Source organism: Streptomyces sp. NBC_01750, from assembly GCF_035918095.1.
Taxonomy (GTDB): domain Bacteria; phylum Actinomycetota; class Actinomycetes; order Streptomycetales; family Streptomycetaceae; genus Streptomyces.
This window is the reverse complement of the sequence record NZ_CP109137.1, coordinates 8,229,991-8,691,363: the sequence shown is the minus strand read 5'-3', so window position 1 is coordinate 8,691,363 and position 461,373 is coordinate 8,229,991. Positions and strand designations below refer to the sequence as shown.

The 461,373-nt window shown below is 69.6% G+C and carries 344 protein-coding genes, 19 pseudogenes and 1 riboswitch (1 of these 364 only partly in view); of the genes and pseudogenes, 153 read left to right on the top strand and 210 right to left on the bottom strand.

The window, feature by feature from the left end:
* The 7 genes from OG966_RS39185 to OG966_RS39155 form a co-directional block, all read left to right on the top strand.
* Positions 1 to 630 carry the 3' portion of a CocE/NonD family hydrolase gene (locus OG966_RS39185; RefSeq protein WP_326654889.1) on the top strand. Its footprint begins 1,416 nt before the window's first position, so only the last 630 of its 2,046 coding nucleotides appear in the window; its start codon lies off the left edge, out of view; its stop codon occupies positions 628 to 630.
* A gap of 252 nt (positions 631 to 882) precedes the next feature.
* Positions 883 to 1,188 carry a DUF6959 family protein gene (locus tag OG966_RS39180; RefSeq protein WP_326654888.1) on the top strand — a complete coding sequence of 102 codons (306 nt, stop codon included), beginning with the start codon at positions 883 to 885 and terminating at the stop codon, positions 1,186 to 1,188.
* On the top strand, positions 1,167 to 2,552 hold the full coding sequence (locus tag OG966_RS39175; RefSeq protein ID WP_326654887.1) for an ISL3 family transposase: 1,386 nt from the start codon (positions 1,167 to 1,169) through the stop codon (positions 2,550 to 2,552). The genes OG966_RS39180 and OG966_RS39175 overlap by 22 nt, the downstream gene beginning before the upstream one ends.
* Before the next feature lie 1,146 nt (positions 2,553 to 3,698).
* Positions 3,699 to 4,313, top strand: coding sequence for a DUF1326 domain-containing protein (locus tag OG966_RS39170; RefSeq protein WP_326654886.1), 615 nt, complete (start codon positions 3,699 to 3,701; stop codon positions 4,311 to 4,313).
* Positions 4,310 to 5,068, top strand: a complete 759-nt coding sequence (locus tag OG966_RS39165; RefSeq protein ID WP_326654885.1) for a DUF2182 domain-containing protein — start codon at positions 4,310 to 4,312, stop codon at positions 5,066 to 5,068. Before OG966_RS39170 ends, OG966_RS39165 begins: the two co-directional genes overlap by 4 nt.
* A 587-nt stretch (positions 5,069 to 5,655) precedes the next feature.
* Positions 5,656 to 6,003: a Pepco domain-containing protein gene (locus OG966_RS39160; protein ID WP_326654884.1), complete on the top strand. Its 348-nt coding sequence runs from the start codon at positions 5,656 to 5,658 to the stop codon at positions 6,001 to 6,003.
* Positions 6,004 to 6,013: 10 nt separating this feature from the next.
* Positions 6,014 to 7,600: a caspase family protein gene (locus OG966_RS39155; protein ID WP_326654883.1), complete on the top strand. Its 1,587-nt coding sequence runs from the start codon at positions 6,014 to 6,016 to the stop codon at positions 7,598 to 7,600.
* Here OG966_RS39155 and OG966_RS39150 read toward each other — a convergent pair.
* The 4 genes from OG966_RS39150 to OG966_RS39135 all read right to left on the bottom strand — a co-directional run bounded on the left by OG966_RS39150 (position 7,577) and on the right by OG966_RS39135 (position 10,423).
* Entirely contained in the window at positions 7,577 to 8,212 is a 636-nt protein-coding gene (locus OG966_RS39150) for a hypothetical protein (protein ID WP_326654882.1), read from the bottom strand. The genes OG966_RS39155 and OG966_RS39150 overlap by 24 nt on opposite strands.
* A 556-nt stretch (positions 8,213 to 8,768) precedes the next feature.
* Complete coding sequence (locus tag OG966_RS39145) at positions 8,769 to 8,918, bottom strand: hypothetical protein (RefSeq protein ID WP_326655593.1); 150 nt, start codon at positions 8,916 to 8,918, stop codon at positions 8,769 to 8,771.
* A 115-nt stretch (positions 8,919 to 9,033) separates the two neighbouring features.
* Positions 9,034 to 9,300: a hypothetical protein gene (locus OG966_RS39140; protein WP_326654881.1), complete on the bottom strand. Its 267-nt coding sequence runs from the start codon at positions 9,298 to 9,300 to the stop codon at positions 9,034 to 9,036.
* A gap of 217 nt (positions 9,301 to 9,517) precedes the next feature.
* Entirely contained in the window at positions 9,518 to 10,423 is a 906-nt protein-coding gene (locus OG966_RS39135) for an EamA family transporter (RefSeq protein WP_326654880.1), read from the bottom strand.
* Positions 10,424 to 10,506: 83 nt separating this feature from the next.
* On the opposite strand from OG966_RS39135, the gene OG966_RS39130 reads away from it, so the two are divergent.
* Positions 10,507 to 11,430: a LysR substrate-binding domain-containing protein gene (locus OG966_RS39130; protein ID WP_326654879.1), complete on the top strand. Its 924-nt coding sequence runs from the start codon at positions 10,507 to 10,509 to the stop codon at positions 11,428 to 11,430.
* 184 nt (positions 11,431 to 11,614) lie between these two features.
* Here OG966_RS39130 and OG966_RS39125 read toward each other — a convergent pair whose 3' ends face one another.
* Positions 11,615 to 13,120 carry a diacylglycerol kinase family protein gene (locus tag OG966_RS39125; protein WP_326654878.1) on the bottom strand — a complete coding sequence of 502 codons (1,506 nt, stop codon included), beginning with the start codon at positions 13,118 to 13,120 and terminating at the stop codon, positions 11,615 to 11,617.
* 41 nt (positions 13,121 to 13,161) lie between these two features.
* On the opposite strand from OG966_RS39125, the gene OG966_RS39120 reads away from it, so the two are divergent.
* Complete coding sequence (locus OG966_RS39120; protein WP_326654877.1) at positions 13,162 to 13,395, top strand: hypothetical protein; 234 nt, start codon at positions 13,162 to 13,164, stop codon at positions 13,393 to 13,395.
* Between the two features lie 138 nt (positions 13,396 to 13,533).
* Here the strand turns inward: OG966_RS39120 and OG966_RS39115 are convergent, their stop codons facing one another.
* Positions 13,534 to 14,895, bottom strand: coding sequence for an NAD(P)/FAD-dependent oxidoreductase (locus OG966_RS39115; protein WP_326654876.1), 1,362 nt, complete (start codon positions 14,893 to 14,895; stop codon positions 13,534 to 13,536).
* Positions 14,896 to 15,541: 646 nt separating this feature from the next.
* Between OG966_RS39115 and OG966_RS39110 the strand changes: the two genes are divergently transcribed.
* Positions 15,542 to 16,450, top strand: a complete 909-nt coding sequence (locus OG966_RS39110) for a hypothetical protein (protein ID WP_326654875.1) — start codon at positions 15,542 to 15,544, stop codon at positions 16,448 to 16,450.
* Positions 16,451 to 16,576: 126 nt separating this feature from the next.
* On the opposite strand, the gene OG966_RS39105 is transcribed toward OG966_RS39110, so the two are convergent.
* Positions 16,577 to 16,816, bottom strand: coding sequence for a hypothetical protein (locus OG966_RS39105; protein ID WP_326655592.1), 240 nt, complete (start codon positions 16,814 to 16,816; stop codon positions 16,577 to 16,579).
* 645 nt (positions 16,817 to 17,461) lie between these two features.
* Here OG966_RS39105 and OG966_RS39095 point away from each other — a divergent pair.
* Positions 17,462 to 18,916, top strand: coding sequence for a gamma-aminobutyraldehyde dehydrogenase (locus tag OG966_RS39095; protein WP_326654874.1), 1,455 nt, complete (start codon positions 17,462 to 17,464; stop codon positions 18,914 to 18,916).
* Positions 18,917 to 19,132: 216 nt separating this feature from the next.
* On the top strand, positions 19,133 to 19,534 hold the full coding sequence (locus OG966_RS39090; RefSeq protein WP_326654873.1) for a DUF3662 domain-containing protein: 402 nt from the start codon (positions 19,133 to 19,135) through the stop codon (positions 19,532 to 19,534).
* 133 nt (positions 19,535 to 19,667) lie between these two features.
* On the opposite strand, the gene OG966_RS39085 is transcribed toward OG966_RS39090, so the two are convergent.
* Positions 19,668 to 20,093 (bottom strand): DUF3592 domain-containing protein, encoded by a 426-nt coding sequence (locus OG966_RS39085; protein WP_326654872.1) that lies wholly within the window; start codon positions 20,091 to 20,093, stop codon positions 19,668 to 19,670.
* A gap of 709 nt (positions 20,094 to 20,802) precedes the next feature.
* On the opposite strand from OG966_RS39085, the gene OG966_RS39080 reads away from it, so the two are divergent.
* Together OG966_RS39080 and OG966_RS39075 are read left to right on the top strand one after the other, a co-directional pair.
* Positions 20,803 to 21,255, top strand: a complete 453-nt coding sequence (locus tag OG966_RS39080; protein ID WP_326654871.1) for a hypothetical protein — start codon at positions 20,803 to 20,805, stop codon at positions 21,253 to 21,255.
* A gap of 256 nt (positions 21,256 to 21,511) precedes the next feature.
* Positions 21,512 to 21,733 carry a hypothetical protein gene (locus tag OG966_RS39075; RefSeq protein ID WP_326654870.1) on the top strand — a complete coding sequence of 74 codons (222 nt, stop codon included), beginning with the start codon at positions 21,512 to 21,514 and terminating at the stop codon, positions 21,731 to 21,733.
* 64 nt (positions 21,734 to 21,797) lie between these two features.
* On the opposite strand, the gene OG966_RS39070 is transcribed toward OG966_RS39075, so the two are convergent.
* Positions 21,798 to 22,478, bottom strand: a complete 681-nt coding sequence (locus OG966_RS39070; protein WP_326654869.1) for a hypothetical protein — start codon at positions 22,476 to 22,478, stop codon at positions 21,798 to 21,800.
* A gap of 142 nt (positions 22,479 to 22,620) precedes the next feature.
* Here OG966_RS39070 and OG966_RS39065 point away from each other — a divergent pair, with 142 nt between their 5' ends.
* Entirely contained in the window at positions 22,621 to 22,830 is a 210-nt protein-coding gene (locus OG966_RS39065; protein ID WP_326654868.1) for a hypothetical protein, read from the top strand.
* 155 nt (positions 22,831 to 22,985) lie between these two features.
* On the top strand, positions 22,986 to 23,213 hold the full coding sequence (locus OG966_RS39060; protein WP_326654867.1) for a DUF5133 domain-containing protein: 228 nt from the start codon (positions 22,986 to 22,988) through the stop codon (positions 23,211 to 23,213).
* Between the two features lie 380 nt (positions 23,214 to 23,593).
* On the opposite strand, the gene OG966_RS39055 is transcribed toward OG966_RS39060, so the two are convergent.
* Entirely contained in the window at positions 23,594 to 24,166 is a 573-nt protein-coding gene (locus OG966_RS39055) for a YceI family protein (RefSeq protein ID WP_326654866.1), read from the bottom strand.
* Between the two features lie 653 nt (positions 24,167 to 24,819).
* On the opposite strand from OG966_RS39055, the gene OG966_RS39050 reads away from it, so the two are divergent.
* Positions 24,820 to 25,335, top strand: coding sequence for a GNAT family N-acetyltransferase (locus OG966_RS39050; protein WP_326654864.1), 516 nt, complete (start codon positions 24,820 to 24,822; stop codon positions 25,333 to 25,335).
* A gap of 196 nt (positions 25,336 to 25,531) precedes the next feature.
* On the opposite strand, the gene OG966_RS39045 is transcribed toward OG966_RS39050, so the two are convergent.
* Together OG966_RS39045 and OG966_RS39040 are read right to left on the bottom strand one after the other, a co-directional pair.
* The gene (locus tag OG966_RS39045) at positions 25,532 to 25,930 is read right to left on the bottom strand and encodes a hypothetical protein (RefSeq protein ID WP_326654863.1); all 399 of its coding nucleotides are present in this window, start codon (positions 25,928 to 25,930) and stop codon (positions 25,532 to 25,534) included.
* On the bottom strand, positions 25,927 to 26,211 hold the full coding sequence (locus OG966_RS39040) for a hypothetical protein (RefSeq protein WP_326654862.1): 285 nt from the start codon (positions 26,209 to 26,211) through the stop codon (positions 25,927 to 25,929). The genes OG966_RS39045 and OG966_RS39040 overlap by 4 nt, the downstream gene beginning before the upstream one ends.
* A gap of 462 nt (positions 26,212 to 26,673) precedes the next feature.
* Here OG966_RS39040 and OG966_RS39035 point away from each other — a divergent pair, with 462 nt between their 5' ends.
* From OG966_RS39035 to OG966_RS39010, 6 genes are read left to right on the top strand one after another with little or no spacing between them, the layout of a single operon-like run.
* A complete protein-coding gene (locus OG966_RS39035; RefSeq protein ID WP_326654861.1) occupies positions 26,674 to 27,591 on the top strand; it encodes an AfsA-related hotdog domain-containing protein in 918 nt (305 codons plus the stop codon).
* Positions 27,588 to 28,295, top strand: a complete 708-nt coding sequence (locus tag OG966_RS39030) for a methyltransferase family protein (RefSeq protein ID WP_326654860.1) — start codon at positions 27,588 to 27,590, stop codon at positions 28,293 to 28,295. Before OG966_RS39035 ends, OG966_RS39030 begins: the two co-directional genes overlap by 4 nt.
* A gap of 3 nt (positions 28,296 to 28,298) precedes the next feature.
* Positions 28,299 to 31,076: a PEP/pyruvate-binding domain-containing protein gene (locus OG966_RS39025; RefSeq protein WP_326654859.1), complete on the top strand. Its 2,778-nt coding sequence runs from the start codon at positions 28,299 to 28,301 to the stop codon at positions 31,074 to 31,076.
* On the top strand, positions 31,073 to 31,969 hold the full coding sequence (locus OG966_RS39020; RefSeq protein ID WP_326654858.1) for a hypothetical protein: 897 nt from the start codon (positions 31,073 to 31,075) through the stop codon (positions 31,967 to 31,969). Before OG966_RS39025 ends, OG966_RS39020 begins: the two co-directional genes overlap by 4 nt.
* Positions 31,969 to 32,946: an NAD-dependent epimerase/dehydratase family protein gene (locus OG966_RS39015; RefSeq protein ID WP_326654857.1), complete on the top strand. Its 978-nt coding sequence runs from the start codon at positions 31,969 to 31,971 to the stop codon at positions 32,944 to 32,946. Before OG966_RS39020 ends, OG966_RS39015 begins: the two co-directional genes overlap by 1 nt.
* A complete protein-coding gene (locus tag OG966_RS39010; protein ID WP_326654856.1) occupies positions 32,943 to 34,352 on the top strand; it encodes a cytochrome P450 in 1,410 nt (469 codons plus the stop codon). Before OG966_RS39015 ends, OG966_RS39010 begins: the two co-directional genes overlap by 4 nt.
* Positions 34,353 to 34,551: 199 nt before the next feature.
* Here OG966_RS39010 and OG966_RS39005 read toward each other — a convergent pair whose 3' ends face one another.
* The gene (locus OG966_RS39005) at positions 34,552 to 35,082 is read right to left on the bottom strand and encodes a hypothetical protein (protein ID WP_326654855.1); all 531 of its coding nucleotides are present in this window, start codon (positions 35,080 to 35,082) and stop codon (positions 34,552 to 34,554) included.
* Between the two features lie 240 nt (positions 35,083 to 35,322).
* The gene (locus OG966_RS39000) at positions 35,323 to 35,655 is read right to left on the bottom strand and encodes a putative quinol monooxygenase (RefSeq protein ID WP_326654854.1); all 333 of its coding nucleotides are present in this window, start codon (positions 35,653 to 35,655) and stop codon (positions 35,323 to 35,325) included.
* A gap of 290 nt (positions 35,656 to 35,945) precedes the next feature.
* On the opposite strand from OG966_RS39000, the gene OG966_RS38995 reads away from it, so the two are divergent.
* Positions 35,946 to 36,461, top strand: coding sequence for a LysR substrate-binding domain-containing protein (locus OG966_RS38995; protein WP_326654853.1), 516 nt, complete (start codon positions 35,946 to 35,948; stop codon positions 36,459 to 36,461).
* Positions 36,462 to 36,468: 7 nt separating this feature from the next.
* Here OG966_RS38995 and OG966_RS38990 read toward each other — a convergent pair whose 3' ends face one another.
* The 5 genes from OG966_RS38990 to OG966_RS38970 form a co-directional block, all read right to left on the bottom strand.
* Positions 36,469 to 36,669, bottom strand: a complete 201-nt coding sequence (locus OG966_RS38990; protein WP_326654852.1) for a DUF4236 domain-containing protein — start codon at positions 36,667 to 36,669, stop codon at positions 36,469 to 36,471.
* A gap of 488 nt (positions 36,670 to 37,157) precedes the next feature.
* A complete protein-coding gene (locus tag OG966_RS38985) occupies positions 37,158 to 38,354 on the bottom strand; it encodes a globin domain-containing protein (RefSeq protein WP_326654851.1) in 1,197 nt (398 codons plus the stop codon).
* A 95-nt stretch (positions 38,355 to 38,449) separates the two neighbouring features.
* Positions 38,450 to 38,899, bottom strand: a complete 450-nt coding sequence (locus OG966_RS38980; RefSeq protein ID WP_326654850.1) for an RrF2 family transcriptional regulator — start codon at positions 38,897 to 38,899, stop codon at positions 38,450 to 38,452.
* Positions 38,900 to 39,097: 198 nt separating this feature from the next.
* Positions 39,098 to 39,508: a PPOX class F420-dependent oxidoreductase gene (locus tag OG966_RS38975; protein ID WP_326654849.1), complete on the bottom strand. Its 411-nt coding sequence runs from the start codon at positions 39,506 to 39,508 to the stop codon at positions 39,098 to 39,100.
* Between the two features lie 246 nt (positions 39,509 to 39,754).
* Positions 39,755 to 40,873: a PP2C family protein-serine/threonine phosphatase gene (locus OG966_RS38970; RefSeq protein WP_406730222.1), complete on the bottom strand. Its 1,119-nt coding sequence runs from the start codon at positions 40,871 to 40,873 to the stop codon at positions 39,755 to 39,757.
* Between the two features lie 384 nt (positions 40,874 to 41,257).
* On the opposite strand from OG966_RS38970, the gene OG966_RS38965 reads away from it, so the two are divergent.
* A complete protein-coding gene (locus tag OG966_RS38965; RefSeq protein ID WP_326654848.1) occupies positions 41,258 to 41,860 on the top strand; it encodes a GOLPH3/VPS74 family protein in 603 nt (200 codons plus the stop codon).
* Between the two features lie 332 nt (positions 41,861 to 42,192).
* Entirely contained in the window at positions 42,193 to 43,725 is a 1,533-nt protein-coding gene (locus OG966_RS38960; protein WP_326654847.1) for a SpoIIE family protein phosphatase, read from the top strand.
* A gap of 30 nt (positions 43,726 to 43,755) precedes the next feature.
* Here the strand turns inward: OG966_RS38960 and OG966_RS38955 are convergent, their stop codons facing one another.
* Positions 43,756 to 44,181, bottom strand: coding sequence for a VOC family protein (locus OG966_RS38955; RefSeq protein WP_326654845.1), 426 nt, complete (start codon positions 44,179 to 44,181; stop codon positions 43,756 to 43,758).
* 436 nt (positions 44,182 to 44,617) lie between these two features.
* Here OG966_RS38955 and OG966_RS38950 point away from each other — a divergent pair, with 436 nt between their 5' ends.
* The gene (locus OG966_RS38950; RefSeq protein WP_326654844.1) at positions 44,618 to 45,517 is read left to right on the top strand and encodes a serine hydrolase; all 900 of its coding nucleotides are present in this window, start codon (positions 44,618 to 44,620) and stop codon (positions 45,515 to 45,517) included.
* 200 nt (positions 45,518 to 45,717) lie between these two features.
* Positions 45,718 to 46,260, top strand: a complete 543-nt coding sequence (locus OG966_RS38945) for a hypothetical protein (RefSeq protein WP_326654842.1) — start codon at positions 45,718 to 45,720, stop codon at positions 46,258 to 46,260.
* Between the two features lie 107 nt (positions 46,261 to 46,367).
* Here the strand turns inward: OG966_RS38945 and OG966_RS38940 are convergent, their stop codons facing one another.
* The 6 genes from OG966_RS38940 to OG966_RS38915 form a co-directional block, all read right to left on the bottom strand.
* Positions 46,368 to 48,095 carry a thiamine pyrophosphate-dependent enzyme gene (locus OG966_RS38940; RefSeq protein ID WP_326654841.1) on the bottom strand — a complete coding sequence of 576 codons (1,728 nt, stop codon included), beginning with the start codon at positions 48,093 to 48,095 and terminating at the stop codon, positions 46,368 to 46,370.
* A gap of 47 nt (positions 48,096 to 48,142) precedes the next feature.
* A complete protein-coding gene (locus tag OG966_RS38935) occupies positions 48,143 to 49,726 on the bottom strand; it encodes an FMN-binding glutamate synthase family protein (protein ID WP_326654840.1) in 1,584 nt (527 codons plus the stop codon).
* A 95-nt stretch (positions 49,727 to 49,821) separates the two neighbouring features.
* Entirely contained in the window at positions 49,822 to 51,474 is a 1,653-nt protein-coding gene (locus OG966_RS38930; RefSeq protein WP_326654839.1) for a DUF2079 domain-containing protein, read from the bottom strand.
* A gap of 475 nt (positions 51,475 to 51,949) precedes the next feature.
* Complete coding sequence (locus OG966_RS38925) at positions 51,950 to 52,795, bottom strand: NAD(P)H-binding protein (RefSeq protein WP_326654838.1); 846 nt, start codon at positions 52,793 to 52,795, stop codon at positions 51,950 to 51,952.
* Between the two features lie 90 nt (positions 52,796 to 52,885).
* Positions 52,886 to 53,521: a TIGR03086 family metal-binding protein gene (locus OG966_RS38920; protein ID WP_326654836.1), complete on the bottom strand. Its 636-nt coding sequence runs from the start codon at positions 53,519 to 53,521 to the stop codon at positions 52,886 to 52,888.
* 439 nt (positions 53,522 to 53,960) lie between these two features.
* Positions 53,961 to 54,317, bottom strand: a complete 357-nt coding sequence (locus OG966_RS38915; RefSeq protein ID WP_326654835.1) for a MerR family transcriptional regulator — start codon at positions 54,315 to 54,317, stop codon at positions 53,961 to 53,963.
* A 92-nt stretch (positions 54,318 to 54,409) separates the two neighbouring features.
* On the opposite strand from OG966_RS38915, the gene OG966_RS38910 reads away from it, so the two are divergent.
* Both OG966_RS38910 and OG966_RS38900 read left to right on the top strand, forming a co-directional pair.
* Positions 54,410 to 54,883: a hypothetical protein gene (locus OG966_RS38910; RefSeq protein ID WP_326654834.1), complete on the top strand. Its 474-nt coding sequence runs from the start codon at positions 54,410 to 54,412 to the stop codon at positions 54,881 to 54,883.
* 775 nt (positions 54,884 to 55,658) lie between these two features.
* On the top strand, positions 55,659 to 56,204 hold the full coding sequence (locus OG966_RS38900; RefSeq protein WP_326654833.1) for a DoxX family protein: 546 nt from the start codon (positions 55,659 to 55,661) through the stop codon (positions 56,202 to 56,204).
* A gap of 87 nt (positions 56,205 to 56,291) precedes the next feature.
* Here OG966_RS38900 and OG966_RS38895 read toward each other — a convergent pair whose 3' ends face one another.
* Positions 56,292 to 57,572, bottom strand: coding sequence for a hypothetical protein (locus OG966_RS38895; RefSeq protein WP_326654832.1), 1,281 nt, complete (start codon positions 57,570 to 57,572; stop codon positions 56,292 to 56,294).
* A 292-nt stretch (positions 57,573 to 57,864) separates the two neighbouring features.
* Here OG966_RS38895 and OG966_RS38890 point away from each other — a divergent pair, with 292 nt between their 5' ends.
* Entirely contained in the window at positions 57,865 to 58,845 is a 981-nt protein-coding gene (locus OG966_RS38890; RefSeq protein ID WP_326654831.1) for a trypsin-like serine peptidase, read from the top strand.
* 148 nt (positions 58,846 to 58,993) lie between these two features.
* On the opposite strand, the gene OG966_RS38885 is transcribed toward OG966_RS38890, so the two are convergent.
* The 3 genes from OG966_RS38885 to OG966_RS38875 form a co-directional block, all read right to left on the bottom strand.
* The gene (locus OG966_RS38885) at positions 58,994 to 60,496 is read right to left on the bottom strand and encodes an MFS transporter (RefSeq protein WP_326654828.1); all 1,503 of its coding nucleotides are present in this window, start codon (positions 60,494 to 60,496) and stop codon (positions 58,994 to 58,996) included.
* A gap of 444 nt (positions 60,497 to 60,940) precedes the next feature.
* Positions 60,941 to 61,234: a hypothetical protein gene (locus OG966_RS38880; RefSeq protein WP_326654827.1), complete on the bottom strand. Its 294-nt coding sequence runs from the start codon at positions 61,232 to 61,234 to the stop codon at positions 60,941 to 60,943.
* A gap of 525 nt (positions 61,235 to 61,759) precedes the next feature.
* A complete protein-coding gene (locus OG966_RS38875; RefSeq protein WP_326654826.1) occupies positions 61,760 to 62,266 on the bottom strand; it encodes a hypothetical protein in 507 nt (168 codons plus the stop codon).
* Positions 62,267 to 62,624: 358 nt separating this feature from the next.
* On the opposite strand from OG966_RS38875, the gene OG966_RS38870 reads away from it, so the two are divergent.
* A complete protein-coding gene (locus tag OG966_RS38870; protein WP_326654825.1) occupies positions 62,625 to 63,686 on the top strand; it encodes a PP2C family protein-serine/threonine phosphatase in 1,062 nt (353 codons plus the stop codon).
* A gap of 54 nt (positions 63,687 to 63,740) precedes the next feature.
* On the opposite strand, the gene OG966_RS38865 is transcribed toward OG966_RS38870, so the two are convergent.
* Positions 63,741 to 64,421: a pyridoxamine 5'-phosphate oxidase family protein gene (locus OG966_RS38865; RefSeq protein ID WP_326654823.1), complete on the bottom strand. Its 681-nt coding sequence runs from the start codon at positions 64,419 to 64,421 to the stop codon at positions 63,741 to 63,743.
* A 664-nt stretch (positions 64,422 to 65,085) separates the two neighbouring features.
* Here OG966_RS38865 and OG966_RS38860 point away from each other — a divergent pair.
* The gene (locus OG966_RS38860) at positions 65,086 to 65,922 is read left to right on the top strand and encodes a helix-turn-helix transcriptional regulator (RefSeq protein WP_326654822.1); all 837 of its coding nucleotides are present in this window, start codon (positions 65,086 to 65,088) and stop codon (positions 65,920 to 65,922) included.
* 52 nt (positions 65,923 to 65,974) lie between these two features.
* Here OG966_RS38860 and OG966_RS38855 read toward each other — a convergent pair whose 3' ends face one another.
* Positions 65,975 to 66,934: an aldo/keto reductase gene (locus OG966_RS38855; protein ID WP_326654820.1), complete on the bottom strand. Its 960-nt coding sequence runs from the start codon at positions 66,932 to 66,934 to the stop codon at positions 65,975 to 65,977.
* Between the two features lie 262 nt (positions 66,935 to 67,196).
* Positions 67,197 to 68,093, bottom strand: a complete 897-nt coding sequence (locus OG966_RS38850; RefSeq protein ID WP_326654818.1) for a serine hydrolase — start codon at positions 68,091 to 68,093, stop codon at positions 67,197 to 67,199.
* 581 nt (positions 68,094 to 68,674) lie between these two features.
* Here OG966_RS38850 and OG966_RS38845 point away from each other — a divergent pair.
* Positions 68,675 to 69,178 carry a DinB family protein gene (locus OG966_RS38845; RefSeq protein ID WP_326654817.1) on the top strand — a complete coding sequence of 168 codons (504 nt, stop codon included), beginning with the start codon at positions 68,675 to 68,677 and terminating at the stop codon, positions 69,176 to 69,178.
* 133 nt (positions 69,179 to 69,311) lie between these two features.
* On the opposite strand, the gene OG966_RS38840 is transcribed toward OG966_RS38845, so the two are convergent.
* The 5 genes from OG966_RS38840 to OG966_RS38820 all read right to left on the bottom strand — a co-directional run bounded on the left by OG966_RS38840 (position 69,312) and on the right by OG966_RS38820 (position 76,091).
* Positions 69,312 to 70,217 carry a hypothetical protein gene (locus tag OG966_RS38840; protein WP_326654816.1) on the bottom strand — a complete coding sequence of 302 codons (906 nt, stop codon included), beginning with the start codon at positions 70,215 to 70,217 and terminating at the stop codon, positions 69,312 to 69,314.
* A 4-nt stretch (positions 70,218 to 70,221) separates the two neighbouring features.
* Positions 70,222 to 70,590 carry a hypothetical protein gene (locus OG966_RS38835; RefSeq protein ID WP_326654815.1) on the bottom strand — a complete coding sequence of 123 codons (369 nt, stop codon included), beginning with the start codon at positions 70,588 to 70,590 and terminating at the stop codon, positions 70,222 to 70,224.
* A 44-nt stretch (positions 70,591 to 70,634) separates the two neighbouring features.
* A complete protein-coding gene (locus OG966_RS38830) occupies positions 70,635 to 73,634 on the bottom strand; it encodes a CHAT domain-containing protein (protein WP_326654814.1) in 3,000 nt (999 codons plus the stop codon).
* Positions 73,635 to 74,243: 609 nt separating this feature from the next.
* Positions 74,244 to 74,477 (bottom strand): hypothetical protein, encoded by a 234-nt coding sequence (locus tag OG966_RS38825; RefSeq protein ID WP_326654813.1) that lies wholly within the window; start codon positions 74,475 to 74,477, stop codon positions 74,244 to 74,246.
* Between the two features lie 396 nt (positions 74,478 to 74,873).
* Positions 74,874 to 76,091, bottom strand: coding sequence for an MFS transporter (locus OG966_RS38820; protein ID WP_326654812.1), 1,218 nt, complete (start codon positions 76,089 to 76,091; stop codon positions 74,874 to 74,876).
* A 246-nt stretch (positions 76,092 to 76,337) separates the two neighbouring features.
* Between OG966_RS38820 and OG966_RS38815 the strand changes: the two genes are divergently transcribed.
* The 4 genes and pseudogenes from OG966_RS38815 (at position 76,338) to OG966_RS38800 (ending at position 81,997) form a co-directional block, all read left to right on the top strand.
* The gene (locus OG966_RS38815; RefSeq protein ID WP_326654811.1) at positions 76,338 to 78,002 is read left to right on the top strand and encodes an alpha/beta hydrolase; all 1,665 of its coding nucleotides are present in this window, start codon (positions 76,338 to 76,340) and stop codon (positions 78,000 to 78,002) included.
* A 551-nt stretch (positions 78,003 to 78,553) separates the two neighbouring features.
* Positions 78,554 to 78,850 (top strand): annotated as a pseudogene (locus tag OG966_RS38810) (VOC family protein); the annotation flags it as partial.
* Between the two features lie 252 nt (positions 78,851 to 79,102).
* Positions 79,103 to 80,332, top strand: coding sequence for a cytochrome P450 family protein (locus tag OG966_RS38805; RefSeq protein WP_326654810.1), 1,230 nt, complete (start codon positions 79,103 to 79,105; stop codon positions 80,330 to 80,332).
* A gap of 273 nt (positions 80,333 to 80,605) precedes the next feature.
* A complete protein-coding gene (locus OG966_RS38800) occupies positions 80,606 to 81,997 on the top strand; it encodes an IS1380 family transposase (protein ID WP_326652221.1) in 1,392 nt (463 codons plus the stop codon).
* Between the two features lie 168 nt (positions 81,998 to 82,165).
* Here the strand turns inward: OG966_RS38800 and OG966_RS38795 are convergent.
* Positions 82,166 to 82,290 (bottom strand): annotated as a pseudogene (locus tag OG966_RS38795) (IS5/IS1182 family transposase); the annotation flags it as partial.
* Positions 82,291 to 82,624: 334 nt separating this feature from the next.
* On the opposite strand from OG966_RS38795, the gene istA reads away from it, so the two are divergent.
* Together istA and istB are read left to right on the top strand one after the other, a co-directional pair.
* Complete coding sequence (gene istA, locus OG966_RS38790; protein ID WP_326654809.1) at positions 82,625 to 84,040, top strand: IS21 family transposase; 1,416 nt, start codon at positions 82,625 to 82,627, stop codon at positions 84,038 to 84,040.
* Positions 84,037 to 84,735, top strand: a pseudogene (gene istB, locus OG966_RS38785) (IS21-like element helper ATPase IstB); the annotation flags it as partial. The gene istA and the pseudogene istB, both read left to right, overlap by 4 nt.
* Here the strand turns inward: istB and OG966_RS38780 are convergent.
* From OG966_RS38780 to OG966_RS41055, 3 genes and pseudogenes are all read right to left on the bottom strand, one after another.
* Positions 84,716 to 84,844, bottom strand: a pseudogene (locus tag OG966_RS38780) (IS5/IS1182 family transposase); the annotation flags it as partial. The pseudogenes istB and OG966_RS38780 sit on opposite strands and share 20 nt — an antisense overlap.
* Before the next feature lie 9 nt (positions 84,845 to 84,853).
* A complete protein-coding gene (locus OG966_RS38775; RefSeq protein ID WP_442806794.1) occupies positions 84,854 to 85,612 on the bottom strand; it encodes a transposase in 759 nt (252 codons plus the stop codon).
* A 392-nt stretch (positions 85,613 to 86,004) separates the two neighbouring features.
* Positions 86,005 to 87,089 (bottom strand): IS630 family transposase gene (locus OG966_RS41055; RefSeq protein WP_442806793.1). Its coding sequence is split into 2 segments (ribosomal slippage): positions 86,005 to 86,564 and positions 86,564 to 87,089, totalling 1,086 coding nucleotides; the frame shifts between segments, so codons are not numbered across the junction.
* A 179-nt stretch (positions 87,090 to 87,268) separates the two neighbouring features.
* Here OG966_RS41055 and OG966_RS38760 point away from each other — a divergent pair.
* Positions 87,269 to 88,463, top strand: a pseudogene (locus tag OG966_RS38760) (IS110 family transposase).
* An 18-nt stretch (positions 88,464 to 88,481) separates the two neighbouring features.
* Here the strand turns inward: OG966_RS38760 and OG966_RS38755 are convergent.
* From OG966_RS38755 to OG966_RS38745, 3 genes and pseudogenes are all read right to left on the bottom strand, one after another.
* Positions 88,482 to 88,828, bottom strand: a pseudogene (locus OG966_RS38755) (transposase); the annotation flags it as partial.
* A 314-nt stretch (positions 88,829 to 89,142) separates the two neighbouring features.
* A pseudogene (locus tag OG966_RS38750) lies at positions 89,143 to 89,364 on the bottom strand (transposase); the annotation flags it as partial.
* Positions 89,365 to 89,706: 342 nt separating this feature from the next.
* Positions 89,707 to 91,137: a YVTN family beta-propeller repeat protein gene (locus tag OG966_RS38745; RefSeq protein ID WP_326654807.1), complete on the bottom strand. Its 1,431-nt coding sequence runs from the start codon at positions 91,135 to 91,137 to the stop codon at positions 89,707 to 89,709.
* 598 nt (positions 91,138 to 91,735) lie between these two features.
* Here OG966_RS38745 and OG966_RS38740 point away from each other — a divergent pair.
* Positions 91,736 to 92,610, top strand: a protein-coding gene (locus tag OG966_RS38740; RefSeq protein ID WP_406730098.1) for an IS5 family transposase whose coding sequence is annotated in 2 segments (ribosomal slippage) — positions 91,736 to 92,125 and positions 92,128 to 92,610 — 873 coding nt in all. Because the reading frame shifts where the segments join, the coding sequence is not laid out codon by codon here.
* Between the two features lie 154 nt (positions 92,611 to 92,764).
* Here the strand turns inward: OG966_RS38740 and OG966_RS38735 are convergent.
* The 3 genes and pseudogenes from OG966_RS38735 to OG966_RS38725 form a co-directional block, all read right to left on the bottom strand.
* Positions 92,765 to 94,000: pseudogene (locus OG966_RS38735) on the bottom strand (IS701 family transposase).
* A 135-nt stretch (positions 94,001 to 94,135) separates the two neighbouring features.
* Positions 94,136 to 94,254: pseudogene (locus OG966_RS38730) on the bottom strand (IS5/IS1182 family transposase); the annotation flags it as partial.
* A gap of 120 nt (positions 94,255 to 94,374) precedes the next feature.
* Positions 94,375 to 95,541, bottom strand: a complete 1,167-nt coding sequence (locus OG966_RS38725) for an RNA-guided endonuclease InsQ/TnpB family protein (RefSeq protein ID WP_326654806.1) — start codon at positions 95,539 to 95,541, stop codon at positions 94,375 to 94,377.
* A 27-nt stretch (positions 95,542 to 95,568) separates the two neighbouring features.
* Here OG966_RS38725 and tnpA point away from each other — a divergent pair.
* The 8 genes and pseudogenes from tnpA to sbnA form a co-directional block, all read left to right on the top strand.
* Positions 95,569 to 95,979: pseudogene (tnpA, locus tag OG966_RS38720) on the top strand (IS200/IS605 family transposase); the annotation flags it as partial.
* Between the two features lie 460 nt (positions 95,980 to 96,439).
* On the top strand, positions 96,440 to 96,769 hold the full coding sequence (locus OG966_RS38715) for a hypothetical protein (RefSeq protein ID WP_326654805.1): 330 nt from the start codon (positions 96,440 to 96,442) through the stop codon (positions 96,767 to 96,769).
* 433 nt (positions 96,770 to 97,202) lie between these two features.
* Positions 97,203 to 97,580: a DUF2267 domain-containing protein gene (locus OG966_RS38710; protein ID WP_326654804.1), complete on the top strand. Its 378-nt coding sequence runs from the start codon at positions 97,203 to 97,205 to the stop codon at positions 97,578 to 97,580.
* Positions 97,581 to 98,266: 686 nt separating this feature from the next.
* Positions 98,267 to 100,798 (top strand): Pls/PosA family non-ribosomal peptide synthetase, encoded by a 2,532-nt coding sequence (locus OG966_RS38705; RefSeq protein ID WP_406730235.1) that lies wholly within the window; start codon positions 98,267 to 98,269, stop codon positions 100,796 to 100,798.
* A 6-nt stretch (positions 100,799 to 100,804) separates the two neighbouring features.
* Positions 100,805 to 103,365 (top strand): annotated as a pseudogene (locus OG966_RS38700) (non-ribosomal peptide synthetase).
* Between the two features lie 17 nt (positions 103,366 to 103,382).
* On the top strand, positions 103,383 to 104,387 hold the full coding sequence (locus tag OG966_RS38695) for a TauD/TfdA family dioxygenase (protein WP_442806828.1): 1,005 nt from the start codon (positions 103,383 to 103,385) through the stop codon (positions 104,385 to 104,387).
* Complete coding sequence (gene sbnB, locus OG966_RS38690) at positions 104,384 to 105,460, top strand: 2,3-diaminopropionate biosynthesis protein SbnB (RefSeq protein ID WP_326654802.1); 1,077 nt, start codon at positions 104,384 to 104,386, stop codon at positions 105,458 to 105,460. Before OG966_RS38695 ends, sbnB begins: the two co-directional genes overlap by 4 nt.
* 213 nt (positions 105,461 to 105,673) lie before the next feature.
* Positions 105,674 to 106,774, top strand: a complete 1,101-nt coding sequence (gene sbnA, locus OG966_RS38685) for a 2,3-diaminopropionate biosynthesis protein SbnA (protein ID WP_326654801.1) — start codon at positions 105,674 to 105,676, stop codon at positions 106,772 to 106,774.
* Positions 106,775 to 106,856: 82 nt separating this feature from the next.
* Here sbnA and OG966_RS38680 read toward each other — a convergent pair whose 3' ends face one another.
* Positions 106,857 to 107,486, bottom strand: coding sequence for a TetR/AcrR family transcriptional regulator (locus tag OG966_RS38680; protein WP_326654800.1), 630 nt, complete (start codon positions 107,484 to 107,486; stop codon positions 106,857 to 106,859).
* Positions 107,487 to 107,707: 221 nt separating this feature from the next.
* Here OG966_RS38680 and OG966_RS38675 point away from each other — a divergent pair, with 221 nt between their 5' ends.
* Positions 107,708 to 108,862: an FAD-dependent oxidoreductase gene (locus OG966_RS38675; RefSeq protein WP_326654799.1), complete on the top strand. Its 1,155-nt coding sequence runs from the start codon at positions 107,708 to 107,710 to the stop codon at positions 108,860 to 108,862.
* A 224-nt stretch (positions 108,863 to 109,086) separates the two neighbouring features.
* Here the strand turns inward: OG966_RS38675 and OG966_RS38670 are convergent, their stop codons facing one another.
* The 6 genes from OG966_RS38670 to fusA form a co-directional block, all read right to left on the bottom strand.
* The gene (locus OG966_RS38670) at positions 109,087 to 109,473 is read right to left on the bottom strand and encodes a peptidoglycan-binding domain-containing protein (RefSeq protein WP_326654798.1); all 387 of its coding nucleotides are present in this window, start codon (positions 109,471 to 109,473) and stop codon (positions 109,087 to 109,089) included.
* A 327-nt stretch (positions 109,474 to 109,800) separates the two neighbouring features.
* Positions 109,801 to 111,579 carry a S8 family peptidase gene (locus tag OG966_RS38665; RefSeq protein ID WP_326655539.1) on the bottom strand — a complete coding sequence of 593 codons (1,779 nt, stop codon included), beginning with the start codon at positions 111,577 to 111,579 and terminating at the stop codon, positions 109,801 to 109,803.
* A 423-nt stretch (positions 111,580 to 112,002) separates the two neighbouring features.
* On the bottom strand, positions 112,003 to 112,242 hold the full coding sequence (locus tag OG966_RS41050) for an aldo/keto reductase (RefSeq protein ID WP_442806792.1): 240 nt from the start codon (positions 112,240 to 112,242) through the stop codon (positions 112,003 to 112,005).
* A gap of 171 nt (positions 112,243 to 112,413) precedes the next feature.
* Entirely contained in the window at positions 112,414 to 113,022 is a 609-nt protein-coding gene (locus OG966_RS38655) for a rhomboid family intramembrane serine protease (protein ID WP_326654796.1), read from the bottom strand.
* A 501-nt stretch (positions 113,023 to 113,523) separates the two neighbouring features.
* Entirely contained in the window at positions 113,524 to 114,222 is a 699-nt protein-coding gene (locus tag OG966_RS38650; protein ID WP_326654794.1) for a DUF4232 domain-containing protein, read from the bottom strand.
* A 315-nt stretch (positions 114,223 to 114,537) separates the two neighbouring features.
* Positions 114,538 to 116,643 (bottom strand): elongation factor G, encoded by a 2,106-nt coding sequence (fusA, locus tag OG966_RS38645; protein WP_326654792.1) that lies wholly within the window; start codon positions 116,641 to 116,643, stop codon positions 114,538 to 114,540.
* Between the two features lie 539 nt (positions 116,644 to 117,182).
* Here fusA and OG966_RS38640 point away from each other — a divergent pair.
* The gene (locus tag OG966_RS38640; RefSeq protein ID WP_326654791.1) at positions 117,183 to 117,827 is read left to right on the top strand and encodes a DUF4232 domain-containing protein; all 645 of its coding nucleotides are present in this window, start codon (positions 117,183 to 117,185) and stop codon (positions 117,825 to 117,827) included.
* A gap of 39 nt (positions 117,828 to 117,866) precedes the next feature.
* On the opposite strand, the gene OG966_RS38635 is transcribed toward OG966_RS38640, so the two are convergent.
* Positions 117,867 to 118,703, bottom strand: a complete 837-nt coding sequence (locus OG966_RS38635) for an ATP-grasp domain-containing protein (protein WP_326654790.1) — start codon at positions 118,701 to 118,703, stop codon at positions 117,867 to 117,869.
* Entirely contained in the window at positions 118,700 to 119,656 is a 957-nt protein-coding gene (locus OG966_RS38630) for an ATP-grasp domain-containing protein (RefSeq protein ID WP_326654789.1), read from the bottom strand. Before OG966_RS38630 ends, OG966_RS38635 begins: the two co-directional genes overlap by 4 nt.
* A 295-nt stretch (positions 119,657 to 119,951) precedes the next feature.
* Between OG966_RS38630 and OG966_RS38625 the strand changes: the two genes are divergently transcribed.
* The 21 genes from OG966_RS38625 (at position 119,952) to OG966_RS38525 (ending at position 146,757) form a co-directional block, all read left to right on the top strand.
* The gene (locus tag OG966_RS38625) at positions 119,952 to 120,584 is read left to right on the top strand and encodes a DUF4255 domain-containing protein (protein WP_326654788.1); all 633 of its coding nucleotides are present in this window, start codon (positions 119,952 to 119,954) and stop codon (positions 120,582 to 120,584) included.
* A complete protein-coding gene (locus tag OG966_RS38620; RefSeq protein WP_326654787.1) occupies positions 120,581 to 121,312 on the top strand; it encodes a hypothetical protein in 732 nt (243 codons plus the stop codon). The genes OG966_RS38625 and OG966_RS38620 overlap by 4 nt, the downstream gene beginning before the upstream one ends.
* Positions 121,313 to 121,326: 14 nt before the next feature.
* Complete coding sequence (locus tag OG966_RS38615; protein WP_326654785.1) at positions 121,327 to 123,150, top strand: phage tail sheath family protein; 1,824 nt, start codon at positions 121,327 to 121,329, stop codon at positions 123,148 to 123,150.
* A 61-nt stretch (positions 123,151 to 123,211) separates the two neighbouring features.
* On the top strand, positions 123,212 to 123,667 hold the full coding sequence (locus OG966_RS38610) for a phage tail protein (protein WP_266484108.1): 456 nt from the start codon (positions 123,212 to 123,214) through the stop codon (positions 123,665 to 123,667).
* A gap of 13 nt (positions 123,668 to 123,680) precedes the next feature.
* Complete coding sequence (locus OG966_RS38605) at positions 123,681 to 125,291, top strand: phage tail sheath subtilisin-like domain-containing protein (RefSeq protein ID WP_326654783.1); 1,611 nt, start codon at positions 123,681 to 123,683, stop codon at positions 125,289 to 125,291.
* On the top strand, positions 125,288 to 125,803 hold the full coding sequence (locus tag OG966_RS38600) for a phage tail protein (RefSeq protein WP_326654782.1): 516 nt from the start codon (positions 125,288 to 125,290) through the stop codon (positions 125,801 to 125,803). The genes OG966_RS38605 and OG966_RS38600 overlap by 4 nt, the downstream gene beginning before the upstream one ends.
* A 63-nt stretch (positions 125,804 to 125,866) precedes the next feature.
* On the top strand, positions 125,867 to 126,088 hold the full coding sequence (locus tag OG966_RS38595; protein WP_326654781.1) for a putative phage tail protein: 222 nt from the start codon (positions 125,867 to 125,869) through the stop codon (positions 126,086 to 126,088).
* On the top strand, positions 126,088 to 126,789 hold the full coding sequence (locus OG966_RS38590) for a CIS tube protein (RefSeq protein ID WP_326654780.1): 702 nt from the start codon (positions 126,088 to 126,090) through the stop codon (positions 126,787 to 126,789). Before OG966_RS38595 ends, OG966_RS38590 begins: the two co-directional genes overlap by 1 nt.
* Positions 126,790 to 126,794: 5 nt before the next feature.
* Entirely contained in the window at positions 126,795 to 128,012 is a 1,218-nt protein-coding gene (locus OG966_RS38585; protein WP_326654779.1) for a phage late control D family protein, read from the top strand.
* Between the two features lie 16 nt (positions 128,013 to 128,028).
* Positions 128,029 to 128,751: a phage baseplate assembly protein V gene (locus tag OG966_RS38580; RefSeq protein ID WP_326654778.1), complete on the top strand. Its 723-nt coding sequence runs from the start codon at positions 128,029 to 128,031 to the stop codon at positions 128,749 to 128,751.
* On the top strand, positions 128,748 to 129,227 hold the full coding sequence (locus OG966_RS38575) for a GPW/gp25 family protein (protein WP_326654777.1): 480 nt from the start codon (positions 128,748 to 128,750) through the stop codon (positions 129,225 to 129,227). The genes OG966_RS38580 and OG966_RS38575 overlap by 4 nt, the downstream gene beginning before the upstream one ends.
* On the top strand, positions 129,224 to 131,380 hold the full coding sequence (locus tag OG966_RS38570; RefSeq protein ID WP_326654776.1) for a hypothetical protein: 2,157 nt from the start codon (positions 129,224 to 129,226) through the stop codon (positions 131,378 to 131,380). The genes OG966_RS38575 and OG966_RS38570 overlap by 4 nt, the downstream gene beginning before the upstream one ends.
* Entirely contained in the window at positions 131,377 to 133,548 is a 2,172-nt protein-coding gene (locus tag OG966_RS38565) for a putative baseplate assembly protein (RefSeq protein ID WP_326654775.1), read from the top strand. The genes OG966_RS38570 and OG966_RS38565 overlap by 4 nt, the downstream gene beginning before the upstream one ends.
* 3 nt (positions 133,549 to 133,551) lie before the next feature.
* Complete coding sequence (locus OG966_RS38560) at positions 133,552 to 134,991, top strand: hypothetical protein (RefSeq protein WP_326654774.1); 1,440 nt, start codon at positions 133,552 to 133,554, stop codon at positions 134,989 to 134,991.
* On the top strand, positions 134,988 to 136,337 hold the full coding sequence (locus tag OG966_RS38555) for a hypothetical protein (RefSeq protein ID WP_326654773.1): 1,350 nt from the start codon (positions 134,988 to 134,990) through the stop codon (positions 136,335 to 136,337). The genes OG966_RS38560 and OG966_RS38555 overlap by 4 nt, the downstream gene beginning before the upstream one ends.
* Positions 136,334 to 137,464 carry a hypothetical protein gene (locus tag OG966_RS38550; RefSeq protein WP_326654772.1) on the top strand — a complete coding sequence of 377 codons (1,131 nt, stop codon included), beginning with the start codon at positions 136,334 to 136,336 and terminating at the stop codon, positions 137,462 to 137,464. Before OG966_RS38555 ends, OG966_RS38550 begins: the two co-directional genes overlap by 4 nt.
* Positions 137,465 to 137,478: 14 nt before the next feature.
* Positions 137,479 to 138,687 carry a hypothetical protein gene (locus OG966_RS38545; RefSeq protein ID WP_326654771.1) on the top strand — a complete coding sequence of 403 codons (1,209 nt, stop codon included), beginning with the start codon at positions 137,479 to 137,481 and terminating at the stop codon, positions 138,685 to 138,687.
* Between the two features lie 34 nt (positions 138,688 to 138,721).
* Complete coding sequence (locus tag OG966_RS38540; RefSeq protein WP_326654770.1) at positions 138,722 to 139,312, top strand: hypothetical protein; 591 nt, start codon at positions 138,722 to 138,724, stop codon at positions 139,310 to 139,312.
* A 53-nt stretch (positions 139,313 to 139,365) separates the two neighbouring features.
* Positions 139,366 to 141,354: a hypothetical protein gene (locus OG966_RS38535; protein ID WP_326654769.1), complete on the top strand. Its 1,989-nt coding sequence runs from the start codon at positions 139,366 to 139,368 to the stop codon at positions 141,352 to 141,354.
* 1 nt (position 141,355) lies between these two features.
* Complete coding sequence (locus OG966_RS38530; protein ID WP_326654768.1) at positions 141,356 to 143,536, top strand: ATP-binding protein; 2,181 nt, start codon at positions 141,356 to 141,358, stop codon at positions 143,534 to 143,536.
* Positions 143,533 to 146,757 carry a phage tail protein gene (locus OG966_RS38525; protein WP_326654767.1) on the top strand — a complete coding sequence of 1,075 codons (3,225 nt, stop codon included), beginning with the start codon at positions 143,533 to 143,535 and terminating at the stop codon, positions 146,755 to 146,757. The genes OG966_RS38530 and OG966_RS38525 overlap by 4 nt, the downstream gene beginning before the upstream one ends.
* 12 nt (positions 146,758 to 146,769) lie before the next feature.
* Here the strand turns inward: OG966_RS38525 and OG966_RS38520 are convergent, their stop codons facing one another.
* Positions 146,770 to 149,502, bottom strand: a complete 2,733-nt coding sequence (locus OG966_RS38520) for a helix-turn-helix transcriptional regulator (RefSeq protein WP_326654766.1) — start codon at positions 149,500 to 149,502, stop codon at positions 146,770 to 146,772.
* A gap of 284 nt (positions 149,503 to 149,786) precedes the next feature.
* The gene (locus tag OG966_RS38510) at positions 149,787 to 152,267 is read right to left on the bottom strand and encodes a tetratricopeptide repeat protein (RefSeq protein ID WP_326654765.1); all 2,481 of its coding nucleotides are present in this window, start codon (positions 152,265 to 152,267) and stop codon (positions 149,787 to 149,789) included.
* A gap of 577 nt (positions 152,268 to 152,844) precedes the next feature.
* Here OG966_RS38510 and OG966_RS38505 point away from each other — a divergent pair.
* Both OG966_RS38505 and OG966_RS38500 read left to right on the top strand, forming a co-directional pair.
* Positions 152,845 to 154,080: a hypothetical protein gene (locus tag OG966_RS38505; protein WP_326654764.1), complete on the top strand. Its 1,236-nt coding sequence runs from the start codon at positions 152,845 to 152,847 to the stop codon at positions 154,078 to 154,080.
* A 21-nt stretch (positions 154,081 to 154,101) separates the two neighbouring features.
* Positions 154,102 to 154,602: a hypothetical protein gene (locus OG966_RS38500; RefSeq protein ID WP_326654763.1), complete on the top strand. Its 501-nt coding sequence runs from the start codon at positions 154,102 to 154,104 to the stop codon at positions 154,600 to 154,602.
* A gap of 183 nt (positions 154,603 to 154,785) precedes the next feature.
* Here the strand turns inward: OG966_RS38500 and rox are convergent, their stop codons facing one another.
* The 4 genes and pseudogenes from rox to OG966_RS38480 all read right to left on the bottom strand — a co-directional run bounded on the left by rox (position 154,786) and on the right by OG966_RS38480 (position 157,359).
* Positions 154,786 to 156,258 carry a rifampin monooxygenase gene (rox, locus tag OG966_RS38495; RefSeq protein WP_326654762.1) on the bottom strand — a complete coding sequence of 491 codons (1,473 nt, stop codon included), beginning with the start codon at positions 156,256 to 156,258 and terminating at the stop codon, positions 154,786 to 154,788.
* Between the two features lie 280 nt (positions 156,259 to 156,538).
* Positions 156,539 to 156,664 (bottom strand): hypothetical protein, encoded by a 126-nt coding sequence (locus tag OG966_RS38490; protein WP_326655590.1) that lies wholly within the window; start codon positions 156,662 to 156,664, stop codon positions 156,539 to 156,541.
* Between the two features lie 28 nt (positions 156,665 to 156,692).
* A pseudogene (locus OG966_RS41045) lies at positions 156,693 to 156,791 on the bottom strand (cobalt-precorrin-6A reductase); the annotation flags it as partial.
* A gap of 316 nt (positions 156,792 to 157,107) precedes the next feature.
* Positions 157,108 to 157,359, bottom strand: coding sequence for a hypothetical protein (locus OG966_RS38480; protein ID WP_326654761.1), 252 nt, complete (start codon positions 157,357 to 157,359; stop codon positions 157,108 to 157,110).
* A gap of 367 nt (positions 157,360 to 157,726) precedes the next feature.
* On the opposite strand from OG966_RS38480, the gene OG966_RS38475 reads away from it, so the two are divergent.
* Entirely contained in the window at positions 157,727 to 158,140 is a 414-nt protein-coding gene (locus OG966_RS38475) for a riboflavin kinase (protein ID WP_326654760.1), read from the top strand.
* Positions 158,141 to 158,318: 178 nt separating this feature from the next.
* Positions 158,319 to 159,092 carry a GntR family transcriptional regulator gene (locus tag OG966_RS38470; protein ID WP_326654759.1) on the top strand — a complete coding sequence of 258 codons (774 nt, stop codon included), beginning with the start codon at positions 158,319 to 158,321 and terminating at the stop codon, positions 159,090 to 159,092.
* Positions 159,093 to 159,192: 100 nt separating this feature from the next.
* Here OG966_RS38470 and OG966_RS38465 read toward each other — a convergent pair whose 3' ends face one another.
* From OG966_RS38465 to OG966_RS38420, 10 genes are all read right to left on the bottom strand, one after another.
* On the bottom strand, positions 159,193 to 163,002 hold the full coding sequence (locus tag OG966_RS38465; protein WP_326654758.1) for an ABC transporter ATP-binding protein: 3,810 nt from the start codon (positions 163,000 to 163,002) through the stop codon (positions 159,193 to 159,195).
* A 63-nt stretch (positions 163,003 to 163,065) separates the two neighbouring features.
* Positions 163,066 to 164,061, bottom strand: a complete 996-nt coding sequence (locus OG966_RS38460; RefSeq protein ID WP_326654757.1) for an ABC transporter permease — start codon at positions 164,059 to 164,061, stop codon at positions 163,066 to 163,068.
* A gap of 27 nt (positions 164,062 to 164,088) precedes the next feature.
* Positions 164,089 to 164,967 carry an ABC transporter permease gene (locus OG966_RS38455; RefSeq protein WP_326654756.1) on the bottom strand — a complete coding sequence of 293 codons (879 nt, stop codon included), beginning with the start codon at positions 164,965 to 164,967 and terminating at the stop codon, positions 164,089 to 164,091.
* Between the two features lie 115 nt (positions 164,968 to 165,082).
* A complete protein-coding gene (locus tag OG966_RS38450) occupies positions 165,083 to 166,279 on the bottom strand; it encodes an MFS transporter (RefSeq protein WP_326654755.1) in 1,197 nt (398 codons plus the stop codon).
* Positions 166,280 to 166,329: 50 nt separating this feature from the next.
* Positions 166,330 to 167,646, bottom strand: coding sequence for an NtaA/DmoA family FMN-dependent monooxygenase (locus OG966_RS38445; protein ID WP_326654754.1), 1,317 nt, complete (start codon positions 167,644 to 167,646; stop codon positions 166,330 to 166,332).
* A 63-nt stretch (positions 167,647 to 167,709) separates the two neighbouring features.
* Positions 167,710 to 169,020: an NtaA/DmoA family FMN-dependent monooxygenase gene (locus OG966_RS38440; RefSeq protein ID WP_326654753.1), complete on the bottom strand. Its 1,311-nt coding sequence runs from the start codon at positions 169,018 to 169,020 to the stop codon at positions 167,710 to 167,712.
* Between the two features lie 212 nt (positions 169,021 to 169,232).
* On the bottom strand, positions 169,233 to 171,215 hold the full coding sequence (locus OG966_RS38435; RefSeq protein ID WP_326654752.1) for an ABC transporter ATP-binding protein: 1,983 nt from the start codon (positions 171,213 to 171,215) through the stop codon (positions 169,233 to 169,235).
* Between the two features lie 103 nt (positions 171,216 to 171,318).
* Positions 171,319 to 172,944 (bottom strand): ABC transporter substrate-binding protein, encoded by a 1,626-nt coding sequence (locus OG966_RS38430; protein ID WP_326654751.1) that lies wholly within the window; start codon positions 172,942 to 172,944, stop codon positions 171,319 to 171,321.
* Positions 172,945 to 173,237: 293 nt separating this feature from the next.
* A complete protein-coding gene (locus tag OG966_RS38425) occupies positions 173,238 to 174,530 on the bottom strand; it encodes an MFS transporter (protein ID WP_326654750.1) in 1,293 nt (430 codons plus the stop codon).
* Between the two features lie 75 nt (positions 174,531 to 174,605).
* On the bottom strand, positions 174,606 to 175,931 hold the full coding sequence (locus tag OG966_RS38420; RefSeq protein ID WP_326654749.1) for an NtaA/DmoA family FMN-dependent monooxygenase: 1,326 nt from the start codon (positions 175,929 to 175,931) through the stop codon (positions 174,606 to 174,608).
* Positions 175,932 to 176,179: 248 nt separating this feature from the next.
* Here OG966_RS38420 and OG966_RS38415 point away from each other — a divergent pair, with 248 nt between their 5' ends.
* From OG966_RS38415 to OG966_RS38395, 5 genes are all read left to right on the top strand, one after another.
* Positions 176,180 to 176,665 (top strand): NADPH-dependent FMN reductase, encoded by a 486-nt coding sequence (locus tag OG966_RS38415; RefSeq protein WP_326654748.1) that lies wholly within the window; start codon positions 176,180 to 176,182, stop codon positions 176,663 to 176,665.
* Positions 176,662 to 177,162 (top strand): flavin reductase family protein, encoded by a 501-nt coding sequence (locus tag OG966_RS38410; RefSeq protein WP_326654747.1) that lies wholly within the window; start codon positions 176,662 to 176,664, stop codon positions 177,160 to 177,162. The genes OG966_RS38415 and OG966_RS38410 overlap by 4 nt, the downstream gene beginning before the upstream one ends.
* A 27-nt stretch (positions 177,163 to 177,189) precedes the next feature.
* Positions 177,190 to 177,450: a hypothetical protein gene (locus OG966_RS38405; protein ID WP_326654746.1), complete on the top strand. Its 261-nt coding sequence runs from the start codon at positions 177,190 to 177,192 to the stop codon at positions 177,448 to 177,450.
* 737 nt (positions 177,451 to 178,187) lie between these two features.
* The gene (locus tag OG966_RS38400; RefSeq protein WP_326654745.1) at positions 178,188 to 179,012 is read left to right on the top strand and encodes an LLM class F420-dependent oxidoreductase; all 825 of its coding nucleotides are present in this window, start codon (positions 178,188 to 178,190) and stop codon (positions 179,010 to 179,012) included.
* Between the two features lie 89 nt (positions 179,013 to 179,101).
* Positions 179,102 to 179,530: a TIGR03668 family PPOX class F420-dependent oxidoreductase gene (locus tag OG966_RS38395; protein ID WP_326655538.1), complete on the top strand. Its 429-nt coding sequence runs from the start codon at positions 179,102 to 179,104 to the stop codon at positions 179,528 to 179,530.
* A 358-nt stretch (positions 179,531 to 179,888) separates the two neighbouring features.
* On the opposite strand, the gene OG966_RS38390 is transcribed toward OG966_RS38395, so the two are convergent.
* Positions 179,889 to 180,602 carry a TetR/AcrR family transcriptional regulator gene (locus OG966_RS38390; protein WP_326654744.1) on the bottom strand — a complete coding sequence of 238 codons (714 nt, stop codon included), beginning with the start codon at positions 180,600 to 180,602 and terminating at the stop codon, positions 179,889 to 179,891.
* A gap of 183 nt (positions 180,603 to 180,785) precedes the next feature.
* On the opposite strand from OG966_RS38390, the gene OG966_RS38385 reads away from it, so the two are divergent.
* Positions 180,786 to 181,838 carry an alcohol dehydrogenase catalytic domain-containing protein gene (locus OG966_RS38385; RefSeq protein ID WP_326654742.1) on the top strand — a complete coding sequence of 351 codons (1,053 nt, stop codon included), beginning with the start codon at positions 180,786 to 180,788 and terminating at the stop codon, positions 181,836 to 181,838.
* Positions 181,839 to 182,100: 262 nt separating this feature from the next.
* On the opposite strand, the gene OG966_RS38380 is transcribed toward OG966_RS38385, so the two are convergent.
* Both OG966_RS38380 and fabG read right to left on the bottom strand, forming a co-directional pair.
* A complete protein-coding gene (locus OG966_RS38380; protein WP_326654741.1) occupies positions 182,101 to 183,057 on the bottom strand; it encodes an aromatase/cyclase in 957 nt (318 codons plus the stop codon).
* Positions 183,058 to 183,085: 28 nt separating this feature from the next.
* Positions 183,086 to 183,871 (bottom strand): 3-oxoacyl-ACP reductase FabG, encoded by a 786-nt coding sequence (fabG, locus tag OG966_RS38375; RefSeq protein WP_326654740.1) that lies wholly within the window; start codon positions 183,869 to 183,871, stop codon positions 183,086 to 183,088.
* A gap of 181 nt (positions 183,872 to 184,052) precedes the next feature.
* Between fabG and OG966_RS38370 the strand changes: the two genes are divergently transcribed.
* The 3 genes from OG966_RS38370 to OG966_RS38360 all read left to right on the top strand — a co-directional run bounded on the left by OG966_RS38370 (position 184,053) and on the right by OG966_RS38360 (position 186,487).
* Positions 184,053 to 184,493 carry a nuclear transport factor 2 family protein gene (locus tag OG966_RS38370; RefSeq protein WP_326654739.1) on the top strand — a complete coding sequence of 147 codons (441 nt, stop codon included), beginning with the start codon at positions 184,053 to 184,055 and terminating at the stop codon, positions 184,491 to 184,493.
* Between the two features lie 117 nt (positions 184,494 to 184,610).
* Positions 184,611 to 185,687 (top strand): serine hydrolase domain-containing protein, encoded by a 1,077-nt coding sequence (locus tag OG966_RS38365; protein WP_326654738.1) that lies wholly within the window; start codon positions 184,611 to 184,613, stop codon positions 185,685 to 185,687.
* Positions 185,688 to 185,704: 17 nt separating this feature from the next.
* Positions 185,705 to 186,487 (top strand): SDR family NAD(P)-dependent oxidoreductase, encoded by a 783-nt coding sequence (locus OG966_RS38360; RefSeq protein WP_326654737.1) that lies wholly within the window; start codon positions 185,705 to 185,707, stop codon positions 186,485 to 186,487.
* An 87-nt stretch (positions 186,488 to 186,574) separates the two neighbouring features.
* Here OG966_RS38360 and OG966_RS38355 read toward each other — a convergent pair whose 3' ends face one another.
* Positions 186,575 to 187,459, bottom strand: a complete 885-nt coding sequence (locus OG966_RS38355) for a class I SAM-dependent methyltransferase (protein ID WP_326654736.1) — start codon at positions 187,457 to 187,459, stop codon at positions 186,575 to 186,577.
* Between the two features lie 174 nt (positions 187,460 to 187,633).
* Here OG966_RS38355 and OG966_RS38350 point away from each other — a divergent pair, with 174 nt between their 5' ends.
* The 3 genes from OG966_RS38350 to OG966_RS38340 are packed head-to-tail and all read left to right on the top strand — an operon-like array spanning position 187,634 to position 189,776.
* Positions 187,634 to 188,068 carry an ester cyclase gene (locus OG966_RS38350; protein WP_326654735.1) on the top strand — a complete coding sequence of 145 codons (435 nt, stop codon included), beginning with the start codon at positions 187,634 to 187,636 and terminating at the stop codon, positions 188,066 to 188,068.
* Positions 188,069 to 188,070: 2 nt separating this feature from the next.
* Positions 188,071 to 188,907, top strand: coding sequence for an NAD(P)H-binding protein (locus tag OG966_RS38345; protein WP_326654734.1), 837 nt, complete (start codon positions 188,071 to 188,073; stop codon positions 188,905 to 188,907).
* Positions 188,908 to 188,918: 11 nt separating this feature from the next.
* On the top strand, positions 188,919 to 189,776 hold the full coding sequence (locus OG966_RS38340; RefSeq protein ID WP_326654733.1) for an NmrA/HSCARG family protein: 858 nt from the start codon (positions 188,919 to 188,921) through the stop codon (positions 189,774 to 189,776).
* Positions 189,777 to 189,833: 57 nt separating this feature from the next.
* Here the strand turns inward: OG966_RS38340 and OG966_RS38335 are convergent, their stop codons facing one another.
* From OG966_RS38335 to OG966_RS38320, 4 genes are read right to left on the bottom strand one after another with little or no spacing between them, the layout of a single operon-like run.
* Positions 189,834 to 190,736 carry an MBL fold metallo-hydrolase gene (locus OG966_RS38335; RefSeq protein ID WP_326654732.1) on the bottom strand — a complete coding sequence of 301 codons (903 nt, stop codon included), beginning with the start codon at positions 190,734 to 190,736 and terminating at the stop codon, positions 189,834 to 189,836.
* On the bottom strand, positions 190,733 to 191,206 hold the full coding sequence (locus OG966_RS38330) for an ester cyclase (protein WP_326654731.1): 474 nt from the start codon (positions 191,204 to 191,206) through the stop codon (positions 190,733 to 190,735). The genes OG966_RS38335 and OG966_RS38330 overlap by 4 nt, the downstream gene beginning before the upstream one ends.
* Before the next feature lie 57 nt (positions 191,207 to 191,263).
* Positions 191,264 to 192,316 (bottom strand): zinc-binding dehydrogenase, encoded by a 1,053-nt coding sequence (locus OG966_RS38325; protein ID WP_326654730.1) that lies wholly within the window; start codon positions 192,314 to 192,316, stop codon positions 191,264 to 191,266.
* Positions 192,313 to 193,173 carry an NAD(P)H-binding protein gene (locus OG966_RS38320; protein ID WP_326654729.1) on the bottom strand — a complete coding sequence of 287 codons (861 nt, stop codon included), beginning with the start codon at positions 193,171 to 193,173 and terminating at the stop codon, positions 192,313 to 192,315. Before OG966_RS38320 ends, OG966_RS38325 begins: the two co-directional genes overlap by 4 nt.
* Positions 193,174 to 193,454: 281 nt before the next feature.
* Between OG966_RS38320 and OG966_RS38315 the strand changes: the two genes are divergently transcribed.
* Positions 193,455 to 194,066 carry a DUF2269 family protein gene (locus OG966_RS38315; protein WP_326654727.1) on the top strand — a complete coding sequence of 204 codons (612 nt, stop codon included), beginning with the start codon at positions 193,455 to 193,457 and terminating at the stop codon, positions 194,064 to 194,066.
* 79 nt (positions 194,067 to 194,145) lie between these two features.
* Here OG966_RS38315 and OG966_RS38310 read toward each other — a convergent pair whose 3' ends face one another.
* Genes OG966_RS38310 through OG966_RS38270 form a run of 9 tightly spaced genes read right to left on the bottom strand, consistent with a single transcriptional unit; the run spans position 194,146 to position 201,412 of the window.
* The gene (locus tag OG966_RS38310; protein WP_326654726.1) at positions 194,146 to 194,847 is read right to left on the bottom strand and encodes an indole-3-glycerol-phosphate synthase; all 702 of its coding nucleotides are present in this window, start codon (positions 194,845 to 194,847) and stop codon (positions 194,146 to 194,148) included.
* Entirely contained in the window at positions 194,844 to 195,509 is a 666-nt protein-coding gene (locus OG966_RS38305) for an N-(5'-phosphoribosyl)anthranilate isomerase (protein WP_326654724.1), read from the bottom strand. The genes OG966_RS38310 and OG966_RS38305 overlap by 4 nt, the downstream gene beginning before the upstream one ends.
* Positions 195,509 to 196,180, bottom strand: coding sequence for a transglutaminase-like domain-containing protein (locus OG966_RS38300; RefSeq protein WP_326654723.1), 672 nt, complete (start codon positions 196,178 to 196,180; stop codon positions 195,509 to 195,511). The genes OG966_RS38305 and OG966_RS38300 overlap by 1 nt, the downstream gene beginning before the upstream one ends.
* 35 nt (positions 196,181 to 196,215) lie before the next feature.
* Entirely contained in the window at positions 196,216 to 197,355 is a 1,140-nt protein-coding gene (locus OG966_RS38295) for an acyl-CoA dehydrogenase family protein (protein WP_326654722.1), read from the bottom strand.
* The gene (locus OG966_RS38290) at positions 197,355 to 197,729 is read right to left on the bottom strand and encodes an ectoine synthase (protein ID WP_326654721.1); all 375 of its coding nucleotides are present in this window, start codon (positions 197,727 to 197,729) and stop codon (positions 197,355 to 197,357) included. Before OG966_RS38290 ends, OG966_RS38295 begins: the two co-directional genes overlap by 1 nt.
* A complete protein-coding gene (trpA, locus tag OG966_RS38285; protein WP_326654720.1) occupies positions 197,716 to 198,582 on the bottom strand; it encodes a tryptophan synthase subunit alpha in 867 nt (288 codons plus the stop codon). Before trpA ends, OG966_RS38290 begins: the two co-directional genes overlap by 14 nt.
* On the bottom strand, positions 198,575 to 199,627 hold the full coding sequence (locus OG966_RS38280) for an anthranilate phosphoribosyltransferase (protein WP_326654718.1): 1,053 nt from the start codon (positions 199,625 to 199,627) through the stop codon (positions 198,575 to 198,577). Before OG966_RS38280 ends, trpA begins: the two co-directional genes overlap by 8 nt.
* 2 nt (positions 199,628 to 199,629) lie before the next feature.
* Positions 199,630 to 199,893, bottom strand: a complete 264-nt coding sequence (locus OG966_RS38275; RefSeq protein ID WP_326654716.1) for a phosphopantetheine-binding protein — start codon at positions 199,891 to 199,893, stop codon at positions 199,630 to 199,632.
* 1 nt (position 199,894) lies between these two features.
* Positions 199,895 to 201,412: an AMP-binding protein gene (locus OG966_RS38270; protein ID WP_326654715.1), complete on the bottom strand. Its 1,518-nt coding sequence runs from the start codon at positions 201,410 to 201,412 to the stop codon at positions 199,895 to 199,897.
* 281 nt (positions 201,413 to 201,693) lie between these two features.
* Here OG966_RS38270 and OG966_RS38265 point away from each other — a divergent pair, with 281 nt between their 5' ends.
* Complete coding sequence (locus OG966_RS38265; RefSeq protein WP_326654714.1) at positions 201,694 to 202,131, top strand: PaaI family thioesterase; 438 nt, start codon at positions 201,694 to 201,696, stop codon at positions 202,129 to 202,131.
* Positions 202,132 to 202,146: 15 nt separating this feature from the next.
* On the opposite strand, the gene OG966_RS38260 is transcribed toward OG966_RS38265, so the two are convergent.
* Complete coding sequence (locus OG966_RS38260) at positions 202,147 to 202,731, bottom strand: helix-turn-helix domain-containing protein (protein WP_326654713.1); 585 nt, start codon at positions 202,729 to 202,731, stop codon at positions 202,147 to 202,149.
* Positions 202,732 to 202,808: 77 nt separating this feature from the next.
* Here OG966_RS38260 and OG966_RS38255 point away from each other — a divergent pair, with 77 nt between their 5' ends.
* Entirely contained in the window at positions 202,809 to 203,723 is a 915-nt protein-coding gene (locus OG966_RS38255) for a class I SAM-dependent methyltransferase (RefSeq protein WP_326654712.1), read from the top strand.
* 395 nt (positions 203,724 to 204,118) lie between these two features.
* The gene (locus tag OG966_RS38250; protein WP_326654711.1) at positions 204,119 to 205,468 is read left to right on the top strand and encodes an MFS transporter; all 1,350 of its coding nucleotides are present in this window, start codon (positions 204,119 to 204,121) and stop codon (positions 205,466 to 205,468) included.
* A 99-nt stretch (positions 205,469 to 205,567) separates the two neighbouring features.
* Here OG966_RS38250 and OG966_RS38245 read toward each other — a convergent pair whose 3' ends face one another.
* Together OG966_RS38245 and OG966_RS38240 are read right to left on the bottom strand one after the other, a co-directional pair.
* Positions 205,568 to 206,407, bottom strand: coding sequence for a DUF1206 domain-containing protein (locus tag OG966_RS38245; RefSeq protein WP_326654710.1), 840 nt, complete (start codon positions 206,405 to 206,407; stop codon positions 205,568 to 205,570).
* Positions 206,408 to 206,644: 237 nt separating this feature from the next.
* On the bottom strand, positions 206,645 to 207,220 hold the full coding sequence (locus OG966_RS38240; protein ID WP_326654709.1) for a GNAT family N-acetyltransferase: 576 nt from the start codon (positions 207,218 to 207,220) through the stop codon (positions 206,645 to 206,647).
* Between the two features lie 319 nt (positions 207,221 to 207,539).
* Between OG966_RS38240 and OG966_RS38235 the strand changes: the two genes are divergently transcribed.
* Complete coding sequence (locus tag OG966_RS38235) at positions 207,540 to 208,088, top strand: DUF1062 domain-containing protein (protein ID WP_326654708.1); 549 nt, start codon at positions 207,540 to 207,542, stop codon at positions 208,086 to 208,088.
* Positions 208,089 to 208,152: 64 nt separating this feature from the next.
* Here the strand turns inward: OG966_RS38235 and OG966_RS38230 are convergent, their stop codons facing one another.
* Genes OG966_RS38230 through OG966_RS38215 form a run of 4 tightly spaced genes read right to left on the bottom strand, consistent with a single transcriptional unit; the run spans position 208,153 to position 214,209 of the window.
* The gene (locus OG966_RS38230) at positions 208,153 to 209,451 is read right to left on the bottom strand and encodes an SWIM zinc finger family protein (RefSeq protein ID WP_326654707.1); all 1,299 of its coding nucleotides are present in this window, start codon (positions 209,449 to 209,451) and stop codon (positions 208,153 to 208,155) included.
* A complete protein-coding gene (locus OG966_RS38225; RefSeq protein WP_326654706.1) occupies positions 209,448 to 212,306 on the bottom strand; it encodes a DEAD/DEAH box helicase in 2,859 nt (952 codons plus the stop codon). The genes OG966_RS38230 and OG966_RS38225 overlap by 4 nt, the downstream gene beginning before the upstream one ends.
* Before the next feature lie 53 nt (positions 212,307 to 212,359).
* Positions 212,360 to 213,214: an ABC transporter permease gene (locus OG966_RS38220; protein WP_326654705.1), complete on the bottom strand. Its 855-nt coding sequence runs from the start codon at positions 213,212 to 213,214 to the stop codon at positions 212,360 to 212,362.
* A complete protein-coding gene (locus OG966_RS38215; protein WP_326654704.1) occupies positions 213,211 to 214,209 on the bottom strand; it encodes an ATP-binding cassette domain-containing protein in 999 nt (332 codons plus the stop codon). The genes OG966_RS38220 and OG966_RS38215 overlap by 4 nt, the downstream gene beginning before the upstream one ends.
* 205 nt (positions 214,210 to 214,414) lie before the next feature.
* Here OG966_RS38215 and OG966_RS38210 point away from each other — a divergent pair, with 205 nt between their 5' ends.
* Positions 214,415 to 214,708 carry an antibiotic biosynthesis monooxygenase family protein gene (locus tag OG966_RS38210; RefSeq protein WP_326654703.1) on the top strand — a complete coding sequence of 98 codons (294 nt, stop codon included), beginning with the start codon at positions 214,415 to 214,417 and terminating at the stop codon, positions 214,706 to 214,708.
* Between the two features lie 61 nt (positions 214,709 to 214,769).
* On the opposite strand, the gene OG966_RS38205 is transcribed toward OG966_RS38210, so the two are convergent.
* The 4 genes from OG966_RS38205 to OG966_RS38190 form a co-directional block, all read right to left on the bottom strand.
* Positions 214,770 to 216,398, bottom strand: a complete 1,629-nt coding sequence (locus OG966_RS38205; protein WP_326654702.1) for an FAD-binding oxidoreductase — start codon at positions 216,396 to 216,398, stop codon at positions 214,770 to 214,772.
* Positions 216,399 to 216,612: 214 nt separating this feature from the next.
* On the bottom strand, positions 216,613 to 216,876 hold the full coding sequence (locus OG966_RS38200; RefSeq protein WP_326654701.1) for a phosphopantetheine-binding protein: 264 nt from the start codon (positions 216,874 to 216,876) through the stop codon (positions 216,613 to 216,615).
* A 70-nt stretch (positions 216,877 to 216,946) separates the two neighbouring features.
* Entirely contained in the window at positions 216,947 to 218,215 is a 1,269-nt protein-coding gene (locus OG966_RS38195) for a ketosynthase chain-length factor (protein ID WP_326654700.1), read from the bottom strand.
* Positions 218,212 to 219,477 carry a beta-ketoacyl-[acyl-carrier-protein] synthase family protein gene (locus OG966_RS38190; RefSeq protein WP_326654699.1) on the bottom strand — a complete coding sequence of 422 codons (1,266 nt, stop codon included), beginning with the start codon at positions 219,475 to 219,477 and terminating at the stop codon, positions 218,212 to 218,214. Before OG966_RS38190 ends, OG966_RS38195 begins: the two co-directional genes overlap by 4 nt.
* Positions 219,478 to 219,789: 312 nt before the next feature.
* Here OG966_RS38190 and OG966_RS38185 point away from each other — a divergent pair, with 312 nt between their 5' ends.
* Entirely contained in the window at positions 219,790 to 220,428 is a 639-nt protein-coding gene (locus OG966_RS38185) for a VOC family protein (protein WP_326654698.1), read from the top strand.
* On the opposite strand, the gene OG966_RS38180 is transcribed toward OG966_RS38185, so the two are convergent.
* Positions 220,382 to 220,963: a TetR/AcrR family transcriptional regulator gene (locus tag OG966_RS38180; protein ID WP_326654697.1), complete on the bottom strand. Its 582-nt coding sequence runs from the start codon at positions 220,961 to 220,963 to the stop codon at positions 220,382 to 220,384. The two genes, OG966_RS38185 and OG966_RS38180, sit on opposite strands and share 47 nt — an antisense overlap.
* Positions 220,964 to 221,058: 95 nt before the next feature.
* On the opposite strand from OG966_RS38180, the gene OG966_RS38175 reads away from it, so the two are divergent.
* Positions 221,059 to 221,202 (top strand): hypothetical protein, encoded by a 144-nt coding sequence (locus tag OG966_RS38175; protein ID WP_326654696.1) that lies wholly within the window; start codon positions 221,059 to 221,061, stop codon positions 221,200 to 221,202.
* A 217-nt stretch (positions 221,203 to 221,419) separates the two neighbouring features.
* On the opposite strand, the gene ahcY is transcribed toward OG966_RS38175, so the two are convergent.
* The 27 genes and pseudogenes from ahcY to OG966_RS38040 form a co-directional block, all read right to left on the bottom strand.
* The gene (gene ahcY, locus OG966_RS38170) at positions 221,420 to 222,838 is read right to left on the bottom strand and encodes an adenosylhomocysteinase (protein WP_326654695.1); all 1,419 of its coding nucleotides are present in this window, start codon (positions 222,836 to 222,838) and stop codon (positions 221,420 to 221,422) included.
* On the bottom strand, positions 222,816 to 223,718 hold the full coding sequence (gene metF / locus OG966_RS38165) for a methylenetetrahydrofolate reductase [NAD(P)H] (protein ID WP_326654694.1): 903 nt from the start codon (positions 223,716 to 223,718) through the stop codon (positions 222,816 to 222,818). The genes ahcY and metF overlap by 23 nt, the downstream gene beginning before the upstream one ends.
* Entirely contained in the window at positions 223,715 to 227,209 is a 3,495-nt protein-coding gene (gene metH / locus OG966_RS38160; RefSeq protein ID WP_326654693.1) for a methionine synthase, read from the bottom strand. The genes metF and metH overlap by 4 nt, the downstream gene beginning before the upstream one ends.
* Positions 227,206 to 228,189, bottom strand: a complete 984-nt coding sequence (locus OG966_RS38155) for a carbohydrate kinase family protein (RefSeq protein WP_326655536.1) — start codon at positions 228,187 to 228,189, stop codon at positions 227,206 to 227,208. The genes metH and OG966_RS38155 overlap by 4 nt, the downstream gene beginning before the upstream one ends.
* A gap of 90 nt (positions 228,190 to 228,279) precedes the next feature.
* Positions 228,280 to 229,488 (bottom strand): methionine adenosyltransferase, encoded by a 1,209-nt coding sequence (gene metK, locus OG966_RS38150; RefSeq protein ID WP_326654692.1) that lies wholly within the window; start codon positions 229,486 to 229,488, stop codon positions 228,280 to 228,282.
* A 49-nt stretch (positions 229,489 to 229,537) separates the two neighbouring features.
* Positions 229,538 to 232,942: a condensation domain-containing protein gene (locus OG966_RS38145; protein WP_326654691.1), complete on the bottom strand. Its 3,405-nt coding sequence runs from the start codon at positions 232,940 to 232,942 to the stop codon at positions 229,538 to 229,540.
* A gap of 495 nt (positions 232,943 to 233,437) precedes the next feature.
* On the bottom strand, positions 233,438 to 234,265 hold the full coding sequence (locus OG966_RS38140) for a 4'-phosphopantetheinyl transferase family protein (RefSeq protein ID WP_326654689.1): 828 nt from the start codon (positions 234,263 to 234,265) through the stop codon (positions 233,438 to 233,440).
* A gap of 28 nt (positions 234,266 to 234,293) precedes the next feature.
* Positions 234,294 to 236,093 carry an acyl-CoA dehydrogenase family protein gene (locus OG966_RS38135; RefSeq protein ID WP_326654688.1) on the bottom strand — a complete coding sequence of 600 codons (1,800 nt, stop codon included), beginning with the start codon at positions 236,091 to 236,093 and terminating at the stop codon, positions 234,294 to 234,296.
* A 389-nt stretch (positions 236,094 to 236,482) separates the two neighbouring features.
* Positions 236,483 to 236,668 carry a DUF5302 domain-containing protein gene (locus OG966_RS38130; RefSeq protein ID WP_326654686.1) on the bottom strand — a complete coding sequence of 62 codons (186 nt, stop codon included), beginning with the start codon at positions 236,666 to 236,668 and terminating at the stop codon, positions 236,483 to 236,485.
* Positions 236,669 to 236,798: 130 nt separating this feature from the next.
* Positions 236,799 to 238,295: an MFS transporter gene (locus OG966_RS38125; RefSeq protein ID WP_326654685.1), complete on the bottom strand. Its 1,497-nt coding sequence runs from the start codon at positions 238,293 to 238,295 to the stop codon at positions 236,799 to 236,801.
* An 82-nt stretch (positions 238,296 to 238,377) separates the two neighbouring features.
* A pseudogene (locus tag OG966_RS38120) lies at positions 238,378 to 250,380 on the bottom strand (SDR family NAD(P)-dependent oxidoreductase); the annotation flags it as partial.
* Positions 250,377 to 261,323 carry a type I polyketide synthase gene (locus tag OG966_RS38115; protein ID WP_326654683.1) on the bottom strand — a complete coding sequence of 3,649 codons (10,947 nt, stop codon included), beginning with the start codon at positions 261,321 to 261,323 and terminating at the stop codon, positions 250,377 to 250,379. The gene OG966_RS38115 and the pseudogene OG966_RS38120, both read right to left, overlap by 4 nt.
* Positions 261,324 to 261,537: 214 nt before the next feature.
* Positions 261,538 to 273,159, bottom strand: a complete 11,622-nt coding sequence (locus tag OG966_RS38110; RefSeq protein WP_326654682.1) for an SDR family NAD(P)-dependent oxidoreductase — start codon at positions 273,157 to 273,159, stop codon at positions 261,538 to 261,540.
* Between the two features lie 252 nt (positions 273,160 to 273,411).
* Positions 273,412 to 273,996: a hypothetical protein gene (locus OG966_RS38105; protein WP_326654681.1), complete on the bottom strand. Its 585-nt coding sequence runs from the start codon at positions 273,994 to 273,996 to the stop codon at positions 273,412 to 273,414.
* A gap of 1 nt (position 273,997) precedes the next feature.
* A complete protein-coding gene (locus tag OG966_RS38100; protein ID WP_326654679.1) occupies positions 273,998 to 275,290 on the bottom strand; it encodes a cytochrome P450 in 1,293 nt (430 codons plus the stop codon).
* A gap of 17 nt (positions 275,291 to 275,307) precedes the next feature.
* Positions 275,308 to 276,192, bottom strand: a complete 885-nt coding sequence (locus OG966_RS38095) for an alpha/beta fold hydrolase (protein ID WP_326654678.1) — start codon at positions 276,190 to 276,192, stop codon at positions 275,308 to 275,310.
* On the bottom strand, positions 276,185 to 286,477 hold the full coding sequence (locus tag OG966_RS38090) for an amino acid adenylation domain-containing protein (RefSeq protein WP_442806827.1): 10,293 nt from the start codon (positions 286,475 to 286,477) through the stop codon (positions 276,185 to 276,187). Before OG966_RS38090 ends, OG966_RS38095 begins: the two co-directional genes overlap by 8 nt.
* Positions 286,478 to 286,536: 59 nt before the next feature.
* Entirely contained in the window at positions 286,537 to 287,565 is a 1,029-nt protein-coding gene (locus tag OG966_RS38085; RefSeq protein WP_326654676.1) for an HAD-IIIC family phosphatase, read from the bottom strand.
* Positions 287,566 to 287,576: 11 nt separating this feature from the next.
* A complete protein-coding gene (locus OG966_RS38080; protein WP_326654674.1) occupies positions 287,577 to 288,752 on the bottom strand; it encodes an acyl-CoA dehydrogenase family protein in 1,176 nt (391 codons plus the stop codon).
* A gap of 20 nt (positions 288,753 to 288,772) precedes the next feature.
* Complete coding sequence (locus OG966_RS38075; protein WP_326654673.1) at positions 288,773 to 289,027, bottom strand: acyl carrier protein; 255 nt, start codon at positions 289,025 to 289,027, stop codon at positions 288,773 to 288,775.
* A 55-nt stretch (positions 289,028 to 289,082) separates the two neighbouring features.
* Positions 289,083 to 289,934, bottom strand: a complete 852-nt coding sequence (locus OG966_RS38070) for a 3-hydroxyacyl-CoA dehydrogenase family protein (RefSeq protein ID WP_326654672.1) — start codon at positions 289,932 to 289,934, stop codon at positions 289,083 to 289,085.
* A 19-nt stretch (positions 289,935 to 289,953) separates the two neighbouring features.
* Positions 289,954 to 292,431, bottom strand: coding sequence for an FkbM family methyltransferase (locus OG966_RS38065; protein WP_326654671.1), 2,478 nt, complete (start codon positions 292,429 to 292,431; stop codon positions 289,954 to 289,956).
* A 143-nt stretch (positions 292,432 to 292,574) separates the two neighbouring features.
* Positions 292,575 to 293,531 carry an aromatase/cyclase gene (locus tag OG966_RS38060; RefSeq protein WP_326654670.1) on the bottom strand — a complete coding sequence of 319 codons (957 nt, stop codon included), beginning with the start codon at positions 293,529 to 293,531 and terminating at the stop codon, positions 292,575 to 292,577.
* Positions 293,532 to 293,559: 28 nt separating this feature from the next.
* Positions 293,560 to 293,703 (bottom strand): hypothetical protein, encoded by a 144-nt coding sequence (locus OG966_RS38055; protein ID WP_326654669.1) that lies wholly within the window; start codon positions 293,701 to 293,703, stop codon positions 293,560 to 293,562.
* Positions 293,703 to 295,397 (bottom strand): FAD-dependent oxidoreductase, encoded by a 1,695-nt coding sequence (locus OG966_RS38050; protein WP_326654668.1) that lies wholly within the window; start codon positions 295,395 to 295,397, stop codon positions 293,703 to 293,705. Before OG966_RS38050 ends, OG966_RS38055 begins: the two co-directional genes overlap by 1 nt.
* 138 nt (positions 295,398 to 295,535) lie before the next feature.
* Positions 295,536 to 297,140, bottom strand: coding sequence for a class I adenylate-forming enzyme family protein (locus OG966_RS38045; protein WP_326654667.1), 1,605 nt, complete (start codon positions 297,138 to 297,140; stop codon positions 295,536 to 295,538).
* Between the two features lie 149 nt (positions 297,141 to 297,289).
* A pseudogene (locus tag OG966_RS38040) lies at positions 297,290 to 297,625 on the bottom strand (transposase); the annotation flags it as partial.
* Positions 297,626 to 297,670: 45 nt separating this feature from the next.
* Here OG966_RS38040 and OG966_RS38035 point away from each other — a divergent pair.
* Positions 297,671 to 298,002, top strand: a pseudogene (locus OG966_RS38035) (transcriptional regulator); the annotation flags it as partial.
* Positions 298,003 to 298,187: 185 nt separating this feature from the next.
* Here the strand turns inward: OG966_RS38035 and OG966_RS38030 are convergent.
* Positions 298,188 to 299,078: a LysR family transcriptional regulator gene (locus tag OG966_RS38030; protein WP_326654666.1), complete on the bottom strand. Its 891-nt coding sequence runs from the start codon at positions 299,076 to 299,078 to the stop codon at positions 298,188 to 298,190.
* A 266-nt stretch (positions 299,079 to 299,344) separates the two neighbouring features.
* Here OG966_RS38030 and OG966_RS38025 point away from each other — a divergent pair, with 266 nt between their 5' ends.
* The 3 genes from OG966_RS38025 (at position 299,345) to OG966_RS38010 (ending at position 302,899) form a co-directional block, all read left to right on the top strand.
* Complete coding sequence (locus OG966_RS38025) at positions 299,345 to 300,532, top strand: MFS transporter (protein ID WP_326654665.1); 1,188 nt, start codon at positions 299,345 to 299,347, stop codon at positions 300,530 to 300,532.
* 102 nt (positions 300,533 to 300,634) lie between these two features.
* Positions 300,635 to 301,480 carry an aldo/keto reductase gene (locus OG966_RS38020; RefSeq protein ID WP_326654664.1) on the top strand — a complete coding sequence of 282 codons (846 nt, stop codon included), beginning with the start codon at positions 300,635 to 300,637 and terminating at the stop codon, positions 301,478 to 301,480.
* 855 nt (positions 301,481 to 302,335) lie between these two features.
* Entirely contained in the window at positions 302,336 to 302,899 is a 564-nt protein-coding gene (locus OG966_RS38010) for a type 1 glutamine amidotransferase domain-containing protein (RefSeq protein WP_326654663.1), read from the top strand.
* 129 nt (positions 302,900 to 303,028) lie between these two features.
* Here the strand turns inward: OG966_RS38010 and uvrA are convergent, their stop codons facing one another.
* The 4 genes from uvrA to OG966_RS37990 all read right to left on the bottom strand — a co-directional run bounded on the left by uvrA (position 303,029) and on the right by OG966_RS37990 (position 307,626).
* Complete coding sequence (gene uvrA, locus OG966_RS38005) at positions 303,029 to 305,497, bottom strand: excinuclease ABC subunit UvrA (RefSeq protein WP_326654662.1); 2,469 nt, start codon at positions 305,495 to 305,497, stop codon at positions 303,029 to 303,031.
* Between the two features lie 112 nt (positions 305,498 to 305,609).
* Entirely contained in the window at positions 305,610 to 305,798 is a 189-nt protein-coding gene (locus tag OG966_RS38000) for a hypothetical protein (protein ID WP_326654661.1), read from the bottom strand.
* Between the two features lie 62 nt (positions 305,799 to 305,860).
* Complete coding sequence (locus tag OG966_RS37995) at positions 305,861 to 306,622, bottom strand: thioesterase II family protein (RefSeq protein WP_326654660.1); 762 nt, start codon at positions 306,620 to 306,622, stop codon at positions 305,861 to 305,863.
* A 182-nt stretch (positions 306,623 to 306,804) separates the two neighbouring features.
* Positions 306,805 to 307,626 carry an AfsR/SARP family transcriptional regulator gene (locus OG966_RS37990; RefSeq protein WP_326654659.1) on the bottom strand — a complete coding sequence of 274 codons (822 nt, stop codon included), beginning with the start codon at positions 307,624 to 307,626 and terminating at the stop codon, positions 306,805 to 306,807.
* A gap of 258 nt (positions 307,627 to 307,884) precedes the next feature.
* On the opposite strand from OG966_RS37990, the gene OG966_RS37985 reads away from it, so the two are divergent.
* Together OG966_RS37985 and OG966_RS37980 are read left to right on the top strand one after the other, a co-directional pair.
* The gene (locus OG966_RS37985) at positions 307,885 to 308,616 is read left to right on the top strand and encodes a thioesterase II family protein (protein ID WP_326654658.1); all 732 of its coding nucleotides are present in this window, start codon (positions 307,885 to 307,887) and stop codon (positions 308,614 to 308,616) included.
* Positions 308,613 to 309,626, top strand: a complete 1,014-nt coding sequence (locus OG966_RS37980) for an AfsR/SARP family transcriptional regulator (RefSeq protein WP_326654657.1) — start codon at positions 308,613 to 308,615, stop codon at positions 309,624 to 309,626. The genes OG966_RS37985 and OG966_RS37980 overlap by 4 nt, the downstream gene beginning before the upstream one ends.
* A gap of 108 nt (positions 309,627 to 309,734) precedes the next feature.
* Here the strand turns inward: OG966_RS37980 and OG966_RS37975 are convergent, their stop codons facing one another.
* The gene (locus OG966_RS37975) at positions 309,735 to 310,754 is read right to left on the bottom strand and encodes a 3-oxoacyl-ACP synthase III family protein (protein WP_326654656.1); all 1,020 of its coding nucleotides are present in this window, start codon (positions 310,752 to 310,754) and stop codon (positions 309,735 to 309,737) included.
* Positions 310,751 to 311,515, bottom strand: coding sequence for a thioesterase II family protein (locus tag OG966_RS37970; protein WP_326654654.1), 765 nt, complete (start codon positions 311,513 to 311,515; stop codon positions 310,751 to 310,753). The genes OG966_RS37975 and OG966_RS37970 overlap by 4 nt, the downstream gene beginning before the upstream one ends.
* Before the next feature lie 257 nt (positions 311,516 to 311,772).
* Here OG966_RS37970 and ccrA point away from each other — a divergent pair, with 257 nt between their 5' ends.
* Both ccrA and OG966_RS37960 read left to right on the top strand, forming a co-directional pair.
* Positions 311,773 to 313,125, top strand: a complete 1,353-nt coding sequence (ccrA, locus tag OG966_RS37965) for a crotonyl-CoA carboxylase/reductase (RefSeq protein ID WP_326654653.1) — start codon at positions 311,773 to 311,775, stop codon at positions 313,123 to 313,125.
* Entirely contained in the window at positions 313,122 to 314,966 is a 1,845-nt protein-coding gene (locus OG966_RS37960; RefSeq protein WP_442806791.1) for a 3-hydroxyacyl-CoA dehydrogenase family protein, read from the top strand. Before ccrA ends, OG966_RS37960 begins: the two co-directional genes overlap by 4 nt.
* Here the strand turns inward: OG966_RS37960 and OG966_RS37950 are convergent.
* From OG966_RS37950 to OG966_RS37900, 11 genes are all read right to left on the bottom strand, one after another.
* Positions 314,947 to 317,301 carry a helix-turn-helix transcriptional regulator gene (locus OG966_RS37950; RefSeq protein WP_326654651.1) on the bottom strand — a complete coding sequence of 785 codons (2,355 nt, stop codon included), beginning with the start codon at positions 317,299 to 317,301 and terminating at the stop codon, positions 314,947 to 314,949. The two genes, OG966_RS37960 and OG966_RS37950, sit on opposite strands and share 20 nt — an antisense overlap.
* A 79-nt stretch (positions 317,302 to 317,380) precedes the next feature.
* Entirely contained in the window at positions 317,381 to 318,256 is an 876-nt protein-coding gene (locus OG966_RS37945) for a 4'-phosphopantetheinyl transferase family protein (RefSeq protein WP_326654650.1), read from the bottom strand.
* The gene (locus tag OG966_RS37940) at positions 318,253 to 320,151 is read right to left on the bottom strand and encodes a beta-ketoacyl [acyl carrier protein] synthase domain-containing protein (RefSeq protein ID WP_326654648.1); all 1,899 of its coding nucleotides are present in this window, start codon (positions 320,149 to 320,151) and stop codon (positions 318,253 to 318,255) included. Before OG966_RS37940 ends, OG966_RS37945 begins: the two co-directional genes overlap by 4 nt.
* Positions 320,148 to 320,891, bottom strand: coding sequence for an acyl carrier protein (locus OG966_RS37935; protein WP_326654647.1), 744 nt, complete (start codon positions 320,889 to 320,891; stop codon positions 320,148 to 320,150). The genes OG966_RS37940 and OG966_RS37935 overlap by 4 nt, the downstream gene beginning before the upstream one ends.
* Positions 320,881 to 321,756, bottom strand: a complete 876-nt coding sequence (locus OG966_RS37930) for a ScbR family autoregulator-binding transcription factor (protein ID WP_326654646.1) — start codon at positions 321,754 to 321,756, stop codon at positions 320,881 to 320,883. Before OG966_RS37930 ends, OG966_RS37935 begins: the two co-directional genes overlap by 11 nt.
* A 52-nt stretch (positions 321,757 to 321,808) precedes the next feature.
* Complete coding sequence (locus OG966_RS37925) at positions 321,809 to 322,639, bottom strand: AfsR/SARP family transcriptional regulator (protein ID WP_326654645.1); 831 nt, start codon at positions 322,637 to 322,639, stop codon at positions 321,809 to 321,811.
* A gap of 360 nt (positions 322,640 to 322,999) precedes the next feature.
* A complete protein-coding gene (locus tag OG966_RS37920) occupies positions 323,000 to 323,686 on the bottom strand; it encodes a ScbR family autoregulator-binding transcription factor (protein ID WP_326654644.1) in 687 nt (228 codons plus the stop codon).
* Positions 323,687 to 323,763: 77 nt separating this feature from the next.
* Positions 323,764 to 325,344: an acyl-CoA carboxylase subunit beta gene (locus tag OG966_RS37915; RefSeq protein WP_326654642.1), complete on the bottom strand. Its 1,581-nt coding sequence runs from the start codon at positions 325,342 to 325,344 to the stop codon at positions 323,764 to 323,766.
* 166 nt (positions 325,345 to 325,510) lie between these two features.
* Positions 325,511 to 325,723 (bottom strand): acyl-CoA carboxylase subunit epsilon, encoded by a 213-nt coding sequence (locus OG966_RS37910; RefSeq protein WP_326654640.1) that lies wholly within the window; start codon positions 325,721 to 325,723, stop codon positions 325,511 to 325,513.
* 177 nt (positions 325,724 to 325,900) lie between these two features.
* Positions 325,901 to 327,163 carry a cytochrome P450 family protein gene (locus tag OG966_RS37905; protein WP_326654638.1) on the bottom strand — a complete coding sequence of 421 codons (1,263 nt, stop codon included), beginning with the start codon at positions 327,161 to 327,163 and terminating at the stop codon, positions 325,901 to 325,903.
* Between the two features lie 177 nt (positions 327,164 to 327,340).
* Positions 327,341 to 328,018, bottom strand: a complete 678-nt coding sequence (locus OG966_RS37900; protein ID WP_326654637.1) for a ScbR family autoregulator-binding transcription factor — start codon at positions 328,016 to 328,018, stop codon at positions 327,341 to 327,343.
* A gap of 413 nt (positions 328,019 to 328,431) precedes the next feature.
* Here OG966_RS37900 and OG966_RS37895 point away from each other — a divergent pair, with 413 nt between their 5' ends.
* Positions 328,432 to 330,354, top strand: coding sequence for an acyl-CoA dehydrogenase family protein (locus tag OG966_RS37895; RefSeq protein WP_326654636.1), 1,923 nt, complete (start codon positions 328,432 to 328,434; stop codon positions 330,352 to 330,354).
* 374 nt (positions 330,355 to 330,728) lie between these two features.
* On the opposite strand, the gene OG966_RS37890 is transcribed toward OG966_RS37895, so the two are convergent.
* Positions 330,729 to 330,986 carry a GNAT family N-acetyltransferase gene (locus tag OG966_RS37890; protein ID WP_326654635.1) on the bottom strand — a complete coding sequence of 86 codons (258 nt, stop codon included), beginning with the start codon at positions 330,984 to 330,986 and terminating at the stop codon, positions 330,729 to 330,731.
* A 340-nt stretch (positions 330,987 to 331,326) separates the two neighbouring features.
* Between OG966_RS37890 and OG966_RS37885 the strand changes: the two genes are divergently transcribed.
* Entirely contained in the window at positions 331,327 to 331,713 is a 387-nt protein-coding gene (locus OG966_RS37885) for a hypothetical protein (protein ID WP_326654634.1), read from the top strand.
* Between the two features lie 89 nt (positions 331,714 to 331,802).
* On the opposite strand, the gene OG966_RS37880 is transcribed toward OG966_RS37885, so the two are convergent.
* Positions 331,803 to 332,123, bottom strand: a complete 321-nt coding sequence (locus OG966_RS37880; RefSeq protein ID WP_389185507.1) for a toxin Doc — start codon at positions 332,121 to 332,123, stop codon at positions 331,803 to 331,805.
* Between the two features lie 53 nt (positions 332,124 to 332,176).
* Positions 332,177 to 332,407 (bottom strand): hypothetical protein, encoded by a 231-nt coding sequence (locus OG966_RS37875; protein WP_326654633.1) that lies wholly within the window; start codon positions 332,405 to 332,407, stop codon positions 332,177 to 332,179.
* 230 nt (positions 332,408 to 332,637) lie between these two features.
* Here OG966_RS37875 and OG966_RS37870 point away from each other — a divergent pair, with 230 nt between their 5' ends.
* Positions 332,638 to 332,808: a hydrophobic protein gene (locus OG966_RS37870; protein WP_326654632.1), complete on the top strand. Its 171-nt coding sequence runs from the start codon at positions 332,638 to 332,640 to the stop codon at positions 332,806 to 332,808.
* Positions 332,809 to 333,227: 419 nt separating this feature from the next.
* On the opposite strand, the gene OG966_RS37865 is transcribed toward OG966_RS37870, so the two are convergent.
* Entirely contained in the window at positions 333,228 to 333,374 is a 147-nt protein-coding gene (locus tag OG966_RS37865; RefSeq protein WP_326654631.1) for a hypothetical protein, read from the bottom strand.
* 249 nt (positions 333,375 to 333,623) lie between these two features.
* Between OG966_RS37865 and OG966_RS37860 the strand changes: the two genes are divergently transcribed.
* From OG966_RS37860 to OG966_RS37840, 5 genes and pseudogenes are all read left to right on the top strand, one after another.
* Positions 333,624 to 338,198, top strand: a complete 4,575-nt coding sequence (locus tag OG966_RS37860; RefSeq protein ID WP_326654630.1) for a hybrid sensor histidine kinase/response regulator — start codon at positions 333,624 to 333,626, stop codon at positions 338,196 to 338,198.
* Positions 338,199 to 338,257: 59 nt separating this feature from the next.
* Complete coding sequence (locus OG966_RS37855) at positions 338,258 to 340,798, top strand: SpoIIE family protein phosphatase (protein ID WP_406730286.1); 2,541 nt, start codon at positions 338,258 to 338,260, stop codon at positions 340,796 to 340,798.
* Between the two features lie 195 nt (positions 340,799 to 340,993).
* Positions 340,994 to 341,797: pseudogene (locus OG966_RS37850) on the top strand (phospholipase D-like domain-containing protein); the annotation flags it as partial.
* Positions 341,798 to 342,084: 287 nt separating this feature from the next.
* On the top strand, positions 342,085 to 343,050 hold the full coding sequence (locus OG966_RS37845) for a YihY/virulence factor BrkB family protein (RefSeq protein WP_326654628.1): 966 nt from the start codon (positions 342,085 to 342,087) through the stop codon (positions 343,048 to 343,050).
* Between the two features lie 358 nt (positions 343,051 to 343,408).
* Positions 343,409 to 343,786: an ATP-binding protein gene (locus tag OG966_RS37840; RefSeq protein ID WP_326654627.1), complete on the top strand. Its 378-nt coding sequence runs from the start codon at positions 343,409 to 343,411 to the stop codon at positions 343,784 to 343,786.
* Positions 343,787 to 344,335: 549 nt separating this feature from the next.
* Here the strand turns inward: OG966_RS37840 and OG966_RS37835 are convergent.
* A complete protein-coding gene (locus tag OG966_RS37835) occupies positions 344,336 to 345,232 on the bottom strand; it encodes an alpha/beta hydrolase (protein WP_326654626.1) in 897 nt (298 codons plus the stop codon).
* A 99-nt stretch (positions 345,233 to 345,331) separates the two neighbouring features.
* On the opposite strand from OG966_RS37835, the gene OG966_RS37830 reads away from it, so the two are divergent.
* Entirely contained in the window at positions 345,332 to 345,739 is a 408-nt protein-coding gene (locus OG966_RS37830; protein WP_326654624.1) for a winged helix-turn-helix transcriptional regulator, read from the top strand.
* A gap of 155 nt (positions 345,740 to 345,894) precedes the next feature.
* Here OG966_RS37830 and OG966_RS37825 read toward each other — a convergent pair whose 3' ends face one another.
* Both OG966_RS37825 and OG966_RS37820 read right to left on the bottom strand, forming a co-directional pair.
* Complete coding sequence (locus OG966_RS37825; protein WP_326654623.1) at positions 345,895 to 346,341, bottom strand: hypothetical protein; 447 nt, start codon at positions 346,339 to 346,341, stop codon at positions 345,895 to 345,897.
* A 481-nt stretch (positions 346,342 to 346,822) separates the two neighbouring features.
* A complete protein-coding gene (locus OG966_RS37820; protein WP_326654622.1) occupies positions 346,823 to 347,026 on the bottom strand; it encodes a cold-shock protein in 204 nt (67 codons plus the stop codon).
* Between the two features lie 341 nt (positions 347,027 to 347,367).
* Here OG966_RS37820 and OG966_RS37815 point away from each other — a divergent pair, with 341 nt between their 5' ends.
* The gene (locus tag OG966_RS37815) at positions 347,368 to 347,541 is read left to right on the top strand and encodes a DUF6381 family protein (RefSeq protein ID WP_442806826.1); all 174 of its coding nucleotides are present in this window, start codon (positions 347,368 to 347,370) and stop codon (positions 347,539 to 347,541) included.
* 279 nt (positions 347,542 to 347,820) lie between these two features.
* On the opposite strand, the gene OG966_RS37810 is transcribed toward OG966_RS37815, so the two are convergent.
* The 4 genes from OG966_RS37810 to OG966_RS37795 all read right to left on the bottom strand — a co-directional run bounded on the left by OG966_RS37810 (position 347,821) and on the right by OG966_RS37795 (position 351,753).
* Positions 347,821 to 348,183: a hypothetical protein gene (locus OG966_RS37810; RefSeq protein WP_326654621.1), complete on the bottom strand. Its 363-nt coding sequence runs from the start codon at positions 348,181 to 348,183 to the stop codon at positions 347,821 to 347,823.
* Between the two features lie 266 nt (positions 348,184 to 348,449).
* Positions 348,450 to 349,046 (bottom strand): class F sortase, encoded by a 597-nt coding sequence (locus OG966_RS37805; RefSeq protein WP_326654620.1) that lies wholly within the window; start codon positions 349,044 to 349,046, stop codon positions 348,450 to 348,452.
* Positions 349,047 to 349,209: 163 nt separating this feature from the next.
* Positions 349,210 to 349,701, bottom strand: a complete 492-nt coding sequence (locus OG966_RS37800) for a sortase (protein ID WP_326654619.1) — start codon at positions 349,699 to 349,701, stop codon at positions 349,210 to 349,212.
* 513 nt (positions 349,702 to 350,214) lie between these two features.
* Complete coding sequence (locus tag OG966_RS37795; protein ID WP_326654618.1) at positions 350,215 to 351,753, bottom strand: S8 family peptidase; 1,539 nt, start codon at positions 351,751 to 351,753, stop codon at positions 350,215 to 350,217.
* Between the two features lie 985 nt (positions 351,754 to 352,738).
* Here OG966_RS37795 and OG966_RS37790 point away from each other — a divergent pair.
* Positions 352,739 to 354,247 carry a glutamate synthase subunit beta gene (locus tag OG966_RS37790; protein ID WP_326654617.1) on the top strand — a complete coding sequence of 503 codons (1,509 nt, stop codon included), beginning with the start codon at positions 352,739 to 352,741 and terminating at the stop codon, positions 354,245 to 354,247.
* Positions 354,248 to 354,408: 161 nt separating this feature from the next.
* Here OG966_RS37790 and OG966_RS37785 read toward each other — a convergent pair.
* Positions 354,409 to 354,598: pseudogene (locus OG966_RS37785) on the bottom strand (xanthine dehydrogenase family protein molybdopterin-binding subunit); the annotation flags it as partial.
* Between the two features lie 61 nt (positions 354,599 to 354,659).
* Positions 354,660 to 355,007 (bottom strand): PRC-barrel domain containing protein, encoded by a 348-nt coding sequence (locus OG966_RS37780; RefSeq protein ID WP_326654616.1) that lies wholly within the window; start codon positions 355,005 to 355,007, stop codon positions 354,660 to 354,662.
* A 301-nt stretch (positions 355,008 to 355,308) separates the two neighbouring features.
* On the opposite strand from OG966_RS37780, the gene OG966_RS37775 reads away from it, so the two are divergent.
* Complete coding sequence (locus OG966_RS37775; protein WP_326654615.1) at positions 355,309 to 355,482, top strand: CsbD family protein; 174 nt, start codon at positions 355,309 to 355,311, stop codon at positions 355,480 to 355,482.
* Between the two features lie 123 nt (positions 355,483 to 355,605).
* Here OG966_RS37775 and OG966_RS37770 read toward each other — a convergent pair whose 3' ends face one another.
* The 5 genes from OG966_RS37770 to OG966_RS37750 all read right to left on the bottom strand — a co-directional run bounded on the left by OG966_RS37770 (position 355,606) and on the right by OG966_RS37750 (position 360,795).
* A complete protein-coding gene (locus OG966_RS37770) occupies positions 355,606 to 356,520 on the bottom strand; it encodes a transporter substrate-binding domain-containing protein (RefSeq protein WP_326654613.1) in 915 nt (304 codons plus the stop codon).
* Positions 356,521 to 356,530: 10 nt separating this feature from the next.
* Entirely contained in the window at positions 356,531 to 357,277 is a 747-nt protein-coding gene (locus OG966_RS37765; RefSeq protein WP_326654612.1) for a hypothetical protein, read from the bottom strand.
* Positions 357,274 to 357,720 (bottom strand): hypothetical protein, encoded by a 447-nt coding sequence (locus OG966_RS37760; RefSeq protein ID WP_326654611.1) that lies wholly within the window; start codon positions 357,718 to 357,720, stop codon positions 357,274 to 357,276. Before OG966_RS37760 ends, OG966_RS37765 begins: the two co-directional genes overlap by 4 nt.
* A 334-nt stretch (positions 357,721 to 358,054) precedes the next feature.
* The gene (locus OG966_RS37755) at positions 358,055 to 358,771 is read right to left on the bottom strand and encodes an SDR family oxidoreductase (protein WP_326654610.1); all 717 of its coding nucleotides are present in this window, start codon (positions 358,769 to 358,771) and stop codon (positions 358,055 to 358,057) included.
* A 275-nt stretch (positions 358,772 to 359,046) separates the two neighbouring features.
* A complete protein-coding gene (locus tag OG966_RS37750; RefSeq protein ID WP_442806790.1) occupies positions 359,047 to 360,795 on the bottom strand; it encodes an ArnT family glycosyltransferase in 1,749 nt (582 codons plus the stop codon).
* A gap of 1,807 nt (positions 360,796 to 362,602) precedes the next feature.
* On the opposite strand from OG966_RS37750, the gene OG966_RS37745 reads away from it, so the two are divergent.
* The 4 genes from OG966_RS37745 to OG966_RS37730 all read left to right on the top strand — a co-directional run bounded on the left by OG966_RS37745 (position 362,603) and on the right by OG966_RS37730 (position 368,700).
* A complete protein-coding gene (locus OG966_RS37745) occupies positions 362,603 to 363,835 on the top strand; it encodes an MFS transporter (RefSeq protein WP_442806825.1) in 1,233 nt (410 codons plus the stop codon).
* Positions 363,836 to 363,838: 3 nt separating this feature from the next.
* Positions 363,839 to 365,683, top strand: coding sequence for a S9 family peptidase (locus OG966_RS37740; protein ID WP_326654608.1), 1,845 nt, complete (start codon positions 363,839 to 363,841; stop codon positions 365,681 to 365,683).
* A 325-nt stretch (positions 365,684 to 366,008) separates the two neighbouring features.
* The gene (locus OG966_RS37735; protein WP_326654607.1) at positions 366,009 to 367,982 is read left to right on the top strand and encodes a RiPP maturation radical SAM C-methyltransferase; all 1,974 of its coding nucleotides are present in this window, start codon (positions 366,009 to 366,011) and stop codon (positions 367,980 to 367,982) included.
* A 25-nt stretch (positions 367,983 to 368,007) separates the two neighbouring features.
* Entirely contained in the window at positions 368,008 to 368,700 is a 693-nt protein-coding gene (locus tag OG966_RS37730) for a DUF5825 family protein (RefSeq protein ID WP_326654606.1), read from the top strand.
* A 52-nt stretch (positions 368,701 to 368,752) separates the two neighbouring features.
* Here OG966_RS37730 and OG966_RS37725 read toward each other — a convergent pair whose 3' ends face one another.
* Genes OG966_RS37725 through OG966_RS37715 form a run of 3 tightly spaced genes read right to left on the bottom strand, consistent with a single transcriptional unit; the run spans position 368,753 to position 371,768 of the window.
* Positions 368,753 to 369,535, bottom strand: a complete 783-nt coding sequence (locus tag OG966_RS37725) for a hypothetical protein (protein WP_326654605.1) — start codon at positions 369,533 to 369,535, stop codon at positions 368,753 to 368,755.
* A gap of 14 nt (positions 369,536 to 369,549) precedes the next feature.
* Positions 369,550 to 369,969, bottom strand: a complete 420-nt coding sequence (locus OG966_RS37720; RefSeq protein WP_326654604.1) for a hypothetical protein — start codon at positions 369,967 to 369,969, stop codon at positions 369,550 to 369,552.
* Complete coding sequence (locus tag OG966_RS37715) at positions 369,966 to 371,768, bottom strand: hypothetical protein (protein ID WP_326654603.1); 1,803 nt, start codon at positions 371,766 to 371,768, stop codon at positions 369,966 to 369,968. Before OG966_RS37715 ends, OG966_RS37720 begins: the two co-directional genes overlap by 4 nt.
* Before the next feature lie 426 nt (positions 371,769 to 372,194).
* On the opposite strand from OG966_RS37715, the gene OG966_RS37710 reads away from it, so the two are divergent.
* The 4 genes from OG966_RS37710 to OG966_RS37695 all read left to right on the top strand — a co-directional run bounded on the left by OG966_RS37710 (position 372,195) and on the right by OG966_RS37695 (position 378,404).
* On the top strand, positions 372,195 to 372,971 hold the full coding sequence (locus tag OG966_RS37710; RefSeq protein WP_326654602.1) for a DUF427 domain-containing protein: 777 nt from the start codon (positions 372,195 to 372,197) through the stop codon (positions 372,969 to 372,971).
* 439 nt (positions 372,972 to 373,410) lie between these two features.
* A complete protein-coding gene (locus OG966_RS37705) occupies positions 373,411 to 375,432 on the top strand; it encodes a serine/threonine-protein kinase (RefSeq protein WP_326654600.1) in 2,022 nt (673 codons plus the stop codon).
* Between the two features lie 243 nt (positions 375,433 to 375,675).
* The gene (locus OG966_RS37700; protein WP_326654599.1) at positions 375,676 to 377,283 is read left to right on the top strand and encodes a glycosyltransferase family 2 protein; all 1,608 of its coding nucleotides are present in this window, start codon (positions 375,676 to 375,678) and stop codon (positions 377,281 to 377,283) included.
* Positions 377,280 to 378,404, top strand: a complete 1,125-nt coding sequence (locus tag OG966_RS37695) for a glycoside hydrolase family 26 protein (protein ID WP_326654598.1) — start codon at positions 377,280 to 377,282, stop codon at positions 378,402 to 378,404. Before OG966_RS37700 ends, OG966_RS37695 begins: the two co-directional genes overlap by 4 nt.
* 427 nt (positions 378,405 to 378,831) lie before the next feature.
* On the opposite strand, the gene OG966_RS37690 is transcribed toward OG966_RS37695, so the two are convergent.
* Positions 378,832 to 379,413 carry a hypothetical protein gene (locus tag OG966_RS37690; protein ID WP_326654597.1) on the bottom strand — a complete coding sequence of 194 codons (582 nt, stop codon included), beginning with the start codon at positions 379,411 to 379,413 and terminating at the stop codon, positions 378,832 to 378,834.
* 470 nt (positions 379,414 to 379,883) lie between these two features.
* On the opposite strand from OG966_RS37690, the gene OG966_RS37685 reads away from it, so the two are divergent.
* Positions 379,884 to 380,579, top strand: a complete 696-nt coding sequence (locus OG966_RS37685; RefSeq protein WP_326654596.1) for a L,D-transpeptidase — start codon at positions 379,884 to 379,886, stop codon at positions 380,577 to 380,579.
* A gap of 325 nt (positions 380,580 to 380,904) precedes the next feature.
* Here OG966_RS37685 and OG966_RS37680 read toward each other — a convergent pair whose 3' ends face one another.
* Positions 380,905 to 382,362 carry a PucR family transcriptional regulator gene (locus OG966_RS37680; protein WP_326654595.1) on the bottom strand — a complete coding sequence of 486 codons (1,458 nt, stop codon included), beginning with the start codon at positions 382,360 to 382,362 and terminating at the stop codon, positions 380,905 to 380,907.
* A gap of 111 nt (positions 382,363 to 382,473) precedes the next feature.
* Between OG966_RS37680 and speB the strand changes: the two genes are divergently transcribed.
* The 14 genes from speB (at position 382,474) to OG966_RS37610 (ending at position 400,483) form a co-directional block, all read left to right on the top strand.
* Complete coding sequence (gene speB, locus OG966_RS37675) at positions 382,474 to 383,421, top strand: agmatinase (protein WP_326654594.1); 948 nt, start codon at positions 382,474 to 382,476, stop codon at positions 383,419 to 383,421.
* On the top strand, positions 383,418 to 384,959 hold the full coding sequence (locus OG966_RS37670; RefSeq protein WP_326654592.1) for a purine-cytosine permease family protein: 1,542 nt from the start codon (positions 383,418 to 383,420) through the stop codon (positions 384,957 to 384,959). Before speB ends, OG966_RS37670 begins: the two co-directional genes overlap by 4 nt.
* A 7-nt stretch (positions 384,960 to 384,966) precedes the next feature.
* Positions 384,967 to 385,611 carry a cyclase family protein gene (locus tag OG966_RS37665; RefSeq protein WP_326654591.1) on the top strand — a complete coding sequence of 215 codons (645 nt, stop codon included), beginning with the start codon at positions 384,967 to 384,969 and terminating at the stop codon, positions 385,609 to 385,611.
* Positions 385,612 to 385,684: 73 nt separating this feature from the next.
* On the top strand, positions 385,685 to 385,918 hold the full coding sequence (locus OG966_RS37660; RefSeq protein ID WP_326654590.1) for a hypothetical protein: 234 nt from the start codon (positions 385,685 to 385,687) through the stop codon (positions 385,916 to 385,918).
* Positions 385,836 to 386,072, top strand: coding sequence for a nuclear transport factor 2 family protein (locus OG966_RS37655; RefSeq protein WP_326655531.1), 237 nt, complete (start codon positions 385,836 to 385,838; stop codon positions 386,070 to 386,072). The genes OG966_RS37660 and OG966_RS37655 overlap by 83 nt, the downstream gene beginning before the upstream one ends.
* A gap of 313 nt (positions 386,073 to 386,385) precedes the next feature.
* Positions 386,386 to 389,595 (top strand): tetratricopeptide repeat protein, encoded by a 3,210-nt coding sequence (locus OG966_RS37650; protein WP_326654589.1) that lies wholly within the window; start codon positions 386,386 to 386,388, stop codon positions 389,593 to 389,595.
* A gap of 68 nt (positions 389,596 to 389,663) precedes the next feature.
* Positions 389,664 to 391,076: an FAD-binding oxidoreductase gene (locus OG966_RS37645; RefSeq protein ID WP_326654588.1), complete on the top strand. Its 1,413-nt coding sequence runs from the start codon at positions 389,664 to 389,666 to the stop codon at positions 391,074 to 391,076.
* Between the two features lie 158 nt (positions 391,077 to 391,234).
* Positions 391,235 to 391,486 (top strand): hypothetical protein, encoded by a 252-nt coding sequence (locus tag OG966_RS37640; protein WP_326654587.1) that lies wholly within the window; start codon positions 391,235 to 391,237, stop codon positions 391,484 to 391,486.
* A 251-nt stretch (positions 391,487 to 391,737) separates the two neighbouring features.
* The gene (locus OG966_RS37635; protein ID WP_326654586.1) at positions 391,738 to 392,709 is read left to right on the top strand and encodes a 3-oxoacyl-ACP synthase III family protein; all 972 of its coding nucleotides are present in this window, start codon (positions 391,738 to 391,740) and stop codon (positions 392,707 to 392,709) included.
* 2 nt (positions 392,710 to 392,711) lie between these two features.
* Entirely contained in the window at positions 392,712 to 393,659 is a 948-nt protein-coding gene (locus OG966_RS37630) for a hypothetical protein (protein ID WP_326654585.1), read from the top strand.
* Positions 393,659 to 395,626, top strand: coding sequence for a fatty acid CoA ligase family protein (locus OG966_RS37625; RefSeq protein ID WP_326654584.1), 1,968 nt, complete (start codon positions 393,659 to 393,661; stop codon positions 395,624 to 395,626). Before OG966_RS37630 ends, OG966_RS37625 begins: the two co-directional genes overlap by 1 nt.
* Positions 395,584 to 396,657, top strand: a complete 1,074-nt coding sequence (locus OG966_RS37620) for an NAD-dependent epimerase/dehydratase family protein (RefSeq protein ID WP_326654583.1) — start codon at positions 395,584 to 395,586, stop codon at positions 396,655 to 396,657. Before OG966_RS37625 ends, OG966_RS37620 begins: the two co-directional genes overlap by 43 nt.
* Before the next feature lie 2 nt (positions 396,658 to 396,659).
* The gene (locus tag OG966_RS37615) at positions 396,660 to 399,809 is read left to right on the top strand and encodes a non-ribosomal peptide synthetase (RefSeq protein ID WP_326654581.1); all 3,150 of its coding nucleotides are present in this window, start codon (positions 396,660 to 396,662) and stop codon (positions 399,807 to 399,809) included.
* A complete protein-coding gene (locus OG966_RS37610; protein WP_326654580.1) occupies positions 399,806 to 400,483 on the top strand; it encodes a formyltransferase family protein in 678 nt (225 codons plus the stop codon). The genes OG966_RS37615 and OG966_RS37610 overlap by 4 nt, the downstream gene beginning before the upstream one ends.
* Before the next feature lie 54 nt (positions 400,484 to 400,537).
* On the opposite strand, the gene OG966_RS37605 is transcribed toward OG966_RS37610, so the two are convergent.
* Positions 400,538 to 401,713: a serine hydrolase domain-containing protein gene (locus OG966_RS37605; protein WP_326654579.1), complete on the bottom strand. Its 1,176-nt coding sequence runs from the start codon at positions 401,711 to 401,713 to the stop codon at positions 400,538 to 400,540.
* 302 nt (positions 401,714 to 402,015) lie between these two features.
* Between OG966_RS37605 and OG966_RS37600 the strand changes: the two genes are divergently transcribed.
* Complete coding sequence (locus OG966_RS37600; RefSeq protein ID WP_326654578.1) at positions 402,016 to 402,477, top strand: DUF5709 domain-containing protein; 462 nt, start codon at positions 402,016 to 402,018, stop codon at positions 402,475 to 402,477.
* A 299-nt stretch (positions 402,478 to 402,776) separates the two neighbouring features.
* On the top strand, positions 402,777 to 403,688 hold the full coding sequence (locus OG966_RS37595; RefSeq protein ID WP_326654577.1) for an aldo/keto reductase: 912 nt from the start codon (positions 402,777 to 402,779) through the stop codon (positions 403,686 to 403,688).
* A gap of 859 nt (positions 403,689 to 404,547) precedes the next feature.
* On the opposite strand, the gene hypE is transcribed toward OG966_RS37595, so the two are convergent.
* Genes hypE through OG966_RS37565 form a run of 6 tightly spaced genes read right to left on the bottom strand, consistent with a single transcriptional unit; the run spans position 404,548 to position 410,722 of the window.
* Entirely contained in the window at positions 404,548 to 405,630 is a 1,083-nt protein-coding gene (hypE, locus tag OG966_RS37590; RefSeq protein ID WP_326655530.1) for a hydrogenase expression/formation protein HypE, read from the bottom strand.
* Positions 405,631 to 405,661: 31 nt separating this feature from the next.
* On the bottom strand, positions 405,662 to 406,786 hold the full coding sequence (gene hypD, locus OG966_RS37585; RefSeq protein WP_326654576.1) for a hydrogenase formation protein HypD: 1,125 nt from the start codon (positions 406,784 to 406,786) through the stop codon (positions 405,662 to 405,664).
* Complete coding sequence (locus tag OG966_RS37580) at positions 406,783 to 407,106, bottom strand: HypC/HybG/HupF family hydrogenase formation chaperone (protein WP_326654575.1); 324 nt, start codon at positions 407,104 to 407,106, stop codon at positions 406,783 to 406,785. Before OG966_RS37580 ends, hypD begins: the two co-directional genes overlap by 4 nt.
* Positions 407,107 to 407,159: 53 nt before the next feature.
* A complete protein-coding gene (gene hypF / locus OG966_RS37575; protein ID WP_326654574.1) occupies positions 407,160 to 409,562 on the bottom strand; it encodes a carbamoyltransferase HypF in 2,403 nt (800 codons plus the stop codon).
* Complete coding sequence (gene hypB, locus OG966_RS37570; RefSeq protein ID WP_326654573.1) at positions 409,559 to 410,323, bottom strand: hydrogenase nickel incorporation protein HypB; 765 nt, start codon at positions 410,321 to 410,323, stop codon at positions 409,559 to 409,561. Before hypB ends, hypF begins: the two co-directional genes overlap by 4 nt.
* A 3-nt stretch (positions 410,324 to 410,326) precedes the next feature.
* On the bottom strand, positions 410,327 to 410,722 hold the full coding sequence (locus tag OG966_RS37565; protein ID WP_326654572.1) for a hydrogenase maturation nickel metallochaperone HypA/HybF: 396 nt from the start codon (positions 410,720 to 410,722) through the stop codon (positions 410,327 to 410,329).
* A gap of 359 nt (positions 410,723 to 411,081) precedes the next feature.
* Here OG966_RS37565 and OG966_RS37560 point away from each other — a divergent pair, with 359 nt between their 5' ends.
* The 4 genes from OG966_RS37560 (at position 411,082) to OG966_RS37550 (ending at position 414,962) form a co-directional block, all read left to right on the top strand.
* Entirely contained in the window at positions 411,082 to 411,900 is an 819-nt protein-coding gene (locus OG966_RS37560; protein WP_326654571.1) for a rhomboid family intramembrane serine protease, read from the top strand.
* Between the two features lie 450 nt (positions 411,901 to 412,350).
* Positions 412,351 to 413,142 carry an SCO2400 family protein gene (locus tag OG966_RS41040; RefSeq protein WP_442806789.1) on the top strand — a complete coding sequence of 264 codons (792 nt, stop codon included), beginning with the start codon at positions 412,351 to 412,353 and terminating at the stop codon, positions 413,140 to 413,142.
* Positions 413,143 to 413,161: 19 nt separating this feature from the next.
* Positions 413,162 to 413,365: a hypothetical protein gene (locus OG966_RS37555; RefSeq protein WP_326654570.1), complete on the top strand. Its 204-nt coding sequence runs from the start codon at positions 413,162 to 413,164 to the stop codon at positions 413,363 to 413,365.
* Between the two features lie 627 nt (positions 413,366 to 413,992).
* Positions 413,993 to 414,153, top strand: a riboswitch (cyclic di-AMP (ydaO/yuaA leader).
* 2 nt (positions 414,154 to 414,155) lie between these two features.
* A complete protein-coding gene (locus OG966_RS37550) occupies positions 414,156 to 414,962 on the top strand; it encodes a transglycosylase SLT domain-containing protein (protein ID WP_326654569.1) in 807 nt (268 codons plus the stop codon).
* A 20-nt stretch (positions 414,963 to 414,982) separates the two neighbouring features.
* On the opposite strand, the gene OG966_RS41035 is transcribed toward OG966_RS37550, so the two are convergent.
* From OG966_RS41035 to OG966_RS37510, 9 genes are all read right to left on the bottom strand, one after another.
* A complete protein-coding gene (locus OG966_RS41035) occupies positions 414,983 to 415,099 on the bottom strand; it encodes a DUF6893 family small protein (protein WP_406730311.1) in 117 nt (38 codons plus the stop codon).
* Between the two features lie 10 nt (positions 415,100 to 415,109).
* On the bottom strand, positions 415,110 to 415,658 hold the full coding sequence (locus OG966_RS37545; RefSeq protein ID WP_326654568.1) for a hydrogenase maturation protease: 549 nt from the start codon (positions 415,656 to 415,658) through the stop codon (positions 415,110 to 415,112).
* The gene (locus OG966_RS37540; protein WP_326654567.1) at positions 415,655 to 417,094 is read right to left on the bottom strand and encodes a hypothetical protein; all 1,440 of its coding nucleotides are present in this window, start codon (positions 417,092 to 417,094) and stop codon (positions 415,655 to 415,657) included. The genes OG966_RS37545 and OG966_RS37540 overlap by 4 nt, the downstream gene beginning before the upstream one ends.
* A complete protein-coding gene (locus OG966_RS37535; protein WP_326654566.1) occupies positions 417,091 to 417,789 on the bottom strand; it encodes a DUF6084 family protein in 699 nt (232 codons plus the stop codon). The genes OG966_RS37540 and OG966_RS37535 overlap by 4 nt, the downstream gene beginning before the upstream one ends.
* Positions 417,786 to 418,454 (bottom strand): DUF5947 family protein, encoded by a 669-nt coding sequence (locus OG966_RS37530; RefSeq protein ID WP_326654565.1) that lies wholly within the window; start codon positions 418,452 to 418,454, stop codon positions 417,786 to 417,788. Before OG966_RS37530 ends, OG966_RS37535 begins: the two co-directional genes overlap by 4 nt.
* Positions 418,451 to 419,065, bottom strand: coding sequence for a hypothetical protein (locus OG966_RS37525; protein ID WP_326654564.1), 615 nt, complete (start codon positions 419,063 to 419,065; stop codon positions 418,451 to 418,453). The genes OG966_RS37530 and OG966_RS37525 overlap by 4 nt, the downstream gene beginning before the upstream one ends.
* Positions 419,062 to 420,846: a nickel-dependent hydrogenase large subunit gene (locus OG966_RS37520; RefSeq protein WP_326654563.1), complete on the bottom strand. Its 1,785-nt coding sequence runs from the start codon at positions 420,844 to 420,846 to the stop codon at positions 419,062 to 419,064. Before OG966_RS37520 ends, OG966_RS37525 begins: the two co-directional genes overlap by 4 nt.
* 79 nt (positions 420,847 to 420,925) lie before the next feature.
* The gene (locus tag OG966_RS37515; RefSeq protein ID WP_326654562.1) at positions 420,926 to 422,011 is read right to left on the bottom strand and encodes a hydrogenase expression protein HypE; all 1,086 of its coding nucleotides are present in this window, start codon (positions 422,009 to 422,011) and stop codon (positions 420,926 to 420,928) included.
* The gene (locus tag OG966_RS37510) at positions 422,011 to 423,855 is read right to left on the bottom strand and encodes a hydrogenase maturation protein (protein WP_326654561.1); all 1,845 of its coding nucleotides are present in this window, start codon (positions 423,853 to 423,855) and stop codon (positions 422,011 to 422,013) included. The genes OG966_RS37515 and OG966_RS37510 overlap by 1 nt, the downstream gene beginning before the upstream one ends.
* 291 nt (positions 423,856 to 424,146) lie before the next feature.
* On the opposite strand from OG966_RS37510, the gene OG966_RS37505 reads away from it, so the two are divergent.
* Positions 424,147 to 424,515, top strand: a complete 369-nt coding sequence (locus tag OG966_RS37505; protein ID WP_326654560.1) for a low affinity iron permease family protein — start codon at positions 424,147 to 424,149, stop codon at positions 424,513 to 424,515.
* Between the two features lie 407 nt (positions 424,516 to 424,922).
* Here OG966_RS37505 and OG966_RS37500 read toward each other — a convergent pair whose 3' ends face one another.
* On the bottom strand, positions 424,923 to 425,435 hold the full coding sequence (locus OG966_RS37500; RefSeq protein ID WP_326654559.1) for a hypothetical protein: 513 nt from the start codon (positions 425,433 to 425,435) through the stop codon (positions 424,923 to 424,925).
* 478 nt (positions 425,436 to 425,913) lie between these two features.
* Between OG966_RS37500 and OG966_RS37495 the strand changes: the two genes are divergently transcribed.
* On the top strand, positions 425,914 to 427,296 hold the full coding sequence (locus OG966_RS37495) for a S1 family peptidase (protein WP_326655528.1): 1,383 nt from the start codon (positions 425,914 to 425,916) through the stop codon (positions 427,294 to 427,296).
* Between the two features lie 32 nt (positions 427,297 to 427,328).
* Here the strand turns inward: OG966_RS37495 and OG966_RS37490 are convergent, their stop codons facing one another.
* The 10 genes from OG966_RS37490 to OG966_RS37445 all read right to left on the bottom strand — a co-directional run bounded on the left by OG966_RS37490 (position 427,329) and on the right by OG966_RS37445 (position 442,870).
* Positions 427,329 to 427,922, bottom strand: a complete 594-nt coding sequence (locus OG966_RS37490) for a sarcosine oxidase subunit gamma (protein ID WP_326654558.1) — start codon at positions 427,920 to 427,922, stop codon at positions 427,329 to 427,331.
* On the bottom strand, positions 427,915 to 431,193 hold the full coding sequence (locus OG966_RS37485) for a sarcosine oxidase subunit alpha family protein (protein ID WP_326654557.1): 3,279 nt from the start codon (positions 431,191 to 431,193) through the stop codon (positions 427,915 to 427,917). The genes OG966_RS37490 and OG966_RS37485 overlap by 8 nt, the downstream gene beginning before the upstream one ends.
* Before the next feature lie 12 nt (positions 431,194 to 431,205).
* Positions 431,206 to 432,438, bottom strand: a complete 1,233-nt coding sequence (locus OG966_RS37480) for a sarcosine oxidase subunit beta family protein (protein ID WP_108154303.1) — start codon at positions 432,436 to 432,438, stop codon at positions 431,206 to 431,208.
* Positions 432,435 to 433,712, bottom strand: a complete 1,278-nt coding sequence (glyA, locus tag OG966_RS37475; RefSeq protein WP_326654555.1) for a serine hydroxymethyltransferase — start codon at positions 433,710 to 433,712, stop codon at positions 432,435 to 432,437. Before glyA ends, OG966_RS37480 begins: the two co-directional genes overlap by 4 nt.
* Positions 433,709 to 434,560 carry a bifunctional methylenetetrahydrofolate dehydrogenase/methenyltetrahydrofolate cyclohydrolase gene (locus OG966_RS37470; protein WP_326654554.1) on the bottom strand — a complete coding sequence of 284 codons (852 nt, stop codon included), beginning with the start codon at positions 434,558 to 434,560 and terminating at the stop codon, positions 433,709 to 433,711. The genes glyA and OG966_RS37470 overlap by 4 nt, the downstream gene beginning before the upstream one ends.
* A 27-nt stretch (positions 434,561 to 434,587) precedes the next feature.
* Positions 434,588 to 437,053, bottom strand: coding sequence for a GcvT family protein (locus OG966_RS37465; RefSeq protein ID WP_326654553.1), 2,466 nt, complete (start codon positions 437,051 to 437,053; stop codon positions 434,588 to 434,590).
* Between the two features lie 198 nt (positions 437,054 to 437,251).
* Complete coding sequence (locus OG966_RS37460; protein WP_326654552.1) at positions 437,252 to 438,253, bottom strand: ABC transporter substrate-binding protein; 1,002 nt, start codon at positions 438,251 to 438,253, stop codon at positions 437,252 to 437,254.
* A gap of 47 nt (positions 438,254 to 438,300) precedes the next feature.
* Entirely contained in the window at positions 438,301 to 440,292 is a 1,992-nt protein-coding gene (locus OG966_RS37455; RefSeq protein WP_326654551.1) for an ABC transporter permease, read from the bottom strand.
* Positions 440,292 to 441,380: a quaternary amine ABC transporter ATP-binding protein gene (locus OG966_RS37450; RefSeq protein ID WP_326654550.1), complete on the bottom strand. Its 1,089-nt coding sequence runs from the start codon at positions 441,378 to 441,380 to the stop codon at positions 440,292 to 440,294. Before OG966_RS37450 ends, OG966_RS37455 begins: the two co-directional genes overlap by 1 nt.
* A gap of 20 nt (positions 441,381 to 441,400) precedes the next feature.
* A complete protein-coding gene (locus OG966_RS37445) occupies positions 441,401 to 442,870 on the bottom strand; it encodes an aldehyde dehydrogenase family protein (protein ID WP_326654549.1) in 1,470 nt (489 codons plus the stop codon).
* A 218-nt stretch (positions 442,871 to 443,088) separates the two neighbouring features.
* On the opposite strand from OG966_RS37445, the gene purU reads away from it, so the two are divergent.
* Complete coding sequence (purU, locus tag OG966_RS37440; protein ID WP_326654547.1) at positions 443,089 to 443,961, top strand: formyltetrahydrofolate deformylase; 873 nt, start codon at positions 443,089 to 443,091, stop codon at positions 443,959 to 443,961.
* Positions 443,962 to 444,173: 212 nt separating this feature from the next.
* On the opposite strand, the gene OG966_RS37435 is transcribed toward purU, so the two are convergent.
* Both OG966_RS37435 and betA read right to left on the bottom strand, forming a co-directional pair.
* Complete coding sequence (locus OG966_RS37435; RefSeq protein WP_326654545.1) at positions 444,174 to 444,998, bottom strand: methylenetetrahydrofolate reductase; 825 nt, start codon at positions 444,996 to 444,998, stop codon at positions 444,174 to 444,176.
* Positions 444,995 to 446,653 (bottom strand): choline dehydrogenase, encoded by a 1,659-nt coding sequence (gene betA / locus OG966_RS37430; protein WP_326654544.1) that lies wholly within the window; start codon positions 446,651 to 446,653, stop codon positions 444,995 to 444,997. The genes OG966_RS37435 and betA overlap by 4 nt, the downstream gene beginning before the upstream one ends.
* 144 nt (positions 446,654 to 446,797) lie before the next feature.
* Here betA and OG966_RS37425 point away from each other — a divergent pair, with 144 nt between their 5' ends.
* Positions 446,798 to 447,595, top strand: a complete 798-nt coding sequence (locus OG966_RS37425) for an IclR family transcriptional regulator (RefSeq protein WP_326654543.1) — start codon at positions 446,798 to 446,800, stop codon at positions 447,593 to 447,595.
* Positions 447,596 to 447,737: 142 nt separating this feature from the next.
* Here the strand turns inward: OG966_RS37425 and OG966_RS37420 are convergent, their stop codons facing one another.
* The 3 genes from OG966_RS37420 to OG966_RS37410 all read right to left on the bottom strand — a co-directional run bounded on the left by OG966_RS37420 (position 447,738) and on the right by OG966_RS37410 (position 450,521).
* Positions 447,738 to 448,871: an aromatic ring-hydroxylating oxygenase subunit alpha gene (locus OG966_RS37420; RefSeq protein ID WP_326654542.1), complete on the bottom strand. Its 1,134-nt coding sequence runs from the start codon at positions 448,869 to 448,871 to the stop codon at positions 447,738 to 447,740.
* Between the two features lie 127 nt (positions 448,872 to 448,998).
* Positions 448,999 to 450,162 carry an NAD(P)/FAD-dependent oxidoreductase gene (locus OG966_RS37415; RefSeq protein WP_326654541.1) on the bottom strand — a complete coding sequence of 388 codons (1,164 nt, stop codon included), beginning with the start codon at positions 450,160 to 450,162 and terminating at the stop codon, positions 448,999 to 449,001.
* Positions 450,159 to 450,521 (bottom strand): bifunctional 3-phenylpropionate/cinnamic acid dioxygenase ferredoxin subunit, encoded by a 363-nt coding sequence (locus OG966_RS37410; protein WP_326654540.1) that lies wholly within the window; start codon positions 450,519 to 450,521, stop codon positions 450,159 to 450,161. Before OG966_RS37410 ends, OG966_RS37415 begins: the two co-directional genes overlap by 4 nt.
* Before the next feature lie 137 nt (positions 450,522 to 450,658).
* Between OG966_RS37410 and OG966_RS37405 the strand changes: the two are divergent.
* A pseudogene (locus OG966_RS37405) lies at positions 450,659 to 451,420 on the top strand (serine dehydratase beta chain); the annotation flags it as partial.
* Positions 451,421 to 451,648: 228 nt separating this feature from the next.
* Here OG966_RS37405 and OG966_RS37400 read toward each other — a convergent pair.
* The 3 genes from OG966_RS37400 to OG966_RS37390 form a co-directional block, all read right to left on the bottom strand.
* Positions 451,649 to 452,971, bottom strand: coding sequence for an aromatic acid exporter family protein (locus OG966_RS37400; RefSeq protein ID WP_326654539.1), 1,323 nt, complete (start codon positions 452,969 to 452,971; stop codon positions 451,649 to 451,651).
* A 17-nt stretch (positions 452,972 to 452,988) separates the two neighbouring features.
* Positions 452,989 to 453,417 carry a DUF2267 domain-containing protein gene (locus OG966_RS37395; RefSeq protein WP_326654538.1) on the bottom strand — a complete coding sequence of 143 codons (429 nt, stop codon included), beginning with the start codon at positions 453,415 to 453,417 and terminating at the stop codon, positions 452,989 to 452,991.
* Positions 453,418 to 453,611: 194 nt separating this feature from the next.
* Positions 453,612 to 455,528, bottom strand: a complete 1,917-nt coding sequence (locus OG966_RS37390; RefSeq protein WP_326654537.1) for an MFS transporter — start codon at positions 455,526 to 455,528, stop codon at positions 453,612 to 453,614.
* Positions 455,529 to 455,641: 113 nt separating this feature from the next.
* On the opposite strand from OG966_RS37390, the gene OG966_RS37385 reads away from it, so the two are divergent.
* Both OG966_RS37385 and OG966_RS37380 read left to right on the top strand, forming a co-directional pair.
* Positions 455,642 to 455,869 (top strand): hypothetical protein, encoded by a 228-nt coding sequence (locus OG966_RS37385; RefSeq protein ID WP_326654536.1) that lies wholly within the window; start codon positions 455,642 to 455,644, stop codon positions 455,867 to 455,869.
* Between the two features lie 602 nt (positions 455,870 to 456,471).
* Positions 456,472 to 457,113: pseudogene (locus OG966_RS37380) on the top strand (transposase); the annotation flags it as partial.
* A 121-nt stretch (positions 457,114 to 457,234) separates the two neighbouring features.
* Here OG966_RS37380 and OG966_RS37375 read toward each other — a convergent pair.
* The 5 genes from OG966_RS37375 to OG966_RS37355 all read right to left on the bottom strand — a co-directional run bounded on the left by OG966_RS37375 (position 457,235) and on the right by OG966_RS37355 (position 461,255).
* Positions 457,235 to 457,864 carry an MBL fold metallo-hydrolase gene (locus OG966_RS37375; RefSeq protein WP_326654535.1) on the bottom strand — a complete coding sequence of 210 codons (630 nt, stop codon included), beginning with the start codon at positions 457,862 to 457,864 and terminating at the stop codon, positions 457,235 to 457,237.
* Positions 457,864 to 458,949, bottom strand: coding sequence for an S-(hydroxymethyl)mycothiol dehydrogenase (locus tag OG966_RS37370; protein ID WP_326654534.1), 1,086 nt, complete (start codon positions 458,947 to 458,949; stop codon positions 457,864 to 457,866). The genes OG966_RS37375 and OG966_RS37370 overlap by 1 nt, the downstream gene beginning before the upstream one ends.
* Positions 458,950 to 459,151: 202 nt before the next feature.
* Positions 459,152 to 459,418 carry a WhiB family transcriptional regulator gene (locus OG966_RS37365; protein WP_326654533.1) on the bottom strand — a complete coding sequence of 89 codons (267 nt, stop codon included), beginning with the start codon at positions 459,416 to 459,418 and terminating at the stop codon, positions 459,152 to 459,154.
* A gap of 455 nt (positions 459,419 to 459,873) precedes the next feature.
* On the bottom strand, positions 459,874 to 460,425 hold the full coding sequence (locus tag OG966_RS37360) for a nuclear transport factor 2 family protein (protein WP_326654532.1): 552 nt from the start codon (positions 460,423 to 460,425) through the stop codon (positions 459,874 to 459,876).
* The gene (locus OG966_RS37355; RefSeq protein ID WP_326654531.1) at positions 460,422 to 461,255 is read right to left on the bottom strand and encodes a class I SAM-dependent methyltransferase; all 834 of its coding nucleotides are present in this window, start codon (positions 461,253 to 461,255) and stop codon (positions 460,422 to 460,424) included. Before OG966_RS37355 ends, OG966_RS37360 begins: the two co-directional genes overlap by 4 nt.
* Between the last annotated feature and the right edge of the window lie 118 nt (positions 461,256 to 461,373).

The following is a 461,373-nucleotide window of genomic DNA, read 5'->3' as shown; positions in this document are numbered from 1 at the left end:
ACGCCCGCGCCCCTGGAACCCGGCCGCCGCTACCGGGCAACGGTCCAGCTCAACGGGGTCGCCCAGGCTTTCCCCCCCGGCCACCGCGTCCGGCTGTCGCTGTCCACGTCGTACTGGCCACTTGCCTGGCCGCCGCCGAAGCCTGTCCTGCTGAGCGTGTACGAGGGCTCGAGCTCCTTGACTCTGCCGGTACGCCCCACGGGCGAACCCGACGAGATGCCGGCCAGCCCCTTCGCCCAACCCGAGGGAGCACCGCCCCTCGCCTCCACCCAGCTGGCTCCTCCCGAAGAACGCTGGGAAGTCAGGCGTGACCTCATCGGCTACAACGCGGCACTGGAGATCGTGAAGGACCGCGGCATGGTCCGCATCGACGACATCGGCATGGAGGTCGGCCGTCGCGCCTACGAGCGCTATGCGGCCGTGGCGGACGACTTCACCTCGGTCAGTGGCGAGTCGGCCTGGACGATGCGGTTCCGCCGGGACGACTGGGACGTTCGGGTGGAGACCCGGACCCGGCTCAGCTCGGACGAGCAGGACTTCTTTGTGGACGCCACGGTCGACGGCTACGAGGGCAATCGGCGTGTGTTCTCGCGCACGTGGAACGAGAAGGTGCCACGTGACCTGCTGTAGCAGGCCCAGCCGCGGGGTCCCGCCCTGTACTGGAAGGTAGTTGGCCCCGCGGTCGGCGCTGCGTGCATGAGGTGTAAGGCTCTGGACCTTCTTCGCGCCCCAGCAGGTCGCGTGGACGGCTGTCAGCCCGGAGCTCGTCAAGGTCGGCCAAGAGGTGCCCTCCCCGTGATGGGGATCTCTGGAATCGGCTGTGGCCGCGCTTCCGTGATGACTACGGCTGGATGAGGCCGGCGTCTGCTGTTGGATGGCCCGATGGAACTCATTGAGGCTGAGCTGTTCACGGATCCAGGCAACGACGTGGTTGTCCGTCTGCCCCCACGTCGTTTCCCGGGGGTGCTGATCCAGGGTGACTCGCTGTCGATCATCCGCGGCGACGTTGCTGAGATCGTGGAGGCCTGTGCCCGGGGCGACGTCGATGACGCCCACGAGGCTGCCACCATCCTCCTGGCCGTTGTCCGGACTGCGGCAACGGTGCACGGCGGGTTCACAGCCGGTACTGACGGCGGCTGGCTGATCGCCCTGTCGGCGGTCGAGAGGTGCTCGTCCGACTACGGGTGAGACGGTTCCTCTGTGACGTGCCGATATGTCGCCGCCGGACTTTCGTTGAGCAGATCGAAGGTTTCACGAGGTCACACGGTCAGTCGTCGGTGGCCATGCATCACCTTGCCCGTTTCGTGGCCGTGGAGCTTGGGGGCCGCCCGGGAGAACGCCTCTGCCGACGGCTGGCGTTGTCCGGCCGACGGACTTCGCTCATCCATCTGCTGTCGGCGCCGGTGGTGCCGGCCCGGGCTCCTCGGGTCCTGGGAGTGGATGACTTTGCCTTCCGGCGTGGCCACACATACGGAACGGTGCTCGTGGACGTTGAACAGGGCAAGCCGTTCGATGTTCTGCCCGACCGCAACTCGGAAACCTTCCTTACCTGGCTGGAGGCCCATCCCGGAGCGGAGGTCATCTGCCGTGACCGGGCCACCGGCTATACCCGCGCGATCAAGCAGGCCGCCACCGGGGCGATCGAGGTGGCCGATCGGTGGCATCTGTTGCAGAACCTGTCTGTTGTGGTGGAGAAGACATGTCATCAGCACCGCGTCTGCCTGCGGAAACACGCTCAGGAGCTGGCTCGACCTGACGCGCCGGTCCCTGATACCTGGGTGCCGGATCAGCCGGCCGCGCTGCCGAAGAGCGCCATCGTCGTGCGGACCCTCCATCGCCATGCAGACATCCTCGATCTGGTGGACAAAGGATGGACGATCAGCGCGATCGCGCGCCGCTTGGGCATGGACCGCAAGACAGTGCGGCACTTCCGGGACACCGATGTCGCCGTGCTCATCGAATCCGCCCGGCATCGTCGAACGGGGCTCCTCACTCCCTTTCACCCTTACCTGCAAGCCCGCTTCCTCAACGGCTGCACGGACGCCAGTCGGCTCTTCCGCGAAGTCCGTGAGCGGGGATTCGGGGGCACGGTTCAGACGGTTCGCCGATACGTCGCGACTCTTCGAGACGGCACTGCCATACCCGCGCCGGCGCCGATTCCGAGCCCACGCGCGATCACGTCCTGGATCATGCGTCGCCGTGAGTCGTTGAGTAAAGACGACGAGGTCCGGCTCAGCGAGGTCTGCCTGGCCTGCCCGGACATCGCCCGCGCCCGGGAGATCGCGCAGCGGTTCACTGCCCTGGTCCGCGACCGCACGGGGCACTTGTTGCCCGACTGGATCAGAGAAGTGGAGCGTGACGCACCTCAGCCGATCCGCGGGTTCGCCCGGTTCATGAAGTTCGACATCGACGCCGTCACCGCGGGCCTGACCTTGCAGTACAGCTCCGGCATCGTAGAAGGCCACGTCAACCGCATCAAGACGATCAAGCGGCAGATGTGCGGCCGGGCCTCGTTCCACGTACTGAGAGCCCGAATCCTCATCCAACCGTAGTAATCACGGAAGCGCGGTCACAGCCCTGGAATCGGCCAGTGCCGCTCGTCGCCTCATCCGCTCCGTCGTTCAACGGAGTGGGGAGTTTCAACGAGCGTTGCGTACGCTGTCGGCCGGGGCCGCCCGCTTGTGGAGTGTGCGGGCCGTGCGGCGCGGTCAAGGACGCCTTCGGCGGCGCGTTGCGCTGGGCTTCGCCCATCCTGGACAGCTCGCCCGCCCCTGTACCTGGCTGGCTATGTGCGACATCCGGGTGTGAGTCGTTTGAGGTGCAGGGAATCCCGGTGAGATTGATCTAGCTGCGGCTTTCCTACTCCTGCTGGTCGCCGGCGTATCGCGCGGTCAGGATGCCCTGCAGGACGCGTGCGGGTGTCCCCAGCACGCCGAGCAAGGCCGGTGCCCGCGAACCCGAAACGCGCGTGCCCCCAGCTGGGCCGCCCCTCTATCCTGGCCCGTTGTCCACCTGGAGCTAGACGCCATGTCCGCCCTGACAGACCCACTCACCGAGGAGCAACGGCTCCTCCTCGACATCGCGTGGACGACATTCGTCGAACAAACACGAGCGCTTCCCCAACTTTTTCCACGTCGCCTACCGCATGCGCAAGCACGGCTGGCTGTGCCCGCGAGAACGGGAGGCGTTTGTAGGGGCATTCGGGAGTCACCTCGGGGGGGCCCGGCTCATGATCAATGTCGATGAGTTTGGGAGTCCCTGCGGCCTTCCGTTCGAGGCGGGTCGCCATCTCACCCGCTCCCCGTTGTGGCCTGTAGGGCATCGGCACCAGATTTCCCACGTCTGTTCGCTAAGCCCAGCCAGGACGGACGGTGCGAAGCATGACGTCTCCACCCCCGACGGTGCCGGATCACAGGTGCGCGACCTTCGGCGTCTCGGTTGTGCAGGCGACGAGCGCGCCGGCCACGACCACCAGAGCTCGGAGTTCGAACGGGCCGTGAGGAGGACGTCGTCGATGACGAATGCGGGGCCGCGGGTGCCCCCACGACCCGGTATAGGACGGTGAGCTGCGCTGGCAGTGGATCTGCGCGACAGGGGTCGTCGGGAATAGTCTGGAGAAGAGTGGCACCGGGACGGAACGGAGCCTCCCGATGCATTCCCTTTACTGAGGGGGACGTAGAAGAGGGAGGCGAAGAGCCATGCCCTGGAATCTGAACGGCACGTATCTGGAGAGCTGCAACTGCGACGTGGTGTGCCCCTGCACCACCTCGGGCCTCACCGCACCGGCCGACCACGAGCGCTGCCAGGTGACCTTCGCGTTCCACGTGGACAGCGGGAACGTGGACGGCGTGAACGTCTCCGACCGCAGCGTCGCCGTCTTCATCGACGCGCCCCGGGTGATGGCCGAAGGCGGCTGGCAGGTGGCGCTGTACCTAGACGCTTCGGCCGACGACGGCCAGGCGGAGGCGCTGGGCAGGGTCTTCTCCGGCCAGGCCGGCGGGCCGATGGCGGCGCTCACTCCGCTCATCGGCGAAGTCCTCGGCGTGGAGCGCGTTCCCATCGACTACCGCGACCACGGCCGCCGCCACGCCGCACGGGTGGGCGACGCCATCGACATCGAGATCGAGGACCAAGTTGCCCCACAGTTCGGCGAGGACGGTCCGGTCATGGGCCTGACCGGCATGTTCCACCCGGTGAACAGCACGCTGACCATTGCCCGGTCCACCCGGGCGACGGGCGACGGCGTGTACGGCCGGTCCTGGGACTTCTCCGGCGGCAACGGACACTCGGCGCCCTTCACGTGGTCCGCGTGACCGGTCGGCTGGTCACCGTCCGCCGCAGGGCGAGTCCCGCCGGACTGCTGCTGGTCGCGGCGGCTACCGCCTGGGTCTGGGTGGTGACACGCTGGGGCGGCATACAGGCGATGCCGGGCACCATGGGCCTGGGCCTGCTCGCTTTCCTGGCCATGTGGACGCTGATGACGGCTGCGATGATGCTGCCCGCCACGGCGCCCGTCGCCGCGCTGTACGCACGCACCATCACCGTGCACCGGGCGCCGCGCATGGTCGTTTTCACGGTCGCCTACCTGCTTGTCTGGGCCACGGCCGGACTGCCCGCGTACGGGCTGGCCGCTGGCCTGGGCCGCGCGGCGAGCCTCCCCGCCGTGGCGGGGACCGCAGTGGCCGCGGCCGTGTTCGCGGTCAACGGCGTCTACCAGCTCACGCCCCTCAAAGACCGCTGCCTGGCGAGGTGCCGCTCGCCGATCGGGCTCATGCTGCGCTACGCCTCGTACCCGGGGCCCTCGCGCGATCTGCGTGCCGGAGCCCACCACGGGGCCTTCTGCCTGGGCTGCTGCTGGTCGCTGATGCTGTTGCTGACGGCGTTCGGTGTGATGAACCTGTGGGCCATGGTGGTCCTGACCGCCGTGATCACCACTGAGAAGCTGGCTCCGGCCGGCCGCCTGGTGGCCCGTGCCGTGGGAATCGCCTCGATCGCCCTGGCCGGCGCCGTCTTCTGGGTCCCGGCGTTGGCTCCGGGCCTCACCGGTAGCGGCATGGCCGGGATGTGAGGACGGGGCCACGCCCGCCGAGAAATCACACTTGGATGAGACGGCGACCCGGTTCACTTCAAGGAGAGCATGCCGCCGGCCGCAGCCCGGGTGCCTCCCGAAGTCATGTACATCGGGTATTCGCGCGATCGTGCGACTCCCCAACTCGCTGTCCTCTGTCATCCAATCGAGTCGTTTGACAGCGAACCCAGTCGTTTGGGCTGCCTTGCCATCGAACCTAGTCGTGTGAGGTAGACGCGCTGGGGGTGCTGGGTGGCTGTCCCGGCTGGGTGGAGTCCGCAGGGCGTACGTCGAGCTGACGGACATGAACCCCGTACGCGAGCGGGTTCGACGTCCGATGCAGGATTGCGTGACGGCCCGTTCGAGGATGTCGCTTCGGTCCGGCCGTTTCGCTGGTCGCGGGGCGAACGTCACTTTCCGGGCTGGTTCTGGGCTGCCGCCACCGGTCAGCATGTCGGTTTCGAGTCGTGGCTGGAGCGGGACCGATTGGTGGTTGGACATTGACCGGCACCGGATTCTCGCTCCTGACCATGAATCACCCTCCGTCTTCGTACAGTTGACTTGCCGTCACTGACAAAGGGGGATTCGTGAGTTCAGCTGCCAATGCGTCCGAAGTAACGGCCTTGTCCTTCTGGGTTTCGTACGACGATCAAGATGGTCAACTCGACGACGGCGGCGACTCCATGGGCCTGTTCGGCGGTGGGGACGGTGAGGTGCGGCTGAGGAGCGTACCTCTGGGGGCCTTGCGCAAGAACCTCGCCGAGGCCGTCGACGCGTTGCAGCAGGTGTTCACCGAGGCCGCCGCCCGAGGCGGACCGCTGCCGTTGCGGGAGGCGCACCTGTCCTTCCAGGTGACGGCGAGCGGGGGTGTGCAGTTCGTCGGTTCTGCGCAGATGCAGCGCAGCCACGGCATCACACTGGTCTTCAAGCAGTGACCGGCGTGTGATGGTACGTCACAGAGCCCTCCTCATCGGGGCCAGCGCCTACGAGATGCGCGGTGTCCCGCCCCTCCCCTTCATTCCGGCCGACCTCGCCCGGCTCGGATCGGCGCTCGAGGACCGTGGTTTCGACGACGTGCAGGTCCTGGCCGGGCGCGAAGGCGGCAAGCAGGTTTCGGCGAACTACGTGAACGCCCGGGTGGTCGGCTTCCTCAGGCGCGCCCGCCCGGGCGACACCTTGCTCATCCTGCTGAGCGGGCACGGCGTGCATGCCAAGGGTCGCGACTACCTCGTACCTGAGGACATCGACGAGGACACGCATCCCTTCGAGTCGGGGTGCGTGGCGATCGACTGGCGTGAGCACCTCGACGAGACGCCTGCCGAGCACGTCGTCTTCCTGATCGACGCCTGCCGGGAGGGCATCGAGCAGGACTCGATGGGCGTCGCGAGTGTCAAGCAGTGGAGCCGGCAGAAGATCAGCGCCGCGCTGCGCCGCAAGGTGGCGTACGTGTACGCCTGCTCGCCGGGACAGTACGCGCTGTTCGTGCGCCCGCACGACTCCCCCATCAACCCTGTCACCGGGGTCCGGCTCGGCGATTCGTTCAGCATCTTCTCCCGGTCGGTGTCCGACGTCATCGCCGGGCATCCCGGTGCCGCCACACTCCCCCTCGGTCGGTTCCAGGACGCCGTCCAGGACCGGATGACCGAGTTGCACCGCGGGTACCGCAAGAGCGGGCAGCCACAGTCCCTGCGGGTTATAACCGACATCCCGTCCGACGGTTTTCTCTTCCTGCCGTCGCCGAGCGGGCGGTCGGGGCGTGTCCGTGAGCCCTCCGCCGTGATCCGTGAGCCCTCCACAGCGGGAAGGGACGCCGATACGACGGCGTATGAGAGCGCCGGGATGGGTGTCGAGGCCGGCACTCCCCGACCGGCGTATCAGCAGCACGGCGTTCGGCTGGGCCGACGGGTGTTCTCCGCGCTGACCCTGCTCGGCCTGCTCGGCGTCGCGGCCTGGGCCGCGGCCACCTACAACGGCGATGGCAAGGGAGACGACGCGAAGTCGAACAAGCCCGGATCGGAGACCTCGCTCACGCCCAGCTCCTCCGGGGCGCGGCCTTCCAGCACGAACAGCAAGAACGACAAGGACAGTTCAGGATCAGGGGAGACCAGCGCGTCCAGCATGTCCGCGCTGCCCGACTGCACTCCGAGCATTGCGGAGTTGACCGTGCGCAGCCTTCACAACGCATACGGACCCGATGACATCCCCATCCTGCTGCTGACCGCGAAGAACATCACCGGCAGCGACTGCAAGGTCGATCTCGGGCCTAAGAAGACGGTACTGACCCTCACGCCGGTCAACAGCGCCAACGTCTATTGGTCCTCTGCCGACTGCCCCATAGGCTCTGGCAGTCAGCTCTTCCTAGCGCCCGCCCACCGCGAGATCACGTACACCGTGAAGTGGGACCGCAAGCCAAGTGCTCCGCAGTGTGGAACGTCTCCAAAAGGGTACGCAGGCTTCGGCACCTTTCTAGCGGAGGCGACAGCACCGGGCTTTGGCAAGGCGCAGACATCATTCGTGCTGTCCAAGTACTGAACACGCCCCCCGTGGAGAGGCTTTGGAGATGGGTGCGTCTCTTCTGTAGGGAGCTTTGACGTGCGCGGTTGCTGACCAAAGGCCGGGTGCTCGATCGTCGTGTTGTCGGGGGCCTGGTTTCGGGGGTGACGGCGATGGTGTCGTGGCTTGAGGAGATCGACGGCGGGAGGCTGGCGCGCGGGAGGAGATCCGTGAACTGCGCGCTTGGATGGAGGAGTTGACCGGACTCCTTGCCGAGCAGGAGTCGGTGCTGGGGTCGGCCGCGTGGCCGAGCGCGTCGGAGAACGCGCCGAGCAGCGCGAGGTCCGCTTCGGTCACCTCGACCTTGGCCACGTACGCCACGTTCCCACCGTCCGGGCCCACCAGCAGCAGAACGCCGTGCAGTTCGTCCTCCGTCTCCTCCACGAACTCCGGCGTCCCCTCCGGGAACGCGTCGAGCACCCGCAAGTACGCCTCGAAGACGTCCTCGATGACGACTCCAGGGATCGGCACCCCTGCGGCGCCCGGGACCAGCGCGTTTCGGAGCGTCAGGAACAGCGGGCCCTCCAGCTCAAACAGGCTGGCCAGGGCGCCCGGCACGATGGGCAGCAGCAGGGCACGGGTGGGAGGCATCAGGCTCACTCTCGGTCAGCGGGACGGTGTCAGGATGTCCCCTGACGCAAGCCTCCCAGTCCCGGCTGCTGGTTGTTCGCCGTTCCGGCCGACCGGTCAACCCCGGCTCCGGCGGGTTCGACCTCTTCGGAAGCAGCCCAAGATCATCTCACCGGGACTTTCTGTACGCCAACTACTCACGACCGCTATCGGGCGGCCCCTCCCTTGTGACGTCCGTCCCGCAGGTCAGACGGTCTGCGGGTGGGGAGATCCATCGAGCAGATGTGGGGTCACCCCCGAGCGGCCGGTGGCCGGGTTTTCAGGAAGCGCCATCACCCGCGGGGAATCCGCGACCTCCACCGGGAGATCACCAGGTATGCAGGCGCGGCGACCCCATTGCGGGGGCACAACTCGGCGTACTGGACCAGTCGGTGAAGATGATGCACTGCCGGGCACCGCGGGTGACGAGGTTCCCCGTGTCGCCAGAGCTGCTGCCGAGGTACCACGGCGGAACCGCGGCGCTGACGAGCGCCCCCGTAGTCCGCCGCGGCGCCACAGCGAACGCGCCCTGCGGGAATCAGCTGTACCCGTAAGCGCGCACGCCATTGAAGTTCATCGTCCGCTCAAGCTCCTGCTGCGTCTGCTCAGCCGTCCGGCGTGCTTCGGCCGGGACATCACCGCGCTCGTCCACGAGCCTGGCATAGATGGGGGCGTCTGATCGGTCCACGGGGCTCACGGTGGAAAGGTCCTTCCTTCGAACTGCGGTCCCGCTTCCGGCCGGCGGCCGGAAGCGGGAGCCGAGTCTACGGACACCCCGGCGGAGGCAGCCGCCCCCCTCCCCTTTAGCGAATGTCGCCCTTCCAGTCCCAGCGTGGTGGATCGTCCGCCCGGGGTGCGTACGTTGCCCGGCCCCCGGGGCCCAGCGAGGCGAGCTCGGAAGGCAGCGCCGCCCCTTCAGCGAGCTCTCTCGGCGTCCAGCCGGTTACATCCAGCAGCAGCCCGTCCAGCGGCCCGCCGACCAGCTCGCGATAGACACGCCCCGGCTGCGGTCCCGGATCGGGATCATCATGGTCGGCGCCGTAAACCCGGCCCCGCATCAACTCGTCCATGCCCCCACGATCCCAGTCCCCACTGACAACAGCGCCGCCGAACGGCCTGCCGACCCGCCGGAACGCGAACGTGCCGGTCCCCACAGTCTTCTGGCAAGGAGGGTGCCGATGGCCGACGCAATAGTCTGGCGCTGCTGGGCCCGGCGGCGCGGTTTGCGGTGTCAGGGTTCCCACCCAGAACTGTGAACGCGCGGGAAGCTGCAGCCATCGCAGGGCGTCAGCGGCGCGACTCCGCCCGGGTCGCTCCGATGCCTGCGGTCACCACCAGTGCGGTTCCTGCGAGTTGCAGGGCATCGGGTGTCTGCGCGATGAGGATCATGCCGGCGAGGAGGCTGACGGCCGGTTCGAGGCCTGCCAGCGTGCCGTAGGTCGTCTTGCCGATGCGCTGCAGCGCCTTCATCTCCAGCAGGAACGGCACGAGAGGCATGAGCACCGCGATGCCCGCCGCCGCGGCGGCCGTCTGCCAGGTCAGGGCCGCGACGGCTGCAGGCGCCCCGAAAGGTGCGGCGGCCAGTGCGGCGACGCTGAGCGAGACCGCCAGCGCGTGCGGCGCACTGAAACGGCTGCCGACGTGCGCCGTGCCGACGACGTAGAGCGCCCAGCAGGCCGCCGACCCCAGTCCGAAGAGGATGCCCGTCCGGCTCGTGGCGCCTGTCCAGGGCGCGGTGAGCAGCAGGACGCCTGTCGCGGCGACGGCGAGCCACGCCAGTTCCCTGCTCCGTCGCGAGGCGACGACCGCGACGCTCAACGGTCCGAGGAACTCCAGTGCGGTGGCCGTGCCCAGCGGAAGACGTGCGCTGGCCTCCGAGAAGAGCAGCATCATGGCCGCGCTGACGACGCCCAGCAGGGCGGTGGCCACGAGGTCGGCGCGGCGGGCCGCCCGCAGCGTCCGGCACAGGGACCTGCCGGTGAACGCGAGCAGAAAGATGCCGGCGAAGCTGAGGCGCAGCCAGGTCGTGCCGGCCGGCCCGAGCGCGGGGAACAGCTCGGTCGCCAGGGCGCTGCCTGTGTGCAGTACGGCCATAGCGATCAGGACCAGCACCGCACCGGGCACACGGCGGGGTCCGGAAGGTGCGTTCTTACCCGTCGGGGTGGCAGTAGCGGGGGCGGCGGTAGCGGTCACGGTGCCATTGGACCGGGACCCGTCCGTTTCTGTCCACGGGCCAATGGTGGATACACCATCCACTTTGAGTGGACAATGAGAGAATGACGGCACCCGACACCGACCACTTCCTGGATCTACGGCGGCTCAGCCTGCTGGTCGACCTGCAACGGCTGGGCACCATGGCCGCGGTCGCCGCGCACACCGGCTACGGAACGTCAGCCGTGTCCAAGCACCTCGGCGTACTGGAAAGCGAGGTAGGTGTGTCGCTGCTGACCCCGGTCGGGCGACGGGTGCAGCTCACCCCGGCCGGCGAACGGCTCGTCGAACACGCCGTGGGTATTCTCGCCGCCGTCGAGCAGGCCCAGTCGGAGCTGCGCGGCACGGCCGACCCCGTCGGCCGGGTGCGACTGGCGAGCTTCTTCACGGCCGTCGAGCCGGTGGTCCTGCCCGCCCTGGGACGGTTGCGCGGCCGGTACCCGCGGATCGTGGTGGAGGTGCACGAACACGAACCGGAGCACACTGCGGAGCTGTTGCGCGCCGGCAGCATCGACCTGGGCATCGTGTACGACTACAGCCTGGTCCCCCGGACCCTGTCGCCGGAACTGAGCGCCCGGCAGATCGATGAACAGCCCCTCTACCTCGCCGTCCCCACCGGCCACCCGGACTCAGCCCGGCCCGTCACCGTGCCCGAGCTGGCCCAGTTCGCCACCACCGGGTGGATCGCCAATTCCCGCGGCACGGACGACGACGAACTCGTCCAGCGCGTCTGCGCCATCGCTGGATTCACTCCCCGGATCGCGCACCGTGTCGACAGCCTCCACCTTGTCAACGGCCTGGTCGCGGCGAGCCTCGGCATCGCCCTGCTCGCCGAATCCGGTATCGAACGCCATCGCCCGGATGTCGCCTACCGCCGCCTGGACCCGCTGGCCGGCCACCGCCGTACCTTCCTTCTCACGCGTACGGGTCAGGACTCCTGGCCACCCATCGCCGCCGTGACGACCATCATCACCGAGCAGGACGGATGAACCTCCTGGTGCTTCTGATCCGTGGAGACCGAGCAGAAAGGTCCTGTTGCCCGGCCTGGCGAGGCAGGGTACGGCTGTCGCCTTGATCGCCAGTCCTCTCCTCGGCCGGGGTCGCCGGTCGTCATGGGTCGGGGTCGCCGGTCGGCCCGGGTTGCTGCGTGTCCCGCCGGCGGGCGTGACCGCGTCACATCGGCCAGGGATCCTCGCCGCTTGCGGGACGGTAGACCGTCAGAGCGTGATGGGTCTTGCCCAGGACAAGACCAGGTGCGGGCGTTGTGGTGACCTCGCCGTCGTACGCGAAATGGGGGTCCTCGTCTATCGCGTCGATTCGGAGCGTACGCAGTTGCGTGGTGGTGAGCACCCTCGAGTTGTGCAGGGTGCCGGTCAGCACGGCCAGCAGAAGCCGGGTGCGCGCCCAGGACGCGTCGCCGTCAACGGCACGGACGTCGAGCAGACCGTCGTCGAGGCGGGCGCGGTAGGTGGGAGCGAAGCCTGCGGGGTGGTAGATGCCGTTGCCCGCGAACAGCAGCCACAGCCGCCGCGGGCGTCCGTTTACGGCGATGTTGATGGGACGGCTGTTGGTCAGGACGCGGGCCAGGCCGAGTGCCAGGGCCGGCCACTTGCCGATCCTGGCCTGCAGACCCTCGCGAGCATGCACGAGTTCGGGATAGACGCCCAGACTGAAGGTGTTGAGGAAGACCTTCGTCTCGCTGCCGTCGGCCGGATCTGCGCGTCCGAGGTCGACGGTCACCGCGTCCCCTGCGGTGATCGCGTCGACCACGTCCTGCATCGACTCGATGCCGAGGTCCGCGGCGAAGTGGTTGAATGTGCCGCCCGGAAATACGGCCAGGGGCACGCGGTGTCCCATGGCGGCTTGGGCCGCGGCGTTGATGGACCCGTCGCCGCCGCACATGCCCAGCGCCCCGCCGTTCTTTTTCGCCTCCCGCGCCGCAGCGTCGAGAACTGCGAGCAGGTCGTCCTCGGGAGAGAGCTCGGTGAGTTGCGCTTCGGGCAGTAGCGCCTGCAGCCGCTCGACCGTGCTCGCGCTGCCGGGGAGCGTTGCGATTCCGGATCCTGGATTGACGACGAGGAACAGGCCTTTCCCGAGCGGCAGTTCAGGGGCCGCTTGACGCGGGCGTACCGCCTCGGCGGGAGTGTCGGGTATGACGGGCCACCAGCGGGACGTCAGCGTGGCGGCACCTGCGCCGATCGTGATCCCGGCGAGTATCGCTCCACTGTGACGAAGACCGGCCCGGTGGATACGGGATCCGGCAAGGGCTGTTGCCAGAGGTGCGACGACGGCGCCGAGGCGCGGGGCTTCCAGTGCGACACCGATGGTGAACGCCGCCGCGACAGCCGCGGGTCCCGACGGGGAGAGCGCGGCCACCGAGCCCTTACGGGAGAGGCGAGCGGGGCGACCCGGGCCGGCTCCTGTCCGCCTCAGCGCGGGCTGGCTCAACGCTTTGGTGATCGCGGACGCGATGGCGAACGAACCTGCACCGCGCAGAGCCGCCCTGCGGGTGGTCCGCCCTCCGGACAGGCCGAGGAGGGCGGCCGCGCCGTACCAGAGGAGTTCACTGTCGGCCACGCGCCCGACAGCGGCCCAGCGGGCGGATGCCGCGGGTGCGGCCGTGGCCCGTCGGAACAACTCGCGGACGGGTAGCTGGGAGAGGCGGAGCCTTTGTCTCATGGGAAGTTCCCTACCCCCGGATTGCTTGCGCAGGCGGGTGAGTGACCGGTCGGAATCTGCTGACCTCGGCCTACAAGGAGCGGCGCGCCGCCCTCGAGCTGCTGTTCCGGGACACGCTCTGCAGGCAGCGTGGGCAGGGCGACTTCCTTGCCCGGCTCCGGCCCGTGGCGCCGGCGAGTGCGCGCCGCCCGGACCAGCCGGTCGAGCTCCACCTCGCCCCGTTCCCCTGGCAGGACGCCGACCGGTCGACCTCGGAGCCGAGGAAATGCGTATAAAGCCACTGACCCAGCTCCTGGGGCAGGTTCGACTGGTCGGCGTCGGCGATACGGCCACGCGTACCGCCGCGTCCTTCGACGATGGGCGCGGCGGTGTCACAGCCAGGCTGCCGGCCACGGCCTCGACGCAGTCGGTAGTCAGGCCTGGGCTCGGAGGGCAGCGGTGTGCGCGCGAACCTGGTCGGGTGTCAAGTAGGCGTCGGTGTACTCGAAGTCGCGCAAGGTGGCTGGTTTCTGCGCCTGGAAGCCGGTCCGCACAAAATCGTCTCCTGCGACCGCGTTGAGCACCCAGTTGGTCAGCACACGGGTCTTGGCGACATTGGTCCTCAGCGCCATCCAGTGGTAGCCGCGGGCCACGACCTGCGCGGGCAGGCCGTGCAGCTCAATGCCGAGGGGCTTGGAAACGGCGTCCTTGCCCCCGAGGTCCACCACCAGGCCAAGGTCCTTGTGCACGTACGGCATGAGCGGTCGGCCGTGCATCGAGGCGATGATGTTGTCGGCGGCCTTCCGCCCCTGTCGCAGAGCGTGTTGCGCGGTGGGCGGACAAATCGCTCCGTCGCCCCTGGCAAGGTCCGGGACGGCTGCCGCGTCCCCGAGGGCGAAGGCTCCGTCCGCACCGGGGACCGTCATCTCGGGCCGTACCACGAGCCGCCCACGGTCCGTCTCCTTGTCCAGAGTGCCGACCAGCGGACTCGCGGCGACACCGGCAGTCCAGATGAGTGTGCGGCACGGCAGCACGCGGCCGTCGGTGAGCGTCACCTTTTCGGGCCCCGCCTCGGCGACGGACACCCCCAGCGAGACCTCGATCCCGCGCCTGCGCAGGATGTCCAGGGCCGCGAGTCCCAGCTTGTCGCCCAGTTCGGGCATCAGCTTCGGCGCGATATCGACCAAGTGCCATTTGATGTGCTCGGGATTCAGGCGCGGGTACCGCTTCACGGCGTGCTGGGTGAGGCGCTGAAGGCAGGCGGCCGTCTCGGTGCCCGCGTACCCGCCGCCGACAACCACGAACTGGAGCCGGGATGTCCGCTCCGCCTCGTCCTGGCTGGCGTCTGCCAAGTCGAGCTGGGCGATGACGTGATCGCGGATATAGGCGGCCTCAGCGAGCGTCTTCATCCCCCGCGCGTGCTCAACGAGCCCCGGGATGTCGAACGTCCTGGTGATACTGCCGGGAGCCAGCACAATGTAGTCGTAAGGCAGATCGACCATTTCGCCTGTGATCTTGCGGACGACGCAGATCTTGTCCTTTGCGTCGACACCGATGGCGCCACCGGGGATGATGCGGGTCCGGCGCTTGCTGCTGCGGCGCAGCGAGACCGCGATGGACTGCGGCGTCAGCACGCCGGCGGCCACTTGAGGCAGCAGAGGCAGGTAGAGCTGGTACGAAAATGGGGTGACCAGCGAGATTTCCACCTCCGCCGGGGACAACTTGCGTTCCAGCCGACGCGCACATTCGATTCCGGCGAAGCCGGCTCCCACCACAAGAATCCTCGATCGTGCCACAGTATCCGTCCTCTCGCTGCCCGACAGGTCGTGTAGTCGACTGCCCCGCCATACCTGCCTTGCACAACCTTTTCCTCGCCAATCGCCCGTCACTACGCTTCGTACTTGCCGCGCCGCCCTGCTTGTGCCTCGCCTTATGGACTTCCGCCGCGCCTTCCCTGCTGCACACCACCCATCCCTCACCCGCACTGCGACTCGTGACCAGGACAGCGGCGGCGCTGATCGGGCGGCCCGCAGAACACGCCGGCGGTCGGGCTCGGCTGCGGCTCAATGCCGCGCATGAACGCCTGGCCAGCGCCGTGGGCCTCGACCAGCCAGTCCACGATGAGGCCGGCCACGTATTGCCGCCTTCGCTGAGTGGGTTGCGACCCTGCACATCGCGGTGGGTCTCGGAGCTGACCTGTCTCACACTCCACCCGCCGCCCCCCTTCGGAGCCGGTAGGGCACCCAGAGGCGCCCTCAACCAGGAAACGTTCCGGTTGCTTCCACGGTGCGTCCGCCTCCGGGACCCCGCTCGTCACCTGCTCACATTCCTCGGCAGCCGGCCGCTCCTCAAACGTTCATCCAATTGGTCTGTACATGCCCGAATGGACTGAGCAGACTGTGCGCCGACCCCCGCAGTTCGACGGAACCAAGGAGCCCCCACATGAGATGGCAACGTTGTCAATCCGCCCGAACCGCCCCTGCTTCCCGCCCCGTTGGCACAGTCCGCACCGCCCTCACCACTCTGGTCGCGGCTGTTGCCGCCGCTGCCCTGAGCACGGCACCCGCATCGGCGGCCGACACCTGGACGGAGGTGGGCTCGGACCGCGCGAACCCGCTGACCGAGAGCCAGGGCCTGACCTCGGTCGAGGTCCCCGCGAGAAGTCCCAACCGCTACACGGGAGTCGGCACGATCCCCTCCAGCGTCAGCAACCGCGGCTGGAACCACGTCGGCGACCCCGACGCCTCGTACAACGGCTACTACATCGAGCCTTACCAGAGGGACTCCGGCAACTCCAAGATGTTCCGCGTCCAGGCACCCGGCGGTGCCTGGTCGGAGTACGTCCACCAGCTCAGCGCGGGCGAGGCGCTGAACAACTCGTGGGTCGCCATCAACCCGAACGGGCAGTTCATGGTGGGCGGCGAGTGGGGCACGATGAGCCGTTTCATCGTCTACCCCACGCCCGGAGTCAACTCCGGCACCTCACCGTCGGTGAACCTGCCGCAGGCCTCGACGGTCGTGCTCGACCGTCCCGTACGAGACATCCAGGGCTGCGACTTCTCCACCCCGACGACGCTCCTGTGCTCGTCGGACGACCCGGCGGGCACGCTCTTCGGCATGACCAAACCGCTGCTCCAGGTGGACCTGTCGGGTGAGCCGAACGGCTCGGCGGACGTCCGTGGCCATGTGACCGCCCTGCGCCAACTCCCGCTGCGCAGTTCGTGCTCGGGCACCTTCGAGGCCGAGGGCATCGACTACGACCGGCGGACGGGCACGCTGCGGGTGATCGTGCTGTCGCCGGGCTTCTGCGTGGCAACGGACAGCAAGACGTACCGATTCACGCGCGGTTGAGCCGGGTCCTCACGGGTGCGGATGAACCGCTGCACCCGTGAGGAACCATCAGCCCGCACGGCCTGTCACGGCCCGGCCCATGACTCAACGAGCCTGTGCCCCCGGGCCTCTCACGACCCCAGGCCGTCACCGACCCAGGCTCATGAGCATGCCCGCGGTGGTGTCGATGATGGCGCAGCCGCGCACAGGTGCGCTCTGCTTCCACTGCTGCTCACGGTCCTGCTGGGGCCGGCGATGGCTGCGGGCTGACGAAGCGGGGTTCGACCCGGACTTCAGCGGGTCCCGCCGCGCCGATGCCCGCAGGCAGTCGGCGTGGTCCGCCGTGGCAACGAACCGCTCGACTTCACGCGCCAGGTCCGCAGCCATCGCCTCCAACGAATCCTTTGGGGGCTGGACGCGGACCTCGGCCTGCCCGGCCCCCGCCCTGGGCGGCCATCGTCGACCGGCTCACCTTCGGCGGGAACATCATCCAGACCGGCACCGAATCGTTTCGGCTCGGCCGGACCAGGGCCCAGGTCGCCGAAGCCGACGCCGCTGCGGGAGCAGTGCGAGAGCGATGAGAAGCACGAGGCTTACGGCGGCGAGTTCCGCGCGGTCCCATCCAGGATTTACGAGGTTCACGCGAAACTGATGACCACCAGACTGGGCTTCGACGATGCCACCGACGCAGCGCAGGAAGATCCCCACAGCCTCTTCCAACAGTGCCGGGAACTGTGCAGATCATCCATCCCGCACCCGGATAGTGGATGAATCCACCATTTCTCGGCCGGTCGGACGCCGGTTAGCTTCTCAGGCGGAGGAACCCGGCCGGGTCCCTCCGCCCAGCCGCTGTCCCCGGTGCAACGACGTGGAAGTCGCCAAGTCCACGCCCCGGCGCACCGGGCCCCCACCCGGCATGACCGGAACGCAAATTCGCGGCCGCCCCCGGGCCGCTGCGTCATCGGCACGTACCGGTCCGCCCGACAGTAGGTTCAACGGCCATCTGTACGCCCCAGCCATGAGGAGAGCCGCGTGAGTGACATCCGTACGCTGCGCAACTACATCAACGGTGAATTCGTCGACGCGCAGGACGGCCGCACTCTGCCGGTCGTCGATCCCACTACAGGCGGGGCATACGCCAGCTCTCCACTCTCGGGCGCGGCCGACGTGGACGCCGCCATGGCGGCCGCCGCGGACGCCTTCCCGGCGTGGCGGGACTCCACCCCGAGTACCCGCCAGACCCTGCTCCTGAAGATCGCGGACGCTGTGGAGGCCCGCGCCGACGAACTCGTCGAGGCGGAGTGCCGCGACACCGGCAAGCCCCGCCCCGTGACGCGCGACGAAGAAATCGTCCCGATGGTCGACCAGATCCGCTTCTTCGCCGGCGCAGCCCGCATGCTCGAGGGCCGATCGGCCGGCGAGTACGCGGAGGGCCTGACGTCGATCATCCGCCGCGAGCCGATCGGCGTCTGCGCGCAGGTCGCCCCCTGGAACTATCCGATGATGACGGCGGTGTGGAAGTTCGCCCCCGCCGTCGCCGCCGGCAACACCGTCGTACTCAAGCCCTCGGACACCACCCCTGCCTCGACGGTGCTGCTCGCCGAGATCGTCGGCGGCGTGGTGAAAGAGCTGGGGCTCCCGGCGGGCATTCTCAACGTCATCTGCGGCGACCGCGAGACCGGACAGCTGATGGTCGAGCACCCGGTCCCCGCCCTGGCCGCCATCACCGGCTCGGTACGCGCCGGCATCCAGGTGGCCGGGAGTGCCGCCAAGGATGTCAAGCGGGTCCACCTGGAGCTGGGCGGCAAAGCGCCCGTCGTCGTCTTCGACGACCTCGACAGTGCCGCCCTCGAGCGCGCCGTCGACTCCATCACCGTCGCGGGCTTCTTCAACGCCGGCCAGGACTGTACAGCGGCCACGCGTGTACTGGTGCACGCGTCGGTCCACGACGAGTTCGTCGCTCTGCTGGCAAAGGCCGCCGCGGACACCAGGACCGGCGGCATCGACGAGGACGGCGTCCTCTTCGGCCCGCTCAACAACGTGAACCAGCTCGCCCAGGTCTCCGGCTTCGTGGACCGCCTCCCCGCCCACGCGAAGGTCGAGGCCGGCGGCCACCGGGTCGGCGACAAGGGCTACTTCTACGCTCCGACCGTCGTCTCCGGCCTCAGGCAGGACGACGAGATCGTTCAGAACGAGGTCTTCGGCCCGGTCATCACGGTCCAGTCCTTCGCCGACGAGGAGCAGGCGGTGGAATGGGCGAACGGCGTCGAGTTCGCGCTGGCGTCCTCGGTGTGGACCAAGGACCACGCACGTGCGATGCGCATGTCCAAGCGGCTGGACTTCGGCTGCGTGTGGATCAACACGCACATGATCCTGGTCGCCGAGATGCCCCACGGCGGCTACAAGAAGTCGGGCTACGGCAAGGACCTTTCGGCGTACGGCTTCGAGGACTACACCCGCATCAAGCACGTCATGACTTCCCTCTGAGGCCGGAGGGGCGATCCGGCAGACCGCGATGACCCGGCGGGTGCTGTTCGTGGAGGGCCTGCCCGACGCCGAACACGCCGCCAAGGCCCAGTAGCGCGCCGGCAATTCCGCCCGGTCGTCGGTGGTGTCGGAGAACGCTTCGATATCACCGGCTTCCTGGCAGATCCGGGCCTCCGTTCGGCGTGATCTAGGGATGTCGCGGGCACGCGAGGTGTCATGGGATCTCTCAAGCGGTGGGAACAGGTTCTTGAACGCTGGCAGAACGCCCTGATCGCGAGGCTCTTCCACAGCGATCCGGTCGAGTTGCTCGACAGGCTGCGGGGTGAATGCGACAACCACGCGGTGGTGTGCAGCGAGAGTCGCGTCGTGGTGCCGAACGCCTACGAGATCGAACTCGCCTCAGGCGTACACAAGGAGCTGGCGCGCCACACCCGGCAGTTGGGACAGGCGCTCATGGACACGCTCGCGCGCCACGGCGAGAAAAACGGCTACGAGTGGGCCGGCCCACTGACAGTGCGCGTCACGACTGCAGCTCACCTGCCCAACGGCCGGTACCGGGTGTCCAGCCGCGCCATGCCCCACGTCCGCGCTGATGCGTTCCCTTCAGCAGCCGAGTGAGCGCGGCGCGGTCGCGGGCTCGCCCGTCCGGCCAGAGAGTCCGTCCCCGTGCGGGCGGCGCCGGCAACTGTGGCGTCCCGGGTCACTCGGTGCGGACGCGCTGCCGCCGTAGAAAAATGAGAGTCGGCTGCGGTCAGAGAGTGAGTAGTCGGACGAGCAACACCATCAACGTGCCCGCTGTGAACACCGACCCCAACACGGTGAACACCAGGTCGACCGTCACTGCGTCCCAGCCCTGGATCGCAAACCGGCGGGAATCTTCCGGATCGTATTGGACCATGACATAGGTCCCCACGCCGAAGTCGCCTCCGACGAAACCACGGCCAAACCTGGATGAGTACTCGCACTCGCGGCCGTCCCGGGTCGTCCAGGCTGCGACCGGGTGGTAAAACGTGGCGCCTTCGTCGTCTCGTCTGACATCGTGACGGACGATCCGACCCTCTGCAGTGACACCTGTGCGACGGAGCGCGCTGGCGCGGCGGAGTCCGTACACGCCGAAGCTGAGGAAGACCGCGCCAATCGTCAGCGGGATGAGAGAGAAGAGCCATTCGCGTTCCATGTGTTGTGCGACGCGTGCGTGGGGGTGTCGGTTGCGAGTGGGGCGGCAGTGGCAGCCTGCCTGCCACCACTGTTCCGCGGGCTCGGCGACACAAGCCGACAAGGTTGGAGCCCATCTTGACGACCAAACTTCGGTGAGCCTGCTCGACAGTCGGCGCGACAGGACACTCGGGCTGCCCTCACCGAGTCGGACTGCCTGATGCCGTCGCGGCGGTCAGCGAGCGGGTGATCACCACTTCGCTGGAGTCGAGAGCGGCTGAGAGGTCGCGACCGACCCGGGCCTGGCGCTGCGCAAGGACGGCACGACCCTCAAGGCCCCCACCCACAAGCGCATGTGCGGCAAGCCGTACGCCCAGGGGCACAAGCTGTGTATCGAGCTGAACCCGCCCTCCAAGAAGGCCAAGAACGCGCTCCGGCCGCCCGCGCCGGTGAGCCCAGCCGTCGAGCTGGTCGACTGGTGCTACGACAAACCGTCCGGCAAGGACTACATGACCCGCACCGAAGCCTGCCTGAAGACCATCGGCAGCGGCACACTGATCTTCACCGACACCGATCCTGAGAAAGCCCTCACTGGGAACGGCCACCTTCAACATCGAGCAGCGCATCAAGGCCTACCCGAACAAGGGAGGAAGCGGCTCCAACTTCGCCGAGTTCGACCAGCAGATCATGCTGGCCCCGACGCACATCGACCCGAACTCAAAGGCGTCCACATGAAGTGGAACGTCGGATCGACGTGCAAGTCCTGTGTGACATCGAACACCAGGTGGGCGGACGACCAGAACAACCCCACGGGTGTTGACGCGTACTGGCCCATCGAGATGGACGGCCGGTACGGCGGCCGCTGGGGCACCATCCAGACCACCTGGTCCGGCACGGGCAAGGAGACCATCGACCTCGGATGGTCCATCACCGCCACCGTGAACGCCGACGGAAACCCCGCAACAGCGAACTTCGGCACCAGCGGTGACGTGCGCGTCCGCGAACTCGCCCCCCGCTGCGACGACATCCTCAAGGGTGTGGCGCCCGGCTGTGTGCTGCCGTTCTTCAAGCCGACGTACACCGTCGACACCAACCTCTACCCGGCGGCCGGCGCGTACTACTGGCTGATTCGCGCAGTGCTCGAAGCCGGGGTTGCTGACGAAGAATCCGTCGTTGTCCAGTAGACGCCAGACGGCGGGGTTGAGCCACTCGGCTGCCTCCTCCACACTGCGCAGCGTCCGTCTGCCTTGTCCGGGTCCTGATGGCTGGTCCAGCCGCAGTCCGAGCCGTCGAACACCTCGACATGAATGAGCCGACCTCCCGGGTGCGGTTGAGCGTCCCCGCGTTGTAAGCAACGGCTGGCTTGGCCAGGGTGGCGGCCTTGCCCCAGGTCCGGACCGGTACGCGAGCGCCGCTGCGGTAGATGAGGTGGGTCAGACTGTGCTCGGCGGCGAGTCTTTCCGCGAGGTTCGTCGCGGCCTGCTTCGCCGTCAGGTTGCCTGCCGCGAGCAGCGGAACCTCTCGACGTGCTTCATGAAGCAGATGCGCATCATCGACAGGGACGCCTACTGGCTCGATACCCGCATGACCGGGAACTGCGCGGCCACCGAGGCGTTCGGCAAGCCGGTCAACCCTGTCATCTGCACGATGACCGCAAAGTAGCGGCAAACGCCTGAAAGGCCGGTGGGGGCGCCCCAGGCGGGGTGTCGCCACCGGCCGGCTGGGGTCAGCTCTCCGGCATCGGGAGGATGGCCAGAGGGAGGAGGCCGGCTTCGACTGCGGCGCGGTCGATCGTCAGACCGCAGTAGCGGCCGACACCGGTGAACACGGCCAGGGGGAGCTGCTTGTGATGCTCCTCAAAGTACTGTCGCTCCTCTTCCTCAGTCGTGTCGGAGTCGTAGTACGCGGAAGGAAACACCGCGCCTGCCGCCCGTAGCGCGGCGTCCAGTGTCGGTGACCACCCGGCGGGCTCGCCGAACTCCGCCTGCCAGGTCCGGTTGTGGTCGCCCGGCGCGTGGAGGATCAGCTGCGGGGGGTCCCAGCTGTTCATCGTCAGGCAGACGATCTCCTCACCAGTGCGCGGCTCCATCGCCGCCACACTCCGGTAACCCGCGTAGAAGGTCGCCATGCCCCAGTCTTCCAGCACATACAGCCAGTCACCGCAGGTGCCGTACATGGCCCAGTTGATATGCGTCTTGTACCCGCCGGAAGGTAAAGCCAGGTCATTGCGGTCTTTGTACAGGTCCTGGCAGTCAAGCTGTTCGAGGTCGGCTCCGAGGCGTACCAGGAAGTCTTCCGTCTCCACGCCGCGGGCTGCTGTCAGCGAAATGCTGCCACGCATTCCGGGCACGCCGCCGTTCGCATCCTTGTAGGCGTTCTCACCGATCCATCGAATTCCGTCAGACATCCCGCCAAACTACCGGCGGACAAAGAGGACCACTGTGAGGAGCGTCATGCTCACCATCGCCGCGGCGGCCATCATCACCGCCGTCACATCGACGATCGGCAGATGACCATCGGCATCACCGGCGGGATCTGGACGACCAACAATGATGGAAGCCGAACGGGAGCAGACCCAGCACGAGTGCGGCAGGCTCCTCGACCAGATCGAGGCCGAGCAGACCGCGACCGAGCCCTCCGGGGCAGTCGCAACAGACTGGCTCATCCCGGCCAAGTGCGTTCACGACGCCGCCCAGCGCGGCCTCCTCGGCGAGGAGCCGGCGCTTCCGGAGACTCCCGGAACCCTGTTCACCCACTAACCCGCTCTGCAGCACAAGGCCCTGGTCCCCCCCTCTTGGGTTCCAGGAGTCGTCGCAAGACCATCCGCGGGCGGGGCATGGAGATGCAAAGTCCGGGTAGCAGGTGCAGCGTCGGGGGCAGTTGGGCGTTTGCAGCGTAAACAAGGAGACCTGTCATGTTGTTGGCCCACCCTGTGGTCCTGAGGAATCTGATCGAGCAGTATCAGACACTGAAGGTGCTGCACGCCGACGCCGGTAGCCCCGAGGTGCAGCAGCGCATGGATGACGTCGCCTATACCTTGTGCGTGTCCACCGGCACCCAGGACGTTGATGCGGCCCTCATCGCCGGCCGCTATCAGCTGCCCGGCGCCCGTCCGGAAGATGACTCGGTACTCGCTGACTGATCCGTATCGCACCATCGGTGACCGGAGCGACGCTTCGGTCCGCAGGCCCGGCCGGTCGTCGCAGCGCCGCAGTGCCTTGTCGAGCGGTCCGCCGGTTCGCCCCGACGTTCCCCGAGCAGGTTGACGTTCTCGCCGAGCGGCATCACAGGTCGAGCGCCGGGCTGACAGGTTGGCTGCGGTCGATCGCCGTGGAATGTGGCGGCTACGCCTTCTCCGTCCTGCAGTTGGACACGCTGGGGGCAGGACACCGGAGCAAGGGCGTTCTCGCTGCATCCGGGCACAGCCGAACTTACCTGGCCGATGCCTTCGCCACGGGGGACGGCCCGCCACCCGTGAGAGCGGCAGGCCCATCAGCGGCGCTGTCGTACTGAAGGCCACGCTCAGGGGGCCGATTCAGCGGCCTCGCGGACAGCCTCGACGTCGACCGTCACATCGACCATGTCACTGACGACCACCCCGCGTCGCTCAACAGCATCGTTCCAATTGACCTCGAAGTCACGCCGGTTGATCCGAGTCCGGGCGGTGAATCCGGCGCGTCGCCTGGGGCCGAGGTCGTGACCCTCTTCCCACCAGGGTGTGTCCCACTGCCCCAGGTAGATCACGTCGAGCGTCACGGGCCGTGTCACGCCACGCACGGTGAGATCTCCGGTGAGCAAGAACTCCGTTGAGCTCAGCTGATGGATGCGCGTCCCGACGAACGTCCATGTCGGATGGTGCTCCACGTCGAAGAAATCAGCGCTGCGGAGATGAGCGTCGCGCTGGGGCTGGCCGGTGTAGACCTGGGTGGCGTCGATCGTCGCTTCGACCCGCGCCTGCTCCGGGTTGTCCGGGTCGACCTCAAGAAAGCCGTGCACGTTCTTCAGGTGCCCGCGCACGTAGGCGACCATCATGTGTCTGGCTCGAAATTCCGCGCTGGTGTGACCGGGCTCGAAGAACCATTTGGTCGTGGCCATGGAGGCTCCCTGGCACAGTGCCCCTTCAGCCAGGGTAGGACGACCGAGGGTCACCCGCCTGCGGTGAGCGACGCGTGACGCGAGACCGGGTCCCTTGGCTGCCTCGAGGACCCGGCGGGACGGGTACTGCGGGCCGCCGAAGTCACGCATCCGGTCTCGGCGCGGCCACTCGCCCCTCAATGTCCGCACTGATCGTTGTGGTGCCATGGATCGCGTCGGATGACCCGTGGAAGCGGAATGAGCCACAACTGCCGTGCAAGGTGCCTTTTCGGCGAGAGTTGACCTCGGCGCGACCGAGCGGCGGAAGCGGGGCCGCATACCGGACGCGATGGGTCCGCTCAAGTCGTTGATCTGCCGGATGTTGCGGCGCGGCCTCGACGCGCCCCGCGAGCCCGTCACACGGTGAACCGGCTCCTCGACCGGCCTGTGTTCGAGTACTCCGCCAATGAGAAGCGGTATCAGGCGGTCCGGGCACTCCGCTCAACTCCGTTCCGTGACCAAGAATGCGCACAACGTGACAGATATGGCCTGAAGCCTCCTTGAGCCGGGCCGGGGAGCGGCAAAGACTTTCTCCTGCGGCAGAGACGGATGACACGCGCCCCGGGCGGGGCTCGCGTACATCAGCCAGGCCCGAAATCTGAGGAGACCACCACATGCCCGACGCTGGGCCTCGAAGTAGCGCACACCCGATAACACTTACCGATGGCACTGCCACCCGGACCCGGGAGCTGACCGACGCTGACCTCGACCCCATCCAGGCGCTGCACCACCGTTGCTCGCTGGGCAGCCGCGCCCTGCGCTATCACGCGGGGAAACTCGAGCTGTCTCGGGCCGGATGGCGGCTGCTGTCCGACCCGGAGCGCGGCACCACCCTGGTCACCACCACCACCCAGCACACGGACCGCATCATCGCCATGACCAACGTCATGCGCACGGCTCAGCAAGGGGTCGGCGAACTCGCCGTGCTGATCGAGGACGCATGGCAGTCCAAGGGACTGGGCACGGCGCTGGCCTCGCACGCGGCCGATGTGGCCCGCCGGGCCGGCCACCACACCCTGACCGCGTCGGTCGCCGCGGTCAACGCACCGATGCTCCACGTCCTGGAGAGTCTGGATGCGCCGCCAACCCGTGCGACAGGGCCCGTCGTGGACATCCACATCTCGCTGTAGCGGCCCCTCGGGCACCGGTTCGAGTCGACCTCCACCCGGGCTGCCTCGGTGGCCGACTCGGCAACAATTGCGCCGCCGTACGGGCGGCGGCCTCCGTGGCGATGCCGGCCTCGGGCCAGAGGAAGTGGAGCAGGCCCCGCGGCCCGCTCGTACTACTACGACGTCACGTGAACATCCCCGCGCGCGAGCACCGGTGTCAGTGGAAGCCGAGCATGCCGGGTGAGTCGATGTCGACGGTGACCACACCAGGCGGGTAGGCGTCCTCGTGGCCGGTCAGGAGGATCGACATGCCGGTGAACTCCGGGCGCGGCAAGGCGCAGTACAGGGCGTGGCACGTGTCGGGGCCGCCGTAGCCGTCGCGGATCATGGTGCCGACGCTGACCGCGGCCACCATGTCCAGCGGGTCGACCGTCACCGAGGAGAATGCGAGGACCCGGCGCGCGGCGCCGTCGTCGTCCGCTTCGGCCTGGGCCAGGCACAGGGCCGGGATGCGCAACTGCTCCCCCGGCGTTCGGGCCATGTTGCCGGCCAGGAGGCCGAGGGCCTTGTGGCCGCCGGCGAGAGCGGCCACGGCGCTGGTGTCGAGGATGATCACGCAGCAGAATCCCGGGCCGTGCGCGCCTTGTCCGCGGCAATCCTGTAGAGATTGCCCAAGACATCGGGGGCCTGGTCGAACTCGGCGTCACTGATGGCGATACCCAGCAGTTGGCGCACCGCCTCACGGTCCGCGGCGAGGCGCTCCGCGCGCTGCGCCTCTGTCGGCTGCTCCGCCGCCAACGCCTCCACCAGCTGCCCGATACTCACACCGCGCTCCCTCGCCAGCTCGGCAAGATGATCACGCGTCTCACGCGGTACCTGAATCGTCGTCGAAGCCATAGAATCACTATAGGACATTTACAGCACAGGGGTCCGGCGTCCACCGCGGCTTGCGCCCGTCCCGGTTGTGGCCGATGCACTCGGTTTCGATGGCCTCACGGTCACCGGGCCGGCGACCCAAGCCGGGGCCGCCTGGAACCGATACGCCCCCGGCGCCCATGGGCGGGGACGCCAGAGACCCGCGCCCTGGCGGCCGGGGCCGCGTGGCTCTTTCCGGATGCCCCGCCCGGCTTCCCACGCACGACCCGCGCGCTACCGCACGTCGACGCAGCGGGCCATCGGCGGGCCCACGTACGCCGCAATTGGATCATGACTGGAATCCGTTCCCGCCGGGCCGCCTTCCGCTAGATATTACTGGCGGGTAGTAGCGTTGTATCCAGCGCGCAATACATACCTGGTCCGATGGAGGGAAATCGCCCGAGCGTCTCGAATCGCCGGGCCAAACAACGGAGTTGTTGTCCGATGTCAGTGATACAAGCGCCGCCGGGCAAGCGCGTCAGCCATCGTGGCTTAGTCGCCACGGAGACCTGGACCGCCCGTCTGCGAACCCTTGATGAGCACCCCTTCTTCTTCGACCATCCGCTCGACCACTTGCCGGCGGGGTTACTCATCGAGGGGGTGACCGAACTGGTCGAACACATCGCCACCACCACTGCCGCCACGACGGTCGGCCCCCGTCCCACCTGGCGGACCCGCACCATGGAGCTGGATTTCGGCAGCTTCGCCGAGAAGGACCTGCCGGTGGAATTCACCGCGCGCGCCCTGCCCGGAACCCCCGGAGGTTGGCGGGTCAGCGGCCGCCAGCGGGGCCGTACGGTGTGTGACGGCAGGGTCTACGCCGAACAGGCGCAGCCCCCGCGCACCCCGGTGCTCCCCGCGCCGCGGGCCGCGGAGGACGACGCGCCCCGCCGGGCCGCCATGGTCGCCCAAGAACTGGTCCACCGGCACCGCCCCGAGAACGTCCTGCTCGCGAGCTACCGCGACCACGGTCCCGGCGGATTCAGCGCCGACCTGCTCTCCCCGCCCCTCGGCCACCACCTGCGCGGGCGTCAGGACCGCGGCGCGGAGTTACGTTCGCTGACCGAACTGGTCGAGGGGGCACGGCAGTTCGTGACCCTGCTGGGCCATGAAGCGCGCCAGGTGGCGTTCGACCGCCGCTATGTCGTCGCCTCGATGAAGGCCTCCACCGCCCGCGCCGTACGGCGCGCCGAGCCGGTGCGGCTGTGGGCCGACACGTTGCCCTCGGTTCACGGGGGCGACGTCCGCGTCAGGTTCAGCGCAAGCGGCCGGGAGGTCGGGGAGGCCGGCTTCAGCGGATACGCGCTCTCCCCAGCCGCGTACCGCAGGCTGCGCGGCACGACAGGGGGCGACGCACGATGAGCCACCCCGACCACACCGACCGCACCGACCGCACCGCCCGCACCGCCCGCACCGCCCGCACCGGCCTGGAGAGTCTCTTCCCGCCCGCCCTGTTCACCGCCGGACTGATCGCCCTGGGCTGGGCTCTGATCCGCGAGTGCGGCCAATGGTCCGACTCCTTGCACCGCGCCCACGCCGTGCTGATCGGCCTCTATCTGCTGTGGACCCTCCTGGAACTGCGGATCACCTTTCGCGCCGCCCCGCACGACAGCGGTGGCGACGACCGCGGCACCATGCAGTGGTACGGAACCGCCCGGGGTGTTGTCGTCGGCACCGCTCTGTTCGTGGGCCCCTGGTGGCACAGTTGGGGTCCGGTCCAGTGGCTGTCGGCCGCCGTCTTCGTCTGCGGGGCCGCGCTCCGCCTGGCCGCGATCCGCCAACTGGGCCGTTTCTACTCGCACAAGGTGCGCACCCTCGGCGATCACCAGGTGGTCCGCAGCGGCCCGTACCGGATGGTGCGCCACCCCGCGTACGGCGGCATGGTGCTGGCGCACGCCGGCTTCGTCGGTGTCTTCGCCAATCCGCTGAGCGTGGCCGCCCTGCTGGCTCTGCTCGTTCCCGCCGTGGTGCTCCGCATCCGCGCCGAGGAACAGACCCTGATGGACCTGCGGGGATACGCCGACTACGCGCAGCACCGCAAGCGGCTGATCCCGGCGGTGTGGTGACCCGTGACCACCACCCGAAACCGTACCCGTCACCCCGCCGGGGCCCTCGTGCCGCTGCTGGCCGAGGCGCGGATGACCCCGGAGAACTCCGGGCACAAATTCGCCCGGCTCGCGCGGATGCGTGAGGCCGGACTGACCGTTCCCGCCTTCTTCGTCCTGTCGGTGGACTGGCACCGCCGCGTCACCGAACCGCTGCGCCCGCAGATCGACGCCCTGCTGCGGTCGGCGGACTTCACCGAGCCCGATTCGTTACGAGCCGCCGCCGGGCGGATCCGCGAACTGTACGCCGCCGTACCCCTGCCGGAGGACCTGGAGCAGGGGATGCTCGCCGCCTTCGACAAGGTGATCGGCCCCGACGCGCCGGCCGCCGTACGCGCCTGCACCGCGGGCGCCCACGGCGAGGACTCCGCCCAGGACCCCTTCGCCGGACTCAGCGACAGCTTCCTCCAGGTGCGCCGCGCTTCCGTGACGGACCGGGTCCGGGCCTGCTGGGCCTCGGGACACAACGCCGAGGCCCTGCTCTACCGGCACGCCCGCGGCCTGCCACTGGACGCCGACGGCATCGACGGCGCCGACGGCATCGATGTCGCCGTCGGCATCCAGCAGATGGTGCCCGCGGAACGCTCCTTCGTGATGTTCACCTGCGACCCCAGGACCGGAGCCGCCGACACCGTGATCGCGGCCGGCCTCGGCCTGGGCGAGGGCGTGGTGCAGGAGAAGGTCGGCGTCGATCACTACTTCCTGCGCGGTCCGGAGCAGCGGGTGGAACGCGTCATCGCCGCCAAACCCGAACGCCTCGCCCCCGATCCGCAGCGCCCCGACGCCGGACCCGTACCGCAGCCCGTACCGCCGGAACTGCGCGACGCCCCCGTACTCGAGGACCAGCAGCTGAGCGAACTGGCCGGACTGGGCCGCACCGTACAGAAACTCTTCGGCGGGCAGCCGCAGGACATCGAGGGCGCGATCACCGCCGATGGCCAGGTGCACCTGGTGCAGTCCCGCCCGGTGGCGCTGGATCTGACCCTGCGCCGGCTGTGGAGCCACGCCAACATCACCGAGAGTTTCCCCGGCGCCACCACCGCGCTGACCTACTCCTTCGCGCAGAAGTTCTACCGGTCGATCTTCTACGACCTCTACCGGAGGCTGGGCGTGCCCGCCCGCACCCTCCACGACAACGACCCGTACCTGGAGCGCATGATCGGGCTGCACCGCAACCGGATCCACTACGACCTGGATTCCTGGTACCGCCTGCACGGACAGCTCGCCGTCTTCCCGTACTTCCGGGCCTCCTGGGAGTCGATGATGGGCCTGGCCGAGGGCAGCGGGCCCAAGGCGGCACCGCGTCCCTCCCCCGCGCGGCTGGCCCGGTCGATGGCCGGGGTGGTACGGCTGATCGCCGGTCATGGCAGGGCCATGGCCGCCTTCGAGATCTGGTGGGAAGCACTGATCGCCGACCGCCGGGGCGCCGACTGGTCCGCGCTCGATCCGCTGGCGCGCATACAGGACCACCGCGAGGTGTGGCGGCAGGTCGGCAACCACTGGGGCGTCACCCTGATCAACGACTCCGTGCTCAGTACCACTGCGGGCATCACCGGGAAGCTGCTGGAACGATGGGTGCCCCATGAAGGCCCCGGCCTGCTCAGCGACTTGCTCTGTGGGGACGAGTCCAACCGCAGCAGCGAGGCGGTGATGTCGGTGCTGCGCCTGGCCCACGCCATCCGTAGCGACCCCCGGCTGTCCGCCGCGCTCCGCGCTGACCCGGATCCGGGCCCGGCCCTCTGGGAGGCCGTACGGGACGGCGTTTACGGAGAGGCCTTCCGGGCGGCGGCACTGGAACACCTCGACCGGTACGGCGACCGCGGCCTGCAGGAACTCAAGATGGAGCAGCCCAATCTGCGGCAGACCCCCTGGGTGCTGCTGCGGATGGCCGGCGAGTACGCCGCCACCACCCTCGACGGGCCCACACTGCGCGCGACCGAACTCCAGGTGCGCGCCGCCGCCGAGGAGCGTCTGACGGCAGCGCTCGGCGCCCGCTCGCCAAGGCTGCGGCTGCTGCGCACGCTGCTGGCCGCACTGCGGCGCAGCATCGGCCACCGGGAGAACTCCCGCTACTTCCGCAGCGAACTGTTCGGCTACAGCAAGGCCATCTTTGTCTCGCTGGGTGAGGACCTCCACGCGCGCGGCGTGTTGCGCGCCCCCGTCGACGCCGTCCACCTCACCCAGGACGAGCTCTTCGGCTGGTACGACGGCAGCGGGGTCAGCGGTAGCCTCCAGGCCCTCGCCGACGCGCGCCGGGGGGAGTACCAACGGCCCGGGCCGGACCTCCCGATCGGCTTCAGCACCCTCGGCCCGGTACGCGACCAGCTCCCCGACGGCCCGGCCACGGGGCCGCAGCACGAAAGGCACGGCGACGGAGAACTCTCCGGCCTGGGCTCCAGCGGCGGAGTGGTCCGCGGCACCGCGCGGGTGGTGCTCGACCCGCACCGGCCCGTCGAACCCTGCGAGGACCTGATCCTGGTTGCCCGGGAGACCGACCCTGGCTGGCTCTTCCTGATGCTGGGGGCGAACGGCCTGATCGTGGAACGCGGCACCCTGCTCTCGCACACCGCCATCACCGGCCGCAAGTTCAACATCCCCACGGTGGTCGCCGTCGCCGGCGCCACGACCGCCATCCCCGACGGCGCCCTGATCGAGATGGACGGTTCCACCGGCCGCATCAAGATCCTGGCGCCGCCTCCCCCTGCGGCGGCCCCGGACCACGGCGGGGAGGCGAGCCGATGAGGACGGCAGTCTCTCTCGCCCGGTTCACCATGCAGGTGTTCACGCCCCATGTGTACGTCACCTACGCCACCTTGTGGGTGCTGTCCTTGGAGGCCGCCGCCGCGGCCACCACCCACACGCCCTGGCACCCCGGCGCCGGCACCGCCGTACGCTGCGCTTCGGCCGTACTGGTGCTGTTCTACCTGCGGGTCGTGGACGAGCAGAAAGACCTCGACTACGACCGGGAACACAACCCGGACCGCCCCCTGGTGCGGGGCACGGTCACCGTTGCCCAACTGCGCGGCGCCATGGCCGGGGTGGCCGTACTGCTCCTCGCGCTCAACGCGCCGCTGTCCCCGCTCTCCCTCATCCCGCTCGCCGTCGGCCTCGGCTACGCCTGGCTGCTGGTGGTGGTGGAACGGCGGTCGGCCCGGGTCAGGGACGGCCTCCTGCTCAACCTCGCCGTCACCCACCCCGTGCAGCTGCTGCTGAGCGCGTACGTGTACCTCTCCCTCACCGACTCCACCCCTGTCCCTGCCCGTTGGACGGCGTTGCCGCTCCTGCTCGTCTTCGCCTGCGTCTTCCTGCACTTCGAGTTCGCCCGCAAGACCCGCTGGCACAACGAACCCGGCTCCCGGATGTACTCCGGCGTGATCGGCCCGGTGCCCAGCGCCCTGGTGGCGCTGGGCTGGGCCGTCCTCGCCGCCGTGCTGGCCGCGGCGCTGCTGCGCGACCCCCGGGCGCTGCTGCCGTGCGTCCTGCTGGCCTTCCCCGGCGCCGCGGCGCTGCGCTTCCTGCGCCGCCGTGCCCCTTCCTGGCCGGTGCCCGCCGCGATGGTCTTCGTGGTCGGCTTCCTGCTCGCATTGCTCACCTCGGCGCTGCTGATCCAGGCCGCCGAGCCCGGAGGTATCTGATGACGACCGTGCTGATCACCGGTGCCGCCGGCTTCGTCGGCAGCGCCGTCCACCGTCAACTGCGCGGTGACTCGGCGGAGTTGCGGCTTCTGGTCCACCGCAGGCCACCGGAAGAGGACAGCGGCGCCCGTCTCGTCCCCGGCGACCTCACCCGCCCGGACACACTGCGCGGACTCTGCGAAGGTGTGGACACCCTGGTCCACCTCGCCTGCACCGTGGACGAGGACGACCCCCAAGCCTGTGAACTGGTCAACGACCGGGGCACCGTCGCGCTGATCGCCGAGGCGCGCCGCGCCGGGGTTCGGCGGATCGTCCACCTCAGCACCGCCGCCGTCTACGGCGAAGGCCCGCACCGCGGCGCCGCCGAGAACGACCTCGTACCGGCCCCGGTCTCCGCCGTGAGCCGGACACGGCTCTCCGGGGAGAGCGCGGTCCGCGCGGCCCGAGGCGTCGTGCTGCGGCCGATGTTCGTGTACGGGCCTGGCGACCGCTGGCTGATCCCGCAGCTCGCCCGCACCCTGACCGCGCTTCCGGTCTCCGTCGACGGCGGTCGCGCCCGGCTCTCCCTGGTCGCGGTCGAGGACCTGGCGTCGGCGATCGCCGCGCTGGCCCGCGCCGACTGGGCGCCCGTGCCCGGCGGCGAGGTCTTCCACGTCAACCACCCCGAGCCGGTCGCGGTACGGGACCTCGCGGCGGCCCTCACCCAACACCTCGGCGTCCCCGGCCCCCAGGCCGACATCAGCTATGCCCAGGCCCGTCAACTCCTCACAGGCCGGCCCCGCGAGCTGCGCCACCTCTCCTTGTTCGGCCAGGACCACCACTACGACAGCAGCGGCGTCTGGCGGCGCACCGGCCATACCCCCGGCGGCTTCGCCGCCCGTTTCGCCGCCGCCGCGCCCTGGTACCGAGCCCATCTCGCCCCTCTCGCCCCGCCGGGGGCCGCGGCCGCCGGCCCGTCGGAATCCGAGACGCCGTGACCCCCACCGCCACCACCACCGAGACCGCCACCGCCCGCCGCGCCCCCGCGGCCCCGGGGGCGCTGCCCCTGCTCGGACACGGTCCGGCGCTGCTGCGCCGCCCCCTGGACTTCCTCTGCTCCCTGCCCGCCACCGGCCCGGTGGTACGCATCCGCCTCGGCGGTCTGCCCGCCTACGTCATCAACGACGCGGACCTGGTCCGCAGCGTGCTCGTCGGCGAGGCAGGCCGCTTCGACCAGGGGGTGATGATCGAGAAGGTGCGCCCACTGCTCGGTTCCGGGGTCGGCACCGCCGACGGTGCCGAGCACCGCAGGCTGCGCCGCCTGATGCAGCCCGCCTTCCACAAAGTCCGGATCGCACGCTACGCGGCCACCATGACCGCCGTCGCCGCCGAACGCACGGCCGCCTGGCAGCCCGGCCGGACCCTGCGTATCGATGAGGAGATGAACGAACTCGCCCTCACCACCGTCGCCAGGGCCCTTTTCTCCTCCGATCTGGGCGCGGACGCCATCACCGAAGTGCAGCGCTCACTGCCGCTGATCCTGGACGAGATCCCCCGCCGTGCCATGCTTCCCGACGCCCTCCTGCGGCTGCCCACCCCCGCCAACCGCCGCTTCGACCGGGCCGTACGACGGCTGCGCTCGGCCACCCGCCACGTGGTGGACGCCGCCCGCGCCGACGGCACCGATCACGGCGACCTGCTGTCCGTCCTGCTGCTCGCCGAGGACGAGGCGACCGGAGCGCGGCTGACCGACGACCAGATCCACGACCAGCTGGTCAACATGCTGGTCGCGGGAACCGAGACCACCGGCGCCACCCTCGCCTGGACCTTCCACGAACTGGCCCGCAACCCCGCCGTCGAACACCGCCTCCACCAGGAGACCGACAAGGTCCTCTCCGGACGCCCGGCGGTCTTCGAGGACATCCCGCGCCTCCCCTACGCCGTGCGGGTGGTCCAGGAGGCGCTGCGCCGGTATGCGCCCTGGATCATCCTGCGGCTCTCCCCGGGCGAGGTCCTCCTCGGCGACGTGTGCATACCGGCCGGCGCCACCGTGCTGTTCAGCCCGTACGTCCTGCATCACCAGCCGGAGTTGTACCCCGACCCGCTCGCCTTCGACCCGGACCGGTGGCTCCCCGAACGCGCCGCGAAGCTGCCCAAGTGCGCGTCCATCCCCTTCGGCGCGGGCAGCCGCCAGTGCCCGGGCAATGTCTTCGCCCTCACCCAGGCCGTGATCCAGGTCGCCACCATCGCCGCCCGCTGGCGCCTCCACCCGGCCGAGGGCGGCCCCCGTGTCCGCGAACTCGCCCGCGGCGCGGTCGTCCACCCCACCGCCTTGCCCATGCGCTGCCTCCCACGCGAGCATCCGTATGCGCGGGAAGGCGACTGGAACCCGATCACGGCCTGACAACGTCAGCCGGCGCCTCTTTGCGCCGCCAGATGCCGTCGCGTGTGCGGTCCGGGGGCGGCGCACCCGCCTCCCGCCCGGGCAGCACTTCGCCCCACCCGTGACAACACCGGGCGGGGCGAAGTGATCAGGGTCCCGAATTCGCCGAGGGCACCCCGGACGGTTCGAGGCCCTCGCAAACACCCCTGGCGACGCGGTCTCACGTCCGGTCGAGAACGATGGAGTTGATCGGTGTGAAATCGAGCTGAATGCCCATTCGCGGCAATATTTGCTTGGTGCACCCTACGCCGTTGTACCCGGTGCACGTCTCAACCCACGCGTTGAGCGACGAACTCGGAGTCTGGTTGTTCACCAACCAGTGGAGACCGAATTTGTTGCTCAGGTTGTGGGCCCCGTAGCTCCAGTAGATGTCCGTAATCCTGCTGGGGTCGAGTCCGTCCCAACCCTTGCTCGCGTCCTGGGCGTAGAGGCAGGCCGCCCCGGCCGGGCACCCGTAGTACGAGTCAGTGGCGGTCCACGCCGCGGCCGTGCCGGCACCACCACTGCCGCTGACCGCGAGGGCGGAGGCACCGGTCATCAGATGACCGGAGCCGGCGGACTGGGCGGTGCCCGGGCGCGCGCCGGCCGTCTGGCCGGATGCGGCCGTGGCGGCGCCCATCCCGAGCGTGAGCAGGGACGCCGTTCCCAAGGCGGCTAATGCGACTGAGAGTTTACGTTGGGTGATCTTCATCGATTCCCCCTGGTCAACAGCCGCCGACGGCGGCCACGCCTGCTTGCACGGTCTGGGCGAGCAGCTGAACTCGGCCGCTCCCGTCCGGTCCATCCCATGCTGAACCACCCTGGAGGTCACGGCACAGCCTTTCGACGGTGCTCGAAACGTTCGCACATTGACCCTCGATCGATCACATCCCTGACCATCCATCAGGCCCTTGAACGCTGCACCCTCAAGAAGAAGAGGGGCCGTGCGGAGCTATTCCATGCCCGCGACAGCCATCTCACCCAGCAGCGACCAGTCGTCTTGCGGGATCTTTGCGTTCACGATCCGGGGTGTCTCGGCCAGGTGGCTCGGCAGAGTCCGCTGCGCGCTCCTGAAGTGCTCGGACTGCACGTGCGAAGCGCCGGCATCGTCGTCCCGGAAGGCCTCGACCAGCACGTACTCCGTGGGGTCCTCAATGCTCCGCGACCATTCGAACCACAGGCAGCCCGGCTCACCGCGCGAACCGGCGGTGAAGTCGGCGACGATCTCAGGCCACCGGTCGGCGTACTCAGGGCGGACCTTGAACTTAGCCGTAATGAAAATCATGGGATTCCTCTCGCTGGACTGTCCACAGCCTCGGGAGTGGACACCGGGTTTCATGCGACGCGTGTCAGATTACGTGATGTGATCATCCACGTTCGAACTCGTCCCGGGGTGAGGTCGCCCATCGCCGGAGTGGCGTCAACCACCAGTTGTCGTTGACCAAGGCTCGGCCGTGCACGTTCGGGGGGCATCGGGCTACGCGAACCGGGCGGTGAGTATCAGCTGCCGAGCCAGGGTCTCGTAGCGCCGTGGCCGCGGCGGGCTCGCTGCAGCCAGGTGGCCAGCTTGATGCGTTGCGCTCACCACCACTGAGCTCCGTCGCCGGCTGGCCGGCAGGGCCGCCGCGCGACTGCAGACTGCTGGCGCAGGCCGGCCGGGCGCGTGCCCGAGTGGCCGCAGCGGCCACCCAGACCGTCGGCACCCTCGCCAACAGCGCCGAGCAGGTCGGCAGACGACTGGCCGCTGCCTACCGGCAATCCCACCCCTCCGCACGTGTCCGCATCCGCGAGGCCGACCCGACCGACCCGACCACCGGACCGCGGGCCGGCCTCGTCGACGCGGCCCTGGCCCGGGCACCGTTCGACGACAACGGCATCAGAACCCGCGTGCTGCGGTCGGACCCGGTCGGCGTGGTCCTATGCGCCGACGACTCGCCCGCCGACCGCGACAGCCTGAACTTGGACGATCGCGCCGACCGCCGATGGTTCCGGTTCCAGACGGCGCAGAGGACCCAGTGCGGCGGGCCTTCTGGACGGGCCCGTCAGACGCCGGCCGCGACGGCCCCATCGTGCGAACCATCCACGACATGACTGTTGGTCAGTGGCGGCTGCGGCGTGCGGTTGTCTTGCGGTAGCCGAAGGGGCCGGGAAGGTCCACTGAGGTCGTGCGCCGACCTGTAGACGAGTAAGTACGCCTGGCACCATCGCCCTTGCTGAGCGTGATGGACACCGACTTACGGTTGACGTTGAGGCGGACGCCCGGGAATATCCGGAAGCTCTTACGGAAGGTGACGGGCACGGTGTGCTCCTTTCGTTGATCGTTCGTCTTCCCGGACTTCCCGTCATTACGCGGTTCGGTGCCGCGGCGGAGTCTCGCCAACGCTGCCCGCGGGGCAGCTGCTCGGGTTCACAGCTCGAGGACATCGCCCCTCATGTCCGCTTCCACCTCACCAGGAAGCACATCGAGGCCGGGGGCAGCTGTCACTCGTGCCGGGTGAAGTCGTCAGCCAGGGCGCGGACTTGGGGAGGTTCGTACAGTCCAACGGGTCGGCTGGGACAAAACTCACCACCGTGCAGCAATGGATGTGCGAACACGCCCTTGGCATCTCACCCACCAAGGAGGACGAGAAACCAGCGCCGCGGCGCAGCCACTCCGAACACGCGCCGACCGTGATCAACGGGCCCGCCGACCGTCAGATCGGCGGGCCAGGACGATCCCGGCGTCCTGTGCGGCTCTCCGAGGGGAGATGCGCACTGCGCCCCGGGGGCAGGGCGACGGGCATTGGGTCACTCCTGGGCCAGCCACAGGTCGGGGCCGAAGATTTCGTAGTGGATGGCGGAGGCCGGCACGCCTCGCTCGAGGAGTTGGGTGCGCACTTCCCGCATGTACGGCAGCGGCCCGCAGAGGTAGGCGCAGACGCCGTCGGGGAGCTCGATGCCGGACAGGTCCACCAAGCCGGTGCGGTCGGCAGGCCAGTCGCCCTCCGGCTGCTCGTACCAGGTGTGCGCGGAGCCGTCGGCGAGCTTGGTGATGAGCCGCTCCTGATCGGCGCGCAGGGCGTGGTCGGCGGGTGAACGGTCGGCGTGAACGGCGATGACCGGAGCCTGGTGCCCGCGGTCCACGAGATCCTCCAGCATGGCGACCATCGGCGTGCAGCCGATGCCGGCCGAGGCGAGCAGTATCGGCGCGGCCGTGTCATCGAGGACGACGTCACCGTAGGGAGCGGACACGGCGATCAGGTCGCCTTCGTGGACGTGGTCGTGGAGGTGGTTGGAGACTTCGCCGAGCGGGGCGGGGCCGCCGTGCAGCCGCTTGAGGGTGATGGAGCGTTCTGGGGAGCCAGGGCCGTTCGTCAGGCTGTACTGGCGGATCTGGCGTGCTCCGTCGGGCAGTTCGACCTGGACCGAGACGTACTGGCCGGCCTTGAAGGCCGGGGCGGGGCGGCCGTCGGCGGGCCGCAACCGGAAGGTGGCCACGTCCACGGTCTCCTGGTCCCGGGCGACCACCTCCCACTGCCGCCAGGCCGTTCCGAGCAGCACGCCCTGCTCCGCGTACAGGCGACGCTCGATCTCGATCAGGGAGTTGGCCATCAACCAGTAGACCTCGTCCCAGGCTGCGGCCACCTCCTCGGTGACGGCGTCGCCGAGGACCTCCTCGATGGCGGCGAACAGGTGGGTGTGCACTATGCGGTACTGCCCGGGGCTGACGCCGAGTGAGGCGTGCTTGTGAGCGATCCGGTTGAGCAGGGCGTCCGGGCGGCTGTCCGGCTGCTCCACCAGGACGGTGGCGAAGGCGGCGATGGCACCGGCCAGAGCCTGCCGCTGGGCACCGGCAGCCTGGTTGCCGCGGTTGAACAGATCGCGCAGGAGCTCGGGGTGTGCGGCGAAAAGCTTCCTGTAGAACAGCTCGGTGATGGTGCCAAGGGCTCCGCCGACCGCGGGCAGGGTGGCGCGGACGGTCTCGGCGGACTTCTGCGACAGCATGTACGCTCCAAAGTGGTATTTGAAATTCGCATTTACGGGTGTGTGAAAACCCCGCGTCTGCGGGGCAGGACAAGGCGGACGTGGAAGCGGAAGCCCTATCCGGACAGGCCGGGGCCGCGCCCGACGAGCCCCAGCAGCACGGGGCCGGTGGGCGACTCGACCAGGTTCGCAAGGGTCAGCGGATCAAGCGAGGCATAGAACGCCTCTTGAGCCTGCCGCAAGGCCATCCGCAGCCGACAGGCTTGGCGTAGCGGGCACGGCACATCACCCTCGCACTCGACGACCTCGCCGGCCCCCTCGAACTCCCTGACCAGGTGCCCGACCGAGACCGTACGGCCGTACGGGGTGAGCGTCAGCCCTCCCCCGCGCCCCCGCCGCGTCTCGACCACACCGAGGTGCTGCAACTGGGCGACCACCTTCGCGAGGTGGGTGTAGGGCACCCGCATCTCCTCGGCGATCTGCCGAGCGGTGCCCAGCTCCGCGCCGGAGACCGCCAGCCGCATGACCGCGCGAAGCGCCAGGTCCGTTGCCTTCGTCAACCGCATAACGTCACGCTAGATAATGCGATTCTTAAATGCAACTTTGAGTGGCGTGTCCGTCGCCACACCGTGGAGGGGTGATGCAGGGGCATGCAGTGCGGCGATCGTGGCGCCTGGCCGCGCAGCGACCAACCCGGTGCGCGTCGTCGGCATGTCAGCCGACGATGCATGGGTGAAGCAAGAAGGGCCCAGCGTTGGATCGGTTCAGTTCTCTGATGGATGCTCGAAGGGGAGGTCCTGGAAGAGCACGTGCTCAGGCTCGATGAGTGACACGATGGCTCTACGCATGGGGAAGTCGCCGCCGATGTAGCGATTACTCATCCGGTCCATGATCGCGATCGCTTCCTCGCCCTCGATCTCCACGGCCACCCGGCCACGGATCACCGCGCTGCGGTACGGGTTGTGTTCGTCGCATACCGAGATTCCCACCCGACCGTCCCGACGCAGGTTTCTGAGCTTGAGATTCTCCTGCGCGGAGAAGATCGCAAGGCGGTCCCCCTCGACGGCGATCCACACCGGCGAGACGTGGGGCGCGCCGTCACGCATCAACGTCGCGACGTGAGCCATGTTTCGGCCGGTGAGCAACTCGCGTACCTCTGAGGAAAGTTCAGCCACTTTCCGAGCATAGCGATCACCGCCGTTCCACGGCCGCTGACACACCCGAGTGAAGCAATCACGTGTTCGACCAACACATCGCCGTGCAGGCGCTGCTGGGCGACGTACCGGCGCAATGCACCGAGGGCGCGACAGTGGAACCGCCGCCCCACGAACACCCACGAGGATCCGCAGTCTTCCCACGGGTTGCGATCCCGGCACCGTGCCCGGACGGCCGGTGAGTCCCACCCCACGGCTTCCGGCCACCTACTCCGGGTACTCCTGGGCCCGGGTGCTGGGGCAGCGCACGGCGAGGGCCGCGATGTCGTCTTCGAGTCTGCCGCCGCTATAGCGGAGCAGGTCCCGGTGAAGCCGGTCGAGCAGCTCGCGGGGCGGCGCCGGGCCTTGCCGTCGCATCCACTCCGGCAGGGGGAAGAACTCTCCGGTGCGGTCCCGGGTCTCCGTTACTCCGTCGGTGTAGAGCAGCAGCTGGTCGCCCGGGGCCAAGGCGATGGTATCGACCCAGTAGCGGTCTCCGATGAGCGTCGCGAGGTTGAGGGGCGGCGAGGCAGTGGTGGGCTCCAGGACGCGGATCTCCCCATGGTGCACGAGCAGCGGCGGGGGGTGCCCGCAGTTGAGGAGTCTGACCTGGCCGCTGCCGTGCGTGATCTCGGCGAGAACAGCGGTGGCAAAACGCTCCGGCAGGTCCTGGCCGGGGAACGCGGCGCTGTAGCGGGCGATGCTGATCTCCAGGCGATGGACGATGCCCCTCAAATCGGGCTCGTCGTACGCGGCCTCCCTGAAGCAGCTGATCACCGCCGAGGCCGCCCCCACCGCGGGCAGGCCCTTGCCGCGCACATCGCCGATGAGCAGCCGGACCCCGTACGGCGTGTCGGCCGCCTCATAGAAGTCGCCACCGATCCGGGCCTGCTCTTGGGCCGCCAGATACAGCGACTCGATCTCGACGTCCTCGATGAGGCGCGGCAGGGGGCGCAGCAGCACCTTCTGGGCCGCGTCGGCGACAAGCCGGACGTGGAAGAGGATCTCCTCCCGCTCGAGTCGGACATGGCTTGCATACGCGGCCGCCAAGGTAACCGCGACGATCGCGGCCGCCGTGTACGGCGTCCCCAGGTCGGTGTAAAAGAAGCTGAGGCCGATCATGACCAGCAGGCAGAACGTCCCCAGCAGGATCGTGGGGAAAACGGGCCACATCGCGGCGGCAAGGGCGGGTGCGGCGGGCAGGAGGCGGCTGAAGGCGATCTCCCTCGGTGTGGAGAACGCCAGGCCGGCGATGAGGACGGTAACAATCACCGGTGACAGCAGGGCACCGTCCCACCGGCCGCCGTAGGGGGCATGACGGCGCCGCAGCCGTCCGGACATGATCACAAAGTGCATCATATCGGTCAAAGCGCGCATGGGGCTTCGATGGAACACGCAACTCATGCGCGGCGATCAGCCGCGTGAACCGCGGATATGCGGTCCATTCGATCGAGATCACCATCCCCGCCGCTGCTCGGCCGCGCCGTGATGGCGCAAAGCTCGCCCGGGCCGCCTTCCCTCTGCACCGGCCGCACGGTCAGTGACATGATCCTGTGAAGAGTGTTGGGCCGGACTTCACGACCGCTGGCAACGCGCGGCACATCCGTTCAGCGATCGATGGAGGCCACCGAGAAAGGGCAGCCGACCATGCCGCTCGGCGTCATACCGACTGCCGGACCAGTTGCTCAGTAACGACGCATCGCTACTGATGCCTCTGACGTGGAGCCACTCATGACCACACCGCGTGACCTGTTGTTCGTCGCCATGGACATGGAGTCCAGTCGCCCTGTGGAGCAGGGGGATCTGTCGCTCGCGCTCGCGGGAGCCGAGGTGATCGACCTCCTCGGAGCCGAGGCCATCAGCCTGGACGGCGATCACATCGTGCCAGGCCATCGGCCGACAATGGATGATCGCCTGTTGGATGAGGCCGCGTCGTCGCTTGATCGACAAGCGATGCATGAGTCGGTCGGCGACTGGCTGTGGCGCAGAGGTCGCGGCCTGTCCTCGGCCTATGTGGCAGCCCTTGAGCAGGACGGCCAGGTCACTCGGCAACGCGGACGCGGGCCCTTCCGGACCGGGCAGACGGTCCTGGTCGATTCGCCCGCTCGCCGCCGGGCGACGGACCGATGGACATCGGATGAGCCCGTCCTCGCCGCCCTTGCCGCCGCCGTCGGGATTGTGGACAAGCGGACGGAAAGTTCTCCGAGCCTAGACGACGACGCGGTGGCGACAGTTCTGGCGGCCGTCAATGACGCGGTGGTGGAACTGGAAGCCGTCCGGCAACGGCGAGCCGTCGAAGACGCGGCCTTCGACAACATTTGGCGAGGCCAATGACGAAGGCGCGCTGATGGCGAGGCCCGCCACCAGCCTCATCACAGACTCCTGGCTTCCCAGATCGGCAACGGGCCGGCCGCGAAGTTCCGGGCGTGGTGGTGAGCGGCCACGATACTTCCGGCGGCCACAGACCCGCGGCGGCCGGAAGCCGCTACGCGGCCCCCCTCGGCGACCCGAGTCGCCGACCGTCGGGCTCGCGACTTCCATAGATGCCGATGCAGCCCCTCCCGGGAGACGATGGGGGGAGGCAGAGCCACGCAAGCCGAGCCGCGGGCTCTGATGGGCGCCCTGACACCCCTGGGCGGCGGCGTGTGCAGTGAGGAGGGCCTGGGATGTGTGCAGCCGAGTCCTTGCGGACCGGTCCCGACACGGCGGGCGTCGCTCCCACCGCGTCCGGTGGCCTCCTCGATGTGCTGAGCGTGGCTGCCGTTCTCCTTGACGCCGAAGGCAGGATCGATCTCTGGAGCCCGCAGGCGGAGGACCTGTTCGGCTACAGCGCCGACGAGGCTCTCGGCGAGTTCGCGGGCCGCCTGCTGGTCCATGAGGACCACCTGGAGACGGTGCTGAACCTGTTCGTCCAGGTCATGGAGGGTGGTGGCAGCTGGGCCGGAGTCTTCCCCGTCCGGCACAAGGACGGCAGTACCCGGCTGGTGGAGTTCCGCAACATGCGGCTGCAGGACGACCAGGGTGACTACTACGCCCTGGGTCTGGCCACGGATCAGGCAACACTGCGGCAGGTCGAACGGGACCTGGCATTGTCCGCGCGACTGGTGTCCCAATCACCCATCGGACTGGGTGTACTGGACACCGACCTTCGGTACGTCTCCGTCAACCCGGCGGAGGAGCGGATGAACGGCGTGCCTGCCGCCGAGCATGTGGGCCGCCACGTCCATGAGGTGCTGCCCTTCCTGGACGACTCCTTCGAGGCGACGATGCACGAGGTACTGGCTACCGGCACCCCGGTCATCGACCAGTACACCGTCGGCCGCACCCCGGCCGACCCGGACAACGAGCATGCCTGGTCGATCTCTTTCCACCGGCTCGAAGCGCCCAACGGGAAGGTGCTCGGGGTGGTGACCTCCAGCGTGGACGTCACCGAGCGGCACCGTGCCGTCCAGGAACAACGCCGCACTGTGCTCACCCTCCAGCGCAGCCTGCTACCCCGCTCGCCACCGCAGCGGCCGGGGCTGGCTGTCGCCTCCCGGTACCTGCCGGCCCAGGCTGCCAGCGAGATCGGAGGCGACTGGTTCGACGTCATCGCGCTCGGTGGCGACAAGACCGCCCTCGTTGTCGGTGATGTCATGGGCAGCGGCGTCAGCGCCGCCGCCAGCATGGGCCAGCTCCGTACCGCCACCCGCACCCTGGCCGGCCTCGACCTCGACCCCGCCCAGGTCCTCCAGCAACTCGACCACATTACCGAGGACCTGGAGCAGGACACGATCGCCACCTGCGTCTACGCCGTATACGACCCGCACGGCGCCCAGTGCCGCATCTCCCTCGCCGGCCACCTGCCCCCAGCCCTCCTCCGCCTTGACGGAAGGCACGAACTGCTCGAGCTGCCCACCGGAACCCCACTGGGCGTCGGCGACACCGACTTCCACACCACCACACTGGCCCTGCATCCGGGCGATCAGCTCGTCCTGTACACCGATGGACTGGTCGAGAGGCGCGACCAGCCCATCGACGCCAGCCTGGACACCCTGCTCGCCCTCCTGGACGACCCCCACCGCTCCTTGGACGAAACCTGCGAGCTGCTCCTGCACACCCTGCGCCACCCCGGCGACCACGACGACGTCGCTCTGCTCATCGCCCGAGTCCTACCCTCCGTGATCAGCCAAGACGGCACACAGCCGCCCGCTCCCTGAGAACTCTCAAGGAGCGAAGGGGCGCTCTGCTCAGACGACGAGCTCGCCGATGCCCAGCATGTTTCCCTCGCTGTCACGGAACCAGGCACCGCGTTCACCCCGTGCGCCCTTGCTCGGGTAGTTCCCCTCGATCTCGGCGATCCCGCCCCTCGTTCGCAACCCGGGTACGTCAACCTCTTCGAACACCACGCCGCGCCGTTTGAGTTCCGACACGACTGTCTCGATGTCGTCGACCTCCCACCCCATCTGAGTGAAGGTGCCGGGCGAGGCTCCCGTCGACAGGAACAGTGCGAAGTCCGCGCCTGCGCACCGATAGAGCAGCCCACCGGGCCGTTCATCGACGGGCTCCAGACCGAGCTGCTCGGAATAGAAACGCCGCGCCCGGTCCAGGTCCTGGGCCGGAAGCCTGGTCGCTACACGTGCCCGGGCCAGAAGGTTCCTGTCATCTGCGTTCATAGCCCCACTGTGCCGTGAGGAGTGGACGGAGAGGCGTACCTGCCCCCCGCCCCGCCATGTCGCGCAGCGGCCGCCTCTGGTCCCGGTGCCAGGCCTTTCCGCGCCCCCTGAGGAACCAGAGGTCCTGGCAGGGCTGGGCCTTCATTTCGTCCCGAGGGTCGGTCAGATGGGGTCTGCGGTCAGCGTGTTGCGCCTTCGGCAAGAGACCGCGCCGGGATGCGGCGCACCTCACCCCGGAAAAGACTAGGAGCATATTTTCCGTTCCGGCTGCCGCCCGCTTCTTCTTCGATTGAGGTTCCCGGTGAATCCGATTGGTGATGCCTGTTCGTCCCAGCAGATAGGCCAGGAGCCTGTCCCGCCCGACCCGGACAGACACGGCGAGACCGCCGCCGGCCGGGGGCGGATACACCGGGCGCTGGCTTGGGCGGCTGCGGGCATGCTGCTCACGGGCTGCTTTGCTGCCGGTCAGAACGGAGCCGGTGACCGGGGTGGACGTTCCCCGGTGGAGAGCCAGGCGCCGGTGACGTCGGGTAAGGGGGAGCCGGCCAAAGCGCCGTCAAGCAGCCGCAGCCCCGGCACACGGACGCCGGCTCCGATGGATGTCAAGCGTGCGCTCGCGCGTTCCATCGAACCGATCCGAACGCGGAGCGGCACTCAGATCTCGGTCGCTGTTCTGGAACCCAGGAACGGTCGGCGAGCGGTGTACGGCTCGCAAGCGCACGTCACCGCAAGCCTCGTGAAGGTGAATATTCTGGCGGCCCTGCTGCTACGCGCCCAGCGCGAGAGGCGGCCGCTCACCCCGTGGGAGGAATCGACCGCCGCTTCGATGATCCGGAGCAGCGACAACGCCTCCGCCAATGCCCTGTGGGACCGGATCGGCGGCGGTCAAGGACTCACTGACGCCAACAGAACCCTGAGGCTGACCTCCACCCAAGCCGGGTCGGGCCCCCACTGGGGGCTCACCCGGACCACCGCGGCGGACCAGCTGGCCCTGCTGTCCGCAGTGTTCGACGACCATTCACCGCTGAACCGAGCCTCACGCGACCTGATCCAGACCCTCATGGGCCACATAGACGCCGACCAGGACTGGGGGGTGTCCGCGGCAGGCAGCCGTTGGCAACTCAAGAACGGCTGGCTGCCGCGCCCCGACTCCCAACGCTGGGCAATCAACAGCATGGGACGGGTGAAAGCACACGGGAGCACCTTCTACCTCGTGATCCTCTCTCAGGGCAGCTCGAGCATGTCCCACGGCATCTCCGCCGTGGAGCAGGCAGCGCAGTCAGCCGTACGTGTCCTTTGCAGCACACCCCCTCCTGTGTCCCCGATCATCCGCTGACCTCTGCCCTGTCGGCCCCTGCCTCGGGAGAAGCAGGGGCCGGGTGGGCGACCTCCAGCGGTCAGGGCCCGCCGGTGCAGCCCCTCGGCCGGCACGGCGTACAACCGCAGCGGCGACGGGGTGGGCGCGGTTCCAAGGAGTCCGAACGGCGTATCGGTGATCGCACCCGCGACGGCAGGGCACGGGGTCATAATCTACTTGTGGAAACCGAACACGGGGTGCATCTGACCAGCCAGAAGGGCCCGTTACCGGAGCCGAATCCTCCGGTACCGTCCTGGCCGGTGTGGCGGGCTGATTTTCCCGTCACCGCCCCGGACGGACATCCGTACCTGCTCGCCACGGTGCGGATGACTGTTCCCTCCGGCAGGCACTGGCAGCGCCACCGGCTGGTCGAAAACCATGACCTGCACACCCGCCTCGTCCCCCTGCTGGGCGTCCTGCCGCTGAGTCACTCCTTTCTGCAGGAGCCACACGGTGGACAGAAATGCCGCTTCCACGACCCTGCCGTGAAGGTGTGGCAGGACAGCGACCCCGACCGCTGGCCCCACACCCTCTACCGCCGGTTCGCCGCCGAAGACGGACATCGCCAGGGGCTCGGTGAAGTCACCGTCACCCTCCGCCTCGAAACCCAGGGCGGCCACGTCCAGCAGGCAGCGCGGACGGTCAGCGAGTGCAACGTCCGCGCGGACGGCCGCCTCATACTCGCCCAACTCCCCCACGACGCCCTGCCCACCGGCATCTGACCGCGGCTCGGTGCCCCGGATATCTGCGGGGGCACATCGGCACAGTGCTGCTCGATGGCGCTCAGGCCCGCCGGTACCGACGCGCCCGTGCTTCGCCGCGCGGCCGGTCAGTCTTCGTGGCTCGAGAGGACCTCCTTGACTTTGGCGATGGCGAAGCCCCAGCCCTGCGCCACGTTCGGCTTCCCCGGCACGGCAATCTCCTCGGGGTTCGTCAGCATGTCCAGCACGACCGGGCCCGGGGTGCCGAACGCCCGGCGCACACTGTCGTGCAGATCGGCAGGGTCGGTGACACGGATGCCGGTCAGACCGAGCGCGGTGGCGACCGCGGCGAAATCGGGGTTGTGGAGTTCCGTGCCGAATTCGGGCAGACCCGCCTGTTCCTGTTCGAGCTTGACCATGCCCAGGCGGCGGTTGTCGAAGACCACCAGCTTCACCGGCAGCCGGTACGTATGGATCGTTATGAGGTCGCCCAGCAGCATGCTCAGCCCGCCGTCCCCGCAGAAGGCGACGATCTGGCGGTCGGGCGCCCAGAGTTGGGCTCCGAGCGCCTGCGGCATGGCATTGGCCATCGAGCCGAGGTTGTACGAACCGATCAGGCGCCTGCTGCCTCGCATAGTGACGAAACGGGAGAGCCAGACGGTGGCCATACCGGTGTCGGAGGTGAAGACGGCGTCCTCGTCGGCATACCTGTCCACGGCGGCGGCCAGTGCCTCGGGGCGGATCTCGTGGTCGCGATTGTCCAGAGCCGCCCGCAGCTTCCCGGTCCAGCGGCGCTCGTGACCGGGGTCGGCCAGGCGCTGCTGTCCTTCCTGCCAGTGTGCGAACCGTTCCCGCGCGTCGACCAGGTGAGCGCGGTCGGCGGTCCCCTTCAGCAGCGGCAGCAGGGCCCGCAGCGTGGCCCCGACGTCTCCCGCCAGGCCCACGTCCACGGGCACCCGGCGGCCCAGGTGCTCCTCACACTTGTCGATCTGGACGACCTTGCATCCTTTCGGGTACCAGTCCCGGTAGGGGAAGTCGGTGCCCAGCATGAGGAGCACATCGCCGCTGTCCAGCGCGTGAGCGGCGGCAGGATTGCCGATCAGGCCGGTCTGACCCACCTGGAAGCAATTGTCGTCCTCGAAGCCCTCCTTCGCCTTGAGTGTGAGCACCATGGGCGCGGCGAGCTGGTCGGCGAGCCGGAGCGCCTCGGTGCGTGCGTCGCGCGCCCCGCGGCCGACGAGCAGGGTGACGCGGGAGGCGGCGTTGAGGAGTTCGGCGGCCTCGGCGACGGCCGGGTCGTCCGGCCGGGAGACGGGGCGATCGAGGGCGAATCGTGCGGGCCGGTCGTCGCTCAGTTCCTGGTCGCCCAGATCGCCGGGCACGGTCAGTACGGCCACTCCCTGCCGGCTGATCGCCGCGCGTACGGCGGACTCCAGCATCCGCGGCATCTGCTCCGGGGAGGTGACGGTGGCGCGGTAGACGGCCACGTCACGGAAGAGCAGGTCGTTGTCGACTTCCTGGAAGTAGTCGCTGCCGATCTCGGCGAGGGGCACCTGGCCGCAGACGGCGAGGACGGGGGTGCGGCTCTTGGCCGCGTCGTAAAGTCCGTTGAGGAGGTGTACGGAACCAGGTCCTACGGTGCCCATGCACACGCCGAGGGTTCCCGAGAGCTGGGACTGCGCTCCGGCGGCGAAGGCCGCCGCCTCTTCGTGACGGCAGCCGACCCAGGTCAGGCCATCCGTGGTGCGGATGGCGTCAGTCAGCGGATTCAGCGCGTCTCCGACAACTCCGAAGACGTGCTGGACGCCCAGATCTTTGAGTGCGTCGACGATCACATGGGCGACGGTTCGTGCCACAGGAGTGTCCTCCGGTCCGGTTCGGCAGGTCGGGGTCAGTGCCGGGTTCAGTGGGTGAAGCGATCGGGGTCGGCCGCCTGCCAGTCGGATGCCCAGCTACTGGGTGCCGATTCGAGAAGTTGTCCGGGTGTGAGCCATTCGTACAGTTCCGCGTAGGAGCGGACCGTGTGCGCGTTCACCCGCTGAAGCAGCATGTGGGGCCGCAGCCCGCTCGGGTCGTCGATACCCAGCGACGCCATGATCTGGAGCGCGCTCTTGACGGTTGCCCGCTGGAAGCGGTGCACGCGCCGTGACTTGTCACCGACGTCGACGGCGCGGGCGCGTCGTTCGTCCTGGGTGGCGACCCCGACGGGGCACGTGTTGGTGTGGCAGCGCTGTGCCTGGATGCAGCCGATCGCGAACATCATGGAGCGGGCGGCATTGGTGTAATCGGCGCCCTGGAGGAGCCGTTTGACGAGATCGCTGCCGGTGGCGACCTTACCGCTGGCCCCGATACGGATACGGTCGCGCAGCCCGACGCCCACGAGGGCGTTGTGTACGGCCATCAGCCCTTCGCCGAGCGGTAGGCCGACGTTGTCGGCGAACTCCAGCGGCGCCGCGCCCGTTCCGCCCTCTGCACCGTCGACGATGATGAAGTCCGGCGTGGTGCCTTCTTCCAGCATGGCTTTGCATACGGCGAGGAACTCGCGGCGTGAGCCGAGGCACAACTTGAATCCGACGGGCTTGCCGTCGGCAAGCTCGCGCATCCGGGCGAGGAAGCGGACCAGTTCGCACGGGGTGGAGTAGACGCGATGGAAGGGCGGTGAGTTGACGGTCTCCCCTTGCGGAACGCCGCGGACCTTCGCGATCTCGGCATTCACCTTGGCGCCCGGCAGCACGCCGCCGATGCCGGGCTTGGCGCCTTGGCTGATCTTCAACGACACGCATTTGACCTGCTCGTGGGCGGCCTTCTTGGCGAACTGCCCCTCGTCGAAGTCGCCGTCCTGCGTACGGCACCCGAAGTATCCGGTGCCGATCTCCCACACGAGATCCCCGTCGGGGCGCAGGTGGTACTCCGACAGTCCCCCCTCGCCGGTGTCGTGGGCGAAGCCGCCGAGCTGGGCTCCGGTGTTGAGGGCCAGTACGGCATTGGCCGACAGCGAACCGAAGCTCATCGCCGAAACATTGAGCAGAGCCATGTCGTAGGGCTGGGTGCAGTCGGGTCCGCCGATCCGGACCCGGGGCGCGTCGCTGCGCACCGGTCGCGGGGCCATGGACGGCGTGAGGAATTCGCTACCGGCCCGGTACAGATCGAGTTCGGTGCCGAACGGCTCTTCGGCGTCGGTGCCCTTGGCGCGCTCGTAGACAATGCTCCGCGTGTCACGATCGAAGGGGCGACCGTCGAAGTTCCGCTCAATGAAGTACTGCTGGAGCTCTGGTCGCAGCGCCTCCATCGCAAATCGGAGGTGCCCGAGCAGGGGGTAGTTCCGCAGGACGGAATGCCGACGCTGCAGGAGATCGTGCGCGGCCACCAGCGCAAGCACGAGCAGTGGGGCGGCCGCGGCCCACCACCCGGGCCGGACCAGAACGGCGGCGACCACGGCTCCCACTGAGAGCGATCCGAGCAGGGCGACCAGGAGTATCTTCAGCACATCGCGCTTGTTTCCCGAGGACCGGTCGCCAATCCATTTGCCATTCGCTGGTCATGCGGGCGGCGGTGGAGTGGTCCTGACCAACCCGCGCTGGGTCACCCCGAAGCGCTGCGTGCGGCGATCTTCCATGAGCCGCTGTTCGTCCCGGTCGGTACCGACCCCCATGAGATGGGCGGGCTGATGGGCGCCTTGTTCGGGGAGGGCATGGCGACGGGTGGACCGGCGGGTGCGCCGGAGGCTCTGCTCCGGTCGGCCTGATGGGCTTGGGGCGAGGAAGGCCTGGCGGCCTTCGAACGTAGGGGCCGCCGCAGCAGCAGATACTCCCCGACGTGTGCCTCGGTCCGGTAACCCTGGGCGATGGCCTCGTCGATCAGCTGGGCCTGCTGCTCGCTGTCGACGGGAAAGGTACGTGGGGCGGTGGTGTCGACGATGATCCATTCCGGGTCCGGCCGGCTGCCGGGCATGCCGAATTCAGTGACGGAGGTGCGGCCGGTCAGCTGGGGGACCAGCAGGTTGGAGGCTGCGACGGTGGCGCCGTCGGGGATGCGGGCCAGGATCCGGCGTGCGGCCGCGACCCGGGCGGGGGTGTGCCAGGCGCTCGGCTGGACGGCTTGGAACAACGGGAACGGCGGCAGCAGGAGCGCGGTCACCGCCGCGACCACGATCAGCGTGTGCCGCAGCAGCCGCTGATCGACGGGCTTGTGGACGAGGCCGTCGATCAACGCCGCGAACACGATCGGCATCAGCACTGCGCTGTACTGGAAGCGGGTTTCCCAGTACAGCGAGTTGTTCGACGAGAAACGCCACAGCAGCGTGGGTGCGGCAGCCCACACGAGCGGCGACCTCAGGGCCATGAACGCTGTGGGGGCCATCAGCAGCACCAGCGTGACGGGTTTGGGGTCGGGGGCGGCAACCAGGCCGACCGTGGACCGGTAGACCAGGGACGCGAAGCCGCCGGACCCCTCCGACACATAGTTCAGGTACGGGTAGCGCCCGGTCGGGTTGAAGGCGGGAATGATGACCAGGACCTCGAGGAGCGTGCCCACGACGCCCACGACTGCAGTCGCCAGCCCAAGCCTGCGCCGGCCGCGCCACACGATGAGCAGGCCGATGACCGCGACGGTCAGCCCGAGGTCCTCCTTCACCAGCAGCAGCGGCAGCGCCCACAGGGCAGCCGCCCGCGGCCGTCCCTGTCCCAGCGCGCACAGCGAGAACGACACGAGTGGCACGGCGAAGGCGACCTCGTGGAAGTCGAAGCCGACTGCGGAGGCGATCCCCCAGGACAGGCCGTAGCCCAGCCCCACGATCAGCGCGGCCACCGGCCCCAGGGCCCCCAGCGCCCACCGGGACAGCGGCGCCACAGCGGCCGCCATCAGCACGGCCTGCGCCAGCAGCAGCACGTAGGGGGACGGCCACAGCCGGTAGAACGGCGCCAGCGTGGCCACGATGGGCGAGAAGTGGTCACCGAGCTCGTTGTACCCGGGGCCCTTCAGCTCCACAACCGGCAGATCCCCATGCGCGTACGACCGCACCATCTGCTCGAAGATGCCCAGGTCGTAGCCGGAAGTCAGCATCCGCTGATGCAACCGCACCGAGACCACCACGTACACGACAGCCAGGACCCCCGGCATGGCCCACAGCGACCAGTGGACCCATTTCTTTACCGGTGACGGATCCGTCCGGAGGGCAGGGAGGACCTCGGCCGAGCGGCCCTGTCCACGGCGCGGCACCTCCGACTCAGCAGACACACCAGACCTCCCAGGCCCTTCCCGGGTTCATCCGATCATCGGTACCGCCGGCCCTCGCAGATCCCACTGCCCCGCCCGGGTACGAAGACCCTGGACGGCGCCCGCCGGACGGTATCGCAGACGAACCACCGCCCAGGCCGGCAGCCGCACACCCTCCGGACAGGCGAGGGGTGCCGGTCAGATCCTAGAAGCTCTTCCGTTACAAACCGGCATTTTTCGGGCCTCGCGTGTTCGACACTCGCCTCCCTCAACCCTGGCCGAGGTGGTGCCGGGCAACAGGTTCGGCAAGGCAGTCGGCGCCTGCGGGTCGCTTCGGTCGAGGGGCCGGTCGCCGTACTGCGCCACGCCGCGGTAGGCGCACAGCGCATGGCGGACACCGGCCCCCGCCCCGAATGATCCACTAATCCACGAGAAGCGCCCCAGAGGAACCAGCCGGACGCTTCTTCAGATCACCGACGAAGCGCCACCCCTGAGGTCACCTGAAGGCCCCGATGTTCCGTGCCGCCCAATCAGCGAAGGTGCGGGGTGGGCGGCCGAGGACCTGCTCGACGTCGGGGCTGATCCGCTGCTCGGCGGGGTTGGGCATGCCGAGGATGTCGAGGGTGGTCTCGACCACGGTCGCGGGCATGAACAGCAGCATCTGCGTGCGGGCCTCGTCGCGGGTCTGCTCGATGAACCGGATCGGCTCGCCGAGCGCGTCGCCGATCGCCTCGGCTTGTTGCCGCGGCGTACTCAGGGCAGGCCCTGTCAACTCGTAGACGTGCCCCGCATGACCGTCGTCCCGCAGGGCTACGGCGGCGACTTCGGCAATGTCGGCCGGATCGACGGTCGGCAGACCGATGTCCCCGAACGGCGCGGCGACGGTCCGCCTGGCCCTGACGGACTCGACCCAGGCGTACGCGTTGGAGTCGAAGCCGGCAGGCCGCAGGATCGTCCAGTCCATGCCCGACTGGCGGACGGCGTCCTCGAAGGACCGTCCCACTCCCCCATGTGATGCCGACTGCGGCCGGGTGGCGACTCCTTGGGAGGACAGCAGCACGACCCGTCCGACCCCGCCGGCTTTCGCGATGTCGAGGATGTCCTGCGGGCTCAACAGGTGCACACCGGCACCGGTGTCGTGCAGGAACAACGCGTCAGCGCCGTCAAAGACGGGCCGAAGGCTCTCAGAGTCGGCAAGGTTCGCCTGCCGGTACCGGACACCCTCCGGCACGTCCACACTCGAGACCCCTCGGGACACCGCCGTCACCTGCTCACCGGCTGCCGCAAGTGCCCGCACGAGCGGTCGACCGACGTTCCCGGTGGCTCCTGTTGTCACGATCACGATTAGCTCCCATTTCCATATGCACGGTGGTCATTCGGTCGTCATTCACGGTGGTCATTCAGGTTGGTTGCCATCGCCGCGCCCTCCGGCTCACGGCTGTCGTCCGTACCAGGCGACGAGCCGGTCGATGTCCGGCGCGTCCGCGTCGATGTCCACAACGGCGGCGAACGGCACCTGTCCACCGCGCGGTTCGGCAGGCACCGCGCGTCGCATGGCCGCGAGAGAGACCGCCAGCACTGCCGGGTCCCATGAGGGGCACTGCCCGGTGGCGGTGGCCAAGTCCCAGGTGTGCAGGGTGAACTCAGAGGTGTAGACAATGGCGGCGGCCGCACCCGGCAGAGTGCCGAACGGCAGGCGCAGCGGCCGGCTCAGGATCGTGGGTGGCGACCATACGGTCTCGACCTCGCGGGCGGCGGCGTCCCACGTCTTCGACCAGTCGCCGTCGGCGACGTCGTCCGCGATGGCCGGGATGCTCAAGGGGTCACCGCCGCGCCCGATTTCGGCAACCCTGCGCAGGATGGCGACGAGGTGGTTGGACAACTGCCGGACGGTGTACTCGGCGCAGGGCGTCGGTCCGTCGAACTGGTCGGGACGGACGGCGGCAAGAGTGCGTCCGGCCATGGCGACAGCCTTCGCGAGGTCCGGACGGGGATCGGCGCCAGGGGCGATTGCGCGTGTGGCAGTGTCGGCGGTCACCGTCTCGGCGACGTTCGTGGTTTCGGTCATGACCCCCATCCTGGAAGCCAAATAGGCCATCTGCTGGCCAGTTCCCCGACTCGAATTGACCTGGAGTTCGAACCTCATCAACGGCAATACAGAGGGGGACGCCATGCGCCGGATGCTGAAGACAGTCGCGGCGGGGGCTGCCGTGCTCGGCAGCGTGATCCTGGGCTCCAGCCCGGCCGTGGCCGCGCCGCAGGTTGATCAGTTCGGCGGCTGAGCCAATGAGCCTGTTCTCCCGTTGAGCGTGGTGAAGCACGAGGACGACGGGGACGATCGGGGTGACGTGCTCCGAGGGCAGCCCTGGTCTGCTCGCCGATGCAGCGAATCCCGGCCTGGGTGCTGTTGCGACGGCGCCGGCACCGCTTGCCCCGTCGGCCGGACGGTCTGACGGCCACCGGGTCCCAACCAGTTGCCCATGCGGAGCCAGGAAAGAGCTCAGGGCTCAGCCGGCCGCCCGCAACGGGCATCCGGTGCCGACGCGCGCGTCGAGGTCGGCCCGCAGGGCCGCAAGCTGCGCCATGCGCGCATCGATCACCTTGATCTTCTCCTCGAACAGCGCAGACAACGCCTCAGCGGTGTCTGGCGCTTCGCGCAGTTCCTCTCCGGTCCGTGCGATCTCGGCCAGCGAGAAGCCGAGAGTCTGTGCGGTGCGGACGTACTGCAGCCAGGTCACTGTCTCCGGCGGGAAATCGCGATAACCGTTGGCCAGCCGCTGACCTGTGACGAGGCCGATCTTCTCGTAGAAGCGAATGGTGTCCTTGGTCATTCCCGATTGCGCGGCCAGCTCTCCGATTCGCATAACCCTCCCCGTGGACCGGCGACTTGACCTTGGAGAGTACTCCACTGTTTACCGTCGTGGCATCGATGCCGGAGACCATCAGGAGCCTCGTCGTGAACCATGCTTTCGCCCCTTCCCGCCTCGCCTATCTTCGCGTCGTACGGGCCAGTGCCTGGTATGACCTCGTGGTCACAGCGGGATTTGCCACGCCGTGGACCTACGCGCTCGTGCACGGCGCGCTGTCGTCGCTGGGTGACGCGTTCGGGCTGGGCGTCCTGCCCGAACGCGACCCGATACAGACCCTGTACGCGAATCTGATGGGTTCGGTTGTGGTCGTCTGGGCACTCCTGCGGATCGTCAAGCCGCTGCCCGTGCATGGACTGCTCGACGGCGTCGCGCGCACGCTGTTCGCCGCGTGGCAGGCGTACGCGCTGGCCCACGGAGCCCCGCGCTGGCTGTGGCTGTTCTTCGCTGTCGAGGTGGCGTTCGGCATCGTCCAGCTTGTGCCGTGGTGGTGGGCTCGACGTACCAACCTCGGGGACGATCCCGTCCCTTGTCCGCCCAGCACGGCAGGTCGGCGTCGTTGAGATCGTCGATGATGCCGTGGGTGCGGGTGGCGGTCAGATCGTGAGTGGCGCCGGGCAGCGGGCGAGACCCACCGCAGCCGTCCGAACGGATCGGTCAGTACCTCCAACCAAGAGGCCGGTTGGGGCGGACACGGGCGAGATGACCAGAGCGGCACAGCCACCCGGCGGCGCAGACAGCCTTCCTTGACCGTCGCGATCACCAGGCTGACGCCTGGCGGATGCGGCGGCGCCGAGCGCCACGAGGGCGATGCCCAGAACGGCGGTGGTCGGCAGGGCGGGACAGGGCCTGCTCACGATGTGTACTCCTCCATGTCGGGATCGTGACGACTTCCCGCTTGAGCGTGGAAGCGGGAGACGACCGGCACAGCGTCCGGCACACGGTGTCTTCATGTGCACGCCGTGCACTCCACCGCTCATGCCCCGCCGTTCCCACGAGCACGGACACCGAGGGAGTTCCGAATCTGGACTCCACCTGTGAGGGAAGCGCAGTATCGGGTGTGAGGAGGCCGTGCGACCGGTAACCGGCGCCCGCCTCCCGGGGGACGGAGCGCTCGGCAGTTCCTCGGCAGCCGCCCCTGCCGGGAGTCCGCTCCGGGGGCATACCGGGGGCATACCGGGGCCGTACAACCGGTGCGAGCGCGGGCTCGCAGGGTGCCTGATCATCCCCGGCCGCCGCGCGGCACACAGGCCCCGACAACCGCTCCACCCCACAGCACCGCCGCTACGGGCGCAGTGTGCGCGCCCGCATCGGTGACGGTGCGGGAGGTGACTTCAGATGAAAATCCATACCGAGGGTCCTCGGCACTCCGTTGCCACCGGCACGGGACTCTCGCCGCCGCGCGTGGGCGCCGCCGACGCCGGACTGCTCCTGCTGCGGCTGACCGTCGGGCTGATCATGGCAGGTCATGGGGCCCAGAAACTGTTCGGCATGTTCGGTGGGGCGGGTCTCGACGCCACGGGGAAGGGGTTCGCGGCCCTCGGGTACGAACCCGGCGTCTTCTTCGCCGGGCTGACAGGCGTCTCCGAGCTCCTGGGCGGCCTGGGGCTGGCCCTCGGCCTGCTCACCCCGCTTGCCTCGGCGGCGGTGTTCGGCGTCATGATCAACGCCATGGCCGTGGGCGCCGACCACGGACTGTGGGCCGAGACGGGCGGCATCGAACTCCCCATGACCCTTGCTGTCGTGGCGCTCACCGTTGCCGCCGTGGGCCCCGGCAGCCTTGCGCTGGACCGCTTCTTCCCCTGGCGCGACGGCGGCTGGGGCCCTGCGCTCTTCGCCCTGTTGGCCGGCAGTATCGGAGCGATCATCGTGCTGATGCTGTAGGCGGTGCGGCTGCGGCGAACCCCGGAGGGCGCCGCCCGGCCCTGCCCCGACCGCCGCCGGTTGCCCGGTCGAGCGGTCGGGGAGGCCTCACCTGCCCTGCCTGTCACCCGGCAAGATCGCCCGTAAAGAGCGCAGCACAGTGCGTCCGTACGGGGTAAGCAGCATGGCGCCGGAAAGCGTGGCGGTGCCGGCCATAGCCACCAGCAGGCCCTGCGGTGAGTGCACTCCGAGCACGTCGAGAACGCTGAAGGCTGTCCCCAGAGGGAGTCCCAAGACGGTGAGGATGCCCAGGGCAGATCCGATCTGACGGCTTTCCTGGGTCTGAACGATCCGGTTGAGCTCACTGATTTCGGTGACGACCCGGTCGTAGCGAGGGATCAGTCGATGCTGATGCTGGAAGGCCAGGAACAGATCGTTGGTCCGGTTGTCCGCAGACAGCACCTGTTTCCAGTAGAGACTACGGAAGACGGCTAGGTCACTTTCCAAGGCGCCGAGCCTGGATGGAAGATCTTTGGAGCCCAGCGCCTCCGTTGCCTCACCGGCCAACTCCGCCAGACGATCGCTCTGCAGGATCCCGAATAGAAGGGTGTCGAGATAGAGGGTCCTTACATAGAGTTCGCAGACCGAGTGGAATGGATTGCCCGGCCGCAGGCCCACGAATGCCGCTCCTTGGTTGAGCACCAGGTTTTTCCACGAGGCGGAGTGGTTCATGGCGGGGCCAACGAGCTCTTCGTGACTGTCGGGATGCGGTGGATAGTCAGCGAGAGATGTGCGAGAGGCGAGTGTGAAGAGCCATTCGTCGGTGGCGTCCCACGGAACCCCGGCTTCCGCCGGGTACACCTGAGGCAGTGGCGCCTGTTCCGGCGTGACGAGGGCCAACGTGTAGGGCGCGTCCCACGACTTGAGGTGGACAAAAGGAAAGGCGGCACGGCCCTGCCACGTGATGGTGGCCACTCCGTCCAACAGCTCTGTGCCAGGAAGATTCCATGAGGGAGCTTTGGGGCGTCCCGCGAAAAACCGGGCGACATCAAGAACTTCGGAATCGTCGATTCGCAGGTGCATGATCACGAAGGCGTTCCGATCCCCGTCGGCGGCATCGACCAGTTGGAGTTCCAGTGCCTCCAACGTGGCGCTGCCGTTGTCCAGGGAGACGCGTCGGTGCCAGCGCCGTGGCGCTTCCGCGGTGCCATACAGCACCTTTGAAACAGCGGGGAGGAAATGAGACCTTCTCATCGCCAGATGTGCGCACAGACCGTCATGGAGCACTGGCAGTGGACCGTACTCCCAACCGCATGGTGGATCTTCCCCGACGAGCCTTGCAGGAAGTACCGCGATGAGGATGCGCCCCAAGCAGTCGGTGCTCACCATCCACCACCCCCTCCGGCGTTCTTCCCATGGCGGCTGCCTCTACTCACCAACGGTTTGCTGCAGAAGGAAGAACTCGAGGAGCTTGCCGCGGACGTGGGGACGTTGGTCTCCGCTGCGTATGCCGAGGGTCGGCAGCCGCTGATCTGCTTTCCCGGCCGGGATGCGGTGCGGGGTCGCCGGCTGGTCCCGCACAATCCGGCCTCGCGACTCCGGCCACTCTCTCGGGCACTTCTGCCTGCACCGCGCCCCTCGTATGGTGAGCCGTCACTTGTCTCCGGCCAGAGGGGAACTGATGGTGCGTAGAACGAGGCTCATCCGACACGCCGCAGCGTTCGCCGCAGCCCTGCTGCTCTCCGCCGGGCTCGCCCCGGCAGCATCCGCCGACGGCCCCCCGGCCGGGCCGAACCCGGTCGCCGTCCGGCTCAACACCTACTGGACCAAGGCCCGGATGGCGTCCGCACGGCCCGGCGACACCGGCCCACGCTCCGGGACGGGGCTGACGAACCGGGTCGTCTCCCCCACGGCGGACGGCCCTCGTCCGGGCGAGTACATCCCACCCAGCAAGAGCTTCGACGGCATGCCCCAGGCCGGCACCTTCTTCTGGAGCGACACCACCGGCACGGGGCGCACCTGCAGCGGCTCCGTGGTGCGCAGCCCCGGCCGCGACCTGGTGCTCAGCGCCGGGCACTGTCTGAAGGGCTACTCCGGCACTTCCCCCAAGCGCAACCTGGGCTTCGTGCCGCAGTATCACGACGGCCTCAAGCCCTTCGGCATCTTCCCGATCAGAAACAACGGCGTCTATGTTCCGCAGCAGTACTACGACCTGGGCGAGCACGCGGGGGCCGCGTACGACTTCGCCTTCGCCGTCACAGAGCCCAACCAGGACGGGACTCGACTCCAGGATGCGGTCGGTGGGGTGCGGCTGCTCACCGGGACGGGGTACTACCACGCGCCGGTGCGGATGATCGGGTATCCGGCGAGGGCGCAGAAGCCGTTGGAGTGCTGGAGCTGGACCACCAAGTGGGCCAGCGATGACGCGGCCGACCCGGGCACTTTCCCGCGCATCGCCTGCGACGCCTTCGTGGGCGGGACCAGCGGCGGGCCGATGCTGGTGCCGTGGCCGGGTGGCTGGGCGGTGATCGGGGTCATCGGCGGCTACCACACCGGCGGGAACACCCCCCAGGTCTCGTACAGCGCCTACTTCGGCGCCGCCACGCAGGCCCTCTACCGCGCCGCGATCACCGGCGCCCCGCCCGCAGGCCCAAGTTCCTGAGCCACAGCGGCAAAGCCTCATGCCCGCATTACCGTTCCGCCGCCGCTGTGGCGGGCAGCGGACTCACCCTGATCGCGTCAGCAGGCGTCGTCGCCACCGTTGTCGTACGCCACAACAGACCGACGGCGGCGACGCGAATGGCGACGGATCAGGGAGACGCTGCCGGAGCGGGGGCGCCCGGCGTACTGCTGCCTTGCGCCTGCCGGGCGGACAAGGGAGTGGCGATGGCCTCGAGGGGCTTGCGCTCCGCGGCCACGGCGAAGAAGACAGCCACCAGACCGGCCAGGACCATCAGTGAAGCACCGACGCAGAACGCCAGCACTGCGTCGCCCACGACCCCGCTCGCCGTCAGATCGGCGAAAAGCAGCGGCCCGGAGATGCCGCCCGCCGCTGTGCCGATGGCGTAGAAGAACGCGATCGACATGGCGCGGGTCTCCATCGGGAAGATCTCGCTGACGGTGAGATACGCCGAACTCGCGCCGGCCGAGGCGAAGAAGAGCACGACCGCCCAGCACACCGTCATCGTCGTGGCGTTGAGCCAGCCGTTGCTGAAGAACCACGCCGTAACGAACAGCAGAAGCCCCGAGAGGATGTAGGTGCCCGCGATCATCGGCCTGCGGCCGATGGTGTCGAAGAGCCGGCCCAGCAGCAGCGGGCCCAGGAAGTTGCCGAAGGCGATGGCCGCGAAGAAGTAGCCGGTCGAGCCGCTGGAGACGTCGAAGAACTTCACCAAGATCGATCCGAAGCCGAAGGTGATCGCGTTGTACAGGAACGCCTGCCCGATGAAGAGCGCGAAGCCGAGCGCCGCCCGCTTGGGATAGGAGCGGAACAATGTCCTGGCGATCTCGAGGAATCCGGTGCTGCGCCGCTGCTCGATGGTGATGGCTCCCTCGGGTTCGGGCAATGCCCGGCCCGTCTCCGCCTCGATCTGCCGCTCCACTCCGTCGACGAGCTGCTCCGCCCCCTGTGACCGCCCGTGGATGAACATCCACCGCGGACTCTCCGGCACATGACGGCGCACCAGAAGAATGACAAGTCCGAGTACGACTCCGAGCGCGAAGGTCAGCCGCCATCCGACGTCCTTGGGGAAGATGTCGGTGTTCAGCGCCACCACCGAGAGCAGGGCGCCGCCCATGGCCCCGAGCCAGTAGCTGCCGTTGATGATGAGATCGACGCGGCCCCGGTATTTGCTCGGGATCAGCTCGTCGATGGCCGAGTTGATGGCCGCGTACTCGCCGCCGATGCCGAAACCGGTGAGGAAGCGGAAGAGAAAGAACCACCAGACGGAGAAGGACACGGCGGTCAGCGCCGTGGCCGCGAGGTAGGCCGCGAGGGTGATCAGGAAGAGCCTTTTGCGGCCGTAGCGGTCGGTGAGCCGGCCGAAGAAGAGCGCGCCTGAGCAGGCACCGGCCACGTAGAGTGCCGCGGCGACACCGGTGACCTGCGCATCCGTGATGGGCAGGCCGCTGCCGTCCTCCGAGAGCCGGGCGGCGATGTTGCCGACTACGGTCACTTCCAGACCGTCCAGGATCCAGACGGTGCCCAGACCGATCACGATCATCCAGTGCCACCGGGACCAGGGAAGACGGTCAAGTCGCGCGGGAACCTTGGTGGTTATGGTCCCGGTCGTCGACTCCGCGGCCTGACTCATGGCCTGCCTCCTTCTTCTGTCGACGCCCTCGCCTGTGCGCCGGGCCTGCACCCGAGTACCCCCGGCTCAAAGCGTCAAACAGGGAGGTCGGCCCAACTCGGTGCGCAGGCGGGCGTCGTGCGGGAGCCTGTGTGCGGCAGGCAGACAGCCCACACGGCGTCATATCGCGGGCCGACCCCCGCCGACTGCGAAGCTCCCAAGACTCCCTCGTGCGCGCCCCGCCGCTGCCGGCTTACCGGTCGAGCCGTCCCAGCGGCCGGCCGTGCCACGCGCGCGACAGCAACACGCACACAGGAGAGAAGGGCGACCGGCTGGGACTGCCCGTGGTGCCGGTCGGCCGCCGAGTCGAGACCGCCGACATACCTGATCCGACCGATGAGGCAGTGGCGGCGGCGCTCGCCGGGACAGGCAGGAGCCCGGCGGCGAGGAAGAGCCTCGTGCGGTTCACGAAGTCCGGTCGGCGGCCTCCTGGTCCTGTTGGCCGGCGAGCTGCCCCTGCACAAACGGGTCGCTCGCGGGGTCGTAAGGCCCGTCGTGGTCCGCCAGGCTTTCCACGATGCGCTGCCATTCCGCTTCCTCGATTTCCCGTCGCTCACGCTGCTCGTCCGATGCGGAGCTCTCTTCCAGCGAGTGCTGTGCGGCTCTGAGCGCGGCTTTGGCCTCGTGGTGTGTCATCCCAGTGGCCTGTTCACGAACGGAAGACCACGCGGCTCTGGTCGCGGGGATGGGCTCGCCCATGTCTGATGTGTCTCCTTCGGGAAGCACACGGGAGTGAGAAGGCTTGGTCATGTTGGTCCCAGGGTTGTCGAGTTGCGGAGTGCAGGTCCGTCCGCAGACTGGCGCAGGTGTACGTAGTGGCTGTTGTCCGCCGACTCGGGTCGTTATTCCTGCGACAAGGGTCCGGGAGACGCCGTACTGCAGCTGAAGGCGTCATTCAACGCACGGCCGTGTTCTTCGGCGGGCCTCCGTCGCACACGTCGGGCATCAAACCGTTCGGCTCGGGGGCGGGCCGATCGGCGATGTGCTCCGAGCGCACGTCACTCACCCAGCTCCCTGCCGGCCGGTGCCAGGACCAACTCCACCGCCTCGGCCAGGAGTACGACTTCTTGCGGCGTCCAGCAATCAGACCGTTGGACCGCAGTCTCCGCCGCACAGAAGCGACACACCGAATTCGGCCCGTCGCAGCCGTCCAGCCCGCAGCAACCGTTCACGGCACCGGGGCATCATCCGGGTCCGGCCGTGGCACCTCACGGACGGGGCAGGTCACCTCGGCATGGCACCGACGGCAACGCCGCAGTCATCGTCTTCCGCCGGCCGTAAGTGGGAACAGACCGCGTGTGCAGTTGCTGCAGAAATACGCATCCTGCGCAGAAGATCACGAGTCAGGCGCCGGTCGAGTGTGCTCCGCCATGCGACTCCGGGATACCGCGCCCGCAGATGCGACAGTGCCCTGGTCCCGAGCCCGCTGCCGTGGAACTGGCCCTCCATGGCCACGCCAGTGATCACGCCCTGGGCACACTGACCGCATACCTGGTACATCACCTGCCCGATCACCTTGCGGATGTGCACCAGCAGCAGGCACTGCCGCCCCTTCCCCTCTGGCGCGGGAGACTGCAGGAGCTCAATGGCACGGTAAGCGAGGATTCTGCGATGCCGTCGCCCCCTGATCCGTCCAGGGCGCGCGTGCCTGCCGTGCCGGCGCTCTTTCGTCAAGGCCGGCTTCAAGCGCAGCCGACGCAGTGCGGTGGTGATGGGCGGTGCGGTGGTCATGGGCAGCGCATGATGTCCCTGCATGCAGCGCGTCTGCCCCGTCACCCCCGACGAATGTCTCCCTCATTGAGGTGCGCAACGCGGCCTGCTCACCGAAAGGCCAGCTCTATGTCCGGCGTTTCGGCGGTCTGATCGACCGGCGCCCACACCGCCGGGTTGTCGACCACGCGACGGAGATCGGTCATCCGAAACCTCCCGGGCCAGTGGGACAGCACCGGTGCCGCGTTCCTCGTGAGCCCGATGAGTGGAACGCTCCACTTCAATGAGTCAGGCTGTACCCATGCGGTCGCCCTTCCGCTCAGCTTCTCAACCAGCAGCCGGCAGTCACAACCGGCTCCTCGTCACCGTCGCGCAGTGTGTGCCATTCGCGATCGCACTGGTCGTGGTCGCGATCGAGTTCTCGCCCGCACACTTTCTGTATACCGGCCCCCTCCTGACCGCGACGCCGGCGCTGGCCACGGTGACGATGGGCCCCAAAGGCACCCTCGCGGCAGCGGCGGTCGCCCTGGCCGTCAGCGTGAGCACCGCCACCTACAACCAGGCGTGGGGCAGTCAGCAGGTTTACACGAACTTCCTGGCGATTCTCCTGGTATCCGCAGCCAGTGTCACGACCAGTAGTGTGATGCATACACGCAGGCAGAATGAACTCAACCAGGTACGCCGGATCGCCATAGCGGCACAACGAGTCATACTGCGGCCCGTGCCCGCCCGGCTGGGCCCTGTGCGGACGGCCAGCATGTACCTCGCGGCAGAGACCGGGGCGGAGATCGGCGGTGATCTGTATGAGGCTGTACAGACCCGGTACGGGGTCCGGATGATCGTCGGAGACGTCCGCGGCAAGGGGCTGCCTGCTGTGCGCTCGGCCGCGGCCGTGCTGGGCGCCTTCCGGGAGGCCGTGCACTACGAGGATGATCTGGCGGAGGTCATCAACCACTGCGCGGCCGCGCTGCGACGGGAGCGCGCCATGCCGCGGGGGATCGATCAGGAGGAGGATGCGCAAGATCAGGCGGAATCGTTCGTCACCGTGCTTGTGGCTCAGATGCTGGACACGCACATGGTCGAGTTGGTCAACCGTGGCCATCCGGCGCCGCTGGTGCTGCACCAGGGCAGGGTTCAGGCCCTGATGCCCACCTCACCACTGCCGCCCCTCGGTCTGGAAGACCTGATCACGGGTCTTCCCGCCAAGGCCGAGAGTTATCCGTTCGCACCCGGCGACCATCTGCTGCTGCACACGGACGGCGTGATCGAAGCCCGCAATCGCGACAACGACTTCTTCGCCCTGCCCGAGGCCATGGAAGCGGTGCAGGCGCGCACCCCGTCCGAGTTCCTGGAGCAACTGCACCAGGAATTGATCCGCCACACTCAGGGCCGCCTGGCAGACGATGTGGCGATGGTCCTCGCTGAAAGGGTCGACGAATAAGCCGGCCAACAGGTCGGCGCAGTACAGACTCTTGAGCGGCGGGGACGGGCGTGGTCACCCCACGCGGGTGCCGCTGCGAGCGGTGATGTGGGGTGGCGGGGTGATGCCCTCCTTGAGCACCGGATCGGGTTCCGGCTGCCCAAAGGAGGTCACCAGGGGCAGGACGCCGGCCCATACCCCTAGTTCGGCGTCGGGTCCGTCGCCGTCGTCGGGTCCGCCGGTGCGGATCTTGACGGAGGCTTCCTCCAGCGACAGGGCGAGCAGCACGGTGGCCGCCAGCTCCTTGCGGTCCGGCTGACGTGCGTAATCCCACTGGCCAGGAGCGGCGTGCTGGGTCAGGCAGCGCAGACCGGCGAGTTTCGTCTCAGGGTCGGTGATGAGACGGGGCGTGCCGTAGATCATCGCGCTGCGGTAGTTGACGCCGTGCTCGAACACCGACCGGGCGAGGACGAGGCCGTCCACGTACGTGACCGTGACGCACACCTTGGCGTTCGGCGCGGCGACGAGGCTCCTGCTTGCCACCGAGCCATGGAAGTACAGGCTCCGCCCGTCGCTTCCGTAGACGGTCGGGACGACCATGGGATGCCCGTCGACGACCACACCGACATGGCACATGAAGCCGGCATCCAAGATCGCGTCGAGGGCTGCGCGGTCGAGGCTCCCCTGCTCCCGCAGCCGGCGGTGACGCGTGCGGTCGGTCGCGGGCAGTGTGGGCGGCAGTGGGCTCTGGTTCACGTGACCTATTCCAAGTAGCGGTTGAATGAGGGCCTTTGGCGCGCGGTGGGCGGCACAGAGTCGCGCACCGAGACGGGCGGGGCCGGTGGAGACGACCGGCCGACGGCGGGAGCGTCATCCGGCACTGTCGACGTGCGGTCCCGGATCTCCTACGGGCAGTGCGCAAGGGCCTGCCCAGGCAGTCAGCCTCCACAACCGCATGCTACCGATACCGCAATGAATTCGCCATGAGCCAACGAAATTAGTTGTGTGCACCTGGTGACTCAACGAAATCATTCACGTAGCCATCACGGGGGTGTGCGAGGGCACTTGATCACCGGTGCGCGCGAAAGCGGACGCCCTCACATCGATCACCTGCAGTCGCCCCGACCGGCCCCTGTGACCTCGGCCCCATGCCAAGACACCAGGGCGTCGTCGGCCGCACAGCCCAGGTACGCGGACCCGTCACCACCCGGTAGGCAGCCGGAAATCCCTGAAGTCCGCACCCCGCAGCACCGGTTGGTCCACGGTGGCCGGCGGGATCGTGCGCCTGGTGGGTCTTCTCGTCGTCCGGCGCCGGCGGGTGCCCGAAGCCATCGCGGGCCGTCCAGGACGGAGGATGCCTGGATGATCCTGGTACTCGCAGGGCGACCCTCCGCTTACCCGGATCCGCCAGAATGGAGCCATGAGCAACGCCGACCTGGGCAGCTGCCTGCGCGCCTGGCGGGACCGTCTGGCACCCGCCGAAGTCGGCCTGCCGACCGGCCCGCGGCGGCGCGCGCCAGGGCTGCGCCGCCAGGAACTCGCCACCCTGGCCGGGCTATCGGTTGAGTACCTGGCCCGGATCGAACAGGGCCGCGCAGGACGGCCCTCAGCCTCGGTCCTCGGCCCCCTGGCGCGTGCCTTGCGGCTGAGCGAGGAGGAACGCGACCACCTCTACCGGCTGGCCGGACACTCCTCGCCAACGCCCGGGATCGCGTCCGCGCACGTCACGCCGGGACTGCAGCGAATCATCGACCGGCTGAACGATGCCGCGGTGGTGGCGGTCGACCGCGGTTGGCACGTCGTCCTGGCCAACCCGCTGGCGATCACACTTCTGGGTGACGACGCGACGGGAGAGGACGGTGAACGCAACGTCCTGCGCCGACACTTCACCGGACTGCCGTCGCGAGTGATCCGTACACCCGCCGAAGCCGCGGCTTTCGAGGCGTACGCCGTCGCTGACCTGCGCGCGAGCCTCGGGCGGTTCCCCGACGACCCGCACTTGATCGGGCTCATCGACGAACTGCAGTCGGTCAGCCCGCGCTTCATGGAACTCTGGGCGCGGACCGACGTCGCGTCGAGCACCTCGCAACTCAAATCGGTCGAGCACCCCGAGGTAGGGCGGTTGACACTCAACTGCGATGTCCTGGAGGCCACCGGCTCGGCGCTCCGCCTGGTCGTCTACACGGCGGCTCCGGGTACACCCGACCACCAAGCCCTGGCACTCCTCTGCGCCGTCGGACCGCAGGCTTTCGGGTAACTCCCTTCGCAACGGTGAGCGCCGCAGGGGCAGGGATGGCACTGGGCCCGCCTTACGGAAGTGGCGCCCCGCGGGCGGTGAGCCAGAGGTCGTACCACTCCTCGTGGCTGAGCTGCGGCTCGCCCAGTGCGGCGTCGCGGCAGGCACGGATGCGTTCGGGACGTGCGGTACCGATGACCGGTGCGATGCGGGCGGGGTGCCGTTGCAGCCACCACAGCAGGATCGTCTCGGGACTTGTGCCCTTGTCCTTGGCCAGCGCAGCGACGAGACGTGCGGTCGCATGCTCGTCCGGTGTCTCCTGGCGACCGGTGAAGCGGCCCTGAGCGAGGGCCCCCCACGCCTGGACGTGCACGTCGTTCGCGCGGCAGTACTCGAGCGTTCCGAGCGGAAAACCGATGGCCGCCGCCTGGTCCGTGTTCACCACAACGCCCGCCTCGACCCAGTCCCGTCGCTGCAAGCTCATCTCCAACTGGTTGACGACCAACGGCAGATCCAGGGACTTCTGCAGGTGCGCGATCTGCGCGGCGCTCATGTTCGAGACGCCGAAGCGCCGCACGAGCCCCTGCCGGTGGAGCGAGGACAATGCCGCAGCGACGTCGTCGGGGTCCGCCAACGGGTCCGGCCTGTGCAGCAGCAGCGCATCGAGGACATCGATGCGCAGGCGGGCCAGGCTCTCCTCCACCCGCTGCACGATGGTGGTCCCGCGCAAGTCGTAAATGCCCGGCCGCTCACCGTCCGCGAGACGGATGCCGCACTTCGTCTGCACGACGATGCGCTCACGCAGCTCCGGTGCACGGTCCATGACCTCGCCGAACACCGCCTCGGCCTTGCCATGCCGGTAGATATCCGCATGGTCGAAGACAGTGATGCCACTGTCCAGCGCCGCTTGCACAGCAGCCTCCGCAGTCGCGATGTCCCTCGCACCGTAAGGCTCTCGGTCCCAGCTGCCACCGAGCCCCATACACCCGTAGACCAGCCGGTCGGCTGCTGTCTTTTCCACCGTCGTCGTCACTGCGCCACCCTACGGCTGAACAGCCGGCTCGGGTCCACCCAGCGGCACGCAGTCGAGGACTGCGTTCCACGAGCTGCTCAAGGCTGTGGACGCCGACGAGGACGGCTTTCGCCGATGGCCTTGCCGAAGCGCCGCTGCGGGACGGCCGTCGCCATCTCGGCAGCTGTGCGCTTCCCAGCTCGCCAGTACGTGGCGAGACATGAGCCGGGCACACTCAGAAGCACGGATCCGACCAGCGACGGCAGGAGCCGGGAGTGGAGTACTAGGAGGCCGTTGGAGTCTTCGGCGCGTTCAGGTCGCGGTTGATGATGCGGGAAGCGCCTTCGACGGTGGCGACGCCGTCGTTCATCGTGCGGTTGCCGTGGGAGAGCACGACGATCTCGTACTCGTGACCTCCGCCAGTGAACGCGCCGATGCTGTGCACGCGCCAGCCGTTGGTGGCACGCGGCAGCCAGCCGTTCTTCAGATGGACCGTCGCCGTGCCGGGCGCCCCGGCCGACACCCCCCACCGCTGGTCGGGGACGACTCGGTTCATCCGGCCGAGGGCGTATGCGCGTGCGTTCCGGTCGAGGACCGGGTTGTCCGAGGAGAGCAGGCGCAGCAGTTTGAGCTCGTCACTCGCGGTGATCTGCGTGCGCCCCCAATAGCCCTTCGGCCCCGCGACGGTGTCCCGCATTCCCGCCAGGGTCAGGAAGTGCTGGATGCCCTTGGGACCGATCTGTCGCCACAGGGTGGACGTCGCGTCGTTGTCCGATTTGGTGATCATGGCAGTGGTCAGGTCCACCTCGTGCGGCGTGAGGTAGCGGTGCTCCTCCATGACCTGCCGCAAGAGGGCTCCGAGTACCGTGACTTTGACCACACTCGCCGAATCGAATGCCGCGTCGGCCCTGAACGCGCAGGAGGTCGCCGTGCGCCGGTCGTAGAGCGCGAGCGCGGCGGCCCCCTGGCGCCCGCGGAGTGCGCCTGCGATGTCCTTCGACAGACGGTCCGCCAGCCCTGGCTGTCGCGACGTGCACGTGACCTGCGCACCGCCGACCGTTGCGCCGGCGATGCTCGCCACGGCCGGCGCGGCCGTTGCGAGCGCAGCGAGCGTTGTCCCGGCAGCCAAGACCGTGGCCAGGCCCCGTCGCGCGCGGGTCGATATGTGCGTTCCGAGCATGAAAATTCCGTCCCGCTCCGTGTCTGCGATCACGTCGGCAGGCCGTCCGCGACCTGTTTGGGAGTTCGACGCCCTGCAAGTGTTGGCGGGCGTTGGCCGCTGTCTCGCCGCCCGACTGGGCCGCCCCGCAAGACTGGCGCTGCAGAGCGTAAAAACGGGAGGCGGCACAGGAGCCCGAGCTTGTTCACCGGCGGGCAGCCTGACGAGCGTCCCGGTCCCTGAACAACGGGACCCTAACAGGGGCGAGGGTGAGAACAACACGAAGAAGATGCTGAATTGTCCGTTTTATGCCTTTTCTTCGTGTGTGATGCTTGTCAACCTACTTCGTGCGGCCGGGCTTCGTGCATCTCCCACTCTCACCCCGCACGGCTTCAGGGCTGCGCGGCACACACCGCCGCAGTCCCCACCCCCTCGGCACTTTGATTCGCGGCCGGCCTCCAACATCGGGGCACGGCGATCCGCACCAGAGCGGAAGGCTCCGGGAGTAGGCGCGACACGGACGCTGAAGAGGCAGCCGCGCGCCGGCCGTCCAACTTCCGGACGGGGAGGCTCGCGACACCGATCCCTGTAATGATCACCCGATGAGTGATGACCAGCGCATACACCCGTCCAAGGTGGCCGGCGACCGTGCGTCGCTGATCGCGTTCCTCGACTACCAGCGCGCGACCCTCGCCATGAAGTGCCAGGGGCTGACCGGCGAACAACTGAAGCAGAAGGCGGTTCCAACCTCGGGCCTGTCCCTGCTCGGCCTCGTACGGCATGCGGCCGAGGTCGAGCGGAGCTGGTTCCGGATGGTGCTGAACGGCGAGGACTGCAAGGCCCTCTGGCCCAGGACCAACGGCGAGTTCGCCGAGTTCCATGTGGACGACGCCGACGTGGACGAGGCGTTCGTGTTCTGGCGCGAGGCCTGCGAAGGCTCCCGCGCCTCCGCTGACGCCGTCGAATCCCTCGACGACGCGGTGGACTTCCGGGGCGAGGTCATCTCGCTCCGCTATGTCCTCACCCACATGATCGAGGAGTACGCACGCCACAACGGCCACGCCGACCTGCTCCGCGAAGCCATCGATGGAGAGGTCGGCGAGTAGGACCCCGGGCGACCCGGCTCAGCGGCCGTCACCGAGTAGGCCGACCGGGGCGAGCCGGAGCCGGTGAGCAGCAGCCCAAGCAGTCGGTCAGGTGGAAAAGGACTCACTGCCGCTGCACCGAAGTAACGACCTCTCAGGCGCCCTTGCGGGCGATGCGGCTCAAGGCGGCGCCCACTCGGGCGTCGGGCGGGTTGTCCGAACCGTCAAGGCCGAGTTCGTGCGCCAGCCTCTTCAGGTAGACGTCGACGGTGGACTCGACCAGTTCGGCATGCGCCGTCCCGACGCGTCGGCCGCGGCGCCAGGCCACGAGCCCGACCACGACGGCGCCCACGGCCGCGGGCCACCAGAAGCAGCCGAGGATGGCGTAGCAGCCGGCCCACACCGAACCGGCCACCGCTGCGTCGAAACGGGCCCGCGAGGTACGGAGTTCCGTTCTGACGTCGTCCGGCAGCACCAGCCACAGCCGCGTCCAGCATGAGGCGAGGTCGATGCCGTACTGGTGGTGCAGCCGGGTCTCGGTCGCGGCGAGGCAGTCCCCTGTGAAGGTGGGCCTGCGCGGCGGGGCGAGCGCGATCCTGTCGCGGCGGGCTGCGCGCTCGTCGAGGTCTTGCCGCAGTTGCGCTCCGCGCCGGTGTGCCGGGGTTGCGCTGCGGAGCGCCGTGATCTCCGCTTGGATCTGTTCCCAGCGCCTGAGCCGTCGGGCCGTCAGCCAATCCGTCAACGGCCGTGCCAGGGATGGCCACTCCCCTGTCCAGATCCGCTCGGCGCCCCTGGCGCATGTCCGTACGAAGGTGCCTGCTGCCACGGAGGCGAGGACGACCGCCGCGACGGCGGCGATCTGCCCCACGGTGGACCACCGCGCCGCCTCCGTCGCCCAGTGACCGATCCGCTCGAGCAGAGCGGACCGGTCGAGCGCGGCCCCTTGGCCGAGCACCGCGCCGGCGGCCGCAGCCGCGACGAAGATCAGTCCTGGAGCGGCCAGGGCAGAAATCCACTTCTCGGCCAGCTTCTGGCCGAGACTGTCGAGGAGAGGGGCCACCGGCTCAGGCCTCGACGACGCGCAGCGGCCGGTCACGCAGCCAGCAGCGCCCCCCGGCCGGAAGCTCGCCCCCCGGCTGCCGGACCAGATTCAGGCTGCACCACCCATCGGGGCAGCGGTATGACTCGCCCGCGGCGTGCGGTATCGCGCCGGGGATCATGTCACCGGGCTCCTCTCCGCGCACGGGGCCGAGCTCACTCAGCACATGCGCAGGAATGTCGAGCGCCGCGACAGCCTGCAGCACGGGGGTCTCCGCGAGGACGGCGCGTACGGCGCTGTGGAGTTCGGCGAGAGTGCCCGCCGCCTCCATGTCCTCGAGCAGCCAGGGCAACGCCGAGCAGAACCCTGCGCGTCTCTCCCGATCGTCGTTCATCGATCCTCCTCGCTGTGTGCGGGAACGTGGCGGTCCTCGGGCCGCTACGGCCCGCTGTGGATGACCGACGCCCAGAACAGCGGTTCGCCGTAGCGAGGGTGCTCGCGCAGCACCCTGACCGCTCGGTGCAGGGCGTAGGCGGCGCCGGGGGTGTCCGGTGCGCCGAGGAGCCGGTACACCTCGCGGGCGAGCAGCGGGCCCATCTCGTCCTCCACTGTCCACAGGCTCCCGATCACCTGCCGGTAGCCGCACAGCTGGAAAGCGGATGCGACGGAGACGACCTCGTCGGCCAGCTCTTCACCGGGAGCGGCACTGTGGCAGGCGGACAGGTAGGCGAACTCGGCGTCCTGCAGCCGCTCGGCCGCAAGCTCACGCAGCCTCAGATCGCCGCCGTACAGGAGAAGTCTGCTGTGCGACGGGTCGGCTGGGTCCCGTACGCCATGGCAGGCCAGGTGCGCGTGGGTGTGTGTACGCAGTGCGGCCAGCACCGCCTCCGGCGTGGCGTCCGCATCCCGGAGCTCGGACCGGTGGCCGGGCAGATCACCCGTCGCGGACAGCTCTTCGTCCAGGGCCGCCAGCCGTGGGTAGGTGTCGCCGGCGTCCACGGCAACCGCGACCAGCGAGGTTCGGCCGGCCTCCGGAGCGGGCCTGTCGCGGGCGTGCAGCAGCGAGAGAAGCGTCGGGACGTAGGAGGAGACGACCCGGTCATGGGCGTACACGGCACCGGATCGCCCGTCCCCCTCGAGCCGGGCGGCGTGCAGCGGCAGCAGGGAGAGGACGCCGGTCGGACACCACCACAGCCTGGGCAGGGGCTCGTCCGGCCGCCCGGGGCGGTCCAGGCCCAGCCTCTCCAGGACCGGCCCCACGATCTCCTCGCCCAGCCACCGCAGTGTCCGCTTCAGCTCACGGTCGTGCACGTACCTTTCCCCGCCCGTGGTGCCCGGCGTTGCAAGCTTCGCCACAGCGGTCTGGAAGGCGCTGACCCGGTGGCCGATCTCCTCTCGCGTGACGCCGCGCAGGGGCAACACCTCGACGGCGCTGCGGCCGGAGCGGCGGCGTATCAACAGGGCATCGCACCCCAGCGGGGACACGTTGATGACGGCGACGGGCCCGTCTACCGCTGCCTCACTCAACTGCGCCCAGTCCGGCGGCCGGTGGAAGTGACCGAGGCCGGGGAGCGCGCGAATCTCTTGGACCACCCGGTCGAACTCCGCCGCCGACGCCTTGCGCTGCTCCGGGCTGCGATGTCGCGCGACCAGTTTCGCGCAGACCTGTTCGTAACGGCCGGCCAGTTCGGGGGAGGCAGCTATCAGTTCGTTGTGACGTCTCCGCAGCTGCAGTGCCTGCGCCAGCAGGACCCCGCGTCCCTGTTCCAACCGGATCAGCGCCTGGCGTGGCCGGCCCGCGGTGATCTCCACGGCCGCGGCAGCGTTCGCCAGTGAGTCCACCTCGCGCAGCCGCACCTCCTGTGACTCTCTGCCCAGCGCCCGCCCGGTCAGCTTGGGTAGCAGGTCGGTGAGCGCCACGCCGAAGGCGGTGCGCGCCTGGCCCGGATCTCCGAGCGTCACACAGGTCATGGCCCACAGAGCGGCGCAGTGCAGCCGGGTGCGCACGTCTTGTGTGGGCGCGAGCGCGGTGGTGCGGTACTGCTTGACGGCCTCGACCAAGTCATTCACGGCACGCCGGTTCCGGCCCCGCGTGGTCAGCAGATGCCCCAGTTCCAGACGGGCCAGTTGCTGGTTGGGCCCGGAGTCCGACGGCTTTCCCGCCACCTGCCTGAGGATCGCCTCGGCGGCGTCGAGGTCAGCGTCCTGCGCCGTGTGTGTCCCGCGTTTCGAGAGTGCGACGGCCAACTTGATCAGCATCACGGGACGGTCGTGCTGAGCCGGCGGAGTGGCCGCTACGGCGTACTCCAAGTGGTTCAGTGCCTCGTCCAGTTCCGCCGTGTCCCCATAGGCGTCGAACCGTGCGGTGAGGACGGCGGCCAGATTGGTGAGCCGCTGGGCATGGGTGGTCGAGGCGGCTTGCTCGGCGGGGTGCGGATGACGGACGGCCGCGGTGGCCGCCTCCAAGTCGGCGAGGTCCCCCGAGGAGGCGTACCGGTCCAGATGTGCCAGGCCCAGGAACGAGACGACCGTTGCCCGTACCTCGTCATCGAGCGGGCCGGCGAGGGCTTTTGTGAGTTCGGCGATCGAGCCGTCGAGGTCGGCCAGCTCGCCCTCCATCTCAAAGCGCATGCGCAGTGCCTGGCCCAGTTCGATACGACGGTGAGTGCGCTCAGGCTCACCGGTCGGGGGCGCGTCGACGGCCGATCGCAGCCGGCCGATCATCGTGTCGAGCCGGTCCAGATCCCCGTCCCGCATGTAGTGGGTCAGCTCGGCCGCGCTGCTGCCCTCGGCCACCGGGACCGGTGGGGCCTTCGCCTGCGTCCGCATGAGGACGGTCATCATCTCCTGGCGCGCCGGATGACCGGCGGGCAGCGCGGCGACAGCCTCACGCATGCAGTGGACGCCGGCGGCTCTCCTCCGCTTCGTATCGCCTTCGTCACCGTCGAAATCGGACATCGTCGCCAGGGCCGTACCGAGGTTGAAGGTGATCTGCGGTTCGGACTCTGTCCCCCGCGCCCTTTCCCGTGCCCACATGATCAGTACCGTGGCCAGGCCGACCCCTGCCTCGTCCTTGGCCGACGTGCTCGCAAGGAGCAGCGCAATGCCCACGGCGTGCACAATCTCGTACGGCGGCACCACCTGCGGCGGATCCTCCGCAAAGGCCCCGCGCAGCGGCTGCGGCACGGCATCGGGACGCAACGCGTGCACAACCCCGAACAGGAAGGTACACGCGTGGTGATCCCACGCCCGCTGCTCCTCGGGCACGTACTGGCACCGCGCAAGGTGGTAACAGGCGGCAAGGTAGACCACATCGATGTCTACACCGTCCGGGCCGCCCGTCTGGTGGGGCGTCAGCTTCTCGCGTACGTCGTAGAGGAGCTCGGCAATCTTGTAGTGCGTCCCCCGCGCCAGCACGTTTTCCGACGGCTCGAACACGAACGGTACTGCCTCGTCCGGTGCGGCCATCGCCTGCCGGACAGCAGCGTGAAGCTTTGGGTGTAACTCACCCATTCTCGGTCCCCCCGGTCCCCCGTCCGCCTCAGCGGTGGCGCTCAACGGTATCCAGTAGGACAGGTCAGGGCGGGGCCAAACGGGGAAAGATCTTGCGATGGGCTGCGCGGATCCCTGGCGTGGATCGTTCGAAGGGCGTGCGTGGAGTGGCTCTGCCCGGCTGCCGCACGGCGTGATCGTCGGTGACGCGACGCGGCTTCCGATCGGATCGGTTCGCGCAGAGGCGATGGTGCTCACTGGGTTGCGCCGTCTGCGCCCATGACGCGGCACCCGTGCTTGCCGGGCGCGCACGGGTTCTACGGGACCGTGGCGTGCCGGTCTCCACCGTGAACAAGGATGGCGACGCGTTCAGCGTCCCGGACGACGTCGTCGGGGTGACGGCGCCCTTGTGCAGGTACGCACCGAGTGCGGCCGATCGCTTCGATCGTGTGGCGCAACCGGCGGCCAGGCACGGACTCCAGCCGGTTGCCGTGCACCGTGTTCAGCTGCGTGTGCCCTGAACCCACTGGGGAATCCGCCGCGGAGTCCGCCCGCTCAGGGAGCCCATCTGTACTTCCCGCCACCGACCCACCGTACGACCGCGGGGTCGTCCAGATCGACGTGCACCATACCCGCCGCATGCGCCAGCTGCAGGACATCCACCACATCGCGGGCGATCCCCACTATCACGCCGTTGATCTGCACGACACGGAAGGGCCGCTCGCCCTGCTCGACAGGCGAGATGAGGATCGGGGAGGTCACAAACGCCGGGGTCTCACTCTCGGTCATAGTTCCACGCTGCGCCCGTCGCGGCATCCGCACAAACGCACAGCGTAGGAGACGCAGGGTCATGGCCTGCCGCCGACCCCGGCCGACGCCTGACTAGGGGGAAAGCCCCCGGCGGACGACACACTCGGTCATGTTGCCGGGGCCAAGGCGTATCGGCTTCCGCGCCGCCTCTGCGGTTCGTCCGGATCCATCGCGTGTCGCCCCCGTCCAGGTGGACAGAGCCGTGCGCTGAGTCACGGTCTCGCGGACGCTGCCGGCATCTTTCGATCTTGGTCCTGCCGGCGGCACTCCGCTACGCCTGCCGCGGGCCGTAGTGGCAGCGGACATGCCGACGCCACTGGTGATGAGGCGATCGGTGCAGTCGTCGATGTGCGTGCGGCCGTCACGGGTACCCGGTTACGCCCCTGCCGGCGGCCTGCGCGCAGCGTACGTTCCCGCGCCCCCCGCCAGCAGCATCACGCAACCCGTGAAAATCAGCCCGGCCTGGCGCAGCCCGAGCCATGTGGCCATGGCGCCGACACCGACCACCGGCAGCGAGATCCCGGTGTAGGCGACGACGAAGAACGCCGAAATGGTGCCGCCACGATGCTGTGCCGGTGCCGCGCCGCTGACCAGGGTGAGTGCCGCGCGAAAGGCCAGTCCCTGGCCGGTGCCGCCGCACAGGGCACCCAGGACGAGCAGGGGCAAGGATTCGGCGATCAGTGATGACGCCACCAACAGCAGGCCGACGACGAGGATGCCGCACCCTACGGGGAGCGCGAGACGCGCGCCGATCCGCTCGGTCAAGGACTGCCCGACGGTCGAAGCGAGGAACACGGAGAACACCACCGCGCCCGACACCGCCAGATTGCGCACGCCCAGCGTCTGCGAGGCAAAGCTCGGCGCGACCGCCGTGAACAGCCCGAGAAGTGCGAAGCCCGCAAACGCCGCCAGCGCGGCGGGCGTGAACACACCCTTCACCTCCGGAGGCACCGTGACTCCCTGCGGTTTCAGAGGTGGCCATCGCTTCGGCTCCGCCACGGTCTCCGGCAGGAACCAGGTGATTCCACAGGCCACAGCCACCAGCCCCAGGTGGACCCAGAACGGCAGCATCAGCGGCCAGGGCGTGTACTGCGCGAGGATGCCGGAGAGCAGTGGCCCGCAGCCCAGACCACCCATGTTCGCCGCGGTGGCGGCGAACCCGGCCCGCGCCTTCTGCCCAGGACCGGCCAGCTCGATGACGGCCGCTGTCGCCGCGCCGCTCAGCAGACCGGCCGCACAGCCGGACAGCAGCCGCCCCGTGAAGAGCAGAGGCAGACCGCTCTGCAGGAGGAAGCATCCCGCACTCGCGGCCGACAAGGCCATGGCGATCAGGAGCACAGGTCTGCGCCCGACCTCGTCGGAGTAGTTTCCCGCCACCAGCAGCACGGTGATGACCGCCACTGCGTAGACGGCGAAAACGACGGTCACCATCAGCTCGGAGAACCCGATCTGCTCCTGGTAGAGCCCGTACAGCGGTGTGGGCAGGGTGGTCCCGGCCATCCCGATGGCGAACACCACTGCCGCAGCCGGATAGCCCGGTCGCCAACCACCGCCTGCGTTCTCTGCGTTCTCTGCGCCCTCGCGAACGATCACGCACGTCACCCTACGAGGGCCCCCTCACTGCAACAGCACCGGCACAAGTCGGCGCGCTGTCCCGCAGGGCAACATCCGCCCGATGCCGGTTTCCGCCAGCGATGTGCACGCCCTCGAGGAGCTCGGCCATTCGGCCGCGATTGGATTGCGCGCCTTGTCGGACCGTCGTGTTGTTGACACTGGTGCGCACCGACGTCCAGGACATGGTGGCATCGGGCGCTCAGCCACGAAGGAGGAAGGACGGGTATGCACATACCCCGTTCCATAGCGGGTCACCGGCATTATGCGGCGGCCCTGGCCGCGGCGGTGATCTGCTCGACGATATTCGCGGTGCCGGATCTCTCTCCGGCCGGTGGCGGGCCGTCACCTTCGGTGCCTGCCCCACAGCTGGACTGGAAACCCTGCGTCCAGGGCAGCCCGTTCGACTGCGCGACCGCGAAGGTACCGCTGGACTACCTCAACCCCGGCCTTCGCACCATCGAGCTGGCAGTCATAAGGCACAAGGCAACCGGCCCCGGCCGACGCATCGGCACCCTGTTCTTCAACCCCGGCGGCCCCGGCGGGCCCGGGACGGTGCAGATGCCACAGAATTACGAGTCCTTCCCGCAGCAGGTACGGGAGCGGTTCGACATCGTCAGCTGGGACCCCCGCGGAGTCGGCAACAGCACCGCGGTGAACTGCTTCGGCAGTCGCAAGGAAGCCGACGCGTGGAATGCGAGCAAAGCGGCAGGCTTCCCGGTGGGCGAACAGCAGCGGACGGCCTTTATCGCCGCGTACAAGGACCTCGCCCGGCGCTGTCAGCAGCGTGACCCCGAGCTCCTGCGCCATGTGTCGACCGCCGACACCGCACGCGACCTCGACCAGCTCCGCCAGGCGGTGGGCGACCCACAACTCACCTACCTCGGGATCTCCTACGGCACGTTCCTGGGCGCCACCTACGCCAACCTCTACCCCGGCAAGGTCCGCGCCATGGTTTTTGACAGCAACGTCGACCCGCAGGCCTGGACCCACGCCTCCGACCCCCCGCTCACGACATTCCTGCGCATGGGCGCGGACCGCGGCGCGGCAGCAGTCCTGGACAAGTTCCTCGCCCTCTGCGGGTCCACCACCACCGCCCGCTGCGCCTTCTCCGCCGGCAGCCCCAAAGCGACCCGGGACAAGTTCGACCAGTTGATGCGGCGGCTGAGGGAGCATCCCGTGGGCGCATGGACCTATAGCCGTACGGTCGCTGACGCCGTGAACAGCCTCTACGTTGTCCACCCCGGATGGACGGGCCTCGCCGGCAGGCTGCAGAACCTGTGGCAGGGCCGCGTTCCGGAGCCGTCCGCTCTTCCGCCCGCGCCACCGGTCCCGAATCCAAATCCTTACCTGGGCGATGAACAGGCCGGTGCGGTGTTCTGCAGCGACAGCCCCAATCCGCGTGACCCCGCTGCCTATCACGCCATGGAGGAGGTCAGCGCCACCCGTGCGGGCGACGCCGGACGCTTCTGGACCTGGGCCGCCGAGGGATGTGCCGACTGGCCGGCCACAGCGGCCAACATCTACCGCGGCCCGTGGAACAAGGCGACGGCGCACCCCGTCCTGGTGGTCGGTACCACCTACGACCCCGCCACTCCCTACTCGGGCGCACAGGCCATGGCCAAACAACTGGCCAACGCCCGCCTGCTCACCAACAACGGGTACGGGCACACCGAACTGATCAACCCCAGTAGTTGCGTCAAAGCTTACGAGAGCCGCTACTTGATCGACGGCACCCTCCCGCCCGCCGGAGCAACGTGCCAACAGGACACGCCTCCCTTCGCAGCACCCAAGCCACAGGGCGGCGTAGCCACCGGCGGGGGCGCGATGGCCGACGTCGCCTCCTTGGTGGTCCCGCCACCGGCCGCAACGGTTGTTGCTGACCGGCAGTAACGGCCACGGCCGTTCCCACTCCGCGTCCGTCAAGTCACCCCGCCCCGTGCCGGAATGCCGAAGCGAACCGAAAGCCAGACAGTCACGTGATCGGGCGGGCAAGTCCGTCGACAACGGCATGCTCATCGAGGCGGCCGCCGGCGCGCGCACGAGATCGTGCGGGGCGGCGGGGTGGTCGATGACGAACGGGCGGTCCAGAGCGGCGAGTACGGGGGGAATCGAGTCCAGCCGTTCGGCTCGAATCCGGACGTGGACCCATCCGGTGCGTTCGTCGGCTGCCGCGGGGCCGCTCGAGCCGTCGGCGCGGGTCCCGCCTGTGTCGGCCCGGTTGACGTCGTCGGGTGTTGCCGTGGCCGGGATCAACGAACGAGCCGGATTGCACGGTCGTGGCGCCGATCCGGTCCAGCCGGAAGGTGCGTATCTCCCCGCCGGCCGGGTCGCACCGGTCAGGTACGACCGTCCGGAATGCGCCACGAGACCGTAGGGCAGGACGACGCGGTCGCTGCTGCGGCCCTTTCGGTCGGTGCGGTTGATCGCCATCGGCCGCTGATGGCGTGCACCGACCGGCCGCAAACCGCACGGTGATTACCGAATTCCGAGTCGCCGGCGTCGACGCGGAATTCCAGCGTCTGACTCCCCTCGGCTGCGAGTTCGTCCAGAAGCCGACGACGATGCCGTGGGGCAACCGCTCCCTCCTCGTCCGGGACACCGACGGCAACTTGATCAACTTCTTCACGCCCGTCACCCCCGACGCCGTGCAGAGGCAAGTTCGCCGGGGAAGGGCCCGGTGCCGGCCGACCTTCCGGTACCCCGAGGACTTTGCGGTCTCGCCAACTCGTGTGGGCTGAGGGACGATTGCCCCGATGACCCTGGTGATCGACAGGCGCACCTCGCGCTCGCCCTCTTTCCAGCCCCCGGCGTCAGGGCTGCCCCGCCCGCTCCCACGCGTACCTGATCGCCCGGACGGCCACGAGCCGCCTCCTGGATGCCCTGCCCGAGACGGACCCAGCCGTTCCCACCCTCGAACTGGCCTGGCGGCACTCCCCGTGACCTTCCCGCCCGCCACCCCCGTTCCCCTGTCCTGAATCGGAGATCCCACCATGCCCCAGCCTTTCGTCCTTGACCCCGCCGGTGCAGACCCGGACGCCGAACACCGCACGCTGCGCGCCAAGGGACCCGCGACCCGCGTCGACGTTCTCGGCGTAACCGCCTGGTCCGTCACGGATCCCGACTTGCTGAAGAGGCTGCTGACCAGCTCGGACGTTTCCAAGGACGCCCGCCGGCATTGGCCGCAGTTCAACGACGCCATACAGACGTGGCCACTCGCCTTGTGGGTAGCGGTCGAGAACATGTTCACCGCCTACGGCCAGGATCACCGCAGGCTGCGCCGGATGGTTGCCCCCGCCTTCAGCGCCCGGCGCGTCGACGCGCTCAAGGATCGCGTTGAGAACATCGTCGCCGAGCTGCTCGACGACCTGGAGAAAACCGAGCCCGGCGAACAGGCCGACCTACGTGAGCACTTCGCCTACCCGCTGCCGATCCAGGTCATCGGCCACCTCATGGGTCTGCCCGCCGGCCGGCGCGAGGGCTTTCGCGCGGTCGTCGACGGCGTCTTCGCCACCACCCTCACCCCGGAGCAGGCCGCCGCCAATACTGTCGCCCTCTACGCGGTGCTCGACGACCTCATCGCCACCAGGCGGGCGGAGCCCGGCGACGACATGACGTCCCTGCTCATCGCCGCGCGGGACGAGGACGGCGACGGGTCTGCGCTGTCCGAGAACGAGCTGCGCGACACTCTGCTGCTGATGATCAGTGCGGGCTACGAGACCACCGTCAACCTGATCGACCAGGGCATCACCGCGCTCCTGACCCACCCCGAACAGCTCCACAACGTCCGCTCAGGCCGGGCGACATGGGGGGACGTTGTGGAGGAAACTCTGCGCCTGGAGCCCGCCGTCAAGCATCTGCCGATGCGCTTCGCCGTCCGTGACATTCCGCTGCCCGACGGTCAAGTAATCGCCGAGGGCGAGGCAATCCTCGCCTCCTACGCCGCGGCCAACCGACATCCCGACTGGCACGGAGACAGCGCCGAGAGCTTCGACGTCACCCGCACCGCCCCGGGCCCGGAGCACCTCGCCTTCGGTTACGGCGCCCACTTCTGCCTCGGCGCTCCCCTGGCCCGCCTTGAGGGAGCCATCGCCATACGGGCCTTTTTCGATCGCTTCCCCCACGCCGAACTCGCCGTCCCCTCCGACCAACTCCCGCGCGTAGCCTCGCTGATCACCAACGGGCACCAGCACCTGCCCGTGCGTCTGAAGCCCGCCGTCTGAACGCCCTCACCTCCCAGGGCAGAGCTCATACCCCCGCGCCGCCCGGAAGCCCCGGGCGGCGCGGCGCCGTTCATGGGCTCCGCCCGCGCCGGCCGGGTCCCTTGGCAGCACCGGCGGTACGGAACCGTGCCTTGACGTGCTCCCTGGCCTAAGCCTCGATCCACCGAGTGACCCGCCTCCTGTGGATAAGGAATCAAGAAGAGGTGCCTGCTGACCTGCGATGATGGGAGTTCTGACGCTTCCAGCACGCACAATCAGCAAGGCACCTCGTAGATGAAAGTTTCCCATACTCCGGCGGCGGTCTCCGCTGCGTTCGACGACCCGAATCTGATCGCGCATGCCGGGCTGGTCCCGGTGATGCAGCTGGCCGAGCGGTGCGGGCTGGCCCGTCTGGTGGCGGAGAAGGTGAAGCTGACCGGAGCGAAGAACGGCGCGGGTGCCGGGCCGGATGCCAAGGTCACCAGCATCGTGGCCGGGATGGCCGCCGGTGCGGACAGCATCGACGACCTTCACGTCCTGCGCCACGGCGCGATGCCCGTGTTGTTCGCAGGCGTCCGTGCGCCCTCCACGCTGGGCAGCTTCCTGCGCGCGTTCACCCACGGTCACGCACTCCAGCTCCACGCGGTGCACCGCAGGTTCCTGGCCGCTTTGGCCTCGCACACGCCGCTGCTGCCCGGCGCAGGCGAGAAGGCGTTCATCGATGTCGACTCCACCCACAAACGGGTCTACGGCCGGACCAAGCAGGGCGCCGAGTACGGCCGGTTCAAGGGCGTCCGCACCCTGCACCCGCTGCTGGCCACGATCTGCACCCCCGCCTCGCGGCCGGTGATCGCCACCGTGCGGATGCGCCGCGGGAAGGCAGCCGACTCACGCGGCGCCCCGAAACTGGTCAGTGAGGCGCTGGCCACCGCCGTCGAGGTCGGCTGCACCGGCCTGCGGATCCTGCGGGCAGATTCACAGTTCTACAACGCCGGTGTAATCGCCGCCTGCCGCCGGACCGGGGCCCGCTTCTCCATCACCTGCGGCATGAACCCCTCCATCAAGCGGGCCGTCCTCGGCATTCCGGACGAGGCATGGCAGCAGATCACCTATCCCACCGCGGTGCCCGACCCCGACACCGGCGAGCTCATCTCCGGCGCCGAAGTCGCCGAGATACCCGCCTACACCGCCTTCACCGGCCGCAAGAAGAGCGAGCGGGTCACGGCCCGGCTGATCGTGCGCCGGGTCCGGGACCTGGCCGAACCCGCCGTCGTGGGTGAACAGGGCGAGCTGTTCCCCCTCTGGCGCTACCACCCGTTCTTCACCGACAACCCCGCCCCGACCCTCCAGTCAGAACGGGAACACCGTCACCACGCCGTCGTCGAGCAGGTCATCGCCGACAGCAAAGCCGCAGCTCTGGCCCACCTGCCGTCCGGACACTTCCACGCCAACTCCGCCTGGCTGACCCTGTGGGCGATGACCTACAACCTGCTGCGGGCCACCGGTGCTCTGACCTCCGCCTTCCACGCCAAGGCCACCACCGCCACCCTCCGCGCCCACCTGATCCACGTTCCCGCCCGGACCGCCCGCTCCGCACGGCGCGTCACCCTGCACCTACCGAACAACTGGCCCTGGCAGCACGCCTGGACACACCTCTTCGACACCGTCCACGGCCCAGCCGGCTGACACGAACGTCCCTGCCCACCCCGCCCGCAAGGGCCCAACCGGAACCGAACACGTGGAAACGCTGGGCAGACCAGCAGCTACAAGGTGCCCAATCCAACGGCCGTCCCCCGACCTCAGCCAGAAGATCACCCTCAGCCCACATCGGTGGATCGAGGCTAAGACCGTGTCCTACATGGTGAGGTTGCGGAAGCGTTTGTAGCAGCAGAGGGCGGCTGCGAGCCCGAGAAAGGCCAGGTAGTTCCCCGGGTGCCGCTCGTAGCGTGGTTGAGTCTGCGGTAGCCGGTCAGCCAGGACGATGGGTCGGCCGCGCGGCGAGGTGTCTGCCCTGGCAGACCCTTTTCCGCGCGGCCTCCCGCCGAACCAGACGTGATGGTTTCCCGATCATCCGGCTCTCCAGTGACTACAGCGTGAGCGAGTCAGGCTGCTCGCGCAGGACACACGGCGCCGTTGCGGCGATCTGCATTTCGCATACCTCCCGGGTCTGGTGCGTCCGAGTCACCTGGTGTCGGCGTACAAGTGAACGCGCACCACCACGTACGGATGAGAATGCACCGTTGTTGATGCGTGGAGGGGGTCGAGACCGGGAGTCTTCTGTCGTCCGTTCGGGTCGGTGGAAGGGGGCTGGCAGTGGTGTTGGACCCGCATCGGTGGCTGGAACTCAGGCGGTTTCGCGGTCTGTACGAGTCCGGTGCGATGAGCCTGCGGGAGATCGCGAAGGAGACCGGGCTGAACCGTCGCACGGTCACCAAGTACCTGTCGGGCGAGGTTCCGGTTGCACCGCCGAAGAGGGCGGCGAGCGGTCTCCCGCGTCAGCGGGTTGTGGACGAGGTCGCCCCGCTGATCGACGCGATGCTGCGGGCCGAGATCCTGCTCAAGGGGGCCGTGATCCACGAGCGGCTGGTGGCGGAGTACGGATTCACCGGCAACTACCAGCGCGTGAAGATGTATTTGCAGGAGGCCAGGCCGAGGGTCGCGGAGGAACTGGGCATCAGCCCGGGTGAGCTGGCCGGCCTGCACCGCAGGTTCGAAGTGGTGCCCGGTGCTCAGGCCCAGGTGGACTGGGGGGATGAGGGCAAGATCCTCGCTCATGTCGGGATCCCGAAGGTCTACTCGTTCCACATGACGCTGTCGTACTCGCGAGATCCGTTCTGCTGCTTCACCACCAGCCAGGACCTGGCGACGTTCTTCGACTGCCACCGTCAGGCGTTTACCCACTTCGGCGGTGTCCCGATGTCGATCGTCTACGACCGGACCAAGACCGTGGTCCGCCGGCATGTCGCCCCTGGTGAGGCCGTTCCGCTGCATCCGGAGGCGGTCGCGTTCGCCGGCCACTACGACTTCGACCCCGACGTGCTGGCCGCTTACCGGCCCACCGGAAAGGGCCGGGTTGAGCGCCAGGTCCTGATCGTCCGTGATCACGTCCTGGCAGGGAGGGCCTTCTCCTCGGTCGAGGAGCTGAACGCTGCCTTCACCGCCTGGGTTCCGCTGCGGCGAGCGAAGGTCCACGGCACCCATCGCGAGGTCATCGGCCTTCGCGCCGTCCGCGACCACATGGCACTTCGATCCCTTCCGCGAAGCCCATATGTGGTCACTCAGCGGCATCTTCGCCATGTCGGCAAGGACTGTCTGGTCGCGTTCGACGCGAATCTCTACTCGGTGCCGGCCCGCAGGGTCCGTCCCCGCCAGCTGGTCGAGGTCCGGGCCACAAAGTCCCAGGTCATGCTGCATGCCACCACACCCGACCACACTGGCGAAACCCTTCTGGCCACCCATCCCCGCGCTCTCGGCCGCGGGGCCCGAGTTGTCGACGAGAAGCACTGGGAAGGGCTGCCCAGCGGAGCGGGCCGCCGCGTCACCACGGGCGATGTCTCCGCACCGCGGCGGTCGGACGGTGTCGGCCCGGAGACTGGGTCGCTGTTGGCCTTACTGAACCGGGCCGCGGCCACCCAGGTCGAGGTCGGCCGCCGCCCCCTGTCGGTCTATGACGAACTGACCGGCACCCGCCCCTTCACCACCAAGCCGAGCACGAAGGAATCCCGTTGAGCGAGCTGGTCTCCACCCGCATCCGCAGCACGGCCGCCAAGCTGGGCCTGCCCCACCTGGCCGAGGCCCTGACTCAATACGCTCAGCGGGCTGACGAGGCCAAGATGGGCTACCTCGACTTCATCGACCTGGTTCTGTCCGAAGAGCTGGCCGTCCGTGACGACCGCCGCTTCCGCCAAGGGCTGCGGCTCTCCAAGCTGCCGCACCACAAGACACTCGATGAGTACGACTTTTCGTTCCAGCCCGACCTCGATCCCCGCAAGGTCAAGGATCTCGCCACCCTGTCGTTCGTCGAGGCCAAGGCCAACGCCGCACTCCTGGGGCCGCCGGGGGTGGGCAAGACACACATCGCCGTCGCCCTCGCTGTCGCGGCCTGCCGGGCCGGCTACTCGATCTACTTCACCAGCCTTGACGACATGGTCCGCAACCTCACCGCCGCCGAAGCGGCCGGACGCCTGACCAGCAAACTCGGCAGCTACCTGCGGCCGGCGGTCCTCGTCCTCGACGAAGTCGGCTACCAGCCCCTCGCGCGAGCCGAGGCCAACCTGGTCTTCCAGGTGATCTCAAAGCGGTATGAAAAGGGCTCGATCATCCTGACATCGAACAAGACCTTCAGCGAATGGGGACAGGTACTCGGCGATGAAGTCCTCGCCACCGCCATTCTCGACCGCCTTCTCCACCACTGCGGCGTCGTCTTGCGGCGGAGAGTCCGACGCGTAAGGGCAGTCCGTCCGCGTCGGACAGGACATGCATCTTGGCACCCGGCTTGCCCCGGTCCACCGGGCTCGGACCTGCAAGTTCGCCCCGAGGCTGCTATGTCGCGTCAAGCTGCTGGAGCGCGTTGTCGTGGTTGCCGTCAGGTGAGGGGTCTGAGCGTTCGAGGATCTTGAACAACTGGCGACAGACAGCTCGTTTGAGGCAGCGTTGTGCGTCGCGAGAGGTCTTACCTTCGGCAAGCCGGCGCGCGACGTATGCCTTCGTGAGCGGGTCCAGTTGCATGCGGATGAGCGTGATCGTGTGGAGAGCCCGGTTCAGCTGGCGGTCACCGCTGCGGTTGATCCGGTGTCGGTTCGTGAGTCCTGAAGAGGCCGGGATCGGTGAGACGCCGGCGAAGGACGCGAAGGCAGCCTCGGAGCGGAAGCGGCCAGGGTGCGACCAGCTGACCAGCACCTGGGCTGCGGTGATAGGGCCGCCCCCTTGCAGGTCCAACAGCTCTGGAGCCATCTGACGTACGAGGTTGAGGATCTCATTCTCGAGTTCCTTGGCCTCAGCTTGGAGTGCCTGGACACGCTGGGCGGTGGACCGCAAGGCCCGGACGGTCATCCGGTGCTCGATGCCTTGCGTCGGGCGGTCTCTCAGCTGAGCACAACGGCTGATCTGGGCCGGACGCTTTAGTCTCCGCAGCTCGGCACGCAGGTCGTCCGGTGCGGAGACGATCAGGCTCTTGAACTGGTTGATCGCCGCGGTGCTGGCGAGGACCGCACCGATCGGGCTGACAGCCGCGGCGGCGAGGGTGTCCCGGTGAGTGTCGACGCCGATGACGCCGTCGACTCGTTCTGCGAGCATGGTCACGCGGTTGTTCTCCTTCGAAGGCTGGACGACCGTGGTCGGCGCCGACCTGGGTGGAGTCACCGCGTGGCATATCTGTGATGAGTTACGTCGAAACGGCGGACAAGCTGCTGATCAAGCCAACGGGGTGGGCCAGGCCGACGCCGACGTCCGGCAGACATCTCGGGGGCACGGCAGGCTCTGACGAGCCGCCAATTACCTTGCGGGTCATACCGGAACGTCAGCGCCAGCCTGACAGCAGCCCAACCCGGGCCGCAGGTCGACTATCACAATTACCTTCTTCGTGGCCTCGCAATGAGGCTCACGGTCTTCGGCCCCGGTATGACTTGAGCCCCCAGTCGAGATGATCGAAAAGGTGGTGTCGTCGGTGGTCGAAGGCATTGGCAGACCGCTGATTACTGAACTTGCTGGCGTGATGTCGTCAAGGTGAGGCCGGTTTCAGCGAGGCATCCATCGACGAGGTTGCTGCGGTACTGGATCTCGCGGAGGCCCTGCCGAAGAACGCGCATCAGGTGGTCAGGGTCGGTGAAAGCGGTGTTGGCCTGGCTGCTGCGTCGCAGCAGTGACCAGATGCCCTCGACAGGGTTGAGGTCCGGTGCGTAGGCCGGCAGGAAGTAGCAGGTGATCCAGTCGTGGGTGTCGATGAACTCCCGCAGCCGGGCGTCTTTGTGCACGTTCAAGTTGTCCCATATGAGTACGATCGGCGCGCCGAGTTGTTCGTGGGCGGCGGTCAGCAGGTCGCGGTAATCGGTCCAGGCGAAGCTGCGTCTGCCGCCCCGCTTGTGATCGGCGTGCCGCTTGGGCCGATAGATCAGGCGTGAGCGTTCACCCTGCTTGTAGCAGACCAGAGCGGCGATGGAGAAACGGCGCTGGGAGCGTCCCCGCACCCGAATGACAGGTGTGTGTCCGCGCCTGGCCCAGGTGCGGACGGTGGGCGGCGTCATCGAGAACCCGGCCTCGTCTTCGAAGCACAACCAGGCCCCGAGCGCCGCCACGGCGTTGCCACCTGGGGCCAGGTCTCCTTCACCCAGCCGGTGACGACTTCCTCGTTGCGCTCCACCGCACGGCGGGCGGGGACCTGGTGCCTGAAGCCGTGCCGGTGCAGCAACTGCGCGATGGCTGACAGCGTCATGCTCTTGTGGAACCGGCGCCCGATCAGCGTCTTGATCCGCGCCAGCGTCCAGGTCTGATCCGGCCAGCCGTGCGCTGCAGGCCCCTTGGCCAGCTCCTGCTCGAGCACCTCAAACAGTGCCTCGCTCAGCCTGGGCCTGGACGCCGGACCCTTCGACTCCAAAGCTGACGCTCCGCCGTGCTCCCATGCCTGGTGCCATCGTTGTATCGACCGCAGGCTGACACGTAACTGCTTGGCGACTATGGCATTGTCGTGTCCCAGGGCGAATAACTCGGCCGCCTGCATCCGGATGTGCTCGCGAAACTCTCGTCGCTCCGCGGTCAGCCCGCCCCCTTGCGGATACCTCATATGACCGGCCTACTGCGGCAACCACAGCTTGTCACCCCCGCGACATCACGCCAGCAAGGTCAGTAGAGGCACGAGCGCCGATCCCCTGACAGGGGCGAGGCAGTCTCTTCGTAACGTGGATGCCGGCACGCTGATGCCGCAGGTGAGGCCGGGAAAGCGCGAGCACTGGAGCGACGGGCGTGACGGACGAAACCGTTATAGGTGTCTATCTTGGCCTGGATGTCGGCAAGGGTGAGCACCACGCCACCGCCCTCACCCGCGCCGGGAAGATGGTGTTCGACAAGCCGCTGCCCAACAGCGAGCCGAAGCTGCGGGAGCTGTTCGAGAAACTGCGGGCCAGGCACGGAAATGGTCGTCGACCAGCCGGCCTCCATCGGAGCCCTGCCCCTGGCGGTCGCCCAGCAGGCAGACTGCCAAGTCGCATACCTCCCCGGGCTGACGATGCGGCGAATCGCCGATCTGTATCCCGGCGAGGCCAAGACCGATGCCCGCGACGCGTTCGTCATCGCGGATGCCGCCAGAGCGATGCCCCACACCTTGCGGACTATCGATCCCGCTGACGAGACGGTCGCCGAGCTGGCCATGATCGCGGGGTTCGACGACGACCTCGCGGGCGAGTCCACCCGGATCGCCAACCGGCTCCGCGGCCTGCTCACCCAGATCCATCCGTCCCTGGAACGAGTCCTGAGCCCGCGTATCCAGCACCCGGCTGTGCTCAGGCTGCTGGACCAGTTCGGCTCCCCGGCCCAGATCCGCAAAGCGGGAAGGCGACGGCTGGTCACCCTGATACGTCCGAAGGCACCGCGGATGGCAGAGCGGCTGGTCGAAGACATCTTCACCGCACTCGACGAACAGACCGTCGTCGTCCCGGGCACTGACGCAGCCGCGCTCATCGTCCCCAGCCTCGCCAGTTCCCTCCAGTCCGTTCTTGACCAGCGCAAAATCCTTGCCGCAAGGATTGCGGAACTCCTGGAGGCCCACCCTCTTTCCCAGGTCCTGATCTCCATGCCCGGCATCGGGGTCAGGACCGCAGCCCGCATCCTCATCGACGTCGGTGACGGCAGCGGCTTCGCCACCGCAGGACAACTCGCCGCCTACGCCGGCCTGGCACCCGTGACCAGAAACTCCGGCTCCTCCATCCGCGGCGAACACCCCTCGCGACGCGGCAACAAACAACTCAAACGGGCCTTCTACCTTGCCGCGTTCGCCTCGCTGTCCCAACCCGAGTCACGCGCCTACTACGACCGCAAACGCCGCGAGGGGAAACACCACATCGCCGCCCTCACCGCACTGGCGCGACGCCGCATCGACGTCCTCTTCGCCATGCTCCGCGACGGCACCTTCTACCAACCACCTACGCCAGCTACGACTTGACGAAAGCCATAGAGGCACCTTTTTAGCGCGGACATGGGCGGAGTCGAGGACAGCGCGAGAGAGGTCGATCAAGTCCTGTTCGTCCAGGAGTTGGAGGATCTTCTGGTGCAGCTGCCCCAGACCCCCGCACGGGACCAGATGGCAAACCGGCGATGCACGGTCGACTTCGACGCTCCAAAGCAAGGAGGCAAGGCCCGCCAGGCACAGCCGCTGACCAGTACGTAGATGATCGCGGCGAAGACCGCCTCGTCATCGATGTTCGGGACGCCGCCGCCCTGCGGCCGCACGCGCGCCGGCGGCAACAACGGCCTGGCGATCTCCCATAGCCCCTCCGGAACGATCCATCCCCACCGTCCACTCCCCATGCCCAGAACAACTGCCAACTCACCAGTAGGACACGGTCTAAGCCGTCGCAGGGTGCGGCGTCGGCGTCAGGTATCTTTCCGACGGACTCGACCTTCAGTCTTCTGGGAATTAGGGTTCAGGCAATCCAGCTTTCACCGTGTCACGCGGGTCCCGCGATACCCCGTCTCCGATACCTGAGCCCGGTTATCGCTTTCCTGGCATGCTGCGGCCCCATCACCCTTTCCGGATTAGGTAAGCCATTGGACCCAAGAACCTCCCTCCAAGTTCATCCCGACTGAATCGGGGGTACGACAAGGCGCCTCATGGCGCACTGCCACCGGTCGGCGACCTGCACCGCGTCGGGCAGAGCGCTGCGGATGGCCTCGGCGTACGTGGCTGAGCCGTCGCGGCACACGTCCTCGACGCCCGGACCGTCGCGCAGCCACGCTTCCAGCGTGTCGGCCGTGCGGTCCAGCAGCACGTCGATCCGCTCATGGGTCTCGGCGTCGATCACCACGGTGGCATAGCGGTGCCGCCGGCGCAGGGCAAAATCGTCCGGGTCACCTCAGATACGGGAGCGTCGCGGTGTCCGGTCTGGTGTAGAAGTCGGCCAGGAGCTCGTGCCGGACTCGGACTGGAGTGGACAGCACCGCAGGCAACGGCGCAGTAGCCGGGGTACAGGGGCGGCAGGGTTCGGTCCGGTACGCAAGGGCGGCGGATGTCCGGGGGAGAGCGCTCCCCAAGCACCCGCCGGCCACCTAAAGAAGGATCATACGATACGTCCGAGTTTCCAGGACCGACAGGGGGTGGTTGATCGCCCCGGTTGCCCCGTGGGCCCACGTGGCCGCACGCGAACGCCCCGGCCAGTGGCCGGGGCGTTCGTCGTGCGGCTCACGTGCTACTGCTGGTGTGGGCCGGGACGGTGGCCGTGGTCGGGGCGGCCGTGCGGCGGCTTGGGCTTGGGGGCCGGCTTGGGCTCGGCGCGCTTGACGTTGGTGGTCGCGGTGGCGGTGCTGGTGGCGGTGGCGCCGCCTCCCGTGACCGTGGCGGTGTTCGTGACCTGCCTCGGCGCGTTGGGGGCGATGTTGACTGTGAGAGTGATCGGCGGGTAGCTCTCACCGGGGTCGAGGGCGCCGGTCCGGGTGCAGGTGAGGGTGGCGACGACGCAGGTCCAGCCGGTACCCGACAAGCTGACCGCCGTGAGGCCGGTGGGAAGGGTGTCGGTGAGGGTGACCGTGGTGCCGTCGGTGGCCGCGTCACCGCTGTTGGTCACGGTCAGCGTGTACGTGCCCTGGCCGCCGGCGACGAACGTCCCGCCGACGGTCTTCAGCAGCGTGAACGCCGGCGCTGTCGGAGCGGCCACGACCGCGATCGCCACCCCTGTCGGCTCGGTGCCGACGGGGACCGTGTCCACCACCGTGTTGGTGGCGGTGTCGATCACTGACACATCGGCGCTGGTTTGGCCGGTGACGTAGGCGCGGGTGCCGTCCGGGGTGATCGCCACCCCGATGGGGTTGTCGACGACGGGGATGGTGGTGATGACCGTGTTGGTGGCGGTGTCGATCACCGAAACGGTGTCGGATGAAGTGTTGGTGACGTAGGCGCGGGTGCCGTCCGGGGTGATCGCCACCTCTTGCGGAACGTTGCCGACGGGGATGGTGGTGATGACCGTGTTGGTGGCGGTATCGATCACCGACACATTATTGGTGTTTCGGTTGACGACGTAGGCGCGGGTGCCGTCCGGGGTGATCGCCACATCGAGAGGGACGGTGCCGACGGGGACCGTGTCCACCACCGTGTTGGTGGCGGTGTCGATCACCGACACCGTGCCGTCGTTGGCGTTGGTGACGTAGGCGCGGGTGCCGTCCGGGGTGATGGCCACCCCGAACGGGCGGTCGCCGACGGGGATGGTGGTGACCACCGTGTTGGTGGCGGTATCGATCACCGACACAGTGTCGCTGATTTGGTTGGTGACGTAGGCGCGGGTGCCGTCCGGGGTGATCGCCACCCCGACAGGGTCGTCGCCGACGGGGATGGTGGCGATGACCGTGTCGGTGGCGGTATCGATCACCGACACAGTGTCGCCGTTTCGGTTGGTGACGTAGACGCGGGTGCCATCCGGGGTGACCGCCACCGCGCGCGGGAGGTCGCCGACGGGGATGGTGGCGACCACCGTGTCGGTTGTGGTATCGATCACCGACACGTTGTCGCTGACGCTGTTGGCGACGTAGGCGTAGGTGCCCGGCGGCACGGCATGGGCAGGCTGCGGGGCCACTACGGGCAGCGCCAGTCCTGCCACCAGGACCAGACCGGCTACCAGCGCCCGCATCAGCCCACCCCACCGCCGCCGACGACCCGCGCAGGGAGCCGGTGTCACGGGGGACATGCCGTCCCTCATCTCGGTATGACTGGTTGTCACGTATTCCTCCCAAGCAGTTCCGAAGTATCGGAACTGCGTCAGTGCTTTCAGGAGTGATCAGATCGAAGAGATAGTGACACCCGCCACAGCCGTCCACTCAGCGGCACGCCCGTGACTTCTGCGGCTGCGCGAAGCCAGCCACGGGCCCGGCGGCGAATGGCCAGCCCTTCGCACGTATAGAGGAGCAGGCACGGCCTCTGTTCGACCACGTTGCCGGGCGGCGGACCTTCCCATTGCGACCCTCGCCGAAAGCCGCACGCGCCCGCAGCACCACCCATGCCAAGGCGCCGACTCCGCAGCAGAGGCCATCCGCAGCACCAGCTCCGGGCACCACCGGGCAGCTCCCCGCCAGGGTCCCGAGGTTCCCGGGCCGCGGCGTGGCCGTAGCAAGTAGGCGGCCCCGGTCCCCGCGGTGGCCGGGGCCCGCGGCATCGACGTCGGCCCTGGCACGAACCTCTACCTAGGGTCTGTTGCGAAAGTGGATCTTGATCGGTGATGATCATGCGTTGTGGCGCGTGGAGATCTGACAGATGCACAGTGGTCGCGGCTGGAGCCGCTGCTGCCGATGGGCAAGAAGGCCGGGAGGCCGCCGGTTTGGACCAGGCGGCAGCTTATAGACGGCATACGGTGGCGGACGCGGGCGGGAACGCCGTGGCGGGATGTGCCCGAGCGGTACGGGCCGTGGGACCGGGTCTACGACCTGTTCCGCCGGTGGCAGCGTAACGGCACCTGGCACCGGATTCTGGAGCAACTGCAGGCCGATGCCGATGCGAAGGGCCTGATCACGTGGGACGTCAGCGTGGACTCCACGGTCTGCCGTGCTCATCAGCACGCCGCCGGGGCACGTAAAAAGGGGACCTTCAAAAGGAACCGCCCGGCGGCTTCGTCACCGAGCCCGACGACCACGCCCTCGGACGTTCCCGCGGCGGTCTGACTACGAAAATCCACCTCGCCACCGAGCAGGGACAGAAACCACTGTCACTGCTCATCACCGCCGGCCACCGGCACGACAGTCCCTACTTCCGCCCGGTCCTGGAGAAGATCCGAGTACGCCGTCCAGGCCCCGGACGGCCGCGAACCAGACCTGACAAGGTCCGGGGCGACAAGGCCTACGGATCCCGCGCCAACCGCGCCTACCTGCACGGACGCCGGATCGCCTGCACCATCCCGGAGAAGGCGGACCAGATCCGCAACCGCAAGAACCTCGGCTCCCGCGGAGGCAGACCACCGAAGTTCGACAGGGAAGACTACAAACAACGCCACGCGGTCGAGTGCGGCATCAACCGCCTCAAGAGACATCGCGCAGTGGCAACGAGGTACGACAAACTCGCCGTCCGCTACGAAGCCACCGTGCTGGTCGCAGCCATCAACGAATGGCTTTGACCAGCACTTTCGCAACAGGCCCTAGTAGTGCTTCGTTAGGTCGGGGGCTGTCTTCTTCTGCTGGGTGTGGTGGGTAGGGGGCGTCCGCAGGTGGTGCAGGTTCCGGCCCAGCACCGCAGGAGGTCCTGGATGGCGTCGAGGACGTGGTAGAGAGTCACGCCGGTGTATGGGCTTTTGGGTGGAGCCGGTGGAGGGTGAGGAAGGCCTGGGCGGCGGTGACCAGGGTGACGTGGTGGTGCCAGCCCCGCCAAGTGCGGCCTTCGAAGTGGTCCAGGGCCCAGGCCGTGCTTGAGTTCGCGGTAGTCGTGCTCGATGCGCCCGCATCTTCGCCCACCGCACCAGATCCTCGATCGGTGTGGCGGCGGGCAGGTTGGAGGTCCAGTAGCCGGTCGGGGCAGTCTCATCGGAGGGCCACTCCACCAGCACCGTCCGGACCGGCAGGACTCCGTCCCACTCGTAGTGACCGCCGCCTGTTTCCTGGGCGGCCCGCAGGGCCTGCTTGCCCGCCGGCCGCACCCTCAGCAGGGCAAAACGTGACGTCATCGGGCCCTTGCTGCCTTCACGCCAGGTGACCTCGGCATAGCGGGAGACCGGTAGTTCGGCCGCAAGGCGGGGCAGAGACCGTGGCGAGGTGCGATAGCGCGGCAGCGTCGGCGGCCCGAGCCCGGCATAAGCCGGTTGGTGCGGCTCGGCTGCCTCCGGGTGGGCGACCTCCTTGCCCGTCAGCGCCACCACATAGGACAAGCCCCGTTCCTCCAGGGCGAGGCGGAACGGCGTGCTCGCTCCGTACCCTGCGTCGGCCACCACCACCCGAGCGGTCAGCTGCCAGTCGGCGAGCGTGTCCAGCAGGCCAAGCGCCAGACGCCACTTTTCCTGGTGTCCGACCCCGGCCGGGACCCCGGCTGCCCGGCAGCGGGCCGGGTTGTCGGTCCATTCCCGGGGCAGATACAGCTGCCAGTTCAGGGGGGCAGGAAGCGGTGTCGGTGGCCGCGTGGACGCTCACCGCGACCTGGCAGTTGGCCCGCTTGCCCACCGCTCCGCAGTATTGGCGGGCCACCCCCACCGACCGGGTGCCGCACTTGGGGAACGACACATCGTCGACCACCCACACCTCAGGCGTGATCAACCCGGCCAGGCGTTCAGCGATCCGCCGCCGCACCGGCAACGGGTCCCACGGCGACTGGTTCACGAACTGCTGCAGGGCCTGCATGTTCCCGTCCGGCAGCCGCTCGGCCATCGGCTGGATCGACTTGCGCCGCCCATCCAGCATCAGGCCCCGCAGATAACACCCGCCCCACCGACGCTGATCCCGCCGCGTGAGCGAGGCGAACACATCAGCAACGAACTCCGATAACTCACCCCGGAGCCGTTCCACCTCCCCAAGCCTCATCCCTTCACCATGCCCCCGACCAGCCAAGATCGGCAGACCTCACGAAGCACTACTAGGCCGTTTCGTTTGGATCACCGGGCGGACCAGAGGAAGATGCCCGCGACGTGCAGTCCGGCCAGGTAGATGGTCGCGCATGGTGAGGTTGCGGAAGCGTTTGTAGCAGCAGAGGGCGGCTGCGAGCCCGAGAAAGGCCAGGTAGTTCCCCGGGTGCCGCTCGTAGCGTGGTTGAGTCTGCGGTAGCCGGTCAGCCAGGACGATGGGTCGGCCGCGCGGCGAGGTGTCTGCCCTGGCAGACCCTTTTCCGCGCGGCCCGCCGAACCGGACGTGATGGTTTCCCGATCATCCGGCTCTCCAGTGACTACAGCGTGAGCGAGTCAGGCTGCTCGCGCAGGACACACGGCGCCGTTGCGGCGATCTGCATTTCGCATACCTCCAGGTGGCGACGATTCGGCGGCGTTGCGGCTTGCGTTGTGGTCGCGGTCGTGCACGGTGGCGCACGCGTCGCACGTCCACTCCCTAACGTGCAGGGGCTTGGGGCCGTCCCGGGATCCGCAGGCCGAGCAGACCTGCGAGGACGGGAAAGCACGGTCCACCTTGGCGAAGGTGCGGCCGTGCCTGACCGCCTTGTACTCCAGCATGCCGACGAACGCCGACCACCCCGCGTCGTGCACGGACTTGGCGAGCCGGGTGCGCCCGAGGCCGGACACGGCAAGGTCTTCCACATACACCGCTTGGTTGTCGCGAATGATCTGCGTGGAAGCCTTGTGGTGGAAGTCCCGGCGCCGGTCCGCCACCTTGGCGTGCCGGCGTGCGACCTTGAGGCGGGCCCTGGCCCGGTTCTTCGACCCCTTGACCTTGCGGGACAGCTCCCGCTGAAGGCGCTTGAGCTTCTTCTCGGCGCGGCGCAGGAAGCGGGGGCTGTCGATCTTGCTGCCGTCGGACAGGACGGCGAAGGCGGACAGGCCGAGGTCGACACCGGCGTCGGTCTCCAGGCCGGGGAGGATGTCCGGTTCGGTGTCCACGACGAAGCTGAGGAAGTACCGGCCGGAGCTGTCCTTGGTGAGGGTCAGGGACGTGGGGGCGGCCGGAAGCCGGCGGGACCACTTGGCCTTGAGGTTGCCGACCTTGGCCACGTACACCGTGCCGTCGTCCTGGAGGGAGAAGGCGTTGGTGTTGAGGCGGACCGACTGCCGGGTGTCTTTCTTCGATTTGTAGCGGGGAGGGCCGACCTTGCGGCCCTGCCGCTTGCCTTTGACCGAGTCGAAGAAGTTCTTGTAGGCGGTGTCCAGGTCCCGCAGAGACTGTTGCAGGACGACCGCTGACACCTCGGCGAGCCAGCCGCGTTCCTCGGTGCGCTTGGCCTGGGTGATGCGCAGCCGGGACAGCTCGGTCGACTTCACGTACGGCAGTCCTGCCGCGTGCGCTTCCTTCCGGTCGCGCAGGCAGTCGTTCCACACCACGCGGGCGCACCCGAACGCACTTGCCAGCGCCCGGCGCTGGGAGGCGTCCGGGTAGGCCCGGTAGTTGTAGCGGAGCTGCACACCTCAGATCCTACGACGATTGGTCTCATGGATAAGGAGAACGACTACAGGCATGGCAGGCACGTCGCTTCGGCCATGCAAGTGCACTTGGTCTTCGTGACGCAGTACCGGCGTGGGGTGTTCAACCACGAGATGCTGACACGCTGCGAAGAGATCATGCGCAAGGTCTGCGAGGACTTCGAAGCGGAGCTGAAAGAGTTCAACGGCGAACGCGATCACGTCCACCCGCTGATCAACTACCCGCCCAAGGTCGCCGTCTCGAAGCTGGTCAACAGCCTCAAGGCTGTCTCCGCCCGCCGGATACGGCAGGAGTTCACCGGCCGGATCACCCGCGCCATCATGCACGGGCACCTCTGGTCACCCTCGTATCTCCCCGCATCGTGCGCCGGAGCACCATTGGCCATCGTCCGCCAGTACATCGAACAGCAAAAACGTCCGCTCCAAAGTACACGTCAGAGCAGCCTTGAGAGGCATTCATCCCGGCTTGAACGCCCGGGCTTTCCGCAAGAGTCTCGGTAACGGCGAATCCGAGGTGGCTGCCGACACATCGGCGGCCACGTTCCGGGGCCCGCCCCGTGAGGAGCGGCCGAACGAGGCCGTCGTCCCGGCGATGCGCCAGGGGCGGCCGAATGGGTGAAGCTGGCATTTTTTAGGCGTTTGATAATTGACGCTACATCAGACAATGGCAATTCTAAGGCGCACCCAAGAAGTCACTTGTATGAGGGGAGGAAGAATGTTTTCCGTTTCAAAATGGGGCGTGGTGGCGGCAACGGCGGTCTCGCTGGCAGCTCTCGGGAGTTCTGCCTCTGCATCCCATGACCCGTACCCCCTGGAATGGGGCGTGGGCAGAGGGTACACAGAGGCAATCCGCCTGACGTCGACGAGCACGGGAACCACGATGGTCGACAACGGTCCGTCCGGACCCGGGATCGGCGATCAGATCATCTTCACCGCGAACCTCTTCCGCAACGGTGCCGGTTACGGCACCGAAGGGGCGCAGTGCACTCGAGTGGCAGCAGCAACCACCCTCTGCTCGGGCACCTTCAGCCTTCCCCGCGGACAGGTGTCATGGCAACACCTGAAGACCAGCCCCATTGGCACGCCGCCCAGCGACTTCGATATCGCCGTCACCGGCGGCACCGGTGCGTACGCCACTGTCCGCGGCTACGCTCACATCGCCCGCACCGCCGAGTCGGGCGGCGCCTTCACCCTCTTTCTCCTGCACTGACCCCTCTCGTCAGTAGCGAGAGCACGACCTGGCGCGCTCATCGCCGCTGCCTGCCATTCTCGCCCTTTGTCCACGTGTGCGAAGAGGAGCCGTGCCCGCGGCGGTGCTCAGGGACGAGCGCGAGCCCACACCGGGTGCAGTCAGTGCTCGCTTGCGTACAGTGGGTGGCCGGCAGCGGGTGAGAGATCGCCGTTCTCATCCCCGAGGCCGAGCCCGGCATCACCACGAGACCCTCCCGAACCAGCCCGGCTTTCTGCTGGCCACGGTCCTGCCGGCGCGCACCGATGTCGTCGTCTGTATGACGGCGTACCGCCTCCGCCAGTGATCCGGATCCTTCGGGGGGGTCACGGGCGTCGCATGCGGGATGTGTGCGTGGCAAGGTGGAATGTGAGGTAACCCCTCGCCCATCCCTCGATTCCGATGAGGAGGCCGCATGGACGACAAGGAGTTCTTCCTGGCAGTGGCGGATCGCACGGGACTCTCGCGACAGGAAGCGGCCGATCTCACTCGTGCCACTCTCGAGACGCTCGCACGTCGTCTCAGCGACGGCGAAGCCCGTGATCTGGCCCTCGAACTCCCCGAGCCTCTGCGTGACTCGTTCAACCGAGGACGGGGAGAGATGGAGACCTTCGGGCCCGATGAGTCGATCCGCAAGGTGCGCGGGCGCACCGGCCTGTCCGGTCCTGAAACCGCCAGCGGCGTCCGGGCGGTCTTCAGCACTCTGCAAGAGGCCATCTCTCACAAGGAGTTCGAACACGCCATGTCGCAGCTCGGCAAAGAGTATGCGCAGCTGGTGGAGTCCACCAGCTGACGGGTCCTTCCTCCTCAGGTGGTCCTTTCTCCGCGGTGGTCTTTCCTCCGTCTCCGCGGTGGTCTTTCCTCCGCGGGCGGCCCGCCAGCCGCTCCAGCGGGCCCAATCGTGCAGTCAGCGCGACCCCGTGCAAGGGGCGCGGACTTGACGCTCGATCAGGCAGCACTGGCGATCCGAGTAGACGCGTCCTGACGGCCCGCATACCCGCCGTGATACACCCGTCCATCTGAGCCGGCGCCTGCGCGGCACCGATGCAGTGGTGGTGTTCCCGCGCGGAGCGAGTTCGTCGGACATGAAGCCGATGAGGATGACCAATAGCAGCGTGGCTCGCGCCGGCCCTGTTTCTCCCCTAACGCTGCCGCTCTTCCCTTGTGGGGCATGCCCAAGCGGTCGCCACGACCGGGCCGTCGGTTGTCCATTCTTCGAGATGTGGACCGACATGTGAGATAAGTACCGAAATGCGCAATCTCTGTAGCCACGTGCGTCGAATAACAAGTGATGACATCCGTCTGTGGCTCGCGTCGAGCATCCACGGGACCGGGTCGGGGAGTCCCCCCACCCGCTCGCCGTCCATGCCCGCAACGCTACCCGCCGTCGCACGCTGTGACCTTGCCGGCGTGCAACGACGGGGCCCGGCACATGGGCCCGTGGTGGGCCGGTGACCGCAACTTCTCCAGGGAGCAGACATGCTCGGAAACCCGGTCGAGGCATTGACCTCCGACCAGGAAGAGTCCCCAACCGTCCGGGTCGGGTATGACGAACCGGCCGCTGGTACCGAGAGGATCCTCGCCGAGATGCTCGCTGACGTCGTTCGCGTCGAGCAGGTGTCTGTCGACAGCCACTTCTTCGACGATCTGGGCGCCGACTCGTTGGTGATGGCGCATTTCTGCGCGCGGGTCAGGAAGCGTACGGACCTGCCGTCGGTATCGATGAAGGACGTCTACCGGCATCCGACGATCAGGAGCCTGGCGACAGCGCTGGAGGACTCGGCGCCCGCTACCCCGGTCGAGCCCTCGGCGCCGGTGTCGGGGGCCCCGGTGTCAGCGGCCCCGGCGGGGATGCCCGCGTACGTTCTGTGCGGCGCCCTGCAGCTCCTGACCTTTCTCGGGTACTCCTACGTCGTCGCGGTTGTCACAGCTCGGGGCTACGAGTGGATCTCCACCGGGTCGGGCGTGTTCGGCGCATATCTGCGATCGGTCATGTTCGGCGCTGCAGGCCTTCTGGTTCTGTGCGCCCTTCCGATCCTGGTGAAGTGGGCCCTCATCGGTCGGTGGAAGCCCGGGGAGATCCGCATCTGGAGCCTGGGGTACGTCCGCTTCTGGATCGTCAAGACGCTGATCCGGTCGAACCCACTGGTCCTGTTCGTCGGTTCGCCGCTCTACCTGCTCTACCTCAAGGCGCTGGGCGCGAGAATCGGGCGAGGGGTCGCGGTCTTCTCGCGGAATGTACCCGTGTGCACCGATCTCCTCGTCATCGGCGACGGCACAGTCATCCGCAAGGACTCGTTCTTCAACTGCTACCGGGCTCACGCAGGCCTGATCCAGGTGGGCGCGGTCAGCCTCGGGAAGGACGTGACCGTCAGCGAGGCCACCGTGCTCGACATCGAGACTTCGCTGGGCAACGGTGCGCAGATCGGCCATGCCTCCTCCCTGCACAGTGGTCAGGCTGTGCCTGACGGCGAGCACTGGCACGGGTCACCCGCGCAGCCCACCGAGGTGGAGTACCAGGTGGTGGGCCCGGCCGCCTGCGGTGCCCTGAGAAGGGTGGCTCACAGCGTCCTGCAACTGCTGGCCGTGTTGCTCGTGTACGTACCGCTGGCGGTCGGCGGATTGGGCATCCTGCTCGCTGAGGCGCCGCAGCTCAGAGCGGTCCTGGAACCCGGGCCTGCGGCCCTCACCGGCCGGCCGTTCCTCCTCGACGCCCTGACGGCTTCCGCCGTGCTCTATTTCGGCGCCGTGCCCTTGCTCCTCATCGTCCTGGCCACTGTTCCCCGCCTGCTCAATCGGGCCATCACACCAGGCAGGGTCTATCCCCTGTACGGCTTCCACTACGGAGTGCACCGGGCGATCGCGTTCATGACCAACAGGAGGTTCCTGACCCGCCTGTTCGGCGACAGCTCCGGCATCGTCCACTACCTGCGCTTCCTCGGGTACGACCTCTCCAGGATCGAGCAGACCGGGTCGAACTTCGGTACGGAGGTAAGACACGAGACCCCGTACCTCAGTTCCGTAGGGAGCGGAACGATGGTCGCCGACGGCCTGTCGATCGTCAACGCCGACTTCTCGAGCACCTCCTTTCGCGTGTCCCGCGCCTCGATCGGAGCGCGCAACTTCCTCGGCAACAGGATCGCCTACCCCTCGCGGGGCAGGACGGGCGACAACTGCCTCCTCGCGACGAAGGTCATGGTCCCGGTCGACGGGGAGATCCGGGAAGGGGTGGGGCTTCTCGGCTCGCCCAGTTTCGAGATTCCGCGATCGGTGCAGCGGGACAGTACGTTCGACGGGTTGAAGAGCGGCGAGAAGCTGCGCAGCCGCCTCGCATCCAAGAACAGGCACAATGCCGCCACCATGGGGCTGTTCCTGCTTGTGGGATGGATCTACTTCTTCGGTGTCACCCTGCTCGCCTCGGGCGCCTCGGACCTCTACACCTCCTTCGGTGCGTCGGCGTTCGCGCTGGCATACGTCCTCGTATTTCTGTTCACTGCCGTGTACTTCGTGCTGGTCGAACGTGCCGTCACGGTGTTCCACCCCCTGGGCCCGCTGTTCTGCTCGATCTACGACCTCCGCTTCTGGCGGCGTGAGCGCTACTGGAAGGTGCCGTCGGAGACGTATCTGCGGATCTTCAACGGCACCCCGTTCAAGAACGTGATCTGGCGGCTGCTGGGTGTGCGGCTCGGCCGCAGGGTCTTCGACGACGGCTGCTATCTGACGGAGCGGACGATGGTCGCCATCGGCGACGGCTGCACGCTCAACGGGGGAAGCGTCATCCAGTGCCACTCTCAGGAGGACGGCGCCTTCAAGTCCGACCGCAGCACGATCGGCTCCGGCTGCACCCTCGGGGTCGGTGCTTTCGTTCACTACGGCGTGACGATCGGCGACGGCGCAGTGCTCGCCCCCGACTCCTTCCTCATGAAGGGCGAGGTCGTCCCGGAGCAGGCGCGGTGGGCGGGCAATCCCGCCCGGCAGATCCCCCGGAACAGCGGCCAGGAGCGGGAGTAGACCACTATGGGAGTGCAAGTGGAGGCCGACCGGGAGTTCTGGCGCGGTGTGCTCGCCGCCGGTGGGTTCACGTCGGTCCCGCGGTGGGCGCTCCGTCCGGTGGCGGGTGTTGGCGTGTTCGAGGCGGTGGTGCCGGACGGCACGGTGGGGGTGTTGCGTGGGCTGGCGGGGGAGTTGGCGGTGCCGTTGGGTTCGGTGTTGCTGGCTGCGCATGCCAGGGTGCTGGCGGCGTTGTCGGGGGAGCGGGAGGTGTCCACCGGCTACGTGGCTGTGGGGGTGGCGGGCCGTTGCCGTGCCGGCTGTCGACCGGGCCCGTGTCGTGGCGGGAGTTGGTGCGGGCCACTGATCTGGTTGTTTCGGAGTTGTTGTCGCACCGGGACTGTGCGGTCGATGAGCTGAGGGCGGAGCTGGGTCTGGCCCAGTTGTCGCCGGAGACGGTGTTCGATCCGGGCGGTGCGGGCGGTGTTCTGGCCGAAGCCACCGTCGTCGGGGTGGGATTCTCCCGGCACGGCGGCCGTTTGCGTCTGGGGCTGCGCTACCGCACCGAGATGCTTGATGCGGACGGTGCGGCCAGGATCGCCGGCTACCACCTGGCCGCGCTCGCGCTGATCGCCGCCGACCCGGATGCCGACCACGCACGCCAGAGCCTGCTGTCCGCCGACGAGCTGCGGTTCCAGCTGGAGGGGCTGGCCGGACCGGTCCGGGAGCTGCCGCAGCGCCGGTTCCACGAACTGTTCGAGGACCGGGTACGGGCCCACCCGGACGCCGTCGCCGCCGTGCACGGCACCCGGCGGTGGACGTATGGGGAGCTCAACGCCCGGGCGAACCGGCTGGCCCGGGCCCTGCTGGCGCGGGGGCTGGAGCGTGAGGGTGTCGTCGCGGTGGTCACCGAGCGCAACCTGGACTGGCTGGCCGCCGTCCTCGCGGTCTTCAAAGCCGGCGGCGTCTACCTGCCCATCGAGCCGCACTTCCCCGCCGAACGCATCGCCGCCACCCTCACCCGCGCCGGGTGCACCCTGGTGCTGACCGAACCCGGCAGCACCACCACCCTCGACCCCGCCCTTCAGACCCGGCCCGAAACCGAGCGACTGTTCATCGACACCGCCTGCACCGAAGAGCACGGCGACGACGATCCGGGCATCCGCGTCACACCGGACCAGCTCGCCTACATCTACTTCACCTCCGGCTCCACCGGCGAGCCCAAGGGCGCGATGTGCGAACACGCCGGCCTGCTCAACCACCTCTACGCCAAGATCGACGACCTGGACATCGACGCGCGAGGGGTGGTGGCCCAGACCGCACCCCAGTGCTTCGACATCTCCCTGTGGCAACTGCTCTGCGCACTCCTGGCGGGCGGGAAGACCCTCCTGGTCGAACAGGACGCGATCCTCGACATCCCCCGCTTCCTCGACACCCTCACCGCGGGCCGGGTCACCGTCCTGCAACTGGTCCCCTCCTACCTCGAAGCCGTCCTGACCGAACTCGAACAGCGCCCCCGCGACCTGCCCGACCTGCGCTGCGTGTCGGCCACCGGCGAGGCGTTGAAGAGGGAACTCGCCGAGCGCTGGTTCGCGGCCCGGCCCCGGACCCGGCTGGTCAACGCCTACGGGCTCACCGAGACCTCCGACGACACCAACCACGAGGTCATGGACCGGGCGCCGGAGCGTGTCCTGCTCGGCCGCCCCGTCAACAACGTGCACCTCTACGTCGTCGACGAACACCTCACCCCGGTGCCCCTGGGCGCCCCGGGTCTGATCGCGTTCTCCGGCGTCTGCGTCGGCCGCGGCTACATCAACGACCCCGACCGCACCCGGGCCGCCTACCTGTCCGACCCGCACCGTGAAGGCCAACGGCTCTACCTCGGCGGCGACTACGGCCGCTGGCACCCTTCGGGGAAGCTGGAGTTCCTGGGCCGCCGGGACGCCCAGGTCAAGATCCGCGGCTTCCGGATCGAGATCGGCGAGATCGAGAACACCCTGCTGCGGGTGCCAGGTGTCCGCGACGGCGCCGTCGTCGTCACCGAACGCGCCGACCACAGCAAACACCTGATCGCCTTCTACAGCGGCCCCCAGCCCCTCCGGGCCGCCACCCTCACCGACCGGCTGAGCGCCTCACTGCCCCACTACATGGTCCCCGCGGCCTTCCACTGGCGCGAACACCTGCCGCTGACCGCCAACAGCAAAATCGACAAGAAGGCACTGGAAGCACTCGCCGCCCACCTCGCCACCACCGAGGACGACCACCAGCCACCGGCCACCCCGACCGAGCAACGACTGGCCGCCGCCTGGGCCACAGTCCTCGGCATCCCCCAGAACCGGATCGGCCGCAACGACCACTTCTTCGACCGCGGCGGCACCTCCCTCTCCGCAGTCAAACTCGCCATCACCCTGGACCGCGCCATCACCCTCAAGGACGTCACCCGCCACCCCGTCCTCACCGACCTCGCCGACCTGGTCGACAACAAGTCCGAACAACACTCCGGCCTGCTGCAGCCACTGTCCGAATCACACGGCGCCCAGGCCGGTGCCCTGCTGCCGAATGGCTGCCGGTTTCTTCCTGAACCATGACTGAAAGGAATATCGAGATGCTGTCCGCACTCCCCAACTCATCTCTCGGCGTGGAGTTGCAACCCGGTAGGCCTCCGATGCTGCGGGTTGAGGCCGCCGTCGACGCGGCGAGCTGGGCGGCCGAGCAGCGGGAGGCGCTGCGTGCTGTGGTTGCCGAGCATGGTTCGGTGCTGGTTCGTGGGCTGGGTCTGCGTGACGTGGCCGGGGTGGGTGCTGTCCTGCGGGGGCTGGCGGCCGTTCCGGTGGTCGAGAGGGAGGCCTTTGCTCCTCGGGAGTCGTTCGCCGAGGGTGTGTATTCCTCGTCGAAGTGGCCGCCGAATCAGCCGATGTGTATGCACCATGAGCTGAGTTACCGGCTGGAGTTTCCGGGCCTGATGCTGTTTGCCTGCCTCACTGCGCCCGCCGAGGGCGGGGCGACGGGGGTGGCGGACTCGCCGGCCGTGCTGGATGCGCTGCCCACCGAGCTGACCGAGCGGTTCGAGCGGGAGGGCTGGCTGCTCACCCGTAGCTACAACGACGAGATCGGGGCGTCGTTGGCGGAGGCGTTCGGTACCGATGACCGGGGTGCGGTCGAGAGCTACTGCCGTGCGCAGGCGATCGAGTTCGCGTGGCAGCCCGACGGTGGACTGCGTACCCGGCAGCGCCGCAGCGCGGTGGTGCGGCATCCGGTCACCGGCCGGCGCTGCTGGTTCAACCAGATCGCGTTCCTCAACGAGTGGACGCTCGCCCCGGAGGTGCGGGAGTACCTGGTCGAGGAGTACGGCCCCGAGGGACTGCCGTTCAATACCCGCTTCGGCGGCGGCGACCCGATCGGTGAGGAGGTCGTGGAACTGCTCAACAAGCTCTACCAGGACAACACCGCGCGCGAGCCGTGGCAGGCCGGGGACCTGATGCTCGTCGACAATGTGCGCACCGCGCACAGCAGGGAACCCTTCGGCGGGCCGCGGGAAGTGCTCGTCGCGATGGCCGATCCGGTCCGTCTGGCCGACTGCTCACCGACCGTCGAGGTGAGGGTCCCATGACCACCGTCCGCTCCACCGCGGCGGAGCCCGCGGCCACCGGACACGCCCCCGCCCCTGTGCCACCGTTCGCGGTGATCCCCGGTGCGCAGGTCCAGCGTGTGCTGGAGGGGCGTGAGAAGGAGATCGTGGAGTTGGTCGAGGGCACCTACCGGCTGCACAGCGCCGGTGATTCGGTGAACCCGCCGTCCTGCTTCCTGCGGTTCCCCGACCGCCCCTCCTCCCGGATCATCGCGCTGCCCGCCTCGGTCGGCGGGGATGTGCGGGTGGACGGCCTCAAGTGGATCTCCAGCTTCCCGGAGAATGTGCCGGCCGGTGTCCCGCGGGCCTCGGCCGTGCTGATCCTCAACGACCATGACACCGGCTACCCGTTCGCCTGCCTGGAAAGCTCGATCATCAGCGCCACCAGGACAGCGGCGTCGGCCGCCGCGGCCGCCGACTGCCTCAGCCGGAGCCGGCCGCGGCCGTTGCGCGTCGGGTTCTTCGGGGCGGGCCTGATCGCCCGCTACATCCACACCTTCCTGGCCGGCACCGGCTGGACCTTCGACGAGATCGGCGTGCACGACCTGTCCGCCGACAGCTCGGCCGGCTTCCGTACCTACCTGGAGCAGTCGGGCACCGCCGGCCGGATCACCGTCCACGACAGCCCCGAGCAGCTGATCCGCCTCAGCGACCTGGTGGTCTTCGCCACCGTCGCCGGCCGGCCGCACATCAGCGACCTGTCGTGGTTCGCACACAACCCACTGGTACTGCACATCTCGCTGCGCGACCTCTCCCCGCAGATCCTGCTGGCATCGACCAACATCGTCGACGACATCACGCACTGCCAGAGGGCCGGCACCTCGACCCATCTGACCGAGCAGCTCACCGGCAACCGGGACTTCCTGCACGGCACGCTGGACGACGTGATGGCCGGCCGGGTCACAGTGCCGGCAGACCGCCCCGCCGTGTTCTCACCCTTCGGCCTCGGCGTCCTCGACCTCGCCGTCGGCAAATGGGTCTACGACGAAGTGACCCGCTCCGGAGAACTGCAGATCATCGACAACTTCTTCCAAGAACTGCGTCGACACGGATGAACAGCCGAGACGTCGGCTGACCGACAAGGAGGCTCATGCGGAGCTAACCCCGGAGAAAACAGCGGCAACTTCGCCGCAGGTCAACGCGCACCACGCCGCGGCCCCTAGCCCAACCCCCCGTCCGGCTCTGTGAATCCAGGTAAGGCGAGAAGCCCCCCAACCACGGTCGGAAGGACGTTCTGAAGGTGCAATGCCGCAGAGGAGGAGGCCATCGTGCCCGTCATTTCCGATCCCTACGCCTTCAACGAGGAAGAGCTCTATGTCGACCTCCAGTCGATCTTCGGGCGCTCACTGTTCCTCAAATGTGAGGGCTTCAACTTCGCCGGCTCCATCAAGCTGAAGGCCGCGACCGAGATGGTGGAGACCGCCGAGCGGGATGGAACGCTGACGCCGGAATCGATCCTGGTCGAGTCCTCGTCCGGAAACCTCGGCGTGGCGCTGAGCATGATCGCCGCGAGCAAGGGTTACCGGTTTCTGTGCGTGACGGACTCACGCTGCAATCTGTCGACCAGGCTGATGATGGAGGCGCTGGGCAGCCAGGTGCACATCGTCGCCGCACACGAGGCGAACGGCGGCTTCCTCGGCGCCCGGATCGACTACGTCCGCGCGCTGTGCGCTTCCGACAGCCGGTACGTGTGGCTCAGCCAGTACACCAATCCGAGCAACTGGAAGGCGCACTACCGCAGGACAGCGCCGGAGATCGCCCGCCAGTTCCCCGCACTGGATGTGCTGTTCGTCGGAGCCGGCACCACCGGGACCCTGATGGGCTGCGCGCGCTACTTCCGGGAGCGGCAGCGGCCGGTGCATGTCGTCGCCGTGGACAGCGTCGGTTCGGTGGCCTTCGGCGGCGAGCCCGGCCGCCGGATGATCCCAGGCCTGGGCATGAGCATCCGTCCCCCGCTGCTCGACGAGTCCTATGTGGACGAGGCCGTGCGCGTCGAGGAGGCCGAAACCATCCGCACCTGCCGTCGCCTTGCCAGACGCGGATTCCTGTTCGGCGGCTCCACCGGCACGGTCGTCAGCGGCGCGATGGGCTGGCTCGCCCAGCACGACACGCGAGGGCTCACTGCCGTGGCGATCGCCCCTGACCTCGGCGAGCGCTACCTCGACACCATCTACCAGGCCAACTGGGTGCAGGACCTCTACGGCGAGGACCTGCTCGACCCCCACGGGCCGGCCGCCGCCGGCTCCGCGACGGCCCGCCCCGCACCACCGGTGCGGTCACCGCACCCTCGGCCGCGCCCTCGGCGCCAGGACCACGACACCCAGGCGCCGGCCTCGTCCGGCGACCGACCTCTTGGCGGGGCCTGGTGAGCTGAGCGTCATGACCGTCCGCAGGCCCGAGCAGCGGGGGTCCGCGACCACGGATGCACGGCTGGTTGAGTGCTCGTGCAAGTCAGCCTGGTTTTGCGGTGTCCTGGCGGCTGAGCGGATCAACGGGCGCGGGGCGGGCGGGATTCCAGCCGTGCTCGAGGAGGTCGAAGGCGGCGTCGACGGCGCGTAGGGGGGCGTCGCCGGCGTGGCCCAGATTGCGGGCTTCGAGGGCAAAGCGGGCCAGGGCCCTGCAGTGGGGGTCGTCGGCGGGGGCACCGATGTCGGCGGCGATGGCCCGGGCGAGGGCGTCTTGGTGGCGCATCCACATGCGGTGGGCGTACTCGGCCAGGACGGCGGTGTTCTTGACGAGTTCGATGAAGCCGGTGAGGCGGGCGTCCGAATCGTCGAGCCTGATCCTCACCCGCTTGATGTGCTCGCGCAGGGCCTGGGGGATCGACTGGCCGGGCGCCCGGTCGCGTACGGCGGCGACGAGGGCGGCCTGCTGGTCGGAGTCCTCGTCGAAGACCAGGGCTTCCTTGCCGGGGAAGTGCTTGAAGAGGGTGGTGGTGGAGACGTCGGCGGCTTCCGCGATGTCCCGGATGGAGACCTGGTCGTAGCCGCGCTCCAGGAAGAGGTTCAGGGCGGCGTCGGCCAGGGCTTGGCGGGTGGCGGCCTTCTTGCGCTCACGGCGTCCCACGGTCGTCTCAGGCATGGGCCCAGCATAGCGTCACGGTTGCCTGATGCACAAAGTTGATTCGTTGCACTTTTTAAGTGAGTGTGCTTTTCTCCTGGTGTGGTCGGCCTGGCCGCCGTGTTCATCAAGGAAGTCCCCCTGTGCGGCGAGCCGACCACCCTCAAGCCTGCTCCGGACCATGCCGTGGACCCCTGCCAACGAGTAACCCTCGACACCCTCTTGAAAGAACGGAGCACCCTATGAACACCAGCACCACCGCCCCCCGCATAGCGATCATCGGGGCCGGACCCGGCGGACTGACCTGCGCCCGCATCCTGCAGCGCCACGGAATTGCCGTCACCGTTCACGACGCCGACGTGCCCCGCACCGCCCGTGGCCATGGCGGCACCCTCGACATGCACCCCACCTCCGGCCAAGCCGCCCTGACTGCTGCCGGACTCATGGATGAGTTCACCGAGCTCTCCCGGCCCGAGGGGGAGCGGATGCGGCTGCTCGGCAGCGACGCCACCGTCCACTTCGACGCCCTCCCCCCGAAGGCCGCCGACGGCCGGGGCAACCCCGAAATCGACCGCGGCCAGCTGCGCGATCTGCTCCTCGACTCCCTCACCCCCGATACCGTGCACTGGGGCCACAAACTCACCCACGCAGAACCGCTCGGGGAAGGTGTCCACCGGCTGCACTTCACCGACGACACCACCACCGACACCGACCTCCTCATCGGCGCCGACGGCGCCTGGTCCCGCGTGCGGTGCCTCCTCTCCGAGGCCACGCCCGCGTACACCGGCGTCACCTTCGTCGAGGCCGGCCTCGAGGAAGCCGACACCCGCCACCCCAAGCTCGCCGCGCTCACCGGCGACGGCACCATGATGGCGCTGGACAACAACCTCGGTCTGGTCGCGCAGCGCAACAGCAACCAGCACATCCGCATCTACATCGGCATGCGCATCGAGCAGGACTGGCACGAACGCGCGAGCCTGGACCTCACCGACACCGACGCCGTCCGCGAACATCTACTGCGGCAATTCATCGGCTGGAGCCCGGACCTGCTCGGACTGATCACCGACACCGACACGGGCTACATCAACCGGCCGCTGACGGCTCTGCCCGTACCCCACACCTGGAACCACACCCCCGGCGTCACCCTCCTCGGCGACGCCGCCCACCTCATGTCCCCCTTCTCCGGTATGGGAGCCAACCTCGCCATGCTCGACGCCACCGACCTCGCTCGGGCCATCACCGCCCAGCCCACCCTCGGCGAGGCGGTCCGCGCCTACGAGAAGCTCCTGCTGCCCCGCTCCATCGAGGCGGCCGAAGGCAGCGCCGAAGGACTCGACAGCGCCTTCGCCCCCGACTCGGCCCAGCAGGCACTCGCCCACATGAACGAACACCACTGACTGAGCGGCTCAACCGGGCCTGGACAATGGGCACATGAAAGGAAGCCTCTGATCACCGCCTGGAGCAACGGCAACCTCGTGCACACCCAGAAGCTGTCCGGTCCATCAAGTGACTGCTGACACTTGGGAAGCGCCGTGGCAGAGCGTTCACATTTCCGGCATCAGCCGGCGCGGCGCCGGTCCAGGACGTGGGTCCCGGACCGGCATGGTACGTGCTCGGGGTGTCAGCAGCCGTTGCGCAGCCGGTTCCAGGTGACGGGACCGATAATGCCGTCGACGCCGATGCGGCAGGTGCGCTGGAAGTCCCTGGTGGCCGCGTCGGTGTAACCGCCGAAGTCCCCGTCGATGCCGGTCGGGCCGATGTAGAAGCCCCAGAACTGGAGGAGACACTGGGCCTCCCGTACGGCGTTGCCCGTATTGCCCCGCCGGATGGTGGGCGGGGTGACCGCGCCGTGGTAGCCGCAGTAGACGGCGGCTGCCCCTGTCTCACCCGCCGGTGTGGCGGGGGCCGACTGGGCAGCCGACGCGGTGCCCATGGAGAGTGCGGATGTGCCGGCCAACAGCGTGATGACGACTGCTGCCGAAGCGGCGAAGCGGCGAAGGCGCCTCATAACTACTCCTCATATATGCAGGCGGTCGAACCCATGAGCGAAACACTATGGGTACGCCTATCCGGGCAGGCAGATCCGATCCGGCTGAGTTGACGGCATTCCGCTTCTTGCCTGACCTCTGCGTGTGTCGCCTGTTGTTCACGGGTCGCCCGCCACCAGGTTCCGCGTAAGGAGCGGAGTGTCTGATACCGAGTCATCGGGGCTGCGTGCATGAGGAGTTGGACGAGGGCGTAGCAGTCGGCGGAGTCGTCCGCTGGGCGGCGGGCAGTAACAGCCGAAGGTCCCGGTGAGAGTCGCACACAGCTCTCACCGGGACCCGGTGACGCGCTAGAAGGTCAGGTTCCAGGCGTCGATCTTGCCGGTGTCCTGGGAGGCCAGGTCACGGACGCGCAGCTTCCACGTGCCGGCGGCCACTTCCGATGAGGCGTTCACCGTGTACGTCTTGGCGACGTTGTCGGTGCCGTCGTTGTCCGGAAAGTCCTCGAGCGTATAGACCGTGCCGTCGGGCGCCACGAGAGAGAGCACGAGGTCGCCGCGGTAAGTGTGTTTGATGTCCACACCGACCTTGAGCGTGGCCGGGGCGTTGCCGCCGACCCCGGTCACGGTGAGCGCAGACTCCACCGTGGCGTTGTCCGCGATGGCCACGTCCACGGTGTTCTCGAAGTACGTGCCGGGCGGCGGCGTGCCGCCGACAGCCTTCAGCGCGTCGACCTTGCCCTCGCCGAAGAAACTGTTGTTGGCGGTCGTGCCCGTGCAGCGACTGTCGGAGGGGCAGGCAGTGTCGGTGGCCTGGGCGGCCAGCTTGGCCCGGAGGTCCGCAGGCGTGGAGCCGGGGTTGGTGCTCGCCAGCAGCGCGGCCACCCCGGCGACGTGCGGGGAAGCCATCGACGTGCCGTTCATGGTTCCGTACTTGCCGCCCGGCAGCGTCGAGTAGACCCCGGACGCGCCGTCGCCGCCCGGGGCCGCGATGTCGATGATGTTCCGGCCGAGGTTGGAGTACGAGGCCTTGACGTTGCCATTGCCCATGGCTGCCACGGTCACCACGCCCGGCAGCTCGGTGGGGATGTCGATGCAGGCGTTGGTGATGGTGCGGGTGACCGGGGTCGAGTCGTTCGGGCTCGATGTGTCGGTCCGCTTGTTCGCCAGGTCGTAGTTGGAGTTGCCCGCGGCCGCGACCTGCAGCGAGCCCTTGCTCTCCGCGTACTCCTGGGCGCGCCTGACCCCCTCGATGATCGCTGCCTGGTCCACGTTGTCCGGGCAGTTGAACATCCATGGGTCTGTGTAATAGCTGTTGTTGGTGACCTTGAAGCTGTGGTCGCCTGCCCACATGAAGCCACAGACGGTATTCTCGGCGAAGAACATGCTGGTGTTCGGCTCGGCGATCCGGACGGAGGAGATCTTGACGCCCGGGGCCACACCGATGACGCCCTTGCCGTTCTTGGCCGCCGCGATCGTGCCCGCCACATGCGTGCCGTGGTCGCCGACAGGCCGCCACGCGCCGGTCCTCGTGTCCGCCTTGCCGTAGGCGCAGGAAACGGAATCGGCCGCGTCGAAGTTGGGCGCGATGTCCTGATGCTGGTCGTCGACGCCGGTGTCGAGGACGCCGACCTTGACCGCGGAGGAACCGGTGGTCACGGCCCATGCCTTGTCGGCATTGATCTGGGTCATGTCCCAGCGGTTGGACTCGGTTAGGGTGGTCGTGGCCTGCGTGGGAGATGCGGGAATTGCCGGGTTGTACGCGTCGGCCGGAACATCAGAGGTCCGGGTGGCGCCGACCTGCTGGACCCCGCTGACCGAGCGCATGGTGCCCGCGAAGGTCGTGGACGCCGAGTGCGCCACGATCACGCCGATCGCGTCGTAGTGTGCGAACACCGTGCCGCCGTTGTCCGTGACAGCTCTCTGTACGGCCGACGTGTCGCCCGGTGCGGTGATGACCAGGTAGGCCCGGGTACCGGCGGCCCACGAGGTCGCGGGCGCCGCGGAAGTCCCCGCCGCCGTCGTCGCTGCCTGGGCGGCCCCGACGGGAGTTACCAGCGCGACGGCCGCGCCGAGGACGGCGGTGGCGACGACCGAGCGTCTGAGACGGCCGGATATGAGGGTAAGCAATGCATCCTCCGAGAACCCGGCGGCGCTGGTGGTGCCGACCGGGTCGAGTGTGGGAAGTGGTGGACGCAAGATGTCAGACAATGGTCCCGGATGAAATGGTTCCGATCACGCAAGTGCCTTTCTCCGACGTGTGATTGGTTCTTGCGAGGTGCTGCGGCCGCGTCTCCGGAGCCGGCCGACGCCGGAGTTCGGCTCCCACACCCAGCGGGGGCGGACTGTGCCCTCGCGTCGTCACGGCGAACAGCAGGGTGCCGGAAGCGGCAACGCTTACGGTGGTCGCACAATGTCCTGGCCCGTCAGGGGGCGTTGTACGCAGGTACAGTCCGGGGAGACCTGGGCGGGCTCGTGTGGTGCGCGTTCAGGATGCGCTTGGCGGTGTCCTCGCCTATCCCTGTCCTTGGGTCAGTAAGCGGATCCTTCCGCTCACGCTGCGGCCTGGCGGAGGGAGTCCAGGACAGCCGGTTCGTCCTCGGACAGGCGCAGCGCGCCGACGGCCACGTTCGCGACCAGGTGATCCGGGTTATCGGAACCGGGGATGGCCGACACATGCGGCCCGTTCAGCGTCCACGCCAGCCGGATGTGCGCCGCGCTCGCCCCATGTGCGCTCGCGACGGCGAGCACCTCGCGGCTGTCGGCGCCATCCGCGCCTGGCTTGCCCCCCACCACGTCGAGGTGGCCACGGCCGAGCCGGGGCAGGTTCTCCTCGACCTGGCCGCGCAGTTGCTCCGGGGTGGCATCGGGCCGCCATTCACCCGACGGGTCTCGGCCCGGCCCGACCGTAGTGGTGGCAACGAGCGGTCACGCCCCGTCCGGGCTCCCCCTAGGACTCTGGCCTCACACACCGACGGCGCTGGATTCTCCGGCCCGCCGGCGGAAGGCGAAGGCCGCCGCCACACCGGCGATCAGGCCGAAGAGGTGGCCCTGCCAGCTGACTTCCGTGTTGGCAGGGGAGATGCCAAGCAGTATCGAGCTGCCCCAGAGCGAGCCGATCAGCACGCCAACGCCCACGTCCAGCAGCCTGCGGTCCACGAATCCGCGCATCAACAGATAGCCGAACAGGCCAAAGATCAGACCCGACGCACCCGCCGTGTTGGTGCTGGAGGGGGAGATCAGCCAGACGCCGAGGCCGTCCACCACGACGATCAGCAACGACACGGCCAGGAAACGGCGGATGCCACCGAGCGCGGCGAGAAAGCCGAAGACCAGCAGCGGGACGCTGTTGGCCGCGACATGCCCGAAGCCGAAGTGGATGAAAGCCGATGGAATGATGTCGCCAAGCTCGCCCGGCTCGCGCGGCACGATTCCGTAGGAATCGAGGGCATGGCCCGTCACCACGTCAACCGCTTCGAGCACCCACAACAGCGCCACCCAGCCGGCCATCAGCTTGGCCGCGGCCACGGCCCGGTCCGACCCGCGCCACGCGGTAACTTCTGCGCCTGCCATTGCAGTCCCACGCCCCGTACGTATGCATGCACCCCGGAATCAGCCACACCAGCCTAACTCGATATCCGCCCCACCGGACTGTGCAGGACGTCGGACGGCGCCGGGCCGTCACATGCAGGGCACATCCAGCTCTGCGCAAGACGCCTGCGGTTGCCCCGGCAGCAGGTCACAAGGTCACTGCCAGACCCGGCGAACGTGCACAGGGCCCCGGATGCGTCGGGGGCTCACTGGCCGGATGCCCTGCTGTTCAGCGAGCAGCTCCGGGCTGCACCCGACGTACCCCGACCGGCTCGTCGAGCGGTGGCTCGGCGACACCGGCCGACCCTGTGATTCGTGGCTCCGGGCCCGGCACCGCTCGGGGTACCGGGCCCGGGTCGAAGGGTCTTGCACAGGCGGCGGCGAGGGAGCTGCCACTCGCCTGCCCCGTCCCCCTCGTGTCCGTGCAGGCGGCCGCAGCCTCGGTGTCCCGCTGCGCGCGCCCCCCTGTCTTGTGCGCTTCCGTCAGGAAGGCTTCGCCGCCGTCACGGCGGTGACGGTCACCTTGTTGTCGCACTCGGCGAAGAGCCCGTCCTCCAGGGCGACTTGGTGCATCCCCGCACCCGGCAGACCAACCACCAGCGTCGGGTAGGCGACCGGCTCGGAGCCGGACTTGCAGTAGCCGTCCCCCTCGCCCTGAACCTGGACGAAGGTCAGTTTCACCCACGCCTTGCCGCCCGGCGCCAGCCGCACAGGGGACGCCGATCCGGTGCGCGTCACCGCCAGCGGAGTGTTGCGCTGCGGAGAACCGTTGCCCGCCCCCGCCACCGTCGGGTGGCCCTGCAGGGTGCACGCGTGCCCGGAGGTGTTGGCGAACTCGACGACCGCCGCTCCGATTCCGGTGCCTTCAGGACGAATAGCGGCCTGATACGCGGCAGCCTTCAGCCCGGTCACCGCACACGTCGGGGCGTCCTCGCCCGGCGATCCGGACCCCGAACCAGGCGCCGCGGTCGAGGCGCTCGCCGTCGGCGCCGCCGATGCGCCTCCGTCGGCCGGCTTTGAGGCAGCGGAGTCCGGCCCTCCGGAAGAAGCCCCCGCCGCCGTCGGCGACCCGGCCGCCCCTGTCTCGCCGTCGCCAGGCTGGCACCCGGCCACCAACAGTGTGGCCGCCGACGTCGCGACCGCCGCCATCACGGCTCTGCGGATGCCGTTCCTGTGCTGCATGATGCCCCCGAATGAGAAACGTTCAGGTACCGGTCTCTCGCCGGCACTCGTCACTGCAGACAGCGCCCGCCCGCGTCGGGTTTCGGCCATTGATCGTCTGTGACACGGCGGTGACAAGGCCGGGTCATCGTAACCACCCCTGGTCCCACCACACCCGCCAACACCCGTGACACCGGTGAGCCGGCAAGGGTTCAGCACGCCGGGGTCCCCGCCCCTCGGGCCGTGTCGCGGGCGCAGAATGTACTGCCCCCCACGGCGCGTCCGCAGGCCGTCGGGATGACCCCGCCCGCGTGCGGGCGGAGCCATCCCTGAGATCTACCGTGACAGCATCCCGTCGGACACCGTCGCCGGCACAAGGGCGTAGCCGGTGGCCCGGTTGGTGAAGCTTCCCCGGCCCTGGGTGCGGCTGCGCAGCCGGGACGCATAGCCGAACAATTCCGCCAGCGGCACAGTCGCGGTGATCACCGCCGTGCCGGCCCGGGCGGCCTGGCCCGAGACCCGGCCGCGTCGTGCCGCCAGGTCACCGAGCACCCCGCCCACGGCTTCGTCGGGCACGGTGACCGTGACCTCAGCCACCGGTTCCAGGAGCGCCATCACGCCGACGCGCAGGGCCGCCCGAAGTGCGAGCCGGCCGGCTGTCCGGAACGCCATCTCCGAAGAGTCCTTGGAATGGGTGGCTCCGTCCGTCAGTGTGACCCGAAGTCCGGTCACCGGGTGACCGCCGAGGGGACCCTCGGCCAGAGCATCCCGGCAACCTGCCTCCACCGCGCGGACGTACTCCTGCGGCACCCGTCCACCAGCGACGGTCGATCCGAACACGAAGTCGCCCGCGTGGGCGCCGGCCTTGTCACCGGCGGCGCCGACCGCGGCCTCCAGCGGCTCCACGTCGAGGGCCACGTGCGCGAACTGGCCCGCGCCTCCATCCTGCTTGACGTGCCGGTACACCAGACCGGACACGCCGCGCACGACCGTCTCGCGGTAGGCCACCTGCGGCCGTCCGACGCTGACATCCAGCCCATGGGTGCGGCGGATCTTCTCCACCGCGACCTCCAGATGCAGCTCGCCCATCCCCGACAGCACTGTCTGACCGGTCTCGGGGTCGGTCCGGACCGTCAGTGAAGGATCCTCCTCGACCAGCCGTGCCCACGCCGACGCCAACCGGCCGGTATCGAGGCTCCTGCGGGCCTCGACCGCTACAGAGACGACCGGATCGGCCACGGTGGGCGGTTCGAAGACCAAGGGCGCCGTGGGTGTGCACAGGGTGGCCCCTGCGCGGGCGCCCTTCAGCCCGACCACCGCAACGATGTCCCCGGCCACCGCCTGGTCCACCTCCTCGTGACGGTCGGCCTGCACCCGCAGGATCCGGCCGATCCGCTCGCTGCGGTGCGCGCCTGCGTCGAGCACTACGTCTCCTTTCTGAATCGTTCCCGAATACACCCGCAGGTAGGTCAGCCGGCCCGTGGCGGTCGAATTCACCTTGAAGACCAGTCCGGAGAACGGCGCCGTCGGGTCGGCGACCCGCTCCTCAACCGTGCCGCCCAAGGAGCCACGTACCGCCGGCACGTCCAGAGGCGACGGGAGGTAGGCCCCGACGGCATCCAGCAGCGCCTCGATCCCGCAGTTGCGGTAGGCCGATCCGCACACCACCACGACGCCCTCACCACTACGGGTCAGGTCGCGCAGTGCCGCGGCCAGAGTCGGTGCGGAGACCGTCGACTCCGTGCAGAACTCCTCCAACGCGACCGGGTGGAGTTCCGCCACCGCTTCCTCGAGCAGTCGGCGGCGACGTTGCGCTTCCTCACGCAGGGAGTCGGGCACCGGGCCGTCCTCGAACGTGTCGCGTCCGGCGCCCCATACCAGCGAGCGCATACGCAGCAGATCCACCACACCCGTGAACTCGTCCTCCTGCCCGATCGGCAGCTGGACCACCAGCGGGACCGTATGCAACCGTTCCCGGATCGACTCGACCGCCGTGTCGAGGTCGGCACCGGCACGGTCCAGCTTGTTCACGAAGGCGATCCTCGGCACTCCGTGCCGGTCGGCCTGGCGCCACACCGACTCGCTCTGCGGCTCGACTCCCGCTACCGCGTCGAACACCGCTACCGCGCCGTCGAGCACCCGCAGCGAGCGCTCCACCTCGTCGGAGAAGTCGACGTGGCCCGGCGTGTCGATCAGATGGATCCGGTGACCGTCCCAGACGCAGCTCACCGCCGCGGCGAAGATGGTGATCCCACGGTCGCGCTCCTGTGAGTCGAAGTCGGTAACGGTCGTGCCGTCATGGACCTCGCCCCGCTTGTGGGTGGCTCCGGTGACGTACAGGATCCGTTCGGTGACGGTGGTCTTGCCGGCATCGACGTGGGCGAGGATGCCCAGATTCCGGACGGCGGTCAGCGGACTGGTGGTGTGCAGGTCGGTACGCACGGCCCAAGGCCTTTCAGGGTGATCGAGAACAGGCAGCGCGATTCCCGGACGAAACGGCCTGGGGTCAGGCCGGCAGAATTCCCTGACCCGGCATCACCCCGTGATGCGGCGCGACCACATCGGCATGTACGCCGACCAGTCGGCTCACGGGCAGGCAGGGATCAGGTGTTCGTCTCGGACGTCCAGTGGCGGCCGCGCGGCCGGCACCGGGCGCAGGTAGACATCAGGATCACGTCGTACCGTGAACGGGGAACGACGACAGCGGTGCGGTAACGCACGGTCGGGCTCCCCTCACTTGTCGATGCGCGCGCTGTGATGTTGTGGCGGCGCGTGTGGCGAGTGTAGTAAGCGAGGACGGTCCAGGGCACCGGATTTTTTGTCCCCGACAAAGGATGGACCAGGTCCGCTTCAGCGCTTGCCGGTCACGAGGGGAGCGACGAACCGGCCCTCCGGATCCCGTCGTTGCCGGCCGGGGCACCCCGCCGATGGCACGGCGGATCATGGCCGGGGCGTACGAGGCCGCGTGTGATGATCTCGGCATGACCGTCATACCTTTCAGGCACGCGCTGATCCTGGCGGCGGTGGCCTTCCTGACCACCGGGTGCGGGCTCTCGGCCGAACTCGATCGTGAGTCGAATCCGGCGCGGACCGGAGCACAGGAGTCGCCCCGGCCACCGGGCACCGGTCCGTCGACCGCTGCGCGGACGCTTCCGCCGGGTGATGCCGAGCCGCCCTCTTCCGTGGACGCTCAAGGCTGCCCGGACACGGGTGTGCTCGTGTCGACCGGCACAGTGAATGCCGCCATGGGACTCCGCGCCATGCCCGTGACCCTCACCAACTGCGGTAAGCGCGACCACCGGCTGAACGGCTACCCCGATGTTCGGGTGCGGGACGTGGACCACGAGCGCATGGACGTAACGGTGCTCAAGGGACCGGAACCGATCACACAGCTCGACGACCCGGGACCGCACCCCGTGACGTTGACGCCCGGGGAGTCCGCGCGCAGCGTGTTCGTCTGGCGCTACTCGGCCGTCGACACGGCGACACGGCGCGGGAGTGGCGTGTACGTGGAGATCGCCCCGGCCGCCGGGGTCGACCGGCAGACTGTGCAGCCGGAGGGTGGACTCGACATCGGCGACTCGGGACTGCTCGGCACGACGGCGTGGCAGAGAGTCGTCGACTGAGGCCTGCCCCTCCCATCGGTCATGAAGCGTCGGCCTGCCCTACGAGCCCCGTGCCCCGGTCACCCGCCGCGTGCCGGCAGTTGATGACCGGTTGGTTCTGGACAGGGTCAGTGCCGCAAGGGCCTCCGGAGCGCCGGACTGACCCCGGATGCCGGGGAAGGCGTTGATGTCCACGATCAGCGGGGCGCCGTCGCCCGTGTCGATGATGTCCACACCGTAGACGTCGAGTTCGAAGACCTCGCCGACCCGGCGCACCAAGGCGGGCCAGCCACGCGGCAGGTTGTCGGGAGTGAGCGACAGTGTGGGGCCGCTCCCTCCGGGCGAGAGCTCGGACCGGCGCAAGGCGGCGAAGAGCTGGTCTCCGATCGCCCACAGTTTGTGGTCCCAGCCGCTGTTCGGTGCGAACTCCTGCACCACGACCGGCTCCTGTGGCCATGCGGCGGCGAGCTCTCGAAGTTGTGTGTCGTTGTCGAGACGGGCCACCAGGTCGTGCCTTCGGCTGTGGCGGCTCTTGACCACCACCGGGCCGGGGAGCCGTGGGCCGGACGCCAGTTGAGCGAGCGTGGTGAAGGTGCGGGTGCTCGCGAACGGGAGGCCGGCCCGCCGGGTCAGCTCCGCCATCGCCGTACGGTCCTGGCACAACGCGGTCGCCGCGGCCGAGTTCACCACTGGCGCGCCGAGCTGCTCCAGGTCGCGAGCGAGGGCCAGGGCACGTGGCGTACGTGACTTCAGCAGGTAGACGTCGGCAAGTGGCTCGGGGACCTCCCCGACCGTTCTCGGGTCCAGCGTCTGCACTTGGTGCTCGGGGACGAGGAGGGCGGCGGTGGCGGCCAGCAGCGGATGGCCGGGCTCGGGTGTGATCAGGCCAATCCTCATATGCTCTCCCCCGCCGCCGCAGGAATCTGCACAGGAGTCGGGACCTGCGCAGGGTGAGGGCGGGGTGTCAACGACGGCCCGCGGACCCCGCCGTGCTGCTCCGGCGGACGGGCGGAGGGCAGCACGGCCGCGCCGGACGCCTGGCCGGCGCGGGCCAGCTCGAGCACGGCTCGTGCCACCCGGCCCGCAGCGTCCGGGACCTGACGGAAGCTGGGAAAGTCGTTCACATCCACCACCACAGGGCCGTCCGGACCCAGCAGCACGTCCACGCCGTACAGGTCGAGGCCGTAGACCACCCCGACCTGAGCGGCAATCGCGGCCACCTCGGCCGACAGGGACACGCGGCGTTCCCGCACCGAGAGGCCGGGATGGAGCGGGGAGCGGCGCTCGGTCGCGTACAGCTCACCGCCGACGCAGTACACCTTGACGTCTATGCCCGAGTTGGTCACATACGGCTGGGCGATGAGCATGCCCTCCCCCGCGAGTTCGGGGACCATCGCGGCGAGCCGATCCGGCGACGACACCCGGTGCACGGCCCGTCCCGAGCTGCCGTCCGCGGGCTTGATCACCAGCGGATACTCCGACGCCGGTATCTCCGCCAGCAGCTCAGGCCGCGCCGCCGCGTAGGTCGGCGGCAGCGGAAGACCACGGCTGCGACCGATCGCCGCGGCCAGCGCCTTGTCCCGTACACCTCGTATCGACCGCGCGTCGTTGACCGTCGTCATCCCGGCCGCGGCCGCGGCTTCGAGCAAGGTGAGCCCCGGGCCACCGGAGACCGTCTTGAGAACCCAGGCGTCATGGGTGCCCGCGCGCACCGCCTCGGTCATGCACAGCAGGGAACCGCCCGGCCGCAGCACGTCCACCTGGTGCCCCCAGGACGTCAGTTGACGGATCACCTCAATCGGCATGCCGTCATGACGGTAGTGCTCCTCCACCAGGAAGCAGAGCCTCATCGACCTTCCCCGTAAACCCCCGGACGTCCGCCGATCCCATCCGGCGAGTTGTGACGTCACAGGATGTCATGAACCTCCATGCGGCGATCTCCCGGCACCGGGCCGCCTCGCTTCCCGCGCCGTCAGGTGTCCCGGCACCGCCGCCTCCGGCCCGGCGCCGCCTGCGGATCCAGGGAGGGAACCAGGGATTTCCCCGAAGAGCCGGGGTGTCACCCGGCCCTAGTCTCGCAGGTGGTTGGCCGGTCCGGCACACACCTGTCGGGCAGCATCCGTGCCGCATCCGCACGATCAGGGGGTGATCGCAGTGGGCAGTCCCGACGTGATCGCCGATGTGTCCGACATCCTGCTGAAGGTACTGACCGACGCGGTGCGCGAGTCCGGCTCCCAGGCCCAGGTACGTCTCGTCGACCTCATTGGTCAGCAACAGGGCGGCAACGCCGGGCTCGGTCTCGAGCTCTTCCTCTACGAGGTCGCCGAGGACCCCAGCGCACGCAACCGCGGTCCCCGCCACACCGTGGTGGAGGACCCGGTCACCGGCGCCGTCCGCCAGGAGCGGCGCAGGGCGGACATGGCGCTGTTGCTGCGCTATCTGCTCGTCCCGACCGGCGGCACCCCCGATGCCCAGCAGCGGATGCTCGGCAGGGCCATGCGGGCGCTGTACGACGACGCCATCCTGCAGGGCCCGTTGCTCGTGGCGGCCGCGGAGAGCAACAGCGTGGCCGAGGCCGGGGAGTCACTGAAACTACGCCTGGCTCCGCTGTCGCTCGACGAGCGGGCGAAGGTGTGGTGGGCGATCTCGCAGCCGTACCGCCTCTCCCTCAACTACGAAGTGCGGGTGGTCAATCTGGCCTCCCGCGACATCACCGCGGCTTCGGCCGTCACGGGCGGCGGCGTCGCCGTCGGACAACGCGCCGGGGTCCGCACATGACGGCCGGGGGCGCGGCGGTGGACACCGTACGGATCGCACCGGGCCCGGTCTGCCTGCTGCCGCTGGACGCCTTCACCGGACGTACGCCCGTCCTGCGGGTCACCGCCGTGGTCGAGCGGCGCCTGGCGGGCGGCCGGTGGACCGCCGAGGACGACGTGCCGGTGGTGACGACTCCGGGCGGTGCGATCGTGTTGCCGTCCCTGGCGAGTGCGCATCCGGCTCCCGCGCCGGGCGGCGTACAGCGCCTGCGTATCCGGCTCGTCTCGCCGTATCTGCTGGACGCGGAGCACCCGGGCGGCGTGGAGTTCGACGCTCCGGCGTCGGCGGCGCCCGCGGTGACGCGGGTACGGCTGTATCCGCTGCCCGCCTATCCCTTCCCGCCCGGAACGCGCCTGCTGCGCGGGCGGGTACGGCGTGGCGGGCCCACGGGTGCGGCGGTGGCCGGAGCGGCGGTCAACGGCCGGGCCCGGGCGGACGCGGGCTTTCTGCCGCGGGTCGCCGAGTGGGCGGAGTACGCCGCGACGGCACGGGACGGCGCCTTCCGGCTGCCGCTGCGGCGTCCCGGCAGCAAGCCTCAACTGCCCGCACAGGATCCCGCCGCGCCCGAGGCCGAGTGGTTCACCGTCACGGCGCTCGCGGATCCCGGCCAGGCCGGCGGCCCCGAGGCATCGATCCATCTGACCGCGCAGGACATCAGCGGTACCGAGCAGCTCATCGAGATCCCGTAGCGGAGGAAGCCCCGATGCCCGAATACCTCAGCCCAGGCGTCTTTGTCGAGGAGATCTCCACCGGCCCGCGGCCCATCACCGGGGTGGCCACCAGCACCGCCGGCATGGTCGGGGTGACCGCCCGAGGGCCGGATTCGGGCAAACCCAAGCTGGTGACCAGCCTGTTGGACTTCCACCGGCTCTTCGGCGGCTTCCTGCCCCGACCGGGCGACGCCGACGTCGCCGCCGCCGACGCGAACGGCATCCGGTGGTGGCTGCTGCCGCTGGCGGTGAAGGGATTCTTCGACAACGGCGGCCAACGGCTCTACGTCAAGCGGATCGTGCCCCCGGCCGTCGGCAGCACCAAGGCCTCCGCGACTCTTGTGGACCAGGCCACCCCGCCGGTGCCGGTTCTCGCCGCGGAGGCTGTGCAGGCGGGCGAGGGCGGCAACGCCCTGCATGCCGTCCTGCGGCTCGCGCGGTCCGCCACCTTTGCCGTGGTGGCGCCCGCCGCGCCACCCGCGGGCGATCCCCCGGCCACCGTGACGATCGCCGGTCTGGGCGCGATCGATACCGACAGCACGGTTCTCCTCGTTCCCGCGGACCGTACCCAGCAGCCCAGTCTGCACACGGTCGTGAGTCACGCCCCCGACGGCGTCAATATCACGCTCACCCTGGACCGCCCGCCCGCGGCCGCGGCCGTCGAGGGCGACACCCTCGTCCTGGCCGGCTTCCGGCTGGAGATCGTCGACGCGCCGCCCGGCGTCCCGCGGCAGACCCGGACGGTCCCGTCGGCGCTCAACCCGCCGGCCGCCGATCTGGCGACACTCGCCACGGCCGTCGGCGCGGACCCGGACGCACTCCTCTCGCTCACCATCGGCGCCGATCCGCTGCCGTTCCTGAGCAGCGGTGTCTCCAGGACCGACCCGGGCCGGCCGCTCGCCGCGCTCGATCTGGCCGGGGGCGCCGGCGGCGCGGGAGGTCTCACGCCCGCCGACTACATCGGCGTGGACGGAGGCAGCGGTAACCGCACGGGCATCCAGGCCCTCGAGGACATCGACGAGGTGGCGATCTGCGCCGTGCCCGGCGTCTGGGATCCGACCGTCCTCGACGGCCTCAACACGCACTGCGAGATCCTCGGTGACCGGTTCGCCGTGTTCGACGGACCTCCCGCGGCCGACCTCGAGGCCATCAGGGACTTTCGTGAGCCGCTGTCCACCGACCGGGCCGCCCTGTACTACCCCTGGCTCCAGGTGCCGAATCCGGCGGGCGCCGGCACCGCGAAGGCGCCCCCGTCGGGGCACATGATCGGCGTCTACGCCCGTACGGACGTGGAGCGGGGAGTCCACAAGGCGCCGGCCAACACGGTGCTGCGCGGCATCGTCCCCGGCGCGGGTCTGGCCTCGGACGTCACCCGGCGCGAGCAGGACACCCTCAATCCCGTCGGGATCAACGTGCTGCGGGCGTTCCCCAATCTGGGCCAGCGGGTGTGGGGAGCGCGGACCCTGTCGGACGACACCCGGTGGCGGTACGTCAACGTCCGCCGGCTCTTCCTCTTCATCGAGGAGTCACTCGACGAGGGACTCCAGTGGGTCGTCTTCGAACCCAACGCCGAGCAGCTGTGGGCCTCGGTCCGGCAGAGCATCAGCAGCTTCCTGACAGAGGTCTGGCGGGCCGGCGCACTGGCCGGCACCACACCGGAGGAAGCCTTCTACGTCGTCTGCGACCGGTCCACCATGACCGAGGACGACCTCGCGCAGGGCCGCCTGGTCTGCCAGGTCGGCGTCGCCCCAGTCTTTCCCGCCGAGTTCGTGGTCGTGCGGATCCAGCAGGCGACCCGCGAGTCGAACACGTCCTGAACAGCCACATCGCCGCGACCACTGAGAACGCTTCAACCGCCGCAAAAGAAAGGGGACGGCTGTGCCACCCGTTCAGCGTGACGATCCGTACGGCGCCTATAACTTCCTCGTGCAGGTCACCGGTGTCGCCGCCAACGGCCAGGACGTCCAGGCGTCCTTCACGGAGGTCTCCGGGCTCACCGTGGACATCCAGCCGATCGACTACCGCAACGGCAGCGAGGACATCCGGGTGCGCAAGATCCCCGGCCTCAAGAAATTCTCCAACCTGACGCTGAAGCGCGGCATCACCGGCCATCCGGAGTTCTGGAACTGGATCAAGAAGTCGATGAACGGCCAGACCCAGCGAGCTCCGGGGGCGATCCTCCTCCTCGACGAGAACCGCCAGGAGGTCATGCGCTGGAACTTCGACCGCGGCTGGCCGGTGAAGTACACCGGCCCCTCGCTCGGCGCGACCAAGAACGAGATCGCGATGGAGACGCTCGAACTCTGCGTCGAAGACCTCCAGATCGACGTCTGACCGGGAGACAGCCGTGTCCGCATCCGCCCTCGAACCGCCCCTGCCCGCCGAGCCGTTGCTGCCGGGACTGATCGCGACGGCAGCCGCGGCGGCCGATCCCGTCCAGCCGTTGCGCACCGATGTGGCCTGCTTCGCGGGGCGCACCCGGCGCGGCCCGGTGGCCACCCCGGTCCGCGTCACGGACTGGGCGGCCTACACCGCGGCCTTCGGCGGCCTGGACGCAGCACTCGATCTGCCCTATGCGGTGCGCGGATTCTTCGCCAACGGCGGCAGCGCGCTGTGGGTACTGCGGACGGAGCCGGCGGGCGCGACCGCCGCCACGGCCGCCTGGCCGGCCGGGGCGCCCTCACCCTTCGCGCCCGCGGCGGGCTGCCGGATCGATGCCGCGTCCCCGGGCGGCCGGGCCGACGGCACCCGGGTGACGGTCCGTCATCGTCTAACCGGATCCGCCGGGCACCCCCAGGTGCTGGTGCGGGTCGAGGCACCCGACGAGTCCCCCGAGTCCTTCGGCTGGCTGCGCCCAACCGATCTCCCCGACGCCGTGGCAGCTGCCTCCCGGCTCATCCGGCTGGTCCCCGACGGTCCCGCACCCGCCGGCCCACCGGCCGCACACGCGGGAACGCATACGGCCACCCTCACCGGAGGCGCTCCCTCTCCCGGCAGCCCCGATGACAGCGGGACCCTCGCCGACGCCTACGCCGACGCGGTACGGGCCATGGTGGAACTACCGGAACCCGCCCTGCTGGCGCTGCCCGACCTGGACCGCTGCGGGGTCGGGGAGACCCGCCGGGAAGAGCTGGCCGATCTGCTGGTCGAGGGGTGCGCGGACGCGCTCGACCGGCTGGCACTGCTCGACCCGCCTCTCACGGGCGCCGGAACCTCCGACCCCGCCGCGGCCGGCCGACAGGCCACCGGCTGGATGGACGCACTGCGCCTGCGTCACGACATACCGGGCCTGCAGGCGTGCGCTGTGCACTGGCCACCACTGCGGGTGCCCGACCCGCTGGCCACCACGCTCCCGGCGCTGCGTACGGTGCCCGCCTCCGGCCATGTCGCCGGAGTGGCAGCGCGGCTGGACCGCGAGCGAGGCGTGTTCGCGACCCCGGCCAACGCCTCGCTCGAGGGCGTCGTCGACCTCGCCCACGTACTGCGCCCCGATCAGGAAGTGGCGGTCTACGGATCGGGCGCCAATCTGCTGCGCTGCCCGCCCGGCAGAGGCCCGCTCGTGTGGGGCGGTCGTACGGCGGTGCCGCAACCACAGGCCCAGGGCGTGGGCGACGGTTGGTTCATCGCCCACCGCAGGCTCGTCCACCGTCTGGTGCGGGCGGCTCGCGAGGTGGCCGGGCCGCTGCTGTTCGAGCCCGACACACCCGGTCTGCGGCTGCTGCTCGTCCAGGGGCTGACCGAAGTACTGCTCGGCCTGTTCGAGGCGGGCGCGCTGGCCGGGGACCGGCCCGCGGAGGCCTTCCGGGTGCGGTGCGACGAAGGGCTGAACCCTCCGGAGCAGGCGGCGCTCGGGCAGGTGGTCTGCCAGGTGGAGGTGGCTCCGGCCGCGCCCATGGAATTCATCGCGATCCGCTTGCTGATGGGCGGGCGGGATCGGCTGGAGGTGGTGGAGGGATGACTGAGCAGGCGCTGGAGTTCTTCGCCGAGCCGCTGCCGAAGTACCGGTTCCTGGTGGTGCTCGGCCCGGCCGCCGCCCACCTGCCGCCCGCGCAGACGGCGTTGCTGCCGCTCACCGCCCAGGGTGCCTTCCAGCAGGTCACCGGGCTCGGGGCGCAGCTGGAGGTCACCTCGTATCCGGAAGGCGGGGTCAACGACCGGTTCCGGCAGTTCCCGGTACGCCACTCCTGGAACCGGATCGTGCTGCACCGCGGGGTGGCCCGGGGCACGGGCCTGTGGGCCTGGTACCAGGCCGGGCTCGGCAACCCGCTGGGCGCGCGCCGCAGCGGGGCGGTGCTGCTGCTGGACGGGGCCGGACTCCCCGGCGCGGTATGGGCCTTCAGGGGCGGCCTGGCCTCGAAGTGGACAGGCCCCGATCTGCACGCGGAACGCAGCGAAGTGGCCGTGGAGCAGCTGGAGATCGCGCACGAGGGTCTGGTGGCGGTGGAGCAGGCGGTGCCGGGGCTGGGCTGACGTACGCGGCAACGGCCGCAGGGAAAGCACGGCATGTCGTGATCACGGGTTCGGGAGAGAACAATGCTGACGATCCATCACCTTTCTGTCGACTTCGAGGTCGGCGGCGATGACACGGCGGTCTTCGCCCGGCTCTTCGCACAGCACATCCGGGAGTGGTCCCAACGGCAGGATGACGTCAGGGCCCGCGGCCGGCTGCTGGCCAGGGAGGCGTCCCTGACCGGTGACGGGCCGGGCCAGGACTCCTCCGGCGGGTCCGCGACCGGCTGCTTCGGGGGTGCCTGATGCTTCCACTGCCCGGCCTCCCCTCGGGGCGGGACGCCGCTGCGACGCCGGCGACGCTCAGCGTGCACCCGCCCGGTTCCGTGTCGGGGCCGGTGAACCCGCTGCTGACGCTGCCGGTCAATCCGACGGAGTACGCCGTCTCCAAGGCCGTGACGTTCGCCGAGATCGGCGTCCCGGGCCTGGACGCGCCCCCCCTGCAATTCGTACGCGGCGGCGCGCGGACCCTCAAGCTGGATGCGCTGGTCGACGCGGCCGAGGAGCCGGTGCGCGGGCGCCGCGATGTGCAGCGGCGGTGGCTCAACGATTTCCAGTCCCTGACGACTCGTCAAAGCACCACCCACGCACCGCCGGTGGTGACCTTCGCCTGGGGCGCCAATCCCTCGTTCACCGGCGTCGTGGACAGCCTCTCCATCACCTATGTGCTCTTCGACCGGGACGGCACACCGACCCGGGCCAAAGTGTCCCTGTCGCTCAAGGAGTTCAGGACGGCGGAGGAGCAGAACCTCACCACGGCCACAAGTTCGCCGACCGTGCAGAAGGTCTGGACGGTCCGGCGCGGCGACACGCTCTCCTCCATCGCGGCCGCGGTGTACCGGGACTCCGGGCGCTGGCGAGAACTGGCGGCCGCCAACTCCCTCGCCGATCCGCGGGCGCTCGCCCCGGGGATGGCACTCGTCGTCCCCGCCCTGGACCGGGGGTGAGGGTGATGGCGCTACTGAGGAACACGACCGCGACGCCGCTGCCGGCCGACACGTACGCCCCGTGTTTCGAGGTCGCGTTGGACGGCTCCGAGATCGCCGGGCAGATGCGCAGTTGTGTGCTCGACATCCAGGTGGTCCGTGAGCTGGACAAGACCGGGACGTTCTCGCTGGCGCTGAGCAACTGGGACGAGCTGAATCTGCGGCTGCGTTTCGACGACCCGAAGCACTTCGCCCCCGGCCAGCTGGTGGAGGTCCGGCTCGGCTACACCTCGCAGCCCCGGCCGCCGGTGGTGGCCAAGGGCCAGGTCACCACGATCCAGCCGGACTTCCCCTCGTCGGGGCCGCCGACGCTGCAGGTCTCCTGCCAGGACCGCACGGCGCAGATGAAGGCCCGTAAACCACGGGCCGACGAGGTGAAGAAGTATCTGGGCCTCGCCGACTGGCAGATCGCGCAGAAGGTCGCGGAGCGGCACGGGCTGGAGCTGGTGGCCGAAAAGGAGGGCGTGGTGCATCCGCTGGTGATGCAGAAGAACCAGGACGATGTCGCCTTCCTGCTGGAACGGGCGAAAGGCGTCGACCGGGAGTGCTACGTGGCGCCCGACCCGAAGAGCGGAGTGGAGCAGCTGTACTTCGTCTCCCCCGCCGACGGCAGGGCGGGCTCGACGGCCCGCCGGCCGCGCACCTTCGACCTCTGGTACTCGGTACTGGCCCGTGGTGCCCGCTCAGGACACCCGGAACTGGGCGAGGCCTCCGCCACCTCCCCCGCGCCCAGCCTGATCTCGTTCCGCCCGACCCTGACCCTGTCGGGGCAGGTCGCCAAAGTGACGGTGCGCGGCTGGGATCCCCGGACGAAGAAGGCGATCGTCAGCAGTGCGACACAGGCGGATCTGCAGGCTGAGCACGACGCCGGGCGCAGCGGTCCGGCGGCCGCCGCACAGGAGATGGGCGAGCGGGAAGAGGTCATCGTGGACCGCCCGGTGAGCTCGGAGCAGGAGGCGCGTGCGCTGGCGGTGAGTGTACTGCGCGGCAAGTCGTACGAATTCGTCACCTGCGCCGGCCAGTTGGCCGGCCTGCCCGATCTGGTGCCGAGCGATTCACTGCGGATCGGCGGGGTGGGGGGCAGGTTCGGCGGCACCTACTACACGACCAAGGTGACGCACTCCTTCAACTCATCCGGATTCTTGACCTCGTTCGAGGCACGGCGTACTTCCGAGGGGCGGTGACGAAGCGATGACGGGTATGCCGGGATCAGCCGTGGACAAGCGGTACTTCGGTGTGTCGACGGGTGTGGTGGAGCGGGTGGAGGACGACCCGGAGAAGGAGTGCCGGGTGCAGTTGAGACTGCCCTGGTTCGACAGCGCCACGATCACCGAGTGGTGCCGGGTGGCCCAGCCGTACGCGGGCAACGGATACGGGGCGAGCTTCGTGCCGGAGAAGGGCGACGAGGTGCTTGTCGCCTTCGACCAGGGTGACATGCGGTTCCCCATCGTCATCGGCAGCCTCTACAACGGCGTGGACAAGCCGCCCACGCACCGGGCGAGCGGCCGGGACGAGAAGCTGCTGCGGACCAAGCACGGCCACGAACTGGCCCTCGACGACAGCCCCGGCAAGGAAGCCGTGCGGCTCACCTCGTCCGCCGGGCACCGCATTGAACTCGACGACGCGGGCAGCTCGGTGGTGGTGCGCACCGCGTCCGGCGGCAAGGTGACGGTGACGGCCGACGGCTCGGTGGAGATCAGCGCCGGTTCCGGCCCTGTCAAGGTCACCGGCGGCTCGGTGACGCTGGACGCGCCGCAGGTGAAGCTGGGCACCGGCGCCACGCAGCACGTGGTCCCGTGGGAGACGTTCCTGCCGTGGTTCACCGGGCACACCCACCCTGTCGCCACGCCGGGCGCGACCGGTCCGGCGATCCCCGCACCTGGCCCGCCGCCGATGTCGACGACGGTGCAGGTGGCGTTGTGAACGGCGGCGCGCCGGGCGGCGCGGAGGCCTTCCTGGGGCAGGGCTGGCACTTCCCGCTGCTGCCGGACGCCTCGGGGCGGCTGGCGTACGCGGCCGGCGAGGACAGCGTCCGCGACTGCCTGCTGGTACTGATGCGCACCGCGCTGGGCGAGCGGGTGATGCGCCCCACGCTGGGCACCCGCGCCCCGGAGCTGGTCTTCGCGCCCGGCAGTTCGCGCTCACTGCGCGAGCTCGAGGACTCGGTACGGATCGCCATCCGCGACTTCGAGCCACGGGCGGCCGTGGACGACGTACGGGCGCAGGCACAGCCGGGCGAGGAGTGGCGGGTGACGGTCTCCGTCGACTACCGGGTCAGAACGACCGGCCGGCACGAGACGCTGGTCTTCCCCTATTACCTCGACGGCGGCTCCGGACTGGTGGGCGGAGCGGGCGCGTTCGGGGCAGCCGGACCGGCCGGCGGGGGTGGCACATCATGACCCTGACGCCGCTGCGGCTGGACGATCTGTCCTGGGCCGATCTGGTGGACGCGGTCCGCTCCCGGATCCCCGCCGAATCCTCGGGCCGCTGGACCCTGCACGCCCCCGTCGACCCGGGCATGACGCTGCTGGACCTCCAGGCATATCTGCTGGAGCAGCAGGTCTACCGGCTCGACCAGATCCCCGACGCCGTCGTGCACGCGGTGCTGCGGCTGCTGGGCGTGCCCGGACCGGCCCCGGCGACGGCCGCGGTGACGGTCCTGCAGATCGTCCCGCAGACGCCCGGCACCCGGCTGCGGATCCGGGAGGGCGCGTCGTTCAGCCGTGAACCGGGGCGCGGGAGGGACTTCTGCCTCGACCGGGACCTGGACGTACTGCCGGTGCGCGTGGCCGGGTTGTCGGTGCGGGAGGCGACGGGCGACCGGGACCGCACCGCCGATCTCGCCGCCGGACGCCCGGTGCCCCTGGCCGGCTCCCACGGCCGCCCCGCGCGGGTCCGGATCCGGCTCTCCGTGTCCGGCGACGGTTTTCCGGACGGCGGAACGCTCTCGCTGCTGCTCGCACTGGAGCAGCCCGCCGGGCCGTGGACCGGGAGCCGGACGGCCGACGGCTGGGCCGAGGGGGCCGTACCCGACGTGCCTCCCCCGGCTCAACTGAACTGGTTCTACGGGCCCGTTGGGGATACCGCTGCACTGCCCGAGGGGGCTGTGTCGGACGGCACCGGCGGACTGCGCCGGTCCGGCCTGGTCCGGCTGACCCTGCCGGCAACGGCCGCCGGATCCGAGATGGAGCTGGTGCTGGCCACGCCCGCCGCCACCTACGCCGCGCCGCCGCGACTGCTGCGGCTGTCCCCCAACTCCGTCCCCGCGCACCACGCACAGCGCGTCCGCCTTGAGGAAGGCCCCGACGGGCCCGTGGTGGCCCAACTCGCCCACCACCCGCCGCTTCCCGGCCTCACCGTCGTACTGCCCGGCGACGCCGCCGGACGCCTGATCGACGTCGCGCACTTCACGCTGCGCGAGACGGACGACGCGGGCCGCCGTCGCACCCACGACTGGGCAGCCGTGCCTGATCTGGCGTTCAGCGGGCCGCTGGACCGGGTGTTCACCGTGGACCGGGCCTTCGGGGCGCTGCGCTTCGGCGACGGCCTGACCGGTCGGATCCCCCGGCCCGACGTCACCGGGCCCGGGACCGTGTTGCGGGCGGCGTACCGGCTGGGCGGCGGACCGTCCGGCAATGGGGGCGCGGACCCGGCGGTCCCCGCCCACGCTGCCGAACCGGCCGCGCTGCTGGCCTTCCCCGCACTGTCCGGATTCGCCCGCCCGCAGCCGCAGCGCGCGACCGGGGAGGAAGCGCCGCCCGGAGCCTGGGTGTTCACCGGCGGATCCCCGGACACCGAACCACCCGGCGCCCCATGCACCGCGCGCGCCCTCGTCCCGTGCGCAGGAGGGGCCGAGCCCGAGACCCCGGCGGCGGCCCGCCGCCGGGCCGCCCCCGCGCTCGCTGTCGTCACCCGGGCCGTGACCGCCGCCGACCACGAGGAACTCGCCCTGTCCACCCCCGGGGTCGCCGTGGCCCGCGCCCACGCGCTGGTCGGCGCCCACCCCTCACACCCGTCGCGGAACGTGCCGGGCTCCGTGACCACCATCGTGGTCCCCCGGGTGCCGCGCGCCACCGGCGACAGCACCGCGCCCGACGCCGTACCCCTGCCCGTTCCCGACCCCGGCGCGCTGACCGCCGTACGCGCCCGGCTGGAGGCCGCACGTCTGCTCGGCGCCGGAGTGTTCGCGGCGCCCCCGCGCTACCGCCCGGTCCGCGTCCGCATCACCCTCCCCGCGGACACCGCCCGAAGGCAGCTCCTCGATGCGGCACTGCGCCGCTTCCTCGACCCCCTCACCGGCGGCGACGACGGCACCGGCTGGCCGTTCGGCGGCGTGCTGCGCCCGTCGGCGCTGCTGCGAGCGGCCGAACGGGCACTTCGAGCGGCGGGCGACCGCACCCCGGTCCAGTCCGTCGCCGCGGCCCTGGACGACGGTCCCTCCGAGTCCTGCGGCGATCTTCCGCTGCGACCCGGTGAACTTCCCGGCCCCGTCGAGATCCTCGTGTGCACCACACCGCCGTCCGGTGCCGCTCCACGGGAGGTACGCGCATGAACACCCACGGCCCGGACCGTTCCGCCGCTGTCGATCCCTCCGCGAGGCTCGCCCCCGGGGCGGACGAACCGTGGTGGACGCTGTCCGCCGGCGCCGCGCGTACGGCGCTGCTCGACACGGACGGCCGCCCGGTGCTGCTGGGTGCCGCACGGGAGGACCTGGTCGCCGCGCTGCGCGCCCGGGCCGGCGGCTTCACTCCCGACTGGACCGGGACGGGTCCCGACGACGCGGGGGATGCGCTGCTGCGGCTGTTCGCGCTGATGGCCGAGGCGGTGGCCGCACGCGTCGACCGGCTGCCCGGCAAGCTGCTCGTCGAGCATCTGCGGATCGCCGGGGTCTCCCTGCTGCCCGCGGCACCCGCCCAGGTGCTGCTGCGCCTCACGGCAACGGCAGCCGCAGGAGCGGGGGTTCAGGTCCCCGCGGGTTTCCAGGCCGGCGCGCCCGGCGAGGACGGCGCCGAAGTGGTGATGGAGACCGTGGACGACATGTGGGTGTCGCCCGCCGAGCTCACGTCCCTGGCCGTGGGCCGCCCCGCGACCGGCATCCTGCCGGGCCCCGTGGATGAGGTGACGCCGGGTCAGGACCCTTATGCCGACGGCTTCCTCCCGTTCGGTGCCCGGAGCGCGCCCGGCTCTGCCCTGTGGCTGGGGTTCACCGCCCCCCAGGCGCTCGAGGGCGGACTCTCGCTCGCCTTCGTGGCGGCCCCGCGCCCCGGCGGCCCGGCCGCCGCCGCCCGGGGAGCCGTCGCTCTGCCCGAGGCAGCCCCGCCGCAACTGCGCTGGTCCGTACTGGACGGTGACACCTTCCGGGAAGCCGACGTGGTGGTGGACCACACCGGCAATCTCGCCGGCACCGGGACCGTACAGCTGCGGCTGCCGACGGGCTGGCGGCCGGGCCGGCCGCCCGGCGGGGCCCAGCTTCCCGAAGCCCGCTGGCTGCGGGTGCGGCTCACCACAGGGACGTACGCCGAGCCGCCGCGACTCGCCGCCGTCCTGCCGCACACGGTGCTCGCGAGCGCCGTACGGACCGTGCGCGACGAGGTGTTGAGCCCGGCGCCGGCGGACCCCCGGGAGCAGGACGGCGGCGCGGGCGTGCGGCTGCGGCTGGCCACAGCGCCCGTCGTCCCCGGATCCCTTACCGTCACCGTCGCCGACGACCCCGCAGCGCCGCTCTTCCCGGTCGACGGCGCGACCCCCACCACACACGACTCGCTGCCCTTGTGGCGGGAAGTGCCCGACCTGGTCCTCGCGGGCCCCGCCGACCGGGTGTTCTCGCTCGACGCCGACACCGGCGTCCTCACCTTCGGCGACGGGGTGCACGGGGTCGCGCTGCCGCCCGGTGTGGGCCATGTACGGGCCGTCAGCTACCGCACCGGAGGCGGCAGGCAGGGCGCCGTCGCGGCGGACACGGCCACCGTGCTGCGCACGGCGGTGCCCGGGGTGGCCTCGGTGACCAACCCGTTGCCCGGGACCGGCGGAACTGACACCGAGCCGTTCGGTGCGACCGTACGGCGCGGCGCAGCCGAGATCCGCACCGCCGGGCGTGCCGTCACCCCCACCGACCACGCGCTGCTGGCGATGCGCGCCCCGGGTGCGCGCATCGCCCGGGCCCACGCCGTACCCGGGCACCACCCGGACCATCCCGGCGCCCGGCTGCCCGGCATCGTCGGCATCTACCTGGTGCCGCCCGACGAGGACCCCGCCACCGCCGGTGCGCCGCTCCCTTCGGCCGGCGACCTCGAGGCCGTCGCGGATCACCTCACGCGCACCCTCGCCCCCACCGGTATCACGGTCGTCGCCGCAGCGCCCCGATACATCCGCGTCGACGCCCGGATCGTGCTCGCGCTCGCCACGGGCGCCGACCGTGCCGCAGCCGTACGCCGCGCCGAGGACGGGCTGCGCCGCTTCCTGCACCCGCTCGACGGAGGCGACCGTGGCGACGGGTGGCCCTTCGGCGGGCCACTCATCCACACCACGCTGGCGCGCCGGCTGCTCATCGACGAGGAAGTGGCGGCTGTGCCGCTGCTGACGCTCACGGTGGACGGCCTGCCGGTACAGCCCTGCACCGATACGCCGCTGCCGCCGCACGCCCTGATCCGCGTCGGACGGGTGACGGCCTCCGTCGTCGCCGACACCACCGCCAACGCCACCACGCAGAAGGGGAGGTGAGACATGGACATCCGCACCGACGCGCCCGCGCACCTGCTGCTGGACTCCGCCTCGGGCTGGCGCCCGGCCGCAGGAGCCGCAGATCCACTCCCCGAACCCGTCCAGGACCACGACGCGCTGGTCCTGCCGCCCGGCGTGAGAGAGGCGGCACTGGTCACCGTCCCGCTCGACAGCGGCATCTCCCGGTGCCGCTGGCACCGGATCCGTATCGACGCCGATGTCCCGTCGGGCAGCGCGCTGGTCGTCCAACTGGCCACCACCGGCGACGATCCCGACGGCGTGCCGGGGCCCGAAGACTGGCAGACCGCCGCGGGACCGGCCTACGACATGCTGGTGGACCAGCCGCCGGGCCGGTACCTCGTCGTGCGGCTGCTGCTCGGCCGTACCGACGCCTCCGCGCCCGGGCCCGCCGTGCGGCAGCTGCGGCTGGACCTTCCCCGGGCCACCTCCGCCGACCTCCTCCCGGCCGTCTACCGCGAGGATCCGACCGCCGACGACTTCACCGAGCGGTTCCTCGCCCTGTTCGACTCGGTGGTCGAGACCCTCGGCCGGGCCACGGAACGGGCTCCCGCACTCCTCGACCCGGCCGGCGTGCCGGACGGTGTGCTGCCGTGGATCGCGGGTCTGCTCGGTCTCGATCTGGGGCCAGACCCCGACCCGGCGCCGGGTGCGAGTTCCGGCGGCGGCCCTGGAGGCAGCACGATCCCCGGCGCCCCGGACCCGGGCACCGCGCAGCTCCCGCCGCCCGTACTGCGCCGACTCATTGCCGTGGCACCGGAGTTGCGCAGGCGCCGCGGCACACCCTGCGGGCTCGCTCTGGCGCTGGAGATCGTGCTGGGGGTGCGCCCGGCGATCCTGGAACCGGCAGCTGCGCCGTGGGGCGCGGTGGGCCGGGACACCCGCCTGGGTGAGGTGCGGCTGTTCGGGCGGTCGGCGGCGCGGGTGCGCCTCGGCGGGTCCGCGGTCCTCGGTTCACGTCTGGCAGGAGCCGGCGCCCGCCGGGGCGGAGCGCGATTGCTTTCGCTCGGCAACCCCGACGAGGACCCGCTGACCGGCACCACGTTCCGTTTCCGCGTACTCATCCCCCCGGGCCCGCCGCCTGGCACCCGGCGACCCGCGTCGGCCGACGGCATGGCCAGGACCGCTGCCGATCTGGTCGAACGGCTCTCCCCCGCCCACACCACGGCGACCGTCTCCATCGGCGGGCTCGGCTTCACCGTCGGCGAGCGCAGCGCGGTCGGCGTGGACACCCTCCTCGTCAGCCCCGCGCCGTCCCCGGCCGGCGTGGCCGTCCTCGGCGCGGACTCCGTTCTCGGGGCGGACCGTTCGGGGCGACGCGGCATCCGCTTGGACGGCACGTCAGGTGCGGGCATCCGCACGGTCGCCCTGCACGAGGGCGGCACAGGCGCACACCCCGACGAGAAGAAAGGCAGGACCCCATGACGGCTCCCCCGACCGGGCGTGACAGCGCCCCGCGGACCGGCCGGCGGCGGCTGACGTACTTCCACGGCCAGTTGCTGTCCGCACAGGATCTCCGCCAGGAACAGGGGCAGTTCCTCGCACGGCTGCGCCTGCACAACCTCGCCCTGCACGGCTACGGCGTGGCCTACGGCCTGTGGACGCGCCCGGTGCCACCACCCGACGGCGAGTGCCCCGATCCGGAGCGCGCGGCCCCCTGGTTCGAGGTGACCGACGGCCTGGCCATCGACCGGCACGGCGACGAAGTGATCGTGCCGTGCGGCGTCCTGCCGAGGCACGATCTGTGGCAGCTGCTCGACGAGGACGAGCGGTGCCGCGCCCGGGAGGAGATCCGCTCCGGCCGCGACGGTGTCACCGTATACCTGACGATCCATCACTGCGAGGAGCCGGTCGACAGCGTCCGCGCGGTCTACACCGAGGCCTGCGACGGCCTCCCGCGCACCGCCTACGCCCACATCCGCGAAGGCTTCGTCCTACGGGCGACGACCCGGCGGCCCGAGCCGGACTCCTGCGACCCTCCGTGCCCCTGCGAGCCGCCCGCCGAAGGCGCACCGAAGGAGCACGGATGTGGTGACGGCAGGATCTTCGGACCCGGGCTGCTGCTCGCCCGCGTGAACCACGTACACCCCGACCGCGCGCTGGTCCCGGAGCAGATCCGTCCCGAGGTCCGCCGGCCCCTCTCCCGGCGACCGGCGACCGTGATCACCGGCATCTCCTGGCCGCACGGCGGCCGGCTGACCACCCAGCAGGCCCGCGTACTGCTGGGCGAACGCGGCCTGCGGATCCGCTTCTCGCGGCCGGTGCGCGCCGCGACCCTCCAGGACCCGGGTATCGCCGACCTGTTCCAGGTCACCGGCGGGCGGGGTGTCCACGGCACCGTCATGCGCCTGGAGACCCGGATCGACACGAGGGAACCGGACGACGAGACCACAGACCGGATCACGATCCGGCAGACGGACATCGAGTACCTCAACGACGGCGACCGGATCCACCTGGTGCTGCGCACCCCGTTCGTCCTCGACATCTGCGGCGACCCGGTGGACGGCACCCACACCGGCGGGCTCGTACCGCAGCCCGGCGGACCGGTCGCCCACCGGCCGGGGCTACTGCCGCCCGACGGCAGCGGACCCCGCACCTCCGGGACGCCCGCGGGTGCGGCCGGCGTCTTCGAGAGCTGGATCTTCATCGACAATCACCGGCCGGACGCCGAGGCCGACGCCGACGCCGAGTCGGAACCCGCCGACCGGACCGACAGCGAGGCCGACGGCGGCCGGACCAACGACAGCGAGACCACAGAGGGGCGGCCATGACCACCTCCGGCACCCACACCGCCCGCCCCCGTGACTGCGGCTGCGGTTGCGGCGGAAGCGGCAGCGGCAGGACCGCGTCCATCACCCCAACTGCCGGATTCCGGCCGGGCGGACCGGTCCGCCCGGTCTTCTCCGCGGGCCAGCTGCTCACCGAGGACGACCTCGGACAGCTCGCCGCCTGGACCACCGGCCGCATCCGCCTCCACAACCGACTGCGCTACGTATCGGCCCAAGGGCAGGGCGCCGTCCTGTGCGGGCTCGCCGTCAGCTGCGACTCCTGCGCCCGCGGTGTGGTGCGCATCGGCGAGGGCCACGCCGTGGACGGCCAGGGCAACGACATCCCGGCCATCTGCGTCGAGGACGTGGATGTCGTCGCCCTGGTACGGGAGTTCCGCGCCACGGGCGGCGGCTGCCCCGACCCCTGCCCGCCCGGACCCGAGCGCACCTACGGCCTCTTCCTGCGCTACGAGGAGGAGTTCGCCGAGCCTGTCGCCCCCTACGATCCCGGCGACGGCTGCACGCCGGTCGGCTGCGTACCCACGCGGGTACGGGAAGGCCACCGCTTCCTTGTGGGCTGCGTCCCCGACCGGCCCTCCGACCAGCTCTGCGCGCTGCTGCTCCGCCGGTTCGGTGACGACCGGGAGTTTCTGGAGGCCTGCCAGGGCGAGAGCCGGCCCCCGGCTGACGAACTCACGGACTGGCTCACCGCCCGCCTCGACGTCAACGGCGACCTGTGCGACCGCACTCTCCTGGCGCTGCTGTGCGACGTGCCGCCAAAACCGACCGGCAACGACGTCCAGCACAACCTGCTCCGCAAGGTGGGTGCCTGGTGCGCCTTCGAGGCGTATCTGCGCGCCGCCGTCCGCTCGCTCCTCGTCGTCCCCTGCCCCAGCGGCTGTGCTCCGGACGTGCTGATCGCCGAAGTGACGCTGGACGGCTGCGATGTCGTACGGGCCGTGCCGGCCGGACGGCGTGGCGCCCAGTTGCCCGATCCGGTGGAACAGCAGTGGCGAATCCAGCTGGCCCGGCTCTTCGAACACGACGTCAGCACGGCGCGGTTGCTGAGGTTTTTGCTGGACCTCCTCGACCTCACCGGCTGCCTGCCGCCGCAGCCGACCGAGACCTAGAAGGAGCGCAGACCATGCCTGCACCCCTGCGGCCAGAATTCCACGAGGGCCAGATCCTGGCCGCCGACGACCTGTCGGCCGTGGTGCGTTACGACCGTGACGCCGCCGCGCGCCACCACCGGCACCTGCACACCTGGGGGATCGCCTCGGGGCTGGAGGTGACGGTCCGCGCGCGGGCCGACTCGGACGTCTACAAGACAGTCATCGTCGGCAGCGGCACTCTCGTCGACCCGTCGGGGCGGGAGATCGTAGTGCCCACGCCGGTGGAACTCTCCACTCCCGACCAGGGGTTCGTGATCGCCGACCCCGGCAACACCGCCGCCCGCCCGCTCATGCTCATGTGGAGCGACCAGCCCTCGCCGGGCGGCGCGGCCGTGTCCCCGGGCGCCTGCTCCACGAACGTCGCCGCACACACCTCGGAGGGCTTTGCCCTCGTGGTCGGCGCCCCCGGCGACGAACTCGACCTCGCCGACCAGCAGCCGCCCGCGCCCGACGCCGGACCCGACCGGCTCGGCAGCGGCGACCGCGGCCGGGTGCTGCTCTCCTTCGTGACCTGGGGCGGCGGCGAAGACGGCGGCTTCACCGCTGTACTGCCCCGGGCGAACGGGGTCGGCCGCCGGTACGCGGGCGTCCTCGCCGACCGGGTGTCCGCGCGCGGCGGCACACTGGAACTGGCGGCAGAGCCACGCCCGGTGGCCGGAAAGGTGGGACTCCGGATCGGCGGTGAGCACGGCAGCCTGGACATCGGCCGGTTCAACGCTGCCGGCGCACTCGCCCCGGCGCTGCGCGTCCTCGGCGACGGCAGCACATCGATCCACGGCGATGTGAAGATCACCGGCGGGCTGACCGTCACCGGCGCCGTCGACAGCCCACTCGTCACCGGCAGCGTCCTCGTCCAGTCCGGCACCGCGACACACGGCGTCATCCTGCCGCTGCCCCCGCCGGTGACGGCGGATCAGGTGGAGTCGGGCGAGGTCGTTCTGCACCTCCAGGTGACGCCGCGGCTCCAGACGTACGGCGGTCCGCACGAAGGCGGTGTCGACGGATCCGGCTTCGGCGCACTGCCCGTGGTGCTGCGCTGCGAGGTGGACTCCCAGCGCAGGCTGAGCTGCCTGATCGCCTGGTACGGAGGGTTCGGCCCCGACCTGACACTCGGTTCTCCGTCCGTACTGCCGGGCGCAGCCGACTACTTCGTACTGGCCACAGCCCGACCGACCACCTGATCCGTCCCCACTGCAGCCACGAGGGAGAGCAACGATGACGATCAGCACGCGAGATCAATCGGTGCCGCAGTCACCGGAGTTGACCGTCACGGTCGTCCGCCTCGAACATACCGGCCATGTCGTCGCCGCACTGACCCGCGCGACGCCGGGTCCCCCGCCCGCCGTACGGCTGCTGACGCAGAGGGCAATCCCGCTGGCGGTCCCGGGAGCCTCGGGGCTCGTCCTGGTCCCGACCGGACTCCTCACGACCGAGGAACTCAGCGCGCCCCGGGACATCCTGGCGGCGCCGTGGCGCTGGTACGTGGACACCGGCGGCGAGCAGGCCGCCACCCCGGCAATGCCACAGCTCAAACCGGTTTCCTGCCCCGCCCCCTCCGTCGGCCTCACCGAAGGATCGCTCACCATCACATCCTCCACCACTGACGGCGCGGCCCCCGTCCTCGCGCTGGTCCATCCGACCGCCCAGTGGGGCGCCGGCAGCGCCGTCAGCCTTCAGATCCGCGACGTCCTCGGTCCGGACGGATCAGCCCTGATGGGCAATGGCGCCGTCGAGGACAGCGACGAAGCCCTGGTCTTCGTCCGGGGTCGGCCGGTGACCGTGTACAGCCCGGGCGAGATCGACTGACGTAGACCAGCGGACGGACCAGGGCAGGAGGCGGGACTGGGGTGACGGTTCACATGGATGCGACGACCGACGACGGTCTCATCGCCGCCCTCGGCGGCTGCACCGTGCTCGAATGCCGGGTGCGCGTCGTCAGGACCGACGGCTGGAGCTGGGGACCCGATCCCTCCGAACTGGCCCGTGGCGCAGTCGCGATGCTCCCCCGCGTGGTGGAGAAGCACCTCGCCGGGGCCCTGACCCGCACCGGCGTGTCGCTTCCCCCGCCCATCGCGGGACAAGCCCCGCACTCAGGACTCATCCCGCAGGACATGGAGGTGACCGTCCCCGTGCACATAAGGTCCTTTGCCACTCTCGACGAGCTGGCGGGTGCCGCCCACATGACGGACCGGATCATCGCGCCCGGATCCGGTCCTGACGCGACAGTGCTCCCCCACCGCGGTCACGCGGGCCCATCGGCTCCGGGCACGACACCGCTTTCCCGTCACGCCGGAACCGATGCCGGATCCGGCGCCGACACCCGTGCCGAAGCCCTGCGGGAGCCCGGCCGACCGGTGCCGCCCACGCCCGCCTTCGACCGTGACCGGGTGCTGGTCGGCCTCCTCAACGAGGCCTCCGTATGCGGGGCGTTGGACACGGTACTGGCCGGGCTTCCGCACGACGCGCTGCTGCTCCTGTTGCGCGCCCTCGATGCGGCGGGGAGCCGCCCGGCGTCCGGCCCCGGCTCTGCGGCCGACGCGGCAACTCCGTTCCCCGGTAGGGCCGGAGCAGTCCCCGGCGAAGCCCGGGACCCCGACCCCGACGCCCTCGCCGCCGCCCTCGTGGCGGCGCTGCGGTCCGAGCCACCCGTCCGGACGGACGCCACGCTCCATGCGACGGACACCCCGCTCACCGCCACCGGACCCGAGCCCGCCCCCGACACCGCGCTGCCCGCACTCCCCTCGCGGATCCCCCCGGCCCCCGGCCGGGCAGAGCAGCACCACGCAGGTCCCGCGTCCGGCACGGTGACCGATATCGACCGCGTACTCCCCTTCCTCCTGCTGCCCCCACTGCATGACCGCGGCTATCTGGAAGCGGTGGCAGCCGTCCTGACCGGGGGTGGCGCACAGGCCCCCGACGGTGCGGCCTTCGCCGCCTGCCTCGCGCACAAGGTGCTGCCGCCGCCCGCGCACGGCTGGCTGCGCTCACCGCAGGACACACACGCGGTCGCCGTCTTCGCGGGCACGACGCCGACGGGCCACGGCGCGCCCGACACCTCCGCGCTGGATCTCGAACGCCGTCTGGGTCCTCTCCTGGCCCTGCTCGACTCCCGCCTCGGACTCCAGACCGCCCAAGGACACACCGCCACAAGCCCCCTGCTTCTTCGCGCGGTGGCGCCCGGCCGGCTCCTCCTGCTGGACGTCGACGGTTTGTACCCGGTGTGGGAGGCGACGCGGCCGGCGGAACTCCTCCGGCCCTGGGAGCTGGCCGGGACCCCTCTCGTCCTGCTGCCCGCCCAGCCCGACGCCCCCGCGGCTTCCGGGCTGACGCTCGCTCTGGACGCCCTGGGCGTCGGCTTCGTGACCGATCTGCCGCCCACCCGCGGCGAGCAGCTCAGTCGGGTGCACGCACCGCGCCGCTGCTGGACCAACACCGGGGCACGGCTCCCCTCCCGCTCCGCCCCGGACGACGCGCTGGTCGGGGCCGCACGGCGGCTGACGTACGAGGCGTCCCGCGCCGCCCGGTTCACCGAGGCGCTGGTCGAGCTGCGGCCCGCCGTCCGAACGGGCCAGGCCTCCGCGATCGAACGCACCGTGACGCTGGCCGCCGCGGTCGCGCTGGCCGATCTCTCCTGGAAGCTCTGGTCGGAGCGGGAGCCCACAGACCCGATGTGCGCCCTCGACCGCTTCGCCGATCTGGGGGCCCGCGTGGCCTTCCACGACAGCACCGTCGAGGTGCGCCTGCCTCTGGGCGCCCGCCACTCCGACCTCTACCGCCACCGGCTGCTCGCCGACGTACCGGACGTGCCATGGTTCGGCGGCCGCACCGTCGTGTTCACAGGAGGGTGAGATGCCGACCCGACCAGGCGCCGCCACGGCCCACCTGACCCTTCGCTACGGCGCGATCCACCGCGCGCTGCGGGCGGCCGCTGCCCGCCGCGCGAAGCGCTCCGCGCTGCTCGCCGGGGCCGAACTGTCCCCGTACTGTGTCACCGACGAGCAGGCCGGAATGCTCCTCGACCTCACCGACCCCGCCGTCGTCCACCCGGCGCCCTTCAGTGGCGGGCCGCCCGCCGCCCAGACCCACGCCGAGCGCGAACTCCGCCAGGAGGCAGCGGCCCAGGGCTGTTCGCTGCCGCTCGATGCGCTGGCGTCCGCCGCAGGCCTTGACCCTTTCGAGTGCGACGCGTTGCTGCTGTGCCTGACACCGGCGCTGGCCCCCGAGCACACCCTGCTGTTCGGCTATCTCCTCGACGACCTCGACCAGCGCCGTCCCACCGCCGAGTTGATCCTCACCGTCCTGGCGCCCTCCTCCGCCGAGCGGTACGACCGGCTGCCCCCGCTGGGACCGTATGGGCGGCTGCGCCGCTTCGGTCTGCTGATCCAGGACGGCGACCCGGACACGTACGGCGGATCGGAGCCTTCCGGCGCCGACCTGCTGCGCCCGCTGCACATTCGCCCGGAACTGCCCGCGTTTCTCCTGCACGGCCTCGGGGACCCCGCACTCCTCGCGTACGACCCAGGCCGGCTGCCGGCACCGCGCCCCGCGCTGCTGGACGAGCCGACGCGCGGCCGCACCGCACGGCTGGCCGCCCATCTAGAGGCGCACCCGGCCGGGATCGCCGCCCTCTGGGGGCTGCCGGACGGCAGCCAGCTCGACGCGGCACACGCCGTGGCGGAGCAGGCCGGGCTCGCCCTGCGGCGCGCCCCTGACCTGGAGGTGTGCCGGACCCCCGACGAGGTGCGGGCCGCCACGGGCCGGTCCCTGTCCGCGGCGGCCGCGCTCGGCACCGCACTGTGGCTGCCCGTCGACCGCTTTCACGACCCCGACGCACGATGGGCCGCGGTATCGGCCGCCGAAGTGCTGGCACGGACCGGCGTCCCGCTCGTCCTGACCGGGCGGACGCCATGGCGCCCCCTCGATCTGCTCTCCTCGGGCCGTTACGCGGAGGAATCCACGGCCGAACCCGGTTACCGGGAACGCCGCATCCTCTGGAGCAGCGCCACGGCCGAGGCGGACCCGGACCCTCGCGCCCTGGACGACCTGGCCGCCCGCTTCCGACTGTCTCCCGCCCAACTGCGGTCGGCCGTACGGCTCGCCGAGTCCGGCGACATGTCGCTGGATGCGGCGGTGCCTCGCGTCCTCGCCGCAACTCCGGGCCGCCTCGCCGATGTCCGCACGCCCACCCGCGACCCCTCGGACCTCGTACTCCCCGCCGAACAGGCGCAGCAGATCGGTGAGCTCGCCGCCGCGTTCCGGGCCTGGCCCAAGGTCTCCCAGGAGTGGGGGTTCGGCGGGCAGCACGGCGGCCCCGGCCTCAAGGCGCTGTTCACCGGCGAGCCCGGCACCGGCAAGAGCCTCGCCGCCGAGGTGGTCGCCGCCACGCTCGGAGTCGACCTGATCAGGGTCGATCTCGCGCAGACCGTCTCCAAGTGGGTCGGCGAGACGGAGAAGAACCTCGATGAGGCCTTCAGCCACGCGGAAGCCGCGGGCGCGCTGCTGCTCTTCGACGAGGCCGACGCAGTCTTCGGCAAGCGTGGCACGGTGAGCCGCGGCACCGACCGATACGCCAATCTCGAGGTCGGCTATCTGCTGCAACGTCTGGAGCGCAGCCCCGCGTTGGTCGTCCTCACCACCAACCTCCAGGGGAATCTGGACGAGGCCTTCACCCGCCGCTTCCAGTTCGTGGTGCACTTCACCCGGCCCGGCGACCGGGAGCGGTACCGGCTGTGGCAAGTGGCATTCCCGCAAAGCGCACCGCTGGACCCGCGGTTGACGCTGGAGGGGCTCGCGCGCCTCGATCTCACCGGTGCGGGCATCATGGCGGCCGCGCGCGGCGCCGCGCTACTGGCGGCGGAGAGCGGAAGCGCGGTCATCGGCCGGCAGCATCTCGCCGAGGCGATCGCCCGCCAGTTCCGGCAGGAGTCACGGCTGCCGCGGTCCGGAGAACTGGAGCTGGCACTCGGTCCGCCGCCCGGACGGGACTCTGCCGCGCCAGAGGCGACACCGGCCTCCTGTGTGCTGCCATGAGCGCCGCCGCCCGGACTCCCTCGACGCCACCGCCCGCCGTGACACAGGCGGGTGGTGGCCCCGGGCGGCCCTCACCCGGCAAGCTCAAGGGCGTACGGAAGCGGCCGGCCCCAGCGGCAGCCGCTCCGGCGAAGGAGCGCGGGACCGCGCCCGCCTCCCTCACCAAGCGCCCCGACCGCGCCATGCCCGCCGTCGGCAATGCCGCCACCGCGGCGCTCGCCGCCCGGGGCGCGCAGGCGCCGACCGGCGACGCCCAGGGGAAGACCCCAGGGCGGCCCGCCGCCGGCAAGAAGGCCACCGCGCCGGGGCTGCGCCGGATCGCCGCCCAGGTCACCGCGGGCAAGCGCGTCCTGACCCGGCACCCCGCGCCCGCTGCCGAGGCTACGGCCGCCCAGCGCGCTGCTGTGGCGCCACCGGGTGAGCGTGCCGCGTTCGCCGGGCAGGACCAGGCGGCTGCGATCGCCTCGGCACAGGCGAAGCCGTTCGGCCGGGCCGAGTTCATCGCGAAGTTCGAGAAACGCATCAAGGAGCAGCAGCCGGCCACCGCGGACGAGGCCAAGGCACTCGCGGACCCGGCCCGCCCGGACACCCTCACACCCCAGCTCTCCGGCGAGGTGCACGCCGCAGCGGATGCCTCATCGGGTGAGGTACGGGCGACCGCGGCGGCCCCGCCGGACCCGGCGCGCGTACCCGAGCGTCCCGCCGTACCCCTGTCGCCCGACCGACCGCCGCCCCTCCCGGCCCCGCCCCGTGCGGCGGACGCCGTACCGGCGCCGGTGCCTTCCGCCGCGGTGGACCTCTCCGCCCACGCGAGCGGAACGACGGCCGAAATGAACAAGGCGGGGCTCACCGACGAAACTCTGCAGCGCGCCAACGAACCCGCCTTCTCGACCGCCCTGCAGTCCAAGAAAGCCGCGGAGAAGGACTCCGCCGCGGCGCCGGGCTCCTTCCGGGCCAAGGAGGCGGAACAGCGGGCCGCGGCCGAGCAGCGGGCGGCCGCAGCCGGCAGGACGGCGATGACCGCCATGGCCGGAGTGCGTGCCGCTACGGGCAAGTCGGTGACGGGCGGCAAACAGGCCGCCCAGGCAAGTACCGAGACCCGCCGCGCCGCGATCACCAAACAGCTGACCGACATCTACGAGGAGACCAAGCGCAATGTCGAGGCCGCGCTGCACGGCCTGGACGACACGGTCCGCACGCTCTTCGACGACAGAGCCGGGCAGGCCCGGAAGCGTTTCCTCGCCGCGTGCGAGAAGAGCTGGTGGGACTTCTTCTCCGGCGAGCCCGACTATGCGAAGCACTCGGCCGCCTACACCGCCGAGATCCGGGGCGTGGTCGACGAGGTCGCCACCGTCGTGGAGAAACGCGTCAACGACGCACGGCAGAAGGCCGCGGACGGCCGGCGCCGGATGGCCGATTTCGTCGCGGGCCTCGAGCCCGCGATGCGCGGGTTCGGGGAACAGGCGGCCGCCGGATTCGCCGCGAAGTTCGACGAGTTGGAAGCGTCCATCGACGAGAAGGCCGACGCGGTCGTCGACCAGCTCGCCGAGTCCTACGCGCAGGCGCAGGAGGCGACGAACGCGGCGCTGGCCGAGGTGAAGGAGTCCAACAAGAGTCTGTGGGAACGAGCCCGCGACGCCGTGGTCGGCGCCATCAAGATCCTGATCGATCTGAAGAACCTGCTGGTCGGTGTGGTGAAACGGGCGGCCGGCGTGGCCGAACGGATCATCAAGGACCCGATCCGCTTCCTCAGCAATCTGGGCGCCTCGGTCAAGGCCGGCCTGACGCAGTTCCTGTCGAACATCGTCAAGCACCTCAAGGCGGCCCTTCAGGAGTGGCTGTTCGGCAATCTGGCGGCGGCCGGGGTGGAACTGCCGGAGCAGTGGGATCTGCGCGGCATCGTCAAGATGGTGCTGTCGCTCTTCGGGATCAGCTGGGCCTTCATCCGCTCCGAGCTGCTCAAGCACATGCCCGAGCCGGTACTGAACGCGGTGATCGGCGCCATCAAGATCATCGGAGTGATCAGGGAGAAGGGCGTCGGGGGCCTGTGGGAGGAGATCAAGGAGAAGGTCGGCGATCTCAAGCAGCAGGCCTTCGAGATGATCAAGGGCTTTGTCGTCGAAACCGTCCTCAAGGCGGGCATCAACTGGCTGCTGTCCCTGATCACTCCGGCTGGCGCCCTGGTCAAGGCCGTCATGGCCGTCTACGACTTCGTCACCTTCCTGGTGGAAAAGGCGCGCGCACTCGCCGAATTCGTCAACGGCATCCTCGACACGCTCGAAGAGGTCTGCAACGGCGTGTCCCAGAAGGTCGCGACCAAGATCGAGGACTCCCTCGCCCGGACGCTCCCGCTCGCCATCGACCTGCTCGCCCGGGTGCTCAAGCTCGGCGCGATCCCGGCCAAGATCAAGAGCGTGCTGGAGAAGGTCGGCGCGCCTGTCCGGGGCGTCATCTCCAAGGTGATCGCCACGGCAGCCGCGTACGGCAAGAAGCTCATGGCCGGCGGAAAGAAGGCCCTCGGCAAGCTGGCCGGCAAGGCGGACCGGCGTACGCCGGAGGAGAAGCGGCGCGATGTGACGAAGGGCGTCGAGGTCGCGACGAACGCCGTCAACGCGCTCTCCGGGAGCGACATCGGGGCTAAGGTGATCCGCCCCGTGCTGGTGGCTATCCAGCTGCGCTACCGCATGACCTCCCTGAAACCGGTCGCGAAGGACGGCGTCTGGTACGTGCACGGTGTCATCAACCCCGAAATCATGGGGGAGTCGAAGAAGAAGGTCGCGTTCGAGCTGGAAATCAAGACAGGCAAGGTCGAGACAAACAAGATCGGCACGATGTCGACGACTCTCACGGCGACATGGTTCTGCCCCGACCCGCCCAAGGACCTCAACGCGAAGATCAAGGCGCTCAGTGAGGCAAGCGAGAAGGGCGACCTCGTCAAGACGGTTCCGAAGCGGGATCCTTCACAGACTCGCGCGTACCGGAGGGATCTTGAGAAGCAATACAAAGCGATGGGGGTCGCGGGCGAACCCTTGCTGGCGGCGCTCAAGAAACAGGACGTCGACCATCCGGTCGAGCTGCAGCTCGGCGGCAAGGACCAACAGGACCTGATGGTCATGCTGGACAGCACCGTCAATCGGGTCTTTGGGAGCCGCATTTATCATGCGATGAAGGCGCTCGCTCCCGGCACCAGGATCAAGCTGCTGTTCAACGAACGCAAGTGACCAAGCCTCACCTCAAAGCCCCCGCCGCGCCAGTTCACTGCGCGACCGCACCCCTAACTTCCGGTACACATTGCCGAGATGGAACTCCACCGTCTTCGGGCTGAGGAAAAGCGCCGCCGCCGTCTCCTTGTTGGTGGCGCCGCCCGCCACCAGCGCGGCGATGCGGCTCTCCTGCTCGGTGAGCTGCCCGCAGGTCCGTGCCGGGCGGGCGCCCGCCGCGCGGAGTTCGCTGCGGACCGCCTCCTCCCACGGGACGGCGCCGAGCGCGCGGAAAACCGACAACGCCTCCTCCAGTGCGTCGCGCGCCTCCGGGATGCGTCCGGTACGACGCAGCCACTGCCCGTGGCAGAACACGGTCCGCGCACGCTCGAAGACGACGGCGCCGCGCGCATGCCATTCCAGTGCCTCGTGGAAGGCCGCCTCGACGGCACCGGGCGTACCGTGACCGTCGGCCTCCAGCAGCAGGGCCCGGCAGCGGGCGCTCACCGCGAGCGCCCAGGAGGGGCCCGAGCGCCGCATTTCGGCGTCGAAGCGGGCGTGCTCGCGCACCGCTTCCCCGATCCGCCCGCTGCGTACATAGGCCTCGATCAGGTTCGCCGCCCACGGGGCCACCGACGGGTCCTCGATGCCCGCGCTCCGCGCCAGGGCGCCGGCCCGCTCGTAACCTGCCACTGCCTCCTCGTACTTGCCCGCGCCGAGCGCCAACAGGCCCTCGGCCACCGCGACCTGGCCCATGACGAGTTCGAGGCCGTGCGCCCGCGCCACTCCGGCGGCGCGGGCCAGCACCGCTCCGCACTCCGTGAGCCGGCCCTGCGCGGCCTCGAGCCGCCCCAGTGCCACCAGCCCCTGGGCCAGCGAAGCGGTCTCCAGCCGCCGTTCCGCGCACGCGACCGCTTCCATCGCGTCGGAGCGGGCGCCGTGCCAGTCACCGGTCCACAGCCGGATCCAGGCCCGGCAGCCGAGCGCGGCCGCCCGCCGCACCTCGTACGCCCCTCGCTCGGCGCCGGGCTGCTCCCCCAGTACCCGGTCCAGCAGCACGCAGGCCGCCTCGTACTCCTCCAGCCAGCCCAGTACTTCCGCCCGCCCCACCAGCGTCCCCGCCGCCTCGCCCGCCGTCTGCGCCAGCAGCAGTTCGCCTGCCTGCGCGCGTTCTCCGCGCAGGGCCAGGACCTGCGCGAGATGGACAGCCGCGGCCTCCGCCAGGTCCCCGCCGCACAGTCGTGTGAGCCGGTACGCCTGCCACGCACTGCCCAGCGCGGCACGGCTGTCCGCCGCGCGGACCGCGGAATCGGCCGCTTCCAGCAGCAGTTCTGCCGCCCGGGAGGGCTCCCCCGCCAGCCGCCCGGCCGCATCGCGCAGCACCCGGTGCGCAGTCCGCGGGTGCCCGGTCGCACCGCGCTGGCGTGCCCGGATGACGCCCAGCTCCCGGCGCAGCGCCGGCTCGCGGGCGAGCGCCATGGCCTTTCCCAGCAGCACCGGTACCTGTTCCGCAGCGCCGGCCCGCTGCCGGCAGCCCGCTGCCAGTCCCAGCAGCCGGGCCGCGTCGTCGTCATCGTCGGCGAAACCCGCGGCGCGCTCGTACAGTTCGGCGCACGCGTCCGGGTCCGCCTCCGCGGCAGCGCTCGCCGCCGCCTCAATGGCCTGCGCCACGGCAGGGCTCGGGCCGATGTGCGCGGCGGCCAGGTGGCGTGCCGCGGCCGTGCCGTGCAGGACCTGCGCGAGCACCCGGTGGACGGCGCGCCGCCGCGACGTACGGGCGTCGTGGTAGGCGACCAGACGCAGCCGCCGGTCGGCGAAGACCAGCCGCCCCCGGCGCAGTTCGAGAACGCCGTCCTCTTCGGCGCGCAGCAGCGCGTCGGGCTCATGACCGAGCAGCGCCAGTGCGCGCTGTACGTCGGCGCTGCGGCCGTCGCCGGCCGCGGCGGGCACCAGCAGGGCGGCGCGGGCAGTGTCAGGGAGCCGGGCAAGCGTCGGCAGATGGGAGTCGCGCAGCCGCTCACCGGGGGTGAGCGGGTCCTCCAGAGGCAGGTTTCCCGCACACTGGCCCGGTGTGAGGACCGCCGGCAGTTCGGTGAGCGCGAGCGGATTGCCCTCCGCGACGGCGAGCAGCCGCTCGGCGACGTAACGCCGGAGCGGGTACGGGGCGGACCGCTGGAGCAGGATCCGCGCGTCGGCCGGGTCCAGCGGTCCCAGTCGCAGCTCCGGTACGCCGGTGAGGGCCGGGCGGATTGCGGACGTGGCGGCGGAGTTGCGGTGTTCCGCGGTGAGGAGCATGGCGATCGGCTCGCCCGCGATGCGCCGGGCCACGAAGAGCAGCACCTCCATGGACGGGGCGTCCAGCAGATGCGCATCGTCGATCGCGAGCAGCAGAGGACGCCGGGCGGCCGCGGCGCCGAGCAGACCGAGGGCCGCGGCGCCGACCGCAAGACCGCTGTCACCGGGCCGGTCGTGCCCGGTGGCCAGGAGGTGGCCGAGGAGATCGCGCTGGGGTGCGCGGAGCTGTGGCAGATAGCAGCGGTGCGCCTGGACGACCTGGTGCAGGCCCGCGTAGCGCAGTCCCGATTCGGCGGCGGTACCCGCGAGGGACACCGACCGCAGGGTGTCGTCGAGGGTGAGAATTCTGCGCAGCAGGGTGGTCCGTCCCAGCCCCGGCTCTCCTACGACGAACAACGCACTGCCACGCCCTGATGCCGCGTCACGGAGCAACCGGGCCAGTGCGGATGTTTCGGCGGTCCTCCCGAGCACATTGCACGCGGCGCTCCGGGAACAGACGCGACGCCCCGCGTCTCAGGTGCCGCTTCCCCCCTGCATCAGTCTGGCACGCGACGGTTCACCAGAACCGGGAAATAGCAGACATTCACCCGGTCAGGCAGCTCCTGACCAGCGGTGGACGGGGCGTTCCCAGCACCCGGAGCCCGGGCAGGACGACGCCTGTGCCGCGGGCCGCATCCGGATGGTTCCGGAGGCGGGCACCAAACTGCGGGAGGCCATCTCCCTCTACACATCCAGCGGCTACAAGCCTCGGTCACCTAGACATCCCGTAAATCCAGGGAGGACAAGGACTCTCTCGTGGCCACGGTCCTCGGGTGACCGGTTCCCAGCGTTCGCGTCCGCACGGCAAGAAGTGATCGGAGCTCCTCCGCTGCTTCCTGATGCCGGCCCAGCCGGACAAGCGTCAAGGCGAGCTCGTACCGGGCGTCCCCCGTGAGGTGGTGATCGGGCCCAAGGACCCGGATCTCCGCTTCGATGACCTCACGCAGTTCCGATTCGGCCTCTTCATAGCGGCCTTGCCCCGCAATCGCCTGAGCAAGTTCGCAGCGGGCGTCGAGTGCGTTCGTATGGTCCGGGCTGAGTACCCGTCGCTCGATGTCCAGGACGCTGCGGAGCTCGCCTTCCGCTTCCGCGTATCGCCCAAGGCATGTCACTACCCAGGCTCGATTGGAGCGCGCCTGCAACGTGTACGGGTGCTGAGGGCCGAAGACGCGCACCCGGGTGTCGACAAGTTCACTGAACACGGCCTCCGCTTCGGCGAAGCGGCCCTGGTGAGCAATCTGCAGACCCAGGTTGTTGTAGGTCATCAAGGTATAGGGATGCTCAGGGCCGAGGACCCGGATCCGAGTCTCCAGAACCTCGCGGTAGCCGGCCTCTGCCTCTGCGGGACGCCCTTGTTCGCCGACAGCACGCAGCAGCCAGTGCCGCGTGGCGAGCGTTTCGGGATGGTCGGGCCCCAGCACTCTGAGCTGATCCCGCAGTACGGCGCGGCAGGCGGCCTCCGCTTCCGCCAGGCGGCTCTGTTCCACCAGAACGTGAGCGGCCTCGTGCCGTGTGGTCAACGTGGCCGGGTGATCCGGGCCGAGTGAGCAGAGCTGGGCCCTCAGAATGTCCTGGAGCTCGGACTCCGCCTCCCCGTAGCGCCCTTGATAGACGGCGGAGATGGCCCGCTGGTACCGGAGGGCGAGGACCGCCTCGTGATCCGGGCCGAGTTGTTCCGCCTGGTGGAGTGCTGACCTCGCAAGCTCCTCCGGAGCGGCCCAGGCACCGCTCCACCGCAATGCAGAACACGTCTGTACGACAGCCCACGCGATGGTGGCGAGTCCATCGTCGTCCAGTACCGCGGGGCTCAAGGTGAGCAGAGACCGCACGTGAGGGAAGACACTCAGCCAGACCGACCAATCTTCCGGGTTGTCGTGTCGCAGACGGTCGGTGGCACTGCGGATCAACGAGGCTGCCGCCGAGGCGACCTGGACGGTCAGGTGCTGGCGGCTGGCTGCTGCGACGAGTGGGTGCACCACAACTCCGGCGTCTGCCCGGCGGTTGGGGGTTGCTCCCCACTCGAGCAAGCCCACTGAGAGCAACGCCTCGAGCCCCGCCCGGACTTCGGCCGTGCCAGGCCTGCCGAGACACTCGCTCAGCGTGTTCAGGTCCATCAGCGGAGACCCGATTTCCACCGAGGGGGCGAAGCATGACAGCACCCTGAGAAGCCGGCGGGCTTGCGCTCTGCCCTGGGCCGCCAAGGCGTCCAGGGACACTTCCCACGTTTGGGTCACCTCCGATCGGGGCTCACTACCCGCGCTGAGCAGGGCCGGAAAGCGATCGTTGAGTCCTTCCAGGTACGAGGTGAAAGAGCGCTCGGCGGCAAACGGCGAACCCAAATACACTCCCGCCTGACGCAAACCGAGGGGCAGGCCCCCAAGGCGTTGTGACAACGCACCTGCTTCCGCCGCTGTGCCGGCCCACGGCACCAGGTCGAGAAGCACGCGGGCACCGGTTGCGGCATCCAGGCATCCCAGTGGGTGAACATCGGCGTGCCGACCCCAGACCCTTCGCTCCACAACCCGGCTCGTCACGACGATCAGCCCGGCACGAGTCGGACGAATCCATCCGCTGCCGTCGCCCACGGCAGTGTCCCCGAGCGCGATGACGTCCATGTCGTCCGCGTTGTCGAAGACGAGGAGCCACCCGCTCTCCGCCTCCAGACGTTCCCAGAGAACATCGGCCGGATCGCGAGCCCCTGCTCGTGCTTCCTCCACGTGGTTCGGAGAAGCACCCAATGCGACGGCCAGTCCGAGGAGCGAGCCCATCAGGGATGCCTTCTCCGTGGCCGATACCCACCACACTCTGGCCCCTTGACCCTCCGCACGATCGGCCAGCGCAAGGGCAACTGTTGTCTTTCCCGTACCTCCGAGGCCGGCCAACACCTGAAACCGGCCATCGGGCGCGGAGAGCCGGTGGTTCAGCCGGGCCAGTAGCTCCTCCCGGCCATGCACTTCCCCAAGTCGGCCGGTTGGGGCACAGAGTGTGCTTGCGGGTCGGACAGGGGTGACGTTTCGGGGAGGGGAATCGTCCGAAGCCGGTATCCGTCGGTCCTCGTCGGTGCCGTTCCCATGAACTCGGCCGGATTCCCCCTCGAGCGCCGGAGTTGGCGATTGCCGCATCTGCACCACCGCCACCAGCACGCTCGCTACGCCCGTGAGAGTGCCAATCAGGGTGAGCGCCATGCCCAGGTCCATGACGGAACTCTAGAGGCTCGGACGCTTCTCGTTCGCACTACGCAGCGCCTTCAGCACGGTCTGTAACTCTAATTGGCCACAGCTCCACACCGCAAACGCCGTAATGGCCCCTCGCAGTCAGCGCCCATTTTGTGGCGGGTTTCCGGATCGCACCCACGCTCAGCGCCATGCTGAGGGGCGCCCTGTGAAGCGTCCGTCGGGAACGGGCGCGCCGGCCGGGCCAGGCACAGAGGTCGGCCAACTACTGGTGGGCCGCTGCCTGTCAAGATGCCGTCGAACCGGCCACCCGGCACCGCCTGCCTGGCCGGCGGAGTTGGTACGTATGTGCTGGCCTATGCGCCGTAGACAACTCCCGGCATCCTGCCCTCAACACCGATCGAGCTCGGCCATGTCCGGAACAGGCAAGCCGGCCCCGACTGACGGCGGCGTCGATCCTGTCGGGCCGGCACGAGGTCCGAAGACGAAAGACTTCCACCAGAACCGGTCACCACCCGCGCCGACCACCTCCTCTCCCCGACACTGCTGCGGTGGGAGCACACCGACGGCGCTGCTCCCCATCTCGCAGTCAGGAGGCTCGGTGCTGGTCACTCCGTTACCGGTCAACGCGTTCCTCAGACACCTGCTGTCCGCCTCCGCTACGAGCGGCTACCTGGGTACCGTGCTGTTGCTGGCCCGCACGGCCGACGCCCGCACCCAGCACGACGAGCTCAACCATGACTGGACGAGCGTGCACGATGTGACCGGTGCGTCGCTGGCGGTGCTGTGCCCCATAGCGCCTCCGGACCACGATGGGCCGCTTACGGGCGGCGGTGTCCAGCACCCTTGGAGGCCGCAGGCCGCGGGCGTCGCGGGCATGACGCTGAACCTGCCCTCGTTACGGGACGACGCGACCTTCGAAACCGCGTTCTGGAGATCCCTGGAGCAGGGGGACGCGTATGGCGAATTCGGTCAAGCGGCAGGGAGCAGACCGCACTCCAGCGACGTACACGAAAGGGGGTGGACACGGGCGACCACCAGCGCGGCGGCATTCTTCGGAATCCACGAGTCACTCCTGCCCTGCCTTCTCGTGCTGAGCATGCGGGAGCGGCACGGCACGCTTCTCGCCGTGGAGGAATCCCTTTCGGTCTACCGCCTGTTCAGGCAGCTCATCGTGCACATGGGCCCCGCGCCAGCCCAACTCGCCGAGCTTCTTTGGGAGCAGAGAACAGTCGACTGGAGACTGAGCAGGCTGACGCAGGACCGAGTGCGCTACCAGAACGCCGTCAGCTACGTGCCCATCGAATGGCCCGTGCAGATCGATGCCCTCGGGCGGCACCTTGGCGCTGTGGAGCACCTGGCCCCCGATCTGATCGCGGACTGCCGCGGCCGGCTCGCCGCCATCAGGGACACCGGGGAATCGGATCGGGGCCTCGCCGAGAAGCTGCGCCAGGTGATCGACGTACTGCCCCCGGAGTCGGAACTGGACCGGCAGAACATTCGGAGTGGTATTCGCAGACGTCTGCGACGCGTCATTTCCAAACTCGACAACGGACCTCCCGGCGAAGGCCGCCCAGCGATCACCCGGCCGGCGGGCCTCGAGGAGATTCCGCGACTGCGCGCCAGGCTGGCCGAACTCAGCGACGAGATAACACCGTTGAGACAGCTGGTGGACGAGTTGAGTCTCTCGGACGCCGTACTCCGTGTGGGGCAGGATCTGTTGGACCCTCTGGAGACACAGCCTCTGAACCCCCCACGCTCTCTCCACGACTGGTCATTCACCTACCTGAAACGCCGCGAAGGCCGGACACGTCCGATGACCATGAGCCGCGCCTGACCGGCCGCGGAAGGCGGGTTGATGGCAACGCCGGAAAGCAACGGCAGGCAGGTCCTCGTCGCACTGCTGGAGGATCAGCTCAGCGAGGAACGCAAGATCAAGGAATCACTCATCCAGCGCGGCAATGCGGTGGTGAGCAGCAGCGGTGTGCTGGTCGCGCTCGCCCTGGGAGCCGCCTCGGTCAGCGGCCGGGACTCCAAAGGCCACGTGCCTGCATCCGTTGCGGCCCTGACCATCGCCGCACTCGCCCTGTTCGTCGCCGCCGCCGTCACAGCACTGAGCGTGAACATCCCGCGCCGCCACTCCACCCTGAGTACGCGATGGTTGCGGGAAGCCTGGGACAACCCCGGTCCCGATCCTTTCTCGGCATCGCACAGTGCCCGGCTGGACCTGCTCGACAGCCTGCGCGGCGCGAACCGCTCCGCTGCACGGCTGCTCCTCTGCTCGCTCGTCCTGGAAGTGGCCGCAGTCTCCATGCTGTCTCTCGCCGTGGCGGCCACCTTGGTCCGGGCGGGCATCTGACGATATGCGGACCTGATACGGACCTGCCGGGCGCGGTCGGTTCTTCAGCGCTCCAGAGCGTCGGCGACGGCGAAGTCGTTGAGCACCGAGGTGCACCAGGCGAAGTGCTCGTCACCGCCGCCGGGAGTCGTCGACGGCTCCCGGTTTCGGTGCGGACGAGGGGCTCGGCGACCCGGAGGTCGCTCAGCCGGCGGCAGCGCCGAACCACTGTGTGAGCCGGCCGAGGAGATCCTGCTGATCTTCACCTACCCATGCCACGTGGCCGTCCGGCCGCAGCAGTACCGCGGGCACGTCCAGGTCCTCGCTGACGTCGACGACGTGGTCGACCCGATCCGCCCAGCCCTCCACCGAGAGCCGGCCGGTCTGGTCGAGCAGCAGCCCGCGGCCGCCATGCATCAGCTCGTAGAGGCGCCCCCGCTTCAGCTCCACGTCCCGCATCCGCCGGCCGAGCAGTTCATGGCCCTCGCCGAAGTCGTAGCGGACGTCGACCGCGGTGATCATCTCGGTCACGTAGCGGTTCACCTCCTCGAAGTCCATCAGCTTCGAGAACAACTCCCGCAGCGCGGTCGCACCCGGATCGGTCCCCAGCAGCGTGATCTGCGCGCGGGTGTTGTCCAGCACGCCGGCGCCCACCGGGTGCCGTTCGGCGTGGTAGCTGTCCAGCAGCCCTTCCGGTGCCCAGCCGTTGACCGCGGCGGCCAGCTTCCAGCCGAGGTTGAACGCGTCCTGGACGCCGAGGTTGAGCCCCTGCCCGCCGGTCGGCGGGTGGATGTGCGCCGCGTCGCCGGCCAGCAGCACCCGGCCGACCCGGTAGCGCTCGGCCTGCCGGGTGGCGTCGCCGAACCGGGACAGCCAGCGCGGCGAGTGCACGCCGAAGTCGGTGCCGGCGAACGCCCGCAACTGCTGCTTGAACTCCTCGAGGGTCGGCGCGGTCGCACGGTCCTCGGCCACCCCGTCGGCGGGGACGACAACGCGGCACACCCCGTCCTCATTGGGGGCGACGCCGAACCGCAGTTGGGTCTTGCGGACTTCCTCGACGACGGCGGCAATCGTCGCCGGATCCTCGGTCACCTCCATTTCACCCAGCAGCGTCTCGACCTTGGCGGGCTCGCCGGGGAAACCGACGCCGAGCAGCTTGCGCACCGCACTGCGGCCGCCGTCGCACCCGACGAGGTAGCGCGAGCGCAGGTGCGTGCCTCCCCCTCCCCCGGCGGCTACGCCCCCATTGCCGGAGGTGCCCCCACTGGCAAGCTCGACGGTCACCCCGTCCTCGTCCTGGCTCAGTCCGACAACTTCGCAGCCGCGCCGGATCTCGGCACCGAGTTCGACGGCGCGCTCGTTGAGCAGCCGCTCGGTGACCGGCTGCGGGGTGGCGACGCCGTACGGGTGCGCCGTGTCCAACCGGTCCGGCCACGGCTTGACGATGCCGCCGAAGAGACCGCCGACCTGGAACTTCTCACTGACCGCGAGGAACCGGTCCAGCAGGCCGCGCTGCTCCATCATCTCGACGCTGCGCGCGTGCAGGCCCTGCCCGCGGGACTGCTCGGACCGCTCGGTCAACTTCTCCAGCACGACCACGTGCACGCCGGCCAGCCGCAACTCGCCGGCCAGCATCAAGCCGGTCGGTCCGCCGCCGGCAATGATCACGTCAATCACGAAGACTCCATTTCCGCAGGATCTGGCTTCGGCCGACGATTCTGCGGCACGACCCGGGTCTTGCCACAAGCCCCCCGGTGCGCTATACGTTGAGAGTGGCAAGGAGTGGGTAACCTCCTTGCCTTTGCCTTTTGTCGTCCGCCGTGGACGGACACCCCCCTCGCGAAGCGGTGATGCGCCGCGTACGGCGGTACGTCGGCCCAGGAGGGTCTCCCATGGGCGTACAGATGCAGCCGCGGAACGATGAATTCACGAACCCATGGACTGTTGGGAAGTCCCATCATCGGGGCAGCTTGCCGGTGCGCTCGGGGTGCGCGGTGGTGAGGTAGGGCATGGCGGCGCCGTCGCTGAGCCCGAAGAGCCGCATCAGGTGGAGAGGCGGTGAGTTTGGGTGCCGTGGCGGCACCGCCGCTGTCCTTGGTGACCAGCACGTCGATGCGGTGATCGCGCGGCAGCCCGGTTTCGTCCGCGGTCGTGAACGGGCCGCGGGCGAGAAGGACTTGGGTGCGGCGCGGCGGCGGCTCTGGGGACATCACTGAACCGCACGAGGAAGTCCCATGCGTCCAAGTGGGCGAAGGCCGCGAGGCCGAGGCGACCGTGCTGCGTCACCTGCGGGGCACCGGTCGGCGATCGCGACCGCCAGCGCTGCTGCCGCTGCTGGCGCCGGATGCGGGAGCAGGCAGCGAAGGCGCCATGTCCGGCCTGCAGCAAGGACCGTGTACTCCAACAGGACCGGCCGGTGCATCCCCTGCTCGCGGGTCTGCGAACAGTGCGGCCATGCGGTCCGCGCAGCCCAGATGCGTTTGTGCCGGCCCGTCGATTCGCCGGGCTCCCGGACCGGAGCGCGGCTCACGTGGACAGCGACCTGAGGGCGCGCAGGTCGGCGGCGGTCGGATACCGCCAGACGAGGTAGCCGAGGGGGACCCCCGTTCGGTCGGCCAGCCACTCGTGGTTGAGCTCGGTGGCGCCGGCCTGCTGGGCGGCATCAACCAACAGCCGGGTGCGGCGGGTGTCTCGGTCCGATGCGATGACGCGATGGTCGCGGGGCGTCTTACGCCGAGGGCCGTTCCAGCGCCGATACCTAGTGCTTCGGAACTTCATGCCGGGGAGTCAAGCGCGCCGCTGTTGCTCTGGGGTCACTCTCTGGTTGCGCGTCCTTTGCGCTGGCCTTGGCGCTTCGGGGGGATCCGGGGGGAGGAGAGGAGTGCACGCCGTGGCCCTTTGTCGACGTCCGCAGGCGCGCCGGCAGGGATGCGCATCGCAGCACCGCAACGGCGTAATCCAGACGTCACCGCCGGCTGGTTCGCCCGCAATGGGGATCCGTCGCACTAGTCCTTGACCCACCCGTTCACGCCGTGCGGCAGGAGCAGACAAGATGGACTCGACCTTGACCAGCACCGTCCTCCGCGTGCCGTTTGCTGCGCGACTGAGGCTCCGTCGATATTCGGACAGATCAGCGCCCAGGCAGGTGGGGCTCATCGAGGGACGGGTCGAGCATGGCGACCGGCGGGGCCGCGAGCTCGGCTTCCCCACAGCCAACATCGTGCTCGGCGACGAGAGCGCGAGCGACGGTGTATGGGCTGGGCTCGTGCAGCTGCCCGACGGCAACACGTACGGCGCAGCCGTGTCGGTCGGCCGGAGGGCCACCTTCTACGGTCGCGACGGGATCCGCCTCCTCGAAGCACACCTGTTGGACTTCTCCGGCGACCTCTACGGTCAGTGGCTGCGGGTCTGTCTCGACCACAGGATTCGACCGCAGCGCCGCTTCTCCGACGTCGAGGCGCTGGTGAAGCAGATGCACCAGGACATCGCCGACGCCCGGCTCTGGCTGAATTCGAACGCCCGCCCGCGAGTCTCCGACGGCATTGCCGACCAGCCCTGAGGGGCGACCTGCTGTCCCGAGGCCAACCGATGGCGCAATATGTACGTCGCATCTGAGGACGATTGAGGCAACACTCCCGTGCTTCCATGATCAGGCTGGATGGCCGCCGCTTCGAAGGGGGTTTCCTCGTGCAGATGATCTGTTGCCTCGTCACGCCGCAGAACCGTGACGGTCGGCGGTGACGACCCACCCTGTCGGGCCGGTGCGCCCGGAGACGCTGTACCAACGGCAGCGCCAGACTCCGGACCGGCTGAACAACTCGATGCGCAGGGCCTACGACCTCCTACGTTCCTCCCTCCAGAGCAGCTGCGAGGGCCAGTACCTGGTCGAGGCGGAGCTGACCGGCGCCCTGTCGGCGAGCCGCAACACGGTGCGCGCGGTCCTGCAGCTCCTGGCCAAGGACGGTCTGGTCACGCGCAGCCCGAAGCGGGGGACGCGCTCTGCCCGCGTGACGACCTTGCGGATCAACCACATCGCCCCCGTCGAGGCGTTCGGCGGCGAGAGGGCCATCCACACCCAGCTCCGTGCCCTGGAGTACCAGACCCTGGGTTGCCCGGGCCTGGTGCGTGAGCGACTGCAGCTCGTGGGGGACTGGACCGTGCTCATGATGGAATCGCTCCTCCTCCAGCACGAGATGGTGCTGGGCATCTCGGTGAGCTACGTCGCGCTGAGCCCCGAGGAGTCCCGAGGCGTCGTTGTCGACGAACCGGACGCGATCTTGTTCCTGGAGAAGCACTTTGACGTCAGGATCCGCGGAAGCAAGTCGACGACGATCGGTGCGATCGCAGCCGACGAGCAGTCCGCGTGGTTGGTGGGTGTGGAGGTCGGAGCGCCCATGCTCTTCTTGGAGGACGTCCTGGAGGACGAGCAGGGCCAGCCCAGGGCGCTGTCGCAGTTCCGGCTGCGGAGCGACCTGATCGCCTTCCAGACCCACGCCGTCCGATCGACCTGACACACGCCGATCAGCCTGCCGGAGGACAGCCCACGACCTCACCCCCCGGCAGCCCGCCGACCGTTGCGGCCTGGCCCGACCGGGCGTCGTGACCAGCCTTTCACTCGTGGCTGTGGGCGGCACTCGTCACCATCGCCGCCCACAGCGCCGCATAGTGGCCTCCCAGCTTGAGGAGCTCGTCGTGGGAGCCGTCCTCGGCGATGAGCCCGTTGTCCACGACCAGGATGCGCTGGGAGGCTCGTGCCGTCTGGAGCCGATGCGCGATCAGCAGCGTCGTACGTCCCCTCGCGGCCAGTCCCATCGCTCGCTGGACACGTGCCTCGGTGGCGAGGTCCAGGTTGGCCGTCGCCTCGTCGAGCAGCAGGATCGCGGGGTCGACGAGGAGTGCCCGCGCCAGGCTCAACAGCTGGCGTTGGCCGGCCGACAGAGACCGGCCCTGCTCGCTCACCGGGGTGTGGTAGCCGAGCGGCAGCTCGGCGATGAAGGCGTGTGCCCCCACTGCGCGCGCGGCCCGCTCCACGAGAAGGTCGGGCGCCTCGGGTTTCCCGTAGGCAATGTTGGAACGGATCGTCCCCGAGAAGAGGAAGGGTTCCTGGGGGACGAACCCGAGTTGGTGGCGGTAGGCCGCCAGGTCGAGCTGCTTGATCGGGATGCCGTCGAGGCTCACGGTGCCCGCGGAGGCGTCGTAGAACCGGGCCACCAGCTTGACCAGGGTCGACTTGCCTGCACCGGTGGTGCCGACCAGAGCGACGACCTGCCCGGGCGGGATCTCGAGGCTCACGTCGTCCATCGCGACCAGGCCTGTGCTCTCGTAGGCGAACGTCACGTGGTCCAGGGAGATCCTGCCGGACAGGCGCCCCGGGACGACGGGGTCCTCGGCGAGCGGGGTGCCCGTCGGCGTCTGCAGGAGCTCTCGCAGCTGGACGACCGCGACCTTCGCCTGTAGCCATTGGTCGAAGACGAGGGACAGCTGCTGGATCGGCGTGAAGAACTGGTCGAGGTAGAGCAGAAACGCAATCAGCAGCCCGTAGGACAGGTCACCCTCGATGACACGCGGGGCGCCGACCGCGAGCGCGATGGCCTTGGCGACGGTGCTCAGCAGCTGGAGCAGCGGGAAGAACCGGGCGATCAGCTCGGCCGAGCGAATCCGGGCCTCGCAGTAGGAGTCGGCAAGCGTCGCGAACCGCGCTCCGTTCGCCTGCTGCCGGCAGTAGGCCTGGCTGACCGCGACGCCGGCGAGGCTCTCCTGCATGTTGGCGTAGAGCACCGACACCCGGTGGCGCGCGGTCAGGTATGTCTTCCCCGAAGCGGAGCGGAACCACAGTGTCGTGACCACCAGGATCGGCAGCACCGCCGAGACGGCGAGGGCGAGCTGGACGTCGAAGATGACGAGGGCAACGGCGATACCGGCGCACGACAGCAGACTCACCATCGCGGTCAGCAGTCCCTGCTGCAACAGCTGGGCGAAGGCCTCGACGTCGGAGGTCATCCGGGTCATGATCGTGCCGGCCATGTGCTGCTCGTAGTAGTTGAGCGAGAGTCGTTGAAGGTGCGCGAGCGTACGCACCCGCAGCCCGAACAGCATGCGCTCGGCCGTGCGCTGGGCGGAGTAGATCATCACCCTGCTGTTGACCCAGATGACGCCTTGGATGGCCAGGAGGACAACACAGACCCAGGCCAGCGCCTGTCGGGATTGCTGGAGGACGCCGTGGTCGATGCCGAACTTGATCAGCACGGGCGTCGCGATCCACGACACGGCGTCGACGACCACCATGACCGAGACCAGCAACAGCGGCTTGGTGAAGGACCGGAAGACGCTCCCGATGGAGAACTGGTCGTGTGGCGCGACTGCCTCTGCGAGGTCGATGTCGGGCTCGCCGCGCAGCTCGGGAAGGCGTTCCACGGCCTGGAGCAGCGTGGGCGACACCGTGGCCAAACCGGCGAGGGTCGAGGTGTCGCCACTCATGCCGGGGCCGTGCGAGCCGGACGCCGCCCGCGTGGCGGCTTCGCTGGTGTGGCTGCTGATCTTGGGCGCGCCCAGCCGTGACACGTCCTCCGGCCAGGCGGCGGGGTCCAGCTCGGTGACCGGTTCCTCAGGCCCTGCCTCGAAGTCCGCGTCGGGTCCGGTCAGGAGCTCACGGAAGAGCCGGGATCTCTCGAGCAGCTCTTCGGTGGTCCCGACGTCGACGATCCGGCCGTGGTCGAGCACGATGACCCGATCCGCCAGAAGAAGGGTCGAGTGCCGGTGGGCGATCAGCACGGTCGTCCGATGGGCGAGGACCTCCCCCAGCAAGCGGTGGATGGCGTGCTCCGTCCGCGCGTCGATGGCCGACGTGGCGTCGTCAAGGATCAGCACCTGGGGGTTGGTCAGCGCCGCTCGGGCGAGTGCGAGTCGTTGCCGTTGCCCGCCGGACAGGGTGAAGCCGCGTTCGCCCACGACGGTGTCGTAGCCGTCGGGGAGCCCGGCGATGAAGCCGTGCGCATGGGCTGCCACCGCCGCGTGCTCCACCTCGTCGGTGGTGGCCGTCGGCCTGCCGAACGCGATGTTGTCGCGGATCGTCGTCGAGAAGAGGAAGCCTTCCTCGAACACCATCCCGACCGCGGCACGCAGCGAGGTCAGGCTGTACTCGCGGATGTCGCGGCCGTCGATGCGCACCACTCCCGACGTGGGGTCGTGGAACCGGGCGATGAGGTGGGCCAGGGTTGACTTCCCCGAACCCGAGGCCCCCACGATGGCGATCCGCTCCCCCGGGTTCACCCGCACCGAGATGTCGTGCAACACCAAGTCGCCACCGGGGTAACGGAAGTCGACATGGTCGAGTTCGAGGAGGCCTGCGGGGTTCTCCAGCCGGACAGCGTGGGGACGCTCCTGCACGCGTGATTGCGTCGACAGCAGCTCGACGACCCGCTGGGCGCCGGCTCGCGCCTGCTGGCTGGTGGCCATCAGGCCGGACAGGAAGCGCACCGGGGCAACCAGTTGCAGGACGTAGCTGGAGAAGGCGAGGAACACGCCGAGTGAGACCTGGTCCTCCATGACAAGCCAGCCCCCGAAGCCGAGGATGGCCAGCTGGGTGAGACCGGGGATGGCGTCCAGGCCGGCGCCGAACACCGCGTTGATCCTCGCGGTGCGGAGCCGGGACTGGAAAAGCTTGCGCGCCTCGTCGTTGAGCGACGCCTGCTCCTGCTCCTCCTGGCCGAAAGCCTTGACGACCCGGACTCCGGTGACCGCCTCCTCCACGACCCCGGCCACGCTGCCCTGGAACCGCTGGTCCATCCAGCTCGCGGGGAACGACCGGCTACGGAACCTCATGGCCACACCGAGGAACACGGGTACGGCCACCAGCATCACTGCTGCCAGCAGGGGGGAGAGGTAGACCATCACGGCCAGCGACACGATGAGCAAGGTGATGTTGCCGTACGCCAGGCCCATCTGCTGGAGGAACATCTGGATCAGCGTGAGGTCCGATGTCGCCCGGGACATCACGTCCCCGACGCGCAGCTCGTCGCGTCGCGAGGCGTCCAGGTACTGCATGTGCCGGTGCAACTTGATCTGGAGGTCCCGCTGGACGCGCACGGCGGCTCTCCCGCCGATCGTGCGGCGCAGGTAGTTCGCCACGAAACCGGTGAGTCCGGCGACGAGCAGGAGCACGATCCAGCCGGCTCGGGAACGCCTCTCGGAGAGGATCGTGTCGTCGAGAACGACCTGCTGGATCAGCGGGATGAGGCCCATCAGGCCCATCGCGACGACGGCGCATCCGACGCCGAGCCAGATACGCAAGCGCTCCCGCCGGTCGAGCACGGGTGCCAGCAGTTGGAGGGTCCCGCGCGTGTACACCGGACGGTACTGGGTGGCCACCTCCACGTCGGGCTCGAGGGAGTCTGCATCGCGGATGTCGGGTGGAGTGGTCATGGGCACATGAGAAGGGGCGCGGATTTCCGCGCCCCTTCTCATGCGTTGCCGGCCGATTGCGCCTCAGACGGCGATCCGCGGATCTGCTGCGGCTTGGAGGACGTCGACGACGATGTTGGCCACCACGTAGAGGAGGCCGACGACCAGCGTGATTCCGGCGATGGTGTTGAAGTCTCCCTTGCCGATCGACTGTGAGATGTACAGGCCGATCCCGGGTCTGGCAAAGATCGCCTCGACCAGGATGCAGTTCCCGATCATCCCGGCGAGCTGCAGTCCCATCAATGCGAGCACCGGGCCGAGGGCGTTGCGGAGTGCGTGCTTGATGAGGATCTGATTCCCGCTCAGGCCCTTGGCCCTGGCGGTACGGGTGTACTCCGCTCGGAGGGTGCCCTCCAGGCTGCTTCTCAGGACGCGACCAACGGCCACCGCAGGTGCGATCGCGATGCACAACGCCGGGAGGATGAGATGTGTCAGGCCGTCGAGGAACAGGCCCGGCCGACCCGCTACCAGGCTGTCCACCAGGAGGAAGCCGGTGGGGCCCGACGGCGCGTCGTACGCCGATGTCTGGCCGGTGACCGGCAGAAGGTCGAGCCAGCGGTAGAAGACCAGCATCGCGATCAGGCAGGCCAGGAACACGGGCACCGACGCGCCAGAGATCATCACCACCCGCAGCACCCCCGATCCGCGCCACCGCTGCGCCGTGGCCAGCCCCAGGAAGAACCCGATCACGGCGATCAGCACGAGTGCCATGAACACGAGCTCCAGCGTGACCGGCAGGAACTTCACGATGTCCGACGCGACGAGCGAGCGCGTCACCGTCGAGGTCCCGAGGTCACCCTGCACTGCATTCCCCAGGTAATGGAAGAACTGCACCGGCACCGGCTTGTCGAGTCCCAGTTGCCGGCGGGCGGCTTCGTACACCTCCGGCGGTGCCTTCTCCCCGACCAGGGCCACGACGGGGTCGACCGGCGCCACCTTCTGCAGGACGAAGACCAGCAGGACCAGTGCGATCAGGACGGGAAGCGCTCCAAGCAACCGACGCCCCAAGGTCATCAGCATGATGTCACCTCACGTTGGCCTGTCCGGTCAGCGGTCACGGATGCGGTCCCTGAGTGCGTCGCCGGCGAAGTTGCTCACAATGGCGATCAGGGCGACGGCTGCAGCAGGGAACACGGGGATCCACCACGCACTGAAGATGTTGGTCATGCCTTGGGCACTCATGGCCCCCAGTTCCGGCGCGGGTTGTGGCGCACCCAGACCGAGGAACGAGAGGCTCGAGAGCATCAACACCAGCGCTGACACGTCCAGGCTCGCAGTGACGATGGTGACCGGGATGGCTCCGGGCAGCAGGTGTCTGGTGAGCCGGCGGACCGGTCCGGCCCCCGAGATCCTGGCCGCCTCCATGTGGGGAGAGGCCCGCAGCTTGCGTACCTCGGCGCGGATGATGCGCGTGTACAACGGCCACCACACGATCGAGATGCCGACGAGGGTGTGGAAGTAGGACGGGCCGAGGGCCGCGACCACCGCGACCGCCAGGATCGGCCCGGGCAGCGCCAGGAACACGTCGGTGATCCGCATCAGGATGTTGTCGACGATGCCGCCGACAGCCCCGGCGACGAGACCGACCAGCCCACCGAAGACGACACCGGAGGCGACGACCGCCAGGGCGCCCCACCAGCTCGTGGACATGCCGACGAGAACGCGACTGAGCACGTCACGTCCCACCGTGTCGGTCCCGAGAAGAAAGCCGGATCCGGGCGCGGACATCGGTGCCCCGGCCGGCACCAGGGGGTCGTAGGGCGCGATGGCTTCCGCGAAGATCGCGATGAAGAACATCGCCGCCAGCGCGGCGAAGGCGACCCAGCCGGCCACCGGCGTGCCGTGGAAATACTGTCTGAGGCCTTGACCGAATCTGGTCCCGACCGGGACCAGATCTTTGGCGACGTAGGGCTCAGCAATGGCCATGACTCCTCCTCATCCTGCTCGTCCTCGACCCTGCGGTCACGGGCTCCTGATGGGATCCATCGGGAACAAGTGCACCTCTCGGTGGTGGCATTGACAGTGCAATCACGTTGCTGGTTCATTGCGCGCGTATCGCGCGCGTTTCACGCAGGGGACTCGATCCGGCCAGCACTGCCGCGCACAGCAGGACGAGCCCTCCGCCGACCACGCACCCCGTCGCCCCCAGCACCCCGAAGAGCATGCTGACGCTGCCCGAGCCGCTGAACGAGCCCACCCCGCAGGCGATCCGGTAGGTGGCCACGGCGATCGACGGGTCCGGGCTGGTGGCGACGACCAGCACCGGTGGTGCTGCCAGAGCGACTCCGTCGACGAGTCCGAACAGCACAGCCGCTGCGAGGAAACCACCGAGCGAATGTGCGGCCAGAAGCGCGCCCAGGGCGATGACACCGAGCCCGAACGCCCACACGAGCGCTCGAGCAGGGGGGACCTTCTCGAACAGCGTGCCCGAGGTGCCGAGAACCACGATCTCCACCATGGAGAGCACGCCCAGGGAGATTCCGATGCCGGCGGCGGTGAGACCCGCTGCGTCCCCGATCAGCGGGAAAGCGGTGTTTTCGATCCCACTGCGCAGGTAGTTGCCGAAGAGCCCCAGCGCGAGTGCGACGCGGACTGCTCGGCGGACCCCGAGTCGGGGCAGACCGATACGGGGTCTGCCGAGCTCGTCCGGGGCCGGCAGGCGCGGTAGCAGCAGGACCACCAGCGCGCCCGCCGCCAGGCCCGCTCCGCAGCAGAGTGCGAAGGCGAGCCGGTAGCCATCGACCCCCGCGAGCTGTGTGGCCAGGATGCCGCCGACCGGGGCGCCGACGGAACCGCCGAGCATCTGCAGGCTCGCGTTCGAGCCGAGGGCGCGGTGCGGGCGAGCGCGCATCCGGACCGTCACCTGCAGCGCCGCGCCGGCTACCACCGCGCTGGCTGTGCCCTGGACGACCCGGGCGGCGATCAGCTCCGGCGCGCGGTCAGCCAGCCCGTAGCAGGCCTCGCTGACCGCGAAGAGCACCATCCCGACCACGGCCGTTGAACGAGCGTCGATCCGGGTGACGACCCGGGTTCCCAGGACATCGACCAGGATCAGCCCGGCCGCGGAGCTCACGATGAAGACTGTGACGAGGACCGGGCCGAGTCCCAGCTTGATCGCGTAGAGCAGCTCGATCGGCGCGGTCATGGCCATGACGAACCCGACCAGGATCATCGTCAGCGAATGCCCGGCCGACTCCCGGAACCGGGCAAGCGCGCTGTCGGCTGCGCACGCCGGCACAGTCAACGCCGGCTGCGGGACGTGTGTGGCGTGGTCAACGCCCGCCTCGATCAGAACTCACGGAGGGTCTCGCGCAGGGTGGACTGGGTGTACTCGGTGCGCGTGTACCCGAGGCGCTGCAGCGCGGGCATCAGGCCGTCACAGATGGCGTTGATGTAGTTGCGGGACAGGTCCCAGCCGGGCTTGCTGATCAGGAAACCGTCACCGCCGACCTCCTCCATCGCCTCGCCCATCTTCTTGGCGACCTGCTCCGGAGTGCCCACCAGCTCCAGACCCCGCTTGGCGCGGTGCAGCACCAACTCGCGCAGGGTCTTGGGGCCGGGGGTCCCGTCGCCCCGCATGAAGTACTCCAGGGATCCACGTTCGCCGTTGGTGGTCAGGCCCTCGGGGAGCGGCTCGTCCAGATCGAACTGCTTGAAGTCGATCTCGGTGTTGGACGAGATGTTCACCAGTGACTTCTCGATGTACGACGGGTGGTTGAGAACCCGTTCGACCTCGGCGCGGGCTTCGGCTTCGGTGGCGGCGATGGTGGGGGAAACGACGAAGAGGAGCTTGATCTCGTCGGGGTTGCGGCCGGCTGCTTCGGCGCGGGCGCGGATGTCGTCGCGGTATTCCTTCATGCCTTCGATGCCGGTGCCGACCGCGATGATCGCGTCGGCGGCGCCGGCGGCGAAGGCACGGCCGCGAGGCGAGGCTCCTGCCTGGAGGAACGCTGGACGGTGTTGGGGTGAGGGCACGGTGTTGAGGGGGCCGCGGGACTTGAAGTACTTGCCGTCGAAGTCGATGGTGCGGACCTTGCGGTGGTCGGCGTAGGTGTGGGTCTCCCGGTCCATGACGACCGCGTCGGCTTCCCAGGAGTCCCACAGCTGGTTGACCACGTCGAAGTACTCCTCGGCGACGTTGTAGCGCTCGTCGTGCTCGGGAAGACCATCGAGACCGAAGTTCTGGGCAGCGCGGTCCTCGGCAGAGGAGACGATGTTCCAGCCGAACCGGCCTTGGGCGATCGAGTCGACGGTGGAGCAGGCGCGGGCCAGCAGGTACGGCGGGTAGAACGATGTCGACATCGTCGCCACCACGCCCATCCTGGACGTGTTGGCAGCAACAAGAACGGCCAGCGGGACCGGGTCCTGCTTGGGCGCGAACGCCGAGTGCTTCAACGCTCCTTCCATGGTGCCGCCGTATGCGTCGGCCACCATGACGGTGTCCTCGATCATGATCAGGTCGAAGCGGGCCCGCTCCATCGACCGGGCCATGTCGACGTAGAACGTGCCGTTGGCCCAGTCCTTCACGTCCGGGGAAGCCCACTCGCTGTCCCAGTCCGGCGGGATGAAGTTCATGAACCAACCCATGTGGAACTTCTTCGGCATGATGTCTCCTACTCGGTCGTGGCGCGGTGTTCTCTCGGAAGTCCTGGGATGTCTGCAGTGGGTTCAGAACTCGCGGAGCGTGTCGCGCAGCGTGTCCTCGGTGTACTCGGTGCGGGTCAGCCCACGTCGTTGGAGCTCGGGGACGAGGCCGTCGCAGATCTCGGTGATGTACCGGCGCGTCAGTCCCCTGCGGTGGATGAGGAAGCCGTCGCCGCCGACCTGCTCCATCACGGTTTGCATCTGGTCGGCGACCTGTCCGGGAGTCCCAATGAACTCCAGGCCGAACGAGCTCGCTGCGATCGCGAGCTGACGCAGGGTCTTGGGGCCGGGGGTGCCGTCGCCCCGCATGAAGTGCTGGAGGGATCCGCGTTCGCCGTTGGTGGTCAGGCCCTCGGGGAGCGGCTCGTCCAGGTCGAACTGCTTGAAGTCGATCTCGGTGTTGGACGAGATGCCCACGAGTGCCTTCTCCACGAACCGGTCCGACTCGCCGAAGCGTTGATGAGCGGCGATCGCTTCGGCTTCGGTGGCGGCGATGGTGGGGGAGACGACGAAGAGGAGCTTGATCTCGTCGGGGTTGCGGCCGGCTGCTTCGGCGCGGGCGCGGATGTCGTCGCGGTATTCCTTCATGCCTTCGATGCCGGTGCCGACCGCGATGATTGCGTCGGCGGCACCGGCGGCGAACGCACGCCCCCGGGGGGAGGCTCCTGCTTGGAAGAACGCGGGGCGGTGTTGGGGTGAGGGCACGGTGTTGAGGGGGCCGCGGGACTTGAAGTACTTGCCGTCGAAGTCGATGGTGCGGACCTTGCGGTGGTCGGCGTAGGTGTGGGTCTCCCGGTCCATGACGACCGCGTCGGGCTCCCAGGAGTCCCACAGCTGGTTGACCACGTCGAAGTACTCCTCGGCGACGTTGTAGCGCTCGTCGTGCTCGGGAAGACCATCGAGACCGAAGTTCTGGGCAGCGCGGTCCTCGGCAGAGGAGACGATGTTCCAGCCGAACCGGCCTCGGGCGATCGAGTCGACGGTGGAGCAGGCGCGGGCCAGCAGGTACGGCGGGTAGAACGATGTCGACATCGTCGCCACCACGCCCATCCTGGACGTGTTGGCAGCAACAAGAACAGCGAGCGGGACCGGGTCCTGCTTGGGCGCGAAGACGGCGTTCTTGAGCGACCCCTCCATCGTGCCGCCGTACGCGTCGGCCACCATGACGGTGTCCTCGATCATCATGAAGTCGAAGCAGGCCCGCTCCATCGACCGGGCCATGTCGATGTGGAACGTGCCGTCGGCCCAGTCCTTCACGTCCGGGGAGGCCCACTCGGACTGCCAGTCCGGCGGCGTGAAGTTCATGAACCAACCGAGGTGGAACATCTTCATCATGTGCGTCTGCCTGCCTCTCCTGCTGCCTCTGCTGTCTCCGCCGCGAATGACATCGCCGGGCTGTTCGGCACCGCGCCATTGCGTGCCTCGGCCCGTGGTGACCTCATGACATCCCGCGTCGATGTCACGTCGAAGGCGCCGTGATAGCGCACCCATTGCGCCGCTGCGACCGTGGTTCGCCCCTCGGATCGACGGGGTGACGCACGCCCAAGTCATCCCTCGTTCGCGCGGAGCATGGTGAGATGACACGAGGCTGCCCGACTCGCGCGGCCTTCGATGGAGTAGAGGAATGGCGCCTCGGTGGAGCATCGGTCGATCCGCTCGCGGCAGCGCGGGTGGAACGAGCAACCCGACGGCACGGAAAGCGGGCTTGCCGGCTCGCCCGGCAGTCGCACGGGCGCGGCCCCGGGGGTGGGGATCGCGGCGAGCAAGGCTTTGGTATACGGGTGCTTGGGGGAGGTGATGACATCCTCGGTCGGCCCCAGCTCGACGATCTGTCCGAGGTACATCACCGCGGTGCGGTCGGAGATGAAGCGCGCAGCGGCCAAATCATGGGTGACGAACATGACGGCCATCCCGAGCTCGCGCCGCAGGTCTTGAAGCAGGTTGAGCACGGACGCGGCCAGGGAGGCGTCCAGAGCGGAGGTGGGCTCGTCGCACAGCAGCAGCTTCGGAGGGACGATGACGGCCCTGGCGAACGCGACCCGCTGGCGCTGACCTCCCGAGAGCAGGCCCGCCTTGATGCCGGCCACGTCCGGGGGAAGCCCCACCTGGCGCAGTGCCCGGTCGACCAGCTCCCGGCGGTCTGCCCTGCTGGTCTGCTTGATCAGCCGCTCGCCCACGATCTCGCCCACCGTCAGCCAGGGTGTGAGCGAGGCACCGGCGTCCTGGAACACCATTTGGGGCCGGCCGCCGAGTCTCTCGACGGTCCCGCCGTCGGGCGCCATCAGCCCTGCGACGACACGGAGCAACGTCGACTTCCCTGACCCGGACTCGCCCACAACGGCCATCGACTCGCCGGGAGCGATCTCGAGGATCACATTACGCAGCGCGTGGAGCTGGTCCTTCTTGAGCAGCCCGCGCCTGACCGTGAACCGCTTGTCGATGCCGTTGATCCGCAGCGCGGGAGCGTCCTCGTCGACCTCCGCCATGGGTCGGAACGACGGCGCGGCGGCGAGTATCGCCTCTTGCCTCGTCGCTCCGGGCACGATGCAGGCTGCGACACCCGAGTGCGTGGACGCACGGGTCAGCACCGGCAGCGTTTCGGCGCATTCATTGGTGGCCGCCGGGCACCGGAGGGCGAAGGCGCAACCACGCGGATGTGCCCGAGGGTCCGGAGGTTCACCCGGGAGCGCCGGGATCGGCCGGCCGGTCGGCAGGTCGAGATCCAGCCGTGCGTTGAGCAGGCCCACGGTGTAGGGGTGTGACGGGGCTCGCAGGACCTCGTCCTTCTTCCCGATCTCGGCCACCCGACCGCCGTACATGACCGCGATCCGGTCCGCCACCTGGGAGGCCACGCCAATGTCGTGAGTGACGAGGACGAAGGATGTGCCGAGCTCGTCGCAGAGGTCGCGGATGAGCGCGAGGACCTGAGCCTGCACCGTCACGTCGAGTGCCGTGGTGGGCTCGTCTGCGATCACCAGGTCGGGCTTGCCGGCGACCGCCATGGCGATCATCACGCGCTGCCTGAGCCCACCCGACAGCTCGTGGGGGAACGCCTTCATCCGCCGCGCGGGGTCCGGGATCCCGACGAGGTCGAGAAGCCGGAGTGCCTCCTCCTCGGACCCGGCCGCCTCCACCACCTGGCGACCGACGCGCATCGTGGGGTTGAGCGAGGTCATGGGGTCCTGGAACACCGCGCCGAGGTGCAGCTTGCGCATGCGGCGCCGTTCCTCGTCCGACGCGGACACCATGTCGACGCCGCATACCTCGGCCTTTCCGGTGACCACGGGCATAGGGTCACCCGCGAGCAGCCCGAGGAGGGCCAGACTCATCACGCTCTTGCCCGAGCCGGACTCCCCGACGACGGCGAGGATCTCGCCGGGGTGGATGTCGAGGGTAACGCCGCGCAGCGACTGGACGGGCACCCCTCGACGCCTGAAGGTGACCGTGAGGTCCTCCACCCGAGCGCGAGTTGCGGTGAGTGGTTCGGCGAGTGCTGCGGCGCTGCCCGGATAAGTGCTGGTGCTGGTCATCGTTCATGCCTTCCTCAACCTGTTGGCGGTGAAGATGGAGGTGAGGTAGGAGTTCTGCTCCAGCCCCTCCAGGTACGTGTGCGAGTGAGGCGCCGCTACCGGCTCAGACCCGTTTGATCTTGGCCGAGTTGAAGATGTAGGGGAGGTACGAATCGAGCTCGACGCCGCTGATGCCGGAGTGGGTGACGAAGTTCTGCGGGATACGGCACAACGGGACCCACAAGGCTTCGTCTGCGATGATCTTGGTGATCCTGAGGTAGACGTCGTTGGTCTTGTCCTCGGTGCTCTTGGTGATCGCCTCGTCCATGAGCGCGTCCACCTTGGGGTTGCTGTACTGGTACGCGTTCAGGGGCTTCGCGCCGGTGCGCAGGAAGATCCGTAGCGCGGTGTCCAGGTGCAGCGCGTCACCCCCCATCGTTCCCAGGATCATGTCCGGCCGCTTGGCAGCCGGCTGGTTGCACAGGTCGAACCACTCCGCCGAGGGCATCGCCCGGATGGTGATCTTCAGCCCGGTCGGGGCGAGTTGGGCCTGGATGAGCTCGGCCATCTGCTGGGCCGGTGCGCCGTTGGACGACACCCAGGCGAAGTCGACCTTCTTGTCCGACAACGAGGCGACCTTCCTGGTCAGCGGACCGAGGTCGACCTCCGGGGCGAAGGGCGCAAGCCCGTCGGGGAACATGTTCTCCGGCCAGAAGTTCCGCTGGACCGTGGTGAGCCCCTGGAAGGACGTCTTGACGGCTGTGGCGCGGTCGATGGCGGTCATCATCGCCTGCCGCAGGGACTTGTCGCTGAACAGTCCCGCGTCAGGGTTCATGTAGAGCGACATCATCGATGCGCCGGTGGTCGTCGTGACCGAGAACTCCTTGCTCTTCCGGTACTTGAGCACGTCGGCGATGGCGAACCCATGGCTGACCAGGTCGAACGCACCCTGGTCCAATTGGAGCTTCTGGGTCGCGATCTCGGGGGTGACCTCGATCCGGATCGTCTTGAAGTAAGGCTGCTTGCCCCAGTAGCCGTCGAACCTTTCCAGGACGTAGTGGCTTGCCGGCACGAACTGCTTCATGACGTAGGGGCCGGTGCCGGCGTCGTGGGTCTTGAGCCACTTCTGGGCCAGGTCGCCGCTCGCCGCGTGCTTGGCGACCGTCGTGGGGCTGGTCGCCAGCATCTTCCACGGGCAGGCCGCGTAGTGGAGGAAGGCGTTGTTGGGCTCCTTGAGCTTGACGACGAGGGTGGTCGCATCCTTCGCCTCGGCCTTCTCGATCCCTTTCACCATGTAGGCCGGCCCCTGGTTGACCGCGGCCCGGCGCTTGAAGCTCTTCACCCACGCCTCGGCGTCGGCGGGTGTCCCGTCGTGGAATTTCACGTCCGGCTTCAGCATGAAGGTGTAAGTCAGCTGGTCGTCGGACACCGTCCAGGATTCCGCCAGCTGCGGCACTATCTCGGGAGTACCCGGCTTGTAGGTGACGAGGCCGTCGTAGCACGCGAGCATGACCTGGACGCCCTCGCCCTCGTACATGATGTCCGGGTCGGGGACCTGCATGTCCTGCAGGAACGGCATGCGCAGGGTGAGGTTGCCCGCGCCGTCCTCGGTGACCCCATCGCCACACGCCTGGAGCAGGCTCATCAGGCTGACGCTGCCGAGCGTGATGCCGCCTGCCTTGAGCAAGCTGCGACGGCTCAGCTGGATGCGCGGCTCCGGGCTGCGCTGGTCTTCGATCTTGGTGGACATGGGTCCCTCCTACGACGGGGGCTCAGGGAGCGCGTGGATAGTGCGGTGAGGAAGGAGTGGAGGCGTTCGGCCGGTCTCCACGCTGTTTGAGCAGGATCAAAGCGGCGGTGTGTGACACCGCAGCGTCGTCATCGTGGCTTTCCTATTGCGCCTGGTTCGTGACACATGAGGTCTGTGTAACGAAAGCCGCCGATGCCATGAGGGCACCCGGGAGGGCGAAAGGTACGGGCGTCACAACGGAGGCTCGGGCACGCCGTCCGTCTCGGCCGGCAGCCCCTGCGACCGAGGGGTACTCAGGCCCCGGAAGAGGGGCGCAGGGCAGTCTCCGGGGCGGCTGACAGCAGGTCACGCAGCCGCAGCACGACCGTCAGCACCGCGGCCATCCCGACCAGGGATGACAGCATCAGGGCGTTCCTCGTGCCGAGCAGCTCGGCACCCGCTCCGATCGCCACCATCCCGAGCGGCAGCGCGCCGATCGCGGTGCTGAGCACCCCGAGAGCGGCGCCGCGTTCGGTGTCGTGTGCGGACTCGATCGCGAGGAGACTCTGCATGGACCCGAACCCGGCCTGGCCCATCCCGGCCACGAACAGGGCCAGGAACGCGAGTCCGAACAGAGGCGCGGTGGAGAAGCAGAACAGGCCGAGCAGAGCAACCATCGAGCCGACCGCGAAGACCAGCCCGTGCCGGTGGATGGGCCGGGTACTCAGGACGATTCCGCAGAGGATCTGGCCGCAGCCCGCAGCGGCGCCCAGGGCGCCGGCGAGCACGGCGTCGGTGGAGAACTCATCGGCCACGAGAGGTACCAGCGGGATGTAGCCGAACATGAACAGGTTCATCGCCACGGTCACACCGAGAGTGGCCAACAGGCGCCTGCTGCGCCGGGCGAGCCCGATGCTGGTGGCGGCCTGCGCGGCGATCGACACGCGCGCATGGGGGTCGCGCGGGGTGGCGTAGCGAGGACTGGGGACCAGCCACAGCAAGGCCGCTGAGATGCAGAGCAGTACGCCCATCCCTGCGAATCCCGCCCCCATGCCGACGTGGTCGATGAGCGCACCACCACCGAGGGTGCCGAACATGGCCGACCCCGCCTGTGCAGTGGACTCGATCGTCATCGCCTGTCCGCCGAAACGCGGACCTACGGTCTCGAAGATGAGGGGGCGCTGCGCGGTCATGTTCACCAAGCCGCCGATTCCCAGCGCGAACATGAAGGGGAATGTCATCCAGATCTCGACCCGTCCGGACTGGACGAGTGCGAACATCGCGAACTCGATGGGGATCAGCACCAGTTGGACGCGACGGACGAGTTTGCGGCGATCCAGCCGGTCGCTGATCACCCCGGCCACGAAGCCACCGGCGAGCATCGGAGCGAAGATGAGCGCGCCGACAACCTGGTTGAGGATGGGCGAACCGGACAGCTGGACCAGCAGGTAACTCGTGGTGAACAGGCCACCCCACCGCGTGGTGTGCCAGATGAATGAGCTCACGCAGAGGTAGCGGTAGCCGGGGACCTGGAACAGCGCCCGCAACGAGTTCGGCGGCGCGGGATCGGCCGGGTGCGGGGTGGATGGTGCTTCGTCCGTGGTCATCCGGCGTCCACCGCCCGTTGGATTTCCGCGCGCTCGACCGGGGACCGGGGCACCGCCCAGGACGCCGAGGTCACGTCAGAACTCGAGCAGGTTGTCGCGGAACATCTCGTGGGAGTACACGGTGCGCGTCAGCCCGCGCCTCTGCAGCTCGGGCACAAGCCCGTCGCAGATCTCGCTGAGGGAGCGCCGCGTGAGGACGTCCTGGGTGATCAGGAACCCGTCGCCGCCCACCGCAGCCATGACGTCACCCATCTGGTCGGCGACCTCGGACGGCGTTCCCAACAGCTCGACGCGCTGACCGGCGCTGGTGGACGACTGTACGGCGACCTCCCGGAGAGTGCGTTCCCAGTTGTGTGCGACGAACTGCTGCAGCGAGCTCTGGTGGCCGTTGGTCACCATCAGGGACGCCAGGTCCTTGATCGGGGTGTCCAGGTCGAAGACGGAGAAGTCGATGTCCGTCGCGTAGCCCATCCCGGCGAGGCGCGTCACCGGGTTGGCTGCCGCCTCCTCCTGGGCCTCCCGTCGACGGTCCACGGCCGCCTGATGGGTCTCGCCCAGGATCGGTGAAACCAGGAACAGCACCTTCACCGAGTCCGGGTCGCGACCGTGCGCCTCGGCACGGGCTCGGACGTCGTCGCGGTACGCCTTCATCTGCTCGACCGTGGTCGCCGAGGCGATGATCGAGTCGGCGTACTTCGACGCGTAGGCCCGGCCCTTGTCCGATCCGCCCGCCTGGACGATGACAGACCTGCCCTGCGGGGAGCGAGCCGAGTTGATGGGTCCCCGCGACTTGTAGAACTCCCCATGGAAGTCGACCGGGTGCACCTTGGCCGGGTCGGCGAAGATCCCGTCCTGGTCGACCACCATTGAGCCCGGCCCCCAGGACTCCCAGAGCTTGATGACCAGCTCGGTGAACTCCTCGGCCATGTCGTAGCGGATGTCGTGATCAGGCTGGGCGTCGTGGCCGTAGTTCTGTGCCGCACGGTCCGAGCTCGCGGTGACCATGTTCCACCCGGCCCGGCCACGGGAGACATGGTCCATCGTCGACACGAGCCGTGCGAGCAGGTACGGGGGGTACTCCGTGATCGCCAGCGTCGCGACGATCCCCAGGCGTGAGGTGTTCTGGGTGAGGATCGAGGCCAGGACCGACGGGTCGAACTTGGGGACCGCGTACGCGTTCTCCACATAGAAGTCGTGCTTGCCCTGCCAGGCGTCGGGCACGAACGACGAGTCCTCGATGATGAAGTAGTCGAAGCACGCGCGCTCCAAGGAGCGCGCCATGTCGACGTAGAAGTCCGGGAGCATTCCCTCGGACTTGTGGGTGCCGATCCACTGGTCCCGCCAGCCGTGCACGCGGTAGCCGTTCATGAACCAACCCAGGTGGAACTTCTTGGCTTGCAACCCGGCCTCCCGATCTCTCCACGCGACGACGGCGTCCGGTGCTGCCGCCGGCCTTGGTACGGGAAACTAGACAGGCAGCGTGACACTGGCGGATCACGACCGTTCCGCGGCGATTGCGCCGTCCGGGCAGTTCTGCCGACGGGGTCGCAGCGGCGCAATGGAGGGTTTACTGCGCGAACCTGACCGGGAAATCCGCCGCTCCTTGACTGAGGGGGTCAGCATTCGTCTGCTGCTGTGGAGGACTAATCATGACGGTCGTTGTTGTCGGCAACCCCAAGCCGATGTCGCGTACCCGGGCTGCCGCCGAGCTGATCGCTCGCGAGCTCAGCGGGAGCGCGCCGGTTGCAGTTGTCGACGTGGTGGATCTCGGGGCCGGGCTGCTCGGATGGGGTGACCCCAAGGTGGCCGCGGCCAAGGCCACGGTGCTGGGTGCCGACTCGCTCGTGGTGGCGTCACCGACGTTCAAGGCCACGTACACGGGTCTCCTCAAGCTGTTTCTCGACCAGTTCGGGCAAGGCGAGCTCGGCGGGATCCCGACGTTTCCCGTTATGCTCGGGGCCGGACTTCAACACGCGCTCGCGCCTGAACTGACCCTGCGTCCGGTGCTCGTTGAGATCGGAGCCAGCTGTCCCGCGCCGAGCCTGTACCTGATCGACTCGGAGTACGCGACCTCGCCGGACCTGGCCAGCTGGCTCGAGTCGGCCAGGAAGTACGTCCCGGCGGTGACGCCGTGATCCGAGCATCCGACAGGCGGTTCGACGACGTCTTGCTCCGGCAGGCGTTCGGCTGCTTCCCCAGTGGCGTGACCGCCTTCTGCGGGATGCTGGACGGCGTCCCGGAGGGGATGGCCGCCAGCTCGTTCACCTCCGTCTCTCTGGATCCGGCACTGGTATCCGTCTGCGTGGCGAACACGTCCTCGACCTGGCCGCGGCTGGCCGAGGCACGTCGCCTGGGGCTGAGCGTGTTGGCCAGCGAGCACCGTTCGGTGGCGCGTTCGCTCGCATCGAAGAACGGTCACCGCTTCGACACCGTCGACTGGGTCGCCACCGACAGTGGGGCAGTTTTCGTGCACGGCGCCACGCTGTGGCTGGAGTGCTCCATCTACGACGTCGTCGTGGCCGGCGATCACGCGATTGTGCTGCTGAAGATCGAGGCACTCGACATCTACCCCGATGTCCCCCCGATTGTCTTCCACCGCAGCAACTTCCACGAGCTCGCATCGAGCGCATGAACGCGCGGACGCCGATTGGCGCTTGCGTTGGGCTTCCAGGAGCCGGGATCCCAGCTCAGCATTCACCTCGGCGACGGCGGCTCGCCAGCTTGGCCGGTGAGCCGCCATCTGAACTCGACCGAGCTGATTCAATGCGCCGTTGAGTCGGCGATCTGGGTTCTTGCGGCGCCAGTAATGGAGGTCGGCGCCGGACAGGACGAACATGTCGCACTTGTGGCAGTCCAGGTTCTACGGGCAGGCACCGCCGTCGACGACGGGCTGGAAGGTGCAGAAGCCGCACTCGGCTGAGGTACTGCGGCGGGACATGTCGATGTCCATGGCCTGGGCCTGTTCGCGCGTGCGACGTCGTCGGGGAACGGGTGGCGGGAGCGACGTGGCGCTCCCCCACCGGCAGCCGGCATGGCGGCAACGAATGCGCGGTCCAGCCCGGGATCGTGTGCATGCCCCGACTCCAGTGCCTCGCGCAGGAGCTTGCGGGTGTAGTTGAAGACGAGTCCACGGGTCGGGCGCGGAAGATCGTCTTCTCCTGGCGCAGGGCGCGGAAGAGGCTGCGCGGCGCGATGTGGATCATGGGGCGGAGTTGGGCGTACCGCTGCTCCAGGAACGCGAAGTACGCGTCGATCTTCTGCCGGACCGTCGAACGCGCCCGATTGCCGTGCCCGGCGAAGGACGACGTCCGGGTAGCGGCGGATTCCGCAGTAGTGCGACCCGGGGTTCGAGGAACGGTGGATGTGGCACTGGTGAGGTCGTAGACATCCTTTCCTGGACCGCCCGGACATCGGCACCCGCCCTGCGGGAAACGGCCGGATCGCCAGTCAGCGATCGGCGCCACGCCGCGGTTGCGGGCCGACGGGGCGCCGATGCGCATCCGCCGGCGCCCCTGCGCGTTCTTGCGGCCGCGGTCCCGCAACCGCGCTCCGCGATGGTTCTCCCGGGTGGTCATGGGAGCGGGACGGCCCGGAGTGGGTAGTCAGCAGATCTGTGCCACCCGTCCTTTCCCGTACTCGACCTTCGACGGAGCCGTCGTGAAATTCGGAGTCTCGACCTTCATCACCGACCAGGGCATCAGCCCGACCTCGCTCGGAACCGCGCTTGAAGAACGTGGCTTCGACTCGTTGTTCATCGCCGAGCACTCCCACATCCCGGCGGACCGCCAGACGCCCTACCCGGGCGGTGGTGAGCTGCCGGAGATGTACTACCGCACCCTCGACCCCTTCGTCGCCCTGACCGCGATCGGTGTGGTGACCGAGCGGCTGCTGCTGGGCACCGGCATCGCGCTGGTCCCGCAGCGCGACCCGATCATCACGGCGAAGGAGGTGGCATCCCTCGACCTGATCTCCGGCGGCCGCGTGATCTTCGGCGTCGGTGTCGGCTGGAACCGTGAGGAGATGAGGAACCACGGCACCGACCCCGCCACCCGCGGCCGGCTCACGGACGAGCGGCTGCGCGCCATGCGAGAGCTGTGGACCGCGGAGAAGGCGGAGTTCCACGGCGAGTTCGTGAACTTCGATCCGGTCTTCGCCTGGCCCAAGCCTGTGCAGCGCCCGCATCCGCCGATCTACGTCGGCGGCGGCGAGGGCGCCTTCCACCGGGTGGCGCAGCTCGGAGACGCGTGGCTGGCCAACAGCCTGCCGCCCCAGGAGCTCGGTCCGAAGATCGAACGCCTGCGCGCCCTTGCCGACCGCGAGGTGCCGGTGACGGTGTACGCGGTTCCCGACGATCCCGAGCAGATCGAGGGCTATATCCGGCTGGGGGTCGAGCGGCTGCTGTTCTACGTGCCGACGATGCCCGAACGGGAGACGTTGGAGTACCTGGACCGGCTGGCCCAAGTCGCTGCCCGGTACCGCTGAGACACCGGAAACCGCCGCGCCTCGGGAATGTGGGGCCGATACGGAAATCCGTCAACGCCATCGCCGCCGTGACTGCCGAGAGGGACAAGATGCCCGCCCTGACGAGCGCCGAGGCACGGGAGCGGTTCGCCACGGCGCGCGTCGCCCACCTGGCGACGGCCGACACGACGGCCCGCCCACACCTGGTACCCGTGGTATTCGTCCTGGACGGCGACACAGTGACGCTGGCCGTGGACCACAAACCGAAGCGGACGACGCGACTGAAACGCCTCGCGAACATCGCCGCCAACCCGTCCGTCTGCCTGCTCGCCGACCACTACGAGGAGGACTGGGACCGCCTGTGGTGGGCCCGGGCCGACGGCGAAGCCCGCGTGCTCCCGCCACCGGACCGGTCCCCCGAAGCCGCCCGCCGCATCGGCCTGCTCACAGCGAAATACCAGCAGTACGCCGACCGGCCACCGGGCGGGCCGGTGGTCGAAGTCTCGGTCCTGCGCTGGAGCGGCTGGCGCGCGTCGTGAGCCCGTGCCAGGTCGATTGCCCATCACCGCCCCTCGCGCCAGGCCGCGTGACGCGATTGTCCGCCCGGCCGGTTTGGCTTGTCGTGGTCAGCGTGAGTGAAGTCTCGACAGCGCCTGGTGCAGCTGGTGCCGGCGATCGGGGTGCCGGGCAGCGACGTGGCGGGCGCACGCCGGCCCTTGACCTGGTGATGAACCGGACAACCCCCGCCAATTGCCGTCACCGGCCTCCTCACTGACAGAGGTTCACCCTGAGCTCGTCAGCGGCTGGTCTCCGTGGCGGCCCGACGCCGCCCGGGGTACTCGACGTCCCGCTCCGTCCCGGCGGTGACGCCATGAACGGCTGGGGGGACCGGAACGGTCAGGGAGCCGGTGCCTGCCGGCCGGTCCGGTCCTTCAGGTCTCGCTCTTGCAGCAGTCGTGCGGTCTGCCCGGACACCGGTGCGGCCAGCAGTGCGGTGACCAGGTCGACCAGCCGGCTCGTGAACAACCGGTCGTCCCTGCGAGGGCGGGCGGCGGCGCGGGCGGCGAGTTCGGCGTGGCAGAAGCGCAGGGCCGTGAAGCGGGTGTGGAACACCATGGTCGACTCGGGAGGCAGCAGCGGCTCCACCAGGCGCCGCCAGGCGTAGATGCTTGACCCCTCGTCCCGCACGACGAGCTCGACCAGTGGTTCGGGCCGGTTGAGCAGTTCGGCCACGATCTGCAAGAACTCGCGGCCGCCGTCGGGGTCGGCGAGTTTCGCGGCAGCCGGGAGCACCAGTGCGGCGACGAGGGAGCGAAGATCGGCGGTGCCGCTGTCCTCGTACTGCTGCAGCAGTACCTCCCGGCGGGCGTCCACCGCAGGGGTGTGTTTGTCGAGTACGGCCCGCAGCAGACCCGCCCGGTCGCCGAAGTGGTACTGCAGGGCCGTCGCGTTGCGCTGGTCGGCGGCCCGTTTGATCTCGTTGAGCGAGACACCGTCGACGCCCTTCGCCGCGAACAGCTGCTCGGCGGCCCGGATGAGTGTGCCGCGGGTGTCACGGGGTTTCCCGCTCCGGGGCGGCGTGGCCGGGTCAGGCGTCTCATGTGCTGTCACGGATCCCCATGCTAACGTCATCATGCCAGAGTGATACGGTCGCATTAAATGTTAATCCATTCTCCTTGATGCCTGTGGGAGTCCATCCCTGTCCCTGGATTTCGAGACCGACCCGACTTCCAGCGGCAACTCGACCGGATCGATGCCACCGGCGCCAGCCTGCGCCTGAAATGGAGGAAGCCAGTGAAGGCACTGACTTTCCACGGCCGCCACGACATCCGCTACGGGGACGTTCCCGATCCGGCCGTCACCACCCCCACCGACGCGGTCATCCAGGTCACCACGGCCGGTATCTGCGGCAGCGACCTGCACATCTACGCCGGAAACCCCTTCAGCCCGGAACTGGGCTACACCCCGGGACACGAGTGCGTCGGCGTGGTCGTCGAGACCGGCAAGCAGGTCACCCGCTTCAAGCCCGGCGACCGGGTCCTGGTCCCCGCCTCGGCCGGCTGCACCCTGTGCAAAGCCTGCGCAGCCGGGCTCACCGCCAGGTGCGAGCGCGCCCGGTCCTCGACGGACCTGTGCTACGGAGTGAGCCCGCAACTTCAGGGCAGTCAGGCCCAGGCCCTGGCGGTGCCCCATGCCGACGTCAACCTCGTGCACCTGCCCGAAGGCATTTCCGACGAGGCCGCCGTCGTTCTGACGGACAACGCCCCCACGGCCTGGTACGGCTGCCGCCGCGCCCGTATCCAGCCCGGCGAAACGGTCCTGGTCATCGGCCTCGGGCCGGTCGGCACCATGGCCGCCCAATCCGCCTTCGCCATGGGCGCCGCCCGTGTGCTGGGCGCGGACCTGGTCGCGGAGCGCCGCGCCTTCGCCGCCACCCTGGGCGTGGAGCCGGTCGAGGGCGAGGACGCGCGGACGGCCGTGCGGGAGATGACCGCAGGACGCGGACCGGACGCCGTCGTCGAGGCTGTGGGCTCGGACGCCACCATCCAACTCGCCCTCAAAGCCGTCCGGCAGGCTGGACGGGTCAGCGTCATCGGGGTCAGCCAGAACAAGGCGTTTCCCTTTCACATGGGACTGGCCCAGATCAAGGAGCTGGAGTTCGCCATCGGACTGTGCTCGGTCCACTACGAACTCCCTGCCCTGATCGCCCTCACCCAGGCCGGGCGGATCACGCCCGAGGTCGTGGTCACCCACCGCTTCGCCCTCTCCGAGGGCCCCAAGGCGTACGAACTGTTCGACAGCCGGGCCGACGGTGTCCGCAAGGTCCTTCTCGACCCTGCCCGCTGATCCACGTCGGTGCTGCCGCCACGTCACGCACCTCCGTGCCGGCGGCAGCACCGCACCCCGACCGCCCGTCGCACGCCGGGAAGCGCGGAAGATCCGCGCCTGCCGGCGCCGACAGCAGATCCGGCGCACCGTCGCGGGGAGACGCGACCGGCCGTACACCACCTCGCCTGGGTTCGGCGGACGTCAGGCCTCCGGGGTCGATCGTGAGTGGTGCGAACGTCGCCACCAGGCTGAAACAGGCCCGCGGCGTGGCCGCGCACGCTCATCGCGCGGTGACGGCGGACTCCGCATGCTGCTTGGCCAGGTTGAGCGTCGCGGTGCTGTTGCGGCCGAGCGCCTCACGTATGTAGCGGCGGGCCTGAGTCACGCCCGCGTCGGGGCCGAGGATCTTCGTGATGTTCTCTTCGCGCAGCACGACACTGTGCTGCGAGGTGACGGTCGCACCCGTCCCGTCGGGGACGACCGACCACTCGCCTGTGTGGGCAGCCATCAGGGCGGGCGTCGCCGTCTGCTTGTAGACGATGCGGCCTTCGTCCGGGAAGCAGACCCGGACCGACTCCGTGGTGTGCGAGGAGCCGTCGGCGGTCGTGGTGTCCATGGACATCACCTGTACGCCCGGCTCGTCCTCCACCAGGTCGAGCCGCGAGACGTGCGGGACCAGCCGGGGCCAGTCCTGGACCCGGTAGAGGAAGTCGTAGACCGGCCCGGCGGGGCCGTCCACCCGTACCGAGTCCTCGAAGGACAGCACCAGTTCGTCGAGCTGCGCCCAGCGCTCGGCGAGCTTGCGCAGATTCTCCAGCTCCGCACGGCTGTTGGTGTCGGTGGCCCGCTCCACCCACTCGACGCCGGCCGGGTCGTCGCCGTCCACCGTGAAATCGTGCAGCAGGGTCAGCCTGGACTGCTCGGCGGCGAGCGGCTCGACGATCCAGGTGCCACCCATCGTCTTCACCGGGCTCGCTGACACCTCCTGACGGAACTCCACCCGTCGTTCCCCGGGCGACAGGACCCGGCGGGAAGTCCAGGACTTCACCCGGCCGTTCGCGGTCGCCCACATCCGCAGCCGCTCCGTCGTGCCGTCGGACTCCAGCTGCTGGACGTGCACGTTCGGCGGGAAGAACAGCGGCCAGCGCACCGCGTCGGCGATCAGTCCGTAGACCGCGCCCGCGGGCGCGGCGACATTCACTTCGTGCGTGGTGCGGTGCACTTGCTCGGCAGACATTCAGGCTCCCACTGTCGGTTGTTCGGGTTCAGAAATTGCCCAGTCCGCCGCAGACGTTGAGCGCCTGCGCGGTGATGGAGGCGGCGTGCTCGGTGGTCAGATATCCGACCAGGCCGGCGACTTCCTCGGGGGTGGAGTAGCGGCCGAGCGGGATCTTCGCCTCGAACTGCTCCTGGACGTACTCCTCGCTGGTGTCCCACGCCGCGGCGTAGCCCTTGCGGACCCGCTCCGCCATCGGCGTCTCGACGTAGCCGGGGCAGACCGCGTTGACGGTGATACCGGCAGGGGCGAGCTCCTTGCCGAGAGCCTTGGTGAAGCCGACGACTCCGTGCTTGGAGGCTGAGTACGGGGCTCCGAGCAGGACGCCCTGCTTGCCCGCGGTCGAGGCGACGTTGATGATCCGGCCGTACTCGGCTTCCGCGAGGCCACCGTTCTTGAGGGCCTCGCGGGTGAGCAGGAAGACGCTGTTGAGGTTGGTGTCGATGACGTCGTGCCAGAGCTCGTCGGTGATGTCCGCGGTGGGGCCCCCGCCGCTGCGGCCCGCGTTGTTGACCAGGATGTTGATCGGGCCGAAGGTCTCGACGACGGCACGCACCAGGGCGGCCACGGACTCGGTGGAACGTACGTCGGCGGTGCTGCCCTCCACGTCCAGGCCCTCTTCGCGGAGGTTCTCGACGGTCTGCTTGAGCACCTGCGGGGTGCGCGCGGCGATGTAGACGCGGTGGCCGCGCCGGCCGAGGTCGCGGGCGATCGCGAGCCCGATGCCGCTCGTGGCGCCCGTGACCAGGGCTACCGGCTTTGTCGCTGTTGTCATCGTTCTGCCTCCAGTTGGCCGACGGTGGATCCGACCGTGTCGTTGCGTACTCGAAGGCGGCACGAAGACGGCTGGAGGGGAAGCGGCCGCGGACGACGGCACCTGGGCTTGAGGAATCTTCCAAGGCGGCTCGATCCGGGCCGCAGAGGGTGGCGGGCAGACAAGGGAACGGAGAACGCCGATGACCGCCATCGCCCCGACCGCCACGCAGCAGGCCGCGCTCTATGCGCAGGTACAGCAGTTCTACGCGCACCAGATGCAGCTGCTCGACCTCGCCGAGGCCGAGCTGTGGGCGGAGACCTTCACCGAGGACGCGTCCTTCGACGTGCCGACGCTGCCCGAGCCGGTGCGCGGCCGCCCCGGCCTGATCGCGGCCGTCCGGCGCACCACCGCGCAGCTGGCCGAGGCCGGCCAGCGGCACCGGCACTTCATGGGCATGTTCGATGTCACCGAGCGCCCGGACGGCGCCGTGGATGTGCGCTCGTACACCACCGTGTACGCCTCACAGATCGGCGGCGAGTCGAAGGTGCACCGCGTGTGCGTGTGCGAGGACGTGCTGGTCCGGTCGGACGGCGCGCTCCAGGTGTCGACCCGCAAGGTCACCCGCGACGACCTCGCCTGAGCGGTCCTCCAGCGGCGCCCGGCCGTACCTCCATCGCGGCCGTACAGCCTCTCCTCGGTACAGGAAAAGACCCGTAGAGCACATGAACCGACTCAATACCCGTGGGGGTTTGCCGATATGACGCAGACGACGATCACCCGGCCCGTGGTTTCGGCCCATCAGGATGCCGTGCAGCGCGCCGCGGACCGGCTCATCGAGGCGGGCGCCGGGGGCGTGCAGTTCCGGGTGACGCGGGGGGACGACTCGTTCGTCGTCACCTCCGGCATCGCGGAGCTCGGCACGGACCGCCCGGTCCCCGAGAACGGCCGGTTCCGGATCTCCTGCATCACCAAGCCGTTCGTGGCCGTGGTGGTGCTCCAGCTCGTCGCCGAGGGAAAGATCGACCTCGACCGGAGCGTGGAGAGCTACCTGCCGGGGCTGCTGCCCTACGGCGAGAAGATCAGCATCCGCAATCTGCTTCAGCACACGAGCGGTCTGTACAACTACTCGGACTCCTTCCAGAAGCCGGGCGACCGTTTCCTGCGCGACCGCTACAACCACTACGAGCCCCAGGACCTGATCGCCATCGCGGCGGCCAAGCCGCTGGAGTTCGAGCCGGGCACCGCGTTCGCGTACTGCAACACCAACTACTTCATCATCGGCCTGCTGATCAAGGAGGTCACCGGCAACTCCTACGCGGACGAGATCCGGGCCCGCGTGCTGGAGCCGGTCGGCCTGCACGAGACCGTGCTGCCGGGCGACGACCCGAACATCCCGGAGCCGCACGCCCGCGGCTACATGCAGATCGGCGGCGTCGCCGAGGACGTGACGCTGATGAATCCCTCCGAGGCCGGCTGTGCGGGCGAGATCATCTCGACCACCGCCGATCTGGACAAGTTCCTGGTCGCGCTGTTCGGCGGAAAGCTGCTGAACGAGGCGGAGTTCAAGGAGATGACCACTCCGCTGCCGCCCGAGATGATCAGGAACCTGCCGATGGGTATCGGCTACGGCCTGGGGCTGATGAAGCTGGAGAACGACAACAACCTCGACCTGTGGGGCCACGGCGCGGGCATCCCCGGCTACGCCACTTTCACGGCGACGACGCGCGATCTGGGCATCCGCGTCCAGCTGTCGTTCACCCTCGGCGACCGCGACTTCGGCGAAGAGGCCGAGCAGGCCGTCATCCGCGGCGTCAACACCGCCATCTGCTTCTGACGACGGGGACCGGCATCATGGCGAACTCCACGGGCCCAGCAAGCCCCAAGGACTCCACAGGGAAGGGTGTCGTCGTCACGGGCGGCGGCACCGGCATCGGGCGGGCGACGGCGCGCGCCTTCGCCGACGACGGCGCGCAGGTGCTGGTCGTCGGCCGTTCGGAGGGACCTCTCAAGGAGACCGCCGAGGGGTATGACGGCATCCGGGTGCTGGCGGCGGACATCCACGACCACGACGCGCCGCAGACCATTGTCTCCACCGTGCTGGACGCGTTCGGCAGGCTCGACGTGCTGGTCAACAACGCGGCAGTCACCGGATTCGCCTCGCTGGACGGCCTGGACCGCGCCTCGGTCCGCGCCCAGCTGGGGACGAACCTGATCGCGCCGCTCTTCCTGACGCAGCAGGCGCTGGACGCCCTGGAGGCCACCGGGGGCACCGTGGTGAACGTCAGCTCGGCGGGCTCGCTCGGCCGCCGGGCCTGGCCGGAGAACTCCGTGTACGGCATGGCCAAGGTGGCACTCGACTTCCTCACCCGCACATGGGCCGTGGAGCTCGCGCCGCGCGGCATCCGCTCGGTCGGCATCGCCCCCGGCGTGGTCGACACGGGCGTCGGCGTACGGGCCGGAATGCCCGCCGAGGCGTACGAGGCGTTCCTGGCCCAGATGGCGGAGCGGATCCCGGCGGGCCGGGTCGGCCGCCCCGAGGACATCGCGTGGTGGATCGTCCAGCTGACGCGGCCCGAAGCCGCGTACGCCAACGGCACGGTCCTCGCGGTGGACGGCGCGCTCTCGGTGACCTGAGCACGTCGCCCGCGTACGGCACAGGAGCGGCTCCCGGAAGGGGGCCGCTCCTGTCTGTCTTCCGCGGCACCCGCCGCTACCGGCGCCTCAGCGGGCGGCCTTGGCGGTGACGTACCGCACCGGCACCTCGATCTCCACCGGTCCGTCGCCGTCCCGCAGCGCGTCGAGCTCGCCGATCAGCCGCTCGCGCAGCGCCGCCGCCTCGTCCTGCGGCAGGTGCTGCCACAGCAGCCGCATGCCCTGGGTGTGCGACCAGTTGACCCAGTCCTCGCCGGACGCCGCGGTCATCCGGACCGGCTCGTCCACGATCCGCACGTCGGTGAACCCGGCCTTCGCCAGGGCCGCTTCGAGGTCCGCCGGGTCCTCCAGCCAGGAGTGCAGCTGGCGGTGGAGCTGCTCGGGATGCCAGGACTCGGGGAGGTGGCTGAGCAGCGAGAGCGGGATCCACTCGGTGAACAGCGGCGGCAGGAAGGGGAAGGTGTCGCGGGTGAACACCGGGCTGGTGAAGGCGATCCTGCCGCCGTCGCGCAGCAGCTCGGCATAGCGGGCGAGCGCGGCGCGGGCATCGGGAAGGAAGATCACGCTGTAGCTGCCGAGCACCAGATCGAAGGAGCGGGCGGGCAGGTCGGGGTGCTCGCCGTCCATCACCCGCAGTTCGACGTTGGTGATGGACTGCCGCTCGGCTTCGCGGCCGGCTTCCTCGATCATTGCCTCGGCGATGTCGATGCCCAGCGCGTGGCCGGCCGGACCGATCCGGGTGGCCGCGGGCAGCAGGGTCGCGCCCAGGCCGCAGCCGACGTCGAGCAGCCGCTCCGCCGGCTGCGGCGCGGCAAGCTCGACGAGCCGGCGGCCCATCGGTGTGAAGAACTCGACCCCCAGCCGGTCGTAGGTCGCCGCCGCTCCGTTGAAGGCGGCGGTGACTTTCGTCTTGTAGGTGTCGGCTGCGGTGGTGGCTGTGGCGGCGGTGTTCACAGTGTGCTCCGGATTCCGTCGGACGGCAGGAAGGCCATCCTGCGACCGGGCCAACGGGCGCCGGTGGAGCGTGGTTCGAGAGCCGCTACAGGAGCGTTGCCCCGTACTCCGCGGGACCGGACCATGGGGCGAAACCCGGTCCCCCTGTCGGGGGAGACCCATGGAAGGGATGCGATGAGCAGCCAGATCACCGCCGTACGCCGCATGGTGGAGGCGTACAACACCGGTAGCACCGACGACGTCGCGGAGTACATACACCCGGACTACCTCAACCCGGCCACCATGGAGCACATGGATCTGCGGGGCCCGGACTCCTTCGCCATGGCGGTGAAGTGGCTGCGGATGACGTTCTCCGATGAGGCGCGGCTCGAAGAGGTGAAGATGGAGGAGCGCGGCGACTGGGTGCGCGCCTATCTGGTGCTCTACGGCCGCCACGTCGGCGACCTCGTCGGCATGGCGGCGACCGGGAGGGTCTTCTCCGGCGAGCAGATCCATCTGATCCGCTTCGTTGACGGCAAGATCCGCGACCACCGCGACTGGCCCGACTACCAGGGCACCTACCGGCAGCTCGGCTCCCCGTGGCCCGAGGCCACAGGCTGGCGGGCCTGATCATGATTCTGATCACCGGAGCAACCGGCAAGGTCGGCCGCGAGGCCGTTCAGCAGCTGGTCGGGCTGGGTCGGCACGTACGCGCGCTGAGCCGCAACCCGGAGGAGGCGGGCCTGCCGGACGGCGTCGAGGTGGTCGCAGGCAGCCCTGCCGACCCCGATTCGCTGGCCCTCGCCTTCCAGGGCGTGGAGGCGGCGCTGGTCGTGCTCTCCGGCGACGTGGCGGGCCAGGCCGCGAATGTCGCGGCGGCAGCGGAGGAGGCGGGCGCGCGCATCGTCCTGCTCTCCTCCGGCAGCCTGCTGCACCCGCTGCCGCACGGCATCGCGGACGAGCACCGTGCCGCCGAGAAGGCGTTCCAGAGGGCCGGCGTCCCGTGGACCTTCCTGCGTCCGGGGCCGTTCCACGCCAACACCTCGTGGTGGATCAGCACGGTCCGTGAGAAGAACGCGGTGCGCTGCTGGGTCGGCAACAACCCGGGCGCGCCCATCGACGAGTACGACATCGCTTCGTCCGCCGTCGCCGTGCTGACCGGGGAGGGGCACACGGGGAAGGCGTATCTGCTGACCGGGCCCGAGACCCTCAGCTCCGAGGAGCAGGCCCGGATCCTGGGCGAAGTGCTGGGCCGCAAGCTGGACTTCACGGTGGCCCCGGCCGACGAGGTGGTGGCGGTGTTCACCGGCATCACCGGCGACCGGGAGGCGGCAGTGGGCAATGTCGCCGCACTGCACAGTGCCGAGGTGCCGTGGGCCAAGCCCACGACCGCGGTGTACGACCTGACGGGACGCGAGCCGCGTCCGTACCGCGAGTGGGCCGCCGACAACGCGGCGCTGTTCGGCTGAGGGGGAGCGATATGACTGTGCTGGTGACAGGGGCGACCGGCCTGCAGGGCGGAGCCGTGGCCCGGGAACTGGTCCGGCGTGGCCGGGACACCGCGGCGCTGGTGCGGGACCCGGCTTCGGACCGGGCCCGCGCACTCGCCGAACTCGGAGTGGCACTGGTCCGCGGCGACCTGGACGACGAGGCGTCCCTGCGGGCGGCGACGGACGGTGTGGCCGGTGTCTTCTCCGTGCAGAACTTCATGACGCCGGCCGGGCTGGGCGGCGAGGTCCGCCAGGGCCGCGCGCTGGCGCGGGCTGCGCGGGACACCGGCGTGCCGCATGTCGTCTACAGCTCGGTGGGCGGCGCCGAACGCCACAGCTCCGTACCGCACTTCGACTCCAAGCGGTCAATCGAGCGGTACCTGGAGAAGCTCGGCGTACCGACGACCGTGCTGCGTCCGTCGTTCTTCATGGACAACTTCGCCGCACACGGGCCGCAGCGCGTCGACGGGACGCTGGTGGTACAGCTGGCGCTGAAGCCGGACACCCGGGTGCAGTTCATCGCCGTCGACGACATCGGCTTCTTCGCCGCCGAGGCCTTCGACCGGCCGCAGGAGTACCTGGGGCGTGCGCTGGAGATCGCGGGCGACGAGCTGACCGCGACCGAGGTGGCCCGCGCCTTCGCGGAGCGCACCGGCGAGCCGGCCCGCTTCGAGGAACTGCCGCTCGACGCGGTGGCGGCCAACCCGTACATCCCCAACGGCCCCGAGATCTCACTGATGTTCGAGTGGTTCCAGGACCACGGCTACCGCGCGGACATCGCCGCCCTGCGCGCGGACCACCCGGGGCTCCAGACCTTCGCCACCTACCTGAAGGGCATCGACGTCTGACGCACGCGCCAGTGTGGCCCCTCGCGATCCGGATCGCGAGGGGCCACACTGGCGTGATCAGGCATGACAGGCAGGCAGCCCGCCGTGGTACTCCGTCATCTCCCCGAAGAGCGCGCCGACGTCGAGCGGATCGCCCGGGGCCGCGCCGTCCAGCTCCGCGTAGGCGCGGTGCAGGTTGGGGACGAGCCGCTCGGAGTCGAGCAGCCCGTCGTACGGGCCGGGTGCCAGCTCGCGGGCGAGTGCGAGCGGCGTCAGCCCGGCGGCCCTGCCGTCTGCGGCCAGCTCACCCAGCCACCGGAAGTACGCCTCGGTGCTGTCGATCAGCTCCGGGCCGCCGACCGGACCATGCCCCGGCACGACCGTCACGGCGTCGAAGCCACGCAGCCGCTCCATGGCCCGTACCGACCCGGAGACCGACCCCATCAGGCAGAACGGCATGGCACCCGACATCACCAGATCCCCGGTGAACAGCACCCGCTGCTCCGGCAGCCACACCACGGTGTCGTTGGTGGTGTGCGCCGCGGGACCGATGTGCACCAGCTCGGCACGCACCCCGCCTACGTACAGCGTCATCCGGTCGCCGAAGGTGATGTGCGGCAGGGTCAGTTCGAGGTCGCCCCAGCACACGCCGGGCCAGAGCCCGGTCAGCCCGAGACCGGCGGCCGACATCTCGGTGCGGGTGCGCTCGTGCGCGACAACCAGCGCTTCGGGGAAGAACTGATTGCCGAAGGTGTGGTCACCGTGGAAGTGGGTGTTGACCACGGTGCGCGGCGGAAGCGGGTTGCGGCGCAGCACTTCGTCGCGCAGATGACGGGCGCGCTGCTCGGTCGCCACGGTGTCGACCAGCATGCTCTGCCCGTCGGCGCCGACGACGAGCCCCGCGTTGTTCAGGCACCAGCCGCCGTCGGGCTGCTCGTAGGCGTGCACCCCGTCCGCTATCTCCGTGAGGGCTGCGGTCACAGCACGTCCGAGGCGACGAATTCGAGCTCCTTGAGCATCGGCAGGTAGTTGAAGATGTCGTAGTGCTCGATGACCTGACCGGCGTCGTTGAAGCGGAGCTCTTCGAGCATGAACCAGGTGACCTTGCGGCCGGTCGGCGCCTTGCCCATGAACTCGCCCTGCTGGCTGGCGGTCACGGTGAGCCGCAGCGCGACCCGGTCGTCCTCGGCCAGGATGCTCTTGACGTCGAGGTGCAGGTCGGGGAAGGCGGCGAGGCCGCCCTGCATCGCGCCGACCATGGCCTGTGAGTCGACCTGGCGGTCCTCGGAGAAGTGCTGGATGTCCGGCGCCCAGTGCTTGATGATGCCGTCGAGCTCCCAGCGGTTCCAGGCCGCGACCATGGACAGGGCGAGCTCCTTGTTGCGCTCCTGGATGCTGCGGTCCGGGGCGGTGGATCCGTCGACGGGCTTCTCGGTCAGGGTTGCGGGCATGCTGGCTACCTCGTCTTCGTAAGGAAGTTGGGTTCGGGTGAGCAGTCGAAGGGGCGGTCAGGGGATCAGGACGTGCTTGCCGACGGTGCTGCCCTCCAGCAGCGCGCGTACGGCGCCGCCCGCGCCGTCCAGGGCGTGCCGCCCGGCGATCCGCGGCTGCAGGACGCCCTCGTCCACCAGCCGGTACAGGGCGGCGAGATCGGTGTGGAAGTCCGGTCCCGGCTTGACGTAGTACATGGTCTGCCGGCGTCGGGTGAGCCGGAGGAGCCGGGCGAAGAACCGCACGACGGTGCGGCGCAGCGCCGGAACATGCGGCCGGAACCACTGGCCGGGCAGGTAGCCGGCGACGGAGGAGTCGAAGGAGACCAGCGTGCCGTCGTCGGCGAGCATCGCCCAGCTGTCGTCGAGCCCGCGGCCGCCGACGTGGTCGAAGACTGCCTGCACGCCGTTCGGTGCCAGCTCCCTCACCGCGTCGACGAGTGCGGGTGTGCGGTAGTCGAGGGGCTCGGCGCCCAGGGCCCGTACCGCTGCGTGCTTGGCGGGCGAGGCGGTGCCGATGACGCGCACACCGTGGTGGACGGCGAGCTGGGTGACCAGGGTGCCGACGCCGCCGCTGGCGCCGTGCACCAGAACGGTGTCGCCGGGCTGCGAGCGGGCGAGGCGGTGAAGCATCTGGTAGGCGGTCACGCCGTTGGTGACCAGGGAGACGGCGACCGCCGCGTCCATGCCCTCCGGCACCGAGGCGAGGCCCTTGGCCGGGACCGCCGCGTACTTCTGCCAGGCGCCCTGCCGGGGCATGGCGGCGACCCGGTCACCGACACGGAAGCCGGTGACGCCGGAGCCGGTCTCGGTGATCCGCCCCACCAGGTCGTAGCCGGGGACGAAGGGGAAGGCGGGCGGGAAGGGGTGCAGGTGCTGGAGCATCTGCACCTCGGCGTAGGACACTCCGGCCGCCTCGACCTCGACGACGACCTGCCCCCGGCCCGCAGTGGGGCGGTCGGTGCCGCCGGCGACGATGTGCTGCTCGGGCTCGCCGCTGCCGGTCATGCGCACACAGGGGTTGGACGACGCAGTGCCGCTCTCGGCGGGTGCGGTGGTCTCGACGGTCATGCCGCCACCGCCACGGGCAGCGGGGCGAAGTCGGCCGCGTGGTCGGCGGCCCACCGGGCGAAGGTCAGGGCCGGGCGGCCGGTGATCCGCTCGACGGTGTCCACCGGAACGGGCGGGTTGACGCAGGCGTCGGCGAGGTAGCCGAGCACCATCTCGACGACCGGTGCCGGCATGACCCGGCCCATGAACTCCCGGGCCCGGTCCGGGGTGATCTCCTCGAAGGAGATGGGCCGGTCGGTGGCTTCGGCGATCGCCTTCACCTGGTCGGCCTGGGTGATGGCCTCGGGTCCGGTGACGACGTACGCCTCTCCCGCGTGCCCGTCCTCGAGCAGCGCGGTCGCTGCGACGGCGGCGACATCCGCCTCGTGGATCAGGACGCGCGGGGCGTTGCCGTACGGCGCGCGGACCACGCTCTCGGTGCGGATCGAGTGCGCCCACTTCCACAGCACATTGGAGGCGAACTCGTCCGGGCGCACGAAGGTCCATTCGAGGCCGGACTCCTCCACGGCACGCTCCACCGCGCGGTGGTGCTCACCGCTGTGGTTGTCGCCGGAGGTGTCGAGCACGGAGGACGAGGACAGCACCACGATCCTGCGAACGCCCGCCTCCTTCGCCGCCGCGACGACCTCGCGGGCGGTCTGCGGCACCGGGAAGAGGTACAGGCTCTCGGCCCCCTCCAACGCGGCGTGCACCGTCTCCGGCTGCTCCAGATCGCCCTCGAACACCTCGACCCCGGCGTGGAAGCCGGCGGCGGAGGGTGTCCGGGTCAGCACCCGGACACCGACGCCCGCGGCAACGAGCCGGTCGACCACATGGCGGCCGACAGATCCTGTCGCCCCTGTCACCAGAACTGTCACGACTGCTCCACCCTGTCGGTCCCGGTTCCCCGGGACACCTCGGTCCTTGTGGCTGCCAGACTCGGAAAGTGCGCTGGAGGAATCCCGGAGGCCTGCTGGAGGCCGGGTCCGGACAGCCGTCCCGCGGCTCCCGCCGTATGACGAAGTGCGGGACCGCCCGGCGCGGAGCCCTGGATTCCGGCTCCACCCTCACTCGACTTCGTCCCGGGAGCGTGGGTGATTCGCCGAGGACGCCGTCGAGCCCCGACGGCTACCCCACCCCTCTCCGAAAGTGAGTCGCCTTGTCCGCTCCGGCAGTCGACACCCAGCCGAACCAGCCACCACGAAAGCCGCGCACCGGAGGAACAACCCGCAACACCAAGACCGGCAAGAAGAAGTTCGAACTGGGCCGGGGAGCGCGGAAGCTGACCCTGGCCATCCATGTCGTCACCTCGGTCGGCTGGGTGGGCCTCTCACTCGCCATGGCCGTTCTGGCGGTCATGGGCTGCACGACCGACGACGCGGCGATCGCCAAGGGCGTCTACTACGCGATGTACGTCTTCGACGACACCTGCGTCACGGTCTTCAGCATCACCGCGGCGATCACCGGCATCCTGCTGTCCTGCGGGACCAAGTGGGGCCTGCTGCTGCACTGGTGGATCGTGGTCAAGTGGGTGATCACCCTCTTCATGACGATCTTCGCGTGGTTCGTGATCCACCCCGTCGTGACCACGGCCAGCCGCAACACCGCCGTGGCGGGCAACGAACCGCCGGACCCGGGCTCGTCGGCCGACTTCCTCGTCTGGAGTGTCCCCGGCCTGTTCGTCCTGCTCACCGTCGCCGCCGTGGTCTCCGTCTACAAGCCCTGGGGCCGCACCTCCCGCGGCCGCCGCGCCAGGCCCGCGCGCCGCTGACGGCCACGCAGCATCGACCGCCGGACAGGCCCGGTCCCCGGGCCTGTCCGGCGGTCGCTCCGGCGCCCTGAGCCCTGTCCTAAGCCCTGACAGAGCGGGCCTTGTCGAGCCGGTCCGACCAGGCGGTCACGCTGTCCGTGGCCAGCAGGCCGGTGCCGATGAGCAGGGCCTTGAAGCCGGCGTCCAGAAGGGCGGCGGCTTCATGCGGGTCAGAGATGCCGCTGGCGCTGACGGGACAGGGGGTGCCGGTGCGGCGCACGGCGGGGAGCAGGGCCAGACCCCGGGAGGGATCGGCCGGCAGGCGCTCGCGGGTGGCGATGTCCTTGTTGTTGACCGCGATGACCGACTCGGTGGGGTGCGCCGTGGCCGCCGCGGCCAGCTCGGCCCCGTCGGCGACTTCGACAAAGGGCGTCAGACCGATCGACAGCGCGTGGGCGGCCAGCCGGGCGAGCGTAGGCGCGGGGAGCAGCTTGGCGGTCAGCAGCACCGCGGCCGCCCCCAGTTCGAGGGAGCGGTCCAGATGGCGCCTGCTGGTGATGAAGTCCTTGCGCAGCAGCGGGAGTTCCGTACGGGACGCCACCTCCCGCAGCAGGGCCTCCGTACCGCCGAACCAGCGGCCGGTGACCACCGAGATACAGGGCGCGCCCGCCTCCTCGTACCGCTCGACCGTCTCGGCGACGCTGCGCCCGGCCAGCAGGTCGCGGCCGTCGGCGTCTTGCCGCTTCACCTCCATGACCAGGGGGCGGGGGCAGGCCAGGAGTGCCTTCATGAAGGTGCTCATGCGGACCGCCAGGCGCGGGCCACCGCGGCCGCACGCTCGGCCTTCAGCAGGCCGTCGTCGCCGCGTGCCGCCGAGTCGACGTCGATTCCGAGGAAGCGGGGGTGGGCGCGGGCGCCGGCGAAGTCGTCACTGTTGCCGTCGTGCAGGCCGCCCGCGAGCAGGAAGGGCAGATTGGTGCGGTCGGCGAGGGCGGTGACCGCCGCGTCGTTCAAGGGCTGTGCCGTGGAGCCGATCCGCCCGTCGTCGGCCACCGCGTCGAAGAGGAAGCAGTCGGCGCCCGCCCGTTCGTACGCTCCGGTCAGCCGGTCCTCCAGACACGAACCGCCTTGCAGATGCAGCACCTTGGCGATCTTCAGACCGCCGGGGCCCTGCCGGCGCAGCGCCCGCACCAGGCCCGGCGGCTGGAAGCCGTGCAGCTGGACCCAGCGTGCGCCCGAAGCGGCCGCCGCCTCGGCCAGTGCGCCGGCGTCGGACGAGAACGTCACCAGAACCGGGGCCGGCCCGGCGTTCAGGGCCGCCGCCGAGAGCGTGGCCAGGAGGCCGGCCGACAGGTCGGACCTGCCGCCCCGCACGCCGTGCCAGAGCCCGATCAGGTCCGCGCCCGCCGCCGCCAGTCCCGCCACTTCGCCCTCTGTCGTGGCTCCGCAGAATTTGACCAGCACTAGGCGTCCGCCGCGTCCTGGACCAGGGATCCCTCGGCGAAGCCGGTGGTGCCCGCCCGCAGCAGACCGGGGTGGTTCCTGCGCAGGTCCTCGACGACCCGGGTGTACGGCAGGTCGTCGAACTCGCCGTGGAACCGCAGGAACTCCATCTGGCGTCGGCCCCTCAGGTCGAAGGGGTGGTGAACGCTGTCGGCCGTTCCGTCGAACTCCAGGGGGGCCATGGCGTACAGCCGGCAGAGGGTCTTGTTGAAGACCGGGGTCGCCCTGATCCAGCGGCCGTCCAGCCGCACCGTGGTCAGGCAGTGCTGGTGGAACACGTCGCCGCCCAGCAGCTCCTTGAGCCGGGCGGACGCCAGGTGGTTGCGTACGTCGGTGAGGACCAGCCGGGCCGGGATGCCGAGCGAGCGCAGGCAGGCCGCGTACAGCACCGACTTGTGCAGGCACATGCCGGAGCCCGTGCGGACGACGCTGCTCGCCCGCAGGCCCTCGCGGCTGAGGTCGGCGCCGTACACCTCGTAACGGATGGTGTCGCGCACCGCGTAGTAGAGCGCGACCGCCTGCTCCCTGGGGGTGGCGGCGCCACCGAGCGCGGCGGCGGTGAAGTCGCGTACCTCCGGGGAGTCGTGGTCGATGAAGGCCGTGGCGGCCTGGGTGAGCGTCGTTGCAGTCATGCTGAGGTCGCTTCCGTGAGAGGCCCGGTCGGCCGTTAGAGGCCCAGCAGGGCGGCGAGGCGGTTGCGCTGGATCTCCGAAGTGCCGGAATAGATCGTTCCGGCGACCGAGTTGCGGAGCTCCTTCTCTATGCCGTACTCGGCCATGTAGCCGTTTCCGCCGAAGATCTGCACGGCGCTGAGGGCGGAGGCGAGGTTCGCCTCGCTGGTGACAAGCTTGGCCATGGCGATGTCGCGGCTGACGTTCTCGCCGGCCGCCATCTTCTCGGCGGTGCCGTACAGCCACTGGCGGGCGGACTCCACCCCGATCTCCATGTCCACGATCTTGTGCGAGACGGCCTGGTACGAACCGATCGGCTGCCCGAACTGGGTGCGGTTCTTCGCGTACTCGACACAGCGGTTGACCCGGTCGCGCATCTCCCCCGCGTTGATGATGAAGGAGCACAGGATCTCCCACCGCATCACATGGTCGAGCACCAGGAATCCGCCGCCGGGGCGGCCGACGACCTGGGACGCAGGGATGCGGCAGTCGTCGAAGAACAGCTCGCACAGCGGGGAGGTCCGCAGACCCATCTTGGCGATCGGGGCGCCGACCTGAAGGCCCGGCGTGTCCCGTTCCACCAGGAAAGCCGTCATCGACAGCGGCCCGGGGCGGTCGCTGGTGCGGGCGTAGACCGTGAACAGATCGGCGACCGGGCCGTTGCTGACGAAGGCCTTGCTGCCGTTCAGCACGAAGCTGTCGCCGTCGCGCAGCGCCCGGGTCCGCATCGCCAGAGCGTCCGACCCGCTGCCGGGCTCGCTGATGGCGTGACAGCCGATCAGCGAGCCCGAACAGACGCCCGGCAGGAAGCGCTCCTTGAGCTCTGCCGAGCCGAACCGCTGCAGCGGCACCCCGGTGGAAACCAGATGGGTGCAGACCGAGAAGTTGAGCCCCCCGTCACGGCAGCCCTCGCCGAGCCCCTCAAGGACGTACATCGTGGTCAGCAGGGACTGGCCGAGGCCGCCCCACCGCTCGTCGAAGGGCAGACCCAGGATGCCGGTGGAGGCCAGGTCCGCCCAGCCCTCACCCGAGAAGGCCGCCTCCGCGTCCCGCGCGAGATGTCCGGTGCTGAGCTTGTCGAACCAGGGCGTCAGACCGTCCCGCAGGGCCTGCTGGTCAGCGGTCCAATTGATCATCAGTAGTGGGAGTACTCGGCCGCGTCCACGTCGTGGCGCTCGTCGCCACGCAGCGCCGGGGTGAACATGCACACCAGGCGCAGGTCCTCGTGCGGGGAGGCGACGAGCCAGTGCGCGTCGTGCCGGTCCAGCGCGTAGAGCGTGCCCGGGGTGATCGGGTACGCGTTGCCCTCGGTGTCGACCACCTCGCCGCTGCCCTCGATGCAGTAGCAGGACTCCAGGTGGTTGCGGTACTCCAGACGGGACTTGGTGCCCGCGTGGACGATGGTGTCGGTGACGGAGTAGCCGACCCCGTCCGCCTGGGTGAGGAAGCGGCGGCTGAGGCCGTTGCCCCAGTTGACGCTGGGGACTTCGTCGAGCTTACGGACGATCATGGATCGGTTCCTTTCGTGTTCGCAGCTCCCGCACGAAGGAGCGGAACTCCTCGACGGGATCGCCGCCCCGGTTGAGTGCGGCTTCGATACGCGACACCCCCGCGCTCCCGACGACGGCGGCATCGGCACCGAGCTCAGCCAGGAGCGCGATGTCGTGCGCCGTCCTGACCCCGAAGCCGACGGCGACGGGAGCGGACGCGGTGGTACGCAGGGTGGTGACCGCCGCCCGGAGCCGCTCCCGGTCCGGCGCGGCCGTGGTGCCGCTGCGGCCGTAGTGGGCGACCAGGTACAGGTAGGCGGTGGCGTGCTGCGCCGCTTCGGCCACGGCGTCGGGGCCGGAGACGGCGTAGCAGGTCGTGACGAGCGGCAGCGCCGCCCGGTGCGCGGCCTCGTAGTGGGCCAGGCGCTGCCGGGGCGGCACGCCGTGCAAGAGGAGTCCGTCGCAGCCGGCGTCGGCCACAGCGGCGCTGAAGTCGTCGGCGGTGGAGCCCCTGACGGTGTGGCTCCAGTCGGCGAGCAGCGCGATCCGAAGCCGCTTCAGGCCGGACCGCACGGCCGAGACCGCCTTCAGCACACCGGCCAGGTCCACGCCGTCGGCGAGTGCACGGTCGGCGGAGGCGCGGATGACCGGACCGTCGGTGACCGAGCCGGGGAAGGGGACGGCGAGTTCGAGGCAGTCGACCTCGTTCTCGTCGAGCATCGCGACGAGTTCGGGCAGGGCCTCCAGCGGTGGGTCGCCCGCATTGAGGAAGACGGCGAGTCCGGGCCGCCCCGGAGCGCGGTGGGCGAAGAAGGCACGGTCGGAGAAGGCACGGTCGGAGAAAGCCCGGTCGGAGAAGGCACGGTCAGGCACGGGTCACGGCTCGCTTTCCGGCACGCAACCGCTCGATCAGCTCGAGGACCGTTCCGTCCCTGACCACCGCGTGGGCGGCCCCCAGCGCGGCATGCCAGTCGCCGGTCAGCCGGCCTGCGACGGCAAGGGCCGCGGCATTGAGGCAGACGGTCTCCTCGGCCGCCGGGCGGCCCCGGCCGGCCAGCACGTCGAGGAAGGTTTCCACCGGGTCACCGCCCACCGGCCGCAGGTCCTCGAGGGATCCCGCGCCGAGCCCGAGCGCGGCCGGGTCGAGTGTGAACTCGTCCTCCCCACCGTCCTCGTACGTTCGCACCCGGTTGGGGACGAAGCTGAGGAGCTCGTCGGCGCCGCGCTCGTTGGTGCACAGCCACACCGTCCGGCCGGTCCGGTCCGCGGTGTGCCGGGCCGCATCACGCAGCCCGGGGACGAGCCGCGGGTCGGAGACCCCGGTGACCTGGGCGCCGACCGGCATGTCGGCGAGGAAAGGGCCAACCGCGTTGACGAAACGGCCCAGCTTCCGCACGTCCAGCGGCAGCACGGAGCGGGCCAGCAGGGACAGTTCCGCGGGATAGACGAACGGCCCGGCGAAGGCGATGCCGCAGCGATCGAGGGCTTCGGCGGTCTCCTCGTACGACGTGGTGAGGCCGATACCGAGGCGCTCCAGCAGATCGACGGAGCCCAGGCTGGAGGTATAGGCGCGCGAACCGGTCTTGACGACCCTGGTGCCCATCGCGGCAGCGGTGAGTGCGGCCGCCGTGGAGATGTTGAGGGTGGGCGGCCCGCCGCCGGTGCCGACGACGTTGACCGCGTGCGGGAGGGAGCCCACGGCACCGGACGCGCCGTGCCGCGGGCGCCGCTCGGCCAGTGAACCGAGCAGCGCCCCCAGCGTGACGCGGTCCGGCATCCGGGTGGAGAGGGAGGCCAGCAGGGCCACGGCCTCGCCCCGGCGCAGTCCGCCGTCGTGGAGCCGGTCCCAGAAGGCGTGCCAGTCCCCCGCCTCCACCGGGCGGTCCTGGGCGATGAGCGCGGCGACTGCTGCGTGCATGGCTAGGCTGCCCCCGCCCGCTCGCGGGACGCGTGGGCGATGAACTCCTCGATGGAGGCGACCGACTTGAAGGAGTCCGGGTCGAGGTCGACCTCGTCGGTGTTGATGCCGTAGCGGTCCTCCAGCCAGGCGATCACCTTGAGCAGACCGAGGCTGTCGATGATGCCGTTCTCCAGCAGGTCGAGGTCGTCGTCCAGATCCCCTGCGGACACATCGGGCAGGAACTGCTCGACCACGAACTCCTTGATGGACCGGGCGTATTGCATGTCAGTTCTCCTTGGTGAAGTGGTCCCGCACGACGCGGTCGCGGTCGACCTTGCCGGTGGAGGTCCTGGGCAGCGGCTCGTCGGTGACGCGCAGCGCCGAGGGGATCGCGGCCCGGGGCAGCCCGCGCGCCAGGTGCCCGCGCAGGGAAAGGCTGTTGAGGGCCGAGCCGGGGGTGCGCCGCGCGACGGCGTGCAGCAGCCGGCCGGCCACCGCATCGGGCAGCGCGACGACGGCGGCTTCGGTTACGCCGGGGTGTTCGAGCAGTACGTGCTCCACCTCCTGCGGGTTGATCCGCACCCCGCGGATCTTGACCTGGAAGTCGGTCCGGCCGGAGAGAGTGAGGGTGCCGTCCGCGGCGCGGCGCACCAGGTCGCCGCTGCGGAACCAGCACTGCCCGTCGGCCCCTTCGGGGTGCGGGACGAACGCGCCGGACGCGGCCGCGGCTCCCGCGTAGCCCTCGGACTGGAAGGGTGTACGGACATACAGTTCCCCGGTTCCGGGGCCGTCCAGGACACCCCCGTCGGCGGTGACCAGGAGGGCGGACACGCCCGGCAGCGGGCGGCCGAGTGGCAGCGGCCGGTCCGCGGGCTCGGCGCCTGTCATCTCGTACAGGAAGCTGTCGTTGGTCTCGGTGCAGCCGTAGAGGTTGTACAGCCGCGCGCCCGGCAGCACACCGGGCAGGGCGGCCCTTACGGGGGCGGGCAGGGTGTCGCCGGTGGACAGGGCGTGCCGGACGGAGGGGAGCATGCGGCCCTCGGCCTGTGCGGCGTCGGTGAGCAGCCGGTAGAACATCGGCACCGACTGGACGATCTCCACCTCGTACCGGGCGATGAGGTCGACGAGATGGGCGCCCTTCGCGGCGTGGTCCGGATCGACGAGGACGACGCGGCCGCCGTGCGCGAGCGTGGCCCAGACATCAAGGAGGCACAGGTCGAAGTTGAGGGGCGCGTAGTTGAGGACGGTGGTGCCGGGGCCGATGCCGAATGCCTCGCCCGCCCAGGCGGTGAAGCGGTCCAGGGCGGCTGCGGTCAGCGGTACGGTCTTGGGCAGTCCGGTGGACCCTGACGTGGTGAGCAGCAGGGCCGCGCTGTCCGGCCGCGCGGGCGCCACCGGTTCCGGAGCCGGTACGTGCGGCTGCGGCTGCGGCTGCGGCTGCGGCAGGTTGTCCGGCGTCAGTACGTGCCGGACGCCGGCCTGCTCGTACAGCCGCTCCCGCACGTCGGCGCCGAGCGTCGACGACGGCAGCAGCAACGGCCTGCGCTCCAGCAGGCAGGCCAGGACCAGCGCGATGGTCGCGGGCGACTTGGTCGCGGGGACGGCGAGCGGGCTGTCGGAGGGGAGGTCCCTGATCCGGGCCCGCTCCCGCTCCGCGCGGGCCAGCAGCTCGCCGTAACCGACTTCCCCGCCCCGCCACACCAGGGCCGTCGCCCCCGGAGCGAGGCGGGCGTGCCCGAGCACCGAGCCGACGAGCGTGTGCTGCTGCCGTGTCCCGACGGTGGCGGTCCCGATGCCGTTCACGGCCCCCGCTCCTTCCACTCCGCACGCCTCGTACCTGTCTGGTCCGATGGTGGTTTCGGGAGCTGGAGGCTCGTTGGAGCGCCGCTTTAGGGTCGGCCCGCCGACGGCATTCAGGGCCTGTCCCGGCCCCGTTCGACCCCGTTCGGCCCCGACGAACAGGGCCGAAGTGTCTGGTACTCCGCGTCCCGGTCGTGCCGGCCATGTGGGCGTGCGGGACGCTTGCTTGCCCTGACTGTCAGTTGGGCCCTCGGCTGTCAGTGGGGAGCTGTTCAATGTGGCTCATGGAGATGGATACGCACAGGCGTGGGTTGTTCTGGGATGTGCAGGCGGGGCGGGTCCCACCGCCCCCTGCGGCGGTGCTTCTCGGCTGGGAACTGGTTCGCGTGGATCCGGAGCGGGGGACTATCGAGGTGGCATTTCAGGCGGGCGATCAGTTCACGAACCCTGTCGGCGTGATCCAGGGCGGGTTCTTGGCCGCGATGCTCGATGACACCCTGGGGCCGGCGCTGGTCGCGACGCTGCCGGAAAAGCAGTTCGCGCCGACTCTCGATCTCCATGTTCAGTTTCTCCGTCCCGCCCGCCCTGGACGGCTTCTGGGACGCGGACGGGTCGTACAGCGCGGCAGGGATGTGTGCTTTCTCGCCGGTGAACTCATCGGCCCCGACGACAGACCCGTGGCGGTGGCGACCGCGACCGCACGAATCCAGACCATTCGTTGATGGTCATTCATGCCTTCATGCGCTGGGCTTCGCACGGACGTGCATGCGCTCCCCCTGTCTCCCGAAGAGACTGAGGATCTCGACGGGCTGCCCGTCCGCGCTGCTGAACCAGTGCGGCAGGCGGGTGTCGAACTCGGCGGCCTCGCCGGGGCCGAGGACCAGATCGTGCTCGCCGATGACGAGCCGTAGCCGGCCGTCCAGCACATACAGCCACTCGTAGCCCTCGTGCGTCCGGCGATCCGGCTCCGCGCCCCGGTCGGAGATGATCATCTTGTACGCCTGAAGGGGACCCGGGGTCCGGGTCAGGGGGACGAACGTACCGCCGCTCGGCAAGGGGTGGGGTGTCAGCCGAATCCGGGGATCCCCCACTTCGGGGGCGCCGACCAGGTCGTCGAGGGGAACGCGGTACGCACCGGCGAGCGGCAGCAGCAGTTCCAGGCTGGGGCGGCGCTGTCCGGATTCCAGCCGGGAGAGGGTGCTCTTGGAGATGCCGGTCACCTCGGAGAGCGCGGCCAGGGTGAGGCCGCGTTTGGCACGCAGCCGTCTGAGCCGGGGAGCGACCTCGTCGAGGACCGCTTGGTAGGGCGGGGTTTCGTCCATACGGGCATTCCACCCGGCTGTCCCGGAATTGGCAACAGAAGTTGCCATCGCCATCCGGCGGGGGCACGCTCCCCCGCATGAGCACACACCGCGATTCCGGACACGGACACAACCACACCGACGTCGACTGGGAGGTCATGGCTGCCCACCTGGAGCACAGCGGCGAACTGCAGCTCCCGGTCCTCCGCCGGACGGCGGCCCGCCTGAGGGAGTTGCTCGACCCGGAGAAGAAGGTCCGGCGGATCCTCGACATCGGTAGCGGGCCGGGAGTGATGACCTGCGTGTTCGCCGAGGCCTTCGCGGACGCCGAGGCGGTCGCCGTGGACGGCACGCCGGGGCTGCTGGACCGAGCCCTGGCTCGCGCCGAGCGGCTCGGCCTCGGCGGCAGGGTGGCCGTCCGGCACGTGGAGCTGCCCGAGGGCCTGGACGGTGGTGACGACCACGGGGAAGGCGGCCTCGGCACGGCGGATCTGGTCTGGAGCAGCAAGGCCGTGCACCACCTCGGTGATCAGCAGGGCGCGTTGACTGCGCTCGCAGGTGTGCTGAGGCCCGGCGGGTTGCTCGCCGTGGCAGAGGGCGGCCTGCCGATGCGCTTCCTGCCACGCGACATCGGCATCGGCAGGCCGGGCCTCCAGGCCCGGCTCGACGTCGTCCAGGAGCGCTGGTTCGAGACCATGCGAGCCGAGCTGCCCGGCAGCACCGCCCTGGTCGAGGACTGGCCCGCGATGCTCAGCCGCGCCGGTCTCACCCGCGTCGGCAGCTTCACTTCCCTCCTCGACCTGCCGGCACCTCTGGGCGCGACGGCCCGCGCCTTCCTGCACGCCCAGCTGACCAGGCTGCGGGAGACGATGAGCGAGTCCCTGGAGGTGGAGGACCGCGGGACACTCGACGTGCTGCTCGATCCCGGGGCACCTGAGGGAATCCTGCGGCGGCCCGATGCCTTCCTCCTCTCCGCCACCACCGTCTTTACGGGCGTGCGCTCGGCTCGGTGACCGTGCCGGCCATAGGGGGCCTGCGGCGTCCGGGCCGCAACCGGCCTGCGTAGGCAGAGGGCCGGGCGCATTGAACCCGGTGCGGAAGCGATGGCGTACGGCGGGGCCCCCGCGGCCGGTCGCGACCACGGCCCGGCACACCCGCCTCCCGCGAAACGGGTCGGACTCCCCCGGCATCCCCTCGGCCTCCGGCCACAGCATTCACCACCTGTCGGAAAGGTCCGGCTGCCCTGCCCTGCCCACCGTCGCCCGGCGGCCGGCGGCCGGGGTTCGGGAGTCACCGGAGAACGGAGTTCATGTTGAAACCAATCAGTGCGGGACGAGATGAGGCAGTAGCCAGAAGTGCGGAACGGATACCTTCAGTCCGGTGGGCGCTCGCCGGCCTTTCGCTGTCCATGCTGCTGTCCTCGCTCGGCACCAGCATCGCCAATGTTGGCTTGCCGACTCTGGCACAGGCGTTCACCGCCTCTTTCCAGGAAGTCCAGTGGATCGTCCTCGCTTATCTCCTCGGTATCACCACCCTGATCGTCAGCGTCGGACGGCTCGGCGACATCCTCGGCCGCCGGCGGCTGCTACTGGCCGGAATCTTCCTGTTCACGGTTGCCTCGGTCCTGTGCGGCGTCGCGCCCACGCTCTGGCTGCTGATTGCCGCCCGGGCGGCGCAGGGCCTCGGAGCAGCCGTCATGATGGCCCTCACCATGGCTTTCATTGGCGAGACGGTTCCGAAGGAAAAGACCGGTAGGGCCATGGGGCTACTCGGAACGATGTCCGCGATCGGCACCGCTCTCGGTCCGTCGCTGGGCGGCGCTCTGATCTCCGGACTCAGTTGGCGGGCAATATTCCTCGTCAACGCACCGCTGGGCATCGTGACTTTTCTTCTCACGCACCGCTACCTGCCCGTTGACCGACGGGTGCCCAAGTCTGACCGGGCCGGCTTCGACAATGTGGGCACCCTGCTGCTTGCTCTGACGCTGGCGGCTTACGCACTCGCCATGACAATGGGGCGCGGCAGTTTCGGTTCGCTCAACATCGCTCTGCTGTTGGCTGCTGCCTTCGGAGTCGGCCTCTTCGTGCGTGCCGAGGCGAGAGCGGCCTCACCTTTGATCCGATTGGCCATGTTCCGCGATCCAGTGCTGAGCGCGAGCCTCGCCACGAGCATGCTCGTCTCGACGGTGATGATGGCGACGCTGGTGGTCGGGCCGTTCTATCTCTCTCGTACGCTCGGGCTCGATGAGGCTCTTGTTGGACTCGTCCTGTCGGTCGGTCCGCTGGTCACTGCGCTGACCGGTGTGCCGGCCGGTCGCATTGCGGACCGTTTCGGCGCACAACGCATGACCATCGTCGGGCTCATCGGAATAGCGGCCGGTTCCTTCATTCTGTCCATGATGTCGGCGACGCCCAGCATCTCCGGCTACCTCGGCCCCATCGTCGTCATCACCGTCGGCTATGCGACGTTCCAGACGGCCAACAACACCGCCGTCATGGCAGACACCCGCCCGGATCAGCGCGGCGTCACTTCCGGCATGCTCAACCTGTCGCGCAATCTCGGGCTTGTCACCGGGACATCCGTTATGGGCGCTGTGTTCGCGCTCGCGTCGGCGACGACCGATGTCACAACGGCGCGTTCCGAGGCCGTTGCCACCGGTATGCGGGTCACCTTCGCAGTCGCGGCGATTCTGATCGTCGTCGCACTCGCCATTGCGCTTCGAAGCCGTGCTCTCTCACGACGCACCCAAGGTGAATGATTGCCCGCGGCCGGGACCACGCCGGATCCGGCGTGGTCCCGGCCGCGTCCCGGTCTCGGGGCTGGGGCTGGGGCTGGGGCTGGGGCTGGGGCTGGGCGATCAGACGCGGCGCCAGCGCGCCATCGCGAAGGAGAAGACGCCGAACAGCGCCAGCCCCACGGCGACCAGCGCCAGCAGCCACGGGCCCGCCGGGGTCTCGGCGAATGTGCGCAGTGTGTCGTCGAAGCCCTTGGCCTTGTCCGGCTCGTACTCGACGGCCGCGCGGATGATGAACACCCCGATCGCGGCGAAGACGATACCGCGGGCCGCGCCGCCGCCGACGCCTGTCACGTCCACGAACTGCCGGGTCCTGCGCGACATCTGGCCGAGCTTCAGATGCTTGTGGTACTTCCGCATCACGGCGCGGGCACCGACCCAGATCCCCCCGACCGCGATACCGGCGCCGACGATGCCGACGATCCACTGGCCCGCGGGCAGATCGAGCGCCCTGGTGGTCACGTCCTGCGACTGCTGGTCGCTCGACCCGCTGCCGCTGCCGCGGTCGCCCGCGGCGAAGGCGAGGACGGAGTAGGCGACGAAACCGTAGAAGACGCAGCGGCCCGCGGAGAGCAGGCGCTTGCCCGCCTTGCGGCCGTCGGGCCCGGCGGCGCCGAACAGGGCTTCGGACAGCCGCCACAGGGCCATCCCGACCAACCCGGCGCCCAGGGTCCACAGCAGGACGGATCCCATCGGCTTGTCCGACAGCTCGGCGAGCGCGCCGCCCCGGTCGGCCTGCTTGCCGCTGTCGCCGAAGGCGATCCGCAGGGCGAGAACCCCGACGAGCAGATAGATCGCCCCGCGTGCGACGAACCCCCAGCGCGCGGCGGCGTCGAGGGCGGAACTGTTGGCCGCCCTGCGGGCTCCGGCGTGTCCACGGAGCGTCATCATGCGTGCGTTCATCGGTGAACCTCCCGGTGAGGCGGATGCCCCTGACCGGGACGGGGAAACGCCGGGCGGGCGTGGCGCCGCCGTTCAGGAGACCGCCGAAGGGACCGCCGGAGCCGCTCGGGTGTCGTGGACTCCGACGCGGCCGGCGGAGACATGCGCCTGGGAGCCAGTTCGCCGGTGAGGGTGGACGCCACCCCCTGTTGCGGGCCTACGTCTTCCACGGGAACAATCACCGTCGCAGCGATCCTCTTATGGCTCCGACCATGATCCTCCGGGCAGACCCTGGCCCTTCGAGTCCGGCTTCCAGTCCTGGACGAGGAGCCCGAGCAGCACCTCGTCAAGAAACTCGCCCATCACCCAGGCCGACGAACGCAGCACGCCCTCGCGGACGAAGCCGTTGCGCTCGGCTGAGCGCAGCATCGCGGCGTTGTCCGACAGCGTCTCGATCTGCAGCCGCTGCAGGCCGCGCACGACGAAACCGTAGTGGCACAGCACCGCGACCACGTCGGTGCCGTAGCCCTTGCCGCGGGAGGACGGCAGCAGTCCAAGGCCGATGTGCGCGGACCGGTTGTGGTTGTCGATGTTCGACAGCACCGCGGTGCCGACCAGCGTGCCGCCGTCCAGCTCCACCACGGAGAACGGGACGTGCTGTTGCTCCTTGTCGTCCACCACGAGCCGCGAGTCCTTCGAGCCGGGCGTGATCGGCCGCCACGGCCGGCCTTCGGCCCGCGAGGAGTTGACCACGTCGTCGTAGAGCTCAGCCCGCAGGATCGGGATGTCGTCCTCGTGCCGGGCCCTGAGCCCGACCTTGCTGCCCCTTAGCATGCAAACTTCCTATCCGACCGGGCTCGCCGACGGCAAACCAATAGGGCAACTGCATTGGCACCTCCCAGGCCCCCAGGGCCTGGAGGCACGTCGCTGGGCCCCAGAAGATCCGCCGGACAGACTCTGGCGGTGAGGCGCTCGAAAACCAGTGGAGCAGCGCCGCTGTGCGCCATTACCGTGCTGCCGAACCAAGTCGTCTGGTCGAGGACGTGCCGTTGTACACCCTGTGAGACCTCCCGAGCGCTGATTCGTTGCGCGTCGCGCATGTGCGCCGCGCTCCTTTTTGCTGCGGACTTCTCACTGAAACCGGTGTACTTCTGTGCTCAAAAACTGGGTGGTCATGCCCACCTGCCTGCCGCTCGTTCTCCGCCGTTGCCACGCGTGCGCGTCCGAGCGCTTCCGCGCAAGCGGTAAATTTCGCGTCAACGCAAACCACAAGCTCATCGACGCCTGGCTCCTCGCGCTCTGTACCTCTTGCGGGGAAACTGCAAAGCTCACGGTCCTGGAGCGGATGAATGTGCGCTCCGTACGACCTGAGCTGCTGGACCGGCTGCATGACAACGACCCTGGCCTGACAGCTGAGCTGCTCCAGGATCCGGTCGTGCGGCGCCGTAATCGCATCGCCCTCGACTGGGACAACGCCTGGCGCCTCGACACCGGCGGATCGGATCCCCTGGACCGCGAGGTGATCGACGTCTCGGTCCGCTTTGCGGCGCGGATCCCTGTCCGGCCGGTGCGACTGATCGCTGAAGGTTGCGGTCGTTCGCGGGCCGAGGTCGAGAGACTGATCACGAAGGGGAAACTCGTTTCGGCAGTCCGGCTGAGCGGCAAGCTCTCCGGCGACTTCACCTTCATGCTCAAGCGCTGAGCCCTCCTCGGGACCAGGGGCCTGTCCGGCAAGGTCCGCCGGACAGGCCCCAGCCGGACAGGCCCTAGCCGTCCAGGAGCTCGGCGAGCGCGAGGGCCGGTTCGGCGGAAGGTTCGCCCGCCGGCCACCAGATGCCGGACTCGTCGCGGTAGGGATACCAGCGGTCGTCGCGTCCCTGACGCAGCTGGATGCCCTGGCCGGTCAGCGTCCAGCGGTTGCCGTCCACCACCACCTCCGGCGCTTCGTCCTCCTCCCAGGCCGCCGCGAACACCGTGCGGGCGCGGGCGGCCTCCCGCTTCGGCGGGTCCCAGCGCCGCTCCAGCACGTCGAGCCCGGCGGCGCCGCCCGTGCGCCAGGCCGCGGCGGCACGGTCCAGCTCCTCGGGGCGTCCGCAGCTCTCGCGCAGCCGCTGCGGAACCCGCGGATCGGGGTGGGTGGCGGCGATACGTACGGTGTCCTGCCACTCATCCAGCGGCGGCGGAAGCTCGGCGGTGAACCCGAGGGTGTACGCGAGGAGTTCACGGGCCCGCGCCGCCGCGTCGGCGATCAGCTGCTCCAGCGGGTCGGCGTCGAGTCCGGTCGCGGGCTCGTCGGGCCGGAGCAACGGTTCGGGCAGCGCCGGGAGCGGCGGCAGGGGGACCGCCTCGCGGGCGTACGCCTGCGCGGCGGGCGTACCGGCGACATCGGGAGCGGCGACGGACCGGGCGTCCTCCTCCGCACCCTCCGCGTCCGCATCACCCTCCTCGTCATCGTCCGTCATCGCCCTCAGCAGCAGTGTGGACTTGAGGTCCTCCAGTGCCTGCGCCTCGTTCCTGCCGCGCACCAGCAGCAGCAGGAACGGGTCCTTGTCCAGCAGCCAGGAGACCTGATAGCCCAGCGCCAGGGCATGCGCGCACGGGTGGTCGGGCTCGTCGCAGTCGCAGTCCGGTTCGAGATCGCCGTAACCGGGCAGCAGGCCAAGCCCCGCGTCCTCCGCCGCCTCCAGCAGGTCGGGCGGCAGCTCTCCCGCCAGCAGGGCCGCCAGTTCGGCGGGGCGTTCGGCGGTCCTGTCCCACAGCAGGTCCCAGTTGTCCTCGCCCAGCTCCCGGAGCGTGAGCACGGTCGTGCACGGGGTGTCCTCGCCCCCGTACACCTGCGCGGCGATCCGTCCCGGACTGACCGTGACCGGTCCGATGCGGCCCGAGCGGGCGAAGGCCCGCGCCTTCTTCAGCACCTCCTCGTCGGGCCAGGCATCCTCCATCGCGCCGGCCCAGGCGCCGCCCCACCAGGACTGTCCGCGCGCCCGGCCGCCCTTGCGTGCGGGAAAGGCGGAGAAGCCCCGTGCGGCTCCGCCGCCGTCGTGGTCGCTCAGCTGCCCGCTCATCCCGCACTCCTCAGCTCGACCAGGTTGGCCAGGTCGTCGTTGCTCAGCTGCGTCAGCGCCTTCTCGCCGGAGCCGAGCACCGAATCGGCCAGCTCCTTCTTGGACTCCAGCAGTGTGGCGATACGGTCCTCGATCGTGCCCTCCGCGATGATCCGGTGGACCTGGACGGGCCTGGTCTGGCCGATCCGGTAGGCCCGGTCGGTGGCCTGCGCCTCGACGGCCGGGTTCCACCAGCGGTCGTAGTGCACCACATGGTCCGCCCGGGTCAGGTTGAGCCCGGTCCCTGCCGCCTTCAACGACAGCAGGAAGACCGGGACCTCGCCGTCCTGGAAGCGCTGCACCATCTCCTCCCGCTTCCGTACGGGCGTCCCGCCGTGCAGCAGCTGGGTGGGGATGCCCCGGTCCGCCAGATGGCGCTCCAGGATCCTGGCCATGGCCACGTACTGGGTGAAGACCAGTACAGCGCCGTCCTCCGCCGTGATCGTGTCGAGCAGTTCGTCGAGAAGCTCCAGCTTCCCCGAACGGCCGGACAGCTTCGGCAGGCCCGCTGCCCGGCCCTCGTGCTTCTCCTTCAGGAACTGCGCGGGGTGGTTGCAGACCTGCTTCAGCCCGGTCAGCAGCTTCAGCACCTGGCCGGCACGCTCGATGCCCTCGCCGGCCCGGATCGCGGCCATCGCCTCGCGCGTCAGCTTCTCGTACAGCGCGGCCTGTTCGGCAGTGAGCGCCACCAGCTGGTCCGTCTCGGTCTTGGGCGGCAGCTCGGGCGCGATCCCCGGGTCGGACTTGCGCCGCCGCAGCAGGAACGGCCGTACGAGGTGGGCGAGGCGCTCCGCGGTGTGCGCATGCTCGGGAGGACCGGCCCGCTCCGCCTCGATCGGGGCGATCCAGCGGCGCCGGAACCGGCCGTGGGCGCCCAGCAGTCCGGGCGTGGTCCAGTCGAGGACGGCCCACAGCTCGGACAGGCTGTTCTCGACGGGGGTGCCGGTGAGCGCGATCTTCGCGTCGGCCGGAATCAGCCGCAGCGCCTTGGCCGTGGATGACGACGGGTTCTTGACGTGCTGCGCCTCGTCGGCGACGACCGTGCTCCAACGGTGCGCGCCGAGGCGCTCGGCGTCCAGACGCATGGTGCCGTACGTGGTGAGCACAAAGCCGGAGTCGGCTCCCTCCAGAGTGCGTCCGGTGCCGTGGAAGCGGCGCACAGGGGTGCCGGGGGCGAACCGGCCGACTTCCCGCTCCCAGTTGCCGAGCAGCGATGCCGGGCAGACCACCAGCGTCGGGCCGCGGCTGTCCGTGTGCTGCTGCCGTACCAGATGCAGCGCGATGAGCTGGACCGTCTTGCCCAGGCCCATGTCGTCGGCGAGACAGCCGCCGAGCCCGAGCGAGGTCATGCGGTCCAGCCAACGCAGGCCGCGCAGCTGGTAGTCGCGCAGGGTGGCGGTGAGTGCGGCGGGCTGCTCCAGTAGCTCGTCGCCGCCGTCGGGGCCGGCGAGCCGGGCGCGCAGGGCGAGCAGCCACTCGCTGGGCGCGACCGGCACCTGTTCGCCGCCGATCTCGACGTACCCGGACAGAGCGACAGCCAGGGCTTCGATCGCGGTGAGCGGCCCGAGGTCGCGCTCGCGGGCCTTGCGGGCGATCCCGGCGCCGATCAGCGTCCAGCGGCCGCGGAGCCGGACGAGCGGGGACGGCGCACCGGCGACGGCGGCCATCTCCTCGTCGGTGAGGAGCTCGCCGTCGAGGAGCAGCTCGCGGCGCAGGCCGACCGTGCCGTCGCTGCCCATGAAGGAACGCAGGTCGGCGGGCGGTACGAGGTCCGCGCCGACGACGGCGCGGTCGGTCAGGGCACGCCCGACCTCCTCGGGCCAGCGCACGTCGATGCCGTGGGCGCGCAGCCTGGATCCGGCCTCGTCGAGTAACTGGACGGCCTCCCGGTCGCCGAGAGCGAGTTCGCGGGGGACGGGCAGCAGCTGTGCCAGCGGCTCCCACACTCCGGCGGCGCGGCGCACGGCGAGCACGGTGTCGGCCTGTGCCCGCGGGCCCAGTGCGTTCGGGGCGCCGTCGAAGAGCTCGCCGGCGTCCATGGACAGGGTCGGGTCGGCGAGGCTGTGGACGCGCGGGACAATGTGCAGGGCCGGCGCTCCCCCGCCGGGCGTGTCCGTGCCGGGGGCCGACAGGTCGACACGCAGCGAGACCCGTACACCGGAGTCGAGGCCGACCGAGACCTCTTCGGCCCAGGCCCGCAGCCCCGGTACATGCTGGGGCTCGACGGCGGCGAACGCGGCCCGCCCGGTCGACGCCTCGGCCGCCGCCGTACGCGGCAGGGTGTCGGCGACCGCGTCCGTGAAGGCACGTAGCAGAGGCGCCGCTTCGGGCAGCAGATCGGTGCCCGGCACGGGCGTCGCCAGCGCCTCGGGCGGTGCGGCGGCAGCCAGTTCGCGCAGCCGCAGGACGTCGTCGGAGTCGAGCGGGCCGACCCGCCACGCGTCGTAGCCGGCCGCGGAGACACCGGGCAGCAGGAGCCCGCGGGTGGCGAGTTGCAGCGCGAGCGCGGCGGCGGCCCCCCAGTAGGCGGCCGCCGGATGGACCGCTGCGCCGGTGCTCCCGTCCCCGTAAAGCCGCCTGGCCAGGGCCAGTACGGGCAGCGCGTCGGCGACCGGCAGGCGCAGCACCTTGACCGTGCGCACCCCGTCGGCGGTGGCAAGGTCGGCCTCGCCCACCTCACCCGTGGACACGTCGGGCGGCCCCGCCCCGTCCGGGTCCCAGAAGACGATCCGGCCCGTGCGGGCCGGATCGCCCGGCTCGAAGACGACCGCGCACCGCGCCAGCAGTCCGCCCTGCTCACGCGCAATCCACACCATGAAGCCCGCTCCCTCGTACTGTTCCGTACTGCCGTTGTTCCCTACGGTGTTGATCAGCTTGTCAGGTTACGGAACCGCCGAACGGACAGCGGGAAAAACACCGCGCACAGGACAACCGGCCAGACAACAGCCATCAGTTGCGCGTTCTGCGCGATCCAGGAGTCGCCGCCCCAGCCCGGGTTGCCGAAGAGCTCGCGGGTGGCGAGCACGGTGGAGGAGAGCGGATTCCACTCGGCAACGGTGCCGAGCCAGCCCGGCATGGTGGAGGGCGCGACGAAGGCGCTGGTGAGGAAGCCGACGGGGAACTCCAGGGTCTGCACCATCGTGATGCCCTCGGGGCCCTTCATCAGCAGTCCGAGGTAGATCCCGGCCCAGACGAGCGCGAAGCGCAGCAGCAGCAACAGGCCCACGGCGTACACGGTGTCGCCGGCGCTGCCGTGCGCCTCCCAGCCGATCAGCAGCCCGACGCCGAACAGAACGGCCAGGGCGAGCAGCGAGCTCAGCATGTCGGTGACGGCGCGGCCGACGACCACCGCCGAGGGCGACATCGGCAGGGTGCGGAAGCGGGAGGTGATGCCCCGGTTCTTGTCGGCGGACACGGCGGTGACGGTCTCGCCCATGCCGAACACCATCGTCATGACGAACATGCCGGGTACCAGGAACTCGCGGTAACTGCCGCCGCCCGGGACCTGCATCGCGCCACCGAAGAAATAGGTGAACATCAGGACCATCATCACCGGGAACGTCAGCGTCCCGATGAGACCGCCCGGTTCGCGGACCCAGTGGGTGAGGCCGCGCAGCGTGACGGTCCAGCCGTCGGCGCACGCCCAGCGCGCCCGGCCCAGCGGCGTACGCGGGATCTTCGGGAGGCGGGAGAGCTGCGGAACCTGCGGTGCGGTGATGCTCATGCCGCCATCGCCTCTCGGGTGTCGGAGGCCGCGGCCTGCTCGTCGCTGTCGGTGGTGTGTCCGGTGAGGTGCAGGAACACCTCGTCCAGGGTGGGGCGGCGCAGCGCGATGTCCTCGACGTCGACGCCCGCCTGGTCCAGCGAGCGCACGACCTCGGACAGGGCGCGGCTGCGGTCCTCGACGCGCACGCTGACCCGCCGGGTGTCCTGGGCGGTCTCCGGCAGGCCGTCGCCGATCGCGGCCATGGCGGCAGCGGCGGCGGCCAGTTCGTCGGCGCGCCGCACCACCACGTCGATACGGTCGCCGCCGACCCGGCCCTTCAGCTCGTCGGGCGTGCCTTCGGCGATCACCCGGCCCGAGTCGATCACCGAGATGGAGCCGGCCAGCTGGTCGGCCTCCTCCAGGTACTGCGTGGTGAGCAGCACGGTGGTGCCGGCGCCGACGAGGCCGCGTACGGCCTCCCAGACCTCGTTGCGGCTGCGCGGGTCGAGCCCCGTCGTCGGCTCGTCCAGGAACAGCACCTGCGGGGCCAGCACCATGCTGACGGCGAGGTCGAGGCGACGGCGCATCCCGCCCGAGTAGGCCTTGAGCGGCTTCTTGCCGGTGTCGTCGAGCCGGAAGTGCTCCAGGAGCTCGTCTGCGCGGCGGCCGGCGTCGCGCGGCGACAGATGGTGAAGCCGGCCGAACATCACCAGGTTCTGCCGCCCGCTGAGCACCTCGTCCACGGCTGCGTACTGGCCCACGAGACCGATGCTGGAGCGCACCTCGGCGGTCTGGCGCACGACGTCGAAGCCGGCCACCTCGGCACGTCCCTCGTCGGCCTTGAGGAGGGTGGAGAGGATGCCGACGGATGTGGTCTTGCCCGCCCCGTTCGGGCCGAGCAGTCCGTGGACCGTTCCGCGCTCCACGCTGAGATCGAAACCGTCGAGCGCGTACCGCTTGCCGTAGCGTTTGCGCAGCCCTTCCGCGAAGACTGCCGGACTGGTCGATTCCACGTCGTCAACTTCTTTCGTCGGTACGGACGTCGGAGAGGTCCGCCCCCGCGCAAGCAGGCCGGAGACGGCATCGCGCCCACCTTCGCGCGCGCCGTTGCAGCGCGGCTCGAGCGGCGCTGGAGCCGGGCCGGTTCCAGGGCCGCTCGAGCACCGCTTGCGAGGGTGTCCGGCGATTCCCACGTCCCCCTTGCGAGAAGGACAGACCGTGATCACATTCATCAACCGCTTCGAGGTCACCGGGCCGGCGGACGAGTTCGAGAAGGCCTTCGACGCGACCTCCGCGTTCTTCAGTGCCCAGCCCGGCTTCATCGCCCACCGTCTGCTCCAGCACATCCAGGAGCCGGGCCGGTATGTGAACGTGGCCGACTGGCAGGACGAGGAGTCCTTCCGGGCGGCCCTCGCCCGGCCGGAGTTCGCCGCGCACCGCACGGCGCTGCGCGCGCTCAGCAGCAGCGACCCGAACCTGTACACGCCGACGCTGGAGCGCGTCGCGCGCTGAGCGCACCGGTGGCCTGTGGACACTCCCCGGGAGGGTCCACAGGCCACCTGCGGTCCTGCGGTCACGCGGGGCGGATCGCCAGCGAGTGCCGGAAGACGTTCCGCGGGTCCCAGACGGCCTTGGCCCGCTGCAGCCGCGGATAGTTGTCCTTGTAGTAGAGGCGGTGCCAGGGCACGCCCGAGGTGTTCCACTCGGGATCGGCCATGTCGATGTCCGGGTAGTTGATGTAGCAGCCGTCGCCGCCCCGGCCGGGCACCGGCACACCGCCGGTGGACGCGAACACGTCGCGGTAAGTGCGCCGCAGCCAGCCGATGTTCTCGGCGTCGCCCGCCGCGTCCTGCCACGTGTTCATAAAGATCACATTGAGGATCGCGTCGCGGTGCGCGCTCGCGGTGGCCGACGTGCCGAGGCTGTTGACCCGGCCGCCGAAGGACTGGAGTGAGACGGACGCCGCCTGGTAGCTGTGGTCCGTGCTGTTCAGGTGAGTGTGGAGCGCGTCGGCCTGCGCCCCGCTCCACGCCCGGCGCAGATAGGCCGACTTGATCTTCTGGCGGCCCTTGTCGGTGTCCTGCGAGTCGGCGAGCGTGAGCGTCGCGGTGAGCCAGGGCTCGTTCAGCACGTCGGTGACGTACGGGGTGACGGGCACGCCCTCGGTCAGTGCGGCGGCGTAGTCCGCCAGCAGACGCGCCGCTTCGGGCCGGTCGGCGTCCATATGTGTGAAGCTGACGGCGCTCTGGCCCGGGTCGTTCTCCTTGAGCCGGCCGAGGAGCACCAGGCCGCCGTACAGCCCGGCGTACGGAGAGTCGGCGGCGCTGTTGCGCTCGTGCCACTCGCCGTGGTTGCGCAGCAGCCGCCGGAAGGCCGCCTTGTCCATGCCCTCGCGGGGGAAGATCACCGCGTTGGAGAGGATGCCGGACGGCGGACGCGGCAGCAGCCGCGCCGGGTCGGAGCCGACCGCTCCCGGTGAGCGGAACCAGTAGCGGGTGACGACGCCGAAGTTGCCGCCACCACCGCCCGTGTGGGCCCACCACAGCTCGCGGCGGGGATCGGACGCCTCCCGGGTGGCCACCACCGCGCGGGCCCGGCCCTCGCGGTCGACGACGACCACCTCGACGGCGTACAGGTGGTCGGCGGCCAGCCCGAAGGCGCGGGAGAGCGCCCCGTACCCGCCGCCCGCGATGTGGCCGCCGAAGCCCACGGTGGCGCTCGCGCCGCCGGGCAGGGTGACGCCCCAGCCGTAATAGAGCTTCTTGTAGACGTCCGTCAGCTGCGCGCCCGCCTCGATCATGAAGGCGCGCATCTTCGGGTCGTAGGAGACGGCGTTCATCCCGCCGAGGTCGACGACCAGCCGGACGGCCGGATCGCCGACGACGTTCTCGTAGCAGTGGCCGCCGCTGCGCACCGCGATGCGCTTGCCCGACCGTACGGCATCACCGACGGCCTGCACGACCTGAGCGGTGGTGGTCACGGGGCGAAAGGCGTCGGGGTGCGCGGCGAAGCGCTTGTTGCTGCCGCGTACCGCCAAGTCCGCGTAGCGCGGGTCGCCAGGAGTGATCCAGGGCGCCTCCGCCTCCCTCGCCCCGGCCGCGGGGGCGGCGGACGCGGGAGCGATGCCCGCCGCGGCGAGCCCGGCGGCGGCGGAGGCCGTGAACGTACCGGCGACGAAGCGCCTACGGCTGGGAGCAGTCATCATGCAACCTTCTGGGTGGGCGGGCCGCTCGGGGCGGAAGGTGTTGGTGAACAGGCCGGCCCGCACCTCGACCGGGGTGCCGCCGGGGGCGACGCGGGCGCACCGGGCCGGGGTAGGGGGTGGCTGCCCCGGCGGCCCGGCGGCCGCCGGGGGAAGGCCCTGGCCTGCGGGCGCCGGAGCCGGGGGACGGCGTCGCCGACGTGTGCGTCGTGGCTCAGACCACCGCCCGGGTGGCCAGCACCCGGTTGACGAGTGCGAGGTACTGGCGGGGGGTCTCGGCTGCGTCGATGGCCTCCTCGTCCAGCGTGATCTCGTAGTCCCGCTCGATGCGTCCGGTGGTCTGCAGGATCGCCAGCGAGTCGTAGTCGAGGTCGAGGAACAGGACGTCCATGATGTCGCCGTCCAGGTTCACCGACTCACTCTCGCCGGCGCACTCGCGCAGCAGGGTGATCAGATCGCTCAGTTCCATTCGTTCCATGGGGCTCTCTCCTTCGGGTGCCCGTCACGCCTGTCGGCGGACGGGGGGTGGGGGTGGATCGGATGGCGCGTCAGTCCGCGGCGCGTACGACGGCGGCGGCGTTGAACCCGCCCCGCCCACGGGCCAGGACCAGCGCTGTGCGCAGCCGCACGCCCCGGCGGGGGGCGCCGGTCACCAGGTCGATGGGGCAGTCGTCGGCGGGCGCGGCGGTGCCGGTGGTCGGCGGTACGGTCTGGTCGCGCAGGGCGAGCAGCGCTGCGGCCAGGTCCAGCGAGGAGCCGCCCGCAAGGAGTCGTCCCGTCATGGACTTGGGCACGGTGACCGGCAGCGCGTACGGGCCGAACACATCGGCGATCGCCTCGGCCTCCGCCCGGTCGGCCGCGCGCTCGCCCGCACCGTCGGCGAAGACCACATCGACGTCACCGGGGCGCACCCCGGCGTCGGCCAGTGCGAGCCGCGCCGCGTCGGCGAGCCTCGGGGTGCCCGGACCGTCGAACGTTGCCGCGTGTCCCGCGAGTTCGCCGTACGGGCGGGCGCCGCGCTCACGCGCGCTGTCGGCGTCCTCCAGGACCAGGAGTGCGCCGCCCTCTCCGACGAGATGGCCCGAGGCCGCGGCGTCGAACGGCACGTAGGCGCGCGCCGGGTCGGCGACGGTGCTCATGGAACCGTCCGCCAGATGGGCGGCCCAGCCCCACGGGCACAGGCCCGAGTCGACGCCGCCGGTGATCACCAGCGGGGTGCCCCTGCGGATCTGCCGCCGGGCCTGGGCGGTGGCGTCGAGGCCGCCCGCCTGCTCGGAGACGATGACGCCGCTGGCGCCGCGCATGTTGTGCCGGATGGATATCTGGCCGGTGTTGACGGCGTAGAACCAGGCGAACGACTGGTAGGCGCTGACGTGCTGGCCGCCCTTGCTCCACAGCGCCTGGAGCTCGCGCTGGCCGAACTCGAACCCGCCGGCGGAACTGGCGGTGACCACGCCGGCTCCGTACTCGGGCAGCTGGTCCACGTCGGCCCCGGCGTCCTCCAGAGCCGCCTTGGCCGCGGCCAGCGACAGCTGGGTCACCCGGTCGGTCTGCGGCAGCAGCCTGCCGGGGACGTGGTCCTCGGCGACGAAACCGGGGACCTCGCCCGCCAGCTGTACCGGATAGCCGGTGGCGTCGAAGCGGGTGACGGGACGGATGCCGCTCTCGCCGTGCAGCACGGCGGCCCACCACGCCTCCGTCCCCAGGCCGTTGGGCGCCATCACACCGATGCCGGTGACCACGGCTCTTGCCGTACGGGAAGAGGGAAGACGCGCGGTATTCCGGGCGGCCCCCGGCGCGGCTGTGGCCGTGGTCATGCTGCCTCCTTGAGGCGAGGGCTGGTGAGAACGACAGCGCTCTGGAAGCCGCCGAAGCCGCTGCCCACGCTGAGCACCGTGTCGGTGCGCTGCTCGCGGGCGGTGAGCGGGGTGTAGTCCAGGTCGCAGGCCGGGTCGGGCTCGTGCAGATTGGCCGTCGGCGGCACCGTGTCGTACTTGATGGCCAGCGCACTGGCCGCCAGCTCGAGCGAACCGATCGCCCCCAGCGAGTGGCCGATCATCGACTTGATGGAGCTGACCGGCACCTCGTGGGCATGGCTGCCGAGGCTGCGCTTGAAGGCGGCGGTCTCGTGCCGGTCGTTCTGCTTGGTGCCGGAGCCGTGGGCGTTGATGTAGTCGACGGCAGTGGGGTCGAGCCGCGCCTCGTCCAGGGCGAGCCGGATCGCCTCGGCCATCTCCTTGCCGTCCGACCGCAGTCCGGTCATGTGGTAGGCGTTGCTGAGGCTGGCGAAGCCGGAGATCTCCGCGTACACCTGGGCGCCGCGGCGCCGGGCCCGCTCGGCCTCCTCGAGGATCAGCACGGCCGAACCCTCGCCCAGCACAAAGCCGTTGCGGGTGCGGTCGAAGGGCCGGGAAGCGGTCGCGGGGTCGTCGTTGCGCGGGCTGGTCGCCTTGATGGCGTCGAAGCAGGCCACCGAGATCGGCGAGATCGGCGCCTCGGTGGCGCCGGCGACCATCACGTCGGCGCTGCCCTCGCGGATGAGCTCGACGGCGTGCCCGATCGAGTCCAGCCCCGATGTGCAGCCGGTGGAGACCAGCGAGACCGGACCCTGGGCGCCGGTGGCCCTGGCCACCTCGGCCGCCATGGAACTGGGCACGAAGTAGTCGAAGAGATGCCTGACGGCCAGTGTGTGGTCGACGTTCCATTCGCTGCCGTGGCGGCTGACGACTGCGTACTCGTTGTCCAGCCCCGTGGTGCAGCCGACCGCGCTGCCGAGGGTCACCCCGGTGCGCAACGGGTCGAGCCCATCGGCCGCACCGCTGTCGGCGAGCGCCTCCCGGGCGCTGGTGAGGGCGAACTGGGCGGCCCGGTCGAGGCGCCCGGCTTCCTCGGTGCCGAATCCGTGCGCTGCCGGGTCGAAGTCGGCCTCGGCGGCGATCCGTGACCGGTAGCCGGAGGCGTCGAACAGGGTGATGGGCCGGGTGGCCGTACGGCCCGCGGTCAGCAGCTCCCAGAACTCCTTGGTGCCCACCCCGCCCGGGGCGACGACTCCGATACCCGTGATGACGACCCGTCTCATCGGCTGTTCCTCACAGTTGTCCTCCTGATGGCAGAGCGGGTGCCGGAGCACCGGCCGCGCGGCCCCGTGCGCCGGGCTTGTCCGCGCCACCGCCGGGTCCGCGCTGCCGCCGGACGCGACCGTTCATGGCGCTGAGACTCCTCGAACGGCCTGGAGAGCCGCTTGAATCTGCCTCCGACCCACGCGAAACCCGGCTCACGGAGAGCGGGTTCACACCTCAGGAGCGGCGTGCTCATCAGGGGCACAACCGCGAGCGTCAGCCGTGTCCGCCCGAACAGATCCGGCCACCGGTCCCACCGTCAGGGAGCACCTTTGAACGTCACCACGTCCACCGTGTCGCTGAAGGTCGACGACGTCGCCGCGTCCAGTGCGTTCCTCAGAACCCACTTCGGCTTCGCCGAGCGGATGGCCGCCGACGGGTTCGCCTCGCTGGGGCGTGACGACGCGGCCCTCGACATCGTCCTGCTGCGGCGCGGGAGTGGAATCCTTCCCGAGGAGCAGCGCGACCAGCACGCGGCCGGCCTCATCATCGCCCTGACCGTGGCCGACCTCGCTGCCGAGGACGAACGCCTGCGCGGTGAGGGCAGCAACATCACGATGCCGCTGCGCGAGGAGCCCTGGGGCGAGCGTCTGCTCGGGGTCACCGACCCCGACGGCGTCGTCATCCAGCTGGTCGAATGGGTGACGCCCGCCGGAGCCCGAGCCGGCCGCGACGGTCAGCGTCGCCCCCCGCACGGCTGTACGACGCGCCCCGCCGTCCGTCCCCGTTCCAGCACTCCCCCGCGGCCGCCGGGGGTGCGGACGCCCGCGTCGGTTACGACGGGGCTCCTCACGGCCGTCCCGCCGGGGCAGTGGCACGTACCCGTCCCGTACGCGTGGTCCTCGGCCGGTGCGGGTGCGTGTCTCACTCGGGGCAAGGAGTCACGAGGCGCTTCACCATCTCGCCGATGAGCTCGTCGTACGGGTACGGGGCGAGGGTCTCGGGCACGGTGAGGTCGTCCACGATCAGGCCGAGCGTGGCGAGGTAGAGCAGGACCACGGCGATGCGGTCGCCGGGCAGGCCTGCCTCGATGTGGAAGCGGACGTTGGAGTCCAGCTCCGCGCTGAAGACCTTGTTCAGGTCGCGCTGGATCTCGGGGCGGCGCGTCGCCTCGAGGCGCAACTCCAGCATGGCGAGGTAGCTGCTGCGGTCGGCGCGCATGCGGTCGACAAGCTGGTGCATCAGGGTCGTCACCAGTTCGGTGGAGGGCCCTGCCTGCATGGTGTCGGCGAGAGCGGTCGCCTCGGGCGTCAGCCGCTCGTGGGTGCGGTCCATGATCTGCCGCAGCAACTCGGCACGGTTGGCGAAGTAGTTCGACGACGTGCCGGCGGGCACCTTGGCCTCGGCGTCGATCGCGCGGAACGTCAGCCCGCGTGACCCCTCGCGGGCGAGGACCTCGATGGCCGCGTCGAGCAGTGCGGTACGGCGTGCTGGGTTCTGCCTCATGAAAATTCTCCGAAGTCCATTGACACCACTTCAAGTGAAGTACTACATTCAAAGCACTCCAAGAGAGTACATCGCAGCAGACACGAGGAGTCAATATGCGAGCCCGTCACACCTCCCAGCACCGCACCGGAACGTTCACCCAGTTCAGCGGCGGTCACGGCGGTCGCGGCGTCCAGCCGCAGAAGCCCCGCTCCGTCCCCCGCCCCCGTCCGCTGCCCAAGCCCGGCACCCGCCGGTGAGCATGAACTCAACGAGGAGAGGAAATGGCCTCCGCCTCGACGGAGGTCAGGAACTCGTCCCGGTTGAAGACCCGTTCGGCCCGGTGGGCCGGTATGGGCGCACGGCACGACACCATGCAACCGACACACACCGGCGGGAGGGCCGGCCGGGAACGGACCGCTCGAAGTCCGTTTCCCGGCCGGCCCTCTTGCCGGTTTCAGCTGGTGGCGGGTGGTCTCAGTAGCGGTAGTGGTCGGACTTGTACGGGCCGTCGACGTCGACGCCGATGTAGGCGGCCTGCTCGGGACGGAGCGTCGTCAGCTTCACGCCGAGCGCGGCGAGGTGCAGCCGGGCGACCTTCTCGTCCAGGTGCTTGGGCAGCACGTAGACGTCGGTCGGGTACTCCTCGGGCTTGGTGAACAGCTCGATCTGGGCCAGCGTCTGGTCCGCGAAGCTGTTCGACATCACGAACGAGGGGTGACCCGTCGCGTTGCCCAGGTTCAGCAGCCGGCCCTCGGACAGCACGATCAGGACCTTGCCGTCGGGGAAGGTCCAGGTGTGGACCTGCGGCTTGACCTCGTCCTTGACGACGCCGGGGACGGCGGCCAGGCCGGCCATGTCGATCTCGTTGTCGAAGTGACCGATGTTCCCGACGATCGCCTGGTGCTTCATCCTGGCCATCTCCGAGGCCATGATGATGTCCTTGTTGCCGGTCGTGGTGATGAAGATGTCCGCCGTCTCCACCACCTCGTCCAGCGTGGTCACCTGATAGCCGTCCATCGTCGCCTGCAGCGCGCAGATCGGGTCGATCTCCGTGACGATGACACGGGCACCCTGGCCGCGCAGCGACTCCGCGCAGCCCTTGCCCACATCGCCATAGCCGCACACAACCGCCGTCTTGCCGCCGATCAGGACGTCGGTGGCACGGTTGATGCCGTCGATCAGCGAATGGCGGCAGCCGTACTTGTTGTCGAACTTCGACTTGGTGACGGCATCGTTCACATTGATCGCCGGGAAGAGCAGAGTGCCATCCCGGTGCATCTCGTACAGACGGTGCACACCCGTCGTCGTCTCCTCCGTCACGCCACGAATCTCGGCGGCGAGCGCGGACCACTTGAGGGTGGAGCGGTTCAGCAGTTCGAGTACGACGCGGAATTCGTCGTTGTCCGCGGAGGCCGGGGCGGGAACGGCACCGGCCTTCTCGAACTCCACGCCCTTGTGGACCAGGAGGGTCGCGTCACCGCCGTCGTCCAGGATCATGTTCGGGCCGCTGTGACCCGGCCAGGTCAGGGCCTGCTCCGTGCACCACCAGTACTCCTCCAGCGTCTCCCCCTTCCAGGCGTAGACCGGGATACCCGCAGCGGCGATGGCAGCAGCGGCGTGGTCCTGGGTGGAGAAAATGTTGCAGGAGACCCAGCGGACCTCGGCGCCGAGCGCCACCAGCGTCTCTATGAGGACTGCCGTCTGCACGGTCATGTGCAGCGATCCGGTGATGCGGGCGCCGGCGAGGGGCTGCGCCTCGGCGTACTCCTTGCGGATCGACATCAGACCGGGCATCTCGTGCTCGGCGAGGTTGATCTCCTTGCGGCCGAACTCGGCAAGCGAGATATCGGCGACTTTGAAGTCCGTGAAGTCAGCGGTCGGCTGCGAGGACATGCGCACTCCTTGAGTTCTGGATGTTCCGGTGGATCTCTGTCGTAGCCGTCGAACGGTTGAGGGTGATGTAGTGCAGACCTGGGGCGCCTTCGGCCAGCAGCCGGTCCGCCATGGCGGTGGCGTACGCGACGCCGATGCGATGCCCTTCGGCCGGGTCCTCGCGCGCCGCGTCCAGGCGGCGGGCGAGCTCACCGGGGAAGGTGGCATTGCTGAGTTCGGCGAAGCGGCGGATCTGGCGTACGTCAGTGGCGGGCATGATCTCCGGGATGACCGGGGTGTCGCAGCCCGCCGCCGCGACTCTGTCGCGCAGACGGAGATAGTCGTCGACGTCGAAGAACATCTGCGTGACGGCGTAGTCGGCGCCGGCCCGGCACTTGGCGACGAAGTGCCGGATGTCGGATTCCCAGTCCGGCGAGCGGGGGTGCCGCTCGGGAAAGGCCGCCACCCCGACACTCATGTCGCCCGACCGCCTGACCAGCGCGACCAGTTCGGCAGCGTGGGTGAAGCCGGCAGGGTGCGGGACCCAGGGGCCGTTCGGGTCACCCGGCGGGTCGCCGCGCAGGACCAGGACGTCGCGTACGCCCGCGTCGGCGTACTGGCCGATGATGTGGCGCAGCTCGGTCACGGAGTGACCGACGGCGGTCAAATGGGCGACCGGCCGCAGGGTCGTCTCGGCGGCGATCCGCTTGGTCACCTCGACGGTACGGTCCCTGGAGGAGCCGCCGGCACCGTAGGTGACGGACACGAATGTCGGCGAAAGCCCCTCGATGCGCCGGATCGCCTGCCAGAGAGTGCGGGTTCCCGCCGCTGTCTTCGGCGGGAAGAACTCGAAGGAGTAGGACGGCGTGCCGCTCGCGAGCAGTTCGCGCAGGGTGCTCATGCGCGGTTGCCTCCCGCGTTGAAGTAACCGGCTTCGGGGTGGTGGATCACGATGGCGTCGGTGGACTGCTCCGGGTGGAGCTGGAACTCCTCGGAGAGCTCGACGCCGATCCGTCCGGGCTCCAGCAGATCGGCGATCTTCGCGCGGTCCTCCAGATCGGGGCAGGCCGGGTAGCCGAACGAGTAACGACAGCCCTGATACTCGGTGCGGAGCATCCCGTCGAGGGTGTGGGGGTCCTGGCTGCCGATGCCGAGTTCGGAGCGGACGCGGGCGTGCCAGTACTCGGCGAGGGCTTCGGCGAGCTGGACGGACAGGCCGTGGAGTTCGAGGTAGTCGCGGTAGGAGTCGGACGCGAAGAGCTCGGCGGTCGCCTCGCCGATCTTCGAGCCGACGGTGACGACCTGGAGGCCGACCACGTCGGTCTCGCCGGACTCCTCGGGGCGGAAGAAGTCCGCCAGGCACAGCCGGCGGCCGCGGCGCTGGCGCGGGAAGGAGAAGCGGGTCCGCTCGGAGCCGTCCTCGTTCAGGAGGATGAGGTCGTCGCCCTTCGACACGCAGGGGAAGTAGCCGTAGACCACGGCCGCCTCCAGCAGGTTGCGGGTGTGCAGCTGGTCCAGCCAGCTCCGCAGACGGGGCCGGCCCTCGCTCTCCACCAGTTCCTCGTAACCGGGTCCGCCCTTGCGGGCCTCCTTGAGACCCCACTGGCCCTTGAAGAGCGCGCCTTCGTCCAGCCAGGAGGCGTACTCCTTCAGCTGGATGCCCTTGATCACCCGCGTGCCCCAGAACGGCGGCTCGGGGACCGGGTTGTCGGTCGCGGTGTCCGAGCGACCCGGACTCTCCTGCGGGCGATCCTCCACGATGGCCGTGGCCACCGGCTTCACCCGGCGTTGCTTGAGTTCGGGGAGGGAGGCTCCGGGGACGCCGCGCTTGACGCCGATGAGGGCGTCCATCAGCCGCAGGCCCTCGAACGCGTCGCGGGCGTAGCGGACTTCGCCTTCGTAGATCTCGTGGAGGTCCTGTTCGACGTAGGCGCGGGTCAGGGCGGCGCCGCCGAGGATGACGGGGTAGTCGGCGGCCATTTTGCGCTGGTTGAGCTCCTCCAGGTTCTCCTTCATGATCACCGTGGATTTGACCAGCAGCCCGGACATTCCGATGACGTCCGCCCGGTGTTCCTCCGCGGCCTCCAGGATCGCCGAGACCGGCTGCTTGATGCCCAGATTCACCACGTTGTAGCCGTTGTTGGAGAGGATGATGTCGACGAGGTTCTTGCCGATGTCATGCACGTCACCACGGACGGTGGCCAGCACGATCGTGCCCTTGCCGTCCGCGTCGGTCTTCTCCATGTGCGGCTCCAGATACGCCACCGCGATCTTCATCACCTCGGCCGACTGGAGCACGAACGGCAGCTGCATCTGACCGGAACCGAACAGCTCACCGACAACCTTCATGCCCTCCAGCAGCGTGTCGTTGACGATGTCCAGCGCCGGACGGGACCGCAGAGCCTCATCCAGATCCGCCTCCAGACCGTTCTTCTCACCATCCACGATGCGGCGCTCCAGGCGCTCCCCCAGCGGCAGGGCAAGCAGCTCCTGCGCCTTGCCCGCCTTCATCGACTTCATATTGACGCCCTCGAACAGCTCCATGAGCTTCTGCAGGGGGTCATAGCCCTCGGCCCGCCGGTCGTAGATCAGATCCAGCGCGACCCGGACCTCCTCCTCCTTCAGCCGGGCGATCGGCAGGATCTTCGACGCGTGCACAATCGCCGAATCCAGACCCGCCTTCACACACTCGTCCAGGAACACCGAGTTCAGCACCACCCGGGCCGCCGGGTTCAGCCCGAAGGAGATGTTCGACAGACCCAGCGTCGTCTGCACCGCCGGATGACGCCGCTTCAGCTCACGAATGGCCCCGATCGTGGCCACCCCGTCCTTGCGGGACTCCTCCTGCCCCGTGCAGATCGTGAACGTCAGCGTGTCGATGAGAATGTCGCACTCATGCACACCCCAGTTGCCCGTCAGATCACCGATCAGCCGCTCCGCGATCGCGACCTTGTGCTCGACCGAACGGGCCTGGCCCTCCTCATCGATGGTCAGCGCGATCAACGCGGCACCGTGCTCCCGCGCCAGCGCAGTCACCTTCGCAAACCGGGACTCCGGACCGTCACCATCCTCATAATTGACCGAGTTGATGACCGCCCGGCCGCCCAGCTTCTCCAACCCCGCCCGCAGCACGTTCAGTTCGGTGGAATCCAGCACAATCGGCAGCGTCGACGCGGTCGCGAACCGGCCGGCCAGCTCCTCCATGTCCGCCGCACCGTCCCGCCCGACATAATCCACACACAGATCCAGCATGTGCGCGCCCTCACGGATCTGATCCCGCGCAATCTCCACACAGTCGTCCCAGCGGCCCTCCAGCATCGCCTCACGGAACTTCCTGCTGCCATTGGCGTTCGTCCGCTCACCGATCGCCATGTACGAGGTGTCCTGACGGAACGCCACCGTCTGGTACAACGACGCCGCACCCGGCTCCGGACGCGGCTCCCGCACCGTCGGAACAAGACCACGCACCCGCTCCACCACCTGCCGCAAATGCTCCGGCGTCGTCCCGCAGCACCCCCCCACCAGCGACAGCCCGTACTCCCGCACAAACGTCTCCTGCGCATCCGCCAGCTCACCCGCCGACAACGGATAATGCGCACCGTTCCTGCCCAGCACCGGCAGCCCCGCATTGGGCATGCACGAGAGCGGAACCCGCGAATGCCGGGCCAGATAGCGCAGATGCTCACTCATCTCCGCCGGACCCGTCGCACAGTTCAGACCGATCATGTCGATACCGAGCGGCTCCAGCGCCGTCAGCGCCGCACCGATCTCCGAACCCAGCAGCATCGTCCCGGTCGTCTCCACCGTCACCGAGCAGATCACCGGAAGACTCGTACCGGTCGCCTCCAGCGCCCGGCGCGCGCCCAGGATCGCAGCCTTCGTCTGCAGCAGGTCCTGCGTCGTCTCCACCAGCAACGCGTCCGCACCACCGGCGATCATGCCCTCCGCGTTCTGCTGGTACGCGTCCCGCAGCTTCACATACGGAGCGTGCCCCAGCGTCGGCAGCTTCGTACCCGGCCCCATCGAGCCCAGCACCCACCGCTGCCGCCCCGTCGACACCGTGAACTCGTCCGCCACCTCACGCGCGATCCGCGCCCCCGACTCCGACAGCTCGAAGACCCGCCCGGGAATGTCGTACTCCCCCAACGCCGCCAGATTCGCACCGAAGGTATTGGTCTCCACACAGTCCACACCGACCGCGAAATACTCCTCATGCACCGACCGCACAATGTCCGGCCGCGTCACATTGAGGACCTCGTTACACCCCTCGAGATTCTCGAAGTCCTCAAGCGTCGGATCCTGCGCCTGCAACATCGTGCCCATCGCACCATCAGCCACCACCACACGAGTGGCGAGCGCCTCACGCAGGGCGTCGATCCGGGTGCCCGTCACGACCGGCCGCCCAGCCACGGCACGAGCGGTTTCGCCGCGTCCGTGCCGTAGGCCTTCTCGACGGTCGCGAGGAGTTGCGCGGGGTCGGCCCGGTACGACTGCGAGCCCACCGTCGCGAGGGCAAGGGACGCGACCGTACAGCCCAGCCGGGCGGCGGGCACGAGGGGCAGCTGCCGGCTGTGGGCGGCCAGGAAGCCGGCCCGGAAGGCGTCTCCGATGCCGGTCGGATCGACGACGGGGGTGTCGGCGACGCCCGGGACGGTGAGCGGTGGCTGTCCCGCGCGGTCGATCCTCACTCCGGCCTCGCCCAGGGTGGTGACCCAGGTGCCCACCAGTGCGAGGACCTTCTCGCGTGTCCAGCCGGTGCGTTCGAGCAGCAGCGCGGCCTCGTACTCGTTGGTGAACAGCCACTCCGCGCCGTCCACGAGGTCCCGCACCTCGCCCTGCTCCAGCCGCGCGAGCTGCTGCGAAGGGTCGGCGGCGAAGGGGATGCCGAGCTCCCGGCACTCTGTGGTGTGCCGCAGCATCGCTGCCGGATCGTTCGGTGAGACGAGCACGAGGTCGGGGCGGGTCTGGGAAGTGGACAGGTTACCGATGCCGATGTCGGCAGCCTCCGCCATCGCGCCCGCGTAGAACGACGCGATCTGGTTGGAGTCCTGGTCGGTGATGCACATGAAGCGGGCCGTCTGCCGGGTGGCGGAGACACGGACGGCGCCAGTGTCGACGCCGTGCTCGTTCAGCCAGACCTCGTATTCGGCGAAGTCGCTTCCCACGGCCCCCACCAGCAGTGGCGTGAGACCGAGGCTGCCGAGCCCGAAAGCGATGTTGGCGGCGACCCCACCACGGCGCACTTCGAGCTCGTCGACGAGGAAGGACAGGGAGACATGGGCGAGTTGGTCGGGGATCAGCTGATCCGCGAACCGGCCGGGAAAGACCATCAGATGGTCCGTGGCAATGGAGCCTGTCACCGCGATACGCACATGCACTCCTGAACTCCTGTTGGCGGCACTGGGGCCGGGGCGGGGCCGGTGGCCGGTTGTTGCCGGTCGGTTGTTGCCGGTCGTCCGTGGTCAGAGACCGGCGGCGGCCTTGAGTTGCGAGGCGCGATCGGTCCGCTCCCAGGTGAAGTCCGGGAGTTCGCGGCCGAAGTGACCGTAGGCAGCCGTCTGCGCGTAGATCGGACGAAGCAGGTCCAGGTCGCGGATGATCGCGGCCGGCCGGAGGTCGAAGACCTCGGTGATGGCCTTCTCGATCTGGCCCTGGGCGACGGCTCCCGTGCCGAAGGTCTCGACGAACAGACCGACCGGCTCGGCCTTGCCGATGGCGTAGGCGACCTGGACCTCGCAGCGCGCGGCGAGGCCGGCCGCCACGACGTTCTTCGCGACCCAGCGCATCGCGTAGGCGGCCGAACGGTCCACCTTCGAGGGGTCCTTGCCCGAGAAGGCGCCGCCGCCGTGGCGTGCCATGCCGCCGTACGTATCGATGATGATCTTGCGGCCGGTGAGGCCTGCGTCGCCCATCGGACCGCCGATCTCGAAGCGCCCTGTCGGGTTGACCAGCAGCCGGTAGCCGTCGGTGTCGAGCTTGATGCCGTCGTCGGCGAGGTCCGCCAGCACGTGCTCGACCACGAACTCGCGGATGTCGGGAGTGAGGAGCGAGTCCAGATCGATGTCCGAGGCGTGCTGGGACGAGACGACGACGGTGTCCAGCCGGACCGGGCGGCTGCCGACGTACTCGACGGTGACCTGGGTCTTGCCGTCGGGGCGCAGGTAGGGGACGGTGCCGTCCTTGCGAACCTCGGTCAGCCTGCGCGCCAGCCGGTGTGCCAGGTGGATCGGCAGCGGCATCAGGGACGGTGTCTCGTCGGTGGCGTAGCCGAACATCAGGCCCTGGTCGCCGGCGCCCTGCCGGTCCAGCTCGTCCTCGTCGCCCTCCACCCGCTGCTCGTAGGCCGAGTCGACGCCCTGGGCGATGTCCGGGGACTGCGCGCCGATGGACACCGAGACACCGCAGGAGGCGCCGTCGAAGCCCTTGGCCGAGGAGTCGTATCCGATCTCGAGCACCTTCTGGCGGACGAGGGTGGCGATGTCGGCGTACGCCGCGGTCGTCACCTCGCCCGCGATGTGCACCTGGCCGGTGGTGATCAGCGTCTCGACCGCCACCCTGGAGGCCGGGTCCTGGCGCAGCAGCGCGTCGAGGACTGTGTCGCTGATCTGGTCGGCGATCTTGTCGGGGTGGCCCTCGGTAACGGACTCCGAGGTGAACAGGCGACGGGACATGACTCTCCAGAAGGTCAGGGTTGTGTGGATGGTCTGTGTGCGGGGGGCATCAGGCTCGTTCCGCGGCCTCTTCGAGCATCCGGGCGAGGGCGCGGACGCTTTCCTCGCCGTCGGCGGCCGCGGTCCCCGGTCCGGTGGTCGCAGTGCTGAGGACGGTGAGCGGAGGCCGCCCGCCGTCCGCCGCGATGAGCTGTGCGATCCCGTACGCGATGACTCCGCCGCCCGAGAAGCCGCCGAGCACAAGGCGTTCGCCCGCGTCGAGCAGCGGCCGGAGCGCGGCGAGGTGGGCTTTCGCCCCTTCGGGGGCCGGGCTCAGGAGCAGCAGTGCCCCGGGTCCTTCGTACAGGCGGGCGAGCTGGTCGTAGCAGGAGCGGGGCGTGCCGGGCGCCGGGACGAGGCAGACGGTGCTCGCGCCGGGCCGTTCGGCCGCCCGCAGGGTGATGAACGCGGGCTCTGTGGTGTCGTCCGGCGCGCGAAGGGGGGTCAGGGTCCGCAGTACGTCGGCGATGGTCCGGAACTCGTCGGCGATGTGCGGGAGTTCGCGCAGCAGCCGGGCGCCGTCGTTGAGGACGCCGGTGGCGTCGGCGCAGCGGGCCAGGTCGTGGGTGGCTGTCAGCACCAGGCCTCCGGCGCTGTCGTGGTGGGCGACCAGGGTGAGGGGGTGCGCGGTGCTGGTGCCGGTGGTCTCCGGGAATCCCACCCGGATGCCGCGGGCGGCGAGTTCTTGTGCGAGTCCGTCCTGCTGCTGGCGGCTCTCGAAGACGAGCAGGGTGTCGTCGGGGTGCACCTCCGCGGCGCCCAGGCTGTCGGCTCCGTCGGGACGGCCGGTCCAGGCACGGATCTGGCCTGCCGAGACCCACTCGTACGCGGCCTTGTCCAGCGCCTGGTCGCGCAGGGCGGCGAGCAGCCTGGGCACGGTCGACTCCGGGTCGACCTCGGCGGACATCGGCAGCGGGTTGCGCAGCGTTCCCGGCATTCGGTCCACGCCTTCGAGCGCGATGCCACGTCCGGACACTGCCACGCTGAAGCGGATCGGCACGGGTCCGGCGGCACCGGTGGCCCGGTACAGCAGCAGGGCCCAGACGGCCTGCAGCGCGCTGCTCTCCGTAACGCCCCAGCCGCCCGCCCAGGCGCTGAGCCTGGCGGCCTCGTCCGGTGTGAGCCGCAGCCGGATGCGGCCTGTTCCGGCGCGGACCGCGGACGCACCGGCCCATGACGTGAGCCGGCCTGCCGGGCCCGCGGGCAGCGCGGACGCCGCGGGCACCGGGGAGGTCGCCGCACCGGCCCGCGGTGCGGCCCGGGTCCAGAACTCCTTGGCAGCCGCCGTGTCCTGAGCACGGAGCCAGTCCGTGTAGTCGCGGATGTCGGGGCGCCGGTCACCGCCGGGGAGCGTGCCTCCGGCCAGATAGGCGCGGTAGAACTGCTGCAGCAGGAGCCGGACGCTCCAGCCGTCGAGCAGGGCGTGGTGATAGGTCAACAGGACCCGGGTGAACGACCCCGCGGCGGCCTGGTCCAGGTCGCCGTCCAGCAGCGTGGCCCGCAGGGGCCCGGGCCGGCGCAGGTCGAAGCCGCGCAGCCGGTCGCGCGCGACGAGCTCACGCCATTCGGCGGCGCCGTGGGGCAGCCGTACCACCTCGGGCGACACCTGGTCGTGGAGTACGAGCCGGAGCTCGGGGCCGTCCTCGAAGGCGACGCGCAGTGCGGTATCGCGGTCGAAGACGGACTGCCAGGCCGCGGTGAAGCAGCTGGTGTCCAGCGGCCCGTACCAGGTCCACGCGAGCTGTTCGACATGGCGGCCGGTGCCGGGGTGGGCTGCGGCGTCGGTGAACAGCTCCCGCTGGAGCGGGGACGGGGCCAGGCTCCGTACGGACGGGCTGTGGTGCTCGCTCCCGGCGAGCTCTTCCAGGACGTCGCGCAGGAGGACGGTGAGGGCCTGCACCGAGTCCTCGGTGACGCCGTCGACGGCGCACGGCACCCAGTCCACGGAGATCCGCAGCATGCCGTCCATGACGCGGGAGTGGATGTCCACGGTGGACCGCGCAGTGGTGTGCCGGGCCGGGCGGTGTTCCGCTGTTGCGCGGAACCGGCTGGTGGCGGGCGGCAGTTCGTCAGGGCCGTGCGGGGTGAAGGACACCAGGGTGGGCACGAGCTCGCGCAGTACGAGCCGCAGCACCGGATCCGGCGTGTATTCGCTGCAGGCCACGAACGCGGTGCCGCCCGTTTCGGCGAGCGCGGGGGCGGCCTGCGTCAGATAGCCGTCGGCGGGCCGGGTGCGGTCGGCGTCGAGGAGGACGGGGTGGGCCGATGCGAAGGGGCCGACGGTGCGGGCCAGGTCGTGGCTGCCCTGCCTCCCGTCCGTCCGCAGGTCGAAGGCGACGTCCTGGTGTCCCCGCCAGCGGGCCAGCGCCAGCCCGACGGCTCCGGTGAGCACTTGCTGAACGTTCAGGCCGTACCGCCTGGGCAGCGGACCGGTCAGCCGTGCGGTCGCCGCGGCGTCGAGGGTGAATCCCGGGTGGTGCAGGGGTGCCGTGTCCGGTACGGGCAGCGAGGCGACGAAGGCCTGGGCCGAGGCACGCGCGTCGGCCGTCTCGCGCCAGCGGACCGCCTCGCCGGGATCGGCGGCGCCGCGTCGGAGACTGGCGATCCACTCCTCGAAGGGCACGGCCTCGGGCGGCAGTCCGGGCGGGGCGCCCGCGTCGATCGCGTCGAGTGCGGCCTCCAGGTCCTCCAGCAGGATCCGCCAGGAGATGTCGTCGACGACGAGCTCGTGGACGACGAGCACGAGCCGGTCGGCGTACGGTCCTGCCGGGCGGCGGTCCCGGGCCAGCACCGCCTGTACGGTGCGGCCGGCCGACGGGTCCAGGCTGCGGCCCGCGGCGGCGACTGCCCGCCGCACCCCGGCCTCGTCGGTGAACTCCTCCTCCCACAGCAGCTCGTGGGCGGCCCGGGGTGTCGGGTGGCAGGTCATCCGGCCACCGGAGCGGCTGTCCAGGCGTGCCGACAACAGGGGGTGGGCGGCGACGACGGCGTACAGGGCGTGCCTCAGCGCTACGGGATCGAGGGGGCCTCGTGCCTCCAGTACGGCGGACGTGTAACGGGGGCGTGTCCCGGTACGGGCGGCCCGCAGCGCCGCGTACTGGGCGGGGGCGAGCGGTGACGTGGTGACGAGCGCGAGAGTGAGCAGGTCGGCCAGCAGGCCGGCCGGGAAGCCGGCGGGTACGCCTTCGGCCTCGGTGCTGAGGTGCAGCGTGTGGTGGTCGGGGCCATGCCGCAGCAGCTGGTGCTGCCAGGCCATTCCCTCGCCCTGATGCGCCGCGGCCCGGTCGAAGGCCGCCTCGATGCGGGCGGGGTCCACGGGGCCGCGCAGTTCCAGCACGGGCGGGGTGTCGTAGGGAGGCTGCCCGGGGTCGACGACCACGGTCATCGCCACGTCTGAGGAGCAGTTTGCGGTCATCGCTGTCCGGGGTGCGCACATCCGCGTCATGGTCTGCGGCTAGGTGCTGAGAAACCCCTCACTCCTCTCTGCGAGCGCGGAACGAGTATGCGAAAGGCGGCCCATACGGGGCTGACATGCCGCTGACACGGCGGTCGGCCGGGCTTCGGCCCGCCTTTCCGCGCGGCGTTCAGCGGGGCGGCGCTGCCGTTGCGCCGAAGGCGTGCACGGTCGCGCGTATGGAGGGATTGGCCCCGGTGGTGCGTCCGGTGGGGAGGCGGCGCACCACCGGGAAGCACCGGAAGGGCGCGCGACGGGCCGGAGGTGACGGGGGGCTCCGTTCTGCCATGGCGCCCTCCTCGCCTCGCGTCGCGGCCATCAGCAGCACGGTAGCCACAAGTGGGGCAAAGGCCCTGTTTTCTCCAGCGGGACTGGACTGCGGCCCGAACGCTTCTCAGGCGGGGTTGATTCCGCGGCTCATGAGGTCGCGGTGTCGGCCCGCGGCGACCGTAGGCGTCAGGCGCAGCCGGGGGCGAGCAGCTCCGTGACCGCCCCCATGAATCCCTCGTCGAGCATGGTCCGCGTCGCGGTGTCGCGTGAGGTGTCGAGGCCCGCGTCGTGGCAGGCCACGCTCACCAGATAGCGACCCAGCACCTCATGGGTGGAGAACGCCCACTCGCCACGCGCCGCCGCGGTGCCGTCGGGGGCGAGCAGTCCGCCGCTGCCGGGACCGAAGCCGAACTCGGTGAAGCCCAGGCGTAGTCCCTGGCCGATCGCCTTGGTGTAGGCCTCCTTGAGGGTCCACAGACGCAGCATCCCGGCCGCCCGCCGGCCGTCGGGCAGACCTTCGAGCTCCAGGCGTTCCGCCGGCGTGCACACATGGCTGTTGAGCAGCTCGAAGGACATCAGCCGACTCGACGGTTCGGCATCGACGCCGATCCTGCCGTTGCGGCTGATACCCACGGCGATCAGGTCGTCGGTATGGGTGAGACTCACGTCGATCTGGTCGAGGCCGCGCAGATACGGCCGGCCGCCGAGCTTGTACGCGAGGTCCAGCTCGGCGGGGGTGGTGCCCAGTGCGGCTGCCGCGGTGAATTTGAGGGCCAGCCGTGAAGCGACGAAGCGGTAGCGGACCGTGGGGTCGGCAGTGCGGCGGTAGCGTTGCCAGTCGCGGCCGAGGAGCGGGCGCAGCGCGGGGTCCACGACGGCGAAGGGGAGCCATTCGCCCCATGTCGTGTACACCACCGCGTTGCCGCGCTGCTCCATTCCCTCGTACACCTCGTGCCACGGCCCGTCCGGGCCGCCGACGTGGATCGGCGCCGTGATGCGCTGCGTGTCCGTCATCCGTGTTCACTCCCTTGTCTCGCTGTGCTCACCGGGCGAGTTCCGTGGCGTCCAGGTCGCAGCTGCTGCCGGTCCGGTAGCGGCGGATCAGCTCCTCGAGCACCTGTCCCAGGCAGTCGTCGCTGAGTTCGGGTACGAGAATCCCGAGCCGCGCGCCGAGCCGGGACAGCGCGAGGACCGCCCAGGCGGGGTCGGCGAGGAAGGGGTCGGTGCCGTCCTGGCCCTCCCAGATGCCGAGGACCGCCGCTGCGGCGACCACCAGGCAGTAGCGGTCACTGAGTACGCACACCGCGGGGCCCGGCGGGCCGCTGGTGCCGAAGTCCGGCAGCTGTCGGCACTGTTCGCGCAGGGCGCGCAGTTCGGTGACGAAGCCTTCGGCCAGGTCGGCGAGTGCGGTCAGCCGGCCGCCGACGCCACGGGACGCGGCGAGTCTGGCGGCGGAACCGGTCAGGGAGGCGGCCATGAAGTCGCCACCATCGGCGATGCCCAGCAACCGGTAGTCCAGGCAGGGCAGTTCGGCGCCCTTGCGGAACAGCTCGGGGGGCGGCTCCTCCTCGGCGAACCAGGCCCGCTCGGCCAGGGTGCGCAGCTGCGGGACGATGACGGCCTGGCAGGAGGCGGTTCCGGCATGGCCGAGTCCGGCCACCGGCAGATCGCGTGCCAGCTTGTCGAGGGCGCCGAACTCGGGGCTGTCGAGCTCGAATCCGCGCGAGCCGAGCACAGCGGCGAGCTCCTCCAGGTCCTCCCGCAGCAGGTCGGGCACCACATATTTGACGGCGGCGGCGAGCATATGGGCACGGTCGGGCAGCAGACTGAGCGCGCGCAGCGCGACGGTCGCCATGCTGTCGCAGGCCAGCAGATCGGCGAAGACGCCCGTCAGCGGCTTGTGCCAGCGGCGGGCCACGGGCGCGCTGCGGCCGGTGGTGACGGCGCGCACCGCGGAGTGCAGCACGGTGTCGGCGGCCGCGGTGACGACGCCGCAGATCAGGCTGCGGTTGATCTGGAAGGTGCGCAGGGCCAGGGAGACGCCCTCGCCCGTGCGGCCGACCAGTGCGCCGCCGGGGACGGCGCAGTGGTCGAACTCCAGCCCGGAGAACAGGGCGCCGCGCATGCCGGGTGTGGCGATACGGGGCAGCCCGCGCACCCGGCCTGAGGGCAGCTGCGTGGGGTCGAGGAGCAGCACCGAGTGGCTGCGCGGTCCGCGCGCCGGGTCGGTCCGCGCGTAGGCGACGTAGATGTCGGCACGCGAGGCGTTGATGATCACGTCCTTGCGGCCGTGGAGCAGATAGCCGCCGCCCGGTGCGGTGCGTGCGGTGAACTCATGCCGCAGGATCGCGTTGGCGTGGGCGAGTTCGTGGTGCAGGATCGTGGCCCGGCCACCGTCGAGCAGCAGGTCGGCGGTGCTCCGGCGCTGTTCCTCCGTGCCCGCCGCCCAGACCGCGGAGGTGGCGAACAGCGAGGTGATGCCGACGCCGAAGCCGAGCGCGACGTCGCGCCGGAAGACAGGGCGCAGGGCGCGGGCGAGCAGATCGGCGCGCAGCAGTCGTCCGCCGTACTCCGCGGGCACGAACTCGGCGCCGAGGCCTGTTCCCAGGAGCAGTTGCTCGGTCTCCGCGGGCGGTGTGCGCCGTTCGTCCGCGGCGAACAGGGCGCGCAGACCGTGCGGGTTGGCCGGATCGTAGGGATCGCCGAGCCGGCGTTCGAGGCGGGCGGCGCGCGCGAGGGCGTCGGCCTCCCACCGGCTGCGCGCGCCGGCCGGGTTCTCGGTGGTCTCGGTGGTCTCGGTGGTCTCGGCGGCGGTCATGGCGGCGGCGGTCAACTCCCTCATCGCATGATGCGCGCCTGTTCCGCGCCCGTACCCACACCTTCGCCGCCGGTACTCGAACGGCACTGGAAGACGGCTCGGCTCCCGCCATGGAAGGCGTGCACGGCCACCGGAAGCCGTCCGGACGATTCGGCCGGAATTCGCTGAACACAGCGCCGTGACAGGCTTTTTCACCGATCACCCCCGAGTATGTGACGGACGCTTGTCGACCGTTCCTGAAGCAATAATCAAGCAATCCTTGAGCGGGTTTCAAGCGCGTGAAGCAATCCCCATGAAGGGAAACGTGACCAATCCTTGCCGGGCGTTTCCGCAGACGATGAAAGGCTGCCGCGCCCGTCCTTTGCGGACGGGCGCGGCAGCCTTTGCGAAACTCTCGGGGCGGTGTGTGCCCGTCACCCGGTCTTTCGGCGGTAGAACCTCTTCTGGCCTGCGGGTCCACTCATGTTCTTGACCTGCATCCGGCCGTCCTGGTGCGCCTTCTTCGCCCGGGACGCATTGCCCTTCTGCTCAAGGGCTTTCTTGAACTTGTCCTTGGCGTCGTCCTGCGGCACGGAATCCCACTGGGGCGTGTCGGTCATGTGCTCCTCCTGACATCTAACACTGGGGGAATTTCATCATGGCACGGCATTCGGAGACCGACAATCGGCTCCTGGCTTTCGGGAATTGTTCTCGGCCAGATGAAACGGATGATGGACAAGGTGGTTTGCTTTACACGGCCAGTTCGGCGGCGTGCTCGGGCTGGGTCCCTCCGGCGTCCGACTCCGCGGCCGCCTCCGCCGCGTCCTTGCGGCCGGTGAGGAAGGTGGCGAGCACCGCCGTCAGCACGAACAGGGCGATGTTGACGCCCAGCGTCGTCGAGGTCACCGAGGAGAAGTCGCCGATGTCGCTCCCGCTGCCGAGGCGGCTGAAGTAGACGGCTCCGACGCCCGCGACACCCGCGGCCGAGCCGAACTGGATGGCCGCATTGAGCACTCCCGAGCCGACGCCCGCGTTCTCCGGCGGCACATCACCGAGCACGACGGCCGTGAGGACCGGAGCGGTCAGCCCCAGGCCGAAGCCCATGACGAGCTCGGAGAAGACCAGCGGAACCCAGTTCAGGTCCGCACCGCCGGAGTTGACGGTCCACACCACGCCGGCCCCGCCGAGAGCCAGGAGCAGTGCCCCACCCCGTACGAAGTCACGACCGCGGCCGCCCGAGAACCGCCAGGCGATCTGGAAGGTCGCGATGATGCCGATCGGCCACGCCGCCATCACCAGCGCGGTCTTGAGTACGGACCAGCCCAGGCCGACCTGCTCGTGGTAGCTCAGGACGAGGAAGAAGGACGCGACACCGCCGTAGCAGAGCACCACCAGCGGCAGCCCGATCTTGGCGGAGCGGTAGGCGAACAGCGACGGCGGAATCAGCGCGGAACCGTCGCGCTCCTGGCGGCGACGCTGCTGCGCCACGAACACGCCGAACAGCACCAGGGACAGTGCGATCACGGCCATCGACCAGGCGGGCCAGCCCAGTTCGTGTCCCTGTACCAGCGGATACATCAGGCCGAGCGAGGCCACGGTCAGCAGCAGCACACCCGTGATGTCGAGCCGCAGTGGTGTGTCGGAACGGGTCTCGGGCATGTACCGGGCGGCGATGGCCACCGCGAGCACTCCGAGCGGCACGTTCAGGAAGAACAGGGCGCGCCAGCCGAGCCCCATGATGTCCGCCTCGGCCAGCAGACCGCCGAGCAGCGGACCGCCGACACTTCCCACACTCAGCGCGATACCCATGACGGCGAATGCGCCCGGCCATTCGTCCTGGCGGAACATCGTGATGATGACCGACACCGCCTGCGGCACCATCAGCGCCGCTGTGAAGCCCTGACCGAACCGCCCTGCCACGAGCATCTCGGCGTTCGTCGCCGTGGCGGCGACGACCGAGGCAAGAGTGAAGCCCACAACTCCGGTCAGGAACAGACGCTTGCGCCCGTAGATGTCTCCCAGCCGTCCGCCGGTGATCAGGAACAGGGCATAGGCCAGGGTGTAACCGGCCAGCGTCCACTGCGCAGTGCCGAAGGTCGCCCCCAGGTCCTTCTGGATGTCGGGGAGTACGACGGTGACGGCATTGGCGTCCAGGTTGTCGAGGAAGGCCGCGAGTGTCACCACGGTAAGTGCCACCCAGCGGTGACGTACCGCCTGCTCGTTGTGTTCGTTCTTTGCCGTAGGCACTGAATCAGCTCCTAGCGTTCGCTATTTATGGGGGGTTCGGTCGCACGCCGGGCCTCGCGGGCCCGGCCGTGCCTTTCGGTGGTCACACCGTGTCGCCGAGGACCGCGTCCAGCGCCCGGTCCATCTCGTCGTCCGTCAGTTCCCCGGCGGCCTGCATGACGTCGATGGCCGTGCCGGCCGTCGCGCCGTTCTCGGCCTGCGGCCGGGCGAGTTCGAGCAGCTGGGCCAGCAGCCCGCTGTGCTGGAGCTGCTGGGGCGATATCCGGCCCAGAGCCCACTCGGCCTGCTCCCGGGGATCGGTCGGTGGTGTGTCCGTCGTCGTGGGGGTACCCAGGGCCAGCCGCACATGCAGCAGCTCGGCGATGGCCCGCGGGGTCGGATAGTCGAAGGTCAGGGTGGACGGCAGTGTCACCCGCGCGAGCGCGGAGAGACGGTTGCGCAGCTCGACGGCCATCAGCGAGTCCCAGCCCAGCTCGCGCAGCGGACTGTCCGCCTCGATCACGGCGTCGCCGCGCAGCCCCAGCACGCCCGCCACCTCGTCCTGCACGGAGCGCAGCAGCGAGGCGACCTGCTCGGCCGCCGGCAGCGCGGCGAGACGCTCGGTGAACGCTCCGCTCTGCTGCACGGCCGTCGCGCGCCGCGGCCTGGGCCGTACCAGGGCGCTCAGCAGCGGCGGCACGCCCGCAGCCTCACGCTGCAATCCGGCCTTGTCGATCTTGATCGGCACCAGATGTGCCTGCGGCAGGCCCAGCGAGACCCCGAGCAGACCGATGCCCTCCTGGGCGGAGAGCGCCTGCGAACCCTGCCGGCGCAGCCGGCCGAGCTCTGCCTCGTCGAGCCCCGCGGTCATCCCGGTGCCCGCCTGCTGCCACAGGCCCCAGGCCAGACTCAGCGCCGGAAGCCCCCGGCTGCGCCGGTGCGCGGCAAGCGCGTCGAGGAACACGTTGCCCGCCGCGTAGTTGCACTGTCCCGGCGCGCCCAGCGTGCCTGCGGCGGAGGAGAACAGCACGAACGCGGCGAGGTCCAGATGCTCGGTCAGCTCGTGGAGATGGACGGCGCCCGCGATCTTCGGCTCCAGCACGCGGGTGAAACGCTCCGCGCTCTGGTTCAGTACGACACCGTCGTCCAGTACGGCGGCCAGGTGAACGACCGCGGTCAGCGGGTGGTCCGCGTGGGTCTCCTCGACCACCCGGGCGATGTCCGCGCGCCGCGACACGTCGCAGGCCACCACCCGCACACTCGCGGCGCCCGCTTCTTCGAGCTCACGCACCAGCTCGGGCGTGCCGGGCGCGTCCGGGCCCCGGCGCGAGGTCAGCACGAGATGGCGCACCCGGTGTTCGCGCACCAGGTGATGCGCGACCATCCGGCCGAGTTCACCGGTGCCGCCGGTCAGCAGCGCACTGCCGTCGGGGGACATCGCGCGCGGGACGCTGAGGACGAACTTGCCGGTGCTGCGCCCCTGGGCCATCAGCCGGAAGGCCGTGGGTGCCTCGCGTACGTCGAAGGCCTTGTACGGCAGCGGGGCGATGGCCCCCTGCTCCAGCAGCCCGACGAGCGCGACCAGCATGTCCTGGATGCGGTCCTCACCGCTCTCGATGAGGTCGAACGCCTGGTAGGCGACACCGGGATACGCGACGGCGACTTCGCCGGCGTCGCGCACATCGGTCTTGCCCATCTCCAGGAACCGTCCGCCACCGGGCAGCAGGCTCAGCGACGCATCCACGAACTCGCCGGTCAGCGCGTTGAGTACGAGATCCACGCCCCGGCCGCCGGTGGCCGGCAGCCAGGCACCGGCGAACCCGGTGTCACGCGAGGAGGCGATGTGGTCGTCGGCGAGCCCCAGTTCACGCAGGGCGGGCCACTTGCGGGCACTGGCCGTGCCGTACACCTCGGCCCCTATGTGCTGTGCCAGTTGCACGGCCGCCATGCCGACACCGCCCGCGGCCGCGTGGATCAGCACCTTCTCCCCCGCGCGCAGATCACCGAGCTCGGTGAAGGCGTAGTACGCGGTGAGGTACGCCAGCGGCATGGTCGCCGCCTGCGCGAAGGTGAGCGAGTCCGGTATTCGCACCATCCAGCGCGCATCGACGGTGACTTCGGTGCCGAACGTCCCCACGGCAAGGCCCATCACGCGGTCGCCCGGCCGGAGCCCGGTGACGCCGGGCGCGGCCTCCAGGACGGTGCCGGAGCATTCGAGTCCGAGCTTCGGCGCGTGCACCATGTCCAGCGCGTTGAGTACGTCGCGGAAGTTCATGCCCGCGGCCTGGATCCGCACCCGTACATGTCCCTCGGGCAGCTCGGCGCTGGGCGCGGACCGGAACACGAACGTGTCGAGCCGCCCCTTTTCCTCGATGTCCAGGTACCACGAGTCGTTGTCCGCAGGCAGCACCGGCGTGCCGGAAGCAGAAGCACCCGACGTCCGCACCAGCCGTGGGACCAGCGCTTCCTCGGCGCGCAGCACCAGCTCCGGCTCGGAGTGCGCGGCCAGCGCCCGCAGCAGCAGGGCGCGCTCCGGCTCGTCCGGACCGATGTCCAGCAGCCGCAGATTCCGCTCAGGGTGCTCGGCGCGCGCTACGCGCACCAGACCCCACAGCGGCGCCTCGGCGAGAGCGGACACCGCGTCGGCGGGCCCGGCAGCGACGGCCTCCCGGGTCACCCAGACCACTTCCGTACGCTCGAAACGCGGATCGTCCAGGAAACTCTGAAGCCATTCCAGCGCACCGACCGCGGAGTTCCGCGCCAGGTCCGCGACGCCCTCCCCGCCCGGCGGGGAAGTCATCGGCGCCGTCAGATCGACGATGATCAGACCCGGCTCGCCCGCTCCCGGATCCAGGACGGCGTGCAGATCGGCGACCGCCTGGACGCCGAGGAGACGCGATACGACACCGTCGTGGCCGAGGACCAGCGGGGTTCCCGAGGGGGCCGGCTCGTCCTGACCCGCGTCGGGCAGCTGCCGCGGCTGATACTCCACCTGATAGAGGTGATCCGTGCCACTGTCGGTGTCGTCCGGGATCCGTAGCTGCTCGGAGTCGGCCCGCCGCACTTCGAGACCCGTGACGCCCGCGACCGGTGTGCCGGTGGTGTCGGCCGCCAGTACGGTCGCCGACGATTCACCGGTGAGTTCGACACGTACCCGGATCTCGGTGGCACCCGACGCGTGCAGCTCGACGCCGGACCAGGCGAACGGCAGCAGGACACTTGAGGGGTCCTGATCCTCGTCCTGCCCGCCGGTGGCGGCGAGGGTGTGCAGGCAGGCGTCCAGAAGGGCCGGATGGATGCCGTAGTCGCCCGGCTCGAGCCCGTCCGGGAGCCGGACGAGTCCGTAGGCCGTGCCGTCCTTGCGCCACAGCTCGGTCAGGCCCTGGAACGCGGGGCCGTACTCCAGGCCCTGGTCGAACAGCCCGTCGTAGAAGCCGTCGAGCGGCACGCGCTCGGTGCCGGGGACCGGCCACTGGGCGAGTTCGGCGAGGGCGGCGGCAGACGGTGCCGCGCCGCGCTCGTCCGTCAGTTCACCGGTGGCGTGCAGGGTCCAGGCCGCTGCGTCCTGTGTGTTGTCCGGGCGGCTGTGGATGTCGATGGTGCGGTTGGTGCCGCCGTCAGGGGCGGCGACCTTGACCTGGAGACGGACGGCGTCGCGCAGTACGAGGGGTTCCAGGATGGTCAGTTCGCCGATTCCCGCGGCTCCGGTGCGCTGTGCGGCGGCGAGGGCGAGCTCGAGCAGCCCGGTGCCGGGGACCAGAACGGTGCCGAAGACGGCATGGTCGGTCAGCCAGGGCTGGTCGGCGGCAGAGAGCCGGCCGGTGAACAGATGACCCTCGTCACCCGCGAGCATCGTCGCCGCGCCCAGCCACGGATGCTCCGGCGACTCGAGACCGGCCGAGGTCACATCGGTCGATACCGAGACCGGCTCACTCCAGTAATGCTCGCGCTGGAAGGCGTAGGTGGGCAGGCCGACCGGTGCGCCGGTGCTGCCGGGCGGCACGATCCGCGTGAAGTCCAGACTCTGCCCATGGGTGTGCAGAATGCCCACCGCCCGGAACATGTCCCGGCTCTCATCAGCCTGATCACCCCCACGCTGCGACTGCGAAGCGACAAAAACCGCACCCTCCCCGGTGACACAGCCCGCCGCCATCGCCGACAGCACCGGGGCCGGACCGCACTCCAGAAAACGGCCGATCCCAGAACTCTCCAACGTCCGCACCACATCCAGGAACCGGACCGCCTCCCGAACCTGACGCACCCAGTACCGCGGATCACGCACCCCCTCACCCGCAGCAAGACCCGACCCCATGACAGAACCGTCAACACTCGACACCAGCGACATCCGCGGCGCCGCAAACGAGCAACTGGCCGCCACAGCCGCATAATCGGTGAGCATCGAATCCATATGCGCACTGTGGAAGGCGTGCGACACCTCCAGACGACGGGTCCTGCGCCCCAGACCGGTGAAATGCTCCACCAGCACCGCGACCGCCGCCTCATCACCACTGACCACCGTCTGCGCCGGCCCGTTCAGCCCACCGATGGACACCCGGCCCCCGGCCCCCGCCAGCACCGCCACGACCTCAGCCTCCGAGGCCTCCAACGACACCATCACCCCGCCCGGCTCACAACCCTGCATCAGCCGGCCCCGCGCAGCCACCAACCGCGCAGCATCCGCCAGACTCAGCACACCCGCCACATGCGCAGCAACCAGCTCACCCACCGAATGCCCCGCAACCGCCTCCGGCTCCACACCGAACGACTGCCACAACCGGAACAACGCCACCTCGAACGCAAACAACGCAGGCTGCGCAAACTCCGTCTGATGAACCAACGCAGCAGCATCACTGTCCGCATCCGCGAAGACCACCCCGGTCAACGGCATCCGCAGATGCGGCTCCAGAGCACCACACACCTCGTCGAAGACCTGCCGGAACACCGGGAACGACTGATACAGCTCACGCCCCATACCGATCCGCTGACTGCCCTGCCCGGTGAACAACACCGCCAGCTCACCCCCAGCCGACGCAGCGCCTTCGACCACACCCGCATGCGGCACACCCTCAGCCACCGCCCGCAGCCCATCCACCAACTCAGCCACCGAGTCGGCAGTGACACTCGCCCGCTGCTCGAAATGCGTCCGGTGAAGGGCCGCCGTCACCGCCACACCCGCCAACGGCACACCCGCATACTTCTCCAGCCACAACGCCCAGCGGCCGGCCTGCTCCCGCAACGCCCCCTCGCTCTGACCCGACACCACCACCGGCACGCCGGAAGTGGGTTCGGCGTCCGCAACGGCGGCGGCACTCTCGGCGGCCGGAGCTTCCTCCAGTACGACGTGCGCGTTGGTGCCGCTCAGACCGAACGACGAAACGCCCGCCCGACGCGGACGACCCTCCTCCCGCGCCCAGGGCCGGGCTTCCTGCAGGAGCTGGAGGCCGCTGTCCTCCCACTCGATGAGCGGCGAAGGCTCATCGGCGTGGAGAGTCTTGGGCAGCTTCTCGTTCTGCAGCGCCAGCACCATCTTGATCACGCCGGCCACACCGGCTGCCGCCTGCGCGTGGCCGATGTTCGACTTCGACGAACCCAGGAAGACCGGTCGCTGCGCGTCGCGCCCGGGGCCGAACACCTCGGCCAGCGCGCCCGCCTCGATCGGGTCGCCCAGTGACGTACCGGTGCCGTGCGCCTCGATCGCGTCGATGTCGTCCGCGGTCAGACGTGCCGCCTCCAGCGCCTCCCGCACGACCCGCTGCTGCGAGGGGCCGTTGGGGGCGGTCAGGCCCTGGCTCCGGCCGTCCTGGTTGACCGCCGAGCCGCGGATCACCGCAAGCACCCGATCACCGTCGCGCTGCGCGGCAGACAGCCGCTTGAGCACCAGCACACCCACCCCCTCGGACCAGCCCGTGCCGTCGGAGAGCGCGGAGAACGACTTGCACCGGCCGTCGGCGGCCAGGCCCTTGAGCCGGGAGAACTCCACGAACGGGGTCGGCGTGGACATCACCGTCACGCCGCCCGCCAGAGCCAGTTCGCACTCGCCGCTCCGCAGCGCCTGCGCGGCCAGGTGAAGGGAAACAAGAGAGGAGGAGCAGGCCGTGTCGACCGTCATGCACGGGCCTTGCAGACCCAGCGCGTACGACACCCGCCCCGACAGGACACTGCTGGCGTTTCCGGTGCCGAAGTAGCCGTCGAGGGTGTCCAGGTTGCCCTGGCTTCCGTAGTCGGAGCCCATCGTGCCCAGATACACACCGGTCCGGCTGCCGACCAGTTCCTCGGACCGCACACCCGCCCGCTCCAGCGCCTCCCACGACGCCTCGAGAACCAGCCGCTGCTGCGGGTCCATCGACACCGCCTCGCGCGGACTGATACCGAAGAACGACGCGTCGAAACGCTCGATGTCCTCCAGGAATCCGCCGGAACGGATGTAGCTTTTGCCGACGGCCTCAGGGTCGGGGTCGTACACGTCGAGTGAGTCCCAGCGCTCCGGGAAGCTCCCGATCGCATCGCCGCCCGACGCCAGCAGATCCCAGAAGCCCTCCGGCGTGTCGATGCCGCCCGGCAGCCGGCACGCCATCGACACCACGGCGAGCGGTTCGCCGGTGACATGTCCGGTGTCGGCGGAACGGGTGGGGGTCCGCTTCTGCGCGGTGCGGGACAGCCGTTCAAGGAGCAGCTGCGCCACGGCGGTCGGCGTGGGGTAGTCGAAGGCGAGAGTGGACGGCAGCGGCAGCCCGGTCGCCGCGGACAGGCGGCGGCGCAGCTCGACCGAGGTCATGGAGTCCATGCCGAGCTCCTGGAAGACCTGCTGCTCGCCGATTCCGTCCGGGCCCGAACCACCCACGACCGCCGCGGTCTCGCTCCGTACGAGCTGGACCAGGGTCCGCAGCCGCTGCTCCTGCGGGAGTGCGGCCAGCCGGCCGCGGAGGTCCGAGGACCCGGCTGCTCCGCTGTCGGCCCGGCGGGGCCGGACGCGTACGAGAGCGCGCAGCAGCCCGGCAACGTCGGCGCCCTTGTCCGCCGCGCGCTGGAGTGCGGCCAGTTCGAGGCGGACCGGAACGAGGTGGGCGCTTGTCCCGGCCAGTGCGGCGTCCAGCGCCCGCAGTCCCTGCCGTGCGGACAGGGCGCCGACGCCCTGGCGGCGCATACGCGCGAGGTCGGCCTGACCGAGGTCCGAGGCCATGCCCGCACCGCTCTGCTCCCACATGCCCCAGGAAAGGCTGGTGGCCGCGCGGCCTGCACGGCGCATCCGGGCCGCCATGGCGTCCAGATAGGCGTTGGCCGAGGCGTAGCTGCTCTGCCCGGGGCCGCCGAGGACACCGGAAAGGGAGGAGAAGAGTACGAAGGCGCTGAGGCCGGTCTCCTCGGTGAGCTCCCGCAGATGCACGGCGCCCGCGACCTTGGGTGCCAGTACCCGGTCGAACCGTTCCGCATCCTGGTCCGCAAGCATGCCGTCGTCGACGACACCGGCCAGATGGAACACACCCGTCCACGGGTGCTCGGGCGCGGGGGTCGACAGCACGGCCGCCACCTGGTCCCGCTCGGCCAGGTCGCAGGAGAGGACCTGTACGGTCCCGGCCCCGGCCGCGCGGAGTTCTCGTACCAGGTCGTCCGCTCCGGGGGCGTCCGGTCCGCGACGGGAGGTGAGCACCAGGTGGCGCACACCGTGCTCGCCGACGAGGTGGTGGGCCAGCAGTTGTCCCAACTCGCCGGTGCCGCCGGTGATGAGGACGGAGCCGTGCGGGTCCAGCGCCCTCGCGGAGCCGGCCTGTTCCGCGGCACCGGCGGCTTCCACGACTCCGGCCGTGACCGGTGCCAGTCGTGCTACGAGAATCTTCCCGTCACGGACGGCGATCTCGTTCTCGCCGGAGGCCGACAGCGCCTGCTCGATCACGTCCCGGTCGGTGTCCAGGTCGGTGTCCAGGTCGGTGTCCAGGCCGGTGTCCAGGTCCACGAGGCGGACGGCCCGGTCCGGGTGCTCGGCGCGTATGGCACGCACCAGTCCCCATACGGCGGCGTGCGCCGCGCCGTCGAGTCGGTCGTCGTCGGTGGCGGCCACGCTGCCACGGGTGATCCAGACAAGCTCGGCGGCTTCGAGCCTAGGCTCGGCAAGCAGCCGCTGTGCGGTGCTCAGCGCGTCAAGTACGGCCTGTCGGACGGCCTGTACATCGTCGGCCGAGCCGTCTGCCGACTGCCCGCCCGTCGCGTCCACGACCAGCCGGCGCGGGGCGTCGTTTCCGCCGTCGAGGTGCGCGAACAGGGCTTCCAGGTCGACGAAGGGCTCCGCATCAAGGGCAGCCGGCAGTGCGGCAGCCGAGCCACCGGCCGCGCCGAGCACCCACACCGGGCCGGACATGGGCTCCGCGGCGAGCGCCCGCAGCGGCCGGAACTCCACGGCGTACACATGCTCCAGCGGTTCGCCGGACCGAATCTGCCCGAGGGTCGCCTCACGTAGTTCGAGGCGCCGCGCCCGCGCGACGGGCCTGCCCTCGGTGTCGGCGGCCCAGAGACGGGCGGTACCCCCCGCGCCGTCGAGCTGGAGGCGCACCCTGAGAGTGGTGCCTCCCACCGCCCAGCATTGCACCCCGCTCCATTCGAACGGCAGCAGAACACCCGGCTCGGCCCCCTCCTCCCCCGGCCCCGCGAGTTCTGCGAGCCCGTGCAGGGAGGCGTCGAGGAGCGCCGGATGGATTCCGTACGCCTGTCCCGTCAGCCCGTCCGGGAGCCGGACGAGCCCGTAGGCCGTGCCGTCCTTGCGCCACAGCTCGGTCAGGCCCTGGAAGGCGGGGCCGTACTCCAGGCCCAGAGTGGCGAGACTGTCGTAGAAGCCGTCGAGCGGCACGCGCTCGGTGCCGGGGACCGGCCACTGGGCGAGTTCGGCGAATTCGGCGGCCTGGTCGGGATCGGTCCCGGCGGTGTGTTCCAACAACAGCTCGCCGGTGGCGTGGTGTCGCCAGTCGCCGTCGGGGGCGTCTTCGGCGCGGCTGTGGATGTCGATGGTGCGGTTGGTGCCGCCGTCAGGGGCGGCGACCTTGACCTGGAGACGGACGGCGTCGCGCAGTACGAGGGGTTCCAGGATGGTCAGTTCGCCGATTCCCGCGGCTCCGGTGCGCTGTGCGGCGGCAAGGGCGAGCTCGAGCAGCCCGGTGCCGGGGACCAGAACGGTGCCGAAGACGGCATGGTCGGTCAGCCAGGGCTGGTCGGCGGCAGAGAGCCGGCCGGTGAACAGATGACCCTCGTCACCCGCGAGCATCGTCGCCGCGCCCAGCCACGGATGCTCCGGCGACTCGAGACCGGCCGAGGTCACATCGGTCGATACCGAGACCGGCCCACTCCAGTAATGCTCGCGCTGGAAGGCGTAGGTGGGCAGGCCGACCGGTGCGGTGGTGCTGCCGGGCGGCACGATCCGCGTGAAGTCCAGACTCTGCCCATGGGTGTGCAGAATGCCCACCGCCCGGAACATGTCCCGGCTCTCATCAGCCTGATCACCCCCACGCTGCGACTGAGAAGCGACAAAAACCGCACCCTCCCCGGTGACACAGCCCGCCGCCATCGCCGACAGCACCGGAGCCGGACCGCACTCCAGAAAACGGCCGATCCCAGAACTCTCCAAAGTCCGCACCACATCCAGGAACCGGACCGCCTCCCGAACCTGACGCACCCAGTACCGCGGATCACGCACCCCCTCACCCGCAGCCAGACCCGACCCCATGACAGAACCGTCAACACTCGACACCAGCGACGTCCGCGGCGCCGCAAACGAGCAACTGGCCGCCACAGCCGCATAATCGGCCAGCATCGAATCCATATGCGCACTGTGGAAGGCGTGCGACACCTCCAGACGACGGGTCCTGCGCCCCAGACCGGTGAAATGCTCCACCAGCACCGCGACCGCCGCCTCATCACCACTGACCACCGTCTGCGCCGGCCCGTTCAGCCCACCGATGGACACCCGGCCCCCGGCCCCCTCCAGCACCGCCACGACCTCAGCCTCCGAGGCCTCCAACGACACCATCACCCCGCCCGGCTCACAACCCTGCATCAGCCGCCCCCGCGCAGCCACCAACCGCGCAGCATCCGCCAGACTCAGCACACCCGCCACATGCGCAGCAACCAGCTCACCCACCGAATGCCCCGCAACCGCCTCCGGCTCCACACCGAACGACTGCCACAACCGGAACAACGCCACCTCGAACGCAAACAACGCAGGCTGCGCAAACTCCGTCTGATGAACCAACGCAGCAGCATCACTGTCCGCATCCGCGAAGACCACCCCGGTCAACGGCATCCGCAGATGCGGCTCCAGAGCACCACACACCTCGTCGAAGACCTGCCGGAACACCGGGAACGACTGATACAGCTCACGCCCCATACCGATCCGCTGACTGCCCTGCCCGGTGAACAACACCGCCAGCTCACCCCCGGCCAGTGCCGCACCTTCGACCACACCCGCATGCGGCACACCCTCAGCCACCGCCCGCAGCCCATCCACCAACTCAGCCACCGAGTCGGCAGTGACACTCGCCCGCTGCTCGAAATGCGTCCGGTGAAGGGCCGCCGTCACCGCCACACCCGCCAACGGCACACCCGCATGGTTGTCCAGCCAGGACGCCCAACGGCCGGCCTGCTCCCGCAACGCCCCCACATCCCGACCCGACACCACCACCGGATACGGGCCCTCAGCCACCGCCTCCGCAGCCTCGCCCCCATCCCGCACCGGCGCCTCTTCCACAATGACGTGCGCGTTGGTGCCGCTCAGACCGAACGACGACACACCCGCCCGACGCGGACGACCCTCCTCCCGCGTCCAGGGCCGGGCTTCCTGAAGGAGCTGGAGGCCGCTCTCCTCCCACTCGATGAGCGGCGAAGGCTCTTCGGCGTGCAGGGTCTTGGGCAGGGTGTCGTTCTGTAGGGCGAGGATGGTCTTGATGACGCCGACGACACCGGCTGCTGCCTGCGCGTGGCCGATGTTGGACTTGGACGAGCCCAGGAAGACCGGCCGCTGCGCGTCGCGCCCGGGGCCGAACACCTCGGCCAGCGCGCCCGCCTCGATCGGGTCGCCCAGTGACGTACCGGTGCCGTGCGCCTCTATCGCGTCGATGTCGTCCGCGGTCAGACGTGCCGCCGCCAGCGCGTCCTGGATCACACGCCGCTGCGAGGGCCCGTTGGGCGCGGTGAGTCCCTGGCTCCGGCCGTCCTGGTTGACCGCCGAGCCGCGGACGACGGCCAGGATTCGGTCGCCGTCGCGCTGCGCGGCCGACAGCCGCTTGAGCACCAGCACACCCACACCCTCGGACCAGCCCGCGCCGTCGGAGTGGGCGGAGAACGACTTGCACCGTCCGTCCGGCGCCATCGCCTTCAACCGCGAGAACTCCACGAACAGAGCGGGTGTGGACATCACCGTGACGCCACCGGCCAGCGCAACCTCACACTCACCGCTCCGCAGCGCCTGCGCGGCCAGGTGGATCGAGACGAGCGACGACGAGCACGCGGTGTCGACCGTCATGCACGGGCCTTGCAGACCCAGCGCGTACGACACCCGCCCCGACAGGATGCTGCTGGCCTTTCCGGTGCCGACGTAGCCGTCCAACGACGTCAGATCATTGCCGCGTACGTCGCCGTAGTCGGAGTTCATCGTGCCCAGATAGACGCCGGTCCGGCTGCCGACGAGCTCCTCGGACCGCACACCCGCCCGCTCCAGCGCCTCCCACGACGCCTCGAGAACCAGCCGCTGCTGCGGGTCCATCGACACCGCCTCGCGCGGACTGATACCGAAGAACGACGCGTCGAAACGCTCCACATGGGCATCGGCGAGGAACCCGCCCTCCTGCCCGTAGCTCTTGCCCTCCGCCTCCGGGTCCGGGTCGAACAGGTCCAGGCCCCTCCAGCGCTCGGGGAAGGTACCGATCGCATCGCCGCCCGACGCCAGCAGCTCCCAGAAGCCCTCCGGCGTGTCGATCCCGCCCGGCAGCCGGCACGCCATCGACACCACTGCGATCGGCTCGGTGCGCGAGGCCCTTTCCGCGCCGAGTGCCTTCTCGGAGTTGAGCAGTGCGGTGGTGGCACGCCTGAGGTGGGACTCGAGCTTCTTGACGTCGGACCCGCTCATGAACTGACTCCAAACTTGTCGTCAAGGAACCGCAGAAGGTCTTCGGTGCTGCCGTCGGCATCGAGTTGGCTCTCGGGGTCGGGCGGACCAAGGTCGACGACCTTCGCCAGTCCGTCCTTGAGAGCCAGCAGTCCTCCTGCCAGGCCCTGTTCTTCGAGTTGCTTCGGCGTTGCGGAACGCAGTAGTTCCACCAGGCCGTCGATCTGTGTCTTCGTGAGGGCGGCCGCCACAGTGCGGCCGGAGCCGCCGGCCACGGCTGACGTCGCGGTCGCCGGGGCGATCTGCTCCAGCAGGAACGCGGCGATGGCGGTGGGCGTCGGATGGTCGAAGGCCAGCGTCGCCGGGAGTGCGATGCCGGTCTCCGCCGACAGGCGGCGGCGCAGCTCGACGGCCATGAGGGAGTCGAGGCCCGCCTCCTTGAGCACCTGTTCCGCGCCCATGCCGTCCGCGTCGCCCAGGCCGAGGACGACGGAGGCCTCGCTCCGGACTGTCCGGAGCAGCAGCCGCTTCTGTTCCTTGGCCGACAGTGCCGCCAGCCGGTCCCTCAGCTGTGCCGGTGCCGCCGCGGCATCCTGCGCTCTGCGCATCCGGCCGCGGAGCAGTCCGCGCAGCAGCGCGGGGGTCTCCTCGCCCTTCTCGACGCCGCGTTGGAGCGCGCCGATGTCCAGCTTGACGGGCACGTAGTGGGCGCCGGACCACGTCAGAGCGGTGTCCAGCAGCCGCAGTGCCTGCGGCGGGGTCAGGGCGGCGATGCCCTGGCGGCGCATTCTGGAGAGGTCGGCCCGGCCGAGGCCGGCCGTCGGTCCAGCGCCCGCCTGCTGCCACAGACCCCATGAGAGGCTGGTGCCGGTCAGTCCTTCGGCGCGCCGCCGGGCGGCCAGCGCGTCGAGGAACGTGTTCGCCGCCGCGTAGGTGCTCTGTCCCGCTCCGCCCATGACGCCGGCCACCGAGGAGAAGAGCACGAACAGCGACAGGTCCAGGTCGCGGGTGAGTTCGTGCAGATGTGCCGCGCCCGCAGCCTTCGGCGCCATTACGTGCCACAGGCGTTCGGTGTCCTGTCCCACGGCGAGCCCGTCGTCGAGGACCGCCGCCAGGTGCACGACGCCGCCCCACGGGTGGTCGGCGTCTGCCTGGTCGAGTACCGCGGCGAGCTGTTCAAGGTCGGCGACGTCACAGGCCACCACCCGTACGTCGGTGGCGCCCGCCTGCTGAAGCTCGTGTGCCAGGTCGGCGGCGCCGGGTGCTTCGGGTCCCTGGCGGGATGTCAGCACCAGGTGCCGTACGCCGTGTTCGCGTACGAAGTGCCCGGCGATCTCGCGGCCCAGCTCGCCGGTGCCCCCGGTGATCAGGAGTGTCGCGTCCGGATTCCACTCGCGGTGCGGGGCGGGATCTCCGGCCGGGGGTGGGGTGGCCCGTGCCAGACGGGGGGCGAGGATCTCGCCCCCGCGTACGACCGTCTCCGGTTCGCCCTGTGCCGACAGGGCGTGTGTGAGCAGGTCCGGGGACGCCGCCTCGTCAATGGTGATGTCGACGGTCCGTATCGTCCGCTCCGGGTTCTCCGAGCGCACCGACCGGAGCAGTCCGCGCAGCGACGCGCCCGCCAAGTCGTGCGCCGCTGCGGGCAGGGCGGCGTCTGCGGTGACCCAGGCCAGTTCGGTGGCGTCCAGGCGCGGTTCGCCGAGCAGCCGCTGGACCAGCGTGAGGGCGTCGCCCGTCGCGGCCCGGATGGCGGAGGGGATGTCGGTGGCCGTCTCCGTCGCGTCGACCACCACGCGCTCCGGCGGCAGGCCGCCTTCGTCGAGCCGGGCGATCAGCGCGTCGGTGTCCGTGACGCTGTCGGCGCGCAGGACGCCCGCCAGTTCGCCGCTGCCTCCGAGCACCCAGGTGGTGGGCTGCGGCGCGGCCCCGGACGGCTTGCGCAGGGGCTGGTGCCGCACTTCGTAAAGGTGGTCGACGGGGCGCCCGGCGCGGATCTGCTCCGGTGTGGCCTCGCGCAGCCGCAGCGCCCGCACGGCGGCCACCGGCCTGCCCTGTGCGTCGGCGACCCGGACCCGTGCGGTGGAGCGTGCGGTGTCCAGGTCGATACGGACGCGCAGGGTCGAACTTCCGACGGCGTACAGTTCCACGCCCTCCCATTCGAAGGGCAGCAGGACCCGGCGGTCGGTCGCGTCCTTGTCCCTGACGGCCTGCAGGGAGTGCAAGGCCGCGTCGAGGAGGGCGGGGTGGATTCCGTAGTCCTGTCCGGGGACGCCCTCCGGCAGGCGGACGAGCCCATAGGCGGTGTCGCCGTCGCGCCACAGTTCGCTCAGGCCCTGGAACGCAGGGCCGTACTGCACTCCCTGGGCGTCCAGACGCTCGTAGAATCCGTCCAGGGACACCGGCTCGGCTCCGTCCACGGGCCAGGCGCTCAGCTCGGCGAAGCCTTCCTCCGCGGTGCCCGTCGGGTCGCCGTCCTGGAGCAGTCGGCCGGTGGCATGGCATGTCCAGGTCTCCTGGTCCGACTCGCGCCTGCTGTAGACAGCCACGGTGCGCTCGCCGTCGAGGCCGGGCGCGTCGAGGACGACCTGCACCTGGAGGGGTGTGTCGTCGTCCAGGATCAGCGGCTCGGCCAGGGTCAGCGCGCCGACCTGACCCGCACCGGCTTCGCGGGCGGCGGCCAGCGCCAGTTCCAGCAGGCCGGTGCCGGGCACGAGGACCGTGCCGAAGGCCGCGTGGTCGCGCAGCCACGGGTGGGCGGCCGGGGCGAGCCGGCCGGTCAGCACCTGGCCCTCTCCGTTCGCCATCGTCGTGACGGCGCCGAGCCACGGGTGGTGCGCCGGAAGCAGGCCCATGGAGTGGGCGTCGCCCGCCGGCGCCGCCGACTCGGTCCAGAAGCGTTCGCGCTGGAAGGCGTACGTGGGCAGGTTCACGGGCGCCTGAGTGCCGGGCTCGGTGGGCAGGGCGCGCGACCAGTCGGTGTCGTGCCCCTGGACGTGCAGCAGGGACATGGTCCGCAGCAGTTGGGACACGTCGCCCTGGTCGCGCTGGAGTGTCGGCACCACCGCACCGCCCGCGGCGGCGCTGACGTTCGTGAGCGGCATCACCAGGACGGGATGCGGGCTGACCTCGACGAACACATCGTGGCCGTCCTCGAGGAGACGGGCCTGGGCCAGGTCGAGGCGTACCGGCTCGCGGAGGTTGCGGCACCAGTAGTCGCCGTCCAGCTCGCGGCCGTCGACGACGGTGCCGGTGACCGTCGAGCAGAAGGGGATGCTGGTCTGCCGGGGGCGCAGCGCGGCGAACTGTTCGCGCAGGGCGGGCAGGAGCGGGTCCATGTGTGCGCTGTGGGAGGCGCAGGCCGCGTTGAGTTTGCCGCAGACCACATCGTCGTCGTCGAGATCCATGAGGACGTCGTTGACGGCGTCGGCGTCGCCGGAGATCACGGTCCACCGCTCGGTGTTGACTCCGGCGATCGACAGTGCCTCTGCGTAGGGGGCGATACGGGCCTGCACGTCGGCGACCGGCAGTTCGACCACGGCCATTTCCCCGCCGCCTCCGTCCCGCTGCAGCGCCTGGCTGCGTACCGCGACGATGCGGGCGCCTTCCTCGACGGTCAGTGCCCCCGCGACCACGGCCGCGGCGACCTCGCCCTGGCTGTGGCCCATCACGGCTGCCGGCTCCAGACCGAGCGACCGCCAGGCGGCCGCCAGGCCGATGTACATCGTGAACAGCACCGGCTGGACCACGTCCAGCCGCTCGAACGGCAGCTCGGCGGAGCCTTCGCCGCGCAGCCGTGCGAGGGCCGACCAGCCGGTGAACGGCATCAGCGCCGCGTCGCATGCCGTGGCGGCCTCCAGGAACGCCGGGCTCTGCTCCAGCAGTTGCCGGCCCATGCCTTCCCAGTCGGTGCCCTGGCCGGGAAAGACGAACACGGTCTTGGCCCGGGGCTGTGCGGTGCCCTGGACGAGGTCGGGGTGGGGGGTGGCGTCGGCCAGTGCCCGCAGTCCGTCGACGAGGTCAGCTGTGGAGGCGGCAGTGACGGCCGCTCGCTGCTGGAAGTGCGTACGGTGGCGGGCCGCGGTCACGGCCACGTCCGCGAGGGGCACGTCCGCGTGGTCCGCCAGCCAGGACGCCCAGCGTCCGGCCTGCTCCCGCAGTGCCTTCTCGTCGTGTGCCGACACCACCACGGGCAGTGCCACGGGCGCCGCGGCGGGTGGGGTGTGCGTGGCGGCCCCGGCAGCCGCCTCCCGTACGGGCGGCTCCTCGACGATGACGTGTGCGTTGGTGCCGCTCAGGCCGAAGGACGACACACCCGCCCGGCGCGGACGGCCCTCTTCCCGCGCCCAGGGCCGGGCTTCCTGAAGGAGCTGGAGGCCGCTCTCCTCCCACTCGATGAGCGGCGAAGGCTCGTCGGCGTGCAGGGTCTTGGGCAGGGTGTCGTTCTGCAGGGCGAGGATGGTCTTGATGACGCCGGCCACACCGGCTGCTGCCTGTGCGTGGCCGATGTTGGACTTGGACGAGCCCAGGTACAGCGGACGCTCGGCGTCGCGCCCGGGGCCGAACACCTCGGCCAGCGCGCCCGCCTCGATCGGGTCACCCAGTGACGTACCGGTGCCGTGCGCCTCGATCGCGTCGATGTCGTCGGCGGTCAGACGTGCGGTGGCGAGCGCGTCCTGGATCACACGCCGCTGCGAGGGCCCGTTGGGGGCGGTGAGTCCCTGGCTGCGGCCGTCCTGGTTGACCGCGGAGCCGCGGACGACGGCCAGGATTCGGTCGCCGTCGCGCTGTGCGGCCGACAGCCGCTTGAGCACCAGCACACCCACACCCTCGGACCAGCCCGCGCCGTCGGAGTGGGCGGAGAACGACTTGCACCGTCCGTCCGGCGCCATCGCCTTGAGCCGGGAGAACTCCACGAAGGTCGCCGGGGTCGACATGACTGTGACGCCGCCGGCCAGGGCCAGTTCGCAGTCGCCGCTCCGCAGGGCCTGCGCGGCCAGATGGATGGAGACGAGCGAGGAGGAGCAGGCCGTGTCGACGGTCAGGGAGGGTCCCTGGAGGCCGAGGGCGTAGGAAACCCGGCCCGACAGGATGCTGCTGGCCTTTCCGGTGCCGACGTAGCCGTCGAGCGAGGTCAGTTCATGCCCGCGTACGTCGCCGTAGTCGGAGTTCATCGTGCCCAGATAGACGCCGGTCCGGCTGCCGACGAGTTCCTCGGACCGCACACCCGCCCGCTCCAGCGCCTCCCACGACGTTTCCAGGACGAGTCGCTGCTGCGGGTCCATCGACACCGCTTCGCGCGGGCTGATGCCGAAGAACGACGCGTCGAAACGCTCCACATGGGCATCGGCGAGGAACCCGCCCTCCTGCCCGTAGCTCTTGCCCTCCGCCTCCGGGTCCGGATCGAACAGGTCCAGGCCCCTCCAGCGCTCGGGGAAGGTACCGATCGCATCGCCGCCCGACGCCAGCAGCTCCCAGAAGCCCTCCGGCGTGTCGATCCCGCCCGGCAACCGGCACGCCATTGACACCACAGCGATCGGCTCGTCGGGCACGGTGGTGCGCTCGGCGCGCTGCGGTTTCGGACCGGTCTCGGCCCCCAGCGCCATACGGTTCAGGATCAGTTCGGCGATGGCGGCGGGCGTGGGGTAGTCGAAGGCCAGGGTCGCGGGGAGTGCGATGCCGGTCTCCGCCGACAGCCGGCGGCGCAGCTCGACGGCCATGAGGGAGTCGAGACCGGCCTCCTTGAACACCTGGCCGGCTGCGACCGCTTCGGGGCCGGACATGCCCAGGACCATGGCGGCTTCGCCGCGCACCAGGCCGGTGACGGAGGCGAGCCTGTCGGCCTGCGGCAGTGCCAGCAGGCGGCCCTTCAGACCGGAGGACGCCGCGCCGGCGCTACCCGCTCGACGGCGCCGGGTCCTGAGCAGCGAACGCAGCAGCGGCGGAGTGTCCATGCCGTTGTCGGCGGCGCGCTGGAGCGCCGTGGGCTCCAGCTTCATCGGGACCAGGTGGGGCCGGACGTGGCCGAGGGCGGCGTCGAGGGCCGCCAGGCCCTGTGCCGGGGTCAGGGCGCCCACGCCCTGACGGCGCAGACGTGCCAGTTCCGCCTCGCCGAGGTACGCGGTGAGGCCGATTCCGGCCTGCTCCCACAGACCCCACGACAGGCTGGTGCCCGGCAGGCCCTGGGAGCGCCGGCGGACGGCGAGAGCGTCGATGAAGGTGTTCGCCGCCGCATAGGTGCTCTGGCCCGCGCCGCCCACGACACCGGCGGCCGATGAGAAGAGCACGAAAGCGGCGAGATCCAGGCCGAGTTCGCCGGACAGGTCGTGCAGATGCAACGCGCCCGCGGCCTTCGGCGCCCATACGTGGGCGAGCCGCTGCGCATCCTGCGCCTGGACGATCCCGTCGTCCAGGACCGCGGCCAGGTGGAAGATTCCCGTCCACGGGCGCTGCGCGTCCACGTCGGTGAGCAGGGCCGAGACCTGATCGCGTTCGGCGACGTCGCAGGCCACGATGCGTACGCTCGCGGCCCCGGCCGCCTCCAGCTCGGCGGCCAGGTCCGCGGCCCCCGGTGCCTGCGGCCCGCGCCGGGAGGTGAGAACGAGATGCTGGACGCCGTGAGTGCGAACCAGATGCCGGGCGACGGCGCGGCCCAGCTCGCCGGTGCCGCCGGTGATCAGGACCGTGCCCCGCGGGTCGAGCGGGGTGCCCGGCTCGATAGTGCCGGTGGTGCCCGCGGAGGTCTTGGCATCCGCGGGGACGAGCCGCGGGGCGCGGATCTCCCCGGCACGGATGGCGAGTTCGGGCTCGTCGGCCGCGTCCAGGGCACGGCCGATCAGTTCCCCGTTGTCAGGCCCTGCCGGGCCGTCCTTGCGGGCCAGGTCGATCAGCCGCACGCCCCGATCGGCGTTTTCCGAGCGTGCCGTACGCAGCAGACCCCACACCGGGGCGCCCACCACATCGGGCACGTCGCCGTCGCCGGCGTCGACGGCCTCACGGGTCACCCAGACGAGCTCGGCCTGCGCCAGGCGCGGTTCGGCGAGCAGCCGCTGCACCGTCTCCAGCGCCGCGGCGGCCGCCTCCCGCGCGGCGTCCGCGTCGTCGGCGTCGTCAGTGGTGTCTGTCGTTGTCCGGTGCGTCGTGGCGTCCACCACCAGCCGGGCGGGGGCCTCGTCCCCGTCCGCAAGGTGGGTGGCGAGCGCTTCCGCGTCCGCCACATGTGCTGCTTCCAGCAGCTGGGCCAGGATGCCGTTCCCGCCGAGAACCCAGGTGCTGCCCTGCGGGGGTACGGGTTCGAGCTGCGCTGCCGGCCGGAAGTCCACGTGGTACAGGTGATCGGTCAGGCTGTTCGCGCGGATCTGTTCCACGCTCGCCTCGCGCAGCTGCAGTGCCGCACGGGCCACCGGCTGTCCGGCAGGGTCGGCCACAGTGATCCGGATACCGGACCCGTCGTCGGGCGTGATCTGCACGCGCAGTTCGGTGCTCGCGGCGGCGTGGAGTTCGACGCCGGTCCACTCGAAGGGCAGCAGGATCCGGCCGTCGGTGCCGGCTTCGTCCTGTACTGCCACGAGGGTGTGGAGGGCGGCGTCGAGAAGTGCGGGGTGGATGCCGAAGTCGTCGGCCGTGAGGCCTTCGGGAAGGCGTACGAGTCCGTAGGCGGTGTCGCCCTTGCGCCACAGTTCGGTCAGGCCCTGGAAGGCGGGCCCGTACTGCAGACCGCGCGCACGGAAGGTGTCGTAGAAGCTGTCGAGCGGCAGCTGCTCAGCTCCGGCGACGGGCCACTGCGCGAGGTCGGCGAAGGTCTCGGGGCCGGCCGGCGTGCTCTGCTCGGTCAGCACACCAGTGGCGTGCCGGCGCCAGGCCGTGCCGAAGGGAGCGTCCTGCGGCTGGCTGTAGAGAGTGACCGTCCGGCTGCCGGTACCGTCGGGCGCGCCGACGGCGACCTGAAGGCGGACGGTGGCGTCCTCGGCCAGGACGAGGGGTTCGAGCAGGGTGAGTTCGGTGACGCCGGCTGCGCCGACATGGTCGGCGGCGGCGAGGGTGACGTCGAGGAGCCCGGTGCCGGGGACGAGAACGGTGTCGTGGACGGCGTGGTCCTTGAGCCACGGCTGTTCGGCGAGCGAGATACGTCCGGTGAAGAGGAGACCTTCGTCGTCCGCCGTCGCTGTCATCGCACCCAGCCAGGGGTGCTGGAACCCGTGCAGGCCGAGTGAGCCGGCGTCGTTGGAGGTTTTCCTGGTCTCCATCCAGTGGTGTTCGCGCTGGAAGGCGTAGGTGGGCAGCGGGACGAGCCCGGTGCCGGCAGTGGCGGGAAGGATCCGGTCCCAGTCGAGTTCGTGTCCGTGCGTGTGGAGCAGCCCCGCATTGTGCAGCAGCTGTTCCATGCCTCCCCGGTCACGGGCGAGGGAACCCACGACAACACCACCACGGTCCGCACCGGCATCGGTCAGCGGCATCGACAGCACCGGATGCGCGGAAATCTCGACGAACACCGTGTGCCCGTCATCCAGCAGACCCTCCAGCGCACGGTCGAACCGCACCGGCTCCCGCAGATTCCGGCACCAGTACCCCCCGTCCAGCTCCCGGCCCCCGGCAACCCGCCCACTCACCGTCGAATAGAACGCAATATCCGTCTCCCCCGGCACCAGCCCCGCAAAGCCCTCCGCCAGCCCCGGCAACAGCGGATCCATCTGCGCATTGTGAGACGCATAATCCACATTGATCAGACGCGCAAACACACCCGACCCCTGCAACTCCCCCACCAGAGCCGCCAGCTCCACCGCCCGACCCGACACCACCGTCGACCCCGCCGTATTCACCGCAGCCACCGACAACGCATCCCCATACGGAGCCAGAAACCCCTCCACCTCCAACAACGGACGCCCCACCAACGCCATCCCGCCCTGTCCCGCACAGGACAACACCGCACGAGAACGCAACGCCACCACCCGCGCACCCTGCTCCAGCGACAGCGCACCACTCACCACCGCCGCAACCACCTCACCCTGCGAATGACCCACCACCGCAGCAGGCTCCACCCCCAAAGAACGCCACACCGCAGACAACGCCACACCCATCGCAAACAACGCAGGCTGCACCACATCAACCCGGTCGAACGGCGGATGACCACCCTCCACCCCAGCCAGCACATCCCGCACCGACCAGCCCGTGAACGGCCTCAACGCCGCATCACACTCATCCACCACCGACGCAAACACACCACCCCCCGCCAACAACTCACGACCCATCCCCACCCACTGCGAACCCTGACCCGGATACACAAACACCACCCGGCCCCGACGCCCCGCAACCCCCTCCACCACACCCGCACGCGGCACACCCTCAGCCACCGCCCGCAACCCATCCACCAACCCAGCCACCGACCCGGCAGCCACACACGCCCGCTGCTCGAAATGCGTCCGATGACGAGCCGCCGTCACCGCCACACCCGCCAACGACACACCCGCATGCCCCTCCAACCAGGACGCCCAACGACCGGCCTGCTCCCGCAACGCCCCCACATCCCGACCCGACACCACCACCGGATACGGGCCCTCAGCCACCGCCTCCGCAGCCTCGCCCCCATCCCGCACCGGCGGCTCCTCCAGCACAACGTGCGCGTTGGTGCCGCTCAGACCGAACGACGACACACCCGCCCGACGCGGACGACCCTCCTCCCGCACCCAGGGCCGGGCTTCCTGAAGGAGCTGGAGGCCGCTCTCCTCCCACTCGATGAGCGGCGAAGGCTCTTCGGCGTGAAGGGTCTTGGGCAGCTGGTCGTTCTGCAGGGCGAGGATGGTCTTGATGACGCCGATGACACCTGCTGCTGCCTGCGCGTGGCCGATGTTGGACTTGGACGAGCCCAGGAAGACCGGTCGCTGCGCGTCGCGCCCGGGGCCGAACACCTCGGCCAGCGCGCCCGCCTCGATCGGGTCACCCAGAGACGTACCGGTGCCGTGCGCCTCGATCGCGTCGATGTCGTCCGCGGTCAGACGTGCCGCGGCCAGCGCGTCCTGGATCACACGCCGCTGCGAGGGCCCGTTGGGCGCGGTGAGTCCCTGGCTGCGGCCGTCCTGGTTGACCGCGGAGCCGCGGATCACCGCAAGCACCCGGTCACCGTCGCGCTGTGCGGCCGACAGCCGCTTCAGCACCAGCACACCCACACCCTCGGACCAGCCCGCGCCGTCGGAGTGGGCGGAGAACGACTTGCACCGTCCGTCCGGCGCCATCGCCTTCAACCGCGAGAACTCCACGAACAGGGTGGGGGCGCTCATGAGGGTGACGCCGCCGGCCAGGGCGAGTTCGCACTCCCGCTGGCGCAGGGCCTGGACCGCCAGGTGGATCGAGACGAGCGACGACGAGCACGCGGTGTCGACGGTGATGGCCGGGCCCTGCAGACCCAGCGCGTACGACACCCGCCCCGACAGAACGCTGCTCGCCTTGCCGGTGCTCACATAGCCGTCGAGGGCGTCCAGGTCACGGCCCAGGTGGCCGTAGTCGGAGCCCATGGTGCCCAGATAGACGCCGGTGCGGCTCTCGTCGAGCGTGTCGGGACGTATACCGGCCCGCTCCAGCGCTTCCCACGACGACTCCAGGACCAGTCGCTGCTGCGGGTCCATCGACAGGGCCTCGCGCGGACTGATGCCGAAGAACGACGCGTCGAAGTGCTCGATGTCGTCGAGGAACCCGCCCTGCTGGGAGTAGCTCTTGCCCTCCGCCTCCGGATCCGGGTCGTACAGATCCAGGCTCTTCCAGCGCTCGGGGAATCCTCCGACGGCGTCTCCGCCCGACGCCAGCAGCTCCCAGAAGCCCTCCGGCGTGTCGATCCCGCCCGGCAGCCGGCACGCCATCGACACCACGGCGATCGGCTCGGTGCGCTGCGCCTCCAGATCGGCGGCGCGCTTCTGGAGAGCGCGGATCGCGGGCAGAGCCGCTTCCATCCGGTCCTGCTGTGAGTTCGACACCATCGAGCCTTTCTGCGCGGCCGGCACAAGCGATTCAGCGGTCCGACGACGCGGCCGTCATGCGACGTGTGGGCTGCCCCTGACGGGTGAATCAGGGGCACAACCATCCAATGACGCCCGCCTCGAGCGCCGGTGGAAGCGATCTGGAGGCAGGCGCGCCGCTGACCCCCGCCTCGTCAGGAGGCGGGGGCCTGCGGCCGCCGGGGCAGGTGGAGGCTCAGCCGAGGTCGATCCCGGCCTCCGCGAGGAACATGTCCAGCTCCGCGCTGAGTTCGTCGACCGACTTCTCCTCGCCGGCCGCTTCTTCGGTGAGCTCCGGTCCGGGAGCCTTGCGCTCCCCCGCAGCCTCGGGGACGGGCAGATCCATCCGGGCGAGGATGAGCCTGGCGATGTGCTCGGGCGTCGGATGATCGAAGGCAAGCGTGGCGGGCAGTGACAGACCGGTCGCCGCCGACAGCCTGCGGCGCAGCTCCACCGCCATGAGTGAGTCGAGCCCGAGACCCTTGAGCACCTCGTTCGGGGCAAGGGACCCGGCCCCGGCGAGGCCGAGCACCCCGGCCACCTCGCGCAGCACCAGGTCCGTCGCCATTTCCGGCCTCCGGTCCTCGGGTGCGGCGATCAGTTGCTCGCGCAGACCCTGCCGGTCCGGGGCCGTACCGCTGCCCACCTTGCGCAGCCGGGCCCGCACGAGGGAACGGAGCAGGGCGGGTGCCGCATTGCCCTGGTCGGCCTCCCGTTGTGCCGCGCGCAGGTCGAGCTGTACCGGAACGAAGTTGTCGGCGGGCCGCCCGAGGACCGTGTCGAGCAGTCCCAGGCCCTGTTCGAAGGAGAGGGGGGCGATGCCCTGCCCGCGCATGCGGTCCAGGTCGGCCCGGCCGAGATGGGAGGTCATGCCCACACCCGCCTGGTGCCACAGGCCCCAGGCGAGGCTCGTGACCGGGCGGTCCTCGGTGCGCAGGCGGGCGGCGAACGCGTCGAGGTAGCTGTTGGCCGCGGCGTAGATGCCCTGGCCGGCTGTGCCGACGGTGCCTGCCGCCGAGGAGAAGAGCACGAGGGCTGCCAGGTCGAGACCTGCGGTCAGCTCGCCCAGGTAGCAGGCGCCACGCACCTTCGGCTCCATCACGCGGGAGAGCCGCGCCGCGTCCTGGGTGACCACGAGGCCGTCGTCCAGGATCCCCGCCAGGTGCAGGACCGCGGTCCAGGGCCGGTCCTCGCCGGCCAGGGTGAGGACCTGCGCGAGGTCGTCGCGGCGACCGGCGTCGCAGGCCACCACCCGTACAGATTCGGCTCCTTCGTCGGTGAGCCGGCGTACGAGATCCTCGGCGCCGGGCGCGTCGGCGCCGCGCCGGGACGTGAGGACCAGGTGGCGGACCTGATGGCGGCGTACGAGGCGCAGTGCCACTTCCCGGCCCAGCTCGCCGGTGCCTCCGGTGATCAGGACCGTGCCCCGCGGGTCGAGCGGCCGGACCGTGGTGTCCTTCGCCGGCTCCTCGGCCCGTACGAGCCGGGCCACCAGCACCTGGCCGTCACGTACGGCGAGTTCCGGCTCGCCGGTGACGGCGACCGCGGATGCCAGCAGGGCGCGGTCGCTGTCGTCCGGTCCGAGGTCGACCGTGCGCAGCGTGCGCTCCGGGTGCTCGGAGCGGGCACAGCGCAAGAGACCCCACAGCGGGGCGTACGCGAGTCCGTCGACGCGATCGCCGTCGGCCGCAGAGACGGAGCCGCGGGTGATCCAGACGAGTTCGGTCGACTCCAGCCTCTCGTCGGACAGCAGGTCCTGGAGTACGGACAGTGCGTGTTCGGTCGCCCTGTACGCGGCCTCGGGCGCACTGTGGACGGGCGGCCAGCCAGTGGCGTCGACGACGATACGGGCGGGGGCGGCCGGGTGTGCGTCGAGCCGGGCGGACAGCGCGTCCGTTCCGATCAGGTGCTCGGCGCCCAGGGCCGTGGCCAGGTGTCCCGTGCCGCCGAGCACGATCTCGGCCGCTGCGCCGGCCGGTGCGGTGGCGGCGAGGGGCTGGAAGCCGAGACGGTAGAGATTGTCGGTGCCCAGGGTGCGGGCGGCACGCAGCTGGGCGACGGTGGCACGGCGCAGATGAAGTTGACCGATCCTGACGACGGGCGCCCCGGTGGCGTCTACGGCCCAGGCCCGGATCACCTGGCCTGTCCCGGTGGGTTCGACGTCGATACGGATACGCAGCTCGCCGCCGCCGATGGCGTACAGCTGGACGTCACTCCACTCGAAGGGCAGCAGAGCGCCTTCGGGCTCGTCCCCGGGGGCGGTGACGCCCTTCATCACATGGAGGGCGGTGTCCAGGAGGGCGGGGTGCAGGGTGAAGCCGGCCTCCGTGCCGGGCTCGGGAAGGCGTACGACGCCATAGGCTCTGTCGCCCTTGCGCCACAGTTCGCTGAGGCCGCGGAATGCGGGGCCGTAGTCGATGCCCTGGGCGCCGAATCGGTCGTACAGGCCGTCCAGTTCGACTCTTTGGGCTCCTTCGACAGGCCACCGGGCGAGCTCGCCGAAGGCGGCGGTGTCGGCGGCCGTGACTACGGCAGGATCGGTGGCCGCTTCCATCAGTTCGCCGCTCGCGTGGCGGGTCCATGCGTGCGACGAGGCGGGCGAGGTGTGCGAGCTCTCCGGGCGGCTGTGGATCGTGATCGGGCGCCGCCCGTTCTCGGCCGCCTGCACGGTGATCTGGATCCGTACCGCGTCCTGGATGATCAGCGGCTCGGCCAGGGTGAGTTCGGCGACACCTGCCGAGCCGACCTCATTGGCGGCGGCGACGGCCAGTTCGAGGAGCCCGGTGCCGGGGACGAGGACCTGGTCGAAGAGCACATGGTCCTTCAGCCAGGGATGGTCGGCGAGCGAGAGCCGTCCGGTCAGAAGATGACTGTCGCTGTCGGCGAGCGGGGTCGCGGCGCCGAGCCATGGGTGCTGCGAGGAATCGAGGCCGAGTGAGCCGGCGTCGTTGGAGGTTTTCCTGGTCTCCATCCAGTGGTGTTCGCGCTGGAAGGCGTAGGTGGGCAGCGGGACGAGCCCGGTGCCGGCAGTGGCGGGAAGGATCCGGTCCCAGTCGAGTTCGTGTCCGTGCGTGTGGAGCAGCCCCGCATTGTGCAGCAGCTGTTCCATGCCTCCCCGGTCACGGGCGAGGGAACCGACGACAACACCACCACGGTCCGCACCGGCATCGGTCAGCGGCATCGACAGCACCGGATGCGCGGAAATCTCGACGAACACCGTGTGCCCGTCATCCAGCAGACCCTCCAGCGCACGGTCGAACCGCACCGGCTCCCGCAGATTCCGGCACCAATACCCCCCGTCCAGCTCCCGGCCCCCGGCAACCCGCCCACTCACCGTCGAATAGAACGCAATATCCGTCTCCCCCGGCACCAGCCCCGCAAAGCCCTCCGCCAGCCCCGGCAACAGCGGATCCATCTGCGCATTGTGAGACGCATAATCCACATTGATCAGACGCGCAAACACACCCGACCCCTGCAACTCCCCCACCAGAGCCGCCAGCTCCACCCCCCGACCCGACACCACCGTCGACCCCGCCGTATTCACCGCAGCCACCGACAACGCATCCCCATACGGAGCCAGAAACCCCTCCACCTCCAACAACGGACGCCCCACCAACGCCATCCCGCCCTGCCCCGCACAGGACAACACCGCACGAGAACGCAACGCCACCACCCGCGCACCCTGCTCCAGCGACAGCGCACCACTCACCACCGCCGCAACCACCTCACCCTGCGAATGACCCACCACCGCAGCAGGCTCCACCCCCAAAGAACGCCACACCGCAGACAACGCCACACCCATCGCAAACAACGCAGGCTGCACCACATCAACCCGGTCGAACGGCGGATGACCACCCTCCACCCCAGCCAGCACATCCCGCACCGACCAGCCCGTGAACGGCCTCAACGCCGCATCACACTCATCCACCACCGACGCAAACACACCACCCCCCGCCAACAACTCACGACCCATCCCCACCCACTGCGAACCCTGACCCGGATACACAAACACCACCCGGCCCCGACGCCCCGCAACCCCCTCCACCACACCCGCACGCGGCACACCCTCAGCCACCGCCCGCAACCCATCCACCAACCCAGCCACCGACCCGGCAGCCACACACGCCCGCTGCTCAAAATGCGTCCGATGACGAGCCGCCGTCACCGCCACACCCGCCAACGGCACACCCGCATGCCCCTCCAACCAGGACGCCCAACGACCGGCCTGCTCCCGCAACGCCCCCACATCCCGACCCGACACCACCACCGGATACGGGCCCTCAGCCACCGCCTCCGCAGCCTCGCCCCCATCCCGCACCGGCGCCTCTTCCACAATGACGTGTGCGTTGGTGCCGCTCAGACCGAACGACGACACACCCGCCCGACGCGGACGACCCTCCTCCCGCGCCCAGGGGGTGAACTCGTCGACCACACGGACCGACATCCGGTCCCAGGCGATGTTCGGGTTGCGCGGTGAGCTGTGCATGGTGGCGGGCAGCGCGTCGTTCTTGAAGGAGGCGAGCATCTTGCACACACCGGCGATACCGGCTGCCGACTCCAGGTGTCCGATGACGCTCTTCGCCGTGCCGAGCCCGAGTTCGCGGCCCGGTTCACGGCCCTTTCCGTACACGGCGTCCAGGGCCTGCACCTCGATCGGGTCACCCAGAGACGTACCGGTGCCGTGGCATTCGACGTAGTCGACGTCGGCCGCGGACAGCCCGGCCGAGTCGAGTGCGGCGCGGATGACCTTCTGCTGGGAGGTGCCATTGGGGGCGGTGATGCCGCTGCTCGCGCCGTCGTGGTTGACGGCGGTGGCACGGATGACGCCGAGGATGTTGCGGTCCTGCTCGATCGCGTCGGACAGACGCATCACGGCGATGACGCCGACGCCTTCGCCGCGCCCGTATCCGTCGGCGTCGGCCGAGAAAGCCTTGCTGCGGCCGTCCGGCGAGAGAGCGTGGGAGCGGCTGAGCGCCACGAACATGCCGGGGTCGGCGAGGACTTGGACGCCGCCCGCCAGGGCGAGCTCGCACTCGTCGTTGCGCAGTGCTTCACAGGCGAGGTGCAGGGCGACCAGCGAGGACGAGCAGGCCGTGTCGATGGACAGGGCGGGTCCCTGGAGGCCGAGATGGTAGGAGAGACGGCCGGCGTTGAAGCTCGACAGGGCGCCGGTCAGTGTGTAGGTGTCGGGTGCGCCGCTGTGGCGGTACTTGCCGTACTCGCCCGCGCCCGCGCCGACGAAGACACCGGTGCGGGAGTCCCGCAGCTCACGCGGCCGGATGCCGGCGTCCTCCAAGGAGTGCCATGCCGCTTCGAGGAGCAGCCGGTGCTGCGGGTCCATCGGCTCGGCCTCGCGCGGGCTGATGCCGAAGAACGACGCGTCGAAGGAAGCGACGTCCCCGAGGAAGGAGGCGTGGCGAGCGTATGTGCTGCCCTCGGCATCCGGGTCCGGGTCGTAGTAGGCGTCGATGTCGAACCGGTCGGCCGGGACGGTGCTGACGGTGTCGCGTCCCTCGGCGAGGACCTGCCAGAGGCTGTCGAGGTCGTGTGCGTCGCCGGGCATGCGCAGGCCGACGCCGACAACGGCGAGCGGTTCGTCGCCGCGGTGGCCGCCGCGGGTGCCGGTGCCGGCTGGGGCCGGGAGGGCGACGGGGGGTGTGGGGGCGAGTTCGGCGAGAAGCCACCGGGCGGCGGAGCTCAGGTCCGGGGAGTCGAAGACGAGGGTCCTGGGGGTGGTGACGCCGGTGCGGCGCTGGACGCGTTCGGCGAAGTCGACTGCCATCATCGAGTTGAAGCCGAGGTCCTTGAATCCTCGTTCGGGGTCGAGCGAGAGGGGATCCTCTATGCCGAGTACCGCCGCAGCCTCGGCCGCCAGCAGACGGCGCAGATGCGCTTCGCGGTCGGGTTCGGCGACTTCCAGCAGGGTCCGGCGCAGTGGGTTGGTGTCACCGGCCGGGGAATCGGCGGTCTGCTGCGTGAGGGCGGCGCGCGCCTGGGTGATCTCGTCCAGGAAGGGCCGGTTCCTGCCCTGCGTATAGGACGTGGCGCACCGGTCCCAGTCGATCTGGGCGATCACAGCGGACCGCTTCGTGGCCAGGGCGGCGTCGAGGGCGGACAGGGCCCGGTCGACGGCCATCGGGGTGAGGCCGGTGCGGCGCAGCTGGGTTTCCGCGGCGCCGTGTGTCATGCCTCCGTCGGCCCAGGGTCCCCAGCCGATGCTGACGGCCGGGATGCCTTCGGAGCTGAGCTGGTGTGCCAGTGCGTCGAGTGAGGCGTTGGCCGTGGCGTAGTTGGCCTGGCCGATGTTGCCCAGTGTGCCGATCACGGACGAGTACAGGACGAAGGCGTCGAGCTCATGGTCACGGGTGAGTTCGGCCAGCAGCCGGGCGGCCCCGAGTTTGGGTGCGGCGGCCGCGGCCAGGGCTTTGGTGTCCAGCCGGTCGACGAACCGGTCGTCGAGGAGGCCCGCGGTGTGGAAGACGGCACGCAGCGGTGCTTCGTCGGACGCGATGTCGACGAGCAGGTCCGACAGCTGCCGGCGGTCGGTGACGTCGCAGGAGGCGAGGGTGACGCGGGCGCCCGCCTTCTCGAGGCTGTGGATGAGCTCTTCGGCGCCTTCGGCGTCGCGTCCGCGCCGGGACACCAGGACGAGATGCTCGGCGCCGCGGTCGGCGAGGCTGCGGGCGAGGTGCCCGGCCAGCGCGCCGCTGCCTCCGGTGATCAACACGGTGCCGCGGGGGGACCAGGGCCGTGTGACGGTACTGGGGGCTGCCCGGTGCAGACGGCGCACGTAGCGGCCGGTGGAACGCAGGGCCAGATGTTCTTCACCGTCGGCCTGTGCGGCGAGGACGGCGGGCAGCTGCTGGGCGGCTGCTGCCAGTGCGGCGGCCGCCACGGGGTCGGCCGGGTCGGCGTCGGTGCCGGCGGGGAGATCGATCAGCCCGCCCCAGCGGTTGGCGTGTTCCAGGGCGACGACGTGGCCGAGTCCCCAGGCGCCGGTCTGGTTCGGGCGGGGCGCGGGGTCCTTGTCGTGGGCGCGCACGGCTCCGCGTGTGATCAGCCACAGCGGCGCGCGGACCGACGCGTCGCCGAGAGCCTGGACGAGTGCCAGGGTCTGGGCGATGCCGGTGGTGGTGGCCGGGTGCTCGGGGTGCGGCGTCTCGTCGACAGGGGTGAGGGCGAGGACGCCGGACAGCGTCTTGTCGCCGAGCGCCGAGCTCAGGTCGGCGAGGAGCGTGGCGTATCCGGTGCGGTCACAGGCGGCCGAGAGGATGTGCGCGGAGGCGCCCGCCTCCGTCAGGGCGTCCGCGAGGGTTTCGGCGAGCCCCGAGGCGGCAGTCGGGCCGACCAGCAGCCAGTGGCCGTCGACGGCGGGGGCGGCGGGCGGGGCGGTGAGCGGCTGCCAGCTCTCCTCGTACATCCAGTCGGCGATGTCGGCGGCCTGGTCCTGGCGTTCGCGCCAGGTGGCGAGGTAGGGCAGCAGGGTGGTTACGGCCGCGTTGTCGTCGGTGACGCCCAGGAGTTCGCCGAGGCGCTGGGCCTCGCCGCTGCCGATGGCCTGCCACAGGGCGTCGTCCGTGCTGCTGTGGTGGCGGGATGGGCGGTCTGCGCCGTCGATCCAGTAGCGCTCGCGCTGGAAGGCGTAGGTGGGCAGGTCGACCGGTGCGGTGGTGCTGCCGGGCGGCAGGATCCGCGTGAAGTCCAGACTCTGCCCATGGGTGTGCAGAATGCCCACCGCCCGGAACATGTCCCGGCTCTCATCAGCCTGTTCACCCCCACGCTGCGACTGCGAAGCGACAAAAACCGCACCCTCCCCGGTGACACAGCCCGCCGCCATCGCCGACAGCACCGGGGCCGGACCGCACTCCAGAAAACGGCCGATCCCAGAACTCTCCAAAGTCCGCACCACATCCAGGAACCGGACCGCCTCCCGAACCTGACGCACCCAGTACCGCGGATCACGCACCCCCTCACCCGCAGCCAGACCCGACCCCATGACAGAACCGTCAACACTCGACACCAGCGACATCCGCGGCGCCGCAAACGAGCAACTGGCCGCCACAGCCGCATAATCGGCCAGCATCGAATCCATATGCGCACTGTGGAAGGCGTGCGACACCTCCAGACGACGGGTCCTGCGCCCCAGACCGGTGAAATGCTCCACCAGCACCGCGACCGCCGCCTCATCACCACTGACCACCGTCTGCGCCGGCCCGTTCAGCCCACCGATCGACACCCGGCCCCCGGCTCCCGCCAGCACCGCCACGACCTCAGCCTCCGAGGCCTCCAACGACACCATCACCCCGCCCGGCTCACAACCCTGCATCAGCCGCCCCCGCGCAGCCACCAACCGCGCAGCATCCGCCAGACTCAGCACACCCGCCACATGCGCAGCAACCAGCTCACCCACCGAATGCCCCGCAACCGCCTCCGGCTCCACACCGAACGACTGCCACAACCGGAACAACGCCACCTCGAACGCAAACAACGCAGGCTGCGCAAACTCCGTCTCATGAACCAACGGGGCATCCACACCATCAGGATCGGCAAACACCACAGCCGCCAACGGCATCCGCAGATGCGGCTCCAGAGCAACACACACCTCGTCGAAGACCTGCCGGAACACCGGGAACGACTGATACAGCTCACGCCCCATACCGATCCGCTGACTGCCCTGCCCGGTGAACAACACCGCCAGCTCACCCCCGGCCAGTGCCGCACCTTCGACCACACCCGCATGCGGCACACCCTCAGCCACCGCCCGCAGCCCATCCACCGCCTCGTCGGCGGACGCGGCGACGGCCACGGCCCGCTGTTCGAGGTGGGAGCGGTGGTTGGCGGCGGTGTAGGCGACATCGCGCAGCTTTGCGGCGGAGGCGCCCCGCAGGTATTCGGCAAGCCGAGCCGCGTTGTGGCCGCGGGCCGCGGCGGTCTTGCCCGACACGGTGAGGACCACCGGCGCGGTGGAGGCGCTGCGCTGCGGGCGGCCGGTCACGGCGCCCCAGTCGAGGTCGAAGCCGTCGCACCACAGGCGTGCGGCGACGTCTTCGAGCGCCTGGCGGGCCGGGCGGCCCCGGTGTCCGGTGCCGAGGACCGTGGAGCGGTCGTCGTGGTGTGCCATCAGGGTGCGCCGGACCGAGTACTTCAGGACGGGGTGCGGGGCGATCTCCACGATCCGCAGGTCACGTTCGCGGGTGAGTTCGGTGACGGCCTCGACCACCTGGAAGGGCTCGCACATGTTGCGTACCCAGTAGGCGGCGTCGAGGGACGTGCCGTCGACGAAGCCGCCGGTGACGGTGGACCACATCGGCACCGCGGCGGGGCGCGTGCGTACGGTGCCCAGGCGGCGCGCGAGTTCAGGGCCGAGGGAGGCGATCTGCGGGCTGTGGGCGGGATAGTCGATGTTGACTCGCTGGGTGGGGATGTCCCGCTCGGCGAGCGTCCGCTCCAGTGAGTCGACGGCGGCGGCCGGGGCGGACAGACAGACCTGACCGGGTGACAGGTGCCCGGCGACGGACACCTCGCCGCAGGTCTCGGCGGCGAGGCGCTCCGCCTCGTCCAGGGGGAGTTCGGCGACCAGCAGGGTGCCGTGTCCCGAGGCGCGTTCCGCGCACAGCTGCGACCAGAGGGTGATGACCCGGGCGCCTTCGTCCAGCGAGAGTGCCCCGGCGGCGACCGCTCCGGCCACCTCTCCGACGCTCTGTCCGACGACGACGGTGGGCTCAAGGCCCCAGGCCTGCAGGGTCCGGGCGTAGGCAACCTGGAGAGAGAACAACAGGGGCTGGATGACGTCGGTGGCGTCGAGGCGGGAGCTGTCGGCGTCGGCGAGCAGCTCCTCGGTCACGGACCAGCCGGCGACCGCGCGTACGGCTCGGTCGCACTCCTCCAGCGCAGCCCGGAAGGCGGGCTCGGCGAGCAGGTCGCGGCCCATGCCGAGCCACTGTCCGCCGTGTCCCGAGAAGAGGAAGGCGAGTTCGGGGCGTGCCGCGCCGGACGGGCGCGGTGTGTGGGCGTCGATACGGGCCTGCAGGGCGTCGGCGAGACCGTGGTGGTCGGTGACCGCGGCGACGACGCGCTGCTCGCCGGTGCCGGCCGCCAGGAGTTCAGGTGCGTACCAGGCGCGGCCGGTCCTGGCCCGTTCGGCGAGGGTGGCCGCGGTCTCGCGCAGCTCTTCCTCGCTGTCGGCGGCCAGCGGTACGAGCAGCCGTCTGCGGTAGGGAGCCTCTTCGAGTGCGACGTGGGCGTTGGTGCCGCCGAACCCGAAGCCGCTGACGCCCGCGTACCGGCGCTTGTCGCCCGGCCATCCCTGGCGGGCGGCGACGACCTCGAGCCGGTTGGCCTCGAAGTCGATGTGCGGGCTGGGGGTGTCGAAGTGCAGGCTGGCGGGGAGTTCGCCGTGGTGCAGGGCGAGTGCGGTCTTCATCAGGCCCAGGACGCCGGCGGCGGGCTCCAGGTGGCCGAAGTTGGTCTTGGCGGAGCCGATCCGCAGGGCCTCCTGGCGGCCCTCGGCAAAGACGCTGCCCAGTGCCCCGGCCTCGATGGGGTCGCCGAGCGGGGTACCGGTGCCGTGCGCCTCGACGTACGCGACGTCCCTGGGGTCGATACCGGCGTTCTGCCATGCCCGGCGCAGCACCTCGATCTGTGCCTGCGGGTTGGGTGCGGTCAGCCCGTTGGAGGCGCCGTCGTTGTTGACGGCGCTGCCCCGGATCACGGCGTAGATGCGGTCGCCCGCGGCGAGTGCGTCGGACAGGCGGCGCAGGACGATGATGCCGCAGCCCTCGCCGCGTACGTAGCCGGCGGCGTCGGCGTCGAAGGCGCGGCACTGCCCGTCGGGGTTCATGCCGCCGAACTTGGTCATGGCGACGGTGGTGTTGGGGTGCAGCAGGACATTGACACCGCCCGCCAGGGCAAGGTCGGACTCGCCGCTGCGCAGGCTCTGGACGGCGAGGTGTGTCGCGGTCAGCGAGGAGCTGCACGCGGTGGCGACGGCCAGGGCGGGGCCGTGCAGACCGAGGGTGTACGCGATCCGCGCCGCGATGATCGAGTTGTCCCAGCCGACCGCCGAGTGGGTCCCGATGGCTGCCGGGTCGGCGCCTGTGGCCAGGTGGTACTCCTGCGCCATGGTGCCGAGGAAGACACCGGTACGGGAGCCCGCGAGGTCGCCGTGGACGATCCGGGCGTCCTCGACGGCGGCCCAGGTGCTCTCCAGCGCCATCCGTTGCTGCGGGTCCATCTGCCGGGCCTCGGCGGGCGAGATGCTGAACAGCCCGGCGTCGAAGTCGGCCACGTTGTCGAGGAAGCCTCCCCAGCGGGTGTTCATCATGCCGGTCGCGCGGGGGTCGGGGTCGAGCCACTCCTGGGCGTTCCAGCGGTCGCGGGGGACCTCCCGTACGGCATCCAGGCCGTTGAGCAGGCCCTGCCACAGGGCGTCGGGGGTCTCGACGCCGCCAGGCAGCCGGCAGCCGAGGCCGATGATGGCGACGGGCTCGGCCGCCTGCGCCGTGCCCGGCCGGGCGGGCGCGTGGTGGGCCGCGGCGGAAGAGGTGTCGCCTGCGAGGTGGGCGGCGAGTGCGGCCACGGTCGGGTACTGCCAGACGACCCAGCTGGGTACGGGCCGCCCAAGGGTCTGGGACAGGATGACGACCAGTTTCATCAGCTGGGCGGAGTCAAGTCCGATCTCACGCAGAGGCCGGTCGAGGGCCACCGACTCCGGGCGTGTGCCCAGTAGTTCGGCGAGGACGGCGCGCACAAGTCCGGCGATGTCGTCGGCCGTCGTCGCAGCGGGACCTGCGTCGCTGTTCACCTGGGCAAAGTTCATCGGCTCTTCCTTGATGCTCGTCGGACCGGACTTCCGGCAGCGATGAAAAACAAGAGTTCGAACGAGACCGGCCACGTCACGGTGGCGGCTTGTGCCCACGTGACGTGGCCGGTTGTGCCGGGGCTGCGTGCCGGATCGGGCCGGCGGCATCAGCCGGAACGCGGGGTACGAGACAGCGTTCATCATGCTTCCGGTCGCTTGAGCGTGGCTCGAACAGCGTGGCCGGAACTCAGAGGTGCACGTTCGTGCCGCTCAGGCCGCGGCGTCCTGCTCGCGGGCGGCCTCGCGCCTGGCGGCCCGCTGCGCGGCCAGCCGGACACGTACTTCGTCGAAGGTGGGGAGCTCGCGCGAGGTGCTCACCCAGCGGATCCCCTCCCATTCGAACGCGATGTCCCTCATGCGCCGCACGGCGTCGCGGTGCCCCTCGGAGGAGAGGAATCCGTTGAGCGCCTCCTCGTCCGTCCAGATCGACAGCGCGCGCCCGCTGTGCCAGTTCTGCTCCGACACGGCGAAGACGGCGCCCAGCAGACCCGGGCGCTTCCAGAGATCCTCGAGGAGAACCTCGTTGATCGCGGCGGCCACGGGCTCGCCCTCCGGCTTCGGCCAGCCGTTGGACTCGGCGACGATGTAGGTGTCGGGCAGCGGCCCGACCAGTCCGCCCGTCTCCGGGTCTATCGCCGGACCCAGCCAGCCGAGCACGACGTTCAGGTCGGACTCGTCACCGGAGGCGTACTCCTCCAGCGTGGTGGGCCGCACGCGCTCAGGCGCGGTCTCCTGGATCACGTCCTGCTGTACCGCTTCTTCCCGGGTCGCTTGTTCCTGGATCACTTCGGTCATGTCAATTCGCCTTTCGTCGGACAGGGAGTCGCACGTATTCGAGGATCAGCATCCGCAGCACCATCTGCCGCGGCTCGCCGTGCAGTTCGAGCGTCGGCAGAACCGGCAGCAGGGCACGGAACATGGCCTTGAGTTCCTCGCGGGCCAGGGAGGCGCCGATGCAGCGGTGGGCGCCGTTGCCGCCGAACGCGATGTGCCGGTTCGGCTTGCGGGTGATGTCGAAGGTGTACGGGTCATCGAAGACGGCCTCGTCACGGTTGGCCGCCGGGAAGAACAGGGCGACCGACTCCCCCTTGCGGATCTTCTGCCCGCGGATCTCGGTGTCCTTGACGCAGGTACGCACCAGGGTGATGGCGATCGACGTGTAGCGGATGATCTCGTCGACCGCGCTGTCGAGGAGCGCGGGGTCGTCGATCAGCTTCTGCAACTGGTCGGGGTGTTTCAGCAGGGCCTCGATGCCGCCGGTGATGGCGTTACGGGTCGTGCCGTTGCCCGCCTGGACCAGGTTGAAGAGCTGGTACGACATGTCGTGGAACTCGAGCGGCTTGTCCTGGACCGTGGCTCTGACCAGCCGGCTGAGTACGTCGGTGCCCTCGCCGCCACCCTCGGCCATGCGCGCGCGGACCAACTCGGAGAAGTACTGGTCCAGGTGGCCCATGGCGCGCATGAAGCGCTGCATGGCCTCCTCGCCGTTCTCGTCCGCGTAGTCCTTGTGGAAGGCGGAGGCGGTGTCCTTGTGCGAGGCGAACAGCTCGTCCCAGTCCTCCTCGGGCACGCCGAGCAGCTCGAAGATGGCGGCCAGCGGGAGGCGGCCGGCCAGCCCGTGCGCCACGTCCGCCGTGCCGTTCTCGTCCAGGAGTTTCACGAACTCCTCGACGTACCGGGTGGAGAGCTCGAAGAAGCGCTCCTGCCTGGCCGCCGTGGCCTTGGGCGTGAAGCACGGGTACATGGCCTGCCGGACCTGGTTGTGCACCGGAGCGTCCATGAGCCCGAGCCCCGCAGGATGGTCGGGTGCGTGACCGTAGAGAGCGGAGCGGCGCTCACGCTCCATCTCCCACGGCTCGATCTCGTCGGGGGTCTCCACACCGATGCGCTGCTGGTGGGAGAAGAATTCCGTGTTGCGCGAGACGAAACTGATGTCTTCGTGCCGGGTCACCAGCCAGAACGGCTCGTACCCGGGCTGCTGGTACCAGTGGACCGGCGACTCCTTGCTGAGCCGGTCGAAATCCCCCCACGGAAACCCCGTGTCGTACAGATGATCACTGGTGACGTCGATCGTGGCGACTGAATTCATGACGGGCACGTCGTCCTTTACTTCGGGGTGTTCTCGTTGAGGAATCCGACAATCGTCCCGACCGTCTGCGCGCGCTTTTCGGCGGAGTCGAATCCCGCGTCGACAAGGCGCGCCGAAGGCGCCTGCGCGGCAATGCGCTCGGCCATGCCCTCGGGCTGCCGTCCGCCCTTTCCTGGGAGCACGAGCAGCGGCACCGGGAATTCACTCACGGTCTCCTCCGGTACGGAGAAGTACGGGGATCCGGCAGGGAAAAGACCGTCACGGAACCGCACAAGGAGGGTGATGTACTTCTCGCGCCGCAGCGCCAGGATCTCCTTGTGGAATTCGGTGTCGTCGCTCAGCCGCTGCGCGAACGGGCCGGCTGCCGGGTTGGTGGCGAAGTTCCCGTCCTGCGCGGCCGCCGCGAACACGGCGGCGAGTCCCTCGGTCTCCGCGTCGTCGAAGGACGCCGCGCGCGGCAGCCGCATCGCCTCGTCGAACAGCGAGAAGAAGTCCGCGAACGCGTTGGTTCCCTCCTCCCGGCCGACCGGCTCCTGGCACACCACCGAGCGGATGCGCTCGGGCGCCTCGGCCACCAGCCGCCAGGCGTGGGCGCAGCCGATCCCGGCGGCCACGACATGTGCCTGCTGCGCGCCGACCTCGTCGAGCACGGCCAGTTGGTCGGCTGCGGCCTGCTCGTACGAGAAGGGGGTGGCCGGCGCCTTGCTGCGTCCGCCGTGTCGCTGGTCCATGGCGATCACCTGAAAGTGCTCGGCCAGCTCCCGCACCGGGTGGTAGAAATTCTCGTCCCAGGCGTCGATCCGGCTGAGCGCGTCGCCGGGCGCCAGCAGCAGGACCGGCTCCCCCGAGCCGCTCACCTCGTAGTGGATATGTGCACCGTCCGGCCGCACAATGTCAGGCATTGTTCTCTCCTTGGTTCTTCGGAATGGCCTGCAGCAGTTCCGCGGCCATAGCCTCGTGGTTGTCGATGGGAGCCGCGTGGGTACCGGCGATGGTCCGGTGCACGAAGTCTCCGTGGGTGTATTCCTGCCAGCCCCGTACGGTCTCTTCCGGCAGTACGGGATCGTCGGAGGCGGCCACGGCGTGAATGGAGAATCGGAGCGGATCCCTGGCGTCGGCGTCGAGAGACGCACGGTGGTTCAGGCCCAGTACGGTGTCGTCGCGCAGCGCCGCTCCGTATGCGGTGAGCAGTTCCTCGCTGGAGAGAATGCTGTCGGGAAGAATTCCCGCGAGCGCCGCCGCCAGGTCCGGGACGGACATCGTCTCCAGCGTGTCGGCCAGCTCCCCCATCCGCCGCATACCGGGCGGCGGCGGGGTGCGGGGCGGCAGGCCGCAGGCCGGCACCAGTGTGAGCGGCGGGCAGTCCGCCCGGTCGGCGAGTGCGTGCGCGAGTTCCCAGGCCAGCCAGGAGCCCTGGCTGTGCCCGTACAGCACCGTGGGTACGGCGTCGAGGCCGGTGAGTTCGGCGACGATGCCGTCGATCACGGCGCGCATGTCGGTCGCCGCGGGCTCGGCGAAGCGGTCCTCCCGGCCCGGCATCCGGACACCCAGCAGCTCGACGCCGTCGGGAAGGAACCGGATGAGCGGTACATGGGCTGCGGTGGTCCCGCCGGCTCCTGCGACACAGACGATCCGCGCGGACGGCTGCTGGGCCGGTTTCAGGATTCGCAGCCAGCGCCCCGGCCCCGTGTCGTGGCTCGGGCCCTCCGTCGAACCGGGCAAGGCGGCGGCGACGATGGCGCGGCCGAGGCCCGCGCAGCCGGCGTCGCCCAGGATGAGCTGGGCCGGCACCTGCTGTCCGGTGAGCCGGGCGATACGGCTGCGCAGGCCGACCGCCATCAGGGAGTCCATGCCGAGCTGCGGGAGCGGCTGGTCGTCCATGACACTGCCGACAGGCAGGCCGAGCACCGGCGCGACCTCGGACTTGATCAGATCGAGGACCAGGCCGAGCCGCTCCTGCTCGCCGAGGGACAGCAGCCGCGCCCGGAAGGAGGAGTCCTGCTGCGGTCCCTGGCCGGGCGGGTCGGCGGACTGTGCAGCCTGGCGCTCGAGCCACTCGGTCAGCAGCGGCATCAACTCGGCGACGCCTGCCCGCAGATGATCGGGCGCATCGAGGAGTTCGGCGACGCGGGCCGGCTCGCCCGTGTTCACGGCGTCCCAGAACGCCTGGCCCTGGGGGGTCGCGGGGCTGCCGCCGATGAGGGACGACGGCTTCCAGTGGTGTTCGCGCTGGAAGGCGTAGGTGGGCAGCGGGACGAGCCCGGTGCCGGCAGTGGCGGGAAGGATCCGGTCCCAGTCGAGTTCGTGTCCGTGCGTGTGGAGCAGCCCCGCATTGTGCAGCAGCTGTTCCATGCCTCCCCGGTCACGGGCGAGGGAACCGACAACAACACCACCACGGTCCGCACCGGCATCGGTCAGCGGCATCGACAGCACCGGATGCGCGGAAATCTCGACGAACACCGTGTGCCCGTCATCCAGCAGACCCTCCAGCGCACGGTCGAACCGCACCGGCTCCCGCAGATTCCGGCACCAGTACCCCCCGTCCAGCTCCCGGCCCCCGGCAACCCGCCCACTCACCGTCGAATAGAACGCAATATCCGTCTCCCCCGGCACCAGCCCCGCAAAGCCCTCCGCCAGCCCCGGCAACAGCGGATCCATCTGCGCATTGTGAGACGCATAATCCACATTGATCAGACGCGCAAACACACCCGACCCCTGCAACTCCCCCACCAGAGCCGCCAGCTCCACCGCCCGACCCGACACCACCGTCGACCCCGCCGTATTCACCGCAGCCACCGACAACGCATCCCCATACGGAGCCAGAAACCCCTCCACCTCCAACAACGGACGCCCCACCAACGCCATCCCGCCCTGTCCCGCACAGGACAACACCGCACGAGAACGCAACGCCACCACCCGCGCACCCTGCTCCAGCGACAGCGCACCACTCACCACCGCCGCAACCACCTCACCCTGCGAATGACCCACCACCGCAGCAGGCTCCACCCCCAAAGAACGCCACACCGCAGACAACGCCACACCCATCGCAAACAACGCAGGCTGCACCACATCAACCCGGTCGAACGGCGGATGACCACCCTCCACCCCAGCCAGCACATCCCGCACCGACCAGCCCGTGAACGGCCTCAACGCCGCATCACACTCATCCACCACCGACGCAAACACACCACCCCCCGCCAACAACTCACGACCCATCCCCACCCACTGCGAACCCTGACCCGGATACACAAACACCACCCGGCCCCGACGCCCCGCAACCCCCTCCACCACACCCGCATGCGGCACACCCTCAGCCACCGCCCGCAGCCCCTCCACCAACCCAGCCACCGAGTCGGCAGTGACACTCGCCCGCTGCTCGAAATGCGTCCGATGACGAGCCGCCGTCACCGCCACACCCGCCAACGGCACACCCGCATGCCCCTCCAGCCAGGACGCCCAACGACCGGCCTGCTCCCGCAACGCCCCCACATCCCGACCCGACACCACCACCGGCACCACAGCGGGCCCATCAAGGGCAGAGGAGATTTCGGGCTCCCAGCGCGGCGGCTCCTCCAGCACGACGTGCGCATTGGTACCGCCGAGGCCGAAGGACGACACACCCGCCCGGCGGGGGCCCTGCTCCGCTTCCCACTGCTTGGACTGGGTGTTGACGTAGAAGAGGCCCGGGTCGAGTCCCATCTCGGGGTTGGGGCTCTCGAAGTTGAGGCTCGGCACCATTTCGCCGTGGTGCAGGCACAGCGCCGCCTTGATGAGGCCGGCGACTCCCGCGGTGGCGTCGGTGTGGCCGATATTTGTCTTCACCGAACCGATCGCGCAGGGCTCGGACCGGTCCGCGGTGGCGAACACCTGCTGGAGCGCCTGGATCTCGATGGGGTCGCCCAGCGCGGTGCCGGTGCCGTGCGCCTCCACGTATCCGATGGTGTCGGCGCTCACGCGCGCTTCCTGGTGCGCGGCGGCGACGACGCGGGCCTGGCCCTCCACGCTGGGTGCGGTGAACCCGACTTTGCTCGATCCGTCGTTGTTGATGGCGCTGCCGCGGATCACGGCGTAGATGCGGTCGCCCGCCGCGAGCGCGTCGGACAGCCGGCGCAGCGCCACGACGGCGACGCCGTTGGCCAGGACCGTGCCCGCGCCCTTCTCGTCGAAGGCGCGGCACTTGCCGTCCGGGGAGAAGACCAGTCCCGCCTGGTGGAAGTAGCCCAGATCCAGCGGGACGGTGAGCGAGGAGCCGCCGGCCAGGGCGATGTCGCACTCGCCGCGCAGCAGGCTCTCGCGGGCCAGGTGGGTGGCGACCAGGCTGGTCGAGCAGGCCGTCTGGACCGTCAGGGCCGGGCCACGGAGGTTGAGTTTGTGGGCCACGCGGGTGGCGAGGAAGTCGTTCTTGGTGCCGACCATGGTGCGGTAGAAGTCGGACATCTCGACGGCTTCTTCGCTGCTGCGGTAGCCGGACTGGCCCGAGCCGGCGAAGACTCCGATGCTGCCGGTGAAGGTGGAGGGCAGGACGCCGGAGTGCTCCAGCGCCTGCCAGGAGCATTCGAGGAAGAGCCGGTGCTGCGGGTCCATGATCTCGGCCTCGGCCGGTGAGCAGTCGAAGAAGCCGGCGTCGAACAGGTCGGCGCCCGCCACCACACCCTTGGCCGGTACGTAGTCGGGGTCGTCCAGGATCCGGTCGCCGATGCCCGCGGCGCGCTGCTCGTCCTCGGAGAAGTGGGTGATCGACTCGATGCCGTTGCGCAGGTTGTCCCAGTACGAGTCGATGTCGGGGGCGCCGGGGAGCCGGCAGGCCATGCCGACGATCGCCACCATGTCCTCGTCGGGGTGACGCCTGCGGGCCGTGGTCGCCTCGGTGAGCGGGGCGGGTGCCTCGTTGCGCAGGTGGGCGGCGAGCTGGCGCACGGTCGGGTGGCGGAAGAGGGCGGAGAGCGGGAACTCCCTGCCGAGGCCGGCGCAGATGAGCTTGTGCGCGTCGACGGCCGTCATCGAGTTGGCACCGAGGCCGAAGATGCCACGGTCCGGGTCGATGTCGCTGCGGCCGAGCACATCCGCCCAGGCGCGGATGACGATCGACTCGACGTCGTCGGCGCCGCTGCCACCGGTGGGCCGCGGGCGTGCCTGGACAGGTGCGGGCAGCCTCAGCAGGGCGCCGCGGTCGACCTTCTTGTTCGGGGTGTGCGGCAGCTCCTCCATACGGAACAACTGCTGCGGGACCATGGCGGACGGCAGGTGCTCGGCGACGTACTGCTGCAGGTCCTCCTCCAGCGCCGGGTATCGCGCGGCGGGCACCCAGTACAGGCACAGCCGGGGATCCGACGGCGTGTCCTCGCGGATCACGGCCGCGCATTCGGCCACGGCCGGGTGCTCGCCGGCCACGGCCTCGATCTCGCCCAGCTCGATCCGGTGGCCGCGGAGCTTGACCTGGGCGTCGACCCGCCCGCAGAACTCCAGGCTGCCGTCCGGTCGATGGCGCACCACGTCGCCGGTGCGGTACATCCGCGCGCCGGGCGTGCCGGCGAACGGGTCGGCGACGAAGCGTTCGGCGGTCAGCTCGGGGCGGTGCAGATATCCACGCGCCACCCCGAGGCCGCCGATGTGCAGTTCGCCGCGGGTGCCGCGTGGTACCCGCCGGCCCTGTGCGTCGAGGATGTACAGCACGTTGTTCAGCAGCGGCTCACCGAGGGCCACTTCGCCCGGCGCCGCGTTCCAGGCGGCCGACCACACGGTGGTCTCGGTGGGCCCGTACATGTTCATCAGCCCGTCGGGGCACAGCCTCAGCAGTTTGCGGGCCAGGCCGCGGTCGAGTGCTTCGCCGCCGACCAGCATCCGGTCCAGGCCTTGTACGAGCGCCCGTCCGTCGCTGTCCGCGAGCAGCATCCGCGCCAGCGACGGGGTGCACTGCAGATGCGTGGGCGCGTACGGCAGGTAGTCGGCCCACCGGGCGGGGCCGCCTTCGGCGATCACCACGCGGTAGCCGCGGGTGAGGGTCCACAGCAGTTCCAGGGTGGAGATGTCGAAGGACAGGCTGGTCACGGCGAGCCAGGTGTCGCCGACACCGCCGCCGACCCGCTCGTCCATGGCCGCGCAGAAGTTGGCGAACTGCGCGTGCTCGAGCTGTACACCCTTCGGCTTGCCGGTCGAGCCGGACGTGTAGATCACATAGGCCAGGTCGGACAGGGCCGCGGTGGCGGCCCGGCCGTCCCCCGGCGCGTCGTGAGCCGTCTGCGGGAGGGCGTCGGCGAGCAGGATCCGGATTCGGTCGTCGGCGATGTCCGCCGATCCCGCCCCGGTCGAGACGATCATGTCGAGGCCGCTGTCCTCGATCATGTGATCCAGCCGGGCCTTGGGGTAGGACGGGTCCATGGGCACGTAGGCGCCGCCGGCCAGCCAGGTGGCCAGCACGGCCACCACCAGCTCGGTGGAGCGCGGCAGATGGATGCCGACCAGGGAGTCGGCACCGACTCCGGCGGACCGCAGATGTGCGGCCATACCCCAGGCCCGCCGGGTGAGCTCCTGGTAGGTGAGCTGCCCCTCGTCGTCGACCAGGGCCGTGGCGTCCGGGGTCCGGTGGGCCTGCTGGAGAATCCGGTTGATCGCGGTGTCGGAGGTGACCTCGGGCGCGCTGTGGCCGCCCTGTTCGGTGAGCCAGGAGAGCTCCGCGTCGTCGAGGACGTCCAGTTCGCTGAGGGGGCGCCGGCCGTCCCGTACGACGGAGTCGAGCAGGGTGCGGAAGCCGGTCACCAGCCGCTGTGCGGAGGCCTGGTCCAGGACGTCCGGCCGGAACTCCAGTTCGCCCCGAAGGCCTTCGCCGTCCGGGGCGATCGTCAGCCCGATGTCGGACTTGGCGAGGCCGCGCGGCCCGCCTCCCACGGCCGCTCCGGGAAGATAGGTCCAGGCCTCCGTTCCTTCGCCGAGTGCGGGCATGGCGGTGGCGCGGTAGTTGAACACGGCGCTGAACAGCGGGTTGTCCCCGCCGGCCCGTTCGCCGCCCACGGCCTTCACGATCTCGGTCAGGGGGACGTCCTGGTGTTCGAGCAGGCCCATCACACGGGGTGCGGTCGTGGTGAGCAGCTCGTGGAAGGCCGGGTCGCCGCGCAGGTCGCAGCGCAGCGGCAGGGTGCTGACGAGGAATCCGTGCAGGCCTTCCACGCCGGGCAGCTGACGGTTGGCCCACACGGTGCCGAGTCCGAAGTCGTAGGAGCCGGTGGTGCGGGCCAGGAGGACCGCGAAGGCGCTGGCGTAGACGGTGTAGGGGGTGACGCCGGTGCGGGCGGCCAGTTCTTCCAGGTCCCCCCGCAGCTGGGCGGGGAGGGTGAAGCCGACAGTGCACCCGGTGTTCTCCGCGCCGCTGTCGGCGGCCTGGCCGTCGTCGGCGTCGGAGCGCGTCGGCAGGTCCAGGCGGCCCATGCCTTCGAGCTGCGAGGTGTAGAAGCCCAGGGAGGACGCGAAGTGGCCCTCCTGGAGAGCGCGCTGTTCCCAGGCCGCGTAGTCGCCCAGTTGGAAGGCCACGTCGGTGGCCTGCAGGTCACGGCCGGCGAGCAGCGCGCCGTAGGTGTCGAAGAGTTCGCGGGTGAACAGGGACAGCGACCAGCCGTCGGTGACGGCATGGTGCAGGAAGAGGCCGATCAGTGATCCGCCGTCGTGGGTGTCGGCGAGGACACAGCGCAGCAGACCGGGCCCGCTCAGGTCGAAGGGGACACGTTCCTCGTGCCGGACGCGTGCGTCGAGCTCCGCCTCGCCGAGACCGGACAGATCCTCGTGGACGAACGGCAGCGGGTAGCTGTCCCGTACCACCTGGACGAGCTGTCCGTCGCGCTCCTCCAGGCCGGTGCGCAGGGCTTCGTGACGGTCCATCACCCGGCGCAGGGCCTGGGACAGGACGTCCGGGTCGATCCGTCGCTCGGTGCGCAGGACCAGCGGGGTGTTGTACTCCGCGCTGCCCGGCTGCATCTTCTCCAGGAACCACAGCCGGCGCTGCCCCTGTGTCGCCGGGTGGACCTCGCGCTGCCCTGACCGCTCGAGCGGCGGGGCGGCCGGCGCCTGGGGCATGTCCCCGAGGACATGTTGCAGCAGGTAGGCGGCCACGTCATCGGGGGTGGGGTGGGCGAAGGCGAGGTTGGTGGGCAGGGCGGTGCCGGTCAGCTCGGACAGCCGGTTGCGCAGTTGCAACGCCATGATGGAGTCCAGGCCCAGTTCCTGGAGCCGCTTGTCGGCCGGCACGGGCGCGGTGGTGCCGAGAACGGCGGCGGCCTCCTCCGACACGACGGCGGTCAGGGCGTCGTGGCGCACAGCTTCCTCGAGGCCGCTCAGGCGGGTGCGCAGCGCGTCGGGGCCGGCCGCGGCGGACACCGGCTGCCGCTGCTTGCGCAGCAGGGCCTCGCGCGCGTCGGCGTCCAGGGCGCGGAAGGAGGCGAAGTCGCTCCAGTAGGAGGTGCGCTGGAAGGCGTAGGTGGGCAGGGGGACGACGGCGCCGCGGGGGGCGGAGCCGAGGATGCGCGACCAGTCGGCCGCGTACCCCTGGGCATGCAGGGCGCCCAGGGAAGAAAGCATCTGGGCGGTGGAGTCCGCGTCGCGGCGCACGCTGCCCACGACCGCGCCGTGCGACCGGGCGGTGGCGCCGGTCAGCGGCATCCCCAGCACCGGATGCGGGCTCACCTCGACGAACACGTCGTATCCGTCGGCGACCAGCTGATCGAGCGCCCGGTCCATGCGGACGGTCTGACGGGCGTTGCGGCACCAGTACTCGGCGTCGAGGGCGCTGCCTTCGAGGACGCCCCCGGTCACCGTCGAGTAGAAGGGGATCGTGCCCGGCGCCGTACTCAGACCGGTCAGCTGCTCGCGCAGCCGCGGCAGCATGGGGTCGATGTGCGCGCTGTGCCCGGCGGTGTCCGACTTGACGCGCCGGCAGAACACGTCGCGGCCCGCCAGCTCGGCCAGCAGCTGCTCCACGGCCGCCACGTCTCCCGAGACCACCGTGGACGCCGCGGTGTTGACGACAGCGACGGACAGGGCGTCGCCGTACGGGGCGATCAGCTCCTCCACCTCGCCCACCGGCATCTCCACCAGGGCCATCGCGCCCCGGCCGCTGCACTCGTCGAACTGGCCCTTGGAGCGCAGTGCGGTCAGCCGAGCACCGTCCTTCAGCGTCAGGGCCCCGGCCACCACTGCGGCGGGCACCTCTCCTTGGCTGGAGCCCACCACGGCGGCGGGCTCGACACCCAGCGATCGCCACAGCGCGGCCAGGCCGATCATCACCGCGAACAGGGCGGGCTGGAGTACGTCGATCCGGTCCAGCGGCGGCAGGCCCTCGTCCTGCGGCTCGGCCAGCAGGGCCATGACCGACCATCCGGTCCAGGGCTCCAGGGCCTCGTCGCATTCCTGGACGGCAGCCCGGAACACCTCGCTCTCGGCGAGCAGGGCGCGGCCCATGCCCAGCCACTGCGATCCCTGGCCGGGGAAGACGAACACGGTCCTGCCGCGCTCGCGCGCCGTGCCGGTGACCACCAGGGGGTGCGCGCGGCCCTCGGCGAGCGCCGCCAGGGCCGCTGCGGCCTCCCGAGCGCTGCCCGCGAGGACCGAGGCGCGTGCCTGCAGGTGGGTGCGGTGCATCGCCGCGGTGCGCAGCGTGTCCTGCCACGGTATGTCGTCATGCTCGGCCAGCCAGCCGGCCCACCGATCGGCCTGTGCACGCAGCGCCTGCTGGTCGTGGCCCGACAGCAGCAGCGGGTAGGCTGCCGCGGCGACGCCCGGCTGCGGGGCGGTCGGCGCGGCGGGCTGCCGCGCCGTGTCCGCCGCGGGAGCGGGGGCCTCTTCGAGTATCACGTGCGCGTTGGTGCCGCTGATGCCGAACGAGGAGACGCCGGCCCTGCGCACCCGCTCGCCGCGGTGCCACGGCCGGGACTCCTGGAGAAGCCGGATGTTGCAGGCGGTCCAGTCGATGTGCGGGCTGGGCTCGTCCGCGTGCAGGGTCTTGGGCAGCCTCTCGTGCTGGAGCGCCAGGACCATCTTCATCACGCCGGCGACCCCGGCGGCCGCCTGGGTGTGTCCGATGTTCGACTTCGACGAGCCCAGCCACAGCGGCCGGTCGGCATCGCGGCCGGGGCCGAAAACCTCCGCCAGGGCGCCCGCCTCGATGGGGTCGCCGAGCGGAGTGCCGGTGCCGTGCGCGTCGACGGCGTCGATGTCGGCAGGAGTGAGCCGGCAGGCCGCCAGCGCGTCGCGGATGACGCGCTGCTGCGCGGGCCCGTTGGGGGCGGTCAGCCCCTGGCTGCGGCCGTCCTGGTTGACCGCGGAGCCACGGACGACCGCCAGGACACGGTCGCCGTCGCGCTGCGCCGCCGCCAGGGGCTTGAGGACGAGGATGCCCACGCCCTCGGACCAGATCGCCCCGTCGGCGCCTGCCGAGAAGCTCTTGCACCGCCCGTCGGGGGCCATCGCCCCGAGCCTGGAGGACTCGACGAACATGGCGGGTGAGGCCATCACGGTGACCCCGCCGGCCAGCGCCAGGTCGCACTCACCGGCACGCAGCGCGGCCACCGCGGAGTGGATGGCCACCAGCGAGGAGGAGCAGGCGGTGTCCAGGGTCACCGCCGGGCCCTGGAGTCCCAGGACGTAGGAGAGCCGGCCGGACACCACGCTGCTCTGGATGCCGGTGCCCTGGTAGCCGTCGAAGCTCTCCAGCGGGGCGTTGCCCGTGTCGTAGTCGGAGCGCATGGCCCCCAGGTAGACGCCGGTACGGCTGCCGCTGAGGGTGTCGGGCCGGATCCCGGCGCGTTCCAGCGCCTCCCACGACGTCTCCAGTACGAGGCGCTGCTGCGGCTCCATGGAGATCGCCTCGCGGGGCGAGATGCCGAAGAAGTCGGCGTCGAACTCGTCGAGGCGGTCGAGGAAGCCGCCCTCACGGGCGTAGCTCTTGCCGATGGCCGCCGGGTCGGGGTCGTACAGGTCGAGTCCGTCCCAGCGGGACGGCAGCGGGCCGATGGCATCGCCCGCGGTGTCCAGCAGCCGCCAGTACTCCTCGGGGGTGCTCACCGCGCCGGGCAGCCGGCAGGCCATGGCGACGATCGCCACCGGCTCGTACTTCTGCATCTCCAGCTCGGCGTTGCGCTGCTGGAGTTGGAGGACGGCGGCCATGGCTCGCCGAAGCCGGTCCTCGTTCGCCTGGGAGTTCATCTCCGCCATCCGTCTCGTCCTGTAGTGACACTGAGCAAAGGGGGGGTGCGCGACGTCGGTCAGACTTCGACCGTGACGTCCATGTACGGCGGGAAGTTGGGGATCCGTGCCCCGTCGTGCTCCAGCACGGACACGTCGCCGTTCCTGGCGATCTCGCGGAAGCCGGAGAACTTGTAGGTGACGAACATGGTCCGGTTGCGGCTGGTGGGCACGAACTCGGCCTGCAGCTTCACGCCCGCCTCGTGGGCGCTGCGGATGAGGTGGCCCAGCAGGACCGAACCAACGCCCCGCGACATCACCCGGCAGGACATCAGCAGCAGCTTCACCGTCCATACGGCGTCGCCGCGTTGGACGAGGGCGAGGCCGATCTTCCCGTAGCTGCCGTACGTGTCCTGGAGTCCCGCGACGAGCAGGTCATGCCCGGGCGAGCGGCGGAAGGCGTCCAGCTCCTCGTAGGAGTAGGTGTATCCGGTGGCGTTGAGCTGGTTGGTGCGCACGGTCAGTTCCTCGGCCCGCTGGAGGTCGCGCTCCTTTGCGGCGGAAATGGTGAAGCGCATGTCCAGCGAGGCGAGGAAGTCCTCGTCGGTGCCCTGGTGGGTCTCCTCGGCCTGCTTGCGCTGCGCGTCGGCGCGGTAGAGGTGGCGGCGCTCCCGGGAGTCGGCGGTGACGAACCGGGGCCGCATCTGGGGCAGTTGCGGGATGCGCTCGGCGTCGAGGGCGTCGATGCACAGCACCTGCGCGTGTGTGTGGGCGACCTCGTCACGCTCGAAGGGCTGGTCGTCGACGAAGGCCAGGGTGTCGATGCCGATGTTGATCGCCTCGGCCACGGCCTTTACCGAGTCGGACTTGTTGCCCCAGTTGATCTGCGGGTACAGGAAATACTCGGCGAGGCCGAACTCCTGAAGTTTGGCCAGGGCGGCGTCGTGATCGTTGCGGCTGGCGACAGAGTGCAGGATGCCGCGCTCGTCCAGCGTACGGATCACCTCGGCGACGCCCGGCCGCAGCTTGACGTCCCCGTCCTCCAGCAGCACCCCGTCCCACACGGTGTTGTCGAGGTCCCAGACCACGCATTTCACGGTTGTCGTCATCGCTGGCTCACTCACTTCCCGGGCTTCGTACGGGCCGGACCGCGGCGGCCGAGTACGCGTTCCTGGAACGCGTACTCGGCAAGGCCCACTTGATGGATCTGTGAACTGCCCTCGATGACCTCCATGACCCTGGAGTCGCCGAGGTAGCGCTGTACGGGATAGCCGGACCCGCATCCGTTGGCGCCGTGGATCTGCACGGCGTCGGCCGCCGCGCGGGTGGCGGCCGTCGAGGCGAAGTACTTGGCAGTGGATGTCGCGGCCAGGGCTCCCGGGTCGCGCGCGTCGCGCAGACTGCCCGCCTCCAGGCACAGCAGCCGGGCCGCCTTCGCGTCCGTGTACATGTTGCTGATCAGTCGCCTGATCAGCTGGTGCTCCTTGATGGGCGACCCGAACTGCTCGCGGTCGCCCGCGTAGTCGACGCTCGCTTCCAGGCAGGCGTCGAGGATGCCGACGCAACCCCAGCCGACCGTGTAGCGGCCCAGGTCGAGGGCGGCGCCCACGACGTGCGAGATGCCGAGGCCGGGGCGGGCCAGCACATTGTCCGCCGGCACCGGGCAACCGTCGAAGTACACATCGGCCGTCATCGAGGCCCTGATGCCGATCAGGTCCTCGATGAGTTCGGTGCGCAGCGCGGGGGTGTCCCGCTCCACGAGCACCGCGGTCGGCCCCTCCTCGGAGCGGCCGAGGACCAGGAACAGGTCGGCAGTCTCCCCGTAGGTCGTCCACTTCTTGTGGCCCTCGAGCCGCCAGCCGGCGCCGTCGCGCAGGAGTGAGGTGCTCACGCTCGCCGCGTCACTGCCGGCGCCGGGCTCGGAGACGGCGAGCGCGCCGATGCGCTCACCGCGCGCGAGACGGGGCAGCCAGGTCTCCTTCTGGGAGCGGCTGCCCCAGCGAGCGATCGCGTGCGCCACCATCGTGTGGACGGTGAGCAGGCTGCGCAGCGAGGAGCAGGCCCGGCCGAGTTCACCGGCGAGCAGCCCGAGGGTGACCGCGTCGCAGCCGCCGCCGCCGTACTCCTGGGGTACCGGCAGGCCGAGCAGGCCTTCGTCGGCGAGCAGCCGGACGGTCTGCGGCGGGGTGCGCTGGGCGCGGTGGTTGGCGTCGGCGTGCGGTGCGACGTGGCGGTCGGCGAACGCCCGGAATTCCTTCTGGGCCTGGGCCTGTTCCGCGCTGAGCGTGGTGGTCATCGTCGTCGGTCCGTCCCCTGCTACTGGGGCACCGGCGCGGACAGCTTGCCGTTGACGAATGCGTCGAGGGCACTGATCGAGCGGAAGTACTCGAGCTCCAGGTCCTCGTTCTCGACCGTGATGCCGAATTCGTGCTCGACAAAGGAGACCAGCTGCATCGCGAACATCGAACTCACGAAGCCGAGTTCGAAGATGTCGTCGTCGTCCTTCAAATCGTGCACCGGAAAGAAGCGGGACAGATACTCCGCTATTCGTGCCCTGTTGTCCGTGCTCATTCTTTTCCCGTCCTGTCGTCTTTCGGTCCGGAGGTCCGGTGGTGGCCTCTGTCGGTCAGCGGTACCGGTGGAATCCCTCGCCGCTCTTCCGCCCGAGGAGCCCGGCGGCGACCATCTTCTTGAGCAGCGGGGCCGGCCGGTACTTGTCGTCGTTGAAGCTCTCGTAGAGCACCTCGACGGATTTGAGAATGGTGTCGAGACCGATGAGGTCGGCCGTCTCCAGCGGACCCATCCTGTGGTCGAAGCAGCCCTTGAAGATCTTGTCGACGGAGGCCGCGTCGGTCACGCCGTCCTGGACCAGGAAGACGGCCTCGTTGATGGTGAGCATGAGGACGCGGTTGGAGACGAAGCCCGGGACGTCCTCGACGACGATGCATTCCTTGCCCATGCCGGCGAGGAAGCGGCGGGCGGTGTCGATCGTCTCCGGCGTCGTGTGGTAGCCGCGGATCACCTCCACCAGCGGCTTCATGGGCACGGGGTTCATGAAGTGCATGCCGACGACGCGTTCGGCGCGTGTGGTGGCGGAACCGACACGTGTGATGGAGATCGCCGACGTGTTGACGGCGAAGACCACCTCGGGACGGCAGATGCGGTCGATCTTCTCGTAGACCTGCTGCTTGATGCCCCAGTCCTCAGTGACGTTCTCGACGACGAAATCTGCCTTGGCGAGCAGCTCGTAGTCGGTGGTGAATTCGATTCTCCTCGTCACCGCCGCCATGTCGATGCCGGAGTTCTTGTTGAAAAGGGCGTAGGTGCGCAGACTGTTGCGCAGTTCCCGGCGTGCGTTGTCGAGAACCTCGTCGGATATGTCGACCACCACGACCTGGTGACCGGTCTGCGCGAGATTCTGTGCGACACCGACGCCCATGACTCCGGCGCCTACGACTCCTACGGTCGCGAATTCCATGACTCGTCCGACTCCGTCACTAGGCGCCGCGTACGGCGTAGATGTTGTGGATGTCCGTGCCGACGTACAGCTCGTCCTGCTCGGCCGTGGCGGTGAAGCCGCGGTCCCGGAGCAGCTGGACGAGCCGGGCGACCTCGCCGTCCGCGTCGTGTGCCTCCAGCACCATCTGCTGGATCTTCGGCCAGTCCTCGTCGGCGATGCCGTCGATGACCTGGCGCTCGCTCTTCTGCACGTCGATCTTGATGAGGTCGATGCGTTCGATGTTCTGCTCGCGGATCACGTCGCTCAGCGGGCGCAGCCTGGCGGTGAACTCGATGGCCTCGAAGCGGACGTCGATGAGCTCGTCGGCGTACGTGGCGAGCTGGTCGCCGCCCTCGGTGGCGCCGGCCCGCTGCTGGTTGGCGATGATCGTGCGCAGGTTGTGCTTCTCCTCGTCCGCGTCGGGGTGGAAGGAGGACATCCCGGAGCTGCGCGGATAGAAGGTGAAGTTGGCCTCGGTCTCGGTGTCGGAGATGCCGATGTTGAACAGCCGGGCGTCGACTCCGTGCTCGGCGACGTTCTGGCTGAGGATCTTGAACAGCGGCGGGGCGGGCTCGAAGGTGAAGACCCGCACGTCCTTGGCCTCGTAGTGCGAGAAGAGCGTGAAGAGGCCGATGTTGCCGCCGACGTCGACCACGGTGGCGCCGTCGGGAATGGATATCCCGTTCTTGGCGTAGGTGCGGTGGTCGAAGATGTCCTCGTAGAAGTGGCGCGTCTCCGCCTCGTTCTGGTGGGAGATCTCCAGGCCGTTGGGCAGTGTGTGGCGGGCGAGGGAGCTGCCCGTGTGCGACGAGCCGACTCCCTGGTCGGCGAGGGCGGCCAGGTCACCGCCCGTGCGCAGTGTGTCGATGGCCGCGGCCATCGTGGCGAGGGTGGCGAACTCGTACACCTGACGCAGCGACAGGTCCACGTCGAAGGTGCGGCCGATCCGCAGGATCAGCCGGGCGGCGAGCAGCGAGTTCCCGCCCAACTCGAAGAAGCTGATGTCCAGGGGCAGTTGTTCCGTCTTCAGGAGCCTGGCCCACAGTGCGTGCAGCTCCTGCTCCGTCGCGCTCAGGGCGCGCGCGGCGTCCGGCGGTGCGGCCTGCTCGTCGGCGGCCGTCACTTCCATGGACTCGACGGGGAAGCCGTCCCAGTCCGCGTCGGCGCCCCCGAGCCACAGCCGGCCGAGCGCCTTGAGGGCGACGGCCGTGTCGGACTGCCGCTCCAGCGGGTGGCGCATCGAGGCGACGACGGTGCCTGCCTCGCTGCCGCGTACGACGGTCGCGAGGCTGCTCAGCGTCTGGCCGGGCCCGGTCTCCAGCAGCAGGTTCCCGGCGGGAAGGCTGCCCAGGCCGTCGGCGAACCGGACGGGGCTGACGAGGTGCTGTGCCCAGTAGCCCGGGTCGGTGGCCTGTTCGTCGGTGATGGGCAGGCCGGTGATGTTGGAGATGTACGGGATGCGGGGGGTGTTCAGCGTGAGGGTCGCGGCCAGCTCGGTGAGCGGGCCGGCGATCGGCTCCATCATCGAGGAGTGGAACGCGTGGGTGGAGCGGACACGTCGGCTGACAGCGCCCCGTTCGGCGAGCCGGCGCTCCAGCTCCGCCACGTCGGCGACGGGTCCGGCGGCCACACAGAACTCGGGGCCGTTGACCGCGGACAGCGACACCTGCTCGCCAAGCAGCGGCCGTACCTGTTCCTCCGGCAGCATGACGGCGAGCATGGCGCCCTGGGGCAGCGTGTCGATGAGGGCCGCGCGGCGGGCGACGAGGGTGAGCGCGTCAGGCAGCGACAGCACGCCGGCCAGGGTCGCGGCGACGTACTCGCCAAGGCTGTAGCCGATCATGACAGAGGGCCGGATGCCCCAGGACTCCCACAGCTTCGCCAGCGCGTACTCGATGACGAACAGCGCCGGCTGGGCCAGGCGTGTGGAGTTCAGCCTGCGTTCGTCGGCGCTCTCCGGCTCTGTGTCACGGCCGAGCATGCGGCGCAGGTCCACGGCAGGGGCCGATACGCCGCCCGGCCCGTCCGACGGGCCGGGGAAGAGGACCTCGCCTATGTCGAGGCCCAGTTCGGGGGTGAGGGCCTCGGCGCAGCCGTCCAGCGCGGCCCGGAAGACGGGGAAGTCGCGGTACAGTTCACGGCCCATGTCGAGGTAGTGGTCGCCTAGGCCGGGGAACATGAAGGCGACAGGCGCGGCCTGGGCCGCGGCCTCCTTGGCGCCCAGCTCACTCGCTCCGCCGTCGCCCGCCAGCACGGCGCCTCGGTGGGCTCCGCCGGGGCCGCCCGCGGTGCGGATGCGTACGGGTACGTCCTCGCGGACGGGGCCGTTCTCGAACTGCGCCTTCAGCCCGGCAAGCCCGGCGTCCAGGGTCGCTCCCCCGTCCCCGCTGATCAGTGCGAGGTGCCACGGGAGCGGTCCGGACGGCGGTCCTGCCGCTTCATACGTGTCCTCGGCTGTGATCGTGTAGGGGCTCATGCCTCTCCTTGGGGTGTCGGCCGGCCGGAGAGGTGCGAGCGCCCACTGCGTTGCCCCGTTCCGCTCCGAGGTTGTCCGTCGTCACAAAGACTGGCTCCGGCGGCTAGAGCGGGAGCGGAGCAGCAGTGGACGCTCCACCGGTCTCACAGCATGCGGACGGCGCTCTCCGCGTGCCGTTTGGCCAGGTTGAGCGTCACGGTGGAGTTGCGGCCCAGCGCCTCGCGTACGTAGCGGCGTGCCCGCGCCAGATCCGCTTCCGGTCCCAGTACGCCTGCGACGGCCTCTTCCCGCAGGACCACGCTGTGCTGCGAGACGACGCTCACCCCGCTCTCGTCGGGCAGCACGGACCACTCGCCGGTGTGCGCGGCCATCAGGGCCGGGGGGGTGGTCTGCTTGTAGACGATGCGGCCCGCATGCGGGAAGCACACCCGGACCGACTCGGTGGTGTGCACCGAGCCGTCGGCGGTGCGCGTGTCCATGGCCATGACCTGGACGCCCGGCACGTCCTCGGTGAGGTCGAGCCGTGTCACGTGCGGGATGAGCTCGGGCCAGTCGGAAACCCGGTAGAGAAAGTCGTAGACCAGTTCGGCCGGCCCGTTGACCCGTACCGAGTCCTCGAACGACAGGACCAGTTCGTCCAGTCGCGGCCAGCTCTCCGCCAGCCGCTTGATATTCGCCAGCTGGGAGCGGGTGTTGGTGTCGGTGGCCAGCTCGGCCCAGGCCACGTCCTCGGCGCGGTTGCCCACGACGGTGAAGTCGTGCAGCAGCGTCAGCACGCTGGCGCCCGTGCCCCGCTCCTGGACGATCCAGGTGCCGTTCATCGATTCCACCGGGGCCTGCGCGTTCTGCTGGCGGAATTCGATCAGCCGGTCCTGCGAGTCCTGCACCCGGTGCGAGAGCCACGACCGGACCTCGCCGTTGGCCGTCGCCCACATGCGCAGGCGCTCGTTGGTGCCGTCGAACTCCAGCCGCTCGACATGCACGTTCGGCGGGAAGAACAGCGGCCAGCGCACCGCGTCGGCGATCAGTCCGTAGACGACCCCCGCCGGTGCGGCCAAATCGACCGAGTGCGACATCCGATGCACACGCTCACCTGCCATGCCAAACACCCCTTTCCTGGGGGAGAGATCAGAAGTCGCCCGGGCCGGCGCAGGCGTTGAACGCATGCGACGTGATCGATGCGGCGGGCCGGGGAAGCGGATGGCCCGCCAGGCCCGCGACCTCCTCGGGGGCGCCCTTGACCAGGGCGACGCGGTGGTTCTCGGTCACCATCAGTGCTCCTTGGAGGAGCGGGAGGAAGCGGGGAGTGCGGGGCCGGGCTCCGGCAGTGCCGCTTCGGCGAGCTGTTCGGCCGGGCCCAGCGGGGCGAGGGCCCGTGCCAGGCTGCTCCTGGTGAGCGTGGAGCCGCGGGCGGCGGTGTAGCCGTCGGGCCGCACCAGAAGCCATCCCCCGGGCGCGAGGCCGAGCGCCGTGCGCAGCGTGTTGTCGGGGTCCCTGAGCGGGGCCGGACCGTCCGGGCCTGTGCCGCCGACGGTCCGTACCGACAGCCACTCGCCGTACTGGACAGCCGCCGTGATGGCCACGCCCACCGGCACGTCGCCCGGTCCTGTGCCGCCCGCGGCGAGCAGCAGCGACCAGCGCGGGTCGCGCAGTTCGTCGCGCAGGCCCTGGCAGCCGGGATCGTCGGGGCGGTGGGCGACGGCCGTGGTGACGCGGTCGCCCGGCAACGGGGAGGCGGCGGTGCCCGCGGTGGTCGGAGTGGTTCCGGTGGTCAGGGAGCTCTTGGTGTATCCGATGCGCAGCCCCGACATCCCGCCGAGCACCTTGCGCTGGATGGCCCTGCGCAGGGCGGGCACGCGGCGGACGATACCGAAGACGACCGGCAGGGCCAATGGCGCCAGCAGGTTCTTCAGCTGCACCAGCGACGTGGCGGTCCGGGTCGCCCCGAGCAGCCGGCGGCCGACCGGGACGCGCTCCTCGCCGTAGGTGGTGAGCAGCTCCTTCCCGGCGTGACCCTGCTCGACCATGGCGAGCTTCCAGGCGAGGTTGTAGGCCTCCTGGATGCCGGTGTTCATGCCCTGGCCCGAGGCGGGGCTGTGCACATGCGCGGCGTCCCCGGCCACGAAGACCCGGCCGTCGTGCATCCGCGGCACCATGCGCTGCTGGAAGGTGAACACCGAGGTCCACTCGGCCTCACCGACCCGCACGTCGTGGCCGAGGCCGGCGGACAGCTTGACTGACAGCCGCTCCTGGACGGACCGCGGGTCCCCGGCCCGACCGGCGGGCACGGTGTCCAGCAGCCGCCAGTGGCCCTCGCGGGCGTACGGCACCATCATCAGCGCCTGCCCGCCGGTGTGCGCCCAGTAGATGGTGTCCGGCGGGAGTTCGGTGTGTACGGGGGCGTCGGCGAGCATCCAGGTCTCGCTGGACTCCCCGATCAGCGGCAGCGCCAGCCTCTTGCGTACGGTGCTGTGCCCTCCGTCGCAGCCCACGAGCCACGAGGTGTCGAGTCTCTCCTCGGTGCCGTCCGCCTTCTCCAGCCGTACCCGTACCCCGGCGTGGCTCTGCGTGAAGTCCGTGAGCCGCACGCCCCATTCGACCTCGACGCCGAGCCGGACCACCGCCTCGCGCAGCACCGCCTCGGTGGTGGTCTGCTCGATGATCAGGGTGTACGGGTAGCGGGTGGGCATCGTCGAGTAGTCGGCGTCCAGCCGCACCAGCCGACGCCCCTGGGCGTACATGGTGAACGCGCGGTTCTTGCGGCCGAGCTCCACGACCCGGTCCACGATGCCCATCTGGTCGTATGTCTCCAGGGTGCGCGGGTGCGTGGCCACGGCGCGGCTGGTGCGGGCGGGGCCGGTGGCCGCGTCGATCAGGCGCACCCGCAGGCCACGGCGGGCAAGTTCATGGGCCGCGGTCAGACCCACGGGCCCGGCTCCGGCGACGATCACCTGGGGGCGCGTCACGCGCGTGCCCCGATCCTCTCGATGCCCGGGTCCGGGACGGCCGGCGGGCGGCCGTGCACGGTCAGGTCGTTGACGAAGGTCGCCATGGAATTGCTCCTTGGGGTCGGGGCGTCTCCCGCGGGGGTGTCCCGCGGCGGGTCACACACCGGTCCGCTCGGCGGCGCGCTCCTTCAACTGCCGTCTCAGGCCGCGCCGTTCCTGCTTACCGGTGGGGGTGCGAGGGACCTCGTCGAGCGCTTCGACCAGACGGATCCGCTCGAAGTGCGCGAGCCGCTCGTTGGCCAGCGCGGTGATCGAGTCGAGGACGTCGAGCCCGCCGGGTGCTCCGCGTGCGCCGGGGGCGTAAGGACCGCAGGGCTGCGGGTCCCGCAGTACGACGCCGGCCCACACCAGCGCACCGTGCTCCGGGTCGGGCCAGTCGACGACGATGCAGTCGGCGACCCGGGGGTCGGCGCTGATGACCCGCTCCACCAGGCTCGGCGAGACGATTTCGTTGTCGTACTTGAACACATCGACGAGACGGTCCGTCAGATGCAGCTCGCCCCGGTCGTCGAGATAGCCGATGTCACCCGTGGAGAACCAGCCGTCCGCGTCGAGCCGGGCCGGCCGGTCCTCGCCGAGATACCCCGCCATCACCTGGGGTCCCCTGGCCTGGACCTCGCCGGTGGACCAGACGTCGACCGGCTCACGGGTCCGCGGCTCCACGAGGCGGCACTCGGTCCCAGGCACGGTGGTTCCAACGGCTCCGGGCCGGTAGCTCTCCGGCTGCTGACAATGCGTGAGGGGCGAGCACTCGGCCATGCCGTAGCCCTGGATGACTGGAACCCCGAGCCGCTCGCGCAGCGTGCGTGCGGCATCGGCCCGCAGCGCGGAGCCGCCCGACAGCACCGCCGTGAGCCGGGATCCGCCCGGCAGCGCGGTGCCCAGGCGCTCGTCGGCGGCGAGCCGGTGCAGCCGCGCGGGCAGCCCGTAGTAGTGGGTGGCGCCCACCTCGGCGGCCAGGGCGAGGGAGGCGATGGGATCGGCGTCCTGGCACAGCACCTGGCACGCACCGGCGTACACCGCCGAGTTGAGATGCATGAGGTGGTAGAGCGGCAGGTGGTTCAGGGTGACCGATTCCGCGGACAGCCGGTGCGCGAGGGCGGTCTGCCGGGCGTTCGCGACGAGGTTGCGATGCGTCAGCAGTACGCCCCGGGGGCGGCCCGTGCTGCCGGTGGTGAACTGGATACAGGCGACGGAGTCCGGGTCGGTGCGCCCGCCGCGGGGCGTCGCCACCGGATCGAGGACGCTGTGCAGCGCTAGCGCGTCGGCCGGGACCACGCCGTCCAAGGCGTCGGTCACCACGACCGTACGCAGCCTGGGCAGCGCGCCCTTCAGCTTGACGAGCAGCTCGGCCGTCGGCGTGGGGACGAACGCCACCTCTACGTCGGCCGCGGCCAGGACGTGCCGCAGCCCGTCCTCCTTGATCAGCGGATTGATCAGCACGGCGGTGTTGCCACTGCGGCTGGCGCCGTAGTACGTGGCGGCGAAGACCGGGTCGAGCACGTTCGCCACACCGATCCGGGCGCCGCAGCGGCCGGTCTCCCGCTCCAGGTAGGCGGCGACGCGGTCGGCGAGGTCGTCGAGCTCCGCGAAGCCGGCCGACGCGTCCGCACGGCGTACGGCGGTGCCGTCCGGGTCGCGTACGGCTGCCGTGCGCAGCAGTCCGTCCAGCGGAAGGTCCGGGTACGTGAAGCTCGACACGTGACTCTCCTCCGGCCCTCGGTCCGGCTGCTGCGGTCCGCCGCAGCAGCGATCCCCAGCGTCGGCCAGGGCACTTGAGGAATCTTCGAAGAGCGCTCGATCCGGGCCGCAGAGATTGTCCGATTCCGATGGACAGGGAGAGCCGGCCCGGCCCCGGCCGCATGCTGATGAGCGCGGCACACCGTGGAGTCAACACTCAAATCCCACGTGATCGCGCCCTCCGCATCAACCAGGGACTGCAGCCCCGTGAGGACTCGGTGCCAGGTGCCGTCCCGCTGCCATCGACGGAACAGGTCGTAGATCCGGCCCCACGGCCCGTACTCAACAGGGACGTCCCTCCATGGAACACCGGTACGGACCCGGAACCGTATGCCGTCGATGAGCTGCCGCCGGGACCAGATGGGCGGCCGCCCTGCCTTCCTCCCCTTCGGCAACAACGGCACCAACACCGCCCACTGTGCATCCGTGAGATCTCCCCGCGCCATGAACTGTGATCATTCATCACTCAAGATCCACTTTCGATACACGCCCTAGCGCTGGAACACGCCGCCGCGTCGCTCGCCCCGGAGCTGACGCACCTGCGCAATCTGGCCGAAGTGGAGCTGAGGTTGCACCGCGAGCTCGTCGACGACCTCCTGGCAGGGACGGACGAGGCGAGCGCCTACGCCCGGTCCGAGGCAGTCGACACGACCTGCACCGCAGCCACTACATCGTCGTGGTGCAGTGGCCGAACAGGACTGCGGACGATTCCTTCGCGCAGACCGTGGGACGGGCTGCCGCTGCCGTGGGCATGCGCTCGCTGCTGACCCGACGTTCCGACCACGTGGTCCTGGTCGCCGACGACAGGCCGCACGCCCGCGCACCGCGATCGCGATGATCGGCGCGGCCTCCGGCACCAGCCTCGAAAGGGCCGAGAGGGTGTCTGACGCCGCCTATGGACGACGGCAGTCTGAGCGTCAGCGGACGCTGCGGCAGATCTCGCGGCCGGATCGAGCGCAGGGGGGCCGGACACCACCGACGGAAGACGTCCGGGCCGCGGCCCGGACGTCACAGGGCGATGACGTGGAGGTCGACCAGGTCGAGCAGCGCCCGCAGGGCCGAGCTGGGCCGCCGGGTCGACGACGTGCCGAGATGCATGCTCCAGCGGAGCATGGTGCCGTCGACGTCCAGGACGTGCAGGCCGGGGGTGCGGGCAACGGCGAACGCGGGCAGGAAGGCGATGCCCAGACCGTGCCGGACCAGTGCCGCCCCCATGTCGATGTCGGGCACTTCCAGTGCCACCCGGCGTACGACGCCCGCCACCGCGAACGCCCGGTCGACCACCTCGCGGTTGCCGTAGCCCGGCGGGAAGTCCACGAAGGGCTCCCCCGCGAGGTCCGCAAGTGCCACCTCCCCCCGCTGCGCGAGCGGATGGGCGGCGCTCACCACCAGCATGAGCGGCACCGTGGCCAGCTCCCGTGCGTCGATCCCGGCGGGTTTGTGCTCGGGCAGCGACAGGAAGGCCACGTCCAGGTCCCCGCTGAGCAGTGCGTGCGCCAGTCCCGCCGATCCGGTCGTCGCCAGCCGCAGCCGGACGTCGATCGCGGGATGCCGCGCGTGCAGTTGCCCGAGGAGCGCAGGCAGGTCCACCACCTCGACCGAGGCCATAGCGCCCACATTCACCGTGCCGCGCAGCGTGTCCTGTGCGTCGCGCACGGCGTCCTGGGCCACCTGGGCGGCGTGCAGGGTGGCCCGAGCCTCCGGCAGCAGCGCCGCGCCCGCCCCGGTGAGCCGGACCTGCTGCGACGTGCGCTCGAACAGCGCGCAACCGAGCTCGCGCTCCAGGGAGCGGATCGCGGCGGACACCCCGGACTGCACCACGTGCAGCCGTCGGGCGGCACGCGTGAAACTCAGCTCCTCGGCGACCGCGATGAAGTGCTCCAGCTGACGTAGCTCCACACGAGAAGTATCACTCGCATTGCTCGAGCCCAGCAAAAACATTCGTTGGCACTGATCCCGGCTGGTGAGGAGGATGGAAAGCGCCATCCGCTTCCGCCCGAGGAGGGGTACGCCTGCCTGCCGTTCCGACGCCGCTGAGCCGTCCCACAGCCGACGCTCCCGACGACCCGACCCATCCGATCCCAGCACCCGCTCCCGCCGACCTGCCGCCCCGCGTCCCCGCCCGGCGCCGTGCCTCGCACACGACCGGCTTTTGGTTCGTGGCGGTGGCCTTCACCGTGCTGATGGCCTTCGGCACCGCGCCCACCCCGCTGTGGCCGCTGTACGAGGCCCGGGACCACTTCGGCGCGACCACGGTCACGGTGGCGTACGCGTCGATGGTTGTGGGCGCAGCGGCCGCCTTCCTCGGACTGGGACACCTGTCGGACCGGCTCGGCCGACGGCGCGTCATCGTCCCGGCGCTGCTGGTCGGCATCGTCGCGTCGGTCGTACTGATCGCGTGGCGGGACCTGCCGGGGCTGATCGCGGGCAGGATACTGAACGGCGTCGGACTGGGGCTGATGGCCTCGACCGCGACGACGTACCTGCACGACCTCCACCACGAGGCCCGTCCGGAACGGGCGGGTTCGGTGCTGCCCGGCATCGTGGCCACCGCCGCCAACCTCGGCGGCCTGGCCTCAGGGCCCCTGGTCGCCGGAGCCGCCGCGGAGTGGCTTCCCGCGCCCCTGATCACCGCCCAGGCGATCTTCACGCTCGCCATGGCAGTGTGCCTGGCGCTGGTGCTGTCCACCCCGGAGACCGTGGACCTGGAGCTGCCCGCGGCCGAACCGCCCAGCAGGTTCGTCCTGCGCCCCGGCGGCGGGCGGACCTTCGGCGCGGCCGGCGCGCTGGGCGCCTTCGCCTTCGCGATCCTCGGCCTGATCTCCTCCCTCGGGGCGAGCGTGCTCCACGGCACCCTGCACACCGACTCGCACCTCGTGGTCGCTTTGGCGGCCTTCCTCATGTTCGGTTCCGCGGCGGTCGCCCAGCTGGTGCTGGGCCGCCTCCCACTGCCCCGGGCCCTGACCGTGGGGGCAGTGGTATTCCCGGTCGGCTTGGTCCTGTGCGCCGTCGCCCTCTACCACCCGGCGCTCTGGCTCTACCTGGTCGCCGTGTCCCTGTCGGGAGCCGGCTCCGGGCTGCTGTTCAAGGGAGGCGTCGAACGTGCCGTTTCAGTGGCCGAGCCCGCCTCACGCGCGGGGGTCCTCGCCGTGTTCTTCGTCGTCGCGTACCTGGGAATGGGCCTGCCCTCCGTCCTGTTCAGCATCGCCCTGCGGCATTTCGCCGTGCAGACCGCGATGATCGGCTTCGCGGCGGTCCTCTCCTGTGGCGCCGTTGTGTCGGTCGCCGGCGCGTTGCGCGACTGCGCACCCGGTCCCGGCACGCTCTCGACGCAGTCCGCTCGCCCCTCCTGACCTCCCTGCGGCGCCTGCGACACCGGTTGTCTGAGAGGCGCGGACCTGGGCACTCGTTACGGGCGCGCGTGACACGGATCCGCGGCAGACGGGAGGCCCGAGATGTCTGCGGAATCGACCAGAACAATCGCGCTCCCCTCCGGTGAGGAGGTCGCGGCGCTCGGGCAGGGCACCTGGTACCTGGGCGAGGAACCGGCCCGGCGTGAACAGGAGATCGCCGCGCTGCGGCTGGGCGTGGACCTGGGCATGACCGTCGTCGACACGGCGGAGATGTACGGCGACGGCGCAGCCGAGGAGCTCGTCGGGGAGGCCCTCCGGGGACACCGGGAGGAGGTCTTCCTCGTCAGCAAGGTGCTGCCCGGCCACGCCGACCGGAAGGGCACCGTCGCCGCCTGCGAGGGCAGCCTGCGGCGGCTCCGTGCGGAACGGCTGGACCTCTACCTGCTGCACTGGCGGGGACGGTGGCCACTCGAGGAGACCCTTGCGGGATTCACCGACCTGATGGAGGCGGGGAAGATCCGTTACTGGGGTGTGAGCAATCTGAACGTCGCCGACATGGTCGAGCTGACCGCCCTCCCCGGCGGCGACGCCGTGGCCGTCGACCAGGTGCTGTACAACCTCTCCCGGCGCGGCGTCGAGTGGGATCTGCTCCCCTGGTGCCGCGAGGCCGGGGTGACGGTCATGGCCTACTCCCCGATCGAGCAGGGGCGGCTACTGAAGGTCGAGGCTTTGGGTGCCGTGGCCCGGGCCCTCGGAGCCACGCCGGCCCAGGTGGCACTCGCCTGGCTGCTGGAACAGGGGGCGGCCGTGATCCCGCGTTCCGGATCACCCGACCACGTTCGGGAGAACCGCGGCGCGGTGGACCTCCACCTTCCTACCGAGACGCTCGACGCCCTCGACGAGGCGTTCCCGCCGCCCAGCGGGCCCACGCCCCTGGAGATGCTCTGAAGGAGTTGACAGGATGGCGCGCCCCCGCACGCTCACGCTGGTTCACGTCCGCAGGTCCCTGCCAATTCGGCCGCCTCTTCTGACCGGCCGACGCGCCGTGACCGGTCTTGATCCAGTCTCGGCTGGGTGCCCAATACAGTCCCGCTCCCCGCAGCTGGTCGTGTCGTCCGGTCAGCAATTCTCATTCGAGGCATTGCAACGTCGTGCAGCCTCCTGCGGAGGGACGGACGGACGGCCGCACGGCTGGCCGACGAATGCCTGCGCACTTCATGCTGCTCTGCCAGGGGAAGAGGGGGTGCCCCTTTTCGGCCTGGGGTGCGGAGGCGCTCAGCAGGGGGCTCTGCGAATCTCGACCGGGTAACAGCCGATGTCGGCGCGGGCGGGAGCGAACGACGCCGTGGGTCCCTACAAAGGCGGGCGGGCCGAACCGCTGCGCGTTACCTGCGGCGACCACAACTGCCTGGTGTTGCCGGAAGAAGCCAGGGAGCGGCGGATCGACTACGTGATGCTCTCCGACATCCATCTTCCCCACGTCTGGCACGCCACCGAGCTGGCCTGGCGGCCTGGTCAAGGCCGGGAAGGCCGAGCCGTCCTGGATCGTCTCTCACGAACTCATATCGAACGAGGCAGCAGACGGATACACGGATACCAATACTTCGACGCCCGCGACGACGGCTGGACGAAGGTCGTCCTCACTCGGACGGCAGCTTTCACTGACCACGCGCAGACATGCGCTCAGGGCGCCTTCGGCCGGGCCTCGCAGTCCCCGGTCCGGAAAAGGGATGCGGGCAGAGGCCCTGCCGGGTGTCCCTACCGCTCACATCACAACCAGCGACTCGTGAAGGGAGCCGTACCATGACACAGGAACTCCGGGGGATGCTGGTGGGGATTCTGGCCACCGACGGCGTCGAGCGCGTGGAACTCGACCAACCGCGCGGTGCGCTGCAGGGCGCAGGCGCGAAGACCGAGATCGTCTCGCTCCACCCCGGCGAGATCCAGGCCCGCCAGTTCGACCTCAACGCGGCCGGAACCTTTCCCGTGGACCGCCTGGTCGCCGACGCCTCCGTCGACGACTACCACGCCCTGCTCCTGCCCGGCGGCACTATGAACCCTGACCAGCTGCGCATGGACCGCGACGCGGTGCAGTTCGTCAAGGACTTCATGGCCAGCGGGAAACCGGTCGCATCGATCTGCCACGGCCCGTGGACCCTGGCGGAAGCCGACGCCGTGCGCGGCCGCCGCCTGACGTCCTGGCCCAGCATCCGCAGCGACCTGCGCAACGCTGGCGCGGAGGTCGTCGACCAGGAGGTGGTCGTCGACGGGCAGCTGGTCACCAGCCGCAGCCCGGCCGACCTGCCTGCCTTCTGCGCCGCCGTCGTGGAACAGTTCGCCCGGGCGCACCACCCCATGCCCAGCTGACCCGGCGGAATGGGCCCAGACGGGGCACCTCGCGAGCGATATCCGCCACAAGCTGGAACGCGGCATGACGACGCGCGCGACCCTGCGCCCCGAACCCGGCTGACCGACGCTCAGCCCCTCGCGCCGTCGTCATGAGCGCGCGAGCCGGGCCGCGAGATAGGGCGCGGTGGCGCTGCGGCGGGCCCTCGCGACCTTGGCCGGCGGGCCCGCCGCGATCACCCGCCCGCCCGCGTCGCCGCCGCCCGGCCCGAGGTCGATGACCCAGTCGGCGGTGGCGACCGTGTCCAGGTCGTGCTCGACGAGGACGACCGTGTTGCCGGCGTCGACGAGCCGGTGCAGCTGTCGCAGCAGCAGCGCGATGTCCGAGGGGTGCAGCCCCGCCGTCGGCTCGTCGAGCAGGTAGAGCGCGTGCCCGCGGCGGGCTCGCTGCAGTTCGGTGGCCAGTTTGATGCGTTGCGCCTCACCACCGCTGAGCTCCGTCGCGGGCTGGCCCAGCCGCAGGTATCCCAGTCCCACCTCGCGCAATGTCTCCAGACTGCGGGAGGCGGCCGGGACGGCGGACAGGAACTTGGCGGCGGCGTCGACGGACAGCGCCAGCACTTCCGTGATGTTCTTGCCGCGGTAGGTGACTTCCAGCGTTTCGGCGTTGTACCGGGCGCCCTGGCAGGTCGGGCACGGCGCGTAGGTGCCGGGCAGGAACAGCAGTTCCACCGCGACGAATCCTTCCCCCTGGCAGGTCTCGCACCGTCCTTCGGGCACGTTGAAGGAGAACCGCCCGGCCGGGTAGCCGCGTGCCCTGGCCTCGTCCGTCGCCGCGTACAGCTTGCGCACCGCGTCGAACATCCCCGTGTACGTGGCCAGGTTGGACCGGGGAGTTCGCCCGATGGGCCGTTGGTCGACCCGGACCAGCCGGTCGAACGACTCGACCCCCGACGCGTCCTGGACGTCGACCTCCAGCTGCGCCTCGTCGGGCTCCTCGGGTACGAGTCCGAGGTGGCCGCGTACGACCTCGGCGAGCACCTGCGTCACCAGCGTCGACTTTCCGGAACCGGACACGCCCGTCACCGCCGTCAGTACGCAGAGCGGTACGTCGACGGACACGTCGTGCAGATTGTGGCGGGAGACGCCGGTCAGGTGCAGCCAGCCGTGCGGTGTGCGCGGGCGGTGATCGAGCGGCTGGGCGCGCCCGAACAGGTACTGGCTCGTGGCCGACTCCCCGACCCGCTCAAGACCGGCGACCGGGCCGCTGTACAGCACGCGTCCGCCGCCCTCGCCCGCGCCGGGGCCGATGTCGACCACCCAGTCCGCCCGCCGTACGACGTCCATGTCGTGCTCCACGACGAACAGCGAGTTGCCCGCCGCCTTGAGGCGGTCCAGCACGTCCAGCAACGGTTCCGCGTCAGCCGGGTGCAGGCCCGCGGAGGGTTCGTCAAGGACGTAGACGACGCCGAACAACCCCGAGCGCAGCTGGGTGGCGATCCGCAGGCGCTGCGCCTCGCCGGGCGACAGGGTCGTCGAGCGGCGCCCGAGGCTGAGATATCCGAGGCCCAGGTCGAGCAGTACGTCGACCCGTGCGACCAGATCGCCGCAAATCCGGACCGCGACCTCGGTCGTCTCCCCGGATCGGGCGGTCGACGTGGTGGCGTCGGCCTCGGACCGCCCCGCGACGGGCCGCAGCAGCGCCACGACCTCGGTCAGCGGCATCGCGTTGATCTCGGCGATGGAACGTCCGGCGAAGGTCACGGCGAGCGCCTCGGGCCGCAGTCCGCTGCCGTGACACTCGGGGCAGGGCACACTCCTGACGAACCGGAGCGCCCGTTCGCGCATCTTCTCGCTCTTGGAGTCGGCGAGGACGTGCATGACGTGCTTGCGGGCGCTCCAGAACTTGCCCTGGTAGCCGTAGTCGACGCGGTCCTCCTCCGGCTCGATGTACACGGAGGGCTGCTCGTCCGTGTACAGCAGCCAGTCCCGGTCCTTCTTCCTGAGCCTGCGCCACGGTCGGTCGATGTCGATACCCAGGCCGTTCACGACACTGCGCAGGTTGGCGCCCTGCCAGGCGCCCGGCCAGGCGGCGATCGCCCCCTCGCGGATGCTCAGCGAGGGGTCCGGGACGAGCAGGTCCTCGGCGACGTCGTGCACGACGCCCAGTCCGTGGCACTTCGGGCAGGCGCCGGCCGCGGTGTTGGGTGAGAACGACTCGGCTTCCAGCCGTGCGGCCCGGGGCGGATAGGTGCCGGCGCGGGAGTACAGCATGCGCAGCAGATTGGACAGTGTGGTGATGGTGCCGACCGTCGAGCGCGAGCTGGGCGACCCGCGTCGCTGCTGCAGGGCCACGGCCGGTGGCAGTCCGGTGATTTCCTGCACGTGTGGTGCGCCGACCTGTTGCAACAGCCTTCGGGCGTACGGTGCTACGGACTCGAAGTAGCGCCGCTGGGCCTCCGCGTAGAGCGTGCCGAAGGCGAGCGAGGACTTGCCCGAACCGGAGACGCCGGTGAAGGCGACCATCGCGTCCCGCGGAACGTCGACATCGATGTTCCGCAGGTTGTTCTCACTGGCGCCCCGGACATGCACGAAGGGGTCGGTCGCGTCCTTGTTCACCGTTCCTGATTACCTGATCGCGCCGGGAACCGCGCGACAGGCGCCGTCACCGGGCCTCGCTCACACGAGCGTCCTGAGTGTCCCGGATCCATTTTCGATACACGGCCTAGGTCTATCCCGGGCCGTCGTCGCGCCCGGTGCCGCGCTCGCCGATACCGACGGCCCGAAACAGCGCGGGCGCGTCGTCGACCGGATCGAGGAACCGGGCGTCCAGGACGTCGCCGTCCAGGCCGAGCCCCTCGGCTTGGACCGCGCATTCACACAGCAGGGCGGTCAGTTCGGTGAGTTCGATCCGGTCCACGCAGGGGCCCTCCTTCTGCGGTGGCAGTGCGGTCCGTGTCAGGTCCGCCGTCCGCCTGGTGATCAGGTCTGTACGCCGGCCGGCACCAGGCCTGCTGTGGCGCGCCGTACGACACGGCAGGCCCGTCCGAGCAGCCGGGGCAGTTCACGGTCGCGTACGAAGAAGTGACCGCCGGGCACAGTGCGGGTGACCACCCGTCCTTCGGTCCAGCGCCGCCAGCCCGCCATGGTCTCGGGCTGCGCCAGCGGGTCGTCCGCGCCGGACACCACCAGCAGCGGCACGGACAGCGGCCCGCCGACCACCGGCTTACGGGCTGCGGTCCGCAGGGAGCTGGCCAGGGCGAGGTCGTCGCGGAGAACCGGCATGACGGCCCGGTACCAGAAGCCGCCGGGGGCAGCCCCCTCGGGCACACCGTCCACCTCCTCGAGCAGACGCAGAAGCTCTTCGTCCGGCGCCGCGCAGGCGTCGGAAAGACCGGAGGCGGCGTCGGGCGGCGGACAGGCACCCACGGCGAGGAGAGCGGGGCCGGGCAGTCCGGCCTCGTGCAGCGCACGGGTCAACGTGTAGGCGATCATGGCGCCCAGGCTGTGCCCGTACAGCACGTACGGTCCGGGCTCCGGATCGGCGAACAGCCCCGCCAGGTCGGCCAGCAGCGCCTCACGGCCGGTCACCCGGGGCTCGCCGCGCCTGCCTTCCCTGCCGGGCAGCAGCATCGGCTGGGCCCGGACGTCCGGGCCCAGCGACTCCGTCCAGCTGTAGAAGGAAGAGACTCCCGCTCCGGCATGCGCGAAGCAGTGGATCCGCACCGGCTGGTCTTCGGACATCGCTGGCGTCCTTCCTCGACAGGTGCACGGCCGCAGAGGTGCACAGGTACACACGTAATGACCGCACAGGTGCACGGGTCCTGAGCGTCGGCGACACGCCTCGAGATCCGCTCGAAGAGCGCACGCCGCGCACGCGCCGGGCGACGCGCAGACCTGTCGGCCCGGCGGCCCGGCGGCAGGCCTCAGGCCGCGTACAGGTCGAAGGTGGAGGTACGGCGCGGTCCGCACATGACGTCCAGCGCCGGGTCGACCGCGAGCATCGCCTGGTGCAGCCGCTGCAACTGCGGCGAGGGCTCGACGCCCAGCTCCTCGATCAGCCGCGCCCTCAGCTTGCGGTAGACGTCCAGCGCCGTGGCCTGGCGGCCCGACCGGTAGAGCGCCACCATCGCCTGGGAGTGGAGCCCCTCGTGCTGCGGGTGACGGGCTATCAGTTCGGTGAGCTCGGCGAGCAGTTCGGTGTGCCTGCCCAGACGGAGTTCGGCGTCGATGCGCCGCTCCACCGTGCCGAGCCGGCTCTCCTCCAGCCGCATGACCTCGATCTCCAGGATCGGCCCGACCCGTACGTCCACGAGCGCGGAGCCGTTCCACTTGGCGAGCGCGTCGCGGAACAGTCCCGCGGCCTTCTCGTCCTCGGCTTCGTCGAAGGCGCTCTGGCCCGCGGCCACCAGCTTCTCGTAGTGGTACACGTCGACGCTCTCCGGCGGAATCTGCAGCAGGTAGCCGCCGTGCCGGGTGACGAGGACCTCCTTCGCCGTGCCGGGCGCGTCCGGACCCATCGCGGTGCCCAGACGTCGGCGCAGCTGCAGGATGTAGGTCTGCAGCGTAGTCATGGCGCTCTGGGGCAGGTTGGTGCCCCATATCTCCTCCATGAGGGTGGGCACGGGCATGACCCGGCCCGGATAGAAGGCGAGCAAGGCAAGAATCTGCCGTGGCTTGCCCGCGGTCGGAACGATCGATACCCCTTTTACGTCGGCACTCAACGGGCCAAGAACCTGAATCTCCACGGTTTCCTCCGTACCTTGTCGAGTTCCGTCGATGGCTGATAGCCGTCGGCGCTCTGCACGCTAACCGCCCCGGCACCACCGCCCGCGAGTTCTCGAGCGGCGGTCGAGTGAGCTTCCAATTGCGGGCTTCCGCAAGCCGGGACACCTACTCAAGAACGCTTGTGCGAACGCTTGAGCCGGGCTCGCAATACCAGTCGGAGCCGTGCGACACGCGTTACTGTCCGGAATCCGACTGAACCGACCGTCGACGGAGTGACTATGGAAGTGCGCCTGTTCGTGTTCCACCACGCCGGTGGTTCCCATCTGCTGTACCGCGACTGGCCCGGCCGCTTCCCGGCCGACTGGGAGCTACGGCTGGTGGACGCCCCCGGCCGCGGGATGCTGGCCGACCGGCCGCCCATCGGGGACGCCGACGAGCTGGTGGACCACTTCCTCGACGAGCTCGGTCCCGAACTGAACGGCCCCTACGCCCTGTTCGGCCACAGCATGGGCGGCCTCGTCGCGTACGAACTCACCCGTCGGCTGCTCGCGCAGGGCCGCACGCCGCCCTTCTGGCTCGGCCTGTCGGCACGCGGCACGCCCCGCCCCGGCGGCGACGGCTCCCGACGCCATCTGCTGTCCGACGCCGGCCTGCGCCGCGAACTGGCCGTGATGGGCGGCACTCCCTCGTTCGTACTCGACGACCCCGAGCTGTGGGAGCTGTTCGAGCCCGCCATCCGCACCGACCTGCGGCTCGTGGAGAACTGGCGCCCCGCGCCCGACCCGGCACCGCTGCCCGTACCGCTGTCGGTCTTCGGAGGCACCCGGGACACGGTGGCGGAGCCCGAGCGCCTCGCCGGCTGGGCAGAGCGCACCGAACGGTTCCTGGGTATGCACCTGTTCGATGGCGGACACTTCTACTTCCAGCCCGACCCCGCCCCGCTGACCGGCCGAATCACCCAGGACATCCGCTCTGCCCTCGCCGTGTCCCGGCACGCGGTGCCGCGGTGACCGTCACCGGCGTCGGCCCGGCGGCCCCGGCCGCTGCCGGGTACGACGCGAGGGACACGAAGGACGAGAGCGACGGAAAGACGGAGTTCCGCCTCCTGGGCCCGGTGGAGATACACGACGGCCACCGCGGTGCGCACATCGTGCCGCCCGGCTCCAAGCAGCGTGCCCTGCTCTCCATCTTCGTCGTACTGGCCGATCAGATGATCTCCACCGACCGGCTCATCGAGGAACTGTGGGGCGAGCAGACCCCGTCGAACGCCGCGAACGCGCTCCAGGCCCATGTGGGACGGTTGCGCAAGCTGCTGCCCTCCAGGGGCGGACCCTGCGCGCCGGACCACGAGTGGATCACCACCTGGCCGTCGGGCTATCTGCTGAGCCTGGGCCCGGCCACCACGGACGTGCAGCACTTCCACCGGCTGTCCGCGCAGGGGCGCGCGGCGATCGCCACGGACCCCGGTCACGCCACCGAACTGCTGCGCCGGGCCCTGTCCCTGTGGCGCGGCCCCGCGCTCCAGGACAGCAGATACGGACCGCTCTGCACGGCGGAGGCCGACCGCCTGGAGGAGAACCGGCTGACCACGCTGGAGACGCTCTACGAGGCGAGTCTGCGCAGCGCGCAGCACGGCGAGATCACCGGCGAGCTGGAGAAACTGACTGCCGATCACCCGCTGCACGAGCGGTTCTACGACCTGCTGATGGTCGCCCTCTACCGGTGCGGCCGGCAGGCCGAGGCGCTGGGCGTCTACGAAAGGGCGCGCCACCGCCTGGTCAAGGCCATCGGCGTCGAGCCCGGCCCGGCGCTGCGCGGACGGATGGAGGCGATCTTGAACCACCACCCCGGCCTGGCCGCGCTGTCCCCTCCGCCCCTCGAGCTGACGCCCCCTCCCCCACCTGGCCTGAGCGGCGAGATCGCCAGGCTGCAACGGCGGATCGTGGAACTCACGGGCGAACAGCAGGCGCTGGCACGGCGCTTCGACGCCCTGGTGGCGGGCCTGCCCGGCACACCGTGACCAGCCCCGCCGCGAACCCGCCGCGAAATAGCGGCGAAATAGCGGCGAAATAGCTGCGACGCGCGGCCGAAAGGACCGACAGGACGTCCTGTCGGCGCCATGACCGGCTCAGCGCCCCCAGCGCAGCAGGACCGCCCCCGTCGTCATCCCGCCGCCGAACCCGGCCAGCAGTACCGTCTCGTCATCGGCCACGGCACCCTGACGGCACGCGTGGTCGAGCGCCAGGGGAATCGAGGCGGCGCCGGTGTTGCCGTGCCGGTCCACCGGCAGATGCGTCCGCGCCGAGGTAAGCCCGAGCGCGCCGACCACGCCGCGGAGCATCTCCCCGTTGGCCTGGTGCGGTACGAAGTGGTCGACCTCGTCCGCCGGTACCCCGAAAGCGGCGAGCGTGCCCGCCACCACGTCCGGCAGTTCCCGGACGACGAAGTCCCGCACCTCCCGCCCCTGCATACGGAAGAAGTGGTCGCCGCGGTCGACGGTCTTGGCCGAGGCGGGCTTCCTGCTGCCGCCCGCCGTCACACCGATCAGCGCGTGCAGATGCCCGTCGGTGCGCATGGCGGTGCCCACCAGCCCGCGTCCCTCGGTGACGGAACCGAGCACCACGGCCCCGGCCCCGTCGCCGAACAGCGGCGCCGTCCTGCGATCGGCCGGGTCGATGATGCGGGAGTAGACCTCGCTGCCGATGACCAGAGCGCGGCGCCGTCCGCCATCACTCCCGGGCGCGGCCAGCAGCCTGGCTCCGGTGTGCAGCGCAGCGATGAAACCGCTGCACACGGCGTTCACGTCGAACGCGGCCGCACCGTGCGCGCCCAGCCGGTGCTGGACGAACGCGGCAGTGGCCGGCTGGGGATGGTCGGGGGTGGATGTGGCGACGACGATCCAGGCGATGTCGGCCGCGTCGGTGCCGGAGTCGTCCAGTGCCCGGACGGCGGCCTCCACTGCGAGGTCGGACGCCGCCTCGTGACCGGCCGCGTAGCGCCGTTCGACGATGCCGGTCTTGCGCTCGATCCACTCGGCGCTCACCCCGGCGCGGGCCCCGACCACCTCGTTGGACATGACCTGTTCGGGCAGGTACGACCCGGTGCCCAGGATCCCGATGCCGCCCACGGCCGGCGAGTAGACCGTCATCGCGCGGCCACCGGAGTCCCGGCCAGCCGGTCGCGTACCGTACGCAGCACCTCGTCCTGCTCGCCGACCAGGTAGAAGTGGCCGCCGGGCAGGACCCGCAGGCAAAAGCCGCCCAGGGTGTGGTCCTGCCAGGCACGGACCGCGTCGACCGTGGCCTTGGGGTCACGGTCGCCGGTGATCGCGGTGACGGGGCATTCCAGCGCGGGGCCCGGCCGGTAGCGGTATCGCTGCACGGCCCCGTAGTCGGCGCGCAGCGCGGGGAGGATCATGCGCAGCACCTCCGGGTCGTCGAGAAGACTCTCGCCGGTGCCTTCCAGCGCCCTGATCTCGGCGACGACCTCCTCGTCGGTCCTGGGGTGCCACTGCTCGCCCCGGTCCCGCGAAGGGGCCTGGCGGCCCGAGACGAACAGCTCGAGGGGCCCCTCGCCCGAGGCCTCCATCCGGCGCGCCACCTCGAACCCGACCATGGCACCCATGCTGTGCCCGAACAGCGCGTACGGACGGTCCGTCCACGGCCCCAGTGCCTCGGCGATCCGGTCCGCCATGTCCTCGATGTTCTGGACGCACGGCTCGGCGTGCCGGTCCTGCCGGCCGGGGTACTGGACGGCCAGCACCTCGATCTTCGGCGAGAGAGCACGAGCGAGAGGGAAGTAGAAGCTGGCCGAGCCTCCGGCGTGCGGCAGGCAGACAAGACGTACGCACGCGTCGGGAGCCGGACCGTAGTTCCTGAACCAGGGGCTGTCGCCGGGATTGGGCGTCATCAGTTCTCCTAGGGCGTTCACCGGCAGCAGTGCCCTCACGCCCGGAGCGCGCCGGGCGGGACCTGCCGGACACGCCCCGGCCCTTTCCGAGTGAGGCCTTGAGCCCACAGTGCGGATCCGGCGCCGATCCCGGCTTCCCCTAACACCCCCCTAGGCCGGGCCGGGCCGGTACCTGGGGCCTGTCTGGGGTGCCCCGGCGCTCCGCGGTCTTCCTACCGTTCAGAAGGCGCTTTTCCCGACTCCCGGAGGCAATCAACGTGGACGAGATCATCGGTGCCGTTCTCTGCGAGGACGCGACGCCCCGGGACTTCTCCAACCTGCGGCTCCCGCAGAGCTACCGGGCAGGCGTGGTCCGCAAGGAAGACGTCGGCATGTTCGAGGGCATGGCCTCGGCCGACAAGGACCCGCGCAAGTCACTGCACCTCCAAGACGTTCCGGTGCCCCTGCCGAACGCCGGCGAGGCCCTGGTCGCCGTCATGGCGAGCTCCGTCAACTACAACACCGTCTGGAGCTCGATCTTCGAGCCGCTGCCGACCTTCGGGTTCCTGGAGCGCTACGCGAGACGCTCCGCCGACGCGGCCCGCCACGACCAGCCGTACCACGTCATCGGTTCCGACCTGGCGGGCGTCGTGCTGCGCACCGGCCCCGGCGTCAACCGCTGGAAACCGGGCGACCGGGTCGTCGCGCACTGTCTTTCGGTGGAGCTGGAGTCCTCGGACGGCCACAACGACACGATGCTCGACCCCGAGCAGCGCATCTGGGGTTTCGAGACGAACTTCGGCGGCCTCGCCGAGATCGCTCTCGTCAAGTCCAACCAGCTGATGCCCAAGGCCGAGCATCTGACCTGGGAGGAGGCAGCGGCTCCGGGGCTGGTCAACTCCACCGCGTACCGCCAGCTCGTCTCGCGCAACGGCGCGGGCATGAAGCAGGGCGACAACGTGCTGATCTGGGGCGCCAGCGGCGGTCTCGGCTCATACGCCACCCAGTTCGCGCTGGCCGGTGGCGCCAACCCGATCTGTGTGGTCTCCAGCGCGCAGAAGGCGGACATCTGCCGGGCGATGGGCGCCGAGGCGATCATCGACCGCAACGCCGAGGGCTACAAGTTCTGGAAGGACGAGCACAACCAGGACCCGCGCGAGTGGAAGCGCTTCGGCAAGCGCATCCGCGAGCTGACCGGCGGCGAGGACGTGGACATCGTCTTCGAGCACCCGGGCCGCGAGACCTTCGGCGCCAGCGTGTACGTCACCCGCAAGGGCGGCACCATCGTCACCTGCGCCTCCACCTCCGGCTACAACCACGAGTACGACAACCGCTACCTGTGGATGTCGCTGAAGCGGATCATCGGCTCGCACTTCGCCAACTACCGCGAGGCGTGGGAGGCCAACCGCCTGGTCGCCAAGGGCAAGATCCACCCGACGCTGTCGAAGGTCTACCCGCTGGAGGAGACCGGCCAGGCCGCCTACGAGGTCCACCGCAACCTCCACCAGGGCAAGGTCGGCGTGCTGGCGCTGGCACCCCGCGAGGGTCTGGGTGTGCGCGAAGGGGAGCTGCGCGAGAAGCACATCGACGCCATCAACCGCTTCCGTGAAGGCGAGGCTCACACGTCATGACCGCACACAGCGCACCCCCCGTCACAGCAATCGTCGGCCTGGGCTCGGTCGGTGAGGCCCTGCTTCGCCTGCTGCACACCGCAGGCCACCGGATCGTCGCCGTCGACACCGACCTCGACGTCCTCGCCCGCGTCGGCAAACGGCTGAAGGCCGTCGCCGACGGGTCCGGCCGCCCCGACGTCACCTTCACAGAAGATTTCGCACCGCTCCACGAGGCGGGTCTGGTCATCGAGGCCGTGCCGGAGGACCTCGCGGCCAAGGCCGGCGTACTGCACACCATCGTCACGGCCTGCCCGCCCGGCACCCCCGTCCTGACCACGACCGCCTCCCTGTCGGTCGCACGCCTGGCCATCTCCACCGGCCGTCCCGCCGACATCGCGGGGCTGCGGCTGTTCACCCCGCCGCTCCCCGGTGGCCCGGTCGAGCCGGTACGCACCGCCCTGACCTCACCGGCAGTCGCCGCCGCGACGGACCGCCTCGTGGAGTCCCTGGGGCTGACCGCTGTTACGGTCGGCGCCCGTCCGGCCGCCGACGCCACCGCCCTGGTCCTCGGCCTGCTCAACCGCGCCGTCATGCTCTGCGACGAGAAATACGCCACGCACATGGCCATCGACACCGCCATGCGGTTGGGATGCGCCATGCCGTCCGGCCCGCTGGAGACCCTCGACCGCATCGGGCTCGACACCGCGCACTCCGCCCTCCTCGCCCTGTGGCGGCAGACCGGCGACTGCGCCTTCGAACCCGCCCCGCTGCTCAGCCGCATGGTCGCCGCCGGGCAACTCGGCCACAAAACCGGGGAAGGCTTCTACACCTACGACGACACGGGCGCCGCCCTCACCGGCCCGGCCACCGAAGAAGACGACACACTCGCCAGGCCCGTACACCGTGTCGGCGTACTGGGATCGGGCGCCATGGCACGCGGCATCGCCGAGGTCACCGCCGTGGGCGGACACCCCACAGTGCTGGTGGCCCGCAGCACGGACAAGGCCGCAGCGGCCGTCGAGGCCATCGCCGAGTCGCTGACCCGCGGTGTGCGCCGGGGCAAGGTCAGCGCCGTGGACAAGGCCTCCGCCCTCGCACGCGTCCAGGGCACCGACTCCATGGCCGCGCTCGCCGGCTGCGACCTGGTGATCGAGGCTGTCGCCGAGGAACGGGACGTCAAGCGCGCCATGTTCACCGCGCTCGGCGAGGTGTGCGCGCCCGGCACGGTACTGGCGACAACCACCTCCAGCCTGTCCGTCTCGACCTGCGCCGAGGCCTCCGGCCGTCCCGCCGACGTCGTCGGCCTCCACTTCTTCAACCCGGCCCCGGTGATGAAGCTCGTGGAACTGGTAAGCACCCGGGCGGCGCGCCCCGCCACCATCGCAACAGCCCGCGCGTTCTGCCGCGGACTGGGCAGGACCACGGTGCAGTTGCCCGGACCGCACCGGCTTCATCGTCAACAGCCTGCTCTTCCCCTACCTGGGCGCCGCCCTGGCCCTGCTGGAGCGGCACGACACGGACATCGAGGAGACCGACGCCGCTGTCCGGCACGGATTCGGTTACCCCATGGGACCCTTCACCCTGCTCGACACCATCGGCCTCGATGTGTCCCTCGCCATCCAGAACCGGCTGTACGAGCAGTTCCAGACCCCCGAGTACGAACCGGCGGCGGCCCTGGCGCAGTTCGTCGCCGGCGGCGCCCTCGGGCGCAAGAACCGGCGGGGTTTTCGCACCGCGGCAGCCGCGAGCTGATCGCCCTACCGGGCCTGCCCGAGCGGCCCGGCGACCTGACCACCCGGCCCGACCGGCCCGACCGGCCCGACCGGCCCGACCGGACGGTCAGACGGATCCGGCCGTGACGAGCGCGGCCAGATCCGCCCGCGACCGCACGCTCAACTTGCGGTACGAGTTGGTCAGATGCTGCTCCACAGTGCTGGTGGTGACATACAGCCGGGCCGCGATGGCCCGGTTGGTGCACCCCTGCGCCACCAGCGCGGCGACCCGGAACTCGGCCCGGCTGAGCGCGGCGACCGGACCCTCCGCCGCGCCCTGCACCGCGAGCCCGCGCCCCAGCTCCCGCTCGGCCTGTGCGGCCGGAGCCCGCCAGTCGACGGCCCCGCCCAGGTCCAGGCGCCAGCGCGCGAGCAGATCCCGGCAGGCGTGAAAGTCGCCGAGCGCGGCACGCAGCCGGCCGACGGCCAGCTGGTACCGGCCCCTGGCCAGCAGATAGTGCAGTCCGGCACGGGTACGGAACATCGCCTCCGGCACCGGCACCCGCAACTGCCGGGCCGCTTCCTCATACCGGCCCAGACAGACCGCCGCGGCAACCGCAGCCGACAGCGGCATCCCGATACCGACCCCCCAGGCCTCGGGCGACAGCAGCGCCAGCGCCCGCCCCGCGTACTCCGCCGCCTCCTCGTACCGGCCCGTCCTGCCGTGGACCACCGAGGCGGCCGCGGCAACGACCGCGCGCCGTACCGGAGTCGTAGGGACCGCCTCCGCGTCGAGCAGCATCGTGCACCAGTGGACAGCACGCTGCGTCTCCCCCGCGTACACCAGCGCCGACAGCGAAGCCGCGGCGATGGTCGGCGGAGCCTGGTCGAGCGCGATCCCCTCCAGCACGCGCTCCGCGGCCGCGCCGGGATCCCCGCCTCCCGCACGTGCGGACTGCGGGTACACCTGCCCGAGCCAGGACCTCAGCTCCCTTACCGGCCCGGCGGAGCCGAGTGCGGACAGCGCCCGTTCCGCCTCGTCCGGACGGCCGTGCCACAGCAGCAGCCCGACCGGTCCCGCGGCTCTGCCCGTGTCGAACGCCCGGCTGCGCAGCGCCCCTTCGAGAGCGGGCAGATGCCTGGTCACCGCAGCGGGGTCGCTCTCCCACTCGGCACGCGCGAGCGCCTCCAGCAGCCCGGCCCGCCGCCGTTCATCGGTGCACGCCGGATGGGCCGCACGCAGGAACCGGGTCGCCAGCCGCGCTTCACCGGTCCGCATCGCCAGCTCCGCGGCCTCGGCCAACACCGCGACGGCCCACGGCTCCCCGGCCCCCGCAGCTGTCCCGGCCGCCTGTCCGGCGCCCCCATGCACAGCCCCGGATCCGATTCCCGCCCCGCCCGCGGCGAGCACATGGCGGGCCACCGTACGAGGATCGGCGCCGTCCTCGAGCAGCAGTCGTGCCGCGCGGGAATGCAGCCGGGCATGCTCCTCAGCGGGCAGATTCTCCAGCACCGCGGCGCGGGCCGCCTCATGACGCCATCTGCCCGCCGCCAGCAGGCCGGTAGCCCCGAGGGAGTCCAGCACTGCGGCAACCTCACGTTCGTGCAGGCCGAGCAGCCGTGCGAGCAGAGTGACTGTGGCCGCATCGCCGAGAACGGCCAGGCCGCGCGCCACAGCCTGCTCACCGGCCTCCGCCGGACGCAGACAGCCGGTTACGGCCCGTCTGAACGCGGTGCCGGTGACCGGCCCGGCCGGCCGCAGCGGCGCGCAGTCCCGGTGGTCGTCGAGCAAGCCGCGCAGCAGCCGGGGATTGCCGCCGGTGACTCGGTGCCAGGCGGGGGCGAGACGTAGCGCCGCGCCGGGGTCCATACCGCCGGCTGCGGGCGCACGCAGAAAGTCGGCGACGGCATCCTCGCCGAAGACGGGCAGATCCACCGTCAGACACCGTGGGTGTCGCAGCAGTTCGGCCAGCGGCCGCGCGGGCCCGGACCGGGAGGGCGGAAGCCCACCCATGACCAGCAGGATCGGGGAGGTACCGAAGCGGCCGCACAGATACAGCAGACAGCGCGACGACAGCTCGTCCATGTACTGCACATCATCGACAGCGACGACGAGGGGCACCGCAGCGGCCACTTCACGCAGCGCCCGGTGGAAGAGGACCGCAACGTCACCGCCGCCCCGGCCGTAGGCGCCGCCGTCACCACCGTCGTCATACGGACCCGGCCACCCCGCCCCCGCCCCCACACCGCTGAGCAACTGCCCCGCCACACCCAGCGCGAGGTCCGACTCGGCGGGCGTCGCGCAGGCATTCAGCACCAGAGCACCGGCCGCTTCGGCACGCCCGGTGAAATCCCTCAGCAGTGCGCTCTTGCCGGTACCGGGACTGCCCGAGACGAGTACGGCGCTGCCCTCTCCTCGCCGGGAGGCCACCAGCAGCTCCTCCAACCGGGCGAGCTCACCACCGCGCCGCACCAGCTCCACCCGCACACCCCCCGCTGTCGGGCCGCTTGCCGACCGTCCTGCCTTCCCCGGCACTCTGCACGGCGACAGAAAAACCTCACTAATACCCAGGCGGAGCCACACTCGAGCCGCCCGCCGGGCCCCCCGCACCGACCGGCTCCGGCAACGCGAGCAGGCGCGGGGAACCCCGCCCCCAGGGAAAGCCGTGGTGCAGCTGCAGGACCGGCGCCTCGGACCCGCCGGCCTGCACGGCCACGGCCGCCAGCACGTCCACAACCGGCTCCAGCTCCATGAACCGCCACCCCCACGCGGTGTGCGCCTGGTCCGCGGGCGGCCGGAAATCCAGAACCCCACGGTCCTCGGCCAGAGTGAAGGAGAACGTGTCGAAAGGCAGCCCCAGACCCAGTCCGCGCGCCTTGGAGTACGCCTCCTTCAGCGTCCACAGCCGCAACACCCTGCGGTCCCTGGCGCGGCCGGGGGCCGCCTCGGCCAGCCAGTCACGCTCCTCGGGAGCGAAAGTCTCCACGATAGCGTCGAGGCCCCGCTCAGCACGGTCGAGCCGTTCCACGTCCACCCCGACCCGATGCCGTCGCACCACACCCAGGAGGTTGTGGCTGTGCGAGTGGGAGAGGTTGAAGTCCAGCTCCGCACCGCCGCGCGGCAGTCCACCCGCGGGCTTCTGCAGAAACGGCCGCCCGCGCGAGGAGCGCCAGATGACCGCCTCGGCCTCGGGGATACCGGCCTCCAGCGCCAGCACACGCCGTACAAGCGCGTGGGCGACCACGTACTGGCGCCGGTCGCGCTCGAAGAGGAACCGTCCGGCGATCTCCTGCTCGTGCTCGTCGAACCACTGGGTGGCCAAGGTGGCGGCGATACCGGGCGCCAGGTCGTTGTTTGAGCAGAACCACAGCTTGACGGGCCGGAGTTCCGAGGCTCTCGTCCTCGTGAGCTCACCGGCAGGTGCGGAGGTGGTCACCGGCCCCGCTCCGCCGTCTTCTCCCGCGTCCTGTCCTTGTACCCGAGCCACAGCGGCCTGCGCAGGAACGCGGACGCGGGCAGCGACACCACGAGAGCTCTCCCCTCCGGCCGGTTCTCCAGCGCGGCCCAGTCCACCTCCACACCGGACAGCCACAGTTGCGCCAGTTGCTCGACGCGTCCGCCGCGCCACAGCGCGGCCAGGTAGTCCCGGGTCTCGGGCGCCGCGCCCAGGCCCAGCGGGTCGGCCCGGCTCGTGCGCAGGTCGGCGAAGCGCAGGGGGCCGTCGGTGGCCGCCGTCGCTGTGACCGCGGCCGGGTCGCGTACGAAATCCTCCAGTACGGCGACGAGCCCCGGGAGGTCCCGGACGGTGAGCGCGATCCGGCAGGGCAGCGCGGCCCGGCCGGCCCGCAGGGTCCGCGCCACCGACCCGAGGTCGACGGTCACGCCCTCGCTGCTGCAGTCGGCTTCGGTGTATCCGGCGCTCAGCCAGTCGGCCAGCCGCGCGGCGGTGGCGGCGAGATGACGCGGCGTCGGGGCGGACAACAGCACCAGCTCGTCCCGTTCCACGGTGTCGTCCCACGCGGGAGCCGGACCGGCCGGGCGGGCACCGGGCTCGCCCGGCTCGTTGTATTCCCGGGGCAGGAACTCCTCGATGACCGCACCGGCGTCGAGTACGCCCGCGCCGGACACCTCGACCTCGGCCCTGCGCGGCAGTTCACGCCCCTCCCCGTCCTGCGACCGCGGCCAGGACAGCGGCCCCGCCCCGTCCGGTCCGGGCGCCGTCGTGCCGTACCGCATCTGCAGGACGGCCCTGGTGAGGGCCGCGAATCCGGTGGCGGCCCCTGCCTCGCCCACCGAGCGGGCCGCGGAGTGCCGGCTCTCGTGCAGAGCACATCCGGTGGCCGCGCGGTCCCGTCCGGGAGGTCCGGCAAAGGAGTGGCCGGTCCAGGATTCGCACACCACGGCGTGTATCCGGTCGCCGTCGGCCAGCGCTCGGGCCAGCGGCTTGAGCAGCACGACTCCCACGCCTTCCCCGGCGCCGGCCCGCCCGCGGGAGGGGTGCAGCAGCAACTCGACCCCGCCGGCCAGGGCGGCCGTACACTCCCCGCGACGCAGTGCGCCGACGGCCAGGTGCAGGGCGACGAGAGCGGAGGAGTCCGCGGTGTCCACGGCCTGCCCCGGGCCGCGCAGGCCGAGCAGTCCGGCGAGACGGCCGGGCAGGCTCCAGTGGCCGCTCCTCGGCATCTCGCGGTGCCCCTCCGCCCACAACTCGGCGGCGAGCAGGCCGTAGTCGGCGGCACTTACCCCGACGAAGACCCCGACGTGGCGCGGCTCACCGTGCGGCCCGGTCAGGGCGTCCAGCCGGGTGCCGGTGCATCCGCCGTCCTCCAGCGCCTCCCACGCCGTCTCGACGAACAGCCGCTCCTGAGGGTCCGTCAGGGCAGCCTCGTGCTCGTCCAGTCCGAAGAACGCGGCGTCGAACTCGGCGGCGCTGTGGAGGAAATGACCTCGCTCGTCCGCGTGCAGCGGTGATCCGCAGGGTCTGCCGACCGGTGCGGCGGACGAGGTGTCCCGGCCTTCGCGTACGTTGCTCCAGAAGGCGTCCAGATCGGGGGCGTGCGGATAGCGACCGGCGATCCCGACGACGGCGATCCGGTCCTCGTCGGCGGATACGGCGCCGGGCGACGGAGCGGCTGGAGCGACAGGCGCCATCGGAGCGGTCAGATCTGCCGCATCTGCTGTCCCACCAACTGCCGTACCGTTGGGCCGGGTTCCCCTCTCGCCTGCCGGGGGTACGGTCTCCCTCGCCGCCAGGTCGGCGAGCAGCTGTGTGGCCTGCCCGCGGTTCAGGGTGCCCGCCTTGAACCGGGTCAGGATCTCCCGTTCGTTCAACGAGGTTTCTCCAGTTCAGACGCGCGGGGCAGCAGGGTGAGCGCTTCGTCGACGGACATACGGTCCTCTTCCACGGCGTCGAGCAGTGCCTCCAGCCCCATCGCGGCGGCGGGTTGGGGGAAGGCGGCCGGCCGGGCGACATCCGCGACATGCGCGGCGATGTGGCCGGCCACCCCCTCCAGATGCGGGTGGTTGTACAAGGTGACGGCTCGCTCGTGCGTGCCGTACTTACGGTTGATGACCGCCGCGAACTCCGCGCCGAGGATGGAGTCGATGCCGAGCAGAGGGAGAGGTACCGAGGTGTCGATGTCCCAGGGGTCGCAGCACAGGATCGAGCCGAGCTCGCCCCTCAGGTCGTCGAGGACCTCGCCCGCGGTGGAGGGCGGGGCGACGTCGGCGGCCGGTTCCCGCACCTGCGCGTGCGGCGTCGGCGGCCGGGAAACCGCCGCGCCCGGCGCGGCGTCCAGCTCACGCGTCACATGGCGGGCGAAGGCAGGCGGCGTCGGATGGTCGAAGAGCGCCGAGGGCTCGATCCTGGTCCCGTACATGGCGTTCACCGTCGCCACGAACTCCACGGTGAGTATCGAATCGAACCCCATCGACCGGAACGTCTGATACGGATCGATCCTCTCGGGTTTCAGCCGCAGCACCTCGGCCAGCGCACCAACGAGGGCGGTCAGGGTGTCCGCGGGCGGTGCGAGCTGCGCGGTCCCGGGTGAAGTCCGGAGATCACCGGTCATGGGTCGCTCCAAGGTTTCCGTCCCGGCCGGCCGGCAACGGAATGGTCGAAGGGCGTCGGCCGGCGTCCATCGCCACCTGCGGTGGGGTGAGGATGTCCGCGCTGGTCCGCAGGCGTGCCTGCCGTATGCCCGCCGCGCCGCGGGAGGGAGCCGCAGCCGCCCCGTGCGCCGGTTCGGCCTGCATTTCGCTCGGGTGGCCGACCGGCGGCGGACCGGCGTCCGCGGCCTGCTTCTGCGGCTGTTCGCCGGCGGCGGGGAGGTGCGTGCGGTACCGCTGCTCGTTCCCGGCCGGGACCAGGGGCGAGAGCAGCAGCTCCCACAACGCACCGACACGGCGGCGTAGTTCGGCGTACGGCATGCCGGTGCCCGCCAGAACCTCGATCCCGCACACGGCCGCGGCGACCAGCGTCTGCGCCGGCTCCGGGCATGCGTGGTCCCTGAGTTCGCCCGCGGTGCGGGCCTGGTCCAGCAGCTGCCACACCGCCGAGATCCACTCCTGGTGGAAATCGGTGACCGGCGGCTGCCTCCCGGTGCACTCGTTGGTGATCCGGAAGCTGGCGCGGATCACCGGATCCTCGTGGAGGACCCGGGCCAGCCAGTGCGTCATGTCGATGAGTGCCTGTACGGGCGGCACACCCGCGCGGCCGAGCTCGCCCACGAAGCCGGCCAGCATCGCGCGGGCCTGCTGCTGGACGGCGTCGGCCAGTCCGTCCTTGGAGGCGAAGTGGAAGTACAGCGCCCCCTTCGTCATCCCCGCGGCGCCTGCTATCTGCCCCAGCGTCGCGTTGGCATAGCCGTTGCGGTTGAACATCTCCGCCCCGGCATGGACCAGTCTCCGGCGTGTCCGCTCCGATCTCGCCTGCATCTCGGGTTCTCCCCTCTCCGTACCGAAACGCTGCCCACCGTCGCCGTCGCGGTCAGCCCACGCGGGTCAGACGCTCATTGCCGGTACCGGCCGCGTCCAGGGTCTGCTCGGGGCCGGCCATGAGGATCGAACGCTGCAACCGCCGCAGTGCGGCGGAGGGCTCCAAGCCCAACTCCCGCACCAGAGCCGCGCGCAGCCGCTGGTAGACGTGGAGAGCCTCGCTGCGACGGCCTGAGCGGTGCAGGGCCAGCATGAACTGGCCGTGCAGGTTCTCGTGTGTGCGGTAGCGGCTGACCAGCACGGTCAGTTCGCCGAGCAGCTCACGGTGCCTGCCAAGCCTCAGGTCGGCCTCGATGCGCTGGTCGAGCGCGCACAGCCTGGTCTCCTCCAGCCGCCTGATCTCCATGTCCAGCTGCGGTCCTGCCTGTACGTCAGCAAATGCGGAGCCGCTCCACAGTGCGAGCGAATCGCGCAACTGCCGGGCCGCGCCGGGAAAGTCGCCCGCGTCCATCGCCCGGTAACCCAGGCCTGCCAGCCGTTCGAACTCCCGGACGTCACTGGAGCCGCCGCCGCTGTTGAGGAGGTAGCCGCCGGGCGAGGTGATCAGCACATCCTTGGCGGTACGCGGCCTGTCGTCGGCCGGGGCGCTCTTCAGTGCCGTCGAGATCAGCTCGCGCAACTGCAGCACATAGGTCTGGAGGGTGGTGCGTGCGCTACGCGGCGGGTTCTCACCCCACAACTCCTCGGTCAGGGAGGCCACAGGGACGACCTGATCGGCGTGCAGCGCCAGCAGGGCCAGTACCTGCCGGGGCTTCGGTGCGGTCGGAGTGACCGAGATTCCGTTCTCCCTGACGGCCAACGCGCCCAACACATCGATATCCACGCCGTCTCCCCTGTTCGGTGTATGAGTCGTTGTCGTCCGAGGTCCCCCGACGGGTGTGGTTCTCGGTACAGCTACGAGTAAAAAACAGGGCGCGCGGTTTGTCAATACCAGACCGGTCGGGCTGTTTGTAATCCCTCACGACCAGATCGCGAGGGGACGGGACTCCAGCTCCCCAGCGATCCCCGTTGCATCCTGCGGCGCTACGGCAGGACGCAATAGCCCGCAGGGAGGGGAGAAACGGGCGATAACAAGGGAGTCAGCAGTACGCAGAGGGGAGGGAAGGTGAAACCCCCACCCACCCGCGAGTGGCACCAGAGAGGCCGCCAGGTGAGCTCGGCCCCTCCACGGGAGCCGCTTGAATCAGACGGGTTGGTCTGTTTTTTCTCGCAAAAAAACATCCTTGGACGGTTCCTCATCCGAGTTGACGGTGCGGGCGGAGCCGGCCGAGTCCACCTCGCCGAGGGCCGGTCCTGCCGCCAGCCGAGGCAGCATCAGCTCCCAGAAGCAGGTGATGCTCTGCTTCGAGAGCCATGACTTGTCCGTGCTTCCCAGCACCTCGAAACCCACCGTCGCCGCCACGATGGCGTGTGCCGCGCCCTGCGGCGACACGTCGTCGGCGAGCACGTCCTCCTGTTCAGCGGTCTTCAGCGTCTCCTCGACCCACTGCTGCCACTGCTGCCTCAAATTGAAGCTGCCCTCGCGCGCCACATCGCCGTACAGCTCGAACCCCGCCCGTACGACGACATCGTTCGCCAGCTGGTTCATCAGACCGTGCGTGGCATCGACCAGGTTCTGCAGGGCGCTGCTCCGCCCCCGGTCCGGAACGTCCCTGATGAGAAGGCGCATCGCCTCGCCGGCTTCCTCCTCGACCGCCTGCGCGAGCGCGTTCTTGCTCGTGAAGTGGAAGTGCAGGGCGCCGTTGCTCACCCCGGCCTGCCTGCTGATCGTCGTCAGCGAAGCCGGCGCGAACCCTTCCCTCGCGAATACCTCGGCAGCCGCCCGGATCAGCGTCCGCCGAGTGCGGGCCGCGCGCTCCTGTTTGACCATCACATGTCTCCTTGTTGCGGAGGGACACCTGGCGGTCGGTAATGGCTCGACCGACGCCACCCGCGTCCGGTTCGTTCTTACTGCGGGGGGTTGCCGTGCTTGCGGGACGGCAGGTCGGCGTGTTTGGTGCGGAGCATGGCGAGGGATGCGATCAGCACCTCGCGCGTCTCGGACGGGTCGATGACGTCGTCGACCAGGCCGCGCTCCGCGGCGTAGTACGGGTGCATCAGCTCGGCCTTGTACTCCTTGACCATGCGCACCCGCATGGCCTCGGGGTCCTCGGCGTCGGCGATCTGCCTGCGGAAGATGACATTGGCGGCACCTTCGGCGCCCATCACCGCGATCTCGTTGGTCGGCCAGGCGTAGGTGAGGTCGGCTCCGATGGACTGGGAGTCCATGACGATGTAGGCACCGCCGTACGCCTTGCGCAGGATCAGCGAGATCCTCGGCACCGTCGCGTTGCAGTACGCGTACAGCAGCTTCGCGCCGTGCCGGATGATTCCACCGTGCTCCTGGTCGACCCCGGGCAGGAAGCCGGGGACGTCCAGCAGGGTGATGATCGGGATATTGAAAGCATCGCACATCTGCACGAAGCGGGCGGCCTTCTCCGAGGCCTCGATGTCCAGGACACCGGCCAGGGACTGCGGCTGGTTGGCCACGATGCCGACCACCTGGCCGTTGAGACGGGCCAGGGCACAGATGATGTTGCGGGCCCAGCGTTCGTGGATCTCGAGGTAGTCGCCGTCGTCGACGAGCTCCTCGATCACCTTGTGCATGTCGTAGGGGCGGTTTCCGTCCGCCGGGACCAGGTCCAGCAGGACGTCGGACCGGCGGTCGGCGGGGTCCTCGGCGTGGGCGGTGGGCGGGTTCTCGCGGTTGTTGGAGGGGAGCATCGCCAGCAGGTAGCGGACCTCGGCGATGCAGGTCTCCTCGTCGTCGTACGCGAAGTGCGCGACGCCGGAGGTCTCGGCGTGCACGTCCGCGCCGCCGAGCCCGTTCTGGGTGATCTCCTCGCCGGTCACGGCCTTGACGACGTCGGGGCCGGTGATGAACATCTGTGAGGTCTCACGGACCATGAACACGAAGTCCGTCAGGGCGGGGCTGTAGGCCGCGCCGCCCGCGCACGGGCCGAGCATCACGCTGATCTGCGGGATGACACCGGAGGCGCGGGTGTTGCGCTGGAAGATGCCGCCGTAGCCGGCCAGCGCCGAGACGCCCTCCTGGATACGGGCGCCAGCGCCGTCGTTCAGCGACACCAGCGGCGCGCCCGCCGAGATCGCCATGTCCATGATCTTGTGGATCTTCGTGGCGTGAGCCTCGCCCAGCGCCCCGCCGAAGATCCGGAAGTCGTGCGCGTAGACAAACACCGTCCGGCCCTCCACCGTGCCCCACCCGGTGATGACACCGTCGGTGTACGGCTTCTTCGCCTCCAGGCCGAAACCACTCGCCCGGTGCCGGCGCAGCTGCTCGACCTCCCTGAACGAACCCTCGTCCAGCAACAACGCGATCCGCTCACGAGCGGTCAGCTTGCCCTTGGCATGCTGCGCCTGGGTCGCACGCTCACTCGGCCCGCGCCGGGCCTGCTCGCGGAGATCGTGCAGCTCCGCCACACGCCCACGCGCGTCGGTCGAACGCATGCCGCCCGAAGAAGAGGTCATCACCACTACGACAGTTCCCTTCCTTGTCGTCAGCGCGCCGCACGGAAGCGGAGAGTCCGCCACAGGCCGCGACTGCAAAGAGTAACAAACCGGAGATGCGGTTTGTAGATGTGGACTTCCAGGTACCGCTACATCGGCCTGAAGTCGCTACCGCAGCAAAACGCGACTAGTGCCAGCTGTGCGGCGCCCGGTACTCCGGCATACGGTCCCGGAGCCAGCTCTGCCCCTTCCCGAGGCGCCTCGCCACATCCTGCTTCTGGCGCGTTTCCGCTTCGGAGAGCAGCGAGAGCAACGTGACGGCGACCGCGGCCAGTTCCTCGTCGGTCGCCTGCCCGCGTTCCACGCGCAGCACCGTCTTCACGCTCATGAGATCGTCCATGCCAGCCTTCCTCGCCTTACGGCTACCGTCGGCGGCGCGGCTCAAGAGCCGCTCAGATCTGGCTTGAAAACCCGTCACGGGCCGGTCCTGAGCGCCCAGGGGCCCAGAACGCAGAACTCCGCAGCCCGGGCACCGGACTGCGGAGTCACTCCCCGCCCCTAGGGGCGGCAGGAGGGGTCAGACCTTCGCCACTCCCCCGGCCACCGGCGTCCGGAGCAGGACGGGCAGCGTGCGGTAGCCATTGATGATGAAGGAGCCCAGCCGCTCCAGGTCTTCGGCCGGAGCGGCGAGGGCCATCCCCGGGAAGCGCGCGAAGAGGGCGGGCAGCGCCACGGCCGCCTCGAGACGCGCAAGCGCGGCGCCCATGCAGTAGTGCACACCGTGCCCGAAGGCCAAATTGTCCCGCCGCCCGGCGCGCAGGACGTCGAACTCCTGGGCCTTGCTGCCGTGCAGCTCCGGATCCTGACCGGAGGCAGCGAAGGAGATCATGATCGGATCCCCCTTCCCGATCACGATGCCGTCCAACTCGATGTCCTCCACCGCGAAGCGCATCGGTACGTAGGCGACGGGGGCCTCGACACGCAGCGTCTCGTCGATCACCGTGCCCCAGCCGACTCGGCCGGCCCGCACCTCCGCCAGCTGGTCCGGGTGGCTGAGCAGCCTGCCGACGGCGTTCATGAGCAGGTTGGCCGAGGTCTCCAGCCCTGCGCCGATGACGATGTTGAGGGTGTCCAGCAGCTCCTTGTCGGTGAGCCCTTGGCCGTCCTCGTCGCGGGCCCCGATCAGCGCGGAGGTCAGGTCGTCGCCGGGCACGGCCCGCTTGGCGGCCACCAGTTGGTCCAGCGTCCGGCAGACCGCCGCCTGTGCCGCGTGGACCTCTTCGGCCGAGGTCGAGGTGCTCAGAGTCACCGCGATGGCGCGGCCCAACGGGCCCTTGGTCTCGTCGGGAACCCCGAACAGCTCGCAGATCGCCCGGATCGGAAGCGGGCCGGCGAACGTCTCGCGCAGATCGACGACCTGCCCGGCAGGCGTGGCAGCAAGGTCGCGCAGCAGCTCACCGGTGATTGCCTCGATGCGTGGCCGCTGGGCCTCGGTGCGCCGTGCGGTGAACGCCCCCGCCATCAGCCTGCGCAGCCGCGCATGTCGTTCGCCGTAGGCCGTCAGCATGTTCTCCGCCGAGACCCAGTGATAGAGCGGCCAGCTCTCGGTTATCCGTCCCTCGATGAACGCGGGCCAGTGCAGCCGGGCGTTCTTGGAAACCCGGGGGTCCATCAGCAGACGCTTGATCGCGCTGTGCCGGGTGACGGCCCAGGCCGTCACCCCGCCCGGCAGTTCCACCTTCGCCGCAGGAGCCTCGGCCCGCAGTCGTGCGGTCTCGCCGGCGAGGTCCCGCCCCGAGCCGTCCAGCGCGTACGGGCAGGCAGTCGCGGTCTGTTCCATCAGTGCACCCCGTTCTGGTGGTAATTACGACGACGCGTTCCAAACACACATGCACATATGCACGCAGAGGACCGGAGCCCCCTCCCCCCTCGGACGGATCGCCGCAGGTCGATCACCGGATCGGGACCAAATGGCCGGTCCGCGAGTACCTGACACCTGTCGCCCAGGGCCTACAGCTCAGGCCGGTACGGCCCCTTGCTCCTCCTCGCGCTGCTTCATGGCCGCCTCGTACACCTTCGCCCCCCGATTGACCGAGAAGTCCAGCTGGAGGAGTACCGCGGGCACCGTGATGGGTGTCATCAGGTTCCGGTAGAGGTCGGACATCCGTTCTTCCATGTCCTCGCGCCCGGTCATGATCTGTGACATCAGCTGGATTCCGGTGAATCCGCCGACGAACAGTTTGGCGGTGCTGTCCGTGTCGACGTGGGCAAGCAGTTCGCCCGCGGCCTTCGCCTCGTCGAAGAGATGCTTGCTGAGGTCCGTCCACTCCTGCAGCGGCACACGCCGGTCCAGGCCGTCCTTGGGTGATCCGAGGTCCACGGTCAGCCGCACGCTGCCGCGGAGCATCGGGTCCCGCTTGAGCAGATACGACAGCATCAAGGCCCGGTCCACGGCCTCCTGCAGCTTGTAGATCTGCTTCGGGATCGGCGGCACCGCGTCCACCTGCGCCGCGAGTACGCCCTGTGCGAGCTCCTCCTTGGACGCGAAGTGGAAGTAGAGGGCGCCCTTGGTCATGCCGGATCTCTGCAGGATCTCGGAGATCGTCGCCGCTTCGTAGCCGACCTCGTCGAACACGTCGGCCGCGGCCACAAGGATCGCCATCCGTGTCCGGATGGCTCGCTCCTGCCGTGTCACAGCACACCTCCGCATCGCGTCCCGCCGGCTGAGGGGACAGCAAAGAAACCGGCAGGTCCGTATCTTAATGGACCTCCACGCTCCGCGACCGGCTCGGAACGCCCAGGGCCGACGCGACTCACGTGAGGCGTCGTCCGCCGATCGTCGACGATACCGGAATAATCTTGAGAAGAAAACCTTCCGCCCGGTTTTAAATGGACCCTGATCGCATGGGTCGCCAGAGGCTTCCGACAGGGCCCTACGCCGCCCTGACGGGCAGTATCCGGAGGCCAATAGTCCGGCTGACGTGGAGCTCCTCCGCTCCGCGACTCTCCGGAAACTCTCCGAAGTGCCTTGAAAACAAAACCGGTTAGTACGTATCTTATGGCTCTGCGCGCTTCCCAACCTCACTCGACGTCCCTGCGGAGAAGTCCATGACCCTGCTGACGTTCCAGACGGAAGCCCCCACAAACATCGGGGCGAAGAAGAAGAGATCCGGCGCAATCCAGCCGGAAGACCTCTCCCGGCTCAGCCAGACGTCCGTCACCACCGGAGAGCTGACGGACCTGCTCTTCGACCGGGACGACCGGGCCCGGGTCCACGAGACCTGGCGCAAGCTCATATCGACCGAGGAGTTCTCCTACCGCCCAGGCCTGCTCCCGGCCGAGCGCACGAGCCTCTCCTACGACCGACTCCGGCTGCTCAACGGCGTCGTCGACTGCGCCGAGGAGCTGGCGTGCGATCCTCGCAGGCTCGCCAGCCTGCACGAGTGGACGGGAGTCGTCGACGGAGCGCTGGGCACCCTGGCCGGCATCCACTACAACCTCTTCATCGGCAGCCTGGTCGACCACAACTCCGGCAAGCGCCGCGACCTTTCGGACTTCACGTCACTTCGGCGTACAGGAACGTTCCTCTGTACTGAGCTGGGACACGGCAATGATGCCGCCGCACTCCAGACGACGGCCGAACTCGACAGCCTTACCGGGGAGTTCGTCCTCCACACGCCCAACCCCGAGGCACAGAAGTTCATGCCGAACACCAGCGTGATCGGCGGCCCCAAGAGCGCCGTGGTGGCGGCCCGCCTGCTGATCGGCGGTGAGGACCGGGGAGTCTTCCTCTTCCTGACCCCGCTCAGCGACCAGAACGGATACCTGCCCGGCATACGAATACGCACCCTGCCGGAACGCACCGGCAGCCCGGTCGACCACTGCCTCACCTCCTTCGACCATGTACGGCTGCCCAGGGAGGCTCTCCTGGAGGACGAGCACGGGCGCCTGGACGCGGACGGGGAGTTCAGCAGCAGTGTGGGCAACCCGCGCAAGCGTTTCCTGCACTCCATCGGCCGCGTCACCTCCGGCAAACTCTGCATGAGCGCCGCGGGCGTCGGAGTGACCCGGGCCGCACTGAGCATCGCGGTCCGCTACGCGCACCACCGGCGCATCAGCGGACCACGCACCGGCGAACGCGTACTGCTGACCGCCCATCGCAGCCATCACGGCAGGCTTCTCCACTCCCTCTCGACCGGCTACGCCATGACGTTCCTCCACCGCGCGGTGGTCGATCGCTGGACCGGGCACACCCCCGAGGACCAGGCGGAGGCCGAGCGCCTGGTGGCCATCGCGAAGGGCTGGATCACCTGGGAGGCCCGCTCGATCACCATCGAGTGCCGCGAACGGTGCGGCGCCCAGGGCCTGTTCCACGCCAACGGCATCGCCGAGTTCCCGCTCAACCTCGAGGGGGCGATCACCGCAGAGGGCGACAACCTCGCCGTCTGGGTGAAGGCCGCCGCCGAGATGGTCTTCGGACACCGGACGGACCGGCGCAGCTCGTTCGACGTACCTCTCGACGAACGGTCCCTGACCGACCTTCCCTTCCTGCGCAGCCTCCTTGCTGACATCGAGGGCATCTGGCAGACCAGGGCGCGTGCCGCCCTGCGGGTCGGGCCGGTGGGCGATCCGCTCGGCCGATGGAACGCCGCTTCGGCCGCAGCCCTGGAAATGGTCTCGGCGCACGCCCGCCTCCAGGCTGCCGACGCCTTCATCGAGGCGGCCGACCGGGCTCAGGACCCCGCGGCGCGCTCCCTGCTCGAGAATCTGTGCCGGCTGTTCCTCCTGCGGCAGCTCACCGAGCACACCGGCGACCTGCTCGCCGAGGACCATCTGGCGGTCCACCACATCCGCGGACTGCACGAGACCACCGACGCGATCATCGCCGAACTGGCGCCCCACATGATGACGCTCGTTGAGGCATTCGACCTGCCGGCCGAGTTCCTGACCGGCATCCCCATCGCCAACGGCGCCTATGTCGACCGCGTGGTCGACGACTTGGCCGTCGCAGAAAACCCCCTCGCGGCCTGAGCGCAGCCGGCCCCGGTGACGGCCACATCCGCTCACCGGCACCCCCAGGCCATCCCAGGAAGCCGCTCCCCCGGATCCGTTGGCGCCGTACCGCGCGGTCCACAAGGCACGCACCGTAGGCGCCCCGTGCCGCGCACACCCCCACAGCACTTCGACGGCAGTCATGACCAGCGTGGAGTCCCTCCGCGAGTACGCCGGCAGCCTCCGCACGCAGCTCCCGGACATTCTCCCGAAGCGGCACCTCCGGAAGCCCGGCGCGCTGCTACCCGCTCGCCCCCGCTCACCTGCCTCGTCCCGCTCTCCACGTACGACACGGCCCGCGCGGCATCCGCGAACCCGGCTGTGGGCGGCACACTCCACGCCCACAGCCGGGTTCACTCCCTGCGCGGTCGCATCACTGCCTCAAGAGTGATCCAGTAGCGGCGCTTGGCACCCTTGTCGCTGATGCCCATGTCCGCCAGGACACCACCGTTGGCGTCGATGCCGCGCGAACCACGCCTTCTGGCCGAAGGCCGAATGCTGTAGCCGATGTGCCCGCCGGCGTCGAGCAGAAAGGCGTTCAGGTAATGCCGCAGATCGACGGCTCCCGGATAGGTGTCGCCCTCGACGATCCACCAGTGGGTGGCGTGCACTCGCCCTTCTCCTACCGGGACCGCCCTGTCCGACTGGCGGCACAGTCGCTCGACCCACGCCGAGAAGCCTTGCGGGCCGTCCAGGTCGTCGTCAGAAGCCGGCGACAACACTCGCGCATCCCATGTGATCAGGCATTTTGCGTTGACCGGAGCCGCGAGCGGATGGCCAATGCCAGGAGGAGATTCTCCGCGGCCGACATGACTCTGCAGGAGTAAGGACGTGCAGCTCAGGAGCTTCCCGTTAGGTCTGAAATGATTAATTTCTCCCTAAGTGGGATGATTCAACTATGTGCGGGAGCCGCACGGAGAGCCCGTCCCACAGAGGTAGGTAGGCCACGACATGCCCAAGAACCCGAAGCCCTCCCACCCGTCCCACGGCGAAGGACCGAGCCGCCATCAGGGGACCGAGCAGCACGGCTGGGCACCGGACGTCGATGCGACCGAACAGCAGGAGAATCCGAGCGCCCGCCGCTCCTTCCACCCTGACGAGCACGCCCCCGACAGGGGCCCCGGCCGCAAGGAGTCCAAGGAGGAGAAGTCCGGCGTCCCCGGCGACACGGTCAAGAGCGACAGCAGGCGGGGCGAGGAGTACGGCAAGGAAGCCGAGGAGGGCATGCGCGACACGGGCCGCAAGGGCAGATCCCAGCGCCCCAGCGGCACGAAGGACGCCTCGGCCTCCACCGGTGTGGACCCGCAGGACCCTCCCTCCAAGCGCCGCCCCGGTTGACGTCCTTCCCTCCGCCGGGGACGCCCCGGCGGAGGGAAGGCCCTCAGGGACATGGGGCAGCATGGTGGTGCCAGTAACGGCAGGGCGGGTCAGATCCGCCAGGAGCGGATGCGATCGGCCGCGTCGTACGCATCGACCCGGCCCGACGCTATGTCACGGGCGAGGTCGATCAGCGTGCCGTACGGGGCATCGAGGCCTTCGCCGGCAGCATCCATGTACGAGATGACGATCGCCGCGCCGAACAAGGCATTGCGTGCCGGGAGGGGGCGAAGCCGAATGATGGAGTGCATCAGGGCGGCCGCGCGCCAGGCGTTGTCGACGGTTACGCCGACCCTGGGCGTGTTGACGCGGTGGCGCCCGACGGCGGCCACAAGGCTGGAGAAGTCGTGGACAGTGGGGTGCTTCGGCATGACCTCCGCCTGACGCTCCAGGAGCCAGCGGATGTCGATGTGGAGCTCCACAATCAGGCGGCCCGTCCCGGTGCGTCATCAGGGAAGGCCGCGTCGAAGGCATCGCTGTGTTCGGCGATGAAGGAGCGGAATACGTCCGCGGCACCTTCGAGGCGCGGGTCGCGGACCGCGTCGCGCGCGGCCTGCGTGATGAGCGCGGTCACTGTGGTGCTCTCTGCTTCGGCGCGCTCTTTGAGCAGTGCGTGCAGTTGGTCGTCGACTCTGATCGTCACTGACTTCGACATGCATCGACCGTACAGCAGGGCGTACAGCACGGGTACACCGCTGATCCGCCGACCGTACGCCGGCCCCTCACCGACTCCTGCTCCCGCTGGGCAACCGGACTTCGATCAACTGCGGCGACACCTGCTCCGCGGGTCACCCCGAATTCCCGCGGAGCGAAAAGAGAAACACTCAAGAACGAATGCATGGAGGGTCTTCCCCAGGGCACACGAGGTCCTGGAGGTTGATAACTATGGTTCCCCTGCTTCTCGTTCTTCTGCTCGCCCTGATTCTCTTCGGTGCCGGATTCGCATTGAAGGCCCTGTGGATCGTGGCGGTGATCGTGCTCGCCGTGTGGCTGCTCGGTTTCGTCATGCGCTCCGCCGGAACAGGAGGAAGTCGCGGCCGCTGGTACCGCTGGTAGCGGCACCAGCCCAGATTCGCCGGGCGGCCCCAGACATTCATGTCTGGGGCCGCCCGGCGCGCTGCATGTACTTCGCCGAATAGAGTCGCGGTGTGCACTGAGGAACGGACGCAGGCAGAAGGAATTCGTGTCCGGGAAATCTCCTGTCACGCGCAGGGACCCCCGCCTCGTCCGCCGCAGCAGGTTTCCCACGCATTCTCCGTTGCCGGAGCGTCCCCGCAAATGCCGGGATCGCGGCTCATCGACCAGCAGTCGCAAGATCGAGCAGATCAACCGAGGACGCCGACAAGGCTGACGAGCACTCCGACGAGGTCTCGGCGCCACTCAACCGGCCGTCGACACCGGGGGACGGCTCTTCGGGAAGCACGCCCCCGCGAGCCTCGACACCCACCCGTACGGCCGGTTCACGATGGGATCACTCACTGCCGGGGCCATGACGTGGCACCACCATGGCTGCGGTCGCTGTCGGCGAACTCGCCGCCCACGCAAAGATGGCCGCCCACCCCGTCCACCGCCAACTCGCCCACACCCGGCCTCGACGGCCGCCCCACCACCGGCAGGATCATCCCAGCACCCTCTCCATCCACCCCTTTCGCTCTACACTCTCGCGGCGGGAACCAGAGCTCTGTCGGCGGAATCTGCACTTCCGGCGATCTTTGTCGGCGTTACTGCTCGTGGGCTAGTCTGTGACGAATTTGCCGTCTCCAAGGACGGCGGATCGAAGCGTGGGACCGGGCTTTCGCGATCTGTTCCTGATGGGCACTTCGCACCTCCGTGTACTGCTCTCGTAGCGACCGAGTTCGAGTGAGGTTGAGATGGCTGACACGACCGGATCACGGGCTGCGCAGGGCAGCAGGACTGCGCGCGGCGCCGCCAAGGTCGGTGAGCTGGAACTGCGGCAGTTGCTGGCCGGACTGACCGCCGTCCGCGACGGAGATTTCGGCACCCGGCTGCCCGATGAGGCCGACGGCTTGCTCGGAGAGATCGCCACGGTCTTCAACGGCATGGTCGACCAACTCTCCCTGTTCACGTCCGAGGTGACCCGCGTGGCCCGTGAGGTGGGCACAGAGGGGACACTGGGCGGCCAGGCCGAGGTACCCGGTGTGTCCGGCACCTGGGCGGATCTCACCGACTCGGTGAACGCCATGGCAGGCAACCTCACCAATCAGGTACGTGACATCGCCCAAGTGGCCACTGCGGTGGCCAAGGGCGACCTGTCCCAGAAGATCGACGTCGATGCCCGCGGCGAGATCCTGGAGTTGAAGGAGACCGTCAATACGATGGTCGACCAACTCTCCGCGTTCGCCGACGAAGTCACCCGCATGGCACGCGAGGTCGGCAGCGAGGGCAGGCTCGGCGGGCAGGCACAGGTACCCGGCGTCGGTGGCGTCTGGCGGGACCTGACCGACTCGGTGAACTTCATGGCGGGCAACCTCACCAATCAGGTCCGCAACATCGCCCAAGTCACCACGGCGGTCGCCAAGGGCGACCTGTCCCAGAAGATCACCGTCGATGCCCGCGGCGAGATCCTCGAGCTGAAGAACACGATCAACACCATGGTCGACCAACTCTCCGCGTTCGCCGACGAAGTCACCCGCATGGCACGCGAGGTCGGCACAGAGGGCAGGCTCGGCGGGCAGGCGGACGTCAAGGGGGTCTCCGGCACCTGGCGGGACCTGACCGACTCGGTGAACTTCATGGCGGGCAACCTCACCAATCAGGTGCGCTCGATTGCCCAGGTGGCCACTGCGGTGGCCAAGGGCGACCTGTCCCAGAAGATCAACGTCACCGCGCGCGGCGAGATCCTCGAGCTGAAGAACACGATCAACACCATGGTCGACCAACTCTCCGCGTTCGCCGACGAAGTCACCCGCGTCGCACGCGAGGTCGGCACAGAGGGGAGGCTCGGCGGGCAGGCGGACGTCGAGGGGGTCTCCGGCACCTGGAAGGACCTGACCGAGTCCGTCAATGTGATGGGGGACAACCTCACGGCCCAGGTGCGTTCCATCGCTCAGGTCACGACCGCGGTGGCGCAGGGAGATCTGTCACAGAAGATCCGCGTTGACGCGCGGGGCGAGATCCTGGAGCTGAAGGACACCATCAACACGATGGTCGACCAGCTTTCCGCCTTTGCCGACGAAGTCACCCGTGTCGCACGCGAGGTCGGCACGGAGGGCAATCTTGGGGGCCAGGCGACCGTGCGCGGTGTGTCGGGCACCTGGAAGGACCTCACCGACAATGTCAACGTCATGGCCTCCAATCTGACGGGCCAGGTACGGTCCATCGCCCAGGTGGCCACTGCCGTAGCGCGCGGTGACCTGTCGCAGAAGATCACCGTTGAGGCCAAGGGCGAGGTGGCCGCGCTTGCCGGGGTGATCAACACCATGGTCGACACGTTGTCGGCGTTCGCGGACGAGGTCACCCGCGTCGCACGCGAGGTCGGCACAGAGGGCATCCTCGGCGGCCAGGCGCACGTCCCCAACGTGGCCGGGACCTGGAAGGACCTGACGGACAACGTCAACTCGATGGCGAACAACCTGACCGGCCAGGTACGCAACATCGCCCTGGTGACCACCGCCGTCGCCAATGGTGACCTGTCGAAGAAGATCGACGTCGACGCCCGCGGCGAAATCCTCGAACTCAAGACCACCATCAACACCATGGTCGACCAGCTGTCGTCCTTCGCGGCCGAAGTGACCCGCGTCGCCCGGGAGGTCGGCAGCGAGGGGCGGCTCGGGGGCCAGGCTGAGGTCGAGGGCGTTTCGGGTATGTGGAAGCGCCTCACGGAGAACGTCAACGAGCTGGCGGGCAACCTCACACGGCAGGTACGGGCCATCGCAGAGGTGACCAGCGCTGTAGCGGAGGGCGATCTGACCCGCTCCATCACGGTGGACGCCTCCGGCGAGGTCGCAGAACTCAAGGACAACATCAACTCGATGGTGGGGTCGCTGCGGGAAACGACCCGGGCCAATCATGAGCAGGACTGGCTGAAGACAAATCTGGCGCGCATCTCGGCGTTGATGCAGGGCCATCGCGACCTCGCGGTCGTGGCCGAGAACATCATGGATGAGCTGACCCCTCTGGTGGAGGCTCAGTACGGAGCCTTCTATCTCGCCGTCGACGGCGACCAGGGGGTGGAACTGACTCTTGTCGGCTCCTACGGCCGCCCCGCGGGATCCGCCGGGGACACCCGGTTCAAGCTGGGCGAATCCCTGGTCGGCCAAGCTGCGCGCAGCCGACGCGTCATCGCCACCGACAAAGTCCCGGGCAACTACGCCACCCTGTCGTCCGGTCTTGGCCGGACGACGCCAGGCAGCTTGATCGTGCTACCGATCCTCGTCGAGGACCAGGTCCTCGGTGTCATCGAGCTCGCCTCCTTCACCTCCTTCGCGCCCGTTCACCGCGACTTCCTCGAACGGCTCATGGGAACCGTGGGAGTCAACGTCAGCACCATCGTCGCCAACGCCCGCACCGATGAGCTGCTCGGCGAGTCGCAGCGCCTGGCGAGCGAGCTTCAGGCGCGCTCCGAGGAACTGCAGGTGCAGCAGGAGGAGTTGCAGAGGTCCAACGCCGAGCTGGAGGAGAAGGCCGCGCTGCTGGCCGCGCAGAACAGCGACATCGAGGCCAAGAACCTGGAGATCGAACAGGCCCGCGGGGAGTTGGAGGCCCGGGCTCAGCAGCTCTCCCTGGCTTCGAAGTACAAGTCGGAGTTCCTTGCCAACATGAGCCACGAGCTGCGGACCCCGTTGAACAGTCTCCTCATCCTCGCGCAGCTTCTGTCTCAGAACCCCACGCGAAACCTCACCCCCAAGCAGGTGGAGTACGCGGGCATCATCCACTCCGCCGGCTCCGATCTGCTGCAGTTGATCAACGACATCCTGGACCTGTCGAAGGTCGAGGCCGGCAAGATGGACATCAATCCGGAAAGAGTTCCGCTGCGCCGGCTCCTGGAGTATGTCGAGGCCACCTTCCAGCCGCTCACCACTCAAAAGAGCCTGGGCTTCACGATCACCATTGCCCCTGGAGCGCCGACCGAACTGCTCACCGACGACGCGCGGTTGCGTCAGGTATTGCGCAATCTGCTGTCCAACGCGGTCAAGTTCACCGAACGCGGCAGCGTCGAGCTTCGGATCGAGCCTGCTGCGGACAGCGAACTGCCGCAGACCATGCGCGGGGCCGGGCCCACCGTGGCGTTCCGCGTCAAGGACTCCGGAATCGGCATCGCCGAGCAGCAGCTGGAAACCATCTTCGGCGCCTTCCAGCAAGCAGACGGCACCACCAGCCGAAACTACGGCGGAACCGGGCTGGGCCTGTCCATCAGCAGGGAGATCGCCCATCTGCTCGGCGGTTCGGTCACCGCTGAGAGCGCGCTGAGCCAGGGAAGCACCTTCACCCTCTATCTGCCCGCATGGCGCGCGGACCTCGAAGACCGCGCCGCAGCGAAGCAGAGCGTCGAAATCGGCGGCAGTGAAACGGCTCCCGGCGGCACCCTTCGTCCCGCCGCTCCGCTCGCCCTTCAAGCGTTCCCGCGTCAGCGACGCCTTCTGGTGATCGAGGATCGACCTCGTGGCCTCATGACACTGGTCGCCGAAAGCACCGTCGCCGAGTTCACCGACAGCCGCGACCTGACCGACCCGCGTGCCTCGGTGGAAGTCATCAGCGCCCTCGGCGCTCAGGAAGCGGCCTCCGCGCTCGCCGCGGAATCCTGCCACTGCGTCGTGCTGGACCTCGACATGCCCGACGGCGAGGCACTCCGATTCCTGGACGCCATGGACGGCGACGCGGGTCTGCGCAGCGTTCCCGTCCTGGCCCACAACAACCGTCGCCTGGATCCGACACACGAACGGAAACTGCAGAGCCGCGCCGAGATCAAACCACTGGAGCTGCTCTCCAGCCTGGACGAACTCCGGGAACGCATCGCACTGCACCTCTCCGCCGAACAGCCGGGCGACGTCCTGCCACTCATGCGACCCGAGGAAGCCGCACCCGCGTCGCCCCGCGACACCGACGAAACCCTGACCGGGCGTACCGTGCTGGTCGTCGATGACGACGCCCGTAACCTGTACGCCCTCAGCGGCATCCTGGAACTCCACGGCATCAACGTTCTGCACGCCGAGAACGGCCGCAAGGGCATCGACACCCTCTCCGAGAACCCCGGGATCGACCTGATCCTCATGGACGTGATGATGCCGGAGATGGACGGCTATACCGCCACTGCCGAGATCCGGCGGATGCCTGCCCACCGCGCTCTGCCCATCATCGCGGTGACGGCCAAAGCCATGCCTGGAGACCGCGAGAAGTGCCTGGCCGCGGGAGCCAGCGACTACGTCACCAAACCATTGGACGCCGACGACCTCATCGCGTGCGTCCGCCGCTGGGTGAACGCGTAGCCGACCCCCGCCCCTGTCACATTTCGTGCGTCAACCATCCGTTGAGGAGCAGCAGTACGGTGAACACCGCCCAGCCGTCCGAAGAGCCCGTCCGGGATGACGGGCAGCTGGGAGTTGCCTCCGACAGCCAGTACCCCGGCGGCAACAGCGTGCCCGAGTTCTACCGGTCGGAAGACGGCACCAAGGACGAGGTGGGCTCCGGGGGTTCCCCGATCCCGGAGCGCGCACCGGCTGGGGCCACCGGTGACTCAGCCGGCGCATCGGCGGTCGGCCGCCTGGCCGCGACGGTGGAACGCCTCCGCCGTGAAGTCCAAGCAGCCCATGCCGCGGCTGACGGCCGCGCCTTGATCGAGCTCGCCAAAGGCGTCCTGATAGAGCGGTTCCACTGCGGCCCGACCGAGGCAGCCGGGCACCTCGCCGGGCTGTCCGAACAAGCGGGCATGTCGCAGCTGGAGCTGGCTGCCAACATCATCAATCAGTCCGCACACGACAGTTTCACCGAAGCGGCCCGGGAGTTTGTTTCTCGGACCACCAGTGCCGGTGAGAGGTCCGACGGGGCGAGCCGCTCTGTCGCGGTGCGGCTGCGCGCGGCCGAGAGCGGCGCGCTGGCCGCGGACGACACGCAGGCCGTGGCCGAGTCCCTGTTGCAGCACGCACTCACTCCGCTGGGTGCCACCGCGGTCGCCATCTGGGCCGCAGGACATGACGCGTCTCTCACGCTCGCCGGCAACGCCGGGTTCGCCACGGAAGAAAGCGGGCGCTGGCGTTACGTACCGCCCGGTGTGGAGACCGTGGCGCGCCGGGCGCTGACCGAACGCCGGACCGTGTGGTTCGAGGCACTCGCCGATGCGGGCCTTCCGTCCATCGGCGACCATCAGGCATCCGGTGGCGGTCGAGTGGCCGTACCAGCAGGCACCGGCGGCCGGATCATCGGAGTCCTGGAAATCTGCTGGCCCCACCGCCTTACGCCGCAGCCTCCTCAGATCCAGCGTCAGGTGGAAGCCCTCGCTGAACTCTGCGCCCACACACTGGAAACGCACTCATCGGCGGCCGTTGGTTCCCCAGGCGCACCCAACGCGCTGAAACGAGACCTCGCCGAACTGGTCGACCTCGTCGACGGCCTCTACGACCCCGCTTTGGTGCTACTGCCCCACCTGGACGCCGACGGGCACCTCACCGACTTCCGCATCCATCACACGAACCGCCACTTCGTCGATCCGGCAGGGCGACCGCGTAGCGCCGTCAGCGGAGCAATGCTTCTGGAGGCCTACCCCACGGCCGCCGGCGGGAGTGAACTGTTCGACAAGGTGGAGCGGGTGCATGCCACCGGTGAACCTTTCCACACTCAGCGGATGACGCTCACCGCGCTGGTCGATCAAGTGCCGCTCGAAGCTGTCGCCGATATCAGTATCAGCAGACATGGCGGCGCCGTACTGCTCATCTGGCGGATAGAGGACGAAGCGGGCCGCCTCGCCAGCCTGTTGCAGCACGCCCAGCGCCTGGGCCGCATCGGTGGTTTCGAGGAGAACACCACAACCGGCAATATCACCTGGAACAATCAGCTGCACAGCCTCCACGGCCTGCCACCCACCGCCGCACCCATCCCCTTGGAGCAGCTGCCCGCGCACGCCCACCCCGACGACGCCGTCGCCATAGGCCGCTTTCTGCGCACCCTGCTTCAGCGCCGGAGACCCGCTTCCACCGCCTTCCGACTGCAACGCCCCGACGGCGTCACGCGGCACGTCCGCGTCGTCGCGGAGCCGGTTCTCGACGCGGACGCCCGGCTGCTGGCTGTACGAGGTGCCTTCCAGGACATCTCCTCGCAGCACTGGACCGAAGTGGCACTGGCGGCGACACGCGACCAACTCGCCCACACAGAACAGGAGTCGGCCGAGCGCAACCGCCTGGCCCTGCAACTCCAGCACGCCATCATGCCGCCGGCCCGGGGCCCGCTCGACGCACCTGGGCTCAGCATCGGAGTCCGCTACCGGCCCGCGGAGACCGAGCACCTGGTCGGCGGCGACTGGTACGACGCGTTCGTCCTGCCGTCCAAGCAGGTCCTCGTATGCGTCGGGGACATCGCGGGCCACGGCATCGAGGCTGCGACCAGCATGATCGTCCTCCGCAACGCCCTGCGTGGCCTGGCTGTCACCGGCGCGGGCCCCGCACAGCTCCTGACCTGGCTCAACATCGTGGCTCACCACCTGACCGAACCGGTCACCGCCACTGCGGTCTGCGGTCTTTACGATCCCAGCAGCCGCATCCTGCGCTGGGCCCGCGCCGGTCACCTGCCGCCCGTCCTGGTGAGCGAGCGGCAGACCACGAAACTGCCGCTGATCCGCGGCATGCTGCTCGGCGCTGTCGCACAGGCGGATTACGAGGAAGGCGAGGTACGACTGGAGGAGGGCGACACGTTGCTGATGTACACCGACGGGCTCGTCGAGAGGAAGGACTCCTCACTCCAGGACTCACTCCAGCATCTGATCGCCACCGCGAGCATTCCCTCCCAGTCACTGGAACAACGACTGGACCGGCTACTCACTCACAGCCGGGCCGACACCGACGACGACACCTGCGTCGTCGGCCTGCAGGTGGAGTGAAGGGGGTACCACCGTGCGGCTGGGGCCGGCGTACTGATAGGGAACTCCGGCGGTCGGCTCACGACGGCCGGGAGTACGACCGCGATCACCGGATCCGGCCTCTGGGTACCGCCGCGACCTCGACGGGTACAGTCATCGCGCCCTCGGTCGGTGGTTCGCTGCCACCTTCCTCCTCATGCGGATCAGCAAGGTGAGATGACATTGACCGTGCAGGAGCCGCCGGATCTGACTGAGTACAGACAGGCCCCCTCCGCGACAACCGCCGCGCAGGGCGCCGCGCGAATACGCCGTCGGCTCGAGCGGCTGATCGGGGTCGCCGCGACAGAGGGCAACGAGCTGATCCCCTTGCGCAATGGGGATGAGATCTTCGCAGCGATGCTGGACGGCATCCGTTCCGCGGAACACACGGTGGACATGACGACCTTTGTCTACTGGCGCGGTGACATAGCCCGACAGTTCGCGGAGGCACTGGCCGAGGGGTGCCGCGACGGTGTGCGTGTGCGGCTGCTGCTGGACGGGTTCGGCAGCCGCCTGATCGCGAAGGATCAGCTGGAGATGATGGAGCGGGCCGGCGTGCAGGTGGCGTGGTTCCGTAAGCCGCTCCGCCTCTCCCCTCTCAAGCAGAATCACCGCTGCCATCGCAAGGTCCTCGTCATCGGTGAGCACACTGCCTTTACCGGCGGGGTGGGCATCGCCGAGGAATGGTGTGGCAATGCCCGCAACGAGAACGAATGGCGCGACACCCATGTGCGGGTCCGTGGCCCGACGGTGGACGGTATCGCCGCGGCTTTCGCCCAGAACTGGGCCGAGTGCCACGACGAACTCTTCGACGACCGCGACCGTTTTATCGACCACCGCCCACACGGCAACGCCGTTGTACAGGTGGTGCGCGGCTCCGCCAGCTTCGGCTGGCAGGACATGCAGACCCTGATGAGGGTCATGCTGGAATCCGCCGAGGAGCGGGTGCGTCTGGCCACCGCCTACTTCGCGCCGGACGCGATCAAGGCCGGCCGCTGGACGCGACGTTCACTCACGCAGCGCGCCCGGGAGGCCGCGGTCATTCCCTTCCGCCGTTTCCTGTGATCCCGGGCGCCGGAACGCGACACCCGGAGCTCCTTTGTTGAAAGGGCGAGAACGGGGTAGCCGATGCTGCGGGGCTCTCCCGTAGGGCCGCCGCCCACTCGCTCCCCCGGCAGCCTTCGGCGGTAACGGCGAGCTTCACGCCCCATGGCGCAGGGCAGGCCGTTCAGTCGGCGCAGGCATTGGTGGGGTGGAGGAGGGGCTGTATGGGGACCGTGGTGCACGTGCCGCAGACGCGGGACATGCTCGGAGAAGAACTCTCGGGCGACGAAGCGTTCACTTCGCTGCGCCGCTACGGCGGACGCAAGCTCTTCCTCGATGCCTTCTCCCGTTTCCGCTACGCGGACGGATTCAGCTTCGCACGGTCTCTGGCCTTTCAGATCGTCGTGGGTATGGTGCCCTTCACGATCGCTCTTGTCGGGGTGGCGACGACCGTGCACACGGAGAGTCTGAGCCGAGTGATCGAATTGACGGTCGGCAGGATCGTGCCGGGCGCCAGTGCCGAGCTGGTGCAGGGGGCTCTGAGAGACACGCGACGCAGCGCCGAGGCGGACGCGGCCGGTGCACTGGCGATGTGGTTGGGGCTCGGTTTCGCCATGCTCAATCTCGCCTCTGCGATGGGGCAGATCGAGCGAGGCTGCAACCGTATTTACGGCATCGAACGCGACCGGCCTTTCCTGAAGAAATACGGTCGGGGGCTGCTGCTGGCGGCGGGGGGAGGGCTTCCACTGGTGATTGGCTTCCTCGTACTCGTCGCGGGCGAGGCGGTCAGGGACTCGGTGGTGGAGGCCCTGGGCTGGTCCCGTTCCTGGCTCGACTGGTGGGGGCCGCTGGAAATACCCCTCGGTGTGCTGCTCGCAGGAGTGGCCTCTGCCGTGATCTTCCGCTGGTCCCCGCGCCGTGACCAACCCGGCTACACCTGGCTTGCCTTCGGAACTACCGTTCACCTGCTCCTGTGGGTCGGTACCACCTGGCTTCTCGCCTTTTATGTCGCCAAGAGCGGCTCGTTCGGCGCGGTGTACGGACCCCTGACGGCATTTGTCGTGCTGCTGCTCTGGGCGAACCTCACCGGCATTGCCCTGTTTCTGGGCATCGCCTTCGCCGCCCAGCTGGAGGCAGCCAGAGCCGGCATCGTCGACCCCGTACACCCCGATCCTGGGTCGGGCTCCTGAGCAATCACACGTTCGGCGGACGCGAAGGCATGGGGACCGCAAGTCCAGTACATACAGGGTGCCTTCCCACTGAACACACGCATGGCCACGCGCGACGCACACAGAAATAGGTTTGGCGCGGAGGAGCGCGGTCAGGCGAACATCAAGCACCTGTTGTCGAGTGCAGCTTGGATGTGAATTGCTGTGGCCAAGAACCAGAGAGCCGAAGCGCCTTCCCAGCCCTCATGGGCAACCTGAGCACCGCAGCCGCGCGTGGCCGCCAACCAGCCGCTCCCGGCGAGTCGGCAAGACCATACTCAAGGAGCGCTGGAGTGTGTCTACTGATGAAGTGACAAGTCGCCTTTCCCCGGGATCGCCTGTGCCGCGCAGCCCGGCAGAGGCGCGCAGGGAAGTCGAATTCCTGCTGCACGAGCTCTTTTGCCTGCCCGAATCGGAGCGCGATGAAGATGTCCTGGCAGACACGCTGCTGGTCACTTCGGAGCTCGTGACGAATGCCCTCCTGCACGGCGGCGGCATCACGGACTTCGAGGCCGAGCTGACCCGGGAAGGGCTACGCGTAAGCGTGAGTGACCGCAGCGACCAGGTGCCGACGGCCCCGGAACGCACCGACGCCCGCGGCATGATCAGGGTCGGAGGTCACGGCTGGCCCGTGATCTGCCGCCTCGCGCGCAGCATCGCCATCACGTATCGCGCCGGCGGGGGAAAATGCGTGAGCGCACTGGTACCGCTGGCCTGAGGACGACCGGAGCCTCCCACCGCCGCGAGTTTCCGTAGCGCCGGCTGCGAAGGGCTCCGGCTTCAGCAGGCGGCGCTACGCGTGGTTCGGCGTTCGGCTCACCGGCGTGCCGCCTGCTGGAGCACGGAGGGGCCCTCAGCTCTCGGATGCTCCACCGCGCGCCTGCGCACCGCTCCTGTTCGGGACTCGCGGTGGCGGGCCCTCACTCGCCACTCCTGTCGCAGGAGGTCCGTCCTGCGAAGCAGCCTCGGGCGTTACGGACTTCGCCCGCTCGCCATCCGAAGGCGCCGGGATCACGGCGCGGGCGGCGTCCGCTTTTGTCCCCTGCGCCTGAGTCCACTCCGCGAACCACCACACACCGGCCACCACGCACGACCACGAGAAGCCTGCCGCCATCGCAGTCGGCCACCCAGCCCCCTCCACCCACCGCTCCACAGCCGCCAGCACAACCCAGCCGCTCAGCAGAACGCCCCCAACCCGTACACGTCGATGCTTGAACATGTCGTGCGGCTACCCAACGCGGTAACGATCACGCAGACATGATCAGGACTACTCGGGGATCGCTTCCTGGGCCCGCTCCGCGAGGAATGGCAACAACAGGTCGAGGAGTGCCCGGGGGCGGTCGAGCGGAATGATGTGGCCGCAATCCTCGATGACGTGGCCGACCAGATCGTCGGCGAAAGGCCGTAGCTGCCGTTCGAGTGCCGAGCCGACGGGGCGGGCGCCCACCGCCATGGTGGGCACGGTGAGCCGGCCCGAATCGACGGCCTCCTGGACCTGCTGTGCGCTGGTGGGCAGCGCGCGGTAGTACGAGAACGCGCAGCGCAGGGCTTCGCTCCCCGCGTAGGCGCTGACGAATGCGTCGCGGATACCGGGGCGCACACCCCGGCCGAGGGTGCCGGAGTCGAGGAACCAGTTGATGTACTCGGCCTCGTGGCCGCTCAGCACGACCTCCGCCAGTCCGGGCTCCGCGTGGAAGCCGAACCACCACGGTGCCCCGTTCGCGAAGAAGGCCTCGGCGCCCGGCAGTCTGCCCAGCAGCGATTCCATGACCACAAGCCGGCGCACAAGACCGGGGCGCCGCATGGCGAAGAGAAAGGCGGGCGGAGTGCCCGCGTCGATGCCGACCACCGCCGCCGAGGTTTCGCCAAGGGCGTCCAGCAGGCCTTCGGCGTCGTCAGCGAGGCTGCACGCGTCGTAGCCGTCCGCAGCACGCGTGCTGGCGCCGAATCCCCGCAGGTCAGGTGCAATGACCCGGTGGTGCCCTGCGAGTTCGCCGATGACATCCGTCCAGAGTCGCCAGGTGTGCGGGAATCCGTGCAGCAGCAGGACAACGGGTCCTTCGCCGGCAATCGCCACGTTGAGTTCGATGCCGTTGGTCGCGACGCGGCGCAGCTCGACCCGGGCGGGCTCCGGGGCGGCGGACAGGGGTGCGCTGACGGACATGACAAGCTCAAGAGGGGTTACCTATAGTGACAACAAAACGATAGGTAACTAGGATGGAGTCTCCAAGACCGCACTTTCGCTACAGGTGGTGAGCTCGAGGTGACCTCCCGAGTGGTGCGTGCCGCCGACGGGGCGCGCGGTGACCTGTTCGACCCGGAGTGCCCCACCCGTCGTCTGCTCGACCGGATCGGCACGAAGTGGACGTCAATGGCGGTCAAGATGCTGGCCGAGGCATCCCCGGACGAGGTCCGCTTCGCGGAGCTGCAACGCCGGATGCCCGGTGTCTCGCAGAAGATGCTGTCGGTGACCCTGCAGAGCCTCACCCGTGACGGTTTGGTCAGCCGCCGGGTGGAGCCGACGGTTCCGCCGCGCGTCCACTACCGGCTCACCGAACTCGGCCTGTCGCTGGAGGTCCCGCTCGCGATGGTCCGGGCATGGGCCGAGGAGCACATGGCCGAGATCGACCGCGCCCATCAGCTCAGCCAGGAGCATGCCGCGGACAACTGATCAGTCGACTCGCCCGACGGGGTGCCGGGCCTGCCCTTGCGGGGCAGGCCCCGACCGGCACCCGCTGAAGGCCCGCTTCTCGAAACCTTGTCCGCACCATCCCGCGGGCAGAGACACCATCGCGATCACCATCGGGGCGCGGACGGCCGGCGGGGCTACAGACGCCCGCCGGTCAGGCGCGAGAGGGGTCCGCGCCGCCGAAGGCCCGCGCGGCGGCCCACGGCGTAGGAGGATGCCACCACGATGCCCACCCCCGCGCCCGCACCGGCCGCAATGACCTTCCGGGCCTTGACGAGCGTGTAGACCGTGCCGAGCTTGCCCACAGTCTGCTCGGCCGCGGATCCGACGGTCCGCTGAACCGTCCTTGCCGCCGTCCTGGACTTCTCGGCCGCCGCTCCACCGAAACCGGCAAGCGCCTCCTTGCCACCCTGGGCGGCGGACCGGGTTGCCTCCTTGGCCTCCTTCGCCGTGGTGGCGGAGGAATGCGCAGAGGCCTTGGCCGCCTGTGAGGGCGCCTTGGCGCTCTCGGTCACGGCGGTCTTCGCCGACCGGGAAGTCCCGGCCCGCGACGTCGAGTTATTGGTCTTGTTGGATTCAGTCATAGTGACCGGGTAACCGGTCACCCCGACGGCAAACAGAATCGGCCGACACCCCGCACAGCCGAGAAAGCAGAAACCTTCAGGGACCAGCGCCGTCGACGCCGCCGCACCAGGTGGGTCCGTCCGCACCAGCCGGCACGTTGCGGTAAGGCGGCTGCCCTACGCGGCACATCCTCCCCATCGGCTCGACCGGCCGCCCCCACTTCTGCCTCAGGCAGCCCCTTACCGTGCCGGGGCGGCGGCCTCGGTTGCTTCGGCGGTGAGTTGACGTCGACCACCTCGAGATCGAGGCCTGATTCGCGCCGCGCATGCAAGGGACCCGAGCTCGGAGCTCGGGTCCCTTACTCGCGTACCCGTGGGGGACGGTGTGCACGCACGCGACGCCCTGTTCAACGCGAGCAGGCAGGGAGGATCACGGCGTCCAGGAGCGTTCACAGCGCGGCGGAAGCGCTGCGAACGCGGCTCCGTCCCGGTGCGTCGCGCCCTACTTGCGGTGGACCTGCTCCGCCTGCGGCCCCTTGGGGCCCTGGGTGACGTCGTATTCGACCTTGTCGCCTTCCTGCAGCTCCTTGAAGCCGGTGGACTGGATGGCGGAGAAGTGGACGAACACGTCCGGGCCGCCGTCGTCCTGCTGGATGAAGCCGAAGCCCTTGTCGGCGTTGAACCACTTAACAGTGCCTGTTGCCATCGAGCGATCCCTTGTCCCATGCCACGGCGCCGCCTCATCGGCACCGACCGCAGCCCATCGCGACTGCGACTCCTGAAGCTTGTCACCCCGGGCGGCTTTCGCCGGTGAACCCGGCCATGTCGCCTGCCAGTACATCGCCAACGGCGTCCGGAACCCGAGGTCAGGGCCATTCCCGCACGTCGCACGGAATCAGTCACCGGCAGGCTGCGTTGGGGACCGTGCGAACTGCGCAGACAGCGGTGGGTGATTCTCCGAGATGCGCGGGTGCGCGGACGCTGTTTCGCTGGTTTGGCCCGCTGTCCCCCGTATCCAAGGAGTGATCATGAGCGTTTCAGGCGAGCCTGGCGGTCGCGCCGAGCAGATGCGCGCGCAGGCACAGGAGAATAGAAAAGGCCGCGGAGCGCGCCACTGACCCCGAGGAGCGTCAGCGGCTCAAGGACAGGGCTCGCCGGCTCAGGGAGCAGAGCGAGCAGGCAAGCAGCATGGGCAGCGGGGACATATACCCGCCGGAGTAGTGCCCATCACGCAAGGCGCCGGCCGGTGGCTTCTCCCAGCGCGGGAGGCCCGCCGGCCGGTCGCTTACGTTTGCCGCCCCATACCGACGACGATCCTCTTGTATGGCCCGAGAAGGTCGGCGATTTGCGGGTCGGGCAGCGGGCCCGGGCGCGCACCTGGTGTGCAGGGGGCCGGGCGGGGGACCTTTCAGCTTTGTGGTGGGCGTGTGAGAATTCCGGTTCCAATGTCGCGAGGCATGGTTGCCGATTCTTCACAGACCTGAAGTCGCATGAATTCGGTCAGAGGCGGCGTATCCGTGTGGCTATGCCGTGCCCGATCAACAGGTAGACCGCGGCGGCCAGTCCATAATTAAGGAGGACGCGAATCCCATCTGTGTCCATCGTGAAAATGTCCTGTGACCACCAGGCCAGCCAGTCGGCAACGCCTTCCACGAACTCGACGAAGACGTTCGACTGGTTGGCTTCGAGCAGGTAGAGCACGATCCACAGGCCCAGGAACGCTGCGGCGATGTCTGCCATCGTGTGGATGACCAGGGCGGACCGCCGTGCGGCGGATCCGTCCCCGTCGCGTGCGTAGCTGTGGTGGCCGCCGTGATTGCGGTCGTATCGCTGGTTTTCCGGCCGGGGTTCGGTGTTACTCACTGGAGTCCCTATCTGACGCGTTCGCCGCCTCGACGGTACGGAAGTGCGGCCACCGCAGGGCGTCGCCTTTCCCCACAGGAGAAATCCCGACCGGCCGCATACGGACCGCTGTCCGCGGCCCTGATTGGAACTGCGCCGCACGCGGACGGCGCGTTACACGGTCATCGCGATACGCCCGATATCGACGACTACGAGAATTCCTCAACAGCTGCGTCGCCTGTCGGTGCGAGGCACGTTCGTGCAGCGCGGTGACCGGAGCCGGGCGGCTATTTCACGGCGGTCAGCGTCGCGTAGACGACGACGTTGCCCCGGTAGCCGGTGCGCTTGGCGTAACCGCCGCCGCAGGTGATCACGCGCAGTTCGGGCAGAACGGAGCTGCCGTAGACCTTCTTGTTCGGAAACTTCTTCTTGTCGTAGACCTCTACTGCGTCAACGGTGAACACGGCCACGCGCCGGTCCGCCCGTTTGATCTCGATGCTGTCGCCCTTGACCACGGCACCGAGGTCGTGGAAGACACCGGGGCCGGTGGGCGTGTCCACGTGCCCGGCGGTGACGGCTGTGCCTCGCGAGCCGGGAGCCGTGCCGCCGCCGTACCAGCCGGCGAGGCTGGGGTTCTTGGCGGGCGGCGGGCGTAGCGTCCCTGTCGCGTCGAGGTTCAGCCTTGTCATGGGGGCGTCCACACCGATGGCGGGGATCCGCAGCCGGACCGGATTCGATCGGGGCAGCGGCCGGACGGTGTGGAGAGCGGCTGAAGACTTGCCGCGGGAAGCGGGGGGTACAGAGGTGGAGAAGGCCTGGGCAGCAGACGGCTGCGGTGGCTGCTCGTCGCCTGTCGCGCTGATCACCAGCACGCTACCGGCCATCAGTGCGCAAGCCAGAAACTTGAGTGACGGGGTGGACGAGTGTGGGGAAGCCCTCGTCTTGCGCCCTGTTTGCATCGATTGCGCCTCCGCTTCGCGGCGGGGTGGGGTGGGGGCCTCGCGGCCCCCGGACCGATGCGTGGCCGGGGGCCGGTGTGGTGGGCGGTCAGGTTCGGTTGCCGCTCAGGCGGCGGCGCCTCCTCACCACACCCCCGGCGGCAGCCCCGGCGAGCAGCACACCGAGCAGGGCGAACTGCGTACTCCTGTCGCCGGCCGGTCCGAAGCCGGCATCGACCGCGCCGTTCGGCTGGTCGCCGGCGACCTGGTACGTATCCGTGACCTTGATGCGCGGTGGGCACTTCACGGTGACTGTGTCGTTACCGGGCTCCGTATCTTCCGGTACCTGGAACTCGCCGGCGAGCACACCCGCCCTCTCACCTTTGAAGAGGTGGAAAGCCCCTCCCGCCTCCGACTCTCCCTTGCCGTAGGTCACGTCCGGACCACAGGCCGTGGTTCTGACAGTGACCGTGGAGCCAGGGGACGCGCTCCCCGGGCCGATGTCGAGGTCCGAGTCGCCGGCGGCGACAGCGGCCGAGGCCGACAGACCAAGGGCAGCGAGAACCAGGCCGATACTTACACCAACACGTGTGTTGCGCACGAGGATCCTCCAACGGAGCAGTGTCCGGCCTGTCTGCGCGGCGCCTCTGCTGTGCTCCGCTCATGAGGCAACCGACAGTCCGTCAGCTCCGCAACATGACGCATCGACAGGTGCGTCACCCAGGCAGGCGTAGCGACTGCTCTCGCTTGATCATTTACGCAGGTCACCGGAGCGGAGACCGTCACGGCGGAAGAAACACCAGAAGGACGGCGAACGGGCTACTGATGCCTCGTGAGGTCTGCCGGCCTCGGCTGGTCGGGAGCGCGGTGGAGCGATGAGCTCGGAAAGGGTGGAGCAGCTCCGAGGCGAGCGTCGGAGCTCCTTGCCGGCCCGCCGGCCCCGCCGCGCCCACCACGGTCCCCGGCCCCGCACGGTCGTGGTGCGGGAGGGCGCCGCTCGGTCGCCATCGCCGGCCGGGCTGTGACGGCGGAGAGCTGGATGCGGCAGGGTGCGGCCGGCAGCAGGCCGACGCCCTGAGGTCTACAGGGGTCGCAGACCTCAGGGCGCGGTGTGTCAGTGCTTCGTGACGGCGTCGAGTGCGTTGACGATGCCGTAGCCGTAGAAGCCGTTCACGCGCTTGTTGCCTTTGCAGGTCGAGTCTTCGATGCCGTTGCCGTCGGGGTCGTACAGCCCGGTCGGGCAACCCGGGTTGTCCGCCTGGGCCTTGAGCATTGCCTGCAGAGCCTGCGGGCCCGCCCACGGGTGGGTGCTCTTGAGGAGAGCCGCCACACCGGCCACGTGCGGGCCGGCCATCGAGGTGCCCTGCAGGAAGGCGTATCCGTTGTTGGGCATGGTGGCGAGGATCCGGCCGTTCTTCGACGGGGTGTCCGGGATCTGGTACTTGTCGCCGCCCGGGGCCGCGACGTCGACAACGCCGAGTCCGTAGCTGGAGTAGTACGACTTCAGGTTCTGCACGCCTGTCGCCGAGACCGTGACGACACCCGGCAGCTGGGTCGGGATGTCGAAGCATTTGTGCGGGTCGATGGTCCGCGGCGCCGGGGTGGTGTCATCGGGGCTGGAGTCGTCGACGATCGCGTCGGAGTCGAGGTCGTGGTTGGAGTTGCCGGCGGACGCGACGTGCAGCGTGCCCTTGCCCTGCGCGTACATCGAGGCCCGGTTGACGGCGTCGACGATGGCCTTCTGGTCCGGATCGTCGAGGCAGTTGTAGAGCCACGGGTCGATGTAGTAGCTGTTGTTGGTGATCTCGACGCCGTGGTCGGCGGCGAAGACGAACGCGCAGACGACGCTCTCCGGGAAGAAGAGGCTGGTCTGCGGGTCGCTCACCTTGATCGAGGCGACCTTGACGCCCGGAGCAACACCGGCCACACCGACGCCGTTACGGGCGGCGGCGATCTCACCCGCGACGTGCGTGCCGTGGTAGTCGTTCGCCGGGTCGTAGGGACGCCAGGCGCCCTCGCTGGTGTCCGCCACGCCGCCCACGCAGTTGGCGGACTGGCTCTTGGAGAAGTTCGCGGCGAGGTCGGGGTGGGTGTCGTCGACACCGGTGTCGATCACGGCGACGGTGACGTTCCTGCTGCCCGGGTTGATCTTGGCGGCCTTGTCCGCGCCGATGGCGCGCAGGTCCCACTGGTCGGCCTCGAGCGGCTCGCTGCCATCGGTGGCAGCCGTACGGGCCTGGGCTTTCGCGCTGTCCACGTACTCCGGGGCGCCGACCTCGGTGGTGCTCGCAGGGGCGAGAGCGGCGGTACGCGTGGCGCCCGCGCTCTGCACGCCCTTGACCGTGCGTATCTGCTTGGCGAAGTCGGGGTTCGACGAATGGACGACGATGACGCCGATCTTCTCGTACGTTGTGACAACGGTGCCGCCGGCCTCGGCTATCGCCTTCTGAACAGCCTTGATTTTGCCGTGGTTCGCCTTGGTGTTGACCACGTACGAGAGCTTGGGGCCGTCCGTGGTCGCTGTGGCAGGGGTGTCCTGCACGGCGGCCTGGGCGGGGGCGGCGCCCGGCAGAAAGCCGAGCGTCGCGGTCAGCGCCAGTCCGGCTGGTACCGCGAGGGCGGCACGCAAGCGTCTGGAGCGCGGATGAGTCATGGAGTACTCCACATCATCAGTGGGGCCGCCCGAATGGTGTACGCACGGGCGGGGTACGTGACGAAGCAAGCTAGCGTCGATCAAGCGTGCGCATCAATGGCCAGTGGCCACAGGCTTCCTGGCTTGTGGTTCCCCCGTAGATATTTCGCCCACTACGTGACGCGGATGATGGTTTCCGTCGGCGGCTGTGTGTCCGGGGCGGCGGCCCGGCCGTGGGGCTTCGCCGTGGGGAGAAGGGACGGCCTCGTGGTGGAGGCTCGCGGCGGGCAGGACGGGGCCGTGACCGCCGAAGAGAGGAACGCCGGCCGTGTGCGCACCCCGGGGGTACTGCCGTCTGCCCGCACCGGAACCTGAACACACCAACCGCGGGCAGACTATGAGCAATTCACGCTCGTTCAGCCCCGCAGCCGAGCTGCGGCTCGCCGAAGTCGCGGCGGCAACCCACCGCATTGGCGCTGAGGCGGGCGCTGTTCGACATTGCCGCCTCGCTCGACAGCGCCCGAAGCGGCCTGCCGGTCCCGCCTCGACAACTGCAGCGCACACCACCGGCGCGGCGGCACTCCGCCCGGGTCCCGGCACGAGCCCTCGAAGCGACGGCCGAGCAGCAGCACGGAGGCACCCACTCGACCCGGACCACTCCATGAAGAGATCACGGTTGGTGCTGGGGCTTGATCTCCTGGCGCACCCGACCACGGCCGGCGGCGACCTCTCCACGGCACAAGGTACGGGCGCTCCGCTCCGTGCTCGTGGGCGGGTCCGTCCAGAGCCCGGAGCACGATCGGTACGGCTTCGTCGACGGTCGACCGGCCCGTCGCCCCATCGCCCGTCGCCTGTCACTTCTGACCACGTCATGCACCGCAGGCCGCTGACCTGAGCCCGTAGACCGGCAAGAGCCGCACAAAATCGACCGACAAAAGCGGCACAAAGCAGGCGTAGGCTGGTCAGAACGTCGTATTGCACCGCGAGTGAGCGCTGGAGGCGGCGCATGACCGACCCTCACGGCTTCCTCAAGATCCCCCGTCGGCCCGTCCCGGCCCGCCCCGTCGAGGAACGACTGAGCGACTGGAACGAGGTCTACGCGGGGCAGTCACTGCTTCCGCTCGTGTCCGAGCAGGCGGGGCGCTGCATGGACTGTGGCATACCGTTCTGCCACAGCGGCTGCCCGCTGGGCAATCTCATCCCCGAGTGGAACGCCTACGCGGCGCATGGCGACTGGCGGGCCGCGGCCGAGCGGCTGCACGCGACGAACAACTTCCCCGAGTTCACCGGACGGCTGTGCCCGGCGCCGTGCGAGGACGCCTGCGTGCTGACCATCAATGCCGATCCGGTGACGATCAAGAACGTCGAGCAGGCGATCGCCGACCAGATCTGGGAGCGCGGGTACGCGTCACCGCAACCGCCGGAGCGGCTCAGCGGGAAGACCGTCGCCGTCATCGGCTCCGGACCCGCGGGGCTGGCGGCGGCACAACAGCTCACGCGTACCGGTCACACTGTCGCGGTCTACGAGCGCGCCGACCGCATCGGCGGCCTGCTGCGCTACGGCATCCCCGCGTTCAAGATGGAGAAGCGGCACCTGGACCGCCGCCTCGAGCAGATGCGGGCGGAGGGCACCAAGTTCCGCACGGGTGTGGACGTCGGCAGCGATTTCGACGCCGCAGAGCTCAGAGGACGTTACGACGCGGTGGTCGTCGCCGTCGGAGCCACGGAGAAGCGGGAGCTCCCCGTCCCCGGCCGCGAGCTGCACGGCATACACCAGGCCATGGAGTACCTGACCCTCGCCAACCGGGTCAGGGAAGGCGACTACGCCTCTCCCCCGGTCACCGCCGAGGGCAAGTGCGTGGTGATCGTCGGTGGCGGCGACACCGCCTCGGACTGTCTGGGCACCGCCCTGCGCCAGGGCGCCACCTCCGTGGTGCAGCTGGACATCAACCCGGAGCCGGGCGACGCCCGGCCGGAGACCGAGCCCTGGCCCATATATCCGAAGGTCTACCGGATCTCTCATGCCCATGAAGAGTCCCGGGGACGGGAGGGCACGGATCCAAGGGTCTTCTCCTCCGCCACCCTCCGCTTCGAAGGCGGACCGGCCGGCCACGTGCACGCGCTCCACCTGACGGAAGTGGAGCCCGAGGCCAGAAGGCCGCTGCCTGGCACCGAGCGAGTGATCCCGGCGGAGCTGGTTCTGCTCGCCCTCGGTTTCTCCGGTCCCGAACGAGGCACCGGCCTGATGAGGCAGCTGGGGCTCACGCTGAACGACCGGGGAAACTTCGCGCGGGACGCCGCCTTCGCGGCCGAACCGGCGGGCCGGGCGGAGCGGACAGTGCGCACCAGGACGGACGGGGTCTTCGTCGCGGGCGACGCGGGACGCGGCCAGTCCCTTGTGGTGTGGGCCATCGCGGAAGGACGGGCCGCGGCGGCGGCCACGGACCGCTATCTGACCGGCTCCACCGTGCTCCCGGCCCCCATCACCGCGAAGGACCGCCCTCTGGCGGCGTGACGCCCCGGACGGCCGCTTCCGTCGGCCCGCCGGCCCGTCTGCGGGCCCGCGAACTCGATCACGGCGTCAGGGTGCCCGGTCACGCATACGCCGACGGTTGCCGTCCGTTCGCACACGGTGAGCGAACAATCGGCGTGCTGCGGCGGCAGGCACGCCGGGAGGAGTTCGCGGAAGCGGGTTCCGGTGGCGTGATGGACGGCGATGGTGATGGCCGCAGCCGTGCAGTGCGATTCCGATTTCGCCGATTCCCCTGTTTCCCATCGGATCGAGATGGGCGTCCCGCTCATCCAGCCAGTGCGCCTCGACAGCCGGCACGTCCGGGTGCGTGGGCCCGTGATAGGCGGCCAGGTCGTGGCCACACATGCGCCGGGCGCGGACCCCGACAGGGGTCCGCGCCCGGCGCATGGTTTCGTCAGTGACCGGAGCTGTAGTAGCCACCGAGCTGGTCACGGTAGGCAGGGTCACCGAGGTGCTTGTCCTTGTCGAACTCGGGCGAGGCCTTGATCTCGTCCTTGGAGCGCGAGACCAGGATCTTCTTGTCCTCGTGATCGACACTGGTGATCGTGCCGGCCGGGAGCATGACCTCCTTGCCGAAGATCCAGACACCGGTGTCGACAACGATGTACTGCGAGCCGACCTCGGTGGAGTACTTGTCGACCTTGCCGATATGGCCGTCGGTGGCTTCGACCTTGTAGCCCGTCAGATCGTCGTCCGCGGTGTGGCCACTGGTCGGAACGTAGCCCCAGATGTGCTCACTCATAAGACTCCCTCACATTGAAGACGCAGGAAAGCAGTTGAATTGATAAGCGCCGCACATCGCGACGAAAAGACGCGTAGCTCTTCGGTGCGGCGACTCCAGGCGAGTTCCCTGCATCCTCCACATGACACCGGATAACAAGGTTCTTCTGAACCGGCCGGGGTGGCGGGGCGTTGGAGGCGGAAACCCGCCTGGCCGGATCGCGCCTCGATTCCCGGAAGTGCGGGCTGCGCGTGTTTGCGATCACGTACTGAGGTCACACGAAGGACGACCAGCTGATGTCGATTTTGGGGATGTGAGTGCTGTGGCTGCCGATGAGAAGGCCAAGGCGAAGGCCGAGCAGGTCAAGGGCAAGTCCAAGGAGACGGTGGGCCGGGCGGTGGGCAACGAGCGGATGACCGCTGAAGGCCGCGCCGATCAGACCAAGGGTGATGCCCGCCAGGCGAAGGAGAAGATCAAGGACGTCTTCCGCGACTAGGGCCCTGTCCGGCGGAAACCAGGATCCGTCCTGCAGTTGTTGTCCGGACCGGTCACGGAGATCAGCAAGGATGCGCCAAGGGCGTGGATGTCCAAGGACGGAGTGGCAACAAGCCGGGCCCCCTCAAGGGCTCGGCTTGTCGCGGCAGGAGCGGGCGTCGATCGAGGCGTCGCTCGGCTTGTGGGTACTGACCCAGCCTGGGTCCGCGAGGGGCAACTCGGGCAGGGAGGTAGCGATGTCCCCGGTCCACTCGCTGGTGCCCACGAACTCCTTCAGCCAGCCGGCCAGTTTGCGGCAGTCCTCGCGATGACCCTTCGGCAGCCCGATTCCGTAAAGCTGAGGAGCGCCGATGGTGAGCCCGGGGAGAACGCGCAGGCTTTCCGCAGCGTGCTGATGGGCGAATCCGTAAAGGATCGCCTGGTCGGTCGAGACGGCAGCGACCTGACCGTCCACCAGGGCATCGATGCAGTCGGAGGCGTCGTCGAGGACCTGCACGACCACGCCCATTCCTTTGAGGTTGCCCAGCGCCTCCTGCGACGTGGTGCCGTCCCAGGTACAGACCCGCTTGCCTCGCAGATCCTCGATCTTCGTGATGTCCCAGCCGCCGGAGCCCACGAGAAAGCCTTGGCGAGTCTTGAAGTAGGGACCGACGAAATCAATCTTGCGCATCCGTTCAGGCGTGATGGAGAACGAGGCGATCACCATGTCAGCCGTCCCGCCTTCCAGTTGAGCGATACGGTCGCCCGACGAAACGTCGACCGGCTCGCTGAACCGGACCCCCAATTCTTCCTTCACACGCTTGAAGAGGAGATAGTCCACGCCTGAACGGTCATAGTTCTCGGAATAGGAGATCCCCGGCAGGTCGTTGTGTGTGGCAACGGTGACCCTCTCGGCACCGAGAAATCGTGGTTCGTCCGACGGTGAGCCGCAGGCCGTAAGGGCAGCGGTAATCACTACGGCAAGCGCAGCCGCGAAGCCGGCCGACGGCCGTCGCAGCGCTTCGTGGCCGGCCGGCCGTGGACGCGGTGTGCGGGACATGGTCTCCCCCTCAGTCGTGGAACGCCGCACTGGCGACGGAAACAGCTAGCAGGCAGCCTTCTTCGGCGGACAGGGCCACCTGGACGCGAACCTCGGTGCGTGAGCCGCCGAGTGGCAGTTCGACGGGCATCCCCGCGCGCACCCCCTCGACCCGGCCGGTGTTGCTCCCCCCGATGAGCTGCAGCGTGAGTTCACTCTCGGGCGTGCAGGACTGCTGCAGCGGATCGGCGTCCTCGACCGCGACCGTCAGACGCAGCCAGGAGCGTTGCGCGGGCCCGTCCACGACGATCTGCGCGGCGGACATGCGAGTCATCGGCCCCGAGGGGGAAAGGTGCGTGCGTCCGGTGACGTCGATCTCGCCGTGCTCGGCCAGATGGTCCATTCCCACGAGCCCCAGGACCGCGAGAAGCAGGGCGGAGCCCTGCACCAGCGCACGCGGTACAGGCGAGCGGCTGTCACCCACCACGCCCACGACCCGGCAGAAGGACAGCACCACGGCCGTGCCGATGGCGGCGTACACCCAGACGAACTGACGAGCCGGTCCGGACGGCCCCGCTATCAGCGCTGTGGCGCCCAGTGCCAGCACCAGAAAGAACGGTGGCCAGTTCCAGCCGCTCCAGCGCTTGGCCCTGCCGGAGAACTCGCTGACATCACCTGCGAAGAGGCTGAGGACCACCCTGCCGACCTTGCCGATCGTCAGCGAACCGGAGCCTGTTGACTTCACGTCATAGGTGTCGGTGGAGCGGCGCGGAGTCACCAAGCGGCTCCACCGTCCGGGCTACGGCCGAAATGGAAGTCAGCGTGCGTGATCTGGCCGATAGCCGGTGAGTTTTCACCATGGGACGTCACCGTGATGATGTCACCGGGCGCGTTCGAATCCATGGCCCGTCGTACGTGGGTGAGCAGGGCTTCGCCCGTCAGCGATCCGTCCGCAAGCCACCTACCGATCGCCGTCTCCAGCATCAGCCGGTCATTTGCCGTCAGATTGGCGACGGCTTCGACGGCGGCCGCTTCCTCCGGGCTGCACGCCGAGTCTTCGGCCTGCCTGCGCAGCAGTCCGCCGAGAAGGGCGCGGCCGCGCTCCACGACGCTGTCCGCGAGTCGGTTCTGAGCCGACTGGGCCAGCGTGCCGGCGAAGGTGGCCGCTGCCGCGCTCACGAACGGGGTAACGGCGGCTGCCGCGGCCAGCAGATCAGACATGGCTTTCCCATCCTCGGCAGCACTCGCACAGACCGCACTCATAGGTCTTGGGCAGCGCGTTTCGCCCTCGTTCAGTTGACTTTTCGAGGCTACGGAAAGCGAATGCGCCACATGCCGGATGGAATCTTCTGGCGACATTTCTCCGATACTGTCCGCCGCGCGTCAGAGTGTGACTGATGCGGTCGGGACGGCACACGTCAGGAAGACCGGCGGGTCCTGATGGTGTGGCCGCAATCCCGATACAGTCGGCGTCGGGGCACCGATCGCGCTCAACTGGCCGGACAGAGAGACGGATTATGCGTACTCACTCGTGCTGGATACGTGCCGCCCAGGCTCAACCGAAGTCCGACCTCGTCGGCATCACCACGATGTCACGCACGCAAATACGCTGCGGCAGCTTCCAGCAGGACATGATAATTTCGGCGAGTTCGTCGGCGCCCATGAAGTCCGGATGGCCGAGCCGCTCGCGATACTCCTCGAAGCTGATTCCCATCTCGGCATGGATGTTGGTCTTGACAAAGCCCGGTGCGACGTTCACGACACGGATGTTGTTCGCGGCCTGGCTCTTCTGGAGGGAGCCCGCGAGCGAACGCAGCGCGGCCTTGCAGGCGTGATAGACCTCGCCGTCCGGGCCCGGCACACGGTCACCGATCGAGCTCACATTGATGATCGTGCCGCTGTTACGCGCCTTCATGTTTCCCAGAACCACGCGGATGCCGTTGAGTACGCCCTTGAGAAGCACGTCGACCTCGTACGACGTGTCCATCGGTTCCCGGGTCTCCAGTGGGCCGATCCTTAGGAAGCCCGCACAGTTGACGAGGCATTCGGTCGGCCCGTGCCGGGCTTCCGCCGCGTGGACCGCGGCTTCGAGTGCGGCATAGTCGGAGACGTCGACCGCTGCCGACATGATCTGTCCGGAAGGCAGCCCGTCGAGCGGTACGGGGTGCCGCGACAGCAGCAGCAAGGGGTGCTGCTCCGCTGCGAAGGCCGCCGCCACCGCCCGGCCGATGCCGTGGCTCGCCCCGGTTACGACGATGAGTGGTTTCGACATGAAGCCCTCCGAGCAGGATTCAGCGCCACTTCGCAGTCTCACACCGCCCCGGTACCGCCGCCGCATCCACACGCCGCTCGAGGGCATCAGCCATGCCGTGGCATGGCATGGCACATGTGGTCGACCGCCACGGTCACGCCGTCCGGGCTACCGACCGGCACTCCCCGAAGCTGGCCCCGCCCCTCCGTCCACGCCGTAGGCGAACCCCGGTACGGATACACAGGACCGCGCGGCGACCCGTCCCTGATCCCCCGGCGCACCCAACGGCGCCGTGTTCACTCCGGCCCCCGGCGGTAGATCGTGATCGAATGGCCGACCTCGTCGATCGGCCTGCTGCTCTCGATCAGCGCCGCCAGTCGGCCGTCGGCCTTGGCGATCGAGGAGTCCGATACGACGAGCAGCCCATGAACCTCGCTCGGGGGGACCGTGCGCGGGTCGGACGCATCGATGCCGTAGAAGGACGGCACGCCGCTGCCCTTGTAGACGAGCCAGATCTTCTCGTCCGGGTATCGCTGCCGGATGCGGTCGGCCAGCCTCCCCAGGTCCTGGCCCCAATCGACGTTGGAGTCGTGCAAGCGCAGATACGTCTTGGACGGCCCGCCGAACGCCTCGTTGGAATAAGGCAAGTAGTACGGGTACGTCCAGAGGGAGCTGACCGTGATGAACAGGACCAGCGCCGCCGTCAGCACTGGACCCCACCGCCACCGGAAGGCGACCACGCCGGCGGCCGCGACTGCCAGGAACATCGGCACGAAGACGGCGTACCGGACGCCGAAGTCGCGGGACCCGTTCAGGGCAGCGGCCAGCAGAACGGCCGGGGGCATGAGCACGTACGGTGCCGCCGGACGCAGCCGGGGAAGCGTCACGATCGCGACAACACCAGCCGACCACAGCGCGAGCATGCCGAGCGGCGTCTTTATCAGCAGTGCGGCCGGCAGGTAGTACCACAGCGAACCGTGGTAATACCTGCCCAACAGGAAGCCGCCGAACGTCGAATTCTCGAAGCCGAACTGGATAAGCATCCCGTCCCGGTACGGCTCCGGGAGCGGCAGCCAGTCGACAGCAAGTCCGCGCAGCCCGGGGGTGACCGGCAGGTTCTCGGGAGTCGCCCAGCGCAACCGCGGGTCGACGGCGAGGTAGGTGGCCCACACCACGGCGACCGCGACCAGCGCCACGACGACTGCCGCCGCCACGCCGAGCGCAAGCAGCCGCGCCGTCCTCCACCTGCCGGAGTCGTGTGTCCGGCGGGCATACCAGACCGACATGACGACCAGGAGCAGCAGTACCGGAACCGCCGGCAACGCGCTCATCTTCGTGGCCACGGCCGCGCCGAGCGCCACCCCGACGAGCGGGAGGTAGAGGGGCGGCCGCCGCCGCGCACGCCACAGCAACCAGACCGACGTCAGCAGGAACCCCGCCGCAGGCACGTCGAGCGTGGCCAATGACCCGTGCGCGATGATGTCGGGCGAGAACGCGTAAAGGGCGAGCGCCACCAACCCGCCCACGGGGCCGGCGAGGTCACGGGCGAACGCGAGGACGACCAGCCCGAACAGCAGCGTCAGCACGATCACCGGCAGTCGCGCCAACAGCATCAGCCGCCATGGATCATTACCCGATTCGTACAGGAGATGCCGCCCGAGCGCCGTCTGGTTGCCGACGAAGGCGGCGTCGAGGTGCGGGTGGGCGAACGCCGGCCCGGTCGCGATGATCAGCTTGCCCAGCGGCGGATGCTCAGGGTTGTACCGCAGGTTGTGCTGCTGCACGTAGACCGCCCCGGTGGCCACGTACACCGGCTCGTCGATGGTCGGGGTCTGCTCCACGGCCGCCGTGACCATCGCGACCGCCATCTCGGCGAGGAGTGCGAACACGACGAGCGCGAACAGCCACCGCCGGTTCCGCCGCAGCCCTTCGAATCGGCCGGGCGGCTTCCCGGTCGCCGCCTCCGTGCGCCGGCGAGGCACAGGGGGTGGCGCGGTGTGCTCGCCACCGTCCAGATCGAGGAGTGAGTGCTGTTCTTGCGTCATCGTCCGCGTATCCGGGCGACCATCCGACCAGGTCCGTCACCTCGACTGTCAGCCATGATCGGGGACATGACCCGCGCTACGCCGGCTCCGTAAGGGCTCGCTCCATCAGCCTGGCGCAGCAGTGCGCGATCTCTTAAGGCCGTTCTGGCCCACAACTTCAGTGACGCTGGCTGTGTGACGGGGATCCGAGGCGACGTCATGGCCCCACCTTCCCCCATCAACTTCCGTCACCGTGACGCTTTGGCGAACGCCGCCTTCGAGCCCGCAGTCATTCCAGTCGTGCTCTCCGCCGCTGACCGGCCTCGGCGGACTCTCGCACGGCTGAGACCGTGAAGCAGTTCACACGGTTCGCGCTGGAGCGGAACCTGGAGCCGGTTGGCGGTGTATCAGAGGCAGCACGGTGTCCCGTGCGCCGGTTCGCCGCGGACCGGTCGGCCGAGGGGGGAACTCCATGCACAGGTGTACGAGGGCTGCGGGCGTAATCGGGTCACTGGCCGCGCTGCTGCTGACGGGCTGCTCGGCGGACGAACCGTCGCGACCGCCGGACCGCGGCCAGGAACGGGAACGGGCCGGGGAGTTGGCCCCCGGCGTCGAGCGGGCGGTTCCGCTGCTCCGCATACCGTCCGCGACGGGGCTCCCAGGCCGGGCCCACCAGGTGCGGTTCGCCGCCGACGGGAGCGGCTTCGCGCTGCTCGCCCAGTGTCTGACGGCGTGCGGTGGACCGAGTTCCGGCTGGCCTGCGCGTCCCCGCAGGGCATGCCGTAGGGATTGCCCAGGGGGTTGGATGTCGGCGTTCGTCGACCGTCCGCGGAGTGGGGGCTCACCGCGCGTCAGGAGTGGGACAGTCACCGCCGTTTGTCCGCTCGGCGAGCTTCTGCATCGTCCTCGCGTCTGGAACGAGCCGGGCGGCGCGGGGCGGCGCTGTGGCGGATGAGCCCATGGTGCCCCAGTCGCACTACTGTGTCCCGTGTGGTCTGCGGCCCCGCGTTCAATTCGCGTCAATACTGGTAACCGCCTGCCGGGCCGCTGACGTCCTCTGGTTCGGGCCTCATCTGACGCACCAGCAACAGCAACCGCTTTCGCATCCGGTCGGTGACCGCACGCCCTATGGGTTTGCGGGGACAAACGCACGGATCGCGTCCATGGGCGCGCACGCCTTCCGACATGAGGTCCGGAATGCGTGCGCGGCGCACCGGGATGAGGATACGTTCAGAAGCGGCGGAGGTGCGGGCATATGCCGATGCGAAGCGGAACGACGGAAGCCGCTGTTCAGGGACAGTCGAACCGGCTTGGCGACCAGCGACTCCAGGCCCAGCCCGCGTAAGCACCGAACCTGTCGGCCGTCCCTGTACAGGGTTGACTGTCGGCCATTTCACCACTGGTTCCGCCCCTTTCAGGACCCTTGCGGCTCTCGTTTCGGCGTGACTAGGCTCCGTTCGATTTCAGTTCCCGCACATTTCCTGCACATTTGAGTGCCTCTCCGGGACCTCTTATGCAGGGGTGTCCGATGCGGTGGCTCGAAGGGGGGCAGGGCATGGAGCGAGCCTCGGTGTCCGGCGACCCGGACGGCGCAGGTTTACACAAACCGCCGACAGCACAATCGGCGACGGCGCAATCCGCTACGGGGACGACGACCAGGGCGCCGGCGCCTGCCACAGGAACCACAGCGCGGGCCGGTACCCAACCGCCGTCCCATGGGTGCCCCCACGCAACGTCCGACAAGACAGCTCCCCCACCCGGCGACCAACGGTCCGGACAGGCAAACCACACCGAGAGCGCGCCGCATACAGCGACGCGGGATGCCCGACTGCTGTGGTCAGCGAACGCGGCCGACGGGCTCGGCACACAGATGTCGACCGTCGCCTTTCCCTTGCTGCTCCTCGGACTCGGCTACACGCCGGCGACGGTCGGCCTCCTCGCCGGTGCGGGCATGCTGATGGCCCTGGTGTGCGGCCCAGTTGTGGCGGTCGCGGCCGACCGGGGCTTACGCAAACCCGTGATGGTCGCCTCCGCGGCTCTCGCAGCGACGGCCATGACCGTGGTGGCCGCGTCCGTCGTGGGCGGACGACCGCCACTCGGCCTGCTCCTCGGCGCCCTCCTGGTGGAACGTATCGCCACCGCATGCTTCGAGGCCGCGGCCCGCGGGACCATCGCTCTGATCTCCGCGCCGCAGGACCTCCCCCGGGTGGTGGCGGGCCTTGAAGCGGGCGATCGCGCCGCGCTGGTGGCCGGCCCGGCCCTCGGCGGGATGCTCTACCAGATCTCCCGTGCCCTCCCCTTCGCGGCCGACGCCGCCTCCTACGTAGCGACCGCCCTGTGCGTACGGTTCATGCGCTCCGACCTGCGAGCAACGAACCCCACCACGCCCCCGCCCGCTCCGGCCGACGCGATGAGCACCGAGCCCCCGGCCCCCCACCGCGGCAGCCCGCTGCGAGCCCTCCCCGCCTTCGCGCGGGAGACGTTCGCCGGATTCGCACTGCTGCGGACCGCCTCCCGGCTGCGGCTGGTCCTGGCCTGGACGACGACCGTCAACGGCGCCTTGGCCGCCCTGTACTTCACCGCCGTCTTCACCCTGCCGGGCAGCGGTGGCGGCGTGGCCATGGGACTGGTGCTGGCACTGTCGGGCGCTGCCGGACTCGTCGGCGCCGTCATGGCCCCGGCCCTGGTGCGACGGCTGGGCGGCGTGCGGACGCTGGTGGGTGTGACCTGGCTGATGGTGCTGCCGTCAGCGGGACTGGCCTTCGCCGACGGGCCTTGGGGCTACGGGCTCTGCTTCGGCACCTTCTGCCTGATCCTCGCGCCGGCCACCGTGGTCATCCAGGCCGCCGCCATCGCGGACACCCCGCCCCACCTCCAGGCCAGAACGGGAACGGTACTCGCCACGGCCTCCATAGGCGCCGCGGCGGCGGCCCCGGTGCTCGCCGGGGTACTTGTCACCCACGCCGGCCCTGCGGCCTCCGCGGTGGTATGCGCCGTCGCCCTCACCCTCCTCGCGCTGTTCACCACCGTGCGCGCCGGACGCCTGAAGACGGGAGGCTGACCGGTGAACGAACCCCTCACAGCAGGCACGCCACAACGCCCCGCCCCGCCCAAGGCGGCGCAGCCCGGCTCGCGTTATCAGACCTACCGCAGCGAACTGCCCGACGTCTGCGCGGCAGATCCCACCCGTATGGCGTTCACCGCCGACGCCGACGGCCGGTGCGAGGTGTTCACCTGGAACGCGGCCACCGGCCGGGCCCGCCAGGTCACGGACCGCCCACGCGGCACACTGCACACCGCCATCGACCGCGACGGCCACGTGTGGTGGTTCGACGAGGACGCGAACGGGCTCGGACGCTGGCGGTTCCAGCCGTTCGAGGGCGGGCCCGACCTGCCCGGGCTCGAAGGCGTCCCGTCCGGTGTCCCCCGCGGTCTCGGCGTGGCCATACACGCAACGGTCGCCATGGCGACGGGCACGGAGAACGGCACCGCCGTGCACATCGGACCGCGCGGCGGACAGGCCCGCCCGGTGGCCCTGATCGACGGCCACGCAGCCCTCGCGGGCATCTCACCCAGCGGGGAGTACCTGGCGATCAGCGGCCCGGCCGGCTCCGCCCGCGCGGTGACCGTCATATCGCCGAACGGCACGGTCCATGCGGTTCTGTCCGGCGGGCCCGACGGCGGCGAGCTGTGGGCGCTGGGCTTCTCCCCCATGGCGTGCCGCGAGGAACTGCTGCTCGTCCAGCAGCACCACGACCGCTACCTGCTCGCCGGCTGGCTGCCCGGCACCGGGCTGCACACCTTCGACTGGTGCGCCTTCGACACGGAGATCACCGCCTCCTGGTACCCCGACCGCGCCAGTGTGCTCATCCGGCAGGACCGCCACGGCCGCAGCCACCTGCACCGCGCCGACCTCGACACACGCACCGTCATCCCGGTGCCGACCCCGGCCGGCAGCCTGCTGGCCGCCGCCGCGCGGGCCCGCGACGATGTGCACTACCTGTGGAGCTCCACCGCACAGCCACCACGCATGCAGTCGACCGCGGGCCTGTCGCTCCCCCCGCTGGGAACGGTCGACGGCCGCGTACCCGGCGAGCATCGTGAACTGTGGACCCCGGGCCCCGACGGTCCTGTGCACACCCTGCTCAGCCTTCCCGAGGGCCTCTCACCGGCGCCGGCGGTCTTCCTGGTGCACGGCGGCCCCGCCGATCACGACCGCGACGCCTACGACGGCGTGGTGCACTCCCTGGTGGCCTCCGGGTTCGCGGTCGCCCGCGTCAACTACCGCGGCTCCACCGGCTACGGGCCACGCTGGCGGCGCGCCTATCCGGCCGGCGTGGGACTCACCCAGGTACAGGACCTGGCCGCCGTCCGCGCCGACCTGGTCCGCCGCGCGCTCGTACGCGACGACGCCACCGCTCTGTGGGGCACCTCCTGGGGCGGCTATCTGACACTGCTCGCACTCGGCGTCGACCCCGCACTCTGGCAGGCGGCCGTCGCGGTCAAACCCGTCGCGGACTGCGCCGTCGCCTATCGCACCACCACACCGGCGCTCCGCGCCCTCGACAAGCGCCTGTTCGGCGGCACACCCGACGAGGTGCCTGCCGCCTACGCCCGCAGCTCCCCCATCCATCACGCCGGACGCGTACGCGCCCCGCTGCTGGTCGTCGCCGCCGAACGCGACGACAAATGCCCACCAGGACAAATCCGCGACTACCTCACCGCGCTCAACAGCGCAGGTGTGCGGCACGAGGTGATGTGGCTCGACACCGGGCACGACGGCTACGACGGCCAGGACCATGTCGCCGTCCTGCGCCGCGCCATCACCTTCCTCGACAGCGAGCTGCGCGGAACACACCGCGCCGGCAAAACACTCGCCGGCCGCACACGGACCACAGCGAACCCCTAGACGTCCCGCTCCGACCGGAGGGGGATCCCGGCCGCACCGCCGTCGGCGAGAACGCCGGGACAGGCACCGAGCCAGACACCACGGAGAGGAGGGCACACCGTGCAGAAGGACATCATCAACAACGACCCGCTGGCGGGTGACGAGGAGAACCGCAAGCCGAGCGTCGGGATCACCATCACGATCCCGTTCCGCAACGCCGAGGACTCCGAAGAGGACTGATCCGGACCGGCCGGTCCGGCGCACCCCGCCGGGCCGGCCGGTACCCCACCTACAACCGGGCACCTGCCTGCCGCGCAGGTTCCGCTCATCCCATCAAGGAGCCGACGTGCGCGTACTGCTGGTCAATATGCCGTGGTCCCCCATCGACCTGCCCTCACTCGCCCTCGGCATCCTCAAACGCAGCATCGACGAACGCGTACCCGAGGCTCAGGCCGAAGTGCTGCACGCCAACCTGGAATTCACCGACTGGATCACCGGGCGCACCGAGTTCACCGCCGACGACTACGAGTACTACGCACTGTCCTCCTATTTCATGGGATGCGGCGACTGGGTCTTCTCCTCCGCCCTCTACGACGACCCGGAGTGGAAGGAGGACGAGTTCACCCGCGTGATGAGCGGCCGGCTGCGCAAGTCCCGGATGCGCATGACCAAAGAACTGCACCACCAGGTACCGCAGTTCGTCGAGGAAATCGCGCGGCGCGTCGTCGATCACGCTCCGGACGTCGTCGGATTCACCTCCACCTTCCAGCAGAACACCGCTGCACTGGCAGCCGCCAAGCACGTCAAACGACTCGCACCGCACATCGTGACCGTCATGGGTGGTGCCAACTGCGACGCGGAACAAGGGGCGGCCGTCCACCGCAACTTCCCCTTCGTGGACCACGTCATCCGGGGCGAAGGAGAAACCGCCTTCCCTCAACTCGTGACCGCGCTCGCCGAGGGACAGACCGACCTGTCCACCATCCCGGGTCTGTGCCACCGCAAGTCGGACGGCACCAGCGTCGTCAACGCCATGGCCACCACTCCCCTGCCGCCTGCGCACATCCTTCCTCCCGACTACACCGGTTACTTCGAATGCCTCGCCTCCTCCGTCGCCCGCAACTGGGTCGAACCCAAACTCGTCGTCGAAGGCGCCCGTGGCTGCTGGTGGGGCGAGAAACACCACTGCACCTTCTGCGGACTCAACGGCTCCTTCATGCAGTTCCGCAGCAAGAACCCCGACGTGTTCTACGAAGAGATCATGGACCTCGCCAGGCGGCACCGCGTCCTGGACATGTATGTCGTCGACAACATCCTCGACATGGGGTACCTCAACACCGTGCTGCCACGCATCATCGACAGCGGCTACGACCTGCGCCTCCACATCGAGATCAAGGCCAACATGCGCCGGTCCCAGCTGCAGACCCTCTCCGACGCCGGGTTGATCTACGTCCAGCCGGGCATCGAGAGCCTCAACAACCGGGTGCTGGACCTGATGGACAAAGGCGTCAGCGGCTGCCAGAACGTCCGCATGCTCCGCGACGGAGCCGAGACCGGCCTGTCGGTGTCATGGAACTACCTGCACGGATTCCCCGGTGAGAGCGCCGAGGACTACGCACCGATCATCGAACAGATCCCGGCCCTGGAACACCTCGACCCGCCAGTCGACATGTCCGCGCGTATTGCCATCGAACGGTTCAGCCCCTACTTCAACCGCCCCGAACTCGGCTTCACCGGGCTGAAACCCGAGGCACACTACCGCTTCACCTACGACCTGCCCGAACAGGAGCTGCACGACCTCGCCTACGTCTTCGAGGCACCCGCCCGCGGCATCGGCGAACCCACCGTCACCGCACTCAACGACGCGCTCGCCGGCTGGAAGAAGCACCACGTGGACGCCCGCCTCACCCACGCCGACCTCGGGGACCGCATCGTACTCGTCAGTCGGCGCCGGAGGTTCTCCTGGCGCGCGATGGAACTGACCGACCCCTACGAAGTCGCGCTGTTCCGTCTCCTCGACCAGCCGCACGCGCCGGCCGCCCTCGCCCGCAAGGCGGCGGCACGCACTGCCGGCGACGCACGCGATCAGGACGAGGTGCAGCACATCCTGGACCGATGGACTGCTCTGGGGGTGCTGTTCACCGATGGAGGCCAGTACGTGCACATCGCACCCGCCGCCGTCAATGAGGACCTGCTGCGACTGGACTTCATGCGTCATCTCCACACGGCCGAGGCGTTCACCACGCCCGAGAGCGGCACGTCCGACGACGGCAGGCCCCCAACGGCGCTTCAGAGCCCCGAGCCGTCCCTGACCGTCTGACCCCCACACGCGCCCAGGAGTCTCCATGAGTACCGTGCTCCACCCGCCCGGCATCCGCCGCGAGTTCCCGCTGACCGTCGCCGCCTGGCGTGACTACGATCCCGACGTCTGCACTCTGCCCGGCATGTCGCTCGGTGACCACGAACTCTCCCGGCCCATCGCCCTGGAGAGCGAGCACCTGTGGAACCTCGGCGCACGGCGTGTCGTCATGCCCCACACCATCGACCTCACCCGTGCCGCGACCAGCACGCAGGAGGCCGCGCAGCACACCGTGCGGTCCCTCAGCCTCGTACGTGACCTCACCGCCCGGGCCGTACTCGTCGAATGGCGGCTGCGCCTCGACCCCGGCGACGAGGCGACCTGGAAACTCCTGAGTCACCTCCAGCCACCCCAGCAGGTGGACGGCCCCCAGCAGGCGGACGAGCAGCTGCTCACCTGGCGGCACAGCCACTACCTGTGCAAGTGCCTGTGGCGGCAGGGACCCGGCTTCATCCAGATCCGCGACCGACGCTGGGGCGACCTGCGCCGGTTCACTTCCGACGAAGCCCACTACCACCAGGCCATCGCGCTGCTGGACTACGGCACTCCGGCAGCGTCCCTTCCGCCGGAAGTCCTGGCCGACTTCACCGAGGAGCACCTCGTTCTCTCCGTCGGCGAGTTCGTCTGGTGGCTTCCCTACCGTGTCAAACGGTGGATCCAGGAGGCGATGGCCATCTGAGGTGCTCGAGCGGTGGAAGGCGTGCGAACGGAGGTTCCGCGGCGCCCGCCCGTCACTCGGTGGGCGCCGCACACTGCGTGTCGGGGGGACAGAACCATCTGAGGGCCGTGTCCAGCAGCTCCTGTTCGTCGCCGGAACCGTCGGCGTCGGAACCGTAGGCCACTATGGCGTACAGGTGCCCGTCCTCCGCTTCGAAGCGGTGGTCGATGACATGCCGGGTGAAGCTCTGCGACTCCCCGGCGACTTCGTCGGCGCGGTACTCGTGCGTGGCTGCCTTCCGCGGGGCATCCGTGTTTTCCTCCAGGGTGATGACCTCGTAGCCGTCGAGTTTGCGGCTCTCCAGCTGCGCCGCCTGGAGCGAGGCGTACGGCGATGTCTCCATCACCGCGAACACCTGGAGCCGCCGGGATCCGTCTGAACTGCGGTATTCGACCACGGCCATGCCGTACTGCGACGGGCGGCCGGTCCGCTCCCAGCCAGAGGGCACAGCGGACCGGAACCCCTCTGAGTCCTGCAGGACCTCGTACCCCGGCGGGGGTGTTGCCGCCGAGGTCTCCTCGGACGATTCGGCCGAAGGCTCGGCAGACGATCCGCCCTCGCCGTCCCATGAATCGGTGGCCGTTGGCTGCGTGGCGCCTGGTTCCTCCGCCGGCTGCGGCTCGTCCTTCCAGCCCAGCGCCCATGCGAGGAAGCAGAGGCCGACCACAGCGAGCACCACGGCGGCCTGGCGCAACACCTGCCCCTGCTTGGCGGCTTGCATCTGTTGATCGCCGTCGAACCGTGTTTCCCGCTCGTCGCCCGCCCACTCCTGCCGGTCGGCATCGAATACCCGCATTGTTCCTCCGCCCGTCACACCAGGAGTTGCGCGATGCCTTGAACGACAGCCGTGGCCGAGGCGACCGCTCCCGCCGCGGCGGCATTGGTGCCGAGCCATCCGCGCACACCCACCAGCAGCTTCGTCAGACGGCCGCGGTCGGCAGTGCCGTCGCGGACGATTTCGGCCTCCGCATCGGCCAGTTCGCCGTCCAGTGCTGTGTCCTCGGCGCTGCGCTCCTCCCCGGGCAGCGCGCGGCGCAGCGCCCGGATGGCATCGAGCAGTTCCCTGTGCTCCTGGCCGGGTCCGGGCGCGGTGGTGTTGACGGACGTCGCCACGCCGTACGACCCCGTCGAGACGGAGCCTCCGCTCATGGCCTGGATACTCACACTCCCGCCGCCGGTCTCTCCTGCCTGCCCCGCCGGCTCGGACGGGGTGTCCCGTTCCGTGCTCATGCCCTGCTCCCCTCCGTGTCCGGCGCCGAATCCGAGTGCGACGCCCTGCCGTGAGTGCCGGTGGCCACCGCGCCGCCCGACATCTCACCGATGAAGACACTTCCACCGCTGACCTGGTAGACGTGCTGTTCGAAACGGTCCGTGCGGTAGCCGTGGTTCTTGAGCGCGTCCCGCATCCCGTTCACGATGCGATCCTGAATCGTCTTGATGTACCGGGCGACGTCCATCTCCTGGAACGGCGACAACGCTTGCGTACTGGCCACCTGGCGCATTGAGACGCGGGGCACGTCGGGGGCCGGGTCGCGATTGGCCACTTCCGCCCGGATCTCCGAACCGAAGCTCGCCGCGGCCCCGAGTCCCACGGCGAGCCCCGTCGCCGGACCGTCCCGCAGGGCGCGTACGGCACCACGCCACCACTCCTCCGGCAGGTCCGCGATGAGTGTGTCGATCTTCTTGAACTCCGCGTGGATGGGCCCGAGTACATAGGGCGCCACTTCCAGGACGAGCATGCCGCCCTGGGTGTGCACCCGGACCAGCACGGTGACGACTACCTGCTCGTGCCAGGCGCCCACCCTGACGCGCAGAAAGACCCTGCGTCCTTCACCGCCCTCGTCCACTGCCTCCCTGCGGTGCCACTCCACCTGCTCGGGCTCGTACACGCTCGCGCCCCGCTGGTCCGGCCGGCTCTCGTCCTGTGCGCCGCCGCCCGAGCCGAGCAGCAGCGCCTCGTCCCGTTCCACTCCGCCCGGCAGATAGACGAATTCCTCGATCTCCAGCTCGCGCAGCCGGTCTTTGCCGGACAGGGCCGCGGATTCGCGCAGGTTCTGCAGCGCGGGCTTGATCATGTCCAGGGCGCTGCGGGCCGTGAGCGGCTGCCCCAACTGATGAGGTACGCCGTTCTCGGTTCCCTTCGGTTGCGTTTCCCTCTTCAGCTCCAGCGCGAAGGACCAGGGTCCGTGCGGGGTACCGGCACCCACGAACGGGCTGTCCACGTCGTAGAGGGTGAGCGAGGCGGCCTGCTCCTGGCGGATGCTGTCCTGCAGGTCCTCGTACAGCGGTCCCGCCGACAACGGCGGCTGGACAGCGTCCTGGAAAGTCCACCTCGACAGCCAGGTGGCGAGCGCGCGCCGGTGTTCCAGCTGATGCCACCAGACCACCAGGGCAATCAGCAGCGGGAAGATCAGCGGATAGGGGGTCTGCACCGTGCCGCCGAGCACCCCGGCCACAAACCGGTACCAGTAGAACGCGGCGAACATCCAGGCACCAACGCGCACCAGACGCCCTGCCCCCTGCACGGCCTGGGCCACCTGACCGTTCCGCCGGGCAGAGAGGCCGTCCGTCCCCCGCCCGGACACGGAGCGGGCGAACCACAGCGCCACCGCGACCATGGCGTACAGCTGGAACCAGGGCAGCGGCAGTCCTCCGGTGAGCTTCAGGCCCTCATCCCCGGAATAGAAAGCCGTCAGCACGTCCTGGAACTGCACATCGGGACCTCCGACCCGTTGGTCCCCCAAGGCATCCCAGAACATCATCACGTCGGTGATCAGGAATCCGCTCCACACGGCGAGCAGCAGCAGCGCCGTCGTCGTCTCCTGGCGCATGACGCGCAGGGCGTGTGCCAGCACAGGCAGGACGTCCACACCCAGCGGCGGCGGCACGGGTCGCTCCGGATGCCCGACCAATTCACCGACGACGCGGCGACGGAACGACGCGTCCAGATAGACCCCGGCACACAACAGGCGAGTGGCCTCTGTGCGACTGTACGGGTGCTGCGGCAGGTTCTCTCCGGACACGGACATCCCTACTTGATCCGGGCAAGGGACACGCAAGCTACCGCGCGGCCAATGCCCGGCGCGGGCAACGGCGATACCTGTGCACCGAACAGGTGAACTTCCGCAATGTGCCTTGAACTTCCCCGGGTAGGCATGAAACTTCCTGCCGGATTTCAGGCAAGGCTCCGGGCCCGTCGCGGAGCCGAAGGGCACGGCGATGCTCACGGCAGTGGTCCGCCACTACTGCCGGACATCAGGCGTTTGGCCGCCATGCCCGCCAATTCCCACTTCGGACACAGCCCTCAGCGATCAGCGATCATGCGGCTGCGGAGGGTGACCACGGCTGCCACATCCGCCACCGGTGTCCCGGCCGGCAGGCACACGCCAGTCGACGGATCACGTGTACAGCAGACCCGGCGCCGCTGCGGCGACGGGTGACCGAGGAGGAGCCAAATGATCGACTATCCAGGGATGATCGTGCCGGTCAACCACGTGGAACCGGTACCCCGGCGAATCCGGGCCGTCCTGGCCGGGGAGACCGTCCTTGATACCACCCGGGCGCGGTATGTCTGGGAGTGGAGCAATTACCCGCAGTACTACATCCCCGCCGACGACATCCGTCCTGATCTGCTGACGAGCGAGGACCGTACCCAGCACAGCAGCCGCGGCACGGTCGAGGTGTACGGGCTCCGACTCGGCGAAGTCCACCGGCCACGCGCGGCGAAGGTGCTCCACGACTCCCCCATCGACGGATTGAGCGGAACCGTCCGCTTCGACTGGGCCGCCGTGGACGCATGGTTCGAGGAAGACGAACAGGTCTTCGTCCACCCCCGCAACCCGTATGCCCGTGTCGACGCACTGCGCTCGACACGGCCGGTCCGCGTCGAGCTCGAAGGCATCGTCCTCGCCGAGGCCGCCTCGCCGGTGATGGTCTTCGAGACGGGGTTGCCGACCCGGTACTACCTGGACCGGAGCCAGATCGACTTCGGGCATCTGATCGCGACCGACACCGTAACGGCCTGCCCGTACAAGGGAACGACCAGCGGATACTGGTCGATCCGGATCGGCGAGCAAGTTCATCGTGACCTCGCTTGGGCGTACGACTTTCCCACCCGGCAACTCCTCCCGATCGCGGGGCTGGTCGCCTTCTACAACGAGCGCGTCGACCTCTTCGTTGACGGACAGCTCCTTGAGCGTCCCACGACCAGTTTCTTCCGCTCGAGGGACTGACGGGCGCTTGTCCTGCACTGCCGACGTCCGCTCCGAGGTTCGGCCCACCCGTCGGAGTGTTCCCAAGCGCGGGCCCGAGAGGTGCTGTCGGAGACGCTGATGAGACGTCCGGCTACCGCCTGGACTGATGCAATGCCCGGCCGCTTGCGGGCGGCAGGTCTGCATAGCGTGGATGCGCGCGTGCGGCGCCGGCGCCGAGGTCAGCACTGAAGTCTGCCGTGCCGGCCGCAGCACCCCCGCCCAACTGGGCCAGGATCTTGGACTGCCACGCCACGCCACGCCACGCCCCGCCCCGCCCACCAGCCTCAGCACAACATGCGTTCATCTCATCCCACTTACTGAGATGACCGACTTCGACATCTGATTTATGTGAGTATCCGATACACTTCCGCGGCAAGCGGAATGGTTGTTTGTCCAGGATGTGACCCGGGGGGGCACCTTGGAACCACTGGGGCCTGACGACCCCACCGTCGTGGGGCCGTACCGGCTGGTCGCCCAGTTGGGCAGTGGCGGCATGGGCCGGGTCTACCTCGGGTACTCACCGGGTGGCCGACAGGTCGCGATCAAGGTCATCCGTCCGGAGTACGCACAGGAGCCCGCCTTCCGGCAGCGCTTCGCGCGCGAGGTGATCGCCTCGCGCGCCGTGAGCGGGTTCTTCACGGCCGGGGTGGTCGATGCGGACCCCGAAGGTCGCCTGCCATGGCTCGCGACGGCGTACATTCCCGGCCCCTCACTACAGCAAGCGGTGCAGAAGAGCGGCCCCTTGCCGGACCGGTCCGTGCGAGCGCTCGGAGCCGCGCTGGTGGAAGCGCTGACGGCAATTCATGGTGCGGCTCTGATCCACCGGGATCTCAAGCCCGCAAATGTGCTCCTGGCCCAGGACGGGCCGCGTGTGATCGACTTCGGGATCTCCCGGCTCGCCGAGCACAGCGGACTGACGCTCACCGGTACCACGATCGGGTCTCCGGGCTATATGTCGCCCGAGCAGATTCAGGCACTCCCGATCGAGCCCTCGTCCGACGTGTTCTCGCTCGGCTCGGTTCTGGCCTACGCCGCGACGGGCGCGGGCCCCTTCGGTGAAGCGTCCGTACCGGCGCTGCTGTATCGCGTGGTGAACGAGGAGCCCGATCTCCGGGCGGTACCGGCCGGGTTGCGCGAGCTGATCAGCTGGTGCCTGGCGAAGAAGCCGGCCGACCGCCCGTCACTACCGGCGCTGATGCCCGCTCTGACCGGCGGCCGGTCACCGGCGGAACTGCTCGCCACAGGCTGGCTGCCGAAGGCCTGGCAGGGCGAAGACACCACATCGACGCCCCCTCTCCCGGACCTGCCCACCTCAACTACCGCGCGGCACACCCCCTTCCCCCTCCCCGTGCCTGAGCAGCCACAGAGTCCGCCGGAGTCACTGCGAGAGCGGCCGGTCAGCCGTCGCCGACTGCTGTTCGCCGCAGCCGGCGCCCTGGGGACCGGCGGGTTGGCAGCTGCCACCTGGGCGATAACGCGGGACGGCAAGTCGGCCGCCCCGGGGTCGCTGCTCTGGCGATTCACCACCACCGGCACCGTCCTGTCCTACCCGAGGGCGGCCGGGGATCTGGTCTACGCGGCGAGCAACGACGGCACGCTGTACGCGCTGACCGTCGCCGACGGGCTGCAGCGGTGGAAGTACACAACCGCCGCAGCCATCGGCTCGGCACCTACGGTGCTGGGCGGCAGCGTGTACCTCGGCAGCGACGACCGCACCCTGTACGCCTTCGACGCGCGCTCGGGAACGATCCGTTGGCGGTTCACCACCGGAGGCATCGTCCATACCCCGGTTGTGACAGGGGGCATCGCATACGTCGGCAGCGCGGACCGTCGGCTGTACGCCGTGGACACGGCCACCGGAAAGCGCCGGTGGGCCTTCACGGCGGACAACGACACCCACTCCCCCGCCGTGTCCGGCGAAACGGTGTACGTCGGCTGCAGCGATACCAACCTCTACGCGGTGAGCGCGAACACGGGCGAGAAACAGTGGGCGTTCACCACACGCGGAGCGGTGTCCGGCATCCCTTCCGCAGCGGGCGGCCTCGTCTACTTCGGCAGCACCGATGGAAACCTCTACGCGGTCGACGCAGACACAGGGAAGCAGGTCTGGCGGTTCGAGGGTGCCTCCGTGGGATCCAACCCGGCGATCGCCAAGGGAATCGTGTACGTGGGAGGCGGCAAGACGCTGCACGCACTGGACGCCAACACCGGTAAGCGCAGATGGGAGTTCACGGCCACAGGAGACATCCACGCTCCGGCAACAGCTGGAGCGGTGGTGTACGTGGGGAGCGACGACACCAAGCTCTACGCGCTGAACGCTACGACAGGAAAGCAGCTTTGGGCCTACTCCGCCTCCGCTCCGGTGCACGCGCCGGCTGTCGCCCAGGACACGGTGTATTTCGGCAGCGACGACAGCACCCTGTACGCCGTTCGTATTTGAACCAAACCGGGAACCGGGCAGCGGACGCAAGCAGTCCTACTCACCGCAACCAGTGGCTTTTTCACGTCTGAGTGATGCTGTTTGTTATCAAGGGGGGAAATGTCTACATATTCTTCGCGCCTGGATCGGCGCGCCGCCGAGAGGAGGAACCGCCGCAACGAGTCAGCCGTCGCTGCCTACGCTCGTGCTGCCCGGGCCTCCGGCCCGCTGGCCAACCCGGGCCGGAAAGTGGAGTTCCACTCCGTGCTGCGACCGGGCCACCGGGTGTCGCTCACCGTTGTGACCGCCGCCACCGCGCTGGCCGACATCGTCTTCATCGGCTGGCTGCTGCTGCCCGAGCATGTGCCCGGGCCCGGGGTGACCGGCGTCGGTAACGGCTGGCTGTTCCTGGCCCGGCTCGGATTCTGCTTGGTCATCGCGGTCGAGACGATCAAAGTAGTACAGGCGGTGGCGATCTGGGTGTTCGCCTTCCGGGCGAAGGACCCCATCCCCATGGTGCCGCCCCAAGGGCTGCGGGTCGCCATGCTGACCACCATCGTGCCGTCCAAAGAGCCGATTGCCGTCGTACAGCGGACGCTGCGAGCCATGCTGGAGGTGGCGCGTTGGGACTGCGGCGTGGACGTCTGGATCCTGGACGAGGGAAACGACCCGACCGTACGGCAGATGGCCGCGCGCCTGGGAGTCCACCACTTCAGCCGCAAGGACCGGCCGGAGTACAACCAGCAGTCCGGCCCGTTCCGGGCGCGCACCAAGTCCGGAAACCACAATGCCTGGCGCGCCGAGCACGAGAACGAGTACGACGTGGTCGCCCAGATGGACCCGGACCACGTACCGCTGCCCTGCTTCCTGGAGAGGACCCTGGGCTACTTCCACGACCCGGACACCGCGTTTGTCGTCGCTCCCCAGGTGTACGGCAACGCCTACGACAACTGGGTCGCCCATGGCGCCTCGGTGCAGCAGTACCTGTTCAGCAGCATCATCGAGCGGGGCGGCAACGGTCTGGACGCCCCCTTGCTGATCGGCACCAATCACGTCTACCGGGTTGCCGCATGGCGGCAGATCGGCGGCTACCAGGACTCGATCATCGAGGACCATCTGACGAGCATGAGGGTCCACGGCACGCTCAATCCCGCCACCGGACACGGCTGGAAAGGGGTCTACACCCCCGACGTCGTGGCCATAGGCGAGGGCCCGACGACCTGGACCGACTACTTCAACCAGCAGAGGCGCTGGGCCTATGGCATCTGGGAGATCAAACTCAACCCGCGGCTGAGGCAGGGCATCCGGCTCCGGCCCCGCCAGCGGCTGCTGTACGACATGGTCCAGTTCTACTATCCGAGCGTCGCCATGAGCCTCGCCCTCGGCACCTTCGCCACCGCCCTCTACATGCTTCTCGGGGTCTCGTCCATCCAACTGCCCGGACTGCCCTGGTTCCTGCTGTGGTCGGCGGGCATGGGCGGCTCATTCACCCTGTGGCTCTGGCTGCGCCGATTCAACCTCGCCGAGCACGAGAGGCGGGAGATCGGCATGGCGGGGATCCTGCTGTCGCTCTTCGCCGGGCCTGTCTACATCGCGGCCGCGGCGACCGCCCTGCTGCGCCGGCCGCTGGCGTACGTCGTCACCGCCAAGGGCGAGCTGCGCAGCTCGGAGTCGTTGCGTACCTTCCGGCTGCATCTGTTGTGGACCCTGCTGGCCGGAGGTCTGCTGACCGTCAGCTTCCTCCACAACCATGACTACACCGGTATGCGGATCTGGACGCTGCTGGCCCTTGCGGCCGGCTCGGCCCCGCCACTGCTGGCCCTGGCCCAAGGTGTCTCCACGCGCTTGCGCACCGCGAGGGCCGACCGGTGAGGATCACCACGCCACGGATGCTCGCGCTGCTGTGTGCCGCTCTGCTGTCCTGGTACACCTTCCAGGTGGCTCCGGATCTGGCGGACCGCGAACGCCGCGCGGCAGCGGCACGCGCCGACGCCGCGCTGCCCCCAACGACCGTACTGCCGGAGGACAACCCCACTCCGGACCGCCCCGGCACACAGGCGCCCCGGGTCTCCTTCCCCGCCGCGGAAAAGGCATTCATCGGCGTCTTCACGTCCGCGGGCACCCACAACTTCACTGAGGGGGCCGAGTTCACCCGGCAGACCCGGCACCGCCCGCAGGTGTACGAGTTCTCGGCCGACTGGGCGACCGATCACTTCGAGGCCAAGGCCATCAACCGTGTTGCCAGGCGAGGCATGCTGCCCATGATCGCCTGGGAGCCGTGGGACCACACAGCCGAGGCCGAGGAACCCACTCTGCGTGGAGAGCAACCCGATTACCGGCTGTCGAGGATCATCCACGGCTCCTTCGATCCGTACATACGGTCATGGGCACTGGGCATCAAGTCGCTCCACTACCCGGTGGCCATCCGCTTCGCTCACGAGATGAACGGCTACTGGTACCCCTGGTGCGAGCAGTCCAACAGCAACCGCCGTGGGGAGTACGTCCGGGCATGGCGTCATGTGCACAAGATCTTCGACGCGGTGGGAGCACGTAATGCCGTGTGGGTATGGAGCCCCAACGTCAGCTACACGAACTCCACACCGCTAACCCGGCTCTACCCGGGAGACGCCTACGTGGACTGGGTGGGCCTGTCCGGCTACTACGGCACCGTGGGCAAGGAGAACTACCAGTCGTTCGACCACCTCTTCGGTCCGACGAGGACCGAACTGCGCCGCTTCACCCGCAAGCCGCTCGTCATCACCGAACTCGGCGCCACGGACGCCGCCGGGCGGAAAGCAGAGTGGATCACCGACATGTTCCGTGCGCTGCCGCGCCACCGCGACATCATCGGCATCATCTGGTACCAGGCGGTGAAGGAGATCGACTGGCGCGTGGGCACGTCCCACGCATCCTCGGCCGCCTTCGCGGCCGGGGCCTCGGCGAGCCGGTACCAGCAGCCGTGGGGGCCGGGTATGACGCCACGCTTTCGGTGAACCCGGGCAGGTCGTCACCCGTCATTCGGCACGGGTCGGCCCCATCGACGCAGCCGGGCGCAGCGAAGCGCGCCGTCGTCGAAGGTCGCGCACCGGGCCACGCTGCGGAGCCCGGCATCCACAACACCCCCGTCACCCAGGTGGACTGCCCTCCCGCTCCGGAGCCGGGCTCCTCGAACGCGGACCAGTCCTGACCCCAAGTGGCCCGGTGAGCAGGGCAGGTGACCCCGGCGTGTTTCTGCCGGGGTCACCTGCCCCCTCCCGGTGGGCCGAGGCCACCGGCCACCCGGAGATGCCCGGTGAACGGTTCTGCCGTGCGTCGCCACTCGGAGCGCCCGTTCGACCAGGGCTTCGTACTTGGCGGTGCCCAACGCGTCGAACGACAGCACGCTCCACGCGCTCGACGTTGTCCAGTCCGGTGAGCGGGTCAGCCGGTGCGCACCGCCGTCACTGTGAAGCGTTCGACCTCGGCAATGTGCCCGCCGGTGGATGCGACAACCGTGAGCACCCGGTCGCGGGGGCCGGAGAACGACACCGACTGTTTCCAGGGCTGGTCGTCGCCTCCCGCCGGGATGCAGCACGAGGTGCCCAAAGGAGCCTTGGACGATGGCTGGCGCACCTGGACGCGGATACCCTCGTCCACGCCGGTGATCCGCCCGCCGGTCATCATCGGGGATCGCACGAGCGACCCGTATCCGGGCATGGTCAGGGAGAACGTCGTGTCGTCGGTGCCCACAACCTCCCACGGGGCGTCCGGGCCGGTGCCGTACCGCACGAGGTGGACAATCGCCGCGGTGCCGCCCTCGGGCCCGCGCAGTGCGACGCCGATGCGGGCGTCCCGGCCGCTGACGGTGCGCGCCGAGATCCGGCCGATGTCCCGGAAGCCGAGGTAGCCCTGGGTGAAGGACAGTGCGGTCTGTTCCGGGTCGAGATGCCAGGGCTGGTGTCCGCCGGCGCGATAGTCACGCTGCCACGCCTGGGCTTCGGCGAGCGTGGCGAACGGCCACATCGGCTGGAGGCGCCCCGAGCCGAGCGCCGGGGCGCTGCCGCCGGGTGCGGGCGTGGTCGGCGCTTGCGTGCCGGGCGGCTTTGTCGCCGTAGAGGCCGACGGAACGGAAGTGGCGGGCGACTGCGACGCCGAGGACGTTCCTGGTGCGGGGGATGGCGATCCCGACGCGTCCGGGGGCCCGCCGGAACCCCCGCAGGCGGTAAGCAACAGGCCGGTCACGGCCGTTGCGGCGAGAAGTCGGAATGGGAGCCAGATGTTCATGAGTGCCCCAGGAAACGTGTGCCGACCGCCGGTACGGTCTGTGGGGCTATCGTGCCACCAGTCCGGTTCGCGTCACAGACCCCCGGCCGGTCGAGTCTCCGTGGGCGCGGCTGTTACGGAACCGTCTCCTTTCCGCGTGCAACTACTACCTCCCTTCTGCCGTCTACCAGGCGGAACTCGCAACACGCGCGTATAAGGAGTCGACAGCCGTGGGGCACACACGCCGACGAGGAGTCGTCGCACTCGGGATCACCGCGCTGGTGACCCCACTCACTCTGGCCATGGGAAGCACGACCGCTCAGGCGGCCTCGTGCACGACGCAGACCGGGGTGTACCAGAAGCAGGTCGAGAAGTTCCTCGGCCGCCCGGTGGACGGAAAGCAGTCGGCCGCCGACTGCAAGGCGATCCAGGCCTTCCAGACGAAGCACTCGATCAGCCCGAACGTGGGGCTGGCAGGCCCCGTCACCTGGGGCGTCATGGATCTCATGACCAGGCAGAAGGCCGTCGGGAACAACCCGAACAAGTCCGGCAAGTGCCCCACGAACAAGGGCCGTATCGCCTGCGTCGACCTGACGCTCCAGCTGAGCTGGATCCAGGACGGCAAGAAGTTGGCGTACGGACCAGTCGCGGTACGTACCGGACGTAACGGACACGAGACGCGGACCGGCCTGAAGAAGATCTCCTGGCGGGACATCGACCACGTGTCCAGCCTCTACAACGTGCCGATGCCGTACAGCCAGTTCTTCGACGGCGGCCAGGCCTTCCACTCCGTCGGCATCAGCGTCTGGGCGCCGCCCGGCTCGCACGGGTGCGTGAACATGACCAAGAGCGACGCCGCCAAGTACTGGAGCATGCTCCGCAAGGGCGACGACGTCTTCGTCTACGGCCGCAAGCCCGGAACCTGAGACACCCCGCAGCCCCGCGGGCTCGTGCAAGCGCCCGAAAGCGCCGGACCGACAGTCCGGCGCTTTCGCGCTTCCGGGCTCCCGGGCTTCCGGGCTCCCGGGCTCAATAGCCCGAGGTGTGCGGGAGGCGGCGGAACGCGGTATCCCACTGCCCCCATTGCCCCCACCGCGCGCAACTTGTCCAGCCCGGACCGGAGATGCCGCGGATGCGGAAGAGACCGGCCCCCGGCGCCTGTGACGGCCGGGCCGTCCGAGCCCGACCGCTGCTCCATGCCCACCAGGTGTGGAGACCCCCACTGCTTCCGCGGACCTGTGAGCTGACGGCTCAGTCGAGCAGCCCGAGTTCCGCAGCGGCCCGGATCGCCAGCCAGACCTCGGCGAACGCGCCGGTGGTGGACATGTCGCGGCCAGTGACCTCGCCGAAGCGGCGCAGGCGGTAGGAGAGCGTGTTGGGGTGGATGTGGAGGGCCGCGGCGGCCTCGTCCGTACGGCGGTCACGTTCCATCCAGGTGCGCACCGACGGCAGGAGGCGGGAGCCGTGACCGGCGTCGTAACGCAGCGCCTCGCCCAGAACGTGCTCGACGAGGGCGGTCAGCGCGGCCGGATCGTCGGGCAGCCAGCGGCCGGTGGTGTCCTCCCCGTACCGGACGAGGGCGCGGCCGGACGCGGCGGCGTGGGAGGCCGACCACCGGGCCTCACGCTGCGCGACCCGCAGCGAGGCACCCGGGCCGAAGGGGCGGCTCATCCCGGCGGCGACGCCGGGGAGGACCGCGACCCGGTCGCCGAGGAGGGGGGAACCGAGGAGGTAGCGGTCCTCGCCGCGATTGAGCAAGAGGTACGGCTGATCCTCCAGGGCCCGTAGGACGGCGTCCTCGGTGACGCCCCTGACCACCGCCAGGGCGATCTCGCCCTTGATGGAGTGCCGCTTCAGGTGGCGCTGGGCAACCGCCGGGTCGAGAGCGTCCTGGAGCAGTTCGGCGAGGAACTCGGCGCCTTCTCTGCGCAGCGCCTCGCGTTCGGTGCGGACCGCGGCGAGGAGGAGCGCTGCAACGGTGGCGATGTGCTGCACGACGGCCAGCCCGGCCGGGCGCGCGTCTTCACGCTCGAACGCGACGAGGAAGCCTGCCGCGCCACCGGGCGAGGGCACCGGGATGGCGAATCCGCCGGGGATGGCCGGCGGGGCGTCCGCCGAGCCGGGGACAACGGCCGGATCGGGGGCGGGGACGCCGGGCAGCAGGGGGCGGCCCTGCATGGTGCACAGAAAGATGGCGTATCCGGACAACTTCTCCAGGCGTGTGAAGAGCGTCGCGGTGTCCAGGTTCTCCGAGGTCAGCCAGCGCAACGCGCCGAAGACCTGGAGCTGCGCGCCGAGCCGGTGGGCGGCGTCCTCCTGGAGGGCGGCGGCGACCTCCCGCGCCACCGCGATGAACGGCACGGCCAGCGGAACCTCGAGGACCGGCATGCCCCGCCTCTCCGCCGCGGCGAAGAACGCCTGGCGCAGCGGGGGCATGTGCAGCCGGGCCGAGACGGCGAGGGCGGCGACTCCGGCGTCGTCGAGCCGGTCCAGATAAGCCCGCTGTCCGGCGGCCGAACGGGGCACGGCGAGTCCGGTCGTCATGATCATCTCGTCGCCGAGCAGCCAGGGTGTGGGGTCGTCCAGCTCGCTGACATGGGCCCAGGAGACGGAACGGTGCAGGCCGGCGGCGCCCGCGAGCAGGCGCAGCTGCAGCGCCGGGTGCTGCAGCAGGTCCCCGACGGTCACCCGCTCTTTGTTGTCAGCCACATAGAGATGCTAACTCTTTGTCGCCGTCACAATTGTGGTGCTGATCCCCCGATGTGCAGACTCTGCCGACCGGACCCGCTCCGGAGCATGTGAGAAGGGATCGCACCAGAGATGAACGAACCCCGAGGGCCTGTCGACTCCTCCCGGATCCCGCGCTTCGCGGGGCCTGCCACCTTCGCCCGGCTGCCGCGCCTCGACGAGGTGGCCCGCGCCGACGTGGCCGTGGTCGGCGTCCCGTTCGACGCCGGTGTCTCCTACCGGCCCGGCGCCCGCTTCGGACCCGCTGCCGTCCGCGAGGCCAGCAGACTGCTGCGCCCCTACAACCCGGGGCTCGATGTGTCGCCGTTCGCCACCCAGCAGGTGGCCGACGCCGGAGACATCGCTGTCAACCCCTTCAACATCGACGAGGCCATCGAGACCATCGAGGACGCCGCGAGTAGCCTGCAGGCCGACGGCACCCGCCTGGTCACCATAGGCGGTGACCACACCATCGCTCTGCCGCTGCTGCGCTCGGTGGCAAAGAAGCACGGCCCGGTCGCAGTGCTGCACTTCGACGCGCACCTGGACACCTGGGACACGTACTTCGGCGCCGAGTACACGCACGGCACCCCGTTCCGCCGGGCCGTGGAGGAGGGCATCCTCGACACCGAGGCGCTCTCCCACGTCGGCACCCGCGGCCCGCTGTACGGCAAGCAGGACCTCACCGACGACGAGAAGCTGGGCTTCGGCATCGTGACCTCGGCCGACGTCTACCGGCGTGGCGCCGACGAGGTCGCCGACCAGCTGCGCCAGCGCATCGGCGACCGCCCTCTCTACATCTCCATCGACATCGACTGCCTCGACCCGGCCCACGCCCCCGGCACCGGAACCCCCGAGGCCGGCGGCCTGACCTCCCGCGAGCTTCTCGAGATCCTGCGCGGCCTGGCCGGGAGCCGCCTGGTCGGCGCGGACGTCGTGGAGGTCGCGCCCGCGTACGACCACGCCGAGATCACCTCGGTCGCGGCCTCGCACGTCGCCTACGACCTGATCAGCCTGCTCGCTCTCAAGGAGGACAGTTGAGTGACTCCCCCGCTCTGACCGAGGTCGAGCAGTACGGTGTGGAACGCATTCCCGACGCGGACCGCACCGCGAAGCCACTCGACCTGTTCAGGGTCGCGTTCGGCGGCGCCAACACCTTCGCCACCTGCGTGCTCGGCGCCTTCCCGATCCTCTTCGGGCTGTCCTTCTGGCAGGGCCTCGCGGCGACCGTGCTCGGCCTGATCACGGGCGCGATAATCCTCGCGCCGCTGGCGGTGTTCGGCCCGCGCAACGGCACCAACAACGCGGTCTCGTCCTCGGCCCATCTGGGTGTCCACGGGCGGATCGTCGGCTCCTTCTTGTCGCTGCTCACCGCCGTCGCGTTCTTCTCCATCTCGGTGTGGTCCTCCGGTGACGCGCTCGTCGGCGGCGCGCACCGGCTGATGGGCGTACCGCAGAACGACGGCGTGTTCGCTCTCGCGTACGGCATCTTCGCGCTGCTGGTGCTGGCGGTGTGCGTGTACGGCTTCCGGTTCATGCTCTTCGTTAACAAGATCGCGGTGGTGGCGGCCTCGACGCTGTTCGTCCTTGGCCTCTTCGCCTTCGCCGGGGACTTCGACCCGGGCTACCAGGGCACGTTCCAGTCCGTGTCCTCTGCGGGGTTCTGGCCCGCGTTCATCGGCTCGGCGCTGATCGTGCTGTCCAACCCGGTGTCCTTCGGTGCCTTCCTCGGCGACTGGGCCCGCTACATCCCGGCCAATACCCCGAGCCGCAAGGTCGTGACGGCGGCGTTCGCCTCGCAGATCGCCACGATTCTGCCGTTCTTCTTCGGCCTGGCCACCGCCTCGATCATCGCGGAGAAGGCGGCGAAGTACATGGACCCGAGCGCCCCGAACTACGTGGGCGGCCTGCTGGCGGTCTCGCCCGGCTGGTACTTCCTGCCGGTGTGCCTGCTCGCGCTCATCGGCGGCATGTCCACGGGCACCACCTCGCTCTACGGCACCGGCCTTGACTTCTCCAGCGTGTTCACCCGGTTCAGCCGGGTACAGGCAACGGTGTTCGTCGGCGTGCTCTCGGTCGGGTTCATCTTCGTCGGCCGCTTCGCCGCCAACCTCTCGCAGTCCATCTCCACCTTCGCGACGCTGATCATCACCTGCACCGCCCCCTGGATGGTGATCATGATGCTCGGCTATCTGACCCGTCGCGGCTGGTACGACCCGGATTCGCTCCAGGTGTTCAACCGGCGCCAGCGCGGCGGCCGCTACTGGTTCAGCCACGGCTGGAACTGGCGCGGCATGGGCGCCTGGCTGGCCTCCGCGGTCCTCGCCCTGATGTTCGTCAACCTGCCGGGGCAGTTCGTCGGCCCGCTCGGCGACCTGGCCGGTGGCGTCGACCTCTCGCTCCCGGTCGGCCTGGGCATCGCCGCCCTCCTCCACCTGTCGTTGCTGTGGCTCTTCCCCGAGCCGCGTGAGGCCTACGGGCCCGAGGGGCCGCGCCTGGTCCGCACCTCGGACACGCCCATGACGCCGATCACGACGGAGGCCGGAGTGCCCGTCGACGTGGTCGCGGAAACGGCCTGAGGCGGACATGCGCATCATCGACCTGTCTGTCGAGCTCAGCACGGGGATGCCGGTTTACCCGGGCGATCCTCAGGTCTCGGTCGCCCCGGCGCTGACGGCCACCGCCGACGGGGTGAACGTCCTGCACCTGGACATGGGCTCGCAGACCGGTACCCATGTCGACGCCCCGTTCCATATCGACGACGCGCTGCCGACCCTGGACCAGCTGCCCCTGGAGCGGTTCCTGGGCGAGGCCGTCGTCGTGGACGCCCGCGGCGCGCGGCCGCGCTCACCGCTCGGACCGTCCCTGTTCGAGGGCCGCGTACGGGCGGGGGTGATCGTGCTGGTGGCCACCGGCTGGTCGCAGCACTGGGGCACGGAGGACTACGTCACCCACCCGTATCTGACCCGGGAAGCCGCCGAGCTCCTGGTCGCCGCCGGGGTCCGGACCGTCGGCATCGACGCGCTCAGCGTCGATGCGACCCCGGCCGACGACTTCCCCGCCCACCGGGTCCTGTGCGGCGCCCACGCCGTCATCGCCGAGAACCTCACCGGACTCGACCGTCTGCTCGACGCGCAGACGGCAGGCGAGCCCATCGAGGTCTCCCTGCTGCCCCTGCGGCTGCCCGCCGCCGACGGCGCCCCCGTGCGGGCCGTCGCCCGCATCGGCTGACCACCCTTTCCTCTCCCCGTACGGGAAGGCGTCGCCCTTCCCGTACGGAATGTCCCCGCAAGGAGCACGACCCATGACCGACGAGGTCCTGAAGGCCGCCGACACGCTGGTGTCCGCCTTCGGCGAAGGCCGCCTCGACGACTACTTCGCGGCGTTCGCGCCCGACGCGACGTTCGTCTTCCACCACCCCCGAACGCCTCACCTGCACCGCGGACTACCGCGCCCTGTGGAACAGCTGGGTCGACGACGACGGCTTCCGCGTCCTGGCCTGCACGTCCACCGGCCGGCTGGTCCAACTCCTCGGTGAAACAGCCGTGTTCAGCCACGACGTCGAGACCACGGTCAGCACCACCGCCGGCGAAGAGACCCTCAAGGAGCGCGAGACGATCGTGTTCCGCCGCCAGGCATCCGGCCGCTGGCTGGCCGTGCACGAACACCTCTCGCCGGCGGCCGGGGCGTAGGCGCGCGACGCGAAGCCGCAACCGCAACCGCAACCGCACCGAGAACAGCAACAACCGCGCGCCCGCGCACCTCTCACCACCTGATGGAGTCGCTGACCGCAGCCCTGACCTCGGTGACCCGCCGTTACGCAGCGCGGGCGCCCCGTCTCCCCCGGGCCTGTAATGTGATCGGTGTACCTCCTGTGTGACACCGGCCCGTCAAATCCGCTGGTGAGCGCGGGGAAATGACCATCTGGGTCATGACGGTGATGCGCATGGTCGACCGACTACCACCGGATCCACCCACCCTCGGCAGCCTGCCCTAGGGGCGGACATGGCCGACGAGGTGCGCATCGATCTGCTCGGTGGCCTGCACGTGGCGGTCGGAGACCGCAACGTCGCCGCCGGGGCGTGGCGGCTGCGCAAGGCCAGGAGCGTCCTGAAACTGCTGGCCCTGACACCGGACCACAGGCTGCACCGGGACAGGGTGTACGACCTGCTGTGGCCCGACCTGGATCCGGAAGCCGCGTCCAACAATCTGCACCAGGTGCTGCATGCCGTCCGGCGCGCGTTGGCGACCGCCGGGACACCCGGCGATGTCGTCGTCCTTCGGGACGACGTGGTCGCACTCGGCCCGGACGGCGGCGTCCGGGTCGACCTCGACGAGCTGGATGAGGCGACACGACGGGCATCGGCCGGTGGCAGGCCGGCGGACTACCGCGCCGCACTCGCCCTGGCCGAGCATGAACTGTTGCCCGAGGACACCTTCGAGCCATGGACGCAGGAGGCGCGCAGTGCCCTGGGTGTCCGGCGCACCGGGCTGAGACTGGCTCTCGCCGAGACGCTCGAGCAGCAGGGCCGTGCCACCGAGGCGATCGAGGTGCTGCAGTCTCTGATCGCCGACGACGAACTCAACGAGCCGGGCCACCGGGCACTCATGCGGGTCCTCGCAGCCGCGGGACGACGGCGGGAGTCGCTGGCGGTGTATGAGCAACTGCGTGACGCGCTCCGCGGTGACACCGGATCCGACCCGGACCCGCAGACCCGCGAGTTCTACCGCACGCTGCTGGCCGGCTCGGTCGAGGAGCCGGCCGAACGCGGTCCCGTACATCGTCACAACCTGCCGGCGCAGCTGACCAGCTTCATCGGCCGGGAACGCGAAATCGTCGAGGTGGAGGAACTCCTCGCGCGTAGTCGGCTGTTGACCCTGACCGGCCCCGGCGGTTGCGGCAAGACCCGGCTCGCCCTGGCCGTCGCGGCCCGCCACGTCGATGCTGTCCGCGACGGTGTGTGGTTCGTCGACCTCGCCGCGGTCGCCGAACCCGGGTTCGTTCCGGACGCGGTCGCCGCAGTGCTCGGCATCGAGCTCCCGCCGGACAACAGGACACAAGCGGCCCTGGTCGCGCAGCTGTCCGGGCGGGAGCTGCTGCTCGTGCTCGACAACTGTGAGCACCTGGTCGAGTCATGCGCCGCCCTGGTCGCGGACGTCCTGGCCCACTGTCGGGGGGTCGTCGTGCTGGCCACCAGCCGCGAACCACTCCGGGCCTACGGCGAACGCACATGGAGAGTGCCCTCACTCGGACTGCCTGACATACATCGGCTGCCACCCCCGGCCGAGCTCGGCCGTTTCTCATCCGTGCGGCTGTTCGTGGAACGGGCCAAGGAGGCCGTCCCGCATTTCCGACTGGACGCGGACAACGCGGCCGCCATCGCGCAGATCTGCTTCCGGCTCGACGGGATGCCCCTGGCCCTGGAGCTCGCGGCCGCGCGGGTACGCATTCTGGCACCGCGACAGATCGCCGAGCGGCTCGACGACGCGCTCACCCTCCTCGGGCAGGGCGGCAGGCATACGGTGACCCGGCAGCAGACGCTGCTCGCCACCCTGCGGTGGAGTCACCAGCTGCTCGACCCCGAGGAGCGACTGCTCTTTCGTCGGCTCGCGGTCTTCGCCGGCGGCTTCTCGCTGCCCGCTGCGGAGGAGGTGTGCACCCAGGACATCGACCCCTCATCCGTGCTGGATCTGCTCGGCCGGCTGGTCGACAAGTCGCTCGTCCTGGTGGAGCGCCACGGCGACGAAGCGCGCTACCGACTGCTGGAGACGATCCGGCAGTACGCGCGGGAGCGACTGCGCGACTCCGGGGAACTGACGGAGACCGAGAGCCGGCACCGCGGCTTCTATCTCGCACTCGCCGAGTCGCATGATCCCGAGCTGACGACCCGGATCCCCGGCGAGACGTCACGCCTGCTCGAAGTCGATCACGACAACCTCCGCGCCGCGCTGAGATCGGCCCTCGAGAACGACCCGGAACGCGCACTACGGCTGGCGGTCGCGTTGCGGCGCTTCTGGGTCGAGCGCGGGTACCTCGCAGAGGGGCGGCGCCGACTGGACGACGCACTCGCCGCGGCGCCGGCACCGACTCCGCTACGGGCACGGGCCCTCCTCGGCCAGGGCGTGCTCGCGATACGGCTCGGCGACGGCTCCCGGCTGGCGTCCATCGGTGCGGAGATCGTGGCGATCCACCGGGCACGAGAGGACCGGGCAGCGCTCGCGTACGCCTTCTACCAGCAGGCGATCCTGTTGTGGATGCGCGGCAGCTGGGACGAGTCAGGGACAGCGCTCGACGAGGCGTGCGCACTCGCCGACGGGGATCTGCCGATTCTGGCCGCCGCCGCGCATCAGCGGGGGATCTGCGCCTTCTGCCGTGGTGACGGGAGCGCGGCACGGGATGCCTTCGCAACAAGCCTGCGTCTGCTCACGGACCGCGACAGCGGGACCCGGCCGTACTTCCCGGTCATGACGCCCGGGTACGTGGCCGAGGAGGACGCCGGGGGCAGGATCACCTTGTGCTTCGAGGAGACCGTCCTGGTCGGGCGGCTGGTGGGCACGGCGCAGGCTCGCGGGTACGCGTTGTCCAACCTCGCGTGGGCCACCCGGCTGGACGGCGCTGTGGAGGAGGCCAGAACAGCGGCCGAACAGAGCGTCGACTGCTTCCGCGGGCTCGGTGACCCGCACGGGGAGTCGCTGGCCCTCAACACCCTCGGAAACATATGTCGCACCCACCGGGAGTACGCCGCGGCTCGGCCGTACCTCGAGGCCAGCCTCCGGATCAGACGCCGGCTCGGCGACCGCCGCGAAGTCGGGATCACCCTTGGCAGTCTCGGCCTGCTGGCCATGGCCGTCGGCGACGTCGACAGCGCGCGGTCGGCGATCGGGCGGGCCCTCACCGGCTTCGAGGAAACCGACGACATCCCGGGTACGACGAACAGCCTGCTCCACCTCGGGCTCATCGCCCGGGCCGCGGGCGACGCCGCCACAGCCAGGGATCTGTTCACCCGCGCCCTGGATCTCGAAAACGTTGCCGGGTCGACGTGCGCCACCGGGTGGGTGGCGGTCATGCTGTCGAGAATGGCGGAGGAAGCGGGCGACCAGGCAGGCGCCGACGCGGCCACCGCCCGCGCGCTGCGCCTTTTCACGCGACTGGGCGACATACGGGGTCTGGCTCACCTGCGCCGAGCCGGGGCACGGACGCAAAGCCGCCGCTAACCCGGTGCTAAGCGGCACTTCTTACCTTCCTTGGTGTCAGAGCAAACACCACATCAAGGAGACCGAAAATGTCGATCGATACGGCAGAGGGTGTTCTCGGGGACGCCACCATCGGTGAGCTGGAGGCGGGACTGCGGGGCGAGGTCGTACGCCCGGGCGACGCGGGGTACGACGATGCCCGGGCGATCTGGAACGCCGCGCACGACCGGCGGCCGGCCCTGGTGGTGCGGTGCGCCGGAACCGCCGATGTGATGCGTGCGGTCGAGTTCGCACGCAGCCAGGACCTGCTCGTCGCGGTACGGGGCGGCGCACACAGCATCGCCGGGTTCTCGACCTGCGACGGAGGGATCGTCATCGACCTGTCCGCGATGAAGGGGTCGCGGGTCGACCCGGTACAGCGGCGGATCGTCGCACAGCCCGGAATGACATGGGGGGATTTCGACCACGAGACCCAGGCGTTCGGACGTGCCGTGACCGGCGGCCTGGTCTCGACGACCGGGATCGCCGGCTTCACCCTCGGCGGAGGGGTCGGCTGGCTGGTCCGCCGCCACGGCCTGGCCTGCGACAACCTGGTCGGGGCCGACATCGTGACCGCGGACGGCCGGCTCGTGCACGCCAGTGCCGAGGAGAACCCCGACCTGTTCTGGGCGCTGCGGGGCGGCGGCGGCAACTTCGGTGTCGTCACGTCGTTCGAGTACCAGTTGCACCCGGTGGGCCCACAAGTGCTCGCGGGCCTGATCTTCTACCCGGCCGCCGAGGCACGGCAGGTGATCACCCGGTGGCGTGACCTGACCGCCGGGATGCCCGACGAGCTGACGACGCTGGTCAACCTGACAACAGCGCCCCCGCTGCCGTTCCTGCCGGAAGAGGTGCACGGCACCCGGGTCGTGGTCGTCGGCGGCATGTACGCCGGTGCCCCCGAGGCCGGCGAGGCGGCGGTCCGTCCGCTGCGCGGGCTCGGTACCCCGATCGCCGACCTCATGGGCCCAATGCCCTACACCGGAATGCAGACGCTGCTGGACCCGCTGTGGACGCGTGGTGCGCACAACTATTTCACCTCGGCATTCATCGAGGCATCCGATCCCGCGATCGATGAGCTGACGCGTCTGCACCACACAACGCCGACGCCCTCCAGCGAACTGCACATGCATCACCTGGGCGGCGCCTACGGCCGCGTCCCCGCAGACGCAACCGCGTTCAGCCAACGTGACGCGAGCTTCCTGTGCAATGTGATTGCACGTTCCCCGGAGCCGACCGGCTTCGACGAGCACGTCGCGTGGGCGCGGGGGGCACGGGATGAGATCGCCCGCCACGGCCACGGTGCGGCGTACGTCAACTTCACCGGTGACGGGGCGGAGGACAAGGTGCGCGCCTCGTATCCGGGCCCCGTCTACGACCGGCTCGTGCAGGTCAAGAATAAGTACGACCCCACGAACCTGTTCCGGCTCAATCAGAACATCCGCCCGTCCTCGGCGAGTTGACCCTGGTGACCGCGGACCGGCTCCTCGTGGCGGCCACCGGTCGCGGTGCGGGCGTGATGCCGTCGGACTCCTGCGATGCCGCCACAACGCGGCACCGCAGGAGCCACTCCTGCCGGGCCGGGCGGTTCACGCAGGAAAGGACGGCGCACCACCCCCGCATGATCGAGATCCGGACAGTCGTATCGCGCGGATTGCGCACGCCGGCACTCGTCGAAAACCGGGTTCCCGTCGCCGCATCCGGCAGGCGTGACAAGGCACGCATCGCAACTGGGGCGCGCTTTTGCCGAGGCAGGTTCCATCGCTCCGGCCGCTTCGCTATTCCGCGCAACCTCACCGACATCCTGCCGCAATATCGACCGCCGATTTTTGGCCATCGCGCTCGACAACGCTCCATAACCGCAGAGTGGTGATCATCACAGGCTCGCGGCGTCAGACCCCCTGACCAGTGCGCTAACGTCGTGGTGCGGCGCACCGAAGTCGGGGATTTCATGAACCATGACCAGTGGCTCGGCGATGAAATTGGAACTCGTCGAGGTTCCACCGTGAGCGTGCCGCGTGAATAAGGAACCACCGGGAGAGGTTTATGAATAAGAGTCGATTAGAGTCCATCGGGGCGTATCTCCCCTCGGCTGTTATGAGTACTCCGGAACTCCTTACTCGCATGGAGAAAGTTCCGGAATTCGACCTCTTCAAGATTACCGGAATGGCCGAGCGCCGCGTCGCGGACGACACTGCCGACATCCCGGAGGACTGCCTCACGATGGCAGTCTCGGCAGCCCGCGACTGTCTTGACCGCTCGCGCTACACCCCGGACGAGATCGACGTCGTGATCTCCTGCTCCATCAGCCGCACGACGGACGGCAGACGCCACCAGTTCGAGCCTTCCTTCGCGCACCGCATCGCCAAGGAGATCGGCGCGATCTCCGCCCTTCACTTCGATGTCTCCAACGCCTGCGCGGGCATGATGACCGGCGTCTATCTGCTGGACCGGATGATCCGGTCCGGTGAGGTCCGCAACGGTCTGGTACTCAGCGGGGAGCACATCACTCCGATCGCCTTCACTGCCGCGCGTGAGATGGAGGACAGCCGGGACTCCCAGTTCGCGTCCCTCTCCGTCGGCGACTCGAGCGTCGCCGTGCTGGTCGATCGCGCCACCGACGAAGCAGACATGATCCACGACGTGGAGCTGATGACCTGCTCGGAGTACTCGCATCTGTGCCTGGGCATGCCCAGCGACGACACCGGCGATCTCGCGATGTACACCAACAACAAAGAGATGCATGCCCAGGACAGGCTGTCGCTGTGGCCGACCTTCCACCGCGACAAGCTGACCGAAGACGGTCGCCGATTCGCTGACGAGGAATACGACTTCATCGTCCAGCACCAGGTCGGCAGCCGGTTCATCGACTTCATGAACCAGGTGGGCGAGAGCATCTTCGAGACACCCATGCCGCAGACGCTCTCGGTCGTCGAGAAGTTCGCCAACACCGCGACCACTTCGCACTATCTGGTAGTGCACCAGGCGCTCGCGGAACGACGAATACCCAAGGGGTCCAAGATCCTTCTGGTCCCCGCCGCCTCGGGTGTGGTGACCGGTTTCCTGTCCGCGACCGTCTCCTCGCTGGAGGTATGACCATGGCCACCGTCATCACCTCCACCGCGCTCAGCCCGGCGGACGACACAGGCAGCGCGATCGGGTACGCGGCGTCGGCGGGCAGCGCCTGCCTGGAACAGGCCGGGCTCACCGCCGCGGACGTCGATGTCCTGATCAACGTCGGCGTCTACCGCGACTCCAACATCTCCGAGCCGTCCGTCGCCGCACTCATCCAGAAGCGCATCGGCATCAACCTGGACTACCTTCACGCCCCCGACAGACGGGCCGCGTTCTCTTTCGACCTCATGAACGGCGCCTGCGGCGTGCTCAACGCCGTCCAGGCGGCCGGTGCCCTGCTGGCAACCGGCAGCGCCCGCCGGGTGTTGGTGGTCTCCGCCGACACGCACCCCTCGATGGACCCGTCCAAGGCCGGCACTGCCGAGTTCCCGTACGCGAGCACCGGCGCGGCACTGCTGCTGGAACGCACCGCCGACGCCCGCGGCTTCGGCCGGGTGCACCACCGGTCAGCGCCGGGGACACACGGCGTCAACGGATATCTGCCCCTTTACGAGGCCGGCTCCGAGGGCCGTAGCACCATTGTCGTCGACCGGGACAGCGGTGTGCTGGAGCGGATGCTCGACCTGGCCGTCGACTCGGTACGCGGTTGCCTCGCGGCCGAGTACGGCACCGACGCCGACGGAGCGGCAGCGGTCCTGGACCGCACGCTGCTGATCACCTCGCAGCCGTCGCCCGACTTCCCCGCCCAGCTCGCCAAACGCCTGGGCGTGGCATCCGACGGCGCCGTCACCGTCGAAGGGGTGCAGGGCGATCCGCACACCTCGGCACTGGCCTACGGCTTCCGGCAGGCACAGGACACGGGCAGGCTCGCGGGCTTCGACCGGATCCTCTTCCTCGCCGTCGGCGCCGGCCTGAGTTCGGCCGCCACTCTCTACCGCCTGGCCGACGACAGCGACGGAGCCGCGCGCTGATGCCCAGCAGCACGACCGCACTTGGCCACGACGCATTCCTGACCGAACTGCTTGCCTGGCACGCCGTCCGTACGCCCGACAAGCCGGCCGTCATCCACCCGGACGGGGACCGGATGGAGTCGGCCGGCCGGCCGGCCTACGCCTCGGTCGGCTACGCCGAGCTCGCCGCGCGGGTCACCGCCTGCGCCGCCGGGCTGGAAGCGCACGGCATCCGCCGCGGTACCCGTACGGCCCTGCTGGTGACGCCGGGCGTCGACCTGCTGACGCTGGTCTTCGCTTTGCTCCACATCGGCGCTGTTCCGGTGGTGGTCGATCCCGGCATGGGGCTCGGCCGCATGCTGGACTGCCTCCACCGGGTGGGTGTTCAGGCATTCATCGGCGTCCCGTCCGCACATATTCTGCGGCGGCTGCGTCCGCGTGCCTTCGCCGGAGTGCGGAGCCTGATCAAGGTGGGCCGCGGGAGCGGCACGGCACTTGCGGAGCTGACCGCCCTCGGTGCGGGCCTGCCGCAGCGGCCGCCGCTGAAGTCCGGGCCCGACGACCTCGCGCTGATCGGCTACACCACCGGCAGTACCGGCCCTGCCAAGCCGGTCGAGCTCACCGTCGGCATGCTGCGGGGCATGGCGTACGGCGTCGAGGAGGGCCACTTCACCTCCGACATGACCAGCACCCTGGTCACCCTGCCCCTGATGGGCGTATTCGACCTCGCGGCGGGCCGCACGGCCGTGGTGCCCAAGATGAACATGGGCCGGGTCGGCGCCGCAGACCCGGCGCTGCTGACCGACGCGATCCAGCGCTTCTCCGTGAACGCCATGTTCGCCTCCCCCGCGCTGCTGGGTCCGCTCTCGGCCCATCTGGCCGAGACCGGCGCCCGCGTGCCGTCGCTGCACCTGATCGTCTCCGGTGGCGCACCGGTGAGCCCGGAGCTGATGGGCGCGCTGCGTGCCGTACTGCCCAACAGATCACGTGTGTTCAGCACCTACGGGTCGACCGAGGCGCTGCCCATCGCACTGGTGGAGAGCAGAGAAGCGCTGGCCGGGCCGGCCGACGGCCTGGCAGCGGGCCTGGGTGTCTGTGTGGGCCGGCCCGCACCCGGCACATCGGTCCGCATCATCGAGGTCGGCGACGCTCCGATCCCCCGGTGGACGTCCAGACTGCCGTTGGAAGCCGGTGAGATGGGCGAGATCGTGGTCAGCGGCCAGGCGGTCAGCCCGCGCTACTTTCAATCGCCCAGGGCCGACGCCGCGCACAAGATCCAGGACGGCGGGCGTCGTTGGCACCGCACCGGTGATGTCGGATGGATCGACGGTGAGGGACGGATCTGGTTCTGCGGGCGCAAGAGCCACCGGGTCCGCGCAGCCTGCGGCGACCTGCACACCGTGCGCTGCGAGAGCGTCTTCAACACCCACCCACAGGTCCGGCGCACGGCGCTGGTGGGCTTCGGCCCGCACGGCGAGCAGCGGCCGGTGCTGTGCGTGGAGCTGGCACCGGACACCGACCGCAGGCAGTGGCCCCGAATCGAGGGCGAGTTGCGCGAGCTGGGCGCGAACAACCCGATGACCAAGGCCATCACGGACTTCCTCCCGCACCCCGCCTTCCCCGTCGACATCCGCCACAACGCCAAGATCCGCCGGGAACTGCTGGCCGGATGGGCCGAGGACCTGCTCACCGGAAGCCGCCGCCCGACGGCCGGCGACCGTGCCCTGCGCGCCGTCCCACTGCTCGGGTGGGCGTATCTGGCGGCCTGGCCGCTGCTGCCTTGGAGCCATGTGGCGCTGACCGCTCTCTGGTGGGTGGACGCCTTCCTGAGCGTCGTCGTCCACGCGGTCCAGATACCGTCCGCGCTGCGTGCGGAGCAGGAACTCGCCACCGGGCGCAAACCGTGGGCGACCGCGGCACTCACGATGCTCTTCGGAGCGACGTGGTGGCGTACACAACTCCGCAGGACGAAGGGCGCTTCCGTATGAGGGTGCTGGTGACGGGCGCGTCCGGGTTCCTCGGCAGCCATATCGTCGACGCCTGTCTCCGCGCCGGCGACGAAGTGCGGGTACTGGTGCGCGAAGAGAGCGACCTGAGCCATCTGCGCACTGTTGCGGGCGTCGAGTTCTCCTACGGCGACCTGCGCGACGCCGCCTCGGTACGTCGGGCGATGGACGGGATCGATGCGGTGCACCACAGCGCGGCCCGGGTCACCGACAGGGGTACCCGCGCCCAGTTCCGGGACGAGAACGTCTCGGGCACGGCGCGCCTCATGTCGGCGGCCCAGGAAGCCGGGGCGCGACGCTTCGTCTTCATCAGCAGCCCCAGCGCGCTGATGAGCATCCGCGGCGGCGACCGGCTCGACATCGACGAGACCGAGCCCTTCCCCGCACGCCACCTCAATCTCTACTCGGAGACCAAGGCCGCCGCGGAGCGCCTGGTGCTGGCCGCGGACCGCGCGGACTTCACCACCGTCGCACTGCGCCCGCGCGCCGTGTGGGGCCCGCGCGACCACTCCGGATTCATGCCGCGGCTGCTCGCGAAGATGATGACGGGCAGCCTGCCCGACCTCTCCGGTGGCAGGCCGGTGTACGCATCCCTGTGCTACTGCGAGAACGCCGCCGACGCCTGTGTGCGGGCCGCGCGTGCCGACGGGGTCGGCGGCAGGGCGTACTTCATCGCCGACCGGCAGCCGGTGGAGATCTGGAGCACGCTCGCCGGACTCGCCGAGCGGTTCGGCGGCAAGCCTCCGACCAAACGCGTCTCCCACCGCCTGTTGCGCGCAATCGCCTTCACGGCCGACATGGCATGGAAACTGCCGCCGTTGGCCAAACACTCCTCGCCACCGCTCTCCCGGTACTCGCTGGCGCTGCTGACCCGTTCGGCGACGTACGACATATCTGCGGCACGGCGGGATCTGATCGCGCCACGGGTGGACCACGAAGCCGGAATGGCCCGGCTGGAGGCCTGGATCGACAGCATCGGCGGCGTCGACGAATTCATCCGGAAGGTGAAGTAGCCATGACTGTGCATCATGCCGCGACGGGCATCGGTCCTGGGGCCCGTCCCGAGGGCCGTACCTCCTTCCGCCGGCCCGTCTCCCCGACCGAGTGGTCCTATCTGGCCGCCACCCGCCTGGGCGAGCTGCTGGTGCTCCAGCTGGTGGTCGAGGGCACCGGCCCGATCGACGCCCTGGAGTTGAGCCGCGCCGTCGCGCAGGCCTCGGCGTCCTGCCCGGGCTCGCGGCTGGTGCGCCGCGGCAGGATGTGGGTCGACAGTGGACTACCGGCGCGGATCGTGGTCGCCGATGGACAGGCCTTCGACCGCAGGACGCTCACGGGCCTGCCGGAGCTGACCGGTCCGCTGGCCGATTCGGAGGGCCGCCCCGGCTGCGAGGTGGTGCTCCTCACCGGCGAACCCGGCACCGTGGTGTTCCGTGCCTCCCACGCCGTGATGGACCTCAAGGGCGCGTCGGTCTGGGCCGCCGAGGTCTTCCGGGCGCTGCGGGGCGAACCGCTGCACGGCGCCGCCGATTCCCTGGCCGACTACCAGTTGCTGGACAGGCTCGGCCGAACCGGGCAGCGGCCCCGTCTCGGGCTCGACCAGCGCTCACCGCTGGCCGGCCGGGCGGGCAGCGGCTCGGTGTGGCGGCGGCGTGCGGTTCCGGGCCGACACGCGGCGCTCGCCGCCAAGGTGGCGACCGCGGTTGCCGGCGCCGTCGGTGGTTCCCCGGCCCGGATCATGGTCCCGGTGGATCTGCGGCGGCACGCTCCCACCGTGTCATCGACGGCCAACCTGGCGCTGCCGGTGTTCCTCGACGTCCCGGCCGGCCACGGCACGGATGCGGTGCACCGCCGGCTGCTCAACGCCCTCGCCGCACGGCAGGAACTGGCGGCCGGGGCGGAGACGGCGCTCGCCCGGCTGCCGCTGCCCGCAGCGGCGGCGCTGGTGGGCGCTGCGCGCGCCGGCTCGTACGCCCGGCACCGCTATCTGGCGTCGGCGATCGTCTCCAACGCCGGCCGGCTGGCGCTCGAGGAATTCAGTACCGGGGAGTTCGCGGCGACGACCGTGTACGCCCTGCCGGTGCATGCCCCCCTGGTTCCTGTCAGCATCGCGCTCCTCGAACTGCCCGAGCACACCGAACTGGTGGTCTCCGCCCGCGGGGCCGCGGACGCCGGCGAGCGCTGCGAGGTGCTGCTGGACCGGATCGAGACCGCGCTGGGCACGGCCGTACCGGTCTCGTACGCGCCGCCCGTGACCCGGCCTCGAAAGCCAGGCGCAGCCGACCGGCTGCTCGCACCCGGACCTGACGGGCTTCCGCCGCTGGACACCACAGTGGTGCAGTTGTTCCGGGCGCAGGCCGCCCGGCAACCGGAGGCAATCGCCGTGACCGGCGACGGCCTCCCGTGGTCGTACAGGGATCTGGACCGCCGCTCGGACTCCGTCGCGGCGGTGCTGCTGGCCCGGGGAGTCGGGCGCGGCGAGGTGGTGGGTGTGCTGGCCGACCGCTCGGCGCTCGGCCTGGCCGGGATCTGGGGTGTCCTCAAGGCAGGCGCCGCTTTCCTGCCGATGGACATCCGCAATCCGCAGCAGCGGGTCAAGGAGCTGCTGCACGACGCGCAGGCCCGGTTCTGTCTGACGGACGCGGCCTCGGCCGGCCGTGCGAGCGGGGCCGACTGCACAACGATCCTCCTCGAGGATGCCGGCAGCGATCGCGCAACGCTCCAAGAGCAGGCGCGCCACGACCTGACCGCTGCCGCTCCCGGCCCGGACGATCTGGCCTATGTCATCTACACCTCGGGTTCCACCGGCAAGCCCAAGGGTGTCCAGATCGAGCACCGGAGTCTCGTCAACGTGGCCGGCTGGATAGCCCCGTTCCTGCGGTGCGACGAACAGACCCGGGTCGCGTACTCCTTCTCCCCCGGCTTCGACCTGTCGATGATGCAGATCTTTCCGCCGCTTCTGCACGGTGGGGCCGTCGTACCGGTGCCCGGCGAACTCGACCACGTCAAACTGCGTGAGATGTTCTCGGGCCGGCAGGCCAACACCCTGGCGCTGACCCCGACCCACCTCGAACTGGCCGCCAGGCTCGGCCTCCGTCCGGCAGGCATCCGCGCGCTCCACGTCGGCGGCGAGAACCTCACCACGGGCACCGGCCAGTGGGCACGGGCATCGTTCGGGCCCGACTGCCTGATCGTCAATATCTACGGCCCCACCGAAGCGACGGTGGCCTGTACCGCCGCCGTCGTCGGCGACGACGCCTCACACGCATCAACGCCGATCGGAGTACCGGTGCACCGCACCTCCGTGGCCGTGCTGGACGAGCAGCGGCAGGAAGTGCGCGACGGCGAGCTGGGCGAGCTGTATGTAACGGGTGTTCAACTGGCCCGCGGCTACCTCGGCCGCCCCGACCTGACGGCCGACCGTTTCGTCTACCTCGCGGACGGCCGGCGCGCCTACCGGACCGGCGACCTGGTGCGGCGGCTGCCGGACGGGCAGCTCGAGTACGCGGGCCGGATCGACAGCCAGGTCAAGATCCGCGGTCACAGGGTCGAGCCGGGTGAGGTCGAGGCGGCGCTCACCGCGCTGCCGGACATCGCGCAGGCGGCCGTGGTCGCCCGCCGCAGGCACCATGCCGGCCCGCAGGCACTGTGCGCCTACGTGGTTCCTGCCGAGGGCGCGGAGGTCCTCGACGAGGCAGCCGTACGGGCAGAGTTGGAACGTTCGCTGCCCTCCCACCTGGTGCCCTCGGTCGTGTGCACGGTGCCCGGGCTGCCCGAGACGGCCAGCGGCAAGACCGACCGCAATGCGCTGCCGAATCCTTTCGACGAAGCGGGCGCGGAGCCCGGGAAGCAGGCCGCACCGGGAGCGCCCGCGAACACGACGCCCGCCGGGACCGGACCTGCTCCGGGACCCTCCACTGCGGCGGTGACCGCCGGCATCTGGTCCCGCATCCTGCACTGCGATGCCACGCGCCTCGATGCCTCCGCCGACTTCCACGCGCTGGGCGGCGACTCTCTCGCCGTCCTCGAGATGCTGTCCGCGCTCGGTGACGAACTGCTGGGACAGGCCATGGAGCAGCAGTTCCTGGCGCAGCTCGGGTCCCTGAGCGAGAATCTGACGCTCGGCCGGGTCGTCGAGACCGTCGACGCCCTGCGGAGCACGTCGTGATCTTCGTCGGTGAGGGCGCGCTGCTCCGGCGCGCCATACAGCACACACTGGACAGCGGTCTGGCCGTGGACCTGGTCTGCGGCCCCGCCGCCGCGCTGACGGCTTCGCCCGACGTGCCCTTCCTGGCAGCCGCGGACGTCAACGCGGTCGCCGGAGAACTGGCCGACGCCAGCACGGACGGCCTTGTCTGGTCGGTCAACAACCGGATGATTTTCCGCGCTCCGGTGCTCTCCACCGGGCTGCGCATCCTGAACATCCACCACGGCCCGCTACCCGCCTACCGTGGGCTGCCCGAGGTGGCTCTGGTGTACGCGATACTGCGCGGCGATCGAGAGTTCGCCGCGACACTCCACCTGGTGGACGAGGGCATCGACACGGGCAGGACCCTGGCCGCCGAGCCCTATCCGATCGGCCCGGACGACCCGTACCACGTGGTGCTCCGCCGCGGTCTGGAAACCTGCCACAACCTGTTCAAGCGCTGCCTGCCACTCGCCGCCGCCGACCCCGACTGGACCGGCGAGCCCACCCGGCCCCTGGGCGCCGACGGCGGCTACTTCGGCCGCGCGGCACTGGCCCGTCTGCCCGAGCACCGCAGTCACCCGAACTTCAAGCGCGCCACCGACCTGGGTTTCCTGGCCGGCTACCTCCCGGAGCTTGCCGCAGCGCTGGCATGAAGGCCGGCGGCCGTCCGCCCCGGCGCCTTGCGGCCGCCGCTGGGCGGATCCTTCTCAACCGCCGCTCAACGGGGTGTCCGGAACCACGTGGTCGGCGATCGAAATCAAGAGCTCGGTACTGAAATTCTTGGCGGCGTCGCTGCCGATCCCCTGTGTCGCGACCGTCGCGATCGCGATCTTCTTGGAAGGCAGATAGGCGACCGTTCCCTGATAGCCGGCGAACGACGGATTCTGCAGGAGCCAGGTTTTCTGAACGGCCACGCCGAGGGCGTAGGAGGTCGTGGGCGACACATCGGATACAGGCGTGATCTGCACCTTGTGCGACTCGGGCGTCAGCAGCTTCCCCTCGCCCAGCGCCGCAAACGACTTCCCCATATCTTCCAGCGTTCCCGTCATTACCGATCCCGGCGCCAGCGTCCATGACGGATCCCAGTAGGTGGAGTCCTCGAATACGTCCCTTTCGTTGTCGAAGGCGTGCAGCACCGGGGCGGAAATCTCCGCTGTGGCCGGAATTTGGGTCTGGGTCAATCCGAGGGGCTTCAGGATGTTATTCTGCATCACTTCCGCCAGGGGTTTCTTCTCCACTTTCGAGATGATGTCACCAAGGATCACCCAATTGGCGTGCGAGTATACGAAACCCGTTCCCGGTTTTTTCACGAGGGGCTTGGAGACGGAGATGTCCACCAGTTCTTCCGCCGTCCACTGCCGGAACGGATTCTTGTAGAGTTCAGCCACGAACTTGGGATCTGTGACGTAGTCCGCGTATCCCGAGGTGGTAGAGGCCAGCATCTTCAGTGTGATCTCGTCCGCGTGCGGAAGTTCGGGGCGCCACCGAGAAATCTTGTCGTCAAGCTTGACCTTTCCCTCATCGACGAGCTTGAGAATTTCGGTCGTCAAATAGGGAATAGCAACCGACCCGATCCGGAAATGCATGTCCTTCGAAGCCGGAATGCCCGTCATCGACTCCCCTGAAGCGACGGTCGAGATCTTTTTGCCATCGACCCATACCCCTGCCATGGCTGCGGTGAGTTTGTACTTCTTCAGGGAGTCTTCAACCTGCTTCTCGGTGAATTCGGCAGTGTCGCCCGCAATGCACGTGCCGCCTTCAGAGATCTGGTCGGACGGACATGCCTTCGCCGCACTTTCGGCCTCAGTGAAGGCACAGCCCGCCAGCGAAGCTCCCAAAAGCACCTGCAGGCAGATGAGGGTCACGGTCTTCGGACTACGCACGATGGAGCCTCCAGCCAGATCGACGGCCGCGATCCCCGCATCTCGCAATTGAGGGCCTCGTTCCGCATGCTAACCGTCGGCCTCAGCCGGCGCGCTTCGGAAGATTTCCAGAAGCTTGTACGTCCTTTCGTGTGGTCGCCGCAGGCGGTCGTGGTCGTAGCCTTATTGGCGTAGGGCTTGCCGGACGGCTTGAACCGCATCGCACTTGTCCGCCGGCATCGGGCTTGTGGAACGGCTCGCCACGGGGCGCCCGGCGCCGCAGCCTGGCGGAGACTGAAAGTACGGGGCCGTGAGGAGGAGACATGACCGAGAGCTCCATGGGTGACGAGGTCTACCAGCCGGACGGGTCCGAGGTGCAGGACGATGCCGGGCTGCTGGACGCCGAGGACACTCTCGAGGATCCCGCGCTGCAGATCCTGTCCGAGGGGTACTCCCCGCCGGAGAGGCCGTGGGCCGTGGAGCGGATAGGCACCACCGCGGCGGAACAGCGCCGGGGAGAGAGCCTTGATGAACGGCTGGCCGAGGAAGCGCCAGACGTCAGTACGCCCGCGGGCGACGGGCTGGGGGACGCGTGGGACACGGACGGCGAACTGATCGACGACGAGGTCGGGGACGAGCGCGCCGGGCGGCTTGTGGCCCCGGATGAGGGCGCCCACTCCGGCCTGGAGAAGGACCTGGTCGCTACGGATGTGGGCATCGACGGCGCCTCCTCGGCGGAAGAGGCGGCGATGCATCTGATCCCGGAATCCTCCGAGCAGTCCTGATCTGCCCAGGGCTGCGGTGGGCGCCCCGGCGCTACTGGGGGGCGTCGGCAGTCAGCCGCTGGCGGCCGCGGACGCGTAGCGGCCTCGCACGTGCGCGGCAGATCCGCCGGCAGCGCCGAGCGCCAAATGCCGCGCCCTGCCCCGGGGTCGACCAGGGTGGACCTTGGCCACGCCCGTATCCGCACCACCGTCCGCGCTGTCACGGTGACAACGTTCCCTCTCGCGAGCCGATGCGTTGCTTCTGGCAGGTTGTTGCCGCCGCCGGGCGCTCCGAGGGCCGTCTGACGCAGACTCCTCTCATGACCGAAGAAACGATCACCGCGGCGGCCGCGGGCACCTGGAAACTCGGCGACCTCACGGTCAACCGCATCGGGTTCGGCGCGATGCGCCTGACGCAGAACGGCCCGGCGTTCGGGAACGGCGTCCCGAGCGATCGTGGCCGGGCGATCAGCGTGCTGCGCCGCGCGGTCGAGCTCGGTGTGAACCACATCGACACCGCCGCGTTCTACTTCTCAGCGCTGCGCTCCGCCAACGAGTTGATCAACCGCGCACTGGCCCCGTACCCGGATGACCTGGTCATCACCACCAAAGTCGGGCCGGGCCGGGACCCGTCGGGCGAGTGGCTGTGGGCCACGCCGGAGCAGTTGCGCGGCCAGGTCGAGGAGAACCTGCGCCAGCTCGGCCGTGACCACCTCGACCTGGTGAACCTGCGTATCCCACGAAGCAAGGCAACCGGCTCGATCGCCGAGCACTTCGGCGCGCTGGCCGGCCTGCGCGACTCCGGGCTGATCCGCCACCTGGGCATCTCCAACGTCACGCCCGAACACCTCGCCGAGGCCCGGACCATCACGTCGGTGGTCTGCGTGCAGAACCCCTACGGCGTCGGCGCAGGGCCCGAGGCCCACGAGTTCCTGCGCACCTGCGGGGAGCAGGGCATCGCTTTCGTACCGTTCTACGCGATCGCCAGTGCCGGGCGCGACGCAGGTGCGAGCGCCACCGACAGCGAAGAGATACTCGCCGTCGCACGCGCGCACGGCGCGACGGCCGCGCAGGTCCGGCTGGCATGGACGCTGCAGCAAGGACCGCACGTGCTGGCCATCCCTGGCACCGGCAATCCGGACCACCTCGTCGACAACATGGCCGCGGGTGCGCTGCGGCTCTCCGCGGACGAACTGGTCCGCCTCAATTCGCTTCACACGGGCGGAGGGTGAGCCAGGTACCGACTGCGCCGCCTCGCAGATGGTTCAGCGGCGGCTGAGAAGGCTGCGCCCCTGCCCCGGATCGTCCGCTTCCCCTTACCCTCCGGCAGCGACCGCGCCTTGGCATATCGGGCACCGGTCCCTGCCATCCCACCCGTCCCATCCGAAAACCCCGGGCTTGAGGGACTGGCCTTCAAGCTCCTTGCGTACGGCGACCCGATAGGTCCAGACCGCCTCGATGTAAGGGTGGGAGACATCGTGGAAGGCGGGTGATGCCGACGAAGCCCCTGCCGCAACCGCCCGCTGAAGCGCACGGAGCTGCTCGAACATCACCTGCCCGGCGCCGGCGACGGGCGGCGGTCGCATCGATGAACAGCCGTTCCCGCACCTCATAGATCGCGGAATCGCTCAGCGCCGCGCGGGTGGCCGCGTCCAGGTCGGCTTCGGCACCGGGGGCTTGCGCGATCTGGCGCAACCGCGCGTGACACACCCCAGCGGCTCCGATGAACTCGATGTACGCAGCCCGCCGCCGTGCCCCGACTCCGCGGTCGTTTTCATGGCGATGGCGCAGATAGTCAGCCAGAACGGTGCCGGAAATGGCAAGAGAGCCACCACTGACCGCCGCGACGAGCGTCCCCCAGTCCACGTCTGCCCCCAGCAGTGATCACAACGCCGACCTCTGGAATCTACGCGTGGCTTCCCTCGAAGAACAGACTGCCCCGGTACGCGACGGACCCGACCTCGGCGCAGCCGGCATGCTGTCCAGGGGCAGGGGGTACTGGTCCGCGCCGCGGCCGGGACATTCGCCGACCGGTCACCGAACTGCTCGATCAGATACCGGCTCGGGACCGGGCGGCAGGCGACGACGGCTTCAGCAGATCCGTGGCAACTGCTCCCCGATCGGCAGGTCCACCACCCGCGTACCGCCAAGTCCGGTACGCGCCACCACCATGCCAGGGTGCGCCTCCACAGCTTCACCGATCACCGTCGCGTCGGCGCCCAGAGGGTGCGAGCGCATGGCTTCCAGGACCTGCTCCGCGTGCTCGCGCGGGACGAACGCCACGAGCTTGCCCTCGTTGGCGACGTACATCGGGTCCAGCCCCAGGACGGCACAGGCGTTGGCCACGGGTGGAGGGACGGGAATGATGCGCTCCTGGACGACGACTCCGGCGCCGGAGGCCGCCGCGATCTCGTTCAGGGCGGCTGCCAGGCCTCCGCGCGTGGGATCGCGCAGCACATGCAGGTCCGGGGTGACGGCGAGCATCGTCTCCACCAGGCTGCCGAGCGCCGCGCAGTCGCTTTCGATCTCCACACCGAACTCAAGACCCTCGCGGACGCTCATGATCGCGACACCATGGACGCCGATCGCGCCGCTGACGATCACCACATCACCGGGGACGACGCGCTGCGGCCGCAGATCGACGCCTGCCGGGATGATGCCGATCCCCGACGTGTTGATGAAGATCCCGTCGCCGTGGCCGGCTTCGACCACCTTGGTGTCACCCGTGACCACTTCGACCCCGGCGGTGCGCGCGGCCGAACCCAGCGCCTCCGCCACGCGTGAGACCACCGAGAGCTCGACCCCCTCCTCCAGGATGAATCCGCAGGAGAGATAGGCGGCTCGGGCGCCGCTCATGGCAAGGTCGTTGACGGTGCCGTTGACGGCCAGGTCACCGATACTGCCGCCGGGAAAGAACAGCGGCCGGACCACGAAGGAGTCCGTGGAGAAGGCCAGCCGGACTCCGCCGAGCGAGAGCGCCGCGGAATCGCCCAGCTGTCCGAGTACCTCTCCCCCGAAGGCCGGCGCGAAAATGTGCTGGACGAGCTCGGCGGAGAGCGCGCCGCCACCGCCGTGGCCCATCACCACCCGGCTCTGGTCCCGCAGCGGGGCCGGGCAGGTCCACGACGTGGGATCCGGCAGCTGTGGCTCGGCAGTCCGCGATGAGCCGTTCAACGGCGTACCCGTCGGGAGCGCTTCTGTGGTCTCAGACAACGGTGCTCGCCTCCAGCGATGCGTTCGTGATGTCCAGCCGCCGGTAGAGGTAGTACGCGGCACACGCGCCCTCACTGGAGACCATGGTGGCACCGAGCGGCGTCCGGGGCGTGCACAGCGTGCCGAAGGCCTCGCACTCATGAGGCTTCAGCAGGCCCTGCAGAACCTCGCCGCTGCGGCACTCCGCCGGTTCCCTGGTCTGGATGCCGGTGACCGAGAAGCGGTACTCGGCGTCGTAGTCCCGGTACCGCGAGGACAGCCGCCAGCCGCTGCCGGGGATCGTTCCGATACCGCGCCAGGCGCGGTCGGTGACCTCAAAGACATCCGCCAGCATGGCCTGGGCGGCGGGGTTTCCCTCGGGGCGGACCGCACGCGGGTAGGCGTTGTCGACGGTGTGCTCACCGCGTTCCAGCTGCAGTACGGTCCTGCGCACCCCCTCAAGGATGTCCAGCGGTTCGAATCCGGTCACGACGATCGGGACACGGAACCGCTCTGCCAGCTCCGGATACTCGGCGACGCCCATCACACTGCACACATGCCCGGCCGCGAGGAAGGCCTGAACCCGGCAGCGCGGGGACTGCATGATCGCCTCGATCGCCGGGGGCACCCTGACATGGGACACCAGCAAGCTGAAGTTCTGGATGCCGAGCTTGCGCGCCTGATACACCGTCATGGCGTTGGGCGGCGCGGTCGTCTCGAATCCGATACCGAAGAACACCACTTCGCGGTCCGGGTTCTGCTGAGCGATCCTCAGGGCATCGAGCGGCGAGTAGACGACCCGTACATCGCCGCCTTCGCTGCGGACCTGGAACAGGTCACGGCCGGTGCCGGGCACGCGGAGCATGTCACCGAAGGAGCAGAAGATCACCTCGGGGCGGGAGGCGATCTCCAGAGCTTTGTCGATGACTTCAAGGGGGGTGACACATACGGGACAGCCGGGTCCGTGGATCAATTCCACCTGCTCAGGGAGCAACTGGTCGATGCCGTGCCGGATGATCGTGTGCGTCTGCCCCCCGCAGACCTCCATCAGTGCCCACGGCCTGGTCACGGTGGAGTGGATGTCATCGAGCAGGCGACGCGCCAGATCCGGGTCCTGGAACTCGTCGATGTACTTCACTTCTGTGCCTCCTGGGGTGTGTCGATGCCGGCGGCGGGCAACGGGGACCCGCCGGCTTCCGCCGCCAACTCCCACGGATCGCCGAACTCCTCCTGAAGCATCCCGAGCGTGGCGAAGAGCTCGAGCGTCTGCTTGGCCGACGCCTCGTCCAGGCGCTGCAGGGCGAACCCCACATGAACGATGGCGTACTCGCCGACCTGGAGGTCCGGCAGATACTCCAGGCACACCTCCTTGACGACGCCGCCGAAATCAACGCTGGCCATACGGGTGCCGTCGCGTTCCTCGATGTCCAGTACTCTCCCGGGTACCGCCAGGCACATGCGCTTCTCCTCGCTGTGGATGTTCCGTAGCCCGGTCTTCCCGGGGCACGTCGTCAGTGGCCGCCTCCGCGCAGGGCCACGGCGGCATGTGCGGCCACCATCAGTTGACCGAGCGCAAGTCCCCCGTCGTTCGGCGGGACTTGGCGGTGGCGCAGGACGGTGAAACCGTCCTCGCGAAGCGACCGTGCGCACGCAGAGGAGAGCAGAACATTGGCGAACACACCGCCGGTCAGGGTCACGGTGTCCAGTCCGTGTTCCTCTCGCGCCAAGACGCAGATCCTGTGCACGAGATCGGCGACGGCCCGGTGGAACCGCGCGGCGACGAGGGCCACGGATGTGCCTGCCCGTACGTCGTCGACGACGGCTGCCAGGACGGGCGCGGGGTCGGCGGTCGCCGCAGCCCGGCCATCGCCCCGTGGCCGCACTGCGAACGCGTAGCCGGCCACGTCCCCGGCCGCGGCCGTCAGGGCGGCCGCCTCCAGCTCGATGGCTGCCTGGGCTTCATATCCGGACTGATGGCAGACGCCCACGAGCGAGGACACGGAATCGAACAGCCGCCCCATGCTGGACGTGGGCACGCAGTTCAGATCGCGCTCCAACTGGTGCTCCAGCACACGGAGTTCGTCGGGAGGGCAGGCGGCAGTGCAGGGAAGGTCCTCGGACCAGGCGATGCCGGCTGCGCGCAGATGCGCAAGTGCCATTCGGTACGGCCGGCGCACCGCGGCGTCCCCGCCCGGCTGGGAGACGTAAGCGAGGTGTCCGAGGCGGCTGAACCCCTCGTAGTCCGCCAGCAGGAACTCCCCGCCCCACACCGCCCCGTCGTCACCGTAGCCAGTGCCGTCGAACGCGACCCCGATCACGGGGCGGCTCCCGTCGAGTCCGTGCTCCGCCATCGCGGCGGCTACGTGGGCGTGATGGTGCTGGACCCGCACGACCGGCCGGCCCGTCGCGTGCCGGGTGGCCCACTGCCCGGAGCGGTAACCGGGATGCCGGTCGGCCGCCAGCAGCCCGGGGTTCACCCCTGCGATCGACTCCAGTTGGGTTTCGGCGCGCTCGAACGCCTGCTGTGTGGCGAGGTCGTCCATGTCCCCGATGTGCGCCGACAGCCAGGCCCTGCGCCCTTCCGCGAGACAGAACGCGTTCTTGAGGTCGCCCCCGACGGCGAGGGCCGCCGGCACGGAGACGGGCAGTACGACCGGCAGCGGGGCATAGCCACGGGCGCGGCGGAGCGTCAGCAGCTCCCCGTCGCACACACGCACCACCGAGTCGTCGCACGGAACATGGATCCCGCGATCGTGCGTGAGCCAGGCGTCGGCCAGGTGCGCCAACCGGGTCAGTGCGTCGGTGTCCGCGGTGACGATCGGCTCCCCCGCCACATTCCCGCTGGTCATCACGAGCAGGCGTGGCCCGTCGGCATCACCGGGCAGGCCGAGAAGCAGATGGTGCAGAGGTGTGTAGGCAAGCATCACGCCGAGATCGGGACTGCCAGGGGCAACCTCCTCCGAGGGCCTCGGCAGTCCGGGCGGCACAGCGTCGTTCCGGCGGCGCAGCAGGACGATGGGGCTGACCCCGCCCGTCAGAAGGCTCCGCTCCTCGGGGCCCAGGTGCACCAGGTGCTCGATGTCGGCGAGGCTCCTGGCCATGAGGGCGAACGGCTTGTTCCCGCGGGCCTTGCGGCGGCGCAACGTGGCCACGGCCCGGGAGTTGGAGGCATCGCAGGCGAGGTGGTAGCCGCCGACGCCCTTCACGGCGAGGATCGCGCCGTGGGACAGCAGCCTGCGGGCCCCGGCGACGGCGTCCCTGGCGGATACGGGCTGAGGCGAGCCCGCCGTATCCGTGTTCGCCACGAGCAGGCGCAGGCGGGGGCCGCAGGCGTGGCAAGCGATCGGCTGCGCGTGAAAGCGGCGGTCGGCCGGATCGACGTACTCCCGGGCGCAGTCGGCGCACATCGGGAAGTCAGCCATCGTCGTGTGGTCCCGGTCGTACGGAAGGCCGCGGACGATCGTGAAGCGGGGGCCGCAATGAGTGCAGGTGATGAAGGGGTGTCGGTGACGCCGGTCGGCCGGGTCGGCCAGTTCGGAGAGACAGGCGGCGCAGGTCGCCATGTCCGGCGAGACCAGGGTGCGCGCGGGCCCGCCCGTCGTGGAGGCGGCGATGGTGAACCCGTCACCCCCGGTGGTGGGGACCTCCTGATGGTCCACGGACTCCACATGCGCGAGAGGCGGCGCGTCCGCGGAGATGCGGTCGCAGAACAGGACGAGGTCAGCGGGCGGCCCTTCGACTTCCGCGACAACGCCCTCACCGGTGTTGGTCACATGGCCGACCAGGTCGAGCCCGGTGGCGAGTGTGTACAGGAACGGCCGGAACCCGACGCCCTGAACCACGCCCCGGACGGTGACCCGCCTGCGCTGCACCGCCTCCTCGGCGACTGCGGCGGCCGGCCGCGAACCACTCACGAGCCGGACTGCGCCATGGCGCCTGAGGCCGCCGTATGGGTATGCGTGCCGTGTTCGTGGTCATGGAGATGCTCCTGACGGGCCATCACAGGCGCATGGACCGGCCCGCCGTCGGCCACCGCCGTCACCCGGTCCAGCAGGGCGCCGACGCCGACGCCCCGCCGCGCGGACGTCAGCAGCACTTCCACCCCCGGATTGACCTGCGCGACATTCGCCAGGAACGCCGCCTCGTCGAACTCGACCGCCTCCGCGATATCGGTCTTGGTCACCACCACCAGGTGCGCCAGACCGAAGGCGGTGGGGTACTTCAGCGGCTTGTCCTCCCCCTCCGTGACGGACGCGAGCACGACCCGCAAGGACTCACCAAGGTCGTACGAAGCCGGACAGACCAGGTTGCCGACGTTCTCCACGAACAGCAGCCGGGTGTCATCGGGAAGCCATCCCTCCAGGTGCCGGCCCAGCATCCCGGCCTCCAGGTGGCACAGACCGTCGGTCAGTACCTGCTTGACCGGGACTCCCGAACGGGCCAGGCGCACGGCGTCGTTCTCGGTGGCGAGGTCGGCGGTCAGGGCCGCGACACGTACTCTCCGCTGCCGCGCCAGCAGCAGTTCGCCCTCCAGCAGAGCGGTCTTCCCACTGCCGGGGCTGGACAGCAGATTGACGACCGTGGTGCCGCGCGCGGAGAGTTCGGCGCGCAGCGTGTGCGCGGTCGCGTCGTTCTTGGCGAGGACCGCCTGTTGCAGATCGACCACTCGGCACATGCTTCAGCACTCCTCGGAAATGGGTTCACGGGTGCGTTCGTGCTCCTGGCCGTCCTCCCAGTGCACGCTGACGATCTGCAGTTCGCGTCCCGAGAGCAGCTCGGCGGTCGCCGCTCCGCACACAGGACAGCACAGCTGCGGCGGCATACCGACCGCCCATTCGTCCGCGCACGGCCCGCAGCGGGCACGGCCGGGCACGGACTCCGCGATCAGCTCGGCACCTTCCAGAACGGTCCCGGCACAGGCCAGTTCGAAGCAGAAGGAGAGGGCGTCGGGGACCACTCCGGCCAGCTCGCCGACCTGGAGCCGTACGGACGTCACCGCGGTGACGCCGCCTGCCTCGGCCGCCGCCTGCTCCACCTGGCCGACGACAGCCAACGCGATGGACATCTCGTGCATCGCTCTCCGTCCTGGCACAGACCGACCGCCGTCGAACGCTCTGCGGCCCGTTCGGCTCCATTAGAGGCCGGGGCCCTGCGGCCGGGGGCCCGGCACGCCGACGCCACCCAGCCGCATACACCGTTCGGGGCAGTGGCGGACGTGGTCGCTCCCGCTCGTGCGGACCATCCCCTGGCGAGCGGGGATGGGTCCGGGAGGCGACTCGACCCACCTCCATGGCCTGGGCATGGTGTTCTTGGGTGGCGCGCCGCGCTTGACACCGGCGCGGCGGCGCGACGAGGCGCAGCTGATACGGCCGGGCGGCTGACTTGGCAGGGGCCGGACCGGATTCTCCGTACCGATCGGGGCAGGTTCCGTTTGTGGTCATTCCTGTTCATGACTCGAATCCGGTCCGGCGCACGCCCTGGGTCACCTACGCGCTGATCGTGGCCAACGTGGTGGTGTTCCTGCGCACGCCAGTGGCCGTGTCCTCGATCGCGGGCGACAGCGGCCTCGCGCAGCTGTGCCATCTGCAGGCTTTCCTCGAACAGTGGGGCGCTGTCCCTCGGGAGCTGATCCACAACCAGGTGCCGAACCTGGTCCCGACCGGCACCCCAGCGGTGGGCCCCCAGGGGCCGGGTTGCCTGCTCGGACCGCCCCATTACGACAAGGCGCCTGCGCTGTCCGTGCTGACCTCGATGTTCCTGCACGGCAGCTGGCTGCACCTGCTGGGCAACATGCTCTTCTTGTGGATCTTCGGCGACAACATCGAGGACCGGTTGGGCCGGGTGCGGTACCTGCTGTTCTACCTGCTCTGCGGGTACCTGGCCGGGTACGGCTTCGCGCTGGCCAACCCCGATTCCACCGAACCGCTGATCGGGGCGTCCGGGGCAATCGCCGGTGTGCTGGGCGCCTACCTGGTGCTGTACCCGCGGGCTCGGGTGTGGGGCCTGGTGCCCTTTCTTTTCTTCTTCCCTCTGCGACTCCCGGCCTGGGCTGTGCTTGGACTGTGGTTCGTCCTGCAGGCGTTCTACTCGGCCGACTACGGCGTCGCGGAGGCCGGCACCGTTGCCTACCTCGCCCATGTGTTCGGATTCGTGGCCGGGGCGTTGCTGGCGCTTCCGCTACGGGCCAATACCCCGCCCCCTCCCGAACCGCAGCGGCTGCACAACAGGCCGCAGGTACCGCCGCGTTGGTGAGCTCATTGCTGGTCCCGGCGTCGGGGGCGCCACGGGGCGTCGACCACCCGGAGTGCCGAGGTCGGCCCTGTCATCCACTTCCACGTCCACCTCTCACCTGCCGCACCGCGCCCAAGAGGACGTTCAGTCCCAGGAAGTGAATGCAGTTGACTCGGAGTCAGCCGTGGCTGTCGGCTCGGACGCCGAAGCGTGGCGCCCGCGCGACCAGCTACAACCTCCAACGGAGTTGCGTGCGCCACGTTTCAACCGCCGTTTGAACACTGATTCGCTCAAGCCCGTTGACCTCGGTAACCGGTGAAACACCTGCAGACCGGTGAGTGAGTGAGGTTCGCACATGCCAAGGATGCTCCGGAAAGTCACCGAGCGCCGCCTTCCGGCGGCCGGCTGCTGCCCAGCCTGGTCGGCCGGCCACGGCTCCTTCCAGCGACTCACGCACTGAGGGACGAGATCATGGACTACTGCCTCCCCTGCCGCCGCGTCCTCAACGGCGCCGTGACGTGCCCGGAATGCGGCGCATACGACTCCGCCACAGCACCGCCGATCGATCGGAGCGGCGGTGGTGCTCCGACAGTCGACACGGTGTTGCCGGAGATCCTGTTCAGCGAGGGACCGAGCTCCTTCGAGTCCCCCGAGCCTCTCCGGTCCCCCGCTCCCGCAGCCGATGCGCCCGCAGCCCGGCGCCGCCATCCGCAGCGATTGAAGAAGTACGGCGGCCGGACTCTTGCCGCGGCAGCCCTCACCATGCTCGGCGGCCTGGCCGCCGTATCGCTGCTGCCCGAGCACTCCGCCGGTGCCCCAGGAGCAGCGGCGAGCCCGGAACGGGTATCCCCCGACGAACCCGAGGCCCACGTCACCAAGTCACCGAAAGCCACGCCGGAACGGCGGGCCACGCACCCGGCCCGAGGGAGCGTCCGGGACCGGAGCAGTGGTACGACTCGGCGCCCCAGCCCGACGGCCACTCACCGGGAATCAGCTGCTTCCCCAGCTCCCACAGCCACCACCAGTCCGCCCGTGAGGGCCAGGCCGACCCCCCGCCCCTCCCATGGCCGCCCCAGCCACTCGGCGTCGCCGACGCCGACGACGCCGACTCCTTCCGCAAGTCCTACCGGCAGTGTGAGCACCTCACCCACGGGTAGTCCTGCGCCGAGCACCACTGGTGGCCCAGTGACCGATACCCAGAGGGAACTGACGGAGCTGTTGCTGCCGGAGCGACACCGAAGCGGCACGATCACCGGCAGGTGACCGAAGGTTCGGGTTCGCCATGCCGATGGTGGTCGTCGGCAACCTGGGTGCCGCTCGCCACGGCGGAGTAGCCGTCCAGCGCGTCCGTTTCGACGGCTGCCCGATGGCGCGCGCGAATCGCGCCGGCCGAGAGGCTGATGTCCAGGACAGGGCGTCGTTCGACAGGTCACCGGTCTCCGCCCCGGCGCAGACCGACGGCCGTCGAAGCCTCTGGGCGCGCTGAGTGGCGCCCGCCCGTGCCCGCCGAGCGCTGGAACCGTTCGACACCCCTACCGGCGGCCGGGACCCGGCGGCAGGGACCCAGCACGCCACCGCCACCCGGACGCGTACGCCGCGCGGGCAGCGGTGGATGCCTGCCGGTCTCGGGGTGCATGTCGCCACAGGACAGCCAGGCGCGGAGAGGCGACCCCGATTACTACCTAAACGGACAGAATCCACCCATAGAGGGCGCTAATGCATTTATAGCGCGAATGTGGAGACTAAATGCGCATCTTCGAGGACAACTCCGCCCACGCATGTCCGGAATGAGCATTTACTCGGTATTGCTCTCGACGTCCATATTGCAGGAAAACATGCGACTTGTCGTGCATTTTCGCGGCGGTGCAGGGCCGACCATCCCCCATCGAATCCCGTGATATGGGTCACGTCCTCGACAGTGCGCGAAGGGCGCCGATCCGGCCCAGTCCCTTTCCGTAGAAGAGAGTTGAGTTTCCCGTCCTCGGTGGATCGCGTGATTTTCCGCGGCTGATTCCGCCGCGCGGATTGCAGTGGTGAATTCAGGGCTTGTTCCATCCGGCGCTTTTCGCTTACGGTCACCGCAATCCGGACGGAACGCCGAATCCTGCCGCCGTCCGGCAAACCACCCACTCACTTACGGCAGGAGCGGGGGACCCAGGTAAGCCGCCGATCCGGAATCCGGAACGGCTCGGGGTCAAGTCGCATTCCTACCGCGGCCGGGCATCTCCAGCCCGAACCCGACAGCTCACCTCGCAGGCGACGGAGAGGAACTCATCATGCCCGCAAAGGGTAAGCACCGTCGTCCCAAGTCCAGCCCGATCACCCGGGGTTTCGTCGCCGCGGGTGCGGGCGGTGCCGCACTCGTCCTGCCGGTGATCGGCGCGACCACTGCCGGCGCGGCCCAGCCGACGGCACATCCCGTCACAGCCGCAAAGGCTGTGGCGCCGGCTGCCGCGGGCACCACGCACATCGCCGCGAAGAAGGCCCTGCCCACCACCTATTCCGTCGTCAAGGGTGACTCCCTTGCCAAGATCGCACGGGCGCACTCCCTGAGCGGCGGCTGGATGCAGCTGTACAAGGACAACCGGAGGGCAATCGGCAGCAACCCTTCGCTGATTCACTCGGGTCTCCAGCTGTCGGTCGGCAAGAAGGCCAAAGTGACCCCCAACACGTCTTCCCCTGAGGATCGGGCCAGCCGCTCCGCGCAGAGGAGCACGCTGGCCACCAAGGGCGCCACCACCGCCGCAAAGCCCGCGACCTATTCGAATAACCTCGACGGCTGGATCCGGGAGTCACTCGCCGTCATGGCCAAGCACGGCATCCCCGGCTCGTACGACGGCATCCACCGGAACATCATGCGCGAGTCCTCGGGCAACCCGCGGGCCATCAACAACTGGGACTCCAACGCCGTGGCGGGAACGCCGTCCAAGGGGCTCCTGCAGGTCATCGCGCCGACGTTCCTCGCGTACCACGTGCCCGGCACGTCGATGGACAGCTACGACCCGGTCGCCAACATCACCGCCGCGTGCAACTACGCCGCCGACAAGTACGGCTCCATCGACAATGTGAACGGCGCCTACTGAGGCCTGTCACCACCGTCGCGTCACATCTTGCGGATGCGCAGATAGCGCATGAGGTCGGGCAGGAGCTGCTTGACGACGGCAGCCACAGCCGTCGCGGCAGTCGCGGCGGCCACGCTGCCAATGATCGTCTTCTTCATGTTCTTCTCCTCACTTCGCAACCTCGCCGACCGCAGCCGGTGGCGCGGACGATTCGTGCCTGCCGTCCCGTACCAGGCCCATGATCAGCCGTACGGCCTCCGGCACGGCGGCGGCAACGGGCGGACTGAGACCGATGCCTTCCTCCACACCGGCGGGTTCACATCCCACTACCAGGGTGCGCCGCGGTGGCCGAGTGCCGGTGCCGGCGCAGAGGGTCCCCAGGAGCGCCAGGACCGCGTCGGGGGACATCCGGTGGCCGTCCAGCAGGGCGGTCTCGGGCTCGATGTCGCCCGCGCTGTCGGCTTCGATCAGATACACCGTGCCGGGCTCGCCGCCGCGCGCCGTGGCATCGACCAGGACGAGGGTGTCGTAGCCCTCGAGGAGCTCGTACGCCAGGTGTACGCCCCGTACGCCGAAGTCCACGACCTCGGCGTACTCGGGCAGCTGTTCCGCGGCCAGCCTGCGCACGGTCTCGATGCCGAAGCCGTCGTCGCCGAGGAAGATGTTTCCGACCCCGGCGACCAGAATCCGGTCGCTGGTCCGGTCGGGGCGGCTCATGCGTCCTCCAGGGGGGCGACCTCGTCGGGCTGGAAGTACAGGAAGCGGCCCTGCTCGCGGCGGATGTCGGCTCCTGGATCACCCTCGACGGTCACTGCCAGGTGCACTGCCCCGTCCACGTCGTGCAGCACCGCCTCGACTCTGGCGCTGCGGCCGTGCAGGAACAGGTCCTGTGCGTCACTGCGCCGCAGGCCCGGGCGCAGCAGCACGCGGCTGCCCGCGCCCAGCGACCGGCCGTCGACCAGGATCCGGTCGCGTGCCGGGTCGAAGCCGGAGTCGCTCGCCGGGTCCCACCACGGGGTGTCCGGGGCCTGCACGCCGTGTTCGTCGGCAAAGCCGCGAGGGGCGGCCGCCGGGGGTGCGTCCGGCGCTTCGGGGCCGGTCACCTCCCGCAGTGCGCGCACAGCACCGTGCAGGCGTTCAAGGACCTCAGGGGGCATCGAGTCGGCCAGTTCGATCACCGCGGCGGCCCGCTCGTCGGTGCCACGGGCCTCGCGCTTCTCCTCGTCGGTGAGGGCTGCGGTGCGCAGCGCGAGGATCTCGTCGATCTCTGTCGCATCGTAGAGCGCCCCTGGGCTCTCCGGGGCGATCGCGGGGTGGTCCTCCAGGATGATCGGGGACGACAGCACCAGATCCGCGCGGCCGGGTTCGCCGGCGAGGACCGGCCAGGTGTGCAGGTTGCGGCAGGACGCGACCGCGCCCTTGGCCCACTCGGGCGGATCCGTCATCGACAGGAACGACCCGGCGCTGAGGCTCATCAGCAGATGCGCGGCCACCAGCGAGCGCGGCAGCGCGGCGTCACGGTCGGCCGTGCCGTCCGGCTGGCTCCAGCAGCTGGTGTTCTCCACGACAGCGGTCAGACGCATCACCCGGTAGGGCCCGCCGAGTTCACGCGCGGACAGCCGCACGGCGCCGCTGATCTCCTCGCAACGGCGAATAAGACGGCCGACCATCCGGCCGGCCGAGTCGAGGACGGGCTCGGACTCCTCCCGGGCAGGACGGGTGAAGGGGACCGTGACACCGTCTCCTGTCAGCTCCTCCACTCCGGCGAGCACCTCGACTCGCTCCTCGACGCCCTCGTCCCAGGGCACCAGGACGCGGTCCTCGAGAGGGAGCTCGGGCACCGTCTCGAAGCCACCGTCCTGCCGGACCTGTTGCACGGTCCGGCGCTGTGCGTGCAGGAAACGCACCTCGACCGCGAGAGTCGCGTCCCCCTTCGGCTCCATCAGACACTCGGTGTGCTGGAAGTCGTGTTCTTCGCACTCGGCGCCCCAGCCGGGCGGCACGAGCACCCCGAACTGCCAGCGCAGCCGGTTCTTGGCCGCCGAGGCACGGTACGGGTAGAGCACGTAGCCCTCGAAAAGCACCGCGTCCGCCACCTGTCGGGCAACGGCGAACCGGGCTTCCGTCGCCGGTGCGAAGGCAGTTGTCGTCAACGTGCCGTCCTTCCGGTTGCGCGTGGCAGCAGTGCTCGGTCCAGGGCGTGGCCCGGTGGGAGGTCCGGCGTACCGGCCTCGGCCAGCAGGGCCCGGACAGCCGCCTCCCAGGAAGGAAGTGCCCGCTGCGAACGGAAGGAGAGCAGCGCGTCCACGGTGTCGCGGGGCAGCCGGATCCAGCCGCAGCCGGGGAAGTGCTGCTCGACCATCTCCTGCCACACCTTTACCGGCATCCGGAAGGCTGCCTCCCGGTCCCACGGCACGGGCTCGACGCGGAAGCCGCCCGCCCCGGTGAATGCCGTTCCGGAGAACAGCATGAGCAGCGGCACCTCGCCCGCCTCGAGGGCGTTGAAGTACCGGGTCGCGGCGACGTCCATGTCGTAGGTGCAAGGCACCGCGAGGTCGGTTTCCGTCTCTCCCGTGAAGCTGGGAACCATGTGCGAGACCTGGGCGAACTGAACCGGCTGAAGCGTGCTGCCCCAGCGCGAGCGCTCTCCGAAGAGGTCGGCCAGCCCTTCGGCCTCCGTGGGCTCGTAGCCGCGCCGAGCGGGCTCGATGCGGATCTGGCAGCGCAGGGCCAGGGCGTGCACGCGGGCGTTTTCGGACGCCGTGATGCGCAGCCTGAAGACGAGTGTCGGACCGGCGGCGTACTGGTCGGCCCGTACGTCCGTACATGTGAAGGCGAACTGTGTCATGTCTGGTTCACCTCATGAACCGGCCGGGCGCGGCCGCCCACATGCTCGAAGAACGCCTCCAGATCGGCCCGCGCCTCGGCTCCGCCGTCAAAGCCCTGCCACAACAGGCGCATGCGGCCCACCAGTTCGTAACAGATATCAATCGGGACGAGGTAGCACTCGGCCCGGCCCTGCGTTCGGCGCAGCAGGAGCGCCTCCACGTCAGGTTCCAGCAGCGCGGCCAGCCGACTGCCGCCCAGCACGGTCTGCCATGCCGACGGCTCGAGTTCGCTCTCGGTCGCGCCGGCCGGACTCGGGTACAGCGCGACCAAGCGGTCGAGCGCCGCGTTGCGGAAGAAGAAGGCGACGCCGACCGGGATCTGCAGAATTTCCCACGCGTTGTCGTCGAGGCTGTGGTCCGGGTCGGCCAGATAGCGGTCCGGCACCGCCCGGAAGCGGCCACCCGCGGCGCCGGGCCGCTCGAACAGGAGGGCACACGAGACGCAGGCGCACGCGAGTGCGCGTTCGTCCGTGTCCACCAGGTGGCGGTGGCGGTCGTCGGCCACCGCCACTCCGCACAGTTCGCACCGCTCCTTCCGGGGTGGACGCTCGGTCAGAAAACGGCGCAGGCCGCGCAGTTCACCTGTCGGCGCGGAAGGCTGCGACCGGAGCTGAGGCGCGCTCACCGCGTCTTCGCCGCGGCCGGTCCGGGCGCCGTGCGGGACGGGGGAGCCGTCCCGATCTGGAGCAGCGCCGGCCCCCTGGAGGCCGCGCCTGCCTCCACTTCCACTGCGGCCACCTCAGGGGCGAAGCAGGCGAGAGCGTCCTCGACTGCCTGCTGTGACGCCGCGGCGGTGCCGGCGCAGCCGCAGCCCGCACCGCCGGCAGACCGCAGGCGCAGCGTCGCGGAGGAATCGTCGAAGCCCGCCACCTCCCAGGAATGGTCACCGGCCGCGTCCAGAGCACGATCGATGCGTGTGGCGGTGTCCTCGGGGTGCAGATCGTGCAGGACCAGCAGGCTCGAGACCAGTTCATCCGCCAGCAGGCCGGCCAGGGGGCTGCCCGGGACCTTGCCGGCGGCGGGGGCATCGAGCAGCCGGACGATCCGGGCCAGACCGGCCCCGTAGAAGTCCATCAGGACCCGGACCAGTTCCTCGGCCCCGGCACGCGCCGATTCTTCTCCGGTGGCGTCCAGTCGGTCGAGGACTTCTTCCACCCGCCGTCCTGCCTGCTCCGCGTTCATGACCCGGGTGGCAGCAGCGGCCGGCGAGCCAACGGTGTGGGCTGCCGCGCTCATCCGGCAAGGCCGCTCAGGCCGGTGGGTACGTGCATCGACTTCACGGTCTTTCCGCCGCCGACGTACATGTGAACGCCGCAGGGCAGGCAGGGGTCGAAGCTGCGCACCGTGCGCATGATGTCGATGCCCTTGAAGTTCTCCGGGGAGTTCTCCTCGAAGATCGGCGTGTTCTGCACGGCGTCCTCGTACGGGCCGGGCGTGCCGTAGGAGTCGCGCGTGCTGGCGTTCCATGGAGTCGGCGGGTACGGGTGGTAGTTGGCGATCTTCCCGTCCCGGATGACCATGTGGTGGGAGAGGACACCGCGTACGGCCTCGGTGAAGCCGCAGCCGATGGACTGGTCCGGCACCTCGAACTTCTCCCAGGTCTGGGTGCGGCCGGCACGCACTTCGTTAAGCCCCTTCTCGGCGCAGTGCAGGGCGATGGCCGCGGCGTAGGCCTGGAAGTAGGTGCGGGCACGGTTTCGTTCCAGCGCGTTGCTCCAGCGCGGGATCTTCCACTCGAAGGTGGTCTCGGGCTTGGTCATCGTGCGCGGCAGGTTGATGACGACGCTATTGCCGGTGGCCTTGACATAGCCGACGTCGACGAGCCCGGACAGCGCCGTGGACCACAGGCGGGCGATGGGGCCACCGCCGGTGTCCAGCGGCAGGTAGTCCTTGCCGTCGAACCAGCGGGGGGACATCACCCAGCTGTACTTGTCGTTGAAGTCCCGCTTCTGAGGGGCCGGGATGGTGTGCTGGTTCCACGGGTGGCGCGGGTCGACGGGGTTGCCGAGCGGGTCGTGGGTGACGAACTGCTCCTGGCCCTGCCAGTCGTCGTAGTACGAGCTGCCCAGCAGGATGCGGATGCCGAGGTTGATCTCGGTGAGGTCGTTGGTGACGAGCTTGCCGTCGACGATGACGCCTGGGGTGACGAACATCTTCCGTCCCCAGTCGGTCATATTGGCGTAGGTGAAGTCGCAGTACTCGGGGTCGTTGAGGGCGCCCCAGCAGCCGAGCAGCACCCGTCGGCGGCCGACTTCCTCGTACCCGGGCAGAGCCTCGTAGAAGAAGTCGAACAGGTCGTCGTGCAGGGGGACGACTCGCTTCATGAACTCCACATAGCGCATGAGGCGGCTGAGATAGTCCGTGAAGAGCTGAACGGAGGCAATCGTGCCGACTCCGCCGGGGTAGAGCGTGGAGGGGTGCACATGGCGGCCCTCCATGAGGCAGAACATCTCCCGGGTGTAGCGGCTCACCTGGAGGGCTTCCCGGTAGAACTCGCCTTCGATGGGGTTGAGTGACCGCATGATGTCGGCGATGGTGCGGTAGCCGTGGTCCCCGGCGTGCGGCGCCTCGGTGCGCTCGGCGAGCTCGAGGACGCCGGGGTTGGTCTCGCGGACCATCTTTTCGCAGTAGTCGACCCCGACCAGGTTCTCCTGGAAGATGTTGTGGTCAAACATGTACTCGGCGGACTCGCCGAGGTTGATGATCCACTCAGCGAGGTGCGGAGGCTTCACCCCGTAGGCCATGTTCTGGGTGTACACCGAACACGTGGCGTGGTTGTCGCCGCAGATCCCGCAGATACGGCTGGTGATGAAGTGCGCGTCCCGGGGGTCCTTGCCGCGCATGAAGACGCTGTAGCCACGGAAGACCGACGAGGTGCTGTAGCACTCCGCGACCCGCTTCTGCTTGAAGTCGATCTTTGTGTGGATGCCGAGACTGCCCACAATCCGGGTGATCGGATCCCAGGCCATTTCCACCAGGCCACTGCCGTCGCCGGCCGCCTTCGTCGTCGGTGCCATCGTGAGTGCCGTGCCCTTCTTCAAGCTGGAGGTGGGTCGCGCGGTGAGGCGTAAGCAGGTACTTCGGTTCAGCGGGGGTTCACCAGGGCGGCCGGTAGCCGGTGGTCAGCTTCTGTCCCGTGCGGCGCCACTTCGGCTCCTTGTCCACGGTCCTGGCCGTGATGGTCCGCAGCTTGCGGATCACCGCGCCGTACGCTCCGCTGGCGGTGCTGGACACCTTCGCGCCGGGCGGTTCGTCCATGAACGGCATGAACTTGTCCGGGAACCCCGGCATGGTGCAGGCGATGCAGATGCCTCCGACGTTCGGACAGCCGCCGATTCCGTTCATCCAGCCCCGCTTGGGCACGTTGCACTTGACGACGGGGCCCCAGCAGCCGAGCTTGACGAGGCACTTGGGCGAATCGTAGGTGTCTGCGAACTGTCCCTGTTCGTAGTAGCCCGCGCGGTCGCACCCCTCGTGCACGGTGGCGCCGAACAACCACGTCGGTCGGAGCTTGTCGTCCAGCGGGATCATCGGAGCGGCGCCCGCCGCCTGGTAGAGCAGGTAGGTCAGGGTCTCCGAGAAGTTGTCGGGCTGGATCGGACAGCCGGGCACGCACACGATCGGGATGCCGGCCTTGGACGTCCAGTCCCAGCCCAGGTAGTCCGGCACACCCATCGCACCGGTCGGGTTGCCCGCCATGGCGTGGATCCCGCCGTAGGTGGCACACGTTCCGATCGCGACAACAGCCAGCGCCTTGGGCGCGAGCCGGTCGATCCATTCACTGGTGGTGATCGGCTGGCCGGTCTCGGGGTCGTCGCCGAAGCCGCACCAGTAGCCCTCCGGCTTGATCGTCTCGTTGGGGACGGACCCCTCGATCACCAGGACGAAGGGGTCGATCTCGCCGCGCTCTCCCTTGAAGAACCACTCGATGAACGTGTCCGCACCCCCGACCGGCCCGCATTCGAAGTCGATCAGGGGCCAGTGCACAGCGATCTTGGGCAGGCCGGGCAGCGCGCCGAGCACGATCTCCTCGATGCTCGGCTGCATTGCCGCCGTCAGGGCCACCGAGTCACCGTCGCAGCTGAGCCCGGCGTTGATCCAGAGAATGTGGATCGGGGGAGCCTCGTCGGCGGGTGCGCCGGCGGCGGCCGTGTCCTGAGCGGTCGGCGTTGCTGCGTTCATCAGGGTGCCCCCTCGGGGAGGTATGACATGAAAGTCGGCATTTCGCCCTCAGCCTTCTTGATAACAGGCATCCGATGCTGCGGCCGAATTTCGGGGTCCGATTCAGTGACACGGGCCTCGGACCGGAGCTGATCCGTCACGCGTGCTCCACACACCGGGTGCGCCAGATGCTGCGGCGTTCGCAGCGGCTTCTCCTTGCGGACGAATGCGCGGCGCAGCATGTGGTAGGGGGCGGCCGGATCGGCGAAGGTCCGCCGCATCTGGGCCAGCTCCCCCTCCCGGAAGGCAACGAGCGGCTTGAGAGCCTCCTGTTGGTCCCGTTCGGCCTTCTTCGCAGCGATCCGTGACTGCACCGCGGGCAGCGAAGCGAGGTGTCCGGCAAGCCGGCCGACCTCGGCCGTGAAATCCTGTGGGGCGCACTCGACCAGCCGGTCGATGAGGCCCAGCCGCTGCCCCGCCCTCCCGCTCACCGGCAGAGCCTGGCGCATCAGACACTCGGCCGCCGCCGGACCGACCCGGCGCGGCAGTGTGTACGTCCAGTACTCCGAGCCGTACAGGCCCATCAGCCGGTAGTGCGGATTCAGCACGGTGCCCGATCGGCACCACACCTCGTCCGCTGCCAGCGCGAGCATCACCCCGCCTGCGGCGGCATATCCGCCGACGGCAGCGACCACCAGCCGGTCCGTAGTCGTCAGGACGGCCTCGACCAGGTCGTCGATGGCATTGATGTTGGCCCAGGACTCCGCGCCGGGGTCTTCGGCCGCCTCGATGACGTTGAGGTGGATGCCGTTGGAGAAGACCCGGCTGCCGCCGAGCACCAGCACCGACGTGGGACGCGAGCAGGCCTCTCGATAGGCCGCCAGCAGACGACGGCACTGCGTCGTGCTCATCGCGCCGCCGGAGAACGAGAACGAGAGGAAGCCGACGCTGCGCTCCTCGCGGTAGCCGATATCGGTCCAGGTACGGCGATGCGTGTGAAGACGCGACGGCGCGGGGCTCTCCGGCAAGGAGGGCAGCCTGCCGGCAAGCGCCGTGACGGCGGGCAGCTTGAACGTGGGTGGCTGCCCCGGCCTGCGCCGGACCCGCAACTCGGGAATCCACACGGCGCCGTCCGTCGTCGCCCGGCAGACAGCTCCGGTTCGTGTGGCCAGGAGTTCGCCGGGACGCCCGCACAGCTCGCCCTCGGGATGGCCCCCGTGCAAGTACCACTCGTCGCCCAGCAGTTCGTCGAGCACTCCGGGCTGCGAGTCCGCGGCCCGCAGCTTGCGGACGATCGTCTCGGTGGACTCCGACGCCCAGTCGATCCGCCGGACACTCTGATCGAGATACGGCCGGGCACGGCCGGTTCCCACCCCGCCTTCCACCGTCTGCGCCCGAGGGGAGTACGTCCCTGTGGCGAACCGCTCCACCGCCAGCATCACGGCGGTGACCGCCGCGTCGGACAGCTCGCCGCGGTACAGGTCGCTCTTGGCCACCGGCGGCATCGGGCAGGCGACAGAGGCCCACACGTCACCCGCGTCCATCTCCGCGTTGGCCTGCAGGACAGTCACACCCCACTGGCCGGCATCCCCCTGAATCGCCCAGTCGAGGGACGAAGGCCCGCGGTCCCCGACAGGGCCGGGATGGACGACAAGACACGTATGGGCGGACCACACCTCTCGTGGGATCGCCGTCTTCAGTATCGGAGCGACGACGAGCTGCGGCTGATGACGTCGTACGGCGCCCGCCAAGGACTCGCCGTGCAGGGCGAGTTCCACCGCCACGGTGTGACCGTGATCCCTCAGTTCGGCGTGGAGGCGCTGCGTGAGGCTGTTGAAGGCGGTAGCGACGAGCAGGATGTACACGGCAGGCCCTCCCAGCGGTCAGCGTCTCGGGCAGGTCTCCCCGGCCCCTGTGATCGTTGAGTACGCCGGCCCGGCCGTGGCGACGCCGAGCCACGGGGTCACCCGAAAGCGGACACGGCGACGGCCACCCGGCGGTTCGGCCCCTCTCGGCCTTCCCCCATCCTGTGGCCGGCCGCGTTGGAGTGATGCCGGCACCGGGGCGGCCCGGCAGTCATGGCCTCCGTACCCCGCGCTCCCACACCCGGGTCACGCCGGCCTGCATGTTCTCGCGTGGTCGGGTAGGCACGTCGTATGACTCTTCAACATCCCGCCGACCGAGGTGGCGACAGACGCGCACGCTTCGCCCGGCTGGCGGAGAACGCCTCGAACTTCACCAGCTCGCCCGTCTTTTTCGGAATGTGCCTGGCTCTGGTGGCCCTCGTCATCACTGCCCACGCCCTGAAGCTTTCGGACGAGTGGCTGCTGCTGGCCGGAGAATCGATGACTGCCGTCACCCTGCTGCTTCTGGCCCTGCTCAAGAACTCGGAACGGCGGGCCGAGCACGCGATCCAGCGCAAGCTCGATGCGATCGCTGCCGCGCTGTTGGAGATGCAGGAGAACAACCCCGGCAAGGCGTTCGAGGACCTCAGGAGCGCCATCCGAATGGAAGAGGAGTCCTGAGGGACGGCCGAGGTACGCCTGAGGGACGGCCGGGATACGCCTGCGGACCGGCGACGGCGACGTGAACCTTCCCGACCACGCGCCATCGCGGAGATGCGGCAGGCGTTCCACGCGTCTGTGCCGGCCACCTCACCCGCTCCGGCTGTTGCCCCGGCAGGACCCGCGGCGGTGTCTCACCTCATGGCCGGTGTCAGCCGGCTATGCCGCCGAGGGGACCCGCTTCGGGTGGGGCGGCACGAGCCCGTGCGAGCAGACCACGGTGGCGGCCCCGGACCAGGGACCGGCCCCGCGCGGTCGAGACCCGTGTCGGCTCGATCCTCGTCGAGCTCGGCCCGGCGAGCTCCGACGAGGACCCACTGCCGGGTGCCCATCCCTCCGATACGCAACAGGCACGCTGAAATGTGTGGTCAGGATTCCTCGAAGTAGGCGTCGAGAACTGCGTCGAGTTCCACCACCCACTCCTTGAGAAGACTCCTGGCCGGGGCCTCGACCTCGGCGTTGAACCAACGGCGGGTCGTCAAGTGGACCGTGACCGTGAATCGACGCCCGAGTCGGCCGGACTTGGTCTCGACGGCACCGATTTCGTCCCATCGGAACTCGGCCTCTTCTTCGTCCAGCCGGAACCGGACGCCGTCGCGGTCCGCCCTGACCGAACCGCGGCGGTCACTGACCTCGAAGACCGGGCCGCTCGCCTCCTCCCCCGTATCGCTGACGGCATCCTCCTCGCCGGGGGGCGGTGCATCCTCAGGGACGGTCGTGTCGGACCGTCGCTCCTCGGTCGGCTCCGGGACTGGCTCTTCCGCCTCCTCCACGTCACGCGTCCCGGCAGAGCGGGGGGCCGTGAGGCCAGGGATGTACGCCGGATCTGTCCCCGCGGCGTACTCGAGCGGGATGTCTTTTGGATCTACGCGCTGCTCCACGACGGCAGTATGGTCGACGAACCTGTGCACGACCAGTGAACCCTGAGACGAGGCGCACTGCAGTCTTCGGCCACAGCCGGACCGGCCCACGGCTGGGCGTCAGCTCCCAGCAGCCCCTGAGGTTGGCGGATTTCCTCAACGACGGTTCGCTGCCGACGAGTTGTCCCGGCTCGGGTGAGGGGTGGACGGCTGCCGACAGGCGAGGGGGTTCGAGTTCCGGCGGCTTGGCCGGGTGCCGCAGTCCGGTATGCCCGGTGAATCGAGAAATTGCGGGCCCGGACAGGGCTCGCAGCCCCCGGCCAGAGCTTGCGGACCCCACAGGAACCGCCCCCCGGCACAACAAACCCACTCTCCGGCCATCCTGTCGAGGACTGCGGTGAACCACACGGCAGCGCGCCGCGTATGGAAGGGGGGCTTGGTTCACTCCGGGCCCCTCGGTGTTGCACATGCCGTGATGGGACGACAGAAGGGCTGGCGGATGGCGCACGCACGACGCAGGCTGCAACGCATCGCGCGGCTGGCAGCCGTCGGCGGATTGCTCGGCGGCACCTTCATGATCAGCAACGCTGTGGCAAGTGAACCCCCCAGCCGGCCAGAAGCCGCAGGCGGCACATCACAGGGCAATGAACTCGGTGCCGGTCTCGTCTCCGAGCTCGGCACCTCCCGTACCGCAGGAACCTGGATCGGCTCGGACGGGCGCCCGGTCGTCGCTGTCACCGACACAGGTGCGGCTGCCGAGGTGAAGCGGGCGGGGGCGCATGCCGAGATCGTCCGCCACAGCATGCGGCAACTCCGCTCGGCCACCGACACGTTGAGCCAGGCCCGGCGGGTGCCCGGGACCGCTTGGAGGATGGACTACAAGAGCAACACCGTGGTGGTGCAGGCCGACTCCACCGTCTCCCCGGCCGACTGGCAGCACCTCTCAAAGATCGCCGAGGAGGTCGGCGGCATGGTGAAGATGCAGCGCACTCAGGGCACCTTCACCACAAGGGTCAACGGTGCGGAGCCGATCCTCGACCAAGCGGGGCGCTGCTCCGCCGGATTCAACGTGACCAACGGCTCCGACACGTTCGTCCTCACAGCAGGACACTGCGGACCGGCCGGCAGCACCTGGTTCAGCGGCAACCGCGGTACCCAGCAACTCGGCACCATGACCGCCAGTGACTTCCCAGGCACCGACTACGCCCTCATCCGGTACCAGAACAACCAGGCTCCCGTCGGCCCCAACATCGTGAACATAGGTGACGGCCAAGGAGTGCAGATCACTTCGGCCGCCGACCCCTTCGTCGGCCAGCAAGTCTTCCGCAGCGGCAGCACCACCGGTCTGCGTACCGGCAAAGTCACCGGCCTCAACGCCACCGTCAACTACCCCGAAGGCACCGTCACCGGACTCATCGAAACCACCGTCTGCGCCGAACCCGGTGACAGCGGCGGCCCCCTCATCGCCCAGGGCATCGCCCTCGGCATCACCTCCGGCGGCGACGGCGACTGCCGCAACGGCGGAACCACCTATTTCCAGCCTGCCACCGCAGCCATGGCCGCCCTCGGCGTCCGCCTCACCGGCACCGCGCCCTCGGACAACAACACCGCGGCCGGGGCTCAGCCCAACAACCCCACGCCCCCACCGCCCGACAACACTCAAACCGGCGCCGGCGCCGGGGGCGACACGCCCCTCGTCCCCGGACAGTCGAACGGCTCGAACGGCCCCACCCGGGTCACCAGCATCATCGACACCGAGACTCTCGCACCCGGCATCATCGTCATCGCCATCAGCCTCACGGGTCTCATCGCCACCCGTGCCATCTGGACGGCACAAGACCGCCGCGAATTCCGCATGCACTACAAGCAGAGCTGGAACTGATACCCAGCCCCACGCCCGGCCCGCCCGCTCCGTCAGACGTACTCCGACGCGGCGTCCAGCAGCCAGTCCGCCAGATACCCGGCGAAGGACGAACGGACCAGCAACCAGAACCCGGCCCGGGGCTCGTCCCGTGCGACCAGCACGACCTGTGCGCGGGCCAGCGTGGTCTGGGCGCAGCGTCCGGGGCCGAACGCACGTGGGTGCAGGTCCAGCGGGCAGCCGTGGGCCAGCAGGTCCCGGGCGCGGGGGCCTGTGACAAGCAGGGTGGTGCGCTGGGCGGAGACGTCGGTGACCGCTGCCGGTTCGTCTCCGGCAGCCGCCCTGATCCGGTTCTCCAGGCCCGTCGGGCCGCCGGGCGGCCCGACGACGAGCCATTCGTCGGGGCCCAGCCAGAGGGCTGAGCGGTCACCGGCGTGCACGACGGTGTCCGGTTCGAGGGGGAGTTGGAGACCCAGAGCAAGCCCGACGGCGTCGGCAGCCGCCCCCTTGGGGTCGAGCCGTACATTGACCTGGGCGAGGAAGGGCAGTTCGGCCAGTCGCAGGGCGCCGCCCGAGGCGCGGGTGGCGGCGGCGAAGCGGCCTGCGGCGTGCTCCAGGGGGCTGTGGCGGGTTGCGGTGTCAGCCATCGCGGCGGGCTCCCTCGGGGTCGTAGAGAACGGGGCTCGCGACCGTCACCGGGACCAGACGGTCGCCCACGGGCGCGTACAGCCGCTCACCCATGCGGTCCCGGCCGCCCTTGATCAGGGCGAGCGCGAAGGTGCGGCCGAGTGCCGCGCTGTGGTAGCTGGATGTGACATGGCCGAGCATCGGCACCGGCGGCTCGGGGAGCACGCTGTCGGCGACCAGATGCGTTCCCTCGGGGAGGAAGGTGTCCGGGTCCTCGGGCAACAGGCCGACGAGGTGCTTGCGGTCGCCGCGTGTGGTGTCGGCACGTGCGTGGGACCGCTTGCCGATGAAATCGGGCTTCTTCTTGGACACCACCCAGCTCATGCCGAGGTCCTGCGGGGTGACGGTGCCGTCGGTGTCCTGGCCGATGATGGGATAGCCCTTCTCGGCGCGCAGGACGTGCATGGTCTCGGTGCCGTACGGGGTGATTCCGAACGGGCTCCCTGCCGCGCACAGCGCCTCCCACAATGCGCGGGCGTCCCACGGCGACACGTTGATCTCGTAGGCCAGTTCGCCGGAGAAACTGATCCGGCAGATGCGCGCCGGGATTTCGGCGACGGCCGACTCGCGCCATGCCATGAACGGGAAGCTGTCGTTGTCCACGGCGAGTTCCGGTGCGAGGGCACCCAGTACGTCGCGGGAGCGGGGGCCGACGAGGGCGACTGTGGCCCACTGCTCGGTGACGGAGGTGCAGTGGACGCGTAGTTCGGGCCACTCGGTCTGCAGCCATTCCTCCATCCAGTCCAGGACGGCGGCCGCGTTTCCGGTCGTGGTGGTGACAAGGAAACGGTCCTCGGCGAGGCGGATGACGGTGCCGTCGTCGAAGACCATGCCGTCGAGGCGGCACATGAGGCCATAGCGGATCATGCCGACTTTGAGAGTGCTCATCATGTTGGTGTAGAGCCGGTCGAGAAGGACGGCGGCATCCGGCCCCTGCACGTCGATCTTGCCGAGCGTGGAGGCGTCCATGAAGGCGACACCCTCGCGGGCGGCGCGGCACTCACGCAGCACGGCGGCCAACATGTCCTCGCCGTCCTGGGGGTAGTACCAGGGCCGCTTCCACTGACCGACGTTCTCGAAGAGCGCGCCGTGGTCGACATGCCAGTCGTGCAGGGCGGTCACGCGCACAGGGTCATGCAGCGCGCCACGGTCGCGGCCCGCGAGGGTGGCGAAGGAGACGGGTGTGTACGGGGGGCGAAACGTCGTCGTGCCGAGGGCGGAGATGTCCACGCCCAGGAGCTGGGCGACGGTGCCGCCGGCGAGGACGCCGGAGGTCTTGCCCTGGTCGTTGGCGGTGCCTGCGGTGGTGTAGCGCTTGGTGTGCTCGACCGAGCGCATACCGGCGCCGGTCGCGCGGGCCAGGTCGTCGACGGTGACATCACGCTGAAGGTCGACGAAGCGGTGCGCGCCGGCGGCGCCGGGGACGACGAAAACCTGCATGGCCGGGGACTGCGGTTCGCCGGCCACGACCGGGAGCTCGGGGGCTCGGGCCACGTAGCCCTCGGCCTCGATGGCGCGGGCGCCCGCCGCGGAGCCTTGAGCCAGGACGCCGGGCAGATCGAAGACGCCGGCAACGGAGCCTGCGACCTCGACCGCCTGAGGGCACGAGCCGGGGACGAAGGTGCCGAGCGTGTCGTCGTAGCGCAGCTTTCCGCCCGCCTGGCTGAACAGATGCGCGACGGGGTTCCATCCGCCGGAGACCAGCAGCAGATCGGCGGCGAACTCGCGGTGCCCCGAGGCCTCTCCGTACGGAGCGACGGTCACCGCCGACAGCCGCTGATCGCCCTCGGTGCCGACGACGGCATGCCCGGCCAGCACCTCGATCCCGGCGTCCTGGGCGCGGCGCGCCCACTCCCCCGGTTCGGGGCGGGTGTCGACGACGGCCGCGATGTCCACGCCCGCCACTGCCAGGTCGAGCGCGGCCGCGTAGGCGCTGTCGTTGGTGGTGAGGACGACGGCGCGGCGGCCGGGCAGGACCCCGTACCGGTTGGCGTACGTACGGGCCGAGGCCGCCAGCATGACGCCGGGGCGGTCGTTGTCGGCGAAGGCCAGTGAGCGCTCGTGGGCTCCGGTGGCCAGGACGACGCGGCGGGCGCGGATGCGCCAGACACGCTCACGGGAGACATGCGCGGGGGCTTCGCCGCCGAGGTGGTTGGTGCGGCGCTCGACGGCGAGGACGTGATTGTCGTCGTAGTAGCCGAAGACGGTGGTGCGGCGCAGGAGGCGGGTTTCCGGTGCGGCTTCGAGCAGCGCCGCGATCTCGGCTGCCCAGTCCAGGAGTTGGCCTGTTCCGAGGAGACTGCCGCCCGGCTCGGGCTGGTCGTCGGCGAGGATGACGCGCGCGCCGCTGCGTGCGGCGGCGGACGCGGCCGCGAGTCCGGCCGGTCCCGCACCGACGACGAGCAGGTCGCAGTGGGCGTGGGCGGCGTCGTACCGGGCGGGGTCGGGCTCGGTGGCGAGTCGTCCCTGACCGGGCAGGCTACTCGCGACGAGCCCGTCGTACAACTCCACGGCCGTCGCGGGCAGCATGGGCTCGGGGAACGGCTCCTCGATCTGGACGACCGCGTTGGGCTCCTCGACTCCGGCGGAGAAGATGCCGCGCGGGCGTCCGAGCTTGATGCTGGTTCCGGCCTGGATGATCCCGTTGGCGAGCAGCGCGGAGGCAAGGGTGTCACCGCGGAAGCCTTCGTACGTCGTGCCGTCGAAGGTGAACGTGAGCGGTTCGGCCCGGGCTACGCGACCGCCCGTGGTGCGGCGGAAGGGCTGAGTGCCGGTGCCGATGGTGGGGGCGGGTGTTGACTCCCCCGCCCCGCCCTTTCCCGTAAGTTGGGGCTCCGCCCCTGGACCCCTCCCCCTACGCCCTGGCGGGCGTGGGGGGACCCCCACCTCAAACGCCGGAGGGGCTGGATTGTGCGGGGCAGCCTGTCCGCCGACCCTACCGGCTGAAGGGGAGGCCGCGGGTTCCGGACGCGGCTCGCCCGCTCGGTACACCGCCAGGATCTCGTTCGTCGCCGTATTGCGCACAGCGTTGAACCAGCGACGGCATCCGGCCGCATGGCTCCAGCGCTCCGCGAACGGGCCTCTGGGGTTGTCGCGGAAGAAGACGTAGCGGGCCCACTCCTGGTCGGTCAGGTCGGCAGGAGCCTCGGGATAGGGCACGTGCGCCTGACCGCCGTAGTGGAATTCGGCCTCGTCACGGGGCCCGCACCAGGGGCATGGGATGAGCAGCATCGATTCGGCTCCTCAGTGGGCCACCGCGGCCGCGCCGTGCTCGTCGACGAGCGCGCCGGTGGTGAATCGGTCGAGCGAGAAGGGGGCGTTGAGGTGGTGGGGGGTGTCGTGGGCGATGGTGTGGGCGTAGACCCAGCCGACGCCCGGGGTGGCCTTGAAGCCGCCCGTGCCCCAGCCGCAGTTCAGGTAGAGGTTGTCCACCGGGCTGAGCCCGACGATCGGCGAGGCGTCCGGGCTGACATCGACGATGCCGCCCCAGGTACGCAGCACATGGGCTCTGGCGAAGACCGGGAAGAGTTCCAGGGCGGCGGACATCTGATGTTCGATGATGTGGAAGGCGCCGCGCTGGGTGTAGGCGTTGTACGCGTCGATGCCCGCGCCCATCACCAGTTCGCCCTTGTGGGCCTGGCTGACGTACACATGCACGGCGTTGGACATGACCACGGTGGGGTGCACCGGCTCGAGCAGTTCGGATACCAGCGCCTGCAACGGGTGGCTCTGCAGTGGCAGTTCGAAGCCCGCCATGGCGGCCAGCACCGAGGTGTGCCCGGCGGAGCAGAGCGCCACCTTGCCGGCGGCGATGGGTCCGAGCGTGGTCTGTACGCCGGTGACCCGGCCGCCCTGGATGTCGATGCCGGTGACTTCGCAGTTCTGGATGATGTCGATACCTGCGGCGTCGGCGGAGCGCGCCAGCCCCCAGGCGACGTGATCGTGCTTGGCGATGCCGGCCCGCGGCTGGTAGGTGCCGCCCATCACCGGATATCGCACGTCGGGCGAGATGTTGACGATGGGGCAGACGTCCTTGACCGCTTGCGGGTCCAGCCATTCGGCATCGACGCCGTTGAGCCGGTTGGCCTCGACACGGCGCACACTGTCGCGGACGTCCTGCAGGCTGTGGGCGAGGTTCAGCACACCGCGTTGGGAGAAGAGGATCGGGTAGTCGAGTTCGTCCGCCAGCCCTTCCCACAGTTTGAGGGCGTGCTCGTAGATTCCGGCGCTCTCGTCCCACAGGTAGTTGGAGCGGATGATGGTGGTGTTGCGGGCCATGTTGCCGCCCGCGAGCCAGCCCTTCTCCAGCACGGCCACGTTGGTGATGCCGTGGTTCTTCGCCAGGTAGTGGGCGGTCGCGAGACCGTGTCCGCCGCCGCCGACGATCACCACGTCGTACGACCGCTTCGGCTCGGGCGTGCGCCAGAGCCGGTCGGGGTGCTCGGGGAGGTCTGCGCCCGGGGTGCGGGGGCTCATCGGGCGTCTCCTGAAAGGTGCGGGTACAGCGGGTGTTTGGCGGCCAGTGTCTGCGCACGGGCGCGGAGCGCGGCCGCGTCCGGCTCGGGCTGGAGAGCGAGCGCGATCACATCGGCGACCTCGGCGAAGTCCTCTTCGGTGAAGCCGCGGGTGGCCAGCGCTGGGGTGCCGATACGCAGCCCGGAAGTGACCATGGGAGGACGGGGATCGAAGGGAACGGCGTTGCGGTTGACCGTGATACCGATGTCGTGGAGCAGGTCTTCCGCCTGCTTCCCGTCCAGTTCCGACTCCCTGAGGTCGACCAGGACCAGATGGACATCGGTGCCGCCGGTCAGGACGCTGACTCCGGCCGCGGCCGCGTCGGGCCGCGTGAGCCGTTCGGCGAGGAGGTGGGCGCCGGCGAGCGTGCGGGCCTGCCGCTCGGCGAACTCCGGCGACGCGGCGAGCTTGAACGACACCGCCTTCGCGGCGATGACGTGCTCCAGCGGTCCGCCCTGCATGCCCGGGAACACCGCCGAGTTGATCTTCTTGGCGAGGTCGGCCTCATTGGTGAGGATGACGCCGCCGCGCGGGCCGCCGAGTGTCTTGTGGGTGGTCGTGGTGGTGACATGGGCGTGCGGTACCGGATTGGGGTGCAGCCCGGCGGCCACGAGCCCGGCGAAGTGGGCCATGTCGACCATCAGATACGCGCCCACTTCGTCGGCGATCCGCCGGAAGGCCGCGAAGTCCAGCTGCCGGGGATACGCCGACCAGCCCGCGATGATCATCTTGGGGCTGTGCTCCTTGGCGAGCCGCTCCACCTCCTCCATGTCGACCAGGTTGTCTCTCTCGTCGACGTGGTAGGGCACCACATTGAGCATCTTGCCGCTGTAGTTGATGCGCATGCCGTGGGTGAGGTGCCCGCCGTGCGCGAGGTCGAGGCCGAGGACGGTGTCGCCGGGCTTCAGCAGGGCGAAGAAGACTGCGGTGTTGGCCTGCGCGCCCGAGTGTGGCTGCACATTGGCGAATCCGGCGCCGAAGAGGGACTTGACGCGTTCGATGGCCAGCCGCTCGGTCACGTCGACGTGTTCGCAGCCGCCGTAGTAGCGGCGGCCGGGGTAGCCCTCGGCGTACTTGTTCGTCATGACCGACCCCTGGGTCTCCATGACCGCCGAGGGGGCGAAGTTCTCCGACGCGATCATTTCCAGGGTCGACTGCTGGCGGTCCAGCTCCGCGGAGACTGCGGCATGGACCTCGGGGTCCAGCTCGGCGAGCGGCGCGTTCAGGGGGTTCATGCGGCGTTCCTCTCGGCGGCCTCAACGACATTGGCGAGCAGCATGGCCCGCGTCATGGGTCCTACGCCGCCGGGCATGGGCGCGACCCATCCGGCGACTCGGGCGGCATCGGGGTGCACATCGCCGATCAGCCCCTCCTCGGTGCGGGTGATGCCGACGTCGAGTACGACGGCGCCGGGCCGGAGCATCTCGGCGGTGATCAGTCCGGGCGATCCGGCGGCCGCGATGACGATGTCTGCCTCGCGTACGTGCCAGGCGAGACCCTTGGTCCCGGTGTGGCACAGGGTCACGGTGGCGTTCTCGGACTTACGGGTGAGCAGCAGCCCGATCGGCCGCCCGACGGTGATACCCCGCCCGATGACGCAGACCCGCGCTCCGGCGAGGGGGACGTCGTGGCGGCGGAGCAGTTCCACGATGCCGCGCGGGGTGCAGGGCAGCGGGGCCCGGACGCCGAGCGCAAGGCGGCCGAGGCTGACGGGGTGCAGACCGTCGGCGTCCTTGGCCGGGTCCATGCGTTCCAGTACCGCGTTGGCGTCCAGGCCCCGGGGCAGCGGCAGCTGGACGATGTAGCCGGTGCAGGCGGGGTCGGCGTTGAGCTCGTCGATGACGGCCTCCACCTGCTCCTGCGTCGCGTCGGCGGGCAGTTCGCGCCGGATGGAGGCGATCCCTGCCTGTTCGCAGTCGCGGTGCTTACCGGCGACGTAGGCGTGGCTGCCGGGGTCGTCGCCGACCAGTACGGTGCCGAGGCCCGGTGTGATTCCCCGCGCGGCCAGCTTGGCGACGCGCTCGGCGAGTTCGGTGCGGATCGCCGCCGCGGTCCGCTTGCCGTCCAGGATCCGTGCGTTCACATCGCTCCTCTTCTTACGGGTGGGGGCTCAGCCGCGCAGGCGGGACATGGAGGGGTCGAACAGCGGCTCGTCGGCGACGACCGCTTCCACGCGCCGGTCGAAGTAGCCGATGTGCAGGGCGGTGCCGGCCGTGGCGAGCTCGGCGGGCAGCCAGGCATAGGCGATGCCCTTGCCGATCGTGTAGCCGTACGCGGCGCTGGTGACGTAGCCGACGGGGCGGTCGCCGTCGTACACCGGCTCCTTGCCCATGACCACGGCCTGCGGATCGTCGATGGTCAGACAGGTCAGGCGGCGCCGCACATCGGCCTTGCGCCGTTCCAGCGCGGCTTTGCCGATGAAGTCGTCCTTGTCGAGCTTGACGGCGAAGCCGACGCCCGCCTCGTAGGGGTCGTGCTCATAGGTCATGTCGGTGCCGAAGGAGCGGTAACCCTTCTCCAGACGGAGGCTGTTGAAGGCGCCGCGACCGGCGGCGATGCCGCCGAGGGGCTGGGCGGCCTGCCACAGGGTGTCCCACAGTTTCAGGCCCATGTCGGCGCCTGTGTACAGCTCCCAGCCGCGTTCACCGACGTACGACAGGCGCATCGCGGTGACGGGGACGGAGCCGATGTGGGCGCGCTTGGCGCGGAAGTACTTCAGACCGTCGCCCGAGAAGTCCGCGTCGGCGAGCGGCTGGAGGACCTCGCGGGCCAGTGGGCCCCACAGACCGATGCAGCAGGTGCCGGCGGTGATGTCGCGCACCTGGACCGACCCGTCGGCCGGCAGGTGCCGGCCGAACCAGTCGAGGTCCAGGTTGCCGTTGGCGCCGACCTGGAAGTGGTCGCGGCCGAGGCGGGCGACGGTGATGTCGCTGCGGATGCGGCCGCCTTCGTCGAGGAGCAGGGTGTACGTCACCGAGCCGACCGACTTGTCGACATTGCCGGTGGCAAGACGCTGGAGGAAGGCGGCGGCGCCGCGACCGGTGACTTCCAGGCGCTTGAGTGCCGTCATGTCGTACATCGCGACGGTCTCGCGCGTGGTCTGGGCCTCTGCGCCGACGATGGGCGACCAGTAGCGGGCTGCCCAGTCGCCCGGCCTGGGAATGGCACGCCCGGCTGCCAGGTGCTCGTTGGCTCCGTACCACTGGGGCCGCTCCCAGCCGGTGGCCTCCAGGAAGACGGCGCCGAGTTCCCGCTGGCGGCCGTAGAAGGGGCTGGTACGCAGGGGGCGTGGCGCGCCGGCCGGCTGGAGGGGATGGAGGATGTCGTAGACCTCGACGAAGTTCTGGCAGTCGCGGGCCAGGACGTACTCCGGGGAGAGCTGGTGCGGCTCGAAGCGGTTGACGTCGCACTCGTGCAGATCGAAGGACGAGCAGTGGCCGTCCACGAGCCATTCGGCCACGGCGCGGGCCACGCCGGCCGAGTGGGTGACCCACACGGCCTCGGCGACCCAGAAGCCCTTGACGTCCGGTGATTCACCCAGCAGCGGCAGTCCGTCGGTGGTGAAGGAGAAGAGGCCGTTGATGCCCTCTTCGATCTTGGCGTCGCGGGTGGCGGGCAGCAGTGCCTGAGTCTCGGCCCAGGCTTCGGCGAAGTCGTCCTCGGTGAATTTCAGGACGGAGGGCATCTGCTCGGCCTCGTCCACCGAGGCGATGTCCTCCGGGTCGACGGGCATGGGCCGGTGGCCGTAGTAGCCGATGCCGATGCGGTCGAAGCGGTCGCGGTAGTACAGGTCCGCGTCCTGGTGGCGCAGGATCGGCCGGACGGCCTCCTCGGCCTGGCCCTCCAGCGCGGGGACGGGGCCGGTCCAGGCGAGCTGGTGGGCGAGCGGGGTCAGCGGCAGGTTCATGCCGACCATGCGGGCGATCTTCGGGCCCCAGATGCCGGCGCAGCACACGACGATGTCGGCGGGGATCTCTCCCGCGGCCTGCGGCGGGGGGGACCCCAGGTCGGTGACGACGACGGCACTGACCTCACCCTCGCTGTGTACGACGTCGAGGACTTCGTGGCGGGCGAGGAAGCGTACGCCGCGCTCGGTTGCCCGCCGGATCTGGGCCTCGACGGCGAGTACCGCCTTGGCCAGGCCGTCGGTGGGGACCAGGAGGCCACCGAGGACGCGGCCGCGGTCCACCAGCGGGTGCAGTTCGATGCACTCCTCCGGGCTCAGCAGCCGGGACTCGACACCCCAGGCGGTGACCCAGCCGTGGCGGCGGTGCAGCTCGGTGAGGCGCTCGGGGGTGGTGGCCACCTCGAGTCCGCCGACCTGCAGAAAGCAGGGCTGTCCGTCGACGTCGAGGCTGCAGAACTTCTCGACGGTGTAGCGGGCGAGCTCGGTCATGGTCTTCGAGGAGTTCGTCTGGAAGACCAGCCCCGGCGCGTGGGACGACGAGCCGCCGGTGGCGGGGAGGGGTCCTTGGTCGACGACCGTGATGTCGGTCCAGCCCGCGAAGGACAGTTCGTCCGCGAGCGCCGCTCCCACGACGCCCGCTCCGATGATGACCACTCGGGGTCCCGCCATCGCCGCACCTCCGCCTTTAAGCAGTCCAGTTGCTGTCAGCGCAACATGCTTCAGGTTGCGCAACTCACGATGCCGGTCGCCGAGGAGGGTGTCAAGGGGCCTTCACGGCCGTGCACGGGGCAAAAAAAGAGCCGTGCCCGGCGGGCTGTCACGGCAGCCCGCCGGGCACGGTTGACGCTTCCCGGCCCCTCTCGTGGATCAGCTCTTCTTGAGCCAGAAATCGACCTTGTCGCGGTTGGCGTCCACCCACTTCTTGGCCGCCGCCTCCGGTGTCATCTTGTCCTCGGCGATGTACTTGGCCACGAGGTTCTGGTCCGAGTTGGTCCAGGTGAAATTCTTGACGAGGTCATAGGCGGGGCTGCCCGAGTCGGCGAACTTCTTGCTGACGATCTTGTCCAGCTCGTACTGGGGGTAGTCGCAGGCGACCTTCGCCGCGTCCGCGTCACAGCCCTCCGCGTACGGCGGCAGATTCACCTTCACCAGCTCTATCTCCGACAGGAACCACTGCGGAGCGTAGAAGTACCCGATCACCCAGGACTTCTTGGCCTCGGCCTGTCTGAACGCCTGGATGAGCGCGGCCTCGCTGCCGCCGTAGACAACCTTGTAGTCCAACTTGAGATTCTTCACCAGCGCGGCGTCGTTCGTGACGAACGACGGATCTCCGTCGAGGAACTGGCCCTTGGCACCCGACTCGGAGGTCTTGAAATTGGTGGCGTACTTGTTGAGGTTCTTCCAGTCGGTGATGTCCGGGTGTTCCTTGGCCAGCCACGGCGGCACGAACCAGCCGATGACACCCGTGTTGCCGGTCGCCCCGGCCGACACGGCGGTCTTCTGGTCGGTGATGTACTTCTTCTTCAGGTCGTCGTGGCCCCAGTTCTCGACGACTGCGTCCACCTCGCCGGTGCCGAAGCCCTGCCAGGCGACCTCTTCCTTGAGGTCCTTCTTGGTCACCTGACACTTGAGGTCCTTCTCGGCGACATAGGCGATGACCGCCGCGTTGGCCTCGTAGCCGACCCAGGGGTTGACCGCGAGGTTGAACGTGCCGCACTTGCCGGAGGCACCCCCCGCCTTGTCCGAACCAGACTCGCCGACCTTGGCTCCGCCGCAGGCGGTGAGCGCGGCCAGACTCAGCGCCGCCAGCCCGGCCACCGCGGCCCGCTGTCTCGCGGGCCGCGACTGCGTAATGAAGTTCCCGATCATGTACTGCCTCCTGTGCTTCATCCTGTGGCCGCTGAGTGGTGTCCGGCCTAGCGGGCGCCGGGCGCTCTCGTTGTGCGCCGTGCCGCTGCCTGGGTTATCCGGTCGAACATGACCCCGAGCAGAACGATGGCAAGGCCCGCCGCGAGGCCCTTGCCGTACAACTCGCCCTGGGAGAAACCGGCTACGACGTCGTAGCCCAGGGCGCCCGCACCGACCAGACCTCCCACGACCACCATGGACAGGACGTAGATCAAGCCCTGGTTGGTCGCGAGGGTCAGGGCGCTGCGTGACATGGGGAGCTGGACCTTGGTGATGATCTGCCAGGTGCTGGAGCCGGCAGCCGTGGCGGCCTCCACCGTGGTCTGGGGCACCGCTCGCACACCATCCGCGATGATCTTGATCGTCACGGGGGCCGCGAAGACGACCGCAGCGGTGATCGCGGTGAAACGGGTGGCACCGAACAGCGCCAGGAACGGCACCAGGTACACGAACGACGGCATGGTCTGGCCCGCGTCGAGACTGGGTCTGATCAGCCGGTCGACCAGCGGACTGCGGCCCATCCAGACGCCGGCCACGACGCCGAGCAGCATCACGATCAGAGTCGCCACCGCCGTGGAGGCCAGCGTCGTCATACTGTCCGACCACACCCCGGTTCCGACGAGCAGGGCCACACAGAGCGCCGCCGTGACACCCGCGCGCCACCCGCCGAGCACCGCGCCGACGGCGACGAGGACAACGCCGACCAGCCACCAGGGGGACTCGGTGAGGAGCGTCTCGAAGGGGTTGAGCAGGGCGCTGGTGACCAGGTCCCTGGTTCCGTTGGTCAGTGGGCCGAAGGTGTCCTGCGTCCACAGGGTGACCGAGTCCGCCGTGCGCGCGATCGCGCCGCCGACTCCGGAGTCCCCGGGGAACTGGGCTGCCCACACATAGGTGTGGGACAGCCACACGCATACCGCGGCCACCGCGCCGCCGGCCAGCAGCAGCGGCCGGCGCCACTTCGTGAAGCGGCCGGCGCCGCGCTTCCTCGCGGCCTCCACTCGTTCGCCCGCCGCGGTCGTCACCCGGTCCAGCACGATGGCCATGACGACGATGGCCAGGCCGGCGTTGAAGGCGACGCCGACGTCCAGGGTCTGCAGCGCCTTGACGACCGTCTTGCCCAGGCCGGGCGCGTCGATCAGGGCGGCGATGGTGACCATGGACAGGGCGGCCATGATGGTCTGGTTCACGCCCATCACCACGGTCCGCTTGGACATGGGCAGCAGCACCTTGGTGAGCGTCTGCTGCCGGGTGGAGCCCAGCGACTCGGCGGCCTCGACCGTGGTGGCGGGCACCGAGCGGATGGCGTGCGCGGTGATACGGATGGCGGGAGGCGCCGCGTAGATGAGTGTGGCGATCGTCGCGGATGCCGGGCCGATGAGGAAAATCAGGGTGAGCGGAGCCAGGTAGACGAAGGTCGGCATCGTCTGCATGAAGTCCAGGAACGGCGTGATGGCGCGGTTCACCCGGTCGGAGAGCCCCGCCCAGATGCCCAGCGGAATGCCGATGAGCAGGGAGACAAAGACCGCAGAGAGGGTCAGGGCCAGCGTGTCCATGCTCTCCTGCCACAGTCCCTGCAGGCCGAAGAAGACGAACCCGGCCACGGCCAGGGCCGCGACGCGTATGTTCCCGAACGCCCAGGAGATGTAGCCGGCGAGGCCGACGACGCCCAGCCAGCCGATGGCGGGGACCGGACGCCCGCCCTGCGGCTGGGAGATCAGCGACTGGATGAAGGTGACGAGATTGTCGATGACCAGACGGATCTCGTTGAAGAAGTAGAGGAAGAGCGGGTTGCTGTTCCGGTTCGCCCCGATGCTGTCGTTGACCGAGTTGAACCAGCGGTGCAGGTCCGTCAGGTCGGCCGCCCCCAGCGCCAGGGTCTGCCGCCCGCGCAGGGCGGTGAACAGCACCAGCCAGGCGATCACGATCGCGGCCACCACGACGCGGCGGCCGACTCGGCGCGCGGCCCGGACCGGGGCGGCCACGTCGGCCGCGACAGCCATCACCTGCCGCCTTCCTGTCCGGCGACGACAGCGAGGATCTCCTCGTCGCCGACAATGCCCAGCAGCCGCCCGCCCTCGACGACCTTGACCGGCCTGTCGGCGGCGAGCACCGCCCGCGTCGCCTCGCGCACCACGACGTCAGGGCCCAGCTCCGGGCCGTCGAGGGCGTCGCCGGGCTCGGGCTCGCGCATGATCCAGCGCAGGGTCAGGACTTCGGCGCGGGACACGTCCTTGACGAACTCGCGGACGTAGTCGTCGGCGGGCGCGCCGACCAGTTCGTCACCCGTGCCGCACTGGACCATCTTGCCGTCGCGCATGATGAGGATGCGATCGCCGAGCTTGAGCGCCTCGGACAGGTCGTGGGTGATGAACACCATGGTCTTGCCGACCTCGTGGTGCAGGCGGATGACCTCGTTCTGCATATCGCGGCGGATCAGCGGGTCGAGCGCGGAGAACGGCTCGTCGAAGAAGAGCACGTCCGGATCGCCGGCAAGCGCACGGGCCAGGCCGACGCGCTGCTGCATGCCGCCGGAGAGCTGGTCGGGGTAGGAGTTCTCGTATCCGGCCAGGCCGACCAGTTCGACGACCTCCATGGCCCGCTTGGCGCGCTCGGCCCTGCCCATGCCGCGTATCTCCAGGCCGTACGAGACATTGTCGACGACCCGGCGGTGCGGCAGCAGCCCGAAGTGCTGGAAGACCATGGAGAACTTGTGGCGCCGCAGCTCCCGCAGCCGTTTGGCGTCAGCGCCGCGGATGTCCTCACCCTCGAAGTTGACTTCGCCCGCGGTGGGTTCGATCAGCCGGGTGAGGCATCGCACCAATGTGGACTTGCCGGAGCCGGACAGACCCATCACGACGAAGACCTCGCCGGGCGACACGTCGAAGTTCACATCCCGTACGGCGGCGGTGCATCCCGTGCGGTCCATGAGCTCGCGACGCGTGAGCCCGCGCAGCTCCTCGGAATCCGGCACCTGGTCGGCCCTGGGCCCGAACACCTTCCACAGCCCGCGCACGGAGACGACCGGCGGTCCGTCCTGGTTCTGGGATGTGCCGCGCCGCTGCGGCAGTTCAGTCTGTGTTGGGGTCACGGTCGACCTCTCTTCGGCGTTCAGCCGCGGAACCAGTGCTGCGGCCGGGGTTGGATGTTCTGCCAGATGTGCTTTGGCTCGCGGTATTCGTCCAGGCCCGTCGGCCCCAGTTCCCGGCCCACGCCCGAGTGCCCGAAGCCACCCCATTCCGCCTGCGGTACATAGGGGTGGTAGTCGTTGATCCACACGGTGCCGTGGCGCAGCCGTCGCGCGACCCGCTGGGCCTTGCCGGCGTCCTGCGTCCATACGGCTCCGGCGAGTCCGAACTCGGTGTCATTGGCGATGCGTACGGCGTCGTCCTCGCCCCTGAAGCGCTCGACGGTCAGCACGGGGCCGAAGGACTCCTCATGCACCACGCGCATGTCCTGGCGGCACTCGTCGAGCACGGTCGGCGGGTAGTAGTAGCCGTCCTTGAGTGCGGGGTCCTCGGGGCGACTGCCGCCGCAGCGCAGTACGGCGCCCTCGGCGAGGCCCGCCGCGACATAGGCCTCGACCTTGTCCCGGTGCTGCGCGGAGACCAGCGGACCGGTGTCGGCCTCGGCATCGAAGGGGCCGCCCAGACGGATTCGCCCCGCGCGGCGCACCACCTCGTCGACGAAGGCGTCGTGGAGGGAGTCTTCGACGATCAGGCGGGCGCCGGCCGAGCAGACCTGTCCGGAATGCAGGAAGACGGCCGTGAGAGCGAAGTCCACCGCGGTCTCGAAATCGGCGTCGGCGAAGACGACGTTGGGGTTCTTGCCGCCAAGTTCGAGAGCGACCTTCTTGACGGTCGCGGCGGCTGTGGCCATGATCCTTCGGCCGGTGTCCAGGCCCCCGGTGAAGGAGATCATGTCGACGGCGGGGTCTTCGGACAGCGGCGCGCCCACCTCGGGACCGGTGCCGAGCACGAGGTTGGCGGCACCGGCCGGCAGACCGGCCTCCTCAAGTGCCCTCATCAGCATGATCGTTGTGGACGGAGTGAGCTCGCTCGGCTTCACGACGATCGTGTTTCCGGCCAGAAGAGCGGGGGCGACCTTCCACGAAGCCTGGAGCAGCGGGTAGTTCCACGGAGTGATCAACCCGCAGACTCCGACCGGCTCGTACGTGACGCGGCTGACGGCGTCGTCGCGTCCGGTGTCGACCACCCGGCCGGTGCTGGTGCCCGCGATCCCGCCGTAGTAGCGGAAGCAGGAGACCACATCGGCGATGTCGTACTCGCTCTCCACCAATCGCTTGCCGGTGTCCAGCGACTCGGCGCGGGCGAGCTCCTTGGCGTCGCGCTCGATCAGATCGGCGGTACGCAGCAGCAGTGCGCCGCGCTCCCGCTCGGGGGTTCGCGGCCAGGGGCCTTCGTCGAAAGCCCGGCGGGCCGCCGCGATCGCGGCCTCACTGTCGGCCCGTGTCCCTTCGGACACGACCGCCGCAAGCGTGCCATCTGCGGGGCAGAGGATCTCCCGGTGGTTTCCGGCCACCGGATCGCACCATTCTCCGTCCACATACAGGTCTGCCACGAGCGGAACCCTTCGACCGAAGTTCGTTGCGCATCATGCACCGCATTGCTTGTGGTGGAACCCTGGCCGAACCTGTGACCCACGTCAAGAGGGCGAGACGGGCGGATTTCACCCCGAGGTCCAGTTGTCCCCCTTCTCTTGACCACGGACCCGCGAGGGACGGACCATGTTGCGTATCACTCACCGTGTTGTGCAATACGCACCATCGGAGGCCGCGTATGTCCCCTCGACCGCAACCTGGCCGCGAATACGTCCTCACCCTCTCGTGCCCGGACCAGGCCGGACTGGTGCACGCCGTGAGCGGCTACCTGGTCAGGAACTCCGGCAACATCCTGGAGAGCCAGCAGTTCGACGACCGGCTCCAGGACCGCTTCTTCATGAGGGTCCACTTCGCTGTGTCCGACCCCGACACCGATGTGAAACATCTGCGTGACCGATTCGGCCCCGTTGCCGAGGCCTACCGGATCTCGTGGACCCTGCGGGACGCCTCGACCCCGACCCGCACGCTCATCATGGTGTCGAAATTCGGCCACTGCCTGAACGATCTGCTCTTCCGCCGGCGCACCGGCGCGCTCAACATCGAAATCCCGGCCATCGTGTCCAATCACGACGAGTTCGAGGAGCTGGCCGGGACCTACGGCATCCCCTTCCACCACATCCCGGTGACCAGGGACACCAAGGCCGACGCCGAGGCACGTCTTCTGGAGCTGGTGCGCGAGCTGGACGTCGACCTGGTGGTGCTCGCCCGCTACATGCAGATCCTCTCCGACGACCTGTGCAAGCAGCTCGAGGGCCGGGCCATCAACATCCACCACTCCTTCCTGCCCAGTTTCAAGGGCGCCCGCCCGTACGGGCAGGCGTACGACCGCGGTGTGAAGCTCGTCGGCGCCACGGCGCACTATGTGACACCGGACCTGGACGAGGGGCAGATCATCGAGCAGGACGTGGTTCGCGTGGATCACTCGCTGGACCCGGACGAACTGGTCACGGTGGGGCGGGACGTGGAGGCGCAGGTGCTGGCGCACGCGGTGAAGTGGCACAGCGAGAGCCGCGTCATGGTCGACGGGAACCGTACGGTTGTCTTCCGCTGAGCGGTACGGGGGTGCGCCTGCGGCGGGGTTAGCCCCCACCCCGCCCCTTCCCGTTAACTGGGGCAAGCCCCCAGACCCCGTACGCCCTTCGGGCGTGTCCTCAATCGCCGGACGGGCTGAATGTGCACGGCTCGGGCGTACCTTCAGCCCCGCCGGCGTTTGAGGCGCGGGGTCTGGGGCGGAGCCCCAGTTCGGGAAGGCGCGGGTGGGGGCTAACACCCGTCGAGGCGGTCCAGCATGGCCTGCCGCCAGCGCTCCGTCTCGGCGATCTGGTTGAACGTGAAAAGGTGCAGGCCCGCCACCGCCGCCGAGGGCGCGGTCAGCACGGGCGCGCTGCGCCGCAGCAGCCGCTCCGGCGCGTAGCCGCCCGGCGCCGCGAAGCGCACGAACCAGGAGGCGTGCCGGGCCAGGAAGCGCGTCGACTCCCCCACACCGATCTTCGCCGCCATCGCAAGCAGCTTCGTACGCTCGACGGGCCCGGCCACGCCCACATACACCGGGAGCGTGACATCGCGCCGCCGCACCCGTGTCACCCACTCGCCCAGCACGCGCGAGTCGAAGCACAAGTTGCTGACTATGTACGTCGCGTGGGCATGCTTGTCCCACATCGCCTGGATGGTGATGTCGTCGTCGATGAGCGGATGTCTCTCCGGGTAGCCGGTGATGCCGACCCGGGCGAAGGGGCTTCCCAGCTCCGCGAGGTGCCGTAGCAGGGGCAGCGCGCCCTCGTACGGGCCGGCGGGCGGATCGGCGTCCCCGGCAGGTACGAAGACGTCATCCACGCCTGCCTCGCGCAGCCGATGGACGACCTCCGCCACATGGGCACCGTCCCGCAGCAGCCGGGCGGGAACGTGCGGCACGACGCGGTAGTCGTGCGCGGCCAGCCGGGTCGCCAGGTCCAGGGTCGGCTCCAGGCCCTTGACCGGCGAAGCGGTGACCGTGACCACCACGTCGTGCGGCACATCGGCGAGAACCTTGTCCTCGGTGGACTTCGCCGGCAGGACTTCGTACCGGACGCTCTTCAGCAGCGTTCTCACCGCGGATCGCGGTGCCTGTAGTACACGGCCTTGGAGGACGGCAGGGGATCCTTGCCGAGAATGAGGTCGGCGGCCTTCTCGGCGATCATCATCACCGGCGCGTAGATATTGCCGTTGGTGACATAGGGCATCACCGAGGCGTCCACCACGCGCAGTCCCTCAAGACCGTGCACGCGCATGCTGGCGGGGTCGACGACGGCCATCTCGTCGGTGCCCATCTTGCAGGTGCAGGAAGGGTGCAGGGCGGTTTCGCCCTCCTTCGCGACCCAGGCGAGGATCTCCTCGTCACTCTCCACGGACGGTCCGGGCGAGACCTCTCCGCCGTTGTACGGGGCGAGCGCGGGCTGGTTGAGGAGCTTGCGGGTCACCCGGACCGCCTCGACCCACTCGCGGCGGTCCTGTTCGGTGGACAGGTAGTTGAAACGCAGGGCCGGGTGCTCGCGCGGGTCCTTGCTCCTGACCTTCACGGAGCCGATGGCGTCGGAGTACATGGGTCCGACGTGCACTTGGTAGCCGTGTCCGCCGGAGGGTGAGGAGCCGTCGTAGCGGACCGCGACGGGCAGGAAGTGGAACATCAGGTTGGGGTAGTCCACGTCCTCGTTGCTGCGGGCGAAGCCGCCGGCCTCGAAGTGATTGGTAGCGGCCGGGCCCTTGCGGAAGAGCCACTGGAGGCCGATGAACGGGGCACGCCACTTCGCCATGTACGGCTGCATGGAGACCGGCTGCCTGCAGGCGTACTGGACGTACACCTCCAGGTGATCCTGGAGGTTCTCGCCGACGCCGGGGAGGTCGTGGACGACGTCGATGCCGAGCGCGCCCAGCTCCTCCGCGTTGCCTACGCCGGACAGCTGCAGCAGTTGCGGGGAGTTGATGGCACCGCCGCAGAGGATCACCTCGCGGGCGCGGACCTGCTGGGGCTTGCCACGGCCGCGCTGGTACTCGACACCGACTGCGCGCTTGCCCTCGAAGATCACGCGAGTGACCAGGGCACGGGTCTTGACCGTGAGGTTCGGCCGCCTCTTCACGGGCTTGAGGTACGCCTTGGCGGCTGACAGGCGGCGACCTCGGTGGACGTTGCGGTCGAACGGGGCGAAGCCTTCCTGCCGATAGCCGTTGACGTCGTCGGTGCGGGGGTAGCCGGCCTCCTGGACGGCCTCGAGGAAGGCGGGGAAGAGGGGGCTGGAGGCCGGGCCGCGTTCGAGGACGAGGGGGCCGTCGTGGCCGCGGAACTCGTCGTCCGGGTCGGCCGCCAGGCAGTTCTCCATCCGCCGGAAGTACGGCAGGCAGTGCGCGTAGTCCCAGGTCTCCATGCCCGGGTCGGCCGCCCACCGCTCATAGTCCATGGGGTTGCCGCGCTGGAAGATCATGCCGTTGATGCTGCTGGAACCGCCGAGCACTTTGCCGCGGGCGTGGTAGACACGGCGGCCGCCCATGTGGGGCTCGGGCTCGGATTCGTACTTCCAGTCGTAGAAGCGGCTGCCGATGGGGAAGGTCAGCGCCGCCGGCATGTGAATGAACACGTCCCACGGATAGTCGGACCGGCCGGCCTCCAGCACCAGAACGCTGTTGTCCGGATCAGCGGAAAGCCGGTTCGCCAGTGCGCTGCCGGCCGATCCGCCGCCGACGATGACGAAGTCGTACTGCTGGGGAGCCATGGCTGCCTCGTCTCGATCGCGCCTTTCGATACGCCCGGCATGCTAGTACGAGTAGCGTTATACGCACCAGGTTGCGAGCCACGCAACTTGCGGGGAGGTGCGTTCCTCTACGCGGCTGTTGTTTACTGCGCGTATAGTTTCGTTGTGAGCAACTACAGTCCAGATACCGAAACGACCGGTTCGCAGCCCGGCGGGGTCCAGTCCGTCGACCGCGCCATCAGCGTGCTGGAAATCCTTGCCCAACAGGGCGAAGCAGGCGTCAGTGACGTGGCAGCCGAGATCGATGTCCACAAATCCACGGCGTTCCGCCTGCTCGGCGCACTGGAATCGCGCGGTCTGGTGGAGCAGGCGGGCGAGCGCGGCAAGTACCGTCTCGGCTTCGGCATCGTGCGCCTGGCCGGCGCGGTCACGGGCCGCATCGACATCACGCAGCAGGGCCGCCCGGTCTGCGAGCGCCTCGCCGAGGAGATGGGCGAGACCGTCAACATCGCCGTCATGCAGGAACACTTCGCGATCAACCTCTTTCAGGTGCGCGGGCCCGCGGCGGTCGCGGCGCACAACTGGGTCGGCCAGCTGACCCCGCTGCACGCCACCTCCAGCGGCAAGATCCTGCTGGCCCACCTGCCCTCCAAGGAGCGCGCCGAACTGCTGGCGCAGACGGGCCTGAAGAAGATGACCCCGCGCACCCTGACGGGGAAGACAAAGCTCGAGAAGAACCTCGCCGACGTCAGGGAGCACGGCTACTCCTGGACTCTGGAGGAGCTGGAGCTCGGGCTGCACGCCATGGCCGCGCCGGTCCGCAACAGGGACGGAGAGGTCATCGCGGCACTCAGCGCCTCGGGCCCTTCGTACCGGTTCACCGAGGAGCGCATGCGCGAACTCGCCCCGTTGCTGATCGAGGGCGCGGACGAGATCAGTCACCGGATGGGCTACCTGGGCTGACCCGGGCGCGCTGCAGCCGGATCCGCAGGCAGGGCGTGGGGTATCGCGGGGATTCCCGTCGGCCCAGGTCTTGCTCCCGCTGATCTCCAGGTCGTCGTCGCCGGGTTTTCGGGCGGCGGCGCCGTTGCGTGCCGTCGTCGGTCTACTCCGGTTGCCGGGTACCGAGGCGCTCGTGGATCCACTCGTGGAACGCGCCGATGTGGTGCTCGCTGGGGACGAGTACCCCGCCCTTGGCATACAGGCGGGAGCTCATCGCGGGCTGGCAGCGCTCGCAGGCGTCGAAATCCTGCCGGTTGACCCGGTCGAAGAGCTCCACGGACCGGCTGACATCCCTGCCGCTGTCCACCACGTCCTTGAGATAGAGCCAGTCGCACTCGACGATCGTGCGGTCGACGGCGACCGGGTACATCCGGTGGAAGATCACGTGGTCGGGGACGAGATTGATGAATACCTGCGGTGGGACGGTGATCGCGTAGTAGCGGCGGTCCTGGTCCTCGGAGACCCCGGGGATGCGGTCCAGTCCTTCGGAGCCGTCCACGGTGAAGCCCTTGATGTCCGCGCCGAATTCGGCGCCGTGGCCGACGTAGTACTGCGCGGCATAGCCGTCGGCGAACTCCGGCAGAACCTCGGTGAGTTCCGGGTGAATCGTGGCGCAGTGGTAGCACTCCATGAAGTTCTCGATGATGAGCTTCCAGTTCGCCTTCACGTCGTAGACGATCCGCCTGCCGACTTCGAGACTTTCCATGTCGTAGCGCTCGATCGACTCCACGTCACCCAGCCGTGCGACGACCTCGCCGATGACCTGTTCCTCGAAGGAGGGCGGGGTCTCCGCCAGACAGACCCAGACATAGCCAAGCCATTCGCGAGCGGCCACATTCGCCAGGCCGTACTCGACACGGCCGACGTCGGGCATCTTCGTGAGGTTGGGCGCCGCGACGAGCTTGCCCGTCAGGTCGTACGTCCACGCGTGGTACGGGCACTGAAAGGCCCGCTTGACCTCGCCGGTCTCCTCCGTACACAGCTTGGCGCCGCGGTGCCGGCAGACATTGAAGAAGGCGCGGACGGAGCTGTCCCGGGCCCGGGTGACGAGGATGCTCTCGCGGCCCACCTCGACGGTCCGGAAGGCGCCGGGCCTGGCCAGATCCGAGGAACGCGCGACGCAGAACCACATCTCCTCGAAGATGCGCTCCTGCTCCTGGGTGAAGATCTGGGGATCGGTGTAATAGGAGCCGGGGAGCGTGGCGATCAGGCTGTCCGGCAGGCTGGTCGAGCTCATGGTGCACTCCTCGCGGGGTGACGTCGTCGGTCGGTCGTCGCGCCCGGGACGAGGTAGTCCGAGCGGCGTGGTGCGGTATGCATGAAGGGCGTGATGGGCAACTGCAGGCGGCGCCCCACGAGTGGCGTCAGAACGTGCTGGCGGAGAGCTGCTTGCGCCAGCGGGTGAACAGGCGCGGCTGGTTCATTCCGAGGACCGCGACCGGATGCCCCGACCGCCGGTAGACCGCCAGGAAGCTGCGGTCGTCCGGGAGCCCCTCCTCGACCGTCACACTGTCGGCTCCGGCGGAGTGCCCGGCGAACTGGATCCGTACGCCGTACTGGTCCGACCAGAAATACGGCGGCTTGGGCACGCCCGGCGTTGCCGCGCCGCCGGACAGCAGCGCGGCCACGGCCGCATCGGGCCGTTCCCGCGCGCCGGTCCAGTGCTCGACGCGACGGTGGACCCCGGCGACCGGGTCGTACCAGGACGCGCAGTCTCCGACCGCGACCAGACCGGACACGCTTGTGCGGCCGTCCGCGCCGCACTTGACGCCGTTGTCCAGCACGACGCCACACCCGTCCAGCCACTCGACGCACGGGCGGGCGCCCACGCCGACGACGACGGTGTCGGCCGGGAGGCACCGTCCGTCCTCCAGCAGGACCGCCTCTACGCGGGCCGTCCCGCTCAGCCCTTTGACGCCGACGCCGCACAGCAGGCGTACGCCGTGATCCGCGTGGAGCGTGGAGACGACGCCTCCCATCAGCTCGCCGAGCGGCCCGGCCAGCGGAGTCGGCGCGGCCTCGACGACCGTCACGTCAAGCCCCAGGCCGTACGCGGTCGAGGCGACTTCGGCGCCGATGAACCCGCCACCGATCACCACCAGCCGCCCGCCCTCGGCCAGGTCGGCCCGCAGGGCACGGGCGTCGTCCAGGGTGCGCAGCGTATGCACCCCGGCCAGGCCGTCACCGCCCGGCAGCATGCGCGCGGTCGCACCGGTGGCGATGACGACCCCGTCGGCACGGACGGACCGGCCGTCAGCGAGCTTCAGGGCGCGGTCACCGGGGTCGAATCCCGCGGCACGCATGCCGAGCAGCCACTCTGCCTGCAGGTCCTCGCCGTCCGTCTCCAGCGCGAGGTCCGCTTCACCGATCGCGCCGGCGAGGAACTCCTTGGACAACGGCGGTCTGTCGTACGGCCGGTGCGGCTCGTCACCGATCACGACGAGCCGTCCGTCGTAGCCCTGCTTCCGCAGGGAGCGTGCGGCCGACAGCCCCGCGAGCGAGGCGCCGACCACGGCGACAGTCCTCACGCGGGACCCCCGGCGAGCCGCGCCACGATACAGGGCGGCAGATTCGGCGCATCCGTGGACGGCTGTACGTAGATCATGCCGTCCTCGATCAGCACCTGATGGGTACGGACCGGAAGCTTGGCCGGCGGTGAGTCGACGGCCCCCGTCCGGAGGTCGAACTTCGAGGCGTGCAGCGGGCATTCGACCTCGCACCCCTCCAGCCAGCCGTCGGCGAGCGACGCGTCCTGGTGGGTGCAAGTGTCGTCGATGGCGAAGACCTCGCCGTCATCGGTATGGAACACCGAGACGGGCGGATCGATGTCGAGCCGGTGGGCCTCACCTCGCGGCAGATCCGCGAGACGGCACGCGGGAATCATCATGACACCTCGGGCGCTCGGGTGCATATAGCGGAACGGATTGCGGTTAGCGCAACGCCAGTTTGAAGTCCCCCAAAGCCCGTGTCAAGGCATCCCCCGGACAGGCCGACCCCTTGTTCCATGTTTCTTTTTACGCAACCCTGTGCGCAGTACACAACTCACGATCCGGAGGGAACGACGTTGCGATCAGCGTCTTCGACCTGTTCAAAGTGGGTATCGGGCCCTCCAGCTCGCACACCGTGGGGCCGATGAAAGCAGCCCGCCTCTTCGTCACCGCACTGAACGAGGACAGCCTGCTGGCCCGTGCCGTCTCGGTGCGGGCAGAGCTCTTCGGATCCCTCGGCGCCACCGGCCACGGTCACGGCAGCGACAAGGCGGTACTCCTGGGCCTGGAGGGCGAGGATCCCGAAACCGTGGACACCCACACCGTGGACGACCGGGTGCGCCGGATCCGCGAGACGGGCCGGCTGCGACTCCTGGGCGTCAAGGACGTGGACTTCCGCGAGCGCGACCTCCACCGCAGGCGCACCCTGCCGTTCCACCCGAACGGCATGCGGTTCCAGGCTCTGGACCACGAGGGCGGCGAGCTGCGGACACGTACGTACTACTCGGTGGGCGGCGGCTTCGTCGTCGACGAGACCGCCTCCGGAGCCGACCGGATCAAGCACGACGACACACCCGTACGCCTCCCCTTCCACTCCGCGTCCGAACTGCTGCTGCGCGCCTACGAGTCCGGCCTGCCCCTGAGCGGAGTCATGCTCGCCAATGAACTGTCCTGGCGGAGCGAGAGCGAGGTGCGAGCCGGTTTGCTGCGGATCTGGACCGTCATGCGGGAGTGCGTCGACCGCGGCTGCTCACGGACCGAGACCACCCTGCCCGGGCGGCTGAAAGTGGGGCGACGGGAAGGCGTCGGTGTCCCTTCCGGGGTTGGAGAACCCGAAGGAGCAGATACCGAATGCGAAGACCATCCAGTCCACGGGTGTCGCGATGAAGGTGCCACCGCGCGGTCAGGTCGTCGCGGCAACGTAGCCGATCACACGATCGGGCTGATGATGTTCGGGGTCCGAGCCGCCCCCGGGGATCACCTCTGACAAGACCTCCGCGTCTGCTGAGCGCGCGAAACGGCGAGGTTAGCCGTTGGCCGCCTGCCCTCCGCCCTCGGCCGTCCCCGGCCGGCGTCGCAGGCGCCGGCGGACCAGGTCGTCCGCGGTGCGTACGCTCGACCCCAGTCGGCGCATCAGGACTCCGGCGGTTCCGGCGGCCTGGGCGCGCCACGCCTCCCGGATCCGTGCCTCGCGGCGGCTCCCCTCGGCCGGCAGCCGGATCCGCCGCTCCACGTCCAGCTCGTTCATCAGCCGCTCCGCGTGCGCCAGCAGCGCCCCGTACAGCTCCCACGCGTTGGGCTCGCGCTCCGACTCCGACAGCAGCTGTGCCGCGATCCGGTCGCGTTCCGCACGGGCGCCCTCCAGCGCCCGCACGAGCTCGGTCTTCACGGGCGCGGTGTCGGGCCCCACGCGCGGCTCCGCAGTGGCGGCGACCGTGGCGAGGACGAGACGGCCGAAGCACTCGGCCGCGTCGGCGAGGTGGCGCAGCAGCTGCCGCAGCCCCGCCGCCAGCTCCCCGGAGTACACCGGTCTGTCGGCCCCGTGCAGTTCCGCGAGCTCGGTGAGGGAGCGGCAGAACGAACGCACGCCCACCACACAGTGTTCAAGCGTGTCGAGGCCGCTGCGCAGGACCAGCCGCGCCCCGAGTGCCTGCCGTCCCCGCGGGTTGAGCCGCAGGCTCTCCTCCGCCCTGGCCAGCGCGGCATCCACGTCGGCGGTCTGGTGGTCCAACTGGCGCGCCTCCTCCACCCACTCCGCCGCCTGGGCGGCGGAGGCGCCCCGCGGCAGCCCGTCGGCGATTCGGAGCAGCAGGAACCGCAGCCGCTCGGCCAGGTCCCTGATCGCCTCGCCCGCCGGCTGGACGTACACCGGAGGGGCGACCAGCACATTGAGCAGGACGCCCGCGGCGGCGCCGATCAGGGTCTCGACCACGCGGCCGATCGCCTGGGTGGGCTCCCCGCCGACGGCGAGCACGAGCATCCCGGTGATGGCCACCTCCTCCACCCACGGGGCGAGGTGCAGCAGGTGGCCGACGGTGAGGCAGGCCAGGACGAGCAGCCCGAGGCTCCACCATGTCAGCCCCACGACGTCGGCGAAGACGACCGCGATCAGCACCCCTGCGACCACGCTGGCGATCCGCCGGATCCCCGTGGTGAGCGTCGCGTACAGAGTGACCTGCACGACGAGGACCGCGGTCAGCGGGGCCAGCAGCGGCTGCGGGTTCTCGGACAGCCACAGCCCCGCGAGGTAGGCGAGGACCGCGGCGACGGTCGAGCGCAACGTCTGGACGACGACGGGCTCCTTGCGTCGCCTGATCAGGCCCACCACGGGGGCCGGGGGCGCGGGCACCGTACCGGTTTGCACGGTTACGGCAGGACTGTCGCCAGCGACTTGGGCATATGGGCCTTGAGGGCCCCCCACTCACCTTCGCTGACGTGGCCCTTCAGTACTTCGAGGACGGTGTGTACCAGCTCCTCGGTGCCTCCCTCGACCGCGTAGGGGAACTCCTCCCTTACCCGTGCCAAGAACTCTTCCCGGTTCATCTTCACGGGCGTTTCCGCGGGCTTCCAGCCGTCGTAGTAGACGCCGCGTATCAGCGTGGGAAGCTGCGCGCCGAAATGTGCGGTCTCGTCGACCGACAGCCGGTCCCGCAGGGCGTGCAGCACCCCGCGCAGGGCGGCGTACGACTGGTTCCGGCGCTCCTTGGGCCAGCCGAAGGCCTGCTCGATCTCCTTCAGGAGCCGGTTGGCCTTGTCGACCATGGTGTCGAACGAGGAAAAGCCTGTCGCGACCATGTTGTGGTCCTTTCGCGTCCGCGGCGGCACGGCACGGGGAGTGGTGGAGCAGCATCCGGGGCGGGTGGAACTCCGGGCCCGTGCAGTCTCGGCCGTCGCTGTGCTGGTTGTCGGTAATCCCGGTGGGCGGAGGCTTTGCGTGCCCCGCCCCCGCCCACCGGGACGGATTGCCCGGTGGACCGCGCCGGCTGGGGTCACCCACCCGGGGCGCGGCCACCGTGTTCCGCCGGGTCCGGGCCCCGAGGACCGTAGGTGTCGTCGCCCAGGTGCTTGACGCGGGCCTCCCTGACCGCTTCGCGCAGTGTCCTGCGGAAGCGCCCGGGGCCCCACGAGCGGCCGCCGACGGCCTGTTCGAGCTCCTCGCGGCTGGTCGGTCCGCGCTCCGCGAGGGTCCTGGCGACCTGCTCGATCTCCTCGTCGAGCCGCCGTTCCGCCATGGCTGCCGACCGGCTCGACGTACCGGCGGTGCCGACCATGCCCGGCGAGTAGAAGGAACTGCCCGTTCCGGGCCGGTAGCGGTTGACTCCCGCGCGCTCGCGCTCCCGGCGGCGGGCGGTGCGTTCGGCGACCCGCAGGTCCCGCTCGCGTTCCGCACGCCGCACCTCCTCCGGCCGGCCGCGCTCGCGCAGGGACTGCGGGGAGGGCTCGTTGCGGGCGTCCGCCTCGGCCTCCTCGGCGGTGAGGGGCAGGGCGATGTTCTCCAGGGACTGCTGCTCCGCCCGGACGCCGAAGAACACCTCGGCCAGTCCTCCGAGTGCCATGGCCACCGCTCCGATGATGAAGCCGAGAGCGACGAGTGCGGCGTCACCGCTGTGGATGAAGTGGCCGAACAGCAGCGGTCCGGTGATACCGCCGACGCCCGTGCCGACCGCGAAGAACAGCGAGATGGACAGCGCACGGGTCTCCATGGGGAAGACCTCACTGACCGTCAGGTAGGCGGAACTCGCTCCCGCGGAGGCCACGAAGAAGGTCAGTGACACCAGCAGGAAGAACCACCACGCCGTGAGCGAGCCGTTGATCAGCAGGATCGCCAGCACGACGGCGACGGCGGCGGAGCCGAAGTAGGTGCCCGCGATCATCGGAATCCGGCCAACTGTGTCGAACAGTCGGCCGAGGAGGAGCGGTCCGAGGAAGTTGGCGACCGCGAAGATGGCCATGAAGTACGGGACGGAGCCCGACTCCACGTCGAAGAAGCCGCTCAGAATCGTTCCCAGGTCGAAGACAATCGCGTTGTAGAGGAACGCCTGGCCGATGAAGAGCGCCAGCCCGAGGACCGCGCGGCGCGGGTACCGCTTGATGGCGACCCGTGCGATCTCGGTGAAGGGGATGACGTCCCGCTGCCGGACGGTGATGGCCTCACCGGGCTCCGGCAGGTCCTGGCTGGTCTCCTCCCGCACTTCGGCCTCGATCTGCTCCACGATGCGTTCGGCCTCCTCCTCCCGCCCGTGGATGAAAAGCCAGCGTGGGCTCTCCGGGACGTGCCGGCGCACCACCATGATGCCCAGCCCGAGGATGCCGCCGAGGCCGAAGGCCAGCCGCCAGCCGAGATCCGCCGAGAGGAGGTCCGTGTCCAGGAGCGCCAGGGCGGCCAGGCTGCCGATCGCGGCGCCGACCCAGTAACTTCCGTTGATGGCCAGGTCTACCTGGCCGCGGTTGCGGGCCGGGATCAGCTCGTCGATGGCCGAGTTGATAGCGGCGTACTCACCGCCGATGCCCATGCCGGTCAGGAACCGGAAGAGGAAGAGGTACCAGGCCTCCTGGGAGAACGCGGTCGCGACCGTGGCGAGGATGTAGATTCCCAGCGTCAGCATGAACAGCTTCTTGCGGCCGTAGCGGTCCGTGAGCCGACCGAAGAGCAGCGCGCCGAAGCAGGCACCCGCCACATAGATCGCGGCGGCGGTGCCAATGTCTGCGCTGGTGATCGAGATGCCGCTGCCCGGCTCGGTCATCCGGGAGGCCACCGCACCGACGATCGTCACTTCCAGGCCGTCGAGAATCCAGACGGTCCCGAGGCCGATCACGATCCGCGAGTGGAAGCGGGACCACGGCAGCCGGTCAAGGCGCGCCGGAACCTTCGTGGTGACCGTGCTCAGTTCATGGGGGGTGGTCATGGCATTCCTCCCCGTCCCGCACATCGGCACATCGGAGGAAGAGCGGGCGAACAGGTTGGAACGCGCCGCTCCGCATACGACATCGCTTTCGCTTTCTCAGCGACGCCGACACGATGCGCTGGCAGTGCGCCCGTGGATGCGACGCCGGGGGCTCCAAGCGGTATCCGACAGCGGAGGAGGCGAAGCGCTACGCGCGGGCCCTCGACCGCGAGGACCGCGAGGACCTGGGGCGCCGGGCTCCGCTCGTCGGTCTCTTCCCGCTGCGCCTGATGCGCGCCCTGCGGATCCGCCGTGAGGAGAAGTCCGAAGCGGGATCCGGCGCGGAGCGCCGGTCGCACTGACACGCTTCGGGGCTTCGCGCTCCGGCTCGGGTGCACCCCGCGTCGCGGCCACGGTCCGCGGCGCCGATCACGTCGGACAAGGAGGTCGTCGTACATGGCATCACCTCGAACTCTGCTGGAAGCTCGCGCGGTCCGCGGTCCGCGAGGGACCGGTCGGAGAACCGCGGCGCACAGGGGGTGACGGCCAGCGTCCATTTTATGACATTTCGATATGAAGTGGACCACTGACTCTCCCCGGGCCTACGGGGGCGCCCCAGCGGGGCTCGGAGCGGCCGACGGGCGCGGGGACGCGAGATCGGGAGCGGGATCCTGCTCTCCGAGGTCGAGCAGCGGGGAGGGCTTTCACCCCGCAGGCGGAAGTACGCGACGGGGTGCGTTTGCCATGGTGGCGGCAGCGACATGAACCGCGTACGTCGTCTTCGATCGGGCCGGCCGGCGTCATTGACGGCCATCCACCGGGGCGGCCCGCACGGCACCCGGGTACAGGCGCCGGCGGTCCGGTCGAGAGGGAACCGGCTCCCACGGCGCCGGACTCGCTTCCCACCTGCGCGGGGCATGGTCGCAAGGTCGTCGAACTCAACCGTCCCGACCGCGGAGTGCGGGCCCAGCTTCCGAAGAGGTACCGGCGTGGGCGCCGCACCCTGGTCCGCACCGACTCCGGCGGCGGCACCCACGAGTTCGTCAACTGGCTGACCGCGCGGGGCCGGTGGCTGTCGTACTCGGTCGGCATGACCATCACCGACGCCATCCACGACGCTGTGCTCCAGGTCCCGGCCTCGGCCTGGACGCCGGCCGTCGAGCCCGGCGGCCAGGTCCGCGACGGCGCATGGGTCGCCGAGCCCGCCGGCGACTGCCTGACAGGCTGGCCGAAGGGGATGCGCCTGATCGTCCGCAAGGAACGACCGCACCCCGGCGCCCAACTGCGTTTCACCGACCCCGACGGCATGCGGCTGACCTGCTTCGCCACCAACACTTCCGGCACCGCGATCGCCGCGCTGGAACTGCGGCATCGCCGGCGCGCCCGCTGCGAGGACCGCATCCGCACCGCCCGCGACACCGGCCAGCGCAACCTCCCCTTCCACGGCTTCACGCAGAACCAGATCTGGCTGGAGATCATCCAGCTCGCCCTGGACCTGCTGGCCTGGATGCCGATGCCCGCGCTCACCGGCCAGAGCAGGATGTGGGAGCCCAAGCGCCTGCGGCTGCGGCTGTTGTCCGCCGCCGCCCAGATGGTCACGACCGGGGCATGATCAAGTCAGTCGAACACGTGAAGGTGAAGTACAAGGAGACCTCGCGCGGCGGCCTCGCGGTCAACGTCATCGAGTGCTGACCGGAGGCCGCCGCGAGGCGGTTCGGAACCCGCGGTCAGAAGCCGCGGTCGATCCACTCCTGCAGATGCGGGGCTTCCGCGGCGATGGTGGTCGTGTCCCCGTGGCCGGTGTACACAACGGTGTCCTCCGGCAGTGCCAGCAGGCGGTCCCGGATCGACGCGATGATGGTGTCGAAGTGGCTGTACGACCGTCCCGTCGCCCCCGGCCCGCCCGCGAAGAGCGTGTCCCCGCTGAAAAGGGCGTTCAGAGACGGCGCGTACAGACAGACCGCTCCGGGGGCGTGGCCGGGGGTGTGCAGCACCGTCAGATCGACACCCGCCACCGTGACGGTCCGGCCGTCGGCCAGTCCACCGTCGGGCAGCCGGTCGGGATGGGTCTGCTTCCACAGCGGCAGGTCGTCCTGGTGCAGCAGGATCGGAGCGCCGGTCCGCTCGGCGAGCACGGGGGCGGCGTCGATGTGGTCGTTGTGGGCGTGCGTGCAGACGATCGCGCGAAGCGCGCGCCCCCCGAGCGCGGCCACGATGGCATCCGCGTCGTGCGCGGCGTCGATGACGATGGCTTCCTCGTCGTCGCCGACGATCCACACGTTGTTGTCGACGTCCCAGGTGCCGCCGTCCAGGGAGAACGTGCCGGAGGTGACCAGTCGGTCGATGCCCGCGGACATCACAGGACCACCACCGAGCGCAGCACGTCACCGTGACGCATCCGCTCGAAGGCCTTCTCGACATCGTCCAGCGCGATGGTCTCGCTCACGAACGCCCCCAGATCCAGGCGCCCCTGGAGATGGAGGTCGATCAGCATCGGGAAGTCGCGGCTCGGGAGGCAGTCCCCGTACCAGGACGACTTGAGCGCACCGCCGCGGCCGAAGACGTCCAGCAGCGGCAGCTCCAGCTTCATCTCCGGTGTCGGCACCCCCACCAGGACGACAGTCCCGGCCAGGTCGCGGGCGTGGAAGGCCTGTTTGTACGTCTCCGGGCGGCCGACGGCCTCGATGACGACGTCCGCGCCGAAGCCTCCGGTCAGTTCGCGCACCGCCTCCACCGGGTCGGTCTCCTTGGAGTTGACGGTGTCCGTGGCGCCGATCTTCTTCGCGGTGGCCAGCTTCCGCTCGTCGATGTCCACCGCGATGATCTTCGCCGCGCCTGCCAGCCGGGCCCCGGCGATCGCCGCGTTGCCCACGCCGCCGCAGCCGATGACCGCGACGGAATCGCCGAGCCCGACGCCGCCGGTGTTGATGGCGGCGCCGATGCCCGCCATCACACCGCAGCCCAGGAGCCCGGCGACCGCGGCCGACGCCCGCTCGTCGACCTTTGTGCACTGCCCGGCGGCCACCAGCGTCTTCTCGGCGAAGGCGCCGATACCCAGGGCCGGGGACAGTTCAGTGCCGTCGGCGAGGGTCATCTTCTGCTTGGCGTTAAGGGTGTTGAAGCAGTACCAGGGCCGCCCCCGCAGACAGGCGCGGCACTGGCCGCAGACCGCACGCCAGTTCAGGATGACGAAGTCGCCGGGTTCGACGTCGGTGACGCCCTCGCCGACCGCCTCGACCCGGCCCGCCGCCTCATGGCCGAGCAGGAAGGGGAAGTCGTCGTTGATGCCGCCCTCGCGATAGTGCAGATCGGTGTGGCAGACCCCGCAAGCCTCGACGTTGACCAGCGCCTCACCCGGGCCGGGGTCAGGGACGACGATCGTTTCCAGACTGACGGGGGCGCCCTTCTCCCGCGCGACAACAGCACGGACCTGGTGAGTCATGGCCACTCCTCGGCTGATACGAATCCTGGGGCACGCGTTGCTTATTACGGCACGCACCTCATGTGCCGCAACAACAGCATCATGGAGGCCCGACCTGCGGTCAAGGATCCCGCACATCGGGCACGGCCGGGTTCAGCCGTCCCACCCCAGGGAGCAGGTCACCACTTCGGTGCGGGCCCTCCCGGCATCTCCGCCACCACGGCTACCCGGCGCTCCGCGCCTGGGACCGCCGCCGAGCCGTCCGGCGCTTGAGTGCCCGCCGCTCGTCCTCGCCGAGTCCACCCCACACACCGGAGTCCTGGCCGCACTCCAAGGCCCACTGCAGGCATCGCTCCTGAACCGGGCACCGCCGGCAGACGGACTTGGCCTCGGCGACCTGAAGCAGGGCCGGTCCGGTGTTGCCGACCGGGAAGAACAGGTCAGGGTCTTCGTCGAGACATGCCGCCTCATGACGCCAGTTCTCTTGCACGGAGAGCCTCCTCCATTCGCAGATGTTTGTCGGTTCCCCTACGGGTCGCCGACGATCGCCCGCTGAAACTACCGATGCGCATGCGAATGCGGAATCTGCCCGGAATCCGATCGGTACGCACCGACGCGAGCATCCACGACCTCGTTCCCCTGGCAGTGCGACGACGTCGGCACGGGCAACAGGCCCCCCGGCCTGCGGGGATGATGCCATGACGAACACCGGCTCAACGGGATATCTGCCGACCAATCCCCCAAAGCCGGTGGGAGTCGGGTGGAACGTCAGCGGGCCGGCCCCGCGGGCCGCGCAGCCGACGGGTCGGCCTCCTCGCGTTCACATTCGCGCAAGTGCCACCCGGTTCCCGGTACGACGGGGCCGATGGTGGGATTCGTGTCGTCCGTTCGGTCCTGTCCGGGATCGCCGGCCCGGCGGGAATGACGACCGTGGCCCGACCGATGTCACCTCGGCAGGGGGCGACGGCCGGCGCCCGTCAGTTCGTTGAGAGGTCCGTCGGTCAGCGTGGCGCGCTGGTCGACCGCCACCGGTAGCCGCGCCATGGTGGAGGGCTCGATGAGCCCCGCCTGCCCCCGGACCGATGCCTGGTCCCAGTAGATGTGCTCGCTCGCGATCAGGACGCCGTCGAACGACACGACCGCTATGACGGCAATGCTTATCGCCCTTCCCGTCGCGGCCACGCCGGGAAGGATCCAGGGGACTTCGATGTCATGGGTGAACGAGGCCAGCATCTCGTCGACGATTCGGTCGTCGCCGACGGTCCGCGTCAGGGTCTCGAGCGTGAAGTCCCGTGGATTGCGGCCGACGAACCAGCGGCGATAGAAGTCGCGTACGGGCTCCCTGCCCCGGGCGCCCATGGCAGTGGGCACATGGAGCACCGCTGGTGTGTCCGTCATGGTCTCCATCGTCGCGTCGAGGTCGAGCGTGGTGAACTCGCTGCTGGTGTGGAGTTCCCACACGCCCTCCAGCTGCGAGCGGACGGATTCGTTCGTCATGGAAAGGCCTCCTCGGGCTTCCATCCCCAAGCGGTGATCAGCCCGGGTGAGAGTGCGGCGCATTCCGGCGAGTCGAGAGAGCGGATGGCCGCGTCGATCGTCTCTTCGTCGACCTGCCCGGTGTCCACGATGGATGCCCTCGCCCGGTCCCAAGTTTCCGCCCAGAAGCGGCTGATGGGGCTGCCGGGCAGCAGCGGAGGCACATGGATCTCCGCCGCGACGGAGGTGAGGCCGGCGTCGCACAGCAGTTGTGGATACCGCGGCACCCAGGAGACATCGGTGCCGATGGTGTTTCGCAGCCCGTGCCACATCGCCCGCATGACCTCGGTGTACGGGGTGCTGGGGGCGCCTGCCGTCGTCAGGTCGACGGCGTCGCCGAGAACCAGCAGACCACCCGGGGCCACCAGCTCGGAGAGCTTGGTGATCATGCGCCGGTAGGAGGGGAGATGCATGAGGACAAACCGCGCGTGGACCAGGCGGAAGCGGCCCGGGTCGAAGTCCGGCGCGCTGATGTCGGCCTCCAGTACCCGGAGCCCGGCAATGGGGGACGCCGCGAGGAAGCGTACGTCGCGGTCGACCGCGAGCACGGAAGCGACCCCGGCCCGGCTGAGCAGCTGCCTCGCGACTGTGCCGGTGCCCGCGCCCACGTCCAGGCAGTGCCAGCCCGGGCCTACTCCCAGCTCTCTCAGCCGGGCCATGGTGGTGGCGTCATAGGCGAGCCCGCCAAGGTCGATGCGCTCGGCCTCGCCGCTCCGCTCGGGCCTGAATACCGCTTCTCCATAGCCCCTTCGGGACGGAGACCGAGCGTCTTCATGGCGGGGTGCAGGCATATACGCGTCACCAGCTTGCCTCGGGGCGTCGCGCGAGCAGTGTGCTGCCGGGCGGGGCGACATGGGGCAGCCGCCGGCTCGCACTCCTTCATTATGACCGCCTGGACCGCGTCGCTTC

Excerpts from the sequence above, each read along its gene's own strand:
- OG966_RS38635 (WP_326654790.1), bottom strand. The coding sequence starts at position 118,703 with ATGAGGATTGGCCTGATCACACCCGAGCCCGGCCATCCGCTGCTGGCC.
- OG966_RS37525 (WP_326654564.1), bottom strand. The coding sequence starts at position 419,065 with ATGAGCGCGGCAGCCCACACCGTTGGCTCGCCGGCCGCTGCTGCCACC.
- OG966_RS38590 (WP_326654780.1), top strand. The coding sequence starts at position 126,088 with ATGCTTCCACTGCCCGGCCTCCCCTCGGGGCGGGACGCCGCTGCGACG.
- OG966_RS38965 (WP_326654848.1), top strand. The coding sequence starts at position 41,258 with ATGACCACACCGCGTGACCTGTTGTTCGTCGCCATGGACATGGAGTCC.
- OG966_RS38950 (WP_326654844.1), top strand. The coding sequence starts at position 44,618 with ATGCTGCTCACGGGCTGCTTTGCTGCCGGTCAGAACGGAGCCGGTGAC.
- OG966_RS41035 (WP_406730311.1), bottom strand. The coding sequence starts at position 415,099 with ATGAAGAAGACGATCATTGGCAGCGTGGCCGCCGCGACTGCCGCGACG.
- OG966_RS37760 (WP_326654611.1), bottom strand. The coding sequence starts at position 357,720 with ATGTCTGATCTGCTGGCCGCGGCAGCCGCCGTTACCCCGTTCGTGAGC.
- OG966_RS37820 (WP_326654622.1), bottom strand. The coding sequence starts at position 347,026 with ATGGCAACAGGCACTGTTAAGTGGTTCAACGCCGACAAGGGCTTCGGC.
- OG966_RS39180 (WP_326654888.1), top strand. The coding sequence starts at position 883 with ATGGAACTCATTGAGGCTGAGCTGTTCACGGATCCAGGCAACGACGTG.
- OG966_RS38070 (WP_326654672.1), bottom strand. The coding sequence starts at position 289,934 with ATGGAATTCGCGACCGTAGGAGTCGTAGGCGCCGGAGTCATGGGCGTC.
- OG966_RS37385 (WP_326654536.1), top strand. The coding sequence starts at position 455,642 with ATGCGCTGGCAGTGCGCCCGTGGATGCGACGCCGGGGGCTCCAAGCGG.
- OG966_RS38370 (WP_326654739.1), top strand. The coding sequence starts at position 184,053 with ATGACCGCCATCGCCCCGACCGCCACGCAGCAGGCCGCGCTCTATGCG.
- OG966_RS38310 (WP_326654726.1), bottom strand. The coding sequence starts at position 194,847 with ATGAGCACCTTCATGAAGGCACTCCTGGCCTGCCCCCGCCCCCTGGTC.
- OG966_RS38380 (WP_326654741.1), bottom strand. The coding sequence starts at position 183,057 with ATGTCTGCCGAGCAAGTGCACCGCACCACGCACGAAGTGAATGTCGCC.
- OG966_RS38850 (WP_326654818.1), bottom strand. The coding sequence starts at position 68,093 with ATGCTCGGAACGCACATATCGACCCGCGCGCGACGGGGCCTGGCCACG.
- OG966_RS38245 (WP_326654710.1), bottom strand. The coding sequence starts at position 206,407 with ATGAACGCACGCATGATGACGCTCCGTGGACACGCCGGAGCCCGCAGG.
- purU (WP_326654547.1), top strand. The coding sequence starts at position 443,089 with ATGTCCCCTCGACCGCAACCTGGCCGCGAATACGTCCTCACCCTCTCG.
- OG966_RS37835 (WP_326654626.1), bottom strand. The coding sequence starts at position 345,232 with ATGTCCGTCAGCGCACCCCTGTCCGCCGCCCCGGAGCCCGCCCGGGTC.
- OG966_RS38300 (WP_326654723.1), bottom strand. The coding sequence starts at position 196,180 with ATGACTGCAACGACGCTCACCCAGGCCGCCACGGCCTTCATCGACCAC.
- OG966_RS38425 (WP_326654750.1), bottom strand. The coding sequence starts at position 174,530 with ATGACCACGGACGAAGCACCATCCACCCCGCACCCGGCCGATCCCGCG.
- OG966_RS38615 (WP_326654785.1), top strand. The coding sequence starts at position 121,327 with ATGCCCGAATACCTCAGCCCAGGCGTCTTTGTCGAGGAGATCTCCACC.
- OG966_RS37665 (WP_326654591.1), top strand. The coding sequence starts at position 384,967 with ATGCGCATCATCGACCTGTCTGTCGAGCTCAGCACGGGGATGCCGGTT.
- OG966_RS38650 (WP_326654794.1), bottom strand. The coding sequence starts at position 114,222 with ATGCAGCACAGGAACGGCATCCGCAGAGCCGTGATGGCGGCGGTCGCG.
- OG966_RS37410 (WP_326654540.1), bottom strand. The coding sequence starts at position 450,521 with ATGATGATTCCCGCGTGCCGTCTCGCGGATCTGCCGCGAGGTGAGGCC.
- OG966_RS38280 (WP_326654718.1), bottom strand. The coding sequence starts at position 199,627 with ATGCACGCAGCAGTCGCCGCGCTCATCGCCCAGGACCGCCCGGTGGAG.
- OG966_RS39130 (WP_326654879.1), top strand. The coding sequence starts at position 10,507 with ATGACGGCACCCGACACCGACCACTTCCTGGATCTACGGCGGCTCAGC.
- OG966_RS38465 (WP_326654758.1), bottom strand. The coding sequence starts at position 163,002 with ATGACCACTCCACCCGACATCCGCGATGCAGACTCCCTCGAGCCCGAC.
- OG966_RS37750 (WP_442806790.1), bottom strand. The coding sequence starts at position 360,795 with ATGACGCAAGAACAGCACTCACTCCTCGATCTGGACGGTGGCGAGCAC.
- OG966_RS38220 (WP_326654705.1), bottom strand. The coding sequence starts at position 213,214 with ATGAGCATCACCGCACCGCAGGTTCCGCAGCTCTCCCGCCTCCCGAAG.
- OG966_RS38915 (WP_326654835.1), bottom strand. The coding sequence starts at position 54,317 with ATGCGAATCGGAGAGCTGGCCGCGCAATCGGGAATGACCAAGGACACC.
- OG966_RS38560 (WP_326654774.1), top strand. The coding sequence starts at position 133,552 with ATGGACATCCGCACCGACGCGCCCGCGCACCTGCTGCTGGACTCCGCC.
- OG966_RS38340 (WP_326654733.1), top strand. The coding sequence starts at position 188,919 with ATGACTGTGCTGGTGACAGGGGCGACCGGCCTGCAGGGCGGAGCCGTG.
- OG966_RS38705 (WP_406730235.1), top strand. The coding sequence starts at position 98,267 with ATGCTCGGAAACCCGGTCGAGGCATTGACCTCCGACCAGGAAGAGTCC.
- OG966_RS38745 (WP_326654807.1), bottom strand. The coding sequence starts at position 91,137 with ATGCGGGCGCTGGTAGCCGGTCTGGTCCTGGTGGCAGGACTGGCGCTG.
- OG966_RS37710 (WP_326654602.1), top strand. The coding sequence starts at position 372,195 with ATGATCGACTATCCAGGGATGATCGTGCCGGTCAACCACGTGGAACCG.
- OG966_RS39015 (WP_326654857.1), top strand. The coding sequence starts at position 31,969 with ATGACGACCGTGCTGATCACCGGTGCCGCCGGCTTCGTCGGCAGCGCC.
- OG966_RS38440 (WP_326654753.1), bottom strand. The coding sequence starts at position 169,020 with ATGATGAAGATGTTCCACCTCGGTTGGTTCATGAACTTCACGCCGCCG.
- OG966_RS38955 (WP_326654845.1), bottom strand. The coding sequence starts at position 44,181 with ATGAACGCAGATGACAGGAACCTTCTGGCCCGGGCACGTGTAGCGACC.
- OG966_RS37600 (WP_326654578.1), top strand. The coding sequence starts at position 402,016 with ATGACCGAGAGCTCCATGGGTGACGAGGTCTACCAGCCGGACGGGTCC.
- OG966_RS37520 (WP_326654563.1), bottom strand. The coding sequence starts at position 420,846 with ATGGCACCGACGACGAAGGCGGCCGGCGACGGCAGTGGCCTGGTGGAA.
- OG966_RS38880 (WP_326654827.1), bottom strand. The coding sequence starts at position 61,234 with ATGGGCGAGCCCATCCCCGCGACCAGAGCCGCGTGGTCTTCCGTTCGT.
- OG966_RS39140 (WP_326654881.1), bottom strand. The coding sequence starts at position 9,300 with ATGGACGAGTTGATGCGGGGCCGGGTTTACGGCGCCGACCATGATGAT.
- OG966_RS38275 (WP_326654716.1), bottom strand. The coding sequence starts at position 199,893 with ATGCAATACGCCCGGTCCATCAAGGAGTTCGTGGTCGAGCAGTTCCTG.
- OG966_RS38090 (WP_442806827.1), bottom strand. The coding sequence starts at position 286,477 with ATGAACTCCCAGGCGAACGAGGACCGGCTTCGGCGAGCCATGGCCGCC.
- OG966_RS39170 (WP_326654886.1), top strand. The coding sequence starts at position 3,699 with ATGCCCTGGAATCTGAACGGCACGTATCTGGAGAGCTGCAACTGCGAC.
- OG966_RS38330 (WP_326654731.1), bottom strand. The coding sequence starts at position 191,206 with ATGCCCGCAACCCTGACCGAGAAGCCCGTCGACGGATCCACCGCCCCG.
- OG966_RS37645 (WP_326654588.1), top strand. The coding sequence starts at position 389,664 with ATGTCGATCGATACGGCAGAGGGTGTTCTCGGGGACGCCACCATCGGT.
- OG966_RS38395 (WP_326655538.1), top strand. The coding sequence starts at position 179,102 with ATGCCCGCCCTGACGAGCGCCGAGGCACGGGAGCGGTTCGCCACGGCG.
- OG966_RS37595 (WP_326654577.1), top strand. The coding sequence starts at position 402,777 with ATGACCGAAGAAACGATCACCGCGGCGGCCGCGGGCACCTGGAAACTC.
- OG966_RS38085 (WP_326654676.1), bottom strand. The coding sequence starts at position 287,565 with ATGACGACAACCGTGAAATGCGTGGTCTGGGACCTCGACAACACCGTG.
- OG966_RS38655 (WP_326654796.1), bottom strand. The coding sequence starts at position 113,022 with ATGGCAGGCGCAGAAGTTACCGCGTGGCGCGGGTCGGACCGGGCCGTG.
- OG966_RS38815 (WP_326654811.1), top strand. The coding sequence starts at position 76,338 with ATGCACATACCCCGTTCCATAGCGGGTCACCGGCATTATGCGGCGGCC.
- OG966_RS37975 (WP_326654656.1), bottom strand. The coding sequence starts at position 310,754 with ATGACGGTCTACTCGCCGGCCGTGGGCGGCATCGGGATCCTGGGCACC.
- OG966_RS39055 (WP_326654866.1), bottom strand. The coding sequence starts at position 24,166 with ATGGCCACGACCAAATGGTTCTTCGAGCCCGGTCACACCAGCGCGGAA.
- OG966_RS39000 (WP_326654854.1), bottom strand. The coding sequence starts at position 35,655 with ATGATTTTCATTACGGCTAAGTTCAAGGTCCGCCCTGAGTACGCCGAC.
- OG966_RS38145 (WP_326654691.1), bottom strand. The coding sequence starts at position 232,942 with ATGACCGCAAACTGCTCCTCAGACGTGGCGATGACCGTGGTCGTCGAC.
- OG966_RS38620 (WP_326654787.1), top strand. The coding sequence starts at position 120,581 with ATGACGGCCGGGGGCGCGGCGGTGGACACCGTACGGATCGCACCGGGC.
- OG966_RS38430 (WP_326654751.1), bottom strand. The coding sequence starts at position 172,944 with ATGTCCACCAAGATCGAAGACCAGCGCAGCCCGGAGCCGCGCATCCAG.
- OG966_RS38365 (WP_326654738.1), top strand. The coding sequence starts at position 184,611 with ATGACGCAGACGACGATCACCCGGCCCGTGGTTTCGGCCCATCAGGAT.
- OG966_RS38010 (WP_326654663.1), top strand. The coding sequence starts at position 302,336 with ATGACACAGGAACTCCGGGGGATGCTGGTGGGGATTCTGGCCACCGAC.
- OG966_RS39050 (WP_326654864.1), top strand. The coding sequence starts at position 24,820 with ATGCCCGACGCTGGGCCTCGAAGTAGCGCACACCCGATAACACTTACC.
- OG966_RS39040 (WP_326654862.1), bottom strand. The coding sequence starts at position 26,211 with ATGGCTTCGACGACGATTCAGGTACCGCGTGAGACGCGTGATCATCTT.
- OG966_RS39005 (WP_326654855.1), bottom strand. The coding sequence starts at position 35,082 with ATGAAGATCACCCAACGTAAACTCTCAGTCGCATTAGCCGCCTTGGGA.
- OG966_RS37715 (WP_326654603.1), bottom strand. The coding sequence starts at position 371,768 with ATGTCCGTGTCCGGAGAGAACCTGCCGCAGCACCCGTACAGTCGCACA.
- OG966_RS38295 (WP_326654722.1), bottom strand. The coding sequence starts at position 197,355 with ATGATCAATTGGACCGCTGACCAGCAGGCCCTGCGGGACGGTCTGACG.
- OG966_RS37880 (WP_389185507.1), bottom strand. The coding sequence starts at position 332,123 with ATGCCGAAGCACCCCACTGTCCACGACTTCTCCAGCCTTGTGGCCGCC.
- OG966_RS38175 (WP_326654696.1), top strand. The coding sequence starts at position 221,059 with ATGCGAGCCCGTCACACCTCCCAGCACCGCACCGGAACGTTCACCCAG.
- OG966_RS39060 (WP_326654867.1), top strand. The coding sequence starts at position 22,986 with ATGTTGTTGGCCCACCCTGTGGTCCTGAGGAATCTGATCGAGCAGTAT.
- OG966_RS37515 (WP_326654562.1), bottom strand. The coding sequence starts at position 422,011 with ATGAACGCAGCAACGCCGACCGCTCAGGACACGGCCGCCGCCGGCGCA.
- OG966_RS39105 (WP_326655592.1), bottom strand. The coding sequence starts at position 16,816 with ATGGCTGCGGACCTGGCGCGTGAAGTCGAGCGGTTCGTTGCCACGGCG.
- OG966_RS38135 (WP_326654688.1), bottom strand. The coding sequence starts at position 236,093 with ATGAGGGAGTTGACCGCCGCCGCCATGACCGCCGCCGAGACCACCGAG.
- OG966_RS37805 (WP_326654620.1), bottom strand. The coding sequence starts at position 349,046 with ATGGCCGGTAGCGTGCTGGTGATCAGCGCGACAGGCGACGAGCAGCCA.
- OG966_RS37355 (WP_326654531.1), bottom strand. The coding sequence starts at position 461,255 with ATGCCTGCACCCCGCCATGAAGACGCTCGGTCTCCGTCCCGAAGGGGC.
- OG966_RS39080 (WP_326654871.1), top strand. The coding sequence starts at position 20,803 with ATGAAGTGGAACGTCGGATCGACGTGCAAGTCCTGTGTGACATCGAAC.
- OG966_RS38055 (WP_326654669.1), bottom strand. The coding sequence starts at position 293,703 with ATGGTGACCGAGAACCACCGCGTCGCCCTGGTCAAGGGCGCCCCCGAG.
- OG966_RS38980 (WP_326654850.1), bottom strand. The coding sequence starts at position 38,899 with ATGCGGTTGACGAAGGCAACGGACCTGGCGCTTCGCGCGGTCATGCGG.
- OG966_RS37720 (WP_326654604.1), bottom strand. The coding sequence starts at position 369,969 with ATGAGCACGGAACGGGACACCCCGTCCGAGCCGGCGGGGCAGGCAGGA.
- OG966_RS38630 (WP_326654789.1), bottom strand. The coding sequence starts at position 119,656 with ATGAGGCTCTGCTTCCTGGTGGAGGAGCACTACCGTCATGACGGCATG.
- OG966_RS37480 (WP_108154303.1), bottom strand. The coding sequence starts at position 432,438 with ATGAGCCCCCGCACCCCGGGCGCAGACCTCCCCGAGCACCCCGACCGG.
- OG966_RS37465 (WP_326654553.1), bottom strand. The coding sequence starts at position 437,053 with ATGGCGGGACCCCGAGTGGTCATCATCGGAGCGGGCGTCGTGGGAGCG.
- OG966_RS37725 (WP_326654605.1), bottom strand. The coding sequence starts at position 369,535 with ATGCGGGTATTCGATGCCGACCGGCAGGAGTGGGCGGGCGACGAGCGG.
- OG966_RS38480 (WP_326654761.1), bottom strand. The coding sequence starts at position 157,359 with ATGAAGTTCCGAAGCACTAGGTATCGGCGCTGGAACGGCCCTCGGCGT.
- OG966_RS38715 (WP_326654805.1), top strand. The coding sequence starts at position 96,440 with ATGGTCGACAACGGTCCGTCCGGACCCGGGATCGGCGATCAGATCATC.
- OG966_RS37360 (WP_326654532.1), bottom strand. The coding sequence starts at position 460,425 with ATGACGAACGAATCCGTCCGCTCGCAGCTGGAGGGCGTGTGGGAACTC.
- OG966_RS39150 (WP_326654882.1), bottom strand. The coding sequence starts at position 8,212 with ATGCCTCCCACCCGTGCCCTGCTGCTGCCCATCGTGCCGGGCGCCCTG.
- OG966_RS38075 (WP_326654673.1), bottom strand. The coding sequence starts at position 289,027 with ATGAGCACGGACAACAGGGCACGAATAGCGGAGTATCTGTCCCGCTTC.
- OG966_RS37460 (WP_326654552.1), bottom strand. The coding sequence starts at position 438,253 with ATGATCGGGAACTTCATTACGCAGTCGCGGCCCGCGAGACAGCGGGCC.
- OG966_RS38255 (WP_326654712.1), top strand. The coding sequence starts at position 202,809 with ATGAGCACACACCGCGATTCCGGACACGGACACAACCACACCGACGTC.
- OG966_RS38675 (WP_326654799.1), top strand. The coding sequence starts at position 107,708 with ATGAACACCAGCACCACCGCCCCCCGCATAGCGATCATCGGGGCCGGA.
- OG966_RS38080 (WP_326654674.1), bottom strand. The coding sequence starts at position 288,752 with ATGACCACCACGCTCAGCGCGGAACAGGCCCAGGCCCAGAAGGAATTC.
- OG966_RS38895 (WP_326654832.1), bottom strand. The coding sequence starts at position 57,572 with ATGGTGAGCACCGACTGCTTGGGGCGCATCCTCATCGCGGTACTTCCT.
- OG966_RS37875 (WP_326654633.1), bottom strand. The coding sequence starts at position 332,407 with ATGTCGAAGTCAGTGACGATCAGAGTCGACGACCAACTGCACGCACTG.
- OG966_RS38595 (WP_326654781.1), top strand. The coding sequence starts at position 125,867 with ATGCTGACGATCCATCACCTTTCTGTCGACTTCGAGGTCGGCGGCGAT.
- OG966_RS38205 (WP_326654702.1), bottom strand. The coding sequence starts at position 216,398 with ATGACTGCTCCCAGCCGTAGGCGCTTCGTCGCCGGTACGTTCACGGCC.
- OG966_RS38530 (WP_326654768.1), top strand. The coding sequence starts at position 141,356 with ATGCCGACCCGACCAGGCGCCGCCACGGCCCACCTGACCCTTCGCTAC.
- OG966_RS38325 (WP_326654730.1), bottom strand. The coding sequence starts at position 192,316 with ATGACCGTCGAGACCACCGCACCCGCCGAGAGCGGCACTGCGTCGTCC.
- OG966_RS38140 (WP_326654689.1), bottom strand. The coding sequence starts at position 234,265 with ATGACGGACACGCAGCGCATCACGGCGCCGATCCACGTCGGCGGCCCG.
- OG966_RS38825 (WP_326654813.1), bottom strand. The coding sequence starts at position 74,477 with ATGACCGAGAGTGAGACCCCGGCGTTTGTGACCTCCCCGATCCTCATC.
- OG966_RS37395 (WP_326654538.1), bottom strand. The coding sequence starts at position 453,417 with ATGGTCGCGACAGGCTTTTCCTCGTTCGACACCATGGTCGACAAGGCC.
- OG966_RS37920 (WP_326654644.1), bottom strand. The coding sequence starts at position 323,686 with ATGGTCAAACAGGAGCGCGCGGCCCGCACTCGGCGGACGCTGATCCGG.
- OG966_RS38105 (WP_326654681.1), bottom strand. The coding sequence starts at position 273,996 with ATGACCGAAGTGATCCAGGAACAAGCGACCCGGGAAGAAGCGGTACAG.
- OG966_RS38510 (WP_326654765.1), bottom strand. The coding sequence starts at position 152,267 with ATGGACCTGGGCATGGCGCTCACCCTGATTGGCACTCTCACGGGCGTA.
- OG966_RS39035 (WP_326654861.1), top strand. The coding sequence starts at position 26,674 with ATGTCAGTGATACAAGCGCCGCCGGGCAAGCGCGTCAGCCATCGTGGC.
- OG966_RS38250 (WP_326654711.1), top strand. The coding sequence starts at position 204,119 with ATGCTGCTGTCCTCGCTCGGCACCAGCATCGCCAATGTTGGCTTGCCG.
- OG966_RS39125 (WP_326654878.1), bottom strand. The coding sequence starts at position 13,120 with ATGAGACAAAGGCTCCGCCTCTCCCAGCTACCCGTCCGCGAGTTGTTC.
- OG966_RS37915 (WP_326654642.1), bottom strand. The coding sequence starts at position 325,344 with ATGACCTCTTCTTCGGGCGGCATGCGTTCGACCGACGCGCGTGGGCGT.
- OG966_RS38800 (WP_326652221.1), top strand. The coding sequence starts at position 80,606 with ATGAAAGTTTCCCATACTCCGGCGGCGGTCTCCGCTGCGTTCGACGAC.
- OG966_RS38115 (WP_326654683.1), bottom strand. The coding sequence starts at position 261,323 with ATGGTGTCGAACTCACAGCAGGACCGGATGGAAGCGGCTCTGCCCGCG.
- OG966_RS37690 (WP_326654597.1), bottom strand. The coding sequence starts at position 379,413 with ATGTGGCCGTTCGCCACGCTCGCCGAAGCCCAGGCGTGGCAGCGTGAC.
- OG966_RS39090 (WP_326654873.1), top strand. The coding sequence starts at position 19,133 with ATGGGATCTCTCAAGCGGTGGGAACAGGTTCTTGAACGCTGGCAGAAC.
- OG966_RS38180 (WP_326654697.1), bottom strand. The coding sequence starts at position 220,963 with ATGAGGCAGAACCCAGCACGCCGTACCGCACTGCTCGACGCGGCCATC.
- OG966_RS37550 (WP_326654569.1), top strand. The coding sequence starts at position 414,156 with ATGCCCGCAAAGGGTAAGCACCGTCGTCCCAAGTCCAGCCCGATCACC.
- OG966_RS37905 (WP_326654638.1), bottom strand. The coding sequence starts at position 327,163 with ATGGAACAGACCGCGACTGCCTGCCCGTACGCGCTGGACGGCTCGGGG.
- OG966_RS37935 (WP_326654647.1), bottom strand. The coding sequence starts at position 320,891 with ATGACCGGTGATCTCCGGACTTCACCCGGGACCGCGCAGCTCGCACCG.
- OG966_RS38455 (WP_326654756.1), bottom strand. The coding sequence starts at position 164,967 with ATGGCCATTGCTGAGCCCTACGTCGCCAAAGATCTGGTCCCGGTCGGG.
- OG966_RS38550 (WP_326654772.1), top strand. The coding sequence starts at position 136,334 with ATGACCACCTCCGGCACCCACACCGCCCGCCCCCGTGACTGCGGCTGC.
- OG966_RS39155 (WP_326654883.1), top strand. The coding sequence starts at position 6,014 with ATGGTACGTCACAGAGCCCTCCTCATCGGGGCCAGCGCCTACGAGATG.
- OG966_RS39030 (WP_326654860.1), top strand. The coding sequence starts at position 27,588 with ATGAGCCACCCCGACCACACCGACCGCACCGACCGCACCGCCCGCACC.
- OG966_RS38200 (WP_326654701.1), bottom strand. The coding sequence starts at position 216,876 with ATGGAACGAATGGAACTGAGCGATCTGATCACCCTGCTGCGCGAGTGC.
- OG966_RS37535 (WP_326654566.1), bottom strand. The coding sequence starts at position 417,789 with ATGACACAGTTCGCCTTCACATGTACGGACGTACGGGCCGACCAGTAC.
- OG966_RS38195 (WP_326654700.1), bottom strand. The coding sequence starts at position 218,215 with ATGACCACGGCCACAGCCGCGCCGGGGGCCGCCCGGAATACCGCGCGT.
- OG966_RS38100 (WP_326654679.1), bottom strand. The coding sequence starts at position 275,290 with ATGAATTCAGTCGCCACGATCGACGTCACCAGTGATCATCTGTACGAC.
- OG966_RS37995 (WP_326654660.1), bottom strand. The coding sequence starts at position 306,622 with ATGTCCGAAGACCAGCCGGTGCGGATCCACTGCTTCGCGCATGCCGGA.
- OG966_RS37495 (WP_326655528.1), top strand. The coding sequence starts at position 425,914 with ATGGCGCACGCACGACGCAGGCTGCAACGCATCGCGCGGCTGGCAGCC.
- OG966_RS38920 (WP_326654836.1), bottom strand. The coding sequence starts at position 53,521 with ATGACCGAAACCACGAACGTCGCCGAGACGGTGACCGCCGACACTGCC.
- OG966_RS39020 (WP_326654858.1), top strand. The coding sequence starts at position 31,073 with ATGAGGACGGCAGTCTCTCTCGCCCGGTTCACCATGCAGGTGTTCACG.
- OG966_RS39065 (WP_326654868.1), top strand. The coding sequence starts at position 22,621 with ATGATGGAAGCCGAACGGGAGCAGACCCAGCACGAGTGCGGCAGGCTC.
- OG966_RS37580 (WP_326654575.1), bottom strand. The coding sequence starts at position 407,106 with ATGTGCCTGGCGGTACCCGGGAGAGTACTGGACATCGAGGAACGCGAC.
- OG966_RS38890 (WP_326654831.1), top strand. The coding sequence starts at position 57,865 with ATGGTGCGTAGAACGAGGCTCATCCGACACGCCGCAGCGTTCGCCGCA.
- OG966_RS37615 (WP_326654581.1), top strand. The coding sequence starts at position 396,660 with ATGACTGTGCATCATGCCGCGACGGGCATCGGTCCTGGGGCCCGTCCC.
- OG966_RS37660 (WP_326654590.1), top strand. The coding sequence starts at position 385,685 with ATGACCGACGAGGTCCTGAAGGCCGCCGACACGCTGGTGTCCGCCTTC.
- OG966_RS38960 (WP_326654847.1), top strand. The coding sequence starts at position 42,193 with ATGTGTGCAGCCGAGTCCTTGCGGACCGGTCCCGACACGGCGGGCGTC.
- OG966_RS37650 (WP_326654589.1), top strand. The coding sequence starts at position 386,386 with ATGGCCGACGAGGTGCGCATCGATCTGCTCGGTGGCCTGCACGTGGCG.
- OG966_RS37635 (WP_326654586.1), top strand. The coding sequence starts at position 391,738 with ATGGAGAAAGTTCCGGAATTCGACCTCTTCAAGATTACCGGAATGGCC.
- hypB (WP_326654573.1), bottom strand. The coding sequence starts at position 410,323 with ATGTGCCGAGTGGTCGATCTGCAACAGGCGGTCCTCGCCAAGAACGAC.
- OG966_RS37780 (WP_326654616.1), bottom strand. The coding sequence starts at position 355,007 with ATGAGTGAGCACATCTGGGGCTACGTTCCGACCAGTGGCCACACCGCG.
- OG966_RS38535 (WP_326654769.1), top strand. The coding sequence starts at position 139,366 with ATGGATGCGACGACCGACGACGGTCTCATCGCCGCCCTCGGCGGCTGC.
- OG966_RS38540 (WP_326654770.1), top strand. The coding sequence starts at position 138,722 with ATGACGATCAGCACGCGAGATCAATCGGTGCCGCAGTCACCGGAGTTG.
- OG966_RS37885 (WP_326654634.1), top strand. The coding sequence starts at position 331,327 with ATGCCCAAGAACCCGAAGCCCTCCCACCCGTCCCACGGCGAAGGACCG.
- OG966_RS37865 (WP_326654631.1), bottom strand. The coding sequence starts at position 333,374 with ATGATCCTGCCGGTGGTGGGGCGGCCGTCGAGGCCGGGTGTGGGCGAG.
- OG966_RS38670 (WP_326654798.1), bottom strand. The coding sequence starts at position 109,473 with ATGAGGCGCCTTCGCCGCTTCGCCGCTTCGGCAGCAGTCGTCATCACG.
- OG966_RS41040 (WP_442806789.1), top strand. The coding sequence starts at position 412,351 with ATGGACTACTGCCTCCCCTGCCGCCGCGTCCTCAACGGCGCCGTGACG.
- OG966_RS38860 (WP_326654822.1), top strand. The coding sequence starts at position 65,086 with ATGAGCAACGCCGACCTGGGCAGCTGCCTGCGCGCCTGGCGGGACCGT.
- OG966_RS38435 (WP_326654752.1), bottom strand. The coding sequence starts at position 171,215 with ATGACCAGCACCAGCACTTATCCGGGCAGCGCCGCAGCACTCGCCGAA.
- OG966_RS38585 (WP_326654779.1), top strand. The coding sequence starts at position 126,795 with ATGGCGCTACTGAGGAACACGACCGCGACGCCGCTGCCGGCCGACACG.
- OG966_RS38600 (WP_326654782.1), top strand. The coding sequence starts at position 125,288 with ATGACTGAGCAGGCGCTGGAGTTCTTCGCCGAGCCGCTGCCGAAGTAC.
- OG966_RS37485 (WP_326654557.1), bottom strand. The coding sequence starts at position 431,193 with ATGCTGCTCATCCCATGCCCCTGGTGCGGGCCCCGTGACGAGGCCGAA.
- OG966_RS39110 (WP_326654875.1), top strand. The coding sequence starts at position 15,542 with ATGAGATGGCAACGTTGTCAATCCGCCCGAACCGCCCCTGCTTCCCGC.
- OG966_RS38095 (WP_326654678.1), bottom strand. The coding sequence starts at position 276,192 with ATGCCTGACATTGTGCGGCCGGACGGTGCACATATCCACTACGAGGTG.
- OG966_RS37825 (WP_326654623.1), bottom strand. The coding sequence starts at position 346,341 with ATGACTGAATCCAACAAGACCAATAACTCGACGTCGCGGGCCGGGACT.
- OG966_RS37390 (WP_326654537.1), bottom strand. The coding sequence starts at position 455,528 with ATGACCACCCCCCATGAACTGAGCACGGTCACCACGAAGGTTCCGGCG.
- OG966_RS38065 (WP_326654671.1), bottom strand. The coding sequence starts at position 292,431 with ATGAGCCCCTACACGATCACAGCCGAGGACACGTATGAAGCGGCAGGA.
- sbnB (WP_326654802.1), top strand. The coding sequence starts at position 104,384 with ATGACCACCGTCCGCTCCACCGCGGCGGAGCCCGCGGCCACCGGACAC.
- OG966_RS37625 (WP_326654584.1), top strand. The coding sequence starts at position 393,659 with ATGCCCAGCAGCACGACCGCACTTGGCCACGACGCATTCCTGACCGAA.
- speB (WP_326654594.1), top strand. The coding sequence starts at position 382,474 with ATGAACGAACCCCGAGGGCCTGTCGACTCCTCCCGGATCCCGCGCTTC.
- OG966_RS38525 (WP_326654767.1), top strand. The coding sequence starts at position 143,533 with ATGAGCGCCGCCGCCCGGACTCCCTCGACGCCACCGCCCGCCGTGACA.
- metF (WP_326654694.1), bottom strand. The coding sequence starts at position 223,718 with ATGAGCACCCTGCGCGAACTGCTCGCGAGCGGCACGCCGTCCTACTCC.
- OG966_RS38345 (WP_326654734.1), top strand. The coding sequence starts at position 188,071 with ATGATTCTGATCACCGGAGCAACCGGCAAGGTCGGCCGCGAGGCCGTT.
- OG966_RS37870 (WP_326654632.1), top strand. The coding sequence starts at position 332,638 with ATGGTTCCCCTGCTTCTCGTTCTTCTGCTCGCCCTGATTCTCTTCGGT.
- OG966_RS37930 (WP_326654646.1), bottom strand. The coding sequence starts at position 321,756 with ATGCAGGCGAGATCGGAGCGGACACGCCGGAGACTGGTCCATGCCGGG.
- OG966_RS37895 (WP_326654636.1), top strand. The coding sequence starts at position 328,432 with ATGACCCTGCTGACGTTCCAGACGGAAGCCCCCACAAACATCGGGGCG.
- OG966_RS37630 (WP_326654585.1), top strand. The coding sequence starts at position 392,712 with ATGGCCACCGTCATCACCTCCACCGCGCTCAGCCCGGCGGACGACACA.
- OG966_RS39085 (WP_326654872.1), bottom strand. The coding sequence starts at position 20,093 with ATGGAACGCGAATGGCTCTTCTCTCTCATCCCGCTGACGATTGGCGCG.
- ahcY (WP_326654695.1), bottom strand. The coding sequence starts at position 222,838 with ATGTCCTCGCAGCCGACCGCTGACTTCACGGACTTCAAAGTCGCCGAT.
- OG966_RS37545 (WP_326654568.1), bottom strand. The coding sequence starts at position 415,658 with ATGAGCCGCCCCGACCGGACCAGCGACCGGATTCTGGTCGCCGGGGTC.
- OG966_RS38985 (WP_326654851.1), bottom strand. The coding sequence starts at position 38,354 with ATGCTGTCGCAGAAGTCCGCCGAGACCGTCCGCGCCACCCTGCCCGCG.
- OG966_RS38500 (WP_326654763.1), top strand. The coding sequence starts at position 154,102 with ATGGCAACGCCGGAAAGCAACGGCAGGCAGGTCCTCGTCGCACTGCTG.
- OG966_RS38190 (WP_326654699.1), bottom strand. The coding sequence starts at position 219,477 with ATGAGACGGGTCGTCATCACGGGTATCGGAGTCGTCGCCCCGGGCGGG.
- fabG (WP_326654740.1), bottom strand. The coding sequence starts at position 183,871 with ATGACAACAGCGACAAAGCCGGTAGCCCTGGTCACGGGCGCCACGAGC.
- OG966_RS38565 (WP_326654775.1), top strand. The coding sequence starts at position 131,377 with ATGAACACCCACGGCCCGGACCGTTCCGCCGCTGTCGATCCCTCCGCG.
- OG966_RS38445 (WP_326654754.1), bottom strand. The coding sequence starts at position 167,646 with ATGCCGAAGAAGTTCCACATGGGTTGGTTCATGAACTTCATCCCGCCG.
- OG966_RS37420 (WP_326654542.1), bottom strand. The coding sequence starts at position 448,871 with ATGAGCTCGACCAGCCTGCCGGACAGCCTGATCGCCACGCTCCCCGGC.
- OG966_RS38230 (WP_326654707.1), bottom strand. The coding sequence starts at position 209,451 with ATGAGCGGGCAGCTGAGCGACCACGACGGCGGCGGAGCCGCACGGGGC.
- OG966_RS37505 (WP_326654560.1), top strand. The coding sequence starts at position 424,147 with ATGACTCTTCAACATCCCGCCGACCGAGGTGGCGACAGACGCGCACGC.
- glyA (WP_326654555.1), bottom strand. The coding sequence starts at position 433,712 with ATGAACCCCCTGAACGCGCCGCTCGCCGAGCTGGACCCCGAGGTCCAT.
- OG966_RS38060 (WP_326654670.1), bottom strand. The coding sequence starts at position 293,531 with ATGGCAGGTGAGCGTGTGCATCGGATGTCGCACTCGGTCGATTTGGCC.
- OG966_RS38805 (WP_326654810.1), top strand. The coding sequence starts at position 79,103 with ATGCCCCAGCCTTTCGTCCTTGACCCCGCCGGTGCAGACCCGGACGCC.
- OG966_RS38265 (WP_326654714.1), top strand. The coding sequence starts at position 201,694 with ATGGAGATGGATACGCACAGGCGTGGGTTGTTCTGGGATGTGCAGGCG.
- OG966_RS38545 (WP_326654771.1), top strand. The coding sequence starts at position 137,479 with ATGCCTGCACCCCTGCGGCCAGAATTCCACGAGGGCCAGATCCTGGCC.
- OG966_RS38885 (WP_326654828.1), bottom strand. The coding sequence starts at position 60,496 with ATGAGTCAGGCCGCGGAGTCGACGACCGGGACCATAACCACCAAGGTT.
- OG966_RS37640 (WP_326654587.1), top strand. The coding sequence starts at position 391,235 with ATGATCGAGATCCGGACAGTCGTATCGCGCGGATTGCGCACGCCGGCA.
- OG966_RS37555 (WP_326654570.1), top strand. The coding sequence starts at position 413,162 with ATGCCGATGGTGGTCGTCGGCAACCTGGGTGCCGCTCGCCACGGCGGA.
- OG966_RS38875 (WP_326654826.1), bottom strand. The coding sequence starts at position 62,266 with ATGACCACCGCACCGCCCATCACCACCGCACTGCGTCGGCTGCGCTTG.
- OG966_RS37370 (WP_326654534.1), bottom strand. The coding sequence starts at position 458,949 with ATGACTCACCAGGTCCGTGCTGTTGTCGCGCGGGAGAAGGGCGCCCCC.
- OG966_RS37565 (WP_326654572.1), bottom strand. The coding sequence starts at position 410,722 with ATGCACGAGATGTCCATCGCGTTGGCTGTCGTCGGCCAGGTGGAGCAG.
- OG966_RS37790 (WP_326654617.1), top strand. The coding sequence starts at position 352,739 with ATGACCGACCCTCACGGCTTCCTCAAGATCCCCCGTCGGCCCGTCCCG.
- OG966_RS38460 (WP_326654757.1), bottom strand. The coding sequence starts at position 164,061 with ATGCTGATGACCTTGGGGCGTCGGTTGCTTGGAGCGCTTCCCGTCCTG.
- OG966_RS38020 (WP_326654664.1), top strand. The coding sequence starts at position 300,635 with ATGTCTGCGGAATCGACCAGAACAATCGCGCTCCCCTCCGGTGAGGAG.
- OG966_RS38360 (WP_326654737.1), top strand. The coding sequence starts at position 185,705 with ATGGCGAACTCCACGGGCCCAGCAAGCCCCAAGGACTCCACAGGGAAG.
- OG966_RS38290 (WP_326654721.1), bottom strand. The coding sequence starts at position 197,729 with ATGATCGTCCGTAAGCTCGACGAAGTCCCCAGCGTCAACTGGGGCAAC.
- OG966_RS38570 (WP_326654776.1), top strand. The coding sequence starts at position 129,224 with ATGACCCTGACGCCGCTGCGGCTGGACGATCTGTCCTGGGCCGATCTG.
- OG966_RS38110 (WP_326654682.1), bottom strand. The coding sequence starts at position 273,159 with ATGAACTTTGCCCAGGTGAACAGCGACGCAGGTCCCGCTGCGACGACG.
- OG966_RS37770 (WP_326654613.1), bottom strand. The coding sequence starts at position 356,520 with ATGTCCCGCACACCGCGTCCACGGCCGGCCGGCCACGAAGCGCTGCGA.
- OG966_RS38225 (WP_326654706.1), bottom strand. The coding sequence starts at position 212,306 with ATGGTGTGGATTGCGCGTGAGCAGGGCGGACTGCTGGCGCGGTGCGCG.
- betA (WP_326654544.1), bottom strand. The coding sequence starts at position 446,653 with ATGGCTCCCCAGCAGTACGACTTCGTCATCGTCGGCGGCGGATCGGCC.
- OG966_RS37910 (WP_326654640.1), bottom strand. The coding sequence starts at position 325,723 with ATGGACGATCTCATGAGCGTGAAGACGGTGCTGCGCGTGGAACGCGGG.
- OG966_RS37985 (WP_326654658.1), top strand. The coding sequence starts at position 307,885 with ATGGAAGTGCGCCTGTTCGTGTTCCACCACGCCGGTGGTTCCCATCTG.
- OG966_RS38900 (WP_326654833.1), top strand. The coding sequence starts at position 55,659 with ATGAAAATCCATACCGAGGGTCCTCGGCACTCCGTTGCCACCGGCACG.
- OG966_RS38580 (WP_326654778.1), top strand. The coding sequence starts at position 128,029 with ATGCCGGGATCAGCCGTGGACAAGCGGTACTTCGGTGTGTCGACGGGT.
- OG966_RS39070 (WP_326654869.1), bottom strand. The coding sequence starts at position 22,478 with ATGTCTGACGGAATTCGATGGATCGGTGAGAACGCCTACAAGGATGCG.
- OG966_RS37845 (WP_326654628.1), top strand. The coding sequence starts at position 342,085 with ATGGGGACCGTGGTGCACGTGCCGCAGACGCGGGACATGCTCGGAGAA.
- OG966_RS38260 (WP_326654713.1), bottom strand. The coding sequence starts at position 202,731 with ATGGACGAAACCCCGCCCTACCAAGCGGTCCTCGACGAGGTCGCTCCC.
- OG966_RS37490 (WP_326654558.1), bottom strand. The coding sequence starts at position 427,922 with ATGGCTGACACCGCAACCCGCCACAGCCCCCTGGAGCACGCCGCAGGC.
- OG966_RS38835 (WP_326654815.1), bottom strand. The coding sequence starts at position 70,590 with ATGAACGACGATCGGGAGAGACGCGCAGGGTTCTGCTCGGCGTTGCCC.
- OG966_RS37795 (WP_326654618.1), bottom strand. The coding sequence starts at position 351,753 with ATGACTCATCCGCGCTCCAGACGCTTGCGTGCCGCCCTCGCGGTACCA.
- OG966_RS38555 (WP_326654773.1), top strand. The coding sequence starts at position 134,988 with ATGACGGCTCCCCCGACCGGGCGTGACAGCGCCCCGCGGACCGGCCGG.
- OG966_RS37970 (WP_326654654.1), bottom strand. The coding sequence starts at position 311,515 with ATGACGCCCAATCCCGGCGACAGCCCCTGGTTCAGGAACTACGGTCCG.
- OG966_RS38240 (WP_326654709.1), bottom strand. The coding sequence starts at position 207,220 with ATGCTAAGGGGCAGCAAGGTCGGGCTCAGGGCCCGGCACGAGGACGAC.
- OG966_RS38695 (WP_442806828.1), top strand. The coding sequence starts at position 103,383 with ATGCTGTCCGCACTCCCCAACTCATCTCTCGGCGTGGAGTTGCAACCC.
- OG966_RS37455 (WP_326654551.1), bottom strand. The coding sequence starts at position 440,292 with ATGGCTGTCGCGGCCGACGTGGCCGCCCCGGTCCGGGCCGCGCGCCGA.
- OG966_RS37755 (WP_326654610.1), bottom strand. The coding sequence starts at position 358,771 with ATGTCGAAACCACTCATCGTCGTAACCGGGGCGAGCCACGGCATCGGC.
- OG966_RS37860 (WP_326654630.1), top strand. The coding sequence starts at position 333,624 with ATGGCTGACACGACCGGATCACGGGCTGCGCAGGGCAGCAGGACTGCG.
- OG966_RS38415 (WP_326654748.1), top strand. The coding sequence starts at position 176,180 with ATGACGGTCGTTGTTGTCGGCAACCCCAAGCCGATGTCGCGTACCCGG.
- OG966_RS38350 (WP_326654735.1), top strand. The coding sequence starts at position 187,634 with ATGAGCAGCCAGATCACCGCCGTACGCCGCATGGTGGAGGCGTACAAC.
- OG966_RS38640 (WP_326654791.1), top strand. The coding sequence starts at position 117,183 with ATGACCGTCATACCTTTCAGGCACGCGCTGATCCTGGCGGCGGTGGCC.
- OG966_RS37730 (WP_326654606.1), top strand. The coding sequence starts at position 368,008 with ATGAGTACCGTGCTCCACCCGCCCGGCATCCGCCGCGAGTTCCCGCTG.
- OG966_RS38845 (WP_326654817.1), top strand. The coding sequence starts at position 68,675 with ATGAGTGATGACCAGCGCATACACCCGTCCAAGGTGGCCGGCGACCGT.
- OG966_RS38130 (WP_326654686.1), bottom strand. The coding sequence starts at position 236,668 with ATGACCGACACGCCCCAGTGGGATTCCGTGCCGCAGGACGACGCCAAG.
- OG966_RS38680 (WP_326654800.1), bottom strand. The coding sequence starts at position 107,486 with ATGCCTGAGACGACCGTGGGACGCCGTGAGCGCAAGAAGGCCGCCACC.
- OG966_RS38710 (WP_326654804.1), top strand. The coding sequence starts at position 97,203 with ATGGACGACAAGGAGTTCTTCCTGGCAGTGGCGGATCGCACGGGACTC.
- OG966_RS37960 (WP_442806791.1), top strand. The coding sequence starts at position 313,122 with ATGACCGCACACAGCGCACCCCCCGTCACAGCAATCGTCGGCCTGGGC.
- metK (WP_326654692.1), bottom strand. The coding sequence starts at position 229,488 with ATGTCCCGTCGCCTGTTCACCTCGGAGTCCGTTACCGAGGGCCACCCC.
- OG966_RS37375 (WP_326654535.1), bottom strand. The coding sequence starts at position 457,864 with ATGTCCGCGGGCATCGACCGACTGGTCACCTCCGGCACGTTCTCCCTG.